The organism is Paraclostridium tenue (assembly GCF_039521565.1).
In the GTDB taxonomy this organism is placed as follows: Bacteria; Bacillota; Clostridia; order Peptostreptococcales; family Peptostreptococcaceae; genus Paraclostridium; species Paraclostridium tenue.
The window spans coordinates 1-342,076 of record NZ_BAAACP010000002.1 but is presented as its reverse complement, the minus strand read 5'-3'; the positions used below and the strand labels follow the sequence as shown (position 1 = coordinate 342,076).

The following is a 342,076-nucleotide window of genomic DNA, read 5'->3' as shown; positions in this document are numbered from 1 at the left end:
TTATAGTACCAATCATTTGTATTTATATCAGAGAATTTTATATCTTCTTTGTTATTAAATCCAAAGTATTTGTTTACTAACTTTACAAATTCTGCTCTTGTTATTGAGTTATCTGGCCTAAATGTCCCGTCCTCATATCCATTTACATATCCACTAGATATAAATTGATTTATTTCCTTTTTAGCCCAATGTGTAGAAATGTCACTTAGCTTTAGCTTAGGATTAGCTTGAACATAGATAGGTGTTATTAAAATAGAACTTAATAACATTGAACTTATTAATTTTTTATGCATAATAGCCTCCGTTGTTGTAATTTTCTGTAATATTATACCATTAAACTTTTTCTTTGTAAAAAGCTTTAATGTTCGCATACGTTGCATAAAAATTTTTATTATTATTATAATTTATACCATATATTTTTAGAAAATTTAAAATATTGGACTAAAATAGAGTTATTTAGGACTAAGATTTTATGTTTTTGGTTAGTTAAGTATAAGTGAGGTTTAAATAAACCATAAAAGAAAATATTTAAAATAGAAATTAAAATTTATATATTTTTATAATTAAACTTATTGACAAATTTCGATAATGATTATAGAATAGTGTTCAAAAGATATTGATAATTATTATCAATTATATAATAATTACCAATTTCAAAAAATATTATCATATAAATCGGAGGAGATTATGAAACTAAAAAAATTAGGTTCTGTTGTTATTGCTTGTGCTTTGTTAATAACAGGATGTTCAAGCCCAGCGGGCAAAGATCAAGATAAGTCTAATACAGGACAGAGTAGTTCTGCCAGTTATCCAATGACAATAAAACATGCATTTGGAGAAACTGTAATAGAAAAACAACCTAAAAGGGTTGCAACAATTGCTTGGGGTAATCAAGATACACCTTTAGCATTAGGAGTTGAACCAGTTGGTGTATCTAAGGCTAACTATGGAAAAACAGATAAAAATGGGCTATTACCTTGGACAGCTGAAAAATATAAGGAATTAGGTGTAGAAAAGCCAGCTACTTTTGATGATATAGATGGTTTAGATTATGAAGCTATAAGTAACTCTAATCCAGATGTTATATTAGCTGCATACTCAGGAATAACAAAAGAAGAATATGATTTATTAAGTAAAATCGCTCCTGTTGTAGCATATCCTAAACTTCCATGGCAAACATATTGGCGTGACCAAATAACTATAAACTCTACTGCTATAGGTAAAAAGGATGAGGGAGAGAAATTAGTTTCAAACTTAGAAAAATTAATAAAAGAAAAAACTAATAATTATTCTAACCTTAAAGGTAAAAAGGTAGCATTTTGTTACTTTAACCCAGCTGATTTAGGTAAGTTTTACATATATCTTCCAACAGATCCTCGTGCTGCATACTTAACTGATTTAGGACTTGAAGTACCTGAGAGTATAACTAAACTAGCTGAAACTTCAGATAGCTTTGCTGTTGAAATTAGTTCAGAAAATATTGATAAATTAAAAGATGTAGATGTTATAGTAGCTTATGGAAATGATAAGTTATTAAAACAATTACAATCAGATGCTTTATTAGGAACAGTTCCAGCAGTAAAAAGAGGTTCAGTTGCACTTATAGAAGATGGTTCAGCTCTAGCTGCATCTGGTACTCCTAGTGCATTATCTATTCCAGCGACAATAGATGAGTACTTAAAAATACTTAACGAGGCAGCAGATAAGGTACAATAATGAGACTTTCAAAAACAATACTAATATACATAGCTAGTTTTATTTGTCTAGGTATATGTATAATAGCATCATTAGCATTTGGTTCAAAAAATATTGAATTTAATCAAGTAATAAATGCTTTATTAAATAGTGATAATATGTCTTTTGCTGCAGTTGTAGTTCGTGAGCGCATTCCAAGAACTATTTTTAGTATTATGGCAGGGGCTTCTCTTGGAATATCAGGAGCCCTTATGCAATCTATTACTAGAAATCCAATAGCAGACCCTAGTATTTTAGGAGTAAATACTGGAGCATCTTTATTTGTTGTAAGTGGGATTGCATTTTTTAACATAAGTACAGCTAATGAATATATTTGGTTTGCACTTATTGGAGCAGGTATAACAGCAATATTTGTTTATGGTATAGCATCTATTGGAGCGGGAGGTATGACACCTATAAAACTTGCCTTAGCAGGAGCAGCCACTAGTGCAGCTTTATCATCTTTGGTAAGTGCGGTTATTTTACCACGTGCAGATGTTATGGATGCATATAGATTTTGGCAAGTTGGAAGTGTAAGTGGTGCAACCTGGGAAGGTATTAATTCAATATTACCATTTTTAATAATTGGCTTAGTTATAAGCATAATAGCAACACCAGCACTAAATGCCCTAGCATTAGGAGATGAGGTTGCAACTGGACTAGGAGTAAATACAGGGATTATTAGATTTATATGTGCATTAGCAGGGGTTATACTATGTGGTGCAACTACTGCAATAGCAGGACCTATTGGATTTGTAGGGTTAATGATACCTCATAGTATACGTCTTATTTTTGGGTCAAATATGAGAAGTTTAGTTCCTATGTCTGCTATTGGAGGAGCAATGCTTTTAACAATTTCAGATGTTATAGGAAGAGTAATTGGAAGCCCAAGTGAACTTGAGGTAGGAATTATAACTGCATTTTTAGGAGCACCAATTCTTATTATTATTGCTAGGAAAGCGAAGGTGAGAGCAATATGATAAAACAAGGATATGCTAAAAGAAAAATGCGTATGATTAGTGTAACTTTTATACTTCTTGCTTTAACAGTAGGTCTTTGCACTATTATGCTTTTATATGGCAAGACTAATTATCCATTAAGTGTAGTTTTAAAAGTTTTAGGTGGAGAACAAATTCAAGGTGCTTCATTTACAATAGGAACTCTACGTCTACCAAGAATGATTTGTGGACTTTTAGTAGGTTTAGCTTTTGGAATAGCAGGAAATACATTTCAAACTATGCTTAGAAATCCATTAGCTAGTCCTGATATTATAGGTATAACTTCAGGTTGTAGTATTGCAGCAGTATTTTGTATATTAGTTCTTCGTATGAGCGGAAGTAGTGTTTCTATAGCTGCAGTAATTTCTGGGATTATAGTATCAACACTTATATATCTATTATCTAAAGGCTCAGGATTTTCAGGTGGTAGATTAATACTTATAGGAATTGGGATACAGGCAATGATAAATGCACTTATATCATTTTTATTACTTAAATCATCGCAATATGATGTACCAGGTGCACTTAGATGGTTAAGTGGTAGTTTAAATGGAATGAGTATGAAAGATGTACCAGGATTATTTATTGTTGTTGTATCATTTGGAGGAATTATTTTACTTTTAACAAAGCATCTTCAAATATTAGAACTAGGAGATGAGTTTGCTACTACACTTGGTGTTAAAATAAATTTAGTTAGAATTATATTAATTTTAAGTTCGGTATTTTTAATTGCCTTTGCAACTGCTGTTACAGGACCAATAGCATTTGTTGCATTTTTAGCAGGACCAATAGCATCAAAACTTGTTGGGCCAGGAGCACCAAATGTTTTAGCATCAGGGCTAGTTGGAGCATTATTGGTACTTGGAGCAGATATGATTGGTCAGTTTGTATTTAGTACAAGATTTCCAGTAGGTGTAATTACGGGAATTTTAGGAGCTCCATATATGCTATTTTTACTAATATGCATAAATAGGAGGGGACAAGCATAATGAATAAAAAACAACATATATTTGAAGCAAAAAATATAGTAACAGGCTATGATAAAAAAATTATAATTGATGGAATTGATATAACTATTCCAAGCAATAAAATAAGTGTTATTATCGGAGCAAATGCATGTGGTAAATCAACTTTATTAAAAACACTTGCTAGACTTATTAAACCTAAATCAGGAGACGTTATAATTGATGGCAAAAAAATTACTTCAATGCCTTCTAAAGAACTAGCTAAAGTTTTAGGCCTACTACCTCAATCACCAGTAGTTCCAGAGGGAATAACTGTTAGTGACTTAGTTTCAAGAGGTAGATTCCCATATCAAACACTTTTAAAAGGTATGGATCAAACTGACTTTGATGCTGTAGAAGAAGCACTTGAAATAATGGGTATAACAGAGCTTGCTAATCGTAGTGTAGATGAACTATCAGGAGGACAACGTCAGAGAGTTTGGATTGCTATGGCACTTGCACAACAAACAGATATACTTCTTTTAGATGAACCAACTACTTATCTTGATATTACTTATCAAGTTGAGATTCTTGATTTATTAACAGATTTAAATCGTAAAAGAGGAACTACTATTGTAATGGTACTTCATGATATAAATTTATCTGCTAGATATGCAGATTATATATTTGCTCTTCGTAAGGGGAAGTTAATTGATCAAGGAACACCATCTGAAGTTATAACATCAGAATTAATTGATAAAGTATTTGGACTAGATTGTACGGTTATAAAAGATCCGGTATCTTCTTCACCTTTTATAGTACCAAGGGGAAGGCATCATGTTAATAATTAAAAGTTATTAATTAAATAAAAAATACCCTACCTCGTGTTTTACGAGGTAGGGGTTATATAAATAAGCCATGAATATTTTAAAATCTTCATGGTTTTTATTGATTTTATTTTAATTTTTTCTAGTAAATCCTTCTCCAAGTACCTCATAAGCATTGTTTATTATAACAAAGGCTAGAGGGTCTATTTCGTTTACAAGTTTTCTTAAAAGAACTTCCTCACGTCTAGAAACTACTACTAATAAAACATCTTTTCTTTGTTTTGAATATCCTCCACGACCTTCCAAGAAAGTAACTCCTCTTTCTAAGTTTTTCATAATTGAATCAGAAATTTCATCAGGATTATTAGTTACAATTATAAAAGATTTAGAGAAATCAAAACCTTCAACAATAGTATCACAAATTTTTACTGAAACGTATAAAGAAATTATAGCATATAAAGCTATTTGAATATTTTTAGAAACAACACCTGCTAAAGTAATTACTGCGCCATCTATTATAAACATAAATACAGAAATAGATATAAAAGGGAATATCCTATTTAAGATAAGACAAGCAAGTTCTGTTCCACCAGTAGAGGCATCCACCCTAAATAACATTCCAAGACTTATACCGACAACTATACCACCTGCAATTGAAGATAGTAGTATATCGGTAGTTTGAAAAGCTGAAGTTAGTGGCTCTGTAACTTTTAAGAAAAATGTAAGTAATAAAATCCCTATTAAAGTTTTTATAGCATCTTTTTTACCAAGTATTTTAATACCAAATATAAATAAAGGTATATTAAAAACTAAGTTTATAAACCATAAAGGAGTGTTAAAAAGATTTTTAAGGACTATTGCAAGACCAGTAAGTCCACCTGATGCTATCATATATGGTTCTAAGAACATGTTAAGCCCAACAGACATTATAAAGCATCCTAGTGCTAAAATGATAAGTTCGAAAAAGTATTTGTATTTCTTGTTTTTTAAACTCAATTCCCATCACCATCCTTTTTACCCTTAAAACTCTTACACTAAATATTGTATCACTCTTGTAACATTTTAGTCAAAATTAATAGAATATCTACAAAAGATATACAAATTGAGTAAAATTAGTTATTTAATATAATGAAAATTAAAAAAATATTAAAAGCGTATCCTATGATACGAAATATTTAATTAAATTGTAGTATAGTATATGAGAAATTATGCCGTTATGAAAAAGATATGGCTATTTTTCTAATGAACTAGATAAAAGATTTGAGATTTATTTACAGGAGGAAGTTAATGAAAAATATTGCAATATACGTATGTGGGGAAATTTCTAGAAAGTGTACTGCTAATGGATGCTTAAGAACTTTTAATGGAATGGAAGATTCTTTTGAAAGATATAAGGAAGATGGATGCAAGTTGGTTGCTTTTAATACTTGTAATGGATGTGATAAAGATCCAGTAGGAAGCTTAGATGTAAAGATTGAAAAGCTTAAAAAAGCAGATGTTGAAGTGATGCATATATCAACTTGTATAAGAGGTAGATGTAGTCATTATGAAGAGTTTGCTAAAGAATTTTCTAAGCACTTTGAAGTTATTGGATATACTCATGGATCAAAAGAAGGAAAGAAAAATAATAATATAAATTACATAAAAAATATAGAGAAATAGTTACTAAGAGGGTATAGTGTTTTACTATACCCTCTTATATATTTTAATATTTACCATATCTAAAATTTTTAAGATTGATAATTTGAAAAATGTGGTAAACATATAAGTAGGTTAAAATTTAAGAAAAGTAAAATTAGGGGTGAAATTAAATGAAGAAAATAGGAATAATTTTAACTTTAATATTATTAGTGATAAGCTTAGTAGGTTGTGAAAATAGTCAATCTAAAAAGGCAATAGAACAAGGTAAAATGGAAATGGCTAATAAAGAATATGATAAAGCCTTAGCTTCATTTAAAATTGCATTAGACAAAGAAAGCAGTAATGAAGAAGCAAAAAGATTAACAACTTTAATAGACAATTATAAAAAAGCAAATGATGAATTTGAAAAAGGCAATATAGATGAGGCTAATAAAATTATGAATCAAATAGATGAGGAAACTATAGAAGATTCTATAAAAAATGATATAGATAATTTAAAAGCTAAAATAAATCAACATGATAAAATAGATAAAGAAATAGTACATATAAAAGAGTTAATAAAAGAGAAAAAATATGATGAAGCAAAAAAATCAATAAAAGAGATTGATATAGATAAATTAAATAAAAAAGATAAAAATGAAATAAATGAGTTAAATGATACTATTGAGTTAGGATAGGTATAAAAATGCTAAGGTTATTTTGATTGATGACTTGTTTAAGGTAAGTGTTAGTAAAAGTGATGTTAATATTGTCTTTGAGATAGTGAATTTTAGGTAGTTTAATAATTTACTTATTATTGTAAGTTATGAAAATTACAATAATATTTATAAATAAATCCGTTAGATTTTCAGACTTCTGAATATAAAAAATTATTAAGTTCTAATAGATAGTAATCCTACTAGATTTTGTTGTATTAATTATTAGGGGGCTATATTTGTTGGAGTTTATATAGAAAATATTACAATAATAACTGAATTAGGTGTATATAACACATTAAATAAAAAGTAAAGCATAATAACTAAGAGGTGAGATAAAAAATGAAAAAGGTAATTATATCAATGGGTTTAATAATGGCACTAGTTCTAACTGGATGTGCTAAAGATGAAAAAAAACAGAGTAAAAAAGTTGCAACTGCCGCATATTGTAACAATTGTGGTAAAGAGTCAAAAGAAGAAACAAAGCTTTGCTCAAACTGTGGAAAAGAAGCAACGTGGTTAGCTGAAAAACCTGAAATATCAAAGGATAAGAAGAAAGATATAGAGAAAAAAGATGCAACCAAGGATGTAGTTAAAAAAGATGAAAAAAAAGATGCAACCAAGGATGTAGTTAAAAAAGATGAAAATAAAGATACAATAAAGGATATAGCTAAAAAAGATGAAAATAAAGATACAACAAAGGATATAGCTAAAAAAGATGAAAATAAAGATACAACAAAGGATATAGCTAAAAAAGATAAAAATAAAGATACAACAAAGAATGTAGAAACAGTAAAACATAGCTATAAGGATGAATATATAAATAAGCTTAACTCAACAGAAAAAGGAATGAGCGACTTAGATTATCTATATAAAAGTGGTACAAATGGAGAGTTGGTAGAAGCAGAATATACAAGATTAAAGAGATGGGATAATATGTTAAATGAGATTTATAGTTTATTGAAGACTCAACTTCCAGAAAGTGAAATGAATGAGCTAAAAAGTAAACAACGTAGTTGGATAGAATATAGAGATAAAACAGCAGAAAATGAAGCAAGTGAAAATAGAGGAGGTTCATTGTATTATGTAGTTTATAATGGTTCATTAGCCAGACTTACGAAAGAAAGATGTTATGAATTGGTTAATACATATATGAAGTAAAAATAACGCTTCGTAAAGTTAGATATAGCTTTTAATTAAAAAAATACCCCCTTAAAATTGACAAATATATCAATTCTAAGGGGTTTACTTATTTAAAGTGATTTAATTAAATCTTCTAACTTTGTAGATAAAGTTTTTGCACGTTCAAAATCAGTATCCTTTAAAGCAGAAGCTATTTCCATTTCAACTGATTTTTTATTTTCTTCAATCTGTAAATAATCTTTGTCAAAATGATTAGCATAAATCATCTTTCTAAACTTACGCATACTCATTTTTCTAACTGTCTTATCTTCAATAAGTAAAACATAATCCGCACAGTTAACTATAAAATGATAATCATGAGAAATCATTAAAATAGCACCTTTGTAATCTGCTATGGCTTTTTCTAGAGCCATTTGAGAATAAATATCTAAGTGGCTTGTAGGCTCATCCATTAGTAACATATTTGCTTTACTAGCAGAAACCTTCGCCAATTGAAGTATATTTTTTTCTCCACCAGATAAAGATTCAATCTTTTGTGTAAGTATATCTGAATCAAAACCATATCTTGAAACATATTTTCTAATTTCACCATAAGTTTCAAATCCAACATCATAAAACTCTTGAAGTATTGTATTAGACTCATTTACTACCTCACTTTGCATTTGAGATAAGTAAGCTAGCTTAATGTTTTCATTTATTTTAATAGATTCATTATTATTTTTAAATATTTCTTTTAATAAAGTAGTTTTTCCTACACCGTTTGTACCAACAATAGCTACTTTATCAGTAGATTTTATTTCGAAGTTAACATTTTCTAAAAGAACTTCATCAAATGATATACCAAAGTCACAAGCCTTTAGAGCAATAGTTTCTTCAATTTCATTATTTGTCTCTAAATTGATATATGGTTGTTTAATATCTACAAATGGTGCTTTAATTCTTCTGGCTTCCAATCTTTCTTGGATTTTAACTCTAGCTTTTAGAGCTCTACCTCTAGAAGCTTCAGCATTATAAGTTGCTTTTTCTCTTAATATTTCGATTAAAGCTTCATTTCTTGCAATTTCTTCTTCATCAGCAATAGCCATTTCTTGTAGTTCGATTTTAGTTTGAAGAAGAGAGAAGTTGTAATCAATATATCTGCCATCAAATTCTTGTAGTTCTGTATTTTCAAGATGGATAATTTTATTAAAACAATGATTTAATAAATATCTGTTGTGTGTAATAACTAAAATTGTTTTTTTATGAGAATTAATTAAATCTTTAAGAGCGTTAAGGTTCTCAAAATCTAAGAACACATCTGGCTCATCCATAATCATTAAATCTGGGTTATTAAGCATTTCTTTAATAACTTGAATAAGTTTAAATTCTCCACCACTAAGTTCAGATATCATTTTATCTTTATGCTTAGTTAAATTTGCAAGATTTAGTTTTTTATTAATATTGCTTTCATAATCATCACCATCAATTGCATCAAATGCATCTAAAGCTTCTTGGTACTTTTCTAGTAAAGTATCAATATCACAAGAGTTTTCCATTTGACTACAAATAGATGCTATTTCATCTTGTAGCTTGATAAACTCCTCTGCTACATATTCAAAAACTGTAGTTTCTTTTAGTTTGTCTAGTTGTGAGAACTGACTTACATACCCAATTTTTAAATTTGGATTCATTTCTAACTTACCATCAAATACATATTTTTCTGGATCCATTATTATATCTATAAGTGTGCTTTTTCCGCTACCACTTGCTCCTATAAAAGCACAATGTTGACCTTCTTCTAATGTAAATGAAACCTTATTATATAGGTCTTTTTGTGGAAGCGAGTAGGACAAGTTGTCAATTTTTATCATATAATTACCTCTCTTTATCATTTAAAAAAATTCGTTTTGCTTAAGCTACGTGTTGGTAAATTACTTTACGTTTCCAAAGGCTTAAAAGTCTGCTTTTTAATAAGATATAAAAAGAGCCTATAAAAATAAGCTCTTTAATATACAATCTATAGTAACATTTATATATTGAAGTTATTTATATTTTTATTTATTTTTCAACATGCTCATGAGATAGAATTGCTTTAATTATATCATTATATGCCCAGTTATTTTTATCTAAATCTGCAAATAGTATTTTAGAATTATTTGTTTCTTTAAAATCACAAGGCTTTCTATATATACGGTTAAGTGTAACTACTGTTTCACCTCTTGTTATTACTTTATCTGGTTTGAAACTGCCATCTTCGTATCCTACCATATATCCAAGTTCTGCAGCCTTTTCTATATATTTACTTGCCCAGTGATTATCACTTATATCTGGGAATACTTTTTTTAAGTTTTGTTTAATATTACTATTTGATCTTACAAGAATTGTTGCTACTTCAGCCCTTGTTATAGGATTTTCTGGTCTAAAAGTCCCATCTTCATATCCATTTAATAAGCCTTTAGATGCTAAATAGTTAACTTCATTTTTTGCCCAATAATCATTACTTATATCATTAAATTTATTTTCTGTAATTGGTATCTGTTTTCCATCTAATATGATACGAGTAAGCATTGTAGCCATCTCTCCACGAGTTATTTTATTTTCCTGCCTGAATGTATTATCTGGATATCCATTTATATATTTATTATGCTTTATAATTTTTAACTTTTTTACTACTACATTTATAGTTTTAGTAACTTTGGCTCCTTGCTTATCAGTTACTTCATACTTAACTATGTAAGTTCCTGGCTCACTTGCATTTACTGTGTTTTCTACAACTTTAACATCTTTAGAAATATTTCCATCTTCTTTGTCTGTTGCAGTTACATCGTCTAATGGATTGAACTTGTCACCAACAGTTAGTATTTTATCCGTTACATTTATTTTTGGTACGAAGTTCAACGATTCTAAATTTTTTGACCATACTGCATACAATTGAACTGGTTTACTAGAATCAGCTGTTAGTTTAGATACATTTTCTTGGTCTTTGTATTTGACTTCTCCATCTGGTGTTATAGCCCAACCTACAAAACAATATCCTGGTCTTTTAAACAGGTTTTTATCTAATTTTTCTGGTTTGTTAAATTCGAATTGTTGAGGTTTCATTTCACCCTCTGAATATGCCGAATTTTTATCAAAAATTACTGTATATGTTTTAATTGAAGGAACATCACTATAAATTGATTTATTAAAATCATCCGTTTCTTTCAAATAAGCTTTAAATATTTCTTTCTTCAATAACTCAACTTGCATATTTTGAGCACGAATATTATTCCACCCAGTTGGTAATTCATGGACATTCTTCAAGTCACTTTCTACAGCATCTGTCATAAGTTCATTAAGTTTATCAAAATCACTAATTGTAACTTTTTTATTTTTCCAAACAATTGAAATAGGCTTTAACTGTTCTTTTTTATCAATACGCTTTTTAAACATGGCTTTTTTAAAGTCAGTCATTGTAGCATATTTACCTTCAAATATTTTCCCTAAAATATATTCATCTGACAACACTTTACCATCTTTATCTGCTTGGGCTTTATATTGATTAGATAAATAAGGTACCAAACCATCATAGTATCCATATTCGGCAATTAGCTCGTATGCTTGCCTTCTCATCATAACATCGCCTGAAACACCATTGTTATTTTGTACACCAGCATAGTTAGAACTAAAAAGTGGTATAACATAATATCCATTGCTTGGGACATTTCCAGTAGTTTTAAGACCCTCAACCTCATATCGAGAAGTAATAATGTTTTTATCAACAAGATCATAAATGGTATTTAACTCATTTGCTTCATCAATTGATATTTTTCTTATACTATCTATTTTGTGAGTTGCTTTTGGGTTTCCTTGATTAAATCTTTTTCTTGGATCGTTAACCTGTTCTAATTTATGAAACCACTTTTGTTTATCGCTTTTGTCCTTTTTTAATATTACATTAGCTTCCGCGTAATCTAATGTATATAAAACATCAAAAAGTCCCCTCGTATATTCTTGAAGGTCTTTATCTGTTTTAAAACGTTCCGGGGAGCTATTATGAAACCTTTCTTTTCCATTATGGTCATATATTAAATTTAGATTTAAAACAGGTTCATTTAACTCATATGTTTCAAATAAACCTCTAGGATAAAATTCTGCTTCTAATCCATCTCTTTGTTTATTATTGTTTAGCCAGACCGTTCCAACTAATAGATGAGTTAACTCATGTGTATAAGTACAAAGACCTCTTTCATCTAATGCCTTTGCCAAGAAAAGACGAATTTGAGATCCTTCCGCCTGACCATCTGCCATAAAATAATTTGCATACAAATTTAGTGGTGTAATAAATTCTTTTACACCCAGAGCAGCCTCATCTCCAAACTTTGGTGACCATTCTTTAGAAGGGTTTGTTGTTTGGCTATTATAAAGACGCAGACTGTCAATAACTAAACGATTGGTTGATAATAAAGAATGGACTTTTGGTTTCCCTAATCGATACCAAAATTCAATAAAATCATGTTGCTGTTTCGCAGCTTTTTCCAATTGTTGTTTGAATTGATTAATTTTTTCTTGATATAGAGTATTATTGCTCTCTTTTAAACTTCTATCAACATAACTATCTACAAGACCATATGTAATTGTTGCAGAATTTGTAATAACATAAATACTATTTTCGGACACTGTAAGTAATGGTAAAATATGTGCCTGTAAACTAATTTCGGAACTCAACTTATAGTATAAATTAGTTGTAGCATTGGGATTTGACTGTGAAGGTTGTTCCACAATAATTGCTTTACTTGCTTTTTTAAACCATTCTTCCATTTTAATATTTGGTGCAAATCTATTTTTATTATCTTCCAGAAAAGATAATAATGAATCTTTATCTGTAACTACACCTTTAAATAAATTTGCAAAAGCTTTTAAGTTATTAGAAATCTTAAGCATCTCTCCGCCAGATCCACCAATCCTAATAAGCCAATCTAAAGGATCAATCTGTTTTCCATAATAATTAGGAGTATAAGTCAAAATTTCTTTTATGTTTTTGTTTCCAATATTAAAGTCATACAATCGATCAATATAGGCAATTCCTAAAAGTAATTTTTCCTTATTTTTAGTTATTTTACTTATAAAATACTGATTAGGATCACCTGTATACCCTTGTTCAATCGTAGAGTTTTCAATAAGTTTTTGGATAATATATTCAATATCCTTTTGTGTATCAAAAAAAGATTGACCATAAGACATAACATGTACATTGTCTTCTTTGAGTTCTTTCTCTACTTGTGTATCTGTCACATTAGTTATCGAAATATTATCTCTCTTTGATATTTCCTGTTTTTTATTAAGTTTATCCACACCAGAAAATCTATTTGGTGCTAATAAATTAGCAATTACATCATTTTTTTCATATTTAACTGATTGTAAAGCTTCTTTAACCTGTTTACTTACTTCTTTCCCATTGGCATTATTATTTCTGTAAATATGATCCAATGTATTCTTGTTCTTAATTTCTTGGTGTGAATTTTCTTCGATTACTGTGTCTTGGGTTTCTTCTGCATATACGGTATCAGGCAAAGATGATATTGTACCAGTCATTCCAATAATCATTGATGAAACAATCACACTTAATTTTTTACTTTTCATCATTAATACTCTCCTTTTAAATTAAAATATATCATTTTTTTAAGAAAATTGCATGATTTTTTTATTTTTATAACTGTTTTTGACATTTAATGTTTTTATATACTTCATAAATGTATTATAGTTTGTACTAAGTTGTAGTTAGTATTTGATTTACTTAATGTAAACTTTACATAAATATTATCGGTATTATTTTTCTATTTTTTATCATAATTAGAACTCATATTAATAGAAGGATCATTATTAAAATAATCCTAAATTATTTTTAGGATTACTAGTATTAAGAGAGAAGTAAGCTTTTGGAGTATTAGATCAAAATAACAAGACAATTGAAACTTTAGGATTTAATATAAATTGAAAGTTAACTAAACATGTTAAAGCAATTAATACTCATTTATACATTTTAAAATTTGATACAGGAAATAATATTTTTTATAGTGGAGATAATTTAAAAATCAAATTTAGATATAAAATCTCAATAATAAAAACATTATAAATTGTATCAATTTAAAATTTATAATATAATTTAGAAGACAGTTATTTTTAAATCAAGAAAGAGGGAATGGGGTTTATGGCTATTTGTTGCAGAGATTTATTTCAACTTGAAAATTTTTCAAAAGCAAAACTACTGGCGGGGAAAAAGGGATTAAATCGTGAAATTTCTTGGCCTTATGTAAGAACGACAGAATCTATTTCACAGTGGCTTTATGGTGAAGAACTGATATTTGTTATTTACACAGATATAAGACAAGATGATGATAGTTTTTTATCATTAATAGAAGAATGTATTCATAAAAAGCTTTCTGGAATTGTAATTTTAATTGATGACAAAGATATAGACAGTATACCTAAGAATGTAATAGACAAGGCAAATGAAGAGGATTTTCCTGTAATTGTAATGCCTTGGAATATTAAATTAATAGATATTACACAAGAAATATTATTTAAATTAGAACAAAAGCAAGAAGAAAAAAAGAATGCAAAGCGTTTTTTAGAATCAATTATTTTTTCTCAAGATTATCTACAAGAAGATATACATGCTCTATCAGAATTTTATAATATAAAATTAAGGCCTTTTCACTATGTATGTATATTTAAAATGCAAAAGCCATCCAATGTTTCCTACGATTTAGAACAAATTAACAAACATATAATTCATTCATTAGAAGAAGCAATAAATACAGAAAATCAAACTTTAATTCCTATGGAATATGCAAACAACTTAATGTTTTTAATATTTACCAATGATTATAATGAAGGGGAAAAATCAATAGAAGCAGTAGAAGCTGTTTTTAACCTTGTAAGTTCTAAATATCCAGAAGTTGAAAATAGCTTAAGTTTTAGTCGTATAAGACAGTCGAATTCTGATATAAAAATAAGTTATAAAGAAGCTTTTAAAGCTTTATCTATGATTGATATATACCATAAGGACTTAAAAATTATTAAGTATAAAGAATTAGGGATTATTAGGTGGTTAGTAGAACTTTCTGATATTAAAGAAATTCAAAGGTATTGTTATGAAAACTTGGGTCCTATTTTAGAATATGATAAAAATCATGGAATGGATTTAATGGGAACTTTAAAATGTTATTTCCAAAATAATAGACATTTAGTAAAGACTTCTCAAGAGCTTTTTATACATAGAAATACATTGATTTATAGATTATCAACAATCAAGGAACTTTTAAACATAGATTTAGATGATGCAATGATAGATTTAGAACTTTTTAATAGTATATTAATTTATGAATTTATTAATCTTAAAAATAAAAAACCCCTATGATAATACATAGGGGTTTTTTATTTTTAAACTTCTAATTCTATATTAGGTTCTGGTGGTTCATCTTTTGTATTTTCTTTTGCAAAAGATAATATTAAGACTCCTGCAAAAATTAATATACAGGCAATAATTTTTAGAGGTGTTACTTTTTCACCTAATAATAACACTCCAAATATTACACTTGTTATAGGTTCAAAAGTACTTATAACAGCTGCCTCACTTGCTCCGATATATTTTATACCAACTTGTAAAAGTGATAGAGCAACAACTGTACATAAAAATGCAAATACTGAAGATATAATCCATGATTTAGTTGTAAGAGAAGATAAAACAAGTTCATTAGTAGAAATTCCATAGAAAAACATACCTATACTTGAAGCAATTGCTACATAGAATGTTATTTTAAATGGAGATTCACCTTTTAGACCACTTTTATCCATAAATATGATATAGAATGCATAAAATGCTCCTGAAGCTACTGCTAAAATTAATCCAAGTAATGTAGATGAACTAAAAGAAGCAGAATTTAATGATTGAATAAAGAAGCATCCTATACCACACATAGCTATAACTAATGCTATAATCTTTTGTTTACTTAGCTTTTCATTAAAGAATAGTACACATCCAAGTGTTACAAATACAGGGTAAGTAAAGTGAATTGGAGTTACTATCCCTACATCTACATGAGCAAAAGCTATATTTAGCATTAATGTTGTTATTGCATTTCCTACAAATCCTAATATGATTAAGTTTTTAAGTTGACTTTTTGTTACTTTTAAATCAATTTTTAAAAATAAAACTATTAGTAATAAAAATGGTAAACTTAAAAAGTTTCTTAAAAAAGTTAATGTTACAGGATTACTTCCTCCAGCACCATAGGTCATAGGGCCTAATGTAAAGGCAAAACCAAAGGTAATAGAGGATAGCATTGTTAGTACTATTCCTTTTAATTTCATAAATGTACCTATCTCTTTCTAAATGATTTACTTAAATGCCTCTTCAACTATTTTTACGATATTTGGAACAACGTCATCTACAATTATTTTACCTCTTTGAGCTGAAGATGATTTAGCTGATGCAAGTATTCCAGTTTCAGGAACGATATCTTTTTCTATAGGATATCTAAAGTAAGTTGCTGGAGTAGCATTTTCTGTATCTAATATTTTGTCCTCTCTAACAAGTTCTGGTGCAAAATACATCATTAATGATGTTTCTGTAACAGCAGCATGTTCTAGAGCCCATCCTGGGAATGGTACTTCATCAAATACTTTATCTATTATATCAGGTGACATTGGATCCCACCAGTTAGTAAGAAGAAGTTTTACTTTATCTCCATATTTTGCAGAACATAAGTCCATTGCTTCTACAATAAATGCTTCATTTTCAAAGTGAGCACTTAATATAAATATTTTTGTAAATCCATCACGAACAAATTCATCAATTATATCCATTACTAAAGCTTGTAATGTAGCTCCATTTAAATCAATAGTTCCTGGGAATAATGGACCTCCACCACTTAATGGTTTTGATTTATATCCATATGAAAGAGTTGGAGCAACTACACCATTAATTTTTTCAGCTATACGATAAGCAAATTCCTCTGCTAATACAGCATCTACACAAGTAGGTAGATGAGGACCATGTTGCTCTGTAGCACCTATTGGTAATATAATTACATCATCTTTTTTCTTAGCAAATTCTTGCCATGTCATGTTTCTCATTTTAAATTTTTCGTACATAATAACGTCCCCCTTTTTAGTTGAAAAGTTTTTATTAAGGCTTTTATACAATGAACTTTTTTATTTTCAAGAAGCTTCATTGCACTATTAGTATATACTCAGGAAATATTATAATACAATGTGCAAAAAATACAAATAAATATATAAAAATATGGTCTTTATGTGCACAGTCATATTAAAAGATTATTGGATGATTAGTACAATGACTAGTGTATATTTTCATGTTAGACTTTGGATGTAACTAAGAAAATATTAAAAATAATAGAAGGGAGATTATTAAAATGAAAGCAAAATTATTTAAAAATGCTAGATTAAAGGGGAATGAAACATTAGTTGATTTACTTGTTGAAAATGGAAAATACAAAGAAATAGGTCCAAATCTTTCACAAAAATATAAAGATGTAGAGACTTATGATTTAGAAGGAAATCTAGTTGTTCCACCTTATGTAGACCCACATATTCACCTAGATTATGTATATACAGCTCGTATGGATGGTGCAACTAATGGAACAGGAACTTTATTTGAAGGAATTCAAAGATGGTCTGAGACAAAATCAAAGATGACAAAAGATGAAATAAAAGACAGAGCAAAAATTGCACTTAAAAAAGAAATCTTATATGGAACTCAATATCTTAGAACACATGTAGATGTAACAGATCCAAAGCTTACTTGTTTAAAAGCAATTATGGAATTAAAAGAAGAAGTAAAAGATTTAGTTGATATACAAATTATAGCATTTCCTCAAGAAGGAATGTATTCATATAAAGATGGGGATAAATTAGTAGAAGAAGCATTGAAAATGGGTGCTGATGTAGTAGGAGCTATACCTCACTTTGAATTTACAAGAGAAATGGGAGAAAAATCTGTCAAAAAAACTGTAGAACTTGCTATGAAATATAACAAGTTAATTGATATTCACTGTGACGAAACAGATGATGAACAATCAAGATTTCTTGAATTATTAGCTGCTGAGGCCTATATGAATGGAATAGGAGAGCTTACAACAGCAAGTCATGCTTGTGCTATGGGTTCATATAACAATGCATATACTTTTAAACTATTTAAACTTCTAGCATTATCAAAACTTAACTTTATATCATGCCCAACTGAAAATATTCATTTACAAGGAAGATATGACACATATCCAAAGAGAAGAGGACTTACAAGAGTTAAAGAATTAAATGATGCTGGTATTAATGTTTGTTTTGCACAAGATTCTATTTCAGATCCTTGGTATCCACTTGGAAATGGAAATTTAATGAACATTCTTGATGCAGGAATTCATATTTGCCAGATGATGTCATTTGAAGAAATTAAAAATGCCCTAGACTTAATTACAGTAAATGGAGCTAAAACTCTTCATATACAAGATAAATACGGCATAGCAGAAGGTAAGGATGCCAACTTTATAGTATTAAATGCAAAAGATGAATTTGATGCAATATTAGAAAGAGTTGGAGTTAATTGTTCTGTTAGAAAAGGTGAATTCTTATTTAAAAGAGAGCCAGAAGTAATTGATACAAAAATTTCACTATTAAAATAATTATCATATAAAAAAGGATTAAGTGGGTACCCACTTAATCCTTTTTTATATATTTTAAAGCATGTCTTTTATTAATACAGCTATTTTTTAGCTTTAGATAAGGCATCTTCCACAGCTTCTATAATTCCCTTTGAAGAATAAGTTGAACCACTTACTGCATCAATCTCATATGTTTGTTTATCTATTATCTTCTTAGGTATATAATCAAAAGCTGGTTTATAAAATTTTTCTCCTACTTCATTATGACTAACTATTGAGATCTCATCTATTACGCTACCCTTTATAGATACTAGAACTTTAAGATCTGGTCCATATCCATAGCCAGTACCTTCATATACTCCATCTTTATAATCACTGCTTATATTGCGATCATTTATGTTTATTTTAGACTTTAAGTCTGATTTAATACCATTAATAACTTTATCAAACCCAACAAACCCTCCAACTTCAAATATATGTAATACTGTAATAACAATAAGTAAGCCTGTTAACTCTCGATGTCTTTGTATCCATGTCTTTCCAATGTTTTTTTTATTAACAAATGTATGACATAAAAGTAGCCCTATTATAAGACTAATTGTTCCATAATTAAAGCTCATAATTGAATATGATGAAAGAATGCCATGAATAAATGATGATATTAAAAATAAATATCCTAAGTTAATGTGATTTTTTCTTAAAGACCTATTTATTTTTATTAATAACTCCTTATCACAACCTTTTTGTATTTTCTTTTGTAGAATTTTGATTAGCCATATGATGCTTAGAAGTATTCCTAATATTACCGCTAACCAGGCAAATAAAATATTAAAAAATAAAGTCATAATACCTCCTGATGTTTTTTAGTTAATATTATGTTAATAAAAAAGACGGCATATAAACCGTCTTTTTTGAATATTTTCATGAGCTTTTTAAAAATTAACCTAAAGACTACCAAATGATAATTTAGAGTACAACTATATTATCCCTTCATACCTATTATCATACCTAATATATAAGGAACTAACCATATAGCCCAAACAACTATACTAAATTTATGAAATATTTGCTTTGCTTTTTCATCATTTTTTCTTAAAATAATTGTTGCCCATATAGCATGGAATGCCATAAGCAATAAAGCTATTAAACCAGTTATTCCATGTAAATTAAAACTAAATCCGCCACCAGATATTTTACTCATTATAGTAGTACCTGTAGTATCACATATAAATCCTATCCAAAATATTATCGCATGCGATTTTAGTAGTGTTCCTTTTTTCTTTTCTCCAAATACACCTATTGTGTAGAATGTAAGTGCTAAAGTCATAAAGATTATTGCACTAATTAATAATGTAGACATATAAACCCTCCTAGTATATTATTTGAATATTTTAAATTATGATTTTTGTTTTACCTTTATATTTATGTAATTATTATTTAATAAACTTCTTAAACTCTTTATAACCAATTAGAATAACCCAAACATAAGCTAATGTCTTAGGTATCATAAGCATACCGACAAAGAAGTTTTCAGAAGCCCAAAGAACAACAGGCGTATAAAATAAAAATGATAACAGCACAGCTATACCAAGATTTTTATAATCCCTATCTTTATTTTTAACACCATAGCTATATAAAAGATAAATAATAATAATCCCCATAATTGTAAATGGAATATTTCTATATATTCCCCAGCTAACTGGTGGATTACTTACAAACCATTGATTTTGAGGGAATAGACAAAGAACAATTCTTAACCCTGCTAATACATACATAACTATATCTAATGTTTTTGAAACCTTTACATCAAATCTAATTTTCCAAATTTTATAAAGTATAAGATAGAATACTGTCATAGTTATTGATGTTATTAGTTTACCAAATCCTAAGCTAGCAGCATGATTTTCTAGACCAGTAGTTAATAAAGCATATATTCTTAGTAAAAGATGAAAAGAATCTCCAACTCCTAAAATTATTGACATCAAACCAAATAATTTAAAGTATTGATTTTCTTTTGATTTAATTAACATCTTTATACCTAATATAATAACTGTAGTTAAATAAACCACATGAAAAATAGGTTCCATAATTGCTTGCATAATATCTTCTCCTTAATTAGTATTTACAAATCAAAGTATCTTTGTATAAGTAGTTTATTATATATATATTTATTTAGTATGAATTTAATCTTAAATCCATCTTAAATAAATTTATATAATTATAAATTAAAAAAATATGAAGTGATTCTATGATATAATCTAAAAAATAAAAGGAGTGGAATATATGAATAATAAATTTTCTAAGTATAAAATTTTAATAATTGATGATGAACAAGATATTGTAGATATTTTAAAGACTGTACTAGAAAGAGATGGCTTTGATAATATTTTTATAGCTAATAATGGAGTGGATGGAATAGAACTATTTAAGAAAGTTAACCCAGATATTGTATTATTAGATATTATGTTACCTGATATAATTGGCTACGATGTATTTAATGAATTAAGAAAATATACTCAAATACCAATATTATTCATATCAGCAAAATCAGAAGAAGTAGACAGATTATTAGGTTTTGCAATAGGCGCTGACGATTATATTACAAAACCATTTAGTGCGAAAGAGGTATCTTTTAGATTGAAAGCTAGACTGAAAGCTTTTGATAACTCCACTGTTAACAATAATATAGAGGAAAATAAAATTATAAAATTTGGAGATATCGAAATAAATGAGAAAAAAGGTGAAGTACTTAAAGGTAAAAAAAATGTAGAATTTACTGCAAAAGAATTAAAATTACTAATGTATTTAATTAATAACTCAAATCGAATCATAAGTAAGGAAAGAATTTGTAATGAAGTATGGGGAGCAGATTTTTTTGGATATGATAATACTATTACAGTTCATATAAGAAAACTTAGAAAAAAAATTGAAGATGATCCATCAAATCCTAAATATATAAAAACGGTAATTGGCTTAGGGTACAAGTTTATAATGAAAGAGGAGTAAGGTATGAAACGTAAGCTTATGATTTATTACTCTATATCATTTATACTAGCATGTTTAGTTATTTTATCTATAAATATTGCTTTTATAAGAAGCAATATTTATAAAGAAGGAGCTTTGTACAACTATAATCCAGAGAAGATTACATCAGTATTTAATGATTATATATACTCATCAGAAGATAACAAAGTATTAGTCACTGATGATGGGATTAAATTTCTAAAATCAAATAATATAGGACTACAAATTTTAAATAAAGAGAATCAAGAAATTTTTCAGTATAATAAGCCTAATATGGCTCTATCTTATTATTCTAACTTATCATTAATTAATATGTACAAAAATAAAGAAAAAACTTTGTTTTTAGGAGAAAAAACCTTAAATGGTATTGATTATACATATTTATTATTTTTAGATTCTAGTAAAGTAAAGCGAGTAACATATGCATATGATGTTGAATTAGTTGAAAAAGCACATAAATTTCCAACTCTAATAATCATTAATATTGTTTTATTATTAATAATAAGTTCTTTATATACCTTAGTAATAACAAAGCCTATAAATAGAATTATTGATAGGATATTAGATTTATATAATCACAATTATTCAATTAAAAAGATAAATCAAGGAATTTATTATAAGGTAGAAAGTTGTTTAAACCAATTATCTGATAGATTAAGCAGTAGTGATAATGAAAGAGAGGAGCTAGAAAATATGAGAGAAGAATGGATTTCAAATATTTCTCATGATATTAAAACTCCACTTACTTCAATTATTGGAAACGCTGAAATATTAGGCGATACTGAATATGAAATAAATGATGAAATAAGGAAAAAATGTTGCAATACTATAATAAATAAGAGTGAGTACATAAAAAGTTTAGTAGAGGATTTGAATTTATCAACTAGATTAAAGTGCAATACTTTGGTTTTAAATAAAAAGAAAATTAACATAGTATCACTTATACGACATATATTAATCGATATTATAAATGATGAAAAGTATGATGATAGTAATATAAGTTTTAATTATTCAGATGAAGATATAGTACTAGAATTAGATGAACAGTTAATCAAGAGAGTGTTTATAAATCTTATTATAAATGCATTTGTTCATAATGATAGTGATGTAGCTATCAAGATAGATATACAAAAAGTTGATAATAACAATGTATATATTTCAATAGAGGATAATGGTAGAGGGATAGAAAAAGACGAATTAAATAATATTTTTAAAAGATATTACCGAGGTACAAATACAATTAAGAAAGTAGAAGGATCAGGACTGGGTATGGCTATTGCCCATGATATTATTAAAGCACATGGTGCAGATATTAAGGCTATAAGCAAGTTAGGAAATGGATTGAAAATTGATATAAGATTTGAAAATATTATAGATTAATACATTATATAGTTAAAAACACTGTAGTGTAAGTAATAGTATATTAAAAAATATTAATATAACTTATTCTAAGATAAGATGGGTTGTACATAAAGCAATATTATAAATAAATACCAATAAATTCAGATTCATTTATTTAAGATTTATACAATAAATACCTTGTATTAAACTTGTTCAAATATTGTTTAATTCCAATGTTTAATGTATATACTAAAATTATTAAAACAAAGCAAAAATAAGAAATTAGGTGATTTTAATGATATACATATATAATTGTTATGGAGGAACCCACTCATCTGTTTTAGCAAGTGCTTATCACTTAGAAATACTTGATGCAACTCGAGAACCGACTAAGGATGAAATATTGAATTTACCTAACTTTAATAAGTTAGTATATGGAAATCGTGGAGAACTTTTTTATCATGGAAAAGATAAAGATGGAAACGAAGTATATACTGTAGGAAGAGGACGTTCAAAGGTTTTAATTCCAGGGTTATATAATTTAGCATCTATGCTTCATAAACAAAATCTATTAAATGAAAAAATTATATTTTCCAATACATCACCAACGGTTCCATTACCAATGACCTTTGGTGGATTATTTTCTAGGTGGTTAAAAATTGATTTTATAGGAGTACCCTTGCTTGTAAAGGGAGCAAAACAATCATACAAGGACATTGTAGAACTTGTAAATAACACAAAAAAGGTAGCAAAGGAAGATAATCCAGGGGTTATTATTTTAGATAATAAGGAATTTAAGAAAAAATAGTTAATTAAATAATATATTGTTTAATTAATGAACATATAAAAAAGACAGGTTACGAAAGCCTGTCTTTTTTTATTTAACTCTCATTTTTACTAAGTTAATTAATACTACAAGATAAAGTCTGAAGCTTTCCTATTGATATTAGTATTTAGATTTCTGAATTCACAAAAAATGCCTCATCTCTTACAATCTCCAAAAAAGTAGCACAGAAGAAGGCGAAGGGGAAGTAGTTAGAGATTGTTGAAGAAACACTTAAAGGCCGCTCTTTGGCCTTTGTGTGAATGAAACAACTCTAACTACTTATCCCGAAGCTAACTCTTCCCAAAGTATCTTGCTTATTTATCTCAAGTTCATCGTGAATTTGCAAAGATAAAATAGCTCTTGCAATATCGAAGATATTTAAGCCTTTAAAGAAAGTATTTGAAAAAATATTTTAAATATGAACTGTTTCAAAGTGATTTATAGAGGGAATTAATTAAATTAGGGGCTGTGGAAAAATTTTACTTTATACTTTGAAAAATTATAAAGAATATTTAAATAAATATTAAAATACATCAATAACAAATTAGAGGGTGGTTAGTATGAATAGATATTTAGATAAGCTTGAAAATTTACACATAGGAATAAGTGGCACATGTTTGGCATTTATAACACTTAGCAATTGCTGGTTAATTAAAGATATCGGTTATCTAAAACCAATTGCAATAACTATAGCAATAATAATGCTTTCGTTAATGCTAATGAGAGTTATAAGATTTCCAAAAGTAATGTTAAAAGAATTAAGAGATCCGGTTACAGGAACATTTTATCCAACTATGGGTATGGTAACTTGGTTAGTTTCTGGATTTTTCTATCCACAATTTCCAACTGTATGTAGTGCTTTATGGTTAGGAGCAGTAGTATATCATTATGCTATTGTAGTATATTATACAATACTAAGAATTAAAGAAAAGAACTTTAATAATATAATGCCAACTTGTTTTATCATATATACAGGTATGATAACAGGAAGTGTGGCAAGTAAAGGAATGGGAGGAATAATTCCACCAATAGCAAACTTTATGCTTATGTTTGGATTTATATTTTACACATTACTATTACCAGTAGTTCTTTATATAGTATTTAAAAGTGAGATACTAGATGATAAAAAATTACCTACTGTTGGTATAATTTGCTCACCAGCTCCACTTGGAGTAGTTGGGATATTAACTATAGATCCAAATCCAAATATATATATGCTAACTTGGTTAATAATAACTGGATTAATACTTTTAGTAGTTGTATACGGATATATACTAAAACTTTTCAAAGAAGGATTTAAACCAACATATGCAGCATTTACATTCCCATTAGCAATTGCAACATTAGCAGCTTTTAAATTATCAACATATTTTGGAGCAATAGGTTATAAAATAATAGGAAATGTATTTGAATTATTAGGAAATATAGAAATATTTATAGCAACATATGTAGTATTCTTTGTATTATTAAATTTTATAAATCTATTCTTCAAAGCAATAAATCCAAGATTTGGAGCTTATTTAGAAAAAGAAGAAAAATTAATTGGTGGAACTATATATTCTAATGAAAAATAATAAAAGTGTAAGATTATTAGATAAAATTATATTAAATTTATAATAAAAATACTTTATTTTATATAAAAAAGTGACTATAGTAAGGGTTTTGGATTAACGAAAAATCATATGATTTTAAGCTAATCTAAAGCCCTTAACTAATTCACAACTATATTAGCTTCATTAGGAGAAAATATATTCTTTTCAACTATCATGTCCATAACTTTTTAATCTCAAGTTCATTTATAGGGTAGGTGTATTCAAGTCTTTAAAAGAAAGTATTTGAAAAATTCATTTGAAGTATTTTGACTTAATGATTATATTTTAAAAAATAGAATTTAAATTATAGACTATGTTTTAAATCAATATTGAAACTGCTACAATAAAAATATATACGCAATTGTTATAAATTGTAAAATGAAGTTGTGTTTTTGTTTTAATTAATAACATCAATATTACAAATTAAAAAAGGAGTATATTTAGGGTGAAAATAGTAAAAAGATTAGTAGTTTTATCAATTGTATTGATGGTATTTACCTCTATATCATATGCCAGACCTGGAGGGGGTTCGTCTGGAGGTGGAGGGTCATCAGGAGGTGGTTCAGGGGGACATTCTTCTGGAGGAAGAGGCGGAAGAACTCCTATGACTAAAGAAGATTATAAAGGACAGGCTGTTACATTTGGAGCATTTTCATTAATGATTGTTGCAATGCAAAAAACTAATAATATAATAATTGGAACTAAAGTAATTAAAAGAAAGCATCAGTATAAAAAAGTATTAAAAGAGTTAAGCAAATCTAACGTAGATTATAAATTAGAAAAAATAAAAAAAGATGTTAGTGATACTTTTTACATAATGGCAAAGGCTTGGACTGAAATGAATCAAGATATAGCGCTTGAGTATTCAACAGATAAACTATATAGAAATCATAGTACTAAACTTCAATGGATGGATGCTAGAAATGAAAGAAATATTTTGAAGAATGAAAAATTACTTTCCACTAAAGTTTTTGAAATTGATAATGAAGGTAATATATGGGTAGCAATAAGAGGTTTTATGATTGATTATATAGAAAAAGAAGGACAAATAATAGAGGGGAGCAAGTATATTCCAAGTATATACACTGAATATTGGAAGTTTAATAATGTAAATGGAAAATGGTTATTAGATGAAATTAAACAAGTAGATGAATTCTATGAAATAATTTAAATAATGAATTAAGATTAAATGTAATTTAGGTAGATAAAAATATATGGATATAAATGTTAAAATTAAGGGAGAGTAGATTTAAATTTAAAGTCTACTCTTTTTTATACCTTCACCTTTTTTATGATAGATGATTAAATAATAAAATAGTATAACCTTTTTCTTTTAAGATTTGAGGAGTATGGGAAGATTGTTTATTGTGAAGATACTGTTTGTGATATGTATGGATACAGTATAGATACTGTATCTATACCCATACCTGTAGTTGATTCTAATTTGAAGGACCACTATGGGGAAAAAGAAAAATAAAAAGAAAAATAAAAAGAAAAATAAAAAGAAAAATAAAAACAAAAAGAAAAAGAAGAAGATGAAAAAATACTGTAGGTATGTATGTAAAAAATAATATAGGTGATTATGCTAAAATTTTTGAAGAAAATATAGGTCTTATTAATGGTATTACGATAGATGTTAGATTGTTTAAAAGAGTTATAGAAATTGCTACAAACAATAGATCATATAATATGGGTTATGTTAATGGGATTTTAAAGCAATGGATACTATAAGAGAAGTGTTGATGAAGAGGAGCAAGGTTTGTATAGAAAGCCAACATTAGCAATTAGTGTTTGGATTTCTGAATTCATAAAAATACCTCCTTTCAAGATATGATAAAAGGAGGATGAATAAACACCCTCCTTTAAGATTAGACAACTAAGTCATATTCAGTAGTATCAGTAACAATTACTTTAGCTTCCACAGTTTCTACTATATCAGCTCCATTAGGAGCAAATATATTCTTTTCAACTATCATGTCCATAACTGTTTTTATCTCAGCTTCCGTTACATCTTCCCTAGGATCATCAACTGATATAGAAACAACTCTTCCTAAAGTACTTTTAAAAGACATTACTAATTTCTTTGTAGTTTCCATGAAAACACCTCCTTTCACATAAATTTATTAGATAACTAATTCAAGATAGTATTATCTTGCTTATTTATCTCAAGTTCATCATGAACTTGCAAAGATAAAATAGCTCTTGCAACATCTAATGTATCTTGAGCTGATGCATCTGGTTTTAAGTTAGAGTAAGTTTTAGATTTTACAATAGTTTTACCATCATCATTAAGCCCACAATCTAGCTTTATTCTTAAAGCAGATGGATTTTTAGTTTCACTAACAGCCATGTGTTTCACCTCCTTTTGTATTGTTAAGATAATTATAAGGTAGAGGTGTTTGAGCCTTCAAAGAAAGTATTTGAAAAAATATTTGAAGGAGTTATTTGACTAAATTATATAGGTATCTTTAAAGCCTTTTGAAATAGCTTCATTTTTAAGACGAGTGGCATTATTTTTATCCTTAAAGGCACCTATACACACTTTATAAAAATTCGAATCTTCTATATCGTCTGTTACTAAATAGTCATCTTTTTCTACAAATGAAAGTAGTGTAGAAGCTATTGTATCAGCTACATTTTTTATATAAGATTCATTAGCGCATAAGCTTTCTATTTCTGGGTTAGATATAAAGTCTATTTCTATAATTAGTGCTGGCATTTTACTATTTTTAAGTACGAAGAATTTTTTAGATTCTTTTACTTTGCGATTAGGTGTTTTTAGATTATTTGATAAATTTGATGATAGATTTTGAGCTAAATTATATATTTTACTATTTGAGTCATATACCCAAGTTTCTGTTCCTTTTGCAGTTTTATTTGTAGATGAGTTCATGTGGATGCTAATAAAGTAGTCACAAGAATTTTTGTTAGCTTTATTGGTTCTGTATTCTAAGGAATAGAAGGAGTTTGATTCGCGAGTTGTTATTACTTTTTCACAGTGTTTTTCAAGTTTAGATTTAACTAGCATACCTATTTTTAATACTGTGTCGCTTTCTTTTGTGTTTTTAGATCCTAAAGCACCAGGATCTTTGCCTCCATGACCGAAGTCTAAATACCATTTCATAAGGTTACCTCCTAGAATTTATTGTTTAGGAAATATTAGCACAGGAGGTGTGAAGTGTGACAATGTAGTATTTGAAAAATATATTATATCTATGAAAATATAAAGCTCACATGAGTAGTTTTTAATTAAAATTGATTATATGGGTTTAGATTTAATGATATGAGGGGATTTATGAAAAATTTAAAGGAGGAAATAAATGAAGAATATTACAATATACATATGCGGAGAGGTTTTTAAGAAATAGTTCATTTGTATACTTGTATAAGAGGTAGATGTGAGTATTATGAAGAGTTTGCTAAAAAATTTGCTAAATACTTTGATGGTATTGAATATACATATGACTCAGTAAAAGAATAATAATATAAGTTATATTGGAAGTGTTGAGCTATAGTATTATTTTTATGAGCTCATATGAATACTCACAAAGTAGCCGAAGAAATTTTTGTTGGGTTTAGTAGCTTTGTAATCTATGGAATAAAAAATATCTGCTTCGTAAGTTAATATTACTTTTTCTAGTGATTTTTCAAAATTTGATTTTATGATTAGTCATATTTTAATATTGTATTATTTTCTTTTATTTTATTGGGGAATAAAGCACTAGCATATTTTATACAATGACCAAAGTCTAGATACCATTTAATGTTGTTGGCTCATTTGATTTTGAGTTTAGGATAGCATCTTTTTGTAGTATTTGAAAGTTTTTTAGAAATGATTATAGTCTTTTGGATGGAGTTTAGGGTTGTTTCATCTATACAAAGATAAGAGTATTGTCTTTAAGTTATTCATTCAACAAACTCTAAATTTCAAATTTTCGCATTAAAAATACAGGATAAGGTAATATAAAAAAGTAAATAAGATATAAGCTATGGAATTAATGAGCAAACATTTGAAAAAATTAATAAATTAAGAGAATCAGGAGTAAGTTTTTATAAGATTAAATAAAATATAGATATAAAATAAACAAAATATGGAAAATAATTGCGAAATATATTAGAATAAGATATATGATTTTTTATTGACTTAGAAAAGCGAGTTTTATAATGTCAATTAGAGGGAAAAAAGCTAAAAAGGAAGTTTAGGCACATCATTTATAGTTGAAACTGTACCTGAATTAAAAAGAATAACATGCAGTAAATGTATATACTATAATTATGATAATTCTTATAGTGCAAAGCTTATATTTATGATAGAAATAGGATATGATTACTGGATACAATGTAATAGTTTTTCATTATTTCATGCTCAAGCAAAATCTGATCAAGAAAATATATGCAATAAGATAAGGGGCGTTAATAAGCATTATAGTTTGGTTAAGACGGGAGATAGTGATAGATCTGTATTTATGAAAGATAAGGTGTTCTTGTAATTGAAAAATACAGAATACGCAATTGAATTGAAAGTATAAAAGTTAAAATATAATTTTACTTTTGTACTTCCAATAAACAATGTATAAGCAATAACTTTAATAATCTATTATAGTTTAATATTTAAAGGAGAAAGGAGATAATATGGGAAATATACTTAATGCAGAAGAAATGACTATAGGGGATTATTTGAGGCTAAGTGATAGTAAATCTAATTTAAACATACCATTTTCACAAAGACCCTATGTTTGGAGTCATGACGAAATTTCAAGGTTTTGGAATGATCTAATAAATGTATTAAATAAAGAAGAGGAACAACATATATTAAATTTTTTTACGTTATATAACGAAGAGAAAACTAAAAGTTCATATATATACGATGGCCAACAAAGAACTATTACATCAGTAATATTATTATGTGCATTAGCGAATGTTTATAATGATTTTTATCAACAAACTAAAATAGAGGATTTTAAGACTGCACATAATGAGATAAAAGAAGAATATGTGGTAAAAAAAGCTAGATTTGGAAGTAATAAAGGAAATAAAAATATTACAATAAAATTTGATAGTGATGATCTTAATAACTTTTTTGAAACATATATAATAAATGGAATTGATTGTGAGGATATTGAAGACCTAAAAAATGAAACTAAAATAAACTTAATAAACACATATACATATTTTAAGCAAAATATAAATAAATTTATTGAGAGTTATATGACTATAGAGGAAAAATCAGATTGTTTAGACGAAATAGTCAATTCTTTGATTAGTGGATTTATTATTGTAGAATTAAAGACTAAGAATAAATCTATAGCAGAAAGAATGTTTAATACATTAAATACAACGGGAAAAGATTTAGATGTATTTTATATAATAAAAAATGAGTGTGTCACAATATTAGGTGACATAGAGGTAAAGCCCAAATGGGTCGATATAGAAGAGAATTTAGCAGGATTACCAAAGGACCAATTTGTCACATATTTTGCAAATGTATATAATGGTAAAATAAAAGATTCAGAAGCATTTGATAAAATTAATAGGTCAAATATGAAGGATAGCAAATCAACTAAAACATTTATAGATAATTTTTTAGATGCTTCTAGATGGTATTCATTTTGCAGAAATACTACAAATGATGACATCTTTAACGAGAGAGATATAAGTGCAACAACAATTAGTGAAATGAAAAACTCAATAGACATACTTAATAATCAACAGATTACATCTTATATACCGGTAATTTTTTCAATGGTTTTAGGTAGATATAATATTGATGATATAAAAGATGTATTAAAAAGAATTGAAAGCCTTATGCTAAGAAACAAAACTGTATTAGGACAAAGTGCACAATTTTTTAATAATTTTTACCCAAATTTAGCAAAAAAAATAACAACAGAACATTTGCAAAAAGATGATATATTAAATGAAATAAAAAGTGTAATAGCTAGTGATAAAGATGTTATGGAAGTTTTAACAAAATCTTTTAATAAAAAATCATCAACTTTAAGAGTAATTTTAAGTGAGATTATGAAAATTAAATATCCTGAAATAATTGTAAAGTCAGATGTTACAGTTGTTAATTTAGAACACGTAGTACCAAAAACAGTTACTGAAGAGTGGAAAATCGAAAGTGGAGAAGATATAGAAAATTATATATACTATATAGGAAATTTAACTTTGATGTCTACTCCTAATAATTCAGGTATAAGAAATTCATCTTTTAAGCAAAAAAAAGAAATATATAAATTAAGTGGGATACCAATGACAACAGAAATTGGAAATAGTGAAATTGAAGTATGGGATAAAGATATTATAATAAAAAGATCTAAAGAACTAGCAAGTTTATTTTTAGATAGATGGGAAATTTAATATTTAATATAACAAATAAGTATAAAATATTAAAACAAGGCTAATAACTACCTATGTATTAGCCTTGTTTTAACTTATATACTTATATCATTATTGACTACTTGCCTAATAAAATGTTCTAAATTACTAGAATAATTATACTTATTCTTAAGCATAACAGCACCTCTATCAATATGAAGCTTAGCATGCGTAGGAAAATACTCATCATCAGTTAAACTTTTACCAGCATGTTGTTCAAGCAAAGTTTTAAATAACCCATCATACTGAGCTGTTATAGTTTGTCTATTTAATTCAAGCCCGTTATTATCAGTACTTTTATAATTTTCAATAGGTTCCTCATTAGTTAAAGACACAGAAATTGCAAGCTTACAAAGTGCAAATGGCTTTAAATTCATTCTAGAACCTAATTCTTCAAATATATCTTTTGTTTGTGTTGATGTTTTAAGTCTAAATCCCATAATTACACCTCAAAAAAGTATCCTTCAGTTTGTATTGTCTTTCTATTTATATCGTCATACTCAATTAAATACTCACCATTTAATCTAGGTTTAATATCTTTATAAGATTTTTCATCTATCTCTGTATTAGTAGATAAAATAATAACCTGATCACTTATAGTAGAGAAATACTCACTAGTAATATTATTTCTATGAGTTTCATCTATTCTAGCATAAGGAGTATCTATTATAAATGGTATCTCTATATCAGAAGCTTTAAGTAAAGCCCAGTATAAACAAAGTATATAGATTTGCTTCTCTCCACTAGAGAATCCATTTATATCAACTTTTGTTCTTAAAGTTATAAATGATGATTGAGTATTTTTTTTAACTTTGTTAAGTAACTCTGAACGATTTTTAACTCCATATTCAGCAAACAAATCTTCAAAGAATAAGTTACCTAACTTTTTCTCCATTTCATCATAACCTATATTTTCTATTAGGTTTTCTATTTCAAGAGAACTATACATTTTATTTATATATAAAGATGCATTAAAATCATTATCTATATCTATAAAGTCTATAAAATTATCCTTACGTATAATTTTTCTAAATATATGCATAAAGTTATTTTGAATTTCTTTTGTCTTACTTTCAGTTAAAGTTGATATTATATCATCTAACATAAGTATCATATCAGAGGACATATCAACAACCTTATTAGATTGAAGTAATTCTGTATACTTAGCTTTTGATTTTTCTTTATTAGAATTAGTATTAGCGATTAATAGTTCTAAATCTTCTAACTTATGACTTAAGCTATTTTTAATCTCAGATAAGTGACCGATTTTATTTGATAAACCAGTTATTTCACTTATATATTTATTCAAAGACTCATCTTCAAGACTATTATTTAATTTAAATCTTATCTCAGATAATTCTTCACCTATACTTCTATGTTCATCAAATAAAGAAAGTATAGATGTATTATCAAATTCTTCAATAATATTTATTAATGATAATAAAGAACTACTTTCATCATTTGAAAGATTATGTATAACTTTAAAATTATCATCTTGATTATCAGGTTTTATATCATCTATTAAAGCATCAGAAACAGTCATAGCTATTTCATCTATATTAACATTAGTTAATCTATCTAAAAGTAGATTCTTTAAATACTCTGTAGATAATTTATCTTTAAGCTGAGAGTATATAAGGTTATCACTTTCACTTTTAATTTGAGTTTTTAGGTTTAAAACTTGATTTTTTACAATTAAAAATGGAAGCATATCATTACAGAAATCTTTAATAGATTGATTTATGATAGATCTCCTAGCTTCAAGTTCTATAGATCTTTTACTTAAAAGGGATCTTTCTTCTGCAAGGATTCCACCTTTTTTTCTAAAATCTTTTTCTAATTGTATGTGTTTTTGTTTTAAGTCATCAAGTTCGCTTGAAACCTCTGTTAAATCATCAGTTAAGCTGATTTCTTCTAATTTAAGATTAGCCAACTCTTCTTCTAAACTTAGGTAGTTTATTTTAGCTAATTCTATTTCAGTATCATTATTTTTACTGTTTTTAATGCTTGAGATTACAGTGTTTTTTAATACATCAAATGTATCAAAATTACAAAGTGATAAAAGTGATTGCTTTAAATGTACATTAGAATTTTTACCTATGAAAAATTCTGAAAGATGCTCACCATCAAAGAAGAAAAACTCAAATATTTTAGGAGATATAATTGATGTTATATAATTTTCAAAATAGTTAAGATCTTCATTATCTAAAGGAGTAGGTGAGAAGTTTTTATAAACTAAAAATGTTTCATCTAATTTTTTATTTATAAATGTCCATTTTCTAACTAATGTATAAGTATTTTTTTCTGTACCTTCGCTTATTTCTAAATCTATAGATACAAAAGTATCTACAAAATCAGATTTAAGTGAGTTATTATTAATATTTGATTTAATTTTAGATATATATGAAGAGTTAAAACCTTGATATTTATAAGCCATAGGTCCATATATACATACTTTTATAGCTTCAAATATTGTAGATTTACCAGCTCCATTTTTACCACCAACTAATATGATGTTTTTATCATTAATAGTAGCAAAATCAAAGACAGTTTCTTCTTCATAAGATCTAAAGTTTTTAAGTTTAAGCTTATTAATTTTCATTGTCTAACTCCTTGCTACTTTCTTCTTCAATTTTTCTAACAATGTCTTGATGAAGCCATTGTTGATTTAAAGTTTTATTTACTGCATTTTTTAGCTTAATAGTATTGCTAAAATGCTTGTATTTATTAGTATCTATTATCAATTTATTAAACAAGTCATGATTTATGTTATAATCATCACATTTTTCTTTTATGATACATAAAGTAGAGGCATCAAATATAGGTTTTTTATAAGTAGACCAAGGAAGGTCTTTACCAGTTACTTCTTTATATATATCTATTAATGTTGTAGATGTTAGATCTTCTTCATTATCCCAAATTTCATCTATAGCTTTTAACTCTTCTAAAGTTATAAGTTCGATATCAGGATAAAACTTTTGCATCTCAATTTGTGTTTGAAGTAGTTTTCTAAGTATTTTTTGTCTAGCTTCAAATGTAAATGGACCAAACATTACACGTCCATCTCTGATTACAACAGAACCATTTCTTTTATGTTTTTTACGATTTTCAGGAAGATCTCTTTCACCTAATATCCAATTTCTGAATTCACGTAATGATTTAAGCTCATCATGTCCTGATTGTATAAATCCGTTTAAAGATTTGTCTTCTTTAACGACAGTACAAATCCAACAACCGAATCTACTATTACCACAACTACTTTTAGCGCTAGATTCATCTGCTATAAACGGACATTCTCCAGAATCTCCAGAACCTTTAGTATACATGTGGAATAGTTCCATAGTATCAGTTCCCCATGATGTTGCAGTAGAACCAAATCCATCATTAGCTTCTTCTAATATATTATCGTTAGTATTAATTAGCACATCCCAAACATCGGCAGTAGTAAAATCTACTATAGGAGTATACACATAAGCTAAATGATTTTTGCTTCTAAGTGTTTGATGAGGAGTAAGAAGGTAACCTTCTATTTCTCTTTTTTCGATTCTAGCTTTTCTAGCAGAACTTTCATCTTTACGAACTCCAAGTAATATAACTACATCTTCATTTTCTAATTTATCTTGTATAAATTTATTAGAAGGTTTTATTTTTAATCTTTCCGTACACCAACGATATTGTATAGACTTAGGAGTTGGATAGCCTTTACCGATTATATTAGCCCAGAAACTATCGTGAAATTCAGGGTATACAATTCGTGCTTCTATAGGCAATTTGTGTTTATCAGCACTTTCATTCATCTTATTTATATTATCTCTAAGATATTCAAGTATTACTGGATTCTCGATAAGAGTATCCGAAGACACTATATAAACCGGTTTGTGTCTTTTTTCTTTAGGAAGATTCATTAGCATTCTGAACGTAAGTTCGGTTAAACAGCTACTATCCTTACCGCCACTGTACCCTATGATCCAAGGTCTATTATCATTTAGATATACGGCTTGCATTTCGGCACAGATGGCTTCTAATGTATAATTGTCAAAATAATTAACAGCCATATATATTCATATCCTTTCTATTAGATATTTTTGTCGTATTAATTAGTAAAATTATATACTTATCCTAAATTATAATTATATCATATACTAAGGAAATTTAAAAAGTTTTAATTTGATATTTAGTAAATCCACTAATAATCCTGTCGAAGTTTTAAGATATGAAAGGAATTAATTACTACAATACATAATTAAATATATTAGATAAGATAAAAATAATATATAAATTAGAAAAATAGATAGAATATAGTCTAAATTATGAGCTTATAAGGTAGAGATAATTTGCGAGTTTATTAAAAAAATAAATTTTCAAATAAAATATTATAGTTAAGAGGGTATAGTGAAACACTATATCCTTTATATAACCCTCTCGTGTTTTACGAGGTAGGGGTAAGAGGGGGTAATACCTAGTAAGATGAAATATTAGAGATGGATTTACAAAACTAATAATTTAACAAATTAAATACCCCTAAGTCGAATTTTACGACCTAGGGGTATTTAAAATTTAAATAATTCCTAATCTCTTTTTTATATTAGGTAAACATTGTAGAAATACAGAATAAAAATTCTCTCCTTCTTCTACATTAATACGATAACAGCTATCTAATAGAATTTGATTAATTTCCTCAATTTCTTTTTCATCTCTAACAAACTTTAAACGAAAAGCTAATGCCTTAGTAAGTTTATACCACTCTAAAATAAATCTTTTATTTTCATTATAGTTTTCAATTCCGATCCAATCGCTGACCTTAACATCTTTTAAATCCTCTTTAGGACAATTGCCTATCTGTAAAAAGTATTTAAAATCATTATCTTGGTACACTCTTCCAAGAGGAAATATACGACAAATATTTGGTCGTTTAGAATGGATTATACATCTACCGTTTTCATTTAAAAAACTACATTTATTATTATCTTGCATCTTTAAATATGGTAGTGAAATTTTATTATTTTGGATAAGTTCAATCTTATCTCCTAATAAATCATCAAATTTAACACCTAAATAATTTACTATTTCATATACATCAAAAGGTGTAAGAACCACAAGATCTCCAACATCTAAGCAACAATCATTACATCCATCACAACCACATGTGTCTGCTTTTACTATATCTTCAATATCATATAATTTCCCATCAGAAATTTTATCTAGTATGTTTGTAGGTTCCATATATTTCATCCTCATCTCCTATTCATATTTTATTAAAAATCACTATTATCTTCAATTAACATAGCCAAATTTGATGTAAGAATATAGATAGTATACCATCTAAATCAACTGAGTTATAAAAATTTAATCATTTTATTTAACTATTCGTTATAAATATTTTTTAGATAATCTATCTTATAGTTATTATCTGTTATTTCAGATGGAACTGAATATGAAGAAACAGAGTGCTTATTAACTAGAAAAGGGGGATTACATTGGAAGAATTAATGAGATTAATAAATAGAAAATTTCTAAAAGACACAGAACTACTACAACTAGAAGACAACGAAAACGTACTAGAATGCAAATACACAAAACCACACAATGCACACTACAACGAATACGAAGTAACAATAAAAAACAATGAAAAAATAGAAAAACACTTAGTTTACCTAAAACACAGATAAAGAGTAGCATAAGCTACTCTTTTTTTATAAAAAATAAAATTAACTAAATGTCGAAAAATGCAGAATAAAAATACTTAAATTTCTAACCAAAAAATGGTAAAATGATTGAGGCAAAAAACAAGAAAGGATTTAGCAACATATGAAAAAAAGATTTATAATATTTGCATCAGCACTTATGATATGCTCTCAAGCACTAATAGTAGATGCACATCCAGGAAGAACAGACGCATCTGGTGGTCATAGAGACAACAAAAATAGGTCAGGATTAGGTCCATATCACTATCATTGTGGAGGACACCCAGCACATCTACATACTAACGGTTGTCCATACAAAGGAGGAAATTCAAGTTCATCTTCATCAAATCAAAGCTCAAGTGCTTCACAAAAAAAGTCAGTATCTAGTGGACCATCAAAACAAAGCATAATAGAAAAAGGTTCAAATGCAGGTTACAATGATGGTTATAATATGAAAAACAACAATGAATATAACTACTCTGGTAGCTATGAATCAGAATATAGACAAGCTTATAATGATGCCTTTGAAAAAGGTAAACTTAAAATAGAACAAGAAATACAACAAGCACAAGAAAAAGGATACAAAGACGGAAAAGAAAACAAGCATGATAATATATATAAACAAGAAACAGTAGTAAAATCATATGAAGAAAACTTTGAAAAAGGAAATGAAGAATACAAAGAAAACAAAATAAAAGAATATACTAATCTTGCAATAAAAGATTGTGAAGAAAATAAAAAGGATAGAACATTCGAAGAAAACACAGATTCTATTTACATAGATGCTTATAAAAAAGCTTATGAAGAAAAATATACACAACTTAAAAACGAAGAATATAAAACTAAAGGATATAATGATGGTTTATTAAATAAACCTAATAATAATATAGAACCATCATATAAATCTAGTTATGAAGAAGGTTACAAAAAGGGTAATGAAGATAGAAATGATATTTTACAGGCAAGCTTTGACCAAGGTCGTGAAAATAAAGAATTAAATATTGATAAAAAGTTTGAACCAATAAAATCTGAAATACAAGCAAAATACGATGAAGGTAAAAAACAAGGCAAAAAAGATTCAGTAGTAAGTTTTGGAGTTTTAGGAGCTGGATGTGTAGCTGGTGTAGGAGTCTTTAAGAAAATAAAATCTAAAAAGAAAAAATAATAATTTATGATAAATATTAAAAAGGAGTAACAAAAAGTTACTCCTTTTATTATTATATATAAAATTTAAAGTATTGATTTACTTAAGTTTAAAAAACTATGAAAGTGGTATGAAATTTAATATTAGGACTTAACAAAACATTAAAGGAGATTTTATTATGGATAAGAAAAAAATAATACCTACAACTATAATGTTTTTAGTTATAGTTTCTGCAATAATAATATTTAAATCTATATTTGGAGATGAAAACACATTAGTTGGGGTAGTAGGAATTACAGCAGCATTATCTTTACTAGGAACAGATTACACAATAAATCCAATAAAAAACACAATATATTTTGTAGGAATTGAAGTAGGAATAGGAATTGCTTCATATATAGCATCAATAAATTCATTACTAGGACTTATAATAACTTTTATTGTTATATTCTTTGTATTATATGAATTTACATACAATACTAAAAAACCTACATATATAGCTTTTACACTAGCTTATTTATTTATGTTATACACACCTGTAAGTATAAATGAATTACCAACTAGATTATTAGCATTTGCAGTTTGTGGATTATCAATAATGGCATTACAAATGTTAGTAAATAAAAATAAGCTACAAAAGCAATCTAAAAGTATTATAAAAAGTTCTATAGAATCTATAAGTGAAGAAATATCATTAGTATTAAATAATAAAAAATCAGATGAAATAATTAATTTAAATACAAAAATATATAATAACATTAAAAATTTATCAGTTGATGTTTATAAAAGAATAGATAAAAATATAGAGCTTCCTATAAAAGTTATACAATATTTATTTATAAGTGAATTTTTAGAAAGCATAAATTTAACACTTAGAAAAATAAATGATGATAAAAGCTCAAATAGTGGATACCATAAAGTTTTAAATGAAATTTTATATAAATTAAAAAGTATAAATGATTTTGTAGATGAAAAAATAACCATTGATGAAATATTAAAAAATCTAGAAAACTTTTCATATAAAGAAAAACTAATCGATTCAAATTATTATTTAATACTTGAACTACAAGATGCAATAAATTTATTAACAAAAGATTTAAAAAATACAAAAGATAATAGTGTTAAACAAATATATAACAATTATTTTGTTACAAATATAATGGATAGATTAAATGATTTAAAATTAAATATGAACAAAGAATCTCTTAAGTTTACATTTGCACTTAGAGGAGCAATAGTTACAAGTATAGGGGTATTTATAGTTAGTGCATTTAATATAGAACATGGTAAATGGTTAGTTTTTAGTTTATCTTCTATTGTTCAACCATATCTTGAATCTAGCAAATCTAAAGGAAAAGAAAGAATTTTAGGAACTATAACAGGTCTTATTATATTTGAAATTGTATTTTCTATAATAACTAATACTTCAGAAAGAGCTATTATTATTCTTTTAGTTGGATATATTAGCAATTACCAAAGTAAATATAAATATCAAATGATATGCACAACTATATCTGCACTAGGAGCAGCATCAATAGGAACTGATATAACTGATTTATCTATTCAAAGAATAACTTTTGTGGTATTAGGTACAGTAATAGCTTTATATGCAAATAAAATTATATTACCGTACAAAATGAGTAGTGTTACAAAATGTGATATTGAAAAATCAATTAAATTTAATGAAAAAATAGTTACTAAGTTATATGATTTAGGAGTAAAAAATGTAAAATCAGATAATGAATTAAAAGAGCTGTTGGTTGTAAATGAGTTTATTAACAAAAAGATAAATGTAAATAATTCAACTTTATTATCTAGTAATATAAATGAATTTTTATACAATCAACGTATATTTATGAATGAGATAAGATTTTTAACAAACAATTTTAGAGAATATAATAAAACAGCTAAAGATAAATTAAAACTATTTTATGATATTGATTTACTAATGAATAAAGAAAATTCTAAAGAAGATATTAAAAATTATTTTGATAAATTAGAAGATAAACTTAGTAAACTGATATTAGTAGATGTTATTGAATTAAAAGAAAATATAATTAATTCTAAGTTTATAGCAAAATCCATAGCAAAAGAAGTATAGTAATAAAAATGCATTTGATGTATGAATTTATGCATTTAATTCATAAATATATACATTTAGTTCAATAAGAAACAAAAAAATGTCGATAAGGTCTATTATTAAAGTAGAAAGAATAATATAAAAAGTAATCATTTATATTTAATTAAAGGGAGTGAGACTGATATGATAAGTTTCTTAGGGTCAATAGCATTACTTATAATTGGGTATTATACTTATGGTAAGTTTGTAGAAAAAACGTTTGGAATAAACGATGAAATACAAACTCCAGCTATTACTATGGAAGATGGTGTAGACTATGTTCCAATGAAATGGAGAAAGATATTTCTAATACAATTTCTAAACATAGCAGGACTTGGACCAATATTTGGTGCTATACAAGGAGCACTATTTGGACCAGCAGCATTTTTATGGATAGTATTTGGATGTATCTTTGCAGGAGGAGTTCATGACTTCTTATCAGGATATTTATCAATGAAAAACAAAGGGGATTCAGCATCAGAATTAGTTGGTAGATATTTAGGAAATTCAACAAAAACAGTAATGAGAGTATTTACTGTTGTACTTTTAGTATTAGTTGGTACTGTATTTATGACAGGTCCAGCAGCACTACTTACAACATTAACATCATTAGATGCAAAAGTTTGGGTTGCAATAATAGTAATTTATTATATAGCAGCAACAGTTTTACCAGTAGATACAGTTATAGGTAAAATATATCCATTATTTGGAGCAGCACTTTTAATAATGGCAGTAGGGGTTGCAGGAGGACTTATTTTCCAAGGTTATCATATACCAGATATAACTCTTCAAAATCTACATCCAGAAGGTCAACCACTGTTCCCATTCTTATTTATAACAATAGCATGTGGAGCAATATCAGGATTCCATGCTACACAATCACCTATGATGGCTAGATGTGTTGAAAAAGAAAGTGAAACTAGAAGAGTATTTTATGGTTCAATGATTGCAGAAGGTATCATAGCTTTAATATGGGCAGCAGCAGCTATGGCATTCTTTGGTGGAGTACCACAACTTGATGTTATTTTATCAGCAGGAGGACCAGCAACAGTAGTAAATACAATATCTAACACTTTAATGGGACCAATAGGTGGATTCCTTGCAGTACTTGGAGTTGTAGTTTGTCCTATAACAAGTGGAGATACAGCATTTAGAAGTGCAAGACTTACAATAGCAGATGCTATGAAGATAGATCAAAGTAGTATAAAAAATAGATTTATGATATCAATACCACTATTTATAGTTGGTGTTGCATTAACATTTATAGATTTTAACATAATATGGAGATACTTCTCTTGGGCTAACCAAACATTAGCAATGATAATGTTATGGACAGGGTCAGCATACTTAGCAAAAGAAAACAAAAATCACTTTATAAGTACAGTACCTGCAATATTTATGACAGCTGTAACAGTTTCATATATAATGCAAGCACCAGAAGGATTTAGATTACATGCAGGAATATCAAATATTATAGGAGTATTAGTAGCAATATTATTTACTATATTATTTACAATGAAAGTTAAAAAATTAAAAGAAGAAAGTCATCAATTAAGTTAGAATTTTTAACATTTAAATATAAAATAAAGCAAGGTCTTTTTCAAAGATAATGAAAAATACCTTGCTTTATTTATTTTTAAAAACAAAATAAATTAGTAAAATTTGTATTTAAAAGGTTTGTTAAAAATGACCAAATGGATTAATAATTGGTAGAGTAAAACAATTAAATTATTCCAAAATAAATATGTACAGTATAAATTCTATTATAACGGTAAGTAATAAAGTAAATGAGTTTATAAGGTATATGAAAGCTATATATAGGAGGTAACTAAATGAACAATACAGCTTGGAAAGATTTTAAAGGTGGGAAGTGGAGTAAGGAAATAGATGTTAGAAACTTTATACAATTAAACTATACTCCATATGAAGGAGATGACTCTTTTTTAGCTAAAGCAACAGAAAACACAAATTCATTAATAGATGAGATGATGGATTTATTTAAGAAAGAGAGAGACAATGGAGGAACTTTAGACGTAGATACAAAAACTGTATCGGCAATAGATGCTTATAAACCAGGCTATATGGATAAAGAAAAAGAGGTTGTTGTAGGATTTCAAACTGATGAACCTTTAAAAAGAGCTATAATGCCTTATGGTGGAATAAGAATGGTAGAATCATCTTGTAAGGCTTATGGTTTTGAGTTAGATGAAGATGTAAAAGAAATTTTTACTAAATATAGAAAAACACATAATCAAGGTGTATTTGATGCCTATACTGATGAAATGAGAGCAGCAAGAAAATCAGGTATTATAACTGGATTACCAGATGCATACGGAAGAGGTAGAATAATAGGAGATTATAGAAGAGTTGCATTATATGGAGTTGATAAATTAATTGAAGATAAACTTTGTCAAAAAAATAGTTTAGATGTAAATGTGATAGATGAAGACACTATAAGATTAAGAGAAGAAATATCAGATCAAATAAAAGCGTTAGAAGCTTTAAAAAGAATGGCTGAAAGTTATGGATTTGATATATCTAAACCTGCAAAGAACTCTAGAGAAGCAGTTCAGTGGTTATATTTTGCTTATCTAGGAGCAATAAAAGACCAAAATGGAGCGGCAATGAGTTTAGGTAGAACTAGTACATTCTTAGATATATATTTTGAGAGAGATTTAAAAAATGGAGAAATAACAGAGGAAGAAGTTCAAGAATTAATGGATCATTTTGTAATGAAGCTAAGAATGGTTAAGTTTCTTAGAACTCCAGAGTACAATGATTTATTTTCAGGTGACCCAACATGGGTAACAGAATCAATAGGAGGTATGGGAATAGATGGTAGAACATTAGTTACAAAAAACTCTTTTAGAGTTTTACACACATTATATACTCTAGGACCATCTCCAGAGCCAAACTTAACTGTTTTATGGTCAAATTCTTTACCAAAAGGATTTAAAGATTTCTGTGCTAAAGTTTCAATAGATACAAGCTCTATACAATATGAAAATGACGATCTTATGAGACCATATTGGGGTGACGATTATGGAATAGCATGTTGTGTTTCTGCCATGAGAATAGGAAAGCAAATGCAATTCTTTGGAGCTAGAGTGAACTTAGCGAAAACACTTCTTTATTCAATAAATGGAGGAGTTGATGAAAAATCAGGTACTCAAGTAGGTCCTAAATTTGAACCGATAACTTCAGAGTATTTAGATTATGAAGAAGTAATTGAAAAGTTTGACTTGTTTACTGATTGGTTAGCTAATTTATATATAAACACTCTTAATGTAATTCACTATATGCATGATAAATATTCATATGAAGCTTTACAAATGGCATTACACGATAGAGATGTATTTAGAACTATGGCTTGTGGAATAGCTGGGTTATCTGTATGTGTTGACTCTCTATCAGCAATTAAATATGCAAAAGTTAAACCAATAAGAAATGAGCAAGGTATTACTGTAGATTTTGAAGTAGAAGGAGATTATCCTAAGTATGGTAATAATGACGATAGAGTAGATGATATAGCTATAGATTTAGTGAAAAACTTTATGAATAAACTAAAACAAAATAAGACTTATAGAAATTCATATCCTACTCAATCAATATTAACAATTACTTCTAACGTTGTTTATGGAAAGAAAACTGGAAATACTCCTGATGGTAGAAAAGCTGGAGAGCCATTTGCACCAGGAGCTAACCCTATGCATGGAAGAGATATTAGTGGTGCATTGGCTTCATTATCATCTGTTGCTAAATTGCCTTATGAGTATTCTCAAGACGGAATATCTAATACTTTCTCTATAATTCCAGCAGCTTTAGGAAAGGATGCAGAGGAGAGAGTTTTCAACCTAACTGCAATGTTGGATGGATATTTTGGACAAGGAGCACATCATTTAAATGTAAACGTATTTGATAGAGCTATGCTTGAAGATGCAATGGAAAGACCAGAAGAATATCCTCGATTAACAATAAGGGTTTCTGGTTATGCAGTACACTTTACAAAGCTTACAAGAGAACAACAATTAGACATTATAAATAGAACATTCCATACTAATAGATAAATCAAAAGTAGGTGTGATTAGGTTCACACCTACTTTTAATTTGTTACAAAATTATATTAATTAATTTTTGCTTTTTTATTTTAAAATAAAAAATTAAAAATATTGCGAAAAGTAGTTGTAAATGCTACACTTTAAATTGCCGACCGACTGGTCGGTCATTATAAATATGGGGAGAAATATATATGTTTTCAAAATTTAGTGTAAAAAGGCCATTTACAGTTTTTGTATCTGTAATACTAGTAATTATTTTAGGGGGAGTATCCTTTACAGAAATGACAACAGATTTACTTCCAAAAATAGACTTGCCTTACGTTATAGTAATGACAACATATCCAGGAGCAAGTCCAGAAAAAGTAGAAGAATCTGTTACTAAACCTTTGGAAAAGGTTTTAGCAACATCTAATGGGATTGAAAATATTAATAGTGTATCAAGTGAAAACTCAAGTATGATTATGCTTGAATTTAGTCAAGACATGAATATGGACAGTGCAATGATTGATTTAAGTGGAAAAGTAGACTTAGTAAAAGGTCAATTAGCCGATGAAGTATCTACACCAACACTTATGAAAATGAATCCAGATATGATGCCTATAATGGTAGCTAGTATCGATATTAATAACAAAGACATAAAAGAAACATCTAAAATAGTAAAAAAAGAAGTAATTCCAAGCTTTGAAAGAATTGATGGAGTAGCTTCAGTCGATACAATGGGAATATTAGAAGAAAGCATAAAAATGACTTTAGATGATAGTAAGATTGAAAAACTTAATAATAAGTTAAAAAGCTCTATTGATTCAAAAATGAAATCTTCACAAGATGAATTAAACAAAGCAAAAGCTGAAATAGCAAAAGGAAAAGCTGAGCTTAAAAAGCAAAGTGAAGAAAAAAATAAAGAACTTAATGAAGGAAGTAGTGCTATAAAAACAGGAAAATCACAACTTCAAAGTGCAATTAGTCAATTATCAAGTGGAAAAAATGAATTAGAAAATCAAAAAAGTGAATTATTAAAAAAAAAAGATGAACTAGAACAAATGATTAAAAATCAAGAAGAAAACAATATACCAGTAAGTGATGAGCAAAAAGAAGGTTTAACTTTACTTGAAACTGGTATTAAAACTTTTGATGAAAAGCTTAGTGAAATTAATAATCAGGAGTCATCTTTAAATAACCAATTAAAAGAATTAAATGATAAAGAAAAACAATTAGAAGCTGGAAAAGCTACTCTAAATTCAGAACTAAACAAAGCATCACAATCACTTTCAAGTAGTGAAGCTGAAATTGAAAAATCATCTAAAGAACTTGAAAAAGCAAAAGAAGAAGCTTATAAAAATGCAGATTTAGGTAAAAACATAACAAAAGAAAATTTAAGTAAAATTTTATCTGCTCAAAACTTTGCCATGCCAGCAGGTTACATAAATGAAGGTGAAGAACAATACATAGTTAAAATAGGTGATAAAGTAAGTAGTATAGAAGATTTAAAAGACTTAGAACTACTTAATATTGATGGATTAGGAAAAGTAAAAGTTGAAGATGTAGCAAATGTTGAACTTGCAAATAATAAAGATAAAATGTATGCAAAAATAAATGGAAATGATGGAATAATATTATCTTTCCAAAAACAAAGTACAGCATCTACATCAGAAGTTTCAAAGAAAATAAATGAAACTATAAAAGAACTGACGAATCAAAATAAAGATATGCACATAACACCTCTACAAGATCAAGGTGTTTATATTGATATAGTTATACAATCGGTTTTAAGTAATCTTATATTAGGTGGAATACTTTCAATAGTTATATTATTTGTATTCTTAAAAAGTATTAAACCAACAATAGTAATAGCATTTAGTATACCTATAAGTGTTTTATTTGCAATTACTATGATGTATTTTAGTAATGTAACAATGAATATTATATCTTTATCAGGACTAGCATTAGGAGTTGGAATGTTGGTTGATAACAGTATAGTTGTTATTGAAAATATATATAGACTAAGAAATGAAGGAATGAGTGCTAAAAAAGCATCAGTAATAGGTGCAAACCAAGTTGCAGGAGCAATATTTGCATCTACACTTACAACAGTATGTGTATTCTTACCAATAGTATTTACACATGGACTATCTCGTCAATTATTTGAGGATATGGGACTTACTATTGCCTACTCACTACTGGCAAGTTTAATAGTAGCACTTACATTAGTTCCAGCAATGTCATCAAAAATGCTTAATGTAAATACTAAAAAAGAACATAAATTATTTGATAAATTCGTTAACTTATATGAAAAATTACTTAAAGTAAGTCTTAAACACAAGTTTATAGTATTATTTGGGTCATTAGTATTATTTTTAGGAAGTGGATTTTTAATTATATCTAAAGGAACTATATTAATGCCTGAAATTGATAGTACACAGTTATCTGTAAGTTTAGAAATGCCAAAAAAATCAACAAAAAAAGATACAAGAGATATGAGTGAAACCATAATTGATAAAATTACAGAAATAAAAGATGTAGAAACTGTAGGAGCACTTCAAAGTAGTGGAGAAAGCTTTATGTTTAGTCAAGGCAAAAACAATGTATCTTTTTATGTATTGCTAAAAGAAGATAAAAAATTATCTAGTAAAGAAGTTGCAAATATAATAACTGAAAAAACTAAAGATTTAAATGCAAAAATAAAAGTTAATTCCTCAAATATGGATATGTCAGCATTAGGTGGTTCGGGAATAAATGTAATAGTAAAAGGAGATAACTTAGATAAATTAAAAAATATAGCTAAAGATGTAGCTAAAATACTAGAAAAAACAGAAGGTGTAACTGAAGTAGACAATGGTCTAGTAGACAATAATAAAGAAACAAAAATTATAGTAGATAAAGAAAAAGCTATGAATTACTCTTTAACAGTAGCACAAGTTTATCAAGAAGTATCAAAAGCATTAAAAAGTGAAAATACAGCAACTACATTAAACGTTGCTTCAAATGAATATCCAGTAATTGTTGTAGATGATAAAGATAATTCAATAAGTAGAGAAAGTTTAAGTAATTATAAAATAAAAGGAACAAAAGATAATAAAGAAGTAGAAGTTAAGTTAATTGATATAGCAAGTATTGAAGAAGTAGAAAGTCTTAACTCAATAAATCGTGAAAACCAAGTAAGAAATATTTCAGTAACATCATCAATAGATGATAAGCATAATATAGGGCTTGTAAGTAAAGAAATTGAATCTAAATTAAAAGATTATAAATTACCTGATGGATATAGCATAGAAATGGGTGGAGAAAAAGAATCTATGGATAGTGCTTTTGGTGATTTAATAAAAATGATTTCTCTGGCAATAGTATTTATTTACTTAATAATGGTTGCACAATTTCAGTCATTGTTATCACCATTTATAGTATTATTTACAATTCCACTTGCATTTACAGGAGGATTTTTAGGTCTTTTAATAACAAATTTTGAACTAAGTATGATATCAATGCTAGGATTTTTAATGCTTGCAGGAGTAGTTGTTAATAATGGTATAGTCTTTATTGACTATGTTAACCAGTTAAGATTTAATGGTGTTGACAAAAAAAGTGCATTAATATTAGCTGGAAAAACTAGAATAAGACCAATACTTATGACAGCACTTACAACGATACTTGGACTTTTAACTTTAGCAATGGGAATAGGTACAGGGGCTGATATGATTCAGCCAATGGCAATAGTTACAATCGGAGGACTTAGTTATGCAACAGTTTTAACATTATTTGTAGTTCCTGCTATGTATGATATACTTAATAAAAAAGAATTAAAACCAAACATAATTGATGAGGAGGAGATGTAGTGGCAAATAACACTCACTCTGAAAAAGAAATATTAATTTTTAATGCAGTAAATAAACTTTTACATGAAGGAATTAAGCTTCACACAGTAAAAGTAGCTGATATTGCAAAAGAGGCTGGAATTGGAAAAGGAACTATTTATGATTACTTTAAATCTAAAGAAGAAATTTTAGAAAAAGCCTTTCTTTATAATATGGATATAGAGATTTATGAAAACATAGAAAAAATAAAATTTGGAGACAACTTTAAAGATAAATTTTATATTATATTGGATATAGTTGAAAAAAGTACAACAGATTATAGTTCTTTTAGCAATATACTATTTTCTAATTTAAGTCATTATGAATTTAAGGAAATATTAGAAAAAAATAAAGATTATATTAATAAAAGATATGATTTATTAAAAAAAGCTATAAACGAATTATTATTAATTGGAGTATCAGAAAATATCATAAAAGAACAAGAAGATAAAGAGTATCAAATTATGGTATTTGAAAGTGTAGTTGTTGGATTTGGACATACAATATGTATTAAAAATGAAGATAAAAAAATAATTGAAGATGCAAAAGATAGAGCATACAAGTTGCTTATAAAGGGATTAAATTAAAAAAGAGCCTTATATAAAGGCTCTTTTTTAATTTATCTATTTTTCAGATTGTATAATATTTGATTTTTTCTTTTCGATAAATCTATTAACATAGATTATAACAACTCCCATAATAGGAACAGATAACATCATGCCAAGAAAACCTGTATATTGTCCTGCAAGTGTTACTGCAAGTATTGTAAGTATTGGTGGTACTCCAACTTGTTTTCCAACAAAATGAGGTTCAAGTATTGCACTTTCTAATTGTTGAACTACAATCATAACAATTAAAACTATAATCGCTTTTTCAAAAGAGAAGAATAGATTTATAAAAGTCGCAACTATAGTACCTATAATTGGCCCAAAGAATGGAATCATATTTGTTATACCAACTATTATCCCGACAAATACTGGATAATGAGAATTTAATAAAACAAGTATTATAGTACAAACAGTACCATAAATTAAAGAATCTAAAAACTTGGCAATTATATAAGAACCTATATTCTTATCAAGAATCTTACCGAATTCTTTTGATTTTAAGTAAAACTTACCGAAAATACACTCGCATAAATCATCAGTTATTTTAATGCTTTTTTCCTTAGATAATAATAAATATATAGAAATTACTATTCCTAAGAAAATATTTACAGTATAAGTTACTATTAAACCTATCAACTCTAAAAGTGTTTGACTAAGTAGTCCTGCAATAGATGTAACTGTTGGGATTACTGAATTTGACATAAAATCTTTTACTTGTAAAGCAGAAGTTGGATTTTTTACATTTATTTTAAATTTTGAAAGTGTAGAATTAATTATACTTTCAACTTCTTTCATATCATGAGGCATAAATGAATATAAATCTGCTATATTTTTTTGAATAATTGGAACTATATATATCCATACAAAAACTAACATAGCCAATAATACTCCATAAATTATTGCTACACTAACACCACGACCAAGCTTAAACTTTTTTTGAAGATAAACCATAGGTTTATTAAGTATGTAAGCGATTAAAAAACCAATAACAAATGGAGTTAAAACCCCAGAAATTATTTGGACATTAGTTGTAATAAATTTCAATATATTATTGAAATTTTGATAGATAATAAATCCTATAAAAAACACTACAACAGGAATTATATATCTTATGGATTTTGAAAATTCATCTAAATATTTTTTCATGTATCCTCCTTTAAATTTTTGGTTTGATTAATATTTAATGAGTATACCATTAAATATTAAAATTTAAAACTTAAAAATTTGTAATATTTTAATAAATGTAACTTAAAGGCTTTAATAATTGAAAGAATAACAATGTATATAGTAAAATAAAAATTATAAACAATTTAGATAAGGGTTGATAATTTTGGAATATATTTTAAGTAAAAGACAAGCTAAAATAATTGATATACTAAAAAATAGTACACAACCTATAAGTAGTAAAGCACTAGCTAAAGAAATAGGTTGTTCTACAAAAACGATACAAGTAGAAGTGAAAAATATAAATTCTACACTTGAAAAAGTAAAAATAGACTCAATAAGAGGTATTGGATATAAATTAGTTGGAGATATAAAATCTATAAAAGAAATAAAAGATGAATTAAATAGTGATGTTAATAGGGTAAGTTATATATTAAAGCGTGTATTATTATTATACAAAAATAAAACTTTAAAAATTGAAAGTCTAGCAAATGAAATGTATGTTAGCTTATCTACTATAAAAAATGATTTAAAAGAAGTTAAATCCATACTTGAAAAATATAATTTAAAAATAGTATCAAAGCATAAACTTGGTATAAGTATTGATGGAGATATAAATAATCTAAAAAAATGTATTTTAGAAGTTAGTTTAAATTATAATGATATAAAACTTGAAGACTTTTTTAGTGATTATATAAAGGAGAGCATACCTTTAATAAGATCAGAAATATTATATAACTTAGAAAAAGAGAACATTATATTTACAGATTATGAATTTAACAATATTTTTAACTACATATTAATATCCTTATCCTTAGAAGATAATATAAATTATAAAGAGTACATAAAAAATTACATAAAATATTATAAAGATAAATTTAGTAAAGAAGAAAATAAGGATTATAAAAATAAAATATTAAATTCTATAGATAAATTTACTAAAAATATAAAATTAGCTACATCTATAGATTTAAGTAATGATGATATATTTAAAGAATTTTTATATAAGCATATAAGTAATTTTTGCATAAAAAAAGAACTTAATATAAATAATAAAAATATAATAGCAAATGATATAAAAATGAAGTATCCAGTAGCATTTGATTTAGCAAATATAGCTAAAAACACTTTAGAAAAAGACTTAAATTTAGAAATAGATGAAAATGAAACTGCAAATATAGCAATACATATAGGTGGAGCACTTCAAAGAACAAATTATAAAGAAAATAAAAAAATATCAAAAGCTATAATAGTATGTGCATCAGGTGTTGGAACTTCTATGCTTATAAAAGCAAAACTTGAAGCAAAGTTTGATAAAAGATTAGAAATACTAAAAGTTATACCATCATATTTAATAGATTATATTGGATTATTAGACGTAGATTTTATAATAGCTACTGTACCTATAAAAGTTGATAATATTCCTGTAATAAATGTATCACCATTTTTAGATGATAAAGAAATAAAGATAATAGAAAAGTTTTTAGATACAGGAAAAATATATTACAACATAAATTTATCTGAAATATTTGATAGAGATTTATTTTTTACTGACCTAGATTTTGATAATAAATACGATGTAATAGAATATATGTCAGAAAAGTTAATTGAAAAAAAGTATATAGATGAAGAAATGAAAAAATCTTATATAGAAAGAGAAAATATAGCTACAACAGAAATCGGAAATATGGTAGCAATTCCTCATGGAGCAACTGGACAAGTTTATAAAAATGCTATAGCAATAGGTATACTTAAAAAAAGCATACCATGGGAAATTGGAGATGTAAGATTAGTTATAATGCTTTGTCTTCAAAAGGAAAGCATTATAAATTATGAAGATTTATTTTCAAATATATATAAAAGAATAGACTCAATAGCAAAAGTAATAAGCATATGTGAATCTAAAAAATACGATAAGTTTATAGCTATGTTTAAATAACTAAACAATTGTAATCGATAAATTTCTCTTTTAACTAAGAGAAATTTTTTGACTTTTAGGAAAATGTATTCAAAGGTATTATAAGAATATAAGATAACACTAACGAGGTGATAACATGATTTACACAGTAACACTTAACCCATCTATAGATTATGTAATAAAGTTAGATAATCTAAAAAATGGTGAAGTTAATAGAACAAAAGAGGAATACGTATACCCAGGGGGTAAAGGAATAAACGTATCATTAATATTAAAAGAATTAGGATATAAAAGTAGGGCACTAGGTTTTGTTAGTGGATTTACAGGTTTATATATAAAAGACACTTTAAAAAATAAAGGATTAGAAGAAGATTTTATAAATCTAGAAAATGGATTTACTAGAATAAACGTTAAAGTTAAAAGTAATGAAGAAACAGAAATAAACGGGCAAGGACCAAATATAGACGATGAATCTTTAAATAAATTATATGAAAAACTTGATAGTCTAAAAGAAAACGATATATTAGTTTTAGCAGGAAGTATACCTAAAACTCTAGATTCTTCTCTTTATGAAAATATAATGAAAAGGTTAGAAAATAAAAATGTAAAAATAGTAGTAGATGCTACTAAAGATTTATTAATGAATGTGTTAAAGCATAAGCCATTTTTAATAAAGCCTAATAATCATGAATTAGAGGAATTATTTAATGTTAAGTTAAATGGAATTGATGACATAATAACTTATGCTAAAAAGCTTAAAGAAATGGGTGCTAAAAATGTATTAGTATCTATGGGTAAAGATGGGGCATTACTAATAAATGAAGATGGAGAAGTTTTTACAAGTAACGTAGCAAAAGGAGAAGTTAAAAACTCAGTAGGTGCAGGAGATTCTATGGTAGCAGGGTTTATAGCAGGATACTTAAATTCAAATAATTATGAAGAAGCTTTAAACTTAGGAGCAGCTAGTGGAGGAGCAACAGCATTTTCAAATGATTTAGCAACAAAAGAAGATATATATAAGTTAATAGATGAAATAAAAATAGAAAGGAGATAAATTATGAGAATAGTTGATTTAATAGATAAAAGATCTATAAGTCTTGACTTAAAAGCAAAAGATAAAATGGATGCTATAGATAAATTAGTAGATTTAGTAAATAATAGTGGGAATTTAAATGATAGATTAGAATACAAAGAAGCTATAATAGCTCGTGAAAATCAAAGTACAACAGGTATAGGAGAAGGAATAGCTATACCTCATGCCAAAACTAAAGCAGTTAAAAATGCATGTTTAGGTGCAGCAGTTTCAAAAAAAGGTGTAGATTATGAATCTTTTGATGGAAGTCTATCACATTTATTTTTTATGATAGCAGCACCAGAAGGAGCTAATAATACTCATCTTGAAGTATTATCAAGATTATCTACAATACTTATGGATGAAGAATTTAGAGAAAAATTAATGAATGCTCAAAATGTAGATGAGTTCTTAAACTTAATAGATTACAAAGAAAAAGAAAAGTTTCCAGAAGAAGAAAAGGAAGAAGTTGTAGAAGTTAAAGAAAGTAGTTCTTCAAAATATCCAACAGTATTAGCAGTTACAGCTTGTCCAACAGGAATAGCACATACTTTTATGGCAGCAGAAAGTTTAAATAAACAAGCTGAAAAAATGGGAGTTAGCATAAAGGTAGAAACTAATGGTTCATCTGGTGCTAAAAATGTTTTAACTAAAGAAGAAATAGAAAATGCAACATGTATAATAGTAGCAGCTGATAAAAAAGTTGATATGGCTAGATTTAACGGAAAAAAAGTTATAATAACTAAAGTTGCTAACGGGATACACAAAGCAGAAGAGTTAATAACTAAAGCACAAAATGGAGATGCACCAATATACAATCATAGTGGAAACACAGAATCAAGTGAAGAGTCAAATGATGAAACAGCACTTAGAAAAGTATACAAACACTTAATGAACGGGGTATCAAATATGCTACCATTCGTTGTAAGTGGAGGTATATTAATAGCACTAGCATTTTTACTAGATAATTACTCTATAAACCCAGAAAACTTTGGTTCAAACACACCAATAGCTGCATTCTTTAAGTCTATAGGAGATGTTGCTTTTGGATTTATGTTACCAGTACTTGCAGGATACATTGCATATAGTATAGCTGATAGACCAGCTTTAGTAGTAGGTTTTGTAGGTGGTGCAATGGCCAATGCAAGTGGTTCAGGATTTTTAGGAGCATTACTTGCAGGTTTCTTAGCAGGATATTTAGTAGTTGGACTTAAAAAAGTATTTAGTGTATTACCAGCATCACTAGATGGTATAAAACCAGTTTTATTATATCCTTTATTTGGTACACTTTTAATAGGTATTATAATGAATTTTGTAGTAATACCTCCAGTAGCAGCAATAAACTTAGGTATAACTAGTTTCTTAAATGGACTTGGGACAAGTTCTAAATTAATACTTGGGTTAATATTAGGTGGTATGATGGCAATAGACATGGGTGGGCCAATAAATAAGGCAGCTTATGTATTTGGAGTTGCATCACTTCAATCAGGACAATATGAAATAATGGCAGCAGTTATGGCAGGTGGTATGGTACCTCCTTTAGCTATAGCACTTGCTACAACTTTCTTTAAAAATAGATTCACTAAAGAAGAACAAGAATCAGGTAAAGTTAACTATGTAATGGGATTATCATTTATTACAGAAGGTGCTATACCATTTGCAGCAGCAGACCCTATAAAAGTTATACCAGCATGTGTTGTAGGTTCAGCAGTAGCAGGAGCACTAAGTATGATGTTTAATGTAACTTTAAGAGCACCACATGGAGGAATATTTGTTGTTCCAGTTGTTGGTCATCCTCTAGCATACTTAGGAGCAATATTAGTAGGTTCTGTAATAGGAATGATACTTTTAGCAGTACTTAAAAAACCAATAAATGAATAAGTATAGATTAAAAAAGAATGTCTCGTGAGGGGCGCTCGGAATTGGATATAAGCAATGCTTCATACAAGCGATAAAGCTGCTTGTAAATGTCGCTACAGTTTATATCCAATTCCTTCGCTAAGCTACGAAGGCATTCTTTCTTTATTTTTTACTGTGAACTTTATAGTCTTTTTAGACTTTTATTATATTTTCTAAAATAATAAATTATCATAAGTAAAACACTACTTAAAGCATAAAGCATATCTTGCATAGTGTCTTTTAGTCCACCAGATTGAGTTCCCATTTTAAAGAATACATCAAGTAAGTATTCAGCTATTTCACAAACTCCTGAAACTCCCATTGCAAAGAAGAATATAATTAAAAAGTATAATAATTTATCAACTAAACTACTTGAAGTTATGACTATTATATACTTAAGTATATTCCAACAGATTTTAACAGTTATAAAACCAGATAAAAAGTGAAGGCAACTATCATAAGGTTTAAAAAAATCATACATTCTATAACAAGAGCCTATTAAAAAAGATGCAACAATAAATAAATTACCAAATATATATAAAGGCTTATCTATAACTAAAAAGTTTTTAAAGTATAATTTACTTAAAATAAAAGTTATAACTAAGCTAATAAAACTTATAAAAGCTTTACCTTTTTCTTCTGTAAATAAAAAATAAATTATAGAAGCTATATATATAAGATAAAGTAACCATTTAAATATAATAACTTTTTTATTATCCATAAAAAATACCTACCTTTTAAGATTTATTAAGTATTATGTGTAAATTATAAAAATATATTACAATTTAGAAATTAGTTAGAAATGTTAAATGTAAGTTAAATGAACAAAAAAAGTGTTGCAAAAATCAATCAAAGGTATATAATAATTGTATAAATAAATAAGTACTCCTTGAAGGGGAGTAGCTTTCGCTTTTAAGCGATAATCAATCGTCAATTTCGGATATTAAATCCCGGTTGATTAGCGAGATAAAACCTTGTTAGCAAGACCTTCAAGCAAATTTTTTATAAAGTTTGCTTGGAGGTCTATTTTATTTAAATAAAATTTTCGGAGGTTAAGTATGTTTTATAAAAAAAGTATCGATGAAACTTTAAATCAATTAAACACTAGTTTAGAAGGTTTAAAATCAGACACAGCAAAAGACTTACTACAAAAGCATGGATACAATGAACTTAAAGAAAAAGTTAAAACTCCAACTTGGAAATTATTTTTAGAAACTTTTAAAGATCCATTAGTAATCATTTTATTAATAGCAGCTTTAGTTCAAGCATTTTTAGGAGAAGGAACGGAAAGTTTAATAATATTTGCAGTTATAACACTAAACTCTGTATTATCGGTAGTTCAAACTAAAAAAGCAGAAGGATCACTTGAAAGTCTTAAAAAATTATCAGTACCAAATGCAAAAATTATAAGAGACGGTATAAAAGTTACAATCCCTTCAAGAGATATAGTCCCTGGAGATATAGTAATACTAGAGGCAGGAGATTATGTACCAGCAGATGGTAGAATAATAGAATCACAAAATCTTAAAGTAGTAGAAGGTATGCTTACTGGAGAAGCAGAACCAGTATTAAAACATGAAGATGTAATTAGTGAAGAAGTAGCAATTGGCGATCAAAAGAATTTAGTATTTAGTGGTTCAATGGTAGTTTACGGAAGAGCTGTATATGTAGTAACAAAAACTGCTATGGATACAGAGATGGGTAAAATAGCAGACTTACTAGAAAATGCAGAAAATAAACAAACACCACTTCAAGTTAAATTAGATGAATTTAGTAAAAAGCTAGGCATATGGATAGTAATATTAGCGGCATTAATATTTGGTGTAGAAGTTATTAGAGGTGGAGATTTAGTAAATTCATTTATGTTTGCAATAGCAATAGCAGTTGCAGCAATACCAGAAGCTCTATCTTCAATAGTTACAATAGTTTTAGCAGTTGGAACAAACTCTATGGCTAAAAAACAAGCTATAATAAGAAAGTTACCAGCAGTTGAAACATTAGGTTCAACAAGTGTTATATGTACAGATAAAACTGGAACATTAACTCAAAATAAAATGACTGTTGTAGATACTTATATATACAACCCAAAAACAGCTTTAGCAAATAATGAGTATGAAGAAGTTGCAGTAGCAAAAGCAATATCACTTCAAGAAAGTTATTTAGTGTTAAGTTCTTCGCTTTGTAATGATTCAGATTTGACAAATGAAGGTGTTGAAATAGGAGATCCTACAGAAGTGGCACTTATGCACTATGTTAACAAAAAGGGATTTGATTATAAAGAAATAAGAGATATAAACCCTAGATTAAGTGAATTACCATTTGATAGTGATAGAAAGTTAATGTCAACAGTTAACAAAATAGAAGAAGATGTAGTAATGTTTACTAAAGGAGCACCAGATGTAATATTTAGTAGATGTAAATATGCACTAGTTGGTGATGAAGTAGTAAAAATAAATGATGAAATATTAAATGAATATAAGAAAATGAATGAAGGTTTTTCAAACAAAGCTTTAAGAGTTTTAGCATTTGCAACTAAAAAAGTTAAGGATGAAAGCTTTGTACCTTCAATTGAAGATGAAGATAATTTAACATTAATAGGACTTACTGCAATGATAGACCCACCAAGAGAAGAGGTTTATGAAGCAGTTGAAAATGCAAAAAAATCTGGTATTAAAACTGTTATGATAACAGGAGATCACAAAACAACAGCAAAAGCAATAGCAACAGATATAGGTATATTTGAAGAAGGTGATATGGCACTTACTGGTAGTGAATTAGATGCTTTAAGCGAAGAAGAACTAGATAAAAATCTAGAACATATATCAGTATATGCAAGAGTTTCACCAGAAAACAAAATAAGAATAGTAAAAGCTTGGCAAAGAAAAGGTAAAGTTTGTGCAATGACAGGTGATGGTGTTAATGATGCACCAGCGCTAAAACAAGCAGATATTGGTATAGGTATGGGAAGTGGAACAGAAGTTGCAAAAGATGCATCAGATATGGTATTAGTAGATGATAACTTTGCAACAATAGTCAAAGCAGTAGAAGTAGGTAGAACAGTTTATACAAACATTAAAAAATCAATAATGTATTTATTCTCAGGAAACTTAGGAGGAATAATTGCTATACTATTTGCAGTATTTGCAGGACTTCCAAATCCGTTTACAACAATACAACTATTATTTATAAACTTAGTAACAGACTCACTACCTGCAATAGCACTTGGGCTTGAAAAACCTGAAAAAGGTGTTATGAAAAATCCTCCAAGAGATAAAGATGAAAATATATTTTCAAAAGATGCTATAAGATTTGTTATAACTAGAGGATTTATAATAGGGTTAGTTACAATAGCTGCACAACTAATCGGTATGAAGCATTCAGCAGAACTTGGTGTGTCAATGGCATTTGCTACACTTACATTATCTAGAATACTTCAAACATTTGCAGCAAGATCAAATTCAGAAACAGTGTTTGAATTAGGATTTAAGAGTAACAAGTATGTATTAGGTGCAGTAGCAGTATGTTTAGTAATGTTTTCATTAACATTACTACCATTTATGAGAAACATATTTACAATGCCAAGTAGCTTTAACTTTACAAATTTAGCTATATCACTTGGTTTAGCAATAACTTCTACTTTATTAATGGAAGTTAGTAAACTTATAAAAAGAAAATAATTAAATTAATTTTAATAAGAGTGTAGACATAATCTACACTCTTAAAATATATATAATACAAAGAACAAAATTAAGGAGGAAAATATGGATAATTTAGATTCAGACCCCGGGGGTATACTCTCGAAATTAATTCTAATAGCTATACTAACAGCTATAAATGCTTTTTTTGCATCTGCAGAAATGGCAATAGTATCAGTTAATAAGTCAAAGGTTAAGGCTTTAAGTGAGGAAGGTAATAAAAATGCAAAATTATTATATAAACTTATTAAAGAGCCAAGTAACTTTTTATCAACTATACAAATAGGTATAACACTAGCTGGATTTTTCTCAAGTGCATCTGCAGCCACTGGTTTATCAACTTATATAGCAAATATTTTAAGGTCACTAAATATACCATATACTAATGAAATATCAATGATAGTTATAACTATAATACTTTCATACTTCACACTAGTATTTGGTGAGTTAGTTCCAAAGAGAATAGCACTTAAAAAATCAGAAAGTATAGCACTACATTCTGTAAAACCAATATATTTTATATCTATAATAGCTAAGCCATTTATAAAAATACTTTCACTATCAACAGGACTTGTATTAAAGTTAACTGGAAATAATGATTCTGATATAGAAGATACTGTATCAGAAGAGGAAATAAAAGCATTAATACACAGGTCTACAGAAGATGGTTTAATAGATGATGATGAAAAAGAAATGTTATGTAAGGTATTTGAATTTAATGATAGGCTAGCAAAAGAAATTATGACTTCAAGAAGTGATACTTTCTTAATAGATATAGATGATGATTTTAAAGATGTATTAGATAAAATACTAGAATTAAATTATTCAAGAATACCAGTTTATAAAGACGATATAGATAACATTATTGGTATATTATACGTAAAAGACTTATTAGCAAAAACTAGAGAAGTAGGCTTTGATGATATAAATATAAAAAGCATACTTCACAAATCATATTTTGTTCCAGAAACCAAAAGAACAAATGATTTATTTAAAGTTTTAAAAGAAGCTAAAATTCATCTAGCAGTATTATTTGATGAATATGGTGGATTTTCAGGTATAGTTACTATGGAAGATTTAGTAGAAGAAATAATGGGAGATATTGAGGACGAATATGATATAGGTAATGATATAAGTCAAATAGATGAAAAAAGTTATAGAGTTAAAGGTTATTTAAGCGTAAATGATTTTAATGATAGATTTAATATGGATATAGAAATTGGAGATTACGATACATTAAATGGATATTTAATAACAACTCTAGGTAAAATACCAAATGAAAATGAGGTAGTAATATTAGAAGATGTTAAATTTACAGTAGCAAAAGTTGAAAATAGAAGAGTAGAAGAAATTATAGTAAGTTTATTAAAGCTTAGTGAAAAATTATAAACAAATCAAATATTTAAATTAAAGTTTTCATATAATGTATAAACTTACAACTTGGAGGGCTATGTATGTATGAGATTATAGTAAATTCAATATCTACACTTATACTAATTTCACCACCAATTTTTATAAAATATTTGATAAACAATATGATAAATATAATTAAGTACTACATTTGTATGACACATTTAATCAAACTTCAACTGGAAATATAATAAAAGAGTATTGATTAATCAATACTCTTTTTACTTAAAATTAGTAAGATATTTTTAATAAAAGAATATTTAAATAGGAAGTGATAAAATGCTAAAAAATGGAGCTGTTATATTTTTTTCAGGAACAGGAAACACAAAATATGTAGCTAGGCTTTTTAAAGAAAGATTTAAAAAAGAAAATATAGAAATAGATACTATAGATATACAAAAAACAGAAAAGCTTAACAAAGAATATGACTTTTACATATTTGGAGGACCTATTCACGCTGAAATGGTTCCTAAAATACTTACAGATTGGGTAATAAAAAATATACCAAATAAACACAAAAAATGTATAGTATATCACACTCTAGCAGGAGATAAGCATAGTCCAAGTAGAATATATTTAGCTAAATTACTCAATAAAAAAGGCTTAGATGTAGTTATAAATACATCTATACAAATGCCAAATAATTATTACCATAGATTTTTTAAAAGAGAAACAGATGAAGAAATTTTAAATGTATTAAAATTAGCTCCAAATAGAGTTGATGAAATAGTAAAAGACTTTTTAACTGACAATAGAAGTGACATAGATTATAAAAAAAGTACAACTATGTTTAAAATTGTTTATAATGGTTTTTTAGTATATGCAAAAAAATATGCAAAGAGAAACTTTTCGTTAGACGAAAAAAAATGTATAAACTGTAAGATATGTGAAATTGAATGCCCAACTAAAAACATATCTATGAATGATAAAAAAATAGAGTTTTACAATAAATGCATAGGTTGTGAAAAATGTATTCATAGATGTCCTACAAATGCAATCTTATTTGGGAAAAAAACTTTTATACCATATAAGATAGAACACTATTTAAAAAAATAAACTTTAAGAAATAAAAAGGGTGTCATTAAAAAGATACTCTTTTTAAATTTGATATAGAAAATGAAAAAAAAGGAAAAAAACGTATTAAATCAAAGGCTATTATATGTAAATCTTGCTATTTAGCTAAAAATATCTAAATAATGCATATTATGTGTTAATATAAATGTAAATATGGGTAAAATTTAATTAATTACAAAGGAGAGGGAACAAATGATAGTAAACAGAAGAGAACTTAAATACCCTATAGGGGAGATGGATTATTACAAAGTTAATGAACTATTTAAAGAAGTATTAACTCCTGATCCTAATAATAAGGAGTATGGATATAGGATAAGAAGTTTATATTTTGACAGTATTAATGATGATGATTATTATTCAAAGATAGATGGAGAAGAAATAAGAAAAAAAATAAGACTTAGAATATATGATACAAAAACAGATACTGTAAAACTTGAAATAAAAAGAAAAATGAATATAAACCAAAGAAAAGAAACAACAACAATAACCAAAGAAGATGCCATAGCACTTATAAATAAAGATTATAGTGTATTACTTAAATATGATAATGATACAGCTAAAGCAGCTTATAATATTATGACTATTGGGCAATACCGACCTGTAGTACTTGTAGATTACAACAGGCGAGCTTATATTCACAATGAAAATAATATAAGAGTTACATTAGATAGTGATATAAAATCTAATGAATTTGATTTTGATATGTTTAGCGAAGATGTAGTTATGAATCCGATAGTTGATTATTATAATGCACTACTTGAAGTTAAGTTTGATGGAGAGTTATTTTGTTGGATATCACAAGCACTAACAGGACTTGATACAACTAATCAATCAGTTAGTAAATATTGTAGTTCAAGAAGATTTTTTGAAAATTATATGTTATAAGGAGAGTATTGAATGAAAGAAACATTATATAAGTATTTAACATCACAAAGTGGGACAATCACTGCATTTGATGCTATAGAAACAATGTTTATAGCATTTTTATTATCAATGGTAATATTTTGGACTTATAAAATTACGTTTAGTGGAGTAATGTATAATAGAAAATTTAATGTATCACTAGTTATGTTAACATTAGTAACTACTATGGTTATGATTGTTATAGGAAATGATATAGCACTATCTTTAGGTATGGTTGGAGCTTTATCTATAGTTCGTTTTAGAACAGCTATAAAAGATCCAAGAGATACTGGATATATATTTTGGGGAATAGTAGTAGGCCTTAGTGTTGGAAGTTCTAACTATATGATAGCAATAGTAGGTTCACTATTTTTATTTTTGGTACTTCTTATGTTTAGCTTTAGTGGATTTGGAAAGGAAGATAGATACATACTTATTATAAGAGGCTTAAGAGAAAGAGAAGAAGAAATAATGAGATGTGTGTTTAATTCTTTTAAAGGAAGTCAGTTAAGGGCTAAAAACTCTGTAGGAAATAATATGGAAATAATTTATCAAATAAAAATAAAAAACAATGAAGATAAAAATATAATAAATGATTTATATAACATAGAAGGTGTAAATACAGTTAACATAGTTGCACAAAACGGAGAAACTATAGGTTAGGTGATAAATTATGAAAAAGGATATATTTAGAAGTTTTGTAGCACTTATGTTTTTATTTTTAACACTATTAGTTGTAGCAAATTTAGGAAATATAAAAGAATTAACAAAAGAACAAAATAAAAAAACAAAATCAAAAGAATTTACAAATTACTATAGAGGTGAAGCTTTAAATCAAAATTACAACCTACCAATAGTAGTTATAAATACAAATAAAAATACAATAAAAAAAGATAAAGAAACTGTTGGAAGTATTCAAATTTATGATAATAAAAATGGATTAAATAATTTAGGTAATGAACCTCAAGTTGTAAGTAGAGCTAGTTTTAAAGTAAGGGGAAATAGTACAAGCAAATATCCAAAAAAACAATTTAGTATAAATCTTTTAAATAAAAAAGGAAAGAAAAAAGAAGAAAGTCTTTTAGGTATGCCAAAAGACTCTAGTTGGGTATTAAATGCACCTTTTTCAGATAAATCGCTTATGAGAAACTACATAACATTAAATACAGCAGGACATATAATGAATTATGCTCCTAAAGTAAGATTTTGTGAAGTGTTTGTAGTAGATGATGGTAGTTTAGATATAAAAAAAGATCAGTATCAAGGTGTTTATATGATGATTGAAAAAATTAATAGAGGAGAAGATAGAGTAGATATAACTAAAACCTTAGATCATGTAAGTGAGACAAGTTTTATAGTTGCAAAAGATAGACAAAAACCTGGAGATATATCTATTAACTCATATGGAAAATCTACTTATATATATAACAAGGGACTTAATATAGAATATCCAAAAAAAGATTTAACTCCAGAAAAATATCAATATATTAAAAAATATATAAGCGAGTTTGAAAGAATGCTTTATTCAGATAAATTTAATGATCCAGCTATAGGATACAATAAATATATAGATACAGATTCTTTTGTAGATTTTTATATTATAAATGAATTTTTTAAAAATACAGATGCCGGAATATACAGTACTTATGTATATAAAGACTATGAAAGTAAAATGAAAGCTGGCCCAGTATGGGATTTTAATCAATCACTAGGAAATCACACAGAAGATATTGGAGAGCCTTTTGAATATAAAGGATTTTTCATGAACCAAAGACCTTGGTTTGACAGATTAATGGAAGATAAACAATTTGCAGATAAAGTTGTTAAAAGATATAAAGAACTAAGAAAAACTTACTTAAGTGATAGATATCTATTAGGGGAAATAAATAAGGCTAAGAAAATATTAGGTGGTTCAATTTCTAGAAACTTTGAAAAATGGCCTATAAGCTTATCTAATCAATCAGCTGTATTTGAAGAGAATGAACCAATACTAAGTAATTATTCTTCTGATATTAGTGAGTATAAAAATTTCCTTAAAAAAAATAAACACTTATTAAAGTCTACTTCTGGTAAAGCCAAAACTTACAAAGAAGAAATATATTTAATGAAAAAGTTTATTATAAATAGAGGTAAGTGGATGGATGAAAATATAGATAGTCTTAGTAAATGGGCAAGTTAATAGAGGTGAAGCATTATGAAAAAATTTCTAGCAATTTGTATAGTAATATTTTTGTTAATTGCAATGACTATAGGAGATTTTATTGCAAATAAATCTGTACCAAAAGATAAAACCTATTTTACTAAAACTGAGGGGAAGAATATTTATATAGTTAAAAACAACAAGTGGGAAAAATTAGATATAGTAGGGGTGGATTTAAATTCAACTAAACCTGGAGTGTTTCCAAATGAAGATAAAGTAAGTAAAGAAGAATATATAAGATGGATAAAAGATATTTATGATATGGGAGCAAACTGTATAAGGGTTTCAAATTTAATGAACGAAAGTTTCTATAGTGCTTTATATGAGTTTAACAAAGACAAAAAAGATCCAATATACTTAATGCAAGGTATATATTTTAATGAAACTTTACTAAAAAATGGACAAGATCCACAAGGAAGTAAACCAGAACAAGCTTTTAAAAGAAACATAAAACTTATAATAGATTCCATACATGGAAATCCGTACAATTTTAACAAATTAAATCCAACACAACTTTATAAAACTGATGTATCAAATTATGTAATAGGATATAGTCTAGGAATAGAATTTGCAAAACATGACTTAATATATACAGAAATTATGAATCAAAAAAATGTATATATAGGCAAATATTTATATACAGATAATAAAGCATCATCTTTTGAAGCATATATGGCTAAGATGGGAAATTATGCTATAAGTTATGAGTTTAAAAATTATACAAAACAAAGCTTAATAAGTTTTATAGGAACAGCTTCACATCATATAGTTAGTAGCAGTACAAATAGAGTTAACAAAAGTATATTATCAAATAAAGATAGTGCAAATGGTGATGAAGATATAAAAAATTATTTTGATGTAGAAAATATTAAAGCTAAAAGGAAATTAAAAACAGGTGTAATAGCTGGATATAATATATATCCATCCTATTCAGAAGTAAAAGAGTATCAAGATAATATTGATGAGTATTTTAAAAAAATAAATAATTATCATAAAATCCCTGTAATAATAAGTGAATTTGGAGTTCCTTCAAGTCGTTCTGGAGGAGATTTTAATAAAGATATTGATAAAGGGTATATAACTGAAAAAGAACAGGGTAAGGCCTTGGTTGATGTGTATAAAGCCATAAAATCTTCAGGAATTGCAGGATGTTTTATATTTGAGTTTCAGGATAGTTGGAATGCATCATCATGGAATACAAAGGATAGTAAAATACTAGATAGATCAGCTTACTGGAGTGATGCACAAACATATAGTCAAAATTTTGGGCTTATGACTTTTGAACCAGGTAAATTAGAAATTACACCTTATCCTGATGACAGCTTAAATGAATGGAAAGAAGAAGATATTGTAAGTAAAAATGAAGATTTAAGCTTATCTATAAAAAATGATGAAAAGTATTTATACTTTATGATTAAATCAAAAGATAAAATAGACTTAAAAAAGGATGAGTTATATATAGACCTAGATACAACACCTAAGTCAGGGGCTAATAAAAGTTCTCAATATAAATTAGATTTTAACAATCCTGTAGATTTCATTATAAAAATAAATGATAAGGATTCTATGATAGCAGTACATGAGTATTATAATAGATTTAATTTTTATGAGAATAAGACTTTATATGAACAAAGACCAGATTTAATAAAGAATACACCTGATATGGATCATTTTTCACAAATACTTATAGAAACCAGACCTAAGATGTATGTGGAATCTTTAGGAAAAACACAAGATAAGTTAACTTATGAAACAGGAAAGTTAATTAAAGGAAATGCTAATCCAGAAAGTAAAGATTTTAATTCAATAGCTGATTATTATATAGGAGATAATTATGTAGAAGTTCGTATACCATGGGGACTTTTAAATTTTATGGATCCTTCAACGAAGCAAATACAAGATGATTTTTATAAAGAGTTTAAAACTAATTCTTTGATGATAGATGATATAAAAGTTGGAGTTACGAAAAAAGAAAAAGAACAAACTTTAAGTAGATTAAATAGTATTTCTTATAAATTGGATGGATGGATGTTTCCTAAGTATCATGAGAGATTAAAGCAATCTTATTATATAGTTAAGAATGAGTTAAATAAAAGATAGAGAGGAAAATATTATGAAAGCTATCGCTAATATATATATAATATTAAGTTTTTTCATATATATAATATCCTGTTCTATTATTTATATGATAGTAAGAGGTATGATTAATCAACATTTTAATAAAAAAGTAGAAAAAACTAAAAAACAGATCAAAGGGGAAATTCTTAAACAATTAAATTGTATAAAATCTGATGAAGCTATATCTAAAATGGATATAGCTTCTATTAGAGAAAAGCTAAAACAAAAACATTACATTAGGGCTTTTAATGCTATCTTAAAAGAATTTAATAAAGATAAAAATAATCATAAATATATAAAAATATATATGGAAAACTTTGAAGATATAATTACTATTAACGTCAAAAAATATAGAAAAAAAGACAATATATTAAAAACTTATTTAGCTACACTTCTTGGAGAATATAGGATTAGTAATTACGAAATAAGTGAATTTTTACTTGAATGTATAAATACTAAGTCTATATATTTAAGAATTTCAGCATTAGAATCAATAGCAAGAATAGGAAATATCAGCACTTTTAAACGTGCAATTGAATATATTTCCAAGGAAAATAAGTATATAAATAATAAAGTTTTTACAGATATATTAAATCAATTTGGCGGAGATAAATATTACCTAGATAAATACTTAATAAATAATTTAAAAAATTTTAGTGAAAATATACAAAAGGTAGTTATTGAACATTTTAAAAATAATAAAACTGACTTTGTTAAAGAAGATTTACTAAATTATTTAAATGACAATATGAATAAAGAAGTGAGTATAAGTATAATTAAATATTTTTCAGTTATAAAATATGAAAAATCTAAAGAAAAAATAATAGAACTTTTAAATAATAAAGATTGGGAATTTAGGGCTGTATGTGCAACAGCACTTAAAAATTATAAATGTAAAGAAAGTAAAAATGCATTAACAAAAAGTATAAAAGATAAAAACTGGTATGTAAGATATAATTCAGCAATAACTATACTTGAATTTTCAGATGATGATTTAATAAATTCAATATTATATGAAAATGATAAATATGCAAAGGATATACTTTTTTATGCAATGTTTATAAATGATAAAATATCTTATGATGATTATTTAGAAGAATCAGGAAAGGTAGAGGTAGGGTATCAATGTTAAGATTAATAATAGACTATTTAAATATATTTTTTATGCACTATATATTAATTTATGCAATAGTGTTTTTTATATCTACTATATTTTCTGTATTAGAACTAAATGAAGAAAAGCTTAGAAAACAATATTTAAATGAATTATCTTTAAAAAGCAATGATAACTATATGCCTATATCTATATTAGTTCCTGCATATAATGAGGAAAAAACAGTAATTGACTGTATAAACTCATTATCATATTTAGATTACCCAGAATATGAAATAATATTAATAGATGATGGATCAACAGATGATACATCTAATATAGTTATAGATTATTTTAAATTAAAGAAAGTACCAAGACCAATAAGAAGAATTGTAAATTGTAAAAAAGAAAAATATGTATATGAAGGCAAAGTTAAAAATAACATAAATCTTATATTAGTTAGAAAAGAAAATGGAGGAAAAGCTGATGCCTTAAATATGGGTATAAATATATCAAAATATCCATTATTTGCATCATTAGATGCTGACTCAATACTCCAAAGAGATTCATTAAGTAATATTGTTATGCCTTTTATGGAAGATGACACTACAGTTGCTGTTGGAGGAAATATAAAAGTTGCAAATCAAGTTGTTTTAGATAAAGGTGAGGTTGTAAAAGTTTTATCTCCTAAAAATTTACTTGCAATATTTCAAACTATAGAATATTATAGAGTATTTTTAACTACTAGGGTTTGGTTTAATAGTTTTAATGGGAATTTAATAATTTCTGGAGCTTTTGGAGTTTTTAAAAAAATTTCAGTTTTAAATATAGGAGGATATGATACTGATACAGTAGGGGAAGATATGGACCTTGTAGTAAAATTACATTCATTTTATAGAAAAAATCAAATACCTTATAACATAAAATATGAGCATAATGCTATATGTTGGTCACAAGTACCAGAAACTTTAAAAGATTTAAGTGGGCAGAGAAGGCGTTGGCATATAGGACTTATTACAAGTTTAAAAAATCATAAATATATATTTCTAAATCCTAAATATGGGATAGTGGGTATATTTTCTTTTTTATACTTTGTAGTGTATGAATTATTTTCGTGCATAATCGATGTATTTGGGATAATTATAATAATTATATCTTACTTTAGTGGTTTTCTTAATATGGAGTTTTTAGTTATCTTTTTACTTGTATATATTTTCTATAGTGTTGTAATGTCTATAACTTCAATAATTCTTGAAAATTATATATTTAAACATATCTCAAGTCTAGGTTCTTTATTAAAATTAATATTTTTTGCAGTCATTGAAAGTTTTGGATATAGACAACTATGTTCTTGGTATAGGATAACAGGATTTATAAGTTATAAAAAAAGAAAAAATCAATGGAGCAAGATAAGTAGAAAAAAACAAAATAGAATTAAATATTCTAATGAAGTTTAAAATGATGAAATAAAATTACTATATTCAGAAAATTTATTTAAAAAGTAAAATTATATGAAATAAATTTTCTGGATATATAAAGTTCATATAAAATAAATACGTAAAAATAGCTAAAAATTAATATTTTTATCGATAAATATACCCTTTAGTCAAAAAAATAAAAAATAAAATGAAAATTTATTGCCAAAGATAACGTTTTCGTGATATTATATAAACAAGGAAAAAGAAAATAAATTTCAAAAGGGTGGGAGAAAAAAATGCTAGATATTATAAAAGATAAATTAATAGTATCTTGTCAAGCTCTAGAAGATGAACCACTACATAGTTCTTTCATAATGGGTAAAATGGCAAATGCAGCTAAAATAGGAGGTGCAGTTGCTATAAGAGCACAAGGAGTAGAAGATATTATAGAAATAAAAAAAGTAACAAATTTACCAGTAATAGGGATTATAAAAAGAAATTACGAAGACTCACCAATATATATAACACCAACAAAAAAAGAAATAGATGAACTACTAACTACAAAATGCGAAATGATAGCAATAGATGCCACAAATAGAAATAGACCTAATAATGAAAATTTAGAGGAACTTATAAATTACATAAAATCAAAAAATGTATTAGTTATGGCAGATATATCAAATTATGAAGAAGCAATAAAAGCTTATGAATATGGAGTAGACTGTATATCAACTACTTTATCAGGATACACGCCATATACAAAAAAATTAGAGGGGCCAGATTTTGAGTTAATAGAAAAATTAGTAAAAGAATTAGATATACCTATAATAGCAGAAGGAAGAATAAATACTCCTGAAGAACTTAAAAAAGCATTAAGTCTAGGAGCATATTCAGCAGTAGTAGGTTCAGCTATTACAAGACCACAACTTATAACAGAAAAGTTTACAAAAGCAATAGCTAAAAATTAAAATAAAATATGGGAGGATAATAAGATGAAAGGGATTTATTCAGCTTTATTAGTATCATTTGATGAAAATGGAAACATAAACGAAAAGGGATTAAGACAAATAGTAAGACACAATATAGACGTTTGTAAAGTAGATGGTTTATATGTAGGAGGTTCAACAGGTGAAAACTTTATGTTATCAACTGATGAAAAGAAAAGAATATTTGAAATAGCTAAAGATGAAGCTAAAAACGATATTAAATTAATAGCACAAGTAGGATCAGTTAATTTAAAAGAAGCAGTTGAACTTGCTAAATTTGCTACAGAATTAGGGTATGATTCATTAAGTGCTGTTACACCTTTTTACTATAAATTTGATTTTGAGGAAATCAAACACTACTATGAAACAATAGTAAATTCAGTAGATAATAAAATGATAATATATTCTATACCATTTTTAACTGGTGTAAATATGAGTTTAGATCAGTTTGCTGAGCTATTTGAAAATGAAAAAATAATAGGGGTTAAATTTACAGCAGCAGATTTCTACTTACTAGAAAGAATGAGAAAGAGATTCCCTGATAAGTTAATATATGCAGGATTTGATGAAATGATGTTACCAGCAGTTGTTTTAGGTGTAGATGGGGCTATAGGTTCAACATTTAACGTAAATGGTGTTAGAGCTAAGCAAATATTTGAACTAGCTAAAAATAATAAAATAGAGGAAGCTAGAGAAATACAACATATAACAAATGATTTAATAACTGATATATTAGGAAATGGATTATATCAAACTATAAAATTAATACTTGAAGAACAAGGGGTAGAAGCAGGATATTGTAGACAACCTATGAAAGAAGCAACTGAAGAAATGAAACGAAAAGCTAAAGAAATGTATAATAAATATTTTGGAAAAGAATTAGATAAAGTAAATGCTTAGTACTTAACAATATTAATAATGGGCTATCAATTAAATTTTGATAGCCCTAAATACAAGGGGGATATGAACATGAACAACAATATGGTAGGGTTTACAGGCGTTGATTTTGCCGTATTAGCAATCTATCTGCTAGCAGTACTACTAGCTGGATTATTCTTCTCAAAGAAGGAAATGAAGGGGAAAGAGTTCTTTAAAGGTGACGGAACAATTCCTTGGTGGGTAACTTCAGTATCCATATTTGCAACATTACTAAGTCCAATATCTTTTTTATCACTTGCAGGTAACTCATATGGTGGAACTTGGATATTATGGTTTGCACAACTTGGAATGTTTATAGCAATACCTTTAACAATAAGATATTTCTTACCTTTATATGCAAGACTTGATTTAGATACAGCATATCAATATTTAGAAATAAGATATAAAAGTAAAGGTCTTAGAGTCTTAGGAGCTTTGATGTTTATAATATATCAAATAGGTCGTATGTCAATAATCATGTACTTGCCATCAGTAGTTTTAGCAGATCTTACAGGGATTTCAGTAAATGTACTTATAATAGTAATGGGAGTAATTGCAATAATTTATTCATATACAGGTGGTTTAAAATCAGTTTTATGGACGGATTTTATACAAGGAGTTGTACTTATAATAGGAGTTACAGGAACATTATTCTTCTTAATTAGCAATATTAATGGAGGATTTGGGGAAGTTATGTCAACTCTTACAGATGGAAAAAAATTCTTAGCTAATAATGAAGTAATGTTTAATCCAAATATATTTTCAACAAGTGCATTTATAATATTTGTAGGTGCTGGATTTAATACATTCTCATCATATATATCAAGTCAGGATATAGTTCAAAGATTTACTACAACAACAGACGTAAAACAATTAAAGAAAATGACTTACGGAAATGGAATACTATCTATGGGACTTGCAACAGTATTTTATTTAATAGGAACTTGTTTATTTGTATTTTACACTCAAAATCCAGAACTAGCTCAAACTGTTAAGCAAGACCAAATATTTGCATCATATATAGCATATCAATTACCAGTAGGAATTACAGGGATATTATTAGCAGCAATATATGCAGCAAGTCAATCAACATTATCAACTGGGCTAAACTCGGTTGCAACAAGCTGGACATTAGATATACAAACAATGATATCTAAAGATATGAGCTTTGAAAAACAAACTAAAATAGCACAATATATATCTTTAGGAGTAGGTATTGTAGCTATAGGAGTTTCTATGATACTTGCAAATGGAGAAATAAAATCAGCATATGAATGGTTTAATAGTTTTATGGGATTAGTACTTGGAGTTTTAGCTGGAATATTTGTACTTGGAGCATTTAGTAAAAAAGCTACTAAATTAGGTGCATATGTAGGATTTATAGTATCAGCTATACTTGTGGTATTCTTAAAGTACAATGTGCCAGAAGTAACTTCTTGGGCATACTCATTAATAACAATAACTACATCTGTGGTTGTTGGTCAAATAGTTAGTTTAGTTCAAATAAAAGTAAGTAATGTAAGAGAAAAAGTTACAGAAGAAGCAACAGTACACTATGAAGCTTAGGGGGAAATGATATGATATTTGGTAATGTAAATCATGTGAAAACCTATTCAAATTTAAATGAAGATATAATTAGATGTTTTGAATATGCAAAAGATAACAACCTTTTAGATTATGATAAAGGAAGTTACGAAATTGATGGTAAAGATATATTTGTAAATATAGTAGAGTATGAAACTTGTAAAAAAGAAGATAGATTTTGGGAAGCTCATAAAAAGTATATAGATATTCATCTTATGTTAGATGGATGTGAAAGAATAGATTTAAACTTTATAGAGAACTTAAATCAAAAGGAATATGAAGAAGAAGGAGATTTCCTACCTCTTGAAGGTAAAAATAATTCATACGTTGATTTAGAAAAAGGGCATTTTCTTATTTGTTTTCCAGAAGATGCTCATATGACAGCAATAGAAGTTGATAAACCACAAAATATAAAGAAAGCTATCTTTAAAGTAATAATTAGATAGGTAAAAAAGGAGAATAGTTTTCTATTCTCCTTAATTTTTTAGGAGGATATATGCAAAATATAGATGTGTTTTTATTAATAGGTCAAAGTAACGCTAGAGGAGTTGGAGATAAAACTTATAGCGAAATTCCAAATGAAAACTGCTTTGAGTATTTAAGTAATAATGAAATTATAAAAATGAGATGTGAACTTGAAAAATCTGAAGGGTCTGGAACTATAGCTCCTTCTTTTTCTAATAGATGGAATGAAGTTACTAAGAATAAAGTGTGCTTTATTCATGAAGCTAAAGATGGGTCAAGAATAAAAAATTGGAATCATGATGCAAATAAGTTTTTAGATGATGCTATAATTAAATTTAACAAAGGTGTTAAGTTAATAAATGAAAAATATAAAATAACAAATAAATATGTAATATGGATACAAGGAGAAAGTGATGCAAAATATGGAAGTGACCCTATATATTACAAAGAAAATTTAAAAGATATTGCCAATAGATTAAAAGACGAATGTAATATTGATAAAATGTTTGTAAGTTTAACAGGTTATTGGCTAGGTCACAAAGATTACTTTACTAGAACAAAAAAAATAGCAGCAGCTCAATTTATAGCATGTAAAGAGTGTGATATTTTAAGTTTAGGAAGTAATAGAGCAATGACTTTTCATGATGAGAATTTAACTATAGATGATGTTCATTACTCTCAAATAGGTTTAAATATATTAGGAAGAGATTTAAGTGATAATATTTTAAAATACAATGATACTAAAAAAGATATAATTTTAAAGGATACTATAGACTTAGAAAAATACAGAGAATATATATATAAATTAGAAAAATTACAAAATGATTACATATAAATTTAAAAACAATTGGGGGAATTAATATGAAAAATTTTATTTGCATAGATGTAGGAGGAACATCTATAAAATATTCAGTTATAAAAGAAGATGGAAATATAATAACTAAAAATAGTATGCCTACAGAAGCTATTCAAAAAGGTGGAACTGGAATACTTAAAAAGATAAAATTAATAATAAGAGAATATAAAAAAGACTATGATATAAGTGGAATTGCAATATCTACAGCAGGAATGGTAGATTCAAAGGAAGGTAAAATATTATATGCACTTGAAGATTTAATACCAAATTATACTGGAGTTGAAATTAAAAAAGAAGTTGAAAAGGAATTTAATATATTATGTGAAGTTGAAAATGATGTAAATTGTGCAGGACTTGGAGAAATGTGGTTAGGAGCTGGAAAAGACTCTAATTCTTCCGTTTGTTTAACTATTGGGACTGGAATTGGAGGTTGTATAATAATAGATAACAAACTAATATCAGGATTTAGTAATAGTGCAGGAGAAGTAGGTTATATAAATATAAATGGGAAAAGTTTTCAAGATAGAGCATCTACTAGTAGTTTAATCAAAAGAATAGCAAAGAAAAAGAACATGGACTATATGGATTTAAATGGTAAAATAGTATTTGAACTAGCAAAAGAAAATGACAAAGATTGTTTAGAAGAAATAGATAACATGGTAAAAAATTTAGCAATTGGAATATCAAATATATGTTATATAATAAATCCTCAAGTAGTAATACTAGGTGGAGGAATAATGGCACAAGAAGAATTTTTAAAGCCTAAAATAGAAAAAGAACTTAAAAATACTCTAATAGCAAGTATATATAAAAATACAAAATTAGAGTTTGCAAAACAAAAAAATGATGCAGGTATGTTAGGTGCATTATATAATTTTTTACAAAAAAGGGATAAGGTAGAATAATATTATGAATATATTAGAAAAATTAGAAACACCTGATTTTAAAGCTACAAAATCGGATAAACTACTTATAGATTATATAAAAAATAATTTAGATAACTTTTCTTATAAACCTATTTCTCAAATAGCAAAAGAAAGTAACTTGGGAGAGTCAACTATAACAAGATTTGCAAGAAAGATGGGATTTTCAAGTCTTCAAGATTTTAAAGTAACTCTTACTAAAGAAGTATCTACAATTAGTAATAAAAAAGAAAATATTATAAATAATAATATAGAGAATGATGAACCTGCTTCTGAAACAGCTAAGAAGTTATTAAGTTCAAATATAAATATACTAAGTAAAACTGTAGATATAATACAAAGTGAAGATATATGTAAATGTGCAGATTTAATAATTAATGCTAGAAGAATATATTTTATAGGAATAGGATATTCAGGAATAATAGCACAGGATTCTAACTACAAATTTATGAGAATAGGTTTAAATTGTAGTAGCTTTGATAGTAGTCATACTATGATAATGATGGCATCTATTATGGAAAAAGACGACTTAATAGTAGCTATATCTCATTCAGGTGAAACAAAAGAAATTATAAAAGCTGTTAATATGGCTAAAGAAAATAATGTAGATGTAATTTCTATAACAGAAAATAAAGAATCAAGTTTAAAAAGGATATCAGATGTTAACTTAGGTTATATATCTCAAGAAACTTTACTTGAAACTGGATCTATATCATCTAAATTAGCACAGTTTTTTATAATAGACCTTGTATATACACAAGTAGTTAAGCAAGAATTTAAAGAATCACTTGAAAGAAAAGTAAAGACAACTAAAGCTATAAAACTTCTTTAATTAAAGATTTTGTAGTAAAATGTAACAAATTTGTATCAAAATTATCTATAGTCTGTATTTATATAGAAAATTATGCTAATATAAACACTTAGTACAAAAAAATGACCGTTTTCGACAAAAAAATAAAATACTAGGTGGTGACAATTTGAAAAGTAAAAACATTAAAATAATTTTTAGCATACTTTTAATTTTGGTTGTAGGAATTGCAATTAAGACTTTAAACACTCAAAATACTCAAAGTGAAAAAACATTACGCAAAAGATTTAAAGATCATGTTGTATTTTACCCTCAACATCAAGATGATGAAATTTTATGGGGCGTGAGTGCTATTTCAGATGCAGTAAAACAATGTGGTGCTAATAATGTATATGTTGTACTAGTTTCAGATGGATCAGGCGTTAATGTTTTTAATCAAATACCTAGATTTAAAGGTATAACTAGAAAAGAAAAAGAAATTCTTAGAAATAATGAATTTAAAGCTGCTTTACATGAATTAGGTGTTAAAGACAGTAATATAATAATACTTGCAGATGAAGCTGAAAAACCAGGTATTCATTATGACCTTATGGAAAAAACTATATTAAAATTTGAAAAAGAACTAGGAGATGTTACTCACGTAGCTCATCACTATAGATATGATAATCATATAATGCATAGAAAAAATGGTCAAGTTCTAAAAAAACTTAGTGATGAACATAAAGTAGCAGATGCTAGATATTTTATCAAACCTGCATACTTAAAAGATATACCTAAAGACAAAAGAGATGTTTATAAATCAGAGACTAAAGAGGATAGAGAGAAATCTAAAAAAGCTATTGATCAATATAAAATTGTAAATGAAAAAGAGCAAAAACTTGGAATAGGGTATACTTCGGCTCACACATATTTTGATCATTTATATAGTGATCCTAATTACACATCTGTGCTAAGTTTTAATTAATAGAATTTAATAAAAATAAAAAGTATTTAAAAAGCTATCTTAAAAAATAGTAAAAATAAACTTAAAAATAGGTGGTATACATTGATATCACCTATTTTTAAATATTTTTAACTATTAAATAATAAGATAGCTTTTTTTATTATTTTAAGTAAAAACTGTTAATTTATATGGGAAAAGTATGGGGGCTTATTTGCAAAAGAAACAACTTTATGCTATGATTAAGTTGTTACGAGAAAAAACTTAATTAATTAATAAAGTTGTTACTTTGATTTGAAATATAAACAAAAAAATAGGAGGAAGCATATGAAAAATAATATCGTATTTAAAATATCATTAGTACTGACCAGTCTGGTAGTGATATTTGGATTAATATCACCAGATATGTTTAAAGAAGCATCAAATAAAGGATTTAATTTAATTGTAAGTAATTTTAACTGGGTATACTTATTAGTGATGCTTGCATTAGTAATATTTGCAGTATTTTTGGCTTTTAGTAAATATGGAAACATAAGACTTGGTAAAGATACAGACAGACCGGAATTTAGTAATTTATCATGGTTTTCAATGTTATTTGGAGCAGGAATGGGAATCGGATTAGTATTTTTTGGAGCAGTAGAGCCATTAAAACATATGGTCGCACCTATAGGATTAACGTCTGGAAGTCAAGAAGCCATAAATTTTGCAATGCAACAATCATTTATGCACTGGGGATTAACTCCATGGGCAGCTTATGCAATAATGGGATTATCACTTGCGTATTTTCAATTTAGAAAAGATGCACCAGGGCTTATAAGTAGTGTATTTTTACCTATATTAGGAGAAGAAGGAGTAAAAGGTAAAGTAGGTAAAACAATAGATATATTAGCTGTATTTACAACAGTAACAGGAATAGCAACATCTCTAGGTATGGGGACAATGCAAATAGCAGGTGGGCTTGAGTATATGTTTGGTATAAAAAATACTATATATGTACAAATAGTTATAATAGCTATAGCAACAATACTATACATTAAAAGTTCAACTAGTGGTTTAGATAAAGGAATAAAACTACTATCTAATATAAACTTAACTTTAGCATTTTCACTTTTATTAGGAGCCATAATAATAGGACCAACTATAGATATGGTATCAAACTTATCAAATGGAATAGGATTATATTTAGAAAATTTTATATCTCAAAGTTTATATATTGACCAATCAGGGAAATGGATAGCTCAGTGGAGAGTATTTTATTGGGCAATGTGGATAGCATGGATACCATTTGTTGGAATATTTATAGCAAGAATATCAAAGGGTAGAACAATAAGAGAATTTATAATAGGAGTAACACTAGCTCCAGCACTAGCTTGTATAGTTTGGTTTGCTGTATTTGGAACACTAGGAATGAATTTAGGATTAGATTTTGCAAAAGATGCAACAATGGTAACAGAAACAGCATTATTTAAAGTCTTTTTAAATTATCCATTTGGTAAAGTACTATCAATAATAGCTATGATTTTATTATGTACATTTTTCGTATCATCTGCAGATTCAGCAACATATGTACTTGGAATGTTTACATCTAATGGAGATTTAAACCCAAGTAATAAAAAGAAAATAACATGGGGAGTTATACAAGCTTTACTAGCGGTAGTATTATTAATATCAGGAGGTTTAGAAACATTACAAACAGTATCAATAGTATCAGCATTTCCTTTTGCAATAATAATGCTAATAAGTATAGTTTCTATAACAAAAGCATTAAAAGAAGAATTTAAATTAGAAGAAGAAAAAGCAAAAATAATAAAAAAAGCAGTAGAGAAAGAATATAGAGTTTCAAATAAATATAAACAACCTATAATACCAAGAAAAAAAGAAGTTTATTAATATAAAAAGAGTATCTTGAATTTAAGATACTCTTTTTATTTATAAATTAATTTATAAAAATTTTATTTTTAAATTTTTTTCTCAAAAACTAAGTCAAATTCATTTATCTTTCCATTAAGTTCAAAATCACTTGGAATAGCACTAACAAATCTCCAACCTTCTCTGCTGTATTTATCTATTAATTCTCTATGATCAGAAATTCTAAAAACTGAACTAGCTTTTGACTTAACATAAATGTATGTATACATAAAAATATCCCTCCTTTTTTCCAAAATTAAAGTAACTTTTTAATTAATCTTTATATTCTTCATCTCCATATAAAAACATTGGAACAGAAGTATGGATATTAACATCCCCAATAACCATAAGAATATCATTTTCTAGGAATTCAATATAAGGGCCAGGGGAGAGTATAAGGTCACCATTACGCTTAACAGCAACTATAGTACCTCCGGTATTTTGCCAAAAATTAGTTTGTCCAGCAGTCATACCGATAAACTTACAATTAGCTTTTATTTCAAATTCAAAAGGAACTAGTGGATTAATAGTTGATAATCTACTTGAGTAATCTACTATTTTGTTCATAGTTTCTAATATTTGAGCTTCTAATTTAGCTCGGCTATTAAGAAGAAAAGATAAATCAGACCTATAAGAAGATATATTAGTTATATTTTGATATTTTTTTAAAAAAGATTCAGCATTACTAGAAGATAAAACAATTATACCTTTTCCCTTAATGCTTTGAACAACTTCAATATCCTCAAGAAGTTTTACAGAGCGTCTAATAGTTTCAGGGGAAACATTATACTTAGCAGCAAGAGCTGAACGACCACGAAGTGTAGCGCCTTCAGCTATATTTCCAACATATATATTATTAGCTATATCAAGAGCAATTTTTTGATATATAGGCATAGTATGTGATTTTTCCATAATTCCTCCAAAAAATTTTAATAAATATATTAAAATATTTAAATATTTTATTTCTACTTTAAATAGGTTTCTATAATAAATTAGTAAATATTATCTAATGAATATTATATCACTAAAAAAGGAAATATAAATAGGATTATAATATATAAAGGAGGTTTTTGTATGGAAAATAAAAAACATTTTTTAGATGGAAGTTTAGAAGAATATAATGATAAGGTTGTACCTAAAATACCAGTATTTGAAGGTGAAGATATAACATCTGAAGTTTACTTTTTTAAACCGTTTCAAGTATTAAAAGCTCATAGACATCCACATGGAGAACAAATATTTTTCTTTTTTAAAGGTAGTGGAAAGATGAGTGTAGAAGATGATGTTACTGATGTTACTGTAGGAAATAGTGTATTTGTAAAAGCTGGTCAATGGCATGAAATAACTAATGGTGATAGTGAAATGATTGCGGTTCAAGTAACTAAAGTAGGTGCTGGAGCAGAGTATAAAGAAAATTAATAAAATAAAAACTACTTAAAATTATAATTTTAAGTAGTTTTTATTTATATAAATTGCATTTTCTATGTTTAAGTAAAGGAAGTTTTTCTCTTAAATTATTTATATATTCAAAGTCTATATCACAAACAAAATATCCTTCATCACCATTTAATTTATTAATAATATCTCCCCAAGGTGAAACTGCTATAGAATTTCCATATGATATATAAGAATCATTATAGTTTGTAGAAGGAGCACAGCCGATAGTATAAACTTGATTATCAACAGCCCTGCATCTAAATAATAATTCCCAATGAGAAGGACCTGTTTTCATATTAAAAGCAGCAGGAATAATTATAGCCTTGGCACCACTATCTACCATCATACGAAATATTTCAGGAAATCTTAAATCATAGCAAATACATAAACCAAATCTTCCAAATTCAGTATCAAATACAGTTATATTTTCACCTGGACTAACAGTATTAGATTCATTTACATAAGTATCTCCTATTTGCATATCAAATAGATGTATTTTTCTATGCTTTCCAATTAAATCTCCATTTCTATCAAATACATAAGAAGTATTATAAATTTTCCCATCTAAATCAATTTCAGGCATAGATCCAGCAACTAAATATATATTATTAACTTTTGCTAAATTAGATAAGTATCTATAAGTATTTCCACTTTCAGGCTCAGCATATAAAGGAAATTTACTTGTTAGATAAGGACAGCAAAACATTTCAGGTAATAAAACCATATCAACATCTTTTTTTAAGACATTATGTAAAATACTATTTAAAGTTTTGAGGTTTGTAGATTTTTCATCTTCTATATGCATTTGTATTACAGCTAATTTACATTTACTCATATAAATCCCCCTTAAAATAATCATTAATATAATATTAATATAACTTAATAATTAAAACTACAATAATGATATAATATAAATTAAATTTGATGTAGAAAGAAGGAGAAAATTTGAATGAATTATTAATAAATCTAAATTCAGATATAAAAAGATGTGAAGAAGTCTTAAGAATGAATAATTACTTAGAAATAGTTATAGTTCTAGAGGAAATTATTGATAAGTATAATGACAAAATAGATGATATAGCTATAAAAAATGATAGAGTATGGAACTATAGTAAAAAAGACCTTGAAAACATAACTGACAAACTTATAGTTAAAAGAGATGAAATAATAAATGATTATATATATAATAACATTACCATAGATAGTTTTATAAAAAATATAAAAGAAATTTTGTTACAGAATAAAAAATTTATTGAAGATAAAAAACATGAATTTTTAGATAAAATAAATGAAATTTACAATATATATATAGCAAATATAGATAAAAATTTAAAATGGGAAAAGCTAAAAATATACTTAATTTGGGCTTCAAAACAAGATTTATATATATCTAGAAATATTATAGAATTAATTAACTTAGTAATTAAAAGTTTAAGATAAAAAGGGTATTAATACCCTTTTTATCATCTACAAAGATAAGAATTTACATCTACAGATTGAATTAAACCTAAACTAGGTGGATTACCTATAACATATATTGTATATATTCTATTGGCTTTAAGGTTTAAGTTTCCTGATAAAACTATATCTCCTGTATTACTTGAAGTAACATCCATAGAATAAGCACCAGAAGGAACTTTAGTATAATCTGAATTTCCTTTAAAATTTAAATTCTCAAATAAAGAATTTCCATTAGCAAATACATTAACATTAGGTGAATCAGGAGATAAATGAACTACTCTAACAGTAGATTCTTTAGGAGAAGGAATTTCATCTATATCATCTTCTATTAGTATAAATTCTAAATTATCTAAATTTCCAACAATAGCTATAGTAAATATTCTATCATCAGGAACATCTATCATTTTAGTTAGTATAGTTGTAGTAGAATCTCCTATAGAACGAATTTCTATTGTATGCATTCCTTCTTCCATGTATGAATAATCAGATATATCTGTATAAGCTAGTCCAGGTGCTAAAATTTCACCATCTAAATAAACATCAACTGTTGGTGCATTAGGTGAGGCATGAAAAACTCTAACTATAGAATTACCTTCCTTAGTTTTAAAACAATCCATAAATATTTCCCCCTTATTTACAAACTTTAACTCATATTAAATTATGAAAATTAGAGTAAATATGTTCATAATTAAATATTTTTAAAATATAAAAATATTTAAATCTAAAATAATTGGGTATAATAAAATAAAAGGAAAATATAATACATATTTAATAGGAGGATTATTATGTCAGAGAAAGTGTGTTTATGTAAAGGAATAACAAAAGAAACTATAGTAGAAGCTATAAAAAATGGAGCAGATACTGTAGAAAAAGTTAAAGATGCAACAGGAGCAACAACAGGACCGTGTCAAGGTGCAAGATGCAGAGAAACTATAGAAAAATTAATAGAAGAAAATAAATAATAAAAAATTAGAATTAAGGATACCGTTTATTCCAAAGGATTCAGGAGTGAACGGTATTTTTTTATATAAATAATACTTAAAATATGATACAAAGTTAAAAAAATGGGTATAAGCATATTAAGCATTTGATTGTCGAAAATTACAATTAAATGTTTATTTAATACTTTATGAATTAAATCACAATAAAGGAGCAATTAACATGAAACACTTATTTACAGAAAAGGTAGTCCCAGTAGAATTAGATAATCCGTCTATACAAATAGATTATGACAAATGTATAAAATGTGGATTATGTAAGAGGGTTTGTGCAAATGAAATAGGAGTTGCAGGCTACTTTGATTTAGAAAAAACTGGAGATATAGCAATATGTATAAACTGTGGACAGTGTGTGCAAGCATGTCCTAAAAAGGCTATAACACAAGTTGAAGATATAGACAGAGTTAAAGAAGCTATAAATGATCCTGATAAAATTGTAGTATTTAGTACTGCACCAGCTGTTCGTGTAGCACTTGGTGAAGAATTTAATATGGAAGAAGGTTCATATGTTGAAGATAAAATGGTTCAATCATTAAGAAAACTTGGTGGAGATTATGTATTTGATGTAACTTTTGGTGCTGATATGACAATAATGGAAGAAGCTAGTGAATTAGTAAGTCGTATTATAAATGGTAATAGCAAATTACCACAATTTACAAGCTGTTGTCCTTCTTGGGTTAAGTTTGCAGAAACATTCTACCCAGAATTAATACCAAACTTATCTACAACTAAAAGTCCAATAGGTATACAAGGTACTGTAATAAAAACATATTTTGCAAAAAAAGCTAATATAGATCCATCAAAAATAGTAAATGTTACTATAACACCATGTACTTCTAAAAAATATGAAATACTTAGACCTGAAATGAACAGTTCAGCTAAATTTAATAATGTTGAAGATATGAGAGATAATGACATAATATTAACAACTAAAGAACTTGCTAAATGGTTAAGAGAAGAAAACATAGATTTTGATGCTTTAGAAGGTTCAAAATTTGACAATATATTAGGTCTTGGAAGTGGAGCTGGTTTAATCTTTGGTAATAGTGGTGGAGTTATGGAAGCTGCGGTCAGAACTGTATACAATATACTAACTCATGAAAATCCACATAAAGAGTTTTTACACTTTACTCCAGTTAGAGGACTTGAAGGAGTTAAAGAAGCTACTGTTACTATAGGAGATAAAACTCTTAGATTAGCAGCTGTACAAGAAACTGCAAATGCTAGAACTTTAATAGAAAAGCTAAAAGCAGGAGAAGTTGAATATGATTTTGTTGAAGTGATGACTTGTAAAGGCGGATGTATAGGTGGAGCTGGACAACCTAAAATGAAAGCTAGAATTACAAATGAAATGAGATTAAAACGTATAGAAGGATTATACGATAAAGATAAAACTATAAAAATAAAATGTAGTTATGAAAACCCAGATGTAATAAATGTATATAAAGAATTCTTTAAAGAACCGTTATCTCATTTATCACATGAGCTTTTACATACTAGCTTTGAATCTAAACATGATATGTTAGGACTAGATAAAGATAGTAATTTAAGTGATATAGGTTAAGATATGTTTATTTAATCTAAGGGTAAAGTAGTTATAATATTTAAAAAAAAATATTATAACTACTTTACCTTAGATAATAAAAATCTATTTTATTAATAAAAATATATAAAGATGAATAAATTTAATTATTATTAAAAATTAATAATCAAATATAATATTTAAAATATTTTAAATATTATATTTGGGTATTAATTATACAACCATTAAAATCGAGGTGAATATATGGATGTTATAAATATTATAGAAAAATTATATAAAACAAATGATGCAAGCAAGGAAGAATTATTGTATTTATTAGACAATATAGATGAAAATTCAAAAGAATTATTAATTAAAAGAGCTAATGAAACCAGAAAAAAATATTATAAAAATAAAGTTTATATGAGAGGTCTTATAGAACTTACAAGCTTTTGTAAGAAGGATTGCTTGTACTGTGGGCTTAGACGACACAATAAAAATGCAGATAGATATAGATTAACATTAGATGAAATTTTAGAATGTGTTAGAAAAGGTGATAAGCTAGGATATAAAACTTTCGTTTTGCAAGGTGGTGAAGATGAATACTTTACAGATAATAAGATGGTAGAGATAATTAAAGCCATAAAAAGTGAGTTTCCAAAAAATGCAATAACTCTTTCATTAGGAGAAAGAAGCTATGATTCTTATAAAAAAATGTATGATGCAGGAGCAGATAGATACTTGTTAAGACATGAAAGTGCTAGTAAAGAACTTTATGAAAGTATACATCCAGGTGAGCCTTTTGAAAAAAGAAGAAACTGTTTAAAAAATTTAAAAGATATAGGATATCAAGCAGGTGCTGGGTTTATGGTAGGTATACCAGGACAAACTAATGAAGATTTAGTTAATGATTTAATGTTTGTTAAAGAATTTGAACCTGCAATGTGTGGAATAGGTCCTTTTATACCTCACAAGGACACCCCTCTTGGAAATCATGAACATGGTAGCTTAGAAAAAACAGTTATATGTTTGGCTATTGTTAGATTATTACTTCCAAAGGTGTTATTGCCAGCTACAACAGCTCTTTCAAGTATAGATCCAAAAGGAAGAGAAGAAGGATTAAAAGCTGGAGGAAATGTTATAATGCCGAATTTATCGCCAATGTCTGTTAGAAAAAAATATTCTCTATATGATAATAAAGCATATATATTAGATGAAGATGCAGAGTATAGAACTATGATAGAGAAAAAGATAAATGAAGCAGGGTATGAAGTAGAAGTAAGTAGAGGAGATAATCCTGAGTTTAGAAAATAATAAAGGAGATTAAGTTATGTTTATAAATCATGAAGAAATATATAATATTTTAGAAGAAACAAAAAATCCTTCAAATGAAGAAATAAAAGAAGTTTTAAATAGAGCAAAGAAAAAAGAAGGATTATCATATAAGGATATAGCTATATTACTACAAGCAGAAGATGAAAAAGATTTAGAACAAATATATTCTTTAGCAGGTGAAATAAAAAGAGATATATATGGAAAAAGAATAGTTGTATTTGCACCACTTTATGTAAGTGATTACTGTGTAAATAACTGCGTTTACTGTGGATATAGAAGAGATAATAACTTCTGTAGAAGAAGATTAACAATGGAAGAAGTAGCTGAAGAAGTTAAAATACTAGAACAAATGGGACATAAGAGATTAGCACTTGAACTTGGAGAAGACCCAAGCAATGCTCCTATAGATTATGTTTTAGAATGTTTAGATACTATATATAAAACTCAAAATGCTAATGGAGAAATAAGAAGAGTCAATGTAAATATAGCTGCAACAACAGTTGAAAATTATAAAAAATTACATGAAAAGGGAATAGGAACCTATATACTATTCCAAGAAACTTATCATAAACCAACTTATGAAAAAATGCATCCAAAATCACTAAAAGGAGATTATGAATATCATTTAACTGCTTTTGATAGAGCTATGGAAGCAGGAATAGATGACGTTGGAGCAGGAGTTTTATTTGGATTAGCTGATCCTAGATTTGAAGTTTTAGGTCTTATGATGCATAATGCTCATTTAGAAGAAAAATATGGAGTAGGATTCCATACAATATCAGTTCCAAGACTTCAACCTGCAACAGGTGTAACTTTAGAAAATTATCCACATTTATTAACTGATAAAATGTTTAAAAAGATAGTAGCAATTTTAAGAATTGCTGTACCATTTACAGGGCTTATCTTATCAACTAGAGAAACACCAGCTATGAGAAAAGAATTATTAAAATATGGAGTAAGTCAAATATCAGCAGGATCATCAACTGGTGTTGGAGGATATAAAGAAAGAGAAGCCGGAAATGAAAGTAAGCAATTTAAAACTAGTGATGAAAGAAGTCCTATAGAGATTTTAAAAGAGTTATTAGATGATGGATATATACCAAGTTACTGTACAGCTTGCTATAGAAAAGGAAGAACTGGAGATAGATTTATGCAACTTGCTAAATCTGGTAATATAAAATATGTTTGTGAGCCAAATGCACTTATGACATTACATGAATTTACTCTAGATTATGGAGATAAAGAATTATACAACAAAGCTCAAGAAGTAATAAAAAATGAAACAGAAAAAATTCAAAGAGAAGATTTAAAAACATACACTAAAGAAAGCATGGAAAAAATGAAAAAAGGAGAAAGAGATTTCTACTTATAGGAGGTATATATGAACACTACTCCAAATGCAAATAGAAAACAAATTGGAATATACGGAAATACAAATAGTGGAAAATCTTCATTGATGAATGCTATATTGGGTCAAGAAATATCGTTAGTATCAAGTATTGAAGGTACAACTACAGATCCAGTTCAAAAGGCTATGGAATTAATACCCTTTGGTCCTATATTATTAATAGATACAGCAGGACTTGAGGATAAAAGTGAACTTGGAGAAGTTAGGGTTAAAAAAAGTTATGAATATTTAAAAAGAATAGATTTTGCTATATATTTAGTTGATGGTAATAATATAGATATTAATACATATAAAGCTTGGAAAAAAGAAGCAATTAAGTATAATGTTAATCATGTAGTAGTTATTAATAAACTAGATATATTAAATGAAGAAGAAATTAATAATATAAAAAAATTATTTGAAAGTCCTATATTTATATCAGTTAAAGAAAATAAAGGTATAGATAATTTAAAAGAAAAACTTATAAAACATTTAGAACAAGAGGAAGAAGATAAACCTATAGTTGGAGATTTATTACCTTATGGATCAAAAGTTATATTAGTAGTTCCCATAGATTCAGAAGCTCCTAAGGGAAGAATTATACTTCCACAAGTTCAAGTTATAAGAGATTGCTTAGATCATGGAATAAAAACTTATGTAGTAAGGGATACAGAGTTAAGTGAAGCTTTGACTGAGTTAAAAGATATAGACTTAGTTATAACCGATTCACAAGCTTTTAAAGAGGTAGAATCTATAATTCCAAATGATATGAAACTAACAAGTTTTTCTATATTATTTGCAAGACAAAAAGGGGAAATAAGAGATTTTTTAGAAGGAACTAAAAAGTTAGATTCATTAAAACCAGGAGATAAAATACTTATATGTGAAAGCTGTACACATAATGTATCTCATGAAGATATAGGTAGAGTGAAAATACCAAAGATGCTAAGAAAAATAGCAGGTGGAGAACTTAATATTGAATATAGTGTTTCTTATGATTTTAAGGAAAATATAGAAGTTTATGATCTTGTTATTCACTGTGGAGCGTGTATGGTAAATAGAAAAAGCATATTAAATAAGATAAATTTATGTAAAGAGAAAAATATACCTATAACTAATTATGGGATGGTTATAGCATACTATACAGGTATATTAGATAGAGCTACTTGTATATTTAAATAATAAAAAAAGGTGTATAATTTATACACCTTTTTTTATTATTACTTCCACATTATCATCAATATAATCTTTAACAAATTTATAAGGTACAGTTTTATTAAAAGCTGGATAAGAAGATATAAACCTTACAAATATAGGAGTATCAAATAATATTTTTCTATTATTTAAAAATGTTCTATCGCCATTAACTACTGCACTAATAGATAGTGGTAATAGTTCTAAATACTTTTCATATCTATATTTTGCTACATTATAAGGGTAGTTGCCTATAAAAATAAAAAATGTAAGTTGATATATATCTCCAAAAAACCAAAACCATTGAGAATAAACTAAATCCGTACTTGTAGTAAATAAATCAAGGTCATAAAAATAAGGTGAAATAGATAAATTTACTATTGCAGGATCTTCTAAGTGAGTTATAGTATATCTTCTAAATCTTACTGGCTCAGTAGCTGTGTAAGGTTTTTCTATACTTACATTAACTTTTGATAAACTTAAATTATCCAATAAAATCACATCCTAAATATAATGTCTAGTTTATTATATTTTTTAAATAATAATTTGTGATATGTATATAGTTAAAACCATATACATACATATCCATAGTTGAATAATATAATAGTAATATCTACAGTTTTAAAATTTTATAAGGGGTGAGTATTATAGAATATGAGAACTTTAATTTAAATAGAGATATACAAACAGATAAAAGCATATCGAATTCTATATTTGTAACACATACTGAAGCTTTTGCTCAAGAGGTAGAAAATTTAACTATAGATTATGAAATGATAAGATTAAGTACAACTAGAACTCTCATGTTATTTACAGCTTTAACTAAAACTAATGTAGAAGCAGTTCTTCAATTAGACTCTGTTTTAATTATTGAAAATGTTGTAAGGGTTGCATCTTTAGGGAGTATAACAAGAGGAACTGAAAATGGAATAACAGGTCAAGAAGAAATAGGAGTTAATTTTTTTAAAAATAATCCTAATGTACCATTAACAGGTCAAGGGACAGTAATAGCTGTAATAGATACAGGAATAGATTATTTACATGAAGATTTTATATACCCAGATGGAACTAGTAAAATACTTTATTTGTGGGATCAATCAAAAGACGGAAATCCGCCAGAAGGTTTTTTTATAGGCACAGAATATACAAGAGAAGATATAAATAAAGCCATACAAGAAAATGACAATACTTTATCTATAGATGAAGAAGGACAGGGGACTATGATTAGTGGAATATGTGCAGGATTAGGAAATATAAATAGAGAATATGAAGGTGTAGCACCAGGAGCTGAACTTATAGTTGTTAAGCTTGGAAAAGTAAATGGGTATTATAATAGTGCAATGTTATTTACAGCACTTCAATATGTATATAAAAAATCAGATGAATTAAATTTACCAACTGTTGTACATGTATCAATGGGAAGTACTGGCTTGGCAGGATATGCAAGTAGGGTAAATAGTAGAGATACATACTTTTCAAATGGAATATGTGTAGTAACTGGTGCAGGAAATGAAGGAAATACTCAAACACACATGTCTGGGATTTTAACAAGATTAGGGGATATAGTTGATATAGGTATAGAAGTTGAAGAAGAAGAAGCAAGTCTAAGAATAGAAGTTTGGCTTAGTAGGCCAGATAGAGTAAATTTATATATAATATCTCCAAGTGGAGAAGAAAGTAAAATAGTAGATTTATCAAACTACGAATTAGTAAATGGAATATTTGATTTAGAGGCAACAACATACTCTATAAGATATTCATATCCAACAAGTTATTCAGGTCAAGAACATACGACAATTTATCTTACAAATGCAAAAAGAGGAATATGGAGAGTAAGATTGGAAGGTGCTTACATAACGGGAGGACAATATAATGTATATTTAGAGAATCGTGTATTTTTAAATCCAGGTACAAAATTTACTCAATCTAATCCAAGTTATACAATAACATATCCTTCTGTACAAGATGATGTTATAACTATAGGAACATATAATTCTATAACTAGAAGTCTTTGGCCATCTTCATCAAGAGGACCCAATATGGAAAATAGGCAAAAACCAGATGTTGTAGCACCAGGAGTAAATATAATAGGCCCATATTTTAATAATAGTTATGCAACTATAACTGGAAGTTCAGCCGCAGCCGCACATGCATCAGGCTCTATAGCATTATTTTTTGAATATATTATTGGACAAAACAAATATCCAAATAAGGGTTTTATGCAAATGGTAAGAACATATATGCAAGGTGGAGCAGTTAGTACTGGAGATACAATATATCCAAACAATATTACTGGTTATGGGTTGCTAAATTTTAAGGGTATGTTTGATCAATTAAAATAGGAGGCAAAGTTGTGTATAAAACAGAGAAGTCTTTTTATTTAATTTATAAAGGAGATATAATAAGTGCATTTAATAGAAATAATATAGAAAAATATATTATTTTAAATGATAAACTAGCAGCTATATATGTACCTCTTGATTTTGATGAAACTGTACTAAGTAGTATAATAGAAATTAAGTGGTGGAGTGGGTCAGATCCTATGAGTTCTCTTATGAATATAACCAACAATATAGAAAATGGAGAAAGCATTTCGGATGCAACTGAACTTAATTATATAGAAACAAATCCATATATTAATATTTCTGGAAAGGATATATTAATAGCAGTTATAGATTCTGGAGTAAATTACTTACATCGAGATTTAATAGATGAAAATAATACAAGCAAAATACTTTATCTATGGGATCAAGAAAATGGTAACAAAACACCTCCAGAAGGCATGATATTTGGAAGTGAATTTACAAGAGAAGATATAAATAATGCGATAACAGAGAATGATACTACATTAAGTGTAGACAATACAGGCACTGGTACTATGGCTTGTGGAATTTTAGTAGGAAGAGGAAATATAAACCCTGAATATAGAGGGATTGCAAAAGATGCAGATTTGGTAGTTGTAAAGTTAAGAGGATATGAAGATGTGTATTATCCAGGGAAAATAAGCTATACAGTATCTGATTTTCTAGCAGCTATTAAATATGTTCTTGATATAGCAAAAAAAGAAAATAAACATATGATAATAAATTTAACAGTAGGTACAAAATCAGGTATTAGAGTAGAAGCATCTATATTAGAAATATTTGAAGAATTTGATAGATCAGGTATTATATTAGTAAGTGGAGCTGGAAATGAAGGGAATACAGATATACATTATTATAATAATTTAAAAAATGTTCAAGATTATTTAGATGTAGTTATTCAAAATGGAGAAAATACTAATTTAGATATTATATTAAGAGGTACAGGACCAGATAAAATATCAATACAAATAATATCTCCATCTGGAGATGTAAGCCAGACTATAGCATATTCTCCAGATGACCAAATATATACTGGAAGATTTTTTATAGAAAAAACTGGATATAGAGTAATATACAGATTTCCATGGCTAGAAACAGGAGCGCAAGCACTAGAAATAAATTTAACAGATATAAAACCAGGAATTTGGAATCTTAGACTAACGCCTGAATTTATAATAAATGGAGAATGCCACTTATATCTGCCTAATAAAAATTTAATATCTACTAACACTAGATTTACAGATTCAACCTCCATGGGAACTATAACTGAATTTGCTTTATCTAGAAAGGTTATAACAATAGGAGCATACAATGATAAAACAAACAGTTTATGGATAGGATCATCAAAAGGAAGTATACGTGGAAATCGAATAAATCCTGATATAATAGCACCTGGAGTGGATATTATATCAACGTATATAAATGGAAATTACAACACTGCTACAGGTACAGGAGTAAGTAGTTGTATTGTATGTGGAGTACTTGCACTCATTATGCAATATTTAGAAGAAGAAAGTGGTGTACCAAAACTATCGTTATTTACAGACCCTTTAAGAACATATTTAATGCTTGGAGCAACTAAAAGCGAAATTTATGATTTCCCTAATGTATCTCAAGGATATGGACTGTTAAATTTAAGAAATACATTTAGACAGATATCTAGAAATTTATAGATATTTAAAAACAAATATTAATAAAATATTAAATTGATTTCATAATTATAAAAATATTACATAATAATGAAAAAACTCTGGAAAATGTTATCCTAGCATGTTATACTTTGATAGTCATGATAAATTTTTAAGAAGGAGAGGCAAAATGGTAAAGGCAATTTTAGGATTATTAGCAGTAATAACAGCAGGTTTTTCAACAGTTTATGTAAATGACTTTAGAAAAAACCAAGATAAAAACAAAGGAGGAATACTTAAAACAGGTATATTTATAGGATTTATAACAGATTTTTTAGATGCTATAGGGGTAGGATCTTTTGCAACAACTACAGGAATTTTAAAATTAAATAAAAATATACATATACCAGATAAAGTATTACCTGGAACATTAAATGTTGCACATGCATTGCCAATGATTGTTCAAGCATTTATGTCATTAAATTCAATAGAAGTTGATTTATTAACTTTAATAAGTATGATAATAGCAGCTGTAGTTGGTTCTTGGGTAGGAGCGGGTATAATATCTAAGCTACCAGAAAAGAAAGTTCAATTAACTATGGGAATTGCTTTAGTGGGTACAGCTATATTAATAGTACTAGGACAATTTGAATTGATGCCATCAGGTGGAGAAGCTATGGGACTTAGTGGGATTAAGTTAGCAATAGGTATAGCTGGAAACTTTGTGTTAGGAGCACTTATGACAGCTGGTATAGGATTATATGCTCCATGTATGGCTATGGTTGCATTATTAGGAATGAATCCAAAAGCAGCATTTCCTATAATGATGGGAGCCTGTGCATTTGTTGGGCCAATAGCTAGTATTAAGTTTGTAAAAGAAAAAGCTTATGAAAGAGAAATATCTATGGGAATAACTATAGGTGGTGTAGTAGGATCTATTTTAGCACTTTTATTTGTTACTAATATGCCAGTATATTGGTTAAAATGGTTAGTAGTAATTGTTGTAAGTTATACAGCAGTAACTATGTTTAAGTCAGGATTAAGTAAAGATAGTGTTATTGAAATTAATCAAGTTAGTTAATATATAATATAAAATAAAACTATAAAACTTAAAAATTTTTAAGTTTTATAGTTTTTTATTATTATAAAAAAGAATAATGGGTAAAAGTTATATATAATAAAAATATGAGTAAAATAATTGCAACAAATGAAAAAGAGAGGTAACATCATGAAAAAACAAGATAAAGAATGTAGAAAAGTTGAAACAAATTCATATGAAAAGTTATTTATACCCCAAAATACACCATATGAAGAATTGTTTGAAGGTGGATCTATAGAAGAATTAACAGATGAAACACCATATTCTTTTATACATCCAAATCATTATGAGGTAGAAGAACTTTTAGAAAAAAGTAAAAGTGACAAATAATACAAATAGTAACAAAGACAACACTAAATAAATATAATATTTTGAAATACTTATATTTATATATTAAGGAGAATGAATATGAAAATAAGCTATAAAACTTCAGGGTGTTGTTGTAAGCAAATCAATTTAGAAATAGATGAAAATAATATAATAAAAGATGTTGAATTTATTGGTGGATGTGCGGGAAATTTAATAGGAATAAGATCATTAGTTATAGGGAAAAAAGCTGATGAAGTAGCTAAAAAGTTAAAAGGAATACCTTGTGGCACAAAATCTACTTCTTGTCCTGATCAATTATCAAAGGCAATAATATCAAATATATAAATTATAAAAAGACAGGCTTGTAATAGCCTGTCTTTTATTGTCGAAAATATAGACTAATTTAACTAATAATGATATAGTTTGTATTAATAATTGATAGGGGAGATAAATATGTTAGGAGTAAATCAAAAACTTAAGATTAATGATAAAAATAAACTAGCAACTGTACTAACTATAAGTATGTCAGTATGTTTAGTCTTATTATATATGTTTGTTTTAATATTTTTATTTAAATTTGATTTAAACAACAGTATAAAACCAGAGTATTTTATAAGATTTTTTAATATATTGCTTTCATTTTTAGCAATAACAAGTTGTTTGCTTTGCTATAGTAGTAGCAAGAAAGAAGAACTTTTTATAATATCATTAATGTATATTATATTTTTTGTGGATATAGTTTTAGGGATATTTGATAATTTAACTTTAGAAAATACTATTATGAGTATGAAGGGATATATTGCAATATCTACATCTATAATGAGAATAATTATAATTTTAATAACAGCTTTTCCATTTAAAAAAATTAGAAAACTTATAATGGATAATAAACTTTTAGTTATAAGTTTAGTTTTTGTAGGAGCAATATGTTTTGGATATTTAGATCGTGAAAGCATTATATTTCCTATGAATAAAGATACTAATTTCTTTATAGGATATAATCTTTTATTAGTTATTATATATACAATAACAAGTTTTATATTTTTGAGAAAAGGAATAAAAGAAAATGATTATACATATTCAGTAATAGGTGCTAGTATATTAATGCTTTGGATTAAAGCTATATATGCTATTACAGGAGCTAATAAGCCTATAATAGATATAAAACTTATATCTACATCTATAACATATATGGCATTTATAACAATTATAGTAGGTTTATTTTTAGAACTTATAATAAGTGTAAAGAAAAAAAGAGAATTAAAAGAGGAAATAAAAATATTTTATAATTTAGTAGAAGAAAACAAGCAAAGTTGTATATATATATATGTGATTTGGAAGGAAATATAATTTATTCTAATAAAAAAATTAAATCATACTTTTTTAAAGATGAGGAGTATGATAAAGATAAATTAACAAGTAAAATAAAAGATAGCATTTCAACTATAAACAAAGAAGTTTTAGAAAATATAAAGCTAAGCATGAAAAATGAAGGGTGCTGGAATGGAAAAATAGAATTAAATTCGGGAAAAAATATAATTGATTGTAGTGCACAAACTGTACTAGATAATAGTACACAAATTATAGGTGATTCTAATGAACAAGATATAGAAGGCAAATCTGTTAAATTGGTAGTAACATTTACGGATGTAACTGAAGAACATAGAATGGAAAAATATATTATGGAATATGAAAAGATGAAAAATCATGAGAAAGTGAAAAATGAATTTTTTGCGAATATAAGTCATGAATTAAGAACTCCTTTAAATATATTTTATTCAATTGTACAATTGCTAGATTTAAAAATATGTAATAATGAAGAAGACTTTAGAAAATCCTATGGTAAATATAGACAAAGTCTAAAATTAAATTGTCAAAGAATGCTAAGGCTTATAAACAATATAGTAGATATAACTAAAATAGATGTGGGTTGTACAAAGCCTAATATAGTAAACTGTGATATTGTAAGATTAATAGAGGAAATAACAATGTCTGTTATAAGTTATGCAAAGCAAAAGGATATAAATATATTATTTGATACAGATATAGAAGAGCTTATAATTAAATGTGACCCTGAGATGATAGAAAGGGTAATGTTAAATTTATTATCTAATTCTATTAAATTTACAAACCCAAATGGTAATGTATTTGTAGATATACACATTAATAAAGAATGGGTACAAATAATAGTTGAAGATAATGGAATAGGTATACCACTGCATATGCAAGATTTAGTATTTGAACGCTTTGTACAAGCGGATAAGTCTTTAAATAGAGCAAATGAAGGAAGTGGAATCGGACTAAGTATAGTTAAGTCTATAATAGAATTAAATGGAGGAGAAATATATCTAGAAAGTGATGGTAAGAATGGGACTGAATTTGAAATTTTATTACCTAATAAGAAATTATTAGGAGATACAGTAGAAGATGAGAGAAAAGATTATAAAGTTGATGTTCAAAAAATTGAATTAGAATTTTCAGATATATATGAATTATATTAATATATTAAGGTTAAAATTAAAAAAATTTGAAATTAATATCTTATTATATTACAATAGATTAGATTAATTGGGAATTGGGCTGAAAGGAAAGTGTATGGGTAAATTTAGTTTATTTAGCAAATTTAATGTGCTTATTGTGATTAATATTATTGTTTTTTTGTATTCAAAGGTTAATATATATGCAGGGTTTGAGCATATAAATTTTAACAATGCAAATATAGAACAAGGTATAAGTCAATCAACCATAGATGTAATATTTCAAGATAGTAAAGGTTATATATGGCTAGGTACTAATGATGGATTAAATAAATTTAATGGATACGACTTTAAAGTTTATAATTATGAAGAAGAAAATAATAGTATAAGTAATAGTCATATAACAGATATAGTTGAAGATAACCATGGGAATATATGGATAACTACATCTAAGGGAGTTAATAAATTAAATCCTGACACTGATGAAATTACTAATTATACAGAAGAAAACAATTTAATATCTAGTGATAATGCTACAGAAGTAATACTTAGTAAAGATAATAAAATAATAGTTGCTACATCTAATGGATTAAATGTCTATGATGAAAAAGAAAATAGATTTAAACAAGTATTAGGCAAAGAAAAAGATTTAATATGTAAGTTTATGTACTCAATAGATGAAGATAATTTAGGTAATATATGGATAGGAACTAAAAAAGGTGTTGTTAAAGTATCTAAAGATTTCAAGATACTTAAAAGTTATCCTGCAGACAACAAAAAAAATTCTGTAGGCGAAGGCGATGTATATAACATATATTGCGATGATGAGAATGGATATGTATGGGTTGGAAGTGCAAACTCAGGTTTATCTAAGATAAATATGAAAAATAATAATATAACTAGGTATAAACATAATACGTCAGATTCAAAGTCTTTACCTAGTTCTGCTATAGGGGCGATAACTAAAGATAGTAAAGGAAATATATGGATTGGTACTTCTAATGGACTTGCAAAATACAATAAAAGAGAAGATAACTTTTACGTTTATCAACATAAAGTATATGATAAAAATAGTTTAATTAATAATAATGTAAAAAGTTTAATGGAAGATAGTGAAGGCCTTATATGGGTAGGAACATATTCAGGGATAAGTATGTTTGATACGGAAAGTGAAATTAAGCACTATAAAGCTGGTTTAGACAAAGATTATTTACTAAATGAAAATATAGTTCATGGTATATATGAAGATGATGATGGGTATTTGTGGGTAGGAACTAATTCAAAAGGTGTAAATATAATAGATAAAAAACACAATAAATCTAAATTTATGAATTCAACTACCAATAAAGAATTTATAAATGATTCTATAAATGATATAACAGGAAAAGGTAATATTATTTATATAGCGACAGATGATGGTCTTATAAAGTTTGATAAGTCTAATAATGTTTTAAAACATTATAATGTAGAAGATGGATTATTAGATGAAAAAGTAACAGATGTATTAATTGATAGTAAAGGCTATGTATGGCTAGGCACTCCAGATGGAGTGAATATACTAAATCCAAAAACTAATAAATTTATAGATATAAATAAATTTGTAAATAATGGACAAGCTCCAAATAGATATGTTAGACATATATATGAAGATAGTGAAGGAAATTATTACTTAGGCTTTTTAGAACAACAAGGATTAAGTGTTATTAATACAAAGGATAAAACTATTAAAAATTATAAATATAATAAAAATGACAAAAATAGTATAAGTAATAACCATGTAAGATATATAAATGAAGATGGCAAAGGAAATATTTGGGTAGGTACAAGTTATGGATTAAATAAATTTGATAAAAAAACTAAAAAATTTAAAAGATATACAACAAAAGATGGAATAGCAAATAACACTGTATATGGCATATTAGTAGATAATAAAGACAATATTTGGATAAGTACTAATAAAGGAATATCTAAAATAGATACAATTAACAATAAAGTACAAAATCTAGGTGTAATAGATGGGCTTCAATCAAATGAATTTAATGGTAATGCTGCTTTTAAAAACAATAAAGGAGAGTTTTTCTTTGGAGGAGTAAATGGACTAAATTCATTTTATCCAGATAAAATAATAAAATCAGGAGAAAAGCCTAACTTGATATTTGATAGATTTATTGTAAATAATAAAGAATACAGTAATATAGATAAGATGAAATTTAATGAAAATACTGATACTATAACTATAAAATTCTTTACATCAAATTATTCAAGTTTTCAAAATACAACATATGAATATAGTTTAGAAGGAACAAGTAAAAATGTTGTAAAAACTAAGGATAATCATGTTACATATAATGATTTACCTCCAGGAAAATATACATTTAAAGTTAAAGCTATAGATTCAAGTGGAAATATAAGTGATGAAAAACAAGTTAAATTTACTATAAAACCTCCATTTTGGTTAAGTGGATATGCATTTGTATTATATATATTAGCAATAATTATATTTATAATAAATCATAAAAATAAAGTTAAAAGATTAGATAGATTGGTACAAAAGAAAACATTAAGGTTAAGAGAAGAAATGGAAAGAAATACAATTTTATTAAATAAAAATATAAAGTTAGAAAGAAATAAAAATAGTTATTTTGTAAATTTATCTCATGAATTAAGAACGCCATTAAATGTAATAAGTAGTACTAATCAATTGATAAATGAATTGATAAGAAAAGATGGAAATATAAAAAAACACAACCTAAGTCATTATATAGATGTATCACAACGAAATTGCAAGAGGTTATTAAATCTTATAAATAATATAGTAGATAGTACTAAGTTACAAAATGATATGTACGTTATTTCTTTAAAAGAAACTGATATAGTATACTTAGTTGAAGAAACGGCTTTAACTTTAATAGATTATGTAAAGACTAAAGGTATACATTTAATAATAGATCCAGAAATAGAAGAAAAAACAATAATGTGTGATAGTCATGAAATAGAAAGATGTATTGTTAATTTAGTTGGAAATGCCGCTAAATTTACACCAGAGGGCGGAAATATAACTATAACAATTAAAGATTTAGAAGATAGAGTTATGATTAGTGTTTTAGATACTGGTATAGGAATAGATGAAAAATATCATAAAGTTATATTTGATAGATTTAGTCAAGTCGTGGATTTAAACAATGAAGTTAAAGGTGGTAGTGGATTAGGCCTTACTATAACTAATCATATAATTAAACTTCATAAAGGTGAAATCTATGTAGAAAGTAAAGTTGGAGAAGGTAGTAATTTTGTAATAATACTTCCTGTAAATCCTAATATAGAAGATGAAAATAAATATGTAGAATCTAATGTAGAGCAAATATAATTAAAAGCGGATACTAATTAAAGTATTCGCTTTTTAAATAAATTAATAATAAAATTATAAAAAAGTATTTACAAAAAACACTAATATATGATATATTATATACATAAGTTAATGAAATACGGAGAGGTGTCCGAGTGGTTTAAGGAGCTGGTCTTGAAAACCAGTGACTCCGAAAGGGGCCGTGGGTTCGAATCCCACCCTCTGCGCCAGTTAGTAAAGTACCTATTATTTAGGTGCTTTTTTCATTTGTAACAAATCATTTAAGAATTTATACTTAAATTTAAATAAAATAAAAGAACATGTAAAAAATAAAGAAGTTAGATAAAGCATATAAGACCTGTATATATACAGGTCTTATATGCTTTATAATATAAAGGGAGGTGATAAGTTTGAAAATAAGTACTTTAAAAACAATTATTGAAAACAATACAGAAAAAAATAGGCATAATGCTGGATTTATGTTGTATAAAAATAATTTAGTAAGTAACAGTTATATAAAAAAAGAAAATAGTAATATAAATTTTTATGCTACAGTAGCTAATGAATATTATAATGAATTAAATACTACATTAGTTGTAATAAATGATAAAACACATAGACTTGTAAATACAAGTTGTGATTGTAATGATTGGTTAAGCAAGAGTAGTGAAAATACTACATTTATATGTAAACATATGGTAGCTACGATTTTTAAGTGTATAGATGATTTAACAAGGAAAAAACTACAAAAAAATACACAAACATCTAAATTTAGTAATAATGAAATAAATTATGTAAATGTGAAAATTAGTGCAAGTATATCTAATGATAAAAATAATAATTTAAACTTTTCTTTTAAAATAGGTGATTTTAATAAATCTAGATGCATTGATATATACAATGCATACAAGGAAAATAAACGACTATATAAGATAAAAGAATCAACATATTTAGATTTGCATAATAAAGACATTAAAGACCTTCTAGAATTAATAGATATAATTAAAACATCAGATGAAATTGATAACATTAAGATTGAAAGTAACAAAGCTATATACATAGATAATTATATAAAGGAAAATAATATAAATTTTATAACTGGAAAAGAATATATAGAAAGAATAACAAGTAAATTTGATAATGATAACAAATATGAATTTAATATACCTAATGAATTAAAAGACATATTAAGATATTATCAAAAAGAAGGTGTTAATTGGTTTAATAATATAAGTTATTATAAATTCGGGGGAATATTAGCTGATGAGATGGGACTTGGAAAAACTCTCCAAACGATAGCTTTTATTATGAACAACAAAAATTCAAAGAGTATAATAATAACTCCAACTTCCCTTATATATAACTGGAAAAGTGAATTTGATAAATTCGCACCTAATATAAAATTGGGAATAGTTCATGGGGATAAGAAAAAAAGAGAAGAAATAATTGATAAATCAAATAAATATGATGTTATATTAACTACATATTCAACAATAAGAAATGATTTAGAAAAATATAAAGATAAAATATTTGATTATTGTATAATAGATGAGGCTCAAAATATAAAAAATCCAGATGCAATAATAACTAAAACTATTAAGTGTATAAATTCTAAGGTAAGGTTTGCACTAACGGGTACACCAATAGAAAATAATTTATTAGACTTATGGTCTATATTTGACTTTATTATGCCAGGATACTTATATGATAAGACAGAATTTAAAAATAAATTTATTAACTATGAGAATACAAATAAATTAAAAAATTTAATTGAGCCATTTATATTAAGAAGAACGAAAAAAGAGGTTATTAAAGAATTACCTGATAAAATAGAAAGAAAATTTATTGTAGAGTTAAATAAAGAACAAAAGAAAATATATGATATTTATAACAAAAGCGTATTAGAAAAAATTAAAAATAATAAAGATGAAAATGATAATATAACTATATTCTCTTATTTAACAAAACTAAGACAATTATGCCTTCATCCTAAAATTTTACTAAAAGATTACAATGGAAAAAGTTCTAAAGTTGATATTTGTATAGATATATTAAAAGATTATATAGAAAATAATAGAAAGATACTTTTGTTTTCACAATTTACTAGTGTTTTAAAATTTATGGCAAATGAAATAGAAAAAAATGATATAAAATATATGTATTTAGATGGCAAAACAAAATCTGAAGATAGAGTAAAATTAGTAAATGAATTTAATAAAAATAATGAAGTTAAAATATTTTTAATATCATTAAAAGCAGGGGGAACAGGTCTTAATTTAACTAGTGCAGATACAGTGATAAATTTTGATCCATGGTGGAATATATCTGTTGAAAATCAAGCAAGTGATAGAGCTCACAGATTAGGCCAAAAAAATGTAGTTGAAGTTATAAAATTAATATCAAAAGATACTATAGAAGAAAAAATTATAAATTTGCAAGAAAGTAAAAAAGCATTAATAGAAGAGATAATTGATAATAGACTTTCTAATTCTAAAGCATTAAGTAAGTTAAGTAAAGAAGAGTTAATAAGTTTATTTAAATAAAAATTATTTTGTTTTAAAATAAAAAGCTTTATAGATTTTAAATGTGTAACAAAACTTCAAAATATTACATACTAGTATATAAGTAGAATATTCTACTTATATACTAGTACAGGAGATGTATATAATGGGAAAGAAAAAAGTTGAAGAGAATATAAAGAAAGTTACTAAACCTGTAAAAGATGTAGGAAAAGAAGTACTAAATGGAGCAGGCAATATCAGTAAAGAAACTATAAACACTGGATTAAATGTAGGGAAAGATGTATTAAATGGTGTAGGAAATATTGCTAAAGAAACTATAAGCACAGGGGTTAATGTAGGTAAAAAAGTTAAAGAAAATATTAAGGGTAAATAATTATTAAAAGGGAGTAATAAACTCCCTTTATTATTTAATATGTAAATGTTGGGATGAGCAAAAAATGACAAAAAGCGACAAGTATTATAGTTTATAATATCTACATAATATACATATTGAAAGGAGATTTATGACATTGGGGAATAATCTAGAGTTATTAAAAGAAGCATATAAATTATTATTAGAGGGAGATGAAATACTAAAAGAGTATTTTGATTATGAAGTTGATATCAAAGATAGATTTGTAGATGAAGAAAATGAAATAATCATTATAAAAGACAATTTAGGGAAATACATACAATACGATGTATATGATTGTTATACGGCATTAATAAAAGTTTCAAAGCTTTATAGTAATATTAAACTACATAAGGTATGCAAAAGATTGAAAGAAATAAGTATAGAAGCTGAAATGATTCACTAAGTTTAGTAACTAGCCTTAAACTATATAGTTTAAGGCTATATTTATATAATTTCATTATATAAATATAAATTTAATATGATATAATAAAAGAAAATTAAAAAGGGTAAATAAAAATATAAAGGAAATTTAACATTATGAAAGTTACAATAAAAGATGTGGCAAAAGAAGCTGGGGTAGCGACGTCTACTGTATCTAGAGTTCTATCAAATAATTCAAAAATAAGCGATGAAACAAAAGAAAAAGTACATAAGGCAATAAAAAAATTAAATTATAAACCAAGTGCTATAGCTAGAAGTTTAGCAAATAACAAAACTAGAATATTAGGTGTTATTTTGCCAAATGAAGCACAAGAATTTCTTGATAATTCATTTTTTCTAAATGCAATGAAGGGAATAAGTATTTATGCACAAAGTAAGGGATATTATATAACTTACGTATTTACAAAAGAAAATAAAAAAGAGTTAGATAGCATAATAGATATTATTGATGCAAAACTGATTGACGGAATAATACTATTAAGATCAGAGGAAAATGACAAAAGTATAAATTACTTAAAAAAAATTAAATTTCCTTTTTCAGTAATTGGAAGACCAGAAGATTCTACTGATGTATTATGGGTAGATAATGATAATTTTCAAGCTACTTATAATGTTGTAAATAAACTTATCCAAAAAGGACATATAAGTATTGGGTTTATTGGAGCTATTGAAAATTTAAATATGTCTAAAGATAGATTAAAAGGCTATAATATGGCTTTAGAAATAAACGGAATAAATTTAAATGAAAACCTTATAATACATGGAACTGATTTTACTGAGGAAGAAGGCTATATTTGTATGGAAAAATTGTTTGTAAATAACGATTTAAGTGCAATCATAACAACTGATGATTTGTTAGCATTTGGAGTTAGAAAATTATTAAATGAAAAAAATATAAAAAATATATCTTTAGTTGGGTTTAATGATACGAAATTAGATAAATATCAAAATCCACCACTAGCATCGGTAAATATTAATGCAGATGAATTAGGATATTATGCAACAAAACTTTTAATTGATAAGTTAGAGAATAATAGTTCTATAAACAATCATTATATTGTAAAAACTGAATTTATCGAAAGAGAATCATTTATATAATAAACCGCATATGTTCATATGTGGCTTATTATATGCAATCGATTGCTTGAGGTCTGGGAATATAAAAAATAAATGTTATGAAATTCTTGAAAACATTTTCAAGGAGTGCTATAATAAATCCATAAAAATCAATTTAACGAAGTGAAATAATATATTTTTTTAAAAAATAATGCAATCGGTTGCATTAAAGAAAGGGGATTTATAATGAGTAGTAAAACTAAACTAATATCTTTTGATTTCTGGCAAAAGTTAGGGAAAGCACTTTTAGTAGTTATAGCAGTAATGCCAGCTGCAGGGCTTATGGTCTCTATAGGTAAACTTATAGGTATGTCATCAGATGCCCATTTTATAATGACAACTGCTAAAGTTGTAGAAGACATAGGTTGGGGAATTATTGGTAACTTACATATATTATTTGCAGTAGCAATAGGAGGATCTTGGGCAAAAGAGCGTGCTGGGGGAGCATTTGCAGCAGTAATTGCTTTTATATTAATAAATCGTATAACAGGAGTTATACTTGGCGTTACATCAGATATGCTATTAGATCCAAATGCAACAGTAACATCATTAACAGGATATACGCTTTTAGTAAAAGATTATTTTACATCTATATTAGGGGCACCAGCTCTTAATATGGGAGTATTTGTAGGTATAATTTCAGGGTTTATGGGTGCAGTTCTTTACAATAAATTCTATAACTTTGATAAACTACCTAAAGCTTTAGCATTTTTCAATGGAAAACGTTTTGTACCATTTGTTGTAATTTTAGGGTCAGTAGTGGGGGCTATTGTTTTAGCTATAGTTTGGCCATTTGCACAAGGTGCACTAAATGCATTTGGTATGTGGATTGCATCTTCTAAAGATACGGCTCCAGTATTAGCACCTTTTGTATATGGAACTCTTGAAAGACTATTACTACCATTTGGACTTCACCACATGATAACAGTTCCTATGAATTATACGGAATTAGGAGGAATATATCAAATAGCAACAGGAGCAGCCGCTGGGACTACTGTTGCAGGTCAAGATCCATTATGGCTTGCATGGATAACAGATTTAATAAACTTAAAAGCTTCTGGAGATACTTCAGCATACAACCATTTATTGACAAGTATAACCCCAGCTCGTTTTAAAGCAGGTCAAGTAATATTATCAACTGCATCACTTGCAGGTATATCACTTGCAATGTATAAAAATGTAGATAAAGATAAAGCAAAAAAATATAAACCTATATTTATCTCTGCCATGTTAGCTTGTTTTCTAACAGGAGTAACAGAACCAATTGAATTTATGTTTATGTTTATATCACCAGTTTTATACTTAGTATATGCAGTACTTACTGGACTTGGATTTGCACTTGCAGATATAATCAATTTAAGAGTTCATGCCTTTGGATTTATAGAATTTTTAACTCGTACTCCAATGATGATAAAAGCAGGACTTACTATGGATTTAATCAATTTCTTCATATCATGTGCAGTATTTTTCTTCTTAAACTTTGGAATATTCAATTTCTTAATTAAGAAGTTTAATATTGCAACACCAGGACGTAGAGGTAATTATATAGAAGAAGGTAATGAAGAGGATAATAAAAAAGCTGATACAAATATGGCACAAGATGTTTTATCAAGTAAAATAATTAATTTACTTGGAGGAGCAGATAACATAGAAGATGTAGATGCGTGTATGACACGTTTAAGAGTAACAGTAAAAGATGTTAGCTTAGTTGGAAATGAAAAAGAATGGAAAGCATTAGGAGCATTAGGATTAATAGTTAAAGATAAGGGAGTTCAAGCTATATATGGACCTAAAGCAGATGTTTTAAAATCAAATATACTAGACATGTTGGGGGCGTAGTAAATTGAAACTTTTAACATTAAATTGTCATTCATGGCAAGAAGAAAATCAAATTGAAAAAATAAAATATATAGCAAAAACTATTAATGAAAAAGATTATGATGTAATAGCTCTGCAAGAGGTAAGTCAATTAATAGAAAAAGATAAAGTGTACGAAAATGTTAAAAGTGATAATTTTGCATTGCTATTACAAAATGAATTAAAAAGTTTGGGTAATAATCAATATGAATTTTATTGGGATGTAGCACATATAGGATATGATATTTATGAAGAGGGGCTTTGTCTTATGACAAAGCTTCCTATAGTTAATAAAGAAAGCTTTTATATTACAAATTCAATAAAACTTGATTTTTGGAAAACAAGAAAAATAGTTGGAATAGATGTTATTTATAAATCAAAAGAAATTAGATTTTTATCTTGTCACTTAGGATGGTGGAATGATAATGAAGAACCATTTAAAGAACAAGTAAAAAGACTTATTAATGAAACTGATAATGAAAAACTAGTTTTTTTAATGGGAGATTTTAATAATAACGCAAATATAAAAGGTGAAGGTTATGACTATCTATGTAATAAATTTTTTGATACATATAAACTTTCTAAAGTTAAAGATGAAGGAATTACAGTTAAAGGTAAAATTGCAGGCTGGGATGAAAATAAGCTAGATTTAAGATTAGACTTAATTTTATCTAATAAAGAAATTGATGTTGAAAGTTCTAATGTAATATTTAATGGAATAAATAAAAAAGTAGTATCAGATCACTACGGAGTAGAAGTTTGTATAAACGTAAAATAAAAACACAAGTTATGGAGGGTGACGTATATGAAAAAAATTTGGTGGAAAGAAGCTGTAGCTTATCAAGTATATCCAAGAAGTTTTTACGATTCAAATAATGATGGAGTTGGAGATTTAAGAGGAATAATAGAAAAATTAGACTATATAAAAGAATTAGGAATAGATATTATATGGGTGTCTCCTTTTTATAAATCTCCAAATGATGATAATGGATACGATATAAGTGATTATCAAGATATAATGAAAGAGTTCGGGAATATGAAAGATTTTGATGACTTATTAGAAGAGGTTCATAAAAGGGGTATGAGATTAATAATTGATTTAGTAATAAATCATACTAGTGATGAACATCCTTGGTTTATAGAATCAAGATCTTCAAAAGATAATCCAAAAAGAGATTGGTACATATGGAGAGATGGTAAAGAGGATAAAGAACCAAATAACTGGGAAAGTATATTTGGAGGATCAGCTTGGGTAAAAGATGAAAAAACTAATCAATACTACCTACATTTATTTACTAAAAAACAACCAGATTTAAACTGGAAGAATAAAGATATGAGAAATGCTATTTATGAGATGATGAACTGGTGGTTAGATAAGGGAATAGATGGATTTAGAGTTGATGCCATAAGCCATATAAATAAAGAGGAAGGTCTTTTAGATATGCCAAATCCTAATAATCTAAAGTATGTTTCTTCTTTTGATAAGCATATGAATGTAGAGGGTATACATGAATATTTAAAAGATATAAAAGATAATACTTATGGTAAATATGATGTAATGACGGTTGGAGAAGCTAATGGAGTAACTCCAGAGGATGCTCACATGTGGGTATCTGAAGAGGAAGGTAAATTTAATATGGTGTTTCAATTTGAACATTTAGATTTATGGAATAACAATATGGATAAATCTTTAGATTTAGTTAAGTTTAAGAAAGTATTATCTAAGTGGCAAAATAATTTACATAATATAGGTTGGAATGCTTTATTTATAGAAAATCATGATATACCTAGAATTGTATCTATGTTAGGAAATGATGAAAAATATTGGTATGAAAGTTCAACATGCTTAGGACTTATGTACTTTATGCAAGAAGGTACTCCTTTTATATATCAAGGACAAGAAATTGGTATGACTAATGTTGAATTTGAAAATATAGAAGACTATGATGATGTAAAAACTAAAAATAATTATTATTTAGGGTTAGAAGCTGGCGAAGATCATGAAAATCTTATAAAAAGAGCTTGGAGATTATCAAGGGATAATTCAAGGACTCCTATGCAATGGGATGATAGTGATTTTGGTGGATTTAGCAAAAACAATCCATGGATAAATGTAAATCCAAATTATAAAACTATAAATGTCAAAAATCAAATAAATGATGAAAATTCAATTCTTAATTTTTATAAAACTATGATAAAAATAAGAAAGTCAAATGAAGTGTTGATTTATGGAGAATATAAGTTAATCTTAGAAGATGATAAAAATATATATGCATATGAAAGAGTTTTAGGAAATGATAAGTTTGTGATAATTGCAAATATGTCTAATGAAAAAGTTATGTATAATTATAAAGATATTAAATTAAAGTATGAGAATTTAGTAATATCTAATTTAGAAGTGAAAAATCATGAAATAACAAACAACTTTGAATTAAGACCTTGGGAATGTAGAATGTACAAGATTTAATAAAAGGGGATTATATGACGGAAAAAGAGAAAATGTTAAGTGGGAAAGCTTATATAGCATCAGATGAAGAAAGAGTAGTTTTACTAAAAAAAGTTATTTGGATCTACTGGAGAAAATATTTATATAGAACCAAGTTTTAAATGTGACTATGGATCTAACATTTATATAGGAGATAATTTTTACGCTAATTTTAATTGTATAATGTTAGATGTTTGTAAAATTAAAATAGGGAAAAATGTAATGCTAGCACCAAACGTTCAAATTTATACGGCATATCATCCAATAGATGCAAAACTCAGAAATTCAGGTGTTGAGTATGGAACTTATGTAACTATATGAGATAATGTAGTTATAATAAAATTAGTAATAAAGTATAACTTTTCACATATAAAAACTAATAAAGAAATTTTTATATGTGGAGGGTCTATGGAAAGTTTATTATCTAAAATAGATGAAATGAAAAAAAATTTACAACAAAAAGATATAAAATCTATAAAAAAAAGTAAATTTAAAACTATATCCACAAAAGATATTAATAGTAAAAATTTGCAAATTATTAATACATATAATTATTATGTAAAATTAACTAAAAGAGTTAAAAAATATATAAATGCAGATGAATATATAATATTTGAAACTAGAAAAGATATATGCAATAGATTGATATGCTTGGTAACGAAGTTAATTAAAAGTGAATTAGAAATATTTATGAAAGTAGATATACGAATAATAACTGGTAATACAAAAGATACATATATGGACTGTGCTTACTACAATATAAATGATGAAGGTGTTTTATACATAAAGGAATTTTCATCAGGTAAACCCAATAATGGATATGGTAAAATTTTATTAATGAATTTAGATTATGTAGTCAATAAAATAAATATTAAATTAGATTTATACAATCATTATTTTGAGGATTATAAGTTTAATTATATAAAAAAAATAGAAGGTGTAGCTATACCTTATAAAACCATAATAAGTCAAGAAAATCTAAATAAAATATATAGAAAATATGGCTTTGAAGTAGATGAAAAAAATAATATGAAAATATCTAGATATATTGAAAATAAAGAATTAATTTATAACTAGAATACCAATTGAGTTTTTGGATAAATTAAATATGAAATATATTTATCATCTAGGAGGATTTATTATGGATAATAATAAAAATAGACATAAAGATAGAAAAAAAACTAATGCAGAAAAAAGAAAGATATTATTTGAACATGGTTCTGAAATAGGAATAGTAGATGGTAAAAAAATAGGAGCTAGGAATTCTGGTTCAACTAAAACTAGAGATGAAAAGCTATATGATAAGATAGGTAAAAAAGGGACTTATTAATTTTAAAATAGGTGTAATGATTTAATCATTACACCTATTTTTATTTATATATTAACACTTTTATTAACCAATAAATATAAAAAACATATTATATAAAAGAATGAGTAAATAAAAGGAGGGATTGATATGAAATATGTATCTTATAAAATAGGAAATATAGTAGATATACAAGATATTAAGAGTCAGCCATATAAATTTATAACTATAGCAACAAATCCATCTGATATATATACCTTTACTAGATTAATTTATAGTGATCAAACTTTAATACTTGATTGTGAATATAATAAATTGACTATTAAAGATTTAAACATTGGAGATAAAGTTATAGCTTACCATTCTAATGTAATGACTATGAGTATACCACCTCAGACTCAAGTATATATAATAGAAGTAAAATAAATATATAAATAAAAAATAAGCTATATAATGATTCACTATATAGCTTATTTTTTATTTATATAGATTGATATATCAATTTTATAGCTACTCCAATAGCCATAACCAAAAATATAGGTTTTATCAAAGTTGAACCTTTTTTTATAGCAACTTTAGCACCTATATATCCACCAATAATCATGGATATTGCATAAAATATTGCTATATTATAAAGTATTTGTCCATTAAATATAAATAATATAAGTGCTGTAAAATTACTAGTAAAATTTAATATTTTAGTATTAGCTGATGCATGTAAAAAATCAAATCCATATATTTTAATAAGAGCAAATACTAAAAAGGTTCCTGTACCAGGCCCAAAGAATCCATCATAAAATCCTAATGAAAATGCCATTATTATTCCTAATTTAATATTTTTACTAGTAAGTGTTTCGAATGTGTTTTCAGATCCAAGATCTTTTTTTAAATATGTATATATTGCAACTACTAAAATCATTATAAAGACTAATATATTTAAAATAGTATCACTTATAGATAAAACACATTTAACTCCTAATATACAACCCAAAATTGTAAATGGAATAAGTTTTTTTAGTAATTCATTATTAGTTTTTCCAGATTTTGTATATCGATAAGCACTGGAAAAACACCCAAAAGCACCAGCAAACTTATTAGTTCCAAGTGCTAAATGAGGAGAAAGTCCTGCCATTAAAAGTACGGGCATACTTATAAGACCTCCACCTCCAGCTATCGAATCAATAAAAGCAGCTAAAAATCCTCCAAAGCAAAGAAAAATTATTGTAAGCATAAACCCTCCAAAAAAATATATAATATTATGTATTAATTATAATATAAAATAATCTAAAGATGTTATTATAAAAATTAGTGGTAAACATAATCATATATGTAATAAACTAATCATATATTTTAGTAAGGTATAATATATAAATTGGGAGGAGTGATTAATATGGCTAAGGACATAGTTATAGATTTTTTAACAAAATTATCTTTAGATATAGAAAATAAAGCTAATGTAGATATAAGTTATAGCCAACAAAGAGATTACTTTTCTAGTGGTAAAATACTAGGCCAACCCATATACTATGTATTTAAATATTTTAGAAAAGAGCAACAATTAGGTATATATATAGAATCAAGAGATTCTGAAGGGGCCCAATTTATAAAAGATATATATTATGAAAAAAATGAATCTATATCAAGAAAAATAGGCTATGAAATAGGTATAAGTGAAAGAAAACAAAATAAAGATTGGGTTAGAATGGGTTTTGAAATAGATGTAGATAATTTTAGTGAACTTATGGAATATAGAAAATTATATTTTCATGCATTTTTGAAGTTTAAATCATCTATAGAGAAAATAGTTGAAAAGTATGTAGATGCAATATTTAATTTTACTGGTAATTTTGGATATACTAAGACAGAACTTCTAAGAGAAGTATTTATGGATGAAGAAGTTTTAGATGATATAATATTTAATTTAGAACAAAAGAAAAATATAATATTACAAGGGCCTTCAGGTGTTGGAAAAACATTCATTGCAAAAAGAATTTGCTATTTTCATCAAGGTAATAGAGATAACTCTAATATTGAAATGGTACAGTTTCATGAATATTATACATATGAAGAGTTTGTAAGAGGATATAGGCGAGGGAAAAATGGAGAAGATTATATAAAAAATGGTATATTTTATGATTTTATAAAAAAAGCACAAACATATCCAGAACATAAGCATTACTTTATAATAGATGAAATAAATAGAGGTAATTTAAATAAAATTTTCGGGGAATTAACTATGCTAATAGAAAATAATAAAAGAGGAAAAGAAAATTCTATAAAGCTTTTATATAGTGAATGTGATGAAAGTTTTTATATACCTGAAAATGTATATATTATAGGAACCTTAAATACATCAGATAATACACTAAGAGATATATCATACCCATTAAGAAGAAGATTTGGATTTATTGATATAGATCCTGTTTTTGAAAATATGGATTTAAGAAACTATCTTGGAAATTATATAGGTGTTGAGATGGCAGATAAAGTAGTATGTAAGATGATGTATTTAAATAAAACTATAGAAGAAGATAATAAACTTGGAAAGAGATATAAAATAGGTCAAAGTTATTTTATGATTAATGAGAAAGTAGACGAATATCAAGTGTATAGTTGGTATAGGCAAGTTATAAAAAGAGATATAGAACCATTAATAAGAGAATATATGATAGATAAAGATGAAGAATACATAGATAATATAATTAAAAATTTAATTGATGATTAAAAAGTCTCGTATATAAGCAAATATTAGAGGCTTTTTTATTTATGTTTTTAATGATATATAAATTACTATATAATATAAAATATAATTGAATAAGGAGGTTTTATATTATGAATGGCAAAGATAGAAGGAATCAAATTTTAGATGTTTTAAAAAATTCAACACAGGCAGTTAATGGATCACAACTATCTAAAGAATTAGGAGTAAGTAGACAAGTTATAGTTTCAGATGTTGCACTAATTAGAGCATCAGGAATAGATATAATATCTACACCAAAAGGATATATACTTAACAAAAATGTAGATGATAGATATATAGTTAAAACAATAGCATGTAAACATTCAAGGGATTGTACAGAAGATGAATTAAACTTAATAGTTGACGAAGGTGCTACAGTTGTAAATGTTATAGTTGAACATAGTGTTTATGGTCAACTAACAGGAGATTTACATTTATCATCAAGAAGAGATGTTCGTGAGTTTATGAAAAGTTTAAATGAAAATTCAGTTAATACGTTGTCACAATTAACTGATGGAATACATTTACATACTATAAAGTGTGAAAGTGAAGATATATTAAATAGTGTTTTAAATAATTTAAAAGAAAAAGGTTATGCCTTATAGAGTTGACATAGATAACTGATAACTATACAATTGTAATTAAGGGTGTAAAGACACTTGTAATTATAATTATATGGGGGAATTTGTTATGAATCGTAAGTCAAATACTAAATCTATTGTCATATCGGCTTTATTATGTGCATTGGGGATTATAATACCTATGTTTTCGCCAATTAAAATAATATTAGAACCAGCATCATTTACATTGGCTAGCCATATTGCGATATTTATAGCTATGTTTATTTCGCCATCTACTGCAATATTTGTTACGTTAGGAACGACAATAGGATTTTTATTAGGAGGATTTCCGGTTGTTGTTGTGCTTAGAGCGCTTAGTCATTTAGGGTTTGTAAGTATAGGATCAATATATTTAAAGAAAAATAATGAGGCTATAAAAAGTGTAAAATCTTCATTATTATGCTCATTTATTTTGGGACTTATACATGCAGTAGGCGAAGTTTTAATAGTAGTACCATTTTATTTTGGGGATGGATTGTCAAATGGATACTATGAACATGGATTTATGATATCAGTTTTAGGTTTAGTTGGTATAGGAACTATAATTCATAGTATGCTAGATTTTGGATTATCAGTTTACATATGGAATTTAATGCCTAAAGAATTTAAAAGCGATAATAAAATTAAAAGTACTATAAAAGCTTAAAATAAGCAGTGCTAGATCAAATTTATCTAGCACTGTTTATTTTTTTATGTAAAATTTTAACATATGTGTTAAAAATACTTTAAAAGTAAGTTATAATATATAATAGAATCGGAAATTCATATAAAATATAGAAAAATATTCACAAATTCACAAAAAATTCATATTAAAAGTATAATATACATATATAATGTAAATATATGAGTTTTATATGACTTAAAGGTTACAAAAAAAATACAAATTTTGAAAATTTATTAAAAGTTAGTATAGTTAATGAAGGGAGATCAAGTATGTTTGATAGAAAGATTGCAACAGCTATATCAGTAACATCTTTAGGTATAGTGCTATCAGGAACATCGGTATTTGCTGATACAAAAACAGGAACAGTAACAGCAAGTGCATTAAATATAAGAAGTGGACCAGCTACTAGTTATTCAATAGTAGGAAATGTATATAAAGGAGATACTTTACAAATATTAGAAACATCAAATGGATGGTATAAGGTTAAGTTATCAAATGGAAAAATAGGATGGGGAAGCGGTAAATATATAAACGTATCAGGAGAATCAAATTCTAATACTTCATCAACAAGTAAATCAGGAACAGTAACAGCGGATGCACTACATGTAAGAACAGGTCCATCAACAAATCACAGTAAGGTAACTAAGGTGTATAGAGGACAAACTGTAAATATATTAGAAAGTTCAAATGGATGGCATAAAGTAAAAACTCCAAGTGGACATGTTGGTTGGTCAAGTGCTGAATTTATCAGTTTATCAGGTGGAACAACTAATTCTGGATCAAACAATAATACAAATACAGAAACTCCATCAACAGGTAAAAAAGCAACAGTAACAGCAAGTGCACTAAATGTAAGAAGTGGACCATCTACGAATGATAGTGTAATAGGAACAGCTTACAAAGGAAATATTGTAGAGATACTACAAAGTTCAGGTGGATGGCATAAAGTTAAGTTATCAAATGGAAAAATAGGATGGGTAAGTGGTAAATATTTAAGCTTATCAGGGGATACAAATAATAATACAAACACAGAAACTCCATCAACAGGTAAAAAAGCAACAGTAACAGCAAGTGCATTAAATGTAAGAAGTGGACCATCTACTAGTAATAGTATAATAGGAAAAGCATATAAAGGAAATACAGTAGAAATACTAGATAGTTCAAATGGATGGTATAAAATTAAATTATCAAATGGACAAGTAGGATGGGCTAGTTCTCAGTATATAAGTACATCAGGTAATTCAAATAGTGGATCTACAAACAATGGAAATTCAAGTAATGAATCTACAAATACTAATAAAGCTCAAGCTATAGTAAACACAGCTCGTGCTCAACTTGGCAAACCATATGTATGGGGAGCAGAAGGACCAAATACTTTTGACTGCTCAGGATTAGTATATTATGTATATGGACAAAATGGAGTAAAAATGCCAAGATCATCAAGAGAACAAGCTAATGTAGGTACAACTATAAGTCAATCTCAATTACAACCTGGAGATTTAATTTTCTCAAGTACTGATGGTAGTGGTAAAGTTACACATGTAGGTATATATATAGGAAATGGACAAATGATACATGCGCCGCAAGAAGGAGACGTTGTAAAAGTTACTAACGCGAATTCATCATATTGGCAAAAAACTTTTGTAAAAGCTAAAAGAGTTTTATAGATATTAAGTTATAGGGAGATATTTTTATTTTAAATATCTCCCTATAATCATTTTACACAAATTTAACATAGAATTTTTTATTTATTTAAGGTAATACTATAGTGTAAAACTTAAATATAATTTATAATTAATTTATATATATTTGGAGGTGGAGACGTGAAGAAAAAAATATCATCTTTAGTTTTAGTTTTTATAATGATACTTTGTATGACGCCAATAAATGCATTTGCAAATAGCAATCATAAAACTATTGTTATAAATATGGATAGAAGTAATTTTTCTGATTTTTTAGAAATACCAGCACTAAAAAATGAATTACAAAATCGAGGATATATTGCTTTAATGAATGTAAGAGGTGACCAAGGAACGGATGATAAAAGGTCGTATGCAACTATAGGAGCTGGGGGAAGAGTAAACACTTACAGTGATGATTTTAAAGGATTTAAAGATGTAGATAAAGAAAATCGAGTTTTATATGAAAGTGCCACAGGCAAAAAAGCTAAAGGTGTAAATGATACAGATATAAATTTATCTATAAATGACAATTTAGAAAATGGAAAGTATGGATCTATATTAGGAGAATTAGGACAAACTCTAAGTGATAAAAATAAAAAGGTTTCAGTTTTAGGAAATGCAGATACAGGAATAGAGCCCAAGGACCTAAATAGAAATATAGCTGCTATGGCTATGGACAACTATGGTAGAGTAGATATTGGAAATGTTGATAAAATAAATAAAAAAAATGATGAGATGCCATTTGGAATAAGTACTGATTATAACAAATTAAAAAATGAAACTAAAAAATATTATAATGAAAGTGATGTATTATTTGTAGAGTTAGGAGATACATATAGATTAGATTTATATAAAAAATACTTAAATGAAAATACTTATGCAAAAATGGAAAGAAAAATACATAAAAATATTAGTTCGTACTTAAAAGAACTTTTTAGTAGTATAAGTAAAAATGATAAAGTATATATAATAAGTGCTTTTCCTAAAGATATAGATTATAAAAATAAACGAAGATTATCTCCAGTTGTAAAATTTGATGGTAATGGTAAAGGATTATTAACTTCAGCAACAACAAGAAGGGATGGTATAATTGGGAATATAGATATTGCAGCTAGTATACTTGCAGATTACAATTTATCATCTAAGAATATGGTTGGTAGAAAATTAGAAACAATTAAAATGAAAGATAATAAAAGTTTTATAGAAAATGAGTATAAAAAAATAGTAAGTATATCTGACGTAAGAGGAAATATAATACATTCTTTTATAAATTCTATGTCTATAATACTATTATTAATTATAGGTTTACTAGTATTTAAAAATCCAATTCAAAGAAAATTTAAAGAAAAGTATAATAAAGTATTTAATATATTAAAAGAGTTAATTAAGTTTGGACTTATACTGCCACTAGCATTTTTATTGGCGCCTATACTTAATTTTAATACTCAATTAGGTATATATATATCAATAATAGCTATATCTATAGCGATATATGTTTTAGGTAAATTAATATTTAAAGAAGACAATAAACAAGTAGGATTTTACGCTACTATATCGATAATAGCTATAACATTAGATGCCCTTTTAGGGTCTTATTTAATGAAAAATAGCATACTATCATACGATGCGATAGTAGGAGCTAGATACTATGGTATAGGAAATGAATATCAAGGTATAATAATAGGTTCATCTATAGTATCTATGACAATACTTCTTATAAATAATAAACTTTCAAAAATAATTGTTCCTATAATTTCGTTTATAATATTATTTTTAAGTGCATCACCATCTATGGGGGCCAATGTTGGAGCAGCTATATCCGAGAGTGTTGCATTAATATTATTTATAATGCTTATATTTGATATAAAGGTAGACTTAAAAAAATCAATATTTATATTAGTAGGTGCAGGATTAGTAGTTTTAGGATTTGCAGCTATAGATATATTAAGTGGATCTGAATCACATTTATCTTTATTTGTTAATCAAATATTAACTAATGGACCTAGTGCTATAATAGAGACTTTTACAAGAAAAATATCTATGAATATTCAACTTATGCAAAATAGTGCTTGGGTAAATATAATTTATATAGGTATTTTAAGCATAGTAATAATTAAAATAGTATATGCCAAAATATTTAAAAACTTAATGAATGAATGTATATATGCAAAAAAAGCATTAATATCTATGGGTGCAGGAGCTATAGTAACTTTATTTGTAAATGATTCTGGTGTAGTTTCAGCAGCAACAACTATGTTATATATAGTAATACCATTTTTAATTATTATGGTTAATAAAATAGTTTTTAAAGATAAATAATTATAAAACAAAATAGCGTACTGTGTACGCTATTTTGTTTTATAAAGTAACAAGTTCTATTAATACATCATAAAATATAATAAAGGCAAAGCACTAGCCAAAACTGGGGGAATATTTATGAAAAAAATAGGATTTGTTATAGATTCAAATGAAAATAGTGCTAAGATAAAATTAAATGATAGTAAAAAAATAATAACTGCTAATAACGATATAGATGCAAAGATTGGTCAAGAAGTATGTATAGAATTAAAAAAAATAACTGCTATAAAACTAATATATATATATATTATACAGCCTATAATACTTGCCATAATAGGTATACTAATTGGAGACTTTATATCAATAAATCTTAATCAAAGAAATTTAATATATAAATTAGTGTTTAGTTGTATTTTTTTTACTATAGCTATAATATATAAAGATTACTATAAGGAAAAAAGTAGGATTACTGGGAATAATAATTATAGCATAGTAAAAATAATATCTAAATAAGATAATAGTATAAAAAATATCCTATAAGCAAATATAGTATAGGGTATTTTTTTATTTTAAATTTATTAGCATTTATTAACTTAACGTAGTATAATCAAGTATAGAATAAGTAAGGAGATGATTTTATGAATTTAAATAGAAATGATGACTGTTGGTGCAAAAGCGGAAAAAAATATAAAAAATGCCATATGGAATTTGATAATAAATTAAATGAATTAAAAAAATTAGGATATGAAGTTCCAACACATGATATTATAAAAAATAAAGAAGAAATAGAAAAAATAAAGGAAAGTGCTAAAATAAATAATGCAGTGTTAGATGAAGTACAAAAAAATATAAAAGCAGGAATGACTACAGAAGATATAAATAAAATAGTTCATGACTATACTATATCTCAAAGTGCTATTCCTGCTCCACTTGGATATGGAGGGTTTCCAAAGAGTGTATGTACATCTATAAATTCTGAAATATGCCATGGAATACCTAGCGAAGATATAGTATTAAAGGATGGAGATATAATAAATGTAGATGTATCAACTATATATAATGGATATTATTCAGATGCATCTAGAATGTTTATGATAGGTAATGTAAGTGAAAATGCTAAAAGATTAGTCGAGGTTACTAAAGAATGCTTAGAAGAAGGTATGAAAGCTGTTAAGCCTTGGGGACATATAGGTGATATAGGAGCAGCTATACAAGAACATGCAGAAAAAAATGGATATTCAGTTGTTAGAGATTTTGGCGGACATGGTATAGGGCTTCAATTCCATGAAGATCCGTTTGTATTCCACTATGGTTCTAAAAATGAAGGTATGATATTAGTACCAGGAATGATAATTACTATAGAGCCAATGATAAATGAAGGCGGATATGATTTATACATAGATGCAGAAAATGAATGGACTGCATATACAGATGATGGTTCACTTTCAGCTCAATGGGAACATATGATTTTAATTACTGAAGAAGGAATTGAAATACTAGCTAAATAAAAAAATTAAAAAGAAAAGGATATAGAAATAATGATAATTTTTATATCCTTTTTCTTTTATATTAAATTATATAAAAATAAGTGAATTATAGTGTGTAAATATATATAATGTATATAAAAATATAAATTTAGAAATAAATAGGAGTGATACTTTGCGGTCAGAGTTAAAACGTATTGGAATTATTATGTTGGGAGCAACTATATTAGCATTTGGAAGCTATAATTTCAATTATCAAAATAATATAACAGAAGGTGGGGTTTTAGGTTTATTATTATTAATAAAAAATGTATTTGATATATCACCATCATTTTCAAGTTTGATAATTGATTTATCTTTATTTGCAGTAGGAACAAAGTTTTTTGGAAAGAAATTTTTATTATATTCAGTGCTATCTACAATTACATTTTCAACAACATACAATTTATGGGAAAGTATTGGATTTTTAATTCCTAGTTTTGAAAACAATATGTTAATGGCAAGCGTATTAGCAGGAATAGGAGTAGGAATAGGAGTAGGGTTAGTTATAAGAGGTGGAGGAGCATCTGGAGGAGATGATGTTATTGCACTTATAGGAAATAAATTTACTCCACTTAAAGTTAATCATATATATTTAATAAGTGATTGTATAGTTTTAATGCTATCTTTAGTGTATTTAGATTTTACACAAATATTATTTTCTCTTATAGCTGTAACTATAAGCGGAAAAATAATAAGTTTAATATATAATGATGAAGATAAGAATGAGGAAAATGAATCTGTATTAATATAATTAGAAAAGAAGTGCTTAATTTTAAGTACTTCTTTTTATATGTATTTATATGGGTATATATTATTCATGCATATAATTTCGATATGGAAAAATATGTTATAATATAAACTATAATATTAATTGGATGGGGGAATAACATTGAAAACAATCAAGAAAAAATTAATAATTACAAATTTAATAATATTACTAAGTATTATATTTATGGTTGGATGTACATCTAAATCTAAATTAGAAAGTGCATTTAATAATTATACTAAATCATGGGAACATAAAGATTTTGGGAAAATGTATTCTATGTTATCAAAACAATCTAAAAAAGATATAAATAAAGAAGAATTTATAAATGAATATAAAAAAGATTATAATCTTATAAAAGCTAATAATATAAAAATATCCAAAACTGATGAAGGTATAGAAGAAGATAAAGATTTTAACATAAAAGTTAGTATGGATACTATTGGAGGTAAAATAGATTCAACAGATGCACTAATTAAATTTATAAAAGAAGATGGAGAATATAAAGTTGTATGGAATTATAGCTTAATTTTACCTCAACTTAAAAAAGGAGATAAAATAGGGATTGAAAGTGATGCCTATAAAGGAAAAAGAGGAACTATATATGATAGGAATGGTAATGTATTAGCAGGTGAGGGTCAATTAAAACAAGTACAAATAAGTATAAAAAAATTCAATGATTCAAACGAAGCTAGTAAAATAGAAGAAATGGCAAAAATACTTGATATAAGTAAAGAAAATATTGAAAATAAGATATCTAAAAATAAAAATCCAGAACATGCTGTGTGTATAGTTGATTTATTAAGTTCAGATACTGAGAAAATAGATAAATTATTAAAGATACCAGGAGTTCAAATTATAACAATTAATGATCAAAGGATATATAATGGAGGGGAAGCTATAGGTAGTTTAATAGGGTATACAGCAAATATAACCTCAGAACAACTTAGTAAAAATAAAGATAAAGGATATAATGAGCATAGTAAAATAGGTGTAGGCGGAATAGAAGAAGTATATGAAAATAAATTAAGAGCTATAGATGGAGGTAAAATATATATCTTAAGAGCTAATGGTAAAAAAGATGTTATAGCAGAAAAAAAAGCAAAAAATGGTCAAGATATAAAATTATCTATAGACCTTGATTTACAAAAGAAGATATATGAACAAATGGATGGAGAAAAAGGTGCAAGTGTAGCTACAGATCCTAAAACTGGAGAGGTATTGGCTATGGTAAGTTCGCCTTCATTTGATCCAAATAGTTATGTTACATATATAACAAAAAGTGAGAAAGCTAAATGGGAAGCAAATTCAAATGCTCAATTAGAAAGAAGATTTAAAAATGCATATTCTCCAGGATCAACAATGAAACTTGTAACTGCATCTATAGGGCTTGATGATAAAGTAATAGATCCTAGTAAAGCTATAGACATAAAAGGTAAGACATGGAATGAATATGATGTAACAAGGGTAATAGATCCAGGTAGACCAGTTAATTTAAAAGATGCAACTAAATTATCAGATAATATATATTTTGCTAAAGCTGCAGTTGAAATAGGTGGAGAAAATTTTGTAAAGGGAGCTAAAAACTTTGGAATAGGAGAGGATATAAAATTTGGATATCCTATACAAAAATCACAAATATCTAATGATGGAAAGTTAAGTAATAAATCAGTACTTGCTGATACAGGGTACGGTCAAGGTCAAGTTTTAATAACACCTTTAGATATGACTATGATATATTCTACTTTAGGTAATGATGGTAAAATAATGATGCCAAAGCTTGATATAACTAAGCCATATGAGCCAAAAGTATACAAACAAGCGATAAAAAAAGAAAATTTATCTACACTTATAGACTGTTTTTCAGCAGTAATAAATGATAAAGATGGAACAGGGCATATAGCTAAAATTAATGGAATCAATATAGCTGGAAAAACTGGAACAGCAGAAATAAAGAAAAGTAAAGATGATACTAATGGAACTGAAAATGGATGGTTTGCAGCGGTTGATACTGATAAAGGAAGATTAGCAATATCAATGATTATAGAAAATGTAAAAGACAGAGGCGGAAGTCATATACCTACTATTAAGGTAAAAAATGTGATGGAGTATTATTTAAATAATTAAAATCTATTTTTAGTGGAAATAGTACATATCTAAACATATATATAAATATATACTATTTTCATGGGAGGAATAGATTTGAAAAGAAGATATGAAAGAATGCAAAAAGTATGTAAGGATTTATCTGAAGAAGCGTTTAAATCCTATGCAGGTAAAAAAGATTATAAAAGAGCTATACAGTGTTATACAATACTTGCAACAAGTCTTGGAGTGCCAGAAGATACTGCTAAATTTTCGAAAAATATGCTAGCCAGATTAAATAAAAAAATTGAAGAAAATTCTAAATAAAAGGATTGCTTGATAAAAATCAAGCAATCCTTTTTTGTCATTTTATATATATTTTACATAAAAGTGTTGACCTATATGTAGTAAAAGTGTTATATATATTAATATAAAGTGTTAAAAAAGTACACACTAAATAAAATAATAAAACATACTATATATTGATATATAAATTAGGAGGACTCAATAATGAAAACTAGAGTTGCAATTAATGGATTTGGAAGAATAGGAAGAATGGTTTTAAGGATAGCTAAAGAAAATAATTTTAATAATTTTGAAATAGTAGCTATAAATGCTAGAAGTGATGCTAAAACATTAGCTCATTTATTTACTTATGATTCATCTTATGGAGTATTTAGGGGAGAAGTTAAAACAGACGAAAAAGAAAATATTATAATAAATGGAAGTAAGATAAAGGTATTAAAAGAAAGTGATCCAGAAAAATTACCGTGGAAAGATTTAAACGTAGATATAGTTATAGAATCTACTGGAAAATTTACTAAAAGAGAAGACGCTCAAAAACATATTAATGCTGGAGCTAAAAAAGTAATTATAACAGCACCAGGAAAAAATGAAGACAAGACTATAGTTATGGGTGTTAATGAAAATGAGTATGATAATGATATACATCATATAGTATCTAATGCTTCTTGTACTACAAACTGTATAGCTCCAGTAGTTAAAGTTTTAGACCAAGAATTTGGAATAAAAAAAGGATTAATGACAACTATCCATGCATATACAAATGATCAACAAATATTAGATAAAACGCATAAAGACCTTAGAAGAGCAAGAAGTGCTGGAGTTTCTATGATACCTACAACAACAGGAGCAGCAAAAGCAGTAGCTAAGGTTTTACCTAATTTAGAAGGTAAGTTAAATGGGTTTGCTGTTAGGGTACCATGTCCTAGTGTTTCACTAGTTGATTTGGTTTGTGAATTGAGTAGAGACGTTACAGCAGAAGAAGTAAATAATATTTTAGAAAAAGCTTCTAAAAAAGAGTTATATGGAATATTAGGATATTCGGACTTGCCACTTGTTTCTATAGATTATAAGCAAACTTCAGATTCTTCTATAATAGATGGATTATCAACAATGGTTAATGATGGAAATATGGTTAAAGTTGTAGCTTGGTATGATAATGAATGGGGATATTCATGTAGAACAGTTGATTTAGTAGCATATGTTGCAAATGAACTTTTAAAATCAAGTAAAGTTAGTGCATAGTATGATTTTAAGCTCACAGTAAATAATTGCTGTGGGCTTTTATAATATTAAAAAGATTTCTTTAAAAATTCATATTATATTCATAAAGAATATATATAATTTATTTGAATAATATAGTTAGTCAAATGGAGGGAAAAAAATTGAATATATTATTTTTTATTACCCCTAAAGTTGAAGTTGAGTATGTATATGATTATTACACAATAAGACAAGCAATGGAAAAAATGGAGTATCATAGTTATACTTCAATACCGATAATAAATAAAAAAGGAGAGTATGTAGCTACTATAACAGAAGGAGATTTACTTTGGAAAATTAAAAGTAGATTTGAAGATAAGCAAGATGATATTAACTTAAAATCATTAGAGAATATAGAGATAAAAGATATTGATAAATATAATAATTATAAAACTATATCTATAAATTCTGATATGGAAAATATAATAAGTTTAGCTATAAATCAAAATTTTATTCCAGTAGTAGATGATAAAAATATATTTATAGGAATAATAAAAAGAAGTGATATAATATCTTATTTTAATGATAAAATGAATGGTAAGAGTTTATTAAATGCAAACAACAAAGTTAGTTAGTAACAATAAAATAGAAAATATTTCTAAATAGTTTTAAAATTATGTATTATAGTATATAATTTTAATAAGAAATAAACAATAAAGGACTGTCATATATAGGCAGTCCTTTAAATTAATAAGGAAGTGGCTTTATGAATTTTTGGAGGGAGAAAAAAAATAGAATATACTTTATTGTTATAGCTGTCTTTATAACACTTATAGGTCAGTATTTTCTTTTCAAATATGGAAAAATAAGTCCACTAGTAAAAGGAGTAGAATTAAGGATATCAAAAGGTAATTATATTCAAAATATAGATGAATATGTAATTAAATTAGGTAATTCTATAAAAGTAAATAGTGGAGATTATATAATTATACCACCATATGCATCAAAACCTAAAATTGGATATAAAGCATCAAACAATGATGTTTTATCTATAAAAGGAAATACAATAACTGGTATTAAAGAAGGATATTCAGCTCTTATGATAACTAAAGATGGTAGAATTATAAGAAAAACTACTATAAGAGTAGTTGATCCTAAAGTAGAAAAACTAGATGTTGATATAGGTGAGCTTAAATATGTAGGAGATAGTACTTCTATTGATGTAAATATTGATGTTGACTTTGATTTTAAAGAAAAAGAAAAATATACATATGAAATATCAAATAAAGATGTTTTAAAGATAGAAAACAATACCTTAAAAGCTATAGGAGTAGGTACTTCAAAGTTATATATAAAATCAGGAGATAAGGTAAAAGAGTATAAATTTAATATACAAGCTAAAGTTTCAAATATATATGTAAATAACAATATTAATATACGTATAAATGAGGAGAAAAAAATTGATGTAAATGTTGAAACATCTCCTAGAAATTTAAAACATCCTAATGTAAAATATGAATTGTTAGGATTTAAGTTACCAATATCTAGATCGATAACTATACCTACTAGTGATGGAACGATATTAGGACTTAGAGAAGGCACTGAGAAAATTAAAGTTACATGTGGTAATAAAAGTAAGATAATAACAATCAATGTTTTAAAAGAAGAAACTGAAACTAAAGAAATTAAAAACTTACAAGCAAATTCTAATATAGTTGGAGATAACTTAGAAATAACACTTACATGGGATTATTTAAAAGATATATCAGAGTATGAAGTATATCTAAAAAATAACTCTAATGGAGATAATGATTTTAATTTATTTAAATCAATTAAGATAGATAAAGACGAATTAACTGAATCTAAGAAAGTAAAAACTACTATAACAATAAATCTAAAAGATATACAAGATCCTAGTATAGATTTATATGTAATAGGAAAGAGTAATGGAAAATATACACAAAAGAGCAATATTGTAAAAGTTAGAGAAAAATATACAAATCTAGATAAAATAGAAAACTATAAAGTTGAAAATTTAACTAGAAGTATAAATAAAGATAATAGTATAAGTATATCATGGGATAAACTAGATAAGTTTGACTGCACATATAGTGTTTATATAAGAAACAATAAAACATCAAAAGATGGAGGATTTACTTTATATCAATATGGAATAAGTGATAATAAAATTACAATTCCTTTAAATGAAGGTGAAGATGTAGATTTAGATATATATGTTGTAGCAAATTCATCACAAGGAGCTAGTCAAAATAGTGATATATTAAACGTAACAAATATAAAACAAGAAATAAAACCAGAAGAAGAATTATAAACAAAAAATCCTAAGAATATGGTAATTAACATATTCTTAGGATTTTTTATTATTTTATTTTTTCTAAATATCCACTTGGATGGAAATAGTATATACTAGATGTATTTTTATCAACGAAATATCCTAAATCAGTATCTATTTTAGGAAGAAAAACATATCCATATAAACCTTTATTTTTTAATACTGGAAATTTATTTTCATCTCCTTTGTATTCATATACTAAGTTTGAGTTCATATCCATTAACAATTTTAAAGCTTCTTCCATAGTTAAAGATTGTGAAGCAGTAATTTGTTCATCATTAATAGTTTCTTCAACTTTAGCAATAGGTTCATTAATAGTTTCTTCTTTAGATACATTAATTTGTTCGTTAGAAGTAGATTCTTTAGAATTAGTAATTTGTTCATTATTATTATCTAAATTGTTAGATGTTTCTTTTCTTTCTTCTAAATTATTATTAGATGTCTCTTTAGAATTTATATCGTTAGAAGCATTATTTTCTTTTGCTTTAATATCTTTTATATCAGATTTTTCATTAGTGCTGATTAACTTAGTTTCATCATTAGTTTCTAATGTTTTATGAGGTTTAGTATTATCTAAATTATCATTATTACTAGATGTAACTTTATTATTTACCTTTGACTCATTGTTTGCAAATGAAGATTTAAAAATAGGATTAGTTATAAATAACATACTACATAACACAAATAAAACAACAACTAACTTTTTCATATCATTACCTCTTTTCAAATATATAAATTATTTATATATAAATATTACCATAAACTCTTTATATTATAACAGTTACAGGCTTGTTACTTAAGGTTACTAAATTGTAATAAAAAAGCATGTTTAAAACATGCTTTTTTACTTATTTATCGATTTATATTTATAATCTATATAGTTGCCTAAATATATTTTTAAAACTCCCATAAAAGGAGCTGAAAGTATCATTCCTGGTATTCCAAAAAATCCTCCTCCTATAGTAACCGCTAATATAGTTAAAAATGGATTAAGACCAAGTTGACCACCGACTATTTTAGGCTCTATAAATGCAATTTCAATTTGTTGAACTAGTATTAAATAAACTAATGAAAATAAAGCTATGCTAGGATTATAAAATAGATTTATTAAAACAACAGTAGTCATGCTTATTGCAGGACCAAAGTAAGGTATCATATTCATAAAAACTATTAAAATACCAAATAGTAAAGCATACTGAGACCCTATAAAATAAAGTCCTATACTCGATAAAATTCCTACTATAAAAGAGTCTAGCATTTTTCCTGTAAAATACTTTCCAATATTATTGTTTAAAGTATGACCAAAATCTAATATAAAACTGGCATATTTTTTACCAAAAGTAATATATAGTACTTTTTTATAAAAAGAGAAAAAGATTTCTTTTTCAAGTATAATATAAAAACAAATTATAAATGCTAATACAAACTGTACAATAAATTTAGAAATAGAAAAAGTAGTTGCGAAAATTTGACCTAGATATCCAATAAACAAATTACTGAATTTGGGCATAAATGAAAATGCTTTATCTCCAATTTCTTTTAATGTATTAGGATCTATATTTTCTAATTTATTGCCAAGGTGAATTAAGAAATCTTGAGTTTTTGTTGAATACATAGGAAGTTTATTAACTATATCAGCTAAACTATTTACTAAAATTGGAATAGTAAAGAATATAAATGAAGTTATTAAAAGTATTAAACCTCCATAAGTTATAATCAATGCATAAATTCTTTTTATTTTTAATTTAGATTCTAAAAAAACAACAATAGGTATAAAAATATAAGCTAGTATAAAAGCTATAATAAATGGAGTAAGCAGTGATATTAATAATTTGAATATATCTAAAAAGTATTTATAGTTATCTATAAGCTTTATAAGTATATAAGATATAAAAATAGTAAAAACAATTCCTAAATTAATCCTTTTATCTTTCAAATAAAACACCCCTTTTATAAATGATTTTAATAAAAAATTAAATCAATATATGTATTATACAATAAAAGTATTATGAATATATATAATAATGGAAACAAATGTTAAATAAATTTGATTAAAATCGTCTTTAGTTTTTAAGGGGGTGTTTTTTATAGAGTATGAAGTAATAGTTAGGTATAATGGAGATATTTCTATGATTGCAAGCGACTTAGGGGTATCTGTAGAATTATTAGGATATAACTATGCTATAATAACTTCAGATAGTGTTGAATCAATTGATAATTTGGTAAATTATCCTCAAATTGAATATGTAGAAAGACCATTTATTTTAACTACACAAGATGTTCAAAGTTTTTCAAGAACAGGAATATCAAGATTTAAAAATACAAATGGATTAACTGGAAAAGGAACTATAATTGGCATTATAGATTCTGGTATAGATTATAATTTAGATGTATTTAAAGACGAACAAGGCAATTCAAAGATACTTTATTACTGGGATCAATCATTTCCAGGAAATCCACCAGAAGGATTTACACATGGAACTTTATATACAAATGAAGATATAAATAAAGCCCTAAGAAGAGAAATTAACATACCTATATCTCCAACTAGTACACATGGTACACATGTAGCAGGTATTGCATGCCAAGTAGCAAATGAAGCTAACTTAATAGTTGTAAGAGTTGGAAGTATTCAAACAGATGTATTTTCAAGAAGTACAGAATTTATGAGAGCTATTAAATTTATACTAGATAAAGCATTAGAGTTAAGAATGCCAGTAGCTATAAACATAAGTTATGGAAGTAATGAGGGTTCACATAGAGGGTTATCCTTATTTGAACAATATATAGATGATATGACATCATTTTGGAAAAATAATATAGTTGTAGCTGCAGGGAATAATGCTGATAAAGGTGGTCATAGAAATATACGATTAGATAATCAACAGGTTGAAGTAGAATTTGTAGTTGGAGAAAATGAGCAAATATTAAATGTAAATATATGGCCAGATTTTACAGATGAATTTAGTTTATACTTAGTGAATCCTTCTAATTTAAAGAGTCAAGAAATATCTTTAACATCAGGTGAGATTAGAAATGTACTAGGAGGAACTAGAATAAGGGGCTATTTTTATCCAATTTCACCATACTCACTAATTAGAAGAATTACAATTCAAATGAGTTCAAATAACAGCATTAGCCCAGGCATATGGAAGTTAGTTTTTACTCCAATAAATATAGTAATGGGAAATGTTAATATATATCTACCTACATCGGAGGGTATAAGTAGAGATACAAGATTTTTAGAAGCAAATAAAAATCTAACAGTAACTGTACCAGGAACTGCAAGTAAGGTGATAACAGTTGGAAGTTTCAATTCACGAACAGATACAGTATCTATATTTTCAGGTGAAGGAGATATTAGTCAAAATGTGCTTAAACCAGATTTATTAGCACCAGGAGAAGATATATTATCAGTACTTCCAGGAGGTAGTGTGGGGGCTTTAACTGGAACTAGTATGGCAACGCCACATGTTACAGGTGTAGTTGCACTTTTAATGGAGTGGGGAATTGTTAATAGAAATGATTTGTTTTTCTACTCTCAAAAAATAAGGGCATTTTTAATAAAGGAAGCTAAAAGAAATACTTTATATACATATCCAAATAATTCTATGGGATTTGGTATGTTAGACTTATCTAATATTAATCTAGCTAATACTAGTCAAATTAACCAAGGCTATGATTTAATTTATAGAAAAAAGAGAAAAAAAAAACTAGAAATTTAAGAAATAAAAATTTAAGATTAGAATTACCATATGATTTAATGACATTATTCCAAGTAGTACATGGACCAAATTTTAAAGAGGAACTTGAATCTACTGGATTAGAATACATTTATTATGAAATTAGTGATAATGAAGCAATTTTAGGATTACACACTAGAGATAACCAAAAATTTAGAAAATTAATTCCAGTAAAATCAATAAAATTTTTTCAACCTATTGCAGTTATGAATCAATTAAGTACTATAACAAGAGGGACTGAAAATGGAATCATAGCTAGAGAAGAAATAGGTGCAAATTTTTTGCAAAATAATTTAAACATATCTGTTACTGGAAAAGGTGTATTAATAGCAATAATAGATTCCGGAATAGATTATTTACATGAAGATTTTATATATCCAGATAAAACTTCGAAAATAGTATTTTTATGGGATCAAACTAAAGATGAGAATCCACCTAATGGATATAAATTTGGAACTGAGTATACTAGAGAAGATATAAATCAAGCTATAGCAAATAATGACACGACTTTATCAATAGATGAAGATGGTACTGGGACAATGCTAAGCGGTATATGTGCAGGTCTTGGGAATATAAATAGCCAATACACAGGAATAGCCCCAGATGCAGAACTTATAGTGGTCAAATTAAAAAAAATAGATGGAAATTATAACAATGCAATATTAGAAGCTGCGATACAATATTCATATGAAAAAGCTTATGAATTAAAAATACCTTTAGCAATAAATATATCTTTAGGAAGTAATAATTTAGTAGGTGCTACTGAGCGTATTTTAAGAGAAAGTCCATTATTTACAAGGGGGTTATGTCTAGTTTCTTCAGTGGGTAATGAAGGAAATACTCAAACACATACATCAGGAAGAATAAATTTTATAGGAGAAGAACAAGACATAGAGTTAGAAATATTTGAAGATGAAGATTTATTAGATATTAATATATGGATGAATAAGCCTGATAAAGCTAGCGTGGCAGTTATATCACCAAGTGGAGAGCAAAGTAAATTTATACAAGTATCAAATTATAATGAAATATCAGGAATATTTGATTTAGAATCAACCTGGTATGTGATAATTTATAGATATCCAACTTCTTACTCAGGTCAACAACAAGTAACTATAACATTAAAAAATGCAACTAAAGGTATATGGAAAATAAGATTAAGAGGTGAATATATAACAAATGGAATATATAATGCTTATCTACCAAATAGAGCATTAATAAATCCTGGAACGAAATTTAGAGATTCAACACCTTCTCAAACTGTAAATTATCCTTCAACATACAATGATGTAATTTCTGTAGGAGCATATAATATTATTGATAATAGTATATGGCCTCCTTCATCAAGAGGTCCTACTATAAATGGATTACTAAGACCAGATATAGTTGCACCTGGTGTTAATATAATTTCCACATATCCTGGAAATAATTATGCAACAATAACAGGAACAGCAGCGGCGGCGGCTCATGTTACAGGAGCAGTAGCTTTATATTTTCAATATACTTTAGCTGATAAGTATTATACTCAAAAAGCATTTACTACAATGATTAAAACTTATCTTCATGGTGGAGCTAGAAGAATTCAAGGTATAACATACCCAAATGAAAGTTACGGTTATGGAATGTTAGATATACGAGGAGCTTTTGAGCAGCTAAAATAACATAAATAGGAGGAATTTTTATTTTGGAAAAATCCTATCTTATAATTTATCAAGGAAATATAGAAGATGTAACTAATGATTTAAGAAATAATAAAATAGAAAGATTTATGATATTAAATGATAATTTATTAGTTATATATGTTCCTATTGATTTTTATGAAAATACACTAAATGAAATTATAAGTATTGCATGGTGGCAAAGGTCAGTGCCTATGAGTTCTTTAATAGATGTAACTAATGGTTTAGAACAAGGTGTAAGTGTGACAGATTCATCGGGAACAGATTATATATATAAAAATCCATATATAACAACTACTGGAAAAGATATTTTAATAGCAATAATAGATTCAGGGATAGACTATTTGCATCCAGATTTTATAAATGATGATAATACAACTAGTATAGTATCAATATGGGATCAAGAAAGTAATAAAAAATCACCTCCAGATGGACTAATATTTGGAAGTGAATTTACTAGAGAAGATATAAATAAAGCCATATCTGAAAATGATAACACCTTGAGTGAAGATAAAATTGGAACTGGAACTATAGCTGCAGGAATATCATCAGGAAAGGGAAAATTAAATTCTCAATACAAAGGCATTGCTATTGATAGTGAATTGGTAGTTGTTAAATTAAGGGAATATAGAGATACTTATGCATCAGGAAAAATAAATTATCAAAAATCAGATTTTTTAGCTGGGATAAAGTATGTTTTAGATGTAGCTAAAAGAGAAAATAAATATATTATAATAAATCTAACTGTAGGTTTAGCGTCAAAGTCAATAATAGAATCAACAATGATAGAGACATTTAATCAGATAGTAGAATCAGGAGTTATTGTAGTTAGTGGAGCTGGAAATGAAGGGAATACAGACATTCATTATGAAGGAGTAGTATCAGATGTAAATGAAAAGCAAGATATAATAATTCAAGTAGGAGAACAAATAAATTTAGATATAAATTTAGTAATTAGTGGACCAGATAAAATAGGTGCATTAATAATATCTCCATCAGGAGAACTTAGTTATCAAATTATGTATGCTCCAGATTATTATGTATACAGAGGTAAATTCAATTTAGAAAATACAACTTATGAAATGAGATTTATATACCCTTGGTTAGAATCAGGACATCAAGAATTAAATATAAATTTATACGACATTAAACCAGGTATATGGACTTTAAGATTAATTCCAGAATTTATTATAGAAGGGATATATGATGTTTATTTACCAAATAAAAATATAATGTCTCAAGAAACTAGATTTTCAGATCCAGCGTCTACGTCTACAATAACAATGTATGCAGCTCCAGAAAATGTAATAACTATAGGTGCTTATAATGACAAGACTGATAGTATATGGATAGGCTCATCAAAAGGGCCTATAAAGAAAAGAGGAATAAAACCAGATATAGTCGCACCAGGAGTTGATATAATAGCTCCTTATATAAATAATAGTTATAATACGTCAATTGGAACTGGAGTTAGTTCATCTATAGTTAGTGGAGTTTTAGCACTAATTATTCAATATATAAAAGATCAATATGAGTTTTATCAAGGATCTTTATATACACAACAATTAAAAACTTATTTAATGCTTGGGGCTACAAAAAAAGAGATATATACTTATCCAAATATATCGCAAGGATATGGAATTTTAAATTTAAAAGATACTATTATAGCTATTGCAAATAATTTTGAATAATGTGTATTTTATAATTTAGAATGTAAAAACTAATACAAAAGAAAAGAGGTGAATTAATTTGGAAAATGAAAAATGTAAGGCACTTAATGGATCAGACAATAAAAGATTAAAGTCCAATAGACCAGTAAAAAATGAATATACTGCTGCTTGGTCTGGAACTGAAGATTTAAAGTCAGAAAGCAATGTATCAATCCCTTCTCTAAGAAATGTAGAAGAAGCTAAAGACTGGGTTGATAACGGAAGTAGATTATAATTTTTAATATACCTAATAATTTATATAAATTATTAGGTATATTTTTATGGGTTTATTTTATTCACTTGGAATAAGTATATACTCACCTGATTTTAATGTATAATCTTTAGAAACTATATTAGGATTTTTTGTATATACAACTTTTCTAAAATCTTCAATATTTTTTATATTAGTATTATAAGATTTAATTATTTCATCTAAAGTTTGACCATATTCAACAAAGTGCTTTACAAGATGTCTATTATCCATAATTTTATCATAGGAATTTTTATATGAGATTTCAGAAATTTTATTAAAAATAGGTACATTTTTAACTAAATAATTAAAAGAAGTATCTAAACAAGTTATGTAGTTATAAACACCTGATTTTAAAGCTTGAGAAAAAGAGGTACATTCATTAGCACTTGGACCTATAAATAATAATACTAATATAAAAATTAATAAGTATTTCAAAAAAACACCTCCTATTTAAAATTATTAATAAAAAAATATAAATTAAACATATTTGATAAAAAATTTAAAAATATATAAATTTTATAAAAAATAAATCGTTGACTTAAAAAATATAAGTTGGTATAATCTTAGTAAATAATTCAAATAATAACTATAAAGACATTGAAGAGAAGAGTAAATATAAAAGGTAGTTAAAGCGAGTTGAGGATGGTGAGAGCTCAATACGAAATTTATATTGAAGAACATCTCGGAGTCTCTAACCGAAATTAATTAAAGAGTAGGCTTAGACGGAAGGTCCCGTTACAGACCATTAAGCAAAGCTTAGCTAAGTGGCCTATTTAGGCAATTAGGGTGGTACCGCGAGAGTAATAGTCTTTCGTCCCTTTTAGGGATGAAGGGCTTTTTTTATATTAAAAATAAAATTTATAGGAGGATTTAAAATGCAAAGAGAATTTACTGAAATTAAACAACTTTACAGAAATAAAGAAGAATATATCGGAAAAACTGTAAAAGTAGCTGGATGGATAAGAACATCTAGAGCATCTAAAAACTTTGGATTCATAGAATTAAATGATGGAAGTTTCTTTAAGAATATGCAAGTTGTAATAGCTGAAGATAAGTTAGAAAACTTTAAAGAAATAACAAAACTTCCAATAAGTTCATCTATATTAGTAGAAGGTGAATTAGTATCTACAGAAGGTGCTAAACAACCAGTAGAAATACAAGCTACTAAAATCGAATTAGAAGGTGAATCAGATAGTTCATATCCATTACAAAAGAAAAGACATACTTTAGAATACTTAAGAACTATAGCTCATTTAAGACCAAGAAGTAACACTTTCTCTGCAGTATTTAGAGTAAGAAGTTTAGCTGCATATGCTATACATAAGTTCTTCCAAGATAGAAACTTTGTATATGCACATTCACCAATCATAACAGGAAGTGACTGTGAAGGTGCGGGAGAAATGTTTAGAATAACAACTATGGATTTAAATAATATACCTAAAAATGAAGAAGGTGCTATAGATTATTCTAAAGACTTCTTTGGAAAAGAAGCTAATTTAACAGTTAGTGGTCAATTAAATGCTGAGATAATGGCTCTTGCATTTAGAAATGTTTATACTTTTGGACCAACTTTTAGAGCTGAAAATTCATTTACACAAAGACATGCATCAGAGTTCTGGATGATAGAACCTGAAATAGCATTTGCAGACTTAGAAGATAACATGGAACTTGCAGAAGATATGATAAAATATGTAATAAGCTATGTTATGGAAAATGCTCCAGAAGAAATGGAATTTTTCAATAGTTTTATAGATAAAGGATTAATGGATAGATTAAATAATGTAGTAAATTCTGAATTTACTAGAATAACTTACACTAAAGCTGTTGAAATGTTACAAGAGTCAGGACATGAATTTGAATACCCAGTAAAATGGGGAGATGATCTTCAAACAGAACATGAAAGATACTTAACAGAGCAAGTATTTAAAGCACCAGTATTTGTTACTGATTATCCAAAAGATATAAAAGCATTCTACATGAGAATGAATGAAGATGGAAAAACAGTAAGAGCTATGGACCTTTTAGTTCCAGGTGTTGGAGAAATAGTTGGTGGTTCTCAAAGAGAAGAAAGATACGATGTATTATTAGAAAGAATAAAAGAAATGAATCTTAATGAAGAAGATTACTGGTGGTATTTAGAACTTAGAAAGTTCGGAACAGCTACTCACTCAGGATTTGGATTAGGATTTGAAAGAATTATAATGTATATGACTGGTATGGCAAACATAAGAGACGTTATACCATTCCCAAGAACTCCAAAAAATGCAGAATTCTAATAAAAAGTTAATATAAGTAAAAATAGCGAGTTTTTCTCGCTATTTTTTATATAGTTTTTATATAATTATAAAAAACTATATTGATTATATTTAATTAATTATGAGTTTATGAAAAATACAGATATAATAAAAATATTAAGTAATATGCACTAAATTTCATACTGTAGACATGGAAACTTTATTAGAATATAATATTAATAAGGTTAAAAGCTAAATGTTAATCAGGAGGTATCAATATGTCAGATGATAGAATAATAGATTTTAATAAGCTGAAGAATAAAGTAAAAGATTCTGATGTTGATAAATTTGAACAATATATATATAGTCTTTATGGTTCTGTTATGTCAGGCAAATTAAGTATGGTTGAATTTTCTAAAAAGATAATGGATTATATGAAGGAAAATAATATATCTCAAGAAAAATTTATTAATATTCAAAAAAAATTTATGGAGAGATATGGGATGGACTCATCTGAAATAGATAGTCAGTTAAAAAACTTTGGTATAGATTATAATAATATAGATTTTAATGAAATAAATAATTCAAATTTTGATGATATAAAAAATAGTATAGGATTTTATGATAAATATAGTCAAAAAATTAAACCAAAGGCTTGTGTGGAGACGTATATAAAAAATGACCATAATGATATAAAAGTAATAATCGATCAAGAACAAGTAATTTTAATAAGTAAGGGAAAAATAAATTTAATTGATGCAGAATTAAATGAACTTTTATTATCTTATAAGAATATATTAAATAAAAAGATAAATATAATTATGTGTGAAAATACAACTGAATATGATTATTAAAAAAAGAGATAGGAGTAATCCTATCTCTTTTTTAGTGTTCTGAAAGACCACTTTCACTAAATTTACCATTAAATACTTTATAAATTTTATTTATAGGTTTCTTTAGTGGTAATGCAATTAATAATGAAACTATTATATATATACATAATATGCTTATATCTTTATATAATACAGGATAATAAATTCCACCTATTGATTCTCTTAACATAGATATTGCATAAGTAAACGGTAAATATGGATTTACCATTTGGAAAAACTTAGGTGTAACTTCAATTGGGAATGTTCCACCTGAACCAGCTACTTGAATAACTAAAAGTATTATTCCCATAGCTTTACCCATATTTCCAAACACAGATAAAAGAGAATATACTATAAAAGTAAATACAATACTTGTAAATGCAGAACCTAATACAAGAAGAACTGGATTTACACATTGAACACCAAGTATGTATATGTCTCCTAAACTTACTATTAGTGCTTGAATTACAGCAATAGCTGTAAAAGTAAGACCTCTACCTAAGTATACTTGATATGGTTTATAATCTCCATGAACTTCAGCTGATAAAAGTGAAGATAATAAAAGTAAACCAACCCATAAAGATAAAACAGTGTAAAATGGAGTCATAGCAGAACCATAATTTTCTATAGGATATAATTTGTTTTGATTAACAGTAACAGGTTCTTTTAAGAAATTCTTTTCTTTTACTATGTCATTTTTAAGTAGTTTTACTAAATCATTTAAATCTTCTTGATTATTAACTTTCTTTATAGCATCTGTAAGTTCATCTACTATATTTTCTACTTTAGGTAATTTTTCTTTTGCATAATTTATTCCTTCAATACCTTTGTCAGACAGTGAAAAAGTCGTATCTAATATACTTTCAGCTTTAGGTAATTTAGATTCAGCATCTTCTAAAGTTTTGATTACATTATCGCTAACTGAATATCCTTTTTCAAAGATATTATTTATAGGAGCAGAGATTGTAGAATCAAAATTATTAGATAAATTAGATGTAATACCTTTTATATCATTTCCTACTTTTAAAACTTTATCAAGTGTATTAGATGCAGGTGTTTGACCACCTTGAAGTTGACCTTTTAAACTATTTAAAGAGTTAACTCCTTGTGTCACATTTGAATCTACATCTTTTAACTTATTTATAACATTAGTTAAGGGATGATTTGGTGTAAGTGAGTTTAACTTATTTAAAAATTCTATTAGTGATTTATTTACATTTGATAAATTATTTAACTTAGTAGATAAACTATTTGCTAAAGTTAAAGCATCATCAGTACCATTACTAATAGAATTATTTAATGTATTTGTAGTATTAACAATAGAATTAGCTATATCATTCATTACAGATATATCATTTTTTATTATTGGGGTAATACTGTTTATACTACTTTGAGAGTTTTTCAGAAACTCTTTAACATCAGATGATAAACTTTTAGATTTATTTAAAGTTTCTTTTATTAAAGGAATGTCCTTTTTTATGTCTTTAACTAAATCTTGAACTTTATTAGCACCATCAGATGCTAAATCTAATGTTTTATTTACATCACCAAATTTACTTTGAATCTCAACTAAAGAGTTTTCTATATCAGTTAATTTTGGAATTTGACCTTCAAGTTCTACACCTAATTCATTAGAAGCTTCAAATAAAATTTGACTTACAGTTTCAACAACAGTTTGGTTTATTTGTAATTGTATTGTTGAAGCTCCCTTATCAGTGATTTTAGGAGCTATAGCATTTATTTTTTCATTAACTGTATAAATTAACTTTCCTTTTTTAACATCTGAAGTTATAAGAGAAGTTAAATCTTTTGAAAAGTCACTTGGAATTTCTATTGAAGCATAGTATGAACCATCCTTAACACCATCTAGTGCTTTCTTTTTACTAACGAACTTCCATCCTAAATCACTATTTTCTCTTAAGTTTTTTTCAAGCTCATCTCCTATATTAATGTGCTTATCTTTTACAGTAGTACCTTTATCATTATTTACAACAGCTACTGATATATTACTAGTACTACCATATGGATCCCATGATGCTTTTATATTAAACCATGCATATAAAGATGGTAATATACAAAGTGCTCCTACAACTATAAGCATTGCATAGTTAGTAAATATATCCTTTACATCTTTTTTGAATATATCAAGTATATTTCTCAATATAATTTTCACCTCCGAAAGTAAGAATTCTAATGAATTTAAATTATAATGTTTTTAAAGTTAAAAGTCAATATTAAAGTAAAAATATGTAATATAGAATTAATATTATATAGTAATTATAACCAAATTAATTTAATATATTATAAACAAAAAATGGCCCATGTAGGACCATTTTTTATGATAGTATAAGTTTAGCTAATAATGTTATAATTGGTAGTGCTATTAAAGTTCTAGTTAAAAATACTATAAATAAATCTTTTAAATTAAAAGGTATATCTGATTTTAATATAACTGCACCAGTTTCTGTTAAATATATAAGTTGAGTTATAGATAAAGCACCTATTATAAATTTAGTTAATATATCAAAAGTATCTCCTGAAACCATTATAGATGGAAGAAACATATCTGCAAATCCAACTAAAACAGCTGGAGCAGCTTGCACTGCATTAGGTATTTGAAGTAGTTTTAATATAAATACTATAGGGAAAGATATCCAATTAAATATTGGAGTAAATTCAGCAACAACAAGTGCTAAAGTTCCCCATGCCATAACAAGTGGAAGTAAAGCTAAATACATATCTATAACAGTTTTAAATCCATTTTTTATTATTACCTGTAAAGAAGGCGCATTTTCTGCTCTATTTAAAGCTTTAGATAAAGCAAAATTTATTACATTTTCACCTTCAGGTATTAAATCTTCTTTTAGATGATCTACATTTTGATATGTTTCATCTTTAATTTTTGATAGAGGATATATACGAGGCATTATAATAGCACAAGCTAATGATGCAATACATACAGTTCCATAAAATGGAACAAATAGATTCATAAGTCCTAACTGGTCAGCTATAACTGTAGAAAACGGTAATGATACTAATGAGAAACAAACAGATATTATACAAGCTTCTTTTGCTGTATAAAAACCTTGCTTATATTGTGTATTAGTTATCATAATGCCTAAAGTACCATCCCCTAACCAAGATGAGATAGCATCTACTGCAGAACGTCCAGGAACTTTAAAGATTTTATACATAAATTTAGATATTAAAGTTCCTACAAAATCCATAAGTCCAAAATCAACAACTAAAGGTAATAAGAATCCAGAAACTAAAAATATAGCTAAAAGACTAGGTAAAACACCTAATATAGTCTGGCCAGTAACCTCAGATTTAATAAACTCTGGACCAAAATTAAGTACTGTCATAGCAATAAATAAAGAACCTAATATTCTAAATGATAGCCAAAATAAAGGAACATCTAAAACACTTTTTAAAAAATCATTTTTTATATTTATGAATTTACTTAAAATAGATAATATAGCAGAACAAACAATTACTACAAGTGCTATATGATCTAGATAATTTGAAAATGAAATTTTAATAAGTTCAGCTAAAAATCCAATACCTATATTTATAGAAGATATACCTTCAATAGGTACAAATTTACCATAGGGAAGTGGTATTACAAATAAAAGTAACCCAATTAATGATGGTATTAAAAATTTTAAAAAATTACTTGATTTATTTTCATTGTAAACATTAATATTTTTCTCCATAAAACAAAATCTCCTTTTAAATATTTAAATTATAAACTTACCTATAAATGCATTTATATTTAAAATTAAAAAAGTCCCTTGGCTAAAAGCCAAGAGACGAATATTTTCCGCGGTACCACTCTGGTTGATAGAATAACGATAAATAAAATTCTATCCACTTAATCTCTTAAGGCGAGAAAACCTATAGTCATACTTAATTTCAAACTATATTCTCCAAAGCTCTCTTCACTTAAATTTCAATGTTAAGCTTCCACCATCCTTAACTCTCTATAAAATTCACTTAAGCTACTCTCTTTTTCACAGAATTTTTAATATTTAGTTTATATTATCGTAATAGAAAAAATATATATTGTCAATAAAAAATTTATAAAAAATTTTAATAATTCAAAGAAAATTACTCTAAAAGAATTTTAATGAAAAATAAAGCATAGTATATAAAGGTAATAATCATTTGTTTTGGAGGGATATTTTTGTCTAATAATTATGAAAAAGCAGTTGAACTTTTAAAAAATAAAGAAATTGAAAAATCAAAGAAATATTTTTTAAAAGCATATGAAGAAGGATTTAAAAAATCATCATATTACTTAAGAAAAATAAGAAATGAACAAAACAAATACAATAAAAATACTAATGATTTTAAGTATGATACTATAAAAAGTAATTTAGGATATGAAGTTGAAATTCCAAGTCATTTTAAAAAATTAGAAACTATAAATGATAAATGTTTTGATACTATAACTATGGAAAAAGATGAAGATTTTGAATTATACAATATAAAAACTCAAGGGTTTTTAATAGAAATACCAAATGAATGTATAAATTTAATTTCTATAGATTCAATAGTAAATCATATATTAAATGTAGATGAAATTATGGAATACGAAAATGAAAAAATTAGTGGAAAGATTGTAAAAACTAAAGCTATAGATGGTATAGTAAGTTATACTTTAATGACAGTTGGTAAAAAAGGAATATATGAATTAAAAATAAATGTAGATGAATTTTTAGAAAAACAGTACAAAAATGTAATAGATAAGATATTTAATAGTTTTAATATTTTAAGTATATAATATAAAAAAACTATATGTTTAGCTTTTTAAAACATATAGTTTTTTTTATTAATTATTATTTTTTAATTTTTCTATTTCATCAGCTAAATTATTTAAATATTCCCATCTTTCATATTTATGCTCAAGCTCTTTTTCTAAATTAGATTTTTCATCAAGCATTTCTTGAAGCTTTGTAAAATCAGTTGAATATTTATCTAAATTATCATCAATAGATTGTATTTTATCTTCAAGTAAAGCTATATCATCATCTATAGTATCAAATTCTCTTTGTTCATTAAAAGTAAATTTAAGTTTTTTATTATTTTTAGGTTTTTCTTTTTTTACAGAATTAGAAGTTGGCTTAACTTCAATATTTTCTACCTCAACAGGATGAGTTTCTTTATACACTAGGTACTCACTGTAATTTCCTGTGTATATATTAATATTTCCAAGACCTTCATAAGCAAATATTTTATTACATATTCTATCTAAGAAATATCTATCATGGGAAACACATATAACAACACCAGGAAATTCATCTAAATAATCTTCTAATCTATTTAGTGTTTCAATATCTAAATCATTTGTAGGCTCATCTAAAAGAAGAACATTAGGTGCACTCATTAATGTTCTAAGAAGATGAAGTCTACGTCTTTCTCCACCTGAAAGTTTTCTTATATGAGTATATTGCATAGTTCCATCAAATAAAAATCTTTCACACATTTGAGATGCAGTGATTTTTTGTCCATCAGAAGTTTCTATATAATCACTTACTTCCTTTACATAATCAATAGCGCGCATGTCAAGATTCATATGAGAATCATCTTGTGAGAAGCATCCGATTTTTACAGTTTCTCCTATTTCGATATGGCCACTATCAGGTTTAAGTTTACCATTTAATATATTTATTAAAGTAGATTTACCCATACCATTTTTACCAATAATACCTATTCTATCAACACGAGAAAGAGCGTATTCTAAGTTTTTTATCACTTTTTTATCGCCAAAAGATTTAGATATATTTTGAATTTCTATTATCTTTTTACCTAATCGGCTAGATGCAGTAGAAATGTCTAAATTATCTTTTCTATAAGTAGGTACATCATTTACAAGTTCATCAAATCTTTGAAGTCTAGCTTTTTGCTTTGTTGTACGAGCACGAGCTCCTCGTCTTACCCATGCAAGTTCAGTTCTTATTAAATTTTGTCTTTTTTGTTCCATACTTGATTCTAAGGCTAATCTCTCTATTTTTTTCTCAAGAAAAACTGAGTAATTACCATCGTAACTAAAAAGTTTACCTCTATCAAGTTCTATAATTCTATTAGTAACTCTATCTAAGAAGTATCTATCGTGAGTTATCATAAGTAGTGAAATGTTTTTATTATTTAAATATTCTTCTAGCCAGCTTATTGTATCATTATCTAGATGGTTCGTAGGCTCATCTAATATCAATAACTCGCATGGAGTTATAAGAGCAGAGGCTAGTGAAATTCTTTTTCTTTGACCTCCTGACAATTCAGCTACTTTTTGATTAAAATTATTAACACCAAGTTTTGTTAATACAGTTTTTGCTTCACTTTCTAAATCCCACAGTTTAAGGCTGTCAATTTTATCTTGTAATTTTATTAATTCATTATTTAAAGAATCATTATATTCTAAACTTAATTTATCTAACACTTTTTGATAATCACAAAGAAGTTTCATTTCACTTGAAGTTCCTTTAAAGACTTGTTCTAAAACTGTGGCACTTTCATCATAGTATGGATTTTGAGGAAGATATTCTATTCTAACTTTATTTGGTTTTGTTATATTTCCACTATCTGCTTCTTCTACACCTGCTATTATTTTAAGTAAAGTAGATTTACCAGTACCATTTACACCAATTAAACCTATTTTGTCACCTTCATTTATTCCTAAAGATATATTATTAACTAGTATTTTTTCAGAGTAACTCTTTGTTATATTTTCTAATGTAATTAAATTCATGTTACCACCCTTATTGTTATTTTAATTTACTAAACTATTATAACAGTTTTTAGATTATATAGGAATTTTAAATAAAAATAAGATGTGACTTTCTTTAAATAATCTTATCTTTTAAAAATTTTTATGATTAGAATATAAATGTTACACTTGAAATTATTATAGAATAAGAAATATATTTATATAATATATTTGATTATAAAGAAACATAATATTAAAATAGATATAAGACTAGATAACATACATATTGAAAAGTGGTGATATATATGAAAAAGATAAAATTTATATACAATCCAAATTCAGGAGATAAAAAAATAATTTATAAGCTAGATGATATAATATTAAAATTTCAAGACAATGGATATATAGTGGTTCCATACAGAATATCTAAAAATAATACAATGGAAAATGGGCTAGAAGATATAAATGATAATTATGAATATATTTTAGTGGCTGGAGGAGATGGGAGTATAGATAGGTTAGTAAATTATATGAAAAAAAATAATATTAATTTACCTATAGCAATACTCCCAACAGGAACAGCCAATGACTTTGCTAATGTACTTAATATACCATTAGATATTAATTTAGCAATAGATAAAATAATAAATTCTAAGCCAAAGCCTATAGATTTAGGTATAATAAATCAAGATTACTTTGTAAACATAGCAAGTACTGGAATGTTTACGGATGTATCACAAAGAGTAGATGAAAATTTAAAAAATTCAATAGGAAGAGTATCATATATTATAAAAGGAATAGAAGATGCTCTTCACCTTAGAAAGTTTAGTGTTAATGTAAAATCAAAAGAGTTAGAATATGAAGGGGATATGTATTTAATATTAATACTAAATGGGAGAACTGCAGGAAATATAAGTTTAGCACATTATGCTATGTTAGATGATGGTTTATTAGATGTTATAATTTTTAAAGCTATGCCAATACCAAAGACTATTCCACTTATTTTAGATATTATAAAAGGTGCACCCATAGATAAGTATAATGAAATAATATATTTTAAAACTGATGAGCTTTATATAAACTGTGAAGAAGACATAGTAACAGATATAGATGGCGAAAGAGGACCAAACTTTCCTTTGCATATAAAATGTGATAAACAAGGAATTCAAATATTAGGAATTGAATAGTTATATTGATAAAATCCACATTGATACATATGTGGATTTTAGTTTATACTTATGATATAAATTATGGTTTAACTTTAGAAAAAGGAGATAAATATGGAAAAATTATATTACAAAGATCAATATATAAAAGAATTTACAGCAGAAATAATTGATATAAAGGAAAAATATTCAAACTTTCATATACAATTAGATAAAACTGCATTTTTCCCAGGTGGTGGTGGACAATTTTGTGATAGTGGAAAAATTGACAACCATGAAGTTATAGATGTATATGAAGAAAATGGTATAGTTTATCATGTTACAAAAACTAAGCCTATAAAGATACATAAAGTAAAGTGCATTATAGATTGGGATAAAAGAGAAGATGGTATGAATCAACATTTTGGACAACATGTACTTTCTGGATGTTTTTTTAAATTATTTAATGCAAATACAGTAGGATTTCATTTGGGAAAAGAATTTAGTACTGTAGATATACAAGGAATGCTAACTGAAGAACAAATAAGAAAAGCTGAAGAATTTGCAAATGAAATAATTGAAAAGGATATAATGGTGGAATTTTTAACACCAGATAGAAAAGAACTTAAAAAGATGGGATTAAGAAGAGATTTACCTAAAACAAATGAACAAATAAGAGTTGTAAAAATAGGAGATTTAGATATAAATGCATGTTGTGGAGTGCATCCAAGATCAACATTATCTCTTAGAATGATAAAAATAAAAAGATTTGAAAAGTGTAGAGATGCTATAAGAATAGAGTATTTAGCTGGTAAAAGAGCTATAGATTATAGCATAGAAAAAGATAGATATTTAAATGAAATATGCAGATACTTAAGTTGTAGTGACAAAGAAGCTATAAAAGGAATTCAAAGTTTAAATGATAAATTAAATGAAGCTATATATAAAAATAAAAAGATAGAAGATAAAATATCTAATTATCAAGTTAAGGAAATGATAGATTCTGCAGATAAATTAGGCGAAGTTTCTTTAGTTAAAAAGATTTATGAAAATGAAAATGTAAAATATGTATCAAAAGTAGTTTCTAAGTTAGTGGAAGATGATAATACTATAGCTTTAATGGGAGTTAAAGATGATGATAAATCAAGTTTTATATTTGCATCATCTAAAAATCTTAATAAATTAAATATGAATGATTTATTAAAAGATGCTATAAAATTAGTAGATGGAAGAGGAGGAGGAAGTAAAGTTTTAGCCCAAGGTGGGGGGAAAGATAATGGAAATGTTGAATCAGTTTTAAATTATGCATCTATGAAAATTGAAAATATATTAAAATAAAAAATAGAGTAGGAATTTCCTACTCTATTAATATACCTTTAAGCTTATCTATATCGAGTAATTTTACATAATCATTAGTATATTCAATTAAATTATCATTTTTCATATTAATAAATTCTCTAGATAAAGATGGTCTGGGAACACCTAAACTTTCAGCTAATTTTGTTTTAGTTTTAGGCATTTTTATAAAATTACTTTTTTGAGATGTATATTCATCTAATAAAAAACTTGCGATTTTTTGTCTAATACTTGCAAAAGAAACAGTTTTAACAACTTTATTAAGTTCTATTATTTTATTAGTTATATCATTTAAAAAAGAAACTAATATTTCTTTATGGTTAGAGCAAAAATCTATAAAATCATATTTATCTATAAACATAATTTCACTTTTCGAATTAGAAATGACTGTAGCAGGATATATATTTACATCAGAAAAAGTTATGACTTCTCCAAATAAATTTCCACTTGAAAACGATGAAATAAGTATTACTTTATCACCAGGTAAAAATCTTTTAATATCAATCCCACCTTTAAGCACTAGTCCAATAGATGTACATGGATGACCTTCAAGTGCAATTATGCTTTCTTTATCATAATTTTTTATTATATAATTAGAGTCTTTAAATAAATCTAAGATTTCAGCTTTAGTTAAATTTTTAAACATGTCATCACCTTACATTTTAGTTTTTTAGATATATTGTATATCAAGATGATACTTTTATTCAATAGAATATAAATATTAAATAACAAAGCATTATTATGAATAAAAAATAATTTATAAAAATTTTTAGCAATCAATGAAAAGAAATAAGAAATAGTTGCATGATATAGAAGTTAATTTATAAAAAATATAATTTATAAGTTGATTTAACAAGTTTTTAATAAATTATATTTTCATAGTATGAAAGATTAAATTTTGAAAATTTCAAATTTTAATATCCATTATTCATAGGATATAAAAGGTTGGTAAAAACGATTGCAATATGTATGATATATATGTAATAATTTTAGTGAAGAGATATTTAAAAGGGTAATTTTTTTAGTTATTTTAAAGTAAATATATAAAAAGCTTATAAATTTATTTTAATTGGTTTATTAATGTATAAAATCTCTAATGAAAATTATTTAAAAATTACTTTAGGGATAAAAGAATAGGGGGATTTAACATGTCTAGTAAAAAAGAAGAAATTCAAACTGGATTTGCAAAATGGGAAGAAAGTAAGGTTAGTAAGTCTATATCTAGATTTCCAGAAAGAAAAGAAAGGTTTGAATTTGATACAGGACAAGAGATGAAAAGATTATACACACCATTAGATGTAGAAGTTGATTATGAAAATGATTTAGGTTATCCAGGGCAATATCCATTTACAAGAGGAGTTCAACCTACTATGTATAGAGGTAAGTTTTGGACTATGAGAATGTATGCTGGATTTGCTACAGCAGAAGAATCAAACAAAAGATATAAATATTTAATAGATCAAGGATCTATGGGACTTTCTGTAGCATTTGATCTTCCAACACAAATGGGGTATGATTCAGATGATGCTATATCTGAAGGTGAAGTAGGTAAGGTTGGAGTTTGCATAGATTCACTAGCAGATATGGAAATATTATTTGATGGGATACCACTAGACAAGGTTTCAACATCAATGACTATAAATGCACCAGCATCAGTACTTTTAGCTATGTATATAGCAGTAGCTGAAAAACAAGGAGTAACTCCTGATAAATTAAGAGGAACTATACAAAATGATATATTAAAAGAATATGTAGCAAGAGGTACTTACATATTTCCAGTAAAACCATCAATGAGATTAATAACTGATATATTTGAATATTGTTCGAAAAATGTACCAAAGTGGAACACTATAAGTATATCAGGTTATCATATAAGAGAAGCAGGTTCTAATGCAGTTCAAGAAGTAGCATTTACATTGGCAGATGGTATAGCTTATGTCAATGCAGCTATACAAGCAGGTTTAAATGTTGATGACTTTGCACCAAGATTATCATTTTTCTTTAATGCACACAATAATTTATTAGAAGAAGTTGCAAAATTTAGAGCAGCGAGAAGAATATGGGCAAAAGTTATGAAAGAAAGATTTAAATCAACCAATCCAAAATCATGGGCACTTAAATTCCACACTCAAACAGCAGGATGTACATTAACAGCTCAACAACCTGAAAACAATATAGTTAGAGTTGCAATTCAAACATTAGCAGCAGTACTTGGAGGTACTCAATCATTACATACAAATTCAAAAGACGAAGCACTAGCACTTCCAACAGAAGATTCAGTAAGAGTAGCACTTAGAACACAACAAATAGTAGCACACGAAAGTGGTGTAGCAGATAGTATAGACCCACTAGCAGGTTCTTATTATGTAGAAAGTTTAACTAGTCAGATAGAAAAAGAAGCTTTAAGATTAATAGAAAAGATAGATGAATTAGGTGGAGCTCCACAAGCAATAGAAAAAGGATTTATTCAACAAGAAATAATGGATAGTGCATATAAATATCAAAAAGAAATAGAAAATAAAGATAGAATAATAGTTGGAGTTAACAAGTTTGAAATAGAAGAAGAAGCACCGAAAGGACTGTTAAAAGTTGATCCAATGGTTGGAGAAAGACAAAAAGAAAAAATAAAAGAACTTAAACAAAGAAGAGATAATGAGAAAGTTAAAGAGACTTTAGAAGCTTTAAGAAAAGCTTGTAATTGTGATGAAAATATAATGCCATATATATTAGATGCAGTAAGAGAATATGCTACACTAGGAGAAGTATGTGGAGTTATGAGAGAAGAATTTGGTGAATATAAACAAGCGGTTATGATATAAGGAGGAAAGCTATATGAGACCAATAAGAGTATTAGTTGCAAAGCCGGGATTAGATGGACATGATAGAGGTGCTAAAGTAATAGCTAGAGCATTAAGAGATGCTGGTATGGAAGTTATATATACAGGACTTCGTCAAACTCCAGAACAAATAGTAGCAGCTGCTATACAAGAAGATGTAGATGTAGTTGCTATGAGTATATTATCAGGAGCTCATAATCATTTATTGCCAAAGGTTGTAGAATTATTAATAAATGAAGAAGCTGATGATATATTAGTAATAGGTGGAGGTGTAATACCAGAAGATGATATTCCTTACTTAAAAGAAAAAGGAATTGCTGAAATATTTACTCCAGGAACTCCAACATCTGTAACTATTGAATTTATAAAAGAAAATCTTAAAAGAGCATTAGCTTAAAAAGGAGAAGTCATGAAAGATATAGTGAGAAGGGTACTAGAAGGCAAAAAAAGAGATTGTGCTAGACTTATCACTATTGTAGAAAATGAACAACCAGGATATGAAGAGGCTTTAAAAGACATATATAAACACACTGGAAGGGCTTATGTTATAGGTATAACAGGTCCTCCTGGTGCAGGTAAATCTACTCTAACTGATAAGTTAGTAAAATTAATAAGAAAAGAAAATAAAAAAGTAGGTATCATAGCTATAGACCCAACGAGTCCTTTTACTAAAGGAGCTATACTAGGAGATAGGATAAGAATGAATGATTTAAATACAGATAAAGATGTATTTATAAGGTCTATGGGCACTAGAGGAAGTTTAGGAGGACTTTCAAATGCAACTCATGCAGCTATAAAAGTACTTGATGCTTATGGATGTGATTACATATTTATAGAAACTGTAGGTGTAGGTCAATCGGAAATTGATATAGTAAAAACTGCAGATACAACACTTATGGTTATGGTTCCAGGGTTAGGTGATGATATACAAGCTATAAAAGCTGGAGTTATGGAAATTGCTGATGTATTTGTTATAAATAAAGCTGATAAAGATGGTGCAAAAAAAACTTTTTTAGAAATAGATATGATGATAGATTTTAAAAAAGATTGGGATTTTAGACCACCTGTAAGTTTAGCTATAGCTGAAAGTGGAGATGGGATAGAAAAGGCTTTTGAAAATATATTAAAACATAAGACTTTTTTAGAAAAAAGTAATAAATTAAATGAAAATAGGTTAGAAAGAAATAGAATAGAAGTTAAAGAATTAGTACAAAAAAAAGTATATAAATTAGTTAATAACTTAGAATACACAAAAGAAGTTGATGAGTTGTTATCTAAGACTATAACTAAAGAGATTGACCCATATTCTATAAGCAATATATTATTTGAAAAAGTTACAAAATAATTTAAGGGGGAGTAACTATGAATATATTAAGAGTTGATCATGTTGGAATAGCTGTAAATAATTTAGAAGAAACTTTAAAATTTTATGAAGAAGTCCTAGGACTTAAGTGTGAAGGAACAGAAGTTGTTGAAGAACAAAAGGTAAAAGTTGCATTTTTACCAGTTGGAGACACTGAACTGGAGCTATTAGAATCTACTTGTGAGGATGGACCAATAGCTAAATTTATAGCTAAAAACGGTGGACGTGGAGGCATACAACATGTTGCAGTAAGAGTTGATAATATAGAAAAAGCTATAGAAGAAGTTAAACAAAAAGGATATAAAATGATAGATGAAAAACCAAGATATGGAGCTGGAAATGCGAAAATAGCATTTTGTCATCCAAAGGGAACTGATGGGGTATTATTAGAATTAAGTGAAAGAAAATAAGTAAAATTAAAATCTTTGGGGGGATTTTTATGTCACAAGAAAAATTAAATTTGCTTTATGAAAAAAGAGGCAAGATAGAATTAGGTGGGGGACAAAAAAGGATAGATAAGCAGCATTCATCAGGAAAATTAACAGCAAGAGAGAGATTAAATAAACTATTTGATGCAAATACTTTTGTTGAGTTAGATGCATTTGTTAAACATAGATGTACAAACTTTGGAATGGAAAAACAAGAAATACCAGGAGAAGGTGTAGTAACTGGTTATGGGAAAATAGATGGAAGATTAGTTTGTGCATTTGCTCAAGACTTTACAGTACTTGGAGGATCGTTAGGTGAAATGCATGCTAAGAAGATTGGAAAGGTTATGGATACAGCATTAAAGTTAGGGGCGCCTGTAGTAGGGCTTAATGATTCAGGCGGAGCTAGAATACAAGAGGGGGTAGATGCATTAGCTGGATATGGAGAAATTTTTTATAAAAATACAATAGCGTCAGGTGTAGTTCCACAAATATCTGCAATAATGGGACCTTGTGCAGGTGGAGCAGTTTATTCACCAGCATTAACTGATTTTATATATATGGTAGATCAAACAAGTCAAATGTTTATAACAGGACCACAAGTTATTAAAACTGTTACAGGTGAAGAAGTAACTGCCGAAGAATTAGGAGGAGCTTCAACACATAATACAACTTCTGGAGTAGCTCACTTTATAGCTTCAAATGATGAAGATTGTATAAATCAAATAAGAAAATTATTATCATTTCTACCTTCAAACAACTCAGAAAAAGCACCTATAGTTGAATGTGAAGACAACCCAAATAGAAAAAATGATATTTTAAATAATATAATACCTAAAGCTTCTAATAAGCCTTATGATATGAAAGAAATAATATATGAAATAATAGATAATGGAGATTTTTATGAAGTACAACCATTCTTTGCTCCAAATATAATAACTGGATTTGCTAGGGTAAATGGTGAAAGTATAGGAATAATTGCAAATCAACCGAAAGTAATGGGAGGCTCACTTGATATAAATGCTTCAGATAAATCATCTAGATTTATAAGAACTTGTGATGCTTTTAATATACCAATACTTAGCTTAGTTGATGTTCCAGGTTTTTTACCAGGAACTTCTCAAGAATATGGTGGGATAATTCGTCATGGTGCTAAAATGCTTTATGCATATAGTGAAGCAACTGTACCAAAAATAACATTAATAACAAGAAAAGCATATGGTGGATCATACCTTGCGATGTGTTCAAAAGATTTAGGTGCAGATATGGTTTTAGCATGGCCAACTGCAGAAGTTGCAGTCATGGGACCAAGTGGTGCAGCTAATATAATATTTAAAAATGATATTAAAAATGCTAAAGATCCTAAAGAAATGAGAGAATTAAAAATAAAAGAATATACAGATGAATTTGCAACTCCATACAAAGCGGCTGAGAGAGGATATATAGATGATGTAATAGAACCTTCATTATCTAGAATAAGAATAGCAGATGCAATAGATACATTAGCATCAAAACGTGAAGATAGACCGCCTAAAAAGCATGGAAATATACCTTTATAGGAAGGTGAATAATTATGAATATTAGTCAATTACTAGAAGCATTAAAAAATCCTTCATCAGTACTTTCAATAGGTGAAAAATTATTAGCAGGTGTTAGTGTAGCAGTACTTTCAATGGTAGTAGTTTTTATTGTTTTAGTTGTAATAGCTTTAATTATAGCTATATTGCAAAGAGATAAAAGTAGAAAAATTAAAGAAGATAATAATTTAGAAACTGTAAAACAAGAAGAAAATAAAATACAAAAAGATAATAATGAAAATTTTGGGGAATTAGTATCTGTAATAACAGCTGCAATAGCAGCAACAACAGGAAATAGTACTAACAATATAGTAGTTAGAAAAATACAAAGAAGCAATAATACAAAAACAAGTTGGGAAAGAATGGTCAAAAATACTACTAAGTAAAACAAGGGGGATTTTACTATGATAAAAAAATATAATATAACTGTAAATGGAAATACATATGAAGTAGAAGTTGAAGAGTTAGGAATAGATTCATCAACTACAAGACCTCAAGTAAATAATCAAACAATAAAACCAAAACCACAAACAGCACCAAAGCAACATCCTAATCAACAAACACAAACAGCTTCAAGTGGAAGTGTTTTAGCACCAATGCCAGGAACTATAAATGATGTTCGTGTTAAAGTTGGAGATAATGTAAAAAAAGGTCAAGTACTACTTATACTTGAAGCTATGAAGATGGAAAATGAAATAATGGCAAATTCTGATGGAATAGTTAAATCTGTTAATATATCAAAAGGAGCATCTGTCAGTGTAGGAGATGTTTTAATAACTATAGGTTAAACTAGAAAATTTTAAAAGGGGGACTTACCCGTGGGAGAAGTTATTAATAATTTTATTCAATCAATGGGTATTGTTAATATGGACTGGCGACAAATTGTAATGATTTTAATCGCCTGTGTATTATTATATTTAGCAATAGCAAAAGGATTTGAACCTTTATTATTAGTACCTATAGCTTTTGGTATGTTACTTACAAATCTTCCATTAGCAGGTACTATGAATACACCAGTATCATCAATAAGTGATCTTTCTCTAACACCTGATTCAATTAATGGATCAATTGCCACAAAATCTCCAGGAGGATTAATATATTATTTATACCAAGGATGTAAACTTGGAATATTTCCACCTCTAATCTTTTTAGGAGTTGGAGCAATGACAGATTTTGGACCTATGATATCAAATCCAAAGAGTATATTATTAGGAGCAGCAGCTCAATTTGGCATATTCTTTACATTTATAGGAGCATTACTTTTAGGATTTACAGGTCTAGAAGCTGCATCAACAGGTATAATAGGTGGAGCTGATGGGCCAACTGCAATTTATTTAACTACTAAATTAGCTCCACATTTATTAGCACCTATAGCAGTTGCAGCATATTCCTATATGGCATTAGTTCCAATTATACAACCACCAATAATGAAAGCACTGACAACCAAAGAGGAAAGAAGTATAGTAATGACACAATCAAAGCCAGTATCTAAAAAAGTTAAAATAATATTTCCAATAGTAGTAACAATAGTAGTATCATTATTATTGCCATCAGCAGCTACTTTAATAGGGCTTCTTATGTTTGGAAATTTACTTAAAGAATGTACTGTTACAGATAGATTATCAGATACTGCAACTAATGCACTTATGAATATAATTACGATATTTTTAGGATTATCTGTTGGAGCATCAGCCGAAGCAGAAATATTTTTAAGTGGTCAAACTATAAAAATATTTGCTCTTGGAATAGTAGCATTTAGCATAGGAACAGGATCAGGAGTAATTTGTGCTAAGTTAATGAATAAGTTTACTAAAGATAAAATTAATCCACTTATAGGTGGAGCAGGTGTTTCAGCAGTACCTATGGCCGCTAGAGTTGCTCATAAGGTTGCTCAAGAAGAAAATCCAAGTAACTTCTTACTTATGCATGCTATGGCTCCTAATGTAGCTGGAGTTATAGGATCAGCTGTTGCAGCAGGTATACTGTTGAGTTTATTTGGATAATGTATAAAAAGGATATGATTAATTTCATATCCTTTTATATTATAAACTTTATCAATATATAGTATAAAAATAAATTAAGTATTATTGTTATAGGTATAAATATAGTAAATTTAAGGTGCCTAGTTTTATGTCTAAAAATATACATCCCTATATATGTACCTATTCCACCTCCTAGTATAGATAAGTTTATAAGTGTAGATTCTGGTATTCTCCATTGATTTTTAATTGCTCTGTTTTTATCTATATACATAAGTAAAAAAGTTATAATAGAAATAATAACAAAATACAGTATTAAAAGTTTCATAATAATCCTCCTGATAATATTATAATATAAGTAAAAAAATAAGAGCTAGATTATTTCTTGTAATCTAGCTCTTATTTTTTTTATCTATATTTTTAGAAAAGTTATTATTTATTGCATTTAAATTATTATGAGAGTTGTTAATATTTGAAGAATTATTTAATATAAAATCAATTTTTTTTAGTAATTCGTTACCAATAATATAATTATTATCTTGTCTATTTGCTTTGCTTGAGGTTAATAAATAAAACATAAAAGTCCTCCTAAATTAATATTATTAAAATGATTGACTAGTATTTTATTAATTATTCAATAAATAAGTATATATTAAAAAATTTATATAAAAGGTATTTACAAACGTACAAAAGTACAAAACGTAAGTACAAAATTACAAATACATATTAAATGTAAAACAATACAATATTAATATAAACAATTAATAAGAAGGGGTATGATTGAAAACTATGTCTAAAAAACTTTTAGGAATAGAATTAAAAAGATTAGAAGATTGTAGTGGGATAAATACAGCAAAAGAAATAGTTCAACAACCCAATACATGGAGAGAAGCTGTAAAAAACCTATACAATAATAAAAATAATATAAAAATATTTTTAGAAGAATTTTTATCTAAAGATAATTATAGAATTATACTAACTGGAGCAGGTACATCTGCATTTGCAGGAGAAACATGTGAACCTTACTTAACTAAGATATTAAATAAAAAAGTAGAAGCTATAGCTACAACAGATTTAGTAGCAAGCCCAAAAAATTATTTTATAAAAGATATACCAACACTTTTAATATCTTTTGCAAGATCTGGTAATTCTCCAGAAAGTGTTCATGCTGTTAATTTAGCCAATGAACTTGTAGATGAACTTTATCAAGTTATAATAACTTGTAATGAAAATGGCAAGTTAGCATTAAACACTGAAGAAGATGAAAAAAGTTTATTGCTTCTTATGCCACCACAAACTAACGACCTAGGATTTGCTATGACTAGTAGCTTTACGACTATGGTACTAAGTTGTATAGGAATTTTTAATATAAACAATATAAATAATTTCACTAAAGATGTTGAAAATTTATCAGCATCTGTTGAGAGATTTATAGAAAATAATATAGATAAAATATCCAATTTAATAAATGAAGATTTTGAAAGAATAATTTATTTAGGATCAGGAACTAGTAAAGGTATAGCTAGAGAAAGTGCTTTAAAGGTTTTAGAATTAACAGCTGGAATAGTTAATGCAAGTTATGATACACCTTTAGGATTTAGGCATGGACCAAAGTCTGTTATAAATGATAAAAGTATAACTACAATTTATATATCAAATGATAAATATACTAGATTATATGATATAGATTTAGCAAAAGAAATTTTATCTCATAGAAAAGGTGACAAAGTTGTATTGGTAGGTTGTGATATAGAAAGTAGTTTAAAAGAAAAAGCAAATTATGTATTTGATTTAGAAAATATAGATTATAAAGTAGGGAATGAAGCATTACTTCCACTTCAACAAATTGTCTTTGGTCAGATACTGTCATTTTTAAAATCAGAAAACTTAGGGATAACTCCAGATAATCCATGCCCAACAGGTGAAGTTAATAGGGTTGTTCAAGGTGTAATAATATATAATTTATAAAAAGGAGAAAATAATATGAGTTTAATATCAACTAAAGAAATGTTATTAAAAGCTCAAAGGGGAGGTTATGCAATACCTGCATTTAATATACACAATTTAGAAACGATACAAGTAGTACTTCAAGCAGCTAGTGATTTAAAATCACCTGTTATATTAGCAGCAACGCCATCTACAGTTAAGTATGCAAATGAAAATTACCTTTTATCTATAATAGAAAAAGGCAGTAAGTTAAATGATATACCTTTAACATTTCACCTAGATCATCATGAAAATGTAGAAGATATAAAAAATATAATAAAACTTGGTTGTAGGTCTGTTATGATTGACGCATCAAAATATGAATTTAAAAAAAATGTTGAAATTGTTAAAGATGTAGTTGATTTTGCACATAAGCATGAGGCTACAGTTGAAGCAGAACTTGGAAAGTTAGGTGGAGTGGAAGATGATTTAAAAGTAGATGAAAAAGATTCATTCTTAACAGATCCAAATGAAGCTTATGAATTTGTTAAATTAACTGGAGTAGATTCATTAGCAGTAGCTATAGGTACTGCACATGGTTTATACAAGAGTGAACCTAAATTAGATTTTGAAAGACTAGAAAAAATAAAAAGTATAGTTAATGTTCCACTTGTACTTCATGGAGCATCAGGAGTTCCATATGAAGCAGTTCAAACTGCTATAGAAAAAGGAATTTGTAAAGTTAATATAGCTACAGAGCTTAAAATACCTTTTTCAAATGCTATAAAAGAATATTTTAATGAAAATCCTAATGCCTCAGACCCAAGACAATATCTAGTACCTGCAAAACGTGCTATGTATGATGTAGTAGTTGAAAAAATAAAAATGTGTAAGAGTGAAAATAAAGCAAATGATAACAGTTATAACATTTAATCCATCTATAGATAGATTATATAAATTAAATAAATTTGAAATTGGCTCTGTGCAAAGAGCCAATTTTGTTAATCCAACAGCAGGCGGAAAAGGATTAAATGTAGCTAAAGTCTTAAAAAAACTTGGGGAAGACGTAAATTGTATAGGTTTTTTAGGTGGATTTAACGGCAAATATATAAAATCAAAGTTAGATGAAATAGGAATTAAAAATAATTTCACACAAATAAAAGAAGAGTCTAGAATTTGTTTAAATATAATAGATTCAAATAATAAAAGTACTGAGATTTTAGAAAGTGGGCCAAATATAACTAAAGAAGAAATTGATGAATTTGAAAATTATTTGAGTAAAGTTTTAGAAGAAACTGAAATACTAGTTGCATCAGGAAGTTTAGCTAAAGGGTTACCTAAGGACTATTACTTAAGAATAGGAAATTTATGTAGGCAAAAAAATATAAAATTTATATTGGATAGTAGCGGAGAAAGTTTAAAATTAGGTATTAATTCAAAACCTTATCTTATTAAACCAAATATTGAAGAACTTGAGAATTTAAGCAAAATTAAGATAAAAAATGTAGATGATATTATAAATATATCTAGGAGTATATTACTTAAAGGTGTAGAAAATATTTGTGTATCTATGGGAAAGGATGGAATGGTTTTAGTAAATAAAGATTTTGTATATAAAGTAGAGATACCTAACATAAAAATTGTAAACACTGTTGGAAGTGGAGACTCTAGTATAGCTGGGTTCTCATTGGGTATTTTAAAAGGATACGATTTAAAAGATACTTTAAAGCTATCAAATGCCTGTGGGATGTCAAATGCAATGCATATATCAACAGGAGATGTAAATTTAGAAGATATAGATAAGTTTATAGATGAAATCAAGGTATATGAGTATGTTTCTAATGTTTGATATACAAATATAGGGGGAGAATCTATGTATTATATAGGTGTAGATGGAGGCGGAACCAAAACAACCTTTACTATAATAGATAAAAAAGGTTACAAAATAGCAAAGTATCAAGCAAAAACAACCCATTATGAACAAATAGGATTTAATGGAGTTGAAGATGTGTTAAATGAAGGATTTAATAAAACTTTAGAAATATCAAATGTATCAAAAGATGATATTAAAAGTGTTTTTCTAGGTTTACCAGGATATGGTGAAGTAAAAAGTGTAGTAACAAATATAGATAATATTGTAAAAAAAATATTGAAAAATATAAAGTTTAAAGTAGGAAATGATGTAGAAGTAGGTTTAGCTGGGTCTTTAGCAGGTAAAGAAGGAATAAATATAGTAAGTGGAACAGGGTCTATTGCTCTTGGTAAAGATTCAAAAGGTAAGACTATTAGATGTGGAGGCTGGGGAGATTATATTGGTGATGAAGGTTCTGCATATTGGATAGGTAAAAAAACTATTGAGATGTTTTCAAAAGAAGCTGATAAAAGAATTGAAAGAGGTTTAATTTATAAAAATATAAAAGAAAAATTAAACATAAATGATGACTTTGATATAATTGATTATGTTTTAAATGATATTAAAAAAGATAGAACTCAAATTGCGCAGTTTTCTAAATTATGTTTTGAAAGTGCAATTTTAAATGATAAAAATGCATTAAGTATATTTAATGAAGCAGGCTATGAGCTTAGTTTACTTGTTAAAATGATAATAAATGAATTAGAATTTGATGGTGATATATTAGTTTCATATTCAGGAGGAGTATTTAAAAGTGGAGATTTAATATTATCGCCACTTAAAAAATATTTAAATGAATATAGTGTAAAATTTATAAAGCCTATATTAGGCCCTGACATGGGAGCTTGTTTATTAGCATATAAATTAAGCAATGAAAATATAGGTGAAGATATTATAAATAACATGGTTAATAATTTAGAGTATGATTTTATATAAAAAATTGAGGAACTTGAACTCCTCAATTTTTTATTTATATATAGATTTAGCATATTCAGTAGGAGAAATGCCAAAATGGGATTTAAACTTTCTAGAAAAATAATGAATAGAAGAAAAACTAAGCACATCAGAAATTTCACTAAGAGTAAAAGATGAATGTTTAATTAATTCTTTACTTTTATTTAGTTTAAGATTATTTATATAACTTTTTACAGTAACATTCATATTCTTTTTAAATAATGAGTGAAGCATAGTACTACTTATACAAAATTTATCACATATTGTTTCTATATAAATTTTATTATTAATATTTATATTTATAAAATTTAAAATTTCATTTAAAAGATTATCTTCGTAAGATTGTTGCATATTAGTAGTTGGCTTAAAATTCTTATAAGAACTTCCTAATCTTAAAATGTTTATAATTAGTTGCTTTAAATAACAAAGTGATAAATCATTGGAATAAATATCATCGTTAGAAAGTTCACTTATAAGTAATTTAATAATATGATAAGAGTTTCTATTAAGTTTAAAGACTTTATTGCAAAGTAATTCATAATTTTTAAAATCCATATTAAAGTTTATTGTTAGATAAGAACTAGAATTATTATTTAAAGTATATTGAGTGTGAAATTGAAAAGGTGCATAAAATATTAAATCTCCTTGTTCTAAAGAATAAGAAGTATTATTTATATTTGTATATAGTTTACCTTTATCTACATAAGTTAATTCCCAATAAGGATGAGATTCTCCACTAAAATTATAATTTAAGCCTTTTTCTTGATAAAATTTTGTATAAATCTCTTTTATATTTAAAGAAGAAGATATAGAACTATATTTATAGTCTTCATTTAAAGATATACAATTAAGATATTTACTTGAATATGAAATATAAACTGATGCATTATCAGATACTGAAATAAGGTTAAAGCAAACATCTTTTTTTAACCTTATTGGTCTATTTATTATAAATGATATTATATTTTTACAGTCTATAGATAATAAAATCATAGCAATTCCATTTACTACATTTATGTATATATCATTACTATCTGTAAGTTTTAAACTATCAATTTTTTTATTTTTAAATTCGTATAAAATATTTTTAGATTTTAATGTCATTTCTTTATTTACTATATCACCAAATTGTTTAAACTTAGGAGAAGTAGTTTTATCAAACATAATATTCCTCCATTTCAACATATATAAATTATGTATATGTTATATAAGGAAAAATATTAATTTAAATATTTTATATACTTATAAAATATAGCTTGATTAGTTGATTTCCTTGGAAATAAAAAAATAATAAGTTTTAAAATTTTTGAAAAAAGTATATAATTTTTTATATAAATACCTTAAATAAAAGTATAAGACAATATTAATTAAAATATGTTAATATTAGGGTATAAATCTATTTAGAAAAAAGGTGAAGATATGAAAGCAGAAATTATAACAGTAGGAACTGAGATATTACTAGGGGATATTGTAAATACAAATTCTCAATTTTTAGCAAAAGAGTTAGCTAGTATTGGAGTAGAAGTTTATTACCAAGAAACAGTAGGAGACAATGAAACTAGATTATTAAATTTATTGGAAGAAGCTTTTAAAAGAAGTGATATAGTAATAACTACTGGTGGATTAGGACCTACTAATGATGATATAACAAAAGAAATTGCAGCTAAATATTTTAACCAAGAATTAGTTTTTTATAGTGATATATGGGAAAATATAAAATCTTACTTTGAAAAATTAGGACTAAAACCAACTGAAAATAATAAAAAGCAAGCTTACTTCCCAAAAGATTGTATTATACTAGATAATCCAAATGGAACAGCTCCAGGTGTAATATTAAAAAAAGAAAATAAAAAGATAATACTACTTCCAGGACCACCAAAAGAAATGATTCCTATGTTTAATAATAGTGTTAAAAGTTATTTACAAAGTTTAACTGACTATAAACTAATATCTAAAACTTTAAGGTTTATAGGTATAGGAGAATCGGAATTAGAAGAAAAATTAATTGACATTATTAATGAACAAAGCAATCCAACTATAGCTTTATATGCTAAGGAAAATGAAGTTACTATTAGAATAACTGCTAAGTCTAAAGATAATAAAAAAGCAAATGATTTAATAAAATCTATAGAAGACAAAATTAAAGGTAGAGTTGGTAAATATATATATGGGTATGATAACACTACTTTAGAAGAAATTGTAGCTAAGTTATTAGTTAAAAATAATATGACTATAGCTGTGAGTGAATCTTGTACTGGAGGTATGGTTTCATCAAAACTTATAGATTACCCAGGTATATCGCAAAGCTTCATGGAAGGATGTGTAACATATTCTAATGAGGCTAAGATGAATAGATTAGGTGTTAAAAAAGAAACTTTAGATAAATATGGAGCAGTTAGTAGTGAAACAGCTATAGAAATGGCTGTAGGTATAGCTAAAAACTTAAATACAAATATTGGACTATCTACAACTGGAATTGCAGGACCGGGAGGAGGGACTGATGAAAAACCAGTTGGATTGGTATATATAGGGATTTACATAAATGGAGATGTCAAAGTTAAAAAGTGTAATTTTTCAGGAAGTAGAGATAAAATAAGAAATAGAGCCACTAATGAAGCATTAAACTTACTTAGATTAGAACTTTTAAAATAAAAGGAGTAGACAGATGATAAAATATATATTTTGCGATTTAGATGGAACATTATACAATAATGGAATATCAAGAGAAGATGCTAATTCTATAGAAAATATTGAACATGAAGGCATTGTATTTAATGTAGCTACAGGAAGAATATTTTCTCAAGCAGTAAGAATGACAAATAATGATATAAATATGAATGGATATTATATATGTGAAAATGGTTCATATATATATGATAGTAATCATAATTTAGTTTTTAAGGGAACTATAGATGATAATATAGTAAAAAAAGTAATCGCTGAGTTTGACTCAGATATAGCAACTATGTATTTTAAGTTTAATGGAAAAGTTGTTTTATTGGAAGAAAATGATTTCTTTAAAATTTATACTAATGAGTACATAGTAGATAAAGAATTTTCAAATAAAGATACTTATGATAATTTAGTAGGAAATATAGGAATAGTTTCTCAAGATATAGAAGAATTATATAGATTGGAGTTATTTTTAAAAGAAGAATTTGATGAAGTTTTAGATATATATTTTTCATCAGAACATACTTTAAATTTAGTACCTAAAGGAGTATCAAAACATGAAGCTATAAAAAAGGTATGCAAAATATTAGGTGCAAGTTTAGATGAAATAGCTACAATTGGAGATTCTCCAAATGATATAAGTATGCTTAAAACTACAAAATATAGTTTTGCAATGATAAACTCAAGAAAAGAAGTTAAAGAAAGTGCTAACTATATTGCTAACTCTGTAAGTGATGCTATTACAAAAATAAAATATATAAATAAAGAAGTTTAACAAATAGGAGGAATTTATGAAAAAAATATTAGTTTTATTAGCTGATGGATTTGAAGAAATAGAAGCTTTGACGGCTGTAGATGTATTAAGAAGGGCAGATTTAAAATGTGATATGTGTTCAATAGAGAATGATTATGTAAAAGGAACACATAATATACAAGTTAAAGCTGATGTAAATATAAATAGTATAGATATAAACGAATATGATGGTGTAGTTTTACCAGGAGGATTACCAGGAGCATATAATTTACGTGATAATCAAAAGGTAAAAGAACTTGTTCAAAATTTTAATGAAGATAAAAAAATAATAGCAGCTATATGTGCAGCTCCTGAAGCATTAGAAAGCTTTGGTATATTAGAAAATAAAAAATGTACATCTTACCCTGGATTTATAAAAGATAAAAATAAGTTAGATTATATAGAAGATAAAGTAGTTGTTGAAGATAGTAATATAATAACTAGTAGAGGCCCAGCTACAGCTATAGAATTTTCTTTAGTTATACTTAAAAAATTAGGTTATGAAGATAAATATATGGAAATTAAAGAAGATATGCTGGTAAATTTTTATAATAATTGTAAATAAAGAAATAAAGTAGGTTTAAATTTAAACCTACTTTATTTCTTTATTTATATGTTTTCGAATAAGTCTACTTGCTCTAGATTGAGATATATTTAGAGCTGTAGCAAGTTTATAAGAACTAGGATGATTTTTATATGTTTTTTCTATTAATATTTTTTCATAGTTATTCATTAATATGTCTAATGAGCTGTTATCATCATTTTTTATTAAACTATCGTGACTTAAAACTGATTTTGGCAAATTATCTATATCTATTATATCAGAATTTGAAGTCACTAATATATTTTGAATTATATTTTCAAGTTCTCTTATGTTACCAGGATAATCATAATTTAATAAAGTATTTATAACTTTTGTAGACATAGTTTTGTTTAAATTAAAAGATTTAGAGTATTTTTTAAAAAAATGAAAAATAAGTTCTAATAAATCTTCTTTACGATTTCTAAGTGGAGGAATTTTTAGTTCTACAACATTTATACGATAATACAAGTCTTCTCTAAATTTTTTTTGATTTACACAATCTAATAAATTTACATTAGTAGCAGATATAAATCTTATATCTACTTTTTTAGTTTTTACTCCTCCAACAGATATAAAAGTTTTATCTTGTATAAGTTGTAAAAATTTTGATTGTAATTCAGATGGAATATCGCCTATTTCATCTAAGAATAATGTTCCTCCATTAGCTAATTCAACAAGCCCTAATTTACCTTTTGAATTGGCTCCAGTAAAGGCTCCTGATTCATAACCAAATAATTCAGATTCAAGCAAATTTGGAGATATAGTAGAGCAGTTTATAGTTATAAACGGTTTATTAGCTCTTGGGCTATTTAAGTGGATATGTTTAGCTAGTGTTGTTTTCCCACATCCAGATTCACCAAGCAATAAAACGTTAACATCAGTTTTAGCCACATTTTTAGATATCTCTAAAATTGATTTCATACTATTTCCCTTTATAGTAGTATCATTATATATCAGCGATTGAGAATTACTTAAAGAATCTATTTTATTTTTATATTCTTTAAGCTGATGTTTAGTATGTTTAAGACTATTTTTTATTTCATTTAATTCACTTATATCCCTAGAATTTTCAACTATAAAATCTATACTACCATTTTTGTTAAATACAGGTGTTGCAGTTATTATAAGTGATTTTCCAGTTATAGTTTTTTGTTCCATAGAAACTTTTTTTCCATGTTTAACTACATAAGGAATTGGTGTTTGATTTGAGTAACCAGCTTCGTTTAGAAACATAGCAGTTTTACCCATCATTTCATGTCTATTAATTCCATAATTAGATTCAAATGCTTTATTACAATAAATCATATATCCATCTTTATCACATACAAATATCTCATCATGTGAAGCTTCAAGTATTTTTTCAAAGAAGTTATTATCATATATCAATTTCAAATACCCCCAAAATTACTATTATATATAAATTAATTTTATTATAGTATAGTGGTAAGTCAAAATCAACTTAATACCTAATTGAGATTAGTAGATTTATAAATATATAAGTCAAAACTAACTTGGAATAAATTGATATATAAATCAAATTAGACTTATTATATATTTAAAGTATTGAACTTATATGAGATTTCAATGAATATAAAGTGAATTTATATTGGCATGAGAATTGCTTTAATAAATAAGTAGAATAACTTAATAAAAGGGGGTAAGAAAATGAATCAAAAAAGTAAAGGGTATTTATTTGTAGTAGTTGCAGGAGTTTGTTGGGCTACTATCGGATTATTTGCAAATTCTCTATTAGGACATGGATTAACTCCAGAACAGGTTGCATTTTTAAGATTATTTTTAGGATTTTTGGTATTATTTATTTATAGTTGTTTTAAAATGCCAAGTGCACTTAAAATAAGTAAAAAAGGTTTACTTTATTGTATAATGGTAGGTATAGTAAGTCAAGCAGGGTTTAATATGTGTTATTTTAATTCTATAGATTCTATAGGAGTATCAGCATCTGCAGTACTTTTATACACTTCACCTTTATTTTTAACTTTTTTATCAATAGTAATATATAAAGAAAGACTTAATAAAATTAAAATAATATCACTGGTTGTTTGTTTTATGGGAGCAATATTAGCTGTTACAGGAGGAAGTTTAAATTTAGGTCAACTTAATATGAATGGTATTTTACTAGGAATAATGTCTGCTATAACATATGCTTGTATGTCTATAATAAGCAAAGGTGCACTTAAAGAATGTGAGGGAATAACATTGTTAATATATGGATTTTTAATTGGATCTATATTAATGACACCTTTGGCAAAACCTTTTGAATTGATTTCATATGCAAATGATATAAGTGTACTTACTATTATGTTAGGGTTAGGTATTATACCAGCAGCTGCTGCATATATATTTTATTTAAATGGAATATCAACAGGAATAGATTTATCAATTGCTGGAATTTTAGCTTCAACAGAGTTAATAGTATCAGTAATTATAGGATGGACAATTTTAGGTGAATCATTTTCTGTTGGAAAATTAATAGGGGTCATATTTATGGTATTATCAGCATTAATAGCAATCAAAAAACCTAAATCCAAAAAAATTAAACATAGTGTAAATGAGAATGAGTTAGAACCAGTAAGAGTATAAATAAAAAGGCTTAATAATTAATTATTAAGCCTTTTTATATTTAATTCCTTGGTAAGAAGCTCTATCGCGCATAGTATCGTCTATTGCGTTTAAAACTTCCCATTTTTTTAAACTCCACATAGGACCTACCATTTCATCTCTTTTACCATCACCAGTAAGTCTATGAACAATCATTTCAGGAGGAAGTATTTCTAGTTGGTCACAAACTAAATTTATATAATCATCTTTTTCCATTAATGTAAGTGTTTTATTATCAATCATTTTTTCCATAGGAGTTCCTTTTAAAACATGAAGTAAATGAATTTTTATTCCATGAACTCCAAGGTCAGCTACAGCTTTAGCTGTTTCCATCATCATATTATAATCCTCACCAGGAAGCCCATTTATAATATGAACAACTGTTTTTATATTATGTTTTTTTAATTTTTCAACACCTTCTAAAAATGTATTATAATCATGACCTCTATTTATAATCTTAGATGTTTTATCATGTATAGTTTGCAGTCCTAACTCAACCCAAAGATTAGTTTTTTTATTAAGTTCAGCTAAGTACTCTAAAACATCATCAGGAAGACAATCAGGTCTAGTAGATATAGATAATCCTATAACGTCTTCTAAATTAAGTATTGTTTCATATTTATCTTTTAATACATCTACAGGAGCGTGTGTATTTGTAAAGGCTTGAAAATAACCAATATATTTTGCATTAGGCCACTTTTTGTGCATCATTTGTTTTATATCTTCAAATTGTTTAATTAAATTATCATTTGGATTTCCAGCAAAATCTCCAGAGCCTTGTTTACTGCAATAAGTACATCCTCCATAAGTAATAGTCCCATCTATGTTAGGACAAGAAAAACCAGCATTTATAGATACCTTAAACACTTTCTCTCCAAAAGTATTCCTAAGGTAATAATTCCATGTATGATACCTTTTATTATCAAAGGCATATTTAAAATTTGTCAAGTTAATCACCTTTTCTTTAGTTATTATTAAATTTACTATACAATATTATCATAAAAAATATTTATACACAAATCAGTAGTTATTTAAAAAATAAAAATAGTACCTTAATATAAGGTACCACTTTTATAATTTTTTTAATCTATTTCCAGTAGATAATAATTGGAAACCAATTAAAACTAATATTAATGATAAAAATGTAGCTATAAATCCAGATAAAAATAAAGGAGATACTATTAATAGTAATCCACAGATTAATAAAAAGCCATTAAAGCCATTAAATTTTATATAAGGATTATTCTTTCTTTTAATTATTAACATAAGTTGATTTACAACAAGAAATGCACCAAGTATAGAAGAAAAGAATCCTTGCACCTTTTGAGGAAATACAAAAAATAGTATAGCTACAATTATAAGTATTATTTGTTTATCTATATACGGTTTTATATTTTTCTTTGATTCATATCTTTTAAGCTCATTTATAGTTTTTAGATTTAAATATGCTAAAAATAAAGTAATAGCACCTAAACCAAATGATAATAATTTAATACCTACACTTCTAAATAATAAAGATATAGTACCAACTACCAACAAAATGATGCCTAGAATTATAAAGTTATTTGCATTTTCTTTTTTATTAAAGCTATTAAAGCTAAAATTTATATTCATATCTATCACCTCTTTAATTATTAAAGTGATTATAACAAAAATTTAATAAGTATAAAATAGTTTATTTAAATTTTATATAAATTTGTAATGCAAAAAAGACTTGTATCATAAAATTTTATTATATAAAGGAGGGAGTCATTTGTCACAGATAGTAGCTATATTTTTTGCTATATTAGCAGGTGGGTCAACAGCATTAGAAGCTTTTATAAATGGAGAATTAGGAAAAAATACATCTCCAATTACAGCTACATTTATAAGTTTGGTTGTAGGTGCAATATTTTTTCTAATAAGTATTTTTTTAACAGGAAATATAAATTCATTGTTAGATTTAAATTCTATAAGTCCTAAGTTTTTACTTGGAGGTATATTTGGAGGATTTATAATATATTTTACAACTAAAGCTATACCAGGGTTAGGATTATCTAACACATTAATTATTATTGTAGTTTCTCAAATTCTTATAGGTTTTTTTATGGATATAGTAGTTTTAAAAGAACAATCTATGCATTTATATAAGTATATAGGTGCTATATTATTGTTTATAGGGACATTTTTTATAGTAAGTTAATTTATATCTAAGATATATATTTGGCAAAATAATCATATGTGATAAAATAAAATAAAAATACATATTAAGAGAGGTTTAACAGATGAATAATAAATTTATTATGTCATTTAGTGGAGGAAAAGACAGCACATTAGCATTATATAGAATGATAAAAAAAGGATATAAACCATTAGCACTTTTAACAACAATAAAAAAGGATATTGATAAATCATGGACTCATGGAATAACGAATAAATTATTAGAAAAAGTTAGTGAAAGCTTAGAAATCCCGCTTTTAAAAGTAGAATGTGATGTATGTGATTATGAGAAAGAATTTGAAAAAACACTTTTAAAAGCAAAAGAAATGGGAGCACAAATTTGTGCATTTGGAGATATAGATATACAAGATCATAAAAAATGGGATATTGCAAGATGTGAAAAAGCAGGCCTTAAAGCAGAATTTCCATTATGGCAAGAAAACAGAGAATCATTGGTTTATGAATTTATAGATAGTGGTTTTACAACTATAATAAAGACTGTAAACTTAAAATATTTAAATAAAGATTTATTAGGAAAAAAACTTACTAAAAGTGTGGTTGAAGAAATAAAATCTACTGGTGCTGATGCTTGTGGAGAAAATGGTGAATATCATACATTTGTAATTGATGGACCTTTATTTAAAAATAGTATAGATTTCAAAAGTAAAGGCATAGTTATAGAAAATAATTACGGACACTTAGATATAATATAATGCAAAAGCTATCTTAAACTTAAGATGGCTTTTTTATTTTTTAAGTAGGTAAATATAACTATGGGAATTATGTAAAATAGTAACCATTATATAAAACTATATTTAAGCTAATAATAACATTACAAACACTAAATTGACTTAAGAAGGTGACACTATATGAAATCATCTAAAGGAATTAAATTTTTTATTTTTTCTATTATAACTATGTTAATAGTATTATTGCCAAATGATGCTTATTCAATACAAAAAAATGAAAAAATGCCTAAGGAAGTTATTATAGGAGGAGAACTTTTACATCTTGAGTTGAATACTAATAAAGTAATAATATTTGGAGTTAGAAATGATTCTTTACTTAAAAATTATGATTTAGTAGAAAGTGTAAGTGGAGATATAGTAAGAAAAGTTTTTAATCAAGAAAATATTAAAATAAAATCCAAACAAGATTTAATAAAGTTACTAATTACAATGAAAGAAAAAGACAAAATTAAATTAAACTTACTTAGAAATGATAAATTGATTAATGTAAATTTAGAGAAGCATGAAATAAATCCTATTAATCTAATAGATAAAATTCCTTACACAGCTACATTAACGTATATAAATCCTAATGATTATAAATTTAAGGCTGTAGGACATAGTGTAGATTTTTATAATAAAAAAAGTATATTAAATAATAAAGGTGAAATTTACGATTCAAATATAATATCTATAAATAAATCTGCAAAAAAATATGTTGGAAATATAAATGGAGATAAAATACCAAAATCAAAAGGTAATATATTTAAAATAGATGAATATGGAATTAGTGGTAAAGTAAATTTTAATTTAGATTTAAAAGAGAAAAAAACATATAAGGTTGCAGATGAAAAAGATATTAAAGAAGGTCCTGCATATGTTATTATGAAACACAATCAGAACGAAAAAAATAAAAGATATAAAATTAAAATAACTAAAGTCAATAAAAATGATAATGGAAATATTGAAAGTTTTAATTTTAAAATAATAGATAAAAAATTATTAAAAAAATATGGTGGAATAGTACAAGGTATGAGTGGATCACCTATAGTTCAAAATAAAAAAATAATAGGTGCATTATCACATGTAATAACAACAGATACTACCAATGGCGTAGGCGTTTATATAAAAGTAATGATGAAAGGATGATCTTTCATCATTACTTTTTATTAAATTCAATCCAAATAGGAGCAGTCACTGAAACTTTATTATTATTTTGATAAACTTTAACATAATAATAAGAATTTTTTAAGTTATTTAGTTTAAACTCTAGTTTAGCTAAATTAGAATTAAAATCCTTAGATGCTATAATTTTGCCGTTGTTAGATATGACATCAATTTTTTTTATCTTATCTTTAATATCATTATCTATTACACTGATATTAAAGTATAAATTAGATGCATTTTTTATAGTTGAGCCCATAATTTCATCGTTTATAGTATAATCTATTTTTATATTTTTATCTTGAGTTGCATAAACTCTCATATTTTTTAAAGAATCATAAAATGCACTTTCATTTAAATCTGTACATAAAACTACGGTTCTAAATTCATTTGCAACTCCCCAATTTTTTATATGGTTATCTTGATTGGCAGTAGGTCCTAGATGCCAACCTAAATCTAAAGCTTTTTGATATTCATCAAAGGCTAATCTGTTTTTATTAATATCTTTATTATATCCATTACATACCTCTATCAAAGAAATAACATTATCAGCATTTAAGTCATATTTAAAGTTATTAAATTTTCCAAATGTGTCACATGGATGATTAAATTGGGCTATAATAGTATCTTCTTTAGAGATAGCTTTATAAAATTTATCTAAATCAGAATATAAAATATTATTTGTAGATATAAATCCAGAGGTGTTGAATATATTTATATGACCTATAGGATCTTTTATATCCTTAAATGGATAAGACATCTCAAATCCTTTAATAGCTAAAAATTTGCCATTAGAATTATAATCATTAGATACTTTAGATAAACTAGTCCATTTTTTACTATTAGAAGCATCGTTCAATTTAGAATTAACATCATTATCCAACATATTTGAATGTTCAGTTATAGCAAAAAAATCTAATTTTGCATTAAATTTAGCACTATAGTAAGCATCTTCAAAACTACCATGACCATCACTATTTGATGTATGAGAATGAAGGAGTCCATAATAATGATTATAATTAGGTGTACCCACATTAAAATACCATTCTAAGCTTGATTTTTTTTTATTTAAATCATTAACTTGTATTTTTACTATTTGAGTACCTCTTTTTAATTTCTTTTTAGGTTTATAAGATATAGAATTATTACTTATTAAACAATCTTTAGTAACATCTTTATAATTTAAATAAAGTTTAATAGAATTTTTATCTATATCATTATTTCTAAATGTCGCTTTTATAGTTGGTCTAGAAATTATATATTGTTGAGCATTATATGGTGAAACAATAGTTATTTTAGGTAAATTAGAATTTATATTATTTAAGCAATAGCTATTTGAAGTTATAAAAATAAACATTATTAGTAATGTAAATATATGTTTTAAAAATATCATGTCAACCAATCCTTTACATATTACTTAATTATTATATTTATCAAAATTCATTACAAAATTCGTGTTAAATAATTCAAAAAAATATAAAACTTATTAATTAAGTATATTAAATGTAAAAATTAATACAAATAATATTATCATTCTAAATAAAAATTAAATAATCCTATAAATCCATTTAATATATTTAAAATAATGTTATAGAAAATAGGTTTTAATTTATATATTTAATATAGATTTTAAATTATATATACATTAAATATGTATAAACTTTAATATAATTTATAAAGACTAAAATATATCTGTGGGAGGAAAATAATGTTAATTGATGCTATTGAAGTTAAAGTACAAAAAAGTGATATGAAAAAAATTGAAAGAGATAAAGTACCTTTAATGAGTAAGGTAGTTCAATTAAATCCTAGAATAAAAAATACAACACTTCAATATATAGAATATAAAATTATTACATATGATATAACTCTTAAAACTAAGGGTAAAAATATATTTAAACAAGATAAAAGTAGTAATAAAATTACTATGTTAGTAAATACTCATACAGGTTTTTCAGAATCTATAACTAAAATTCCAAAAACATCTAAAATAAATATATCTAAAAAATATATAAAAAAATCTAACATGGATGAAGAAAGTATGTTAGAAAGCATAAAAATAGAAATATTAAAATTAGTTAAAAATATAATAATTAACAATAAGGGACATATCCACGATATAAAAGTTATAGATATTAAAAGTATATATAAACCATACTGGATAGGAACTTATAATGGAAAATCAGTTTTATTAGATGCATAAACTAAAAAGCAGATATAATATTATATCTGCTTTTTAGTTTAATTACTTTTTATAGTTTTTGAATTATTATTTATAGAATTATTCTTATTCGTAAGGTTATCTAAGCTTTTTAAAGTATATCCTTCTTTTTCCCAATGAGTTATAACTTCATCTAATATATCTGTATTTGTTTTAGAATTAGGATGAAGTAAAACTATAGCTCCAGGATGTGTTCTTGAAAATATTTTTTCTTTAGCATCATTATGAGAAGGTTGTTTATCTTCATACCAATCTACATATGCAAAACTCCAAAAGATAGTATTATATCCTAAATCTTGAGTATATTTAAGTGATTGCTCACTAAATTTTCCCATAGGAGGTCTAAAGAATTTTGGCATATCTTTGCCAGTTATTTCCTTATATCTTTCTTCAACTGATATTATTTCTGATTTGAATTTTTCAAAATCAGTTATACCAGCCATTGATGGATGATTTTTTGAATGATTACAAATTAAATGTCCTTCTTTAGCCATTCTTTTTATTAATTCTGGATTTGTTTTTAAATAATGATCTACAACAAAGAAAGCTGCAGGTGCATTATGTTTTTTTAAAGTATCTAGTATTTTTTCTGTATTACCACTTTCATAACCTGCATCAAAAGTTAAATATATTACTTTTTCATTAGGATCACCTACATAATAAGCACCATATTTTTTGAAAAAAGAAGCTTCCTTAATTGGAGTTGGTTGTTTTTTATCTTCTCTGGGATTAAAATACCAGTTGTATTCAGTTGTATTTGAATTTGGATTTAATATTTGGGTTTTTATTTTATCAAATATGTCAAACTCTCCACTTATTAAAAAACCAGCTATTATAAATATAGCAATGATAAAAAAAGAATTTCTTTTATGTGCATTATTCATATTATCACCTCTACTTAATAAACGTTAAATATATTTTTTACAATTTATATAAATATAATCTATGAAAAAATAGGATACAAAAGTAAATTTTTAGACAATATATAAACAAGTATTTAAACATAGAAAGGAGAAGAAAATGAAAAAAATATTATTAATATTGTTACTTGTTATTTTATATAATAATATTGGTATAAATGGGTATTGTGATGATTACTATATAGATAATAAATTAAATCGATTTATAGAAAATAAAGTTGACTCAAGATATATATTACTTTACTTAAATTACAATTATAAAAGTATAGAAGATAAAAGTTTAAAAGAAACTATAATAGATAAATTTATATTATATAATGAAAGATATTTAGATTTATACCAAACACAATTTGATAATATGTATGAAAAGAATGTTAAAAATCTTCAGACTAAACAAAATCTAAAGTCAGAGTTAAATATTTTAAATAATATATACAGTTATGATGATATAAATAATCATAAATTTAATTTTATAGATAATAAACCAAATATAGTAAGGGATTTAAAAAAAATTTATTTAAGAGGATATAAAATAATAATAAATAATAATAAATTTAAATTAACAGTTAATTATGATTTTTTAAAAAAAGCCTACTAAATTTATAAAGTATATAAAAATTAGGTATCTTAAATAAAAAAATTATTTGAAGATACCTAAATATTAAACACAAGATATTAAATCACTTAAAAACATTTCAAACATAACACCATCATTTCTATCAACATTAAACTTTGATGTATATAAAACAGATTTATGTATAAATTGGCTGGCAATATCAACGCTATATTTTAAGGAGTGTCCATTTAATATCATGCCAGTTAGTATAGATGTAAATAAGTCTCCTGTACCACTATAAGATATATTGTTAAAATCAGCAGATGTAAAATAAACTTCATTTGAATTTTTATCAAATGTTAAATTATGAATTTTATTATCTAAAATTATACCGGTTATAACAACTTTACTAGGACCTAAATTAGATACTTTTTTAGCTAATGATATAAGTTCAGCTTTACAAAGGTTAATTTGAGTATAATCTGATTCTGTTAATATCAGAGCTTCAGTGATATTAGGGGTAACTATATTTGAGTGTTTAACTAAATTTTTTATTTTATCACACATAGTTTTATTAAATATTGGATATAGACAACCATTATCGCCCATTACTGGATCTACTATAACTAATGAATTTTTATTATCATTTATAAAATCAGATACTATATCAATTTGATTTTCAGATCCTAAAAAACCACTATATATACAATCAAAATCTACGTTAAGTTCATGCCAAACTTTTTTATAAGAAATCATTTCAGATGTTAAATCTAAAAATGAATATTTTGGATAGCCTGTTTGGCTTGATAATATAGCTGTTGGAAAAGGACAACATTGTACTTTTAAAGCTGATAATATAGGAATTGCAATAGTTAAAGAACATCTTCCAATCCCAGATAAGTCATGAATAGCAGCAACTTTTTTTATCATACAAAAACCTCCTTTAATAAAATTTATAATTATATATTACTATGGAAATGTTATATTTAACATATTTATACAAAATAAACAAATTGTATTAGTACAATTTGTTACATGATTTTAAATAAAGTTATAAATAAATAAATATATGGTTAACATAAATTTAAAATATAAAAAAGGAGAATTTGTATGAGTTTTTTATTACTTATAATTGGATTTATAGTACTTATAAAATGTGCAGATTTTTTTGTTAGTGGAGCATCTTCAATAGCAAAATCTTTAAAAATACCGACAATAGTAATAGGACTTACTATTGTAGCATTTGGAACTAGTGCCCCAGAGGCTGCAGTAAGTGTAACAGCTGCACTAAGTGGAAATAATGATATTGCCATAGCCAATGTAGTTGGATCTAATATATTTAACTTATTAGCCGTAGTTGGCATTGCATCTATAATAAGACCTGTTAAAGTTCAAAAGACGACAATATTAAAAGAATTTCCTTTTATTTTATTAGCATCATTAGTTCTTTTAATATTATCTCATGATGTAAGGTTTCAAGGCTATAGTGAAAATGAACTGACTAAGTCAGATGGACTTATGTTACTTGCACTATTTTCAATATTTATGTACTATCTTTTAGAAATGGCTATAACTTCAAAAGAAGAAATGAACGTAGAACAAGGAAATTCTAAATCATCTATACTAAAGAGTGTATTAATAAGTTTAGTTGGAATAATAGGAATTATTTTAGGTGGAAATTTAGTTGTAAAAAGTGCAACTAATATAGCATTATCCCTTGGAATGAGTGAAAATTTAGTCGGACTTACAATAGTTGCTGTAGGAACATCTTTGCCAGAGTTAGTAACTAGTGTAGTTGCAGCTAAAAAAGGTGAAAGTGATATAGCAATGGGAAATATATTAGGATCAAATATTTTTAATATATTATTTGTATTGGGAATATCAGCTTTTATTCATCCTATAGCAGTTCATCCTGTAGTATTTATAGATATGTTTATAATGTTTATAATATCTATAATAACTTATATATTTGCTACTACTAAAAAAGAAGTGAATAAGATTGAAGGAATTATACTAGGTTTAATTTATATAGGATATATGGTATTTATAATAATAAGAAAATAAATATATAGTAAAAAACTATAACTAATATAAACTATATAGTTTTTTACTATTGTACATAAAAAGATGGTATATGTTAAAATTTCATTGTAAATCATTATAGTTATTGGGGGAAAGACAATGATATCATTACCAGAAAAATTCGAAGAATTTAGTGAAGCTAGAAGAAATGGATTTATAAGAGCAAAAGAGTTAAAAGAAAGTGGTAAAAAGCTAGTAGGTGTATTTTGTGCATTTACGCCAGTTGAAATACCTATGGCTGCTAAAGCTGTAACAGTAGGAGTATGTGGAGTAAGTGAAGAGCCAATACCAGAAGCTGAAAAGATTTTACCGAGAAATCTTTGTCCACTTATTAAATCTAGTTTTGGACATGCTATAACAGATACTTGCCCATACTTTTATTTTTCAGATTTACTAATAGGAGAAACAACATGTGATGGAAAGAAAAAAATGTATGAAGAATTAGCAAAAATTAAAGATTTACATTTAATGCAACTTCCAAATAGTAGAAATGGAAAATATGCATATGAACTTTGGAAAAATGAGATTAAAGTTTTAAAAGAAGATATAGAAAATAGATTCTCAGTAAAAATAACTGATGAAGATTTAAAAGAAGCTATAAAAGATAAAAATGAAGAAAGAAAATTATTAAAAGAGTTTTATGAATTAGGTAAGTTAGTTCCACCACCGATGAATGGATATGATATGCATCAAGTATTATATAATTCTGGATTTAAATTTGATAGAGATGAGCTAAAAAATAGCATAAAGGATATGATAGTATCAATAAAAGACAAATATGAAAAGGGAGAAAGACCAGTAAGTGAGGATAAGCCAAGAATCCTAATCACAGGATGTCCAATAGGTGGAGTAAGTGAAAAAATAGTAAAAACTATAGAAGATAGTGGAGCAGTTGTAGTTGCATTTGAAACTTGTGGAGGAATAAGATCTAATGATGAATTAGTAGATGAAAATAATCCTAATCCAATAGATGCTATAGCTAAAAAATACATAAATATAGCATGCTCATGCATGGTTAATAATGATGAAAGAATAGATCTTTTAGATAGATTAATAGATGAATATAAAATAGATGGAGTAATAGATGTTGTATTACAAGCATGTCATACATTTAATGTAGAGAGCTATAGAGTTAAAAAATTTGTAAACGAAGTTAAAAATAAACCGTATATGGCTATAGAAACTGATTATTCAAAATCAGATACAGAACAACTAAGAACAAGATTTGAAGCATTTATAGAAATGATAGACTAAAATTAGGGGGATTTTATGTACAGTGTAGGTATAGATTCCGGTTCTGTAGCAACTAAAGGAGTTTTATTTGATGGTAGTAATATAATAAAAAAGATTATAATACCAACAGGATGGAGCCCTAAGTGTGCGTCACTTGAAGTTTACGATAAACTAACTAAAGATATAGAAAAAAGTGATATAAAAAAAGTTATAGGAACTGGATATGGAAGAGTTAGTATGGATTTTGTAGATAAAAAAGTAACAGAAATAACATGCCATGCTAAAGGCATTCACTTTTTAAATAATAATATAAAAACAATTCTAGATATAGGCGGACAAGATAGCAAAGTAATAAATTTAGATAATGATGGAAATGTGTCTAATTTTATAATGAATGATAAATGTGCAGCTGGAACAGGCAGGTTTTTACAGGTTACATCGAATTTATTAGGAACTGATGTTGATAGTATAGATGATTTAGCAAAAGGTGCTAAACCTGAAATAATTTCAAGTATGTGTACAGTTTTTGCAGAGTCAGAGATAATAAGTTTATTAGCAAAAAATGTATCGAAAGAATCCATAGCATCAGGTATATTACAATCTATAGCAAATAGGTCAAAATCAATGTTATCTAGGATTGATATATTAGATGAAATTGCATTTACAGGTGGAGTAGCAAAATGTAGTGTACTTGTAAATATGATTGAAGAAAGTTTAAATAAGAAAATATATATAGCTGAGGATACTCAAATAATAGGAGCATTAGGAGCAGCTATTATAGGATATAAAAAATAAAAGGATGGTTTAGACCATCCTTTTATTATGCAATTGATTCTTCTTTTTCAACTTTTATTTGTGATTGATTTGATAATTTTGTTATGCCAATTCCTGTAGCAGCTAAAGTTAATGATATTATAGGACATAATAAGTTAAAAAATGCATATGGTAAAAATGCAAATGATCCAACTGCAAGTGTAGCACTCATATAAGCTCCACATGTATTCCAAGGGATAAGTGGAGAAGTTATAGTGGCACTATCTTCTAATGCTCGTGATAAATTTTCAGGAGCTAAACCTTGTTTTTTGAAAGCTTCTCTATACATACTTCCAGGCATTACTATAGCTAAATATTGATCAGCAACTGCTAGATTAGTTCCTATACAAGTAAATATAGTTGCAGCAACTAACCCTAAAGTTCCTTTTGCAAACTTTAATATTGCAGTAGCTAAAGCTTCTAACATTCCAGTTTTTTCAAGTATACCACCAGTAGCTAAAGCACATAACATAAGTGATACTGTACCTAACATGCTATTAAGTCCACCACGAGATAATAATTCGTCAACAAAGACCATACCACTATTAGATGCATAACCAACTTGAGCAACCTCTAATACTTCTTTAAAAGAAGCACCTTGGAAAACTATAGCTACTAACCCACCAAGTAGTGTACCTATTATAAGTCCTGGAACAGCAGGTACTTTTAAAATTACCATTATTATAACTGATGCTGGAATTAATAATAATAATGGTGATAATGTGTTATAACTTGCTGATAATGCCTGTTGAATTTGTGTAATCTGACTACTATCTATAGCTTGACCTGCATATTTAAAACCTATAACTGCATATATTATAAGTGCTATTAAATATGAAGGAATTGTTGAATACAACATATGTTTTATATGAGTAAATAAATCAGTTCCCGCCATAGCAGGTGCTAAATTTGTAGTATCTGAAAGAGGAGACATTTTATCCCCAAAGTATGCTCCAGAAATTATAGCCCCAGCTATTATTTCTTTAGGAATTCCAAGTGCACTACCTATACCTAAAAGTGCAATACCTATAGTACCTGCCGTAGTCCAAGAAGAACCTGTTGATATAGAAACTATAGAACATATTATAGTTGTAGCAACTAAAAATATTCCTGGTGATAATATGTTTAATCCCCAATAAATCATGCTTGGAACAACACCAGATAATATCCATGTACCAATTAGCATACCTACGATTAAAAGAATAATTATAGCTTGCATTGTAGAATTTATAGTAGATAATATACCTTTTTCAATTTCTTTCCATGTAAATCCTAGTTTAAAAACAGCTATAAAACCACTAAATATTCCTCCTAAAGCTAATGGTATATGAGCTGAAACACCTAACTTAGTTAATGATATACATAATAGAAATACTAAAACACCTATACATAAAAGTGAATCACCCAGTGAAGCTTGTCTTTTTTCTCTTTTTAACATAATAACCTCCAATAATATATAAGAATATAACTTAAAATGGAGCGTAATACTAAAAAAGGTCTAGAAGACAAAGAGATACTTCTAGACCTGAAATTATTATATAAATATAATAACGTAATCTAAAGATAGCTCTCCACATAAAGTGACAGTGTTATACATGTTATGCATAACCCCAACATATAAGTTCAAAGCAAAACTTATATATTTCGGCATTATTACCTTTCCTATTATCTCATAGGTGCTTTCCCTCAATAATAGTAATATTTAATAATGCGACCTCTACCATTAGTTATATTCTGTTTATTCAATAAATTTATTATATCATATAAAATAAAAATGTAAATACTAATTAAGACAAAATTAAAATCTAATAAATTTTTTAGTTTAAAACATTAGGACCATAAGTTTCCTCTATTTCCCTTCTTAATTCATTAGGATCATTAATACCTTGATTCATTGCTTTAGCAAGTATATTAGCTTTATCGTATGGAGCCATCCAAGAGAATATACCACCTAAACAATTATCTATTACATATTGAGCTTTTATATATATAGAAAGAATATCATCATATGACATAGCAAATTCTCCATCTTTTACTAAGTATGGAACTTGAGCATCTTTGTCAAATCTGAATTCATATCCATTTTTATTAATATAATCTTTTCTAAGTTGATCATAAGATCTTGTAATTGTAGCACCTAAACGTCCATAAAAAGGAACTCCAAGCAATATTTTTTGTGAAGGCATTCCAGCATTAGTTAAATTTTGAACCATAGCATCTACACTGTAACCAGGTATTGATAGATTAGAGTCATATAGATTTGCTTGGTGCTTTTGAGCATTAGATCCTGTTTCACCAGCAGTAAAGTCATAGCTCATTAAGTTAAAATGATCTATTAAAGGTGCAATTTTAGCTATTTCAACACTTCTGTTTATATATGCTCTTTCACCTGTACCAGCAACACTTAACCATTTATTAGGACCTATAACATCTCTAATAGCAGTCAAAAGAAGTGTAAAGTTTTCTTTATCTTCAGGTCTAGATTTAATTCCAGCGGCACTATTTGCAGGATATTCCCAGTCAATGTCAATACCATCTAAATCATATTGATTAATAAGTGCATTTACTTCTCTTGCAAACTTATATCTAGAAGTTGGTGTTAATGAAGCATCTGAAAATCCATCTTGCCCCCAGCCACCAATAGCAACTATGACATTTAAACCTGGATTATCTTTTCTTAAAGATAATAGTTGGCGTAGATATTTAGGGGTTGGAATGAATAAGGTACCATCAGGTTTTATTTCAGCAAATGCATAAATAACAAAATCAAGTAAAAAAGCATCAACATTTGAAGGATCTCCTAAGACATATTCGCCTACTAATCTAACTAAATCTGGACAGTTAGGATTTTTTGTAATATTACTAGATGGAGCCGAAATTTGAGGTCTAGATTTTGACTTACATATTTTTTTCTTATAAGTCATAGGCTCATATAATTTAGAATTGTCTAAATTATTTTTTTTATCTGGAATAAAGCAAAGATACCAATCTATAAAATCCTCATTTTCAGAATAACTATTAATTTGTTTGGTTAATTCCTTATATGTTTTTGGAGGTGGAAGTATAACAGGCATACCAGGAAGCCAATTTGCAGGTGTTACAATATTTTGCTCATCAGATGTTTGTAGTGCATCTATAATTCTTATTATTTCAGGAATATTTCTTCCTGTAGTCAATGGATAATATAATATAGTTCTTAATATCTGATTAGGGTCAATTATAAAAACTGATCTAACTGCAACTGAATCACTCATAGGTTCAGAAATCATTCCATACAATTGGGCTATTTCCATTTTTTTATCATCTATTATAGGAAATGGAATTTTGATACCGGTATTTTCATATATGTTGTTAAGCCAAGCTAAATGAGAACTATTACTATCAACACTAAGTCCTATTAATTCTGTATTCCTTTTTTGAAAATTTGAATAGTATTTTGCAAAACATAAAAATTCTGTTGTACATACAGGAGTAAAATCACCAGGATGAGAAAAAAGTACGACCCATTTTCCTTTATAATCAGATAATTTTACTCGGCCATTTGTTGTATTAGCACTAAAATTAGGCGCTTTAGAGCCTAAGCTAGGAAGACAAGGCAAATAAATCACTCCTTTAAAGTTAGTTTTAATTTAATTTATTAACTAACTCAAAGGAATGTTACTAATAAGAATTGCTATTTTAATACAAATTTGGTATATTTATTATATTAGAATATATGTATGATTTGTTGATATTAGGGGGCAAAAACATGAAAAAAAGCCAAAAAAATAAAAAGGTGCCAAGATTTATTAAAACATTTTCGGATATTTTAAGAATACTTGTGTTATCATCTGTAATATCCCTAAGCATTACGAGTGTACTATTAGTAGTAAACTCAATAACAGGAGTATTCATAGGATTTAGATATTATATTGCATTATCTTTAGGAATGATTATTACATTGACACCATGTTGGGTCTTATGTGACTGCAAAAGAATTTTTGGTAAAAAAGTTTATAGATCTAAGAAAATTAGACCATCAACTAAAAGGTCACAAAGAAATAAAGAAACAATTAGAAGAAGAAAAATATCTTAAAAAGTACAACATCTGTTGTACTTTTTTTTCTTTATATTAATATAATTAATAATAGGGTAGAGGAGGGATTATATGAACTATGATGTTTTTTGTAGTAGTGTGGTAGGATATAAAAATAAAATTAAAAATAAAGGATCTCAAGACTATTTAAAGTATAAAAAATTGGAAAATGGAATTATTTGTGCAATAGGAGACGGACATGGAATAGATAGATGTAAGTATAGTCATAAAGGAGCAGAGTTTGCTTGTAATGCATGCATAGATATACTACATGATTTATATGATGAACTATCAAATTATGATGAAAAAGAATTAAATAAGTTAATTAAAGATATTAATAAAGAAAATTATATACAAGTATCTATACAAAATAGATGGAGAAAGTATGTTATAAATCATTTTAGAAAAAAAGTCCCTAATGTATATAAAATAGATTATGTGCTTTATGGAACTACTCTCATAGGAGTGCTAATTACAAATAAAATAAAACTTTATTTACAAATTGGAGATGGAGATATAGTTGAATATTTAAATGAATTCAATCTTATAGACTATAATAAGAAAAATAAAGTAAATGGAGTTTTAAATTCAATGTATTTAGATGATGCATATAAATATATAGATTTAAAAATTAGTTTTAGTAACTTAGAAAAATTAGATTCAATTGTGTTATTTTCTGATGGATTTACTAACAGTTTTAAAAGTTATGATGAATTAAATAAAAGTTTAACAAGCACTATAAGAGAATATCGAAAAAATGTATTTACTAGATACAATATAGATATACAATATAAAAAATACTTACAATATCTTACAATAAACAAGAGTAAAGATGATATTAGTATTATTTTTATATTATAAACAACATTAAATAAATGTTGTTTTTTTGAGTTGAATTACAAAATATGGTTAATAATCCTATTATATATGATATAATAAAGCATAAAACATTTATATTACTGTTTAAGGAAGGTAAGCGAATGATTATGAAAGGTTTTTTTGAAAAAGTAATAGAAACTATAGATAAAAATAATAAGATAATAATAAAAATTTGCTTAACAATTTTAGGTATTATCTTATTAGGAGTATTTATAATATTTGGAGCAAACAGCTTTAGTGTAAGTAGTGAAAGCAATAAACTTATAGGGTATATAGAAAATAGAAATTATTCGGAAGCAATATCTTATTATAATAAAGTTAAAGAAGAGTTTTCTGAAAATAAGATGAATAGATTTAGTAAAAATTTATCAAAAAAAGTCAATAAAATACTTGTGAACTATGGAGATAGATATATAAAAGGAGAGATAGGCAAAGATTATTTTATTTCTCTTATAAATATAATAAATGAATTAAACACAGTATATATAGATGCAGATAATATAATAGATCAAGCAAAGAGAGTAAATGATTTGTATTTACAAGAAAAAATAAATTATAAAACTGCTATTGGATATATACAAGCTGTATCTAATCTTAAAATATCAAAAAATGAAATTTATGTATATTCAAAAAAAATAGACGTTATAGAAGACTCTAGAAAAGTCTATAATGTAGGTGTTGAATATCAAAATAAAAAAATGTATAAAGAAGCAATACAAAATTACGATAAAGTTTTATCAGAAGATAAAAAATATTATGATTTAGCTCAAGATAAAAAAGAAGAATGTATTGAAGATATGTATGATTATTATATAGAAAAAGCAAAAATTGAAAATGAGACTGGTAATTACAAAGAAGCTTTAGAAAACATAGAGTATTTAAAACAGTATTATTTAAATGATGATGTTTTAGATGAGTTATCAACAAAATTTGAAAAAGATTTAGAAACATACTCTATGACAAATGATGAAATAATTGCACTAATAGCTAAAAAAAGTGGAATGGATAAAAATGATATAAGGGCTAATATATTCCAACAAATGATTCATGGACATAAATATTACTATGCAGAAACTTTTTTAGGTAAAGATAAAATAGACGAATTTTTAATAGACCCTAGAAGTAAAAATATATATTCATATTTAGATACAAAAAAATCATATAATAATAATTATGGAGATGGGCATTGGAGAGCTATAAAGGATGGTAATGTAGAATTTACTATAAGTAAAAGCACAGCAGAAAGTTTGCTAGAGAAAAAATTAAAAGAACTTGATGAAAGTTATAAACATGTAACTATTGAAGATAGGGACAAAGTTTTAAGATATTTATATGATAAAGAAGTTTTAGATAAGTTTATAGGAAAAAATAATGATATTTATTATTATGCTGTTGTAAATAGAGGATTTTTCAAATCTAAGCAAGTATATTTAATAAATCCATATACTAAGCAAATATATAAAGTATTAGAAGATAAGATTAGTAAGATTTAACAAAAGCGTGTGAAAGCACGCTTTTATTTTTAATATAATTTAATAATATATATCAATATAGATAAGTTTCAGTGATCCTATAAAAAAGTCGATAATCCTACTTTAGGAAAAGGAAGAGATGGATGTTTAGTATCTATTAACAGAAACTTTACCTAGAGAAACTAGTATATAAGTGGTTTCAAATGAAGAAAATAAATTACAAGTACAACAAAAATAACCTAATCAACAACAATTACAAATAGAAAATAATTAATAAATAATGTTTAAAATCTTACTTAAAAATAAGTAAGATTTTTTTGTAATATGTATAATTTTGACTAAATTAATTTAATATGGTATTTTATTATATAGATAAAGTAAAAAGAGAGGGTGATTACTATATTAAGGTTATATATAAAAAGTGATATAAAAAGCTTACATAAAAAAATAATAGATATATCACTTATAGAAGAAGATAGCAATGATACTACTTTTTTTAATATAGATGATGAAGAGATAAATGAAACTTTAAAAACACTTAAAAAAACTTACATAACAGCCAATAGTAAAGATGAAACTATACTTAATTTAAAACATAAGACAAAGAGACAAGTTAAAGATACTAGAGCTTTAAAGTTAGAGTCTTATAAAAAGTATAATGAAGCTTTAAATATGATAGATAGAAACTTTATTACTAGTGCTACTGAAATTGTAGAAGAGGCATTAGAGTTAAATCCAAAAGATGTAGATATACTAAATTTAAGAGGTTTATTAAAATTTTTAAAATGTAATTTTGATGAGTCTTTTGAAAGTTTCTATAAAAGTTTATGTTACAATAACAATCAATTAGCTAGAAAATATGTAGATATATTAACTTCAGAGGAATTTAACATATTTTTAAGTAGATATAATCATGCTATAAGATTTGTAAATAACGATTTAAATCAAGAGAGTATACAAATACTTGAAAACATAATAAATGAAGAACCAGAACTTATAGAACCGTATTTATTACTACATTTAATATATGAAAAATTAGGTGATAATGAAAAAGCTAATGAGTATTTAGATAGATTACAAGCTGTAGATAAGGATAATAGTTTATTTGAAAAAGAAGTAAGTAAAATTACTAATGATGAAAAACCTAAAGATGAAATTAAAAAGACTAAAAATCATATTCCATTATATGTCTTAATAGCAGTTTTAGTAATAACAATAGGAGCTTTATATATAAATAATAAGAAAAAGTTAAATAATCTTGCAAGTCAAGTTACAGAAAAAAATAAAGAACTTGACAAAACTAGTGAAAAATTAGATAAAACTAAAGATGAGTTAGAACAAGCTAAAACGCAAAAAGACGATAATAAAAAAGATGAGATTATAGTAGGGGATGAAGAAGACCTATTTAATAAAGCTATGGAATTTAAAGAAGATGGAAATAATAAAGAAGCTATAAAATACTTAAAACTAGTACTTAAAAATGGTAAAACAAAAAAATATATATCTGAAGCTATATATCAATTAGGATTGATATATGAAAAAGAAAACAACAACGAAGAAGCTATAAAATATTATAGTAAGTATATAAATACTTATAAACCATCAGACAATTATTATGATGATAGTTATTATAATATTGGAATGATTTACTACAAAGAAGGAGATTTAGATAAAGCTCAAAAGATATTTTATAGTTTAAGAGCTGAGGATCCAGAGAGTATGTACAATAATTCCAAAGTAGAGTCTATATTAAAAGAAAGATAAAAGAGCATTTTATGCTCTTTTTTTATGTGTATATAAATTAAAATTTAAAAATTAGTATAGTAAATAGAAAAATATAATATTAATTATTAGTAAAGATGTTAATAATTTTATAAAAAGGAGGTTAGAGATGATAGATAAAAAATTATTTCTCCCTATACTAAGAGATGGAAAGTATGGATTTATTGATGAAAATAATAATATAATAATAAAACCTAAATTTAAATATGTATCTGAAAGATTTAGAGATGGATATTGTGTTGTAACGTATATAAAACGTATAAACAAATCTGTAAGATGGGTATTTGGATATTTAGATGAAAATGGATATAATAATATATTTCTACATTTAGATAGTGCTTCAGATTTTAATGAAGGATTATCAAGAATTAAAATTAATGGTAAATATGGTTTTTTAGATAAAAAATTAAATGAAGTTATAAATGTTAAATATGAAGCAGCTGCAAATTTTAATGAAGGAATGGCTGGGGTTAAGTTAAATAAAAAATGGGGATATGTAAATAAAGATGGACATATAGCAATAGAACCTAAATTTAGTTATGTTAATAAATTTAATGAAGGATTAGCATTGGTTGAAAGTAAAAATAAATATGGATATATAAATAAAAATGGAGATTTCGTTATAAAACCTGAATTTGACATAGCAACTGATTTTTCACAAGGCATAGCAGGAATAAGAGTTAATGATAAGTGGGGATATATAAACGCAAATGGAGATAGGATTATAGATTTTAAATTTGATAGAGCAAAATCTTTTAGTGAAGGGTTAGCACCAGTATGTATAAATGAAAAGTGGGGATACATAAATACTTTTGGTGAAATAGTAATTGAGCCAATATTTGATTATGCTTGTGAATTTTGTGATGGATTAGCTAGATTTAATATCGGTTCGAGTTCATTAACTAGGGGTATGTGTGTACCAAAAGGTGGATTGTGGGGATTTTTAAATAAAGAAGGAAAAATAAAAATATTGCCAACATTGAAATCGGTTTCGGATTTTGAAAATGGGTATGCACAGATAATTGATGGAGATAATAATAACTACATAGATAAAAATGGAGATATTTTAATAAATTAAGCTATAAATTTAGGAAAATTAGGTTTGAAAAAACAAAGATATAGTAGTAATATATATAAAGAAGTTAAAGGGGATTAAAAATCTCCCTTTAATTTTGCAAAAAATAAAAAAATTTAGGAGAAAAGTATATGAAATTATTAAGACAGCTGGCCTTAATTCTTACAATATGGGCCATAGGAGAATACATTAGTTCGTTTTTAAGCAATATAATTATTATACCTGGAAGTATAATAGGTATGATTATATTATTTGTACTATTAAAATCTAAAGTTGTAAAAGTTGATTCAATAGAAGAACTTAGCAATTTTTTTCTAGATAACATGGCTATATTTTTTGTCCCTGCAGGAGTTTCACTTATAAGTTCTTTAGGTTTAATTAGTTCAAATATACTAGTTTTAGCTGCAACAATATTAATAAGTACTACATTAGTAATGATTGTAACAGCTATAGTTGTTGAACAAATGATAAAAATCAAGAGTAAGAGAGGTTAGTGACATGTATAACGTATTACAAACACCTATATTTGGAATAGTAGTTACTATATTATTTTTCAGTATTGGTTCATATATTCAAAATAAAACTAAAATGGCTATATTTAATCCATTGTTAATAGCTATTTTAGGAATAATAGTATTTTTAAAAGTATGCAATATACCATATAATAGTTATAAATTAGGAGGAGATTCTATAAACTTTTTCTTAGGACCTGTAACTATAGTATTAGCATTACCTTTATATAAGCAATATGATTTGCTTAAAAAACATTTCTATGAAATTATAATAGGTATAACAACTGGAGTTTTAGTTTCTTTTTCAAGTATTGTAGTTTTAAGTAAATTAATTGGATCTGATAAATTGATAATGGATTCTTTATTAGGAAAATCAATAACGACACCTATGGGAATATCACTAACATCTACTTTAGGTGGTATAGAATCTGTAACGATAGTTGCAATAATATTAACAGGTATAATAGGTGGAATGATAGCAATACCTCTTTTTAAAATTATAAATACAAAACATCCCGTATCAAAAGGTATTGCACTTGGAACAGCATCACATGCATTAGGAACAACAAAAGCTTTAGAGTTAGGTGAGATTGAAGGTGCTATGAGTGGATTAGCTATAGGTATATCAGGTACAATAACTGTAGTTTTAATACCTATATTAATAAACTTTATAAAATAATAAAGCTAAATAATTGTTTTTGAAGGGAGAACTATAATGAGTGAGGTAAGAAATACTTTAGAAGAAAATATACTACTAAGGTACTTATTTATAATAGTTGGGATTACTATATCATCGATAGGCATTAATGGATTTTTAAAGCCTGCACATCTATTAGGAGGAGGAGTTGCAGGTTTATCTGTTGCACTAAACTATGTTAGTAATATAAATATTGGGGTTTTATCATTTTTAATAAATATACCTATATTTATATTAGGATTTATATTTTTAGAAAAACAATTTTGTATAACAAGTTTAATAAATATGGTTTTATTTTCAACTATTTTAGGTTTTACTCAAAATGTTGGAGATTATATAGCTGTAGATGATTTATTACTGCAAACAGTTTATGGTGGTATATTAGGTGGAATAGGCTTAGGTATGGTATTTAAAGCTAAGTCTTCATTAGGTGGTACAGATATAATTGCAGCAATACTTAAAATTAAAAAAAATATACCTATGAAAGACACTGGACTTTTTATGAATTTTTTAATTGTATGTTTAGGATCTTCATTATTTGGTTTAGAACTAGGTCTTTATACATTAATAGGGATGTTTTTTAATTTATATTCTATGAATATAGTTAAAGATGCTATGAATTCTCAAAAATCTGTAATGTTAATATCTAATAAAAGTGAAGATATATCAAAGTGTATAATGAAAGAATTAATAAGAGGTGTTACATTAATTGAAGCAGAAGGTGCATATACTCATGAAAAGAAAAAAATAATATATTGTATAGTTGCATCTAGTGAAATACCTAAAATAAAAGAAATAGCATTAAGACATGATAAAAAATCATTTATATCTGTAAATGATGTAAATGAAGTTAAAGGTAGAGGATTTAAAGAGAAATTTTTATAAAGTATGAATAAAAAATGATATTATAGATAAAATATTAAATATGATATATTAATATATCATATTTAATATTTAGATCTATTTAACTATCGGATTGGCTATAGTACATATATTATAAAAACCTCTCTATAGTCTAAAATCAAAATTATTATAATGTACGTATTATTTATTTGGAACGGAACGTATTTATTAATTGAATCGTGAAAAACAATTATAACAATAAAGCATACTAGATTTCTAGTATGCTTTATTGTTATAATTAGACATATAAAAATCTTAAAATTTATTGAAATTATGGAAAAAAAGTAGAAATTTAATATATAATAGAAATATATAAGTGTATAATTTGAAAGTAGTGGGGTAGTTATATGAATACAGAACAAAAAAATAAGGATTTAATAGAAACATATAGAAAAACTATATATAGCATAGAAAAAGAAATAAAGCGTATAAATCTTTTTAATAAATTTATATCAAAGAGATCATCACACTGCCAACAAGAATCATTAGCACTAGAGGGTGGACAGGTTGTAAGTGTTTCAAATATAAATAATTCAAATAAAAAATCTTCAGGTAGAATACACACATTTTATAATGGAGATGAATATATAGGAAAAATTATAGATGGAAAAATGGAAGGTAAAGGAACTTACAAATTTTTTCAAGAAGATGGTAAAGAATTAGAATACATAGGCCACTTTAAAAATGATATGAAAGATGGAAATGGTACATGTGAATTGCCTAATGGATGTGTGTATACAGGTCAATGGAAAGAAGATTTAATGGATGGAATAGGAAAGATGCACTACGTTAGTGATGATGAGTATTTAGGAAATTGGAAACATGGCAAAAAAGAAGGCCATGGTATGTATACGTGGAAAAATAGAGGAATGTATATAGGTGAATTTAAACATGGTAAAATGGATGGTATAGGAACTTGCTATGATGAAAAAGGTAGGATTATATATGAAGGAGAATTTAAAAATAACTTACCACATGGTAAGGGAACATATATATGGCCGGATAATAAAAGATATGTAGGTGAATTTAGACATGGTAAAAAACATGGCTATGGTACTTTCTACATAGAAAATGATATATGCTATCAGGGCAATTGGAAATTTGATAAACCGATTATATTTAATAAAAGTTTAGATGAAATTATATCAGGTATAAAATAGACCATATCTTACTTAGATAGGTCTATTTTTATTGTGTAAATTTATAATATATTTTCTATAAGAATATAAGTATTAATAAATGTATATAATTTAAAAAGCTATAAAAAGTCAATTTATAATAAGGAAGTGATAAATTGAAAAAAATATTATATTTATTAATATTTATATTACTAATAACTACACATATTATAGTATATAAAGATAGTGAAAAGTTAAATTTAAATAAATCTAAAGAAACTATAATAATACAAAATCAAAATATAAAAAAATACTATGATATAAAAATTGGAGATAGCCATTCGAGTGTAATAAATAAAATTGGGCTACCTGATAGAAAAGATTACAGTGAGTATGGTTTTACATGGTATGTCTATAATAGATTTAAAAATAATTTTGTTATGGTTGGAATAGAAGATGATAAAGTTGTTGGATTATATAGCAATTCTATAAATTCTATTGAAATGGGAGATATTAAATTAAAAGATAGATTAAAATATGTAAGAGAAAATTATAAGCCTATAGAGTATAAAAAAAAGGGGAATACTAGATTTATAATAGAGTCTAAAAATCAATTTGATATTTTTATAAAAGATAATAAATATATGACTGTATTTTATGACTTACATAATGATAGTAAAGTCACAGCTTATCAAATTATAGATAAAAAAGTTGAGGAAAAAGCAGAGGATATATATCCAAAGTACAGTGAAGAACTTAAATTAAGTTTTGAAAAACAAATAGTCGATCTTACAAACAGTGTAAGAGATCGAGAAGGATTAACGAGATTGGAATTTAGTGAAAAAGCTAGTAAAAGTTCATTGATTCATAGTATGGATATGAGGGATAAAAATTACTTTGATCATGTTAATAAAAAAAATGAAACTCCATTTGATAGGATGAAAAAACAAAATATAATGTATAGTTTAGCTGGGGAGAATATAGCAGCAGGACAAATAAATGCTATATATGCCCATGAAGCTTGGATGAATTCCATAGGACATAGAAAAAATATTTTAGGAGATTATGAGAATATAGGAGTAGGAGTAAGTTTTGGTGGGCATTATAATATATATTATACTCAAAATTTTTACAGTGAATAAATTGACATCATGAAAGGAAGTATAAATATGAAAATTACAAATAATAAACTATATTCAGTAATTTTAATAATTGTATTTTTTATAGTAGCTATTCCAATAAAAACATTTTGTATAAAAAATGAAGAAATTTTTATAAAAAATGGTCCAAGAGATAAAAAGTATTTAGCTATAACTTTTGATGATGGTCCACATCCAAAGGAAACTGAAGAAGTTTTAGATGTGTTAAAAAAACACAATGTAAAAGCAACTTTTTTTATAGCTGGAAAGCACGCTAATTGGTATAGTAAACCACTTATTAGAGCTAGTAAAGAAGGACATGAAATCGGAAATCATACCTTTAATCACCCAGATATATCCAATTTAAGTTCAGCTCAATTAGAAAATGAAATAATAAAATGTGAAGAAGCAATAATTAAATTAACAGGTAAAAAACCTGAATTATTTAGACCTCCATATGGAAGTTATAAAGAAAGCAATTTAGTCAATATAGCTAAAAAACATGGATACAAGGTAGTATTATGGAATACTATAGATGCAAAAGATTGGAAAAACCCTGGAGCTTCAAAAATAGCAAATACTATAATTAATAATGCTAAAAATGGAGATATAATTTTACTTCATGATTATGCAACAAATAATACTGTAGAAGCATTGGACATATTTATACCAGAAATGCAAAAAAAAGGTTATAAATTTGTAACAGTATCACAACTTTACAATTAAAATAAAAATTATTAATAAATATATAAACTTTTTTTCATAATTTAATATTATATAATAAGACTATTTCTAAAAAGGATGAAGTGTATGTATAATAAAATATATGAAAGAAATGAGTTTATAATATTTCAGGTTAAAGAAGGTTATATAGCTTATAATACTAAAAAAGAGTTTGAAAAAGGGCATACACATCTAAAACACTTTGATGCAGCTAAAAAAGCTATAGACTTAGTCATAAATAAAAAAATACCAAAAAGTACAAATGTATATTATTTAACTAGTTTAATAAGACTTGCAAATGATGAAAGTTATATTGAAAAAATAAATGAACTTATAGATGTTAGAAGTAAAAAAGGGAAAAAAGAAAAGTATTATAATGTAGGTTATAGATGGATGAAAAGGAGCTAATTAGCTCCTTTTTTATTTTTTATATATTTAATTTTTTAAAACATTATAATTTGTAAATTTATTTTCAGATATTATTAAGTAAGATATACCTTCTCTAGCATAATATTTAAGGGTTTTTAAGGCCTCTTTTTTAGACATTGGAGATGATATAGATTTTGTATCAGACCTTACTATAATATATTTATTCATATTATAACCTCCTAAAAACACATAAAGTAGTATATGTTGTGCTTAATAATAGTGTTTGTTTAATATTGATAAATATACATAGCATATTGTTGATAATTTCATCAAAAACGTACATATTGACATTGATTTCTTAAGAAATATATAATTAACTTGTAGTAAAATAAATATTATAAAAAATAAATCAATATTTAATTTATTAATGTAGAGGGGGTATTTTATGATATTAATGATAGATAATTATGATTCTTTTGTTTATAATTTAGTTCAATTTTTAGGAGAGTTAGGAGAAGAAATATTAGTAAAAAGAAATGATGAAATAACTATAGAAGAAATTGAAAATATTAATCCTGAAATTATTGTTTTATCACCTGGTCCATGTTCTCCAAAAGAATCAGGAATATGTATAGATATTGTTAATAATTTTAAAGGTAAGAAACCTATACTTGGTATATGCCTAGGACATCAAATAATAGGACATGCATTTGGTGCAAGTATAGTAAAAGCAAAGCAACCAGTACATGGTAAAGTTTATGCAATAAAACATACAAATAAAGGAGTATTTAAAAATCTAAATAATCCATTAAATGTAACTAGATACCATTCTCTTATAATAGATGAAAAAACTTTACCTGATGAAATTGAAATCACGTCAAAAACTATAGATGGTGAAATTATGGGTATAAAGTGTAAAAACTACAATATAGAAGGTGTGCAGTTCCACCCAGAAGCAATTTTATCAGAACAAGGACATGATATACTTAAAAACTTTATAAATAAATCTAGAGAATATAAGGAGAAAAATATATGCTAAAACAGATACATACTAATTTAGATGCATTTGAAATATATACTTTATTTAAGGATGAAGAAAATAGTTTTATATTAGATAGTGGTATGGATGAAAAAAAATTAGGTAGATATTCTTTTATAAGCTCTAGACCATTTGATGTTATTAAATTGAAAAATACTAAAAACAATCCATTAGATGATTTAAAAGAAAAATTATCTAAATACAAAGTTGAAAATAAAACAGATTTGCCATTTATAGGGGGAGCTGTAGGATATTTATCTTATGATATAGGTAATTATATTGAGAACTTGCCTAGAACGGCTATAGATGATACTAATGTATATGATTTGTATTTTGGGTTTTATAATTTTGTTATAGTAATAGATCATTTAGAAAATAAAACTTACATAGCAACACCAGATATAGATAAAGAAAAAGAAAAAAGTATTATAAATGAAATAGAACAAATTATACTTAGTGCTAAAAATTATAGCAAGAATAATAATGAAGAAGCAAATATAATAAAATTAAAATCTAACTTTAAAAAAAGAGAATATATAAAATCTGTCGACAAAGTAAGAGAATATATAAGACAGGGAGATATATATCAAGCAAATTTAACTCAGAGATTTAGTGGGAAAACAAATTTATCAAGTTTTCACCTGTATAAGCGATTAAGAGATGTCAGCAAAGCGCCTTTTGCTGCATTTTTAAATTTTGAAGGATATCAAATATTATCAAATTCACCAGAAAGATTCATAAAGTGTATAGATAAAAAGATAGAAACAAGACCAATAAAAGGAACAAGACCAAGAGGAAATACTATAGAAGAAGATATTAAATTACAAGAAGAATTAAGAAATAGTGAAAAAGATAAATCTGAGTTGCTTATGATAGTTGATTTAGAGAGAAATGATTTGGGGAAAGTATCAAAAATAGGAACTGTTAAAGTTCCAGAATTATTTGTTATAGAACCATATGCTAATGTAAGTCATTTAGTATCCACAGTTACAGGAGAGTTAAAAGACTCTTTGGATTGTATAGATTTGATAAAAGCAACTTTTCCAGGAGGATCTATAACAGGAGCCCCTAAAATAAGAGCTATGGAGATAATAGATGAACTAGAACCTACTCAAAGAAACGTATATACAGGATCTATAGGTTATATAGGCTTTAATGGAGATATGGATTTAAATATAGCTATAAGAACTTTAATAAAAAAAGATGAAGATATATATTTTCAAGTAGGTGGAGGGATAACTTGGGATTCAAATCCAGAGGATGAATATCAAGAGACATTAGACAAAGCAAAATCAATAATGAAAGCTTTAAGAGGTTATTATGAAGAATAAAGTATCTTTTGAGAGTGAATTAAGTAAATTTGGTATGGGATTATTTGAAACTATAAAAATTGAACAAGGTGTTCCTAAGTATTTAGATATGCATTTAGATAGAATATTTAAATCTGTAAAAGATTTAAATATAAATATAAAAGAAAAAAAAGACAATATAAAAATAATATTATTAGAGTATATAAAAGAAAATAAAATAGATAACAAAGCATTAAGGTTAACTTTATTTGATGAAGGTTATAACATATCGACAAGAGATATAATATATGATGAAAACATGTATAAAAAAGGATTTAAATTATCAGTATCTCCAATAAAACGTGGAGATAGTATTTTATATAAACATAAAACAACGAATTATTTTGAAAATATATATACAAAAAAATATGCAGTAAGAAATGGATTTGATGATGCAATATTTTTAGATACTGAAAATAAAATACTAGAATGTTCGATGAGCAATATATTTTTTATAAAAAATAGACAAATATATACACCAGATAAAGAACTACCAATATTAAATGGTATAATGAAAAGAAGGATTAAGAACTTGTGTGAAGAATTACAAATTAATATGGTAGAATCTGATATAAAAATAAATAATATTAGTGATTTTGATTTTTGTTTTGTAAGTAATAGTTTAATGGGTGCTATGAAAGTTACACATATAAATAATATAAAGTTTGATGATTATAATGACACTTTTAATATTTTATGGAGAAACTTAAAATGATAAAAAATTTTTCAAAAACATATAAAGAACAATTAAATTCTATTATTAGTAATAAAGATACTATTGCTTTATTTTTAGTAGGATCTAGTAAAAATATTAATTTTGAAGATGAAAATTTAAATATAAAAGATATTGATTTATTTATAATTTCAGATCAAATGGAAAATCAAATAAGAGATATAAAAATATTAAATGGAATTGAATTTGATATAAATAAATTTTCCATAGAATATGCAAAACTTATGATAGAAAATAAAGAGTATTTTTTTGTAAAAGAAATGAAAGATGCAAAAATTATATATGATAAAAAAAATATAGCAAATAAACTTATACATTTATCAAAACTTAAGTTTGATGAAGGTCCTAAAAAAATATCTAAAGATGAAATGTTAGTGTTAAAAAACACTATATATGACAATATATCTAGGTTACGTAATAAAGATGATTTTGAAAATTTTGAATATGAATTTTTGACTAATATATATCTAAAAGATATAATAAGAGGATACTTTATCAAAAATAGAAAATGGATACCTAAAGATAAAAAAATATTTAAATATTTAAGTGAAAATGAAAAAAACTTATTTAGATTGATAAAAGATGTTTACAAAGGTTATGAATATAATGATCTTAAAAAAGTATATGAATATGTATTTTTTTAGTAGTATAAACTTTAAAATGCAAATATTAAATTAGGGGGGCTGGTTATATGTATAATGTAGATAAAAAAAAGATAGAAAATGCTGTAAGAGATATATTAGAAGCTATAGGAGAAGATCCGAATAGAGAAGGATTGGTAGATACTCCAAGTAGGGTTGCAAAAATGTATGAAGAAATATTTTCAGGGATACATAAAGATCCTAGTGAACATTTAAAAACACTTTTTCAATCTGAAGAGCATGAAGAATTAGTATTAGTTAAAGATATACCATTTTATTCATGTTGTGAACATCATATAGTTCCTTTTTTTGGAAAAGCACATATTGCATACTTACCAAAGGATGGTAGGCTAACAGGTCTTTCTAAACTTGCTAGAGTTATAGAAGATTTGGCAAAGAGACCACAACTTCAAGAAAGAATAACTAAAGAGACGGCAGATATAATAATGAAAGAATTAAAACCATATGGAGTAATTGTAGTTTTAGAAGCTGAGCATATGTGTATGACTATGAGAGGTGTTAAAAAACCGGGATCAAAAACTATAACTTCAGCAGTACGAGGTATATTTGAAAAAGACATAGCAGCTAGAGCGGAGGCTATGAGCTTAATAAATATGAGATAGGAGAGATTAAATGTTTGATTATGGTAAAAAAACTCATATAATGGGTATTTTAAATGTAACTCCAGATAGTTTTTCTGATGGTGGAAGTTACACTAATTTAGAAGCTGCATTAAATCATGCCAAAAAGATGATAGATGAAGGTGCAGACATAATTGATTTAGGAGGAGAATCTACTAGACCAGGACATGAGAAAGTTGAGGCAGATGAAGAATTAAAAAGAGTTTTACCTGTTGTAAAAGCTTTAAAGGAAAATTTAGATGTAAAAGTATCTATTGACACTTATAAAGCTGAGGTTGCAAATGAAAGTTTAAAACTTGGAGCTGATTTGATAAATGATATATGGGGTCTTAGAAAAGATCCTAAAATGGCAAGTACTATAGCAAAATATAATGCATATGTGTGTATAATGCATAATCAAGATGGAACTGATTATGATAAGGATATAATGGAATGTATAAAAGAATTTTTAATAGAAAGCATAAAAATAGCAAAAGATGCTGGTATAAATGACGAAAAAATTATACTAGATCCAGGTATTGGGTTTGGAAAAACATTTGAACAAAATATAGAGGTTATGTCTAGATTAGGAGAATTAAAAGAATTAGGATATCCTATACTTTTGGGAACATCTAGAAAATCTATGATAGGAAATATACTGAACTTAGAACCTAAAGATAGAGTTGAAGGAACTATAGCTACTACGGTTATAGGAATAAAAGATGGTGTAGATATAGTAAGAGTTCATGATGTATTAGAAAATTTAAGAGCTATTAAAGTTGCAGATGCTATATATAGAAAGTAGGGTTATTATGGATAAGATACTATTAAATAATATGGGGTTTTATGGATATCATGGAGTTTTTAAAGAAGAAGGTATATTAGGTCAAAAGTTTTTTATTGATATGGAGTTATACTTAGATACTAGAGAAGCTGGAATAACTGATGATATGAATAAATCAGTAAGTTATGGAGAAGTTTATGAAGTAGTTAAGGATATAGTTGAAAATAAGAGGTTTAATCTATTAGAAGCACTAGTTGAAAATATAGCTATAGAAGTTTTTGAAAAATTTACTTTAATACAAGAAGTTATGGTTAGAGTGAAAAAACCTGAAGCTCCAGTGCCTGGTATATACGATTATTTCGGTGTAGAAATAAGGAGAAAGAGAAATGAATAAATCTTATTTAGGTCTAGGAACTAATATAGGTGATAGATTAAACTATCTAAATCAAGCTTTAAAAATATTAAACTCTCATAGTGATATAAAAGTATCTAAAAAGTCTAAGGTGTATGAAACTAAGGCTTGGGGTTATACTGAACAAGCAGATTTTTTAAATATGTGTATAGAAATAGAAACTAACTTAGAACCAAATGACCTTTTACATGTATGTCAAGATGTAGAAAGAAAACTAAATAGGGAAAGAAAAATAAGATGGGGACCAAGAACTATAGATGTTGATATATTATTTTTTAATGATATAATTTTACAAGAAGAAAATCTAGAAATTCCTCATCCAAGAATTAAGGAAAGAGCATTTGTATTAATACCACTTATAGATTTAAATAATAAGTTAAAAATAGATAATGTAAGTATAGATGAGTACCTAAAATCTTTGACGACTGAGGAAAGAGAAGAAGTAAAGGAGTTTATAGGTAATGAAAAAAAACTTATTTGATAAGAATTTAAATATAAAAATAGCTAATAATTTAGAAATGCCAAAAGACAAAATTATAATGGCAGGACCTTGTGCTATAGAAAGTTATGATCAACTTTTAGAAACTGCAAAATTTGTAAAACAAAAAGGTGCAAATGTATTAAGAGGTGGAGCATATAAACCAAGAACTTCACCAAATTCATTTCAAGGATTAAAAGAAGAAGGGCTTGAAATATTAAAAGCTGTAAAGAAAGAAACTAATTTACCTGTTATAACAGAACTTATGGATGCTAGAGATTTAGAAAAAGTATATGAAGTTGCAGATATAATACAAATAGGATCTAGAAATATGCAAAATTTTACTCTTTTAAGTGAGGTTGGAAAGCAAGATAAACCTGTAATGTTAAAAAGAGGTATAAGCTCTACTATAACAGAATGGATAGGCGCTGCTGAGTACATTGCAATAGGTGGAAATAGTAATATTATAATGTGTGAAAGAGGAATAAGAACTTATAATGATTATACGAGAAATACTTTAGATATAGCTGCAGTTCCTATAATAAAAAGAGAAACTAATTTACCTGTAATAGTAGATCCAAGTCATGCAACTGGTGTAAGATATTTAGTTAAACCAATGTCTATTGCATCATTTGCAGCAGGTGCTGATGGAATAATGGTTGAAGTTCATCCAAATCCAAGTGAAGCTTTATCAGATGGAGGTCAATCACTTCATTTTGAAGAGTTTGAAGATTTGATGAATAGCATAAAAAAATTATAATACTTTAAGAGGCTTATTGCCTCTTTTATTTTTTGAAAATAAATAATTTTAAAATATAGTATTGAAATTATAAATATTATACAAAATATTAAAGTAACACTTTTATATAGAAAAACTTTGATAAAACATTAAAATTTAAAAAAATTTTTATAAAAAAAGAAGGAATTGGATAAAAAAAGTCGAATTATGTATAATGAACATTTGACAAATTTCTAATATATTGTAAAATAGTAATGTTAAAAAAATTACACCAGAAGGTGATAATATGAATGATATAAAAGATAAAATAGAAGAAATAAAGTCTAGATCTGATATAGTTAAGGTGATATCAGACTACATTAAAGTACAGCAATCGGGAGCAAACTACAAAGGGTTATGCCCGTTTCATGGAGAAAAAACACCTTCATTTTACATAAACACTTCAAAACAAATATATAAATGTTTTGGATGTGGTGAAGGTGGAGATGTAATAAACTTCATTATGAAAATTGAAAATCTTGAATTTATGGATGCAGTCAAGTTACTAGCTAAAGATTGTGGAGTTGAAATAAACACAAATATGGATGAGCAATCTAAAATCAGGATGGAAAAAATAAAGAAGTTTCAAGATTTAAATACAGAAGCTGCTAGATATTATTTTTCAAACCTAATTAAACAAAAGAATTATGGGTATGAATATTTAAGAAAAAGAGGTCTCGATGATAAAATAATAAAAAAATTTGGGTTAGGATATGCACCTAAGGCATGGACTAATCTTATGGATTATTTAATCGATAAAGGTTATGATAAAGAGACACTTGTTGAATGTGGGCTTGTTACATATAAAAAAGATGGAAATAAATATTATGACAGATTTATTAATAGAGTAATTTTTCCTATATTTGACTATAGAGGAAATGTTATAGGATTTGGAGGAAGGGTTCTTGATGATTCTCTTCCTAAATATTTAAATTCACCTGATACACTAGCCTTTAATAAAAAGTATAATCTATATGGACTAAACTTTGCTAGAAAAAATATATCAGATAGAACTATCATACTTGTAGAAGGATATATGGATTTAATATCTTTATATCAATATGGAGTAAGAAATGTCTGTGCTACACTTGGAACTGCCCTTACTTTAGAACAAGGGAATTTATTAAAAAGATATGTAGATACAGTTATAATTTCTTATGACTCAGATGATGCAGGTGTTAAAGCCACATTAAGAGCTATAGATATATTAACTAGTTCGGGTATAAATGTAAAAATATTAGATTTAAAAGATGTTAAAGATCCAGATGAATTTATAAGAAAATATGGATTGAGTGAATATCAAAGATCTATAAAAGAAGCTATTCATTATATAAGGTATAAAATTATTAAATGTAAAAATAATTATGATATATCAAAAGATGAAGAGAGATTAAAGTTCACTAAAGAGTCTAGTAAAATAATAAAAACTTTAAAAAGTCCTGTAGATATAGACTATTATATAAATTTTTTAAGTTCAGAAAGTAAAATTAGCGTAGAATCTTTAAAACAGGAAATTTACGGTAAGAATTATAAATCTAAGTATAATGAAAAATATAAAAATGATAGAAATATAAAAAGAGATGAAAATGCTTATAAAAGACCTAAAATAATAAATAATGGTAATGAACTTATAGAAAAAACTTTAATAAGAGTGTTACTGGAAAGTAAAGAAGTAAGAAAATTATTAGGCCTTAAGTTAGATGAAGATAATTTTATTTTAAAAGAAAATAAAGAAATTTTAAAATTTATAATTAAAAATGAAGAATTGGATAAAATAACTATTGACAAATTGAAAAGTTTAAACTTATCCGAAGAATATCTCACTAATTTATATTCTTTAAAATTAGAAAATATAAATTTAAATGATGATAAAAGTATAGAAGGAATAATAAAAAAAGTGAAAAGAAACAAGCTTCAAAATGATATAGATAATTTATTAAAGAAGCAAAAAGAATTGGAAGCAAATAAAATTAATGATAATTCAAATGCGAAAGAGGTAGATGTACAGGTTATGGAAATTGCTATAAAAATAGTTGAATTAAGAAAAATATTACAAAAAATATAGATGAAGGGAGGATTGAGCATGGAAAATAAAGCGCCAAAAAAAGAATCTAAAAGAGTAACAGCAAAATCACTTATAGAAAAAGGTAAAAAACAAGGAAGTCTTACCCTTATGGAGATAATGGAAGCTTTCTCAGAAACTGAACTTGATAAAGATCAAGTTGAAAATCTATACGAAACATTAGGAAACTTAGGTATAGAAGTAATACAGAAAAAAGAAGAAAAAGCTGATGCAGATATAGAATTTAGCTCAGAAGACATGGATATAGACATAGATGATAGTATTGATGATGATATGTCTAAAGAAGAAAATACTATGGAAATAGAGCAAATAGATTTAACTTTACCTAAAGGTATAAGTATAGATGATCCAGTAAGGATGTATCTAAAAGAAATAGGTAAAATACCTTTACTTAAACCTCATGAAGAAGCGGAACTTGCAAGAAGAATGCATGAAGGTGATGAGATAGCTAAGCAAAGATTAGTCGAGGCAAACTTAAGATTAGTTGTAAGTATAGCAAAGAGATATGTTGGAAGAGGTATGTTATTTCTTGACTTAATACAAGAAGGAAATTTAGGGCTTATAAAAGCTGTAGAAAAATTTGATTATACAAAAGGATTTAAGTTTAGTACTTATGCAACTTGGTGGATAAGACAAGCCATAACTCGTGCAATAGCAGATCAAGCTAGAACAATAAGAATACCTGTGCATATGGTTGAAACTATAAATAAATTAATAAGAGTATCAAGACAATTATTACAGGAATTAGGTAGAGATCCAAAACCTGAAGAAATTGCTAAAGAAATGGATATGACAGAGGATAAAGTTAGAGAAATTATGAAAATTGCTCAAGATCCTGTTTCATTAGAAACTCCTATAGGAGAAGAAGAAGACAGTCACTTAGGAGATTTTATACCAGATGATGATGCTCCAGCACCTGCAGAAGCAGCAGCTTATTCTTTATTAAAAGAGCAAATTGAAGAAGTTTTAGGATCATTAAATGAAAGAGAACAAAAAGTTTTAAAATTAAGATTTGGACTTGAAGATGGACGTGCTAGAACTCTTGAAGAAGTAGGTAAAGAATTTGATGTAACTAGAGAAAGAATAAGACAAATAGAAGCTAAGGCTTTAAGAAAATTAAGACATCCAAGTAGATCTAAAAAACTTAGAGATTACTTAGATTAATATAAAAATTCGTCTGTAATAGGCGAATTTTTATATATGCAAAAATATATATGAAAGGATAAATATAAATTGAAATTAACAGATAGATTATTAAAAATAGCAAGCCTTGTAGATGAAGGAAAAAAAATAGCGGATATAGGAACTGATCATGGGTATATACCTGTTTATCTTTTGAATAATAATAAGATAGATTATGCAATATTAGCTGATGTTAATAAAGGACCTTTAGAGAATGCAAAAAAAGAAGTTAGACATAATAAATTAGATGAGAAGGTAGACTTAAGACTAGGTTCAGGGCTTGAAGTTTTAAATCCAAACGAAGTAGATGAAGTTATAATAGCTGGTATGGGTGGAATTTTAATAAGTGAACTTTTAGAAGCTAAAAAAAGTGTTTCTCAAACTGTTGATAAACTTATACTTCAACCAATGCAAGCACAAAATGAACTTAGAAAATATCTTTATAATAATGGATATGAAATATTAAACGAAGTCTTAGTAAAAGAAGATTTTAGAATATACGAAATAATTGTGGCTAAATACACAGGGAAAAATACTGAAGTTAATGATGATATATATTATGAAATTGGAAGTAAACTCATAGAAAATAATGATAAGCTTTTACATGAGTTTATAAATAAAAAAATTAATTCTTATGAAAGTATAATAAGTAAATTAGAAGGTAAAAATGGAGCTTCAATAGAAGTTAAAAGAAATAGCACTATAAATAATATAAAAAAACTTAAGGGGTTGATATAATGAAACTTAAGACTTTTATAAAAAAGATAGAAGAAAAATATCCTCTTAACTTAGCATATGATTGGGATAATGTAGGTCTTATAGTTGGAGATTATAATAGTGATATAAAAAAAGTAATGGTTGTATTAGAAGTAAACGAAAGTGTAGTAGATGAAGCTATAAATAAAAATATAGATTTAATAATAACTCACCATCCATTTATTTTTTCTAAAATGAATAAAGTCAATACTTCTAATTTAAAGGGAAAATTAATACATAAACTAATAAAAAATGATATATCTATATATTCTATGCATACTAATTTTGATATTGCATTTGATGGATTAAATGATTATTTTGTAGATATGTTAGAACTTAAAAATGTAAAAATACTAGATAAAACTAAAAGTGAAGCTTTATATAAATTAGCTGTATACGTTCCTAAAACTCATATAGATAATGTAAGGATAGCTCTAGGAAATTCAGGAGCTGGACATTTAGGAAATTATAAAGATTGTTCATTTAGCATAGAGGGAGAAGGAAGATTTAAACCTTGCGAAGGTGCTAATCCGTATATAGGACAAGAAGGAGCTTTAGAAAGTGTTCATGAGGTAAAAATAGAAACTATAGTTCCTCAAAAAATTTTAGATAAAGTAATTAGTTCTATGATAAAAGCTCATCCATATGAAGAAGTAGCATATGATTTATTTAAGTTAGAAAATAAAGGAGAATCTTTAGGTCTTGGAAGATATGGAAAGTTAGAAAAAAATATAACTTTCAAAGATTTAGGAATGATACTTAAAGATAAATTGGATATAAAATACTTAAGAGTGGTTGGAAATTTAAATGATGAGATATCTAAAATTGCTATAGTTACAGGTTCTGGTGCTGATATGGTAAAAAAAGCTTACAAAGTTGGGTGTGATGTACTGATAACTGGTGATATGAAATATCATGATGCACAAGATACATTAGATATGGGGATGAAGGTTATAGATTGCGGACATTTTGATACTGAAAAAGTTTTTGCAGATATAATGTTTAATTATATAAATGAAAATTTTGATATAGATATCGTAAAAAGTGATGTAAATTTAAATCCTTTTGATATAATATAGTTATAAATGATAGCCTTAAGATAATCTTAGGGCTATTTTTAGACTATGGAGGAAAAGTATGAATTGTGAAAATTATTGTAAATCAAATGGTCAAGATTTAATTGATTTAGAAAATATTAGTATAGAATTTGGAAATGAAAAAATATGTTCTAAATGTGGTGAATCAGAAAATACGAGTGGTATATATTGCAAAAATTGTGGAAATGATTTAACTAATATAACAAAAGTTAAAGAAAATATATACAATAATGCAAACAATATGGGAAAATATGCAAATATAAAATTGAATATAAAAAGATATTTAGAAAAAATAAATATTAGAAATAAACTATTAACAGCTATGAGTTCTATTGTATTATTAATAATTATATCTACTTTTGTGAAAATTATAATAGGGGTAATGAGACTTGATATCAATGAGTATTTAAATATATTTAGTATAGCATTGGGGCTTAATTTGATACCTATTAATATATTAGCAAATTCTTTTATGGGTGTAGCAAATATTAATATAAGTATGGGTATTATTATATATTCGATTTTCCCTATACTTTGTATAGCTTTATCTAGCATTATATTTATAAAAAAAGATTGTTTAGATAAAGAAAATATAATTAAAGATTCAATCATATTAAGTATTTTATATGGATTAATTTTAGGTATTATTTCAATATTAGGGAAAAAATATATAATGTCACCTATTAGTGAGTATTATAGTATGTCTATTATTATAAAATATAGTTTTATAAAAAGTATGTTAAATGGAATGATAATATCTTTTTTACCTACATATATAGTTTTATTTAATAAATTAAAACCTAAAAATGATAAATTAAAAATTATAAATAAGGCATTAAAGACAATAGGAATGTTATATTTAATAATACTAATATTTTTAACAATAAGCTTATTTTTAACTAATATATTTGGAAATAATAAAGACTTAACTAGTTTTGCTAAACTAACACAGCTATCTATTTATTTATTACAACTAGTTAATTTTATACCTATAATTATATCAAATTCAATTATATCTATATTTAATATAAGTGATATAAGCTTGTATATCCATGAAAGTATGAAATTATTTATATATGCTATAATACTATTAACATTAGTGATACTTATAGTGTCTGGATATGATATTAAAAATAAATTTAAAAATAAAGGTATTATAAAGTATTTTAGTTTGGTATACTCTATTGTTATAGGATGTACGATTTACTTAAGTAAAATAGATACAAGTGGTAGTTTATCTTTATTAGAAGCTCAAAATTATGGAGGATATTCATACATAGGATCTAGTGTTATTGTAGGAATTTTTGTATCTTTTTTATACAGCTACGTAATATTATCTTTAGGATATAAGCTTAATAAAGAATAAAAGCTTTAAATGGGAGAGATAGCATGAACAATATAAAAAATGTAATTAATAAAAATAAAGAAAAAATTGAAACTATAAAAGAAATAAATAAATTAAATAAAATTATAAATAAAGCTCAAAGTGATAAAATTAAGGTTTTTATAAATGCAGGAATGTATATTTATGAAAAAGTAAGAAAAGATGAAATAGTTGAAAAAGATTTAATTGAATTATTTGAAAAAGTACCCAAAATAGATAAAATTATATATGAATCTACTATGGAAATTAACAATATAGAATCTAAAAAAGAAAAAATCTGTGAATGTGGGAATGTATTAGATGTTGATAGTAACTTTTGTTGCAAATGTGGCAAAAAAATAGATGAAAATAAAGATATAATAAAATGTGAATTCTGCTTAAGTGATATAGACTATGATTCAAACTTTTGTGGATGTTGTGGTAAAAAGGTTATAAAAAATGTATAATAAAGGGGATGCTTTATGCATCCCTTATTATAATTTAAAGCTCTATGTAAAAGAAAGAAGGAAATAGTATATGTCAAAGGCTAAAAAATCAGCAGTAATATTAATGATTATAACATTGATATCTAAGGTAACGGGCTTTCTTAGAGATATAATATTGGCAAAAAGCTTTGGAGCAAGCATTATAACTGATGCTTATATAACTGCGCTTAATATACCAGTTGTACTATTTACAGGGATAAGTGCATCATTAGGAACAACTTATATACCTATGTTTTTTAAAATTAAAACAGAAAAGGGACAAGATGAGGTAAATAAGTTTACAAGTAATGTTTTAAATATAGTAATAATTTTAAGTATACTTACAATAATTATAGGAAGTATATTTACGCCGTATATAGTAAAGATTTTTGCTATGGGATTTAAGGGTGAAGAATTAGAAATTACAACTAGATTTTCTAAAATACTTATAATTTCTATAATTTTTATAGCAACTAATGGATTAGTATCATCTTATTTATTAGCAAATGGAAGATTTTATATATCAGGATTAGTTACAATTCCATTTAATATAATATGTATACTGGCTATAATCATAGGAAGTTTTACAAATTCATATGTAATGGTATGGATAACTTTACTTGCGTATGTAGCTCAACTTTTATTTCAAATACCATTTCTTAAAAAAAGTGGGTATAAACATAAATTAAATGTTGATATAAAAGATGAAAATGTAAAAAATATAATTTATTTAATTTTACCTGTATTTTTAGGATCATATGTAAATCAAATAAATAGTGTTATAAATAGAACACTAGCTTCTACATTAGATACGGGGAGTATAACAGCTCTTAATTATGCTAATAAATTGAATATATTTGCTGTAGGCGTACTTGTTATATCTATTTCTACTGTTATGTATCCTATGCTTTCTAAATTTGCTAGCCAAAATAATATAAAGGCTTTTAAGTGGAGTTTAATAAGATGTATAAATATCGTTATAATTGTAATGGTACCTGTTATGATAGGAATGATTATATTTTCAACACCTACAGTTAGTTTTTTATTTGAAGGTGGATCATTTGATGCAAAAGATACATATTTAACATCAACTTCATTAATGTTTTATTCTTTTGGTATGGTAGCTTTTGGAATAAGAGATATAGTTTCAAGAGGATTTTATTCTTTGCAGGATACAAAGACACCTGTAAAAAATGCCATGGCAGCAGTATTTGTTGATATTATTTTTTCAATTATACTAATTAGAAAAATGGGAATAGGAGGGCTTGCATTATCGTCTTCTATATCTGTTATATTTGGAGCTATTTTACTTATAATATCTTTAAGACGTAAAGTAGGTAGATTAGGTATTAAAAGTAGTATAAATACATTTTTAAAAACTTTAATAGCATCTATAATTATGGGTATAATTGTAAAATATTTATATAACTTTATTTTTATAATAGGAGAAAATTTTATATATAAAGAAAAATATTTAATATTAATAGGATTAATTGTATGTAGTTTAGTAGGAGCAGTTATTTATTTAATATTAAGTGTTTTATTAAATATTACTGAAATTAAAGAAGTTATAGATCAGATAAAAAATAGATTTATAAATTTTATAAAAAAAGCGAGATAATAAAATCTTGCTTTTTAGTTTTATATACTTAAACAAGTATATGGTATAATTAAATATATAATAAATAGTTAAGATTTAGGGGTGATAAAATGAGCCTGGAAATATCAGAAAAAATATGCAGAGATAACATAAAGTATTTAAATTTACTTTCCAAACAGTATCCTACTATATCTCAGGCATCAACAGAAATAATTAAGTTAGAATCAATATTGAATCTACCTAAAGGTACAGAACATTTTCTATCAGATATACATGGAGAAAGCGAGCCATTTGTTCATGTATTAAAAAATGGTTCAGGTGTGGTTAAAAGAAAAATAGAAGAATTATTTGGGGATTCACTTATGGAAAGTGAGAAAAAGACTTTAGCAACTTTAGTTTATTACCCAGAACAGAAATTAGATATAGTTTTAAAGGAAGAAGAGAATATAAATGATTGGTATAGGGTTACTCTTCATAGAATAGTAGATTTATGTAGATATGCATCTACTAAATACACTAAGGATAAGGTTAGAAAGTATCTTCCTAAAGAATTTGCACACATAATAGAAGAACTATTAAACACAGATTATAATATTAATCATAAGAAAAAATACTACCAACAAATTATAAATACTATAATAGAAATCGATAAATCTAAAGAATTTATAATAGCTATATCAAAATTGATTCAAAGATTAGTTATAGATAGATTACATATAATTGGAGATATTTATGATAGAGGACCAAGACCTGATATAATAATAGATACTCTTATGGATTATCATAGTGTGGATATCCAATGGGGAAATCATGATATATTATGGATGGGAGCAGCAGCTGGACAAAAGGTATGTATAGCAAATGCTCTTAGAATTTCAGCTAGATATGCGAATTTAGATATAGTTGAAGATATATATGGAATAAATATTTTACCACTTGCTACATTTGCTTTAAATGTATATAAAGATGATCCATGTAAAGCTTTTTTACCTAAAATATCTGAAGGTGAATACAATAAAAATGAAATATCTTTAATAGCAAAAATGCATAAAGCTATATCTATAATTCAGTTTAAATTGGAAAATGAAGTAATAAAAAGAAGACCTGAATTTGAAATGGATCATAGATGTTTATTAAATAAAATAAATTATGAAACATCAACTATAAAAATAAATGGAAAAGAATATAAACTTAAAGATAGTAATTTCCCAACTATAGATCCTAAAGATCCTTGTAAGTTAACTAAAGAAGAAGAAGTTGTTATAGAAAAATTAAAATCATCTTTTGTAAATAGTGATAAACTTCAAAAACATACTTCATTTTTATTTTCTAAAGGGAGTATATACCTTAAATGTAATTCTAATTTATTATTCCATGGATGTATTCCTTTAAATGAAGATGGAAGCTTTAAAAAGTTTGTAATAAATAATGTTGAATATAGTGGTAAATCTTTGATGGACAAATTTGATTCACTAGCTAGAGAAGGATATCTTTATAGAGAAGGCAATAAACAAAAAGAGTATGGAATGGATATAATGTGGTATTTATGGACAGGGTGTGCATCTCCTTTATTTGGTAAAGATGATATGACAACATTTGAACGTTATTTTATCAATGAAAAAGAAACTCATAAAGAAAATAAAAATACATACTTTAAGTTAAGGGATACTGAAAATATGTGTAATATGATATTTGAAGAATTTGAATTAGATAAAAAAGAATCACATATAATAAATGGACATGTACCTGTTGAATGTAAAAAAGGTGAAAATCCAATAAAAGCAAATGGAAAACTAATAGCTATTGATGGTGGATTTTCAAGAGCATATCAACAAAAAACTGGTATCGCTGGATATACATTAATATATAACTCATATAGTCTTCAACTAGTATCACATCAACATTTTACAACTACAGAACAAGTTATACTTGAAGAAAGAGATATATTATCTACAACTTCAATTGTAGAAAGAAATATAAATAGAAAATATATAAGAGATACAGATATAGGTAAGGACATTCTTGAAAGTATAAAAGATTTAAAATTACTTCTTTTAGCATATCGAAAAGGTTTAGTGAAAGAATCTTTAAATTAATCTAAAAAAGGATTAATCCTAATTACTAGGATTAATCCTTTTAATTTATAATTAAATTCTAATCTTCCCAACACTCAGTACCAGATAAGCCATCTATAGATGATGCTTTAAATATAGGTTCTTTAGTACCAGATTTTTTTTGATTAGTATAATCTTTTAAAGCTAGAAAAGCAAATTTGCTAAGTCTAGCTATAGCATAAAGATTTATAATTGCCATAAATCCCATAAATAAATCTCCAAGGTTCCAAACTATATCAACTGCAGTTAAAGAACCAAATATAACCATAGCTATAACTAATACTCTATATGATGTTAATATAGTTTTATTTGTACTTATAAATTCTATATTTGATTGGCCATAGTAGTAATTACCTACTATAGAACTAAATGCAAATAAGAATGTACAAATAGCTATAAAGTAATTTCCGATAACTCCTATTTGAGAAGATAGTGCATATTGAGTTAATTGAATCCCAGCTAAATTAGCAGATGAATAATCACTGCATAATATTATTAATGCAGTACAACTACATATAACTATAGTATCTGTAAATACTCCAAGGGCTTGAACAAGACCTTGTTTAACTGGATGAGATGTTGTTGCAGCAGCAGCAGCATTAGGTGCACTACCCATACCAGCTTCATTAGAGAATAGACCTCTTTTTACACCCATAAGTATAGTTGTACCTATACCACCACCTGCTATAGCTTTTAATCCAAAAGCATTTTCTATAATAAGTTTAAAAATATCGGGTAATTTATCTATATTAATAGCTATTACAAATAATGAAACTAATATATAAGCTACTGCAAATACAGGAACTATAACTTCAGATATTTTAGCAACTCTATGTACTCCTCCGAATATTACAAGAGTTGTTAATATAGCAAGTATCACACCTATAACTATTTTGTCAACACCAAATGCAGCTCTAAAAGCTTCTGTTACTGTATTTGATTGTATTGCATTAAAAACAAATCCAAAGCTTATTGTTATAAGTATAGAAAAAGCAATACTTAAAAATTTACTATTAAGTCCTTTAGCTATATAGTAAGCAGGTCCACCCCTGAAACCTTCTTTATCTTTAACTTTATATATTTGAGCAAGAGTAGATTCAACAAAACTTGATGCTCCTCCTATTAAAGCTACTAACCACATCCAAAATACAGAACCAGGTCCACCTAATGTAATAGCAATTGCAATACCTGCAATATTACCTGTACCAACTCTAGATGCTGTACTTATGCAAAAGGCTTGAAAAGAAGATACCTGTTTTTTTTCCTTATTAGAAGGTGATGGAGCACCTAAAAGTCTTATCATTTCTTTAAAGTATCTAAATTGAACAAATTTACTTTTAAATGTAAAATAAATACCTAATGTTAATAATAGGACAATTAAAACATAGGACCATAAAAAATTGTTTAATGATAAAACTATGTTGTTAAAAATATTCAAATAAATCCCTCCTAAGTAAATATAATTTATTAAATTCTCAAAAAAGAAATTACGATGTAAATAAAATTCATTTTTACAAATTATATAATAAAAAGGAAAATAAATCAACACATAAAGCAATATATAAAGGCTGGGAAAACATTATCTATTATTAGAAAAATGAATAACACATAAATGAAATTGCAATAAAGTAAGAAAACTAATTAAAAAAGTCAAGTGTTTTATGTCTTTATATTAAAAAATGAAAGAATATGTATTCAATTAATTACTAAAAATAAGTTGAGAAAAAGTTATCATATATTAATTAAAATTACTTGATTCTACAAAAAAATAATTATATAATAATATATGTAATTAAATTTAATTTTATTTTGTTCATGAAAACGTAATTTAATACTAAGGAGTGTATATTATGGGCATATTTGATATATTCAAAAAGTCAAAACAAGAAGAATCTAAAGGGATAGTATCACCTACAAATGGAGAATTATTAGAAATAACTAAAGTTCCAGATGAAGTATTTTCAACTAAGATGATGGGTGATGGTTTTGCTATAAAATCAACTGATGGTATTATAGTATCTCCTGTAGATGGTAAAGTAGGAGTAATCTTTGAAACAAAGCATGCTATAATAATAGAATCTAAAGAGGGGAAAGAAGTACTTATACATTTAGGTATAGATACTGTTAATTTAAAAGGAGAAGGATTTGAAGTATTTGTAAATGTAGGTGATGAAGTTAAAGCTGGAGATAAATTAGTTAAAATGGATTTACCATTTATAGAATCTAATGCTAAATCATCAATAAGCCCAGTTATATTTACAAATTTAGAATCTAATGAATCTATAAAAGTTGTAGAAGGACCTGTTAAGGCTTTTGAAAGTGGTAGAGTAGAAATAGTTAAGTAATGTTAAAGAGTCTGCAAAACAGGCTCTTTTATTTTTAAAAATTTATTCATAAAATTTTTCTTAATTACATATATATTAATAAAAGATTTATATTTAACTAAGGGGGAAAATTTTATGAAAAGCCAATTAATAAGAGATTTACATTCTGTAAATATAAGGAGACATCCAATAACTAGAAAAAAATTAGAGAGTTTAAAAACTTCAGAAATAGTTAACATATGGTTTGAATATTTTAAAAAAGAAGAAAAATAAATTAGATATATAAAAAATAAGAAAGTCATAATTTATGACTTTCTTATTTTTTATACTTTATAGGCTCATTATAAGTTACACCTTTAGTATCAACTTTTATAGAATTTATTATAAATATTTGACCTTTAGATCCTAAATCTTCTATTTTATGTACTAGATCAAGATTTTTTATTACTTTTCCAAAACTAGCATATTTTCCATTAAGATGAGGGGATGATTTAGTTACAATGAAAAATTGACTACCAGCACTATTTTTAGACTGACTTCTGGCCATTGATAAAACGCCTTCTGTATGTTTTAAATCATTTTTAAATTTATTTTTAGTAAACTCACCTTCTATTGTATATCCAGGACCGCCCATACCTGATCCTTCAGGACATCCACCTTGTATAACAAAGTTTTTAACAACTCTATGAAATGTTAAGCCATTATAAAAATTACTATTAGCTAGATGAATAAAATTGTTTACTGTATTTGGAGCTATATGAGGATAAAGTTCAGCCTCTATAATTCCTACATTTAAAACATCTATGTAAGCTATAGGTAATTCTTTAGGTGCTACTTTAATCTCATCAGATATTTGATTTTTAGATATGCCAAGTAGATTTAACACTTTAGATAACAAATTATTTTTTTTATTCATAAAAATCACCCTTCAAATTTTTTTATATTTTAGATTATAGCATATAAATATTTTAATTTAAAAAAGATTTGTATAAGTGAACTAATGTTTGTTTATAATTTAATTTATATAATATAAAGGAGGTAATGTATTGAATAGTATTATTTTAGTAGGAAGATTAACTAAAGACCCAGAAATAAAATATATAGGTGAAAAAGGAATTCCAGTTGCTAATTTTATATTAGCAGTTGATAGAAAAATAAAAAATGGAAGTAAATATCAAAAAACAGATTTTATAAAAATTGAAGCGTGGAAAGAAGCCGTTGAAATTTGTATAAATAAATTAAAAAAAGGAAGTTTAATTTCTCTTACAGGAGAACTTAGAATAGATGAATATAAAGATAAAGAAGGTAAAAATAAATACATAACTAAAGTTATTACTTATAATATAAACTTATTAAAACAGGGTAATAATCAGTTTAATGGAATAGATATATTTAAAAATGATGATAAAGTTGCATTAAATGAATCAGCATTACCTTTTTAATTAAAATATTCCTATTTTATTATTTAAGATAAGTATATGATAAATTTATGAAATACCTATAAATGTATAATAAATTAAGAAACATATTAAGGTTTTAATAAATAATACTAGATGATATAATAAATAAGATAGATTGTTAATATAGAATTAATAAGAAAATTAATAATATAAAATTAGACAAAATTAAGGAGAAGCAAGATGAGTAGGAATTTAGAGATATCATATTCATTTGGGTATGTATATGATAAAAGTAAACTTATAGTACTATGTCCAGTTGGTTCAAACACTATAAATGAAGAAGAATATGAAATGGAAGTTGAAGTAGCTTTTCTTGAAGAGGGTATAGAATGTGCATTTGAACAAGAAGATATAAATGAAGCTAATGAAATTATAAAACCTCTTGAAACGTTTTTAATGAAACCAAATAAGATTATACCATTAGTAACTAGTATAAAAGATGTTGAAACTAAAGAAGAGCTAAATAAACTTTTAAATGATTTTGATGAAGAATATGGTGTAAAATCAAGTTACATAAAAAAAGGATATGAAATATGTGATATATACGATGTATTTCAAAATGTAGTAAATTACATACCAAAAGAAAATATTGAAAATTTAAATATATTAAAAATAGAAGCTGAAAAATTTGATTTAAAATCATTTATAGAAATAACTAGAGAGAATTTAGATGATGAATTAGATTCTAGTTTAATTCCTTTAATTATGAGAAAAAGTACACTTACAGATAGACTTTTTGTAAAAGAAGATAATCAAACTTTAAATAATTGTGATCTAAATGAAAAAACTTTATTAAATGCACTAGAGAAAAATAGCTTATATACTGTATTTGGATTAGAATCAAGTTCATCTTCTGAAGAAATTTTATGTGCAAATAAAGAAATAGTTAAAGATATAAACATAGATATGGGAGATTTAGAAATTTCTCAGGTGAGAGACTTTGGATATATTATTGAAAAAAACAATGAATATTTATGTTTTAAAATAGCTAATTTTAATCATGAAGCAGCTAATAATCAAAAAATAGCACAAGTAGTTGATTACAGTGGAATATTTAAATTAATGATGATAAATTTTATAAATCAATTTGTAAAATAAGGCCAGTTAAAGGCCTTATTTTATTGTGATAAATGCGCTAAACTTGCACTAAAATTACATATATGATAAAATTCAAATGTTAATTTAATACTATAAGAAACAGGTGATAAAATGCTTAATGAAACTAAAGAGTTATTAAAAAATTTCTATGAATTAGATGATGAAATATTTAATCTATCTAATGAAGTTATGGATGATATAAAGGACAGATTTGAAGAAATAAAAGAAGTAAGAGAGTATAATCAATATAAAGTTTTAAAGGCTATGCAAGAAGCTAATTTAAGTGATAATCATTTTAACTGGACTACAGGGTATGGATACAATGATATAGGTCGTGAAAAAATAGAAGAAATATACTCGAAGGTATTTAATACAGAAGATGCTATAGTAAGACCTATAATAGTTAATGGAACTCATGCTCTAACACTTTGCTTACAAGGTATAGTAAGACCGGGAGATGAGATATTATCAGTTACAGGTAAGCCATATGATACATTAGAAGGTGTTATAGGAATAAGAGAAGAAAAAGGATCTTTAAAAGAGTTTGGAGTTACATATAATCAAGTTGACTTTTTAGAAAATGGAGAAGTTGATTTAAAAGGAATAAAAGAAAAAATAAATGATAAAACTAAATTAGTTATGATACAAAGATCTAAAGGATATTCTTGGAGAAAATCTTTAACAATAGCTGATATAAAAGAAATTATAGATACTGTAAAAAATATAAAATCAGAAGTTATAGTAATGGTTGATAATTGCTATGGTGAGTTTATAGAAACTAAAGAACCAACAGATGTAGGTGCTGATATAATGGCAGGTTCATTAATAAAAAATCCAGGTGGAGGACTTGCTTTAACTGGTGGATATATAGTTGGTAAAAAAGAACTAGTAGAACTTATATCATATAGACTTACATCTCCAGGAATAGGAAAAGAATGTGGGCTTACATTTGGAACTAGTAGAACAGTTTTACAAGGATTTTTCCTAGCACCATATATAGTTTCTCAAGCTTTAATGGGTGCAATATTCTGTTCTAGAATGTTTGAGAAATTAGGATATGATGTTCTTCCTAAATATGATGATTTAAGAAGTGATATAATACAATGTGTAAGATTAAATAATGCAGAAGAAGTTATAGCATTTTGTCAGGGAGTACAAGCAGCTGCACCAGTTGACTCATATGTAAAACCAGAACCATGGGCTATGCCAGGGTATGATAGTGAAGTTATAATGGCAGCAGGTGCATTTATACAAGGCTCATCTATAGAGTTAAGTGCAGATGCACCAATAAAACCTCCATATAATGTTTATTTCCAAGGTGGACTTACATTTGAACACTCTAAAATGGGAACTTTAAAAGCATATCAACATATGAAGAAGAATAGATAATAAAAAACCCTCAATAAAGAGGGTTTTTATTTTTTAAAGTCTATTAACTTACCTTCAAATAAGTCTTTGTGTTTTATATTTATATTAAATTCTTTTGATAAAACTCTTATAGCACCTAATTCTTTATGAGTAACTATAGATATTGCATCTCCTTTGTTATTTCCTCTAGCAGTTCTTCCACATCTATGAATATACTCATTACTACTAACTGGAAAATCTAGATTAAATATATGAGTTACATCTTTAATATCAAGTCCTCTAGCTGATAAGTCTGACGAAACTAAAACTTTAGCTTTACCTGTTTTAAATTTATATAAAGCATTTTTTCTATCTTCTTTAGTCATTCTTCCATATATACAAACTGAGTTTCTATTATGGAAGTTTAGTTTTTCATTTATTGTTTCTATACTTTCTTCATTGTTTACAAATACTATGGCTTTTTTAGGATTTACAGCAGCTAATGACTTTCTAAGAAGTTTGAATTTATCTCTTTTATCACCTAATAAATACATATGATTTATATTTTTATTAACTATTGTATTAGGTGTAGTATTTAATATTTTAGGATCTTTCATTATTTCCTTTAATATATCAATGCATTTAGAATTAGTACTAGCAGAAAATGCTAACAATTGTCTATCTCTTAGAGTACATTTGATGATATCTTTAACGGTATTTGTATTTTTACCAATAACTAAATTATCAACCTCATCTAAAACTATAGTTTTTACATTATGTACCTTTAATTTTCTCTGTTTTATTAAATCAAGTATTCTACCAGTAGTACCAACTACTATATGAGGTTTTACATCTTTTATATTCTTTATTTGCTTTTGTATATTAACTTCACCCATTAAAGGTAATGTAGTAACATTTATACTAGAATTTTGAGAAAGTAACTTAATTTGATTTACTATTTGCATAACAAGTTCATGTGTTGGAGCTAAAATCATAACTTGAGTTTCTCTTTTAGTAGTATCTATTTTTTCAAATAAAGGAAGTAAATAAGCTAGAGTTTTACCACTTCCTGTTTGAGATTGTACTATTAAATCTTTATGATTTTTTATATCTTCAAAAACAAGGGATTGAACTTTATTTAAATTGTTTATACCTTGTTTTTGTAATGCTTTAACTAAGTTTGAATCTAAATTTATGTCTTTAAGTTTGTTCATTTTTTACTCCTTTTTTATATATTATTACTAAATTAGATTTATAGTATAACACTAAATTAGATATAATTCAAAAGTATTAATAAAGAGTAAATAAATTTGAATTATTATACAATGTTGTACTATAATATACTTTATGAAATTTAAAAAGGAGCATAAGCGTATGGGCAACAAAGGTGATGAAATTTTATTAAAATTAATTTTATGGAGAGAAGTTTTATATATACCTATATATACTGTATTATATGACTATTTAAGTTATTTATTTTGGATAGTAGTAATAATAGATCGTTTCATAAACTTATTGATAATAGCTAAAAATATAAATATAGATGAGCTATTTGATAACCTTTTAAAATCATATGAAGATATAGATGATAGGTTTAGCAATTTAACTAAATTAGGGTTATTTACTATAATAACTACACCTATACTATACATATTAACCCTTATAAATAAACCAAAATTATTTTTAATACTTATAATTTTAGAAGCATCGGATTTTATAGTGTTAAAATTAATAGAAAAAGATTTTAAATTTAAACAAAAAAAATACAAATAATAATATAAATTCCTATAGATATGGAATTTATATAAAAAGGGTATCTAATTAGATACCCTTTTTATATAAATTATTCTTTTACAAATACATCTACGAATGTATAATTATAAACTTTAGATTTTAATAATTAAAGCATTTTTTCTACATAGACTCTGTTAGTAATTTTTAATACCAATGATTTACTAAAAATGAAGCTATATTTTCAAAAGGGATTTCTTCAGTTTTAAGAAGGCTTTGAACCACTAATCCATCAACTATAGAAACTAATAAAAAAGACAATGAATCTGAATTTTTATCATTTGTTTTTTCTATTTCTGACTTTAAAGTATTTCTCCATTTTATATAGTTATTTCTTATTCTATGTCTAAGTTCCTCATTAGAAGTTATAGCTTCACAAAGAATATACATATGTATTCTACCTCTACCACCTATGGTAGATATTTTATCCATTATTGAACTGATTAAGTCTTCTTTTGAATGAGTACATCCAATATTTTGAACACAGTCTAATACTGAACTAGTTATTACAGATAAATGCATATCAGCAATATCATATATTAAATCATTTTTTGAAGAGTAATAATAATAGAGTGTACCTTTACTTATTCCTACTAATTTAGATATATCAGCAAGACTTGTATTTTTAATTCCGTTTTTAGTTATAAGTTCAGATGCAGCTAATAAAATAGTTTGTTTCATATTATTTGATTGCTTCATATAATTTACCTTTCCTTATAATACCTTTAAATTAAGTAATATTATAATATTATGCAAATTTATTGTCAATTAACCTAAATGTGTGTATAGAAAGGTTAAAAATATTTTATGTTTAAAACTAACTATCTTGAGGTAAATAATAAATAGATTAAAAATAATTGACTAAAAATTTTGGAGGAACTAAAGATGAAAGCATTTGTAGATAAAAATATATGTATAGGATGTGGAGCATGTGAAGGAATATGCCCAGAAGTATTTGAAATGGATGATGATGGATTAGCAGTTGCTATAGATAAAGAGATATCAGCTGAATTAGAAGAAAGTGCAGTAGAAGCACAAGAAGGATGTCCTGTAAGCGCTATAACAGTAGAATAATTATATAAAATATAACAAAATGTCTATAAGTAAAGCTTATAGACATTTTTTATTTTATAAAAATAATATAAATTAAGAAAAAATGAACTTATATGAAGGTTATATTAAATTAATATATAAATTAAATAGAAATAATATTATAAACATATAGAATAAATATTTATTAGTAGTTAGGGGGATTTATATGAAATTATGGGAGAATATACATATAGATGGAATTAATAGGGTAGAGGCAAGGTCTCATTTTTAAAATTTTCCATCAAAGGAGTTAGCTTTAATAGGAGATAAAAAATATACTTACAATTTTAAAAGTTTAAATGGAAACTGGAAATTCTTGTTTTTAAATGCACCAGAATATTCACCAAAAGATTTTTATAAAGAAGATTTTAATATAGATTCATGGGATGAAATTGTAGTGCCTGGGAATTGGCAAATACAAGGATATGGTAATATGCATTATACAGACCTTTGTTACAATTTTCCTATAAATCCTCCATATGTTCCAACTGAAAATCCAACAGGTATATATAAAAGGAAATTTAACATAGATAAATCTTGGATGAAAGAATAATTATTAAATTTAATGGAGTAGACTCAGCGTATAATTTATGGATAAATGGGAAAGAAGTAGGATACAGTAAAGGGGCTAGGATACAGTCTGAATTTGATATTACAAATTATATTAGACTTGGAGAAAATGAATGTACTGTAAGAGTTTATCAGTGGAGTGATGGAACTTACTTAGAGGATCAAGATATGTGGTGGTTAAGTGGAATATTTAGAGATGTAGAAATTTTTACAGAACCTTTGTATGGAATCGAAGATTTAACTATAAATACAGATTTAGATGATAGATATGAAGATGCAATCTTAACTGTAAATCTAAAATTTAGAATGTTTGACAGTCAAAATTTAGAATTTGAATTATTAGATAAAAATAAAAATACTGTTTTTTAAGATATTTTAGATACAAAAAATAAATTAAGTTTTAGTAAACAAGTTAAAAATCCATTGAAATGGACAGCTGAAGATCCAAATTTATATACATTAATTATAAGTGTATATGATAAAAATAAAAAATTAATTCAAGTTATACCTCAAAAAGTTGGATTTAGGAAAATAGAGATAAAAGGCGAAGTATTTACTGTAAATGGAGTTTTAATTAAACTTAAAGGAGTTAATAGGTATGATTACAATCCTAAAAATGGAAGGGTTGTAGCTAAAGATGAGATTGAAAAAGATATAATATTAATGAAACAACATAATATAAATGCTATAAGAACATCACATTACCCAAATTCTGAGTATTTTTATGAATTATGTGATGAATATGGGATGTATGTAATAGATGAAGCTGACTTAGAGTGCCATGGTTTTGAATTAACAGATAATTACTCTTGGATAATTGACGATGAAAATTGGGAGCTAGCTTATGTAAGTAGAATTGAACGTATGATTAAAAGAGATAAAAATCATACTTGTATATTGATGTGGTCACTTGGAAATGAATCATCTTTTGGATGTAATTTTAAGGCTATGGCAAAAAAGTGCAAAGAACTAGATCCTACCAGAATAATACACTATGAAGGCGATTTTAAAATAGATGATAAAGATGGTCCAGTATCTGAGGTTTATAGTACTATGTACACTTGGATAGAACATGAAGATAATAAATTAATGGACAAGATAATAAATGATATAAAAAAACCACACATATTATGTGAATATGCACATGCAATGGGAAATGGACCAGGTAATTTAAAAGAATATCAAAATTTATTTTATAAATATGATAAGTTACAAGATATACAATATAAAAGAAGATAATAAAGTCATAAAAAGTGGTAGATTGAGTATGCCTGATATTCCAGGAAAAGAATCTAAACAAATAAAAATACCTTATAGTTTAAATTTTAAGAAAACTAGTGGAGCAACTTACTACTTAAATATATCTTATGTATTAAAAAATGATTTGAATTGGGCAAAGTCTAATTATGAATTAGCAACAGCTCAATTTGAATTGCCTATAAAAACAGAAAAGTTAAAAATATATCCAAATTCAAGTTTAGAAATAATTAAAGATAATTATAAATTAATAGCAAAAGGGGACGAATTTAAAGTTGTATTTGACTTGGTAAAAGGAAATATTATAGAAATTGTTAAAGATAATTATAAAATAGTTGAGCAAGGTCCAAAGCTTAATTTTTGGAGAGCACCCATAGACAATGATATGTACATATTAAAAGATTATAAAGAAAAATATTTTATGCATTTAATGCATGAGGTTGTAAGAGATGTTAAATATAGTATAAAAAATAATGTATTGACATTTAGTGTAGATGTTATAAATGGCACAACTAACTCATCTTGGTATTATAAATCTAAATATGAATATAAAGTATTTGGAAGTGGGGATATATTATTTAAAGTTAGTGGTATACCTAGTGGAAAAATAGAAAATGCACCTAATATGATACCTAGAATAGGTGTAAAAATGAATATAAATAAAGATTTAGAAATTGTAACGTATAAAGGCAGAGGTCCAGGAGAATCATATCCTGATAGTAAAGAAGCTAACTTATTTGGTGTATATGAAAGCAATATAGATAAATTATTTACAAATTATGTAAAACTTCAAGAAAATGGAAATAGAAGTGATTGTTCGTGGGTTAGTTTAAGAAATGATAGGGGAATAAGCTTTATGGCTGTAGCTAATGATAAATTTGACTTTAGTGCATCTTATTATGAAATAAAAGATTTGGAGTATGCTAAGCACACTATAGATTTAGTAAAAAGAGATTATATAGTATTTAATATAGACTATAAACAAAATGGACTTGGAAGTAATTCTTGTGGGCAATGGCAACTAGATAAATACAGATGTAAATTTGAAGAATTCAATTTAGAGTTTAGGCTTAGTATATTTAATAACAAAGAAGTTAGCGAAGTAAGCTTAGGAAGAGAAATAATTAAAACACATTAAATTAAAATAAAAAGAGAACTCATATGAGTTCTCTTTTTATTTTAATTTTGATATTATCTTTGCAAGGTTAGAAACTAAATCTTCCATTGATAATAAATCTTCATCTGAAAGTGTCATCAATTTAGATAAAAGTATATCTTTAAGTCTTTTTTTATGTTCTACAGCCATATCATGAGCTTTTTGAGTTAAATCTATTCTAACTATTCGTCTATCATTAGGGTCTTCTTTTCTATATACTAAACCTTCACTTAAAAGCTTGTCTATAACAGGTGTCATATTCGGTTTTGAAATTTCAAGTTTAGAAGCTATATCAGATATAGAAGATGAACCATTATTAAAAAGATAGAATATAACCTTTACATGAGATGGAGGAAGGGGAGAACATTTAACCATTTTATCTTGATTAAAAACTTTGCTATTTAATTGCATTAGTAAAGTGAATAAGTCATCCGATATCTTAGTTAAATCTATATTACTCATACAAAAAACTCCTTTAATATATAATTATATAATTATATTATTATTATAAACCAAAAGAATGCTTAATACAATTTAAAAAAGTTATTGACTTATAATTATTATAAAAATATAATTATTATAAAAATATAACTAATTAATATCAAAAAGGGAGAACGAGCAAAATGATTAAGTTAATTAAACATTTAAGAAACTCAATAGGCTCAGTGTTGCTTATTATCGTACTTTTAGCGCTTCAAGCTACATGTGACCTATCTTTACCAGATTATACATCTGATATAGTAAATGTTGGGATACAACAAAATGGAATAAAAAATGCAGTTCCAAAAGTTATAAGAGAAAGTGAAATGAACAAAATTACTATGTTTATGAGCGAAAAAGATAAAAATGAAGTAATGAAAAATTATACATTAATAAATAAAGGCGAATATAAAGATAGTAAAATTAATGAAAAACTTTATGAACTTAATACTAAAAATAAGGAAGTAATTGAAAAGTTAGATCCTATAATGGGTAAATCAATTTTAATGCTTTCAGGTATTGAGAAAAACAAAGAACAAATATTAAAAAAGAGCATGCCACCAGGAGTAGCATTAAATCCTAATACAAATATAATATCAGTACTTAAATCAATGCCTTCTAATACTTTAAATCAAATGAAAGCAGGATTTGAGGAAAAAATTGATAAGATGCCAGAGAGCATGATAAGTCAAAGTGCAATTAGATATGTGAAGACTGAATATAAAACTATTGGTATAAATGTAAATAAATTACAGACAAATTATATATTTAAAACTGGAGCAATAATGCTAGGAATAGCTCTTATAAGTATGGTAGCTACAGTTGCAGTAGGATATTTAGGAGCTAGAGTAGCAGCAAAACTTGGTAGAAATTTAAGAAAGCAAGTTTTTGAAAAAGTTGTATCATTTTCAAATAAAGAAATGGATGAATTTTCTACAGCATCGTTAATAACTCGTAGTACTAATGATATTCAACAAGTACAAATGCTTATGGTAATGTTACTTAGAATCGTATTTTATGCACCGATACTTGCTATAGGTGGGGTTATAAAGGTATTAAATACAAACACATCAATGGCATGGATAATTGGAGTAGCAGTTCTTGCAATAGTATCTGTAGTGTTACTTTTATTTGGATTAGTTATGCCTAAGTTTAAATCTGTACAAAAGCTTGTAGATAGAGTTAACTTAGTAACTCGTGAGATGCTTACTGGTATGTTAGTAATAAGAGCATTTAGTACAGAAAAATATGAAGAAAAAAGATTTGATAAAGCAAATACTGATTTAATGAAAACTAATTTATTTGTAAATAGGGCAATGTCTATGATGATGCCGACTATGATGCTTATAATGAATGTTATTACTGTTGTAATTGTTTGGAATGGTGGTCATAGTATAGACTCAGGAAATATGCAAGTTGGAGATATGATGGCATTTATACAATATACTATGCAAATCATAATGGCATTTTTACTTATATCAATGGTATCAGTAATGTTACCACGTGCAGTTGTTTCTATGGATCGTATAGATGAGGTAATAAATACTGACTTATCTATAAAAGATAAAAAAGATGCAAAAGAATTTGATGAAAATAAAAAAGGTATAGTTGAATTTAAAAATGTAAGTTTTAGATATCCAAATGCACAAGAAGATGTTTTAAGCAATATAACATTTACAGCAAAACCAGGAAAAACTACTGCATTTATAGGTAGCACAGGTTCAGGTAAATCTACACTTATAAATTTAATCCCTCGTTTTTATGATGTAACAGAAGGTGAAATATTAGTAGATGGAATAAATGTTAAAGATGCAAATCAACATAAATTAAGAGAAAAAATAGGATATGTTCCACAAAAAGGAGTTTTATTCTCTGGAACAATAGATTCTAATTTAAGATATGGTAGAAAAGATGCAACTAAAGAAGAAATTAAAAAAGCAGCTGAAATAGCACAAGCAAGTGAATTTATAAATGCTAAGCCTAAAGGTTTTGCAAGTGAAATAGCTCAAGGTGGATCAAATGTATCAGGAGGTCAAAAACAAAGACTTTCTATAGCTAGAGCTATAGCTAAGAATCCTGAAATATATATATTCGATGATAGTTTCTCTGCACTAGATTTAAAAACTGATGCAGCACTTAGAAAATCTTTAAGAGAAGAAACAGGAAATTCAACAGTACTTATTGTTGCTCAAAGAATAAGTACTATATTAAACGCAGATCAAATTATAGTTTTAGACCAAGGTAAGGTTGTTGGAATAGGAAAACATGAAGAGCTTCTTAAAACTTGTGAAGTATACAATGAGATAGCCCTATCACAACTTTCAAAGGAGGAACTTGCAAATGGGTAATGAAAGTAAAAGCATGCCAAAAGGTCGAAGTGGTGGACCTATGGGTGGTATGAGAGGAACTGAAAAAGCAAAAGATTTTAAAGGCACTATGAAAAAACTTTTTGATTATCTAAAACCTTATAGATTATCGATACTAATAGTTATAGTATTTGCTATAGGAAGTTCTGCATTTTCAATAGTAGGACCTAAGATATTAGGAAATGCAACTACTGAATTATTTGAAGGAATAGTAAGAAAAATTAGTGGAGAAGGAAATGGGGGAATTAATTTTAACTATATAGGTAAAGTACTTACAGGGTTATTAGTACTTTATGTAGTTAGTGCACTTTTCTCATACGTTCAATCATTTATAACATCTGGTATATCACAAAAAGTATCTTATAGATTAAGAAAAGAAATATCAGAAAAAATAAATCGTATGCCACTTAAGTATTTTGATAAAAGAACTCATGGAGAAGTTTTATCTAGAATAACAAATGACATAGATACATTAAGTCAAAACTTAAATCAAACTATGACTCAAATAATAACATCAGTAACTACTATAATAGGAGTTCTTATAATGATGTTATCTATAAGTTGGCAAATGACTATAGTGTCATTATTAGTACTTCCTATGTCAATGATAATAATTTCATTTATTATTAAAAAATCTCAAAAACACTTTAAATCTCAACAAGAATATTTAGGTCATGTAAATGGTCAGGTAGAAGAGATATATGGTGGGCATAATATAGTAAAAGCTTTTAATGGAGAAAATGCAGCAATAAATGAATTTAATCAATTAAATGATCAATTATATAATTCGGCTTGGAAGTCACAATTTTTATCAGGTATGATGATGCCTATGATGACATTTATTGGAAATATAGGATATGTTTTAGTATCTATATTAGGTGGATATTTTACAATTAAGAAAACTATAGAAGTTGGAGATATATTATCTTTTATACAATATGTAAGAAGTTTTAACCAACCAATAGCACAAGCTGCCCAAGTTGCTAATATTATGCAATCTATGGCAGCAGCAGCGGAAAGAGCATTTGAGTTTTTAGCTGAAGAAGAAGAAGTACAAAATATCGATAAACCTGTAAGCATTGAAAATATTGAAGGTAATGTAAGTTTTGAAAATGTAAAATTTGGATATAGTGAAGATAAAATTATAATAAATGACTTTACAACTAATATAAAAGCTGGACAAAAAGTAGCAATAGTAGGTCCAACAGGTGCAGGAAAAACTACTATAGTTAAACTATTAATGCGTTTTTATGATGTAAATGAAGGCGCTATATTAATAGATGGAAACAATATAAAAGATTTTAATAGAAGCGATTTACGTAGTTTATTTGGTATGGTTTTACAAGATACTTGGCTATTTAATGGAAGTATAATGGAAAATATAAGATATTCAAAACTTGATGCAAGTGATGAAGAAGTTATAGAAGCAGCAAAATCTGCACATGTTCACCACTTTGTAAAAACTCTTCCAGATGGATATAATATGCAGTTAAATGAAGAAGCTAGCAATGTATCGCAAGGTCAAAAGCAACTTTTAACTATTGCTCGTGCAATTTTAGCAGATCCTAAGATACTTATACTTGATGAAGCTACAAGTTCAGTTGATACTCGTACAGAAGTTCTCATACAAAAAGCTATGGAAAATCTTATGGAAGGTAGAACAAGTTTTATAATAGCACATAGACTTTCAACTATAAGAGATGCAGATTTAATATTAGTGATGAAAGATGGAGATATAGTGGAACAAGGTAGTCATGAAGAGTTATTAAAAGATGGAGGATTTTATGCATCTTTATATAATAGCCAATTTGAAGAATGTGAAGAAGTTTGTTAAAAAATAGCAGATAAAAATATTGTAATGTAGATATAAGTGTGATACACTAAATTTAACATTAATAAATGTTAAATTTAGTAACAAGGTTTTAGGAGGATTCCGAAATGATGAATGGAATAGTTAAATGGTTCAACAATGAAAAAGGGTTTGGATTTATATCTGTAGAAGGTGGAGATGATGTATTTGTACATTTCTCAGCTATACAAAAAGAAGGATTCAAATCTTTAGAAGAAGGTCAAACAGTTAGCTTTGAAATAGTTGAAGGAGCAAGAGGACCTCAAGCTGCTAACGTAACTATAGCAGAATAATTGAGTTTATATATAAAACACAATTAAGAAATAAAACTAGAGAATATTCTCTAGTTTTTTTATTGAAAGTATTTGTTGTTTTCATTATTGTTACATTTATGTGACTATTTTGTTACATAATTATGATAAAATTAATTTAGGGTATAAACGAGAAAAAAGTAGAATTATGGATATTTACGACAAAAGGAGATAATTTATGTGTGGGCACGTATTTATATACAATAAAAAAGGAAAAGTAGATAAAAATTTATTAGAGGAAATGAATCAAAAAATACATCATAGAGGACCTGATGATACGGGGTATTTTGTAAAAGATAATGTAGGATTTGGATTTAAAAGATTAAGCATAATAGATTTAGCTCATGGACACCAACCATTTAATAAAAAAGAAAGAACTATAATATTTAATGGTGAAATATACAATCATGAGTCATTAAGGGAAGATCTTATAAAAAAAGGATATGAATTTTCAACAGGTTCAGATACTGAAGTTTTATTAACTTCTTATATAGAAAATGGTAAAAATGCAGTTAAAGATTTAAGAGGTATGTTTGCATTTGTAATATATGATGAAACTACAAATACTATATTTGGAGCAAGAGATCATTTTGGGATAAAACCTTTATACTATACTGAAAATGAAGATTATATAGCGTTTTCTTCTGAATATAAAGCATTAATACCAGTAGTAAAGGATAAAAGTGTAGATAATAAGAGTTTACAAAATTATTTATCTTTCCAATATGTTCCAAATTATAAAACTATGATGGAAAGTATAAAAAAAGTTCCAAATGGTACTTGCTTTACTATAGAAAATAATAAAATAAAATTTGAAAAATACTTTGAAGCAAACTTTACAAATAAAAGAGAAATTACAAAAGAAGATGTATACAATATATTAAATGATTCTGTAAAGCATCATATGATATCTAATGTTGAAGTAGGTACATTTTTATCAGGAGGTATAGACTCAACTATAATAGCTAGTTTAGCATCTAAAATAAATCCTAAAATAAAATCTTTCTCTGTAGGATTTGAAGTAGATGGATATAATGAATTAAAAGTAGCTAAAAAAACTGCAGACGCATTAAATATAGAAAACATACAAATAAGAGTAACACAACAAGATTATATAAAAGCACTACCTCAAGTTATATATAATTTAGATGATCCATTAGCAGATCCATCTTGTGTAGGTATATATTTCTTATCAAAAGAAGCTAGAAAACATGTAACTGTTGTTTTATCTGGAGAAGGTGCAGATGAATTTTTCGCAGGATACAATATATATAAAGAATACAATAGTGTTAAACCATTTTTAGGATTACCTTCTGGAATGAATCGTGCTTTAAATAAAATATTTGCAAAAATGCCAGAAGTAAGAGGTAAAAACTATTTATTAAGAGCAACAACTCCACTAGAAAAAAGATATATAGGAAATGCTAAAATATTTGAAAATAAAGAAGTTAAGAATATAATACACAGTTATGATGAAAATAATACATATAGTAATTTATTAAAACCACTATATGCAGATTGTAAGAAGAAAAACTATGATTATGTAACAACAATGCAAGATATTGATATAAATACTTGGTTAGAAGGTGACATTTTACTAAAAGGAGATAAAATGTCAATGGCATCATCTATAGAACTTAGAGTCCCATTTTTAGATAAAGAAGTATTTGATGTTGCTAAGAATTTAAGATTAGATCAAAAGATAAGTAGTAAAAATACAAAAGTTTTATTAAGAGAAGCTTTTAAAGATATTGTACCACCTCATATGGTAGAAAAGAAAAAATTAGGATTTCCTACACCTATAAGAGTGTGGTTAAAAGATGACTTAGGAAAATATGTACGAAATGTTATAAACTCATCAAAAACAGATGATATTATAAACAAAGAGTATGCTATAAAATTACTAGATGAACATATAAGAGGAGATAAAGATAATTCAAGAAAAGTTTGGACAATATTTGTATTCTGTTTATGGCATCAAATATTTATAGAAGGAATTAGTTTAGATTCTTTATAAATGAAAGAAGGATATAAAAGTGAAAAAAATATTAATAGTTGAAGATGAAGAAAATATATCAGATATACTTTCATATTCTTTAACAAAAGAAGGGTATGAAACTAAAATTGCAGATACAGGTAAGAAAGCACTTGAATTAATTTCAAGTTTTAAACCTAACTTAATAATATTAGATTTAATGTTGCCTGATATGAATGGTCTTGATATATGTAAAGATGTTACAACTATGTATTCTATACCTATAATAATGTTAACTGCAAAATCAGATACTATAGACAAAGTTTTAGGTTTAGAATTAGGAGCAGATGATTATATAACAAAACCTTTTAATATAAGAGAAGTAATAGCAAGAGTTAAGTCAATATTTAGAAGAATAAATTTATTATCAGATAATATTAAAACTGATATACAGATAGTAAAATTAGAAAATGGTTTAGAAGTAAATAAAAAAGAAATGAAAGTAAGAGTAGAAAATGAAATTATACATTTAACTAGTAAAGAATATGAACTCCTTTTATATTTTGTTGATAATATAAACACAGTATTAACTAGAGCCCAATTACTTGATAATATATGGGGAATAAGTTTTGAATGTGAAAGTAGAACGGTAGATACACATATTCAAAGACTTAGAAAAAAACTTGGAAAGTATAATTGTATAGAAACGGTAATAGGAACAGGATATAAATTATCTAGTAGTAAAGTATAAATATGAATAAATCTATAACTAACAAAATTATGATGTTTTTTTTGGTTATAATATTCTTTGTTATATTTTCTATAGTAATGTATAGTAATGCTTCGCTTAATAAAATTGTAGAATATTTAATAGATAATGAAATAAAAGAAACTACAAAAAGTATAAATTTATATTTAGATCAATATTTTAAGTTAAATAAAATGGAATTTAATAAAGTTGCTTTTGTTGCAGAAAGCAATGATATATCTAGAGATTTAACTTATAGACTAGATAAAACTGTATATATCTATAATAATAGATGTAGATTAGTATATCCAAAAGCAGGAAAGCATAAAATTCCTAAGTTAACTAAAGATGTAAGTAATGCTAAAAATGGAGAACTTTCATACACTATAGAGTATAAAGACAATAAAGCATTAGTTTATGTTTCTTACCCTATATTAAAAGATGATAAGTTTATAGGTATGATCAGATTTATAAGTGATTATACTCCATTGTTTGAACAAACTACATCATTTGTTGGAAAAACATTAGCATTTTCTATAATTATATTTGCTGTAAGCATTGTTATTGCATATATAATATCAAAGCAAATAACTATGCCTATAAAGAAATTAGCAAATAAAACTAAAGAAATTACAAATGGTAATTTTGATGTAGATATAGATATAAAGTCTGAAGATGAATTAGGAATGCTTGCTTCAGATTTTAACAATATGGTAGAAACTATAAAGATGCAGATAAAAACTATAGAAAATGATAGGGATAATTTACGTGAACTATCAGAAAAACAAAAAAATTTCTTTGATAATGTTACACATGAGTTAAAAACTCCTATGACTACGATAATTGGATATAGTGAAATAATAAAAGATAATCAATTTAGTGATGAAAAATTCTTTAATAAAGGCATAAATAGAATAATATCAGAAGCTAATAGATTAAATAGAATGATAGTTCAATTATTAGATATATCAAAAAATACTAACAAGAATTTTGATTATGAACTTAAAAAATTAAATTTATCTAATATTATTATAAATATGTGTGAAGATATGACTCATAAAGCTAGAAAGTATAATATGAGCATAGATGTAGATGTAGAAGAAAAGATTAAAATAATAGCAAATGAAGATAAGATAAAAGAAATCATAATAAATTTAATAGATAACTCTATAAAATATGGGCAGGTAAATTCAACTATATATGTTAATGCTCATATAAATGGTAAGTATGTTGACATTTCCGTTACAGATAGTGGTGATGGAATTGAAGAAAGTGAAATTGAAAATATACTATCACCTTTTTATAGAGTATCTAAAAGTGAATCAAGAGAATTAGGTAGCACTGGCTTGGGACTTGCTATTGTAAAATCTATAGTAGATAGTTACAATGGAAAGATAGATATAAAAAGCGAAGTTAACAAAGGAACTAAAGTTTCTATAAAACTTCCTACAATAAGTTAAGGAGATATATGTGATGCTAAGAAATATAAAGCAAGATATAAAGAATATAACACTTTTACTTTTTATTGTAGGAATTCTTTCGCTTATTATATATATAAGTGTATATGCTAATAAAGAATATACTAAAAATGTAAACTTGGATATAGAAACGTATAATTACAAAAAAAGTAAAGATGAAACTATAAAATTAGAATCTGTAATACCTGTAAAAAATTATATTATAGATATGAAGTTTGATGGAGATAATTTATTAGCTATAAGTGATCAAACTATAAGTGATCAAATATCAAATAATAAAAGAGGTATAAATATATATAATATAGATATACATGATAAAAGTATTACAAAAGTAGATACTTTAACTGGTAATGGTGTTGCTATGTATAATGGTGGAAGTATATCACCTTCTAGAGAAGTAATAGTTTACGATACTGTTGATAGCAAAAAAACAGATAAACTAAATAGTGTTATATACAATATAGAAGATGGTAGTAGAGTAACTTTAGATTATTGTTTTAATTTATTAGGGTGGATTCCAGATAGTAGTGGTTTTTATGGATATAAAAAAGATGAATTATTTTTATATAACATAGACGAACAAAAAATTACCAAAAAATTTAATTTAAACAATAATGAGTATATAGATAAAATTGCTTTTTCGCAAGATGGAACAAAATTATATACATTAAATATATCTAAAGATGAAATTTGTATATATGACTTAAATAGCAAGTTAATTAAAAAGATAAAATCCATAAAACTTATGTGTGATTTTGAAATTATAGATGATGAACATTTAATTATTGAGACTATGAATTCATCAGATAGGAGTTTGCTTTTATATAATTTGAAAGATAATACTAAAAAACCAATTATAGGTATGCATCTAGATGAAATGTATTTAAGTAAAGATAAACGCAAGTTAATAACAGTTTATTATAATGGAAACAATGGGAGTACTATAGATATTTATGACATAAATTTATATAATGGTTCTATAGATTTTTATAAACTAGGAAGTATACCTATGATTAGAGGAATTCCATACGTGGATGTGAGTGATAAAAATAAATTAGCATATTTTATACCAGGGACTAATTATAATGAAAGTGAAATATATATTTATGATATAGTTAATAAAAAATGACAATTCAATTGAGTTGTCATTTTTTTATTAATTCATTTTAGATTAATTATAAAAAAGTTATAGTTTATATTAGATATACTTTATATAAAATATATAAAGAAAATTAAATTTAAGTAATATAGTTGTATTACAATTATGTAATATATATTGATATAAAAAAATATTAGGAGTAAAATAATATTAACTTATAGCTTAACTTAAGTAAAATTTTTAATTTGCTTACAACGTAAGGAGATTGTGGTATGGAACATATAGAAGCATTATTTACATTAGCTAGAGACAACTATATATTAGTATTTATAATAGGTACCGTTGCAAGTTTTCTAGAAAGCTTTATACCAGCTCTTCCTCTTATGGGGATTGTTGTTGCAAATAGCATGATGTTAGGATGGGGATTTGGACTTTTAGCATCTACTATAGGGTCTTGTGGAGGAACTTATCTGCTTTTTTTATTATCAAATAAGTGCGGACACTTTAAATTGTTTAAAAAATTAGAAAATAATAAAACTGATAAGGTTATAAAATGGGTGAAAGAACAAGGATTTGCTACTTTGTTTATTGCTTATTCTTGTCCGTTTATACCAGGATGTTTAGTTACTATAGCTTGTGGTCTATCAGATAAAGATACTACAAGTTTTGTACCTGCAATGTCAAGTGGAAGAATAGTAATGTTTTTAGTTGCTAGTTATATTGGAAATGATTTAACAGGATTTATACATAGTCCTATGAGAATTATATTTGTGCTGTTATTAGTGTTAGTTTCTTTTTTAGTAGGAAGAAAAATAAACTCTAAAATTGAAACTAAACACAATAATTAGCATAAATAAAAGACCGTTTAATAATATATTATTAGACGGTTTTTTATTTAATAATATAAATGTTGATTAAGATAAATAAGGGGGATTTTACATGGTAAAAACTAATAAAGATAAGGTTGTTAAATGGTCAGTACAAGGTAAGATACATCATCCATTAGCATCAAGTTATAAAGTAACTCATGAGGGAAAGCCAGTCATACTTCCATCAACAGGTGGGATATCATATAATGTTAAAGTAGGAGATTGCGTATATGGATTAGCTGGAGATCATATAGAACCAGGAGTATCTATAAGAAATGAAGAAATTAGAGAGAGTAATGCTTTAATGACTTTTTCATGCATAGGAAATGAAGCAAAGGTCGTTAGTGGAGATGCTAAAGGTGCTAAAGGATATGTTACAGGAATGCACGGGGGAATAGAACATGTACTTGTTCATTTTGATGATGAAACAATAGAAAATCTAGCTATAGATGATAAGATAATGATAAAGGCATATGGACAAGGATTGAAATTAGAAGGATATGATGATATACATGTAATGAGTATAGACCCTAATTTATTTGAGAAAATAGGCATATATGAGAAAGATGGTAAAATACAAGTTCCAGTTGTTGCTAAGATACCACCATATTTAATGGGTTCAGGTATAGGATCAAGTAATTCATATACTGGAGATTATGATATAATGACAGCTGATTTTGAGGAAATTAAAAGGCTTGGTCTTGATAAGTTAAGATTTGGAGATATAGTATTACTTGAAGATTGTGACAATACATATGGAAGAGGATATTTAAAAGGTGCTGTTAGTATAGGCGTTATAGTTCACAGTGATTGTGTAACATTAGGTCATGGACCTGGAGTTACTACTATTATGGTTAGTAAAAATTCTTTAATCGAAGGAATTATAGATGAAAATGCGAATATAGTTAATTATATTGAAAAATAAGTTATTGATAAATAATTATTTAAGTTTAGTGAAATTATGTATGGGTATAAAAAGAGTATAATATTTTATGCTCTTTTTATTTTGCATAAAATATTAAATAAAGATAAAAAATAAAGTTGAAAAAATACTTAGGAGGATATAAATATGAAAGTTACATTTCAAGGAGCACCATTAACATTAGAAGGAACACAAGTTAAAGTAGGAGATATAGCGCCAGATTTTACTGTGGTAGGAAATGATTTAAATCCTATAAAATTTAGTGATATAAAAGGGAAGAAAATATTAGTTGCAGTTCCATCAATAGATACACCAGTATGTGATATGGAAGTTAGAAGATTTAATCAAGAAGCATCTAAATTAAATGATGTTAAAGTTTATACTATATCAATGGATTTACCATTTGCACAAGCTAGATGGTGTGGAAATTCAGGTATAGAAAATGTAGTAACTGCATCTGATTATAAAGATAGAGAATTTTCTAAAGCTTATGGATTATATATAAAAGAATTAGGTCTTGTTTCAAGAGCTGTTATAGTTGTAGATGAAAATAATAAGGTTACATATGTAGAATACCTAGAGGAAATAACTAATGAGCCTAATTATGAAAAAGCATTAGAAGCTGTAAAATAATTAAATAAAAAGATAGGATGTACTAATATATATAAACTAAGTACATCCTATTTTTTATTTATAATATATAGATAAAATAAAAAATACTTAAATTTTATAAAAATATAGCATAAGTTTAAATATTAAGAAGGAAAAATAGTATAGTTTATCAAAGTATATATAATCTTAGTTTTAATGATATAAAATAGGAGGGGTATCTTTGGTTGAAGAATTTGATATAAATGGGGCTATAATAAGATTTCCTGAGGAAAATGTAAGATATAATAATATTAGAAAGGAATTTTTAAATCAAGCAAACATATATAAAAATCAATTTAAACAAGAGTTTTCAAAAAACTACACATCAAAAGACATAAATGAAATAGCGCTTAATTTAGGGAATGAATATATAAGAAACTGTATAAAAAAAGGTGTTGAAATAGTAGTAAATTACGGAATTATAACAATTGACATTCATCTTTTTACACAAAATTATTGTAAAAAATATTTAAATTACTCTGAAGTATTTAAAAATCTGTCAAAAGATTATTCATATCAAAATAAAAATAAAAAAATTAGTTTAGCGCAAAAATCTATCGAAGACAAAAAGAGAATTATACAATTAGCAGATTGTATCTATAAAAACTGTTTTAATATTCACTATGCAGTAGTAGATGCCCTTTTAAATAATGGAGTAGATATAGTTTCAAGTTATATAAAAGAAGAAAATGTAGTTAAAGCAAATGCACTTTTCAATAATTATAAAGATGGATTTATAGATAAAACTAATGAGTGCTATGTTATAAATCAAATAATAACTTTAAATCCATATAGACAGGATATATATGAGTTTTTTATAAAAGAAGATGGAGATTTTAATAAAGAAATAGATAGATTGGCAAACTTTTTAGGATATAATCTAAAAGAATATAAAGAATCTTTAATGGATGAGTATGTAAATGGTATAGAACAAAATTTAACTTATGAAGTAGATTTAGAAAAAGAAAAAGTAGAAAAGTATGCAAAATATATTGGCTGTGATAAAAAAGATGTATATGCAACTAGAATTGAAGCTTTATATATGTATAAAGATGCATAGTTTTTTAAGACCTATAATAGGTCTTTTTTTATTAAAAAAATTGTAACAAATTATATAAATTAATAATATATTAATTTAATAACTATATTTATATAAGGGAGGAATTTTGTGGATCAAGTAAAAGATAGCAGGGCTATATGTAATAAAAAAGGATTTGTAAATTGGTATGCTGTAGGATGGAACAACATACCATTTAAAGATTGTACAATAAATAGAAGTTTTTTAAAAAAGAAATCTTGGAATCATTATATGTGGATGAGCAATGAATTTATATTTAATATTGCTATAGTTGATTTAGGTTATGCAGCAATAATATATTTAGATTTTTATGAAATAAATAGTAAAAAAAGAGTAAATAAAATTTGTAGATATTTATTTAGCAAGTCTATTATGATAGATGATAGAATTAATTCATATGCACATTATAAAGGTAAACATAAATTTATAAATGTTTTAAGAAGCTCTAATAATTTAAATATAGATTTTAAATGGGATAATATAGATGTTACTTCTAGTATATATTTAGATTATGAATCACTAAATGTACTTATTCCATGGGATTATAATCATTTTCATTATACATCAAAACATATGAATTTAAAGACTAATGGAATATTAAAAGTAGGTAGCGATGTATATGATTTAAATAAATCTACGTGCTTTATAGATTATGGAAGAGGAATTTGGAAGCGAACGTGTGAATGGGACTGGCTAACTAGTGGATTTATAGATGACAATAATGATTATATATCTGTAAATTTAGGAGCTAAGTATACAGATGGAACAGGATTAAATGAAAACTGTATAAAAGTAAATGACAAAATTTACAAATTAAAGAGTGATGTTAAATTTTATTATAATAAAGAAAATCAAGTTATAAACATAAAATCTTTAAAAAGTGATGAAGTTGATTTAGAATTTAAATCTACACTAAATAATACAAAAATTAATAATGTTATAATTTTTAAATCTAAATTAAAACAAATTATAGGATATGTTAATGGATATATAAAGTATAAAAATAAAAAAGTAGATTTTAATAATGTAATAGGGTGGTGTGAAAATCATTTTGCAAAGTGGTGAAGATATTAAAGAATTAATTTATATAGCCGTCAAATAATATTTAAACATATTATTTAGACGGCTAAGATTATCTCATCCAAGAAGGATTACCTGGTATAAATGGTCGTTTTCCAAATTTTTTATTATATTCTTTAAGAACTTCAGTTATTAAAGGTAGATTATTTTTAAAAGTATCTACATTCTTTATAGAATCCAACTGCTGAGAAAATGGACAAACTGCTATACATATTCCACAATCTGTACCTAAATATCTCCATTTTATATAACAGGATTCTGAATCTATAGTCCAGTTATAGTTTCCATTAGACTTTTTTTCTATATCTTTTGATAAAGACATAGAAGGACAATTATAAGCACATTTTTTACATACACTACAAAAATCATCTAAACCAAAGTCTATAGGATTGTCCTCTTTAAGATCTAAAGTAGTAGTTACAACTCCTAATCTAATACATGAGCCATAATCTTTAGTAGTAAGTATTGTATTTCTTCCAATACTACCAAGGCCTGCATCTTTAGCAATTAAAACAGGCATTAAAAGATAATTAGAATCCATATGGTTTCTAGCATCATAGCCTAAACTTCTTATGTAGTAGCTAAGTATCATACCTATAATAGAGGCATCTACATAAGCTTTACTAGTTTCAATAACTTCAGAAAGCATAGGTCCCCTATTGATCATGTCTTTATTCATAGGAACTGCAAATACTATAGCATATTTATGATTTAGATTGATTTCTTCTCCATAATTTTCCTCATGCCTACCTCTATTAGTATAAAAATGATAATCCTTAAGTCTTGTAATACCTACTAAATTAGCACCATAATGATGAGCAAAGCCTTTTATACGTTTAGTTATTATATTTTTATCAACACTTACTTTAATTTTATTAATTTCTCCTTCACAAAGGTGTTTAATATCAGACAAAAATTCAAATGCCGAAGATGCCATGGGTGAATTAATTTCATTATATGTCATAGATCCTTCACTACAAAGGTTTGGTCTAGATCTTATACTATCATCGATTAGTTTTTTATCTGGATTTTTATTATAGTAATCTTCATATGATGATGTGCCTTTTTTATAATTAGCTCTTGAAAATATAATATCTCTTTCATCTATCCTTTTCATAATGATTTCCCCCCTTTTTAATATTATAATAAATTTATACTTAAAATAAATTAAAAAAGGAAAAAGTTTATCTAAAATAGATAATCTTTTTCCTTTAAAGGTATCCGCCATATAATAAATCGGAGTAGTAATTATTATAGTAAGGTCGAATCCAATATATACTATATTATTAGTATATACTAAATTATATTAATTAAATCCTAAATATGTTACTAAAAAATAATTTATTTTAAAGATTTGATACTTTCATTAGCAAAATCAGTATTTACTATCTTAGTATAAGGAGCTCTTTTATCAAGTTCCTTAGCTTCTTCCATAACATCCATTAAAAGATTTAAACTACTTTCTTCAAGTAATGGAGTATGAGACCAAGCATCTATAGATTTATATCTTTCAATTACTGCTACTAAATCATCTTCATTAAAGTCTGTAAAAAATGGTTTTATAGCATTAGCTATATCTTTAGAAGAATTATTTTGAATCCAAAGTTGACCTTTATATACTGCATTTGTAAATCTTTGTATTAAATCTTTATTGTCTTTTATATAATCTACTGGAGCAGAATAAGCAGTATAAGGTATAATACCAGACTCTTCACCTATAGAAGCTACAACACTTCCCTTACCTTGTTTTTCAAGTTCTAATGCTGTAGGTTCAAATAATGCAACATAATCTCCTTCACCCCCAGCAAAAGCACCACTTAAAACATTAAATTGGTTATCAGTTTCATGATAACAGTTATTTTTTACATTAATCTTGTCTTAAATATGGGTAAATTTTTATATTAAATTTAGAAAGTCGTTTCCCAGGTTCTCTACTATATTCTATATAGTTTATAACTTCTTTTAATAAATCATTTCTTTCTTGCATATTATCGCTAGAGTAGTATAAATCTAAAACTTTTTCAACTTGAGGTATTATATCTACAAGTGTAACTTTAGACTCTTTTTCTTTAATTAAATCATTTTCTGCATTTTCTCTGTTAACTTTATTTACTTCTATTTTTTCAGTTAGAATTTTAGATCTATCTAAGTAAGTATCAATGTCATAAATACCTTGCTCTAATAAGTTGTGTAGGTTTTCTTTTTGCTTTAATAGGGTTTTGTGTTCATCTTCTAGTTTCTTTAAAAGAGTAATATATGTTTTTAAAGATGAATTTTCATTCTCATCTTTGTTAGACTGTATAGAAAATTTATACGAAGCAACCCAATTACTAAGCTGATTTATGATTTCACTTTCTAAGATATCTAGTCTTATACCTCTGTTTTGACCACAATTTAAGCATTTTATAAATTTAACTATTTCTTTATTTTTATAAGTTGATTGCTGTGCAACCATTCTATGGCCACATTTAGAACATACCATCAAACCTGCAAGTGGATTAGTTACATATAAACCACGTTTTGCACTTGGTATTGCATTTGTTTTAAGTAATCTCTGCGCTTCTAAGAAGATTGATTCATCTATTATAGGTTCATGAATACCTTTTGATTCTATACGCTCCTCTACAGCTCTAGTTCTAGATGTAAACTTACCTCTTTCCACCTTGTTCCATACAACATAACCTGCATAAGTTTTATTTTTAAGAATATCTCTTACACCTTTATCATACCAAGTTCTGCCTGTAGCTGTTTTTAATCCTAGAGAATTTAAATGGCTAGCTATTCTTAAACCACCATATCGCTTATTAACATACAAATCAAATATCATTTTAACTATATTTGATTTCTCTTCATCTATAACCATTGATTTTTTTCCGTTTTCATCAAATGCAAATTTATATCCATACGGTGCTTTACTAGCTATAAATTTACCTTCTTCAACGGATTTTATTCTACCTCTTTGCATACGTCTGGTTATAAGTTTTAATTCTTTACGAGCCATAAACGCTTCAAACTCTGAATACTCTTCATCAAACTCATTAGTTAAATCATATGTTTTTCTAGGAGTTATTATCTTAGTCCTAGACTTTTTAAAAGTTTCTAATATAAGTCCTTGATCTTGCATATTACCTCTACCAAGTCTATCTATATCCATAACTAAGACTGCATCATATAATCCATTTTTTACTTCTTCTAAAAGTTCTAACATCTTAGGTCTATAAGCGATACTTTCACCACTTACCAACTCTTCTTTTATTTCAACTATATTTAAATTTTGTTCTTTTGCTACTTTTAATAGAGTAGATCTATGTCTACTTAAAGTTTCAAACTCACCTTGTTTTTCAGCTTCTTCATCTGAGCGAGATTTTCTTAAGTAAATACAAGTTTTCATTTTTATTCTCTCCTTATATATTAATACTTAAGTTATATATTATCAGATATATATATAAATTTATTTATTACTTATAAAAAAAATTGAGTACTTATAAGTAAAATCTAAATAATTTATATTTTATTATGTTTTTACAAAGGTGAATTTAGTTTTGTTAGAGTGGTTTATATATAATAAATTAATATTTCTGTGTTTTTATTCAACAAAAAAAGTTGAATAAAAACACAGAAATATATTTACAAATACCATATTTTAGGTTATTATACAAATATAGTAAATAAAAAAGAAAAATAGATACTTAATAAACTATACGAAAAATGGGAAGGGTGAAGACGATGAAGCTAACACCTTTTGGAAAGTTCACAAGAAAATTAAGAGTTGATAATGAGGAACTATTAAAGGATATGGCTAATAATCTAAATGTTACAGTATCATATTTATCTGCAGTAGAGATAGGAAAAAGAAACATTCCTAAAAAATGGGAAAGTATTTTAGCAGATAAATATAATTTAAACCTGGCTCAAAAACAAGAATTAGAAGATTCAATATTTAGTTCTTCTAAAATAATAAAATTAGATACATCAGATCTTGAAGAAAACAAAAAAGATTTAGTTTATGCATTAGCAAGAAAATTAAAAGATTTAGACGAAGAAGATGTTAGTAATATAAAAAATATTCTTTGTTTATAATTAATGGAGGCTGATTTTGTTTGAATTACATAAAGGTTAAATCAAAATCGACAAAAGAAATATGTGAAATTGCACATTTAGTAAGAAGAGTGTGTGATAAGTTGTATAGAGATAATGAAAAATTTCCAATAGCTGAGTTTATAGAAACGATAGTACAAAGTATAGATAAAGATTTATATTTTGGAGTATTGTCTAAAGCTGAAATGGGAGAAAATCATGGACTTACAGATCCTGTAAATAAAACTATTTTTATAAGAGAAGATGTATATGAAAATGCATTAAAAGGTAATGGAAGGGATAGATTTACAATTGCTCATGAACTAGGCCATTATTTGATGCATACATCAGAAGATATAGTTTTTACAAGAAGTTCTGTTAAGTTAAAACCTTATGAAGATTCAGAATGGCAAGCTAATGTATTTGCTTCAGAGTTACTAATGCCGGAATATTTAATAAGTGATAAAGATAATGTATTCACATTAATGAGTAGATTTGGAGTTAGTAGCTCAGCTGCAAATGTCAGGCTTAATAAAATTAGGAATTAGCAATAAATATTGTTAATATAAATAAATTAGAATAAAAAAAGCCTATTTGGCGATAGGCTTTGCATAACCAATATAAATTTGGCCATATAATATTTAACTAACTAACAATAATTATATATGTATATTGGACATTTTGCAAACTTTTTATTCAGAAAGGAGCAAATATGTATATTTTTAGAAGTAAAATAACTAAAAAAGATGGTACTGTTTTATATGCTAAAGATTATGGGAAAAGAGCATTTAGAATATGGATAGGACCAGGTAAAGAAAAAAACAAAATTAACTAATGTAAAATAAAAAATAAAATTAAAGCCAAATTAATTTTATTTCAATTAAAAGCTATCTTTGTCTATGATAAAAGATGGCTTTTTAATTATACAGAAATATTAAAATTTATTTTTTGATATATGTTTAAAACCAAATCAAATAATTATATTAAGGGGTGAAAATATGGAATTATATTTAGATGAGTCTGGAAATACTGGATGTGTAACTACTAAAAAAAATGATTACTTTAATTTTAAGGAACAGCGTCACTTTGTATTGTGTGGAATTAAAATCCAAGATGAAAAAGATAAAAAAGAATTAAAAGAAAAATATAAAAACTTTAAGGAAGTTTTCGGTATAGAAGATGAAATTAAAGGAAGTGTTTTAATGACACGAGACTATAATAAGGAGTTGGAGTATTTTTTAGATAATATACTAGATAATATCCATTTTGAAGTTTGTATTTATGATAAAAAATTTTATATAGCAACACTGTTGATGTTAACTATTATTGATAATAGTATTAAATGTGAATTTCCAGTTAGATATTATCAATTAGCGGATATTTTAGTATTTCAAGCTGAAGACTTATTAGTAGAATACTGCAAATTAGCAGAAAAACCTAACAGTGAATCATTTGAACGATTCTTAAAAAGTATTATTAATCATAGGTATTCTGGAATTCCAGATGAAGAAAACTTATTGATTATATGTGCAAAATATATTTTAGATGAAGGGGATTATGAATTATATCTAAGGAATATTTTACAACATGGAAGTTATGAAAATAATAAATATATAAATGTTATTAACCTAAATTGTTTAGCAGAATTAATTTTACAAGTGAAAAAAAGTTATGGGGTGATTAATGAAAAATTAAATATATTCCACGATAAAATTGATGGATATGATCAAACTTTTATTTCAGAACTTAAACCTTTCAATATTAAAATGAATTTTACAGATAGTAAAGAAGAAGAATTAATTCAAATGGCTGATAATGTAGTTAGTATTGTAGCTAAATGTATAAATGAGTGTATAAAAATATTTGATAATAAAAAAGAATGGGAAAAAGATAGTGAATGGACAATGGAACAATATGCTAAAGTTATAGATAAACTTACTATTCAAAATATTAAGTTTACTTTGCCAGTTCGAAATTGGGCTGTTTCATTATGTATTGGACAGATGTTTAGAGTTGGATATCCTAGAAGTCAACGTAAAAAAACATATTTTAATAATTATTATACTAATTATATTTATGCAATATACGAAAATATATATAATCAAAATTTTAATGTGTACGAACATCTTAAATTACTAAAAAAATAATATATTTATAAAAAAGAGCTATTAAGAAATCTTAATAGCTCTTTACATAAATTAAATTTATCAAATTAAAGATATTTTTTATAATTATATTTATGATGGATAATATATATTTTAGCTTTTATTTATTCTATAAATTCACTTATAATAAAGCTAGGAATAAAATAAATAGTATAATTATCAATTTTAACTGATACACCATATTTATTCTTATAACATTCAAGAGCTTCATCTAAAAAAGAAATAGTAATATCTAAAAACTCAGTTATTTCTTCTTTAGATCTACAACGGTTTTTCCATGCATCAATAAGCCTATTCAATCCAATTAATTTGTCATAACAAACCAATCTCGCTTTATATTTCTATTTACAATTTGATATATCATATAAATCTAATATATTTCCATAGATTGTATAATTATGAGCTGAGCTTTCAATTAATATACAAGCTTTTTCTTTATTCTATTTTTATTGATATCAATTTTACAATTATAATATAAACCATCAGAATTAGATTTAAGAGCAACACATCTTGAACTTATATTTGATTAATACACAGTTGCACAATGCATTTTATTATCGATATAAGCCGAGTAATATTCATAGTATGAATATTATATATGGTAAAATAGAATTATAGAAATTCACAGTTAAAAATAAAATAAAACGGTTCTATTGAAAACAGAACGTATGTTTGATAATATATAATTATAACTTGTAATTATTACAAATAGTACATAGAATTTCTATTTTTAGTATATATCAACATTGAAAAGAGGGTTTATTATGGAGAAGTATAAAAAAAATAAAGTTGAGTTAGCTAATTTGTTAAACCAATTATTACTAAAATCATCTACAGATTTTGAAAAATTAAATAAAAAAGTAAAAGAAGTAATCCAAGAACCAAAATAACGCGGTTCTTTTTTTACTTCTCTAATAATTCTTTCAATAATTTTTCTAATATTTTAACTTTAGATTCATCTGCATTTAAAAGCATTTCTGTTAAATTTTGAACTTCTGGAGGATAATCCTCAAACTTTTTCATATTAGTTCTACCTAACAAATAATCTACACTAACTTGAAAATGTGTAGCTATTTTATTCAAAACTTCTAAATCAGGAGTTCTTCTACCTTGCTCATACATCCCAATAGTACTAGCTGAGACACCTAGAACTTTAGCTAAATCAGATTGTTTCATATCATTCTCACATCTTAGCTCTTTCAATCTTTCAGCGAACATAAACAACTCTCCTTTTCTATCCTATGATGTAAATTTTAACACAAAAAGTGTTATTATGAATAAAAAAACACAAAATGTGTAAAAATACTATTGACAACACATTTCGTGTGATTTATTATATAAATATAAACACACGAAATGTGTTATGAAAGCGATGGAGGTCGATAAAATGAATACCTTAGTAGATTTTAGAAATATAAATAACTTAACTCAAAAAGAAATGGCAAATAAGCTAGGTATTACACCTAGTATGTATTCCAAAATAGAGTTAGGTTTAAGGAATCCAAGTTATAATTTTTTAGTAAAATTTAAACAAACTTTTAAAGAAGTTAATATTGACTCAATTTTTTTTAATTACCAATCACACGAAACGTGTTAAAGGGTTTAGGGATAGTTTACCCAAAAGTAAAAACAAAAATTCAAAATAAGGGGATGAAATAAATGACAAGTTTAGCAATAGCTCAAACTGAAACAGTAACAATGACAAGCTTAGAAGTTGTTGAATTAATAAATAACTTTAGAAAAGAAGAAGGTAATGAGGTTAAAAAAAGACATAGCGATTTTTTAGCAAGTATAGAAAAAGAAGTGGAAACATTGAAAACTCGAGGAATAGAAGCCGAGCGAAATTTTTCGTCGGGGTCTTATACAGATAAACAAAATCAAGAAAGACCATGTTACAAAATAAACAAGGCAGGAATAATGCAGATGTTAAATAAGGAAAGTACATTAGTTAGATATAAAACCCAACAGTATATAGAATCCTTAGAAAATAAATTAAAACAGCCATCTAAAAAATTAAGCGCTATGGAATTATTAAAACTTCAATATAAGGCACTTGAAGAACAAGACCAAAAGATAGAGGAAGTAAAAGAAGATTTAAAAGAATTTAAAGAGGATATACCACTTTTTACAGTTGAGTGTGAGGAAATATCAAAAGCAGTTAAGAGAGTAGGGACTAGGGTGCTTGGCGGTCATGGAAGTAAAGCATATAACAATAAGTCAGTAAGAGCGAAAGTATATAGTGATATACATAGACAATTAAAAAGAGAGTTTGATGTTAACAGTTATAAAGCTATAAAGAGAAGATACTTAAGTGAAGCTATTGATATAGTAGAGAATTATAGTTTAACGATAGCATTAAACGAACAAATAAGCATGTTAAATAATCAAGCGGTGTTTGCATAGGACAATTTTATATATTCATATATTACAAAGAGGTGAGCTTTATGGATTCAAAAATAGATTATAACAAAGAAATCTATAGAACTGAAACAGAACATGCAATCATTGAAATCATCTCTCCAGAAATTGTGCTTGGGAGAAGACAAACAGATGAGGAAGTTCAAGAAATACTAGATAGAATAGCTAAAGTTAATTATAAAATTGCATCAAGACTATATAAAGAAGGCAAATTAGCTACTAAAAAATAGTAGCTATATATAGAAATTTTGGACAAGGAGGTGATTAATTTGAATATGAATAAAACTTTTTATGAACTAACTTTAGCAGATTGTGTAGAGCTTTACACAAAGAAAAATTGGGTTTTAATTTATGCAGATGGCAAGTTTGCAGGAATGAGATTAGAAAGAAAGTAGGTGAAAGATAATGAGAACTTTAAAAAATATTGCAGAGTCTAATAAAGAGTTAGCAGAAGAAATGATTTCTAAAAAAGATATAAAAATAGAAATAGCAAGAAATAAGATGGATGTTAACAACATAAATGATGAATATTTCGAGAATAAAGCAATAGTTAGTGTTGAAAGTGAAGAAAGAAATTACTGGGTTGGTATAAAAACAATGGCTAGTATAGTGCTAGATTATGCTAACAAGTATATAGAAAAAGAAGAAAGAGAACTTGAGGAGTTAGAGGTATTTAAACCTAATAATTATGAAACTTATTTTGGATAAAAGAAAAGAGCCTTTGCAGAGGCTCAAACAAAAAACAAATAAAAAATTTCGATAATTAAATTATATTCCAAAACCAAAGGAGTATGCAATGAAAAATTTAGAAGATAGATTAAATGAAGCTATGGTAACTAGATGTTATGGACCAGATGCAGATTATAAAAGAGGATATATAGAAGCTTTAAAGTTTACTTTGAGAAAGCATAAAGAGAACTGGAGTATAAAAGACTTTGAAGTTGATTTAAAAGATGCAGAAAAAAACTTAGAAAAATTTGAAGGTGAATATAAAGAGGGCATTTTAAGTGCATTGAAATTTAATATAAAAATAATGGAGGAACAAGAACATGGCAAACAAACTAGCACAAGCACAAACTAGTGCATTAGCATTAGCAGAGTTTAGTACAGATACAGGACAAGTACTGAGTGCTGAAACAGTAAAAAATTACTTGGTTAGTGGAAATGGATCAGTAACAGATCAAGAAGTATTGATGTTTATAGAATTATGTAAAGCTCAAAAGTTAAATCCATTTATAAGAGAAGCTTATTTAATAAAATTTGGTACAAGTCCTGCAAATATAGTAGTTGGTAAAGATGTATTCGTAAAAAGGGCATATAGAAATCCTAGTTTTAAAGGATTTAAGGCGGGCATAGCAATCCTAAATAAAGATGGATCTATGAATTATAGAGAAGGTAGTTTAAAAGCACCAGGAGAAACTCTAATTGGAGGATGGTGTGAAGTATATCTAAATGATAAAGAGTTTCCTATTAGGTCAGAGGTAAGTTTAGAGGAATATAGTAAATCGCAAGCTACATGGAAGCAGATGCCTTGTGTAATGATTAGAAAATGTGCAATAGTAACTGCTTTAAGAGAAGCTTTTCCAGAAGATTTACAAGGAATGTATGATAGTGCAGAGATATCAAGTGTTCCAGATAAATTACCTGAAAAAGAAGTTAAGGTAGGGTATGCTACACCAGGACAAAAGCAAGGGATAATGAAATTAGCATCTATGAAAGGGTTATACGATTACAACAACCCTAAAGATATATCAAAGATGGAAAGTTTCTGTGAAAGTAATGGATATTCTTTAAAGGAGCTTAAATATGATGAAGTTAATGAGGTTTTAGATTTATTAACTAACTACGAATCAAAAGAAAAGATAATAGATGCAGATTTTAAAGAAGTAGAGACAGATCCAAAAGATGAAGTAGTTCAAACTAAATTAGATATGTAAGTAAATTTACAAAAGAAGTAGGAGTTTATTAGCTACTCTTACTTCTACTGATTAACATAAGAAGAAGGTGAGAAAAGTGGAAAGAGCATTTAAAGGTATTTGGATACCTGCTGAAATATGGTTAAATGAAGAACTTACCTTATTAGAAAAAGTGTTTTTAGTAGAAATAGATAGTTTAGATAATGAAGATGGATGTTTTGCTAGTAACGATTATTTTTCAAAGTTTTTTAAACTATCAAAGAATAGATGTTCAGAGGTTATAAAATCTCTGGAGAAAAAAGGGCTTGTAAAAATTTCATACATCTATAAGAAAGATACTAAGTTGATAGAGAAGAGAGTTATAAAGGTATTCGGAAAATCGAATATAGGTATTCGAAATTTCGAAGAGGGTACTCGAAATATCGACAGAGGGTATTCGGAAAACTGTGAAGATAATAATACATATATTAATAATACAATTAATAATTATATGTATTTAGATAAAGAAAAATCACTAAAAGAATTTTCAAAACTATATCAATCTAATATAGGAAAGATTAATGGCTTAGTAGAGGAACAACTTATAGAATGGTCACGACTTATAGATATTGGATTATTTAAAAGATCTATAGAGATATGTACTGACAGAGGAAACCTAAGCTTAGGATATTTAAAAGGCATAATAAAAAAGTGGCTAGAGTCGAACATAACCACTTTAGAAGAATTAGAAGCTCATAGACTTCAATATGAAATTAAAAATAAATCTAATAAAAGTATTTCCAAAACTAGAGAAACTATACAAAAGGTTAATAAAACTAGATTTCATAATATAAATCAGACTTATAGTAAGTATACTCCTGATGAATTAGAGAAGATACTTCAAGAAAGTCAGATAGGAAAATTTGATTAAGGAGGGTTAATCCCTCCAGGTAAAAAAGGGGAGATTAAAATTGTTAAAGAAACACCAAAAAAATATTGCTACTTCAATAGCAAAGGATTTACTAGAAGAAGGTATGGTTTGGGGTGATGAATTAGAAACATATATAAAACTCAATACTAAAGGTTTATTAGTATTTGAAAATGATGAACATTACCTTGAATTTGAAAATTACTTTTTAGGGTGTATTGAAAAAGCTATTACAAGAAAGGTAAGAGTTAGAAAAAATGAAAGCACAATGATTGTGAATACAATTAAAGATGCTGCTAAATGTTCTGGAGTAAGTGCACCTGTTTTATATAAAGGCTTGAAAAATAAAAAATTCTCAATAATGAAAAACAAAATTAATATTGAGTTTGAAATTTTAAAACCTAGACTAGATATGATTTAATGAGGGAGAAAATTAATATGAGTACAGTGATAGATTTAAATTATGTAAAAAAAGAGCAGGACAAGTTCTTAGGGTACTTACACCTTGTTGAAGGTATAAATTATCAAGAAAGTAAATTTGAAGTCCCTATGTGGCTTACATTAGCTTTATTAAGTGAGTTGGTAGAAGTTCTTAATGAAACTAAGATACATAAGTGGTGGGATAGATCACAAGTTAATCAGGATAGATTGAAAGAAGAACTAGCGGACCTATTAAGTCATTTAGGAAATTTAGCGAATGAATTAGATGTAGATTTGATTGCTTCAGTTGAGGAAACTCAGACAACAAGTTTAGAAAGACAGTTTATATACATAGCTTATAAGATAACTACATTACCTTGGAGAAAGATGTTTGGTAAGCATAAGTTAGATACTTTAATAACTAAATATGTAGAGCTTGTATATTCATTAGGATTCGATATGGATGAAATCAAAGAAGCTTACTTTAAAAAGATGGAAGAAAACTATTCGAATCCAAAATTTAAATAAGGGGGAACAGTATGGAAGTGTTAAGAGAAGCTTTAGGGGAGTTATATGAAGAATTTGGACATACCCTTGTTACAGTTAGACTGAGCGAGATATTAGATAGATATATAGTTGCACAACAAAGGGAGGAGTTAAATAAATGCAAATCAATCAAGAAATAAAAAGAGCTAACTGTTCACTTGTAGTTAGTTTGAAAGGCCTTGCAAATAAGTCATTTATAAGTACTCACAATAGAGTCGTAGAAAAATTTGTAGTTGATAATTATAACGTTATTATAGCTAAACATGAATTGCAGCTTAAGAAAAAGTATAAGAGTTTTAATACCTTTGAAAAAGAAGAAGTTTACCAAGAGGGCAAAGATTATGGAGATTATCTTGTAAATAGATTTTATATTGAAAATTAAACTATATAAGGGGGAACTAAAGATGAAATTTAAATTACCATTTGTTTTAAGAAAGACTTATGAAAAAGAAACTAATGAGTTAGTTAAGGATATAAGAATTTTAGAAAGTGCAAGATCAGCAGCAGATAGAAAAGTTAAGGACCTTAAAGAAAAACTAGCTACAAATAAATATTTTTCAGAATCTAGAGAACAAGAACAAAATCAAGAAATAGAAAGATTAAAGTTAGCGCTAGAGCAGAGAGATAAGAAAATTGAGAATTTAAAGCAAGATAACTTTAATATGTATAAAAAAGTTAGGAATGGCTAGTGAAATGCAAAGACAAGTTAAGGATAAAATAGACACAGCATTTATTATAGATTTCGTAAATAAAAAGATTACACCAAGAGGAGCTGTAAGAACTATAAAGACAGAAGATGTTAAAAAGCTAAGTGTGAATGTAGGTGAAGATTTAGTTGAAATATACACTAAGATAGGGATGATGTTGTAATGGCTCATATATTACAGTTAGTAACTAAGAAAAAGTGTAATTATTGTAATGAGAAATACATGGTTATAGAGATAAGAGGTATTGAGTATTATCAATGCCCAGTATGTGGGTGTCTAACTAGAAAATAGGGGTGAGCTTATGAAGAAATGTCCTATGTGTCATAGATATATAAACATAGAAGATTGGCCAGTTTATAATGGTAAATACTATACGTATTGTAGAGATTGCAAAAGAATAACTCAAAGAGAATGGATAAAAGCTAAGAGAGAAACGAATAAAAAATAAGTATGGAATACATATCATTATCAGTATATCTGTATAGGTATATTGATAATGATAACTAAATGATAAAACAAGTGGGTGTTATGAGTGTTATTAGAAGATATCCTAAGAATAAGACAAAATTATCCTTTATGGATGAAGATAAAAATTGCTAAAAATAGAATAAATTCAGCAATAGATTTATACGGCAGAGAAGGACTATATGTAAGTTTTAGTGGTGGAAAAGATAGTACAGTTTTACATTGTTTAGTTGCAGAAGTAGAGATAGAAAGGTTTGGAGATATTAAAATTCCTAGAGTATGGTGCGATACTGGACTTGAATATCCAGAACTTAAAGAGTTTGCAAGGAATATAGCAGATGTAATAATAAGGCCTAAAATGAGCTTTAAGCAAGTGATAGGTAAATATGGATATCCTATTATATCAAAATCACAGGCAATGGCTATTAGGAAGTTAAGACATAATAATTTAAGTGATGCTTATAGAAATAAACTGCTTTATGGAGATGAAAGAGGTACAGCAGGTAAGTTAAGTAATAAATGGCACTACTTATTAAGTGCTCCATTTGAGATTAGTGAAATGTGTTGTGAAATAATGAAAAAACGACCTTTCCATAAATATGAAGAAATAACAGGAAGAGTAGCAATAACAGGGGTTATGGCAAGTGAAAGTAATAATAGGACTATAAGATATGTTAAAGATGGAGGATGTAATGCCTTTGAGAATAAAGAACCTCAAAGTAAACCAATGAGTGTTTGGACAGATCAAGATGTTTTAGAGTTTATATATAAATATAAAATCGAAATAACTAGTGTGTATGGTGAGATTGTATGCGAAGAGCAATTAAGTTACTTTGATAATTCGTATAAATATAAGACAACAGGTGAAAGTAGGACAGGTTGTATATTTTGTGGATTTGGATGTCATATGGAAAAAGGAGAAAATAGATTTCAGAGGATGAAAAGAACACATCCTCAATTACATTCTTATTGTATGGATCAATTAGGTATAAAAGAAGTTTTAGATTATATAGGGGTTGAAAGTGAATAAAAAAGATTGGATTTAGGAGATTGATATAAATATCTTGGATCTTATGGTTAAGTAAACTAAATTTAATTTAATATGATATGAGTATATAAAGGCTAGAAATTAGTCTAGCCTTTATATATTAATTAAACACGTTGTCTTATACTGAGAGGTTAATTCTAGTATATGCGACCATTAAAAATAATATTTATATATTAAAAAAATTTTAGGAGATTGATATGAAAGTTAATTTTACAATAGACGGAGAGCCAATAGGAAAAGCAAGACCTAGGGTTAACACTAAAACTAAAAGAGCTTATACTCCAGAAAAGACAAAAATGTATGAAAACTATATAAAACTATTATATAAATGTCAAGTTCAACATTATTTTGAGGGGTATGTAAGATTAACTGTAATTGCATACTACAGTATTGCTAAAAGCGATTCTAATAAAGTTAAGCAACAAAAGCGAGAGAATATACTAAGACCTAGTAAGAAACCTGATATAGATAATGTATATAAGCTTGTAGCTGATTCTTTGAATACGATAGCTTATAAAGATGATGCAGCTATAGTTGAAGGTGATTTTAAAAAATATTATAGTGATAGACCTCGTGTAGAAGTTACAATCGAGAAAATATAATGATTATTTTGATTTGTTAAAATATTCATTAGTAGGGTATATATTAATCAACACCATATATACGCTTAATAATTAGATTAAACATAAAAGGTAACTACATTTATAGTTGCCAATATTTTAGGAGTGATAGAATGAACGATAAAAATAATAAAGGTATTACAAGAAATATAGATTCATTAGGTAGAGTTGTAATACCAAAGGAATTTAGAAAAATATTAAATATAAAAGAACATGATCCAGTTGAAATAATATGTGAAAATAGAACTATTAAAATTAAAAAACAAAATAATTCATGTACTTTATGCGATTCTGAGGAAGATTTAAAAAATATAAAGGATATTTTTATTTGTAAAAAATGTTTGAATGAAATTAAAGAGGTTATTGAGTAAAAAGATATATAGTAAGTAGGTGGATATATGGATATTATAGAAAAAGAGCTTGAAATTGATGATTTATTTTCGAAAGTAGAAGGAATGTTTTATCATTATGAAAATTTAAAAAAAGAAATTACATATCTAGATGAAGAAATAGAGTTTATAGAACAAGATTATTTAGGTTGCGGATCTATAGAGTATTCAGAAAGAGTACAAACAAGTACTAATATAAGTTCAGCTATAGAAAGGGAGATAATACAAAAACAAAAGCAAATAGAATTTTTAGAGAAAGAAAAACGTAAAAAAGAAAGAGATTTAAAAAGGATTGAAAGAGCAAAATCTAATTTTAGTAGAGAAGAAGAGGAAATGTTTAAAATAAGATATTTATTAAAAATAAAAGATTGGAAAGTTTATGGAGATAAAATGAATGTAGGTAAAGATACTTACTATTCAATAAGAGATAATATGATTTATAAATCAATGTCTGCAATGTATCCTTTTTATAATTTTAAAAATACAGCAATGGAAGGTATAGTGAATTTTTAAAAACGCAGAAAAATGACAGAAAAACTTCCGAATAAGTTCAGAAGCACAAGGGGTTAAAAGGTGATATTATGTTAGTATAAGAGATTTAGGACAAGCTAGATTTCTTTACTCCCAATACCCCTTTTTATGATAAATATAATGACCAGGGTATTCCCCTTACCCTGGTAACGTGAGGATATAGTTTAAGTGGTAAAACAGATACCTTTCATGTATCAGTTACAAGTTCGAAACTTGTTGTCCTCACCAAATAATATAACTTACGGCTCTTTGAGCAACTCGTGTTGAGTATAAAGACAACTCTGTAGCGGTACGGAGTATAAACTAACACTCATATAGTAGTATTTTAGGATGTATTACGTTCAAACAAATCTTTAAGTTATTACAGAAAAAAGTCAGGACCTCTCACCTGGCTTTTTAATTTTGTATAAAAGGGTGAACATATGAAAAAGTGGAAAGATGCTGATGAAGCAATTAAGATGATCCATGAGTTAGATAGTGAGTTAAGAAATATAGAGAAAGAAATGAGTAAGAAACCTAATTTTGATAAATTTGATAAAAAAAGAAGGGAAAGCTCTGTTTAAGTAGTATTATATACTTGAAAGTGGGGTGATAAGATGAGTGAAAACACGTATGATGTATATTATATAAAACAAATAGTTTCATTTGGTGGAAGTATTATACTTGATGCTAGTAAATATGACACTGCTTCTTTAAAAATTATAGCTAATGAATGTAAGACTAAAGGAACAAATTTAATATTAAGGAATGTAAAAACTAAACAAGTATATGATTTAAAACAATTAGCAAGTTTTAAGTGTGTTACATTTGATTTAACATAAAGTTGAGAGAACTCTAGGAATAGAGTTCTTTTTTAGTATAAATAATAGTTATCATTAAAATATAAAAAAGTAGGAGGTGAGTTCATGGCAAAGTCCAAATACTTCACTCACGTTGAGCCTAAGCTTACATTGATTGAAGGATGGGCAAGAGATGGGCTCACTGATGAACAGATAGCGGAAAAAATAGGAATACACATATCAACTTTATATGATTACAAAAAGAAGTATTCCGAGTTTTCCGAGTCCCTAAAAAGAGGAAAAGAAATAGTTGATTATGAAGTAGAAAATGCGCTACTTAAAAGAGCTCTAGGTTATGAATATGATGAAGTAATTTATGAGAATGGAAAAGAGACTAAAAGAGTAACTAAACAAGTTGCTCCCGATACAACAGCACAAATATTCTGGCTTAAAAATCGAAGGCCTGATAAATGGAGAGACAAACAAGTTGTAGAATCTAATAACACTATAGAAGTTAAAAATCCATTAGAAGGATTAAGCACAGAAGATTTAAAGAAGTTGATACGAGATGGATAGAGATAAAATAATATTAGAAGCTAAGAAAGAACTCGCAAGACGTGAGTTCTTTTATTTTTGTAATGCAATGGCTCCTGACTTCTATCAAGAGGACAGAGATTATTTAGTTGAGCTATGTAATGAGATGCAAGATTTTTATTATAGTGATAATGATATATTACTTATTAATATGCCACCTAGACATGGTAAATCAAGAACAGCTTCTTTATTTACTGAATGGGTATTTGGTAAGAATATAAATGCAAAGGTAATGACAGGATCATACAACGAAACTTTATCAACTACATTTTCAAAGAGTGTAAGAAATGCAATTATGGAGAAAAAAGCTGATGAAGATATAATTGTTTATTCTGATATATTTCCTAACACTAGGATAAAACGTGGTGATGGAGCTATGAGCCTTTGGGGACTTGAAGGAGCTTATAATAGTTACTTAGCAACATCACCAGGAGGAACTGCAACAGGATTTGGATGTTCATTATTAATTATAGACGACCTTATTAAAAATGCTGATGAAGCTAATAATGAAATGGTACTTGAAAAGCATTGGGATTGGTTTACTAATACAATGCTATCAAGACTTGAAGAAGGCGGAAAGATAATAATTATAATGACTAGATGGGCTTCTTTAGATTTAGCAGGAAGAGCATTAGAACACTTTAAACAAGAGAAAAAAGTATGTAGACAGATACTTATGAAAGCTCTTCAAGATGATGGCTCAATGTTATGTGAAGCAGTATTATCAAAAGCAAGTTATGAAATGAAAGTAAGAGCTATGGGAGAAGATATAGCATTAGCTAACTATCAACAAGAGCCTATAGATGCTAAACATAAATTATATACTAGATTTAGTACTTATGAAGAATTACCACCTTATTTTGAACAAATATTAAGCTATACAGATACTGCAGATGATGGAGAGGATAAGCTTTGTACTATTGTAGGCGGTGTATATAAAGGTGAAGGATATGTACTTGATGTTTATTATACAGATGCTCCTATGGAAGATACTGAAAAAGAAGTTCCTCATGTGTTAATAAGAAATAATACTGATGTAGCTATAGTTGAAAGTAATAACGGTGGTAAAAGTTTTGCTAGAAATATAAAATCAGCAATTGAGTCACTAAAAGGAAGAACTATTGTTAAGTGGTTTTTTCAAAATAAAAATAAAGAAGCTAGAATATTAACTCAAAGTAGTTGGGTAATGAATAAGCTTCATTTTCCTATTAACTGGCGAGAAAGATTTCCAGAGTATTATACAGATATGAACAAATTCCAAAGAAAAGGTAAAAATGCACATGATGATGCTCCAGATGCAACTACAGGACTAGTAGAGATCATGCAAGCATTTATAAATAATACCTTAGATGAAAAGACGACAACTAAAAAAGAACGTAGGAAGGTGGTGAGGAGATAATGACAAAGCAGCAAGTTAGAATTAAAAAGATAGATGGATCTAGTATAAGTAGATCTAAGCAAATTGATGATATATTTAGTGATTTCTACACACAAGGATTTATTATTCAACCAGAAATGAATATAGAAGCTTTAGCTAGGATAACTGAAAATAGTGATATATTACAAGTTTGCATAGAAGCTTATAAAACTAATATAGTTGGATTTGGATATAACCTAGACTATAACTTTGATTATAAAACTGAAACCTCAAAGAATAAGATAGCTGATGAAGATTGGTCTAAGTATGAGTTATTCTTAAAATACTGCAATTTTGATGAACGATTTACGGGAGTTCTTAAAAAGTTTATAGATGATAGAGAAAGATTAGGTTATGCAACTATTGAGTGCATAGCTGATGAAACTGGAGAAATATCAGAGATTCAACATATAGCAGCTCACACTGTAAGACTATGTAAAGAGAGTGATCCTATTGAAGTTGAAGAGACTATAACTGATTCTAATGGAAATGAACGTAAAATTAAAAGATGGAAGAAGTTTAAAAAGTTTATTCAGATGGTAGGCTCTAAGCAAGTTTATTTTAAAGAGTTAGGAGATCCTAGAAAGTTAAATAGACTTACTGGAGAATATTTAGCAGAGGGGCAAGAAATGAATATAGATGATGAAGCTAACTCTATTATATTTGATAATATATATTGCCCTTATACTCCATATGGATTGCCTAGATATATCGGTGTCTTAATTAAGATGATGGGTTCTAGAAGTGCTGATGAACTTAATTATAAGTACTTTGATGAAGGAAGGCACATACCTTTAGCTATAGTTGTTGAAAATGGTCAGTTGACTCAAGATAGTATAGACTTATTAAGTGATGCTAAAGGGACAGCAGCACAACATAAGTATTTAATCTTGGAAGCTGAAGCTTTCAATAATGAGCTTAGCATGGAAGAAGGTAAATCAAATGTAAAAATACATTTTGAAAAGTTAGCAGAAATAATGCAAGATGATGCTTTATTCTTAGAATATTTAGATAAGAATAGGGATGCAGTAAGAAGTTCATTTAGATTAGCTCCTATTTATACAGGAGATACACAAGATTATAATAAAGCTACTGCAGAAACTGCTAAACAAATAACAGAAGAACAAACTTTTGAACCTGCTAGGGAAGATTTAGCAGATTTATTAAATAAAAAGTTAATGAAAGAACTAGGTATTAGATATGTAGAACTTAAGTTTAAAGGAGTAAAAACTACAGATGATACTGAGATAGCTAAAGCATTAGCTCCATATATAGCAGCAGGAGTTCCTACACCAAATATGTTATTAGATAGCTTAGGTAAGCTTCTTGGCAAGGAATTTGAACCATTAACTGATGAATGGGCGGACATTCCTTTACAAGTTTACTTAGCTAATAAAAATAGCATGAAGAAACCTATGTTTGATGAAAATAATCCTATTTCTAAGGCTTATAATATACAAGATGTAATAAATCCTTTAAAGGAACTTCAAAAGGCTATAGAGGGTGCTTTAAATGAATAAAAACAAACTTAGTATAGTTAATACAATCCTAAAATCATTTATACGAAAGAATGATGAAAATAAAGATTGGATATATTCAATTAAACAATCTGATGAATGGCTTGAGTTAACTTATGAAGCTTTTTTAGAGTTTGAAAGTGAGTTTAATCTTTTACTTAGTTTACAACAGTCGAGGTTAATAGATAGTATAGAGAACTTAGGAGAGGATATAACTCATGAGATATTAAACATATACATAGAAAATATAGAAAAGCAACAAGTTTTATATGAACAAATAGTATATAAACATTTTATGAGTATATTGAATTTAGTTAAGTCAGAGGTACTTGATCAAGTAGGGCAATCAAGTGTGGGAGTATCGTTTGATTTGCTAAATGAAAATGCGCTTAAATTCTTGGAAGATAAGAAGATTAAGTTTGCTATAAAAGTAGCTGACACAACTCATAAAGCTATTATAAAAGAACTATCAGAAGGCTTTAAACTAGGCGAAGGTATACCAGAACTATCAAATAGAATTAAGAATATGCCTGAGTTTAGTATGAAAAGAGCTACAGTAGTATCTAGAACGGAGATAATAAGTTCTAGCAATGCAGGAACACTTGAAGGATATAAAGAAAGTGGAGTTGTTATAGGTAAAGAATGGGATTCACATGAAGATGAAAGAACTAGAAAACATCACTTAGAAGCTAATGGCCAAAGAGTTAAAATTGATGATCCTTTTATAGTGGATGATGATTTGTTAGATTATCCTGGAGATAATAGCCACGATGCAAAAGCAAGCAATGTAATTCAATGTAGATGTACTTTAAAACCTATACTAAAAGGAGAGGTAATTTAATATGACTAAGCAAGAATTAATTAAAATTTTCAAAGATGCTATAGATACAAAACAAGAGTATATTGGAGTAGCTATAGAAATGCCTAATGGAGCTATAGAGATAATAATTAATTTAAATAATAATTTTAAAGATAAAATTAATTATTATAAAGATAAGTATGATGATGAACTTAGAATGAAGAATTGTCCGAACATAAAAATAGTAAATGCATATGCTAGTAACAGATTTGAAACGCTAGAAGATATGTTAATATTTGAGGTGGAGTATAGTGAAACAACTAGATGTTAAAATAGCTAAGCTTGATGAAGAAAATAGAATAGTTGAAGGTGTAGTTTATAGACCTTCAAAAGAGTTTGATGAAAATGGAAACCCTACAGATTATACCGATAGTCATGGAGATTGGGCAACTGTAGATGATGTTAAGAAAGCAGCTCATAAGTTTATGGAGAAGCTTATGAATACAACTAATATAGCTACTGCAGGAGTTGATAAACAACATAATGAAATTGGTGGATATGGATATGTAGTAGAAAACTATATAGCTAAATGTGATATACCAGAAATTGATGTTTTAAAAGATGACTGGGTAGCAGCAATAAAAGTAACAGACGATACAACTTGGAATGATATTAAACTTGGTAATATAACTGGGTTTAGTATAGGAGGAACTGCTATATATGAAGGAGGTGAGAGTTAAGTGCCTAGAATGAAAGAAATAGATATAGACTTTATTAGCTTAGTTAATAAAGGGGCTAATAAGCAAACAGTAAAAATATATAAATCAGATAAAGAACCTGTAGATTCTAATGAAGAAGAATTTAGAGGTTTTTTTAATGTCTTAAAAAGTTTCTTTGCTAAAGAGAAGCAACAGATTAAGAAAAGTGAATACATAACTGACTTTAATACTTTAGTTGGTGAAACGTTAATTGGAGATAGGATAAGAGAAGCTAGATGGGCTTTAATGGATTCATTGGAGAATACTTTATTAGATTCTACCGTAACAGATAAAGCTACACACATGGCTACTCAAATTGATGCTTTTAAGGCTTACATAATTAATACGGTTAATACAGTTGGTATTCAAAAGTCATTAGAACAGATACAAGAAATCAAGAAAAGTAAGGAGGATGAAGATATGAAACCAGAAGATATAAAGAAAATGCTTGATGAAGCTTTAAATCCTATAAGGGATGAAATTAAAGTTTTAAAAGGCGAAGAAGAACCGCCTAAAGGCGATGAGGGAACAGAAGGAGGAGGAAGTGAAGCAGAACCTACTCAAGAAGAAATAATAGCTAAAGCGATAAAAGAAGCTACTCAACCTTTAGTGGATGAAATAGCCGACTTAAAGAAATCAAGAAGAGCTCCACAATCATTAGATACTAGCACAGGTGGAGAAGGAAAAGAAGTAAAAAAATCTTATATAAGTGCTTTTGAAGAAGCATTCAATAAATAGGAGGTAATAATATATGACTATAGCATTAACAAAATCGGAAATGATAACTAAATTACAAAAGGCTAATGCAGCATCAACTTTATTAGTTACAGATCAAGCAGAAGCCTTTATATATGATATAATAGCAAACTCAAATACACTGAAAAAATTAAATGTTCAATATAAGGACCAAACAAGTGGAAATATAGAAGCCTTAGAAGCTCAAACAAGAAAGACTAGAAAATATTCTTATACTCCAGGAGAAGTCCCTGCAGGTAACTTTGATGTAAATAAAAGAGATATACCTTACAACGTTGTTAAAGTATTCCTAGATATGTGGTTATCTAATGATGATGTTTGGTACATATTGCAACAAAGAGGTCAAAACATGGAAACTGCATTAACTTCTTTGATGCAAGAAGCTTTTGCTTTAGATATGCAGGATTTGTTATTTAATGGAGATACTGCAGCTAGTGGAACTGGTGACGATGATTTCTTAAAAATACTAGATGGATTTGTTAAGAAGATAAAAGCTATAAGCAATAAAATAAATTTAGGAGCTAAGCTACCAACTCCAGAAGATTTTATAACGATCAAAAAGAAAATAAAATCTAAATATTGGAATCATCCTAAGTTTAATTTCCATTGGATAATGTCAGAAAACACTAAGCTGGATATACAGAGATCTATAATAGCTAGACCTACAGCTTGGGCAGATAGTGTTATAAAGGATGGAGAATTAGTTAAAATATCGGGATTACCTATAGAAGTTGTTTCTACTTATCCAGATAACTTTATAGCATTAACTCCATTATCAAACTTACAACCTGTATTTACTAGAAATGTAAGATATACTATGACTTCTTCAGGAGTTGAATGTGCTAAGAGAGATGCAACTTACCATATAGGATTTGCTTATTTAGACGCTGTAATAAATAATCCAGAATGCGTTGCTTGGATGGATTATACTGAACCTGTAGGAGTATCTGTTTTAGAAGTTAAAAATTTAAAAGTTGATGGATTTGACATAGAGAAACTAGCTGCTAAAGTATCAGCACAATTAGCTAATAATGGATCCACAGAAGAAGTCCCTGTAGAGGAAGAATCTAAAACAAAGACTAGTAAATCTAGTAATAAAAAATAAGGATAATTAAAAATGGATAATATTCTAAATGAAGTTAAAATATCATTAGGGTTAAGCTCATCTGATAAGGATGAGCTTTTATATTCTTTAATAAAAAGACCAACTCAAAGGGTTTTAAATTATATAGGCAAAAAAGAATTACCTACAGAACTTGAATATATAGTTATTGAATTAGCTATAGCTAGATATAATCTTATAGGTAGTGAAGGTTTAAACTCTGAAAATAGTGATGGAGTCAACTTCTCATATAATAACAATTTACTAGATCCATATATAAAGGATTTAGATATATGGATAAAAGATAATAAAACTCAATCAAACTCTAAAGTTAGGATGCGATTAATATGAGATTTGATACTTTAGCAGAAGTTTACGAACTAAGCAAAAGAAGTGATGGGCAAGGTGGATATATAGAGAATAAAAGTTTTAATAAATCTATATTTTGTAATAAGTCCAGTATAAGAATAGAAAAACAGATACAGATTTTTGGTGTAGTTAATTATGAGTCTATTAGTATTATAACTATGGATGAAATAAATTTAAAAAACTTTTGTATATATATTAATGGTATTTATTATAAACCTGTAAGTAAGCCTAAAAGAGTTAGAAATAAGACATATATAACATTGGATGTGTTAGAAAATGCAAATTAAAGTAGATACAATAAATCTTAAAGAATTACCTGGATATATAATAGGTTACCATAAGCACGTTGTAGAAAATACAACAGAATCAAGAAAAACACACGCGTATATGATAGAAAGAATAGCTAAAAGTAAAGTTGCTGTTAAAACTTCAAGACTTAAAACAAGCATAAACACTAAACATAAAAGTAAAGATTCCTTTGTAGGAACAAATGTTAAGTATGCTAGAGCTAGAGAGTTTGGTTCAAAAGCTTATGTTATTAAACCTAAGAAAGCTAAGTTTTTAAGATTCAAGGGTAAAGATGGCAACTGGATATTTGTTAAGAAAGTAAATTATCCTGCAGGTAAAGGAAAGAAACCTTACTTAATACCTGCATTTGAAGAAGTTACTCCAAAGTTTACAAGTGATGTAGAAAGGATACTTTCTAGTTATGATAAATAGTTTACAAAGAGCAATATATCAGAAGCTTACAGATAAAAGCTTTACTGTATTAGATGTTATAGATGAAGAAGCTAAGATGCCTTATATAAAACTAGGTAATACAAGTTTAAAAGATAGAAGGATAAGGACTGGAGATATAATTTACTTTATAACCTGGGAATTATCCTATTTTTATGATGGTGGGAACAAAGGTAGAAAAGAAGTAAATAACAAGTATATGGATATATATAATAGTTTATATGAAATGATTTATGAAGTTGCAGGAGGGTATGAAATTATAGATTGCAAATTAAGCGAAAATGATTCAAATGGAATAGAAGAGCATTATATAGATGAAAACACAATACTATATGAGGGTTCTATTTCATTTGATTTTACATTACAAAGGAGGAATTAAAATGGCTAATACAAGAAGTGCTGATGTGCTTATAATGAAAGATGGGAAGCCTATAGCTGGTCAAAGTGGAGCATCATTTGAAGCATCGAATGAATTTGAGGAGTTTGTTGATAGAGTTGCAGCAGGCCAAGGACAATGTATGACATCAAGAGAATTAACAGGGCAAGATTTCTCGGTGGATATGTCCGCAGTTGCTAATCTATCAGATAAGACAGAAAGTTCAGTTTTTAATATGCTTTGGAAAGCCTGGAAAGATGCTGATGATTTAGATATAAAGTTAGCAGTTAAAAAGCCAGGTTATACAGCTGGATCAACAGGAAAAACAGAAGATTTAATTGAAGCAACGATGAAGATTGAAACATTTAGTGGAGACTTTGAAGATGGATTAGCAGGACTTGAAATAGAATTAGTTGTTAATGGGCATGCAGAATTAGCTGATCCATCATTGTTGGTTTCAATAGAAAATTAGAGGTGGATTTAATTATCCATCTTTTTTATTTAAAATTTAGGAGGTACTTTATGAAAATAATAGTTAGAAAATACGGAGACAAAGAATACATAATGAAGTTAGGTGCAAGACAGAAGAAGATGTATTGCGATATAACTAAGAAGCCTATACTTACAGATGAAGCTCCGACAGAGTCAGATATGTATACACTTATAAGATGTGCTATAAGTTTCTCAAATAAATTTATAAGCGAAGATGAAGTATTAAATCTTGCAGATGAAATAGGAGATAAGGAAATATACAAGCTTTATGGAGATTTATTAAAAGCTGTGATAAAAGAATTTGATGATAATAAAGATATCATACCCTCTAACTAAAGAGGGTTTTTTAGATTGGGATAAATGTATTGAACACTATGTAATAAATCATCAAATAGATTTAGAAGTATTCTATAATGCTGATTTTTATGAGTTAGATATATATGTTAGGCAATATAAACAAAAGCTAGAAGATTTAAAAGTATCTGTAGCTTATGGGTATGCAAGTGCTAAAAAAGGCAAGTTACTTAACATATTTAAGAAAAAGAGAAGTAAAAAAGAAATGGATCAAATGGCTAAAGATTTAAAGAAAAAATTCAACCTTTAAAGAAAGGAGGAATTGAATGGCAGATAAAGAGTTTAGAGTCAAAATTAGTGCTGAAACTGATGATTTCAGTAGAGGTATGGATAGAGCCGAAGATGAAGCATCGGGATTAGGAGATACATTAAAAAGTGATGTAACCAGAGGTGCTGAATCAGCTACGGAATCATTAAAAGAAACTGTAGAAGAATTAAGAAGATTACAACGTGAAGCTATAGGAGCTAAAACCTCTGTCGGTGGAATGGGTAATACATTCGGTAGCACTTCTGGGGAATCTAATAAGTTCAATAGAGAAATGCAAAGATTATCTATGGTATTAGGCGGAGATGTTCCTGAAAGTACTAAAGAAGCATATAGAGAAATGATGAAGTTACATAAAGAAGCTAGAACAGCTCAAAGATTATATGGTAAGTATTCTCAAGAAGCTTTAAATGCTAGAGATGCTATAAATACATTTGCGTTAGGGTTAGATGATACGACATTTAAGCAAATATATATGAGGAGTCAATTAGGTTTAACAGATATGCAACTTCGGCAACAGGCGAATTCTATAAAACTTAACGCTCGTATGACAAAGTTAATGGGAAATCAAACACAGATATTAATACAAAGAATGCAAGGTTTAGCTAAACATGGAATAAAACCGGAAATGCTATTACCACCGAGTACAATAGGGCAGTTCCAATTATTAAATGAAACTATGGCGGCAGGTCAAGCTCCTATAAGTAGACTTTCTGAATTGTATAGAAAATTTGGTACATCTATGGATAAAACTATAAAAGGTTGGTCAGCTCAAAAGATGGCCATAAAAGCAGCTCAAGGTGATATGGTTAAGTATGGATTACTTATGAGAGGGATAACAGCTGGATTAGGAAGTATGACTATGGCGCTTCCACTTGTTGGTATGGGTGCTTTTTTTGCGTATAAAACTATGTTTAAATCGGCATTAGAAGCAGATGGGGCTTTAAAGAAATTAGCAGAAACTACACAGGGTAAAGTTGCAAAGGCATTTGAACCTGTGATTCAAGCAGCAGGAAAGTTTTTAGAAATAGCATTTAAAGTAACTGGTGTTGTAGCAGATTGGATAACTAAATTCAATGAAACACATCCTATTATAGCAAAAGTTGCAGGAGCTATTGGTTTCTTATTACCAGCTATGACATTACTATTACTTCCTTTAGGCTTAGGATTAGGACTTTTCAATGGTTGGAAATTAGTATTAGGTGCAGTATGGCCGCTTATATCCGGGGTGGTAGGACTTATCGGAACTGCAAGTGCTACATTTTTAACTTTTGCAGCGGTTATTGGAGCAGTTGCTGCTGCTTTTATGCATCTATGGAAAACTAATAAAAACTTTAAAAATGGAGTTACTAAGATATGGGATTTCATAAAAGTAAAAGCACAAGATGTTTTTGGAAGTTTAGTAACTATTTTTACAAAGACATTACCGGAAGCATATGCACAAGGTGGTATTCAAGGTGTATTTGAGAAAGTGAATGAAGCTATCAAAAATGCATTAAATAATATGTCTACTATAATACCTCAATTTATAACAAAAGGTATTGAAATAATAACTAACCTATTACTAGGTTTAACTGAAGCTATGCCACAAGTTTTTGCAAAGTCGACTGAAATAGTAACTAACTTAACAAATGGAATTGTTCAAATGTTACCTACTTTCATAAATACGGGAATTACAATAATTCAAGCTTGGGCAAACTCCATAGCTACAAACCTTCCTATCATACTTAATACAGGGATAACTATTTTAATGGCTTTAATAGATGGAATATTATCAGTACTACCTGTTTTAATAGATACAGCTATGGGATTATTAACAACTATATTAGATGTTATAGTTCAGTCTTTACCTATAATAATAGAGGGTGGAGCACAAATACTTACAGCCGTAGTTGATGGTATTGTAAATGCACTGCCAAAGTTAATTGATGCAGCAATACAAATAATAAATGCAATCTCTGAAAACTTAACTGCTAATTTGCCAAAGATAATAGATTCTGCAATTAAGATAATGGAAACTTTAATAAGAACTATAATTAATAACTTACCTCAAATTATAGAGTGTGCATTAAAGATTATATTAGCTATAGTTGATGGTATAGCTAATAATCTTCCTAAGATAATAGAGGCAGCAGGAAAAATTATAACAGCTTTAGCCGAAGCTCTTATAACTAATTTACCTCAAATATTATCTGCAATTGTAGAAATAATGCTCGCTATAGGAAAAGGTATAATAGAAGGAATTCCAGGAGTTGTCAAAGCTATGGGAAATGTCATCAAAGATATGGCCAAAGCGACTAAAGATGCTATTCCCGGCTTCTTATCAATAGGAAAAGATATAATTAAAGGCTTGGCTAAAGGGATAAAAAATGGATTATCATCTGCTGTAAATGCCGTAAAAGATGTTGTAAAAGCTGCGATAGATAAAGGAAAGGCATTATTAGGAATTAACTCTCCTTCTAAACTATTTATGCAGTTTGGAGAATGGACAACAGAAGGTTATCAAATTGGAGTTGATAGAGGAGAACCAAAATCAACTAGAGCGGTAGAAAATTTTGCTAATAATTCAATTGAAGCTTTTTCAACTAATGCATTACCTCAAGAAGGAAGTTTAAATAATAGTTCTGTAGATAATTCAACGTATAATATAAACATAAATGCAGGAGCTTTAAATAATGAACAGGACTTATATAAATTAGCAGAAATTATAGATAGAAAATTACTAGAAATAAAACAAAGGAATTCTAAAATGTTTGGAGGTTATCAACATGTATAATTACGGAAGTATATGGCTAAACGACATTCCTATGCCTGACTTTTTAATAGTCACTGGATGTAGTCATGATATAACAGGAAGTATAGAACATGATACAGCAGATATACCAGGCTCTAATGGAGTTATTATAAGAAGTACAAAGAAGAATCCGCGCTCTATAATATTTGATTTTAAATATAGAGATAGCGGATTTTTAACTTATGAAAATAAAGAAGAGATTTCTAATTGGATACATTCAAGTAACTTAAAAGAATGTAAATTAGAATTAAGTTGGATACCTGGTAGCTATTATTTAGTTGTTCCATCCGGAGATACAAATTTAAATGATAGCCCAAAAATAAAAAGCTTTAGCTTAGAATTCCTTTTAGTTAATCCTTGCAGGATTGAAAATGTAGAAGAAGTAAAAACAAGTGGATTTACATATATAGGTACAGAAAGTACTTACCCAAATTTAGAGTTTAGTGTTGAAAGAGCCTGCAGTAAAATAAAACTAGAATTTTCTAATACTTTAGATAGTGGATTTATTGAGTTAAATACAAGTTTTAATGCAGGAGATAAAATAGCTATAGATTGCAAAAAGAAATCAATTAAAGTAAACGATGTAGATAATATGCCTATACTTTCTATAGATTCAGATTTTCCAAAAGTTGAAAATGGTTGGAATGATTATAAGTTAACTGAAGGAAATGTCACTTTTAAAATATTATATAGCAATATGTATAGGTAGGTGGTGATATGAAAGATTATTTACTATTATTAGATGAAAATGAAAGATTAAAAAGAATTGTAAATGATTATGAATTTTATGATGATGAAATAAAATCAACTACCTTTGGAGAAAGAGTTTTTACTTTTAAAATGAATGATTCAGTAGTTGATATAGAAAACGGAAATAAAATAGGTGTATTTGCAGATGGTAAATTTGATTTATTTATTGTAGATCAAGTTGAAGCTGAAACATATTACTCAACAAGTATAAAGGTTACATGCTTACATGACTTTTATAGTATACAAACTCAAAAGGCTATAACACAGTACTATAGAGAATCTGTGTCTTTAAGAGATGCAATGACAGAAATGTTAAATGGAACATCTTATGAACTTGGAGAGTGCGTAGAAAGAGCATTAATACCTATAGGACCATATTTATATAAAAACCCCCTTTGGTGTATTCAAGACATTATTTCAAACTTTGGAGTAGAGATTGATTATTCTATAGAGTTGAATGAAACTAGAACAGGTATATCTAGAAAATTAGTGCATGTAGTTAATGCTCTTGGTTCTGATACAGGCATAAGATGCTCTACAGACTTAAATGTAAGTAAAATAAAAAGAGTCCAGAAGGATAAATTTTATACTGTTATGTATGGTTGTGGCTCAGAATATCAAAAAGATTTAGTTAAGTATAAGTATGATTTTAAGGATGTTTCTTGGAGCGTATTAAATGGAAATCCTACTGATAAACCTGCAGGTCAAGAATTTGTAGAAGATAAAAAAGCCATAGCTAAGTATGGGAGAATAATAGGTATTTTTGAAGATGGAAGGATTAAAGATCCAGAGCTTTTACTTAAGAAAACATGGGAAGCTTTACAAAAGAATAATAGACCTATTGTTAGTTATGAACTTGATATAGAAGAATTAAAATCAGAAGATGGATATGAACATTTAAACTTTAAACTTGGAGATATTATAATACTTCAAAACACTATAGATAACTCAAGAGCTAAATTTAGAATAGTTGAAGATTGTGTAAGTGTTAGAAATAAAAACAAGAGAAAAGTAACAGTAGGAGAACAACTGAAAGGTATATTTAGTGGAGGGAACTCTGGTAATAGTGATGGAACAGAAGGACCAGGAGGAAGTGTTATAGATCCTGGAGGAGAACAAATAAATCCACCTAGTTTAGAAGAGATAACACCAGATACATTGCCTGCAGTTCCTATTGTTTCAGCCAAAGGATTATGGGCTAAAGTTACATTATCCTGGACTTACGAAAGTAAGATGTATTATAACTATGAAGTTTATGCTTCTAAAATAAAAGATTTTGAACCAACTGTGTTCCATATGATTTATAGTGGTAAAGCAAGTGCTTTCTTGCATGAGGTTGGAACTAAAGAAACTTGGTATTATCGAGTTAGAGCAGTAAATACATTTGGACATGCTACTGAGTTCTCGAATCAAGTAGAAGCTACAACCACTAAGGTTGTAGATGGAACGGAATACTTTGAAAGTGCCGCTATAAAAGATGCGCTTATAGAAGAATTAAGACTTGATAGAGGGTGGATAGGACAATTAGACGCAACTTATTTAAATGTAAAAGGTAAGTTCACCATATTAGATGGTAATAATGAAAGAACTATGTATGTAGACTCTTTCGGGAGAATAGAGCTTAAACCTTCAGTATTTACATTAACTTCAGAATGTGTAACTAATGTATCTACTAAGGAAGAAGTTGACGAAAAAGTTAATGATGCTAAAAAAGAACTAAATAGTAACATTGATGATGTCCAAGAATCCGTAAATAACCTAAAAGGATATACAGATGGAGCATTTAAGGATAATTTACTTACAGAAGATGAAAAAAGCAAAATAAGTGGATTCTTAAAACCTCTTGAAACTGAATTTATAGATGTAACTAAAGAATATAATACTCTATACTCAAATAGTGATTTAGTTGGTACGCCTAAGACTAATTTAAAAAATTCTTATGATAGCTACAAATTAAAATATGACGGATTAATAAGTACTATAAATTCTTTACTTAAATTAACTAATATAAACAATGATAATAAGTTAGCTTTAGATAATGCCTATAGAGAGCATGACACTATGCTAGCTAATTATAGACAAAGAGTTAATGAAGCAGTAGATAGTATAGCTTTTAAAAAGGCTAATGCTTCACTTGATAGTGCTAAAACTTATACTAACGCTCAAATTAAAGTTGTAAATGATGCTATAAATTTAAAAGTTAGCAAGCAAGAATATGACGAAAATAAAAATGTAATAAATGATAAGTTTACTGAGTTTGATCAAACCTTTGACGATTTTAATTTTAAGTTTCAAAACTTAGGTGCTCCTAATGAAGTTGACGATTCTAACTTTGGTAGAGGCACTCAACGATGGAAGTTAGTTAGAGCAGATTTAGATGTCCCTGCCGTAATTGAATATAGTTTAGGATATAATGGTGGAGATATAATGTGTACAAACTCAGCTTATATCGGAGATTGTTCTTTTGATAAATCAGCTACCTGGGAACAAAGGATATATCCTAAAAATAACAAAATGACACAGTTTACTTTAAGTGGTTGTTATCATTATACAAATGTTCGACATGGTGGTGGAGTATCTGTTCCTATGGCTAATTTATATATGGAAATTCATAATAAGGATGGCACAGTTGAATATTATAATCATGCTAACTTTTTAGAGAGTGGAGTTACTAATGTAGGATGGAAAACAGTACATCAGACATATACAAGAAGTAACAAGGCAATTGACTATATTAAACTAATAATCTATAAACGTAATACAGTAGGGGAGTTAAGAATTACTCAAATTGATTTGCATGAAAACGGACTTCATAGAAAATGGATACCTGGTGCAAATGAAATAAACAATCATATAACAACAGTAGATGCTAACGGTGTTAAGGTTGATTCTGCTCATACTAGCCAATTTGCACGAATAGATGAGGAATTTTTCTGTGTCTACAATGGAGGTGAAGCCCCTATTAATCGTCAAGCATTTTTTGGACTTGAAGATGATGTTCCTACGCTATTATTAGGCGCTCATGGAATAAATCCAGGTGTTCAAACATTCGGAGGAACTCACTTAGGATTTAAACACTACGCCCCCGACAAAGCTCCTTATAATTGGGGAGGAAGTTGGGGTATGTTTGAGTACAAGCTTGATAGTGGAAAAACTCACATAAGTAGAATGGGATTTAATCAGATAGGTAATATTGAACTTATGCCTCACAAAGAAACTCATATTTATAAGAATGTTCATGTGCATGGGCACTCTAACTATGAGATATCAACATCATTAGGGGTATTCCCTACTTACATGGAGGACTGGGGAGGCGTTACTGCTTACCTACATGGTATAAAAGCTTATGGACATACGATAGGTTCTGATAACGGCAGTGATATACATTGCATAAGAAGTACTGGAGGTCGTTCATCAATCCACGCTCATTTCGTCGAAATGCAGTCTGCTGAGGTTGTATATTCATTAAATCCTAATTTGCCTAAAGTGTATAAAAGTGATGCTATTGTGAAGTTTGACTTAGGCACTGCTATCACGACACTTGCGCAAAACCATGAGCAACTTAAAGTAAATGAGAAAAAACAAGATGATTTGATAATATCAAATTTACTTGCAAGTATTGAAATGTATGAGATGTTATTAGATATAAATCCTAATATATCTCAAGACGAGAAAAGAAAGTCAAGAATGTCTAGTATATATGTTACTTTGATAAATGAAAATAAAATTAGTATAGATGATATTCCTTTAAATATTGTTGATATTGTAAAAAGGAAACTTAATTTGAACTAAACGGTAGGTAGATCAAGACCAAATGTACTTAAGATAGTTATATAGAAAGTAGGCGGATAAATGAATTTAGGAACGTATGATATAACAATAGATTTTTCAAAGTTATTTTTTCATAATAACACAAGTATTTACTTTAAAGAAGGTGATTTAAATACAGCTAAAGTTAGAGCTAAATTAACTATGCAAAGAAAAGTTATAGATATAACTGGATGTAATGTAGTGGTTAAAATTGAAACTACGACAGGAAGAAAAATAAATGATGTAGCTACTATAGTAGACGCTACAAATGGAATAATAGAAATTGATTTTAAGTCTAATTCTCTTATCGAAGGTACTAACTTCTTTGAATTAAAAATTGTAAAAGGTGAAAGTGTTAAAGAATCAGCTAAATTAGCATATAGGGTACTTGATAGTATTGAAGATGCAGGAAGCATTGAAGGTACTAATGAGTATCCTATTTTAGTACAATTGATTAGAGATGTTAACAAAGCTATAGCTAATGCAGATAGAACTTTAAATATAGCTACAGATATGCAATCTGATTTAGATGCAACTATAAATAAAGCTAATACAGCTATAGCTAATGCTACAGATGCTACAGATAAGGCTAATGAAGCAGTTGAGGATGTAAATAGAGCAATAGCAGCAGGAACACAAGATTTAGAGGTAAAAGCAGCTAGAGAAGATACAGAAGGTGTAACACATGATACTTTAGCTTTAAGGTTAAAAAGTGATTTAAAAATAGGTAGTAAGTCTTTAAAACAAGAAGTATTAGATTTAGCAGGGCTTAAAGAATCTCAAGATATAGCTTATAAAACTGATAAAGGTTATATAACATGTAAAGAAACTAAAAATGGCACTATAAAGGATTTAGTAATAAAAGGTACAACTGTTAAATGCTTAAGAAGAAATGAAAATGGTACTCCTACCACACTAAACAATTCAACAAAGTCAAAATTGTATGTATTACCTGAAACTGTGAAAGCTAATACTAATGTATATATTAAAATTAATATCACAAGTAAAACAGGATTGCCTAGTGGATTAAGAGTTTCTCTAAGAAATGTAGAAGATGGTAGTTATTCTTATTGTGATGGAACTAAAGGAGTATATAATCAAAGTTTTATAATATCTCATAATAGAGATATTGATGCAATAGGATTTTATATTTCAAGTGCAGATATTCAATCAAATCCAAATGCTCAATTAATTTATAGAGACTGGCAAATAACACTTTCATATACTAATGATTATATAGAAGGTATAGCAAGTGTTGGAACTGGAACGGATAAGATAGAGGTTTTAGCATCAAATGATAACTTAGCTTATAACTTGGCAAATGTTAAATCAACGGACGGAGTTACGCCTGGAATGGATAGTATATCTTTTGATGCTATAAAATTAGGAGTTGAAAAAACATATACAATTCAATCCAGTGCTAGTGGTACATTATATTATGGAGGCACATATTGTGCAGAAATAAAAGCTAATGAAGAAAAAACATTTATCTTGCCTAGTCCAACACGACCTAATGATAAGAAACCTCTAGCCATTTACAAAAGTAATGGAGATTTAACAATAACTGATGAAACGTATGTTAAATTATCTTTAGGTGATAAAGTTTCAAATAATGTCATCAACAAACAAGATAAAAAACCTCTTTTATTTAAAGATGTAGATGGTACTTGGAAACCTATAGAAGAATTAAGGGGACTTGATACAGTTTGTGATACTGTAGAATTGCATAACAACGGAAAATATTATTACCATATTAGAGTTGGTAAAATTATTTTAAATGGTAGTGAAGACTTATTTAAATACAATTCTGAAGATAATGGATTCTTCAGTGTTGCTATAGATGTTCAAGATTTAAAAAATGAACTAAATTCAGGTTGTATTAGTAATAAATTTACAACTCTAATTGGGTATGCAGACTTATACTTTGGTCGTAAAATAGGAATATATTGTGGTAAAAGAAACAGTCAATATGGAAGTATAATATTAGGTTTTGATAAAAATGTCGTTAACAGTGTAGAATCAGCTAAAACATGGTTGCGAAACAACAATACGACAGTATATTATCAATTAGCAGAAGAAAAAATATTTGAAGTTAATCCACTATTCTTAGAAGCCTATGAAGGTGAAACATCAGTTTTATGTAATAGTGGATCTATAAGACCTAACATGGAATTTAAAATAACTTCTTATATTACTAACTTAGTATTACTTAATCAACAAAGAATTAGTTTAATAGAACAAGAAATGTTTAGTATGTTCAAACAAGTATTAAGTGGGGATATGTACTCTCTAGCAGAGAAACTATATCCCGAAGATTTTATAGAAGAAAAGTATATAGCAACACCGATACCAGAACTTTAAGGAAGTTCTTTTTTTATGCAAAAATAAGGAGGAATTTATGAATATATACCATGAAAGATTAAGCGGGTTAGTAGCGATTATTGGGACTGTATTCACTTGGTTATTTGGAGGGTGGGATATTGCTGTAAGTGTTTTGGTTGTATTTATGATAATAGACTATCTAACAGGATTACTTAGAGGATATATAACTCAAAAGTTGAGTTCTGATGTAGGATTAAAAGGAATAGCTAGAAAATCAGTTATATTAATAGTTTTAATAGTAGCTGTTTTATTAGATAGGCTTATAAATGATAGCGTATGGATATTTAGAACTTTAATTTGCTATTTTTATATAGCTAATGAAGGTATTAGTATATTAGAAAATTGTACAGCTTTAGGATTACCAGTACCAGTTAGATTAGCAGAAGCATTAGAACAATTGAAAGAAGGTAATAAAAAATCAAATATCGATAATAAAAAGGAAAGTGAAGAAATTTAGCACTTTCTTTTTTTATTTAATAAATTTTTTAAATTTTAGGAGGGATTAATATGAAAAAAAATATGGTAGACGCAGGACATGGTGGAAAAGATAGTGGAGCAGTAGGAGTTAATAATGTATTTGAAAAGGATATAGTTTTAGATGTAGCAAATAGAGTAAATAACTATTTAAAAACACAAGATATAAAAAATATAAATACAAGAACTACAGATGTATTTTTAACTTTAAATGAAAGAAGTGATAAAGCTAATAACTTAGGTGTTAACAGTTTTGTATCTATACATTGCAATGCTTCTGATAATCCAAGAGCACAAGGACTTGAAACTTATTGCTATAAATTTAAATATAGAGCTTTAGCTGATGCTATACAAGGTGAATTAATAAAAGAAGGCCTTTATACTAAAAATAGAGGAGTTAAAGAAGGTAATTTACATGTTATAAGAGAAACTAATATGTCAGCTTGTCTAGTTGAATTAGGCTTTATAACAAATCAAGAAGATTACAATTTAATAATGAATAATAAAGATAGATTTGCGAAAGCAATAGCAAAAGGAATATGTAAATTTAATGATGTTGCTTGGAAAGAATCAAGTGGATCTTCTTCTGCAGTAGGATTTAAAAACGGAGATTATTCAGGAAGAAAAGCTAAGGTAATAGCAGATGTATTAAATGTAAGATATGACAGAGGAACTCAATACAATGTTATAGGACAAGTTAAAAATGGTGATATAGTGAACTTACAATACTGTTTAAATGGATGGGTAAGTATCGAAGGATTTAAAGGTAATAAAGGCCTTGGATATGTAAGCTCTAAGTATCTTGAATTAGTATAATATGTTATAATATATAACTAATTATAATAGGGATTCGGTTAGACATTCAACCTACTAACTGTCATAGTAAAATTTAGTAGTTGCTAGACTTATTAACTAACTAATTAAGGAGTACCTAAGCCAATGAGTACTCCTTTTTTATTTCTTACTGCTACAATCTACAAATGTTTTTTACTTTCCATCTATCATATTTAGATGATTTAAAAGTTATAGGATAAACTTATTTATCTATATTATTGAAATAAAAAAGGTAAATTATATACAGTTTCTAATCTACTAAACGCACTCCTATATTAGGTTTTGGTGTACTTTGTTCTGTTGTAGTATTTCCCGATAAGCTTGTATTAGAGTTAACATTATTTATAGGATTTTCTCCTACTTCTTGAGGAATTTCTTTTTCTATTACTTTGTTAGAATTTGACTGAGTATTGTTATTATCAGATTGTTTCGAACTATTTTTTATATTTGAAGTTTCTGCTGAATTATAATTTGATTTATTTTTTGATATTTCTCCAGAAGTTCTATTCTTTGAATCATCTGTTTTAATTTCTTCAGAATATGTATTAACCTCATTTTTTTTCATATCTTCTTTGTCAACAGTATTTTTATTTTTGTCTATACCTTTAACACTATTTTGATTATCTGCTTTTTTATATGATTCTTTTGATTCATCTAGTTTCTGATTAAATTTAGTTGATTCTTTTTTATTTTTTTCCTCTTTTTCTATCTTTTCATATTTATTTTTTTCATTTTTATATGAATCTTTATTTACTGTATCCATATTGTTTATAAAAAATCCAGACCCCAAAATAACAATACTACTTAATATACCGATTAACCCTTTTTTCATAATATCCCTCCTATATAATTCTATATTTATAATAACATAATTTTTTATTACAAAAAAATGGAAAATATATAAATTAATTGCAATTTATCTTATTTGTTATAACTTTATAGCTAATTTAACTTATAGCTATAGAGTAATTAAGTAGTTTATGAATATCTTAACTAAAATGTAAAAGGAGTACCAGTTGGTATTGGCACTCCTTTTTTATTGCTTACGTTATTTCTTTTTTCTCCATATTCTCTAACTACTGCACTTTACTACATAGTCTCTATCAAATTTTTTACGAGTTTCATTAGCTATTAGTATTCTACTCTCAATTGCTTTCCTTAATACATAATATTTTAAACTCCATAGCTGTTAATAATAAAAATATATATTAATAAGAAATAGCTTTTATAATGGATATTTAGCATATAGCATGACTTAAAAAATAAACTTAATATTTTCTATATTTTTATATTTATAGAAAGGCAAATAATGCTCAATACATTATAAATTAAAAAAACTTATAATCATAGATTAGAATTAAGACTAAACTTAGACTAAAGATATGCATAAAGAAAGCGAATATTTAAAAACTTATACGATAGAAAATATATTATTAATTATGAGATATGAAAAAATATAAAAAAGGTGTATTATATAGTATAAATTAGGAGGCGATAAAATATGATATGTTTTCCATATATTGTATTTGTTATTATTATTGGTATTTTTATATTTAGCTTTTTTATTAGAGATAGTAAGTTTAACAATGAAAAAACTTTTAAATATTTAGCTAGTATAATACGCATAGTAAGTTTATGCTTTATTATCTTTATTTTATTGGTTTTAAGGAAAAACACTGGATTAATATATGTATTAAAACTTCCTACAACACTTTTTTTTACATTTATTGATATATATTTTTTAGTAAACCTATGTATTATTTGTGAAATATATAGTGAAGAAAATAAAACTAAAGATAATTTAGGGTATAAAATACTTTTAATTATTGAAAATGTATTAAAATCAATTACATTAATATTTATAGGAATAATAAATTGCCTATTAGTGTTTTTGTGTATAAATGTTGTAGATAAAATTATTGAATTACAAGCATCATTTATAGATGCAATTATATGTTATATAATAATTTGTAGTATTACTAGTGTACTAAAATCAGAAAGTACAAGATTAATGAATAGAATTATAGAAAAATTAATGAATAAGATATTATTAAAATTAGATATTGTAAATTATAAATTCAAGTTAATAAACAATAAGAAGGACGTGTTTAATTTTAATAAAATGTTTACTATTGCATGTATAAGTATATATAAAGGTTTAACTAGCGATAATACGGCAACTATAATAATTGTATTTGGATTTATAATTTTACTTGATTCATTTATTGATAAAATTTCAAAAAGTTTAAAAAAATGTCTTTCTTTATAGTTAAGTTCATTAAAAAACAATATATATGTTATTTTTATAGTAAAATTAATTTAAAATAGTACATATAATAACTATATTAAATAAGTAAAATTGAGAATATTGATTAATCTTGTAAAGATAATTGTTGCTTTAGAAAAAGTTACAGTAATAAATATTATTACGATGTCATAAGAGCAGGTAAAGTTATTACAGGGATAATTTTTATATAGGAAATTTTAAAGACGTAGAATATATATATTATATAAAATAAAAAAATCAATCTATAACACATTTTTCTAGATATTAAATGTTATATGATAAAATTTAATACTTTTTTATCATATAACAAAATTATAATATATAATTAGTTTATATAAAACCATTAAAAATTAAAAATATATTATGCTGTATTTATAATATTATTCACATAATAATTAAGATATAAATTAATACATAAAGATAATTTATTATTGCAAAATAATTAATTAATAAAATTAAAAATATAATAAATTAATTGGTTATTATTGCTAAAAGTTAAAAAAAAATGTACAATAAAAAAGAAACTACTGGTATCTAACAAATAAAAAGTAGTTTCTTTTTAGGTATTCTTTAAATTTAAAATTTAACCTTATTATATAGGAAAATACTGAAGAATACAATAGTAAATAGTAAGGGAGACATAGTTATGGAGGATTTACTGTGCAACTTAAACATAGAAAGTATAATCGCACATAAAGTTTTAAAAAGAAGGTCATCTGAAATATCAACACAACCAATATATAATGAGGATATAATAATGCTTAATGATGCTGCATTATTTACATTTAATCAAAGAGTTATTCAAGCTATAGGAAGTGATTCAAATAGTATAGAAATGGATATATATAATAAAAATGAGGATAGTGTATTTAATTCTATAAATGATATAGTTGAAAACGGTATGACTAATTTTGTAGATGAATCAAAAAAAATAGCTTTAAAGTTAGCTGATGCTCAGAATACAATTAGAATACCTGGAGGTATAATATTTATATTTAATGGTAAAATAGGAGAAGATGAAAATCAGTTTGTAGGAGTAATGAAAGCGGAAACTCAAGATGGATTTTCAATAGTTAAAAACGAAGATCAATTTACATTAGATCATATAACTGAGTTATTATTAACACCTCATCAAAAGTTATATAAAATAGGTATGTTTATTAAAGTAAATGAAGAATATAAATGTATAGTATATGATAGTAATTTAGGGAGAAGCGCGAACTCAGATGCTGCAAAATATTTTTATGAAACGTTTTTAGGGTGTAGACAAGCTCAAAATAGTAAGTATTTAACTAAACAGTTTTACATAGAGACAAAAGGCTTTATTGAAAAAGAACCTAATTTGACAGAAGAAGAAAAGTTTGAAGCTAATAGTGCATTAAATACTTATGTTAAACTAAATCAAAGCAATATAATAAGCACTAGAGAGTTTGCTGATACATATCTTAAAGATGATATAAATGATAATTACACAAATCATATGAGGGATGTTATAAACTTTCCAGAGGTAAATGTAATGAAAGATATAAGTCTTATAGAAAAAAACTTAAAAAAAATGAAAATTAAGTTTACAGATAATATAAACCTAGTTGGGCCTACAGAAGATTTTTCAAGAGTAGTAAGTATATCAAAAGATGGAGATGATACTTTAGTAAGAATAAAAGGGTATATAGTAGGGCAAGAATAAATGAATGAGAAAGAGTTTAAATTATTATATGAAAAGGAAGAACAAATTTATAAAATTTGGGGAAATATTGTAAAAGATGATATTATAAAAGAAATTAAACAAAGAAATATTAATATAGATACATTTTTTAAAATAGAGCCAAAATGTAGAGTGAAAAAAATAGAATCATTAATATCAAAAGCTTTTTATCGAAATAAAAACTATAAGAATCCATATTCAGATATTCAAGATAAAGTAGGTATTAGATTAGTTGTATTATATTTAGATGAAATAGAGATAATAAATGAAATAATAGAAAATAATTCTAAATGGACATATTCAAAAGATAGAGACTTTTTAAGTGAGAGAGAAAAAGAGCCAGAGAAGTTTGGTTATGAATCTGTTCACTATGTAGTTAAAAATAAAAATGATATAAATTTTGAAAATGTAATAATACCAAAAGATATGCCTTGTGAAATTCAAATAAGAACTTTATTACAACATGCATATTGTGAGATGTCACATAATACAATGTATAAAAAGAATGTTAGAAATAATTTAAAGAGATATACATCAAGAAGCATGGCTCTTATAGAAAGTGCAGATTATTTTTTCAAGGAGGTGAAAGATATGGTAGGTAAAGAAGAAAAAAATTATTCAGATTTATTAGAAAAACTAACAGAATATTATAGAAGCTTTGCTCCCATAGATACTCCCGATGAAAATATAAATAATCTAATTATTGATAGCTATAGAGATTTTTTAGATAAAAATATATATGAAAAAATTAAAACTTTTATAGATTCTAAAAAATCTATAAAAAAGAAAATATTACAAAATCAAGAAATTAAATTGATATATAAACAGCCTGTTATTTTATTAGTATATTACTTAATAAAATATAATAGAAAGGCTGTTTATAGAGATTGGCCACTAACAGAGGACTGTTTAATACCTTTATATAATGACTTAGGAATATCTATAGAAAACTACAGTTAGATTTTATTTAACTGCAGTTTTTTTTATTGAATCAATTGCATTATTTATTAAAGAATCACAGTTTTTTTCTAATCCTGATAGAACATTTCCTGCACCAAATCCTATGAAAAATGATATAAACATGTACATATAAACTATTGATGATATATCAGAATTATTATTAATTAAAGGAATTATACCTATTTTTAAACCTAAAAATGTTACTATTGAAAATATAGCTGCAAAAACAGGTCTAAACAAGAAATATATAATTGTTCCAAATTCATTTACTTTATCTTCTTCATTATCTACATTTAAATCAAAAATATTTCCTAAAGAAAATACATAAAGTTTTTTTATATAAGTTATAGAAGAACCTAATAGCGCAGAAGATATTGAACCTATAAATGCTAGATTATATAAATTTAGTTTTGATGAAATTTTTATAGTATATTCTCCGTACAGGAAATAGTTTAATTTAGATGGGAATAAACTTATATTTAGATTATTAGATGCTATAACGAAAATACTTACACAAATAGCTAAAAAACATATTAATGAATAATATATATACAACCCTATTAGTTCGTATTTTTTTAACTTACCTGGAAATACTTTAGTGCTACTCATTGAAACCTCCTTGATTTATTTAATATAATACTATTATAATACAAAAAATGGAAATATTAACATACAATCTAATATAATAAATGTAAAAATTATTTACACATATAGGAAGATAGTATTATATTAAATAAATATATATAGTTAAAAAATTAATATAAGTTTAAATACTTTTATAAATTCATAATAACTGTTATCATAATACTGATTATTGAACATCAGTTCTTACATTTACCTCTCCGTTTTTAGCATTAGTACCTAAAACTAAACCATTTTTCTTTAGCACATATTCCAATGTCATTTCAGGAACTCCACCTTTTCTACCACCTAAGACTTCTTTACCTTTTAAATCTTCAAAAGAGAATTTATCACTACCTTCACGAGCAACTAAAAAACTTCCATCTTTTTGAGTTAGTTGAGCAAAATTTACAGCATAATTAGAATTACCTTTATTGTATACATAAATAGAAGCTTCAGGGCCCATAAGACCTATATCTGCTTCACCAGAAAGTAGAGCCGCCATAGTTTTATCAGCTCCTTGAGTATTTATAAGGTCTATTTCTATTCCTTCATCTTCAAAAAAACCTTGAGTTATAGCTGCATATTGTGGAGCATAAAATATTGAATGAGTTACTTCTGCAACTGTTAGTTTAGTCAATTCTTTAGACTTATTATTTGATGTAGTACTGCTAGTACATCCAACCATAGCTAAAGAGAGGCTAGTAACCAAAGATATAAAAGCTGTTAATTTTTTTAACATGAAACCACCCCTTAAAATTTAAAGATACTACATAATATTAAAATTTTAGTTAATTGGTGATATAAGTATTACAATTTAAATATTAACTAGAATTTAAGAAATAAGATAAATACTATGAAAATGTTTGCTTACATTTTTTATGGGTATAAAATTTATAAAAATAAAGGTAAGTATATTTTATGGAGGGGTAATATTATGAATTATAAATATCTTATATCAAATAAAAGATCTGTAAGGGAATTTAAGAACCAAGAAATAAAAGAATCTGATTTTAAAATAATGAAAGAATATATACACAATTCCAAGAAGCTTTTACCAGAAATAAAGATTGATATTAAAGTATTTAGTAAAGATAAAGTATATCAAAAACTTAAAAAAATAGCAGGATATAATGGACATATGATAGAAGCGCCAAATTATATTATTATTTTATCAGAAGTAAATAAAGGTTATATAGAAAACTCAGGATACATAGGTGAAAATTTAATATTAAAAGCTAGAGATTTAGGAATAGATTCATGTTGGGTTACATTTGAAGACAGTAATTGTATAAAAGAAAAACTTGAAATTGTATCAGATAAAGATGTTACAGCAATTATAGCTTTAGGTTATGGAGAAGCTGTAAAATCTAAATCATCTAATACAGATTCATATAGATTAGGTGTAGATAAAATAGTATATCTTGATGAATGGGGAAAAGATGCAAGTATAGAAAGATTAGAGGAAAGAGGATTGTTAGATGCATTTAGTTTTGCTAGAATGGCACCTTCTACATTAAATAGACAACCATGGAGATTTATAATTGATGGAGGAATGGTAATTCTTGCAGTTAGAAAAGATGAATTTGCAAATGAATATGAAGGCAAAATTGATGTTGGTATAGTTATGTTATATTTTGGTGTAATAATTGACACTACTATGTTTGATTTAAAATGGACTCTTGGAAATGTAAATAAAGATTATAAAATACCAAATGACTATGAGATAGTAGGGCATTGCAATATATAATAAACTTTTTTGTAGATTAAAAAATTAAAATAATATAACTGAGCTCAAATTTATTAATAATATTTAGTATCAAACTAAAGATAATAAATAAAGAACTCAGTTATATTATGAATATTAAAGCAAATAGATATTAAATATTATCTTTTGCTTCTATAAATTTTTTCAATTATATTTAATATTTGATACATAACTAAAGCACATAAAGCTAAAACTATTACTCCCATCATTACTAAATCTAATTTAAATACTTGACCACCATAAACTATCAAGTATCCAAGTCCATATCTAGATACTAAAAACTCTCCTACTATAACTCCAACCCAAGCCATACCTATGTTTATTTTAGTAAGATTTATTAAATTACCTATATTTGAAGGAAATATTAATTTAGTTAGTATTTGAAATTTTGTAGCGCCAAAGCTTCTAAGCATTTTAACTTTTTCCTCATCTACGCTTATAAAGTAGTTATATGCCGATAATATAGTTACAACTACAGATATAGTAATAGCTATAACTATAATGCCATTTACTCCAGCTCCAGCCCATACTATTAAGATAGGAGCTAATGCGGTTTTAGGAAGTGCATTTAATACTACTAAAAATGGATCTAATACTTTAGATAGTCTTTCTGACCACCAAAGTAAAATGGCTACTAGTATTCCAAGTACTGTACCTATTATTAAACCTACTATAGTTTCATAACTAGATATTAGTACGTGTTTAAATAGTTCTCCATTTTGAATATATTTAATAAATAAGTTATATATATCACTTGGCTTACTAAATAAAAATACATCTATTATATTTAATCTAGCAAGAATTTCCCATATAGCTATAAATCCTGCTAGCAAAAGTAATTGATATAAGAAAATTAGTTGTTTTTCTTTTTTTATGGAATTTAAATATTCCCTGTGGCCTTTGGAGATATTACTTTGTTTCACTTGAATCAATCTCCTTCCATAAGATGTTAAAGTAATCCTTAAAATTTTCAGCACTACGAGATACTATAGGAGTTCTGTTTTCTGTTATTTTTAAATTTATATCATATATATTTTTAACAGTTGCAGGGCGTTTTGAAAGTACGGCAATTTTATCTGACATTGAAATAGCTTCAGATATATCATGTGTAACTAAAATAGTTGATTTATTTTCATTTTTAATTATTTTATATATATCATCACTAACTAAAATTCTTGTCTGATAATCAAGCGCAGAGAAAGGTTCATCAAGAAGTAATATATCTGGATTTACAGCCAAGGTACGAATTAATGCAACACGTTGTCTCATTCCTCCAGAAAGCTCCTTTGGATACATATTTCTAAAATCCCATAGACCATAAGTTTTTAATAAACTTTCAATTTTAGATATAGCTTGAGGTGTTTTTTGATGTTGAATTTCAAGGCCTATAGTTATATTATCCATAATATTTCTCCATTCTAGCAAATGGTCTCTTTGAAACATATATCCAATGTTTCCTTTTATATTTACTTCACCTAAAGTAGGTTCTAATAGTTTTGTAAGTATATTTAAAATAGTAGACTTACCACTTCCAGATGGTCCAAGTATCGTCAATATTTCACCCTCATTTAAAGAAAAATTAATGTTTTTTAAGACTTCTACCTCACCCTCCTTATTATAAAAATTTTTGGTAAGATTTTTTACATCTACTATTGGTTGCATGATGCCACCCCCTATGATTTAACTAGCATATTTTATAATATTAAAATTTATGGTAATTTGTACCACTAAATTTTTTATATTTTTTATTAATATCAACATGTTTTTTACTTGAAAAATATATATGATAATTAAAAAGTAGATATAAGTGGAAAACAGCAAGAAGTTTAAAGAGTACATAATGAATAAAGATATAGATGGCTTAAAGACTATATCTAAAAGTGAACTACACAATAATGGTGGATTAGGAATGAGATTCAAAAATATTTACAAATATACTAATGGGAAAATAAAAAATCCATCTAAAGATATGCATGGAATAAAGGGATTATATGATTTTATATTTAATGAATAATATAAATCATATAAAAACTAAAGCTGATTTTTTATGGACTATAGAAGAAACAGTAAAAAATGCTATTGAAGATGGAGTAAGTTTATTAGAAGCTAGTATAGATTGTCATGATGTACTTGGATTTGAAGATAATAAAGGTCTTGGGTATGTCAATTCTAAGTATTTAGAGTTAATATAAAAAGCTTGAAATAAGTATATAAATATATAATATAGATGTTATAAGAAATATTTGACATAATAAGATTCTAAAGAGAAGAAAAAGGTTAGTATACCTATTGATCTTTTTCTTTTTTGGTAAAGAATTGAAATTTATATCAAAATAAGTTTTGGTATTAATAAGGTTGAAGTGAATTTGATAAAAAAATCGTAAATATTGTGGGTAGACCTGAAGAAGTTTTAATTCAACAATTTTAGTACTTAAAATACCGCCTTGAAATAATCAAGGCGGCTAAAGTCTCCTTAGTTTTTGCATTTTTTATGCAAGTTGAGTTATAACAAGGTGTGCAGAAACAGGTCTTGTACCTCCTGCACTAGGAGTGATTGTTAGTGCTGTTGAGTTGCCGGCAGGATTACGTACAGTTAATATAGAATTTATTGATGTTGTAGTAACAATCGCCATCCCTACAATTTGAGATGTTCCTGTTGCTCTACCTACAACAGTATATGCTAAATCTAATCCATTAAGAGTTAAAATCAATTGACCTGCTTCGTCTACACTAACTTGAAACAATATCTGGTAGGTTCCAATTAAAGCTAAGTTAAATGAACTAGGTCCAGTACGCGTAATATTTGGACTACTAGAAGGTCCATCTTGAGGAAAACTTACATCCGTTCCAGGGGCAACGGTTGCTGCATTATCTGGGGGCATCAATGCATAGAAATCTGCAAAATTCAATACTCCACCAGTAGGGCCAGTAGGACCAATAGGACCGATATCACCAGTAGGGCCAGTAGGACCGATATCACCAATATCACCAGTAGGGCCAGTAGGACCAATAGGACCGATATCACCAGTAGGGCCAGTAGGACCAATAGGACCGATATCACCAGTAGGGCCAGTAGGACCAGTAGGACCGATATCACCAGTAGGGCCAGTAGGACCAATAGGACCGATATCACCAGTAGGACCAGCAGGGCCAGTAGGACCAGTAGCACCACCAGCAGGGCCAGTAGGACCAGTAGGACCAGCAGGACCAGTAGGGCCAGCAGGACATATTAGGTATTGGCAACAACACTTTGTTGGTTCACAACCACATGAATTGCAATTATATGTTGGTTCACAACCACATGAATTGTAATTATATGTTGGTTCACAACCACATGAATTGTAATTATATGTTGGTTCACAACCATATGAATTATAATTATATGTTGATTCGCAATCACATGAATTGCAATTATATGGTTTTTTATAATAATTATTATGATTTGCACTCATATAACTTGCACCTCTATTTAAAAAATTAATTACATATAATGCAATATTATTATATGCATTAACTATTACAATTGAAACTCATTTATTGGTAATATTAGTTCTATAATTCTGTAAATAAAAGCTTACTTAGAAACTATAGATCATTGTTAAAAATAGATTAGAAGATTGATCAAAATACGAGATGATTTTAGTACTTATTGAAGATAGGATATCTATACTAATGTTCTGGTATTAGCTTTGCAAAATACTTTAAATGGATTTTATTAAAATTAAAATTTAGCTGAAAAAATATATAATTATATTTCACAATTATCTATATAGACAGATACATATATACAAAAAATTTAAAATTGAAGAAATTAAATTTGGGAAAATAAGTATAAAATCAGAAATTAAAGTTGATTTTACTTCATATAATTCTTTAATAAATTTTCAATTTTAGATATAGCTTGAGGTGTTTTTTGATGTTGAATTTCAAGACCTATAGTTATATTATCTATAATATTTCTCCACTCTAGTAAATGCTCTTTTGAAACATATATCCAATGTTTCCTTTTATATTTACTTCACCTGAAGTAGGTTCTAATAGTTTTGTAAGTATGTTTAAAATAGTAGACTTACCACTTCCAGCTGGTCCAAGTATTGTAAATATTTCACCCTCATTTAAAGAAAAATTAATGTTTTTTAAGACTTCTACCTCACCCTCTTTATTATAAAAATTTTTGGCAAGATTTTTTACATCTACTATTGGTTGCATGATGCCACCCCCTATGATTTAACTAGCATATTTTATAATATTAAAATTTACGAGAATTTGTACCACTAAATTTTTTATATTTTTTATTAATATCAACATGTTTTTTACTTGAAAAATATATATGGTATAATGAGAAAATATATGTAAATGAGAGGAAGATATAAATGGAAAACAGCAAGAAGTTTAAAGAATACCTAATGAATAAAGATATAGATGGCTTAAAGACTATACCTAAAGGTGAACTACATAATCATGGTGGATTAGGAATGAGATTTAAAAATATATATAAATATACTAACGGGAAAATAAAAAGTCCATCTAAAAATATGTATGGAATAAAAGGATTGGATGACTTTATATTTAATGAATATATAAATCATATAAGAACTAAAGATGATTTTTTATGGACGATAGAAGAAACAGTAAAAAATGCTATTGAAGATGGAGTAAGTTTGTTAGAAGCTAGTATAGACTGTCATGATGTACTTAGATTTGAAGATAGCAAAGAATTTTTTAGTGGTATAAAAAATATAGTTGAAAAATATAAAGAAAATATAGATTTTAGACCTGAAATAGGAATAGCAAAGAGTATAACTGATGCAAATTTAGAAAATATAATACCATCACTTATAGATAGCAATATATTTAAGTCGATGGATTTATATGGAGATGAAGAATTAATTGGATTTGAAAGATATAAAAAGTATTATGAATATGGAAAGAGTAAAGGTCTTAAGTTAAAAGCTCATGCAGGTGAATTTTTAGGATATAGTAATGTTAAAGATGCTATAAATACTTTAAATTTAGATGAACTTCAACATGGATTTAGAGCAATTGAAGATGACTATGTATTAGATATGATAAAAGATAGAAATATAAGACTTAATATATGTCCAACTAGTAACATATACTTAAAAGCTATAGATGATATAAAAAATCATCCTATAAAAAAATTATTTGATAAAGGGATAAATATAAGTATAAATACTGATGATTTAATAGTATTTGATTCTAGTGTTAGTGAAGAATATTTAATGCTTTATTCAAATAAGATTTTTACAGAAGAAGAATTAGATATTATTAGAATAAACTCTTTAAAGTAGATAATATTTAAATAAAAAATACTGTATACAAATTCTAATGATAAAAATTAGAATTAATACAGTATTTTTATTATTTAACACAAGTTTTTTATAAATGAATCTAAACCTATTCTGTCTATAAAATCTCTTAACTTTTCCTTGTCATTAGCATTAGTTTTATAATATGTGATAGCAGTTTTAAGTATTAAGATCGTTTGATTTTCATTTAAGCCAGAAGCAATAGTATATCCTGCTTTAGGGTTAGTACCAGCACGTCCACCCATAGTTATAAAAAATTTACCATCTTTATCTACTACTATACCAATATCTTTAGTATAAGCACTATTACATGAATTTTTACAACTAGATATACCTATTTTAGTTTTTGCAGGTAGCTCCATTTTATAAAATTTTTTTACTAATTTCATATAGATACCTATAGTTGGATATTTAGACATTCTACAAAAGTTAGAAGTACATAATGTTATATTAGTTAATAAAAATTTACTCTTAGGAACTAAATCAAGTTGTAGTTCTTTTGAGATTTCTTTTAAACAATCTTCTTTTAAATTAATAATTGAAATTTTTTGATTGGATCCTAATTTTAAAACTCCACCATATTTTTTTGCTATTTCACCAATATGTATTATAGTATCAGGAGAAATAAACGGTGAAGATAAATTTGGAGTTAAAGTAAATCTTTTTTTGTCAGTTAAAGTTTTTTGAGTCTTAATGTAATTTTCCATATTTAAAATCCTCTACTTATTTTTAATAATTTATTATAACATTATTTACAATATATAGCTAAAGGTATTTAATATAATTTATAAGAAAAATAAATATGGAGGCAGTTATGATAGATTCATTTAAAATATTAATGTTAATAAGAGAGATACATTCAAAATCTATTAATAAAATAGAATCAAGTTTATTAGGAAGTGGACTTACACATCAACAAATAATAGTGTTAAAATTTGTTGCACACAATAAAAAAATTAATATAAGCCAATTATGTAAGGAAATGTATTTATCAAAAGGAACGGTATCAGGGATTGTAAACAGGCTTGAACAAGCAGGATATATAAAAAAAATTAAATATGAATCTGATAAGAGAAATACATATATAGAATTTTCAGAAAAAGGATTGGAATTTGCAAAAGATTTTAGAGTAAAAATAGAATCAGCCTTTGAAAATTTATTTGATAATTTAACAGAAGAAGAAAAAGAAGATATTGTTAAGTCTTTAAAATTAATAAAAGAAAAAATAAAATAATTGTTTCACAATTTATTGAAGTGGGTATATAATAATTAAATAAAAATGGTTTGCGTACAAACTAAAAGGAGGAGACATCATGAGTTTTAAATTAGTATTAGCTATAACTGCTATAACACTAGCTTTAGTATTTTATACAGTAGGTGTATTTAGTGAAAGAAAGGCTAAAGTATTAAAGAAAAATCATGTAATAATATTTTATTTAGGTTTAATATGTGATACAACAGGAACTTTTCTTATGAGACAAATAGCTAAATCAGGAACTATAGCTATTTCATCAACTGCTCAAACAATTCATGGGATAACAGGAACAATTGCTATTTTACTTATGTTATTTCATGCTGTATGGGCTACATGGGTACTTTACAAGGATGACAAAGAAAAACAAAAAGTATTTCATAAATTTAGTATATTTGTATGGTGTATTTGGTTAATACCATATATAATAGGTGCTATGATAGGTATGATGCACTAAGGACATATTAATTTATAATAATTCAAAATCCATTTTCAACTGTTTTGAAGTCAAGATAGTTAAAAGTGGATTTTTTTAATATAAAAATTAGAATGCTTTTTTTAAACTATCTAAAGTGATATAATTAGTTTACTAAAAAATAGGAGGATGTAAATGAAAAGCATATTACAAGATGTAATTTATTTAAACTTAATAACCACAGGATTAAATCCAAATTCCTCTGAAATAATAGAAATAGCAGCTATAAAAATAACTGATGGTAAAATATCAAAATTTAGTACTTTAATAAAGCCATTTGAAGAAGTTTCTGCCAGTGTATTTGGTATGTGTAAAAGCTTAAAGATGGAAGACTTAGATAAATCGCCAACTATATATCAAATAAAAAATAAATTAATAGAATTTATAGAAGATTATCCTATAATTTTTTATGATTTAAATTCTCAAAAATGTTTTATGGACAAATATATATTTACAGGGAATAAGTATCAAAATGAATTGTTAGATTCTATGCAGTTAGCTATGATTTTAGAGCCATATCATAAAGATTATAATATAAACTATCTTTTGAAAAATATAACTAAGTTAAACAAAGTCAAACAAAATAGGGCATTATATGATTGTATATTAAATATTCATATAATAAATTCATTACTTTTAAGGTTATTTAAAAATGAAGAATCAAGATTAGATAAATTATATTTTAATTTAGATCAATACTTTCATACTGCAAACTTACCTAAATGGGAATGGAGTAAGTATTTAAAAGAAATAGATAATAAAAAAGAATATGAAGAGTATGTAACTTATGAAATCAAATATAGCGATAATTCTAACAAACATAATTTTAATTTATCAAACTATAAAAATTCATATGAAAATTTATTAAAAATAAGTGAATTATGGACATCATCTAATAACTTTAGTTATATATTTAGACCAAAACAATATGAATTTACAAAGTTTATAAAAGAAGTATTTCAAGATGAAAATAACTCACCTAAAATAGGATGTATAGAAGCTCCAACAGGAATTGGAAAAAGTGTTGGATATTTAATACCTGCTATCATGGAATCTTTTTATAATGATAAAAAGATAGTAATATCAACAGATACTAAAAATCTTCAGATGCAACTTATAAATAAAGATATACCAACAGTTTTAAAATCTTTAAATTTATATGATAAAATAAATTACGGTTGCATGAAAGGTAAAAATAATTATTTATGTAATAAAAGGTTATATGAATATAAAAAAGATAAAATATTTAAAACTAAAAATGAGCTATTACAGTTTCTATATATTGAAAAACTTATACAAAGTGGAGAGTACGGAGATATAGAAGAAATACCTAAAAATGTAAAAGAAGTATTTAAAGATATAAATGACGTGATAATTGATTTAAGATGTGAATCTGATATATGTTATCCAGAAAAGTGTATAGAAAAGTGTTTTTATAAAAATCGTATAAAAGAACTTCCAAAAGAACACATAACAGTTATCAATCATTCTTTACTTGCTAAATGGCCATATAAAGAACAAAAACAGCTAGAATACTTAATAATAGACGAAGGTCATAATTTAATGGAAAAAAGTTATGATTTTTTTACATTAGAATCTAATAGTATACAATTAGAAAAACTTGTAGATGAATTATATCCTCACGATGATATAAACTATAAAAATATTAGTACAATGGATAAGTTTTATATAAGTGTTTTAGGAAAATTGCATTTAGATATAAACATAAGAAAAAAACTTCAAGAAACAATAATTTTTGTTAAAAAAAGTATAAATAATATATTGTATGAATGTAGTAAAACTCTTAAAAATGGCTTATATGATCATTCTTGGGAAATAAATAGACAAAAAGCACCACTTAAATATATTGAGCTTAAAAATAAATTAGATATAAAAAGTTTTATAAGACAGGAACTTAAAAATATAATTATTCATTTAAGAGAAATACTAAAAAATTTAAATTATATAATAGATCAATGTGAAAAAGAAGGAGAAGACGATAGTTATTTATTTAATACAATAAAAGCTAAATCTACAGATATAGATAGCACAATAACTACTATTGAAAACTTCATAGAAGAAGATTTAGATAATTATTGTAGAATAATAGATATAAATTATGAATATAAATACTTTAATATAAGAGTTATTCCTATTGATATAGCTGAAATGTTTGAAAGCATGTTTTTAAGCACAGTAAACACTGTTATATTTTTATCTGCAACTTTAAATATAAATAACAATATGAATAATTTTAAAAATACACTAGGTTTAAATAAACATAAAACTATGGATAAAACGATAGAATCTATATATGATTATGAAAGTAAAACTAAAATATTAGCTATGGATAAATTTCCTAAGTATAATGCTTTAAATGATGAATTTATAAATCAAACAGTAGATTTAATAGAAAAAATATGTATAAACAGCAATGGACATGTACTAGCTTTGTTCACTAGTAAAAATAGATTAGATAAGGTCTATGATAAATTAATTCATAAATTGAACATAAATAATGTAGAGCTCTTTAAAGATAAAACTTCTATTAATAATTTAAGAGACTTAAGTAAAAAATGTGTAGTATTAGCATCTAAAAGTTGTTTTGAGGGAGTTGATATACAAGGAGAAGGATTAACTTGTGTAATATTAGATAAACTTCCAAATAAAAGTATTGATGATCCATTACATTCATCTATAAGAAATTTTAAAAAATTATCTTATGAAGATGTTAATTATCCTCAATTAAGTATAAAAGCAAAACAAGCCTATGGAAGGTTAATAAGAAGTAAATATGATTATGGATATTTTATAATACTTGATATAGGTAACAACAATTCAACAATAAATAAACTTCAAAGAGATTTGCATAATAATAAAATACGAAGAGTTGATAAAGATTATGTGATTAAAAATATAAATAAAGATTTTAAGGCTTGGAAAATGGAAACTTTTAAGGAAATATTAAGAGATATTAAGTGTGATATATATAGCCCTTTAAAAGTTATATATAAAAATAATAAAGAAATGAGTAGAATTGATTATGTTAATGAAGAAATATCTAAAAGAAATATTTCCTTATTTATTAAAGATATTGATATTAAGAATAAAAAAATTAAAATTATTTATAAGTAGATAAATTTATAAATATAAAGAACTTGTGTTTAGCATAAAGTATTTTAAGTTAAATACAGGTTCTTTATTATTTTTTTGTGAATTTTTTTAACATAAATATTTATCTCTTAAATTTTTTAGATCATTTCGTGTTAAATTAAATTCTTTATATAAGTAATTTTCTATAGTTTCATAATCATCATTAATTCTTCTAAAAACTTCATTTATATATTCTTCATTTACTCCAAATATATATTTTAATTTTTCCTTTGGAATACTTTGTAATTCTGGTCTCGCAGTCATTATTTCACTTATAGCTTCACTTGAGGATTGATTACTTTTTAGATAATCTTTAATTATTTCTTCTTTTGTAATACCTAATATCATTAAAATTATTGCACATCCCACACCTGTTCTATCTTTACCTGCTGTACAGTGAGTAAGAATTGGCAAGTTAGATTCGTCTTGTATAAGCTCGACTAATTTTTTATAAGATTTATTATTAACTGGCAAGTTATAGTATGTTTCTTTTAACATATCAAAAGCTCCATTATTATCAAACATTTTTGATATCATATCCTCAACTGATCCGAATTTAACTTCATTTGGATTTGGGGTAAGAATAGCTGGAACTCTTATATATTTTATATTTTTTACTACTTGAGATGGACTAGCTAAGTTTTCTGCATCATCTCTATAATCAAATACTACCTTTATTTTTAAATCTTTTAGCATTTGTATATCTTCTTTGCTTAAATTAGATAAATTACCAGATCTAAAAAATAATCCTTTTTTTACAAATCTTCCATCAGCTGATTTACATCCACCAAAGTCTCTAAAATTTAACAAAACTAACACTCCTTTTTATTATGTAATATATGTAAAAACATACCACAAAATATTAAGTTTAATCATATTAGCTTTAATATAAAATTTAAAAAGTTAATAAATTTAAAAGATAGGCTTGAAATAATTGCTTAAGAATATTATAATCTAATTAAGTAATTACTTAATTAAAAGAGGTGAACATGAATAAATTATCTAAAATATTTAAAGCATTAAGTGATGAAACAAGACTAAAAGTTCTTTTATTAGTTTCAAAGAGGGATATATGTCAAAAAGGGATTTCTAAGTATTTAGGAATAACTGATTCATCAGTTTCACAGCATATAAAGATTTTAAAAGAGGCTGAAATAATAACTGGATATAAAGAAGGATATTATGTATTTTATCATGTAAACAAAAATGTATTTGATGATTGTATAACTTTTTTCAATTCAATAGAAAATATTAATAATAATATTTTAGAAGTTTCAAATATAAATTTAATAAGCACAGATTGTACAAGAAATTGTAAATCAATTAAAAAATGTTGTAAAAGAAGGGAGAATTAAAAATGAAAGTTTGTATACCAGTAGAAGTAAATGAAGGGTTAAAAAGTAAACCATTTGGGCATTTTGGATCAGCTCCTATGTTTTTAGTTTATGATTTAGAAAGTAAAGAATTATCTCAAATAAGTAATGGTGATTTAGGTCATGAACATGGTAAGTGTCAACCTATAAAAGCATTATCAGGAAATGTTGTTGATGCAGTTATAGTAGGAGGTATAGGACAAGGAGCTATAGTTAAGTTAAATTCTATGGGTATAAAAGTATATAAAGCTCAAGCTGATACTGTTGAGGAAAATATAAATTTATTTAATGAAAATAAATTAAATGAATTTCCAAGTAATCACACTTGTTCACATGATGGTTGCGGACATCACTAAATATAAATGAAAATTTATTAAATAAATAAAAATAGGTCTATTATAGACCTATTTTTGTTTATTTAAATTAATTAAGGGGTAAATAGAAAATAAAATAAATAATTTAAATATATAACTATAAAAAACTAAGTATACTATGTATTTCATAAGAAATAATAAATAAATTTATGTTATTATAACTTTATAAAAATAGTATACAGTAAAAACGGAGGCGTGTTATGGTTTCAAGACTAGAATTAAAATCAAGAGCGAAAAGCCAGTTAAAAGATAATTGGATATTAGCTATAATAACATTTGTTTGTTATTCACTTATATTACAATTAGTGAACGTTGAATTTACTAAATCTGTAGAAGCATCAAATTTTGGTATTGCTTTAAATATATTAGGAATACTACTTTATGGGCCGTTGCAAATTGGCATATGCAGATTTTCTTTAAATTTAAGTAAAGGTGATTCAAGTGCAAAATTTAAAGATTTATTTTCTGGATTTGATGTGTTTTTAAAATCATTAATTATGAATTTAATAATAATGATATGTATTAGTATAGGTATGATATTATTTATAATACCAGGGATTATATTAATTTTTATGTTTTCACAAGCAAATTACATATTAGCTGAAAATCCAGAAAAATCATCTATAGAATGTTTAAAAGAAAGTATCAAGATGATGAAAGGATATAAATTTGAATACTTTGTATTGTATTTAAGTTTTGCAGGATGGTTTATATTATCTATTTTAACTTTTGGAATAGGATTTTTATGGCTTATTCCATATTATCAAATAACAACAACTAATTTCTACTTAGAATTAAAAAATAATTAATACATATTTAAAAAGATGATTGTATATACAATCATCTTTTTATTGTATTTAAATAAAATAAATGATATATTTTATTTAAAAACTAAAATAAAAGAGGATTTTGTATGTATTTGCCAAATAAAATCACAAATGTATTAGCTAAAATAGATAAATCTTATGAAATTAAGTATACCAATGGTAAGATAACATCTATATATATAAATGAAAAGGATATAAAAATAGAAGCTTCTAGCAAAGGTTATTGCTTAAATTTAAAGGGAGGACCTATATTTTTAAATGACCTTAAATCTTTAGAGCCTTTGCTTATAAAAATGGGTGTTATAAAATCTAAAAAAGCAAAAAATAAGGAAGTAAAAAATATAAAAGATAATTTAGTAGAATTATTTTTACAAAAGAAAAATACATTTTCTGTGGAATATGTAGATTCTAAAGCAATATCTATAAAAATGTATAATCCAAATTTAAGTATTAAAAAAACTGGAGTAGGATATGCTATGATTGTTAATAATGAAAGTATATCTATAGACAATGTAAATTCTTTAAAAAAATTACTTATAAAAATGAATTTAGTAGAAAAAGAAAAAAGTTCTAATAAAAAGTCAAAGGATAATATTTTATTTGAACAACTTACTATGAACTTAGATGAAGTTCAAAACTAAAAGGAGGAAGTACTATGGGATGTCCTAATTGTAGATGTAATAAAAATAAAATAAATGAAGAAGAATATAATGAACTTAAAGCGTATTTACAAGAAGAAATTAAAGATTATAAAATTATTGATTATATAAATTCAGATAATAAAAGTGATAGATTTGTCGAAGTTGAATTTGAAGACTATATATTAGAATTAGAAAATATAGATACTAAAAATTTGACTTTAGACAAAGTAATTGACAATATAATTAAAAACAACATGGTATAAATAAACTTTTATAGTAAAAGTGGCTTCACTAAAAATGAAGCCACTTTTTATATCTAACAAAATTTTAAATTAATAAACTATAGCTAGATACTAATATCAAAACAAGAAAAATTAAACAAATTGTTTTTGATATTATAGATAAACTTATAGAAAATACAAATTTCAATTTACGAGGTAATGTAGAAAATACTATGAATATTAAAAGTCAAATTAAACAAAATGAAGTTAGCATAGAATTAACCTACCTATTAATGTGACATTATATTTTCTATTGAGTTGTAAGATTAGTATAACCTTTAGTTTAAAATAAAAACATAAAAAGTTTATTTTTTATAAATTTTAATATAATCACTTACTAAGCCGTAGTATTCAGAAGAGTTATACATAAAATATGAAGAAAAAAATTTAACAATTATACTACTACTTAAAATGTATTTATTTTCCTGTAAAAATTTTTTATCTGCATATAATATAGATTCAATTGCTAATTTTAAATTTTGTTTAAAAATATTATATTTATGTTTTATTTCATATGGATTATAACCTTTTATATAAATATAAAAACATAAACTGTATTTATTTTGACTAACTAAAATCCATTCACCTAAAATTTCACCTCTTAAATCAAAATCAATTTTTTTATAGTTATAAAAATTACCTATATCTAATTGTAAAAAATTAGTATCAACATTATAAGTAAGTGTATATTTTCTATTACTTAAAATATTCTTTTTAGAGTTAGGATAAATAAAATTTACTTTAAGATTATCAGGCGAAAGTGTAATAAAAATCACCACCTATATTTAGTAAATAATAAAATATATTCCTAATGAGATAAAAGTATAATAAAAATTTCAAATTTATATAAAAATAATATAAGAATTAAAAATGGTTTAAGAAAGGATAAGCTATGAGACAATTTAAAAGACTTATATCATTAACAGCTATAGCTATACTTTTATCAACGAATTTAGGATTTACACAAAGTAAAGCAGAAAAATTAATGCCATCTGCAGATGTAGTTTTTGTAAATCTTAATTTAAAATATCCTATAGTTCAGATGGTTTTAAACAAAGATACTGATTTTAAAGAAGAAGATATAATTTTATCCGTAATTTCAATTAACAAAAAGTTTAGATATGATTTAAAAGATTTAACTGATTTATACAAATCAGAAAATGAGAAGGTAATAGTAAGATTTATAAGAGACAAAAAAGAATATTCACAAATTTTTACAAGTAAAGATTTTAGAGGAATATATTTAAGTTTCACTCAACAGTTTTATGGGACTATAACAGCAGTTAAAGAAGATGGTTCTTTTGTAGGACTTAGTCATAATATAAAAGGATCAGAAGTTGCTGATAGCACACAAGTATTTGAAACAACATATGTACATTCTATAAAAGCTACACTTTTTAATTCTGGAGGCTTAAAGCCTCATATAAAAGAAAATGAAGATGGTAAGTTAAATTATATAGGAGATATAGGCAAATATAGTGATTATGGAGTAGAAGGTAAGTTAAAAGAAAATAAATTTGAATATAAGAAATCTATGGATATAGCTAAACCTAAAAAAGGTATTGCGTATATATATTGTAAATCTCCGATTACTAATGAAAAAAAATTACATGAAATAGAAGTATTAAAAATATATGAAGATGGAGCAAAAATAAAGATAAAAGATAAAGAGCTTAAAGAATATAGAGGTGGGGTAATTGGAGGGATGAGTGGTTCACCTGTTATACAAGATGGAAAATTAATTGGAGGAGTTAGATCAAGTTTAATTTATAATCATAAAGTAGGTTATATATCAAACATAGACTATATGCTAAAAAATGAAAAAGAGAATAGTTAAAGTAATATAGATAATTAGATATGAAAGTTTATAAATTATTTTTGATATTACCATTACTTTTTTTTACATTAGGATTTAACAAATTAGACAATTTAAATTTATTAGATGAAAATAATTTTAAATGGCATATAGATAGTGATGAAGATGGTCTTCCAGATGCTTTGGAAGAAATATTAAAAACTGATAAATATAATAAAGATAGCGATAATGATAAGTTAAGTGATGAAGAAGAGTTAAAAATAGGTTCAAACCCTTTATATAAAGACTATAATAGAGGTTTGAAGTATGAATTAAGTAATGATTATATAACTGATGACTTTAAATTAAATAAAAATATATATGTAAATGAGTATATGTTACTTGAAAGTGCTGATCTTGCTAGCAAAATAATTGAAAAAAATCCTATAGGACAAACTATAGGAGAGCTTTTTACAGATAAGTATAAATCTATAAAAGATTTTAAAGTTATTAGATATGAAAATGGAAATAGAGGGTTTGGAGGAATAGCACTTAGATGTGGAAATTCTTTAATAGTTTCATATAAGCCAACTAGAAGTTATATGGATTGGATTGGAAATTTTACAACTCAATTTATGCCACATCCACAAAGAGATTATGCTATAGAATTTATAAGACCATTAGTAAGTAATGATACAAAAGTATATATAAGTGGACATTCTTTAGGTGGATTACTAGCTCAATATGCAACATATGATTTAGTTAATAAAGGTTATAATAATATAAAAACTGTTACTTTCAATTCAGCTAATACATTTAATCCAAAACATATAAAAGGTAAATATGCACCACCTATTATAAAGAACAGTTTAATAAAAGATTATATATCAGCATATATGAATTTAATACCTAAAAAAAATGAAGATTATATTATAGATGCATCATATATAACTAGATTTTTAAATAAGAGCATAGAGTATAAAGGATTTGTGGATATAAATAATTATAAATTTAAAAAAAGTGATTTTAAAAATTATAATAATATAGTTAAAAATTATATAGTATCTAATGACCCTTTATACTTAATTATAAATGGTGGATATCTAGGAAAAAATGAAATTAAAGAGTTAGGCATTGAAGATATAGATGTAGTAAAAGATAAAAATAAATTAGGTGATTATCATAAATTAGAAAATTTTATAGATATTGTAGAAGATTAATTAAATTATTAAAAGAGTGTCTTTAGACACTCTTTTAATAATATTCATTAAAATCACAATCTACACTAAACTCATTTGGACTTAATAATCCTCCAAAAGATATAGATATATTACTCATTTGTGAAGCTAATCTTTTATTTATAACTATGTTATATCCATCTATAACAAATAACTGGTCATCTTCTTTTAAATCATCTAAAGTTAAATGAATTCTAGCATCAGACCAAAAACTTATTGTCCTTATAAATATTCTTATATATTTTTTATCTTTATCATTGCATATTAATTTATTAAGTTCTTTTTTAGCAGAATCATATATTTGTATATTCATGTCATATCTCCTTGGTCAAATTTACTTTATTATATAATAATAATTTGGAAAAGTAAATTTAACAAGGACTCTAAATTTTTAAGAAAGATTTTGATTGTTTAAGCAATCATCACATACAAAGCCTTCATTAGGGAAATAATTATTTTCATTATGAGGATATGGATTAAGACAACGACAACATGTACTATGATAATATTTAGGTACATTATAGACTTCTATACCAGGTACGGAGTTAAATGTATCTAATGTTTTAGATGCTGTAAAATAATCTTCATATATATATTTAGCTTCTTCAATAGCCTTTCTTTTTAAATAGCTATCATTCATAAAAAATACCTCCTATATAATTTTATATAGTTAGTATTCCTATAAATGTAAATTGTATTAAGTAAAAATATGGTAGTTAATAGAAATATAATTAATATTATTATATAATATATATAGAAAAATTTAAGAGAGCGTAGCATTAATGTTAATTAAGAACTTAAAAGCTTTAAGTAAATTACAATTTAAAGTAGTAAAAAAAGTTAATATTTGCAAATAATACAAATACCACTTATAATAGACGATATGAAACTTGTGAATATATAGTAAAATATATCAAATAATGTGTTGGACATAAATTTAAAAATTATATGGTATTTTTATAGGATATAATTTTATAGAGTTGGTTTATGCAATTATTATTAAAAAGCATTAGTATAAAAAACAAGTTTAAATAAAAGACATGAGTTATGAAAGTAAGGAAATTTTCAAAAGTAATTTCTCTCAAAATAATAAGAATACTCATGTAGGATTTTGCGTATTAGAAAGTCACTTTTTATAAATAGTGAATCTTACTAATGATAAGTTAATAGGAGTTGATAGATATATTATAAAAAAGTATTTTGATAGCAAGGATCATAATGAATTTGATTATGAATATACTTATCAAGGAATGATAAAAGTATTGCAAACTGAGGTTAGATGTATAAGAATAAATAAATATAAAGGTATTATAATGCTTATATAAACTAGATACTCTGAGAGTATGTATAAAAAATTATTAAAAATGGAATTTAAATAAGATTACTCGAAAAAGTGAAGATATAGTGGTATATGTAAAAAATTTGGGAGAATATAAAGGAAATTTAAATTATGTATATAATATAAATAATATGTTTTATATTATAGGGTTAAAAGCCCATATTAAAACTTAAGATGGGGGGCAATAACAAATATATGAGTGACAAGAAAAATAAAAAAAGTAGCCTAATTAAAAAAATAGCAACAACTTTTTTAGTTTTATTTGGATGTGGAGTGGCAGCTGTAAGTATATTTATCATAGGCATATTAATTAATACTCCAGATGTAGATCCAAAAAATATGATATTTTCAGAAAACTCTATCATATATGATTCAAATAAAAAGGTAACAGAAAAAACTCAAGGTGAAGAATCTAGATATGTAGTTAAAAATGCAAATGAGATGCCACAAAATATGAAAAATGCAGTTCTTGCTATAGAAGATCATACTTTTTATGAACATGGTGGTATAAATCTTAAAAGAACCATTGGTGCATTTGTACAAAATTTTAAATTAGGATATAAAGCACAGGGTGCTAGTACAATTACACAACAGTTAGCTAAAAATTTATATTTAACTAATGAAAAGACTTATAAAAGAAAAATAAAAGAACTTTACTATGCACTTAAGTTAGAAAAATCTTTAAGTAAAGATGAAATATTATTGGCTTATTTAAATACAATGTCTTTGGGACAAGGTACTAGAGGTGTAAAAGCTGCAGCAGCTAAGTATTTTGATAAAGATGTATCTGAATTAAATTTAGCAGAATGTGCACTTTTAGCAGGTATAACTAAGTATCCAAGTAAATATGCTGCATATAAGACATCACCATTAACACTTGATGATGACATTGAAAATGCTCAAATAATAATATATCCTCAAGATTATGTTCCAACTGATAATGATATGAAAATGTATAAAAAATTATTAGAAGATGGAAAAATTGATGGTCTTACGTATGATGCATTAAAAAAAGGAAGAAATGTAATATACAAAGCTGAATTTAATAGTGAATCTAAAAAAAGACAAGAAGTTGTACTATCTAGAATGTTAGAACTTGGATATATAACAAAGAGTGAATATGATGATGCTATAAAGCAAGAAATAAAAATAAAATTAGGTGATAAAGTAGACAATAAAAATTCTTCATACTTTAATACTTTAGTTAAAAAAGATGTTATAAAAGCTTTAATAAAAGAAGGATACACTAAAGATGAAGCTGAAGATATGTTATATAATGGAGGTCTTAGAATATACTCAACTATAGACTCTTCTATGCAAGATTTAGTTGAAAAAGAATACAATGATAATTCAAATTTCCCAGGAACATATAGGGACGAACATGGTAATTTACAACCTCAATCTGCTATGGTTATTATGGATAACAATAATGGTCAAATTAAAGCTATGATAGGTGGACGTGGTATAGGTGGAGATAGCTTATATAATAGAGCTATAAAGCCAAGACAACCAGGGTCATCTATAAAGCCTCTTGCAGTTTATTTACCACTTATGGAAAAGGTAGGTATGACACCACAGTCTTTAATGAATGATACTCCACTTAAAAAAGTAAATGGTAAAGATTGGCCTAAAAATGCAGGAGGATCATATCATGGAAGAGTAGGAATGAGTGAAGCACTTAAGCATTCATATAACGCTGCGGTAGTTCAAGGAGCAGCAATGCTAGGAAATAATGAGAAAGAATCTATGGAAGTAGTTCAAAAAGCATTAAAAGATGTAGGTATAACAACTGCTAAAGAAGCTAGACATTATTCAGCAACACTTGGAGGTATGGATACAGGTGTATCTCCACTTGAAATGACAGCTGCATATGCGACTATAGCGAATGGTGGAGTTTATGTAGAACCTATAACATTTACTAAAATAGAATTATCAAATGGTGATGTATTACTTGAAAATAAACCTGAAAAGAAAAGAGTTTACTCACAAAATACAGCTTACTATATGACTAAGATGTTAGAAGGTGCAGTTAACAGCGGAACAGGAAAATCAGCTAGAATGTCTAATATGGCAGTAGCAGGTAAAACAGGAACAACTAATAATAATTTTGATGCATGGTTCTGTGGATTTACACCGTACTACACAGCATCTGTTTGGATAGGAAATGATAGAAATCAATCACTAGCAAAAGGAAGTCAAATAGCAGCAGCTTTATGGAAGGATGTTATGAATCCTATACATAGTGATTTAGATGGTAGAAGTTTTGATAAAGTAGGACCATTTTCAGGCGTTGATGTAAATTATAGTCAGGGAATGAGTGCAAGTCCAAAGCCTGAATCAAAACCTGAAGAAGATCAACCTACAGAACAGACTGAGCAAAATCAACCGGCAACACCAGAGCAACCAGTAGAAACACCAGAACAGCAACAACCAACAACACCGGAAACACCATCAGAAACACCAGAACAACAACCACCAGTAACACAACCACCGGCAACGCAACAACCAGAAGCGTCTCCACCAGTAACACAACAACCAGCAACGCCGCCACCGGCAACGCAACAACCATCAACAGAACAGCAAGCACCACCAGCTGCTTAAATAAAAAGATATAGGATTTTATCCTATATCTTTTTAAATTTAATCAATTTTTAAATATAACTAAAATCATATAAGCTATATAAGCTATTATTAATATAATTCCTTCAAACTTATTTATATCTTTTTTTCTAATAGAGAATATATAGGTAATTATTGTGAAAATTATCATTATAAATAGATCTAAAAATATATTATTATCTACAGATATAGGATTGATTAAAGATGATACACCTAGTATGAATAAAATATTAAATATGTTAGATCCTATAACATTTCCTAAAGCTATATCGCTTTCACCTTTACTAGCGGCTACAACAGAAGTTACAAATTCAGGTAAGGATGTTCCTATAGATACTATAGTTATACCAATAATTTTTTCACTTACTCCAAAATTAAGAGCTATTATAGAAGAACAGTCAACAACTAATTTGCCACCAATTACTATACCAAATATTCCAATTACAGAAAAAATAATAGATTTAGATAAAGACATATTAGATTTATAAATATTAGTATAACAATCATTATTAGAGTTTAAAGATTCGCTTCTAGAATTTAGAGAAACTTCTAATAAATAATATATAAATATACAAAAAAACATTAAAAATACTAATCCATCACCATTTGACAATATAGAATTTTGTGTTTGTTGAAAAATTAAATCATTAGATAAAACTAATAATAAAATTGATGATAATATAAGAAAAGGAAATTCCTTTATAAGTATAGATTTTTTTACTGATAAAGGTTTTATAAAAGCTGACATACCTGCAACGCATAAAAGGTTAAATATATTAGATCCAATAATATTTCCAAGTGCAATATCATTTTGTCCTTGAATTGATGCAGTAATACTAACAGCGGCCTCAGGAGAACTAGTTCCAAAAGCAACTATGGTAAGACCTATAATTAAAGGTGGTATTTTAAGCAATGTAGCTATATTAGATGAACTATCAACAAAATAATCTGCCCCTTTTATTAAAAATAAAAAACCAAGTAGTAAGAATAAATAAACCATAATATATCTCCTTTTTAATTTAATTTATAAATAAAAAAGACCTTCTAAATGAGTAGAAAATTTCTACTCATTTAGAAGGTCTTGCTAACAAGATTAATCTTGCTAATTAACCGAGTGATAAACACTGATATGACGATTAATTAACACTAATGTGTAAGCTACTCCCCTTCTAGGGAATTTAGTTTTATAATTTAATTATATGTAAATTTTGTAAAAAGTCAACTAAACTATAATAATTTATTTCTAGACATTATAAATGTAAGTATTAAACACATAATGCATGTAATTAAGATGACTATCCAAAATCCACTTGGATGAGTTGAAAAAGGTAAACCTTCAACATTCATACCAAAAAAACCTGACACAATTGTTGGTATTGACATTATAAGGGTAATAGATGTTAAAAATTGCATAACTGTATTTTGGTTATTACTAACTATTGCACTAAATGCATCCATTATTCTGCTTAAAATATCACCGTATATAGTAGCCATTTCTAAGGCTTGTTTATTTTCTATAATAACATCTTCAAGTAAATCTTCATCTTCTGAATATTTTTTTATAGACTCAGTTCTAAGCATTTTATTAAGAACAAGTTCATTAGCCTTTAAGGATGTAGAAAAATATATAAGAGATTTTTCTAATTCTAAAAGTTGAACTAATTCTTTATTTTTCATAGATTTATAAATTTCTTTTTCTATAGCTATTGTCATTTTATTTATTCTTCTAAGATAATGAAGATAATAACTAGCGTTTTTATAAAGTATTTGAAGAATAAATCTAGTTTTTTTATAAGTGAAAAAATTCTTAACATGCCCTACTATAAAATCATTTAATATTTTAGTTTGAGCTGTACAAACAGTAACTATTGTATTATCTAAAATTATTATACCTAATGGAATAGTAGAGTAATGTGCAGATGAAGCATCACTTTCATCTATTGGAATATCTATAAGTATTAATATATGATTATCTTCAATATCAATTCTTGAACGTTCCTCTTCATCAAGTGCTGCTTTAATACTTTCCATGTCTAAATTAAGATTATTAGATACTTCAAGTATCTCAGCTGTAGTAGGTTCAACTAAATTAACCCAACAACCATTTTCAAATGATTTTAATTTTTCTAATTTAGAGTCAATTGTTTTATAGTATCTTATCATTTGATCACTCCTTTATTCAGTTTTAAAAGCAATCACTTAAGTATTATCTACATAATTGCTTAAACATATAATTGAATAAAGGGATTTAAGCAATTGTTAAGTTATACTAAGTGATTTAAGAAACAAACATATCCGCAATGGAATACTGTCCATTTTTAATATCACTCCTTTTATTTATAATTAGTAAAAAAGACCACATCGGCATTACTGCTTAAGCGGTCATGTAATTAAATAATACCATAAATTAAATTTTAATACAACAAAATAATACATTAAATTTATTAAATATTAAAAATATAAATACAACAAACAATAATTAATACATTTAAATAAAACTTTTAATTAATTATAGTTAGTTGAAAAAAATAAAATAATTTGATAATATATAAATTACTTTAAATCTTAAAAAGACAGTTCGAAAGCCTCCTGTCTTTAAATAAAACTATGGTTAAGTCTTAAAATGTAGTATTTTATATTATTACTTTTATGTAAAACCGTAGTTTTTCTACGGTTTTTTGAATTTTAAGGCAATAAGGAGAAGATATATGACTCAAAATACAAAAAAATTAGTTACTACGGCTTTAGTTGCAGCTATATATGCAACTTTAACTTTAGTTTTAAGTGGCATAAGTTATGGACCAATACAGTTTAGAATATCAGAAATTATGGTATTACTTCCATTTATAAGAAAGGATTATATATGGGGACTTACTATAGGGTGTTTTTTAGCTAATATAATAGGTCCATATGGAGTTCCAGATATAATATTTGGAACAACTGCAACATTTTTAAGTGTATATGCAGTTTACTTAACTAGTAAAATAATGAAAGGAAATAAATATGCATTACTAGTAGCATCATTTTGGCCAACAGTTATAAACGCAATTATAATAGGAGTTATGTTAAATGTATTTGTTGGAATGCCACTTATAGTATCAATGTTACAAGTAGGATTTGGTCAATTTGTAGTTATAACAATAATAGCTGTACCACTATATAAATCATTAGAAAAAAAGTATTTTAAATTATTAGAAAATGCATTTTAATATAAATTTAGAGAGGGAATAGTATGTTTACTCAATTTTTGATAGGCTCAACTATAGTTTTAGGAAGTGCTTTACTTTATAAATATGAAACTGAAACTTTAGAAACAACAAGGTATGAAGTTGAAAATAGTAAAATACCAAAAGAGTTTGATAATTTTAAAATAGTTCAAGTAAGTGACCTTCACAATAAAAGTTTTGGTAAAAATAATAAAAAGCTATTAAATAAAATTGAAAATGAAAACCCAGATATAGTAGTTATAACCGGAGATTTAGTTGAAGGTGATAATAAAAACTTTCATGTAGCTTTAAATTTTATTGATGAATTAGCTAAAAAGCATAAGGTTTATCATATAATAGGGAATCATGAACAAAAATCTTTAATTAAAAAATATAAAAATGAATATAAAGATTATTTTAAAGAATTAGATAAAAAACCTATTATAAACTTACACAATGAGAAGGTTACTTTAAATAAGGGTAATTCAAATATAAACGTTTATGGATTTATAGTTCCTTTAGATTATTATCCTTATTTCTTTAAAAATTATAAAAACAGGAAAAAAAGGCTCGGATGTGAATTTATAGATAATTCTTTAGGTAATTTAGATAAATCTGATTATAATTTAATGCTTGCGCATACTCCATTTTTCTTTGATGATTATGAAAATTATGGAGCAGATTTAGTTTTGTCAGGGCATGTACATGGTGGTATAATAAGGTTACCTTTAATAGGTGGAGTATTATCTCCTAATAGAGAATTTTTCCCAAAGTATGATTTTGGTAAATATGAAAAAAATGATACTACAATGATATTAAGTAAAGGGCTAGGTGGCTCAAAAGTATTAATAAGATTTAATTGTAAACCAGAAATAGTAAGTATAACTTTAAAATGTAAGTAAATCCATTAGCTTAAGCTAATGGATTTTTTATTTAATATCGAAAATCCCTATAATATGATTATCATATATAGTAATTTTCGATACAAAAATTTGTATAATTTTGATATAATTGATTATGAAATTAAGAAATTTACAAATATTTGTAAAAAGACATAAAAGGGGAGTATGTATATGAAATTTACTAAAAAATCTAAAATCTTTACGATAAGCATTGTATTAGCTTTAACTATAAGTAGCTTAGTTGGATGTTCTTCAAAAGAAAAATCTAATGAAAAAAACAAAGCAGCTAGTGGTTATGAAAATATAAATGCTAAAGAGACAGAAGATTTATTAGCTAGTGGAGATGATATAGTAGTTGTAGATGTTAGAAGTAAAGATGAGTATGATATGGGGCATATTGATAGAGCTATGCATATAGACTATAATGAATTTAATGATAATTTAAGTAAATTAGATGACTATAAAGATAAAACAGTTTTGCTTTATTGTAAAACTGGAAATAGGAGTGAAAAAGCTGCAAAAATATTAGAAAAGAACGGATTTAAAAAAGTTTACAATGCTGAAGATGGCGTTGAAGAACATGATTATAAATTAGTTAAATAAAATATAACCTCCTAGCTTAATAAATTTTGGCTGGGAGGTTATATTATTTATAATAAAACAACAAAGGAGGATTGACATGAAAAAAATTATTGCCTTGGTAATAACAATGTCACTTATATTTTTAGTAGGATGTAATAACAGTAATAGTAGTAAAAAATCAGAAGATGCAATTTTAGGTAAAAGCTATGAAGAAATAGCGCAAAGTGCTAAAGGAACTACTGTTAATTTTTATGGATGGGGAGGAAATGAAGTTTTAAATAAGTGGTTTGATAATTATGTTGTACCTAATATGAAAGAAAAATACAATATAACTGTTAAAAGAGTAGGTATGGATATAGATACTATACTTAATAAATTAATGTCAGAAAAGCAAGCTCAAAATTCTAAAGGAACTATAGATGTAGTTTGGTTAAATGGAGAAAACTTTAAAACAGCAAAAGATAATAAACTTTTATTTGGTCCATTTTTAGAAAAAATAGTAAATTATGATAAATATGTAGATAAAAATTCAAAAGATATAACTACGGATTTCGGAACACCTGTAGATAATATGGAAGCACCTTGGGGTAAAGCAACATTTACTGTAGTAAAGGATTCAGCTAAAGTAAATTCAAATATAGTAAATACTAGTTCTTTAAAAGAAGCTATAATTAATAATCCAGGTAAATTTACATATCCTGCACCTCCAGATTTTACAGGTAGTGCTTTTGTAAGAAATATAATTTACGATATAGTAGGTTATGAAAAAATAGCTAATTTACCAGAAGATGAAGCTAAAGTTAAAGAGGTTATAAAGCCTGCTATGGATTACTTAAATGAAATAAAACCTTATTTATGGAATAAAGGGAAAACTTATCCTGCAAATACACCACAATTAAATAATATGTATTCAGATAATGAAGTTTACTTTACTATGAGTTATTCACCTAATGAAGTTGCAGGTAAAATTAAGTCAGGTGAATTTAGCAAAACTAGTGAATTTATAAACTTTGATAAAGGTAATATATCTAATACTCACTTCTTAGCTATACCTGAAAATGCACAAAATAAGGAAGGTGCTATGGTATTAATAAATTACCTAACAAGTATAGATGCTCAAGCTTCTAAAAGTAATCCTAAAAACTGGGGTGATATGACTATATTAGATTTAAATAAAGTACCTAGTGAAGATAGATCTAAATTTTATGCTCCAGTAAAGATTAAAAATCCAGTACCAGAGATAAAAGCTAGTTTAGTTCCTATAATAGAGAAAATTTGGATGGATGAGGTAGCTAATAAGAATGAATAAGTTAAAGCCATATTTACTTATAGCACCTGCAACTTTATTAATGATTTTCATAATGGGTATAGGAATAATGACTTGTATATCTCAAAGTTTAGGATATTTTCCACAAATAGGATTAGAATATATAACTTTAAATTATTACAAAACTATACTAAATAATAAACAGTTTTTAGATTCTTTATTTTTAAGTTTAAAGACATCTTTAATATCTTCTATAATAGCTGTTATTGCAGGTGTAGTGTTAGCTTATTTCATGTCTAAAGATAGATTTTCAAAATTTAGATATTTTTTATTAAATTTACCAATAATAGTGCCACACATAGTAGTGGTACTATTAATTTTTGCTATATTTTCAAAAACTGGTATATTGTCTAGAGTATTATATAATTTGAACATAATAAAAGACTCTAGTGAATTTATAAGCTTGGTAAATGATAAAAATGGAATAGGTATAATGCTTGTGTATATATATAAAGGGATACCATTTATTGCTATGACAACGTTTAATATTTTAAAAAGTATAGATAAAAAATTAGAAGAAGTATCGAAAAATCTAGGAGCAAATAAATATCAAACTTTTAGATTTATAATACTTCCTCAGATAATGCCTACTATACTTTCATCATTTATAATAATATTTGCATTTTCTTTTGGATCTTTTGAAGTACCATATTTAATAGGAGCAACAAATCCGAAAGCACTTCCAGTTAATGCATATATAAGCTATATTAGTTTGGACTTAAATCAAAGACCAATAGCCATGGCTATGAATACTATATTAGCTAGCATAAGTTTTGTACTTTTAATTATTTATGATTATATATTCAAAAAATTATATAAATACAAATCATAGGTGAAGTTATGAATAAAAATTTAAGAAGATTAATAACAAATATAATTTTATTATCATTAATACTACCACTTTCAATACTTTTTATATGGGCGATAACATCTTCTTGGGTATTTCCTGAAATTATACCTGTTAACTTTTCTATAAGAGGATTTGAATATATATTAAGCTTTGAAAATATAAAGATATTATTAAATAGCTTATTAATATCGTTAGCAGTAGTAGTATTGACTATAATAATAAGTATACCAGCAGCTAAAGCTATAGCATTATATGAGTTTAGAGGGAAAAAATTAGTTGAATTATTGATTTTATCTCCAATAATAATTCCTATGATAGCTGTAGCTATGGGAATACAATTAACCTTTATAAGACTTGGCATGGCAAACACTGTATTTGGGGTTATAATTATAAATATATTACCATGCTTACCGTATGGAATAACGATAATAACTGATGTATATAAAATAATAGGAAACAAATATGAAATACAAGCAAGTATGCTAGGAGCTAATAAGGTAGATATATTAAGGTATGTAACATTTCCTTTAATATTACCTGGAATAATAGGAGCATCTAGTATGTGTTTTATTATTTCTTTTAGTCAGTATTTTTTAACATTAATAATAGGTGGAGGTAGTGTAATAACTTATCCACTAGTAATGTTTCCATATATTCAAAGTGGAGATAGAACACTATCATCTCTATATAGTATAGTGTTTATTATAATAAGTTTAGTTATAGTTGTATTGATGGAAAAATCACTAGAGAGTTATTACTTAAAAGATAAGGAGAAAAAAAATGTCATCAGTTAAAATTGTTAACTTGACGAAGAGTTTTAATAATATAGAGATACTTAAAAATATAAATATTGATATAAATCAAGGAGAATTTGTAACACTTTTAGGAAAATCAGGATGCGGAAAGAGTACAACTTTAAAGTTAATAGCAGGACTTGTAAATCCTGATAGTGGAGATATATTATTTGATGAAAAATCAGTTTTAAATACAAAAACTCAAGATAGGGAAGCAGTAATAGTATTTCAAGACTATTCATTATTTCCACATATGAATGTGTTTGAGAATATAGAGTTTGGTCTTAAAATAAAAAAAATAAATAAAAATACTAGAAAAAATAAAGTTAGAGAACTTTTAAATTTAGTTAAATTAGAAGGTTTTGAAAAAAAATATCCAAGTCAACTTTCAGGAGGACAAAAACAAAGAGTTGCCATTGCTAGAACATTAGCTGTAAATCCTAAGATATTATTGCTTGATGAACCTTTTTCTAGTTTAGATATAAACTTAAGAAATGAAATGAGAGAATTTGTATTAAACCTACAAAAAAGTTTAAATATAACTACTATATTGGTTACTCATGATAAAGAAGAAGCTTTAATGATGAGTGATAAGATAGCTGTTATGATAAATGGAGAAATAGCACAGTTTGATACACCTAAAAATTTATATGAAAAACCAATATCAAAAGAAGTTGCAAATATATTTGGTCAAAGAAATTATATAAATGGAAATATAATTGATGGAATATATAAATCCGATTTAATAAGTATAGATTTAAATAATAATGAAAATGAGAAAAATATAGAGTTCATGATATCAAAAGAAGATATTAATATACACAACTTTAATCATATAGAAGGATTAGAAGCTAATGTATTAAAAAAAGTATATGCAGGAGATATCACTTATTATGATGTTTCTATTAATGATACTTTAATAAAAATAAGTTCTAATAATAGTTTATATGAAGTAGGAGAAGATGTAAAAATAACAATAAATCCTAAAAATGTAGTTTACTTTAAAAAATAAACATATATAATTATAGGTAAATTAATACTTAAAGAGGTTGATATTATGAAAGATAATAAAATTAAAGATTTAAAACCACTTGCACAAACTAAGTTTTTAAGTATTTATGATGCAAGATATGAAAATAAGATAGGAAAAGAAAAACATTGGATGATAGCTTCTAGAAAAGAATATGATATTTTATCTGACAAATATTTTAATAACAAGAAAGATGAAATAGATGCTGTTGTGATAGCTGCTTTTCATAAAGAAAGCAAAAGTCTAGTGCTAGTTAAACAATTTAGAGTACCTTTAAATGATTATGTATATGAGCTTCCTGCAGGTTTAGTTGATAATAATGAAAAAGCAGAATTAGCAGTAAAAAGAGAATTAAAAGAAGAAACTGGTCTTAAGGTTTTAGAAATTAATAAAAAATTGGGTAATAAACAACTGTACTTATCTCCTGGTATGACGGAAGAAAGCGCAAGTTTAGTTTATTGCACTTGTGAAGGTGAATTAAGTACTAAATACCTTGAAGAAGATGAAGATATAACACCTATGTTAGTTAATAAAGAGGAAGCAAAAAAATTAATTAATGAAGATATAAAAATAGACATTAAAGCATTTATGACTTTACAAAATTTTGCTTTATTTGGAGAAGATTTTTTCGAATTATAAAATTTGTTTGATTATTTAAAATAAATTTTATTTTTTGATATTCAAAAATAAACATAAAATATAGAAAATAACAATAATGTAGTAAGAAAGCTTACTATATTGACGGGGTATATTTGATGGTATATAATACCCTATATATAGGGATAAAAAAGCACTGCCCAATAAATATCTTTAATATTTGGAGGATTAGTATGGACATAAAGGGAACAAAAACAGAAGTAAACCTAATGAATGCATTTGCAGGAGAGTCCGAAGCTAGAAATAAATATACTTACTACGCTTTAAAAGCTAGAAAAGAAGGTTATAATAAAATAGCTGATTTCTTTGAAGAAACTGCACATAATGAAATGGCACATGCTAAAATGTGGTTTAAATTACTTCATGATGGGATTGGAACAACAGAAGAAAATTTAAAAGATGCAGCGGCTGGCGAACATTATGAATGGACAACTATGTATGAAAAGTTTGCAAAAGAAGCTGAAGAAGAAGGTTTTAATCATATAGCATTTTTATTAAGAGAAGTTGGAGCTATAGAAAAGTACCACCAAGAAAGATATAGTGAATTACTTGAAACTTTACAAGCTGATAAATTTTTAAAAAAAGAAGAAGTAGTAGAGTGGAGATGTCAAAACTGTGGATATATACATAAAGGAAATGAAGCTTTAGACGTATGTCCAGTATGTGCTCATCCAAAAGCATTTTTCGAAATAAAAGCTGACAAATTTTAATATATAAATAAAATTGATTAATATATACTTATTATAGTGAGAAGAAAATATACATATAGAAAATATAAATATCTCTTAATTTAAAATTAAGAGATATTTATATTTAAAAATAGCATTAAAAATTAATCAGATTTGGTTGAAGCAAATTCAGTTTCTAGAATTTTATTATGCGAAATATCAACTTTATCATTAATACTAACAACCGCCTTGTTTTTCCAATATCCTTTTTTGTAATAAATACCAGTAACTATCAATCCAACGAACCAACCTATAGGTATACCCATCCATATTCCATTTACCCCATAAAAAGAAGCTAGTAAATATGAAGCAGGTATTCTGGCTATCCACAAAGAGATCATAGAACTTATCATGGCAAACATTGAGGCACCAGCACCACGTATAGCGCTAGTTAACATAAATGAAGTTCCTATAAAAATGAAAAATGGTCCTATAGTAAGCAAGTATCTAGATCCGATAGCAATAACTTCTAAATCTGTATTAAAAAGTTTTATTAAATTTTCTTTAAATAAGAAAAATATTACTATAACTAATATTGATATAGACAAAGCCATAATAATTGAAGATTTAACACCTTTTTTTACTCTTTCAACTTTTCCCGCTCCCATATTTTGTGCAACGAAAGTAGATACTGCACTACCTAAATTCATTATAGGAAGTGATATAAATGTTTCAATTTTAGACCCTGCACCAAATGCAGCCATAGCAGCAGTTCCGTAGCTATTAACTAATGATTGTAGTGTTATATTACCTATAGAAAAAAGTGTTTGTTGAATTGCTGAAGGCAATCCAAGCTTTAATCCAGTTTTGAAAATTTCAGAATCATACTTTAAATTTTTAATTTTTATTTTTAAAACATCATGGTTTTTATTAAGATAGACAACACTAAATATAAAAGCTACTGATTGAGCAATTATGGTAGCTAATGCAACTCCATTTACACCCATATTAAAATATATTATAAAAACTATATCTAAAATTATATTTAAAATAGTGGATATTATAAGAAAATATAAAGGATTCGTAGAGTCTCCAAGACCTCTTAATATTGCACAAATAGAATTGTATCCGGTGGAAAATAAAGTACCTGCAAAGATTATTATTAAATATCCTTTAGATAATTCAAATATTTCATTAGGTGTGTTCATGATTTTAAGAATATTTTCGCTAAAGCAAACTCCTATTAATGTTATGAAAAATGAAGCTATAAATATGAATATATATGTTGTATCTATGGTGGCTTTAACTTTAGACATATTTTTAGATCCGTAATATTGTGATATTAATATGGAAAAGCCTAATGTTATACCCATTAAAAAAGACGTTAATAAAAACATTATAGGGTTTGCACCTGATACAGCAGCCATTGCATCTTTACCAACAAATCTTCCTACAATTATACTATCAGCAGTATTATAAAGTTGTTGAAATAAACTACCAATTAGCATTGGAAGTGCAAAATTAAATATGCATTTACTTTCACTTCCAACTGTTAAATCTTTCATTAAAATCTCACCTCGTTTTATTAATTTGAAAAACAAGTTATTAATATTATATTAGTAAAAACTTATAATATTCTCTATAAGTAATAGTGAAAATAACATAAATTTAATATAGATAAAAATATTTTAAAATAATGTTTATGATTAAAAAATTTAAGTAGAATATAAATTTATTAAATAGTTGTTGTCATTTACATATAATATTGAATTAAATTTTATTACAAAGTTTATAATAATGATAACCGTTCAACGATTATTTAAAATATTAAAGAGGAGATATAATATGATAGATATAAAATTATTAGGATGTGGTGGAGGTATGCCAACTCCTGATAGATATCTTTCATCACTACTTATAAATTACAGAGGAAGAAAAATACTTATAGATTGTGGTGAGGGTACTCAAGTTTCTATGAAAATAGCAAATTGTGGATTTAAGTCAATAGACTATATATGTATAACTCACATACATGGAGATCATATAATAGGACTTCCAGGTATATTATCAACTATAGGCAATAGTGGAAGATTAGAACCATTAACTATAGTAGGTCCAGTTGGAATAAAAGAAGCTGTAGAAGCTTTTAGAGTTATAGTAAGAGAACTTCCGTATGAAATAAAAATTATAGAAGCACCTAAAGAAGATATAATAGTAAATAATAATTATATAGATAAAGATATAATAATATCTACTGTCGAAGTAGATCATTCATCACCATGTATAGCTTATAGTTTTTATATAAAAAGAAAAGCTAAATTTGATATAAACAAAGCTATCTCTAATGATGTGCCTAAAATTCTTTGGAGTAAACTTCAAAATGGTAGGGATATAAAATTAGACGGTAAATTATATACAAAAGATATGGTAATGGGGCAGCCTAGAAAGGGCTTAAAAATAAGTTTCGTAACAGATACAAGACCTAATAACGATATTATAAGTTTTGTTGACAATAGTGATTTATTAATATGTGAAGGAATGTATGGAGATGATAATGATATAGAAAAAGCTATTAAAAATAAGCATATGATTTTTAGAGAGAGTGCTAATGTTGCTAAAAGTGCAAATGTGGAAAATCTGATATTAACTCATTTTAGTCCTGCAATAAAAGATCCTAATATATATATTAATAATGCTATAGATATATTTGAAAATACTATAATAGGAACAGATAGAATGGGGTTTAACTTAAAATTTAAAGAGTAGTAATTATTATTACTTTTTTAGTTTTGCTAAATTAATATATGGGTATATAAAAATTATATATACTGTATGGAGGAAAATTATGAATTATATAAATATAGATAATGAAAAATTAAAAGAAATGATAAAGGATAAAGATACATTATTAATAGATATAAGAACAGAAGAAGAATTTGATGAAAAAAATATAGATGGAGCTACAAATATACCCCTTCAAAATTTGATGCACGATATAGATGACATTATAGATTACAAAGATAAAAAGGTTATAATTTACTGTAGAAGTGGTCATAGGAGTATAATTGCGTGTAATTTACTTGAAATGGAAGGTTTTAAACATATATATAATTTGAAAAATGGAATTATAGAATATAAATAATATTAATATTCTAAAAATAAAAAATGATTAAAGATTATAATAAATCTTTAATCATTTTTTATTTTTAGAATTAATTAGTGAATAACATAAACTTTTATAATAATTAACAAGTTAATTATTAGCATAAAGATAAATTTTATTATAAATAAAAAATTAAATATATTAAAAAATTAGTTTTGAATTTATTGAAAACGATATCTTAAAGTGGTAAAATTTACATAAACAAATAAATAACAATTTGTTAGATTTAACTTAAGAAATACTAATTTCAGTTAAAAATATCAAATATAATTGGGGAGGATTTATTATGATAAAAGAAAGATTATCTATACTTAGAAAGTATATGAATGAAAAAAATATAGATGCATATATAATACCATCTTCAGATAATCATCAAAGTGAGTATGTTGGAGATTATTTTAAATGTAGAGAATTTATATCAGGATTTACAGGTTCTGCAGGTACTGTAGTAGTAACTATGGATGAAGCAGGTCTATGGACTGATGGAAGATACTTTATACAAGCAGAAAATGAATTAAAAGGAAGTACTATAAAGTTATTTAAGATGGGAGAAGAAGGGGTACCTACTACTGATGAATACTTATATAACAATATAAAAGAAGGTGGAATATTAGGTTTTGATGGTAGAGTTATCTGTGCAAAAGAAGGTTCAAATTTAGAAGATAAATTAGCTCAAAAAAATATAAAAATAGTTTATGAATATGATTTAGTTGGAAAGGTATGGGAAGATAGACCTTCTCTATCAACTGAAAAAGCATTTTTATTAGATGTAAAATTTGCAGGAGAAACATTTAGCTCAAAATTAGAAAGACTTAGAAATACTATGAGAGAGAAAAATGTAACAGCTCATGTTATAACAACTCTTGATGATATAGCTTGGTTATTTAACATAAGAGGTGGAGATGTTAAATTCAATCCAGTAGTTTTATCATATGCATTAATAACTTTAGATAAAGTTTATTTATTTGTAGATGAAACTAAGTTAAATGAGGAAATATTAAATGAATTAAATAAAGAAGATGTATGTATAAAACCATATAATGATATTTATGAATTTATAAAAACTTTAGGCAAAGATGAAAAAATACTATTAGATTCAACAAAAATAAACTATGCTATATTAAATAACATACCTAGCGAAGTTATTAAAATTGATGAATTTAATCCAACTATGTTGATGAAAGCTCAAAAAAATAAGGTTGAGTTAGAAAATATAAGAAACAGCCATATAAAAGATGGGGTAGCTTTTACTAAGTTTATGTACTGGCTAAAAAATAATGTTGGTAAGATAGAAATATCTGAGTTAAGTGCATCTAAAAAATTAGAAGATTTAAGACGTGAACAAGAGGGATTTATAGAGCCAAGCTTTGGAACTATAGCAGGATATAGAGAACATGCTGCTATGATGCACTATAGCGTAACACCTGAAACAGACTACAAATTAGAACCAAGTGATTTATTCTTAATAGATTCAGGTGGACAATATTTTGATGGAACTACAGATATAACTAGAACTATGGCATTAGGGGAAGTTAGTGATGAACTTAAAAAACATTTTACAGCTGTAGTTAGAGGTATGATAAACTTATCAATGGCTAAGTTTTTACATGGAGTAAGAGGATATAACTTAGATATATTAGCAAGAAGACCGATGTGGAATATGGGAATAGATTATAAGTGTGGAACAGGTCATGGTATAGGATTTTTATTAAATGTTCATGAAGCTCCAAATGGATTTAGATGGAGAATAGTTCCTGAAAGATTTGACAGTGCAGTACTTGAAGAAGGAATGGTAACAACTAATGAACCAGGTATATACATAGAAGGTTCTCATGGTATAAGAGTAGAAAATGAATTGGTTGTTAGAAAAGCAGAGAAAAATGAATATGGTCAATTTATGGAATTTGAAGTTGTGACATTGGCTCCAATAGATTTAGATATTATAGATGTAAAAGAAATGAATAGAGAAGAAAGGGAATATCTAAATTGTTATCATAAATTGGTTTATGATAAAATATCACCGTTCTTAACTATTGAAGAAAAAGAATGGTTAAAAGAATATACTAGAGAAGTATAAAATATTTAGTTTAAATAGGTATATAATTTATGTAAATTATATACCTATTTTTTATTTGACTTACTATGTAATCACTTGAATAAAAGCAAAAAAATCAAATAAATTTTCTCTATTTAATAAAAATTTTAAAAAATAAGAAAAATAATACGAATATATTGAAAACGGTCTCATGAAATGATAAGATATAATTGAATAAAAAGTGTAAAAAGATTATGTAGAATAATAAGGGGGCTTATTATGTTAAGGGGAAATTTGGAGAAATTAAGAGATTGTATGGAAGAATATGGTATAGATGCATATATAATACCATCTTCAGATAGTCACCAAAGTGAATATGTAGGAGAGTATTTTAAATCTAGAGCTTATATATCAGGATTTACAGGTTCTGCAGGAACTTTAGTAGTAACTATGGAAGAAGCAGGACTTTGGACAGATGGAAGATATTTTATACAAGCTGAAAATCAATTAAAAAACACAGGTATTAAGCTATTTAAAATGGGAGAAGAAGGGGTACCTACTACAAAAGAATATCTATGTGAGAAAATGGCTAATAATTCTACCTTAGGATTTGATGGTAGATTAATATCTGCAAATGAAGGAAAAGCACTACAAGAAGCTTTAAAAGATAAAAACATAAATATAAAATATGAATATGATTTAGTTGATAAAATTTGGAAAGATAGACCTTTACTATCAACAGAAAAAGCTTTTTTATTGGATGTAAAATATGCAGGAGAAACATTTAGTTCAAAACTTATAAGACTTAGAAATGAAATGAAGCTTAAAGGTGCTACAACTCATATTATGACAACTCTTGATGATATAGCTTGGTTATTCAATATAAGAGGAAGAGATGTTAAATATACTCCAGTTGTTCTTTCCTATTCATTAATAACAATGGATAAAGTTTATTTATTTATAGATGATAATAAATTAAATGACGAAATAATAAATGAGTTAAATAAAGAAAATGTTATAATAAAGCCTTACAATGATATATATGAATTTGTTAAAACTATAGATGAAAAAGAAAATGTATTATTAGATGATGAAAAGGTTAACTATTCAATATATAATAATTTGCCAAATGAAGTTAAAAAGATAAATGGACTTAATCCAACTATGAACTTTAAAGCAGTAAAAAATAGTATTGAGTTGGAGAATATAAGAAACAGCCACTTAAAAGATGGGATAGCTTTTACTAAGTTTATGTATTGGTTAAAAAACAATGTAGGTAAAGTAGAGATATCTGAAATAAGTGCAGCTGAAAAATTAGAAAGTTTAAGACGTGAACAAGATGGATTTATAGAACCAAGTTTTGCTACGATAGCAGGATATAAAGAACATGCGGCTATGATGCACTATAGTGCAACACCTGAAACAGATTATAAGTTAGAACCAAGTGATTTATTTTTAATAGATTCAGGTGGGCAATATTTTGATGGTACAACAGATATAACTAGAACTATAGCACTAGGAGAAATTAGTGATGAGCTGAAAAAACATTTTACAGCTGTAGTTAGAGGTATGATAAATTTATCAATGGCAAAATTCTTATATGGGGTTAAAGGATATAATTTAGATATATTAGCAAGAAGACCAATGTGGAATTTAGGAATAGATTATAAATGTGGTACAGGACATGGGGTAGGATTTTTAGGAACAATACATGAATCACCTAATGGATTTAGATGGAGAATAGTTCCTCAAAGATTAGAAACAGCAACTCTTGAAGAAGGAATGGTAACAACTAATGAGCCTGGTATATATATAGAAGGTTCTCATGGAATAAGAATAGAAAATGAACTTATAACAAAAAAAGCAGAGAAAAATGAATATGGGCAATTCATGGAATTTGAAGTTGTGACATTTGCACCAATAGATATAGATGCAATAGATGTAAATGAGTTAAATAGAGAAGAAAGAGATTACTTAAATAACTATCATAAATTAGTTTATGATAAAGTGTCACCTTTCTTAACTAAAGAAGAGTGCGATTGGTTAAAGGAATATACTAGAGAAATTTAATCTAAGGGTATACTAAAGTAGCTTTGTATATGCAAAGCTACTTTAATATAAAACTAAATATTATTTAAGGGGGACTTGATAAATGTCAAAAACAACATCTGCACCTACAAAGCATCCTAAAGGGTTATATGTTTGTGGGTTAACATTTACGTTTGAAAGATTCGCATACTATGGATCTAAAACGTTATTATTACTATTCTTATCATACTCAATATCTCAGGGTGGACTAGGAATAGACAACGCCGATGCAGCAGCTATAGCAGCAAACCTAGCAGCATTCACTTATTTAGCACCAATATTTGGGGGAATGATATGTGATAGATGGATAGGAGCTAGATATTGTGTAATTATAGGTTCAGTTATAATGGCAGCCGGATATGCATTAGGTTATTTTGCAACAAGTGTAATGTGGGTTCATGCAATGATAATTTTAATATCAATAGGTACTGGTTTCTTTAAAGGAAATTTAAATGCCTTAGTTGGGGAATTATACGATGATAATACTAGAAAAGATGCAGCCTTTTCTTTATTATATACATTTGTTAACTTAGGATCATTTATAGGGTCATTAACTATAGGTATATTATATACTAAAACTTTTGCAGTCATAGAAAATGGACAAGTTGTTGAATATGGATTTAGACAATGTTTCATGTTAGCTGCAATAGTTACGTTACTTGGGGGATTATTATTTACTTGCACTATGAAATTCTTAGGAGAAGCTGGTAAATATCCTCAAAAAATGCTTGATAAACAAGCTGGAAAAACTAGCAACTCTAAAGGTGAACAAGCTGGAGATAGACCTTTAACTAAGAAAGAAAAAGACAGAGTAAAAGTAATATTCATATTATCATTTTTCTCAATTTTCTTCTGGGTATTTTATAACCAAGCAGGTTCTTCATTAACTTTATATATGAAAGATTATGTAAACATGCATGTAGGAAGCTTTGAGATACCTGTAATGTGGATAGAAACTGCATTAAATGGATTTTTATGTGTAGTTTTAGGACCAATAATGGCAGCTATATGGACTATGTTATCTAAAAGAGAAAAAGGTGACTTGAGTATGGCTCAAAAAATAGCACTAGGATATGTATTTTTAGCAGTAGCATTTGGATTTGTAATAGCTGCTGAACTTTCAAGAGGAGTAGGAGCGCCCTCTACTGTAAAAACTAGTGTTATTTGGTTAATGTTATTCGTTTTATTCCAAACTATAGGAGAAATGTGTTTCTCGCCATTAGGTAACTCACTAGTAAGTAAAATAGCACCAGCTAAATATTTATCTTTACTTATGGGGGTTTGGGCATGCGCTACTTTCTTTGCAAACAAAGCAGCAGGATATGTTCAAATGATAATAGAGAAAATGGGACTTATGCAAACATTCGTATCTATACCTGTAATATTAATAGTTGGTACTTTCATATTACTTGGATTTAATAAAAAGTTAACTGCTATGATAGGTAGTGATGATGAGGAAGCTACAGCTTAATAATATAAATTTAAAGACTAGGGTATTTCCCTAGTCTTTAATAATTTTTGTTTATAGACCTTAAATATTCAGTAGGTGAAAATCCATAAACTTTTTTAAATTTATTTGAAAAATAATGTATAGAGTTAAATCCGAGTATTTCAGATATTTGGCTAATAGTATAATTAGATTCTTGTATAAGTTCTTTACTTTTTTTTAATTTTAATTCATTTATATATAGTTTAACTGTAGTATCTAGATTCTTTTTAAATAATAAATGAAGTTTAGAACTACTTATATTAAATTTATCACAAATTGTTTTTATATCTAAATAATCATATAAACTATCATTTATAAATTGTAATATATTATTTAAAAGAGTATCATCATAATACTGTTGAACTTTGTTAACAGGCTTTATTATTATGCTTTCAAAATCCATGCTAAGAACTTTAAGAACTAACTCTTTTAAGTAACATATTGAAAGCTCATCACAGTAAAGATGAGTAGAATTAAGTTCTTTCATAAGTTTACTTATTATAGTATGAATTTCTTTAGTAGGGGAAAATACTTTATTAGAAATCAATAAAACATCGTTAAAATCCATATCAAAGCTTACAGTTAAATAAGAACAAGACTTTTTGTTATCTGTATACTGACTATGATAATCATTAGGAGAATAAAAAAATAAATCACCTTGAGATAATTTATATTCTACTCCATTAACTTTGGTATAAAGAATTCCCCTATCAACATAAGTAAGTTCCCAAAAGTCATGTTTTTCTCCTTTAAATAAGTAATTTATAGGTTTTTCTTGATAAAATTTAGTATATATTTTATTTATAGAAAAAGTAGGAACTATTTCTTTATATGTATATGATTGGTTTAAATTTATAGATTTAAAAAATGGATTTTCTCCAAATAAATCAATGCTACAATTATTAGATATAGGTATAAAATTATAATAAATACCTTTTTTAAGTTTTATTTTACTATTTAAAATAAATGATTCTATATTATCAAAATTAGAATCATTAGAAACTATAATAAGAACTACCCCACTTCTTAACTTAATATGTAAATCAGTATTTGAAAAATATAATTTATTAACTGACTTATTTAAAAGATTAAGTGATGATTTTTTTTCGCAAATAATTATATCATCAGGTAAGTCAGCTAAAATTGTTCCGTATTTTTCAAAAGATAAACAAGTAGTTTGTTTGAACAATTTATAATCCCCCTAAAACTATGAAATCTATTTCCTAATATTATTTTACAAAAAATTTCATTAAAAATCAAAATCTAATTATATTTTTAACCTGAATTTGATGTATAAAAGTATAAAACTTTTATACAAAAGTGCAAATACATAAAATATACAAAGTATTAAAATATAATTAAATAAGTATATAGGGATTAAATTCAAGGGGGGTATTAATTAATGAAAAAGATCACAGTTGCAATAATAGGAGCTGGAGCAAGAGGTATGCATGCCTATGCACCATATTTTAAACAACATGAAGAACTAGGACAAGTAGTTGCTGTAGCAGAACCTCACGATTTAAGAAGAGATATATGTGTTAAAGAACATAATATAGATTCTGAAAATGTATTTGAAACATGGGAAGAGTTATTAGAAAAAGATAGATTAGCAGATGCAATAATAATAGCCAATAATGATGAATCTCATTATGAACCAACTAAAATGGCGCTTGAAAAAGGATATCATGTATTACTTGAAAAGCCAATGTCAAATAAGTTAGAAGATATAGTGAAATTGGGGGAATTAGCAAAAGAGTATCCTAATCAAGTGTTTATGATATGCCATGTACTTAGATATACAACATTCTTTTCTAAATTAAAAGAAATAGTAGATAGTAAAGAACTAGGAGAATTAGTAAGCATACAGCATAATGAAAATATAGGATACTGGCACTTTGCACATTCTTTTACTAGAGGAAATTGGAGAAACAGCAATGAAACAAGTCCTCTAATATTAGCTAAGAGTTGTCATGATATGGACATATTACTTTGGTTGACTGGAAAGAAATGTAATAATATATCAGCATTTGGACATTTAACTCATATGAGAGATAAAAGTTTTAAAGAAGGTATGGCAGATAGATGTTTAGATTGTAAGGTTGAAGAGAAATGTCCATATTCTGCTAAAAAATTATACTTATCAGATAAACCTATATTTGCAAAAGTTGTACATCCGGTGCCAACTAAAGAAAATTTAGAAGAAGCTTTAAGAACAGGACCATACGGAAGATGTGTATATAAGTGTGATAATAATGTAGTTGATCATATGGTAACTATACTTGAGTTTGAAGATGATATAACAGCTACATTTAATTTATCTGCATTTACTGAAGAATGTAACAGAACTATAAAACTAATGTTTACTCATGGTGAAGTTGGAGGAAATCATGTTAAAAATACTATAGAAATTAAAAAATTTGAACAATTTGGGAAAAACACTATAGAAACTATAACACCAGAAGAAGTTGAAGGTGGTCATGGTGGAGGAGATTATGGCATAATGCAAGATTTTGTTAAGCTAGTAGCTGAAAATGGGGGAGAAGGTAGAACTAGCGCTACAAAGTCTGTTGAAAGTCATATAATGGCATTTGCAGCTGAACACTCTAGATTAAATAAAGAAGTAGTTAATATAGATAAGTTTTGGAATGAAGCTATCGAAAAATTGAAAGTTAAAGCTTAAAAAATCCTTAATACACAAAATTGTAAAAAAGATGGATGAAATTACAAATACAAATTAAATTAGTTTATTATAAAATATTATTAAGGAAAACATAGAATATTCAGAAAATATTATTGTGAATATATTTTAACTATGGAAGGGGATTGTTATGTTTTTAAAAAGGGGAATCATAACAGGAGCAGTTTTGACCTTAGTATTAGGTTTAACGGGCTGTAGCTCAACTGGGGGAGACAGTGCAAATGGAAAAGTAGAATTAAGGTATGCTATATGGGATAAAACTCATATGAAGGCAGTTGAAACATTAATAAATGAATATGAAGAAAAAAATCCAAATGTAGACATTAAGGTAGAACAATATTCTTTTGCAGACTATTGGACTAAAATGGAAACAGCGGCAGCGGGAGGATCAGCTCCAGATATATACTGGATGAATGCTGTTAACTTTAATAAGTATGCAGATAATGGAATGTTAGTTAGTATGAAGGATTATATAAAAAATAAAAATGTTGATATGAATCAATATTTGGAAAGTATAAGTAGTTTATATAATTATAAAGGTGAGCAATACGGTATGCCAACTTTCTGGGATAACAACATATTAATGATAAACACTAAACTTATGAAAGAGTATAATATACCTGAACCTAAAGAAGGATGGAACTGGGATGAAATGATAGCTTGGTTAAAAGATGCTAAAACTAAGTTACCAAAAGATATTTATCCATTTACTTCATATCCAACAGAAAGTACACAAGCAGGAGTGTTTAATGAGGTAGCTTCAGCTGGAGGTAAAGTAATAAGTGATGACAAAACTAAAGCCATGTTAACTACACCAGAAACTAAAGAAGGATTTAAAAAGTATTTTGACTTAGTTAAAAGTGATTTACACAGTCCTCATGATGTAACTATAGAAGTAGGAGCAGGAACATTATTTAAATCAGAAAAAGCTTTAGTTTTACAAGCTGGTTCATATGGTTTATTACCATATTCAGATAAAGAGCAAGCAAAAGTTGCTGGAAACTTTAAATTATATGAAATACCTACTATAAAAGAAGGTAATAAATCTAAGACTGTAATACATGGTTTAGGAAACGTAATATCTTCAAACTCTAAACATCCAGAAGAAGCATTTGATTTTATAAATTATATATCAAGTGAAGAATCTATGAAAAAATATACTGAATTAGCACTAGTTCCACAAGCACATAAAAATGTCCAAGAATTGTTTGGAAAAGTTATGAAAGAAAAAACTGGTATAGATACTGCAGTTATGTCTAAAGTTGCCGAAAATGCTATGCCTCTTCCTAATAGTTTTGAAACTTCAAAATGGGATAAAGTTATAGTAGATAATATAACTAAGTTTATGCAAGGTGAGATATCTTTAGATAAAGTACTTGAAAATTCACAAAATGAAATGCAGTCTATACTAGATAAAGAGAAAAAATAAAAATTAAAAGAGGATGTCTGAAGTAATTAGGCATCCTCTTGAAATACATAAATGGGGGGATTTAATTTGCAAGCAGAAGTTTATAAAGAAAAGCCCGAAAGCAAAAATAAAAAAAATAAGAAAAAAAGAGCTTTAAAACGTAATATTACTGGATATATGTTTATACTTCCACTACTTATAGGGGTTTTAGTATTTAACTTTATACCATTTATACTTAATTTATTTTATAGCTTAACTGATTTAAATGCTTTTGGTGGTTGGAATTTTATAGGAGCTGAAAACTTTTCAAGAATTTTTAAAGATCCATTATTTTATAAAGCTGTAGGTAATACATTTTTATATGTTATTGTAACAGTACCACCTATGGTAATAATATCTGTATGTATAGCAAATTTACTTAACAAAAACATAAAAGGAAAAGGAATATATAGAACTATATATTTTTTACCAGTTGTAACTATGGCGTCAGCTTCTACATTAGTATTTCAATGGATGTTTAATTCAAGATTTGGATTAGTTAATCAATTTTTAGAAGCTATAGGACTTGAAGGTAAGTTATGGTTTACAGATCCAAACTTAGCAAGAGTTGTAATAATAGTATTTATAATATGGAGTGGGCTTGGATATAAGATAATGATATTTTTAGGAGGACTTCAATCTATACCAGAGTCTTACTATGAAGCGGCTTCTATAGATGGAGCTTCATCATTTAAACAATTTACTCACATAACTATACCACTTTTAACACCTAGTATATTCTTTATTGTTATATGGTCTTTAATTGGATCATTCCAATTATTTGATGTAGTATTTATGCTTATAAAACAAGGAAGTCCAGCTTATGAATCTACAATAACTATGACAAGATATTTCTATGACTTAGGATTTACATTAGGAGATAAAGGATATGCATCTGCAGTAGCCGTAATATTATTCTTAATTATAATGACGGTAACTATAATCCAATTTAAATTACAAAATAAATGGGTTCATTATTCAGATGAATAAGACTTGGGAGGTAGAGTAATATGGAAATGAAAAAAAGTGCCAAGATACTAACACATATAGGTCTTATACTTATGGCAGCATTTATAGCATTACCATTTATATGGATGATATTAACATCTATAAAAACATTAGCAGAAGCAGAAGCTATTCCGCCTAAAATCTTTCCAGAATCTATAAGGATAGAAAACTATACTCAAATATTTAAGGAATTTCCTTTTGCGAAGTATTATTTTAACACTATAATAGTTACAGTTGCGTCTGTATTATTTCAATTAATAATAATAACTCCAGCGGCTTATGCATTTGCCAGACTTGATTTTAAATTTAAAGAAGTTATATTTTTAGTTCTCATGGCAGCAATGATGGTTCCTGGTCAAATGTATTTAATACCTCAATATCAAATTATACAAGATATGGGTCTTTTAAATACATTAACAGCTATAGTTTTACCAGGAGTTTTTAGTATATATTATACCTTCTTATTACGCCAGCATTTTAAATCTATTCCAAGAGATATGGAAGAAGCTGCAATAATAGATGGAGCTTCTCAGTTTACAATATTTTTAAAATTAATGGTACCAATAGTTAGACCTGCACTTGGAACAGTAGCTATACTTGGAGGTCTTGGAGCATGGAATAGTTTCTTATGGCCTTTAATAGTAAACTCTACACCTGAGAAATTAACATTAGCTGCAGGATTAAGAGTATTTGTAGGACAATATGGAACACATTATCCTAGAATGATGGCAGGAGCAGTGCTTTCTATAATTCCTATGGTTATAATATTTAGTATATTCCAAAAGAAATTTATATCAAGTATTGCAGTATCTGCAGGTAAAGAATAATAAAAAAGGATTTATCAAAATAGGTTATTTAAAAATCTGTTTTGATATAATCCTTTTTTATTTTTATAAATTAATTCTATTTTAAATTTCAGAAAATCATAAAAATAAGTAAAAATTCTAAAAAGTTGAAATAAATAGTAAAATATAGTATAATTAAAAAAGATTATGAAAATTTGTTTATATCTGATTGTTAAATATAAAACAAATTTAAAATGTAATTTTAACAATAATTTTATTATTATTTATAACATTTAAGGAGGGAATAAAATGGAGGTTGAAAATAATAGGGAATTAGGCATAATTGATGAAGAAATTTCTAGTGGAAAGAGGAAAGTAAAGGCAGTAAGCCTAGAAACATTTGTATTCATAGCAGTATTATTAATAGGTTTTGGATTTGTTGGTAGTAAAATGGGACTTGGTATAATGTTTAAATCTATTATGAATACAGCTCATGATTTATTGTTAAACACAGTGTTTTTAATAATGGCATTAGCAGTACTTGCAGGAGCATTAAGTGCATTGCTTTCTGAATTTGGAGTAACATCTTTATTAAATAAAGTATTTGCCATATTTATGAAACCGCTATACAATATGCCAGGAGCAAGTATAGCAGGAGCAGTAACAACTTATTTATCAGATAATCCAGCTATAATAGCATTTGCAAACGATAAAAGTTTTACAAAGTATTTTAGAAAATATCAAATACCAGCACTATGTAATTTAGGTACATCTTTTGGGATGGGACTTATAGTTACAACATTTATGATGACTCAAGGGGCTGAATATGTAGGGCCTGCAATAATCGGAAATGTTGCAGCAATTATAGGTAGTATAATAAGTGTAAGAATAATGCTTACATTTACTAAAAAGTATTATAACTATGATCCAAAAACTGAAGTTAAGACATCTGGCAAAGTTGAGGCTATGGAATATAGAGAAATAAGAGATGGTAGTTTATTTCAAAGAATATTAGACTCTATGTTAGAAGGTGGTAAAAATGGAGTTGAACTAGGTATGGCTATAATACCAGGAGTATTAGTTGTATGTACATTAGTTATGCTATTAACATTTGGACCATCAGTTGATCCTAAAACAGGAGCAGAAGTTTATACAGGAGCAGCTTATGAAGGTATAGGTTTACTTCCAGCATTAGGAGATAAATTAATGTTTATATTAGGACCATTATTTGGATTTACCGATCCACAAGCTATGGCATTTCCTATAACTTCTTTAGGTGCAGTTGGAGCTGCAATGTCTTTAGTTCCAAGATTTATAACTGAAGGTGTTATAACTCCAAATGATATAGCTGTATTTACTGCTATGGGTATGTGTTGGAGTGGATATTTAAGTACACATGTAGGTATGATGGATGCATTAAATGCAAGAGAGCTTACAAGTAAAGCTATAATATCACATACAATAGGTGGTTTATTTGCAGGTATATCAGCACATTTTATATATATGTTAATATTTTAGTTACATAATAAATTTAAATTATAATTAATAAAAAATCGCTTATATTGTCTTTAATAATATAAGTGATTTTTTAATTTTTAAATGAAAATTTAATAGAAGCTGATATAGTTATAACTATATCTAAGATAGATTTTTGTTTATTATTACAAAAAAGTAATAAATATGTAATACTATATAAACTAAATATATTGTATAATAGTGTTGTTAAGTAAAAAAAGTAAATGAGTAGAATAAATAATTGGCGATTAAAAGGACGGAGGTTGCCTATGAAGAAAAAAAAGACGTTAAATAAAAATATACTACAATACGGGCTTTTATTGTTTATACTAGGGATAACAAGTTATTTAGTTTATAAAACTTTAGATATAAATATGCTTGGTGAAGTTGTAAAAATGGTAGATAAAAAGTTTATATTTCTTGGAATGTGTGCAGTAATTGTTCATATGCTTTTAGAAGGTGTGGTTTTAAAAATTGTAATAGATAGTATACACAAAGTAAATACAAAGTTTATAGGATTTAAGTTAGCTACTATGGGATTTTATTATAACTTAATAACTCCATTTGCATCAGGAAGTCAACCTATGCAAATATATGTATTAAATAAATGTAAAATGCCTGTTAGTAAAGCAACAGCAGTTATAATGAATAAATCTATAATATATCAAGTTGTGGTTACTATTTACTGTTCAGTTTTAGTTATACTTAATACAACTATACTAAAAGGAATGAAACCTGTTATGCCTTTAATATTACTTGGTATAGCTGTTAATTCATTTGGGTTAATAATGTCAATGTTAGTTGTATACAATCCACAAAAAGTAAAAAGTGTAACAAAGTATATTATAAAAGCATTAGCAAGATTTAAGATATTTAAGTTTTTAGAAAATAAAATAGATAAGATAGAAAAATTTGCGGATGAATATAGTTATTCTGTAAATTTATTTATAAAAAATAAAAAAGCATTAATATTAACTTTAGTTATAACTATAGTTCAGTTAAGTGTTTACTTTAGTATTTCATTTTGGATATATAAAGCATTTAACTTAACAGGATACACATATATATACATGGTAACATTACAAGCATTTTTATATATGGCTATATCACCAGCACCAACACCAGGAAATGTTGGAGCAAGTGAATTGGCATTTTTCACTATATTCAAAAGTGTATTTCCTCAACCTCTTATGGGGTATGCAGTATTTTTATACGGAGGATTTGTATATTATGCGGTATTAATAGGTAGTGGTATATTTACTATGTTTACTCACCATACTATGAAGAAGAAAATTAAAAAAGTTAAAGTTAAAAATAAAGAATATGCAATGTAAAAAGAAGAGGATTACCTCTTCTTTTTTAATCTAATATTTTATATATAATAGTATTTACTATAGATAGTAATATTGAAGCTCCTATAGCATTGACAAATCCATATAAGTAAACTCCAGGAACTAGTCCAAAAGCTAATTTTAATACAATAGCGTTAATAATTAATAAAAATAAACCTAGAGTTAAAAATGTTATAGGAAGTGATAAAAACTCAAGTATTGGTTTAACTGTTAAGTTTAAAGCACCAAATATAATAGTTAAAATGATTAAAGCACCAAATGAACCTATATACATGCTATTCATTAATAAAGATACTAAATATAAAGAGATAGCATTAACTATTATAAATAAAGATACTCTTTTCATAAATGAAACTCCTTTCAATAAAACGCAAAATCAAATAATTGCTTTATTATTTTGTTCATAATTATACAAGTTATTTCTAATTAAATGTATATACTAGTATATTCCCATAAAAAGTAAATTTACACAGATAAATTTTAAAGTTACAAAATTGATATAAATTTAAATTAAATATATGATTATTTCTAATTTGCATAATATCAATATTTTATAAACATAATAACAGTAAAATGTGCTTAAGGAGATAAAAAACGAATTTATAAAGTAGGTGATTTGTATGTCGATTAATAAAAAACCTAATGAATTAATAAATGAAAAAAGCCCATATTTATTACAGCATGCTTATAATCCTGTAAATTGGTATAGTTGGAATGATAAAGCATTTGAAATAGCTAAAGCTGAAGATAAACCTATATTTCTTTCGATAGGATATTCCACATGTCATTGGTGTCATGTAATGGAACATGAATCTTTTGAAGATGAAGAGGTAGCTGATATATTAAATGAAAATTATATATGCATAAAAGTAGATAGAGAAGAAAGACCTGATGTAGATAGTGTATATATGACTTTTTGCCAAGCTATGACAGGTAGTGGAGGATGGCCACTTACTGTAATAATGACTCCAGATAAAAAACCTTTCTTTTGTGGGACTTATTTTCCAAAGTATCAAAAATACAATAGAATAGGTTTAATTGATTTATTAGAACAAATAGATTTTAAATGGAAAAATGAAAAAGAAACTTTGCTTAAATCAAGTGAAAATATATTAAATGTTTTAAAAGAAGATTTTGAGATAAATAAAAGTGAAGATGAATTAGATAAAGATATAATAGAAAAAGCAATTGAAGTTTTTAAATTATCTTTTGATAATAAATATGGTGGGTTTGGTAGAGCACCAAAATTTCCGTCTCCTCAAAATCTTATGTTTTTAATGAAATATTATAATTTAGAAGATGATGAACAATCTCTGGATATAGTAGAAACTACATTAAAAGGCATGTATAAAGGTGGTTTATTTGACCATATTGGTTATGGTTTTTCTAGATATTCAACAGATAATAAGTGGTTAGTTCCTCACTTTGAAAAAATGCTTTATGATAATTCTATGCTTATTATAGCATATCTAGAAGCTTACAAAATAACTAAAAATGATTTATATAAAAATATAGCTATTAAAACTATAGATTATGTATTAAGAGATTTAACTGATGAACTGGGTGGATTTTACTGTGCACAAGATGCAGATAGTGAAAGAGAAGAAGGTAAGTTTTATGTATTTAACCCAATAGAAATAATTAAAATACTAGGAGAAGAAGATGGAAAGTATTTTAATGAATATTATGATATAACTAAAAATGGAAATTTTGAAAGTAAAAGTATACCAAATCTTATAAATAACAAAAATTACTATAAGGAAAATGAAAAAATAAATAATTTAAGAAAAAAAGTATTTGATTATCGACTAAAAAGAACCAGTCTTCATAAAGATGATAAGATATTAACTTCTTGGAATGGACTTATGATAGTAGCTTTAGCTAATGCATATGAAGTTTTAAGAGATGATAAATATTTAGATTATGCAAATAAAGCTTTAAATTTTATTAAAAACAATCTTATTAATAATGAAGGTAGATTATTGGCTAGATATAGAGATAAACATGCAGATCACTTAGCTTATTTAGAAGATTATACATTTTTAACATGGGCATATATAAGCATGTATGAAGCTACTTTTGATGAGAAATACTTAGAAGAAGCTGTTTATTTAAATAATCAAACTATAGAACTTTTCTGGGATAATGAAAATCATGGATTTTTTATATATGGAAAAGATGGAGAAAATTTAATAGCAAGACCTAAAGACTTATATGATGGAGCTAAGCCTTCAGGAAATTCAGTAGCTACTTATAATTTAATTAAATTAGCTAGAATGACTAAAGATGAAAAACTAGAAGACATTGCTTATAAACAAATAAATATTTATGGTAGTAGTGTTATAGATTCGCCAACAGGATATAGTTTTTTTATGTTGGCACTTATGTATGAATTATATCACTCAAAAGAATTAGTTTGTGTAATTAAAGAAGATGAAGATTTAAAAGATTTACAAAATATATTAACTAATAATTATTTACCTAATCTTAATGTAGTTGTAAAAAAAGAAGATAATTTAAGTAGTGTAAGCAAGTACTTAAAGGATTATAAAATTATAAATGGTTTAACTACTTATTATTTATGTGAAGGTAATAGTTGTAATAAACCATTTAATGATATAAATACTTTAAAAGAATATTTAGAGATATAAAATAAGAAAGGATAAATAGTTATATTATAACTTTTATCCTTTTTATATTTTAAATTTATAACTAGCTTATATCTACCAAGGTTTAGCCCAAGGAGCTTCATAATATTCTTCTTTCCACAATAAATCAGTAGAAACCCTAAAAATATCACTAGACATAGCTGATTTATAATATATATTAATAACGCTTATTTTATCACATAATTCTTTATTAATAACAATTTTAAAATCATCAGACTCAAATACTTTATCATTTTCTGTAGGCTCATCCAGAGCTATACTAAATATAGGTCCGTATCAAGCACTTAATTCTTTTATATAAACTCTTAGATGCTTGTCATTTATATTATATTCTTTAAACATATTATTAAGTTCTTCTTTGGCACTATTACTAATGTTTATAATCATACAAAACACATCCTTTGCTATTTAATATATATAATATACCCAAATTTATATTTAATAAATAACTGTATTTTTAAGAAACAATTAATTATTGATATAATATATAAATAGAGACAAAAAAGATGACAAGCTTATACTTTGTATAAGACTAAAGTCTAAAATTATTAAAATTATATACTATAATTGAGAATTGATAAACTTTATACTTATTTAAATTACTTGTAATACTATATAATAAACAGTTATAATATTAAATATAGTACTCATATAATTAAAATGAGGTATAAAGTTAACATAAATAAAGAAAGTTATAAACTTAATCATAAATAGAAGGGATATATGGCTATGTTTTTTTTCGATTTTTTTAAAGGTAACAAAAAGAAGATAAAAGCTCAAATAAGCGAATTAAAAATTGAAAGAGAATACTTAGAGAAAGAATTTAGTAAACACCACAGTAAGTATGAAGAACTGTGGAGAAAATATCATAGTAATGAGATGAACTATACTTCAGCTATGAAGGTAGATAACAAATGCTATGAGTTAAAAGCAAGAATAAAAGAAATTGACAAAAAAATAAAAGAATTAGAAGAAGAATTATAAAATTAAAGGCTTATAAATTTTTGTATAATATAAAAATTTATAAGCCTTTTGTTGTATTTAGATTTTAATTATAAAAAGTAAAATGAATAATTTTAAAAGTATTATTCATAAATAAAATGATATTTTAAAATTGGGAAAATGCTACCAATACTAGAAAGCTAAGATATCACATATAGAAAATAAAGGGTATCTAGTAGTTGTAAAAGGTGATAATAAAATATTAGGGGAATTAATGGAGCTTTATGATTTTGAAGCTACTTTAGCTGAACTTGATGAAATGGAAAATTATATACCAAATAAAGATAACAACGAGTATAATAGATGTGAAGTTGAAGTTACACTTTTAGATGGAAGTGTTGAAAAAGCTTACTACTATGAATATAATAAGAACTCTGAAGTTAATAAAGGCGATTTGTTGCTACCTATTAAAAAAGGGGATTGGAAAAAATTTATTATAAATAAATAGATATAAATACAAGCTATATTAAAAAAGTAATTAACTACTATTTTAATATAGCTTTTTTAATATAATAAAATTAACAAATATACATAAAATTACATAAATTAGTATAAAAATATGAAAAGGAAGGGTTTATTTTGAAAATATATAAAAGATTTGTTCAAATAGATATGTTACCATTATATAAATATACACTTAAAAATACTAATTTAAGAAAAAATAAATCAACTAGCTCTGAAGTTTTAGAAGTTATACCGAAAAATTCTAAGGTAGAAGTTATTGAAGCTGATGATGAGTGGAGTAAAATTAGTTATAATTCTAAACTGGGATATGCACACAATGATTTATTATCAATTAGTAAACATCCATGGAGCAACTTAAATCTTAGAGAAAAAGCTAATATTAATTCAAAAATTCTAACTACAATACCTAAGAAATCCAGAGTAGAACTTATTGAAAATTTAGGTGATTGGAGCAAAGTTATATATAATGATAAAACAGGATATGTTTTTAATTATTTTTTATCAGATGATGGTAATGATCCTAATATATTAGATTATACTAATTTTTATAAAAATATGACTGATTTTGTTAATGAAAATAAAATTAAGAGTCCTACAGATTATTTATTAGTAACTGATGTGAAAAATAAATATACTTATGTTTTTAAAAAAGATGATGGCAATTGGGTTAATTTATATAAATGGAAAAGTACTGTAGGAAAACCAAGTACACCTACTATAACAGGAATATTTTTTGTAAATGGAAGAAAACCATACTTTGGAACTGATGAATACAGGGTCAAATATGCAACTAGAATAAAAGGTGGATATTATTATCATTCTATACTTTATGATTCAACAGGAAGTTATATAATAGATGGAAGACTTGGAGAAGCTTTAAGCCATGGATGTATAAGACTAGATGTTAATAATGCTAAGTGGATATATGAAAATATACCAGATACTACAACAATAGTTATACACTAAACATATGATATAAAATTATGGTATTATATACTAAAGCACTTATGAAAGGAAATAAAAAATAATGGGAAAAACACTAGTACTAGCTGAAAAACCTTCTGTAGGAAGAGATTTAGCTAGAGTATTAAATTGTAAACAAGAGAAAAATGGATATATAGAAGGAAGTAATTATATAGTAACTTGGGCACTTGGACATTTAGTGACACTTGCTGAGACTGAAAGTTATTCAAATAAATATAAAAATTGGGATATAAATGATTTACCTATACTTCCTAAGTATTTAAAAACTGTAGTTATAAAAAAAACATCAAAACAATTTAACACAGTAAAAACACAGTTAAACAGAAATGATGTTGATAGTATTGTTATAGCTACAGATGCAGGTAGAGAAGGTGAACTTGTAGCAAGATGGATAATAGAAAAAGCACAAGTTAAAAAGCCTATAAAGCGTTTATGGATATCATCTAGTACAGATAAAGCTATAAAAGAAGGATTTAAAAACTTAAAAGATGGTAAATCATATGAAAACTTATATAAATCAGCTGTTGCAAGAGCAGAGGCTGATTGGCTAGTAGGTATAAATGCAACACGTGCACTTACTACAAAATATAACGCTCAACTTTCTTGTGGTAGAGTTCAAACGCCTGCTGTAAATATGATTTATAAAAGAGAAGAAGAAATTCAAAAGTTTAAACCAAAGGAATACTATGGAATAAGTTTACAAGCTCCTATGTTTAAATTAGCTTGGATAGATAGTAAAAATAATAGTCAAAATAGCTTTAATAAAGAAAAGATAGAAAACATATTAAAAAAGATAGAAAATAAAAATGCTAAAATAGTAGAAGTTAATAAATCATACAAGAAAAAATATTCACCAGGACTATATGATTTAACAGAGCTTCAAAGAGATGCTAACAAAATATTTAATTTCTCAGCTAAGGAAACTTTATCTATAATGCAAAAACTATATGAACATCATAAGGTACTTACTTATCCTAGAACAGATTCCAAGTACATAAGTACAGATATAGTTGATACTTTAAAAGATAGAGTTAAAGCTGTTAGTGTAGGTGATTATGCACGAGTTTGTACTAAAGTATTAAAAAATAAAATAAATACTAATAAGTCATTTGTTGATAACTCTAAAGTTACAGACCACCATGCTATAATACCTACTGAAGAAAGAGTATTTTTAAGTGATTTAAGTGATAAAGAAATTAAAATATATGATTTAGTTGTAAAAAGATTTTTAAGTGTTTTAAGTGAACCTTTTGAATATGAGCAAACTTCTATTAAAGCAGTTATAGAAGATGAGACTTTTGTAGCTAAGGGTAAAAAGGTTATAAAGCTTGGATGGAAAGAAAATTACACCAATGTTGATGAAGATGATGATAATCAAAATCTTCCAAGTTTAAATAAAGGTGATATTATAAAAATAACTAAATCTAGTATGATAAGTGGTAAAACTCAACCTCCAAAACCTTTAAATGAAGCTAGCTTACTAGCTCAAATGGAAAAAGAAGGGCTTGGTACTGTTGCAACTCGTGCAGATATAATAGAAAAGATATTTAATTCTTTCTTAGTTGAAAAAAGAGGCAAAGATATATTTATAACTTCTAAAGGTAAACAATTATTAGATTTGGTTCCTAGTGAGTTAAAATCAGCGGAACTTACAGCTTCATGGGAGAAAAAGCTTAACGATATATCTAGTGGAAAGCTTAAAAAAGACGTTTTTGTTAATGAGATGAAAAATTATACAAAAGATATTGTAAAAGATATTAAAAATAGTGATGCAACTTTTAGACATGACAATTTAACTAGAAATAAGTGTCCTGAGTGTGGCAAATATATGCTTGAAGTTAATGGTAAAAGAGGAAAGATGTTAGTTTGTCAAGATAGAGATTGTAACACTAGAAAAACAGTTTCAATGACTACTAATGCTAGATGTCCTGTTTGTCATAAGAGATTAGAACTTCGTGGTGAAGGTGAAGCTAAGACTTTTGTTTGTAGTTGTGGTCATCGTGAGAAGTTAAGTAGTTTTAATAAAAGAAAAAAAGAAGAAAGTAATAAAGCTTCTAGAAAAGATATTAATAAATATTTAAAAAATCAGAATAAAAAAGAAGAAAGTTTTAATAATCCTTTTGCTGAGGCTTTAGCAAAACTTAAAAAATAATTTTAAGTAAATATAAAAAAGATATATCAATTGATATATCTTTTTTGTTTATAGTTTAAGATTTAAATTTACTTTGTTATATAAGTTTTTCTAAAAATTGTATAAGCCACAGCAAGTATTAATATACATATTGATAATGTTTTAAGAGGTAAATTTAAAAGTCCTCCTATTAGAAAAATAACACTCATTAATATTGAAGTTATAGCTTCGAATTTTACCGCTTTTTCTTTATCTATTTTTCCAAATCTCGTTGATAATCGTTTAAAGTAATCTTCTTTATAAAATATATTACTAAATTTTATTTGTGCAATTGAAAGTATAAATGTAACTACTGCAAAAAATATATATAAGTAGTTTATATTAGTCATAATAATTACTCCTTTTTAATATTTACTTTGAATCTTATTATAACACTTAGTTTAAAAACTTACTATATTTACATATTAATTTTAATTTATTATAAAAATTCATGTCTAACAAATGAAAATTTACTGAATTTTTAGTTATTGACTTTTTATAAAAGTGAAGATACAATTAAAATAATTATCGGTCAGTTGACTGAATGAAAACTTAATTTGATAATTAATCATAAGATAAAAATAAAATAGATAATATGTTTATGCAAAGAGAGGGAGAATATGAGTAAAATAAAAATAATAACAGACAGTTCGTGTGACTTAAATAAAGATATAGTTGAAAGATATAATATAGGTGTGGTAGGTCTTAATGTATCGTTTGGTAAAGATACTTATGTTGATGGAGAAATAAGTAATGATGATTTTTATAAAAGAATGGCTAATGAAAAGGAACTTCCTAAAACATCTTGCCCATCACCTGATAAATTTACAAAAGCTTATGATTGTGATGAAGATGAAGTTTTAGTAATTACTATAACATCAAAGCTATCAGCTACATACTCAACTGCAGTACTTGCTAAAAATATGTTTTTAGAGGAAAATTCTAATAAAAATATAAAAATAATAGATAGTGAAAGCGGATCAATAGGTCAAGGGCTTTTAGTAGTTAAAGCTGCTCAGTTAGCAGAAGAAGGAATGTCTTTAGATGAAATAGTTAATGAGATTGAAAAATTGAAAAAAGATATAGTGTTTTTTGGATCACTTGAAACTTTAGAAAATGCAATAAAAGGTGGAAGAATAAATCCATTAGCAGGAAAGCTTATAAATGCATTAAATTTTAAAGTTATTATACAAATTATTGATGGTGAAGTTAAGCCTGTTGATAAGGCAAGAGGAGATAATAATTCTATCAAAAAAGTAATTGAAAATGTTTTAAAATCAGTTGGAGAAAATAAAAATAAAGTATTGGCAATAGGTCATGCTAATTGTTTAGAAAAAGCTTTAAAGGTTAAAGAAATTATGATTAAAGAAAATAATTTTAAAGATGTAACTATAAGTGAAGTAGGCTCAGTTATGGGCACATATGCATCAAAAGGAGCTATTTTAATAAGCGTTTTATAAAATAAAAATTACTATTAATGAAGTTTACATAATTTTATTTTAGTAAAATGAAAATTTTCTTAAATAAATATTTTTATATCTTTATAATATAATATAGACAATTTAGAAAATGAAATTAAAAGAATTAGAGAAAGTTTAAATAAAGAGTTGAAGTGAGCTTAACAAAGGCTTTTACTTCAACTCTTTTTATTTAATTATAATTATATTATAATATTTAAGAATAACGTATAAAATAAAGTAATATCAATAATTGTATATAAAATAATTAAATAAATACTAAAATTATAAAGGAGGTGAAGTATATGAAAAAGAAAGTATTACTATTGATAATTATATTTATAACAGTTTTTACATTAAGTGCTTGTAGTTACAATAATAATCAATTATCAATGAAAAAAAAGGTAGAAGATTTTGAGTATGTATATAATACTATAAAAGATGGATACCCATACATAGATGTAAATAAAAGAATTAATAATATAGATTGGTTAAAAAATAAAGACAAATATATAAAAAGAATTAAAGAAACTAAAAATGATGAAGAATTTATAGAAGAAATGTCATTAATAATATCTGACTTAAACAATAGACATACTGAATTAATAGATAATAAAAAACGATATGAAACTTTTAAAAAAGCATATTCAAAAAATAATTGGTACGATTTCCTTGATGATAAAAAAATTGTAGAGAGATATAATTTAATTGGGTCTAAAATTGAAATACCAAAAGGTATTTTTTTAAAAAAAGAGTTAACTTTAAAAGATGTAGTTAAAGATGAAATTGGATATATGTACTTACCATCAATGGCATCAAGGAATGGATCAATAAAAAAAGATTTAAAAATGATTGAAGATTATATTAAAACTTTAGGAAACTATAAAGCTTTAATTATTGATATAAGGGAAAATAAAGGTGGAAGTGATACATATTGGAAAGGAATAGTATCTAAACTTATTAAAAATGATATTAATGTAAGTGGATATAGGATTTTTAGAGACGATAGTAAAATAGTTAAAAACTATATAAATAAAAGAAATATAAAATTAGAGCCTATAAAAAATCTACCAAATGAAGTAAAGAAAAATGCACCGAAAGAAATATTTAAAGATTTTAGTAATTTTGAAAAAGTATCTTATACTATAAAAGCAGATAATAATTTAAAGTTTAATGGGAATATATATTTACTTGTAGATGAGAAAGTTTATTCATCATCTGAATCATTTGCTATGTTTTGTAAAGACAATAAGTTTGCAACTATAATAGGTCAAACTACTGGTGGAGATGGAGGAGGAATAGATCCTGTATTATTTAAATTAAAAAACAGTAACTTAATAGCTAGAATGGCAAGTTGCATGTATTTAAATAAAGATGGTATATGCGATGAAGAGTTTAAAACTATTCCAGATTTTGAAATAAAAGATTATCAAAAAACTGAAGATTTTAGAGATGATAACTGTATAAAAAAAGTTTTAGAACTTGAAAATATTTTATAAAAGGGGTATGTATGAAAGTAGATAAAAAATTAAGTGAAATTTTTATTAAGTTTAGAAAGAAAAAAATCTTCTTAGTAATCATTATAACTATTACAACTCTAGTTTCAGCATGTATTCCATTTTTAATTATGGATTTAATTGATACAATAACTTATGATTTAAATTATTCTAAGATTTTTAATTTAGGGCTATTAATAATAGCAATAACTTTAATAAATATTATTTTAGATTTTATACAAAATTACTATTGGCACAAATTAAGACTAGAATCAGTAAATTATTTAAGAGAATTTATGTTTAAAAAGATGTTATTTAAATCAAAACTGTACTTTGATAATAATAGTCCTGGAAAAATATTAGCTCTAATAATGGATGATTCTAGTATTGTAGCTCAAAATATAGTTATAGGCATACCTATGTTAGCATCTAATATTATACACATAATAACAGTATCAATTGTTTTATTTGTCTTAAGTAAACAATTATTTCTTTTACTGTTAATAGCAATTCCAGTATACACATTAATTTTTAATAAATTAAATTCAAATATAAGAAAAACCTCAACAATTGAAAGAAAACATTTTGCAGAAGTAATGAGTGATGCACAAGAAAAAATAAATGGAATAGACACTATAAAAGTTTTTCAAAAAGAAAACTTTATGTATGAAAATTTTAGTGAAAAAATAAATAAACATTTTAAATTTGTTTCTAAAAATTTATTATATCAATCTATGGGAAGTGGATTAACTGGTGCAATTATATCATTAATTCCAATTGTAATATTGCTTTATGGGAGCTTTTTAATAAGTAAAGACAATTTAACATTGGGAGGATTAATGGCTTTTTACACATATATATCTTATTTATATGAACCACTTACTAATTTATCTGATTTTAATTTAGGTGTTCAAAAATCTTTAGCAGTTGGAGAAAATATATTAAAGTTTTTAGATATAGAAGAAAATCATATAGATGGTAAATTTAAAATTAAGGAATTTAAAAGTTTAGAGTTTGATAATGTTTCATTTTCTTATAATAAAAAAGATATAGTTTTTAAAAACTTAAGTTTTAAAATTAATAAAGGAGATAAGGTAGTTATTAAAGGTGGAAGTGGATGTGGGAAAAGTACATTACTAAAACTTATACTTAGAATGTATACTCCTACAGAGGGAACTATATATGTAAATGGAGAAAATATAAAAGATATAGAACTATCAAGCTTGTACAATTTATTTTCTATTCAAGTACAAAACTTGTTTGTATTTGATGGTAGTATTGAAGAGAATATATCACTTGATAAGTCTATAGATAAAAAAGAAATATATAAATCTATGAATTTAGCTCAATTATCAAGAGAATCTCATCCGTTTGATGATATTGAAAATATTATAAATAATAATTCTATATCAGGAGGACAAAAGCAAAGAGTTTGTTTATCAAGGGCATTTTTAAAACCATTTGATATATTAATTTTAGATGAACCTACATCAGCTATAGATAGTGAACTAGAAGAAAAGCTTAAAGAAGAATTAGAGATATTAGTTAATGATAAAACATTAATAATTACATCACATAGACCTTGTTTATTGGAGTTATGCAATAAAGAAATTAATTTAGAAATAGAAGATGAAATAGGGGATTTATCATACAATAATTAAAATAAAACCAAAGCTTTAAAAATGTTAACCTTTTAAAGCTTTGGTTTATTATTTTTATATAAAAATTTTAATGATAGATATAAATTGGGTTAATCTACTGGCTAAGATATTAAAAGTACACTTTAAACAATGTTAGTTATCTTGTGATGAACATTAGTTACAATTATGTTTAAATATGTAAATAAATGGTATATAAATTAATATTAAAAATTAATTATCGGGAGTGAGTACAATGAAGTTTAGCAAGTCAGTAATAATAGGAATCGGTATAGTAGTTATATGTGGGGTAGGGGTAAGTTACTCTTTAGCAAAACATGATAAGGCTGAATATTTAACCGAAGAACAAGCAAAAACTATTATATTAGAAAAAGTGCCAGATGGTAAAATATTAGAATTTGTTTATGATAATGAAGATTCTTCACCTAAATATGATTCTAAAGTTGTAAAAGATAATATAAAATATGAAGTTGAAGTGGATGCACAAACAGGAGATATAATTGAGTTTGAACAAAATGTTTTAAAAGAAGATAGTGGAAACAAAAGTTCAGATAAATTAATAAGTCAAGATAAAGCAATGGATATAATGCTTAATAAAGTTCCTAAAGCAACAATCGAAAGCTTTAATTTAGATAAAGATGGAAATAATCCTGAATACAAAGGAAAACTTGTAAAAGGTGATACAAAATATGAAATAGAAGTAGATGCAAAAACTGGAGATATAAAAGAATTTAGTCACGAAAAAATTAAAGTAAAAGATACTCATGATGATCAATATGGACAAATAAAACTTGATGACTAAATAAAAAAAGTGTAGTTATCTAATAAACATTAGTAAAGTGGACCCTTTGTCAAGGACACTAGAAAAAGAGAGTTATTAAAAAACTGATAAAAGCTGATTTCTGTATTGTACAGGAGTTAGCTTTTTTAAATT

General features: G+C 26.3%; 334 protein-coding genes, 2 tRNA genes, 1 pseudogene, 1 riboswitch and 2 other annotated features. Of the genes and pseudogenes, 267 read left to right on the top strand and 70 right to left on the bottom strand.

Features of this window, described 5'->3' with window-relative positions:
- The coding region (locus ABFX13_RS03365; protein WP_346042407.1) for an S-layer homology domain-containing protein at positions 1–293 on the bottom strand (293 nt) is incomplete at its 3' end.
- A 394-nt stretch (positions 294–687) separates the two neighbouring features.
- Between ABFX13_RS03365 and ABFX13_RS03360 the strand changes: the two genes are divergently transcribed.
- From ABFX13_RS03360 to ABFX13_RS03345, 4 genes are read left to right on the top strand one after another with little or no spacing between them, the layout of a single operon-like run.
- Complete coding sequence (locus ABFX13_RS03360) at positions 688–1,716, top strand: iron-siderophore ABC transporter substrate-binding protein (RefSeq protein WP_346042403.1); 1,029 nt, start codon at positions 688–690, stop codon at positions 1,714–1,716.
- Positions 1,716–2,714: a FecCD family ABC transporter permease gene (locus ABFX13_RS03355; RefSeq protein WP_346042400.1), complete on the top strand. Its 999-nt coding sequence runs from the start codon at positions 1,716–1,718 to the stop codon at positions 2,712–2,714. Before ABFX13_RS03360 ends, ABFX13_RS03355 begins: the two co-directional genes overlap by 1 nt.
- Positions 2,711–3,721, top strand: coding sequence for a FecCD family ABC transporter permease (locus ABFX13_RS03350; protein WP_346042396.1), 1,011 nt, complete (start codon positions 2,711–2,713; stop codon positions 3,719–3,721). The genes ABFX13_RS03355 and ABFX13_RS03350 overlap by 4 nt, the downstream gene beginning before the upstream one ends.
- A complete protein-coding gene (locus tag ABFX13_RS03345) occupies positions 3,721–4,527 on the top strand; it encodes an ABC transporter ATP-binding protein (RefSeq protein WP_270646787.1) in 807 nt (268 codons plus the stop codon). The genes ABFX13_RS03350 and ABFX13_RS03345 overlap by 1 nt, the downstream gene beginning before the upstream one ends.
- Positions 4,528–4,635: 108 nt before the next feature.
- On the opposite strand, the gene ABFX13_RS03340 is transcribed toward ABFX13_RS03345, so the two are convergent.
- Positions 4,636–5,499 carry a YitT family protein gene (locus ABFX13_RS03340; RefSeq protein WP_346042391.1) on the bottom strand — a complete coding sequence of 288 codons (864 nt, stop codon included), beginning with the start codon at positions 5,497–5,499 and terminating at the stop codon, positions 4,636–4,638.
- 291 nt (positions 5,500–5,790) lie between these two features.
- On the opposite strand from ABFX13_RS03340, the gene ABFX13_RS03335 reads away from it, so the two are divergent.
- The 3 genes from ABFX13_RS03335 (at position 5,791) to ABFX13_RS03325 (ending at position 8,000) form a co-directional block, all read left to right on the top strand.
- Positions 5,791–6,165 carry a CGGC domain-containing protein gene (locus tag ABFX13_RS03335; protein WP_346042387.1) on the top strand — a complete coding sequence of 125 codons (375 nt, stop codon included), beginning with the start codon at positions 5,791–5,793 and terminating at the stop codon, positions 6,163–6,165.
- Between the two features lie 149 nt (positions 6,166–6,314).
- A complete protein-coding gene (locus ABFX13_RS03330) occupies positions 6,315–6,821 on the top strand; it encodes a hypothetical protein (RefSeq protein ID WP_346042385.1) in 507 nt (168 codons plus the stop codon).
- Positions 6,822–7,181: 360 nt separating this feature from the next.
- Positions 7,182–8,000 (top strand): lysozyme inhibitor LprI family protein, encoded by an 819-nt coding sequence (locus tag ABFX13_RS03325; protein ID WP_346042383.1) that lies wholly within the window; start codon positions 7,182–7,184, stop codon positions 7,998–8,000.
- Between the two features lie 92 nt (positions 8,001–8,092).
- On the opposite strand, the gene ABFX13_RS03320 is transcribed toward ABFX13_RS03325, so the two are convergent.
- Positions 8,093–9,832 carry an ABC-F family ATP-binding cassette domain-containing protein gene (locus ABFX13_RS03320; RefSeq protein WP_346042381.1) on the bottom strand — a complete coding sequence of 580 codons (1,740 nt, stop codon included), beginning with the start codon at positions 9,830–9,832 and terminating at the stop codon, positions 8,093–8,095.
- A gap of 187 nt (positions 9,833–10,019) precedes the next feature.
- Positions 10,020–13,535, bottom strand: a complete 3,516-nt coding sequence (locus ABFX13_RS03315) for a ZmpA/ZmpB/ZmpC family metallo-endopeptidase (protein ID WP_346042425.1) — start codon at positions 13,533–13,535, stop codon at positions 10,020–10,022.
- A gap of 607 nt (positions 13,536–14,142) precedes the next feature.
- Here ABFX13_RS03315 and ABFX13_RS03310 point away from each other — a divergent pair.
- Positions 14,143–15,363: a PucR family transcriptional regulator gene (locus ABFX13_RS03310; RefSeq protein ID WP_346042378.1), complete on the top strand. Its 1,221-nt coding sequence runs from the start codon at positions 14,143–14,145 to the stop codon at positions 15,361–15,363.
- A 23-nt stretch (positions 15,364–15,386) separates the two neighbouring features.
- Here ABFX13_RS03310 and ABFX13_RS03305 read toward each other — a convergent pair whose 3' ends face one another.
- Together ABFX13_RS03305 and ABFX13_RS03300 are read right to left on the bottom strand one after the other, a co-directional pair.
- Positions 15,387–16,316 (bottom strand): DMT family transporter, encoded by a 930-nt coding sequence (locus ABFX13_RS03305; protein ID WP_346042376.1) that lies wholly within the window; start codon positions 16,314–16,316, stop codon positions 15,387–15,389.
- A 27-nt stretch (positions 16,317–16,343) separates the two neighbouring features.
- A complete protein-coding gene (locus tag ABFX13_RS03300) occupies positions 16,344–17,099 on the bottom strand; it encodes a creatininase (RefSeq protein WP_346042373.1) in 756 nt (251 codons plus the stop codon).
- Between the two features lie 281 nt (positions 17,100–17,380).
- Here ABFX13_RS03300 and codA point away from each other — a divergent pair, with 281 nt between their 5' ends.
- Positions 17,381–18,643 carry a cytosine deaminase gene (codA, locus tag ABFX13_RS03295; protein WP_346042371.1) on the top strand — a complete coding sequence of 421 codons (1,263 nt, stop codon included), beginning with the start codon at positions 17,381–17,383 and terminating at the stop codon, positions 18,641–18,643.
- 80 nt (positions 18,644–18,723) lie between these two features.
- On the opposite strand, the gene ABFX13_RS03290 is transcribed toward codA, so the two are convergent.
- From ABFX13_RS03290 to ABFX13_RS03280, 3 genes are all read right to left on the bottom strand, one after another.
- Positions 18,724–19,467, bottom strand: coding sequence for an FMN-binding protein (locus tag ABFX13_RS03290; RefSeq protein WP_346042368.1), 744 nt, complete (start codon positions 19,465–19,467; stop codon positions 18,724–18,726).
- A gap of 137 nt (positions 19,468–19,604) precedes the next feature.
- Positions 19,605–19,982 (bottom strand): HsmA family protein, encoded by a 378-nt coding sequence (locus ABFX13_RS03285; protein ID WP_346042364.1) that lies wholly within the window; start codon positions 19,980–19,982, stop codon positions 19,605–19,607.
- Between the two features lie 73 nt (positions 19,983–20,055).
- Complete coding sequence (locus ABFX13_RS03280; RefSeq protein WP_346042361.1) at positions 20,056–20,721, bottom strand: hypothetical protein; 666 nt, start codon at positions 20,719–20,721, stop codon at positions 20,056–20,058.
- Positions 20,722–20,905: 184 nt separating this feature from the next.
- On the opposite strand from ABFX13_RS03280, the gene ABFX13_RS03275 reads away from it, so the two are divergent.
- The 6 genes from ABFX13_RS03275 (at position 20,906) to ABFX13_RS03250 (ending at position 27,136) form a co-directional block, all read left to right on the top strand.
- Entirely contained in the window at positions 20,906–21,628 is a 723-nt protein-coding gene (locus ABFX13_RS03275; protein ID WP_147545352.1) for a response regulator transcription factor, read from the top strand.
- 3 nt (positions 21,629–21,631) lie between these two features.
- Entirely contained in the window at positions 21,632–23,026 is a 1,395-nt protein-coding gene (locus tag ABFX13_RS03270; protein ID WP_147545350.1) for a sensor histidine kinase, read from the top strand.
- Between the two features lie 256 nt (positions 23,027–23,282).
- Entirely contained in the window at positions 23,283–23,795 is a 513-nt protein-coding gene (locus tag ABFX13_RS03265; RefSeq protein ID WP_346042356.1) for a DUF3189 family protein, read from the top strand.
- Between the two features lie 578 nt (positions 23,796–24,373).
- Positions 24,374–25,387 carry a TDT family transporter gene (locus tag ABFX13_RS03260; RefSeq protein ID WP_346042353.1) on the top strand — a complete coding sequence of 338 codons (1,014 nt, stop codon included), beginning with the start codon at positions 24,374–24,376 and terminating at the stop codon, positions 25,385–25,387.
- A gap of 463 nt (positions 25,388–25,850) precedes the next feature.
- Complete coding sequence (locus tag ABFX13_RS03255; protein ID WP_346042350.1) at positions 25,851–26,576, top strand: Tim44 domain-containing protein; 726 nt, start codon at positions 25,851–25,853, stop codon at positions 26,574–26,576.
- A 383-nt stretch (positions 26,577–26,959) separates the two neighbouring features.
- Positions 26,960–27,136: a hypothetical protein gene (locus ABFX13_RS03250; protein ID WP_346042347.1), complete on the top strand. Its 177-nt coding sequence runs from the start codon at positions 26,960–26,962 to the stop codon at positions 27,134–27,136.
- Between the two features lie 137 nt (positions 27,137–27,273).
- Here the strand turns inward: ABFX13_RS03250 and ABFX13_RS03245 are convergent, their stop codons facing one another.
- From ABFX13_RS03245 to ABFX13_RS03235, 3 genes are all read right to left on the bottom strand, one after another.
- On the bottom strand, positions 27,274–27,501 hold the full coding sequence (locus tag ABFX13_RS03245) for a DUF2922 domain-containing protein (protein WP_346042345.1): 228 nt from the start codon (positions 27,499–27,501) through the stop codon (positions 27,274–27,276).
- Positions 27,502–27,536: 35 nt separating this feature from the next.
- Positions 27,537–27,755 (bottom strand): DUF1659 domain-containing protein, encoded by a 219-nt coding sequence (locus ABFX13_RS03240; RefSeq protein WP_346042343.1) that lies wholly within the window; start codon positions 27,753–27,755, stop codon positions 27,537–27,539.
- Positions 27,756–27,854: 99 nt separating this feature from the next.
- A complete protein-coding gene (locus ABFX13_RS03235; protein ID WP_346042341.1) occupies positions 27,855–28,529 on the bottom strand; it encodes an N-acetylmuramoyl-L-alanine amidase family protein in 675 nt (224 codons plus the stop codon).
- A gap of 1,183 nt (positions 28,530–29,712) precedes the next feature.
- Between ABFX13_RS03235 and ABFX13_RS03230 the strand changes: the two genes are divergently transcribed.
- Both ABFX13_RS03230 and ABFX13_RS03225 read left to right on the top strand, forming a co-directional pair.
- Positions 29,713–29,895: a hypothetical protein gene (locus ABFX13_RS03230; RefSeq protein ID WP_346042338.1), complete on the top strand. Its 183-nt coding sequence runs from the start codon at positions 29,713–29,715 to the stop codon at positions 29,893–29,895.
- A gap of 142 nt (positions 29,896–30,037) precedes the next feature.
- Complete coding sequence (locus tag ABFX13_RS03225; RefSeq protein ID WP_346042335.1) at positions 30,038–31,768, top strand: DUF262 domain-containing protein; 1,731 nt, start codon at positions 30,038–30,040, stop codon at positions 31,766–31,768.
- Between the two features lie 74 nt (positions 31,769–31,842).
- On the opposite strand, the gene ABFX13_RS03220 is transcribed toward ABFX13_RS03225, so the two are convergent.
- From ABFX13_RS03220 to ABFX13_RS03205, 4 genes are all read right to left on the bottom strand, one after another.
- On the bottom strand, positions 31,843–32,226 hold the full coding sequence (locus ABFX13_RS03220) for a DndE family protein (protein WP_346042333.1): 384 nt from the start codon (positions 32,224–32,226) through the stop codon (positions 31,843–31,845).
- A gap of 2 nt (positions 32,227–32,228) precedes the next feature.
- Positions 32,229–34,388 (bottom strand): AAA family ATPase, encoded by a 2,160-nt coding sequence (locus tag ABFX13_RS03215; RefSeq protein ID WP_346042331.1) that lies wholly within the window; start codon positions 34,386–34,388, stop codon positions 32,229–32,231.
- Complete coding sequence (gene dndC / locus ABFX13_RS03210; protein WP_346042328.1) at positions 34,378–35,841, bottom strand: DNA phosphorothioation system sulfurtransferase DndC; 1,464 nt, start codon at positions 35,839–35,841, stop codon at positions 34,378–34,380. Before dndC ends, ABFX13_RS03215 begins: the two co-directional genes overlap by 11 nt.
- A 502-nt stretch (positions 35,842–36,343) precedes the next feature.
- On the bottom strand, positions 36,344–37,018 hold the full coding sequence (locus ABFX13_RS03205; RefSeq protein ID WP_346042325.1) for a YkgJ family cysteine cluster protein: 675 nt from the start codon (positions 37,016–37,018) through the stop codon (positions 36,344–36,346).
- A gap of 245 nt (positions 37,019–37,263) precedes the next feature.
- On the opposite strand from ABFX13_RS03205, the gene ABFX13_RS03200 reads away from it, so the two are divergent.
- The 7 genes from ABFX13_RS03200 (at position 37,264) to ABFX13_RS03170 (ending at position 49,226) form a co-directional block, all read left to right on the top strand.
- Positions 37,264–37,455: a hypothetical protein gene (locus ABFX13_RS03200; protein ID WP_147545302.1), complete on the top strand. Its 192-nt coding sequence runs from the start codon at positions 37,264–37,266 to the stop codon at positions 37,453–37,455.
- A 139-nt stretch (positions 37,456–37,594) separates the two neighbouring features.
- Entirely contained in the window at positions 37,595–38,635 is a 1,041-nt protein-coding gene (locus ABFX13_RS03195; protein ID WP_346042322.1) for a YHYH domain-containing protein, read from the top strand.
- Positions 38,636–38,792: 157 nt separating this feature from the next.
- Positions 38,793–40,715: an FUSC family protein gene (locus tag ABFX13_RS03190; protein WP_346042320.1), complete on the top strand. Its 1,923-nt coding sequence runs from the start codon at positions 38,793–38,795 to the stop codon at positions 40,713–40,715.
- 162 nt (positions 40,716–40,877) lie between these two features.
- Entirely contained in the window at positions 40,878–42,293 is a 1,416-nt protein-coding gene (locus tag ABFX13_RS03185; protein WP_346042317.1) for a carbon starvation CstA family protein, read from the top strand.
- A gap of 272 nt (positions 42,294–42,565) precedes the next feature.
- Entirely contained in the window at positions 42,566–44,800 is a 2,235-nt protein-coding gene (pflB, locus tag ABFX13_RS03180) for a formate C-acetyltransferase (RefSeq protein WP_346042314.1), read from the top strand.
- 182 nt (positions 44,801–44,982) lie between these two features.
- Positions 44,983–48,621: an efflux RND transporter permease subunit gene (locus ABFX13_RS03175; RefSeq protein ID WP_346042312.1), complete on the top strand. Its 3,639-nt coding sequence runs from the start codon at positions 44,983–44,985 to the stop codon at positions 48,619–48,621.
- Positions 48,621–49,226 (top strand): TetR/AcrR family transcriptional regulator, encoded by a 606-nt coding sequence (locus ABFX13_RS03170; protein WP_346042308.1) that lies wholly within the window; start codon positions 48,621–48,623, stop codon positions 49,224–49,226. Before ABFX13_RS03175 ends, ABFX13_RS03170 begins: the two co-directional genes overlap by 1 nt.
- A 36-nt stretch (positions 49,227–49,262) precedes the next feature.
- On the opposite strand, the gene ABFX13_RS03165 is transcribed toward ABFX13_RS03170, so the two are convergent.
- Complete coding sequence (locus ABFX13_RS03165; protein WP_346042305.1) at positions 49,263–50,393, bottom strand: AI-2E family transporter; 1,131 nt, start codon at positions 50,391–50,393, stop codon at positions 49,263–49,265.
- A gap of 184 nt (positions 50,394–50,577) precedes the next feature.
- Between ABFX13_RS03165 and ABFX13_RS03160 the strand changes: the two genes are divergently transcribed.
- The 3 genes from ABFX13_RS03160 to ABFX13_RS03150 all read left to right on the top strand — a co-directional run bounded on the left by ABFX13_RS03160 (position 50,578) and on the right by ABFX13_RS03150 (position 55,282).
- Positions 50,578–52,350: a BglG family transcription antiterminator gene (locus tag ABFX13_RS03160; protein WP_346042302.1), complete on the top strand. Its 1,773-nt coding sequence runs from the start codon at positions 50,578–50,580 to the stop codon at positions 52,348–52,350.
- A 115-nt stretch (positions 52,351–52,465) separates the two neighbouring features.
- Complete coding sequence (gene pfkB / locus ABFX13_RS03155; RefSeq protein ID WP_195925083.1) at positions 52,466–53,383, top strand: 1-phosphofructokinase; 918 nt, start codon at positions 52,466–52,468, stop codon at positions 53,381–53,383.
- A 3-nt stretch (positions 53,384–53,386) separates the two neighbouring features.
- Complete coding sequence (locus ABFX13_RS03150) at positions 53,387–55,282, top strand: PTS fructose transporter subunit IIABC (protein WP_346042298.1); 1,896 nt, start codon at positions 53,387–53,389, stop codon at positions 55,280–55,282.
- Positions 55,283–55,442: 160 nt separating this feature from the next.
- On the opposite strand, the gene ABFX13_RS03145 is transcribed toward ABFX13_RS03150, so the two are convergent.
- Complete coding sequence (locus ABFX13_RS03145) at positions 55,443–56,021, bottom strand: DUF2238 domain-containing protein (protein WP_346042295.1); 579 nt, start codon at positions 56,019–56,021, stop codon at positions 55,443–55,445.
- A 337-nt stretch (positions 56,022–56,358) separates the two neighbouring features.
- On the opposite strand from ABFX13_RS03145, the gene ABFX13_RS03140 reads away from it, so the two are divergent.
- From ABFX13_RS03140 to ABFX13_RS03055, 18 genes are all read left to right on the top strand, one after another.
- Positions 56,359–58,977 carry a cation-translocating P-type ATPase gene (locus ABFX13_RS03140; RefSeq protein ID WP_346042293.1) on the top strand — a complete coding sequence of 873 codons (2,619 nt, stop codon included), beginning with the start codon at positions 56,359–56,361 and terminating at the stop codon, positions 58,975–58,977.
- Between the two features lie 84 nt (positions 58,978–59,061).
- Positions 59,062–60,384, top strand: a complete 1,323-nt coding sequence (locus ABFX13_RS03135) for a hemolysin family protein (protein WP_346042291.1) — start codon at positions 59,062–59,064, stop codon at positions 60,382–60,384.
- A 300-nt stretch (positions 60,385–60,684) separates the two neighbouring features.
- A complete protein-coding gene (locus ABFX13_RS03130) occupies positions 60,685–61,461 on the top strand; it encodes an EFR1 family ferrodoxin (RefSeq protein ID WP_346042289.1) in 777 nt (258 codons plus the stop codon).
- A 210-nt stretch (positions 61,462–61,671) separates the two neighbouring features.
- On the top strand, positions 61,672–62,364 hold the full coding sequence (locus ABFX13_RS03125) for a polyphosphate polymerase domain-containing protein (protein ID WP_346042285.1): 693 nt from the start codon (positions 61,672–61,674) through the stop codon (positions 62,362–62,364).
- Positions 62,365–62,376: 12 nt separating this feature from the next.
- Positions 62,377–63,045: a DUF4956 domain-containing protein gene (locus tag ABFX13_RS03120; RefSeq protein WP_346042283.1), complete on the top strand. Its 669-nt coding sequence runs from the start codon at positions 62,377–62,379 to the stop codon at positions 63,043–63,045.
- Positions 63,046–63,055: 10 nt separating this feature from the next.
- Entirely contained in the window at positions 63,056–64,561 is a 1,506-nt protein-coding gene (locus ABFX13_RS03115; RefSeq protein ID WP_346042280.1) for a CotH kinase family protein, read from the top strand.
- A gap of 15 nt (positions 64,562–64,576) precedes the next feature.
- Positions 64,577–66,682, top strand: a complete 2,106-nt coding sequence (locus ABFX13_RS03110) for a hypothetical protein (protein WP_346042277.1) — start codon at positions 64,577–64,579, stop codon at positions 66,680–66,682.
- 13 nt (positions 66,683–66,695) lie between these two features.
- Positions 66,696–67,832 (top strand): HEAT repeat domain-containing protein, encoded by a 1,137-nt coding sequence (locus tag ABFX13_RS03105; RefSeq protein ID WP_346042275.1) that lies wholly within the window; start codon positions 66,696–66,698, stop codon positions 67,830–67,832.
- Positions 67,826–69,250, top strand: a complete 1,425-nt coding sequence (locus ABFX13_RS03100; RefSeq protein ID WP_346042273.1) for a glycosyltransferase family 2 protein — start codon at positions 67,826–67,828, stop codon at positions 69,248–69,250. Before ABFX13_RS03105 ends, ABFX13_RS03100 begins: the two co-directional genes overlap by 7 nt.
- A gap of 257 nt (positions 69,251–69,507) precedes the next feature.
- Positions 69,508–70,179, top strand: a complete 672-nt coding sequence (locus ABFX13_RS03095) for an N-acetylmannosamine-6-phosphate 2-epimerase (protein WP_346042270.1) — start codon at positions 69,508–69,510, stop codon at positions 70,177–70,179.
- A 24-nt stretch (positions 70,180–70,203) separates the two neighbouring features.
- Positions 70,204–71,097, top strand: coding sequence for an N-acetylneuraminate lyase (locus tag ABFX13_RS03090; RefSeq protein ID WP_346042267.1), 894 nt, complete (start codon positions 70,204–70,206; stop codon positions 71,095–71,097).
- A gap of 81 nt (positions 71,098–71,178) precedes the next feature.
- Complete coding sequence (locus ABFX13_RS03085; protein WP_346042421.1) at positions 71,179–72,681, top strand: sodium:solute symporter family protein; 1,503 nt, start codon at positions 71,179–71,181, stop codon at positions 72,679–72,681.
- Positions 72,682–72,692: 11 nt separating this feature from the next.
- On the top strand, positions 72,693–73,145 hold the full coding sequence (locus tag ABFX13_RS03080; protein WP_346042264.1) for a NanQ anomerase/TabA/YiaL family protein: 453 nt from the start codon (positions 72,693–72,695) through the stop codon (positions 73,143–73,145).
- A gap of 50 nt (positions 73,146–73,195) precedes the next feature.
- The gene (locus tag ABFX13_RS03075) at positions 73,196–73,999 is read left to right on the top strand and encodes a sialate O-acetylesterase (RefSeq protein ID WP_346042261.1); all 804 of its coding nucleotides are present in this window, start codon (positions 73,196–73,198) and stop codon (positions 73,997–73,999) included.
- Between the two features lie 26 nt (positions 74,000–74,025).
- On the top strand, positions 74,026–74,925 hold the full coding sequence (locus tag ABFX13_RS03070) for an ROK family protein (protein ID WP_346042257.1): 900 nt from the start codon (positions 74,026–74,028) through the stop codon (positions 74,923–74,925).
- A gap of 4 nt (positions 74,926–74,929) precedes the next feature.
- Entirely contained in the window at positions 74,930–75,775 is an 846-nt protein-coding gene (locus ABFX13_RS03065) for a MurR/RpiR family transcriptional regulator (protein WP_346042254.1), read from the top strand.
- A 145-nt stretch (positions 75,776–75,920) separates the two neighbouring features.
- Positions 75,921–76,715: a PIG-L family deacetylase gene (locus tag ABFX13_RS03060; protein WP_346042251.1), complete on the top strand. Its 795-nt coding sequence runs from the start codon at positions 75,921–75,923 to the stop codon at positions 76,713–76,715.
- Positions 76,716–77,018: 303 nt separating this feature from the next.
- On the top strand, positions 77,019–78,581 hold the full coding sequence (locus ABFX13_RS03055; RefSeq protein WP_346042249.1) for a BCCT family transporter: 1,563 nt from the start codon (positions 77,019–77,021) through the stop codon (positions 78,579–78,581).
- 68 nt (positions 78,582–78,649) lie between these two features.
- Here the strand turns inward: ABFX13_RS03055 and ABFX13_RS03050 are convergent, their stop codons facing one another.
- A complete protein-coding gene (locus tag ABFX13_RS03050) occupies positions 78,650–78,829 on the bottom strand; it encodes a DUF4177 domain-containing protein (RefSeq protein ID WP_346042246.1) in 180 nt (59 codons plus the stop codon).
- Between the two features lie 43 nt (positions 78,830–78,872).
- Positions 78,873–79,511, bottom strand: a complete 639-nt coding sequence (locus ABFX13_RS03045; protein WP_346042243.1) for a GntR family transcriptional regulator — start codon at positions 79,509–79,511, stop codon at positions 78,873–78,875.
- Between the two features lie 162 nt (positions 79,512–79,673).
- Here ABFX13_RS03045 and ABFX13_RS03040 point away from each other — a divergent pair, with 162 nt between their 5' ends.
- Positions 79,674–80,018 (top strand): cupin domain-containing protein, encoded by a 345-nt coding sequence (locus ABFX13_RS03040; RefSeq protein WP_346042239.1) that lies wholly within the window; start codon positions 79,674–79,676, stop codon positions 80,016–80,018.
- Positions 80,019–80,058: 40 nt separating this feature from the next.
- On the opposite strand, the gene ABFX13_RS03035 is transcribed toward ABFX13_RS03040, so the two are convergent.
- Positions 80,059–80,871 carry a carbon-nitrogen hydrolase family protein gene (locus ABFX13_RS03035; protein ID WP_346042236.1) on the bottom strand — a complete coding sequence of 271 codons (813 nt, stop codon included), beginning with the start codon at positions 80,869–80,871 and terminating at the stop codon, positions 80,059–80,061.
- Positions 80,872–80,981: 110 nt separating this feature from the next.
- Between ABFX13_RS03035 and ABFX13_RS03030 the strand changes: the two genes are divergently transcribed.
- The gene (locus tag ABFX13_RS03030) at positions 80,982–81,476 is read left to right on the top strand and encodes a hypothetical protein (protein WP_346042234.1); all 495 of its coding nucleotides are present in this window, start codon (positions 80,982–80,984) and stop codon (positions 81,474–81,476) included.
- 23 nt (positions 81,477–81,499) lie between these two features.
- Here the strand turns inward: ABFX13_RS03030 and ABFX13_RS03025 are convergent, their stop codons facing one another.
- Entirely contained in the window at positions 81,500–82,114 is a 615-nt protein-coding gene (locus ABFX13_RS03025) for a DUF4397 domain-containing protein (protein WP_346042231.1), read from the bottom strand.
- A gap of 168 nt (positions 82,115–82,282) precedes the next feature.
- Here ABFX13_RS03025 and ABFX13_RS03020 point away from each other — a divergent pair, with 168 nt between their 5' ends.
- The 5 genes from ABFX13_RS03020 (at position 82,283) to hydF (ending at position 87,921) form a co-directional block, all read left to right on the top strand.
- A complete protein-coding gene (locus tag ABFX13_RS03020; protein WP_346042228.1) occupies positions 82,283–82,459 on the top strand; it encodes a (2Fe-2S)-binding protein in 177 nt (58 codons plus the stop codon).
- Positions 82,460–82,658: 199 nt separating this feature from the next.
- Positions 82,659–84,059: a [FeFe] hydrogenase, group A gene (locus tag ABFX13_RS03015; RefSeq protein WP_346042225.1), complete on the top strand. Its 1,401-nt coding sequence runs from the start codon at positions 82,659–82,661 to the stop codon at positions 84,057–84,059.
- 222 nt (positions 84,060–84,281) lie between these two features.
- On the top strand, positions 84,282–85,331 hold the full coding sequence (hydE, locus tag ABFX13_RS03010; protein ID WP_346042222.1) for a [FeFe] hydrogenase H-cluster radical SAM maturase HydE: 1,050 nt from the start codon (positions 84,282–84,284) through the stop codon (positions 85,329–85,331).
- Positions 85,332–85,347: 16 nt separating this feature from the next.
- Complete coding sequence (gene hydG / locus ABFX13_RS03005) at positions 85,348–86,724, top strand: [FeFe] hydrogenase H-cluster radical SAM maturase HydG (protein ID WP_346042219.1); 1,377 nt, start codon at positions 85,348–85,350, stop codon at positions 86,722–86,724.
- A 9-nt stretch (positions 86,725–86,733) separates the two neighbouring features.
- Entirely contained in the window at positions 86,734–87,921 is a 1,188-nt protein-coding gene (gene hydF, locus ABFX13_RS03000; RefSeq protein WP_346042216.1) for a [FeFe] hydrogenase H-cluster maturation GTPase HydF, read from the top strand.
- 18 nt (positions 87,922–87,939) lie between these two features.
- Here hydF and ABFX13_RS02995 read toward each other — a convergent pair whose 3' ends face one another.
- Positions 87,940–88,425 carry a staygreen family protein gene (locus tag ABFX13_RS02995; protein WP_346042212.1) on the bottom strand — a complete coding sequence of 162 codons (486 nt, stop codon included), beginning with the start codon at positions 88,423–88,425 and terminating at the stop codon, positions 87,940–87,942.
- A 146-nt stretch (positions 88,426–88,571) separates the two neighbouring features.
- Here ABFX13_RS02995 and ABFX13_RS02990 point away from each other — a divergent pair, with 146 nt between their 5' ends.
- The 21 genes from ABFX13_RS02990 (at position 88,572) to ABFX13_RS02890 (ending at position 109,702) form a co-directional block, all read left to right on the top strand.
- Positions 88,572–90,275: a S8 family serine peptidase gene (locus tag ABFX13_RS02990; protein WP_346042210.1), complete on the top strand. Its 1,704-nt coding sequence runs from the start codon at positions 88,572–88,574 to the stop codon at positions 90,273–90,275.
- 11 nt (positions 90,276–90,286) lie between these two features.
- Positions 90,287–91,969, top strand: coding sequence for a bile acid germinant receptor pseudoprotease CspC (gene cspC, locus ABFX13_RS02985; RefSeq protein WP_346042208.1), 1,683 nt, complete (start codon positions 90,287–90,289; stop codon positions 91,967–91,969).
- A 145-nt stretch (positions 91,970–92,114) separates the two neighbouring features.
- Complete coding sequence (locus tag ABFX13_RS02980) at positions 92,115–93,005, top strand: TSUP family transporter (protein WP_346042203.1); 891 nt, start codon at positions 92,115–92,117, stop codon at positions 93,003–93,005.
- Positions 93,006–93,152: 147 nt separating this feature from the next.
- Positions 93,153–93,353, top strand: a complete 201-nt coding sequence (locus ABFX13_RS02975; RefSeq protein WP_346042201.1) for a hypothetical protein — start codon at positions 93,153–93,155, stop codon at positions 93,351–93,353.
- Between the two features lie 78 nt (positions 93,354–93,431).
- Positions 93,432–93,677 carry a TIGR03905 family TSCPD domain-containing protein gene (locus ABFX13_RS02970; protein ID WP_346042199.1) on the top strand — a complete coding sequence of 82 codons (246 nt, stop codon included), beginning with the start codon at positions 93,432–93,434 and terminating at the stop codon, positions 93,675–93,677.
- A 108-nt stretch (positions 93,678–93,785) separates the two neighbouring features.
- The gene (locus ABFX13_RS02965; RefSeq protein ID WP_346042196.1) at positions 93,786–94,682 is read left to right on the top strand and encodes a hypothetical protein; all 897 of its coding nucleotides are present in this window, start codon (positions 93,786–93,788) and stop codon (positions 94,680–94,682) included.
- On the top strand, positions 94,667–95,833 hold the full coding sequence (locus ABFX13_RS02960) for a sensor histidine kinase (protein ID WP_346042193.1): 1,167 nt from the start codon (positions 94,667–94,669) through the stop codon (positions 95,831–95,833). The genes ABFX13_RS02965 and ABFX13_RS02960 overlap by 16 nt, the downstream gene beginning before the upstream one ends.
- Before the next feature lie 157 nt (positions 95,834–95,990).
- Positions 95,991–99,176, top strand: a complete 3,186-nt coding sequence (locus tag ABFX13_RS02955; protein WP_346042191.1) for a ligand-binding sensor domain-containing protein — start codon at positions 95,991–95,993, stop codon at positions 99,174–99,176.
- 120 nt (positions 99,177–99,296) lie between these two features.
- Positions 99,297–99,385, top strand: a tRNA-Ser gene (locus tag ABFX13_RS02950).
- Positions 99,386–99,565: 180 nt separating this feature from the next.
- Positions 99,566–101,698, top strand: a complete 2,133-nt coding sequence (locus ABFX13_RS02945) for a DEAD/DEAH box helicase (RefSeq protein ID WP_428833847.1) — start codon at positions 99,566–99,568, stop codon at positions 101,696–101,698.
- Between the two features lie 124 nt (positions 101,699–101,822).
- Positions 101,823–102,050: a hypothetical protein gene (locus ABFX13_RS02940; protein ID WP_346042185.1), complete on the top strand. Its 228-nt coding sequence runs from the start codon at positions 101,823–101,825 to the stop codon at positions 102,048–102,050.
- A 136-nt stretch (positions 102,051–102,186) separates the two neighbouring features.
- Positions 102,187–102,474 (top strand): hypothetical protein, encoded by a 288-nt coding sequence (locus ABFX13_RS02935; protein ID WP_346042182.1) that lies wholly within the window; start codon positions 102,187–102,189, stop codon positions 102,472–102,474.
- A gap of 134 nt (positions 102,475–102,608) precedes the next feature.
- Entirely contained in the window at positions 102,609–103,610 is a 1,002-nt protein-coding gene (locus ABFX13_RS02930; RefSeq protein ID WP_346042180.1) for a LacI family DNA-binding transcriptional regulator, read from the top strand.
- A gap of 204 nt (positions 103,611–103,814) precedes the next feature.
- The gene (locus tag ABFX13_RS02925; protein WP_346042178.1) at positions 103,815–105,467 is read left to right on the top strand and encodes a PTS transporter subunit IIBC; all 1,653 of its coding nucleotides are present in this window, start codon (positions 103,815–103,817) and stop codon (positions 105,465–105,467) included.
- A 4-nt stretch (positions 105,468–105,471) separates the two neighbouring features.
- Positions 105,472–106,263, top strand: a complete 792-nt coding sequence (locus ABFX13_RS02920; protein WP_057578174.1) for an endonuclease/exonuclease/phosphatase family protein — start codon at positions 105,472–105,474, stop codon at positions 106,261–106,263.
- Between the two features lie 27 nt (positions 106,264–106,290).
- The gene (locus ABFX13_RS02915; RefSeq protein WP_346042174.1) at positions 106,291–107,952 is read left to right on the top strand and encodes a glycoside hydrolase family 13 protein; all 1,662 of its coding nucleotides are present in this window, start codon (positions 106,291–106,293) and stop codon (positions 107,950–107,952) included.
- 14 nt (positions 107,953–107,966) lie between these two features.
- Complete coding sequence (locus ABFX13_RS02910; RefSeq protein ID WP_346042172.1) at positions 107,967–108,092, top strand: hypothetical protein; 126 nt, start codon at positions 107,967–107,969, stop codon at positions 108,090–108,092.
- 61 nt (positions 108,093–108,153) lie between these two features.
- On the top strand, positions 108,154–108,291 hold the full coding sequence (locus ABFX13_RS02905; RefSeq protein WP_346042170.1) for an LbetaH domain-containing protein: 138 nt from the start codon (positions 108,154–108,156) through the stop codon (positions 108,289–108,291).
- Between the two features lie 87 nt (positions 108,292–108,378).
- The gene (locus ABFX13_RS02900) at positions 108,379–109,047 is read left to right on the top strand and encodes a hypothetical protein (protein ID WP_346042168.1); all 669 of its coding nucleotides are present in this window, start codon (positions 108,379–108,381) and stop codon (positions 109,045–109,047) included.
- Positions 109,048–109,111: 64 nt separating this feature from the next.
- Positions 109,112–109,300 carry a hypothetical protein gene (locus ABFX13_RS02895; protein WP_187005117.1) on the top strand — a complete coding sequence of 63 codons (189 nt, stop codon included), beginning with the start codon at positions 109,112–109,114 and terminating at the stop codon, positions 109,298–109,300.
- Between the two features lie 126 nt (positions 109,301–109,426).
- The gene (locus ABFX13_RS02890) at positions 109,427–109,702 is read left to right on the top strand and encodes a hypothetical protein (protein WP_346042165.1); all 276 of its coding nucleotides are present in this window, start codon (positions 109,427–109,429) and stop codon (positions 109,700–109,702) included.
- Positions 109,703–109,757: 55 nt separating this feature from the next.
- Here the strand turns inward: ABFX13_RS02890 and ABFX13_RS02885 are convergent, their stop codons facing one another.
- Positions 109,758–110,507 carry a sulfite exporter TauE/SafE family protein gene (locus ABFX13_RS02885; RefSeq protein ID WP_346042162.1) on the bottom strand — a complete coding sequence of 250 codons (750 nt, stop codon included), beginning with the start codon at positions 110,505–110,507 and terminating at the stop codon, positions 109,758–109,760.
- Between the two features lie 159 nt (positions 110,508–110,666).
- Here ABFX13_RS02885 and ABFX13_RS02880 point away from each other — a divergent pair, with 159 nt between their 5' ends.
- From ABFX13_RS02880 to ABFX13_RS02820, 13 genes are all read left to right on the top strand, one after another.
- Positions 110,667–112,001: an AAA family ATPase gene (locus ABFX13_RS02880; protein ID WP_346042158.1), complete on the top strand. Its 1,335-nt coding sequence runs from the start codon at positions 110,667–110,669 to the stop codon at positions 111,999–112,001.
- A gap of 107 nt (positions 112,002–112,108) precedes the next feature.
- Positions 112,109–112,621: a transcription repressor NadR gene (locus ABFX13_RS02875; protein WP_346042155.1), complete on the top strand. Its 513-nt coding sequence runs from the start codon at positions 112,109–112,111 to the stop codon at positions 112,619–112,621.
- 85 nt (positions 112,622–112,706) lie between these two features.
- Positions 112,707–113,282 (top strand): hypothetical protein, encoded by a 576-nt coding sequence (locus ABFX13_RS02870; RefSeq protein WP_346042153.1) that lies wholly within the window; start codon positions 112,707–112,709, stop codon positions 113,280–113,282.
- Positions 113,283–113,569: 287 nt separating this feature from the next.
- On the top strand, positions 113,570–114,967 hold the full coding sequence (locus tag ABFX13_RS02865; protein ID WP_346042152.1) for a C40 family peptidase: 1,398 nt from the start codon (positions 113,570–113,572) through the stop codon (positions 114,965–114,967).
- A gap of 156 nt (positions 114,968–115,123) precedes the next feature.
- Positions 115,124–117,301, top strand: a complete 2,178-nt coding sequence (locus ABFX13_RS02860; protein ID WP_346042149.1) for a hypothetical protein — start codon at positions 115,124–115,126, stop codon at positions 117,299–117,301.
- Between the two features lie 117 nt (positions 117,302–117,418).
- Positions 117,419–117,793, top strand: coding sequence for a SoxR reducing system RseC family protein (locus tag ABFX13_RS02855; protein WP_346042146.1), 375 nt, complete (start codon positions 117,419–117,421; stop codon positions 117,791–117,793).
- Positions 117,794–117,918: 125 nt separating this feature from the next.
- Entirely contained in the window at positions 117,919–118,788 is an 870-nt protein-coding gene (locus ABFX13_RS02850) for a methionyl aminopeptidase (RefSeq protein WP_346042142.1), read from the top strand.
- A gap of 151 nt (positions 118,789–118,939) precedes the next feature.
- On the top strand, positions 118,940–119,557 hold the full coding sequence (locus ABFX13_RS02845; RefSeq protein ID WP_346042140.1) for a YitT family protein: 618 nt from the start codon (positions 118,940–118,942) through the stop codon (positions 119,555–119,557).
- 138 nt (positions 119,558–119,695) lie between these two features.
- Entirely contained in the window at positions 119,696–121,699 is a 2,004-nt protein-coding gene (locus ABFX13_RS02840) for a penicillin-binding transpeptidase domain-containing protein (RefSeq protein WP_346042138.1), read from the top strand.
- A 75-nt stretch (positions 121,700–121,774) separates the two neighbouring features.
- Positions 121,775–121,984: a hypothetical protein gene (locus tag ABFX13_RS02835; protein ID WP_346042135.1), complete on the top strand. Its 210-nt coding sequence runs from the start codon at positions 121,775–121,777 to the stop codon at positions 121,982–121,984.
- 183 nt (positions 121,985–122,167) lie between these two features.
- On the top strand, positions 122,168–123,205 hold the full coding sequence (gene gap, locus ABFX13_RS02830) for a type I glyceraldehyde-3-phosphate dehydrogenase (RefSeq protein ID WP_346042132.1): 1,038 nt from the start codon (positions 122,168–122,170) through the stop codon (positions 123,203–123,205).
- Positions 123,206–123,345: 140 nt separating this feature from the next.
- Positions 123,346–123,798 carry a CBS domain-containing protein gene (locus ABFX13_RS02825; protein WP_346042126.1) on the top strand — a complete coding sequence of 151 codons (453 nt, stop codon included), beginning with the start codon at positions 123,346–123,348 and terminating at the stop codon, positions 123,796–123,798.
- Positions 123,799–123,929: 131 nt separating this feature from the next.
- Complete coding sequence (locus ABFX13_RS02820) at positions 123,930–125,495, top strand: hypothetical protein (protein WP_346042123.1); 1,566 nt, start codon at positions 123,930–123,932, stop codon at positions 125,493–125,495.
- Positions 125,496–125,544: 49 nt separating this feature from the next.
- On the opposite strand, the gene ABFX13_RS02815 is transcribed toward ABFX13_RS02820, so the two are convergent.
- Together ABFX13_RS02815 and ABFX13_RS02810 are read right to left on the bottom strand one after the other, a co-directional pair.
- Complete coding sequence (locus ABFX13_RS02815; RefSeq protein WP_346042120.1) at positions 125,545–126,225, bottom strand: hypothetical protein; 681 nt, start codon at positions 126,223–126,225, stop codon at positions 125,545–125,547.
- 135 nt (positions 126,226–126,360) lie between these two features.
- Positions 126,361–127,452, bottom strand: a complete 1,092-nt coding sequence (locus tag ABFX13_RS02810) for an AI-2E family transporter (RefSeq protein ID WP_346042118.1) — start codon at positions 127,450–127,452, stop codon at positions 126,361–126,363.
- A gap of 193 nt (positions 127,453–127,645) precedes the next feature.
- On the opposite strand from ABFX13_RS02810, the gene ABFX13_RS02805 reads away from it, so the two are divergent.
- The 4 genes from ABFX13_RS02805 to ABFX13_RS02790 are packed head-to-tail and all read left to right on the top strand — an operon-like array spanning position 127,646 to position 132,882.
- Entirely contained in the window at positions 127,646–129,241 is a 1,596-nt protein-coding gene (locus ABFX13_RS02805) for a S8 family serine peptidase (protein WP_346042115.1), read from the top strand.
- A 38-nt stretch (positions 129,242–129,279) separates the two neighbouring features.
- A complete protein-coding gene (locus tag ABFX13_RS02800) occupies positions 129,280–130,920 on the top strand; it encodes a S8 family serine peptidase (protein WP_346042111.1) in 1,641 nt (546 codons plus the stop codon).
- A gap of 23 nt (positions 130,921–130,943) precedes the next feature.
- Positions 130,944–132,629 (top strand): bile acid germinant receptor pseudoprotease CspC, encoded by a 1,686-nt coding sequence (gene cspC, locus ABFX13_RS02795; RefSeq protein ID WP_346042108.1) that lies wholly within the window; start codon positions 130,944–130,946, stop codon positions 132,627–132,629.
- Positions 132,630–132,687: 58 nt separating this feature from the next.
- Positions 132,688–132,882, top strand: a complete 195-nt coding sequence (locus ABFX13_RS02790; protein WP_346042103.1) for a CDIF630_02480 family spore surface protein — start codon at positions 132,688–132,690, stop codon at positions 132,880–132,882.
- 57 nt (positions 132,883–132,939) lie between these two features.
- Here the strand turns inward: ABFX13_RS02790 and ABFX13_RS02785 are convergent, their stop codons facing one another.
- Positions 132,940–133,335 (bottom strand): hypothetical protein, encoded by a 396-nt coding sequence (locus ABFX13_RS02785; RefSeq protein WP_346042101.1) that lies wholly within the window; start codon positions 133,333–133,335, stop codon positions 132,940–132,942.
- 153 nt (positions 133,336–133,488) lie between these two features.
- Positions 133,489–133,722: a binding site (T-box leader), on the top strand.
- A 53-nt stretch (positions 133,723–133,775) separates the two neighbouring features.
- On the opposite strand from ABFX13_RS02785, the gene asnS reads away from it, so the two are divergent.
- Together asnS and ABFX13_RS02775 are read left to right on the top strand one after the other, a co-directional pair.
- Positions 133,776–135,176, top strand: a complete 1,401-nt coding sequence (asnS, locus tag ABFX13_RS02780) for an asparagine--tRNA ligase (protein WP_346042099.1) — start codon at positions 133,776–133,778, stop codon at positions 135,174–135,176.
- A gap of 236 nt (positions 135,177–135,412) precedes the next feature.
- A complete protein-coding gene (locus ABFX13_RS02775; RefSeq protein ID WP_346042095.1) occupies positions 135,413–135,988 on the top strand; it encodes a DUF3867 domain-containing protein in 576 nt (191 codons plus the stop codon).
- Between the two features lie 31 nt (positions 135,989–136,019).
- On the opposite strand, the gene ABFX13_RS02770 is transcribed toward ABFX13_RS02775, so the two are convergent.
- Together ABFX13_RS02770 and ABFX13_RS02765 are read right to left on the bottom strand one after the other, a co-directional pair.
- The gene (locus ABFX13_RS02770) at positions 136,020–138,167 is read right to left on the bottom strand and encodes a YhgE/Pip domain-containing protein (protein ID WP_346042093.1); all 2,148 of its coding nucleotides are present in this window, start codon (positions 138,165–138,167) and stop codon (positions 136,020–136,022) included.
- A gap of 175 nt (positions 138,168–138,342) precedes the next feature.
- A complete protein-coding gene (locus ABFX13_RS02765) occupies positions 138,343–139,722 on the bottom strand; it encodes a YjiH family protein (protein WP_346042090.1) in 1,380 nt (459 codons plus the stop codon).
- Positions 139,723–139,811: 89 nt separating this feature from the next.
- Positions 139,812–140,032, bottom strand: a binding site (T-box leader).
- A 160-nt stretch (positions 140,033–140,192) separates the two neighbouring features.
- Between ABFX13_RS02765 and ABFX13_RS02760 the strand changes: the two genes are divergently transcribed.
- Positions 140,193–140,792 (top strand): hypothetical protein, encoded by a 600-nt coding sequence (locus tag ABFX13_RS02760; protein WP_346042088.1) that lies wholly within the window; start codon positions 140,193–140,195, stop codon positions 140,790–140,792.
- Positions 140,793–140,840: 48 nt separating this feature from the next.
- Here ABFX13_RS02760 and ABFX13_RS02755 read toward each other — a convergent pair whose 3' ends face one another.
- Entirely contained in the window at positions 140,841–142,757 is a 1,917-nt protein-coding gene (locus ABFX13_RS02755; RefSeq protein ID WP_346042085.1) for an ABC-F family ATP-binding cassette domain-containing protein, read from the bottom strand.
- Positions 142,758–143,020: 263 nt separating this feature from the next.
- Here ABFX13_RS02755 and ABFX13_RS02750 point away from each other — a divergent pair, with 263 nt between their 5' ends.
- The gene (locus ABFX13_RS02750; protein WP_346042080.1) at positions 143,021–143,902 is read left to right on the top strand and encodes a YegS/Rv2252/BmrU family lipid kinase; all 882 of its coding nucleotides are present in this window, start codon (positions 143,021–143,023) and stop codon (positions 143,900–143,902) included.
- 93 nt (positions 143,903–143,995) lie between these two features.
- A complete protein-coding gene (locus ABFX13_RS02745) occupies positions 143,996–145,198 on the top strand; it encodes an alanyl-tRNA editing protein (RefSeq protein WP_346042076.1) in 1,203 nt (400 codons plus the stop codon).
- Between the two features lie 19 nt (positions 145,199–145,217).
- Here ABFX13_RS02745 and ABFX13_RS02740 read toward each other — a convergent pair whose 3' ends face one another.
- Positions 145,218–145,862 carry a Crp/Fnr family transcriptional regulator gene (locus tag ABFX13_RS02740; protein ID WP_346042072.1) on the bottom strand — a complete coding sequence of 215 codons (645 nt, stop codon included), beginning with the start codon at positions 145,860–145,862 and terminating at the stop codon, positions 145,218–145,220.
- Positions 145,863–146,364: 502 nt separating this feature from the next.
- Between ABFX13_RS02740 and ABFX13_RS02735 the strand changes: the two genes are divergently transcribed.
- The 8 genes from ABFX13_RS02735 to ABFX13_RS02700 all read left to right on the top strand — a co-directional run bounded on the left by ABFX13_RS02735 (position 146,365) and on the right by ABFX13_RS02700 (position 153,424).
- Complete coding sequence (locus ABFX13_RS02735) at positions 146,365–148,035, top strand: acyl-CoA mutase large subunit family protein (RefSeq protein ID WP_346042069.1); 1,671 nt, start codon at positions 146,365–146,367, stop codon at positions 148,033–148,035.
- 13 nt (positions 148,036–148,048) lie between these two features.
- Positions 148,049–148,450 (top strand): cobalamin B12-binding domain-containing protein, encoded by a 402-nt coding sequence (locus ABFX13_RS02730; protein ID WP_147545130.1) that lies wholly within the window; start codon positions 148,049–148,051, stop codon positions 148,448–148,450.
- A gap of 12 nt (positions 148,451–148,462) precedes the next feature.
- Complete coding sequence (gene meaB / locus ABFX13_RS02725; protein WP_346042063.1) at positions 148,463–149,398, top strand: methylmalonyl Co-A mutase-associated GTPase MeaB; 936 nt, start codon at positions 148,463–148,465, stop codon at positions 149,396–149,398.
- A gap of 17 nt (positions 149,399–149,415) precedes the next feature.
- Positions 149,416–149,826, top strand: a complete 411-nt coding sequence (gene mce, locus ABFX13_RS02720; protein WP_346042059.1) for a methylmalonyl-CoA epimerase — start codon at positions 149,416–149,418, stop codon at positions 149,824–149,826.
- Positions 149,827–149,855: 29 nt separating this feature from the next.
- Positions 149,856–151,403, top strand: a complete 1,548-nt coding sequence (gene mmdA, locus ABFX13_RS02715; protein ID WP_346042056.1) for a methylmalonyl-CoA decarboxylase subunit alpha — start codon at positions 149,856–149,858, stop codon at positions 151,401–151,403.
- A gap of 14 nt (positions 151,404–151,417) precedes the next feature.
- The gene (locus tag ABFX13_RS02710; RefSeq protein WP_346042052.1) at positions 151,418–151,807 is read left to right on the top strand and encodes an OadG family transporter subunit; all 390 of its coding nucleotides are present in this window, start codon (positions 151,418–151,420) and stop codon (positions 151,805–151,807) included.
- An 18-nt stretch (positions 151,808–151,825) separates the two neighbouring features.
- On the top strand, positions 151,826–152,209 hold the full coding sequence (locus ABFX13_RS02705; protein WP_346042049.1) for a biotin/lipoyl-containing protein: 384 nt from the start codon (positions 151,826–151,828) through the stop codon (positions 152,207–152,209).
- Between the two features lie 63 nt (positions 152,210–152,272).
- Positions 152,273–153,424 (top strand): sodium ion-translocating decarboxylase subunit beta, encoded by a 1,152-nt coding sequence (locus ABFX13_RS02700; protein ID WP_346042419.1) that lies wholly within the window; start codon positions 152,273–152,275, stop codon positions 153,422–153,424.
- Between the two features lie 34 nt (positions 153,425–153,458).
- Here the strand turns inward: ABFX13_RS02700 and ABFX13_RS02695 are convergent, their stop codons facing one another.
- Positions 153,459–153,728: a DUF1294 domain-containing protein gene (locus tag ABFX13_RS02695; RefSeq protein WP_346042046.1), complete on the bottom strand. Its 270-nt coding sequence runs from the start codon at positions 153,726–153,728 to the stop codon at positions 153,459–153,461.
- Positions 153,729–153,792: 64 nt separating this feature from the next.
- Entirely contained in the window at positions 153,793–153,978 is a 186-nt protein-coding gene (locus ABFX13_RS02690) for a hypothetical protein (RefSeq protein WP_346042043.1), read from the bottom strand.
- 211 nt (positions 153,979–154,189) lie between these two features.
- Between ABFX13_RS02690 and ABFX13_RS02685 the strand changes: the two genes are divergently transcribed.
- The 4 genes from ABFX13_RS02685 to ABFX13_RS02670 are packed head-to-tail and all read left to right on the top strand — an operon-like array spanning position 154,190 to position 158,174.
- Positions 154,190–155,368 carry an SIS domain-containing protein gene (locus tag ABFX13_RS02685; protein ID WP_346042040.1) on the top strand — a complete coding sequence of 393 codons (1,179 nt, stop codon included), beginning with the start codon at positions 154,190–154,192 and terminating at the stop codon, positions 155,366–155,368.
- A gap of 15 nt (positions 155,369–155,383) precedes the next feature.
- The gene (locus ABFX13_RS02680; RefSeq protein WP_346042036.1) at positions 155,384–156,259 is read left to right on the top strand and encodes a tagatose bisphosphate family class II aldolase; all 876 of its coding nucleotides are present in this window, start codon (positions 155,384–155,386) and stop codon (positions 156,257–156,259) included.
- Positions 156,222–157,175: a 1-phosphofructokinase gene (pfkB, locus tag ABFX13_RS02675; RefSeq protein ID WP_346042033.1), complete on the top strand. Its 954-nt coding sequence runs from the start codon at positions 156,222–156,224 to the stop codon at positions 157,173–157,175. The genes ABFX13_RS02680 and pfkB (ABFX13_RS02675) overlap by 38 nt, the downstream gene beginning before the upstream one ends.
- 24 nt (positions 157,176–157,199) lie before the next feature.
- Positions 157,200–158,174 (top strand): N-acetylglucosamine kinase, encoded by a 975-nt coding sequence (locus tag ABFX13_RS02670; RefSeq protein WP_346042030.1) that lies wholly within the window; start codon positions 157,200–157,202, stop codon positions 158,172–158,174.
- 30 nt (positions 158,175–158,204) lie between these two features.
- On the opposite strand, the gene ABFX13_RS02665 is transcribed toward ABFX13_RS02670, so the two are convergent.
- A complete protein-coding gene (locus ABFX13_RS02665; protein ID WP_346042025.1) occupies positions 158,205–159,356 on the bottom strand; it encodes an AraC family transcriptional regulator in 1,152 nt (383 codons plus the stop codon).
- A 255-nt stretch (positions 159,357–159,611) separates the two neighbouring features.
- On the opposite strand from ABFX13_RS02665, the gene ABFX13_RS02660 reads away from it, so the two are divergent.
- The 3 genes from ABFX13_RS02660 to ABFX13_RS02650 are packed head-to-tail and all read left to right on the top strand — an operon-like array spanning position 159,612 to position 162,223.
- Entirely contained in the window at positions 159,612–160,844 is a 1,233-nt protein-coding gene (locus tag ABFX13_RS02660; RefSeq protein WP_346042021.1) for a competence/damage-inducible protein A, read from the top strand.
- Between the two features lie 13 nt (positions 160,845–160,857).
- Positions 160,858–161,640 (top strand): Cof-type HAD-IIB family hydrolase, encoded by a 783-nt coding sequence (locus tag ABFX13_RS02655; RefSeq protein WP_346042018.1) that lies wholly within the window; start codon positions 160,858–160,860, stop codon positions 161,638–161,640.
- A gap of 16 nt (positions 161,641–161,656) precedes the next feature.
- Positions 161,657–162,223, top strand: coding sequence for a DJ-1 family glyoxalase III (locus ABFX13_RS02650; RefSeq protein ID WP_346042013.1), 567 nt, complete (start codon positions 161,657–161,659; stop codon positions 162,221–162,223).
- A 27-nt stretch (positions 162,224–162,250) separates the two neighbouring features.
- Here the strand turns inward: ABFX13_RS02650 and ABFX13_RS02645 are convergent, their stop codons facing one another.
- A complete protein-coding gene (locus ABFX13_RS02645; RefSeq protein ID WP_346042008.1) occupies positions 162,251–163,627 on the bottom strand; it encodes a sigma-54 interaction domain-containing protein in 1,377 nt (458 codons plus the stop codon).
- Positions 163,628–163,906: 279 nt separating this feature from the next.
- On the opposite strand from ABFX13_RS02645, the gene ABFX13_RS02640 reads away from it, so the two are divergent.
- A complete protein-coding gene (locus tag ABFX13_RS02640; RefSeq protein ID WP_346042002.1) occupies positions 163,907–164,842 on the top strand; it encodes a DMT family transporter in 936 nt (311 codons plus the stop codon).
- Positions 164,843–164,866: 24 nt separating this feature from the next.
- On the opposite strand, the gene mnmL is transcribed toward ABFX13_RS02640, so the two are convergent.
- The gene (gene mnmL, locus ABFX13_RS02635; RefSeq protein ID WP_346041997.1) at positions 164,867–165,808 is read right to left on the bottom strand and encodes a tRNA modification radical SAM protein MnmL/YtqA; all 942 of its coding nucleotides are present in this window, start codon (positions 165,806–165,808) and stop codon (positions 164,867–164,869) included.
- A 123-nt stretch (positions 165,809–165,931) separates the two neighbouring features.
- Complete coding sequence (locus ABFX13_RS02630) at positions 165,932–166,474, bottom strand: DUF308 domain-containing protein (protein WP_346041993.1); 543 nt, start codon at positions 166,472–166,474, stop codon at positions 165,932–165,934.
- 139 nt (positions 166,475–166,613) lie between these two features.
- Between ABFX13_RS02630 and ABFX13_RS02625 the strand changes: the two genes are divergently transcribed.
- The 3 genes from ABFX13_RS02625 (at position 166,614) to ABFX13_RS02615 (ending at position 168,936) form a co-directional block, all read left to right on the top strand.
- Positions 166,614–167,042, top strand: a complete 429-nt coding sequence (locus tag ABFX13_RS02625) for a DMT family transporter (RefSeq protein WP_346041991.1) — start codon at positions 166,614–166,616, stop codon at positions 167,040–167,042.
- An 82-nt stretch (positions 167,043–167,124) separates the two neighbouring features.
- Entirely contained in the window at positions 167,125–167,772 is a 648-nt protein-coding gene (locus ABFX13_RS02620; RefSeq protein WP_346041987.1) for a Dph6-related ATP pyrophosphatase, read from the top strand.
- 156 nt (positions 167,773–167,928) lie between these two features.
- On the top strand, positions 167,929–168,936 hold the full coding sequence (locus ABFX13_RS02615) for a SpoIVB peptidase S55 domain-containing protein (protein ID WP_346041985.1): 1,008 nt from the start codon (positions 167,929–167,931) through the stop codon (positions 168,934–168,936).
- A gap of 10 nt (positions 168,937–168,946) precedes the next feature.
- Here the strand turns inward: ABFX13_RS02615 and ABFX13_RS02610 are convergent, their stop codons facing one another.
- The gene (locus ABFX13_RS02610) at positions 168,947–170,344 is read right to left on the bottom strand and encodes a CehA/McbA family metallohydrolase (RefSeq protein ID WP_346041981.1); all 1,398 of its coding nucleotides are present in this window, start codon (positions 170,342–170,344) and stop codon (positions 168,947–168,949) included.
- A 315-nt stretch (positions 170,345–170,659) separates the two neighbouring features.
- On the opposite strand from ABFX13_RS02610, the gene ABFX13_RS02605 reads away from it, so the two are divergent.
- Positions 170,660–171,154, top strand: coding sequence for a hypothetical protein (locus ABFX13_RS02605; RefSeq protein WP_346041978.1), 495 nt, complete (start codon positions 170,660–170,662; stop codon positions 171,152–171,154).
- A gap of 38 nt (positions 171,155–171,192) precedes the next feature.
- On the opposite strand, the gene pdaA is transcribed toward ABFX13_RS02605, so the two are convergent.
- Positions 171,193–172,056 (bottom strand): delta-lactam-biosynthetic de-N-acetylase, encoded by an 864-nt coding sequence (pdaA, locus tag ABFX13_RS02600; RefSeq protein WP_346041975.1) that lies wholly within the window; start codon positions 172,054–172,056, stop codon positions 171,193–171,195.
- A 136-nt stretch (positions 172,057–172,192) separates the two neighbouring features.
- On the opposite strand from pdaA, the gene ABFX13_RS02595 reads away from it, so the two are divergent.
- Positions 172,193–172,690, top strand: a complete 498-nt coding sequence (locus ABFX13_RS02595) for a hypothetical protein (protein ID WP_346041972.1) — start codon at positions 172,193–172,195, stop codon at positions 172,688–172,690.
- A gap of 63 nt (positions 172,691–172,753) precedes the next feature.
- Here the strand turns inward: ABFX13_RS02595 and ABFX13_RS02590 are convergent, their stop codons facing one another.
- Positions 172,754–173,578, bottom strand: a complete 825-nt coding sequence (locus ABFX13_RS02590; RefSeq protein WP_346041969.1) for a pyridoxamine kinase — start codon at positions 173,576–173,578, stop codon at positions 172,754–172,756.
- 180 nt (positions 173,579–173,758) lie between these two features.
- Here ABFX13_RS02590 and ABFX13_RS02585 point away from each other — a divergent pair, with 180 nt between their 5' ends.
- From ABFX13_RS02585 to ABFX13_RS02575, 3 genes are all read left to right on the top strand, one after another.
- Positions 173,759–174,712 (top strand): calcium/sodium antiporter, encoded by a 954-nt coding sequence (locus ABFX13_RS02585; RefSeq protein WP_346041966.1) that lies wholly within the window; start codon positions 173,759–173,761, stop codon positions 174,710–174,712.
- A 117-nt stretch (positions 174,713–174,829) separates the two neighbouring features.
- Complete coding sequence (locus ABFX13_RS02580) at positions 174,830–175,984, top strand: double-cubane-cluster-containing anaerobic reductase (RefSeq protein ID WP_346041958.1); 1,155 nt, start codon at positions 174,830–174,832, stop codon at positions 175,982–175,984.
- Positions 175,985–175,999: 15 nt separating this feature from the next.
- A complete protein-coding gene (locus ABFX13_RS02575) occupies positions 176,000–176,758 on the top strand; it encodes an acyl-CoA dehydratase activase (protein WP_346041953.1) in 759 nt (252 codons plus the stop codon).
- A 25-nt stretch (positions 176,759–176,783) separates the two neighbouring features.
- Here the strand turns inward: ABFX13_RS02575 and nhaC are convergent, their stop codons facing one another.
- Positions 176,784–178,214: a Na+/H+ antiporter NhaC gene (gene nhaC / locus ABFX13_RS02570; RefSeq protein ID WP_346041950.1), complete on the bottom strand. Its 1,431-nt coding sequence runs from the start codon at positions 178,212–178,214 to the stop codon at positions 176,784–176,786.
- Positions 178,215–178,332: 118 nt separating this feature from the next.
- A riboswitch (Lysine riboswitch) is annotated at positions 178,333–178,504 on the bottom strand.
- 89 nt (positions 178,505–178,593) lie between these two features.
- Complete coding sequence (locus ABFX13_RS02565; protein WP_346041947.1) at positions 178,594–180,384, bottom strand: peroxiredoxin; 1,791 nt, start codon at positions 180,382–180,384, stop codon at positions 178,594–178,596.
- A gap of 140 nt (positions 180,385–180,524) precedes the next feature.
- Here ABFX13_RS02565 and ABFX13_RS02560 point away from each other — a divergent pair, with 140 nt between their 5' ends.
- From ABFX13_RS02560 to ABFX13_RS02505, 12 genes are all read left to right on the top strand, one after another.
- The gene (locus tag ABFX13_RS02560; protein ID WP_346041943.1) at positions 180,525–180,851 is read left to right on the top strand and encodes a hypothetical protein; all 327 of its coding nucleotides are present in this window, start codon (positions 180,525–180,527) and stop codon (positions 180,849–180,851) included.
- 72 nt (positions 180,852–180,923) lie between these two features.
- Positions 180,924–181,712, top strand: a complete 789-nt coding sequence (locus ABFX13_RS02555) for a protein phosphatase 2C domain-containing protein (RefSeq protein ID WP_346041940.1) — start codon at positions 180,924–180,926, stop codon at positions 181,710–181,712.
- 119 nt (positions 181,713–181,831) lie between these two features.
- The gene (locus ABFX13_RS02550) at positions 181,832–183,223 is read left to right on the top strand and encodes a tetratricopeptide repeat protein (protein ID WP_346041937.1); all 1,392 of its coding nucleotides are present in this window, start codon (positions 181,832–181,834) and stop codon (positions 183,221–183,223) included.
- Between the two features lie 369 nt (positions 183,224–183,592).
- Positions 183,593–184,966: a tetratricopeptide repeat protein gene (locus ABFX13_RS02545; RefSeq protein ID WP_346041934.1), complete on the top strand. Its 1,374-nt coding sequence runs from the start codon at positions 183,593–183,595 to the stop codon at positions 184,964–184,966.
- A gap of 127 nt (positions 184,967–185,093) precedes the next feature.
- A complete protein-coding gene (locus ABFX13_RS02540) occupies positions 185,094–186,062 on the top strand; it encodes a WG repeat-containing protein (RefSeq protein WP_346041931.1) in 969 nt (322 codons plus the stop codon).
- Between the two features lie 128 nt (positions 186,063–186,190).
- On the top strand, positions 186,191–186,553 hold the full coding sequence (locus ABFX13_RS02535) for a CidA/LrgA family protein (RefSeq protein ID WP_346041928.1): 363 nt from the start codon (positions 186,191–186,193) through the stop codon (positions 186,551–186,553).
- Between the two features lie 4 nt (positions 186,554–186,557).
- The gene (locus tag ABFX13_RS02530; RefSeq protein WP_346041924.1) at positions 186,558–187,250 is read left to right on the top strand and encodes an LrgB family protein; all 693 of its coding nucleotides are present in this window, start codon (positions 186,558–186,560) and stop codon (positions 187,248–187,250) included.
- Between the two features lie 36 nt (positions 187,251–187,286).
- Positions 187,287–188,153 carry a YitT family protein gene (locus ABFX13_RS02525; protein ID WP_346041922.1) on the top strand — a complete coding sequence of 289 codons (867 nt, stop codon included), beginning with the start codon at positions 187,287–187,289 and terminating at the stop codon, positions 188,151–188,153.
- 365 nt (positions 188,154–188,518) lie between these two features.
- On the top strand, positions 188,519–189,331 hold the full coding sequence (locus ABFX13_RS02520; protein WP_346041920.1) for an MORN repeat-containing protein: 813 nt from the start codon (positions 188,519–188,521) through the stop codon (positions 189,329–189,331).
- A 134-nt stretch (positions 189,332–189,465) separates the two neighbouring features.
- Entirely contained in the window at positions 189,466–190,431 is a 966-nt protein-coding gene (locus tag ABFX13_RS02515; RefSeq protein WP_346041917.1) for a CAP domain-containing protein, read from the top strand.
- A gap of 27 nt (positions 190,432–190,458) precedes the next feature.
- A complete protein-coding gene (locus ABFX13_RS02510) occupies positions 190,459–191,154 on the top strand; it encodes a polysaccharide deacetylase family protein (RefSeq protein WP_346041913.1) in 696 nt (231 codons plus the stop codon).
- An 84-nt stretch (positions 191,155–191,238) separates the two neighbouring features.
- A complete protein-coding gene (locus tag ABFX13_RS02505; RefSeq protein WP_346041910.1) occupies positions 191,239–191,559 on the top strand; it encodes a hypothetical protein in 321 nt (106 codons plus the stop codon).
- 27 nt (positions 191,560–191,586) lie between these two features.
- On the opposite strand, the gene ABFX13_RS02500 is transcribed toward ABFX13_RS02505, so the two are convergent.
- Positions 191,587–191,748: a hypothetical protein gene (locus ABFX13_RS02500; protein ID WP_346041908.1), complete on the bottom strand. Its 162-nt coding sequence runs from the start codon at positions 191,746–191,748 to the stop codon at positions 191,587–191,589.
- Positions 191,749–191,965: 217 nt separating this feature from the next.
- On the opposite strand from ABFX13_RS02500, the gene ABFX13_RS02495 reads away from it, so the two are divergent.
- From ABFX13_RS02495 to ABFX13_RS02415, 17 genes are all read left to right on the top strand, one after another.
- The gene (locus ABFX13_RS02495) at positions 191,966–192,559 is read left to right on the top strand and encodes an anthranilate synthase component II (protein WP_346041905.1); all 594 of its coding nucleotides are present in this window, start codon (positions 191,966–191,968) and stop codon (positions 192,557–192,559) included.
- Positions 192,553–193,890 carry an aminodeoxychorismate synthase component I gene (gene pabB / locus ABFX13_RS02490; RefSeq protein ID WP_346041898.1) on the top strand — a complete coding sequence of 446 codons (1,338 nt, stop codon included), beginning with the start codon at positions 192,553–192,555 and terminating at the stop codon, positions 193,888–193,890. The genes ABFX13_RS02495 and pabB overlap by 7 nt, the downstream gene beginning before the upstream one ends.
- A complete protein-coding gene (locus tag ABFX13_RS02485; protein WP_346041893.1) occupies positions 193,880–194,623 on the top strand; it encodes an aminotransferase class IV in 744 nt (247 codons plus the stop codon). Before pabB ends, ABFX13_RS02485 begins: the two co-directional genes overlap by 11 nt.
- The gene (locus ABFX13_RS02480; RefSeq protein ID WP_346041890.1) at positions 194,620–195,285 is read left to right on the top strand and encodes a hypothetical protein; all 666 of its coding nucleotides are present in this window, start codon (positions 194,620–194,622) and stop codon (positions 195,283–195,285) included. Before ABFX13_RS02485 ends, ABFX13_RS02480 begins: the two co-directional genes overlap by 4 nt.
- 47 nt (positions 195,286–195,332) lie before the next feature.
- Positions 195,333–195,905: a GTP cyclohydrolase I FolE gene (folE, locus tag ABFX13_RS02475; RefSeq protein WP_346041887.1), complete on the top strand. Its 573-nt coding sequence runs from the start codon at positions 195,333–195,335 to the stop codon at positions 195,903–195,905.
- 10 nt (positions 195,906–195,915) lie between these two features.
- Entirely contained in the window at positions 195,916–196,707 is a 792-nt protein-coding gene (gene folP, locus ABFX13_RS02470) for a dihydropteroate synthase (RefSeq protein WP_346041883.1), read from the top strand.
- Between the two features lie 7 nt (positions 196,708–196,714).
- Positions 196,715–197,080: a dihydroneopterin aldolase gene (gene folB, locus ABFX13_RS02465; RefSeq protein ID WP_147545023.1), complete on the top strand. Its 366-nt coding sequence runs from the start codon at positions 196,715–196,717 to the stop codon at positions 197,078–197,080.
- Positions 197,073–197,579 (top strand): 2-amino-4-hydroxy-6-hydroxymethyldihydropteridine diphosphokinase, encoded by a 507-nt coding sequence (gene folK / locus ABFX13_RS02460; RefSeq protein ID WP_346041876.1) that lies wholly within the window; start codon positions 197,073–197,075, stop codon positions 197,577–197,579. The genes folB and folK overlap by 8 nt, the downstream gene beginning before the upstream one ends.
- Positions 197,560–198,336: a 3-deoxy-7-phosphoheptulonate synthase gene (gene aroF / locus ABFX13_RS02455; RefSeq protein ID WP_346041873.1), complete on the top strand. Its 777-nt coding sequence runs from the start codon at positions 197,560–197,562 to the stop codon at positions 198,334–198,336. The genes folK and aroF overlap by 20 nt, the downstream gene beginning before the upstream one ends.
- A 265-nt stretch (positions 198,337–198,601) precedes the next feature.
- On the top strand, positions 198,602–200,419 hold the full coding sequence (gene dnaG / locus ABFX13_RS02450) for a DNA primase (protein ID WP_346041871.1): 1,818 nt from the start codon (positions 198,602–198,604) through the stop codon (positions 200,417–200,419).
- Between the two features lie 18 nt (positions 200,420–200,437).
- Positions 200,438–201,601 (top strand): RNA polymerase sigma factor RpoD, encoded by a 1,164-nt coding sequence (rpoD, locus tag ABFX13_RS02445; RefSeq protein ID WP_346041866.1) that lies wholly within the window; start codon positions 200,438–200,440, stop codon positions 201,599–201,601.
- A gap of 69 nt (positions 201,602–201,670) precedes the next feature.
- Positions 201,671–202,357, top strand: coding sequence for a tRNA (adenine(22)-N(1))-methyltransferase (locus ABFX13_RS02440; protein WP_346041863.1), 687 nt, complete (start codon positions 201,671–201,673; stop codon positions 202,355–202,357).
- A complete protein-coding gene (locus ABFX13_RS02435) occupies positions 202,357–203,454 on the top strand; it encodes a Nif3-like dinuclear metal center hexameric protein (protein ID WP_346041856.1) in 1,098 nt (365 codons plus the stop codon). The genes ABFX13_RS02440 and ABFX13_RS02435 overlap by 1 nt, the downstream gene beginning before the upstream one ends.
- A gap of 58 nt (positions 203,455–203,512) precedes the next feature.
- Entirely contained in the window at positions 203,513–204,838 is a 1,326-nt protein-coding gene (locus ABFX13_RS02430) for a hypothetical protein (RefSeq protein WP_346041847.1), read from the top strand.
- A gap of 23 nt (positions 204,839–204,861) precedes the next feature.
- A complete protein-coding gene (locus ABFX13_RS02425; RefSeq protein WP_346041845.1) occupies positions 204,862–205,302 on the top strand; it encodes a zinc ribbon domain-containing protein in 441 nt (146 codons plus the stop codon).
- Positions 205,303–205,372: 70 nt separating this feature from the next.
- Positions 205,373–206,941: a murein biosynthesis integral membrane protein MurJ gene (gene murJ, locus ABFX13_RS02420; protein ID WP_346041842.1), complete on the top strand. Its 1,569-nt coding sequence runs from the start codon at positions 205,373–205,375 to the stop codon at positions 206,939–206,941.
- Between the two features lie 89 nt (positions 206,942–207,030).
- Entirely contained in the window at positions 207,031–209,016 is a 1,986-nt protein-coding gene (locus ABFX13_RS02415) for a fructose-1,6-bisphosphatase (protein WP_346041837.1), read from the top strand.
- A 58-nt stretch (positions 209,017–209,074) separates the two neighbouring features.
- Here ABFX13_RS02415 and ABFX13_RS02410 read toward each other — a convergent pair whose 3' ends face one another.
- On the bottom strand, positions 209,075–210,472 hold the full coding sequence (locus tag ABFX13_RS02410) for an alanine/glycine:cation symporter family protein (RefSeq protein ID WP_346041833.1): 1,398 nt from the start codon (positions 210,470–210,472) through the stop codon (positions 209,075–209,077).
- A gap of 412 nt (positions 210,473–210,884) precedes the next feature.
- Between ABFX13_RS02410 and ABFX13_RS02405 the strand changes: the two genes are divergently transcribed.
- Positions 210,885–211,379, top strand: coding sequence for a PTS sugar transporter subunit IIA (locus ABFX13_RS02405; protein ID WP_346041829.1), 495 nt, complete (start codon positions 210,885–210,887; stop codon positions 211,377–211,379).
- A 114-nt stretch (positions 211,380–211,493) separates the two neighbouring features.
- Complete coding sequence (locus ABFX13_RS02400; protein ID WP_346041826.1) at positions 211,494–211,631, top strand: hypothetical protein; 138 nt, start codon at positions 211,494–211,496, stop codon at positions 211,629–211,631.
- A 43-nt stretch (positions 211,632–211,674) separates the two neighbouring features.
- On the opposite strand, the gene ABFX13_RS02395 is transcribed toward ABFX13_RS02400, so the two are convergent.
- Positions 211,675–212,274, bottom strand: a complete 600-nt coding sequence (locus ABFX13_RS02395) for a peptidylprolyl isomerase (protein WP_346041822.1) — start codon at positions 212,272–212,274, stop codon at positions 211,675–211,677.
- A gap of 130 nt (positions 212,275–212,404) precedes the next feature.
- On the opposite strand from ABFX13_RS02395, the gene ABFX13_RS02390 reads away from it, so the two are divergent.
- The 3 genes from ABFX13_RS02390 (at position 212,405) to ABFX13_RS02380 (ending at position 215,305) form a co-directional block, all read left to right on the top strand.
- Entirely contained in the window at positions 212,405–212,800 is a 396-nt protein-coding gene (locus ABFX13_RS02390; RefSeq protein ID WP_346041819.1) for a single-stranded DNA-binding protein, read from the top strand.
- A gap of 198 nt (positions 212,801–212,998) precedes the next feature.
- Positions 212,999–213,916 carry a hypothetical protein gene (locus ABFX13_RS02385; RefSeq protein WP_346041816.1) on the top strand — a complete coding sequence of 306 codons (918 nt, stop codon included), beginning with the start codon at positions 212,999–213,001 and terminating at the stop codon, positions 213,914–213,916.
- Positions 213,917–214,027: 111 nt separating this feature from the next.
- The gene (locus ABFX13_RS02380) at positions 214,028–215,305 is read left to right on the top strand and encodes a methionine gamma-lyase family protein (RefSeq protein ID WP_346041814.1); all 1,278 of its coding nucleotides are present in this window, start codon (positions 214,028–214,030) and stop codon (positions 215,303–215,305) included.
- 26 nt (positions 215,306–215,331) lie between these two features.
- Here ABFX13_RS02380 and ABFX13_RS02375 read toward each other — a convergent pair whose 3' ends face one another.
- Entirely contained in the window at positions 215,332–216,477 is a 1,146-nt protein-coding gene (locus tag ABFX13_RS02375) for a DEAD/DEAH box helicase (protein WP_346041810.1), read from the bottom strand.
- Between the two features lie 160 nt (positions 216,478–216,637).
- Between ABFX13_RS02375 and ABFX13_RS02370 the strand changes: the two genes are divergently transcribed.
- Positions 216,638–217,036, top strand: a complete 399-nt coding sequence (locus ABFX13_RS02370) for a hypothetical protein (protein WP_346041808.1) — start codon at positions 216,638–216,640, stop codon at positions 217,034–217,036.
- Between the two features lie 165 nt (positions 217,037–217,201).
- Here the strand turns inward: ABFX13_RS02370 and ABFX13_RS02365 are convergent, their stop codons facing one another.
- On the bottom strand, positions 217,202–217,735 hold the full coding sequence (locus tag ABFX13_RS02365; RefSeq protein WP_346041805.1) for a TetR/AcrR family transcriptional regulator: 534 nt from the start codon (positions 217,733–217,735) through the stop codon (positions 217,202–217,204).
- 204 nt (positions 217,736–217,939) lie between these two features.
- Here ABFX13_RS02365 and ABFX13_RS02360 point away from each other — a divergent pair, with 204 nt between their 5' ends.
- The 4 genes and pseudogenes from ABFX13_RS02360 (at position 217,940) to ABFX13_RS02340 (ending at position 221,111) form a co-directional block, all read left to right on the top strand.
- Positions 217,940–218,128: a ferredoxin gene (locus ABFX13_RS02360; RefSeq protein WP_346041802.1), complete on the top strand. Its 189-nt coding sequence runs from the start codon at positions 217,940–217,942 to the stop codon at positions 218,126–218,128.
- A 334-nt stretch (positions 218,129–218,462) separates the two neighbouring features.
- Positions 218,463–219,085 (top strand): annotated as a pseudogene (locus ABFX13_RS14735) (sugar-binding domain-containing protein).
- A 3-nt stretch (positions 219,086–219,088) separates the two neighbouring features.
- On the top strand, positions 219,089–219,955 hold the full coding sequence (locus ABFX13_RS02345) for a glycoside hydrolase family 2 TIM barrel-domain containing protein (protein WP_346042416.1): 867 nt from the start codon (positions 219,089–219,091) through the stop codon (positions 219,953–219,955).
- Positions 219,918–221,111: a beta-galactosidase small subunit-related protein gene (locus tag ABFX13_RS02340; protein ID WP_346041787.1), complete on the top strand. Its 1,194-nt coding sequence runs from the start codon at positions 219,918–219,920 to the stop codon at positions 221,109–221,111. The genes ABFX13_RS02345 and ABFX13_RS02340 overlap by 38 nt, the downstream gene beginning before the upstream one ends.
- Positions 221,112–221,147: 36 nt before the next feature.
- On the opposite strand, the gene ABFX13_RS02335 is transcribed toward ABFX13_RS02340, so the two are convergent.
- Complete coding sequence (locus tag ABFX13_RS02335) at positions 221,148–221,591, bottom strand: MarR family winged helix-turn-helix transcriptional regulator (protein ID WP_346041784.1); 444 nt, start codon at positions 221,589–221,591, stop codon at positions 221,148–221,150.
- A 161-nt stretch (positions 221,592–221,752) separates the two neighbouring features.
- Here ABFX13_RS02335 and ABFX13_RS02330 point away from each other — a divergent pair, with 161 nt between their 5' ends.
- The 12 genes from ABFX13_RS02330 to ABFX13_RS02275 all read left to right on the top strand — a co-directional run bounded on the left by ABFX13_RS02330 (position 221,753) and on the right by ABFX13_RS02275 (position 236,020).
- A complete protein-coding gene (locus ABFX13_RS02330) occupies positions 221,753–223,957 on the top strand; it encodes an ABC transporter ATP-binding protein (protein ID WP_346041781.1) in 2,205 nt (734 codons plus the stop codon).
- Positions 223,950–225,809 carry an ABC transporter ATP-binding protein gene (locus ABFX13_RS02325; RefSeq protein ID WP_346041778.1) on the top strand — a complete coding sequence of 620 codons (1,860 nt, stop codon included), beginning with the start codon at positions 223,950–223,952 and terminating at the stop codon, positions 225,807–225,809. Before ABFX13_RS02330 ends, ABFX13_RS02325 begins: the two co-directional genes overlap by 8 nt.
- Before the next feature lie 104 nt (positions 225,810–225,913).
- Positions 225,914–226,117: a cold-shock protein CspD gene (gene cspD, locus ABFX13_RS02320; protein WP_346041775.1), complete on the top strand. Its 204-nt coding sequence runs from the start codon at positions 225,914–225,916 to the stop codon at positions 226,115–226,117.
- Positions 226,118–226,313: 196 nt separating this feature from the next.
- Positions 226,314–228,152 (top strand): asparagine synthase (glutamine-hydrolyzing), encoded by a 1,839-nt coding sequence (gene asnB / locus ABFX13_RS02315; protein ID WP_346041770.1) that lies wholly within the window; start codon positions 226,314–226,316, stop codon positions 228,150–228,152.
- Between the two features lie 19 nt (positions 228,153–228,171).
- Positions 228,172–228,861 carry a response regulator transcription factor gene (locus ABFX13_RS02310; protein ID WP_346041764.1) on the top strand — a complete coding sequence of 230 codons (690 nt, stop codon included), beginning with the start codon at positions 228,172–228,174 and terminating at the stop codon, positions 228,859–228,861.
- Positions 228,862–228,863: 2 nt separating this feature from the next.
- Positions 228,864–230,318 carry a HAMP domain-containing sensor histidine kinase gene (locus ABFX13_RS02305; protein WP_346041760.1) on the top strand — a complete coding sequence of 485 codons (1,455 nt, stop codon included), beginning with the start codon at positions 228,864–228,866 and terminating at the stop codon, positions 230,316–230,318.
- Positions 230,319–230,331: 13 nt separating this feature from the next.
- Positions 230,332–231,465 carry a hypothetical protein gene (locus ABFX13_RS02300; RefSeq protein ID WP_346041757.1) on the top strand — a complete coding sequence of 378 codons (1,134 nt, stop codon included), beginning with the start codon at positions 230,332–230,334 and terminating at the stop codon, positions 231,463–231,465.
- Between the two features lie 242 nt (positions 231,466–231,707).
- The gene (locus tag ABFX13_RS02295) at positions 231,708–232,283 is read left to right on the top strand and encodes a TVP38/TMEM64 family protein (RefSeq protein ID WP_346041754.1); all 576 of its coding nucleotides are present in this window, start codon (positions 231,708–231,710) and stop codon (positions 232,281–232,283) included.
- A 91-nt stretch (positions 232,284–232,374) separates the two neighbouring features.
- A complete protein-coding gene (locus ABFX13_RS02290; protein ID WP_346041750.1) occupies positions 232,375–233,229 on the top strand; it encodes a DUF4438 domain-containing protein in 855 nt (284 codons plus the stop codon).
- 144 nt (positions 233,230–233,373) lie between these two features.
- Positions 233,374–233,859, top strand: a complete 486-nt coding sequence (tpx, locus tag ABFX13_RS02285; protein WP_346041747.1) for a thiol peroxidase — start codon at positions 233,374–233,376, stop codon at positions 233,857–233,859.
- Between the two features lie 199 nt (positions 233,860–234,058).
- The gene (locus ABFX13_RS02280) at positions 234,059–234,937 is read left to right on the top strand and encodes a kinase (RefSeq protein WP_346041743.1); all 879 of its coding nucleotides are present in this window, start codon (positions 234,059–234,061) and stop codon (positions 234,935–234,937) included.
- A gap of 108 nt (positions 234,938–235,045) precedes the next feature.
- Positions 235,046–236,020 carry a DUF2804 domain-containing protein gene (locus tag ABFX13_RS02275; RefSeq protein ID WP_346041740.1) on the top strand — a complete coding sequence of 325 codons (975 nt, stop codon included), beginning with the start codon at positions 235,046–235,048 and terminating at the stop codon, positions 236,018–236,020.
- Between the two features lie 67 nt (positions 236,021–236,087).
- On the opposite strand, the gene ABFX13_RS02270 is transcribed toward ABFX13_RS02275, so the two are convergent.
- Both ABFX13_RS02270 and ABFX13_RS02265 read right to left on the bottom strand, forming a co-directional pair.
- Complete coding sequence (locus ABFX13_RS02270) at positions 236,088–237,152, bottom strand: 4Fe-4S dicluster domain-containing protein (protein WP_346041737.1); 1,065 nt, start codon at positions 237,150–237,152, stop codon at positions 236,088–236,090.
- Between the two features lie 750 nt (positions 237,153–237,902).
- On the bottom strand, positions 237,903–239,426 hold the full coding sequence (locus ABFX13_RS02265; RefSeq protein WP_346041734.1) for a recombinase family protein: 1,524 nt from the start codon (positions 239,424–239,426) through the stop codon (positions 237,903–237,905).
- A 335-nt stretch (positions 239,427–239,761) separates the two neighbouring features.
- Between ABFX13_RS02265 and ABFX13_RS02260 the strand changes: the two genes are divergently transcribed.
- From ABFX13_RS02260 to ABFX13_RS02245, 4 genes are all read left to right on the top strand, one after another.
- Positions 239,762–240,115: a transcriptional regulator gene (locus ABFX13_RS02260; RefSeq protein ID WP_346041728.1), complete on the top strand. Its 354-nt coding sequence runs from the start codon at positions 239,762–239,764 to the stop codon at positions 240,113–240,115.
- Between the two features lie 20 nt (positions 240,116–240,135).
- Positions 240,136–240,660, top strand: coding sequence for an ImmA/IrrE family metallo-endopeptidase (locus ABFX13_RS02255; protein WP_346041716.1), 525 nt, complete (start codon positions 240,136–240,138; stop codon positions 240,658–240,660).
- A gap of 164 nt (positions 240,661–240,824) precedes the next feature.
- The gene (locus ABFX13_RS02250) at positions 240,825–240,947 is read left to right on the top strand and encodes a hypothetical protein (protein WP_346041701.1); all 123 of its coding nucleotides are present in this window, start codon (positions 240,825–240,827) and stop codon (positions 240,945–240,947) included.
- A gap of 163 nt (positions 240,948–241,110) precedes the next feature.
- Positions 241,111–242,259, top strand: coding sequence for a DUF3800 domain-containing protein (locus tag ABFX13_RS02245; protein ID WP_346041693.1), 1,149 nt, complete (start codon positions 241,111–241,113; stop codon positions 242,257–242,259).
- Between the two features lie 122 nt (positions 242,260–242,381).
- Here ABFX13_RS02245 and ABFX13_RS02240 read toward each other — a convergent pair whose 3' ends face one another.
- Entirely contained in the window at positions 242,382–242,576 is a 195-nt protein-coding gene (locus ABFX13_RS02240; protein WP_346041691.1) for a hypothetical protein, read from the bottom strand.
- Between the two features lie 465 nt (positions 242,577–243,041).
- On the opposite strand from ABFX13_RS02240, the gene ABFX13_RS02235 reads away from it, so the two are divergent.
- A complete protein-coding gene (locus tag ABFX13_RS02235; protein ID WP_346041689.1) occupies positions 243,042–243,167 on the top strand; it encodes a hypothetical protein in 126 nt (41 codons plus the stop codon).
- Between the two features lie 13 nt (positions 243,168–243,180).
- Here the strand turns inward: ABFX13_RS02235 and ABFX13_RS02230 are convergent, their stop codons facing one another.
- Positions 243,181–243,495 carry a helix-turn-helix domain-containing protein gene (locus tag ABFX13_RS02230; protein ID WP_346041687.1) on the bottom strand — a complete coding sequence of 105 codons (315 nt, stop codon included), beginning with the start codon at positions 243,493–243,495 and terminating at the stop codon, positions 243,181–243,183.
- Between the two features lie 169 nt (positions 243,496–243,664).
- On the opposite strand from ABFX13_RS02230, the gene ABFX13_RS02225 reads away from it, so the two are divergent.
- From ABFX13_RS02225 to ABFX13_RS02010, 44 genes are all read left to right on the top strand, one after another.
- Positions 243,665–243,874, top strand: a complete 210-nt coding sequence (locus ABFX13_RS02225) for a helix-turn-helix transcriptional regulator (protein WP_346041684.1) — start codon at positions 243,665–243,667, stop codon at positions 243,872–243,874.
- A gap of 62 nt (positions 243,875–243,936) precedes the next feature.
- A complete protein-coding gene (locus ABFX13_RS02220) occupies positions 243,937–244,680 on the top strand; it encodes an ORF6C domain-containing protein (protein ID WP_346041682.1) in 744 nt (247 codons plus the stop codon).
- A gap of 41 nt (positions 244,681–244,721) precedes the next feature.
- Positions 244,722–244,925, top strand: a complete 204-nt coding sequence (locus tag ABFX13_RS02215; protein WP_187526510.1) for a hypothetical protein — start codon at positions 244,722–244,724, stop codon at positions 244,923–244,925.
- A gap of 39 nt (positions 244,926–244,964) precedes the next feature.
- On the top strand, positions 244,965–245,090 hold the full coding sequence (locus tag ABFX13_RS02210) for a hypothetical protein (RefSeq protein ID WP_346041679.1): 126 nt from the start codon (positions 244,965–244,967) through the stop codon (positions 245,088–245,090).
- A gap of 10 nt (positions 245,091–245,100) precedes the next feature.
- Positions 245,101–245,403 (top strand): hypothetical protein, encoded by a 303-nt coding sequence (locus ABFX13_RS02205; RefSeq protein ID WP_346041677.1) that lies wholly within the window; start codon positions 245,101–245,103, stop codon positions 245,401–245,403.
- An 88-nt stretch (positions 245,404–245,491) separates the two neighbouring features.
- Positions 245,492–245,776: a hypothetical protein gene (locus tag ABFX13_RS02200; protein ID WP_346041675.1), complete on the top strand. Its 285-nt coding sequence runs from the start codon at positions 245,492–245,494 to the stop codon at positions 245,774–245,776.
- A complete protein-coding gene (bet, locus tag ABFX13_RS02195; RefSeq protein WP_346041671.1) occupies positions 245,745–246,632 on the top strand; it encodes a phage recombination protein Bet in 888 nt (295 codons plus the stop codon). Before ABFX13_RS02200 ends, bet begins: the two co-directional genes overlap by 32 nt.
- Before the next feature lie 76 nt (positions 246,633–246,708).
- Positions 246,709–247,521, top strand: coding sequence for a DnaD domain protein (locus ABFX13_RS02190; RefSeq protein WP_346041669.1), 813 nt, complete (start codon positions 246,709–246,711; stop codon positions 247,519–247,521).
- Between the two features lie 40 nt (positions 247,522–247,561).
- The gene (locus ABFX13_RS02185) at positions 247,562–247,939 is read left to right on the top strand and encodes a hypothetical protein (protein ID WP_346041667.1); all 378 of its coding nucleotides are present in this window, start codon (positions 247,562–247,564) and stop codon (positions 247,937–247,939) included.
- Between the two features lie 17 nt (positions 247,940–247,956).
- Positions 247,957–248,466, top strand: coding sequence for a dUTP diphosphatase (locus ABFX13_RS02180; protein ID WP_346041665.1), 510 nt, complete (start codon positions 247,957–247,959; stop codon positions 248,464–248,466).
- 11 nt (positions 248,467–248,477) lie between these two features.
- On the top strand, positions 248,478–248,624 hold the full coding sequence (locus ABFX13_RS02175) for a hypothetical protein (RefSeq protein ID WP_346041663.1): 147 nt from the start codon (positions 248,478–248,480) through the stop codon (positions 248,622–248,624).
- Positions 248,603–248,866, top strand: a complete 264-nt coding sequence (locus tag ABFX13_RS02170; protein ID WP_346041661.1) for a hypothetical protein — start codon at positions 248,603–248,605, stop codon at positions 248,864–248,866. Before ABFX13_RS02175 ends, ABFX13_RS02170 begins: the two co-directional genes overlap by 22 nt.
- 22 nt (positions 248,867–248,888) lie before the next feature.
- Positions 248,889–249,173: a hypothetical protein gene (locus tag ABFX13_RS02165; RefSeq protein WP_346041659.1), complete on the top strand. Its 285-nt coding sequence runs from the start codon at positions 248,889–248,891 to the stop codon at positions 249,171–249,173.
- Positions 249,166–249,354 (top strand): hypothetical protein, encoded by a 189-nt coding sequence (locus ABFX13_RS02160; protein ID WP_346041657.1) that lies wholly within the window; start codon positions 249,166–249,168, stop codon positions 249,352–249,354. Before ABFX13_RS02165 ends, ABFX13_RS02160 begins: the two co-directional genes overlap by 8 nt.
- Positions 249,354–249,482 carry a hypothetical protein gene (locus ABFX13_RS02155; RefSeq protein WP_346041655.1) on the top strand — a complete coding sequence of 43 codons (129 nt, stop codon included), beginning with the start codon at positions 249,354–249,356 and terminating at the stop codon, positions 249,480–249,482. Before ABFX13_RS02160 ends, ABFX13_RS02155 begins: the two co-directional genes overlap by 1 nt.
- Before the next feature lie 10 nt (positions 249,483–249,492).
- Positions 249,493–249,639 (top strand): hypothetical protein, encoded by a 147-nt coding sequence (locus ABFX13_RS02150; protein WP_346041653.1) that lies wholly within the window; start codon positions 249,493–249,495, stop codon positions 249,637–249,639.
- A gap of 132 nt (positions 249,640–249,771) precedes the next feature.
- Complete coding sequence (locus ABFX13_RS02145) at positions 249,772–250,686, top strand: phosphoadenosine phosphosulfate reductase domain-containing protein (protein ID WP_346041651.1); 915 nt, start codon at positions 249,772–249,774, stop codon at positions 250,684–250,686.
- Between the two features lie 215 nt (positions 250,687–250,901).
- Positions 250,902–251,306 carry a RusA family crossover junction endodeoxyribonuclease gene (locus ABFX13_RS02140; RefSeq protein ID WP_346041649.1) on the top strand — a complete coding sequence of 135 codons (405 nt, stop codon included), beginning with the start codon at positions 250,902–250,904 and terminating at the stop codon, positions 251,304–251,306.
- Between the two features lie 131 nt (positions 251,307–251,437).
- The gene (locus ABFX13_RS02135) at positions 251,438–251,695 is read left to right on the top strand and encodes an AbrB/MazE/SpoVT family DNA-binding domain-containing protein (RefSeq protein WP_346041647.1); all 258 of its coding nucleotides are present in this window, start codon (positions 251,438–251,440) and stop codon (positions 251,693–251,695) included.
- Between the two features lie 27 nt (positions 251,696–251,722).
- The gene (locus ABFX13_RS02130; protein ID WP_346041645.1) at positions 251,723–252,226 is read left to right on the top strand and encodes a hypothetical protein; all 504 of its coding nucleotides are present in this window, start codon (positions 251,723–251,725) and stop codon (positions 252,224–252,226) included.
- A 171-nt stretch (positions 252,227–252,397) separates the two neighbouring features.
- Positions 252,398–252,472, top strand: a tRNA-Glu gene (locus tag ABFX13_RS02125).
- 194 nt (positions 252,473–252,666) lie between these two features.
- On the top strand, positions 252,667–252,807 hold the full coding sequence (locus ABFX13_RS02120; protein WP_346041643.1) for a hypothetical protein: 141 nt from the start codon (positions 252,667–252,669) through the stop codon (positions 252,805–252,807).
- 33 nt (positions 252,808–252,840) lie between these two features.
- The gene (locus tag ABFX13_RS02115; protein WP_346041641.1) at positions 252,841–253,065 is read left to right on the top strand and encodes a hypothetical protein; all 225 of its coding nucleotides are present in this window, start codon (positions 252,841–252,843) and stop codon (positions 253,063–253,065) included.
- Between the two features lie 84 nt (positions 253,066–253,149).
- On the top strand, positions 253,150–253,599 hold the full coding sequence (locus ABFX13_RS02110) for a transposase (RefSeq protein ID WP_346041639.1): 450 nt from the start codon (positions 253,150–253,152) through the stop codon (positions 253,597–253,599).
- Positions 253,592–255,016: a phage terminase large subunit gene (gene terL, locus ABFX13_RS02105; RefSeq protein WP_346041637.1), complete on the top strand. Its 1,425-nt coding sequence runs from the start codon at positions 253,592–253,594 to the stop codon at positions 255,014–255,016. The genes ABFX13_RS02110 and terL overlap by 8 nt, the downstream gene beginning before the upstream one ends.
- On the top strand, positions 255,016–256,554 hold the full coding sequence (locus ABFX13_RS02100; RefSeq protein ID WP_346041635.1) for a phage portal protein: 1,539 nt from the start codon (positions 255,016–255,018) through the stop codon (positions 256,552–256,554). Before terL ends, ABFX13_RS02100 begins: the two co-directional genes overlap by 1 nt.
- On the top strand, positions 256,547–257,392 hold the full coding sequence (locus ABFX13_RS02095) for a phage head morphogenesis protein (RefSeq protein ID WP_346041632.1): 846 nt from the start codon (positions 256,547–256,549) through the stop codon (positions 257,390–257,392). The genes ABFX13_RS02100 and ABFX13_RS02095 overlap by 8 nt, the downstream gene beginning before the upstream one ends.
- Before the next feature lies 1 nt (position 257,393).
- Positions 257,394–257,681: a hypothetical protein gene (locus ABFX13_RS02090; protein ID WP_346041630.1), complete on the top strand. Its 288-nt coding sequence runs from the start codon at positions 257,394–257,396 to the stop codon at positions 257,679–257,681.
- Complete coding sequence (locus ABFX13_RS02085; protein WP_346041628.1) at positions 257,662–258,090, top strand: XkdF-like putative serine protease domain-containing protein; 429 nt, start codon at positions 257,662–257,664, stop codon at positions 258,088–258,090. The genes ABFX13_RS02090 and ABFX13_RS02085 overlap by 20 nt, the downstream gene beginning before the upstream one ends.
- Positions 258,091–258,846, top strand: coding sequence for a hypothetical protein (locus ABFX13_RS02080; protein ID WP_346041626.1), 756 nt, complete (start codon positions 258,091–258,093; stop codon positions 258,844–258,846). It abuts the gene before it with no gap.
- Positions 258,847–258,859: 13 nt separating this feature from the next.
- Positions 258,860–259,969, top strand: a complete 1,110-nt coding sequence (locus ABFX13_RS02075; RefSeq protein WP_346041623.1) for a hypothetical protein — start codon at positions 258,860–258,862, stop codon at positions 259,967–259,969.
- Between the two features lie 12 nt (positions 259,970–259,981).
- Positions 259,982–260,317, top strand: a complete 336-nt coding sequence (locus ABFX13_RS02070; RefSeq protein ID WP_346041621.1) for a phage head-tail connector protein — start codon at positions 259,982–259,984, stop codon at positions 260,315–260,317.
- Positions 260,314–260,622, top strand: a complete 309-nt coding sequence (locus ABFX13_RS02065) for a hypothetical protein (RefSeq protein WP_346041619.1) — start codon at positions 260,314–260,316, stop codon at positions 260,620–260,622. The genes ABFX13_RS02070 and ABFX13_RS02065 overlap by 4 nt, the downstream gene beginning before the upstream one ends.
- A complete protein-coding gene (locus ABFX13_RS02060) occupies positions 260,612–261,055 on the top strand; it encodes a hypothetical protein (protein WP_346041617.1) in 444 nt (147 codons plus the stop codon). The genes ABFX13_RS02065 and ABFX13_RS02060 overlap by 11 nt, the downstream gene beginning before the upstream one ends.
- Entirely contained in the window at positions 261,045–261,452 is a 408-nt protein-coding gene (locus ABFX13_RS02055; RefSeq protein ID WP_346041615.1) for a hypothetical protein, read from the top strand. Before ABFX13_RS02060 ends, ABFX13_RS02055 begins: the two co-directional genes overlap by 11 nt.
- 1 nt (position 261,453) lies before the next feature.
- Positions 261,454–261,921, top strand: a complete 468-nt coding sequence (locus ABFX13_RS02050) for a hypothetical protein (protein WP_346041613.1) — start codon at positions 261,454–261,456, stop codon at positions 261,919–261,921.
- Positions 261,922–261,971: 50 nt separating this feature from the next.
- Positions 261,972–262,277 (top strand): hypothetical protein, encoded by a 306-nt coding sequence (locus tag ABFX13_RS02045; RefSeq protein WP_346041611.1) that lies wholly within the window; start codon positions 261,972–261,974, stop codon positions 262,275–262,277.
- Positions 262,246–262,545: a hypothetical protein gene (locus tag ABFX13_RS02040; protein ID WP_346041609.1), complete on the top strand. Its 300-nt coding sequence runs from the start codon at positions 262,246–262,248 to the stop codon at positions 262,543–262,545. Before ABFX13_RS02045 ends, ABFX13_RS02040 begins: the two co-directional genes overlap by 32 nt.
- Before the next feature lie 16 nt (positions 262,546–262,561).
- On the top strand, positions 262,562–265,336 hold the full coding sequence (locus tag ABFX13_RS02035) for a phage tail protein (protein ID WP_346041607.1): 2,775 nt from the start codon (positions 262,562–262,564) through the stop codon (positions 265,334–265,336).
- Entirely contained in the window at positions 265,329–266,063 is a 735-nt protein-coding gene (locus ABFX13_RS02030) for a phage distal tail protein (RefSeq protein WP_346041605.1), read from the top strand. Before ABFX13_RS02035 ends, ABFX13_RS02030 begins: the two co-directional genes overlap by 8 nt.
- An 8-nt stretch (positions 266,064–266,071) precedes the next feature.
- On the top strand, positions 266,072–269,896 hold the full coding sequence (locus ABFX13_RS02025) for a phage tail protein (protein WP_346041603.1): 3,825 nt from the start codon (positions 266,072–266,074) through the stop codon (positions 269,894–269,896).
- Positions 269,897–269,956: 60 nt separating this feature from the next.
- Positions 269,957–272,275: a BppU family phage baseplate upper protein gene (locus ABFX13_RS02020; RefSeq protein WP_346041601.1), complete on the top strand. Its 2,319-nt coding sequence runs from the start codon at positions 269,957–269,959 to the stop codon at positions 272,273–272,275.
- 37 nt (positions 272,276–272,312) lie between these two features.
- Entirely contained in the window at positions 272,313–272,753 is a 441-nt protein-coding gene (locus tag ABFX13_RS02015; protein WP_346041599.1) for a phage holin family protein, read from the top strand.
- A gap of 50 nt (positions 272,754–272,803) precedes the next feature.
- On the top strand, positions 272,804–273,586 hold the full coding sequence (locus ABFX13_RS02010; protein WP_346041597.1) for an N-acetylmuramoyl-L-alanine amidase: 783 nt from the start codon (positions 272,804–272,806) through the stop codon (positions 273,584–273,586).
- A gap of 268 nt (positions 273,587–273,854) precedes the next feature.
- On the opposite strand, the gene ABFX13_RS02005 is transcribed toward ABFX13_RS02010, so the two are convergent.
- Entirely contained in the window at positions 273,855–274,436 is a 582-nt protein-coding gene (locus tag ABFX13_RS02005; RefSeq protein ID WP_346041595.1) for a hypothetical protein, read from the bottom strand.
- 669 nt (positions 274,437–275,105) lie between these two features.
- On the opposite strand from ABFX13_RS02005, the gene ABFX13_RS02000 reads away from it, so the two are divergent.
- The 3 genes from ABFX13_RS02000 (at position 275,106) to ABFX13_RS01990 (ending at position 278,556) form a co-directional block, all read left to right on the top strand.
- A complete protein-coding gene (locus ABFX13_RS02000; protein ID WP_346041593.1) occupies positions 275,106–275,873 on the top strand; it encodes a hypothetical protein in 768 nt (255 codons plus the stop codon).
- Between the two features lie 664 nt (positions 275,874–276,537).
- The gene (locus ABFX13_RS01995; protein WP_346041592.1) at positions 276,538–277,578 is read left to right on the top strand and encodes a nucleoid-associated protein; all 1,041 of its coding nucleotides are present in this window, start codon (positions 276,538–276,540) and stop codon (positions 277,576–277,578) included.
- Positions 277,579–278,556: a GTP pyrophosphokinase gene (locus tag ABFX13_RS01990; RefSeq protein WP_346041590.1), complete on the top strand. Its 978-nt coding sequence runs from the start codon at positions 277,579–277,581 to the stop codon at positions 278,554–278,556.
- A gap of 3 nt (positions 278,557–278,559) precedes the next feature.
- Here the strand turns inward: ABFX13_RS01990 and ABFX13_RS01985 are convergent, their stop codons facing one another.
- Both ABFX13_RS01985 and ABFX13_RS01980 read right to left on the bottom strand, forming a co-directional pair.
- The gene (locus ABFX13_RS01985; protein ID WP_346041588.1) at positions 278,560–279,165 is read right to left on the bottom strand and encodes a hypothetical protein; all 606 of its coding nucleotides are present in this window, start codon (positions 279,163–279,165) and stop codon (positions 278,560–278,562) included.
- 202 nt (positions 279,166–279,367) lie between these two features.
- Positions 279,368–279,919, bottom strand: a complete 552-nt coding sequence (locus ABFX13_RS01980) for an ABC transporter substrate-binding protein (protein ID WP_428833844.1) — start codon at positions 279,917–279,919, stop codon at positions 279,368–279,370.
- Positions 279,920–280,114: 195 nt separating this feature from the next.
- Here ABFX13_RS01980 and ABFX13_RS01975 point away from each other — a divergent pair, with 195 nt between their 5' ends.
- Complete coding sequence (locus ABFX13_RS01975) at positions 280,115–280,927, top strand: nitroreductase family protein (RefSeq protein ID WP_346041586.1); 813 nt, start codon at positions 280,115–280,117, stop codon at positions 280,925–280,927.
- Between the two features lie 137 nt (positions 280,928–281,064).
- Here the strand turns inward: ABFX13_RS01975 and ABFX13_RS01970 are convergent, their stop codons facing one another.
- Together ABFX13_RS01970 and ABFX13_RS01965 are read right to left on the bottom strand one after the other, a co-directional pair.
- Positions 281,065–281,868 carry an ABC transporter permease gene (locus ABFX13_RS01970; RefSeq protein ID WP_346041584.1) on the bottom strand — a complete coding sequence of 268 codons (804 nt, stop codon included), beginning with the start codon at positions 281,866–281,868 and terminating at the stop codon, positions 281,065–281,067.
- On the bottom strand, positions 281,855–282,607 hold the full coding sequence (locus tag ABFX13_RS01965) for an ABC transporter ATP-binding protein (RefSeq protein ID WP_346041582.1): 753 nt from the start codon (positions 282,605–282,607) through the stop codon (positions 281,855–281,857). The genes ABFX13_RS01970 and ABFX13_RS01965 overlap by 14 nt, the downstream gene beginning before the upstream one ends.
- 145 nt (positions 282,608–282,752) lie before the next feature.
- Here ABFX13_RS01965 and ABFX13_RS01960 point away from each other — a divergent pair, with 145 nt between their 5' ends.
- Both ABFX13_RS01960 and ABFX13_RS01955 read left to right on the top strand, forming a co-directional pair.
- Positions 282,753–282,959 (top strand): hypothetical protein, encoded by a 207-nt coding sequence (locus ABFX13_RS01960; protein WP_346041580.1) that lies wholly within the window; start codon positions 282,753–282,755, stop codon positions 282,957–282,959.
- Positions 282,952–283,137 (top strand): hypothetical protein, encoded by a 186-nt coding sequence (locus ABFX13_RS01955; protein ID WP_346041578.1) that lies wholly within the window; start codon positions 282,952–282,954, stop codon positions 283,135–283,137. Before ABFX13_RS01960 ends, ABFX13_RS01955 begins: the two co-directional genes overlap by 8 nt.
- A gap of 297 nt (positions 283,138–283,434) precedes the next feature.
- On the opposite strand, the gene ABFX13_RS01950 is transcribed toward ABFX13_RS01955, so the two are convergent.
- Together ABFX13_RS01950 and ABFX13_RS01945 are read right to left on the bottom strand one after the other, a co-directional pair.
- On the bottom strand, positions 283,435–284,397 hold the full coding sequence (locus tag ABFX13_RS01950) for a collagen-like domain-containing protein (protein ID WP_346041576.1): 963 nt from the start codon (positions 284,395–284,397) through the stop codon (positions 283,435–283,437).
- Between the two features lie 514 nt (positions 284,398–284,911).
- Positions 284,912–285,154: an ATP-binding cassette domain-containing protein gene (locus ABFX13_RS01945; RefSeq protein WP_346041574.1), complete on the bottom strand. Its 243-nt coding sequence runs from the start codon at positions 285,152–285,154 to the stop codon at positions 284,912–284,914.
- Between the two features lie 164 nt (positions 285,155–285,318).
- Here ABFX13_RS01945 and ABFX13_RS01940 point away from each other — a divergent pair, with 164 nt between their 5' ends.
- Complete coding sequence (locus ABFX13_RS01940; protein WP_346041572.1) at positions 285,319–286,257, top strand: amidohydrolase family protein; 939 nt, start codon at positions 285,319–285,321, stop codon at positions 286,255–286,257.
- A gap of 74 nt (positions 286,258–286,331) precedes the next feature.
- Here ABFX13_RS01940 and ABFX13_RS01935 read toward each other — a convergent pair whose 3' ends face one another.
- A complete protein-coding gene (locus ABFX13_RS01935; RefSeq protein WP_346041570.1) occupies positions 286,332–286,982 on the bottom strand; it encodes a nitrite/sulfite reductase domain-containing protein in 651 nt (216 codons plus the stop codon).
- Between the two features lie 107 nt (positions 286,983–287,089).
- Here ABFX13_RS01935 and ABFX13_RS01930 point away from each other — a divergent pair, with 107 nt between their 5' ends.
- From ABFX13_RS01930 to ABFX13_RS01920, 3 genes are all read left to right on the top strand, one after another.
- The gene (locus ABFX13_RS01930) at positions 287,090–287,509 is read left to right on the top strand and encodes a MarR family winged helix-turn-helix transcriptional regulator (RefSeq protein ID WP_346041568.1); all 420 of its coding nucleotides are present in this window, start codon (positions 287,090–287,092) and stop codon (positions 287,507–287,509) included.
- A 79-nt stretch (positions 287,510–287,588) separates the two neighbouring features.
- A complete protein-coding gene (locus ABFX13_RS01925; protein WP_346041566.1) occupies positions 287,589–287,984 on the top strand; it encodes an HsmA family protein in 396 nt (131 codons plus the stop codon).
- A 153-nt stretch (positions 287,985–288,137) separates the two neighbouring features.
- Positions 288,138–291,137 (top strand): helicase C-terminal domain-containing protein, encoded by a 3,000-nt coding sequence (locus tag ABFX13_RS01920; RefSeq protein WP_346041564.1) that lies wholly within the window; start codon positions 288,138–288,140, stop codon positions 291,135–291,137.
- 87 nt (positions 291,138–291,224) lie between these two features.
- Here the strand turns inward: ABFX13_RS01920 and ABFX13_RS01915 are convergent, their stop codons facing one another.
- The gene (locus ABFX13_RS01915) at positions 291,225–291,965 is read right to left on the bottom strand and encodes a tyrosine-protein phosphatase (protein WP_346041562.1); all 741 of its coding nucleotides are present in this window, start codon (positions 291,963–291,965) and stop codon (positions 291,225–291,227) included.
- Between the two features lie 179 nt (positions 291,966–292,144).
- Here ABFX13_RS01915 and ABFX13_RS01910 point away from each other — a divergent pair, with 179 nt between their 5' ends.
- The 5 genes from ABFX13_RS01910 to ABFX13_RS01890 all read left to right on the top strand — a co-directional run bounded on the left by ABFX13_RS01910 (position 292,145) and on the right by ABFX13_RS01890 (position 294,633).
- Positions 292,145–292,510 (top strand): ArsR/SmtB family transcription factor, encoded by a 366-nt coding sequence (locus tag ABFX13_RS01910; protein ID WP_346041560.1) that lies wholly within the window; start codon positions 292,145–292,147, stop codon positions 292,508–292,510.
- Positions 292,511–292,512: 2 nt separating this feature from the next.
- On the top strand, positions 292,513–292,884 hold the full coding sequence (locus tag ABFX13_RS01905; protein WP_346041558.1) for a NifB/NifX family molybdenum-iron cluster-binding protein: 372 nt from the start codon (positions 292,513–292,515) through the stop codon (positions 292,882–292,884).
- A gap of 218 nt (positions 292,885–293,102) precedes the next feature.
- Positions 293,103–293,711: a DUF975 family protein gene (locus ABFX13_RS01900; protein WP_346041556.1), complete on the top strand. Its 609-nt coding sequence runs from the start codon at positions 293,103–293,105 to the stop codon at positions 293,709–293,711.
- A gap of 104 nt (positions 293,712–293,815) precedes the next feature.
- Complete coding sequence (locus ABFX13_RS01895; protein WP_346041554.1) at positions 293,816–294,370, top strand: hypothetical protein; 555 nt, start codon at positions 293,816–293,818, stop codon at positions 294,368–294,370.
- A 14-nt stretch (positions 294,371–294,384) separates the two neighbouring features.
- Positions 294,385–294,633, top strand: coding sequence for a hypothetical protein (locus tag ABFX13_RS01890; RefSeq protein ID WP_346041552.1), 249 nt, complete (start codon positions 294,385–294,387; stop codon positions 294,631–294,633).
- Positions 294,634–294,956: 323 nt separating this feature from the next.
- Here ABFX13_RS01890 and ABFX13_RS14730 read toward each other — a convergent pair whose 3' ends face one another.
- Positions 294,957–295,427 (bottom strand): staygreen family protein, encoded by a 471-nt coding sequence (locus ABFX13_RS14730; protein WP_428833839.1) that lies wholly within the window; start codon positions 295,425–295,427, stop codon positions 294,957–294,959.
- Positions 295,428–295,543: 116 nt separating this feature from the next.
- On the opposite strand from ABFX13_RS14730, the gene ABFX13_RS01885 reads away from it, so the two are divergent.
- Positions 295,544–296,488, top strand: a complete 945-nt coding sequence (locus tag ABFX13_RS01885) for a SpoIVB peptidase S55 domain-containing protein (RefSeq protein ID WP_346041550.1) — start codon at positions 295,544–295,546, stop codon at positions 296,486–296,488.
- A 20-nt stretch (positions 296,489–296,508) separates the two neighbouring features.
- A complete protein-coding gene (locus ABFX13_RS01880) occupies positions 296,509–297,666 on the top strand; it encodes a Tle-like phospholipase domain-containing protein (protein WP_346041548.1) in 1,158 nt (385 codons plus the stop codon).
- Positions 297,667–297,700: 34 nt separating this feature from the next.
- Here the strand turns inward: ABFX13_RS01880 and ABFX13_RS01875 are convergent, their stop codons facing one another.
- Both ABFX13_RS01875 and ABFX13_RS01870 read right to left on the bottom strand, forming a co-directional pair.
- Positions 297,701–297,997: a hypothetical protein gene (locus tag ABFX13_RS01875; protein ID WP_346041546.1), complete on the bottom strand. Its 297-nt coding sequence runs from the start codon at positions 297,995–297,997 to the stop codon at positions 297,701–297,703.
- A 78-nt stretch (positions 297,998–298,075) separates the two neighbouring features.
- A complete protein-coding gene (locus ABFX13_RS01870) occupies positions 298,076–298,324 on the bottom strand; it encodes a hypothetical protein (protein ID WP_346041544.1) in 249 nt (82 codons plus the stop codon).
- A gap of 502 nt (positions 298,325–298,826) precedes the next feature.
- Between ABFX13_RS01870 and ABFX13_RS01865 the strand changes: the two genes are divergently transcribed.
- Positions 298,827–299,009, top strand: a complete 183-nt coding sequence (locus ABFX13_RS01865; RefSeq protein WP_346041542.1) for a helicase C-terminal domain-containing protein — start codon at positions 298,827–298,829, stop codon at positions 299,007–299,009.
- A gap of 209 nt (positions 299,010–299,218) precedes the next feature.
- Positions 299,219–301,624: a transglycosylase domain-containing protein gene (locus ABFX13_RS01860; RefSeq protein WP_346041540.1), complete on the top strand. Its 2,406-nt coding sequence runs from the start codon at positions 299,219–299,221 to the stop codon at positions 301,622–301,624.
- 43 nt (positions 301,625–301,667) lie between these two features.
- Here ABFX13_RS01860 and ABFX13_RS01855 read toward each other — a convergent pair whose 3' ends face one another.
- A complete protein-coding gene (locus ABFX13_RS01855) occupies positions 301,668–302,642 on the bottom strand; it encodes a calcium/sodium antiporter (protein ID WP_346041538.1) in 975 nt (324 codons plus the stop codon).
- Positions 302,643–302,869: 227 nt separating this feature from the next.
- Entirely contained in the window at positions 302,870–303,805 is a 936-nt protein-coding gene (locus tag ABFX13_RS01850) for a magnesium transporter CorA family protein (RefSeq protein ID WP_346041536.1), read from the bottom strand.
- Between the two features lie 545 nt (positions 303,806–304,350).
- Here ABFX13_RS01850 and ABFX13_RS01845 point away from each other — a divergent pair.
- The 9 genes from ABFX13_RS01845 to rbr all read left to right on the top strand — a co-directional run bounded on the left by ABFX13_RS01845 (position 304,351) and on the right by rbr (position 311,700).
- Entirely contained in the window at positions 304,351–304,851 is a 501-nt protein-coding gene (locus ABFX13_RS01845) for a QueT transporter family protein (RefSeq protein WP_346041533.1), read from the top strand.
- A 23-nt stretch (positions 304,852–304,874) separates the two neighbouring features.
- Positions 304,875–305,750 carry a metallophosphoesterase gene (locus tag ABFX13_RS01840; RefSeq protein ID WP_346041531.1) on the top strand — a complete coding sequence of 292 codons (876 nt, stop codon included), beginning with the start codon at positions 304,875–304,877 and terminating at the stop codon, positions 305,748–305,750.
- A gap of 171 nt (positions 305,751–305,921) precedes the next feature.
- Positions 305,922–306,353 (top strand): rhodanese-like domain-containing protein, encoded by a 432-nt coding sequence (locus ABFX13_RS01835; protein WP_346041529.1) that lies wholly within the window; start codon positions 305,922–305,924, stop codon positions 306,351–306,353.
- A gap of 76 nt (positions 306,354–306,429) precedes the next feature.
- Positions 306,430–307,641, top strand: coding sequence for an ABC transporter substrate-binding protein (locus ABFX13_RS01830; protein WP_346041527.1), 1,212 nt, complete (start codon positions 306,430–306,432; stop codon positions 307,639–307,641).
- Positions 307,634–308,491, top strand: coding sequence for an ABC transporter permease (locus ABFX13_RS01825; protein ID WP_346041525.1), 858 nt, complete (start codon positions 307,634–307,636; stop codon positions 308,489–308,491). The genes ABFX13_RS01830 and ABFX13_RS01825 overlap by 8 nt, the downstream gene beginning before the upstream one ends.
- Before the next feature lie 8 nt (positions 308,492–308,499).
- The gene (locus tag ABFX13_RS01820; protein WP_346041523.1) at positions 308,500–309,303 is read left to right on the top strand and encodes an ABC transporter permease; all 804 of its coding nucleotides are present in this window, start codon (positions 308,500–308,502) and stop codon (positions 309,301–309,303) included.
- On the top strand, positions 309,290–310,315 hold the full coding sequence (locus ABFX13_RS01815; RefSeq protein WP_346041521.1) for an ABC transporter ATP-binding protein: 1,026 nt from the start codon (positions 309,290–309,292) through the stop codon (positions 310,313–310,315). Before ABFX13_RS01820 ends, ABFX13_RS01815 begins: the two co-directional genes overlap by 14 nt.
- A gap of 45 nt (positions 310,316–310,360) precedes the next feature.
- On the top strand, positions 310,361–310,972 hold the full coding sequence (locus ABFX13_RS01810) for an NUDIX hydrolase (protein ID WP_346041519.1): 612 nt from the start codon (positions 310,361–310,363) through the stop codon (positions 310,970–310,972).
- 191 nt (positions 310,973–311,163) lie between these two features.
- The gene (rbr, locus tag ABFX13_RS01805; protein WP_195925587.1) at positions 311,164–311,700 is read left to right on the top strand and encodes a rubrerythrin; all 537 of its coding nucleotides are present in this window, start codon (positions 311,164–311,166) and stop codon (positions 311,698–311,700) included.
- 122 nt (positions 311,701–311,822) lie between these two features.
- On the opposite strand, the gene ABFX13_RS01800 is transcribed toward rbr, so the two are convergent.
- Positions 311,823–313,223, bottom strand: coding sequence for an MATE family efflux transporter (locus tag ABFX13_RS01800; protein ID WP_346041516.1), 1,401 nt, complete (start codon positions 313,221–313,223; stop codon positions 311,823–311,825).
- A 280-nt stretch (positions 313,224–313,503) separates the two neighbouring features.
- Here ABFX13_RS01800 and ABFX13_RS01795 point away from each other — a divergent pair, with 280 nt between their 5' ends.
- From ABFX13_RS01795 to ABFX13_RS01775, 5 genes are all read left to right on the top strand, one after another.
- On the top strand, positions 313,504–314,424 hold the full coding sequence (locus tag ABFX13_RS01795; RefSeq protein WP_346041514.1) for a ribonuclease Z: 921 nt from the start codon (positions 313,504–313,506) through the stop codon (positions 314,422–314,424).
- A 79-nt stretch (positions 314,425–314,503) separates the two neighbouring features.
- A complete protein-coding gene (locus ABFX13_RS01790) occupies positions 314,504–314,800 on the top strand; it encodes a rhodanese-like domain-containing protein (RefSeq protein WP_346041512.1) in 297 nt (98 codons plus the stop codon).
- A gap of 304 nt (positions 314,801–315,104) precedes the next feature.
- The gene (locus ABFX13_RS01785; protein WP_346042413.1) at positions 315,105–316,898 is read left to right on the top strand and encodes an aminopeptidase P family protein; all 1,794 of its coding nucleotides are present in this window, start codon (positions 315,105–315,107) and stop codon (positions 316,896–316,898) included.
- 237 nt (positions 316,899–317,135) lie between these two features.
- The gene (locus ABFX13_RS01780; RefSeq protein WP_346041511.1) at positions 317,136–318,926 is read left to right on the top strand and encodes an aminopeptidase P family protein; all 1,791 of its coding nucleotides are present in this window, start codon (positions 317,136–317,138) and stop codon (positions 318,924–318,926) included.
- An 82-nt stretch (positions 318,927–319,008) separates the two neighbouring features.
- Positions 319,009–320,415: a peptide MFS transporter gene (locus tag ABFX13_RS01775; protein ID WP_346041509.1), complete on the top strand. Its 1,407-nt coding sequence runs from the start codon at positions 319,009–319,011 to the stop codon at positions 320,413–320,415.
- 37 nt (positions 320,416–320,452) lie between these two features.
- Here the strand turns inward: ABFX13_RS01775 and ABFX13_RS01770 are convergent, their stop codons facing one another.
- Positions 320,453–321,622 carry an AraC family transcriptional regulator gene (locus tag ABFX13_RS01770; RefSeq protein ID WP_346041507.1) on the bottom strand — a complete coding sequence of 390 codons (1,170 nt, stop codon included), beginning with the start codon at positions 321,620–321,622 and terminating at the stop codon, positions 320,453–320,455.
- Between the two features lie 213 nt (positions 321,623–321,835).
- Between ABFX13_RS01770 and ABFX13_RS01765 the strand changes: the two genes are divergently transcribed.
- From ABFX13_RS01765 to ABFX13_RS01740, 6 genes are all read left to right on the top strand, one after another.
- Positions 321,836–323,116 carry a Gfo/Idh/MocA family protein gene (locus ABFX13_RS01765; protein ID WP_346041505.1) on the top strand — a complete coding sequence of 427 codons (1,281 nt, stop codon included), beginning with the start codon at positions 321,836–321,838 and terminating at the stop codon, positions 323,114–323,116.
- A 148-nt stretch (positions 323,117–323,264) separates the two neighbouring features.
- Positions 323,265–324,563 carry an ABC transporter substrate-binding protein gene (locus tag ABFX13_RS01760; protein ID WP_346041502.1) on the top strand — a complete coding sequence of 433 codons (1,299 nt, stop codon included), beginning with the start codon at positions 323,265–323,267 and terminating at the stop codon, positions 324,561–324,563.
- A 66-nt stretch (positions 324,564–324,629) separates the two neighbouring features.
- Positions 324,630–325,571 (top strand): carbohydrate ABC transporter permease, encoded by a 942-nt coding sequence (locus ABFX13_RS01755; RefSeq protein WP_346041500.1) that lies wholly within the window; start codon positions 324,630–324,632, stop codon positions 325,569–325,571.
- 20 nt (positions 325,572–325,591) lie between these two features.
- A complete protein-coding gene (locus ABFX13_RS01750; RefSeq protein ID WP_346041498.1) occupies positions 325,592–326,416 on the top strand; it encodes a carbohydrate ABC transporter permease in 825 nt (274 codons plus the stop codon).
- Positions 326,417–326,683: 267 nt separating this feature from the next.
- A complete protein-coding gene (locus tag ABFX13_RS01745; protein ID WP_346041496.1) occupies positions 326,684–327,892 on the top strand; it encodes a CD0519/CD1768 family membrane protein in 1,209 nt (402 codons plus the stop codon).
- A 266-nt stretch (positions 327,893–328,158) separates the two neighbouring features.
- Positions 328,159–329,223 carry a lysylphosphatidylglycerol synthase transmembrane domain-containing protein gene (locus ABFX13_RS01740; protein WP_346041494.1) on the top strand — a complete coding sequence of 355 codons (1,065 nt, stop codon included), beginning with the start codon at positions 328,159–328,161 and terminating at the stop codon, positions 329,221–329,223.
- Positions 329,224–329,248: 25 nt separating this feature from the next.
- On the opposite strand, the gene ABFX13_RS01735 is transcribed toward ABFX13_RS01740, so the two are convergent.
- Positions 329,249–329,587: a phage holin family protein gene (locus ABFX13_RS01735; protein WP_147544845.1), complete on the bottom strand. Its 339-nt coding sequence runs from the start codon at positions 329,585–329,587 to the stop codon at positions 329,249–329,251.
- 274 nt (positions 329,588–329,861) lie between these two features.
- On the opposite strand from ABFX13_RS01735, the gene ABFX13_RS01730 reads away from it, so the two are divergent.
- The 5 genes from ABFX13_RS01730 to ABFX13_RS01710 all read left to right on the top strand — a co-directional run bounded on the left by ABFX13_RS01730 (position 329,862) and on the right by ABFX13_RS01710 (position 336,513).
- The gene (locus ABFX13_RS01730; protein ID WP_346041491.1) at positions 329,862–331,892 is read left to right on the top strand and encodes a thioredoxin domain-containing protein; all 2,031 of its coding nucleotides are present in this window, start codon (positions 329,862–329,864) and stop codon (positions 331,890–331,892) included.
- Between the two features lie 741 nt (positions 331,893–332,633).
- Positions 332,634–332,894, top strand: a complete 261-nt coding sequence (locus ABFX13_RS01725; RefSeq protein ID WP_346041489.1) for a hypothetical protein — start codon at positions 332,634–332,636, stop codon at positions 332,892–332,894.
- 163 nt (positions 332,895–333,057) lie between these two features.
- Positions 333,058–333,360, top strand: coding sequence for a gamma-glutamylcyclotransferase family protein (locus ABFX13_RS01720; RefSeq protein ID WP_346042409.1), 303 nt, complete (start codon positions 333,058–333,060; stop codon positions 333,358–333,360).
- Positions 333,361–333,491: 131 nt separating this feature from the next.
- Entirely contained in the window at positions 333,492–334,343 is an 852-nt protein-coding gene (locus ABFX13_RS01715; RefSeq protein WP_346041487.1) for a L,D-transpeptidase family protein, read from the top strand.
- A gap of 61 nt (positions 334,344–334,404) precedes the next feature.
- Positions 334,405–336,513: a DNA topoisomerase III gene (locus ABFX13_RS01710; RefSeq protein ID WP_346041485.1), complete on the top strand. Its 2,109-nt coding sequence runs from the start codon at positions 334,405–334,407 to the stop codon at positions 336,511–336,513.
- A gap of 68 nt (positions 336,514–336,581) precedes the next feature.
- Here the strand turns inward: ABFX13_RS01710 and ABFX13_RS01705 are convergent, their stop codons facing one another.
- On the bottom strand, positions 336,582–336,881 hold the full coding sequence (locus ABFX13_RS01705) for a hypothetical protein (RefSeq protein WP_346041483.1): 300 nt from the start codon (positions 336,879–336,881) through the stop codon (positions 336,582–336,584).
- 270 nt (positions 336,882–337,151) lie between these two features.
- Between ABFX13_RS01705 and ABFX13_RS01700 the strand changes: the two genes are divergently transcribed.
- The 4 genes from ABFX13_RS01700 (at position 337,152) to ABFX13_RS01685 (ending at position 341,944) form a co-directional block, all read left to right on the top strand.
- Positions 337,152–337,991 (top strand): DegV family protein, encoded by an 840-nt coding sequence (locus ABFX13_RS01700; protein ID WP_346041481.1) that lies wholly within the window; start codon positions 337,152–337,154, stop codon positions 337,989–337,991.
- Between the two features lie 302 nt (positions 337,992–338,293).
- On the top strand, positions 338,294–339,487 hold the full coding sequence (locus tag ABFX13_RS01695) for a S41 family peptidase (protein ID WP_346041479.1): 1,194 nt from the start codon (positions 338,294–338,296) through the stop codon (positions 339,485–339,487).
- Between the two features lie 11 nt (positions 339,488–339,498).
- A complete protein-coding gene (locus tag ABFX13_RS01690) occupies positions 339,499–341,145 on the top strand; it encodes an ABC transporter ATP-binding protein (RefSeq protein WP_346041477.1) in 1,647 nt (548 codons plus the stop codon).
- 232 nt (positions 341,146–341,377) lie between these two features.
- A complete protein-coding gene (locus tag ABFX13_RS01685) occupies positions 341,378–341,944 on the top strand; it encodes a PepSY domain-containing protein (RefSeq protein ID WP_147544823.1) in 567 nt (188 codons plus the stop codon).
- Positions 341,945–342,076 lie beyond the last annotated feature (132 nt).

Coding starts and splice junctions, on each gene's coding strand:
- ABFX13_RS03360 (WP_346042403.1), top strand. CDS start 688: ATGAAACTAAAAAAATTAGGTTCTGTTGTTATTGCTTGTGCTTTGTTA.
- ABFX13_RS03355 (WP_346042400.1), top strand. CDS start 1,716: ATGAGACTTTCAAAAACAATACTAATATACATAGCTAGTTTTATTTGT.
- ABFX13_RS03350 (WP_346042396.1), top strand. CDS start 2,711: ATGATAAAACAAGGATATGCTAAAAGAAAAATGCGTATGATTAGTGTA.
- ABFX13_RS03345 (WP_270646787.1), top strand. CDS start 3,721: ATGAATAAAAAACAACATATATTTGAAGCAAAAAATATAGTAACAGGC.
- ABFX13_RS03335 (WP_346042387.1), top strand. CDS start 5,791: ATGAAAAATATTGCAATATACGTATGTGGGGAAATTTCTAGAAAGTGT.
- ABFX13_RS03330 (WP_346042385.1), top strand. CDS start 6,315: ATGAAGAAAATAGGAATAATTTTAACTTTAATATTATTAGTGATAAGC.
- ABFX13_RS03325 (WP_346042383.1), top strand. CDS start 7,182: ATGAAAAAGGTAATTATATCAATGGGTTTAATAATGGCACTAGTTCTA.
- ABFX13_RS03320 (WP_346042381.1), bottom strand. CDS start 9,832: ATGATAAAAATTGACAACTTGTCCTACTCGCTTCCACAAAAAGACCTA.
- ABFX13_RS03315 (WP_346042425.1), bottom strand. CDS start 13,535: ATGACTGGTACAATATCATCTTTGCCTGATACCGTATATGCAGAAGAA.
- ABFX13_RS03310 (WP_346042378.1), top strand. CDS start 14,143: ATGGGGTTTATGGCTATTTGTTGCAGAGATTTATTTCAACTTGAAAAT.
- ABFX13_RS03305 (WP_346042376.1), bottom strand. CDS start 16,316: ATGAAATTAAAAGGAATAGTACTAACAATGCTATCCTCTATTACCTTT.
- ABFX13_RS03300 (WP_346042373.1), bottom strand. CDS start 17,099: ATGTACGAAAAATTTAAAATGAGAAACATGACATGGCAAGAATTTGCT.
- codA (WP_346042371.1), top strand. CDS start 17,381: ATGAAAGCAAAATTATTTAAAAATGCTAGATTAAAGGGGAATGAAACA.
- ABFX13_RS03290 (WP_346042368.1), bottom strand. CDS start 19,467: ATGACTTTATTTTTTAATATTTTATTTGCCTGGTTAGCGGTAATATTA.
- ABFX13_RS03285 (WP_346042364.1), bottom strand. CDS start 19,982: ATGTCTACATTATTAATTAGTGCAATAATCTTTATGACTTTAGCACTT.
- ABFX13_RS03280 (WP_346042361.1), bottom strand. CDS start 20,721: ATGCAAGCAATTATGGAACCTATTTTTCATGTGGTTTATTTAACTACA.
- ABFX13_RS03275 (WP_147545352.1), top strand. CDS start 20,906: ATGAATAATAAATTTTCTAAGTATAAAATTTTAATAATTGATGATGAA.
- ABFX13_RS03270 (WP_147545350.1), top strand. CDS start 21,632: ATGAAACGTAAGCTTATGATTTATTACTCTATATCATTTATACTAGCA.
- ABFX13_RS03265 (WP_346042356.1), top strand. CDS start 23,283: ATGATATACATATATAATTGTTATGGAGGAACCCACTCATCTGTTTTA.
- ABFX13_RS03260 (WP_346042353.1), top strand. CDS start 24,374: ATGAATAGATATTTAGATAAGCTTGAAAATTTACACATAGGAATAAGT.
- ABFX13_RS03250 (WP_346042347.1), top strand. CDS start 26,960: ATGTATGTAAAAAATAATATAGGTGATTATGCTAAAATTTTTGAAGAA.
- ABFX13_RS03245 (WP_346042345.1), bottom strand. CDS start 27,501: ATGGAAACTACAAAGAAATTAGTAATGTCTTTTAAAAGTACTTTAGGA.
- ABFX13_RS03240 (WP_346042343.1), bottom strand. CDS start 27,755: ATGGCTGTTAGTGAAACTAAAAATCCATCTGCTTTAAGAATAAAGCTA.
- ABFX13_RS03235 (WP_346042341.1), bottom strand. CDS start 28,529: ATGAAATGGTATTTAGACTTCGGTCATGGAGGCAAAGATCCTGGTGCT.
- ABFX13_RS03230 (WP_346042338.1), top strand. CDS start 29,713: ATGATAGAAATAGGATATGATTACTGGATACAATGTAATAGTTTTTCA.
- ABFX13_RS03225 (WP_346042335.1), top strand. CDS start 30,038: ATGGGAAATATACTTAATGCAGAAGAAATGACTATAGGGGATTATTTG.
- ABFX13_RS03220 (WP_346042333.1), bottom strand. CDS start 32,226: ATGGGATTTAGACTTAAAACATCAACACAAACAAAAGATATATTTGAA.
- ABFX13_RS03215 (WP_346042331.1), bottom strand. CDS start 34,388: ATGAAAATTAATAAGCTTAAACTTAAAAACTTTAGATCTTATGAAGAA.
- dndC (WP_346042328.1), bottom strand. CDS start 35,841: ATGGCTGTTAATTATTTTGACAATTATACATTAGAAGCCATCTGTGCC.
- ABFX13_RS03205 (WP_346042325.1), bottom strand. CDS start 37,018: ATGAAATATATGGAACCTACAAACATACTAGATAAAATTTCTGATGGG.
- ABFX13_RS03195 (WP_346042322.1), top strand. CDS start 37,595: ATGAAAAAAAGATTTATAATATTTGCATCAGCACTTATGATATGCTCT.
- ABFX13_RS03190 (WP_346042320.1), top strand. CDS start 38,793: ATGGATAAGAAAAAAATAATACCTACAACTATAATGTTTTTAGTTATA.
- ABFX13_RS03185 (WP_346042317.1), top strand. CDS start 40,878: ATGATAAGTTTCTTAGGGTCAATAGCATTACTTATAATTGGGTATTAT.
- pflB (WP_346042314.1), top strand. CDS start 42,566: ATGAACAATACAGCTTGGAAAGATTTTAAAGGTGGGAAGTGGAGTAAG.
- ABFX13_RS03175 (WP_346042312.1), top strand. CDS start 44,983: ATGTTTTCAAAATTTAGTGTAAAAAGGCCATTTACAGTTTTTGTATCT.
- ABFX13_RS03165 (WP_346042305.1), bottom strand. CDS start 50,393: ATGAAAAAATATTTAGATGAATTTTCAAAATCCATAAGATATATAATT.
- pfkB (WP_195925083.1), top strand. CDS start 52,466: ATGATTTACACAGTAACACTTAACCCATCTATAGATTATGTAATAAAG.
- ABFX13_RS03150 (WP_346042298.1), top strand. CDS start 53,387: ATGAGAATAGTTGATTTAATAGATAAAAGATCTATAAGTCTTGACTTA.
- ABFX13_RS03145 (WP_346042295.1), bottom strand. CDS start 56,021: ATGGATAATAAAAAAGTTATTATATTTAAATGGTTACTTTATCTTATA.
- ABFX13_RS03140 (WP_346042293.1), top strand. CDS start 56,359: ATGTTTTATAAAAAAAGTATCGATGAAACTTTAAATCAATTAAACACT.
- ABFX13_RS03135 (WP_346042291.1), top strand. CDS start 59,062: ATGGATAATTTAGATTCAGACCCCGGGGGTATACTCTCGAAATTAATT.
- ABFX13_RS03130 (WP_346042289.1), top strand. CDS start 60,685: ATGCTAAAAAATGGAGCTGTTATATTTTTTTCAGGAACAGGAAACACA.
- ABFX13_RS03125 (WP_346042285.1), top strand. CDS start 61,672: ATGATAGTAAACAGAAGAGAACTTAAATACCCTATAGGGGAGATGGAT.
- ABFX13_RS03120 (WP_346042283.1), top strand. CDS start 62,377: ATGAAAGAAACATTATATAAGTATTTAACATCACAAAGTGGGACAATC.
- ABFX13_RS03115 (WP_346042280.1), top strand. CDS start 63,056: ATGAAAAAGGATATATTTAGAAGTTTTGTAGCACTTATGTTTTTATTT.
- ABFX13_RS03110 (WP_346042277.1), top strand. CDS start 64,577: ATGAAAAAATTTCTAGCAATTTGTATAGTAATATTTTTGTTAATTGCA.
- ABFX13_RS03105 (WP_346042275.1), top strand. CDS start 66,696: ATGAAAGCTATCGCTAATATATATATAATATTAAGTTTTTTCATATAT.
- ABFX13_RS03100 (WP_346042273.1), top strand. CDS start 67,826: ATGTTAAGATTAATAATAGACTATTTAAATATATTTTTTATGCACTAT.
- ABFX13_RS03095 (WP_346042270.1), top strand. CDS start 69,508: ATGCTAGATATTATAAAAGATAAATTAATAGTATCTTGTCAAGCTCTA.
- ABFX13_RS03090 (WP_346042267.1), top strand. CDS start 70,204: ATGAAAGGGATTTATTCAGCTTTATTAGTATCATTTGATGAAAATGGA.
- ABFX13_RS03085 (WP_346042421.1), top strand. CDS start 71,179: ATGGTAGGGTTTACAGGCGTTGATTTTGCCGTATTAGCAATCTATCTG.
- ABFX13_RS03080 (WP_346042264.1), top strand. CDS start 72,693: ATGATATTTGGTAATGTAAATCATGTGAAAACCTATTCAAATTTAAAT.
- ABFX13_RS03075 (WP_346042261.1), top strand. CDS start 73,196: ATGCAAAATATAGATGTGTTTTTATTAATAGGTCAAAGTAACGCTAGA.
- ABFX13_RS03070 (WP_346042257.1), top strand. CDS start 74,026: ATGAAAAATTTTATTTGCATAGATGTAGGAGGAACATCTATAAAATAT.
- ABFX13_RS03065 (WP_346042254.1), top strand. CDS start 74,930: ATGAATATATTAGAAAAATTAGAAACACCTGATTTTAAAGCTACAAAA.
- ABFX13_RS03055 (WP_346042249.1), top strand. CDS start 77,019: ATGAAAAATAATATCGTATTTAAAATATCATTAGTACTGACCAGTCTG.
- ABFX13_RS03050 (WP_346042246.1), bottom strand. CDS start 78,829: ATGTATACATACATTTATGTTAAGTCAAAAGCTAGTTCAGTTTTTAGA.
- ABFX13_RS03045 (WP_346042243.1), bottom strand. CDS start 79,511: ATGGAAAAATCACATACTATGCCTATATATCAAAAAATTGCTCTTGAT.
- ABFX13_RS03040 (WP_346042239.1), top strand. CDS start 79,674: ATGGAAAATAAAAAACATTTTTTAGATGGAAGTTTAGAAGAATATAAT.
- ABFX13_RS03035 (WP_346042236.1), bottom strand. CDS start 80,871: ATGAGTAAATGTAAATTAGCTGTAATACAAATGCATATAGAAGATGAA.
- ABFX13_RS03025 (WP_346042231.1), bottom strand. CDS start 82,114: ATGGATTGTTTTAAAACTAAGGAAGGTAATTCTATAGTTAGAGTTTTT.
- ABFX13_RS03020 (WP_346042228.1), top strand. CDS start 82,283: ATGTCAGAGAAAGTGTGTTTATGTAAAGGAATAACAAAAGAAACTATA.
- ABFX13_RS03015 (WP_346042225.1), top strand. CDS start 82,659: ATGAAACACTTATTTACAGAAAAGGTAGTCCCAGTAGAATTAGATAAT.
- hydE (WP_346042222.1), top strand. CDS start 84,282: ATGGATGTTATAAATATTATAGAAAAATTATATAAAACAAATGATGCA.
- hydG (WP_346042219.1), top strand. CDS start 85,348: ATGTTTATAAATCATGAAGAAATATATAATATTTTAGAAGAAACAAAA.
- hydF (WP_346042216.1), top strand. CDS start 86,734: ATGAACACTACTCCAAATGCAAATAGAAAACAAATTGGAATATACGGA.
- ABFX13_RS02980 (WP_346042203.1), top strand. CDS start 92,115: ATGGTAAAGGCAATTTTAGGATTATTAGCAGTAATAACAGCAGGTTTT.
- ABFX13_RS02975 (WP_346042201.1), top strand. CDS start 93,153: ATGAAAAAACAAGATAAAGAATGTAGAAAAGTTGAAACAAATTCATAT.
- ABFX13_RS02970 (WP_346042199.1), top strand. CDS start 93,432: ATGAAAATAAGCTATAAAACTTCAGGGTGTTGTTGTAAGCAAATCAAT.
- ABFX13_RS02965 (WP_346042196.1), top strand. CDS start 93,786: ATGTTAGGAGTAAATCAAAAACTTAAGATTAATGATAAAAATAAACTA.
- ABFX13_RS02940 (WP_346042185.1), top strand. CDS start 101,823: ATGGGAAAGAAAAAAGTTGAAGAGAATATAAAGAAAGTTACTAAACCT.
- ABFX13_RS02930 (WP_346042180.1), top strand. CDS start 102,609: ATGAAAGTTACAATAAAAGATGTGGCAAAAGAAGCTGGGGTAGCGACG.
- ABFX13_RS02925 (WP_346042178.1), top strand. CDS start 103,815: ATGAGTAGTAAAACTAAACTAATATCTTTTGATTTCTGGCAAAAGTTA.
- ABFX13_RS02915 (WP_346042174.1), top strand. CDS start 106,291: ATGAAAAAAATTTGGTGGAAAGAAGCTGTAGCTTATCAAGTATATCCA.
- ABFX13_RS02910 (WP_346042172.1), top strand. CDS start 107,967: ATGACGGAAAAAGAGAAAATGTTAAGTGGGAAAGCTTATATAGCATCA.
- ABFX13_RS02905 (WP_346042170.1), top strand. CDS start 108,154: ATGTTAGATGTTTGTAAAATTAAAATAGGGAAAAATGTAATGCTAGCA.
- ABFX13_RS02900 (WP_346042168.1), top strand. CDS start 108,379: ATGGAAAGTTTATTATCTAAAATAGATGAAATGAAAAAAAATTTACAA.
- ABFX13_RS02895 (WP_187005117.1), top strand. CDS start 109,112: ATGGATAATAATAAAAATAGACATAAAGATAGAAAAAAAACTAATGCA.
- ABFX13_RS02890 (WP_346042165.1), top strand. CDS start 109,427: ATGAAATATGTATCTTATAAAATAGGAAATATAGTAGATATACAAGAT.
- ABFX13_RS02885 (WP_346042162.1), bottom strand. CDS start 110,507: ATGCTTACAATAATTTTTCTTTGCTTTGGAGGATTTTTAGCTGCTTTT.
- ABFX13_RS02880 (WP_346042158.1), top strand. CDS start 110,667: ATGGCTAAGGACATAGTTATAGATTTTTTAACAAAATTATCTTTAGAT.
- ABFX13_RS02875 (WP_346042155.1), top strand. CDS start 112,109: ATGAATGGCAAAGATAGAAGGAATCAAATTTTAGATGTTTTAAAAAAT.
- ABFX13_RS02870 (WP_346042153.1), top strand. CDS start 112,707: ATGAATCGTAAGTCAAATACTAAATCTATTGTCATATCGGCTTTATTA.
- ABFX13_RS02865 (WP_346042152.1), top strand. CDS start 113,570: ATGTTTGATAGAAAGATTGCAACAGCTATATCAGTAACATCTTTAGGT.
- ABFX13_RS02855 (WP_346042146.1), top strand. CDS start 117,419: ATGAAAAAAATAGGATTTGTTATAGATTCAAATGAAAATAGTGCTAAG.
- ABFX13_RS02850 (WP_346042142.1), top strand. CDS start 117,919: ATGAATTTAAATAGAAATGATGACTGTTGGTGCAAAAGCGGAAAAAAA.
- gap (WP_346042132.1), top strand. CDS start 122,168: ATGAAAACTAGAGTTGCAATTAATGGATTTGGAAGAATAGGAAGAATG.
- ABFX13_RS02820 (WP_346042123.1), top strand. CDS start 123,930: ATGAATTTTTGGAGGGAGAAAAAAAATAGAATATACTTTATTGTTATA.
- ABFX13_RS02815 (WP_346042120.1), bottom strand. CDS start 126,225: ATGAAAAAGTTAGTTGTTGTTTTATTTGTGTTATGTAGTATGTTATTT.
- ABFX13_RS02805 (WP_346042115.1), top strand. CDS start 127,646: ATGATTGCAAGCGACTTAGGGGTATCTGTAGAATTATTAGGATATAAC.
- ABFX13_RS02800 (WP_346042111.1), top strand. CDS start 129,280: ATGACATTATTCCAAGTAGTACATGGACCAAATTTTAAAGAGGAACTT.
- asnS (WP_346042099.1), top strand. CDS start 133,776: ATGCAAAGAGAATTTACTGAAATTAAACAACTTTACAGAAATAAAGAA.
- ABFX13_RS02775 (WP_346042095.1), top strand. CDS start 135,413: ATGTCAGATGATAGAATAATAGATTTTAATAAGCTGAAGAATAAAGTA.
- ABFX13_RS02765 (WP_346042090.1), bottom strand. CDS start 139,722: ATGGAGAAAAATATTAATGTTTACAATGAAAATAAATCAAGTAATTTT.
- ABFX13_RS02755 (WP_346042085.1), bottom strand. CDS start 142,757: ATGAATTTAATTACATTAGAAAATATAACAAAGAGTTACTCTGAAAAA.
- ABFX13_RS02750 (WP_346042080.1), top strand. CDS start 143,021: ATGAAAAAGATAAAATTTATATACAATCCAAATTCAGGAGATAAAAAA.
- ABFX13_RS02745 (WP_346042076.1), top strand. CDS start 143,996: ATGGAAAAATTATATTACAAAGATCAATATATAAAAGAATTTACAGCA.
- ABFX13_RS02740 (WP_346042072.1), bottom strand. CDS start 145,862: ATGTTTAAAAATTTAACTAAAGCTGAAATCTTAGATTTATTTAAAGAC.
- ABFX13_RS02735 (WP_346042069.1), top strand. CDS start 146,365: ATGTCTAGTAAAAAAGAAGAAATTCAAACTGGATTTGCAAAATGGGAA.
- ABFX13_RS02730 (WP_147545130.1), top strand. CDS start 148,049: ATGAGACCAATAAGAGTATTAGTTGCAAAGCCGGGATTAGATGGACAT.
- meaB (WP_346042063.1), top strand. CDS start 148,463: ATGAAAGATATAGTGAGAAGGGTACTAGAAGGCAAAAAAAGAGATTGT.
- mce (WP_346042059.1), top strand. CDS start 149,416: ATGAATATATTAAGAGTTGATCATGTTGGAATAGCTGTAAATAATTTA.
- mmdA (WP_346042056.1), top strand. CDS start 149,856: ATGTCACAAGAAAAATTAAATTTGCTTTATGAAAAAAGAGGCAAGATA.
- ABFX13_RS02710 (WP_346042052.1), top strand. CDS start 151,418: ATGAATATTAGTCAATTACTAGAAGCATTAAAAAATCCTTCATCAGTA.
- ABFX13_RS02705 (WP_346042049.1), top strand. CDS start 151,826: ATGATAAAAAAATATAATATAACTGTAAATGGAAATACATATGAAGTA.
- ABFX13_RS02700 (WP_346042419.1), top strand. CDS start 152,273: ATGGGTATTGTTAATATGGACTGGCGACAAATTGTAATGATTTTAATC.
- ABFX13_RS02695 (WP_346042046.1), bottom strand. CDS start 153,728: ATGAAACTTTTAATACTGTATTTTGTTATTATTTCTATTATAACTTTT.
- ABFX13_RS02690 (WP_346042043.1), bottom strand. CDS start 153,978: ATGTTTTATTTATTAACCTCAAGCAAAGCAAATAGACAAGATAATAAT.
- ABFX13_RS02685 (WP_346042040.1), top strand. CDS start 154,190: ATGTCTAAAAAACTTTTAGGAATAGAATTAAAAAGATTAGAAGATTGT.
- ABFX13_RS02680 (WP_346042036.1), top strand. CDS start 155,384: ATGAGTTTAATATCAACTAAAGAAATGTTATTAAAAGCTCAAAGGGGA.
- ABFX13_RS02670 (WP_346042030.1), top strand. CDS start 157,200: ATGTATTATATAGGTGTAGATGGAGGCGGAACCAAAACAACCTTTACT.
- ABFX13_RS02665 (WP_346042025.1), bottom strand. CDS start 159,356: ATGTTTGATAAAACTACTTCTCCTAAGTTTAAACAATTTGGTGATATA.
- ABFX13_RS02660 (WP_346042021.1), top strand. CDS start 159,612: ATGAAAGCAGAAATTATAACAGTAGGAACTGAGATATTACTAGGGGAT.
- ABFX13_RS02655 (WP_346042018.1), top strand. CDS start 160,858: ATGATAAAATATATATTTTGCGATTTAGATGGAACATTATACAATAAT.
- ABFX13_RS02650 (WP_346042013.1), top strand. CDS start 161,657: ATGAAAAAAATATTAGTTTTATTAGCTGATGGATTTGAAGAAATAGAA.
- ABFX13_RS02640 (WP_346042002.1), top strand. CDS start 163,907: ATGAATCAAAAAAGTAAAGGGTATTTATTTGTAGTAGTTGCAGGAGTT.
- ABFX13_RS02630 (WP_346041993.1), bottom strand. CDS start 166,474: ATGAATATAAATTTTAGCTTTAATAGCTTTAATAAAAAAGAAAATGCA.
- ABFX13_RS02620 (WP_346041987.1), top strand. CDS start 167,125: ATGAATAATAAATTTATTATGTCATTTAGTGGAGGAAAAGACAGCACA.
- ABFX13_RS02615 (WP_346041985.1), top strand. CDS start 167,929: ATGAAATCATCTAAAGGAATTAAATTTTTTATTTTTTCTATTATAACT.
- ABFX13_RS02610 (WP_346041981.1), bottom strand. CDS start 170,344: ATGATATTTTTAAAACATATATTTACATTACTAATAATGTTTATTTTT.
- ABFX13_RS02605 (WP_346041978.1), top strand. CDS start 170,660: ATGTTAATTGATGCTATTGAAGTTAAAGTACAAAAAAGTGATATGAAA.
- pdaA (WP_346041975.1), bottom strand. CDS start 172,056: ATGAATAATGCACATAAAAGAAATTCTTTTTTTATCATTGCTATATTT.
- ABFX13_RS02595 (WP_346041972.1), top strand. CDS start 172,193: ATGAAAAAAATATTATTAATATTGTTACTTGTTATTTTATATAATAAT.
- ABFX13_RS02590 (WP_346041969.1), bottom strand. CDS start 173,578: ATGATAAAAAAAGTTGCTGCTATTCATGACTTATCTGGGATTGGAAGA.
- ABFX13_RS02585 (WP_346041966.1), top strand. CDS start 173,759: ATGAGTTTTTTATTACTTATAATTGGATTTATAGTACTTATAAAATGT.
- ABFX13_RS02580 (WP_346041958.1), top strand. CDS start 174,830: ATGATATCATTACCAGAAAAATTCGAAGAATTTAGTGAAGCTAGAAGA.
- ABFX13_RS02575 (WP_346041953.1), top strand. CDS start 176,000: ATGTACAGTGTAGGTATAGATTCCGGTTCTGTAGCAACTAAAGGAGTT.
- nhaC (WP_346041950.1), bottom strand. CDS start 178,214: ATGTTAAAAAGAGAAAAAAGACAAGCTTCACTGGGTGATTCACTTTTA.
- ABFX13_RS02560 (WP_346041943.1), top strand. CDS start 180,525: ATGAAAAAAAGCCAAAAAAATAAAAAGGTGCCAAGATTTATTAAAACA.
- ABFX13_RS02555 (WP_346041940.1), top strand. CDS start 180,924: ATGAACTATGATGTTTTTTGTAGTAGTGTGGTAGGATATAAAAATAAA.
- ABFX13_RS02550 (WP_346041937.1), top strand. CDS start 181,832: ATGATTATGAAAGGTTTTTTTGAAAAAGTAATAGAAACTATAGATAAA.
- ABFX13_RS02540 (WP_346041931.1), top strand. CDS start 185,094: ATGATAGATAAAAAATTATTTCTCCCTATACTAAGAGATGGAAAGTAT.
- ABFX13_RS02535 (WP_346041928.1), top strand. CDS start 186,191: ATGAAATTATTAAGACAGCTGGCCTTAATTCTTACAATATGGGCCATA.
- ABFX13_RS02530 (WP_346041924.1), top strand. CDS start 186,558: ATGTATAACGTATTACAAACACCTATATTTGGAATAGTAGTTACTATA.
- ABFX13_RS02525 (WP_346041922.1), top strand. CDS start 187,287: ATGAGTGAGGTAAGAAATACTTTAGAAGAAAATATACTACTAAGGTAC.
- ABFX13_RS02520 (WP_346041920.1), top strand. CDS start 188,519: ATGAATACAGAACAAAAAAATAAGGATTTAATAGAAACATATAGAAAA.
- ABFX13_RS02510 (WP_346041913.1), top strand. CDS start 190,459: ATGAAAATTACAAATAATAAACTATATTCAGTAATTTTAATAATTGTA.
- ABFX13_RS02505 (WP_346041910.1), top strand. CDS start 191,239: ATGTATAATAAAATATATGAAAGAAATGAGTTTATAATATTTCAGGTT.
- ABFX13_RS02500 (WP_346041908.1), bottom strand. CDS start 191,748: ATGAATAAATATATTATAGTAAGGTCTGATACAAAATCTATATCATCT.
- ABFX13_RS02495 (WP_346041905.1), top strand. CDS start 191,966: ATGATATTAATGATAGATAATTATGATTCTTTTGTTTATAATTTAGTT.
- pabB (WP_346041898.1), top strand. CDS start 192,553: ATGCTAAAACAGATACATACTAATTTAGATGCATTTGAAATATATACT.
- ABFX13_RS02485 (WP_346041893.1), top strand. CDS start 193,880: ATGAAGAATAAAGTATCTTTTGAGAGTGAATTAAGTAAATTTGGTATG.
- ABFX13_RS02480 (WP_346041890.1), top strand. CDS start 194,620: ATGATAAAAAATTTTTCAAAAACATATAAAGAACAATTAAATTCTATT.
- folE (WP_346041887.1), top strand. CDS start 195,333: ATGTATAATGTAGATAAAAAAAAGATAGAAAATGCTGTAAGAGATATA.
- folP (WP_346041883.1), top strand. CDS start 195,916: ATGTTTGATTATGGTAAAAAAACTCATATAATGGGTATTTTAAATGTA.
- folB (WP_147545023.1), top strand. CDS start 196,715: ATGGATAAGATACTATTAAATAATATGGGGTTTTATGGATATCATGGA.
- folK (WP_346041876.1), top strand. CDS start 197,073: ATGAATAAATCTTATTTAGGTCTAGGAACTAATATAGGTGATAGATTA.
- aroF (WP_346041873.1), top strand. CDS start 197,560: ATGAAAAAAAACTTATTTGATAAGAATTTAAATATAAAAATAGCTAAT.
- dnaG (WP_346041871.1), top strand. CDS start 198,602: ATGAATGATATAAAAGATAAAATAGAAGAAATAAAGTCTAGATCTGAT.
- rpoD (WP_346041866.1), top strand. CDS start 200,438: ATGGAAAATAAAGCGCCAAAAAAAGAATCTAAAAGAGTAACAGCAAAA.
- ABFX13_RS02435 (WP_346041856.1), top strand. CDS start 202,357: ATGAAACTTAAGACTTTTATAAAAAAGATAGAAGAAAAATATCCTCTT.
- ABFX13_RS02430 (WP_346041847.1), top strand. CDS start 203,513: ATGAATTGTGAAAATTATTGTAAATCAAATGGTCAAGATTTAATTGAT.
- ABFX13_RS02425 (WP_346041845.1), top strand. CDS start 204,862: ATGAACAATATAAAAAATGTAATTAATAAAAATAAAGAAAAAATTGAA.
- murJ (WP_346041842.1), top strand. CDS start 205,373: ATGTCAAAGGCTAAAAAATCAGCAGTAATATTAATGATTATAACATTG.
- ABFX13_RS02415 (WP_346041837.1), top strand. CDS start 207,031: ATGAGCCTGGAAATATCAGAAAAAATATGCAGAGATAACATAAAGTAT.
- ABFX13_RS02405 (WP_346041829.1), top strand. CDS start 210,885: ATGGGCATATTTGATATATTCAAAAAGTCAAAACAAGAAGAATCTAAA.
- ABFX13_RS02400 (WP_346041826.1), top strand. CDS start 211,494: ATGAAAAGCCAATTAATAAGAGATTTACATTCTGTAAATATAAGGAGA.
- ABFX13_RS02395 (WP_346041822.1), bottom strand. CDS start 212,274: ATGAATAAAAAAAATAATTTGTTATCTAAAGTGTTAAATCTACTTGGC.
- ABFX13_RS02385 (WP_346041816.1), top strand. CDS start 212,999: ATGAGTAGGAATTTAGAGATATCATATTCATTTGGGTATGTATATGAT.
- ABFX13_RS02380 (WP_346041814.1), top strand. CDS start 214,028: ATGCTTAATGAAACTAAAGAGTTATTAAAAAATTTCTATGAATTAGAT.
- ABFX13_RS02375 (WP_346041810.1), bottom strand. CDS start 216,477: ATGAACAAACTTAAAGACATAAATTTAGATTCAAACTTAGTTAAAGCA.
- ABFX13_RS02370 (WP_346041808.1), top strand. CDS start 216,638: ATGGGCAACAAAGGTGATGAAATTTTATTAAAATTAATTTTATGGAGA.
- ABFX13_RS02365 (WP_346041805.1), bottom strand. CDS start 217,735: ATGAAACAAACTATTTTATTAGCTGCATCTGAACTTATAACTAAAAAC.
- ABFX13_RS02360 (WP_346041802.1), top strand. CDS start 217,940: ATGAAAGCATTTGTAGATAAAAATATATGTATAGGATGTGGAGCATGT.
- ABFX13_RS02340 (WP_346041787.1), top strand. CDS start 219,918: ATGATAAGTTACAAGATATACAATATAAAAGAAGATAATAAAGTCATA.
- ABFX13_RS02335 (WP_346041784.1), bottom strand. CDS start 221,591: ATGAGTAATATAGATTTAACTAAGATATCGGATGACTTATTCACTTTA.
- ABFX13_RS02330 (WP_346041781.1), top strand. CDS start 221,753: ATGATTAAGTTAATTAAACATTTAAGAAACTCAATAGGCTCAGTGTTG.
- ABFX13_RS02325 (WP_346041778.1), top strand. CDS start 223,950: ATGGGTAATGAAAGTAAAAGCATGCCAAAAGGTCGAAGTGGTGGACCT.
- cspD (WP_346041775.1), top strand. CDS start 225,914: ATGATGAATGGAATAGTTAAATGGTTCAACAATGAAAAAGGGTTTGGA.
- asnB (WP_346041770.1), top strand. CDS start 226,314: ATGTGTGGGCACGTATTTATATACAATAAAAAAGGAAAAGTAGATAAA.
- ABFX13_RS02305 (WP_346041760.1), top strand. CDS start 228,864: ATGAATAAATCTATAACTAACAAAATTATGATGTTTTTTTTGGTTATA.
- ABFX13_RS02300 (WP_346041757.1), top strand. CDS start 230,332: ATGCTAAGAAATATAAAGCAAGATATAAAGAATATAACACTTTTACTT.
- ABFX13_RS02295 (WP_346041754.1), top strand. CDS start 231,708: ATGGAACATATAGAAGCATTATTTACATTAGCTAGAGACAACTATATA.
- ABFX13_RS02290 (WP_346041750.1), top strand. CDS start 232,375: ATGGTAAAAACTAATAAAGATAAGGTTGTTAAATGGTCAGTACAAGGT.
- tpx (WP_346041747.1), top strand. CDS start 233,374: ATGAAAGTTACATTTCAAGGAGCACCATTAACATTAGAAGGAACACAA.
- ABFX13_RS02270 (WP_346041737.1), bottom strand. CDS start 237,152: ATGAAAAGGATAGATGAAAGAGATATTATATTTTCAAGAGCTAATTAT.
- ABFX13_RS02265 (WP_346041734.1), bottom strand. CDS start 239,426: ATGAAAACTTGTATTTACTTAAGAAAATCTCGCTCAGATGAAGAAGCT.
- ABFX13_RS02260 (WP_346041728.1), top strand. CDS start 239,762: ATGAAGCTAACACCTTTTGGAAAGTTCACAAGAAAATTAAGAGTTGAT.
- ABFX13_RS02250 (WP_346041701.1), top strand. CDS start 240,825: ATGTATATTTTTAGAAGTAAAATAACTAAAAAAGATGGTACTGTTTTA.
- ABFX13_RS02245 (WP_346041693.1), top strand. CDS start 241,111: ATGGAATTATATTTAGATGAGTCTGGAAATACTGGATGTGTAACTACT.
- ABFX13_RS02235 (WP_346041689.1), top strand. CDS start 243,042: ATGGAGAAGTATAAAAAAAATAAAGTTGAGTTAGCTAATTTGTTAAAC.
- ABFX13_RS02230 (WP_346041687.1), bottom strand. CDS start 243,495: ATGTTCGCTGAAAGATTGAAAGAGCTAAGATGTGAGAATGATATGAAA.
- ABFX13_RS02225 (WP_346041684.1), top strand. CDS start 243,665: ATGAATACCTTAGTAGATTTTAGAAATATAAATAACTTAACTCAAAAA.
- ABFX13_RS02220 (WP_346041682.1), top strand. CDS start 243,937: ATGACAAGTTTAGCAATAGCTCAAACTGAAACAGTAACAATGACAAGC.
- ABFX13_RS02215 (WP_187526510.1), top strand. CDS start 244,722: ATGGATTCAAAAATAGATTATAACAAAGAAATCTATAGAACTGAAACA.
- ABFX13_RS02205 (WP_346041677.1), top strand. CDS start 245,101: ATGAGAACTTTAAAAAATATTGCAGAGTCTAATAAAGAGTTAGCAGAA.
- ABFX13_RS02200 (WP_346041675.1), top strand. CDS start 245,492: ATGAAAAATTTAGAAGATAGATTAAATGAAGCTATGGTAACTAGATGT.
- bet (WP_346041671.1), top strand. CDS start 245,745: ATGGCAAACAAACTAGCACAAGCACAAACTAGTGCATTAGCATTAGCA.
- ABFX13_RS02180 (WP_346041665.1), top strand. CDS start 247,957: ATGAGTACAGTGATAGATTTAAATTATGTAAAAAAAGAGCAGGACAAG.
- ABFX13_RS02175 (WP_346041663.1), top strand. CDS start 248,478: ATGGAAGTGTTAAGAGAAGCTTTAGGGGAGTTATATGAAGAATTTGGA.
- ABFX13_RS02170 (WP_346041661.1), top strand. CDS start 248,603: ATGCAAATCAATCAAGAAATAAAAAGAGCTAACTGTTCACTTGTAGTT.
- ABFX13_RS02165 (WP_346041659.1), top strand. CDS start 248,889: ATGAAATTTAAATTACCATTTGTTTTAAGAAAGACTTATGAAAAAGAA.
- ABFX13_RS02160 (WP_346041657.1), top strand. CDS start 249,166: ATGGCTAGTGAAATGCAAAGACAAGTTAAGGATAAAATAGACACAGCA.
- ABFX13_RS02155 (WP_346041655.1), top strand. CDS start 249,354: ATGGCTCATATATTACAGTTAGTAACTAAGAAAAAGTGTAATTATTGT.
- ABFX13_RS02150 (WP_346041653.1), top strand. CDS start 249,493: ATGAAGAAATGTCCTATGTGTCATAGATATATAAACATAGAAGATTGG.
- ABFX13_RS02145 (WP_346041651.1), top strand. CDS start 249,772: ATGAAGATAAAAATTGCTAAAAATAGAATAAATTCAGCAATAGATTTA.
- ABFX13_RS02140 (WP_346041649.1), top strand. CDS start 250,902: ATGAAAGTTAATTTTACAATAGACGGAGAGCCAATAGGAAAAGCAAGA.
- ABFX13_RS02135 (WP_346041647.1), top strand. CDS start 251,438: ATGAACGATAAAAATAATAAAGGTATTACAAGAAATATAGATTCATTA.
- ABFX13_RS02130 (WP_346041645.1), top strand. CDS start 251,723: ATGGATATTATAGAAAAAGAGCTTGAAATTGATGATTTATTTTCGAAA.
- ABFX13_RS02120 (WP_346041643.1), top strand. CDS start 252,667: ATGAAAAAGTGGAAAGATGCTGATGAAGCAATTAAGATGATCCATGAG.
- ABFX13_RS02115 (WP_346041641.1), top strand. CDS start 252,841: ATGAGTGAAAACACGTATGATGTATATTATATAAAACAAATAGTTTCA.
- ABFX13_RS02110 (WP_346041639.1), top strand. CDS start 253,150: ATGGCAAAGTCCAAATACTTCACTCACGTTGAGCCTAAGCTTACATTG.
- terL (WP_346041637.1), top strand. CDS start 253,592: ATGGATAGAGATAAAATAATATTAGAAGCTAAGAAAGAACTCGCAAGA.
- ABFX13_RS02100 (WP_346041635.1), top strand. CDS start 255,016: ATGACAAAGCAGCAAGTTAGAATTAAAAAGATAGATGGATCTAGTATA.
- ABFX13_RS02095 (WP_346041632.1), top strand. CDS start 256,547: ATGAATAAAAACAAACTTAGTATAGTTAATACAATCCTAAAATCATTT.
- ABFX13_RS02090 (WP_346041630.1), top strand. CDS start 257,394: ATGACTAAGCAAGAATTAATTAAAATTTTCAAAGATGCTATAGATACA.
- ABFX13_RS02075 (WP_346041623.1), top strand. CDS start 258,860: ATGACTATAGCATTAACAAAATCGGAAATGATAACTAAATTACAAAAG.
- ABFX13_RS02070 (WP_346041621.1), top strand. CDS start 259,982: ATGGATAATATTCTAAATGAAGTTAAAATATCATTAGGGTTAAGCTCA.
- ABFX13_RS02065 (WP_346041619.1), top strand. CDS start 260,314: ATGAGATTTGATACTTTAGCAGAAGTTTACGAACTAAGCAAAAGAAGT.
- ABFX13_RS02060 (WP_346041617.1), top strand. CDS start 260,612: ATGCAAATTAAAGTAGATACAATAAATCTTAAAGAATTACCTGGATAT.
- ABFX13_RS02055 (WP_346041615.1), top strand. CDS start 261,045: ATGATAAATAGTTTACAAAGAGCAATATATCAGAAGCTTACAGATAAA.
- ABFX13_RS02050 (WP_346041613.1), top strand. CDS start 261,454: ATGGCTAATACAAGAAGTGCTGATGTGCTTATAATGAAAGATGGGAAG.
- ABFX13_RS02045 (WP_346041611.1), top strand. CDS start 261,972: ATGAAAATAATAGTTAGAAAATACGGAGACAAAGAATACATAATGAAG.
- ABFX13_RS02040 (WP_346041609.1), top strand. CDS start 262,246: ATGATAATAAAGATATCATACCCTCTAACTAAAGAGGGTTTTTTAGAT.
- ABFX13_RS02035 (WP_346041607.1), top strand. CDS start 262,562: ATGGCAGATAAAGAGTTTAGAGTCAAAATTAGTGCTGAAACTGATGAT.
- ABFX13_RS02030 (WP_346041605.1), top strand. CDS start 265,329: ATGTATAATTACGGAAGTATATGGCTAAACGACATTCCTATGCCTGAC.
- ABFX13_RS02025 (WP_346041603.1), top strand. CDS start 266,072: ATGAAAGATTATTTACTATTATTAGATGAAAATGAAAGATTAAAAAGA.
- ABFX13_RS02020 (WP_346041601.1), top strand. CDS start 269,957: ATGAATTTAGGAACGTATGATATAACAATAGATTTTTCAAAGTTATTT.
- ABFX13_RS02015 (WP_346041599.1), top strand. CDS start 272,313: ATGAATATATACCATGAAAGATTAAGCGGGTTAGTAGCGATTATTGGG.
- ABFX13_RS02010 (WP_346041597.1), top strand. CDS start 272,804: ATGAAAAAAAATATGGTAGACGCAGGACATGGTGGAAAAGATAGTGGA.
- ABFX13_RS02005 (WP_346041595.1), bottom strand. CDS start 274,436: ATGAAAAAAGGGTTAATCGGTATATTAAGTAGTATTGTTATTTTGGGG.
- ABFX13_RS02000 (WP_346041593.1), top strand. CDS start 275,106: ATGATATGTTTTCCATATATTGTATTTGTTATTATTATTGGTATTTTT.
- ABFX13_RS01995 (WP_346041592.1), top strand. CDS start 276,538: ATGGAGGATTTACTGTGCAACTTAAACATAGAAAGTATAATCGCACAT.
- ABFX13_RS01990 (WP_346041590.1), top strand. CDS start 277,579: ATGAATGAGAAAGAGTTTAAATTATTATATGAAAAGGAAGAACAAATT.
- ABFX13_RS01985 (WP_346041588.1), bottom strand. CDS start 279,165: ATGAGTAGCACTAAAGTATTTCCAGGTAAGTTAAAAAAATACGAACTA.
- ABFX13_RS01980 (WP_428833844.1), bottom strand. CDS start 279,919: ATGTTAAAAAAATTAACAGCTTTTATATCTTTGGTTACTAGCCTCTCT.
- ABFX13_RS01975 (WP_346041586.1), top strand. CDS start 280,115: ATGAATTATAAATATCTTATATCAAATAAAAGATCTGTAAGGGAATTT.
- ABFX13_RS01965 (WP_346041582.1), bottom strand. CDS start 282,607: ATGCAACCAATAGTAGATGTAAAAAATCTTACCAAAAATTTTTATAAT.
- ABFX13_RS01955 (WP_346041578.1), top strand. CDS start 282,952: ATGAATAATATAAATCATATAAAAACTAAAGCTGATTTTTTATGGACT.
- ABFX13_RS01950 (WP_346041576.1), bottom strand. CDS start 284,397: ATGAGTGCAAATCATAATAATTATTATAAAAAACCATATAATTGCAAT.
- ABFX13_RS01945 (WP_346041574.1), bottom strand. CDS start 285,154: ATGCAACCAATAGTAGATGTAAAAAATCTTGCCAAAAATTTTTATAAT.
- ABFX13_RS01940 (WP_346041572.1), top strand. CDS start 285,319: ATGGAAAACAGCAAGAAGTTTAAAGAATACCTAATGAATAAAGATATA.
- ABFX13_RS01935 (WP_346041570.1), bottom strand. CDS start 286,982: ATGGAAAATTACATTAAGACTCAAAAAACTTTAACTGACAAAAAAAGA.
- ABFX13_RS01930 (WP_346041568.1), top strand. CDS start 287,090: ATGATAGATTCATTTAAAATATTAATGTTAATAAGAGAGATACATTCA.
- ABFX13_RS01925 (WP_346041566.1), top strand. CDS start 287,589: ATGAGTTTTAAATTAGTATTAGCTATAACTGCTATAACACTAGCTTTA.
- ABFX13_RS01920 (WP_346041564.1), top strand. CDS start 288,138: ATGAAAAGCATATTACAAGATGTAATTTATTTAAACTTAATAACCACA.
- ABFX13_RS01910 (WP_346041560.1), top strand. CDS start 292,145: ATGAATAAATTATCTAAAATATTTAAAGCATTAAGTGATGAAACAAGA.
- ABFX13_RS01905 (WP_346041558.1), top strand. CDS start 292,513: ATGAAAGTTTGTATACCAGTAGAAGTAAATGAAGGGTTAAAAAGTAAA.
- ABFX13_RS01900 (WP_346041556.1), top strand. CDS start 293,103: ATGGTTTCAAGACTAGAATTAAAATCAAGAGCGAAAAGCCAGTTAAAA.
- ABFX13_RS01895 (WP_346041554.1), top strand. CDS start 293,816: ATGTATTTGCCAAATAAAATCACAAATGTATTAGCTAAAATAGATAAA.
- ABFX13_RS01890 (WP_346041552.1), top strand. CDS start 294,385: ATGGGATGTCCTAATTGTAGATGTAATAAAAATAAAATAAATGAAGAA.
- ABFX13_RS01885 (WP_346041550.1), top strand. CDS start 295,544: ATGAGACAATTTAAAAGACTTATATCATTAACAGCTATAGCTATACTT.
- ABFX13_RS01880 (WP_346041548.1), top strand. CDS start 296,509: ATGAAAGTTTATAAATTATTTTTGATATTACCATTACTTTTTTTTACA.
- ABFX13_RS01875 (WP_346041546.1), bottom strand. CDS start 297,997: ATGAATATACAAATATATGATTCTGCTAAAAAAGAACTTAATAAATTA.
- ABFX13_RS01870 (WP_346041544.1), bottom strand. CDS start 298,324: ATGAATGATAGCTATTTAAAAAGAAAGGCTATTGAAGAAGCTAAATAT.
- ABFX13_RS01860 (WP_346041540.1), top strand. CDS start 299,219: ATGAGTGACAAGAAAAATAAAAAAAGTAGCCTAATTAAAAAAATAGCA.
- ABFX13_RS01855 (WP_346041538.1), bottom strand. CDS start 302,642: ATGGTTTATTTATTCTTACTACTTGGTTTTTTATTTTTAATAAAAGGG.
- ABFX13_RS01850 (WP_346041536.1), bottom strand. CDS start 303,805: ATGATAAGATACTATAAAACAATTGACTCTAAATTAGAAAAATTAAAA.
- ABFX13_RS01845 (WP_346041533.1), top strand. CDS start 304,351: ATGACTCAAAATACAAAAAAATTAGTTACTACGGCTTTAGTTGCAGCT.
- ABFX13_RS01840 (WP_346041531.1), top strand. CDS start 304,875: ATGTTTACTCAATTTTTGATAGGCTCAACTATAGTTTTAGGAAGTGCT.
- ABFX13_RS01835 (WP_346041529.1), top strand. CDS start 305,922: ATGAAATTTACTAAAAAATCTAAAATCTTTACGATAAGCATTGTATTA.
- ABFX13_RS01830 (WP_346041527.1), top strand. CDS start 306,430: ATGAAAAAAATTATTGCCTTGGTAATAACAATGTCACTTATATTTTTA.
- ABFX13_RS01825 (WP_346041525.1), top strand. CDS start 307,634: ATGAATAAGTTAAAGCCATATTTACTTATAGCACCTGCAACTTTATTA.
- ABFX13_RS01820 (WP_346041523.1), top strand. CDS start 308,500: ATGAATAAAAATTTAAGAAGATTAATAACAAATATAATTTTATTATCA.
- ABFX13_RS01815 (WP_346041521.1), top strand. CDS start 309,290: ATGTCATCAGTTAAAATTGTTAACTTGACGAAGAGTTTTAATAATATA.
- ABFX13_RS01810 (WP_346041519.1), top strand. CDS start 310,361: ATGAAAGATAATAAAATTAAAGATTTAAAACCACTTGCACAAACTAAG.
- rbr (WP_195925587.1), top strand. CDS start 311,164: ATGGACATAAAGGGAACAAAAACAGAAGTAAACCTAATGAATGCATTT.
- ABFX13_RS01800 (WP_346041516.1), bottom strand. CDS start 313,223: ATGAAAGATTTAACAGTTGGAAGTGAAAGTAAATGCATATTTAATTTT.
- ABFX13_RS01795 (WP_346041514.1), top strand. CDS start 313,504: ATGATAGATATAAAATTATTAGGATGTGGTGGAGGTATGCCAACTCCT.
- ABFX13_RS01790 (WP_346041512.1), top strand. CDS start 314,504: ATGAATTATATAAATATAGATAATGAAAAATTAAAAGAAATGATAAAG.
- ABFX13_RS01780 (WP_346041511.1), top strand. CDS start 317,136: ATGTTAAGGGGAAATTTGGAGAAATTAAGAGATTGTATGGAAGAATAT.
- ABFX13_RS01775 (WP_346041509.1), top strand. CDS start 319,009: ATGTCAAAAACAACATCTGCACCTACAAAGCATCCTAAAGGGTTATAT.
- ABFX13_RS01765 (WP_346041505.1), top strand. CDS start 321,836: ATGAAAAAGATCACAGTTGCAATAATAGGAGCTGGAGCAAGAGGTATG.
- ABFX13_RS01760 (WP_346041502.1), top strand. CDS start 323,265: ATGTTTTTAAAAAGGGGAATCATAACAGGAGCAGTTTTGACCTTAGTA.
- ABFX13_RS01750 (WP_346041498.1), top strand. CDS start 325,592: ATGGAAATGAAAAAAAGTGCCAAGATACTAACACATATAGGTCTTATA.
- ABFX13_RS01745 (WP_346041496.1), top strand. CDS start 326,684: ATGGAGGTTGAAAATAATAGGGAATTAGGCATAATTGATGAAGAAATT.
- ABFX13_RS01740 (WP_346041494.1), top strand. CDS start 328,159: ATGAAGAAAAAAAAGACGTTAAATAAAAATATACTACAATACGGGCTT.
- ABFX13_RS01735 (WP_147544845.1), bottom strand. CDS start 329,587: ATGAAAAGAGTATCTTTATTTATAATAGTTAATGCTATCTCTTTATAT.
- ABFX13_RS01730 (WP_346041491.1), top strand. CDS start 329,862: ATGTCGATTAATAAAAAACCTAATGAATTAATAAATGAAAAAAGCCCA.
- ABFX13_RS01725 (WP_346041489.1), top strand. CDS start 332,634: ATGGCTATGTTTTTTTTCGATTTTTTTAAAGGTAACAAAAAGAAGATA.
- ABFX13_RS01710 (WP_346041485.1), top strand. CDS start 334,405: ATGGGAAAAACACTAGTACTAGCTGAAAAACCTTCTGTAGGAAGAGAT.
- ABFX13_RS01705 (WP_346041483.1), bottom strand. CDS start 336,881: ATGACTAATATAAACTACTTATATATATTTTTTGCAGTAGTTACATTT.
- ABFX13_RS01700 (WP_346041481.1), top strand. CDS start 337,152: ATGAGTAAAATAAAAATAATAACAGACAGTTCGTGTGACTTAAATAAA.
- ABFX13_RS01695 (WP_346041479.1), top strand. CDS start 338,294: ATGAAAAAGAAAGTATTACTATTGATAATTATATTTATAACAGTTTTT.
- ABFX13_RS01690 (WP_346041477.1), top strand. CDS start 339,499: ATGAAAGTAGATAAAAAATTAAGTGAAATTTTTATTAAGTTTAGAAAG.
- ABFX13_RS01685 (WP_147544823.1), top strand. CDS start 341,378: ATGAAGTTTAGCAAGTCAGTAATAATAGGAATCGGTATAGTAGTTATA.